The organism is Mitsuaria sp. BK037, from assembly GCF_014193045.1.
Taxonomy (GTDB): Bacteria; Pseudomonadota; Gammaproteobacteria; order Burkholderiales; family Burkholderiaceae_C; genus Roseateles.
The window spans coordinates 2,046,813-2,505,296 of the sequence record NZ_JACHYS010000001.1; the positions used below are offsets into that span (position 1 = coordinate 2,046,813).

Annotated in this window: 382 protein-coding genes, 2 tRNA genes, 1 other RNA gene, 2 pseudogenes and 1 riboswitch (2 of these 388 running past the window's edge); of the genes and pseudogenes, 210 read left to right on the forward strand and 177 right to left on the reverse strand. The window is 70.5% G+C overall.

Annotated elements, in window-relative coordinates:
* Positions 1–675 carry the 5' portion of a LysR family transcriptional regulator gene (locus FHT37_RS08415; protein ID WP_254783578.1) on the reverse strand. 243 nt of this gene lie to the left of the window's left edge, so the window shows 675 of its 918 coding nt (coding positions 1–675); its start codon is at positions 673–675; its stop codon lies off the left edge, out of view.
* A gap of 125 nt (positions 676–800) precedes the next feature.
* Between FHT37_RS08415 and FHT37_RS08420 the strand changes: the two genes are divergently transcribed.
* From FHT37_RS08420 to FHT37_RS08430, 3 genes are all read left to right on the forward strand, one after another.
* Positions 801–1,553 (forward strand): SDR family oxidoreductase, encoded by a 753-nt coding sequence (locus FHT37_RS08420; RefSeq protein ID WP_091733588.1) that lies wholly within the window; start codon positions 801–803, stop codon positions 1,551–1,553.
* Positions 1,554–1,632: 79 nt separating this feature from the next.
* Positions 1,633–2,310 (forward strand): glutathione S-transferase family protein, encoded by a 678-nt coding sequence (locus FHT37_RS08425; protein WP_091733586.1) that lies wholly within the window; start codon positions 1,633–1,635, stop codon positions 2,308–2,310.
* 44 nt (positions 2,311–2,354) lie between these two features.
* A complete protein-coding gene (locus FHT37_RS08430) occupies positions 2,355–2,954 on the forward strand; it encodes an isochorismatase family cysteine hydrolase (RefSeq protein WP_091733584.1) in 600 nt (199 codons plus the stop codon).
* A gap of 426 nt (positions 2,955–3,380) precedes the next feature.
* Here the strand turns inward: FHT37_RS08430 and FHT37_RS08435 are convergent, their stop codons facing one another.
* Positions 3,381–3,902, reverse strand: coding sequence for a GNAT family N-acetyltransferase (locus FHT37_RS08435; protein WP_183480129.1), 522 nt, complete (start codon positions 3,900–3,902; stop codon positions 3,381–3,383).
* 116 nt (positions 3,903–4,018) lie between these two features.
* Between FHT37_RS08435 and FHT37_RS08440 the strand changes: the two genes are divergently transcribed.
* The 4 genes from FHT37_RS08440 (at position 4,019) to FHT37_RS08455 (ending at position 7,332) form a co-directional block, all read left to right on the forward strand.
* On the forward strand, positions 4,019–4,696 hold the full coding sequence (locus tag FHT37_RS08440; protein WP_183480131.1) for a hypothetical protein: 678 nt from the start codon (positions 4,019–4,021) through the stop codon (positions 4,694–4,696).
* A gap of 166 nt (positions 4,697–4,862) precedes the next feature.
* The gene (locus FHT37_RS08445; protein WP_183480133.1) at positions 4,863–5,432 is read left to right on the forward strand and encodes a class I SAM-dependent methyltransferase; all 570 of its coding nucleotides are present in this window, start codon (positions 4,863–4,865) and stop codon (positions 5,430–5,432) included.
* A gap of 139 nt (positions 5,433–5,571) precedes the next feature.
* Complete coding sequence (locus tag FHT37_RS08450; protein WP_183480135.1) at positions 5,572–5,835, forward strand: hypothetical protein; 264 nt, start codon at positions 5,572–5,574, stop codon at positions 5,833–5,835.
* Positions 5,836–6,030: 195 nt separating this feature from the next.
* Positions 6,031–7,332, forward strand: a complete 1,302-nt coding sequence (locus tag FHT37_RS08455; protein ID WP_183480137.1) for a right-handed parallel beta-helix repeat-containing protein — start codon at positions 6,031–6,033, stop codon at positions 7,330–7,332.
* Between the two features lie 68 nt (positions 7,333–7,400).
* Here the strand turns inward: FHT37_RS08455 and FHT37_RS08460 are convergent, their stop codons facing one another.
* Positions 7,401–8,015, reverse strand: a complete 615-nt coding sequence (locus FHT37_RS08460) for a TetR/AcrR family transcriptional regulator (protein WP_183480139.1) — start codon at positions 8,013–8,015, stop codon at positions 7,401–7,403.
* Positions 8,016–8,275: 260 nt separating this feature from the next.
* Between FHT37_RS08460 and FHT37_RS08465 the strand changes: the two genes are divergently transcribed.
* Positions 8,276–9,121 (forward strand): alpha/beta fold hydrolase, encoded by an 846-nt coding sequence (locus FHT37_RS08465; RefSeq protein ID WP_147240537.1) that lies wholly within the window; start codon positions 8,276–8,278, stop codon positions 9,119–9,121.
* A gap of 38 nt (positions 9,122–9,159) precedes the next feature.
* Positions 9,160–10,170, forward strand: a complete 1,011-nt coding sequence (locus FHT37_RS08470; RefSeq protein WP_183480143.1) for an NADP-dependent oxidoreductase — start codon at positions 9,160–9,162, stop codon at positions 10,168–10,170.
* 125 nt (positions 10,171–10,295) lie between these two features.
* On the opposite strand, the gene FHT37_RS08475 is transcribed toward FHT37_RS08470, so the two are convergent.
* From FHT37_RS08475 to FHT37_RS08485, 3 genes are all read right to left on the reverse strand, one after another.
* On the reverse strand, positions 10,296–11,651 hold the full coding sequence (locus FHT37_RS08475) for a glycoside hydrolase family 27 protein (RefSeq protein WP_183480145.1): 1,356 nt from the start codon (positions 11,649–11,651) through the stop codon (positions 10,296–10,298).
* A gap of 287 nt (positions 11,652–11,938) precedes the next feature.
* Positions 11,939–13,741, reverse strand: a complete 1,803-nt coding sequence (locus FHT37_RS08480; RefSeq protein ID WP_221210982.1) for a type III effector protein — start codon at positions 13,739–13,741, stop codon at positions 11,939–11,941.
* 1 nt (position 13,742) lies between these two features.
* Entirely contained in the window at positions 13,743–14,228 is a 486-nt protein-coding gene (locus FHT37_RS08485) for a hypothetical protein (protein ID WP_091733566.1), read from the reverse strand.
* Positions 14,229–14,554: 326 nt separating this feature from the next.
* Between FHT37_RS08485 and FHT37_RS08490 the strand changes: the two genes are divergently transcribed.
* Entirely contained in the window at positions 14,555–15,781 is a 1,227-nt protein-coding gene (locus tag FHT37_RS08490) for a hypothetical protein (RefSeq protein WP_183480147.1), read from the forward strand.
* A 123-nt stretch (positions 15,782–15,904) separates the two neighbouring features.
* Here the strand turns inward: FHT37_RS08490 and FHT37_RS08495 are convergent, their stop codons facing one another.
* Complete coding sequence (locus tag FHT37_RS08495) at positions 15,905–17,605, reverse strand: HrpF/NolX family T3SS translocon protein (protein WP_183480149.1); 1,701 nt, start codon at positions 17,603–17,605, stop codon at positions 15,905–15,907.
* A gap of 238 nt (positions 17,606–17,843) precedes the next feature.
* On the opposite strand from FHT37_RS08495, the gene FHT37_RS08500 reads away from it, so the two are divergent.
* The 9 genes from FHT37_RS08500 to FHT37_RS08540 all read left to right on the forward strand — a co-directional run bounded on the left by FHT37_RS08500 (position 17,844) and on the right by FHT37_RS08540 (position 29,380).
* Positions 17,844–21,680: a hypothetical protein gene (locus tag FHT37_RS08500; protein WP_183480151.1), complete on the forward strand. Its 3,837-nt coding sequence runs from the start codon at positions 17,844–17,846 to the stop codon at positions 21,678–21,680.
* Positions 21,681–21,866: 186 nt separating this feature from the next.
* Positions 21,867–23,006, forward strand: a complete 1,140-nt coding sequence (gene sctU / locus FHT37_RS08505) for a type III secretion system export apparatus subunit SctU (RefSeq protein ID WP_183480153.1) — start codon at positions 21,867–21,869, stop codon at positions 23,004–23,006.
* Between the two features lie 24 nt (positions 23,007–23,030).
* Positions 23,031–25,085: a type III secretion system export apparatus subunit SctV gene (sctV, locus tag FHT37_RS08510; protein WP_183480155.1), complete on the forward strand. Its 2,055-nt coding sequence runs from the start codon at positions 23,031–23,033 to the stop codon at positions 25,083–25,085.
* 21 nt (positions 25,086–25,106) lie between these two features.
* Positions 25,107–25,781, forward strand: coding sequence for a type III secretion HpaP family protein (locus FHT37_RS08515; protein WP_183480157.1), 675 nt, complete (start codon positions 25,107–25,109; stop codon positions 25,779–25,781).
* A complete protein-coding gene (locus FHT37_RS08520; RefSeq protein ID WP_183480164.1) occupies positions 25,778–26,893 on the forward strand; it encodes a FliM/FliN family flagellar motor switch protein in 1,116 nt (371 codons plus the stop codon). The genes FHT37_RS08515 and FHT37_RS08520 overlap by 4 nt, the downstream gene beginning before the upstream one ends.
* A gap of 50 nt (positions 26,894–26,943) precedes the next feature.
* On the forward strand, positions 26,944–27,552 hold the full coding sequence (gene sctR, locus FHT37_RS08525) for a type III secretion system export apparatus subunit SctR (RefSeq protein ID WP_404932682.1): 609 nt from the start codon (positions 26,944–26,946) through the stop codon (positions 27,550–27,552).
* Between the two features lie 101 nt (positions 27,553–27,653).
* On the forward strand, positions 27,654–27,914 hold the full coding sequence (sctS, locus tag FHT37_RS08530) for a type III secretion system export apparatus subunit SctS (protein ID WP_091733548.1): 261 nt from the start codon (positions 27,654–27,656) through the stop codon (positions 27,912–27,914).
* Positions 27,911–28,921, forward strand: coding sequence for a hypothetical protein (locus tag FHT37_RS08535; RefSeq protein ID WP_183480166.1), 1,011 nt, complete (start codon positions 27,911–27,913; stop codon positions 28,919–28,921). The genes sctS and FHT37_RS08535 overlap by 4 nt, the downstream gene beginning before the upstream one ends.
* 3 nt (positions 28,922–28,924) lie before the next feature.
* Positions 28,925–29,380: a CesT family type III secretion system chaperone gene (locus tag FHT37_RS08540; protein ID WP_091733544.1), complete on the forward strand. Its 456-nt coding sequence runs from the start codon at positions 28,925–28,927 to the stop codon at positions 29,378–29,380.
* 7 nt (positions 29,381–29,387) lie between these two features.
* On the opposite strand, the gene FHT37_RS25650 is transcribed toward FHT37_RS08540, so the two are convergent.
* Positions 29,388–30,191, reverse strand: coding sequence for a response regulator transcription factor (locus FHT37_RS25650; protein ID WP_183480168.1), 804 nt, complete (start codon positions 30,189–30,191; stop codon positions 29,388–29,390).
* A gap of 474 nt (positions 30,192–30,665) precedes the next feature.
* Here FHT37_RS25650 and FHT37_RS08550 point away from each other — a divergent pair, with 474 nt between their 5' ends.
* The 5 genes from FHT37_RS08550 (at position 30,666) to FHT37_RS08570 (ending at position 35,226) form a co-directional block, all read left to right on the forward strand.
* Complete coding sequence (locus tag FHT37_RS08550) at positions 30,666–31,178, forward strand: hypothetical protein (protein WP_183480170.1); 513 nt, start codon at positions 30,666–30,668, stop codon at positions 31,176–31,178.
* Between the two features lies 1 nt (position 31,179).
* A complete protein-coding gene (sctT, locus tag FHT37_RS08555) occupies positions 31,180–32,007 on the forward strand; it encodes a type III secretion system export apparatus subunit SctT (RefSeq protein ID WP_217648510.1) in 828 nt (275 codons plus the stop codon).
* Positions 32,008–32,129: 122 nt separating this feature from the next.
* On the forward strand, positions 32,130–32,939 hold the full coding sequence (locus FHT37_RS08560; RefSeq protein WP_183480173.1) for a hypothetical protein: 810 nt from the start codon (positions 32,130–32,132) through the stop codon (positions 32,937–32,939).
* A 76-nt stretch (positions 32,940–33,015) separates the two neighbouring features.
* Complete coding sequence (locus FHT37_RS08565) at positions 33,016–33,474, forward strand: hypothetical protein (RefSeq protein WP_183480176.1); 459 nt, start codon at positions 33,016–33,018, stop codon at positions 33,472–33,474.
* Positions 33,475–33,738: 264 nt separating this feature from the next.
* A complete protein-coding gene (locus FHT37_RS08570; protein ID WP_183480178.1) occupies positions 33,739–35,226 on the forward strand; it encodes a helix-turn-helix transcriptional regulator in 1,488 nt (495 codons plus the stop codon).
* A 120-nt stretch (positions 35,227–35,346) separates the two neighbouring features.
* Here the strand turns inward: FHT37_RS08570 and FHT37_RS08575 are convergent, their stop codons facing one another.
* A complete protein-coding gene (locus FHT37_RS08575) occupies positions 35,347–36,072 on the reverse strand; it encodes a lytic transglycosylase domain-containing protein (RefSeq protein WP_183480180.1) in 726 nt (241 codons plus the stop codon).
* Positions 36,073–36,085: 13 nt separating this feature from the next.
* Positions 36,086–36,499, reverse strand: coding sequence for a hypothetical protein (locus tag FHT37_RS08580; RefSeq protein ID WP_183480182.1), 414 nt, complete (start codon positions 36,497–36,499; stop codon positions 36,086–36,088).
* A 263-nt stretch (positions 36,500–36,762) separates the two neighbouring features.
* Here FHT37_RS08580 and FHT37_RS08585 point away from each other — a divergent pair, with 263 nt between their 5' ends.
* The 16 genes from FHT37_RS08585 to FHT37_RS08660 all read left to right on the forward strand — a co-directional run bounded on the left by FHT37_RS08585 (position 36,763) and on the right by FHT37_RS08660 (position 50,242).
* The gene (locus tag FHT37_RS08585; RefSeq protein WP_091733528.1) at positions 36,763–36,993 is read left to right on the forward strand and encodes a hypothetical protein; all 231 of its coding nucleotides are present in this window, start codon (positions 36,763–36,765) and stop codon (positions 36,991–36,993) included.
* Positions 36,993–38,888, forward strand: a complete 1,896-nt coding sequence (gene sctC / locus FHT37_RS08590) for a type III secretion system outer membrane ring subunit SctC (protein WP_183480184.1) — start codon at positions 36,993–36,995, stop codon at positions 38,886–38,888. Before FHT37_RS08585 ends, sctC begins: the two co-directional genes overlap by 1 nt.
* A gap of 40 nt (positions 38,889–38,928) precedes the next feature.
* The gene (gene hrpD5 / locus FHT37_RS08595) at positions 38,929–39,990 is read left to right on the forward strand and encodes an HrpD5 family protein (protein WP_141225465.1); all 1,062 of its coding nucleotides are present in this window, start codon (positions 38,929–38,931) and stop codon (positions 39,988–39,990) included.
* Positions 39,991–40,043: 53 nt separating this feature from the next.
* The gene (locus FHT37_RS08600) at positions 40,044–40,304 is read left to right on the forward strand and encodes a hypothetical protein (RefSeq protein WP_091733522.1); all 261 of its coding nucleotides are present in this window, start codon (positions 40,044–40,046) and stop codon (positions 40,302–40,304) included.
* A gap of 16 nt (positions 40,305–40,320) precedes the next feature.
* Positions 40,321–40,743, forward strand: coding sequence for a hypothetical protein (locus tag FHT37_RS08605; protein ID WP_091733520.1), 423 nt, complete (start codon positions 40,321–40,323; stop codon positions 40,741–40,743).
* A 96-nt stretch (positions 40,744–40,839) separates the two neighbouring features.
* A complete protein-coding gene (locus tag FHT37_RS08610) occupies positions 40,840–41,109 on the forward strand; it encodes a hypothetical protein (protein WP_091733518.1) in 270 nt (89 codons plus the stop codon).
* Between the two features lie 78 nt (positions 41,110–41,187).
* A complete protein-coding gene (locus FHT37_RS08615) occupies positions 41,188–42,639 on the forward strand; it encodes an HrpF/NolX family T3SS translocon protein (RefSeq protein ID WP_183480186.1) in 1,452 nt (483 codons plus the stop codon).
* 39 nt (positions 42,640–42,678) lie between these two features.
* On the forward strand, positions 42,679–43,479 hold the full coding sequence (locus FHT37_RS08620) for a hypothetical protein (protein ID WP_141225464.1): 801 nt from the start codon (positions 42,679–42,681) through the stop codon (positions 43,477–43,479).
* A 120-nt stretch (positions 43,480–43,599) separates the two neighbouring features.
* Positions 43,600–44,070: an HrpB1 family type III secretion system apparatus protein gene (locus FHT37_RS08625; RefSeq protein WP_183480190.1), complete on the forward strand. Its 471-nt coding sequence runs from the start codon at positions 43,600–43,602 to the stop codon at positions 44,068–44,070.
* 38 nt (positions 44,071–44,108) lie between these two features.
* The gene (locus tag FHT37_RS08630; protein WP_183480192.1) at positions 44,109–44,504 is read left to right on the forward strand and encodes a hypothetical protein; all 396 of its coding nucleotides are present in this window, start codon (positions 44,109–44,111) and stop codon (positions 44,502–44,504) included.
* A gap of 57 nt (positions 44,505–44,561) precedes the next feature.
* A complete protein-coding gene (gene sctJ / locus FHT37_RS08635; protein ID WP_183480194.1) occupies positions 44,562–45,443 on the forward strand; it encodes a type III secretion system inner membrane ring lipoprotein SctJ in 882 nt (293 codons plus the stop codon).
* Positions 45,444–45,451: 8 nt separating this feature from the next.
* A complete protein-coding gene (locus FHT37_RS08640; protein ID WP_183480195.1) occupies positions 45,452–46,177 on the forward strand; it encodes a type III secretion protein HrpB4 in 726 nt (241 codons plus the stop codon).
* Positions 46,174–47,094 (forward strand): type III secretion system stator protein SctL, encoded by a 921-nt coding sequence (gene sctL, locus FHT37_RS08645; RefSeq protein WP_183480196.1) that lies wholly within the window; start codon positions 46,174–46,176, stop codon positions 47,092–47,094. Before FHT37_RS08640 ends, sctL begins: the two co-directional genes overlap by 4 nt.
* A 12-nt stretch (positions 47,095–47,106) precedes the next feature.
* Positions 47,107–48,429, forward strand: a complete 1,323-nt coding sequence (gene sctN, locus FHT37_RS08650; RefSeq protein WP_091733502.1) for a type III secretion system ATPase SctN — start codon at positions 47,107–47,109, stop codon at positions 48,427–48,429.
* 90 nt (positions 48,430–48,519) lie between these two features.
* Positions 48,520–49,188 carry a hypothetical protein gene (locus tag FHT37_RS08655; RefSeq protein WP_091733500.1) on the forward strand — a complete coding sequence of 223 codons (669 nt, stop codon included), beginning with the start codon at positions 48,520–48,522 and terminating at the stop codon, positions 49,186–49,188.
* A gap of 55 nt (positions 49,189–49,243) precedes the next feature.
* Positions 49,244–50,242 (forward strand): tripartite tricarboxylate transporter substrate binding protein, encoded by a 999-nt coding sequence (locus FHT37_RS08660; RefSeq protein WP_183480198.1) that lies wholly within the window; start codon positions 49,244–49,246, stop codon positions 50,240–50,242.
* A 61-nt stretch (positions 50,243–50,303) separates the two neighbouring features.
* Here FHT37_RS08660 and FHT37_RS08665 read toward each other — a convergent pair whose 3' ends face one another.
* The 6 genes from FHT37_RS08665 to FHT37_RS08690 all read right to left on the reverse strand — a co-directional run bounded on the left by FHT37_RS08665 (position 50,304) and on the right by FHT37_RS08690 (position 59,963).
* Positions 50,304–52,769, reverse strand: a complete 2,466-nt coding sequence (locus FHT37_RS08665) for a hypothetical protein (protein ID WP_183480200.1) — start codon at positions 52,767–52,769, stop codon at positions 50,304–50,306.
* Between the two features lie 7 nt (positions 52,770–52,776).
* Positions 52,777–54,192, reverse strand: a complete 1,416-nt coding sequence (locus FHT37_RS08670; protein ID WP_183480202.1) for a hypothetical protein — start codon at positions 54,190–54,192, stop codon at positions 52,777–52,779.
* A 392-nt stretch (positions 54,193–54,584) separates the two neighbouring features.
* Complete coding sequence (locus tag FHT37_RS08675; protein ID WP_183480204.1) at positions 54,585–55,655, reverse strand: hypothetical protein; 1,071 nt, start codon at positions 55,653–55,655, stop codon at positions 54,585–54,587.
* A gap of 161 nt (positions 55,656–55,816) precedes the next feature.
* Positions 55,817–56,404 carry an RNA polymerase sigma factor gene (locus FHT37_RS08680; RefSeq protein WP_147242589.1) on the reverse strand — a complete coding sequence of 196 codons (588 nt, stop codon included), beginning with the start codon at positions 56,402–56,404 and terminating at the stop codon, positions 55,817–55,819.
* Complete coding sequence (locus FHT37_RS08685) at positions 56,401–57,660, reverse strand: esterase-like activity of phytase family protein (protein WP_183480206.1); 1,260 nt, start codon at positions 57,658–57,660, stop codon at positions 56,401–56,403. Before FHT37_RS08685 ends, FHT37_RS08680 begins: the two co-directional genes overlap by 4 nt.
* A complete protein-coding gene (locus FHT37_RS08690) occupies positions 57,657–59,963 on the reverse strand; it encodes a TonB-dependent receptor (protein WP_183480208.1) in 2,307 nt (768 codons plus the stop codon). The genes FHT37_RS08685 and FHT37_RS08690 overlap by 4 nt, the downstream gene beginning before the upstream one ends.
* Positions 59,964–60,201: 238 nt before the next feature.
* Here FHT37_RS08690 and FHT37_RS08695 point away from each other — a divergent pair, with 238 nt between their 5' ends.
* The 9 genes from FHT37_RS08695 (at position 60,202) to FHT37_RS08735 (ending at position 73,764) form a co-directional block, all read left to right on the forward strand.
* Positions 60,202–60,954, forward strand: a complete 753-nt coding sequence (locus FHT37_RS08695; protein ID WP_091733484.1) for a GntR family transcriptional regulator — start codon at positions 60,202–60,204, stop codon at positions 60,952–60,954.
* 34 nt (positions 60,955–60,988) lie between these two features.
* Complete coding sequence (locus tag FHT37_RS08700) at positions 60,989–62,089, forward strand: BMP family protein (RefSeq protein WP_183480216.1); 1,101 nt, start codon at positions 60,989–60,991, stop codon at positions 62,087–62,089.
* Positions 62,086–63,894, forward strand: a complete 1,809-nt coding sequence (locus tag FHT37_RS08705; protein WP_221210983.1) for an ABC transporter ATP-binding protein — start codon at positions 62,086–62,088, stop codon at positions 63,892–63,894. The genes FHT37_RS08700 and FHT37_RS08705 overlap by 4 nt, the downstream gene beginning before the upstream one ends.
* A complete protein-coding gene (locus tag FHT37_RS08710) occupies positions 63,891–65,078 on the forward strand; it encodes an ABC transporter permease (protein WP_183480218.1) in 1,188 nt (395 codons plus the stop codon). Before FHT37_RS08705 ends, FHT37_RS08710 begins: the two co-directional genes overlap by 4 nt.
* Complete coding sequence (locus FHT37_RS08715; RefSeq protein ID WP_183480220.1) at positions 65,075–66,058, forward strand: ABC transporter permease; 984 nt, start codon at positions 65,075–65,077, stop codon at positions 66,056–66,058. The genes FHT37_RS08710 and FHT37_RS08715 overlap by 4 nt, the downstream gene beginning before the upstream one ends.
* A 14-nt stretch (positions 66,059–66,072) precedes the next feature.
* A complete protein-coding gene (locus FHT37_RS08720; protein ID WP_183480222.1) occupies positions 66,073–67,158 on the forward strand; it encodes an ADP-ribosylglycohydrolase family protein in 1,086 nt (361 codons plus the stop codon).
* Positions 67,151–68,110 (forward strand): carbohydrate kinase family protein, encoded by a 960-nt coding sequence (locus tag FHT37_RS08725; RefSeq protein ID WP_183480224.1) that lies wholly within the window; start codon positions 67,151–67,153, stop codon positions 68,108–68,110. Before FHT37_RS08720 ends, FHT37_RS08725 begins: the two co-directional genes overlap by 8 nt.
* A 285-nt stretch (positions 68,111–68,395) precedes the next feature.
* Complete coding sequence (locus FHT37_RS08730; protein ID WP_183480226.1) at positions 68,396–73,198, forward strand: hypothetical protein; 4,803 nt, start codon at positions 68,396–68,398, stop codon at positions 73,196–73,198.
* Between the two features lie 89 nt (positions 73,199–73,287).
* A complete protein-coding gene (locus tag FHT37_RS08735) occupies positions 73,288–73,764 on the forward strand; it encodes a YhbY family RNA-binding protein (protein ID WP_183480228.1) in 477 nt (158 codons plus the stop codon).
* Positions 73,765–73,850: 86 nt separating this feature from the next.
* Here FHT37_RS08735 and FHT37_RS08740 read toward each other — a convergent pair whose 3' ends face one another.
* The 5 genes from FHT37_RS08740 to FHT37_RS08760 form a co-directional block, all read right to left on the reverse strand.
* Positions 73,851–74,288 (reverse strand): DUF4149 domain-containing protein, encoded by a 438-nt coding sequence (locus FHT37_RS08740; protein WP_091733468.1) that lies wholly within the window; start codon positions 74,286–74,288, stop codon positions 73,851–73,853.
* Between the two features lie 11 nt (positions 74,289–74,299).
* Positions 74,300–74,779, reverse strand: coding sequence for a transcription elongation factor GreA (gene greA / locus FHT37_RS08745; RefSeq protein WP_091733466.1), 480 nt, complete (start codon positions 74,777–74,779; stop codon positions 74,300–74,302).
* An 83-nt stretch (positions 74,780–74,862) separates the two neighbouring features.
* A complete protein-coding gene (gene carB / locus FHT37_RS08750; RefSeq protein ID WP_183480236.1) occupies positions 74,863–78,129 on the reverse strand; it encodes a carbamoyl-phosphate synthase large subunit in 3,267 nt (1,088 codons plus the stop codon).
* 18 nt (positions 78,130–78,147) lie between these two features.
* Complete coding sequence (carA, locus tag FHT37_RS08755; RefSeq protein WP_091733463.1) at positions 78,148–79,308, reverse strand: glutamine-hydrolyzing carbamoyl-phosphate synthase small subunit; 1,161 nt, start codon at positions 79,306–79,308, stop codon at positions 78,148–78,150.
* A 435-nt stretch (positions 79,309–79,743) separates the two neighbouring features.
* Positions 79,744–80,145, reverse strand: a complete 402-nt coding sequence (locus tag FHT37_RS08760; RefSeq protein ID WP_091733461.1) for a heme-binding protein — start codon at positions 80,143–80,145, stop codon at positions 79,744–79,746.
* 105 nt (positions 80,146–80,250) lie between these two features.
* On the opposite strand from FHT37_RS08760, the gene FHT37_RS08765 reads away from it, so the two are divergent.
* Entirely contained in the window at positions 80,251–80,946 is a 696-nt protein-coding gene (locus FHT37_RS08765; RefSeq protein ID WP_183480238.1) for a Bax inhibitor-1/YccA family protein, read from the forward strand.
* Positions 80,947–81,012: 66 nt separating this feature from the next.
* Here the strand turns inward: FHT37_RS08765 and FHT37_RS08770 are convergent, their stop codons facing one another.
* Complete coding sequence (locus tag FHT37_RS08770) at positions 81,013–81,432, reverse strand: hypothetical protein (protein WP_183480241.1); 420 nt, start codon at positions 81,430–81,432, stop codon at positions 81,013–81,015.
* Positions 81,429–81,551, reverse strand: a complete 123-nt coding sequence (locus FHT37_RS25350; RefSeq protein ID WP_255488672.1) for a hypothetical protein — start codon at positions 81,549–81,551, stop codon at positions 81,429–81,431. Before FHT37_RS25350 ends, FHT37_RS08770 begins: the two co-directional genes overlap by 4 nt.
* Positions 81,552–81,879: 328 nt before the next feature.
* On the opposite strand from FHT37_RS25350, the gene FHT37_RS08775 reads away from it, so the two are divergent.
* Together FHT37_RS08775 and FHT37_RS08780 are read left to right on the forward strand one after the other, a co-directional pair.
* The gene (locus FHT37_RS08775) at positions 81,880–82,152 is read left to right on the forward strand and encodes a hypothetical protein (RefSeq protein ID WP_310737373.1); all 273 of its coding nucleotides are present in this window, start codon (positions 81,880–81,882) and stop codon (positions 82,150–82,152) included.
* Between the two features lie 90 nt (positions 82,153–82,242).
* Positions 82,243–82,458 (forward strand): CsbD family protein, encoded by a 216-nt coding sequence (locus FHT37_RS08780; RefSeq protein WP_091733455.1) that lies wholly within the window; start codon positions 82,243–82,245, stop codon positions 82,456–82,458.
* Between the two features lie 168 nt (positions 82,459–82,626).
* Here FHT37_RS08780 and FHT37_RS08785 read toward each other — a convergent pair whose 3' ends face one another.
* Complete coding sequence (locus FHT37_RS08785) at positions 82,627–83,925, reverse strand: MFS transporter (protein WP_183480244.1); 1,299 nt, start codon at positions 83,923–83,925, stop codon at positions 82,627–82,629.
* 145 nt (positions 83,926–84,070) lie between these two features.
* Between FHT37_RS08785 and FHT37_RS08790 the strand changes: the two genes are divergently transcribed.
* Positions 84,071–84,550: a carboxymuconolactone decarboxylase family protein gene (locus FHT37_RS08790; protein ID WP_183480246.1), complete on the forward strand. Its 480-nt coding sequence runs from the start codon at positions 84,071–84,073 to the stop codon at positions 84,548–84,550.
* Between the two features lie 207 nt (positions 84,551–84,757).
* On the opposite strand, the gene FHT37_RS08795 is transcribed toward FHT37_RS08790, so the two are convergent.
* The 11 genes from FHT37_RS08795 to mltG all read right to left on the reverse strand — a co-directional run bounded on the left by FHT37_RS08795 (position 84,758) and on the right by mltG (position 92,704).
* Positions 84,758–85,306 (reverse strand): hypothetical protein, encoded by a 549-nt coding sequence (locus FHT37_RS08795; RefSeq protein ID WP_147239700.1) that lies wholly within the window; start codon positions 85,304–85,306, stop codon positions 84,758–84,760.
* 64 nt (positions 85,307–85,370) lie between these two features.
* On the reverse strand, positions 85,371–85,532 hold the full coding sequence (locus FHT37_RS08800) for a DUF1328 domain-containing protein (RefSeq protein WP_091733447.1): 162 nt from the start codon (positions 85,530–85,532) through the stop codon (positions 85,371–85,373).
* 249 nt (positions 85,533–85,781) lie between these two features.
* Complete coding sequence (locus tag FHT37_RS08805) at positions 85,782–86,486, reverse strand: hypothetical protein (protein WP_183480248.1); 705 nt, start codon at positions 86,484–86,486, stop codon at positions 85,782–85,784.
* A 27-nt stretch (positions 86,487–86,513) separates the two neighbouring features.
* Positions 86,514–87,179, reverse strand: a complete 666-nt coding sequence (locus FHT37_RS08810; RefSeq protein ID WP_183480250.1) for an OmpA family protein — start codon at positions 87,177–87,179, stop codon at positions 86,514–86,516.
* Between the two features lie 173 nt (positions 87,180–87,352).
* Entirely contained in the window at positions 87,353–87,619 is a 267-nt protein-coding gene (locus FHT37_RS08815) for a hypothetical protein (RefSeq protein ID WP_091733441.1), read from the reverse strand.
* A gap of 198 nt (positions 87,620–87,817) precedes the next feature.
* On the reverse strand, positions 87,818–88,624 hold the full coding sequence (locus FHT37_RS08820; RefSeq protein WP_183480252.1) for an ankyrin repeat domain-containing protein: 807 nt from the start codon (positions 88,622–88,624) through the stop codon (positions 87,818–87,820).
* A gap of 1 nt (position 88,625) precedes the next feature.
* Complete coding sequence (locus FHT37_RS08825; protein ID WP_183480254.1) at positions 88,626–89,411, reverse strand: TatD family hydrolase; 786 nt, start codon at positions 89,409–89,411, stop codon at positions 88,626–88,628.
* 133 nt (positions 89,412–89,544) lie between these two features.
* The gene (locus tag FHT37_RS08830; RefSeq protein WP_091733888.1) at positions 89,545–89,934 is read right to left on the reverse strand and encodes a PilZ domain-containing protein; all 390 of its coding nucleotides are present in this window, start codon (positions 89,932–89,934) and stop codon (positions 89,545–89,547) included.
* Between the two features lie 65 nt (positions 89,935–89,999).
* Entirely contained in the window at positions 90,000–91,061 is a 1,062-nt protein-coding gene (locus FHT37_RS08835) for a DNA polymerase III subunit delta' (RefSeq protein WP_310739728.1), read from the reverse strand.
* Positions 91,058–91,669 (reverse strand): dTMP kinase, encoded by a 612-nt coding sequence (gene tmk, locus FHT37_RS08840; RefSeq protein WP_091733433.1) that lies wholly within the window; start codon positions 91,667–91,669, stop codon positions 91,058–91,060. Before tmk ends, FHT37_RS08835 begins: the two co-directional genes overlap by 4 nt.
* 39 nt (positions 91,670–91,708) lie before the next feature.
* Positions 91,709–92,704 carry an endolytic transglycosylase MltG gene (mltG, locus tag FHT37_RS08845; protein WP_183481424.1) on the reverse strand — a complete coding sequence of 332 codons (996 nt, stop codon included), beginning with the start codon at positions 92,702–92,704 and terminating at the stop codon, positions 91,709–91,711.
* A gap of 110 nt (positions 92,705–92,814) precedes the next feature.
* Between mltG and FHT37_RS08850 the strand changes: the two genes are divergently transcribed.
* The 11 genes from FHT37_RS08850 (at position 92,815) to FHT37_RS08900 (ending at position 102,846) form a co-directional block, all read left to right on the forward strand.
* Positions 92,815–93,792 (forward strand): folate-binding protein YgfZ, encoded by a 978-nt coding sequence (locus tag FHT37_RS08850; protein ID WP_091733431.1) that lies wholly within the window; start codon positions 92,815–92,817, stop codon positions 93,790–93,792.
* Positions 93,789–94,133 carry a DUF4936 family protein gene (locus FHT37_RS08855; RefSeq protein ID WP_183480258.1) on the forward strand — a complete coding sequence of 115 codons (345 nt, stop codon included), beginning with the start codon at positions 93,789–93,791 and terminating at the stop codon, positions 94,131–94,133. The genes FHT37_RS08850 and FHT37_RS08855 overlap by 4 nt, the downstream gene beginning before the upstream one ends.
* Positions 94,133–95,866 carry a YbaL family putative K(+) efflux transporter gene (gene ybaL / locus FHT37_RS08860; RefSeq protein ID WP_091733427.1) on the forward strand — a complete coding sequence of 578 codons (1,734 nt, stop codon included), beginning with the start codon at positions 94,133–94,135 and terminating at the stop codon, positions 95,864–95,866. Before FHT37_RS08855 ends, ybaL begins: the two co-directional genes overlap by 1 nt.
* Positions 95,867–95,994: 128 nt before the next feature.
* Positions 95,995–97,254 (forward strand): hypothetical protein, encoded by a 1,260-nt coding sequence (locus FHT37_RS08865; RefSeq protein ID WP_183480259.1) that lies wholly within the window; start codon positions 95,995–95,997, stop codon positions 97,252–97,254.
* A 43-nt stretch (positions 97,255–97,297) separates the two neighbouring features.
* Positions 97,298–97,828, forward strand: coding sequence for a GbsR/MarR family transcriptional regulator (locus tag FHT37_RS08870; RefSeq protein WP_091733423.1), 531 nt, complete (start codon positions 97,298–97,300; stop codon positions 97,826–97,828).
* Positions 97,829–97,894: 66 nt separating this feature from the next.
* Positions 97,895–98,497, forward strand: a complete 603-nt coding sequence (locus tag FHT37_RS08875) for a thiol-disulfide oxidoreductase DCC family protein (RefSeq protein WP_183480261.1) — start codon at positions 97,895–97,897, stop codon at positions 98,495–98,497.
* The gene (locus tag FHT37_RS08880; RefSeq protein ID WP_183480263.1) at positions 98,494–99,375 is read left to right on the forward strand and encodes an NAD-dependent epimerase/dehydratase family protein; all 882 of its coding nucleotides are present in this window, start codon (positions 98,494–98,496) and stop codon (positions 99,373–99,375) included. The genes FHT37_RS08875 and FHT37_RS08880 overlap by 4 nt, the downstream gene beginning before the upstream one ends.
* On the forward strand, positions 99,357–99,746 hold the full coding sequence (locus tag FHT37_RS08885) for a DoxX-like family protein (RefSeq protein WP_091733417.1): 390 nt from the start codon (positions 99,357–99,359) through the stop codon (positions 99,744–99,746). Before FHT37_RS08880 ends, FHT37_RS08885 begins: the two co-directional genes overlap by 19 nt.
* 63 nt (positions 99,747–99,809) lie before the next feature.
* Entirely contained in the window at positions 99,810–100,286 is a 477-nt protein-coding gene (locus FHT37_RS08890; RefSeq protein WP_091733415.1) for a DUF2269 domain-containing protein, read from the forward strand.
* 80 nt (positions 100,287–100,366) lie between these two features.
* The gene (locus FHT37_RS08895; RefSeq protein ID WP_404935707.1) at positions 100,367–100,882 is read left to right on the forward strand and encodes a GAF domain-containing protein; all 516 of its coding nucleotides are present in this window, start codon (positions 100,367–100,369) and stop codon (positions 100,880–100,882) included.
* Between the two features lie 5 nt (positions 100,883–100,887).
* Positions 100,888–102,846, forward strand: a complete 1,959-nt coding sequence (locus tag FHT37_RS08900) for a bifunctional 2',3'-cyclic-nucleotide 2'-phosphodiesterase/3'-nucleotidase (RefSeq protein WP_221210984.1) — start codon at positions 100,888–100,890, stop codon at positions 102,844–102,846.
* 40 nt (positions 102,847–102,886) lie between these two features.
* Here FHT37_RS08900 and FHT37_RS08905 read toward each other — a convergent pair whose 3' ends face one another.
* The 3 genes from FHT37_RS08905 to sbcB form a co-directional block, all read right to left on the reverse strand.
* A complete protein-coding gene (locus tag FHT37_RS08905) occupies positions 102,887–103,192 on the reverse strand; it encodes a flagellar basal body protein (protein WP_183480265.1) in 306 nt (101 codons plus the stop codon).
* Between the two features lie 213 nt (positions 103,193–103,405).
* Positions 103,406–104,335: a sensor domain-containing diguanylate cyclase gene (locus tag FHT37_RS08910; RefSeq protein ID WP_091733409.1), complete on the reverse strand. Its 930-nt coding sequence runs from the start codon at positions 104,333–104,335 to the stop codon at positions 103,406–103,408.
* Between the two features lie 116 nt (positions 104,336–104,451).
* A complete protein-coding gene (gene sbcB, locus FHT37_RS08915; RefSeq protein ID WP_183480267.1) occupies positions 104,452–105,909 on the reverse strand; it encodes an exodeoxyribonuclease I in 1,458 nt (485 codons plus the stop codon).
* A gap of 122 nt (positions 105,910–106,031) precedes the next feature.
* Between sbcB and FHT37_RS08920 the strand changes: the two genes are divergently transcribed.
* The 4 genes from FHT37_RS08920 to FHT37_RS08935 all read left to right on the forward strand — a co-directional run bounded on the left by FHT37_RS08920 (position 106,032) and on the right by FHT37_RS08935 (position 111,518).
* The gene (locus FHT37_RS08920) at positions 106,032–106,904 is read left to right on the forward strand and encodes a CPBP family intramembrane glutamic endopeptidase (RefSeq protein WP_183480270.1); all 873 of its coding nucleotides are present in this window, start codon (positions 106,032–106,034) and stop codon (positions 106,902–106,904) included.
* Positions 106,905–107,104: 200 nt separating this feature from the next.
* Positions 107,105–109,570 carry a penicillin-binding protein 1A gene (locus FHT37_RS08925; protein WP_255489524.1) on the forward strand — a complete coding sequence of 822 codons (2,466 nt, stop codon included), beginning with the start codon at positions 107,105–107,107 and terminating at the stop codon, positions 109,568–109,570.
* Between the two features lie 25 nt (positions 109,571–109,595).
* The gene (locus FHT37_RS08930) at positions 109,596–110,402 is read left to right on the forward strand and encodes a transporter (RefSeq protein WP_183480272.1); all 807 of its coding nucleotides are present in this window, start codon (positions 109,596–109,598) and stop codon (positions 110,400–110,402) included.
* Positions 110,403–110,495: 93 nt separating this feature from the next.
* Positions 110,496–111,518: a ribonuclease T2 family protein gene (locus tag FHT37_RS08935; RefSeq protein WP_183480274.1), complete on the forward strand. Its 1,023-nt coding sequence runs from the start codon at positions 110,496–110,498 to the stop codon at positions 111,516–111,518.
* Between the two features lie 17 nt (positions 111,519–111,535).
* On the opposite strand, the gene FHT37_RS08940 is transcribed toward FHT37_RS08935, so the two are convergent.
* From FHT37_RS08940 to FHT37_RS08950, 3 genes are all read right to left on the reverse strand, one after another.
* Positions 111,536–114,715 (reverse strand): response regulator, encoded by a 3,180-nt coding sequence (locus FHT37_RS08940; RefSeq protein WP_183480275.1) that lies wholly within the window; start codon positions 114,713–114,715, stop codon positions 111,536–111,538.
* 14 nt (positions 114,716–114,729) lie between these two features.
* Positions 114,730–115,761, reverse strand: a complete 1,032-nt coding sequence (locus FHT37_RS08945; protein WP_183480277.1) for a substrate-binding domain-containing protein — start codon at positions 115,759–115,761, stop codon at positions 114,730–114,732.
* Between the two features lie 113 nt (positions 115,762–115,874).
* On the reverse strand, positions 115,875–116,996 hold the full coding sequence (locus FHT37_RS08950) for a beta-ketoacyl-ACP synthase III (protein WP_183480279.1): 1,122 nt from the start codon (positions 116,994–116,996) through the stop codon (positions 115,875–115,877).
* Between the two features lie 246 nt (positions 116,997–117,242).
* Between FHT37_RS08950 and FHT37_RS08955 the strand changes: the two genes are divergently transcribed.
* Entirely contained in the window at positions 117,243–118,220 is a 978-nt protein-coding gene (locus tag FHT37_RS08955; protein ID WP_091733379.1) for a GMP reductase, read from the forward strand.
* A 267-nt stretch (positions 118,221–118,487) separates the two neighbouring features.
* Here FHT37_RS08955 and metE read toward each other — a convergent pair whose 3' ends face one another.
* Positions 118,488–120,824, reverse strand: a complete 2,337-nt coding sequence (metE, locus tag FHT37_RS08960; protein WP_183480281.1) for a 5-methyltetrahydropteroyltriglutamate--homocysteine S-methyltransferase — start codon at positions 120,822–120,824, stop codon at positions 118,488–118,490.
* Between the two features lie 96 nt (positions 120,825–120,920).
* On the opposite strand from metE, the gene FHT37_RS08965 reads away from it, so the two are divergent.
* Together FHT37_RS08965 and FHT37_RS08970 are read left to right on the forward strand one after the other, a co-directional pair.
* Positions 120,921–121,844, forward strand: a complete 924-nt coding sequence (locus FHT37_RS08965) for a LysR family transcriptional regulator (protein WP_183480283.1) — start codon at positions 120,921–120,923, stop codon at positions 121,842–121,844.
* A 98-nt stretch (positions 121,845–121,942) separates the two neighbouring features.
* A riboswitch (cobalamin riboswitch) is annotated at positions 121,943–122,219 on the forward strand.
* 69 nt (positions 122,220–122,288) lie between these two features.
* Positions 122,289–124,181 carry a TonB-dependent receptor domain-containing protein gene (locus FHT37_RS08970; RefSeq protein WP_183480285.1) on the forward strand — a complete coding sequence of 631 codons (1,893 nt, stop codon included), beginning with the start codon at positions 122,289–122,291 and terminating at the stop codon, positions 124,179–124,181.
* A 188-nt stretch (positions 124,182–124,369) separates the two neighbouring features.
* Here FHT37_RS08970 and FHT37_RS08975 read toward each other — a convergent pair whose 3' ends face one another.
* The 5 genes from FHT37_RS08975 to prpC all read right to left on the reverse strand — a co-directional run bounded on the left by FHT37_RS08975 (position 124,370) and on the right by prpC (position 131,008).
* A complete protein-coding gene (locus FHT37_RS08975; protein WP_183480287.1) occupies positions 124,370–124,804 on the reverse strand; it encodes a hypothetical protein in 435 nt (144 codons plus the stop codon).
* 160 nt (positions 124,805–124,964) lie between these two features.
* Positions 124,965–125,828: an oxaloacetate decarboxylase gene (locus FHT37_RS08980; protein WP_183480289.1), complete on the reverse strand. Its 864-nt coding sequence runs from the start codon at positions 125,826–125,828 to the stop codon at positions 124,965–124,967.
* Between the two features lie 82 nt (positions 125,829–125,910).
* On the reverse strand, positions 125,911–127,158 hold the full coding sequence (gene prpF / locus FHT37_RS08985) for a 2-methylaconitate cis-trans isomerase PrpF (RefSeq protein ID WP_183480291.1): 1,248 nt from the start codon (positions 127,156–127,158) through the stop codon (positions 125,911–125,913).
* Positions 127,155–129,857 (reverse strand): Fe/S-dependent 2-methylisocitrate dehydratase AcnD, encoded by a 2,703-nt coding sequence (gene acnD / locus FHT37_RS08990; RefSeq protein ID WP_183480292.1) that lies wholly within the window; start codon positions 129,855–129,857, stop codon positions 127,155–127,157. Before acnD ends, prpF begins: the two co-directional genes overlap by 4 nt.
* Positions 129,854–131,008, reverse strand: a complete 1,155-nt coding sequence (gene prpC / locus FHT37_RS08995) for a 2-methylcitrate synthase (RefSeq protein WP_091733360.1) — start codon at positions 131,006–131,008, stop codon at positions 129,854–129,856. Before prpC ends, acnD begins: the two co-directional genes overlap by 4 nt.
* Before the next feature lie 284 nt (positions 131,009–131,292).
* Between prpC and FHT37_RS09000 the strand changes: the two genes are divergently transcribed.
* Positions 131,293–132,711, forward strand: a complete 1,419-nt coding sequence (locus FHT37_RS09000; RefSeq protein ID WP_183480294.1) for a short-chain fatty acyl-CoA regulator family protein — start codon at positions 131,293–131,295, stop codon at positions 132,709–132,711.
* Between the two features lie 12 nt (positions 132,712–132,723).
* Here the strand turns inward: FHT37_RS09000 and mmsB are convergent, their stop codons facing one another.
* From mmsB to FHT37_RS09035, 7 genes are all read right to left on the reverse strand, one after another.
* Positions 132,724–133,629 (reverse strand): 3-hydroxyisobutyrate dehydrogenase, encoded by a 906-nt coding sequence (gene mmsB / locus FHT37_RS09005; protein WP_221211058.1) that lies wholly within the window; start codon positions 133,627–133,629, stop codon positions 132,724–132,726.
* Between the two features lie 130 nt (positions 133,630–133,759).
* Complete coding sequence (locus FHT37_RS09010; protein ID WP_409072694.1) at positions 133,760–134,902, reverse strand: enoyl-CoA hydratase/isomerase family protein; 1,143 nt, start codon at positions 134,900–134,902, stop codon at positions 133,760–133,762.
* Positions 134,903–134,914: 12 nt separating this feature from the next.
* The gene (locus tag FHT37_RS09015; RefSeq protein WP_183480296.1) at positions 134,915–135,718 is read right to left on the reverse strand and encodes an enoyl-CoA hydratase; all 804 of its coding nucleotides are present in this window, start codon (positions 135,716–135,718) and stop codon (positions 134,915–134,917) included.
* A gap of 89 nt (positions 135,719–135,807) precedes the next feature.
* Positions 135,808–136,968 (reverse strand): acyl-CoA dehydrogenase family protein, encoded by a 1,161-nt coding sequence (locus FHT37_RS09020; RefSeq protein WP_091733350.1) that lies wholly within the window; start codon positions 136,966–136,968, stop codon positions 135,808–135,810.
* 13 nt (positions 136,969–136,981) lie between these two features.
* Positions 136,982–138,490 carry a CoA-acylating methylmalonate-semialdehyde dehydrogenase gene (locus FHT37_RS09025; protein WP_183480298.1) on the reverse strand — a complete coding sequence of 503 codons (1,509 nt, stop codon included), beginning with the start codon at positions 138,488–138,490 and terminating at the stop codon, positions 136,982–136,984.
* 183 nt (positions 138,491–138,673) lie between these two features.
* Complete coding sequence (locus FHT37_RS09030; RefSeq protein WP_183480300.1) at positions 138,674–139,297, reverse strand: phosphohydrolase; 624 nt, start codon at positions 139,295–139,297, stop codon at positions 138,674–138,676.
* Positions 139,298–139,418: 121 nt separating this feature from the next.
* Entirely contained in the window at positions 139,419–139,886 is a 468-nt protein-coding gene (locus FHT37_RS09035; RefSeq protein ID WP_183480302.1) for a hypothetical protein, read from the reverse strand.
* Positions 139,887–140,083: 197 nt separating this feature from the next.
* Between FHT37_RS09035 and FHT37_RS09040 the strand changes: the two genes are divergently transcribed.
* On the forward strand, positions 140,084–141,085 hold the full coding sequence (locus FHT37_RS09040) for a family 43 glycosylhydrolase (protein ID WP_183480304.1): 1,002 nt from the start codon (positions 140,084–140,086) through the stop codon (positions 141,083–141,085).
* Positions 141,082–142,041: a hypothetical protein gene (locus FHT37_RS09045; RefSeq protein ID WP_183480306.1), complete on the forward strand. Its 960-nt coding sequence runs from the start codon at positions 141,082–141,084 to the stop codon at positions 142,039–142,041. Before FHT37_RS09040 ends, FHT37_RS09045 begins: the two co-directional genes overlap by 4 nt.
* Positions 142,042–142,071: 30 nt before the next feature.
* Here FHT37_RS09045 and FHT37_RS09050 read toward each other — a convergent pair whose 3' ends face one another.
* Positions 142,072–143,085 (reverse strand): threo-3-hydroxy-L-aspartate ammonia-lyase, encoded by a 1,014-nt coding sequence (locus tag FHT37_RS09050; protein ID WP_310739729.1) that lies wholly within the window; start codon positions 143,083–143,085, stop codon positions 142,072–142,074.
* A 103-nt stretch (positions 143,086–143,188) separates the two neighbouring features.
* Complete coding sequence (locus FHT37_RS09055; RefSeq protein WP_183481442.1) at positions 143,189–143,545, reverse strand: hypothetical protein; 357 nt, start codon at positions 143,543–143,545, stop codon at positions 143,189–143,191.
* Positions 143,546–143,624: 79 nt separating this feature from the next.
* Here FHT37_RS09055 and FHT37_RS09060 point away from each other — a divergent pair, with 79 nt between their 5' ends.
* The 3 genes from FHT37_RS09060 (at position 143,625) to FHT37_RS09070 (ending at position 146,488) form a co-directional block, all read left to right on the forward strand.
* Positions 143,625–144,155, forward strand: a complete 531-nt coding sequence (locus FHT37_RS09060; protein ID WP_183480310.1) for a gamma carbonic anhydrase family protein — start codon at positions 143,625–143,627, stop codon at positions 144,153–144,155.
* Positions 144,156–144,275: 120 nt separating this feature from the next.
* Positions 144,276–144,701, forward strand: a complete 426-nt coding sequence (locus FHT37_RS09065; protein WP_183480312.1) for a MarR family winged helix-turn-helix transcriptional regulator — start codon at positions 144,276–144,278, stop codon at positions 144,699–144,701.
* Positions 144,698–146,488, forward strand: coding sequence for a chloride channel protein (locus tag FHT37_RS09070; protein WP_183480314.1), 1,791 nt, complete (start codon positions 144,698–144,700; stop codon positions 146,486–146,488). The genes FHT37_RS09065 and FHT37_RS09070 overlap by 4 nt, the downstream gene beginning before the upstream one ends.
* Positions 146,489–146,567: 79 nt before the next feature.
* Here FHT37_RS09070 and FHT37_RS09075 read toward each other — a convergent pair whose 3' ends face one another.
* Positions 146,568–147,893, reverse strand: coding sequence for a hypothetical protein (locus FHT37_RS09075; RefSeq protein ID WP_183480316.1), 1,326 nt, complete (start codon positions 147,891–147,893; stop codon positions 146,568–146,570).
* A gap of 11 nt (positions 147,894–147,904) precedes the next feature.
* Between FHT37_RS09075 and FHT37_RS09080 the strand changes: the two genes are divergently transcribed.
* Entirely contained in the window at positions 147,905–148,507 is a 603-nt protein-coding gene (locus FHT37_RS09080) for an alpha-ketoglutarate-dependent dioxygenase AlkB (RefSeq protein ID WP_183480318.1), read from the forward strand.
* A 216-nt stretch (positions 148,508–148,723) separates the two neighbouring features.
* Positions 148,724–149,143 (forward strand): VOC family protein, encoded by a 420-nt coding sequence (locus FHT37_RS09085; protein ID WP_183480320.1) that lies wholly within the window; start codon positions 148,724–148,726, stop codon positions 149,141–149,143.
* 176 nt (positions 149,144–149,319) lie between these two features.
* Here the strand turns inward: FHT37_RS09085 and FHT37_RS09090 are convergent, their stop codons facing one another.
* Positions 149,320–149,865 carry a hypothetical protein gene (locus FHT37_RS09090; protein ID WP_183480322.1) on the reverse strand — a complete coding sequence of 182 codons (546 nt, stop codon included), beginning with the start codon at positions 149,863–149,865 and terminating at the stop codon, positions 149,320–149,322.
* 96 nt (positions 149,866–149,961) lie between these two features.
* Between FHT37_RS09090 and FHT37_RS09095 the strand changes: the two genes are divergently transcribed.
* Positions 149,962–150,711 (forward strand): hypothetical protein, encoded by a 750-nt coding sequence (locus FHT37_RS09095; RefSeq protein ID WP_183480324.1) that lies wholly within the window; start codon positions 149,962–149,964, stop codon positions 150,709–150,711.
* A gap of 519 nt (positions 150,712–151,230) precedes the next feature.
* Here FHT37_RS09095 and FHT37_RS09100 read toward each other — a convergent pair.
* The 13 genes from FHT37_RS09100 to FHT37_RS09160 form a co-directional block, all read right to left on the reverse strand.
* On the reverse strand, positions 151,231–154,584 hold the full coding sequence (locus FHT37_RS09100) for a hypothetical protein (RefSeq protein ID WP_183480326.1): 3,354 nt from the start codon (positions 154,582–154,584) through the stop codon (positions 151,231–151,233).
* Positions 154,585–154,988: 404 nt separating this feature from the next.
* Positions 154,989–155,882 carry a hypothetical protein gene (locus FHT37_RS09105; RefSeq protein ID WP_183480328.1) on the reverse strand — a complete coding sequence of 298 codons (894 nt, stop codon included), beginning with the start codon at positions 155,880–155,882 and terminating at the stop codon, positions 154,989–154,991.
* Positions 155,883–156,397: 515 nt separating this feature from the next.
* Positions 156,398–158,695 carry a diguanylate cyclase domain-containing protein gene (locus FHT37_RS09110; RefSeq protein WP_183480336.1) on the reverse strand — a complete coding sequence of 766 codons (2,298 nt, stop codon included), beginning with the start codon at positions 158,693–158,695 and terminating at the stop codon, positions 156,398–156,400.
* Positions 158,696–158,811: 116 nt separating this feature from the next.
* Positions 158,812–159,249, reverse strand: a complete 438-nt coding sequence (locus FHT37_RS09115) for a DUF1801 domain-containing protein (RefSeq protein WP_183480338.1) — start codon at positions 159,247–159,249, stop codon at positions 158,812–158,814.
* A 12-nt stretch (positions 159,250–159,261) separates the two neighbouring features.
* Complete coding sequence (locus FHT37_RS09120) at positions 159,262–159,675, reverse strand: VOC family protein (RefSeq protein ID WP_183480340.1); 414 nt, start codon at positions 159,673–159,675, stop codon at positions 159,262–159,264.
* A gap of 76 nt (positions 159,676–159,751) precedes the next feature.
* Positions 159,752–160,201, reverse strand: coding sequence for a helix-turn-helix transcriptional regulator (locus FHT37_RS09125; protein ID WP_091733320.1), 450 nt, complete (start codon positions 160,199–160,201; stop codon positions 159,752–159,754).
* Between the two features lie 91 nt (positions 160,202–160,292).
* On the reverse strand, positions 160,293–161,810 hold the full coding sequence (locus FHT37_RS09130) for an ATP-binding protein (RefSeq protein WP_221210985.1): 1,518 nt from the start codon (positions 161,808–161,810) through the stop codon (positions 160,293–160,295).
* Positions 161,776–162,459 (reverse strand): response regulator transcription factor, encoded by a 684-nt coding sequence (locus tag FHT37_RS09135; RefSeq protein WP_183480343.1) that lies wholly within the window; start codon positions 162,457–162,459, stop codon positions 161,776–161,778. The genes FHT37_RS09130 and FHT37_RS09135 overlap by 35 nt, the downstream gene beginning before the upstream one ends.
* A gap of 131 nt (positions 162,460–162,590) precedes the next feature.
* Entirely contained in the window at positions 162,591–163,235 is a 645-nt protein-coding gene (locus FHT37_RS09140) for a hypothetical protein (RefSeq protein ID WP_183480345.1), read from the reverse strand.
* A 235-nt stretch (positions 163,236–163,470) separates the two neighbouring features.
* On the reverse strand, positions 163,471–164,829 hold the full coding sequence (locus FHT37_RS09145; RefSeq protein WP_255489525.1) for a HAMP domain-containing sensor histidine kinase: 1,359 nt from the start codon (positions 164,827–164,829) through the stop codon (positions 163,471–163,473).
* Positions 164,826–165,557, reverse strand: a complete 732-nt coding sequence (locus tag FHT37_RS09150; RefSeq protein WP_183480347.1) for a response regulator transcription factor — start codon at positions 165,555–165,557, stop codon at positions 164,826–164,828. The genes FHT37_RS09145 and FHT37_RS09150 overlap by 4 nt, the downstream gene beginning before the upstream one ends.
* Positions 165,535–165,900, reverse strand: a complete 366-nt coding sequence (locus FHT37_RS09155) for a 4Fe-4S binding protein (protein ID WP_183480349.1) — start codon at positions 165,898–165,900, stop codon at positions 165,535–165,537. Before FHT37_RS09155 ends, FHT37_RS09150 begins: the two co-directional genes overlap by 23 nt.
* A complete protein-coding gene (locus FHT37_RS09160) occupies positions 165,900–166,601 on the reverse strand; it encodes a hypothetical protein (protein ID WP_183480352.1) in 702 nt (233 codons plus the stop codon). The genes FHT37_RS09155 and FHT37_RS09160 overlap by 1 nt, the downstream gene beginning before the upstream one ends.
* A 346-nt stretch (positions 166,602–166,947) precedes the next feature.
* Here FHT37_RS09160 and FHT37_RS09165 point away from each other — a divergent pair, with 346 nt between their 5' ends.
* Positions 166,948–169,806: a valine--tRNA ligase gene (locus tag FHT37_RS09165; protein ID WP_183480361.1), complete on the forward strand. Its 2,859-nt coding sequence runs from the start codon at positions 166,948–166,950 to the stop codon at positions 169,804–169,806.
* Here the strand turns inward: FHT37_RS09165 and FHT37_RS09170 are convergent.
* The gene (locus tag FHT37_RS09170) at positions 169,748–170,722 is read right to left on the reverse strand and encodes a D-isomer specific 2-hydroxyacid dehydrogenase family protein (protein WP_091733303.1); all 975 of its coding nucleotides are present in this window, start codon (positions 170,720–170,722) and stop codon (positions 169,748–169,750) included. The genes FHT37_RS09165 and FHT37_RS09170 overlap by 59 nt on opposite strands.
* Positions 170,723–170,806: 84 nt before the next feature.
* Between FHT37_RS09170 and galU the strand changes: the two genes are divergently transcribed.
* Positions 170,807–171,676, forward strand: a complete 870-nt coding sequence (gene galU / locus FHT37_RS09175) for a UTP--glucose-1-phosphate uridylyltransferase GalU (protein ID WP_183480364.1) — start codon at positions 170,807–170,809, stop codon at positions 171,674–171,676.
* A gap of 98 nt (positions 171,677–171,774) precedes the next feature.
* Here the strand turns inward: galU and FHT37_RS09180 are convergent, their stop codons facing one another.
* From FHT37_RS09180 to cysM, 3 genes are all read right to left on the reverse strand, one after another.
* Positions 171,775–172,002: a sulfurtransferase TusA family protein gene (locus FHT37_RS09180; RefSeq protein ID WP_091733295.1), complete on the reverse strand. Its 228-nt coding sequence runs from the start codon at positions 172,000–172,002 to the stop codon at positions 171,775–171,777.
* 57 nt (positions 172,003–172,059) lie between these two features.
* Positions 172,060–172,587 carry an NUDIX domain-containing protein gene (locus FHT37_RS09185; protein ID WP_091733292.1) on the reverse strand — a complete coding sequence of 176 codons (528 nt, stop codon included), beginning with the start codon at positions 172,585–172,587 and terminating at the stop codon, positions 172,060–172,062.
* A 96-nt stretch (positions 172,588–172,683) separates the two neighbouring features.
* Complete coding sequence (gene cysM, locus FHT37_RS09190; protein ID WP_183480366.1) at positions 172,684–173,613, reverse strand: cysteine synthase CysM; 930 nt, start codon at positions 173,611–173,613, stop codon at positions 172,684–172,686.
* Positions 173,614–173,763: 150 nt separating this feature from the next.
* Between cysM and FHT37_RS09195 the strand changes: the two genes are divergently transcribed.
* Both FHT37_RS09195 and FHT37_RS09200 read left to right on the forward strand, forming a co-directional pair.
* Positions 173,764–173,848, forward strand: a tRNA-Leu gene (locus FHT37_RS09195).
* A gap of 281 nt (positions 173,849–174,129) precedes the next feature.
* Positions 174,130–174,717 (forward strand): rhomboid family intramembrane serine protease, encoded by a 588-nt coding sequence (locus FHT37_RS09200; protein WP_183480368.1) that lies wholly within the window; start codon positions 174,130–174,132, stop codon positions 174,715–174,717.
* Positions 174,718–174,773: 56 nt separating this feature from the next.
* Here the strand turns inward: FHT37_RS09200 and FHT37_RS09205 are convergent, their stop codons facing one another.
* Positions 174,774–175,697 carry an NAD-dependent epimerase/dehydratase family protein gene (locus FHT37_RS09205; protein WP_183480370.1) on the reverse strand — a complete coding sequence of 308 codons (924 nt, stop codon included), beginning with the start codon at positions 175,695–175,697 and terminating at the stop codon, positions 174,774–174,776.
* A 154-nt stretch (positions 175,698–175,851) separates the two neighbouring features.
* Between FHT37_RS09205 and FHT37_RS09210 the strand changes: the two genes are divergently transcribed.
* The 8 genes from FHT37_RS09210 to FHT37_RS09245 all read left to right on the forward strand — a co-directional run bounded on the left by FHT37_RS09210 (position 175,852) and on the right by FHT37_RS09245 (position 193,465).
* On the forward strand, positions 175,852–176,889 hold the full coding sequence (locus FHT37_RS09210; protein ID WP_183480372.1) for a CDP-6-deoxy-delta-3,4-glucoseen reductase: 1,038 nt from the start codon (positions 175,852–175,854) through the stop codon (positions 176,887–176,889).
* 87 nt (positions 176,890–176,976) lie between these two features.
* Entirely contained in the window at positions 176,977–177,723 is a 747-nt protein-coding gene (locus FHT37_RS09215) for a 2OG-Fe dioxygenase family protein (protein ID WP_091733280.1), read from the forward strand.
* A gap of 442 nt (positions 177,724–178,165) precedes the next feature.
* Positions 178,166–179,548, forward strand: a complete 1,383-nt coding sequence (locus tag FHT37_RS09220; RefSeq protein WP_183480374.1) for a TolC family protein — start codon at positions 178,166–178,168, stop codon at positions 179,546–179,548.
* 116 nt (positions 179,549–179,664) lie between these two features.
* Positions 179,665–186,609: a C2 family cysteine protease gene (locus tag FHT37_RS09225; RefSeq protein ID WP_183480376.1), complete on the forward strand. Its 6,945-nt coding sequence runs from the start codon at positions 179,665–179,667 to the stop codon at positions 186,607–186,609.
* 88 nt (positions 186,610–186,697) lie between these two features.
* Positions 186,698–188,983, forward strand: a complete 2,286-nt coding sequence (locus FHT37_RS09230; RefSeq protein WP_255489526.1) for a type I secretion system permease/ATPase — start codon at positions 186,698–186,700, stop codon at positions 188,981–188,983.
* Positions 188,980–190,323 carry an HlyD family type I secretion periplasmic adaptor subunit gene (locus FHT37_RS09235; protein WP_183480378.1) on the forward strand — a complete coding sequence of 448 codons (1,344 nt, stop codon included), beginning with the start codon at positions 188,980–188,982 and terminating at the stop codon, positions 190,321–190,323. Before FHT37_RS09230 ends, FHT37_RS09235 begins: the two co-directional genes overlap by 4 nt.
* Before the next feature lie 87 nt (positions 190,324–190,410).
* Complete coding sequence (locus tag FHT37_RS09240; RefSeq protein WP_183480380.1) at positions 190,411–192,483, forward strand: AAA family ATPase; 2,073 nt, start codon at positions 190,411–190,413, stop codon at positions 192,481–192,483.
* Positions 192,476–193,465 (forward strand): hypothetical protein, encoded by a 990-nt coding sequence (locus FHT37_RS09245; protein WP_183480382.1) that lies wholly within the window; start codon positions 192,476–192,478, stop codon positions 193,463–193,465. The genes FHT37_RS09240 and FHT37_RS09245 overlap by 8 nt, the downstream gene beginning before the upstream one ends.
* 12 nt (positions 193,466–193,477) lie before the next feature.
* Here FHT37_RS09245 and FHT37_RS09250 read toward each other — a convergent pair whose 3' ends face one another.
* Genes FHT37_RS09250 through FHT37_RS09260 form a run of 3 tightly spaced genes read right to left on the reverse strand, consistent with a single transcriptional unit; the run spans position 193,478 to position 196,586 of the window.
* Positions 193,478–194,710 (reverse strand): hybrid sensor histidine kinase/response regulator, encoded by a 1,233-nt coding sequence (locus FHT37_RS09250; protein WP_183480384.1) that lies wholly within the window; start codon positions 194,708–194,710, stop codon positions 193,478–193,480.
* Complete coding sequence (locus tag FHT37_RS09255) at positions 194,707–195,132, reverse strand: response regulator (protein WP_183480386.1); 426 nt, start codon at positions 195,130–195,132, stop codon at positions 194,707–194,709. Before FHT37_RS09255 ends, FHT37_RS09250 begins: the two co-directional genes overlap by 4 nt.
* Before the next feature lie 5 nt (positions 195,133–195,137).
* Positions 195,138–196,586, reverse strand: a complete 1,449-nt coding sequence (locus tag FHT37_RS09260; RefSeq protein ID WP_310739730.1) for a PAS domain S-box protein — start codon at positions 196,584–196,586, stop codon at positions 195,138–195,140.
* A 236-nt stretch (positions 196,587–196,822) separates the two neighbouring features.
* Here FHT37_RS09260 and FHT37_RS09265 point away from each other — a divergent pair, with 236 nt between their 5' ends.
* The gene (locus FHT37_RS09265; RefSeq protein ID WP_183480388.1) at positions 196,823–197,929 is read left to right on the forward strand and encodes a Glu/Leu/Phe/Val dehydrogenase; all 1,107 of its coding nucleotides are present in this window, start codon (positions 196,823–196,825) and stop codon (positions 197,927–197,929) included.
* 46 nt (positions 197,930–197,975) lie between these two features.
* Here FHT37_RS09265 and FHT37_RS09270 read toward each other — a convergent pair whose 3' ends face one another.
* The gene (locus tag FHT37_RS09270; RefSeq protein WP_147240262.1) at positions 197,976–198,455 is read right to left on the reverse strand and encodes a GNAT family N-acetyltransferase; all 480 of its coding nucleotides are present in this window, start codon (positions 198,453–198,455) and stop codon (positions 197,976–197,978) included.
* 192 nt (positions 198,456–198,647) lie between these two features.
* On the opposite strand from FHT37_RS09270, the gene FHT37_RS09275 reads away from it, so the two are divergent.
* The gene (locus tag FHT37_RS09275) at positions 198,648–199,484 is read left to right on the forward strand and encodes a hypothetical protein (RefSeq protein ID WP_183480390.1); all 837 of its coding nucleotides are present in this window, start codon (positions 198,648–198,650) and stop codon (positions 199,482–199,484) included.
* Between the two features lie 39 nt (positions 199,485–199,523).
* Here FHT37_RS09275 and FHT37_RS09280 read toward each other — a convergent pair whose 3' ends face one another.
* Together FHT37_RS09280 and FHT37_RS09285 are read right to left on the reverse strand one after the other, a co-directional pair.
* Positions 199,524–200,156: an MliC family protein gene (locus tag FHT37_RS09280; RefSeq protein ID WP_183480392.1), complete on the reverse strand. Its 633-nt coding sequence runs from the start codon at positions 200,154–200,156 to the stop codon at positions 199,524–199,526.
* A gap of 53 nt (positions 200,157–200,209) precedes the next feature.
* Positions 200,210–203,140, reverse strand: coding sequence for a di-heme oxidoredictase family protein (locus FHT37_RS09285; protein WP_310739731.1), 2,931 nt, complete (start codon positions 203,138–203,140; stop codon positions 200,210–200,212).
* 547 nt (positions 203,141–203,687) lie between these two features.
* Here FHT37_RS09285 and FHT37_RS09290 point away from each other — a divergent pair.
* Positions 203,688–205,913 (forward strand): ATP-binding protein, encoded by a 2,226-nt coding sequence (locus FHT37_RS09290; protein WP_183480396.1) that lies wholly within the window; start codon positions 203,688–203,690, stop codon positions 205,911–205,913.
* A gap of 25 nt (positions 205,914–205,938) precedes the next feature.
* On the opposite strand, the gene FHT37_RS09295 is transcribed toward FHT37_RS09290, so the two are convergent.
* A complete protein-coding gene (locus tag FHT37_RS09295; protein ID WP_183480398.1) occupies positions 205,939–206,877 on the reverse strand; it encodes an AraC family transcriptional regulator in 939 nt (312 codons plus the stop codon).
* A gap of 151 nt (positions 206,878–207,028) precedes the next feature.
* On the opposite strand from FHT37_RS09295, the gene FHT37_RS09300 reads away from it, so the two are divergent.
* Positions 207,029–207,601, forward strand: coding sequence for a carboxymuconolactone decarboxylase family protein (locus tag FHT37_RS09300; protein ID WP_183480400.1), 573 nt, complete (start codon positions 207,029–207,031; stop codon positions 207,599–207,601).
* An 88-nt stretch (positions 207,602–207,689) separates the two neighbouring features.
* Here the strand turns inward: FHT37_RS09300 and FHT37_RS09305 are convergent, their stop codons facing one another.
* The 4 genes from FHT37_RS09305 to FHT37_RS25655 form a co-directional block, all read right to left on the reverse strand.
* Positions 207,690–209,129 carry a catalase gene (locus FHT37_RS09305; protein WP_183480402.1) on the reverse strand — a complete coding sequence of 480 codons (1,440 nt, stop codon included), beginning with the start codon at positions 209,127–209,129 and terminating at the stop codon, positions 207,690–207,692.
* A gap of 131 nt (positions 209,130–209,260) precedes the next feature.
* Positions 209,261–209,494 (reverse strand): response regulator, encoded by a 234-nt coding sequence (locus FHT37_RS09310; protein ID WP_183480404.1) that lies wholly within the window; start codon positions 209,492–209,494, stop codon positions 209,261–209,263.
* 285 nt (positions 209,495–209,779) lie between these two features.
* Positions 209,780–210,778, reverse strand: a complete 999-nt coding sequence (locus tag FHT37_RS09315) for a PAS domain S-box protein (RefSeq protein ID WP_183480406.1) — start codon at positions 210,776–210,778, stop codon at positions 209,780–209,782.
* A gap of 60 nt (positions 210,779–210,838) precedes the next feature.
* Entirely contained in the window at positions 210,839–211,726 is an 888-nt protein-coding gene (locus FHT37_RS25655) for a pyridoxamine 5'-phosphate oxidase family protein (RefSeq protein WP_310739732.1), read from the reverse strand.
* 71 nt (positions 211,727–211,797) lie between these two features.
* On the opposite strand from FHT37_RS25655, the gene FHT37_RS09325 reads away from it, so the two are divergent.
* Entirely contained in the window at positions 211,798–212,553 is a 756-nt protein-coding gene (locus FHT37_RS09325) for a DUF72 domain-containing protein (RefSeq protein WP_183480408.1), read from the forward strand.
* Positions 212,554–212,566: 13 nt separating this feature from the next.
* Here the strand turns inward: FHT37_RS09325 and FHT37_RS09330 are convergent, their stop codons facing one another.
* Positions 212,567–212,977 carry a hypothetical protein gene (locus tag FHT37_RS09330; protein WP_091733240.1) on the reverse strand — a complete coding sequence of 137 codons (411 nt, stop codon included), beginning with the start codon at positions 212,975–212,977 and terminating at the stop codon, positions 212,567–212,569.
* A gap of 202 nt (positions 212,978–213,179) precedes the next feature.
* On the opposite strand from FHT37_RS09330, the gene FHT37_RS09335 reads away from it, so the two are divergent.
* Both FHT37_RS09335 and FHT37_RS09340 read left to right on the forward strand, forming a co-directional pair.
* Positions 213,180–215,168, forward strand: a complete 1,989-nt coding sequence (locus FHT37_RS09335) for a tetratricopeptide repeat protein (RefSeq protein ID WP_183480410.1) — start codon at positions 213,180–213,182, stop codon at positions 215,166–215,168.
* 2 nt (positions 215,169–215,170) lie between these two features.
* The gene (locus tag FHT37_RS09340; protein ID WP_091733236.1) at positions 215,171–215,947 is read left to right on the forward strand and encodes a hypothetical protein; all 777 of its coding nucleotides are present in this window, start codon (positions 215,171–215,173) and stop codon (positions 215,945–215,947) included.
* A 60-nt stretch (positions 215,948–216,007) separates the two neighbouring features.
* On the opposite strand, the gene FHT37_RS25660 is transcribed toward FHT37_RS09340, so the two are convergent.
* The 5 genes from FHT37_RS25660 to ompA form a co-directional block, all read right to left on the reverse strand.
* Complete coding sequence (locus FHT37_RS25660; protein WP_183480412.1) at positions 216,008–217,942, reverse strand: sialidase family protein; 1,935 nt, start codon at positions 217,940–217,942, stop codon at positions 216,008–216,010.
* Between the two features lie 273 nt (positions 217,943–218,215).
* Positions 218,216–218,589: a transfer-messenger RNA gene (gene ssrA, locus FHT37_RS09350) on the reverse strand.
* Positions 218,590–218,699: 110 nt separating this feature from the next.
* Positions 218,700–219,407 carry a phosphoglycolate phosphatase gene (gph, locus tag FHT37_RS09355; RefSeq protein WP_255488677.1) on the reverse strand — a complete coding sequence of 236 codons (708 nt, stop codon included), beginning with the start codon at positions 219,405–219,407 and terminating at the stop codon, positions 218,700–218,702.
* On the reverse strand, positions 219,404–220,105 hold the full coding sequence (ubiG, locus tag FHT37_RS09360; RefSeq protein ID WP_183480414.1) for a bifunctional 2-polyprenyl-6-hydroxyphenol methylase/3-demethylubiquinol 3-O-methyltransferase UbiG: 702 nt from the start codon (positions 220,103–220,105) through the stop codon (positions 219,404–219,406). Before ubiG ends, gph begins: the two co-directional genes overlap by 4 nt.
* A 141-nt stretch (positions 220,106–220,246) precedes the next feature.
* A complete protein-coding gene (ompA, locus tag FHT37_RS09365; protein ID WP_091733232.1) occupies positions 220,247–220,894 on the reverse strand; it encodes an outer membrane protein OmpA in 648 nt (215 codons plus the stop codon).
* A gap of 259 nt (positions 220,895–221,153) precedes the next feature.
* Here ompA and gyrA point away from each other — a divergent pair, with 259 nt between their 5' ends.
* The 12 genes from gyrA to FHT37_RS09425 all read left to right on the forward strand — a co-directional run bounded on the left by gyrA (position 221,154) and on the right by FHT37_RS09425 (position 235,697).
* A complete protein-coding gene (gene gyrA / locus FHT37_RS09370) occupies positions 221,154–223,838 on the forward strand; it encodes a DNA gyrase subunit A (RefSeq protein WP_091733230.1) in 2,685 nt (894 codons plus the stop codon).
* A 5-nt stretch (positions 223,839–223,843) separates the two neighbouring features.
* Positions 223,844–224,452, forward strand: coding sequence for a DUF2059 domain-containing protein (locus tag FHT37_RS09375; protein ID WP_183492039.1), 609 nt, complete (start codon positions 223,844–223,846; stop codon positions 224,450–224,452).
* A gap of 125 nt (positions 224,453–224,577) precedes the next feature.
* Positions 224,578–225,714 (forward strand): 3-phosphoserine/phosphohydroxythreonine transaminase, encoded by a 1,137-nt coding sequence (serC, locus tag FHT37_RS09380; protein ID WP_183480416.1) that lies wholly within the window; start codon positions 224,578–224,580, stop codon positions 225,712–225,714.
* Between the two features lie 43 nt (positions 225,715–225,757).
* Complete coding sequence (gene pheA, locus FHT37_RS09385; RefSeq protein ID WP_147242426.1) at positions 225,758–226,858, forward strand: prephenate dehydratase; 1,101 nt, start codon at positions 225,758–225,760, stop codon at positions 226,856–226,858.
* 33 nt (positions 226,859–226,891) lie between these two features.
* Entirely contained in the window at positions 226,892–227,782 is an 891-nt protein-coding gene (locus FHT37_RS09390) for a prephenate dehydrogenase/arogenate dehydrogenase family protein (protein WP_183480418.1), read from the forward strand.
* Positions 227,783–227,825: 43 nt separating this feature from the next.
* The gene (locus tag FHT37_RS09395) at positions 227,826–229,847 is read left to right on the forward strand and encodes a bifunctional 3-phosphoshikimate 1-carboxyvinyltransferase/cytidylate kinase (protein WP_183480420.1); all 2,022 of its coding nucleotides are present in this window, start codon (positions 227,826–227,828) and stop codon (positions 229,845–229,847) included.
* A gap of 195 nt (positions 229,848–230,042) precedes the next feature.
* Positions 230,043–231,728, forward strand: coding sequence for a 30S ribosomal protein S1 (gene rpsA, locus FHT37_RS09400; RefSeq protein ID WP_067063579.1), 1,686 nt, complete (start codon positions 230,043–230,045; stop codon positions 231,726–231,728).
* Positions 231,729–231,907: 179 nt separating this feature from the next.
* Positions 231,908–232,222 carry an integration host factor subunit beta gene (locus FHT37_RS09405; protein ID WP_147242418.1) on the forward strand — a complete coding sequence of 105 codons (315 nt, stop codon included), beginning with the start codon at positions 231,908–231,910 and terminating at the stop codon, positions 232,220–232,222.
* 147 nt (positions 232,223–232,369) lie between these two features.
* Positions 232,370–232,669 (forward strand): lipopolysaccharide assembly LapA domain-containing protein, encoded by a 300-nt coding sequence (locus FHT37_RS09410; RefSeq protein WP_183480422.1) that lies wholly within the window; start codon positions 232,370–232,372, stop codon positions 232,667–232,669.
* On the forward strand, positions 232,659–233,816 hold the full coding sequence (gene lapB / locus FHT37_RS09415) for a lipopolysaccharide assembly protein LapB (protein WP_091733217.1): 1,158 nt from the start codon (positions 232,659–232,661) through the stop codon (positions 233,814–233,816). The genes FHT37_RS09410 and lapB overlap by 11 nt, the downstream gene beginning before the upstream one ends.
* Before the next feature lie 17 nt (positions 233,817–233,833).
* Positions 233,834–234,613: a glycosyltransferase gene (locus tag FHT37_RS09420; protein WP_183480424.1), complete on the forward strand. Its 780-nt coding sequence runs from the start codon at positions 233,834–233,836 to the stop codon at positions 234,611–234,613.
* Positions 234,614–234,620: 7 nt separating this feature from the next.
* On the forward strand, positions 234,621–235,697 hold the full coding sequence (locus FHT37_RS09425) for a glycosyltransferase family 2 protein (RefSeq protein WP_183480426.1): 1,077 nt from the start codon (positions 234,621–234,623) through the stop codon (positions 235,695–235,697).
* A gap of 46 nt (positions 235,698–235,743) precedes the next feature.
* On the opposite strand, the gene FHT37_RS09430 is transcribed toward FHT37_RS09425, so the two are convergent.
* Entirely contained in the window at positions 235,744–236,877 is a 1,134-nt protein-coding gene (locus FHT37_RS09430) for a glycosyltransferase (RefSeq protein ID WP_183480428.1), read from the reverse strand.
* A gap of 401 nt (positions 236,878–237,278) precedes the next feature.
* Between FHT37_RS09430 and glf the strand changes: the two genes are divergently transcribed.
* The 8 genes from glf to FHT37_RS09470 all read left to right on the forward strand — a co-directional run bounded on the left by glf (position 237,279) and on the right by FHT37_RS09470 (position 249,287).
* Positions 237,279–238,382, forward strand: a complete 1,104-nt coding sequence (gene glf / locus FHT37_RS09435) for a UDP-galactopyranose mutase (protein WP_409072695.1) — start codon at positions 237,279–237,281, stop codon at positions 238,380–238,382.
* Positions 238,383–238,388: 6 nt separating this feature from the next.
* Positions 238,389–239,273, forward strand: coding sequence for a hypothetical protein (locus FHT37_RS09440; protein WP_091733202.1), 885 nt, complete (start codon positions 238,389–238,391; stop codon positions 239,271–239,273).
* 129 nt (positions 239,274–239,402) lie between these two features.
* On the forward strand, positions 239,403–241,334 hold the full coding sequence (gene msbA, locus FHT37_RS09445; RefSeq protein WP_091733199.1) for a lipid A export permease/ATP-binding protein MsbA: 1,932 nt from the start codon (positions 239,403–239,405) through the stop codon (positions 241,332–241,334).
* Between the two features lie 110 nt (positions 241,335–241,444).
* Entirely contained in the window at positions 241,445–242,395 is a 951-nt protein-coding gene (locus FHT37_RS09450; RefSeq protein WP_254783569.1) for an intradiol ring-cleavage dioxygenase, read from the forward strand.
* 11 nt (positions 242,396–242,406) lie between these two features.
* Positions 242,407–243,198 (forward strand): response regulator, encoded by a 792-nt coding sequence (locus FHT37_RS09455; protein WP_255489527.1) that lies wholly within the window; start codon positions 242,407–242,409, stop codon positions 243,196–243,198.
* The gene (locus tag FHT37_RS09460) at positions 243,195–244,496 is read left to right on the forward strand and encodes an ATP-binding protein (protein WP_221210988.1); all 1,302 of its coding nucleotides are present in this window, start codon (positions 243,195–243,197) and stop codon (positions 244,494–244,496) included. Before FHT37_RS09455 ends, FHT37_RS09460 begins: the two co-directional genes overlap by 4 nt.
* Before the next feature lie 124 nt (positions 244,497–244,620).
* Positions 244,621–248,670, forward strand: a complete 4,050-nt coding sequence (locus tag FHT37_RS09465) for a patatin-like phospholipase family protein (protein ID WP_183480432.1) — start codon at positions 244,621–244,623, stop codon at positions 248,668–248,670.
* Positions 248,667–249,287 (forward strand): hypothetical protein, encoded by a 621-nt coding sequence (locus FHT37_RS09470; protein WP_183480434.1) that lies wholly within the window; start codon positions 248,667–248,669, stop codon positions 249,285–249,287. The genes FHT37_RS09465 and FHT37_RS09470 overlap by 4 nt, the downstream gene beginning before the upstream one ends.
* Positions 249,288–249,293: 6 nt before the next feature.
* On the opposite strand, the gene FHT37_RS09475 is transcribed toward FHT37_RS09470, so the two are convergent.
* From FHT37_RS09475 to dnaE, 3 genes are all read right to left on the reverse strand, one after another.
* Entirely contained in the window at positions 249,294–250,592 is a 1,299-nt protein-coding gene (locus FHT37_RS09475; RefSeq protein WP_183480436.1) for a patatin-like phospholipase family protein, read from the reverse strand.
* Positions 250,593–250,741: 149 nt separating this feature from the next.
* Entirely contained in the window at positions 250,742–251,062 is a 321-nt protein-coding gene (locus tag FHT37_RS09480) for a helix-turn-helix domain-containing protein (RefSeq protein ID WP_091733184.1), read from the reverse strand.
* A 78-nt stretch (positions 251,063–251,140) separates the two neighbouring features.
* Positions 251,141–254,707, reverse strand: a complete 3,567-nt coding sequence (gene dnaE / locus FHT37_RS09485; RefSeq protein WP_147240192.1) for a DNA polymerase III subunit alpha — start codon at positions 254,705–254,707, stop codon at positions 251,141–251,143.
* A 65-nt stretch (positions 254,708–254,772) separates the two neighbouring features.
* On the opposite strand from dnaE, the gene FHT37_RS09490 reads away from it, so the two are divergent.
* From FHT37_RS09490 to FHT37_RS09525, 8 genes are all read left to right on the forward strand, one after another.
* Positions 254,773–255,834: a peptidylprolyl isomerase gene (locus FHT37_RS09490; protein ID WP_255489528.1), complete on the forward strand. Its 1,062-nt coding sequence runs from the start codon at positions 254,773–254,775 to the stop codon at positions 255,832–255,834.
* Between the two features lie 89 nt (positions 255,835–255,923).
* Positions 255,924–256,715, forward strand: a complete 792-nt coding sequence (locus FHT37_RS09495; RefSeq protein WP_183480438.1) for a sulfurtransferase — start codon at positions 255,924–255,926, stop codon at positions 256,713–256,715.
* Positions 256,712–257,686 (forward strand): alpha/beta fold hydrolase, encoded by a 975-nt coding sequence (locus tag FHT37_RS09500; RefSeq protein WP_183480440.1) that lies wholly within the window; start codon positions 256,712–256,714, stop codon positions 257,684–257,686. The genes FHT37_RS09495 and FHT37_RS09500 overlap by 4 nt, the downstream gene beginning before the upstream one ends.
* Positions 257,687–257,825: 139 nt before the next feature.
* A complete protein-coding gene (locus FHT37_RS09505) occupies positions 257,826–258,632 on the forward strand; it encodes an ABC transporter substrate-binding protein (protein WP_091733175.1) in 807 nt (268 codons plus the stop codon).
* 124 nt (positions 258,633–258,756) lie between these two features.
* Entirely contained in the window at positions 258,757–259,449 is a 693-nt protein-coding gene (locus FHT37_RS09510; protein WP_091733171.1) for an ABC transporter permease, read from the forward strand.
* A gap of 58 nt (positions 259,450–259,507) precedes the next feature.
* Positions 259,508–260,194 (forward strand): ABC transporter permease, encoded by a 687-nt coding sequence (locus FHT37_RS09515; protein WP_091733164.1) that lies wholly within the window; start codon positions 259,508–259,510, stop codon positions 260,192–260,194.
* Between the two features lie 101 nt (positions 260,195–260,295).
* Positions 260,296–261,423, forward strand: coding sequence for a succinylglutamate desuccinylase/aspartoacylase family protein (locus FHT37_RS09520; RefSeq protein WP_183480442.1), 1,128 nt, complete (start codon positions 260,296–260,298; stop codon positions 261,421–261,423).
* A complete protein-coding gene (locus FHT37_RS09525; protein ID WP_091733154.1) occupies positions 261,423–262,193 on the forward strand; it encodes an ABC transporter ATP-binding protein in 771 nt (256 codons plus the stop codon). Before FHT37_RS09520 ends, FHT37_RS09525 begins: the two co-directional genes overlap by 1 nt.
* Positions 262,194–262,264: 71 nt before the next feature.
* On the opposite strand, the gene FHT37_RS09530 is transcribed toward FHT37_RS09525, so the two are convergent.
* From FHT37_RS09530 to FHT37_RS09540, 3 genes and pseudogenes are all read right to left on the reverse strand, one after another.
* On the reverse strand, positions 262,265–262,585 hold the full coding sequence (locus FHT37_RS09530) for a DNA-binding transcriptional regulator (RefSeq protein WP_141225441.1): 321 nt from the start codon (positions 262,583–262,585) through the stop codon (positions 262,265–262,267).
* Positions 262,586–262,666: 81 nt separating this feature from the next.
* Positions 262,667–262,756 (reverse strand): annotated as a pseudogene (locus tag FHT37_RS09535) (type II toxin-antitoxin system RelE/ParE family toxin); the annotation flags it as partial.
* A gap of 278 nt (positions 262,757–263,034) precedes the next feature.
* Positions 263,035–263,424, reverse strand: coding sequence for a nuclear transport factor 2 family protein (locus tag FHT37_RS09540; protein ID WP_183481463.1), 390 nt, complete (start codon positions 263,422–263,424; stop codon positions 263,035–263,037).
* Positions 263,425–263,557: 133 nt separating this feature from the next.
* On the opposite strand from FHT37_RS09540, the gene FHT37_RS09545 reads away from it, so the two are divergent.
* The gene (locus tag FHT37_RS09545) at positions 263,558–264,445 is read left to right on the forward strand and encodes a LysR substrate-binding domain-containing protein (RefSeq protein WP_183480444.1); all 888 of its coding nucleotides are present in this window, start codon (positions 263,558–263,560) and stop codon (positions 264,443–264,445) included.
* A gap of 80 nt (positions 264,446–264,525) precedes the next feature.
* On the opposite strand, the gene FHT37_RS09550 is transcribed toward FHT37_RS09545, so the two are convergent.
* From FHT37_RS09550 to orn, 10 genes are all read right to left on the reverse strand, one after another.
* Positions 264,526–264,879 (reverse strand): DUF1428 domain-containing protein, encoded by a 354-nt coding sequence (locus FHT37_RS09550; protein WP_183480446.1) that lies wholly within the window; start codon positions 264,877–264,879, stop codon positions 264,526–264,528.
* A 240-nt stretch (positions 264,880–265,119) separates the two neighbouring features.
* Entirely contained in the window at positions 265,120–267,939 is a 2,820-nt protein-coding gene (locus FHT37_RS09555) for an ATP-binding protein (RefSeq protein ID WP_183480448.1), read from the reverse strand.
* Positions 267,939–268,652, reverse strand: coding sequence for a hypothetical protein (locus FHT37_RS09560; RefSeq protein ID WP_254783565.1), 714 nt, complete (start codon positions 268,650–268,652; stop codon positions 267,939–267,941). The genes FHT37_RS09555 and FHT37_RS09560 overlap by 1 nt, the downstream gene beginning before the upstream one ends.
* A complete protein-coding gene (locus tag FHT37_RS09565) occupies positions 268,649–270,169 on the reverse strand; it encodes a hypothetical protein (protein ID WP_183480450.1) in 1,521 nt (506 codons plus the stop codon). Before FHT37_RS09565 ends, FHT37_RS09560 begins: the two co-directional genes overlap by 4 nt.
* Before the next feature lie 22 nt (positions 270,170–270,191).
* Positions 270,192–270,710, reverse strand: a complete 519-nt coding sequence (locus FHT37_RS09570) for a GNAT family N-acetyltransferase (RefSeq protein WP_183480452.1) — start codon at positions 270,708–270,710, stop codon at positions 270,192–270,194.
* Positions 270,710–271,429 carry a cold shock and DUF1294 domain-containing protein gene (locus tag FHT37_RS09575; RefSeq protein WP_183480454.1) on the reverse strand — a complete coding sequence of 240 codons (720 nt, stop codon included), beginning with the start codon at positions 271,427–271,429 and terminating at the stop codon, positions 270,710–270,712. The genes FHT37_RS09570 and FHT37_RS09575 overlap by 1 nt, the downstream gene beginning before the upstream one ends.
* A gap of 36 nt (positions 271,430–271,465) precedes the next feature.
* Positions 271,466–273,424 carry a DEAD/DEAH box helicase gene (locus FHT37_RS09580; RefSeq protein WP_255489529.1) on the reverse strand — a complete coding sequence of 653 codons (1,959 nt, stop codon included), beginning with the start codon at positions 273,422–273,424 and terminating at the stop codon, positions 271,466–271,468.
* 478 nt (positions 273,425–273,902) lie between these two features.
* Positions 273,903–276,311, reverse strand: a complete 2,409-nt coding sequence (locus tag FHT37_RS09585; RefSeq protein ID WP_183480456.1) for a hypothetical protein — start codon at positions 276,309–276,311, stop codon at positions 273,903–273,905.
* Positions 276,256–278,298, reverse strand: a complete 2,043-nt coding sequence (locus tag FHT37_RS09590; RefSeq protein ID WP_183480458.1) for a chorismate-binding protein — start codon at positions 278,296–278,298, stop codon at positions 276,256–276,258. The genes FHT37_RS09585 and FHT37_RS09590 overlap by 56 nt, the downstream gene beginning before the upstream one ends.
* 62 nt (positions 278,299–278,360) lie before the next feature.
* Positions 278,361–278,927, reverse strand: a complete 567-nt coding sequence (gene orn, locus FHT37_RS09595) for an oligoribonuclease (RefSeq protein WP_091733105.1) — start codon at positions 278,925–278,927, stop codon at positions 278,361–278,363.
* 452 nt (positions 278,928–279,379) lie between these two features.
* Between orn and FHT37_RS09600 the strand changes: the two genes are divergently transcribed.
* From FHT37_RS09600 to rsgA, 23 genes are all read left to right on the forward strand, one after another.
* Complete coding sequence (locus FHT37_RS09600; RefSeq protein WP_183480460.1) at positions 279,380–280,987, forward strand: sensor histidine kinase; 1,608 nt, start codon at positions 279,380–279,382, stop codon at positions 280,985–280,987.
* Positions 280,988–281,045: 58 nt separating this feature from the next.
* Complete coding sequence (locus tag FHT37_RS09605; protein WP_091733099.1) at positions 281,046–281,783, forward strand: response regulator transcription factor; 738 nt, start codon at positions 281,046–281,048, stop codon at positions 281,781–281,783.
* 86 nt (positions 281,784–281,869) lie between these two features.
* Complete coding sequence (locus tag FHT37_RS09610; RefSeq protein ID WP_091733096.1) at positions 281,870–282,919, forward strand: phosphatase PAP2 family protein; 1,050 nt, start codon at positions 281,870–281,872, stop codon at positions 282,917–282,919.
* Positions 282,916–283,548, forward strand: a complete 633-nt coding sequence (locus tag FHT37_RS09615; RefSeq protein WP_183480462.1) for an isoprenylcysteine carboxylmethyltransferase family protein — start codon at positions 282,916–282,918, stop codon at positions 283,546–283,548. The genes FHT37_RS09610 and FHT37_RS09615 overlap by 4 nt, the downstream gene beginning before the upstream one ends.
* Before the next feature lie 94 nt (positions 283,549–283,642).
* Positions 283,643–284,203: a response regulator transcription factor gene (locus FHT37_RS09620; protein WP_091733087.1), complete on the forward strand. Its 561-nt coding sequence runs from the start codon at positions 283,643–283,645 to the stop codon at positions 284,201–284,203.
* Between the two features lie 10 nt (positions 284,204–284,213).
* Entirely contained in the window at positions 284,214–284,414 is a 201-nt protein-coding gene (locus FHT37_RS09625) for a Flp family type IVb pilin (RefSeq protein ID WP_183480464.1), read from the forward strand.
* A 121-nt stretch (positions 284,415–284,535) separates the two neighbouring features.
* On the forward strand, positions 284,536–284,733 hold the full coding sequence (locus FHT37_RS09630; RefSeq protein ID WP_091733084.1) for a Flp family type IVb pilin: 198 nt from the start codon (positions 284,536–284,538) through the stop codon (positions 284,731–284,733).
* Between the two features lie 92 nt (positions 284,734–284,825).
* Positions 284,826–285,005, forward strand: a complete 180-nt coding sequence (locus tag FHT37_RS09635; protein WP_183480466.1) for a Flp family type IVb pilin — start codon at positions 284,826–284,828, stop codon at positions 285,003–285,005.
* Between the two features lie 13 nt (positions 285,006–285,018).
* Positions 285,019–285,576 (forward strand): prepilin peptidase, encoded by a 558-nt coding sequence (locus FHT37_RS09640; protein WP_183480468.1) that lies wholly within the window; start codon positions 285,019–285,021, stop codon positions 285,574–285,576.
* Between the two features lie 15 nt (positions 285,577–285,591).
* Positions 285,592–286,971, forward strand: a complete 1,380-nt coding sequence (locus FHT37_RS09645) for an ATP-binding protein (protein ID WP_183480470.1) — start codon at positions 285,592–285,594, stop codon at positions 286,969–286,971.
* Entirely contained in the window at positions 286,968–287,837 is an 870-nt protein-coding gene (cpaB, locus tag FHT37_RS09650; RefSeq protein ID WP_183480472.1) for a Flp pilus assembly protein CpaB, read from the forward strand. The genes FHT37_RS09645 and cpaB overlap by 4 nt, the downstream gene beginning before the upstream one ends.
* Positions 287,838–287,893: 56 nt before the next feature.
* On the forward strand, positions 287,894–289,687 hold the full coding sequence (locus FHT37_RS09655; RefSeq protein WP_255489530.1) for a type II and III secretion system protein family protein: 1,794 nt from the start codon (positions 287,894–287,896) through the stop codon (positions 289,685–289,687).
* Entirely contained in the window at positions 289,684–290,121 is a 438-nt protein-coding gene (locus FHT37_RS09660; protein ID WP_255489531.1) for a hypothetical protein, read from the forward strand. The genes FHT37_RS09655 and FHT37_RS09660 overlap by 4 nt, the downstream gene beginning before the upstream one ends.
* A 98-nt stretch (positions 290,122–290,219) precedes the next feature.
* On the forward strand, positions 290,220–291,542 hold the full coding sequence (locus FHT37_RS09665; RefSeq protein WP_183480474.1) for a pilus assembly protein TadG-related protein: 1,323 nt from the start codon (positions 290,220–290,222) through the stop codon (positions 291,540–291,542).
* Between the two features lie 7 nt (positions 291,543–291,549).
* The gene (locus FHT37_RS09670; RefSeq protein WP_183480476.1) at positions 291,550–292,062 is read left to right on the forward strand and encodes a TadE/TadG family type IV pilus assembly protein; all 513 of its coding nucleotides are present in this window, start codon (positions 291,550–291,552) and stop codon (positions 292,060–292,062) included.
* Positions 292,059–292,547 (forward strand): TadE family protein, encoded by a 489-nt coding sequence (locus FHT37_RS09675; RefSeq protein WP_254783561.1) that lies wholly within the window; start codon positions 292,059–292,061, stop codon positions 292,545–292,547. Before FHT37_RS09670 ends, FHT37_RS09675 begins: the two co-directional genes overlap by 4 nt.
* The gene (locus FHT37_RS09680; protein ID WP_091733055.1) at positions 292,544–293,722 is read left to right on the forward strand and encodes an AAA family ATPase; all 1,179 of its coding nucleotides are present in this window, start codon (positions 292,544–292,546) and stop codon (positions 293,720–293,722) included. Before FHT37_RS09675 ends, FHT37_RS09680 begins: the two co-directional genes overlap by 4 nt.
* On the forward strand, positions 293,719–295,092 hold the full coding sequence (locus FHT37_RS09685) for a CpaF family protein (RefSeq protein WP_255488683.1): 1,374 nt from the start codon (positions 293,719–293,721) through the stop codon (positions 295,090–295,092). Before FHT37_RS09680 ends, FHT37_RS09685 begins: the two co-directional genes overlap by 4 nt.
* A 19-nt stretch (positions 295,093–295,111) precedes the next feature.
* The gene (locus FHT37_RS09690; protein WP_183480478.1) at positions 295,112–296,083 is read left to right on the forward strand and encodes a type II secretion system F family protein; all 972 of its coding nucleotides are present in this window, start codon (positions 295,112–295,114) and stop codon (positions 296,081–296,083) included.
* 35 nt (positions 296,084–296,118) lie between these two features.
* Positions 296,119–297,057, forward strand: coding sequence for a type II secretion system F family protein (locus tag FHT37_RS09695; protein ID WP_091733049.1), 939 nt, complete (start codon positions 296,119–296,121; stop codon positions 297,055–297,057).
* A gap of 9 nt (positions 297,058–297,066) precedes the next feature.
* On the forward strand, positions 297,067–298,308 hold the full coding sequence (locus tag FHT37_RS09700) for a LytR C-terminal domain-containing protein (protein ID WP_183480480.1): 1,242 nt from the start codon (positions 297,067–297,069) through the stop codon (positions 298,306–298,308).
* A gap of 134 nt (positions 298,309–298,442) precedes the next feature.
* Positions 298,443–299,795: a M48 family metallopeptidase gene (locus tag FHT37_RS09705; RefSeq protein WP_183480481.1), complete on the forward strand. Its 1,353-nt coding sequence runs from the start codon at positions 298,443–298,445 to the stop codon at positions 299,793–299,795.
* Entirely contained in the window at positions 299,792–300,697 is a 906-nt protein-coding gene (gene rsgA, locus FHT37_RS09710; protein WP_183480484.1) for a ribosome small subunit-dependent GTPase A, read from the forward strand. The genes FHT37_RS09705 and rsgA overlap by 4 nt, the downstream gene beginning before the upstream one ends.
* A 15-nt stretch (positions 300,698–300,712) precedes the next feature.
* Here the strand turns inward: rsgA and FHT37_RS09715 are convergent, their stop codons facing one another.
* The 6 genes from FHT37_RS09715 to FHT37_RS09740 all read right to left on the reverse strand — a co-directional run bounded on the left by FHT37_RS09715 (position 300,713) and on the right by FHT37_RS09740 (position 305,437).
* Positions 300,713–301,045, reverse strand: coding sequence for a hypothetical protein (locus tag FHT37_RS09715; protein WP_091733033.1), 333 nt, complete (start codon positions 301,043–301,045; stop codon positions 300,713–300,715).
* A gap of 66 nt (positions 301,046–301,111) precedes the next feature.
* On the reverse strand, positions 301,112–301,942 hold the full coding sequence (locus FHT37_RS09720) for an SDR family oxidoreductase (RefSeq protein ID WP_183480486.1): 831 nt from the start codon (positions 301,940–301,942) through the stop codon (positions 301,112–301,114).
* Entirely contained in the window at positions 301,897–302,127 is a 231-nt protein-coding gene (locus FHT37_RS09725) for a hypothetical protein (protein ID WP_183480488.1), read from the reverse strand. The genes FHT37_RS09720 and FHT37_RS09725 overlap by 46 nt, the downstream gene beginning before the upstream one ends.
* Positions 302,124–302,399 (reverse strand): hypothetical protein, encoded by a 276-nt coding sequence (locus FHT37_RS09730; RefSeq protein WP_183480490.1) that lies wholly within the window; start codon positions 302,397–302,399, stop codon positions 302,124–302,126. The genes FHT37_RS09725 and FHT37_RS09730 overlap by 4 nt, the downstream gene beginning before the upstream one ends.
* A 227-nt stretch (positions 302,400–302,626) precedes the next feature.
* Complete coding sequence (locus FHT37_RS09735) at positions 302,627–304,690, reverse strand: M3 family metallopeptidase (RefSeq protein ID WP_183480492.1); 2,064 nt, start codon at positions 304,688–304,690, stop codon at positions 302,627–302,629.
* Between the two features lie 99 nt (positions 304,691–304,789).
* The gene (locus FHT37_RS09740) at positions 304,790–305,437 is read right to left on the reverse strand and encodes a hypothetical protein (protein WP_183480494.1); all 648 of its coding nucleotides are present in this window, start codon (positions 305,435–305,437) and stop codon (positions 304,790–304,792) included.
* A 230-nt stretch (positions 305,438–305,667) separates the two neighbouring features.
* Here FHT37_RS09740 and FHT37_RS09745 point away from each other — a divergent pair, with 230 nt between their 5' ends.
* The 3 genes from FHT37_RS09745 to FHT37_RS09755 are packed head-to-tail and all read left to right on the forward strand — an operon-like array spanning position 305,668 to position 309,250.
* Entirely contained in the window at positions 305,668–306,228 is a 561-nt protein-coding gene (locus FHT37_RS09745) for a YaeQ family protein (protein WP_091733012.1), read from the forward strand.
* A 50-nt stretch (positions 306,229–306,278) separates the two neighbouring features.
* The gene (locus tag FHT37_RS09750; protein ID WP_183480496.1) at positions 306,279–308,405 is read left to right on the forward strand and encodes a prolyl oligopeptidase family protein; all 2,127 of its coding nucleotides are present in this window, start codon (positions 306,279–306,281) and stop codon (positions 308,403–308,405) included.
* Positions 308,402–309,250, forward strand: a complete 849-nt coding sequence (locus FHT37_RS09755; RefSeq protein WP_183480498.1) for a DUF924 family protein — start codon at positions 308,402–308,404, stop codon at positions 309,248–309,250. The genes FHT37_RS09750 and FHT37_RS09755 overlap by 4 nt, the downstream gene beginning before the upstream one ends.
* A 194-nt stretch (positions 309,251–309,444) precedes the next feature.
* On the opposite strand, the gene FHT37_RS09760 is transcribed toward FHT37_RS09755, so the two are convergent.
* Entirely contained in the window at positions 309,445–311,157 is a 1,713-nt protein-coding gene (locus tag FHT37_RS09760) for a long-chain fatty acid--CoA ligase (protein ID WP_183480500.1), read from the reverse strand.
* Positions 311,158–311,407: 250 nt separating this feature from the next.
* Between FHT37_RS09760 and FHT37_RS09765 the strand changes: the two genes are divergently transcribed.
* From FHT37_RS09765 to FHT37_RS09785, 5 genes are all read left to right on the forward strand, one after another.
* On the forward strand, positions 311,408–311,947 hold the full coding sequence (locus FHT37_RS09765; RefSeq protein WP_254783559.1) for a hypothetical protein: 540 nt from the start codon (positions 311,408–311,410) through the stop codon (positions 311,945–311,947).
* A gap of 2 nt (positions 311,948–311,949) precedes the next feature.
* Positions 311,950–313,893 (forward strand): ATP-binding protein, encoded by a 1,944-nt coding sequence (locus FHT37_RS09770; protein WP_183480502.1) that lies wholly within the window; start codon positions 311,950–311,952, stop codon positions 313,891–313,893.
* 84 nt (positions 313,894–313,977) lie between these two features.
* The gene (locus FHT37_RS09775) at positions 313,978–315,489 is read left to right on the forward strand and encodes an AAA family ATPase (RefSeq protein ID WP_091732993.1); all 1,512 of its coding nucleotides are present in this window, start codon (positions 313,978–313,980) and stop codon (positions 315,487–315,489) included.
* Entirely contained in the window at positions 315,486–316,328 is an 843-nt protein-coding gene (locus FHT37_RS09780) for a hypothetical protein (RefSeq protein WP_183480505.1), read from the forward strand. Before FHT37_RS09775 ends, FHT37_RS09780 begins: the two co-directional genes overlap by 4 nt.
* Before the next feature lie 177 nt (positions 316,329–316,505).
* A complete protein-coding gene (locus FHT37_RS09785; protein ID WP_183481590.1) occupies positions 316,506–316,793 on the forward strand; it encodes a hypothetical protein in 288 nt (95 codons plus the stop codon).
* Between the two features lie 31 nt (positions 316,794–316,824).
* On the opposite strand, the gene murB is transcribed toward FHT37_RS09785, so the two are convergent.
* Positions 316,825–317,895, reverse strand: a complete 1,071-nt coding sequence (gene murB / locus FHT37_RS09790; RefSeq protein WP_091732981.1) for a UDP-N-acetylmuramate dehydrogenase — start codon at positions 317,893–317,895, stop codon at positions 316,825–316,827.
* 72 nt (positions 317,896–317,967) lie between these two features.
* Here murB and FHT37_RS09795 point away from each other — a divergent pair, with 72 nt between their 5' ends.
* From FHT37_RS09795 to xdp1, 3 genes are all read left to right on the forward strand, one after another.
* A complete protein-coding gene (locus FHT37_RS09795; protein ID WP_183480507.1) occupies positions 317,968–318,462 on the forward strand; it encodes a YajQ family cyclic di-GMP-binding protein in 495 nt (164 codons plus the stop codon).
* Between the two features lie 120 nt (positions 318,463–318,582).
* Complete coding sequence (prsT, locus tag FHT37_RS09800) at positions 318,583–321,414, forward strand: XrtA/PEP-CTERM system TPR-repeat protein PrsT (protein ID WP_183480509.1); 2,832 nt, start codon at positions 318,583–318,585, stop codon at positions 321,412–321,414.
* 190 nt (positions 321,415–321,604) lie between these two features.
* The gene (xdp1, locus tag FHT37_RS09805; protein ID WP_091732970.1) at positions 321,605–322,438 is read left to right on the forward strand and encodes an exosortase-dependent surface protein XDP1; all 834 of its coding nucleotides are present in this window, start codon (positions 321,605–321,607) and stop codon (positions 322,436–322,438) included.
* A 244-nt stretch (positions 322,439–322,682) separates the two neighbouring features.
* Here the strand turns inward: xdp1 and typA are convergent, their stop codons facing one another.
* The 6 genes and pseudogenes from typA to rimP form a co-directional block, all read right to left on the reverse strand.
* Complete coding sequence (gene typA, locus FHT37_RS09810; RefSeq protein WP_091732966.1) at positions 322,683–324,506, reverse strand: translational GTPase TypA; 1,824 nt, start codon at positions 324,504–324,506, stop codon at positions 322,683–322,685.
* A gap of 87 nt (positions 324,507–324,593) precedes the next feature.
* Entirely contained in the window at positions 324,594–325,553 is a 960-nt protein-coding gene (truB, locus tag FHT37_RS09815) for a tRNA pseudouridine(55) synthase TruB (protein WP_183480511.1), read from the reverse strand.
* Between the two features lie 50 nt (positions 325,554–325,603).
* Positions 325,604–325,984 (reverse strand): 30S ribosome-binding factor RbfA, encoded by a 381-nt coding sequence (gene rbfA / locus FHT37_RS09820; RefSeq protein ID WP_091732959.1) that lies wholly within the window; start codon positions 325,982–325,984, stop codon positions 325,604–325,606.
* A gap of 76 nt (positions 325,985–326,060) precedes the next feature.
* Positions 326,061–329,018: a translation initiation factor IF-2 gene (gene infB / locus FHT37_RS09825; RefSeq protein ID WP_183480513.1), complete on the reverse strand. Its 2,958-nt coding sequence runs from the start codon at positions 329,016–329,018 to the stop codon at positions 326,061–326,063.
* Between the two features lie 80 nt (positions 329,019–329,098).
* Positions 329,099–330,577, reverse strand: a complete 1,479-nt coding sequence (nusA, locus tag FHT37_RS09830) for a transcription termination factor NusA (RefSeq protein WP_091732952.1) — start codon at positions 330,575–330,577, stop codon at positions 329,099–329,101.
* Positions 330,578–330,753: 176 nt separating this feature from the next.
* Positions 330,754–331,269 (reverse strand): annotated as a pseudogene (gene rimP / locus FHT37_RS09835) (ribosome maturation factor RimP); the annotation flags it as partial.
* A 205-nt stretch (positions 331,270–331,474) separates the two neighbouring features.
* Here rimP and fabI point away from each other — a divergent pair.
* Positions 331,475–332,257, forward strand: a complete 783-nt coding sequence (fabI, locus tag FHT37_RS09840; protein ID WP_147240888.1) for an enoyl-ACP reductase FabI — start codon at positions 331,475–331,477, stop codon at positions 332,255–332,257.
* Positions 332,258–332,434: 177 nt separating this feature from the next.
* Here fabI and FHT37_RS09845 read toward each other — a convergent pair whose 3' ends face one another.
* On the reverse strand, positions 332,435–334,711 hold the full coding sequence (locus tag FHT37_RS09845; RefSeq protein ID WP_091732944.1) for an arginine/lysine/ornithine decarboxylase: 2,277 nt from the start codon (positions 334,709–334,711) through the stop codon (positions 332,435–332,437).
* Positions 334,712–334,952: 241 nt separating this feature from the next.
* On the opposite strand from FHT37_RS09845, the gene FHT37_RS09850 reads away from it, so the two are divergent.
* The 7 genes from FHT37_RS09850 (at position 334,953) to FHT37_RS09880 (ending at position 347,290) form a co-directional block, all read left to right on the forward strand.
* Positions 334,953–335,384, forward strand: a complete 432-nt coding sequence (locus FHT37_RS09850) for an NfeD family protein (protein ID WP_091733833.1) — start codon at positions 334,953–334,955, stop codon at positions 335,382–335,384.
* 57 nt (positions 335,385–335,441) lie between these two features.
* Positions 335,442–336,368 carry an SPFH domain-containing protein gene (locus tag FHT37_RS09855; protein WP_091732941.1) on the forward strand — a complete coding sequence of 309 codons (927 nt, stop codon included), beginning with the start codon at positions 335,442–335,444 and terminating at the stop codon, positions 336,366–336,368.
* Positions 336,369–336,450: 82 nt separating this feature from the next.
* Positions 336,451–336,541: transfer RNA gene (locus FHT37_RS09860), tRNA-Ser, on the forward strand.
* Positions 336,542–336,631: 90 nt separating this feature from the next.
* Positions 336,632–337,258 carry a LysE family translocator gene (locus tag FHT37_RS09865; protein ID WP_183480515.1) on the forward strand — a complete coding sequence of 209 codons (627 nt, stop codon included), beginning with the start codon at positions 336,632–336,634 and terminating at the stop codon, positions 337,256–337,258.
* 212 nt (positions 337,259–337,470) lie between these two features.
* On the forward strand, positions 337,471–337,683 hold the full coding sequence (locus FHT37_RS09870; protein WP_141225435.1) for a hypothetical protein: 213 nt from the start codon (positions 337,471–337,473) through the stop codon (positions 337,681–337,683).
* Positions 337,680–346,592, forward strand: coding sequence for a GH36-type glycosyl hydrolase domain-containing protein (locus FHT37_RS09875; protein ID WP_255489608.1), 8,913 nt, complete (start codon positions 337,680–337,682; stop codon positions 346,590–346,592). Before FHT37_RS09870 ends, FHT37_RS09875 begins: the two co-directional genes overlap by 4 nt.
* Before the next feature lie 251 nt (positions 346,593–346,843).
* Positions 346,844–347,290: a DUF1203 domain-containing protein gene (locus FHT37_RS09880; RefSeq protein WP_221210989.1), complete on the forward strand. Its 447-nt coding sequence runs from the start codon at positions 346,844–346,846 to the stop codon at positions 347,288–347,290.
* Between the two features lie 9 nt (positions 347,291–347,299).
* On the opposite strand, the gene FHT37_RS09885 is transcribed toward FHT37_RS09880, so the two are convergent.
* The 5 genes from FHT37_RS09885 to FHT37_RS09905 form a co-directional block, all read right to left on the reverse strand.
* Positions 347,300–349,087: a retroviral-like aspartic protease family protein gene (locus FHT37_RS09885; RefSeq protein WP_183480521.1), complete on the reverse strand. Its 1,788-nt coding sequence runs from the start codon at positions 349,085–349,087 to the stop codon at positions 347,300–347,302.
* 157 nt (positions 349,088–349,244) lie between these two features.
* Positions 349,245–350,135 (reverse strand): sialate O-acetylesterase, encoded by an 891-nt coding sequence (locus tag FHT37_RS09890; protein WP_183480522.1) that lies wholly within the window; start codon positions 350,133–350,135, stop codon positions 349,245–349,247.
* A 110-nt stretch (positions 350,136–350,245) separates the two neighbouring features.
* Positions 350,246–351,274 carry an acyltransferase gene (locus tag FHT37_RS09895; protein ID WP_183480524.1) on the reverse strand — a complete coding sequence of 343 codons (1,029 nt, stop codon included), beginning with the start codon at positions 351,272–351,274 and terminating at the stop codon, positions 350,246–350,248.
* Positions 351,271–352,476, reverse strand: a complete 1,206-nt coding sequence (locus FHT37_RS09900) for a pyridoxal-dependent decarboxylase, exosortase A system-associated (RefSeq protein WP_183481478.1) — start codon at positions 352,474–352,476, stop codon at positions 351,271–351,273. Before FHT37_RS09900 ends, FHT37_RS09895 begins: the two co-directional genes overlap by 4 nt.
* A 106-nt stretch (positions 352,477–352,582) precedes the next feature.
* Positions 352,583–354,190 (reverse strand): acyl-CoA ligase (AMP-forming), exosortase A system-associated, encoded by a 1,608-nt coding sequence (locus FHT37_RS09905; RefSeq protein WP_310739733.1) that lies wholly within the window; start codon positions 354,188–354,190, stop codon positions 352,583–352,585.
* Positions 354,191–354,442: 252 nt separating this feature from the next.
* Between FHT37_RS09905 and FHT37_RS09910 the strand changes: the two genes are divergently transcribed.
* The 9 genes from FHT37_RS09910 to FHT37_RS09950 are packed head-to-tail and all read left to right on the forward strand — an operon-like array spanning position 354,443 to position 364,000.
* Complete coding sequence (locus FHT37_RS09910; protein ID WP_091732902.1) at positions 354,443–354,694, forward strand: acyl carrier protein; 252 nt, start codon at positions 354,443–354,445, stop codon at positions 354,692–354,694.
* Between the two features lie 27 nt (positions 354,695–354,721).
* Positions 354,722–355,612 (forward strand): hydrolase 2, exosortase A system-associated, encoded by an 891-nt coding sequence (locus FHT37_RS09915; protein WP_183480528.1) that lies wholly within the window; start codon positions 354,722–354,724, stop codon positions 355,610–355,612.
* On the forward strand, positions 355,609–356,544 hold the full coding sequence (locus tag FHT37_RS09920) for a hydrolase 1, exosortase A system-associated (RefSeq protein ID WP_183480530.1): 936 nt from the start codon (positions 355,609–355,611) through the stop codon (positions 356,542–356,544). The genes FHT37_RS09915 and FHT37_RS09920 overlap by 4 nt, the downstream gene beginning before the upstream one ends.
* Positions 356,545–356,574: 30 nt before the next feature.
* Positions 356,575–357,411 carry a hypothetical protein gene (locus FHT37_RS09925; RefSeq protein ID WP_183480532.1) on the forward strand — a complete coding sequence of 279 codons (837 nt, stop codon included), beginning with the start codon at positions 356,575–356,577 and terminating at the stop codon, positions 357,409–357,411.
* Between the two features lie 17 nt (positions 357,412–357,428).
* On the forward strand, positions 357,429–358,631 hold the full coding sequence (locus FHT37_RS09930) for a DegT/DnrJ/EryC1/StrS family aminotransferase (RefSeq protein ID WP_183480534.1): 1,203 nt from the start codon (positions 357,429–357,431) through the stop codon (positions 358,629–358,631).
* Positions 358,632–358,641: 10 nt separating this feature from the next.
* Positions 358,642–359,940, forward strand: coding sequence for a glycosyltransferase (locus FHT37_RS09935; RefSeq protein ID WP_183480536.1), 1,299 nt, complete (start codon positions 358,642–358,644; stop codon positions 359,938–359,940).
* Positions 359,937–361,196 (forward strand): GNAT family N-acetyltransferase, encoded by a 1,260-nt coding sequence (locus FHT37_RS09940; RefSeq protein WP_183480538.1) that lies wholly within the window; start codon positions 359,937–359,939, stop codon positions 361,194–361,196. Before FHT37_RS09935 ends, FHT37_RS09940 begins: the two co-directional genes overlap by 4 nt.
* 10 nt (positions 361,197–361,206) lie before the next feature.
* Positions 361,207–362,661, forward strand: a complete 1,455-nt coding sequence (locus FHT37_RS09945; protein ID WP_183480540.1) for a lipopolysaccharide biosynthesis protein — start codon at positions 361,207–361,209, stop codon at positions 362,659–362,661.
* On the forward strand, positions 362,654–364,000 hold the full coding sequence (locus tag FHT37_RS09950) for a 3-deoxy-D-manno-octulosonic acid transferase (protein WP_183480542.1): 1,347 nt from the start codon (positions 362,654–362,656) through the stop codon (positions 363,998–364,000). Before FHT37_RS09945 ends, FHT37_RS09950 begins: the two co-directional genes overlap by 8 nt.
* Before the next feature lie 141 nt (positions 364,001–364,141).
* On the opposite strand, the gene FHT37_RS09955 is transcribed toward FHT37_RS09950, so the two are convergent.
* Positions 364,142–365,389, reverse strand: coding sequence for a glycoside hydrolase family 99-like domain-containing protein (locus tag FHT37_RS09955; RefSeq protein ID WP_221210990.1), 1,248 nt, complete (start codon positions 365,387–365,389; stop codon positions 364,142–364,144).
* Positions 365,390–365,394: 5 nt separating this feature from the next.
* Positions 365,395–366,489: a hypothetical protein gene (locus tag FHT37_RS09960; RefSeq protein ID WP_183480544.1), complete on the reverse strand. Its 1,095-nt coding sequence runs from the start codon at positions 366,487–366,489 to the stop codon at positions 365,395–365,397.
* 209 nt (positions 366,490–366,698) lie between these two features.
* On the opposite strand from FHT37_RS09960, the gene FHT37_RS09965 reads away from it, so the two are divergent.
* Complete coding sequence (locus FHT37_RS09965; protein ID WP_183480546.1) at positions 366,699–368,360, forward strand: asparagine synthetase B; 1,662 nt, start codon at positions 366,699–366,701, stop codon at positions 368,358–368,360.
* Here the strand turns inward: FHT37_RS09965 and FHT37_RS09970 are convergent.
* The 17 genes from FHT37_RS09970 to FHT37_RS10050 form a co-directional block, all read right to left on the reverse strand.
* A complete protein-coding gene (locus FHT37_RS09970; RefSeq protein ID WP_183480548.1) occupies positions 368,254–369,576 on the reverse strand; it encodes an AAA family ATPase in 1,323 nt (440 codons plus the stop codon). The genes FHT37_RS09965 and FHT37_RS09970 overlap by 107 nt on opposite strands.
* A gap of 187 nt (positions 369,577–369,763) precedes the next feature.
* Entirely contained in the window at positions 369,764–370,726 is a 963-nt protein-coding gene (locus FHT37_RS09975; protein ID WP_091732866.1) for a polysaccharide deacetylase family protein, read from the reverse strand.
* Positions 370,726–372,042: a putative O-glycosylation ligase, exosortase A system-associated gene (locus FHT37_RS09980; RefSeq protein WP_183480550.1), complete on the reverse strand. Its 1,317-nt coding sequence runs from the start codon at positions 372,040–372,042 to the stop codon at positions 370,726–370,728. Before FHT37_RS09980 ends, FHT37_RS09975 begins: the two co-directional genes overlap by 1 nt.
* The gene (locus tag FHT37_RS09985; protein WP_183481484.1) at positions 372,035–373,195 is read right to left on the reverse strand and encodes a glycosyltransferase family 4 protein; all 1,161 of its coding nucleotides are present in this window, start codon (positions 373,193–373,195) and stop codon (positions 372,035–372,037) included. The genes FHT37_RS09980 and FHT37_RS09985 overlap by 8 nt, the downstream gene beginning before the upstream one ends.
* Positions 373,196–373,242: 47 nt before the next feature.
* Positions 373,243–374,451, reverse strand: a complete 1,209-nt coding sequence (locus tag FHT37_RS09990) for a glycosyltransferase family 4 protein (RefSeq protein WP_183480552.1) — start codon at positions 374,449–374,451, stop codon at positions 373,243–373,245.
* Between the two features lie 22 nt (positions 374,452–374,473).
* The gene (locus FHT37_RS09995) at positions 374,474–376,393 is read right to left on the reverse strand and encodes an XrtA/PEP-CTERM system amidotransferase (RefSeq protein WP_091732859.1); all 1,920 of its coding nucleotides are present in this window, start codon (positions 376,391–376,393) and stop codon (positions 374,474–374,476) included.
* Positions 376,394–376,414: 21 nt separating this feature from the next.
* On the reverse strand, positions 376,415–377,611 hold the full coding sequence (locus FHT37_RS10000) for a TIGR03088 family PEP-CTERM/XrtA system glycosyltransferase (protein ID WP_255489532.1): 1,197 nt from the start codon (positions 377,609–377,611) through the stop codon (positions 376,415–376,417).
* Positions 377,608–379,218, reverse strand: a complete 1,611-nt coding sequence (gene xrtA / locus FHT37_RS10005) for an exosortase A (RefSeq protein WP_183480554.1) — start codon at positions 379,216–379,218, stop codon at positions 377,608–377,610. Before xrtA ends, FHT37_RS10000 begins: the two co-directional genes overlap by 4 nt.
* A 163-nt stretch (positions 379,219–379,381) precedes the next feature.
* Positions 379,382–380,617, reverse strand: coding sequence for a TIGR03087 family PEP-CTERM/XrtA system glycosyltransferase (locus FHT37_RS10010; RefSeq protein WP_091732851.1), 1,236 nt, complete (start codon positions 380,615–380,617; stop codon positions 379,382–379,384).
* Between the two features lie 10 nt (positions 380,618–380,627).
* Positions 380,628–381,758 carry a FemAB family XrtA/PEP-CTERM system-associated protein gene (locus tag FHT37_RS10015; protein ID WP_183480556.1) on the reverse strand — a complete coding sequence of 377 codons (1,131 nt, stop codon included), beginning with the start codon at positions 381,756–381,758 and terminating at the stop codon, positions 380,628–380,630.
* Positions 381,755–382,624 (reverse strand): XrtA system polysaccharide deacetylase, encoded by an 870-nt coding sequence (locus FHT37_RS10020; protein ID WP_183480558.1) that lies wholly within the window; start codon positions 382,622–382,624, stop codon positions 381,755–381,757. The genes FHT37_RS10015 and FHT37_RS10020 overlap by 4 nt, the downstream gene beginning before the upstream one ends.
* Positions 382,621–383,709 (reverse strand): XrtA/PEP-CTERM system-associated ATPase, encoded by a 1,089-nt coding sequence (locus FHT37_RS10025; RefSeq protein ID WP_091732840.1) that lies wholly within the window; start codon positions 383,707–383,709, stop codon positions 382,621–382,623. The genes FHT37_RS10020 and FHT37_RS10025 overlap by 4 nt, the downstream gene beginning before the upstream one ends.
* A gap of 13 nt (positions 383,710–383,722) precedes the next feature.
* The gene (locus tag FHT37_RS10030; protein ID WP_183480560.1) at positions 383,723–385,294 is read right to left on the reverse strand and encodes a TIGR03016 family PEP-CTERM system-associated outer membrane protein; all 1,572 of its coding nucleotides are present in this window, start codon (positions 385,292–385,294) and stop codon (positions 383,723–383,725) included.
* 4 nt (positions 385,295–385,298) lie between these two features.
* Positions 385,299–386,276 carry an XrtA-associated tyrosine autokinase gene (locus FHT37_RS10035; protein WP_091732832.1) on the reverse strand — a complete coding sequence of 326 codons (978 nt, stop codon included), beginning with the start codon at positions 386,274–386,276 and terminating at the stop codon, positions 385,299–385,301.
* 13 nt (positions 386,277–386,289) lie between these two features.
* Positions 386,290–387,882, reverse strand: coding sequence for an XrtA system polysaccharide chain length determinant (locus FHT37_RS10040; RefSeq protein ID WP_183480562.1), 1,593 nt, complete (start codon positions 387,880–387,882; stop codon positions 386,290–386,292).
* A gap of 139 nt (positions 387,883–388,021) precedes the next feature.
* Positions 388,022–388,660, reverse strand: coding sequence for an XrtA/PEP-CTERM system exopolysaccharide export protein (locus tag FHT37_RS10045; RefSeq protein ID WP_091732823.1), 639 nt, complete (start codon positions 388,658–388,660; stop codon positions 388,022–388,024).
* A gap of 175 nt (positions 388,661–388,835) precedes the next feature.
* A complete protein-coding gene (locus FHT37_RS10050; RefSeq protein WP_091732819.1) occupies positions 388,836–389,717 on the reverse strand; it encodes a ThiF family adenylyltransferase in 882 nt (293 codons plus the stop codon).
* A gap of 371 nt (positions 389,718–390,088) precedes the next feature.
* On the opposite strand from FHT37_RS10050, the gene FHT37_RS10055 reads away from it, so the two are divergent.
* Positions 390,089–391,045, forward strand: coding sequence for a PEP-CTERM sorting domain-containing protein (locus tag FHT37_RS10055; protein WP_091732814.1), 957 nt, complete (start codon positions 390,089–390,091; stop codon positions 391,043–391,045).
* Between the two features lie 119 nt (positions 391,046–391,164).
* Here FHT37_RS10055 and FHT37_RS10060 read toward each other — a convergent pair whose 3' ends face one another.
* From FHT37_RS10060 to FHT37_RS10075, 4 genes are all read right to left on the reverse strand, one after another.
* Positions 391,165–392,577, reverse strand: a complete 1,413-nt coding sequence (locus tag FHT37_RS10060; RefSeq protein WP_183480564.1) for a TolC family protein — start codon at positions 392,575–392,577, stop codon at positions 391,165–391,167.
* Positions 392,578–392,828: 251 nt separating this feature from the next.
* A complete protein-coding gene (locus tag FHT37_RS10065; protein ID WP_183480566.1) occupies positions 392,829–394,037 on the reverse strand; it encodes an HlyD family type I secretion periplasmic adaptor subunit in 1,209 nt (402 codons plus the stop codon).
* Positions 394,038–394,047: 10 nt separating this feature from the next.
* Positions 394,048–396,438 (reverse strand): type I secretion system permease/ATPase, encoded by a 2,391-nt coding sequence (locus FHT37_RS10070; protein ID WP_091732802.1) that lies wholly within the window; start codon positions 396,436–396,438, stop codon positions 394,048–394,050.
* A 19-nt stretch (positions 396,439–396,457) separates the two neighbouring features.
* Positions 396,458–398,341, reverse strand: coding sequence for a tetratricopeptide repeat protein (locus tag FHT37_RS10075; RefSeq protein ID WP_254783555.1), 1,884 nt, complete (start codon positions 398,339–398,341; stop codon positions 396,458–396,460).
* A gap of 404 nt (positions 398,342–398,745) precedes the next feature.
* Between FHT37_RS10075 and FHT37_RS10080 the strand changes: the two genes are divergently transcribed.
* On the forward strand, positions 398,746–399,258 hold the full coding sequence (locus FHT37_RS10080) for a hypothetical protein (RefSeq protein ID WP_183480568.1): 513 nt from the start codon (positions 398,746–398,748) through the stop codon (positions 399,256–399,258).
* Between the two features lie 3 nt (positions 399,259–399,261).
* Here the strand turns inward: FHT37_RS10080 and FHT37_RS10085 are convergent, their stop codons facing one another.
* Positions 399,262–399,774 carry a DUF1993 family protein gene (locus FHT37_RS10085; protein WP_091733819.1) on the reverse strand — a complete coding sequence of 171 codons (513 nt, stop codon included), beginning with the start codon at positions 399,772–399,774 and terminating at the stop codon, positions 399,262–399,264.
* A gap of 132 nt (positions 399,775–399,906) precedes the next feature.
* Here FHT37_RS10085 and FHT37_RS10090 point away from each other — a divergent pair, with 132 nt between their 5' ends.
* From FHT37_RS10090 to FHT37_RS10120, 7 genes are all read left to right on the forward strand, one after another.
* Positions 399,907–400,914, forward strand: coding sequence for a D-2-hydroxyacid dehydrogenase family protein (locus tag FHT37_RS10090; RefSeq protein WP_091732794.1), 1,008 nt, complete (start codon positions 399,907–399,909; stop codon positions 400,912–400,914).
* Positions 400,911–401,546 carry a chromate transporter gene (locus FHT37_RS10095; RefSeq protein ID WP_409072696.1) on the forward strand — a complete coding sequence of 212 codons (636 nt, stop codon included), beginning with the start codon at positions 400,911–400,913 and terminating at the stop codon, positions 401,544–401,546. The genes FHT37_RS10090 and FHT37_RS10095 overlap by 4 nt, the downstream gene beginning before the upstream one ends.
* Complete coding sequence (locus FHT37_RS10100; protein WP_221210992.1) at positions 401,543–402,118, forward strand: chromate transporter; 576 nt, start codon at positions 401,543–401,545, stop codon at positions 402,116–402,118. Before FHT37_RS10095 ends, FHT37_RS10100 begins: the two co-directional genes overlap by 4 nt.
* Before the next feature lie 53 nt (positions 402,119–402,171).
* Positions 402,172–402,453: a hypothetical protein gene (locus tag FHT37_RS10105; protein ID WP_183480570.1), complete on the forward strand. Its 282-nt coding sequence runs from the start codon at positions 402,172–402,174 to the stop codon at positions 402,451–402,453.
* An 89-nt stretch (positions 402,454–402,542) separates the two neighbouring features.
* Positions 402,543–404,672, forward strand: coding sequence for an acyl-CoA dehydrogenase (locus FHT37_RS10110; RefSeq protein ID WP_183480572.1), 2,130 nt, complete (start codon positions 402,543–402,545; stop codon positions 404,670–404,672).
* 233 nt (positions 404,673–404,905) lie between these two features.
* Positions 404,906–406,114 (forward strand): hypothetical protein, encoded by a 1,209-nt coding sequence (locus tag FHT37_RS10115; RefSeq protein ID WP_221210993.1) that lies wholly within the window; start codon positions 404,906–404,908, stop codon positions 406,112–406,114.
* Between the two features lie 66 nt (positions 406,115–406,180).
* Positions 406,181–406,549 (forward strand): glyoxalase superfamily protein, encoded by a 369-nt coding sequence (locus FHT37_RS10120; RefSeq protein ID WP_183480576.1) that lies wholly within the window; start codon positions 406,181–406,183, stop codon positions 406,547–406,549.
* Positions 406,550–406,566: 17 nt separating this feature from the next.
* On the opposite strand, the gene FHT37_RS10125 is transcribed toward FHT37_RS10120, so the two are convergent.
* Together FHT37_RS10125 and FHT37_RS10130 are read right to left on the reverse strand one after the other, a co-directional pair.
* Positions 406,567–406,884 carry a YciI family protein gene (locus tag FHT37_RS10125; RefSeq protein WP_183480578.1) on the reverse strand — a complete coding sequence of 106 codons (318 nt, stop codon included), beginning with the start codon at positions 406,882–406,884 and terminating at the stop codon, positions 406,567–406,569.
* A gap of 14 nt (positions 406,885–406,898) precedes the next feature.
* On the reverse strand, positions 406,899–407,546 hold the full coding sequence (locus tag FHT37_RS10130; RefSeq protein ID WP_183481496.1) for an FMN-dependent NADH-azoreductase: 648 nt from the start codon (positions 407,544–407,546) through the stop codon (positions 406,899–406,901).
* Between the two features lie 147 nt (positions 407,547–407,693).
* On the opposite strand from FHT37_RS10130, the gene FHT37_RS10135 reads away from it, so the two are divergent.
* A complete protein-coding gene (locus tag FHT37_RS10135) occupies positions 407,694–408,641 on the forward strand; it encodes a LysR family transcriptional regulator (RefSeq protein ID WP_183480580.1) in 948 nt (315 codons plus the stop codon).
* 8 nt (positions 408,642–408,649) lie between these two features.
* On the opposite strand, the gene FHT37_RS10140 is transcribed toward FHT37_RS10135, so the two are convergent.
* Positions 408,650–409,594: a LysR family transcriptional regulator gene (locus tag FHT37_RS10140; RefSeq protein ID WP_183480582.1), complete on the reverse strand. Its 945-nt coding sequence runs from the start codon at positions 409,592–409,594 to the stop codon at positions 408,650–408,652.
* 86 nt (positions 409,595–409,680) lie between these two features.
* Between FHT37_RS10140 and FHT37_RS10145 the strand changes: the two genes are divergently transcribed.
* Together FHT37_RS10145 and FHT37_RS10150 are read left to right on the forward strand one after the other, a co-directional pair.
* Positions 409,681–410,574 carry an MBL fold metallo-hydrolase gene (locus tag FHT37_RS10145; protein ID WP_183480584.1) on the forward strand — a complete coding sequence of 298 codons (894 nt, stop codon included), beginning with the start codon at positions 409,681–409,683 and terminating at the stop codon, positions 410,572–410,574.
* 356 nt (positions 410,575–410,930) lie between these two features.
* A complete protein-coding gene (locus FHT37_RS10150) occupies positions 410,931–411,701 on the forward strand; it encodes a hypothetical protein (RefSeq protein WP_183480585.1) in 771 nt (256 codons plus the stop codon).
* A 24-nt stretch (positions 411,702–411,725) separates the two neighbouring features.
* Here the strand turns inward: FHT37_RS10150 and upp are convergent, their stop codons facing one another.
* From upp to FHT37_RS10175, 5 genes are all read right to left on the reverse strand, one after another.
* Positions 411,726–412,358 (reverse strand): uracil phosphoribosyltransferase, encoded by a 633-nt coding sequence (gene upp, locus FHT37_RS10155; RefSeq protein WP_091732743.1) that lies wholly within the window; start codon positions 412,356–412,358, stop codon positions 411,726–411,728.
* A 104-nt stretch (positions 412,359–412,462) separates the two neighbouring features.
* Positions 412,463–413,218, reverse strand: a complete 756-nt coding sequence (gene rlmB, locus FHT37_RS10160; protein WP_091732739.1) for a 23S rRNA (guanosine(2251)-2'-O)-methyltransferase RlmB — start codon at positions 413,216–413,218, stop codon at positions 412,463–412,465.
* Between the two features lie 39 nt (positions 413,219–413,257).
* Complete coding sequence (locus FHT37_RS10165; protein ID WP_091732735.1) at positions 413,258–414,058, reverse strand: DUF1624 domain-containing protein; 801 nt, start codon at positions 414,056–414,058, stop codon at positions 413,258–413,260.
* A 96-nt stretch (positions 414,059–414,154) separates the two neighbouring features.
* Complete coding sequence (locus FHT37_RS10170) at positions 414,155–415,561, reverse strand: DUF6895 family protein (protein WP_183480587.1); 1,407 nt, start codon at positions 415,559–415,561, stop codon at positions 414,155–414,157.
* A gap of 4 nt (positions 415,562–415,565) precedes the next feature.
* Positions 415,566–415,796, reverse strand: a complete 231-nt coding sequence (locus FHT37_RS10175) for a hypothetical protein (protein ID WP_141225433.1) — start codon at positions 415,794–415,796, stop codon at positions 415,566–415,568.
* Between the two features lie 355 nt (positions 415,797–416,151).
* Between FHT37_RS10175 and kdgD the strand changes: the two genes are divergently transcribed.
* The 4 genes from kdgD (at position 416,152) to garD (ending at position 421,757) form a co-directional block, all read left to right on the forward strand.
* Positions 416,152–417,066: a 5-dehydro-4-deoxyglucarate dehydratase gene (kdgD, locus tag FHT37_RS10180; RefSeq protein WP_091732726.1), complete on the forward strand. Its 915-nt coding sequence runs from the start codon at positions 416,152–416,154 to the stop codon at positions 417,064–417,066.
* A gap of 128 nt (positions 417,067–417,194) precedes the next feature.
* Positions 417,195–418,634, forward strand: a complete 1,440-nt coding sequence (locus FHT37_RS10185; protein WP_183480589.1) for an aldehyde dehydrogenase family protein — start codon at positions 417,195–417,197, stop codon at positions 418,632–418,634.
* 105 nt (positions 418,635–418,739) lie between these two features.
* Positions 418,740–420,104 carry an MFS transporter gene (locus tag FHT37_RS10190; RefSeq protein ID WP_091732718.1) on the forward strand — a complete coding sequence of 455 codons (1,365 nt, stop codon included), beginning with the start codon at positions 418,740–418,742 and terminating at the stop codon, positions 420,102–420,104.
* A gap of 75 nt (positions 420,105–420,179) precedes the next feature.
* A complete protein-coding gene (garD, locus tag FHT37_RS10195) occupies positions 420,180–421,757 on the forward strand; it encodes a galactarate dehydratase (RefSeq protein ID WP_183480590.1) in 1,578 nt (525 codons plus the stop codon).
* 16 nt (positions 421,758–421,773) lie between these two features.
* On the opposite strand, the gene FHT37_RS10200 is transcribed toward garD, so the two are convergent.
* From FHT37_RS10200 to FHT37_RS10215, 4 genes are read right to left on the reverse strand one after another with little or no spacing between them, the layout of a single operon-like run.
* Complete coding sequence (locus tag FHT37_RS10200) at positions 421,774–422,655, reverse strand: ABC transporter permease (protein WP_183480592.1); 882 nt, start codon at positions 422,653–422,655, stop codon at positions 421,774–421,776.
* Between the two features lies 1 nt (position 422,656).
* Positions 422,657–423,526 carry an ABC transporter permease gene (locus FHT37_RS10205; protein ID WP_183480593.1) on the reverse strand — a complete coding sequence of 290 codons (870 nt, stop codon included), beginning with the start codon at positions 423,524–423,526 and terminating at the stop codon, positions 422,657–422,659.
* 7 nt (positions 423,527–423,533) lie between these two features.
* On the reverse strand, positions 423,534–424,787 hold the full coding sequence (locus FHT37_RS10210; RefSeq protein WP_091732708.1) for a PotD/PotF family extracellular solute-binding protein: 1,254 nt from the start codon (positions 424,785–424,787) through the stop codon (positions 423,534–423,536).
* Positions 424,788–424,839: 52 nt separating this feature from the next.
* Positions 424,840–425,859: an ABC transporter ATP-binding protein gene (locus FHT37_RS10215; RefSeq protein WP_183480595.1), complete on the reverse strand. Its 1,020-nt coding sequence runs from the start codon at positions 425,857–425,859 to the stop codon at positions 424,840–424,842.
* Positions 425,860–425,963: 104 nt separating this feature from the next.
* On the opposite strand from FHT37_RS10215, the gene FHT37_RS10220 reads away from it, so the two are divergent.
* On the forward strand, positions 425,964–426,707 hold the full coding sequence (locus FHT37_RS10220; protein WP_091732701.1) for an aspartate/glutamate racemase family protein: 744 nt from the start codon (positions 425,964–425,966) through the stop codon (positions 426,705–426,707).
* A gap of 16 nt (positions 426,708–426,723) precedes the next feature.
* Here the strand turns inward: FHT37_RS10220 and FHT37_RS10225 are convergent, their stop codons facing one another.
* The 3 genes from FHT37_RS10225 to FHT37_RS10235 form a co-directional block, all read right to left on the reverse strand.
* Positions 426,724–427,461 carry a GntR family transcriptional regulator gene (locus FHT37_RS10225; protein ID WP_147240419.1) on the reverse strand — a complete coding sequence of 246 codons (738 nt, stop codon included), beginning with the start codon at positions 427,459–427,461 and terminating at the stop codon, positions 426,724–426,726.
* Between the two features lie 71 nt (positions 427,462–427,532).
* Entirely contained in the window at positions 427,533–428,120 is a 588-nt protein-coding gene (locus FHT37_RS10230) for a PAS domain-containing protein (protein WP_091732693.1), read from the reverse strand.
* 157 nt (positions 428,121–428,277) lie between these two features.
* Positions 428,278–429,618, reverse strand: a complete 1,341-nt coding sequence (locus FHT37_RS10235) for a class I SAM-dependent methyltransferase (protein WP_091732688.1) — start codon at positions 429,616–429,618, stop codon at positions 428,278–428,280.
* A gap of 344 nt (positions 429,619–429,962) precedes the next feature.
* Between FHT37_RS10235 and acnA the strand changes: the two genes are divergently transcribed.
* Both acnA and FHT37_RS10245 read left to right on the forward strand, forming a co-directional pair.
* Entirely contained in the window at positions 429,963–432,698 is a 2,736-nt protein-coding gene (gene acnA / locus FHT37_RS10240; RefSeq protein WP_183480597.1) for an aconitate hydratase AcnA, read from the forward strand.
* A gap of 129 nt (positions 432,699–432,827) precedes the next feature.
* Positions 432,828–433,250: a YciI family protein gene (locus tag FHT37_RS10245; protein WP_091732680.1), complete on the forward strand. Its 423-nt coding sequence runs from the start codon at positions 432,828–432,830 to the stop codon at positions 433,248–433,250.
* An 87-nt stretch (positions 433,251–433,337) separates the two neighbouring features.
* On the opposite strand, the gene FHT37_RS10250 is transcribed toward FHT37_RS10245, so the two are convergent.
* From FHT37_RS10250 to FHT37_RS10265, 4 genes are all read right to left on the reverse strand, one after another.
* Entirely contained in the window at positions 433,338–434,288 is a 951-nt protein-coding gene (locus FHT37_RS10250) for a CsgG/HfaB family protein (RefSeq protein WP_221210994.1), read from the reverse strand.
* 102 nt (positions 434,289–434,390) lie between these two features.
* Positions 434,391–434,777, reverse strand: coding sequence for a hypothetical protein (locus FHT37_RS10255; RefSeq protein WP_091732677.1), 387 nt, complete (start codon positions 434,775–434,777; stop codon positions 434,391–434,393).
* A 439-nt stretch (positions 434,778–435,216) separates the two neighbouring features.
* Positions 435,217–435,906 carry a riboflavin synthase subunit alpha gene (locus tag FHT37_RS10260; RefSeq protein ID WP_183480599.1) on the reverse strand — a complete coding sequence of 230 codons (690 nt, stop codon included), beginning with the start codon at positions 435,904–435,906 and terminating at the stop codon, positions 435,217–435,219.
* 13 nt (positions 435,907–435,919) lie between these two features.
* Positions 435,920–436,273: an ArsC family reductase gene (locus FHT37_RS10265; protein WP_091732668.1), complete on the reverse strand. Its 354-nt coding sequence runs from the start codon at positions 436,271–436,273 to the stop codon at positions 435,920–435,922.
* Between the two features lie 58 nt (positions 436,274–436,331).
* Between FHT37_RS10265 and aat the strand changes: the two genes are divergently transcribed.
* The 5 genes from aat to FHT37_RS10290 all read left to right on the forward strand — a co-directional run bounded on the left by aat (position 436,332) and on the right by FHT37_RS10290 (position 443,983).
* Positions 436,332–437,144: a leucyl/phenylalanyl-tRNA--protein transferase gene (aat, locus tag FHT37_RS10270; protein WP_183481499.1), complete on the forward strand. Its 813-nt coding sequence runs from the start codon at positions 436,332–436,334 to the stop codon at positions 437,142–437,144.
* Positions 437,145–437,146: 2 nt separating this feature from the next.
* Positions 437,147–437,872, forward strand: a complete 726-nt coding sequence (locus FHT37_RS10275; RefSeq protein ID WP_183480601.1) for an arginyltransferase — start codon at positions 437,147–437,149, stop codon at positions 437,870–437,872.
* A 719-nt stretch (positions 437,873–438,591) separates the two neighbouring features.
* Positions 438,592–441,198, forward strand: a complete 2,607-nt coding sequence (locus tag FHT37_RS10280; RefSeq protein WP_183480603.1) for a chitinase C-terminal domain-containing protein — start codon at positions 438,592–438,594, stop codon at positions 441,196–441,198.
* Between the two features lie 46 nt (positions 441,199–441,244).
* The gene (locus tag FHT37_RS10285; protein WP_221210995.1) at positions 441,245–443,284 is read left to right on the forward strand and encodes a glycosyl hydrolase family 18 protein; all 2,040 of its coding nucleotides are present in this window, start codon (positions 441,245–441,247) and stop codon (positions 443,282–443,284) included.
* 183 nt (positions 443,285–443,467) lie between these two features.
* Positions 443,468–443,983, forward strand: coding sequence for a hypothetical protein (locus FHT37_RS10290; protein WP_091732658.1), 516 nt, complete (start codon positions 443,468–443,470; stop codon positions 443,981–443,983).
* Positions 443,984–444,115: 132 nt separating this feature from the next.
* Here FHT37_RS10290 and FHT37_RS10295 read toward each other — a convergent pair whose 3' ends face one another.
* The 4 genes from FHT37_RS10295 to glgX all read right to left on the reverse strand — a co-directional run bounded on the left by FHT37_RS10295 (position 444,116) and on the right by glgX (position 449,756).
* Entirely contained in the window at positions 444,116–444,511 is a 396-nt protein-coding gene (locus tag FHT37_RS10295) for a VOC family protein (protein WP_091733810.1), read from the reverse strand.
* A 48-nt stretch (positions 444,512–444,559) separates the two neighbouring features.
* A complete protein-coding gene (locus FHT37_RS10300; RefSeq protein WP_183480607.1) occupies positions 444,560–445,765 on the reverse strand; it encodes a cation:proton antiporter in 1,206 nt (401 codons plus the stop codon).
* 152 nt (positions 445,766–445,917) lie between these two features.
* Positions 445,918–447,441 carry a 4-alpha-glucanotransferase gene (gene malQ, locus FHT37_RS10305; protein WP_183480609.1) on the reverse strand — a complete coding sequence of 508 codons (1,524 nt, stop codon included), beginning with the start codon at positions 447,439–447,441 and terminating at the stop codon, positions 445,918–445,920.
* Entirely contained in the window at positions 447,438–449,756 is a 2,319-nt protein-coding gene (gene glgX, locus FHT37_RS10310) for a glycogen debranching protein GlgX (protein ID WP_183480611.1), read from the reverse strand. Before glgX ends, malQ begins: the two co-directional genes overlap by 4 nt.
* 310 nt (positions 449,757–450,066) lie before the next feature.
* Here glgX and FHT37_RS10315 point away from each other — a divergent pair, with 310 nt between their 5' ends.
* The 6 genes from FHT37_RS10315 to FHT37_RS10340 form a co-directional block, all read left to right on the forward strand.
* Positions 450,067–451,167: an ABC transporter ATP-binding protein gene (locus FHT37_RS10315; protein ID WP_183480613.1), complete on the forward strand. Its 1,101-nt coding sequence runs from the start codon at positions 450,067–450,069 to the stop codon at positions 451,165–451,167.
* Positions 451,164–452,372 (forward strand): maltose/maltodextrin ABC transporter substrate-binding protein MalE, encoded by a 1,209-nt coding sequence (malE, locus tag FHT37_RS10320; RefSeq protein WP_183480615.1) that lies wholly within the window; start codon positions 451,164–451,166, stop codon positions 452,370–452,372. Before FHT37_RS10315 ends, malE begins: the two co-directional genes overlap by 4 nt.
* Positions 452,369–454,033, forward strand: coding sequence for a maltose ABC transporter permease MalF (gene malF / locus FHT37_RS10325; protein ID WP_183480617.1), 1,665 nt, complete (start codon positions 452,369–452,371; stop codon positions 454,031–454,033). Before malE ends, malF begins: the two co-directional genes overlap by 4 nt.
* A 13-nt stretch (positions 454,034–454,046) precedes the next feature.
* Positions 454,047–454,937 carry a maltose ABC transporter permease MalG gene (malG, locus tag FHT37_RS10330; protein ID WP_183480619.1) on the forward strand — a complete coding sequence of 297 codons (891 nt, stop codon included), beginning with the start codon at positions 454,047–454,049 and terminating at the stop codon, positions 454,935–454,937.
* 411 nt (positions 454,938–455,348) lie between these two features.
* A complete protein-coding gene (locus FHT37_RS10335) occupies positions 455,349–457,646 on the forward strand; it encodes a phosphoesterase (protein ID WP_183480621.1) in 2,298 nt (765 codons plus the stop codon).
* 17 nt (positions 457,647–457,663) lie between these two features.
* Positions 457,664–458,484, forward strand: the 5' portion of a protein-coding gene (locus tag FHT37_RS10340) for a cytochrome-c peroxidase (RefSeq protein ID WP_183480624.1). The gene runs 592 nt beyond the window's last position; the window shows 821 of its 1,413 coding nt (coding positions 1–821); it begins with the start codon at positions 457,664–457,666; its stop codon lies beyond the right edge, outside the window.

Sequence of the window (458,484 nt, forward strand, 5' to 3'; positions counted from 1 at the left end):
GACCGCCGCGCTGACCGCTTCTGGCGAGTTCACCCGGAGCCTGCCGGAAACGGGGATATCGGCGTCCCGAAAGCGCCAGGTGGCCCCCGACGAGAGCAGCGTGTAGATGACGCAGTCGTGGTCCCGGAGGTCGTCGGGCGTTTGCGGCACGCCGCGCCGCGCCAGGTAGCTCTCACTCGCCACGAACACCCGCTCGTAAGACCCGATGCGTCGGGCCCGCAGGGCACTGTCCTCCAACTGGCCAATGCGAATGGCCAGTTCCGTCCCCTCGTCGACGAGGTTGACATAGCGGTCATTGATTTGCAGGTCCAGCGTCAGCTTCGGATAGCGCTCCAGAAAGGTCGGAACGTGCGGCAGCACGAAGGCATGGGCCAGCGCGGTGGGGCAGGCCACCCGCAACAGTCCTGACGGATCGACGTTGCTGCGGAATGACGATTCGGACTCGTCCACCGCATCAAGAATCCGCCGGACGTCCGCGTAGTAGCGCTCCCCCTCCGGCGTGAGGGAGAGCTTGCGCGTCGACCGGTGCAGCAGCCGGGTCTGCAGGTGGTCCTCCAGCGATGCGACGTAGCGGCTCACGTTCGGCTGCCCCAGGCCCAAGTCACGGGCTGCGGCCGTGAAGCTCCCCGTCTCCACGGCGCGCGCGAAGCAGGTCATCAGCAGAAATCGGTCCAAGCGCCCCTCCAATTCATGCTCTGAGTGCATGGACGGTATTCGATTTAGTCATCTTATCGAATTGGAGGCATGGATGCACATTCTCCCCATCGGCCACGGTGGGTGGCCGTCTACAGGAGAACCTCATGTCACGCTTGCAAGGCAAACGTACCCTCATCACCGGCGGCACCAGCGGCATCGGCCTGGAAACTGCCAAGCAGTTTCTGACCGAAGGCGCCCGCGTCATCGTCACCGGCGTCAACCCGGATTCCATCGCCAGGGCCCAGGCCGAACTCGGGCCTGAGGTGCTGGTGCTGCGCGCCGACTCGGCCAGCGTGGCTGCGCAGAAGGCCCTGGCACAGGCCGTCAAGGACCACTATGGCCAGCTGGACGTGGCCTTCCTCAATGCGGGCATCTCGGTCTGGCTGCCGATCGAGGACTGGACGGAAGAGATGTTCGACCGCTCGTTCGACGTCAACGTCAAGGGCCCGTACTTCCTGATCCAGTCGCTGCTGCCGGTGTTCGCCTCCTCGGCCTCGGTCGTCCTGAACACGTCTGTCAGCGCGCACGTCGGCTCGGACCGCTCTTCCGTTTACGCCGCCACCAAGGCAGCGGTGCTGAACATGTCGAAGACGCTGTCGACCGAGCTGCTCGGCCGCGGGGTTCGCATCAACGCGGTCAGCCCGGGGCCCATCGACACGCCGCTGTACGACAAGCTGGGCATCCCCGAGGCCTATCGCGAACAGGTGAACAAGGACATCGCGGCCACCATCCCGCTGGGCCGCTTCGGCACGGCTGAAGAAGTGGCCAAGGCCGTGCTGTACCTGGCCTCCGATGAATCCCGCTGGTCGATCGGCACGGAAATCGTGGTCGACGGCGGCCGCCTGCTCAATCGCTGAGCGCACCAGGTTCCGCGCGCCGAAGGCGCCTGGCGACTCGGGCGAGTCGAAGGCGCCTTCCTGAGCCCTGCCAACACAGATGCCCCTCATGATGCTCACCCTCATCAGCCACCCGCTCTGCCCGTTCGTGCAGCGCGCCGCAATCGTCCTTCTGGAGAAGGGCGTTGCCTTCGAACGCGTCAATGTCGACCTGTCGGCCAAGCCCGATTGGTTCCTCGCGCTGTCGCCCACCGGCAAGGTACCCGTGCTCAAGGTGCCCCAGGCCAATGCCGAAGACGCAGTGCTCTTCGAGAGCGTCGTGATCTGCGAGTACCTGGACGAGACACAGGGCGGCGCGCCGATGTACCCCCACGACGCGCTAACCCGCGCCCGGCACCGCGCCTGGATCGAGTTCGCCACACAGACCTTCGCCGAAGGCTGGCAGTTCCTCCATGCGCGTGACTCGCAGGCTGCCGACGCAAAGCGCGCCAGCTTCCGCGAGCGCCTGGCCAAGCTGGAGGCGGAACTCGCCGCAGGCCCGTACTTCGCCGGCGAGGCGTTCGGCATGGTCGATGCGGTCTACGCACCGCTCTTTCGCTACTTCGAGCTGATCGCCCCGTCGGCGGCGCAGCAAGTCTTCGATGGCCTGCCGCGCATCTCGGCCTGGCGAGAGGCGCTGGCCTCACGAGCCAGCGTGAGGCATGCCGTTGCCGAGGACTACGCCTCCCGCTTCCTGGCGCATCTCCGCCAGCAAAGCGCCCTGTTGGCGGCGGGTTGACCCCCATTTCATGCAACCCAATCGCACTCCAAGGAGTCAAAACCATGAGCAATCAATCGTCCAAGAGCGCGCTGATCCTGATCGAGTACGTCAACGATTGGTTGGCGCCGACCGGCGGCATCAACGGGCAGTTCCAAGACCGCGAGCAGTTCGACAAGGCCGTCGCCAACTCGAAGATCGCGCTCGCAGCGGCCCGCCAGAGAGGCATGGAGGTCATTCATGCGTCGCTCAAGTTCGAGCCGCACTTCAAGGTGCTGGGCGAAGGGAAATACGGTCTGCGCAAGATGATGCGCGACTACGGCTCGTTCCTCGGTGCGCAGGCCGACTTCTTTCCCGGCTTCGAGCCCCAGGACGGCGAGTACGTGATCCGCGAGCGAACGGGCGGCAGCAGCGTGTTTGCTTCGACCACACTGGACAGCTACCTTCGCAACAACCGCATCTTCGACATCTACCTCGCAGGCTTTGCGCTGAGGCAGTGCGTTGAATCTTCGATGCGAAACGCGCATGACCTGGGCTACCACACCAACGTCATCTACGACGCGTCGGCGGCATTTACTCGTGAGCAGCAGACGGCGTTCCTCTCCGAGATTGCGCCCTTCTACGCCAACGCGATCACCACTCAGGGCTTTGTCGCTCAGGCCTGAGCATGAAAGATGCTGGCTGGCGGAAGCTCTGTCCGGTATCCGGTAGTAGCGGTGAACCGGCCACGTGCCGGGAAGGCCATCGAATGACCGGTGATGGCCGATGCCGACGTTCCACGAGTTGGGCACGGCCGACTGACATCAGCCTTCTGCCGTAGCTCACGGTCGCGAGCTGAGCGGCAGCATCGGGTCGGCATGAGCCAGTCGCGTCGCACAGAAGCGGTCGTTCAAGTCGGCATGCGGCGGACGCCACAGTCGAGCGGCCGGTTCCGAGGATGAAGGCGCCCGTCGGGACAGTGGAGTCCTGTGACTGCTATGGGGAGCAGCTGCCCCTCAGGCCTTAGACCACGAACGACTCAGATCAGCCTGAAGCCGCAGTTCTCCACAGCCCAACAGACGGCCGGGCGACCTTACGTCGTGCCGCCGCCGTCAGATCTCGCGGCGGAACACTCGGTTGCCGTAACTCCGACCTTCGATCACGTGGACCGTCTCGCCGATGTCGGCGTAGCCGCGCGCGGCGTAGAAGTCGCGTGCGCGTTGATTGCCGTCCCACGCTGTCAACCACAGCGCGGGCAAACCCGTGGACCTGGCGACGTCCTCCGCCGCGGCCAGCAGACGCTGTCCCACCTTCACACGCTGGAAGGCCGGCTGCACGTACAGACGGACCAGCTCGGCGCCGGCGCTCGTGGTGCCGGGGCATGGCGTAGCGAAGGCATCGACCTCCGCGAATCCGATGAGCGCCGTATCGATCTCCGCAAGCACGAAATGACAGCCCGGGCGATTGATCCGCTCCTGAAAGGCTTCGGACGAGTATTCGCGGAAGACCTCACGGGCGAGATCGGGGCGAATGCCTTGCGTCGCGTACGTGTCGAGAAAGACCTGAATGGCCAGCGCTGCAATGGTCGTGGCGTCTTCCAGCGTCCCTGGCCGCAGGTGGGGCAGTTGGTGCATGCGCGGGAATATAAGGCCGCTCTGACCGACGTACTGCGGTCATGCAAGACGAGGGAAGTCTGCTCAAGGCTGGGGAGCGGACGTGCCAAATGTCTTGAAGCGCAGCTCGTGCTGAAATGCAAACCAGCCGACGCTTGAGAGTCAAGAATGTCGAGGTCGATCGCTTTGGCAGCGATCCGTTGCACCGTTTTTCTCCTTTGTATGTCCCGTTCCCTACAGGTCACCGACGCCACCGTCGTTATCCGCCCCGCGACGACGACGATGTGGTTGTGGTTGTGGTTGTGGTTGTTCGTGTTCGCGACCGGCTTGAGCGGGATGTTCTGGAAGTTCACGTTCTACGACACCAGTCCGAAGGCGCTCTTGCTCCTGTTGTTTCCTTCGATGATGTTGTTCGCGTGCTTGTGGACTTCGTCCAGGCGCGAGCATTCGTCACGACCATCGATCGGGCTCGCAATCTCGTATTGATCGAGCGTCTGCCACGATTCGGTCTGTCGGCGAAGCAGCAGAAATTTGTGCTGTCCGACTTCGCTGCCGTCGAGTCGCATTCGGTTGCGGTCGGTCGCTCGCTGGTGTGCCGGGTGTCCCTGGTCACGCCCGGATTGCGATCGCTGGTGCTACTGAATGGCAGCGGCGGCTACGGCGCCAAGTCGTTCTGGCACGCGCCGATGCCCGCTGAAACGGAAGAAGCAGCATCTGTGCGAGTCGCCGTGGCGAAGGTCTCGGGACTAGCGGACATGGGGTATCGAGGAACGATTGGGCTGAGCGTGGTGGCGTATGAGCCGATCGACGCGTAGGAATGCCGGGCAAAGATGCCCGCTGTCCTCTCTAGCCTGCTGCTGATCCGAAAACTGCTTCGATGCAGAACCACACACCCATTCGCTTAGAGTCCCCCCGCCCAACACTTCAACAATCACCTCACATGTCCGTCCTCGACTCCCCAGCCCCATTGACCTGAGACAGATGGCCGACGCCCGCGAGTGGGCCGATGAAGCGATGGTGAAACGCCCGTGGCGGACGGAGCTCTTCGCGGAGTTCGCCGAGCAGCTCGCCGCCGGCGCTGCGCTCCGGGTGCTGGAGCTCGGCTCCGGCCCGGGCTTCCTCGCCAAGTACCTGCTCGATGCGCTCCCGCACATCGCCTACACGGCGCTCGACTTCTCGCCGGCCATGCATGAGCTTGCAGCGGAGCGGGTCGGCGCGGCGAGCGCCCGCATCCGCTTCATCGAGAAGAGCTTCCGCGACCCCGCATGGATGGAGGGCCTCGGGCCTTTTGACCACGTGGTCACGAACCAGGCAGTCCATGAGCTGCGCCACAAGCGCCACGCTCGCCCGCTTCACGAGCAGGTTCGAGGGCTGCTGGCGCCGCAGGGGCGTTACCTCGTCTGCGATCACTTCGCCGGCCCCGGCGGGATGAAGAACGATCAGCTCTACATGACCGTCGAAGAGCAACGCGTCGCGCTTCAGGACGCCGGCTTCGCTCGAGTCGAACCCGTGCTGCTCAAGCGCGGGCTGATGCTCTACGCGGCGTCCTGAGACGGCAGACTCGCTACTCGGCCTCGCTGTCCGTTGTCGACGGACTACCCAATCCGACAAAGCCCCGCCTCATGCGCCGGCAAGGTCCGCGCGAACCGTCCTGAGGCCTCGCCCAACGGGCGTCGCGCCGGGGCGACTGATGATCGAGGACCGGCGCGGCGGGGTGCGGCTTGTCTTTCCGTCAGACCTTCGGTGCGGCGGTCGGTGCCGCCATGATCGGCAGAACGCGACGGACAACAGCCGTCCGCACACCCGCTGGGCGGTGCCGCCCGATCTACGACCGGTTCCGATCGGCGCGAAGCCGGCAAGGCGGCGCGAAGCCGGCAAGGCGGCGGCGAAGGAGGCTGGCAGCCAGTTCGCCAAGGAGGTCGGCGGACAGATCATCAAGGACAGGCTGCCGTGACAGTCATGGCGGCGAGTCTGCGCAGACTCCCCGCGAAATATCGACGTGCGTGTCTTCCTTCTCATCCACCGTGCAAATGGCGGGCGGACGGCAATTCACAGACAGATACATGGATCTTCTCCGGATCGTCACGCTGCGGTGACGACCACCGGCGTGGACTCCTGTTTAATGGGTGCTCCGCATTGATCTGTCGACATGAAACACAAAAGAATCTTCACAGTGCTTGCGCTGAGTACTGCCACGGTCGCCGCTTTTGGAGAAACCTACTATGTCGCGCCAAATGGAAGCGATACTGCGGCGGGATCTCGCGATGCGCCGTGGGCTTCGATGGCGTACGCGCAGATCAGGGCGCAACCCGGGGACACCGTGTATTTTCGTGGCGGCACCTATGCCTATCACAAGGGCACCACTTCGTGCCAGGACGCCTACGACACTGTGAGCGGGATCGATCTCAAGAAGAGTGGCGCCCCGCAGCAACCGATCCGCTACTGGGCTTATCCTGGCGAAACCCCGGTTTTCGATTTCGAAGGCATTCGGGACAACTGCCGGGTCAAGGGTTTCAACGTGACGGCCGATTGGGTTCATCTGAAAGGGATCGAAGTCACGCATGTCCGGCAGAACAACAACCTGAACCACGAGTCCTGGGGGATCTGGATCCACGGCAGCCACAACGTCTTCGAGCGGCTCGACATCCATCACAACATGGGCCCCGGCCTCTTCATCAAGGATGGCGGCGACAACCTCGTCCTGAATACCGACTCGCATCACAACTACGACCCCCTCACCTCCAATGGGGCGGGTCAGAGCGCGGACGGCTTTGGCGCCCACATTTCCGCCAATCATCCCGGGAATATCTTTCGAGGCTGCCGCGCCTGGTTGAATTCGGATGATGGTTTCGACCTCATCAACGCCTACTCCTCGGTGACGATCGAGAACTCCTGGGCGTGGCTGCAAGGCTACGTGCCAGATACCCTGAAGCCGGCCCGGTACGGCAATGGCAATGGTTTCAAGGCCGGCGGATATGGAGGCGTCTATGTACCCAACGCGGTGAAGCACACGGTCCGCTTCTCTGTCGCCTTCAACAATCGGGCTTCGGGTTTCTACGCCAACCACCATCCGGTGGCCAACGACTTCTTCAACAACACGAGTTACGGCAACTACGCCGACTTCAATATGCTGGGGATCGATGCGAGCGGCGCGGCGATCAATCTGGGGAACCTGCGCAACAACATCGCCTATACGGGGACCTTGGTGTCGAATGTGTCGGGCGCCAATGACGCCCACAACTCCTGGAATCTGCGCGAGATCATGTCGGATGCCCAGTTCGAAGATGTCTCCACCACGGGATGGGATGCGCCGCGACAAGCTGACGGCAGCCTGCCGCGGCTGAATCATCTGCATCTGACGTCGCACAGCACCTTGATCAACAAGGGCACGGACGTCGGCCTGCCCTACAAGGGGACCGCGCCCGACCTCGGCGCCTTCGAGCGCCATTGATGCCCAACAGCGACCTCCCGCAGGAGGTCCGGACTTGCGAGTCCACAGGTCACGCGCCGGCTGATCAACTACTCGCGTTCAGCCCGCTTGCGTCGAGCCGCCGGCACGCGCGATGGCGGAGCGAGCGACGCCAGTATTTCCTTCCGGCAAGCGGTCAGGATCTCATCTGCCAACGGCGATTCGTCCGGACAGGCGCGTGACATGACGATCGCGCCCACGACGTGCGCCAGCAGATCAAGCCCTTTTGCGCGGGCCTGCTTGGCATCCGCTGATTCGCGCGTGGTGCCGTCGCGGTTCAGCGCCGCCAGGATGCCTTCAATGCCGTCAGCAAACGCGGCTCGCACCGCATCGGACTGACGCGCCGCATCGCCGCCGAGTGCGGCCATGGTGCACCCCTGCGCTCGATTGCCCCGATGCTCGCGCGATACGTAGGCCTTGACGAAGTCCGCCGCCGACATCCCTTCCGACAGCTCCACGGTCTGCGCGATGCCGCAGGCGGCCGACTCCGCCATCAATTCGGCCTTGGATTGGAACTGCTTGTAGAAGCCGCCATGCGTGAAGCCCGCCGCGGCCATCAAGTCGACAACGCCGACCCCGTCGTAACCCCGCTCCCGAAACAGCGTGGAGGCGGTGCGGACCACATGCTCCCGATTGGCTTGCGCTTGCGCTTTGGTGACCTTCATGGCTCGCTCGTGCGTGGATGCGTGAATGGCCGCCACTATAAATAGATGCCGACCATAATCAAATCGTTGACTTTTTGGATGACGAACATCATCATTGAGGTCAGTCGTTTCACCGCCCCCCACACCCCTCCCCCGGAGACACCATGTTCACCCGCTCGAGAATCAGGCTAGGCCTCCTTGCGCTTTCCGCTGTGCTTCTGACGGCCTGCGCCTCGGTCGACAGACCTTCCTCAGCCGCGAGCGGCGCCTCCACCGGCGCCATGTCTCAGAAGACAACCTGGCAGAACGTGCCGACGCAGGTCGTCTCCGCGGATGGCGTGGACTTCGCCTACCGCGAGCTCGGCCAGCAGAACGGCGGCACGCCGGTCGTCTTCCTTGCCCACCTGGCCGCCGTGCTCGACAACTGGGATCCCCGCGTGGTGGACGGCATCGCCGCGAAGCATCACGTGGTCGCGTTCGACAACCGCGGGGTGGGTGCCAGCACCGGCTCGCCGGCCAACACCATCGAGCAGATGGCGGACGATGCGATCAGCTTCATCAAGGCCAAGGGCTTCAAGCAGGTCGACCTCTTCGGGTTCTCGATGGGCGGGATGATCGCCCAGGAGATCGCGCTGAAGGAGCCGCGGCTCGTTCGCAAGCTGATCCTGACGGGCACTGGTCCGGCGGGCGGTCCCGGCATCAGCGAGGTGGCCGGCGTAGCGAATTACGACCTCCTGCGGGCGACCCTCACCGGTCAGGATCCGAAGCAGTACCTCTTCTTCACCCGCACGCCGAAGGGCATCGAGGCGGGCAAGGCCTTCCTGGCGCGTTTGCAGGAGCGCACCGAGAACCGTGACAAGGGGATCGCCGCGGGTGCGTACGTCGCGCAATTGCAGGCCCTCAGCGCGTGGGGGAAGAAGCCTGCTGCGGACCTGTCGCTGGTCAGGCAACCGGCCCTTGTGGCCAACGGCGACGACGACCGGATGGTGCCGACGATCAACACGTACGACCTGGCCAAGCGTCTGCCCAACAGCGAACTGACCATCTACCCCGATGCGGGCCACGGCGGAATTTTTCAGTACCACGACGACTTCGTGGCCAAGGCCCTGGCGTTCCTCGCCAGATGAGCGCCTGATCGCTCGTTTCGCCACGCATAAGGAAAACCATGAAAGCTTTTGTCCTCGAGCGCTATGGAAAGCGCAGCGCGCTCGTACCGACCGAGATGCCGCAGCCCGCGCTGCGGGACGACGAGGTCTTGATCGAGGTCCATGCGGCCAGCGTGAACGTGCTGGACTCCAAGATCCGGGATGGCGAGTTCAAGTTGATCCTGCCCTATCGCCTGCCGCTGGTGCTCGGACATGACGTCGCGGGCGTGGTGATCAAGACGGGACCGCATGTCCGGCTCTTCAAGCCTGGCGACGAGGTCTACGCGCGCGTGGACGACTTCAGGATCGGCACCTTCGCGCAATTCGTGCCGGTGAAGGAGACGTCTCTCGCCCTCAAGCCCAGGGACCTCTCCATGGAAGAAGCAGCGTCGATTCCGCTGGTGGGATTGACGGCCTGGCAGGCGCTCGTCGAACGGGCTGGCTTGAAGCGCGGGCAGAAGGTCTTCATCCAGGCGGGATCAGGCGGCGTGGGCACCTTCGCGATCCAACTGGCCAAGCATCTCGGAGCGACGGTCGCGACCACGACCGGCACGAGCAACGTCGCCCTCGTGAAGGGACTGGGCGCCGACGTGGTCATCGACTACAAGAAGCAGGACTTCGACGGCATCCTGCGTGACTACGACGTCGTGCTCAACAGCCAGGATGGCGACACGCTCAAGAAGTCCGTTGGCGTGCTCAAGCGCGGCGGGCAAGTGATCTCGATCTCCGGTCCGCCCGATCCCGAGTTCGGCAAGACGATCGGGGCCCCCGGCTTCGTGCGGCTGATCATGCGTCTGCTGAGCTCGGGCATCCGCCGCAAGGCGGCCGGCCAAGGCAAGCGGTTCTCCTTCCTCTTCATGAAGGCAGACGGCGGCCAGTTGCAGGAGATCACGCGGCTCATCGACGCCGGCGCGATCCGGCCGGTGATCGATCGGGTCTTCCCGTTCGAGTCGACCAACGAAGCGCTCGAGTACGTCAAGTCGGGCCGAGCCAAGGGCAAGGTCGTGATCAAGGTCAAGCAGGCGCGTTGACGGTTCCAGGGGTTGTCGTGCGACACCCGTCGCACGCAACTCATTCACCCCAGACGGAAACGTCTGGGGTTCTTTTCACAACTGCGCGCCCGAATCGCCGGATGCGTTCGCCGTGTTCAGGGGCCCTACCCGATCCGATAAAGCCCCGCCCCATGCGCCGGCAAGGTCTGCGCGAACCGCCCTGAGGCCTCGCCCAGCGGGCGTCGCGCCCACAGGTCACGCACCGGCTGCGCGCCTTCCAGCGCCAGCTCCCGCAACGCGACGCCAACCTCTCGCGCCTTGTCACCGGGATTGAAAAGCGCCACGTAACGCCCCTTCCCATCCGCCGGCCGCGCCGACCAGATCCGCACGCCGTCCTCGACGAAATGCGGCCGGTTGTCCGAGCTCGCCTGGTCCACGGCCAGCACCTCCGGATTGGTGAGCAGCTGCAGCGTCGCCTCGTCCAGATGGCGCAGATCCCCGCCCATGATCAGCGGCGACCGCGTGATCGCCCACAGCGTCATCAGCGTGCGCTGCTCATCGGGGGTGAACTTCGTATCCCGCTCGCCCAGCGCCAGGCGCCCCAGCGGCAGCATGTCGGGATCCGGCCAGGCGCCCGGCCGGCGCCACGGGTTCCAGTTCTCGAGCCGTGTGAACTGGGCCTCCAGCATCTTCCAGTCGTCCCAGAAGTCGTCCGAGATGCGCCACATCTGCGCGTACTGGCGGACGTGCTCGCCGCGGATCACCGGCGTCTCGCCCGGCGACAGGCTCAGCACCATCGGCCGCTTCGCGCGCACGATCGCGCGATGCACCGCTTCGATCTCGGGCGCATGCGCGTCGTAGGGACGGCTCATGTCGTCCATCTTGATGAAGTCGACGCCCCACGAGGCATAGAGCGCGAAGACGCTGTCGTAATACGCCTGCGCGCCCGGCTTGCGCATGTCCACGCCGTACATGTCGGGATTCCACGAGCAGACGCTCGACGTGTCGGCGATGTCGGCGGCCCGGTACGACGTGCCCAGGATCGGCAGGTTGCGCTTGACCGCGAGCCGCGGAATCCCGCGCATCAGATGGATGCCGAACTTCAAGCCCATCGCGTGGACATCCGCCGCCAGCGGCCCGAAGCCGCGGCCGCCGGCGCTCGATGGAAAGCGGTTCACCGCCGGGATCAGCCGGCCGTTCCCATCCATCGCGGGCTCGGGATTGTCGCTGTACGTGTAACTCGACGCCGTCGGCTCGTACCACTGGATGTCGATGGTGAAGATCTCGTAGCCGGCGGGCCGCAGCTTGTCCGCCATGATCCGCGCGGTCTCGCGCGCCTGCGCCTCGTTGATGGTGGTGGCAAAGCTGTTCCAGCTGTTCCAGCCCATCGGCGGCGTGGGCGCCAGCACGCGCTGCGCCGACCTTTGCGCGGTGGGCGACGCCTGCGCCTGCAAGGTCGAGGCCGCGGCACCGGCCATTCCCGCCATGCCGGTACGGATCATTGCGCGACGACTGAGCATTCCTGTCTCCGTGATTCGTTCTTCTGACGCCGTCGCCGCGCCCTCACGCGTGAATCCGCGCCGGGCGGCCGCGACAGCGCGGCGGAAGGTATCACGGGCCATCGAAGCACCGACCTGCGGCTGCGATCACAAGTTGTCGCCGATCGATATCGAGATCGACATCCCGGGTCGCAACCGCCGGTGGACACCCGTTGAACCGCTGGTGGCAGGCGTTGCTGAGGTCCCCGGATCGCCGAAGTCATGGGCCAGACGTCCGTGCCTGGCCCACGATCGGTGACGCGGGTCGCTCAGCGCTGCGCCGCCGCCAGTTGCTCCTGCGCCTGCGCGTTGACCACCTCCAGACGGTCGGTCTTGACCTTCGCGTCGAACGACTGAATGTCCTTGGCCGACGAGTCGAACCACGGCTTGATGGCCGTGTGGATGCCGATGGCGCCGCCGATGGCCATCGCCACGCGCTGGTCGGCCTCCGCGAGCGGCCGCGCCACCGCGGCCGTCACTGTCGAGATCACGCCGAGCGCCGTCGTGGCCTTGACCATCTCGCCTGCGCGATTCAGCAAGCTCGCGCCGACGTTCGACAGCGTATGGCGCGCCACGCTCGACGCGCTGCGCGGTGGCGCGCCCTCGACGGTCGGTTGCGGGTCCATCAGCGGACCAGCCTTGAAGGCCGCGCCGATCGCGTTCAGCGGCGTCGTCACGACGCTCGCGACGGCCGACACGACCTGGCCGGCCTTCGCCGCGGTGGACAACGGCGGCGCCTGCGTCGTGGCCGGGCCGCCGGACTCGATGTCGCCTCCGGCCGTCGATGTCGACGGCGTGGACGTCGACGGCGCCGTCGCGTTCATGTGCTTCGCGAAGAACAGCGGCACCTCGTTACCCTTCTTCATCAGGTCCTGCAGCGCCTGCGCGCCATCGGCGCGACCCGAGGCCACCAGCTCGCTCAGTTGCGCCGCGTCCGGCACCTTGACGGTCGCCACCGACTGCCGCACGCCCATCACCGCGCCGATGACGCCACCGGCGGTGGCGGACACGCCCAGGCCGAAGCCCACCTGCCCCGCCACGCCCAGCGGCGTGGTGCCGAGCGCCGCCGCCCGCGCGGCGGTGACCGCGTCGAACGCGACCTGCCCCAGCGTGACGTTGCTGTCGCTGCTGATGTTGGTGATCTCGGCCTGCTGGGCCTTCACCGACGCCCGCAGCTGGTCCCCGGATCCGGGCAGCAGCGTGTTCATGTCCTTCACGACCTGGTCGGGCACGACGGCCTTGTCGTCGATCGGCGCGAACTGCCGCGGCATCAGGTTGATCACCGGTGCGACCACGGTCTGGCCCAGCAGGTTGCCGGTGGCGCCGGCGGCGGAGCCCATGAACAGCTGCGTGACAGTCGACACGACCATGGACTTCAGCGACGGCGGGCCCGAGGGGGCGGCGCCCGGGGCCGGCGCGCTGTTGTCGAAGACGGCGCCGGATTGCGGACGCCCCTGCTCCGCCCGCGCCACGGCATCCCCCGCGGCCAGGCCGGCGTTGCGCCCGACGCCGAAGGCCATCGACGTGCCCGCGACCCCCACCCGCATGATCGAGGTGGCGAGCGGCTGCAGGCGGTCCATCCATTGCGCCGACCCCTGGCCGTACTTGATGGCCTCCTGATGCGCCTTGATCTGGTTGTCGCCAGCCTGCCCGCGGTCCTCGGGCGCCAGCTTGGCCGGATCCAGTTCGGCCCGCAGCGCGTTCTGCAGGGGCTGGCTGGAGACGGGCTTCTGGGAGAACTGCTTCACCGCCTTGACGCCGGTCTTGATCACGGCGCCCACCGTCGACAGCGTCGGCATGACGGCGTCCTTGATCTTCGACCCGGCGGTGTGGGTCACGCTCGTGTTGGCCGCGGCCTCCACGACCTGCGGCAGGCCGACCCGGCCCGCCAGCTGGCTGGCGGCGTCGCCCGCCGATTCCAGGCCGCTCCGGACACGCCGGCGCAGGCCCTGCGGCTGCTGCAGCTCCTCCTGGCGCGGCGGCTCCAGCGGCGTAGTGGGGTTCGAGCTGGTGCTGCCGGTGATCAGTGGCGCCGGACTCTGCGACGCACTCGGGATCTTGCTCATGCTCATGTCATTGCTCCTTCGGCGTGGCGGCGTCCTGCAGCAGCAGCGCCAGCTGGCGGGCGGTGAGCATGTCCTGCACCAGGCTTTCCGAGGACGCGGTCTCCGCGTCGACGACGCGATGCAGCGCCAGCATGCCGTCGGGGTCGCTGCCGATGGTCATCCCGTGCACCGCGAGCAGCCCCGGCGCCTGCGCCAGCAGCGCGATCAACGCGGCCGGCGGCATCTCGCCCAAGCGCAGCCCCAGCGTGACGGACACCACCAGCTTGCTCTCCTGCGCCGACGCCAGTGCGACCGGCGACAGCAGCACCGCCTCGCCATCGAGCACCAGGCCGCCGTCGCGCGCCGCCTGCTCCGCCGCGTCGGCGTCCATGCCGAGCGCGCGGGCGGCGGCGCGGGTCAGTCCGTGCACGTGCGCCAGCAGCGGGCCGACATGAGCCGGCAAGGCGGCGCTGAGGTCGGAGGTCGGGGTCGAGGTGTCGAGGGGCGAGGTCATGGGTTCATCTCCTGGTGGCTGAATGGCGCATCGCTGGCGCCGCGCGGCGTCGACCGAGGCGTCGGACGGCCCCGGGAACCCGCAGGTCGCGGGAAGCCTGGACCGTGCGCCGGGCGGCTGGAATGCTCATCGACGAGGCTAGTGCCGGGATGGGACGCGATGCGGTCCAGGCACGAAGCGGCATGCCGATGCGCGAAGCGCCGCGGACCGCGATGGCACCGGGTCGTCACCCCTTCGGTCCGAAGGGGCCGGCTTCGCATCACCTGCGCGGGCGCGCGGGCGCCTCGCGATGCTTCGGTCACCACGCATAGATGGAGACAACGGCCATGCCGAACCGCCCGCTCACGTCACTGGTCTCGACGCTCGCGCGCGCCGGCACCTCCCTGCTGAATCCGGCCGGCGCGGCCGCGACGGCCGTCGCAAACGCGACGACCACGACCGCGCCGGTCGCGACGCCCGGCAGCCAGTCGTTCTCCGCGCTCGCCACCCGGCCGTCCACCGCGTCGGCGCAGCTCGCACCGCGGCGTGAACTGTCCACCTTGCCACCGGGCGCCGACGTCGCCGGCAGCACGGCGGCGCTGGACGCGCTCGCGCTCAAGGGCGTGATGCGCGATGGCGACGCGTGGCGCACCGCCTGGCGCGAGCTGCAGCAGCTCCCCGCGGGTGAATGGGCGCCGGCGCTGCAGCAGCTGGAGCGGCTCGAGCAGAAGACCGCCCTCGCCTTGCGCGGTTGGGAGGCGCAGGACCAGAAGTCGCCGCTGTCGCCCGAACAGCGCGACCACATCGTGGCCTTGCAGGACCTGCTCTGGGGCGTCCGCGATGGGCAGGCGCTGCTCGCCGCCGCGAGCGCCGGGGGACCGGTGACGCCGATGCAGCTGGCGCGGCAATTCGGCCTGAGCCCGGATGCGGCCTCGTACAGCCCCGTGGCGGCAGGCGCCGCGCCGCTGGAACTGCCCGAGCGGATGGCGCTCAGCCTCTACAGCGTCAACAGCCAGGTGCAGATGCTGCGCGAGCCGGTGTTGAGCCGCGCCTTCCACGCGATCAACGCCGCGCTGCGTCATGACCAGCCCGAGATGCAATGGGCGCTGCAAGGCCTGACGCAGCCGCTGCTCAGCGGCCTGGCGCGTCTGCCCGCGGTGCAGGAACCGGTGATGCGCGGCCTGTGGCTGCCCGGGCCGGATGCGCTGGCCGCCGTGGCGGACCGCATGCAGCCGGGCGCCACGATCGACACGAAGGAGATCCTCACCGGCAGCCGTGAGGCGCCTTATCCGGGGCAGGTCGTCTTCACGATGACGCCGCTGGCGCAAGGCACGAAGGCGCGCGACACGTCGGCCTTCAGCTATGCCGAGGAACAGCGGGAGGCGGCGTTCGCGCCCGGCGCACGCTTCGCGGTCGCGTCCGCGGAGGTGTTCGAGCCGGGGCGCAAGGGCGAGGCGAAGCTGGACTTGTCCGATGCGCTGACCGCGTCCTCCGGCCGGTCCTGGCAGGCGCTGCGCGACCAGCCGCTGCTGAAGGTGGCACTGCAGGAGCTGCCGCCGGCCGATCGGTCGTGAGGGGGTGGCGGCGCCGTTCACGCCAGCGCGCGAGCGTCCGCCAGTGGCTGACTGAGCGAGAGCAGCCCTCACCCCTGCCCTCTCCCGCAAGCGGGAGAGGGAGTCTCGTGGTCGCGGCCCGAGTTACTCCCTCTCCCGCGGTGCGGGAGAGGGTTGGGGTGAGGGTCGTCGCAGCATCAGCTCCTCGGCCTTGGGCTTCACCACCTCGTTGAACACCTGCTTGCCGGTTTCCTTGACCGCCGCCTTCGCGGCCGTCTTCCCGACCACGCTGGCACTCGCGGTGACTGCCTTACCCGCCCCGGGCGCGGTCAGCACGCTCAGCGCATTGCTGCCGAAGCTCTTGCCCGCATTGGCCGCGGCCTTCTTCACATCGCCCCCGTCGATCGCCGTGCGACCGACATCCAAGCCACCAGCGATCGCGTTCGACACCATCGAGCCGACCGCCGCCACCTGGCTCACGAGCGGGATCTTCAGCGCCGCGATCGCCCCCAAGGTCGTCGAGCCGATCTTCTCGAAGATCGAAAAACCCTTCATCACCCCCGTCACGACGCGCCGCAACTTGCCGCCCTTCTCCGTGCGCGGATCGGGCTGGTTCCAGCGGCCATCCACCATCTCGCGCACCGCCGCGGGATCGCGCCAGGGAAAGGGCCGAACGGGGGGCTCGATGTCGACCTCGCCATCGGCCGGCCGCTCCGCGCGCCGCTCGACGGCGGGCGGCGCCACCGGCGGCGGCCCCTCGGTCCGATCGACGCGCTCCAGAAACCGGCGCAGGTCGTTGCGCCCGACCCGGCCATCGTCCGAGGAGCGCCAGGCGTTGCTCTTGTGCCCCCGCTCGGCGTTGTCGAGCAGCCCGAACAGCACCGGATCGCCCAGCAGCACCAGCGCCGCCTCGGTGTGCGCGCGCGGCCGCTGGGGGTCCTCGGCGATGCGGCGCAGCTTGTCGCGGTCGAACAGCCGGCCGTCGAAGAAGTCGTCCGCATGGCGCTCGATCGTGCGCACCGCGCGGCGCTCCTCGGGCCGCAGCCGGATGTGGCCGGCCAGCGCGTCGGCGAGCGCGGCGCGCGGGATCGCCTCGTCCTGCGGCCGCCCGGTGATGCACTCCCATTCCTCGGGATGGCTCGCCAGGTAACGCGCCGCGGCGATCACCTGCGGCGGCCGCCGGTCCATCGGCAGCGTGCCGTCGACCAGCTCCCGCAGCGTCTCCAGCGAGGTGGTCTTCGGCAGGTAATCGGAATACTTGTAGAGCTCACGCGCCGCGTCGTGACGGGTCATCTCCCGCACCGTCCCGCCGCCATCGGACGGCAGGTAGTTGTGGCGGAAGCTCTCCGCGCGGCGGCGGTTGTAGCGGATCAGCTCGGTGGACTCCGCAACCGTGTGCAGGTCGGTCCGGCCGATGCGGCCATCGGTGCGCCCATTGCTCGCGCTGTCCAGGCCATCCTTCAGTTCCTCGTCCGACAGCACCGTGCGCAGCGCGCGACCGAGCTCCGGCGCGGTGCGCGGATCGTCGGCGATGCGCTGCAGGTCCGGGACGGACTTGGGCTTCTCGAACAGGCGTTCGTTGCGTTGCAGCGTGGACACCGCCTGCAGGCGATTCATCGGCACCGGCACCGGCACCGGATCGGAGAACTCCGGCACCGGCGCCGGGCTCGCGCTGTCCGGCTCATCGCCGGACCGTCGCAGCGAGAGGGTCACCGCGGCATCCAGCCGCTGCCGCCACTCCGGCGACAACCCCGGCCCATGCTCCGACACCGGCTCCGGCACCGCGCCGAAGTTCGGCGGCAAGGGCATGGCGGGCAGTCCCTGGTTCGCGATCGACGGGGGCATGAAGGTCTCCAGAAGCTGACGTCATTGGGGCGGGCGGCCGGGCGCCCGATCGATGCATGGTCCCGGGCCGCGTCATCGCGCTTTCGGGGCGGGCCGAAGCGCCGGGCGGGCAGACGAAGCGGCCCGCGCGGCGACCGGGCGTGTTTCGCATCGACGGCCGCGGCTTCGCGTGCTCCCCGCGCCGGTGCCCGTTCGCACCGAACCTGGGCGTTTCAACAACAACACCAGGAAGGCCCCCATGTCCTCGGACACCTCGATCACCCGCAGCCCCGCGACCCTGTTGCCGCCCGGCACCTCCACCAGCTCGCAGCCGGCGACGCCGCAGCCCACCGCCCTCTCCCAGCCCGCGGCGGAGTCCTCGACCTTCACCGGCCTGCGCCGTCGCCGGCAGCCCCAGGGGGACATCGAGACCGGCGACCTGCGCGGCGGCGACGGGTCCATCGGCGTGTCCACCGCCGTGGCGCCGCAGCTGCGGTGGCGTCAGGTGCCCTATGGCTCGGAGAAGCACCACCCCCTCACGACCACGGTCACGGTGCCCGGCTATCAGGTGAAGAACCACCTGTCGGCGGGCGGCCCGCCCGGCGAGATGCCGCTGGCGCCGAAGTTCCCATCGCTGGAGGCGGACCGGTTCGATTTCTCCGTGCCCGCCGGACGCGACGCGCAGCTGAAGACCGCGGCGAGCCTGCTGGAGACGCCGGCGCTCGACCGGTGGCTGGGCGCGGAAGCCGCTGCGGCGCCGCTCGCCGACGCTCCCTCCGGGTCGGCCGGGGCCGCGCTGCTGAAGGTGGCGGGAGACGCGACCCGGACCGCGGCCGGCGCGGCCGTCGCGGCGGCGCAGTCGGTGGGCCTCTGGGCTCGCGCCACGCCCACGCTGTCCGACATGGCGCCCGCCGAGGCCCGCGCCGCGGCCGCTTCGGGGGCACCGCGGCTCGACACCCGCGTGAATGAGCAGAAGGCGCTGATCGCCTTGGCTGGTGCCCAGTACGCGGCACGCGGCATCGAGGTCGAGGTCGACAAGTCCGTGCTCTGCCTGCAGGCCGCCGCCGAGGACAAGGGCCCCGCCTTGCGCGACTTCGTCGCCGGCTTCAAGCCGCTGCTCCATGCACTGCACGGGTTGCCCGGGGAGGCGTCCGGCCCGCAACGCGATGCCGCCCGGCAGGCGGTGGACGCCCACAAGGCGACGCTGTCCGCCCTGGATCTGCCGGGGGACGTCGCGCCCTTGCTGGGCCGTGTGCTCGACAAGCTCGACCGCGCCTGGGCGGGAGAGGCCCAGGCGCGGCATCGCCACGCGACGGCCCTGAGCGAGCTCCATGCGCTGCAGGACCGGCAGACCGGCGTGGTGCTCGGGCGGGCCGCCGCCATCGATTCGTCGCTGGGCGAAACGCTGGGATCGGTGGCCGATCGGCTCCGCACACGGCCAACCAAGGAGGACCAGCTGCCGCGCGACACGGCGCTCGAGAACATCTTCAGCGCCAGCGTCGTCGCCTTCGGCCAGCGGGGCGAGACGGGCCAGCTCGCCCTGGACGGCCCGCAGGGACAACAGGCGGCGCAGGCGCTGCAGACGCTCGGAACGCTGGACGTCCGGCGGCTCGCCGACGCGGCGGCATCGCCCGAATCGCGCTCGCCCGCGGAGTCCGCCGCCGTCGCGCTGGCACGGGAGGTCGCCGTGCTGCCGCGCGGCATCGAGATGCTGTCCGCGCTGATGGCGCCACCGGCGCCCGGCGCGCCCAAGCTGGACAAGGAAGCGGTCGCCCGTCGCGACGCCGCCTTGCGCGTGCTGTTCTCGGCCGACGCCACGCTCGATTCGTCCGGCGCGCCGGCTGCCGCCACCGGCATTCCCGCGCAGGCGCGCACCGCCGCCGCGGCCGTGCTGCAGACCTCGGACTTCAAGCTGGACGGACTGGATGCCGACCTCCGGCGCGCGTTCAACGCGGTGCGCAACGCCTTCTTCGACGAGGGCCCGGGCAGCTCGCTGCAGAAGGCCGACGACTACCTGAAGGGGCTGACGACCGACATGCTGTCCAGCGTCTCGCGCGAGAACGGCGTGATGGGCGCGCTCGCGCGGGCCCTGCCGATCGGCGGCGCCACGGCGCTGAACCCGTCGGCCGTCGGTTCGGCGACCCGCACGCTGGCGCAGGCCGGCCTGATCACCGGCACCCAGGAGGCGGTCGACGCCATGAGGACCGCCATCGACACGCTGCGCGGCAACGACACGGCGCTGCCGGCGGAACGCGCGCTCAAGACGCTGGCACGGGCGCTGGACGCCGCCGTGCCGGACGGGGCGCCGGAGCGGATCGTCAACGCGGCGATCGCCGAGGTCCGGGTCCCGGAGCGCTTCGGTCTGGATGAACGCACGCTGGCGCAGCAGCCGGCGCTGTCCAGGATGTGGGAGAGCTATGCCGCTGGCCAGGTAACGCCCGCGGAAGCGACCCACCAGCTGGCGCGCATCGCCGCCGCCGACCTGACCGAGGCCAAGGAGCCCGTTGCGGCCAAAGCGGTGGGCGCGTTCCGCAAGACGCTGGACCGCGCCGTCGGCTCCGCGATCTGGAACCGCGGCCAGATCGACGACAAGCAGCAGCTGCTGGACGGCCTGATCTCGATCGGCCGGCTGATGTCGCTGCGCGACAAGTTCAAGTTCAGCGGCGGCAACAGCTACGGCTTCGACACCTCCAAGGTCCAGCTGGGCTTGAGCCAGGCCGGCATGCCCGATCCGATGTCCCTGACCCTGCGGCTGGCCGCGGCAGGCAAGTACCAGCACGACCTGGTGATGGAGATCGGCATGACGACGCAGGCCTACTACCTCACCGTCGGCACGCAGAGCACGGTCGGCGCCAAGCTCGGCGGCGGGGTCGGCATGTCGCTGAAGCAGGACTTCGACCTGGTGTCGGCCGGCATGCGCATGGCGGACCTGACCGCCACCGGCAGCTACGAGAACCAGTGGCAGAACGGCCTGCTGGCCCGCGTGCCGCGCGACAAGACGACCGAGGCGACGAACCAGCGCGAGTTCGAGGACATGCTGCGCAGCGCGGTGCTGTGGCAGGAGAAGGGCCATGCCGGCCCCGTCGACGCGATCCTGTCGACCGTCGACGCGGCCTCGCTCAACCTGCTGGGCCAGTACAACCGCGAATCCAAGCGGGGCGAGCTCGCGGGCAACGTCCTCAGTCCGCAACTGGCCATTTCCCGGCCCGTGCCGGGGCAGCCGCAGGAGGCGGCGCCGCCTGTCGCTGGCACGGCGGCCGCGCCCGGGCCCGCCGCGGTGCCGGACGACACGGCGCAGGTCGCGCAGGCGCGCGGGGCCTGGCTGCAGGGCCGCAGCCAGGGCGAAGTGCGCCAGACCGTGGCCGAGGAGGCCTCGGGCCATTACCGCTACCAGGAGGTGAAGGCCGGCGTGCGGACCCTGCGGCAGACCGGCGCGGCGGCCAGCCTCAGCGTGCGGCTGAAGGACCTGGGCGACGGCAGGACCGTCAATGCGGGCGACGTGGCCGGCGCCAGCCGGAGCGCGGACAGGGTCGGTGGCGTCGAGGTGACCAAGCGGCTCGTCACGATGGACGGCGTGACGGCACCGATGCGCAGCCGTCGCGTGAGCGAGTTCCTCGACCTGCCACGCTTCGAGCAGGCCGCGGAGGGCGACCGGGCGCGCTGGATCAACCACGGCAACACGTACACGAAGTTCCCCAGCGACTTCAAGCCGGCGCCGGAGGACTTCCGCCTCCGGCAGCAGGCGTCGGAGGCCGACTTCAAGCAGTTCTTCCAGGATGCGGCGGTGCTGGACAACCAGTTCAAGCAGTACCTGGTGGTGGACTGCCTACAGGTGCCGGCCGCGGCGGCCGTCGACGGCTACGACGCGAGCATCCAGCTGGCCCGCAAGCTCGGCCAGCACGAGGAAGCGGCGGCGATGCACGCCGAGCGCGAGGCCTTCCTGGCGGACGAGTCGACCTGGCAGCCGCGGCGGCTGGTGATCAACAACGTGTTCAACACCGCCAACCAGCCGGGCGTGTCGCTGCTCGGCCTGGAGATGCGCGTGTCCGACAACTCGGAAGGCGCGCACAACGACGTGCTGTTCCCGCGCGGTTGAGGGAGGCGGCCTGCGCAGGCCGCTCGCCCTCACCCCAGCCCTCTCCCGCAAGCGGGAGAGGGAGCAATACCGGCTTCGCGCCCGATCGCATCGCTTCGCCTCGCCCTGCGGCCGCGATGGCTCCGGCCTCTAGATTGACCCCTGTCGCAGCGGCCGCGCTGCTCCTGCCTGCGAGGCCCGCCCACCATGTCCGGCGAAAAGACCGAAGAGCCGACAAAGAAGAAGCTCGACGACGCCCGCAAGAAGGGCCAGAGCCCCAAGAGCCAGGACGTCAACGCGGCGCTTGGCCTGGTGGGCCTGCTCATCGTGCTGATCGTGATGGCCGAGTCCACGCTCGACCAGCTCTCCGGCCTCATCATCCGCGCGCTGCGCGAAGGCGTCGTCGCCAAGAGCAACGAGGAACTGCTCGCGCTCACCGTCGACATCGCCCGCTCCGGCTTCCTCGCCACCCTGCCCTTCGTCGCCGTGTCGGTGGCGCTGGGCGTCATCGCGTCCTTCGCGCAGGTCGGCTTCAACCTGTCGTTCGAGCCGCTCAACCTGCAGTTCGACAAGCTCAACCCCGCCGAGGGCGTCAAGAAGCTCTTCTCCGTCCGCTCGATCATCGACTTCCTGAAGATGGTGGCCAAGGCCATCGCGCTCGGCGCGGTGCTCTGGGTCATGATCCGCGGCCTGGTGCCGCTGCTGGTCGGCGCGGCCTACTTCGACGCGGTCGGCGTCGGCGTGCTCGGCTGGAAGGCCCTGATCAAGCTGATCTCCGCCGGCTGCCTCGTCTTCATCATCGTCGGACCGGTCGACTTCGGCCTGCAGCTGTGGCTGTTCAAGCGCGACCAGAAGATGTCCAAGGACGAGATCAAGCGCGAGCACAAGGAGAGCGAAGGCGATCCGCAGCTCAAGGGCCAGCGCAAGCAACTCGCGCACGAGATGGCCACCTCGCCGCCCGAGCAGCGCGTGCCCGGCTCCACCGTCGTCGTCACCAACCCGACCCACTACGCGGTGGCGTTGCGCTACGAGCCGGGCGAGACGCCGCTGCCGGTCATCGTCGCCAAGGGCATGGACGCCGAGGCGCTGCGCATCCGCGCCATCGCCGAGAAGTCCGGCGTGCCCATCGTCGGCAACCCGCCGCTGGCGCGCGCGCTGCACAAGCTGCCCGTCGACGACGCCATCCCCGAGGAACTCTTCGAGGCCGTCGCCGCCGTGCTGCGCTGGGTCGCCTACCTGCACACGCTGACCTCGCCGGCGCCGCTGCCCGCAACCGCCGCATCCACCGCGCCCGCCGCCTCCTCCACCGAGTCGCCGCGGCCCGCCGCGCCACCGCCCACTCCCTGATCCCACCCGGAAGGACCCGCCGCCATGGCCGCCCTGCGCCTCAGCCCCACCATGGGCAACGACCTCACGATGGCTTCGCTCATCGTCGCCATCGTGGCGCTGATGATCCTGCCGCTGCCCACGATGCTGATCGACACGCTGCTGGCGATCAACATCGCCGTCAGCGTGCTGCTGCTGATGACGACGCTGTTCATCCCCAACGCGGTGTCGCTGTCCTCGTTCCCGTCGCTGCTGCTGTTCACGACGCTGTTCCGGCTGTCGCTCAACATCGCCTCGACCAAGGCCATCCTGCTGCACGCCGACGCCGGCCACGTGATCGAGAGCTTCGGCAACCTGGTCGTGGGCGGCAACCTGGTGGTGGGCATCGTCGTGTTCATCATCATCACGGTGGTGCAGTTCATCGTGATCTCCAAGGGCTCGGAGCGCGTGGCCGAGGTCGGTGCGCGCTTCACCCTCGACGCGATGCCCGGCAAGCAGATGAGCATCGACGCCGACCTGCGCGCCGGCATCCTCACCGCCGAGGAAGCCAAGCGCAAACGCGCCATGCTGGCGATGGAAAGCCAGATGCACGGCGGCATGGACGGCGCGATGAAGTTCGTCAAGGGCGACGCCATCGCCGGCCTGATCATCACGATGGTCAACATCCTGGCCGGCATCGTGGTCGGCGTGCTGTACCACGGCATGACCGCGGGCGAGGCCTCGACCCGCTTCGCCGTGCTGTCCATCGGCGACGCGATGGTGTCGCAGGTGCCCTCGCTGTTCATCTGCGTGGCCGCCGGCGTGCTGATCACCCGCGTCGCCGACGAGCAGGAGAAGAAGCCGCGTTCGCTGGGCCAGGAGATCGGCGCGCAGCTCTCGCGCAATCCGCGCGCCATCTACCTCGCCGGCGGCCTGACCATGGCCTTCGCGCTGGTGCCGGGTTTCCCGGCGCTGCAGTTCCTCGGCCTGGCGATGGGCCTGGTGGCCATCGCCCACTGGCTGGGCAAGCGCCAGCGCAAGGAGGAAGCCACCGTCCTGTCCAAGCCGATCAGCGCCCTGCAGCGCGAGGGCGGCAAGGGCGACGCGCCCGCGATCCTGCAGCAGCCGCCCCACTTCGCCAAACCGCTGGCAATCCGGATGTCGCGCCCGCTGGGCGAGCTGCTCGAGGCCGACCGCCTCGACGAGGCGCTCGAGTCCGAACGCCACAAGCTGCAGGCCCACCTGGGCCTGCCCTTCCCCGGCGCGGCAATGTGGGTGTCGGCCGACCTGCCGGAGCACCGCTTCGACGTGCTGCTCAACGACGTGCCCGCCAGCCAGCACACGGTGCCCGGCCGGCTGCTGCTGCTGAACGACCCGAGCAGCGCGCTCGCCGGCGCGGCCCAGCGCCATGGGCCGATCCTGCATCACGCCGAGTCGCTGTGGCTGCCGCCCGCCGCGGTGCCCGAAGCGCAGCGCGGCGCGTGCATGGACCTGGAGTCGGTGATCGCGGCGCAGGTCTTCGGCGTGCTGCGCCGCCACGCCCATCTGTTCATGGGCGTGCAGGAGGTGCAGTGGGTCATCGACCGCGTCTCGCCCGAGTACCCCGGCCTCGTCGCCGAGGTGCAGAAGGTGCTGCCGCTGCAGCGCATTGCGGAGGTGCTGCGCCGGCTGCTCGAGGAGCAGGTGCCGATCCGCAACGTGCGCTCGATCTTCGAGAGCCTCATCGCCTGGGGCCCGAAGGAGAAGGACATGCTGCTGCTCACCGAGTACGTGCGCGGCGACCTGGGCCGCTACCTGGCCTTCGAGGCGACGGCGGGCCAGGGTCATCTGTCGGCGGTGCTGCTGGATCCCGCCATCGAGCAGGCGATCCGCCAGTGCATCAAGCCCACGCCGGCCGGCAACTACCTGGCGATGCCGCCGGAGAACGCGATGGCCTTGACCGACCGCATCGCGGAACTGGCCGGCGCGCCGTCGCAGGGCGTGGCGCTGGTCACCTCGATGGACATCCGCCGCTACGTGCGCAAGATGATCGAGGGCCGGCTCGAGTGGCTGCGCGTCTACTCCTTCCAGGAACTGGGCAGCCTCGTCGAGCTGCGGCCGATCGGCCGCGTGAGCGGCTGAGCGCGCGGACCACCGGGCCCCATGTCGCGCACCGAGCCCCGCCGTCCCTTGCGGCTGCTGCAACCCGCCGAGGTCGCGGGACGCCCCGCCGCGGCCGCGCAGGCGGCGGCGCAGCAGTCGGCGGACCGGTTCAGACGCACGCTCGGCGCGCCGCGCAGGCAGGAGACGGCCGAAGCCGCCACGCCGGCGTCGTCGAGCGCCTCGACCGCGCCGGACACAAGCGCCGCCTCCACGCCAGGGGCCGGCTCCAAAGCCTCCGCGGACCGTCACGGCGCGCTCGCCCAGCCGGCGGCACCAAGGGCCACGTCGCGTACCGCGGCGGTCCTGCATGTGCTGCCGCCGCAGGACGAAGGACAGGTGCCGGAGGCGCTCGATGTCCCCGCCGATGACGACGGACCGGACGTGCCGGCCGCCGCCGCGGACGACTGGCCCGAGCGCATGGCCGCGTCCATCGCCACCCTGTGCGCCCGCGCCGATCCGGCCATCGTGAACTGGACCGTCACGATCCCGATGGATCCGGCCGTGCTGCCCGACACGACGCTGCAGCTGAGCCTTTCGCAGCACTGGCTCGCGCTTCGCTTCTCGACGCAGTCGCCACAGTCGCACCACCTAGTCTGCCGATACCGGCCCCGGCTGCTCGAGCAGCTCGAGCGCCTGCCCCAACTGCCCCATGGCATCGACATCGAAGTCCTATGACGCCTGAGCTGACCGCCACGACGCCGACCAACGCCCCGCCCCCGCGTGGCGCCGTGGCCCGCGCGGAGAGCCTGGCCGGCCGCCTGCCGGCGCTGCGGCCGGCGGCGGCGCGCGCGGCGCGCCTCGGCTTCGACGGCCGCTTCCCACGCTGGCTCACCGAGCGGCTGGGCCTGGCCACGCAGGTGCATGCGGCGCGGCCGCCGACGGAGCTGCTGTCGCTGGACCTGCGCAGCGCGGCCGGCCGCGCCGACGTGGCGCTGGATCCGTCGCAATGGCCCGCGCTGGCGATGGCGGCGGAACTGCCCGATGCCGAGCTGGCCCGCGAGGTCGCCGACGCGCTGCTCGCGCCGCTGGCCGCGCGACTGGCGCCGCTGCTCCCCGGCCTGCGGGTCGGCGCGGTGCGCCGTTATCCGTCGGAGGTGCTCGGCGATGGCGGCCTGCCGGCGCTGAACGTCGGTGCCGGGCAGCTGTCGCTGGCGCGGCTGGATCGCGCGCTGGCGGATCACCTCGATGCGCTGATGCGCGACGGCACGGCCTCGCCGCTGGGACGGCTGGCCGCGCTGCGGGTGCCGATGCGCCTCGCGCTCTTCGAGCGACCGCTGGGCCAGCGCGCGCTGCACGGCCTGACCCCCGGCGACGTGGTGCTGGCCGGCGCCGCGCGTCGCGCCGGATCGCGCTGGCGCGTCACCTTGAAATTCGGACTGGGAATCACGATGCAAGCCACTGCCGACCTCGACCTCGATGCCTCCCGCGCCCACCTCGCGGCCCCGCCCCGCCTCGTCGACGAGGCGGCCGCCGCGCCGCTGGCCATGCCGCCGGCCGAAGGCCTGGAGCATCTGCAGGTGCCGGTGTCCTTCGAGATCGACAGCGCCCGCATCGCGCTGGGCGAGCTGGCCAGCCTCGGCGAAGGCGCCGTCATCGAGCTCGACGTACCGCTGCCCGAGGCGACGGTGCGCCTGGTCTGCCATGGGCAGACGCTCGGCCTGGGCCAGTTGGTGGCGATCGGCGACCAGCTCGGCGTGCGCATCGTGCGGATGGGCCTGGGCGTGGCGTCCGGCAGCGCCGGCGTTGTCGCCGCCTCCACGGGCCTGACCCCGGGGCTGTCGTCATGATGCCGTTGCCGAGCACCGATCCGGTCTCGCTGTTCCTGGTGCTGGCGGCGATGGCGGTGCTGCCGTTCGCCGCCATGGTGGTGACCTCGTACACCAAGATCGCCGTCGTGCTGGGTCTGCTGCGCAACGCCATCGGCGTGCAGCAGGTGCCGCCCAACATGGTCCTGAACGGCGTGGCGATGATCGTGTCCTGCTACATCATGGCGCCGGTGCTGATGGAGGCCTCGGAGCAGATGCGCGGCGCCTCGACCTCGGCGACGCAGTCCAACGCGCAGCAGCTGCTGGGGGCCGCCGACGCCGCGCGCGAGCCCTTCCGCCGCTTCCTCGACAAACACGCCGATCCGGCCGAGAAGGCCTTCTTCCTGAAGTCCGCCGCCGCCATCTGGCCCGCCGAGCGCGCCGCCCAGCTCAAGAAGGACGACCTGCTGGTGCTGGCGCCCGCCTTCCTGCTGACCGAGCTCTCGGCGGCCTTCCGCATCGGCTTCCTGCTCTACCTGGCCTTCGTCGTCATCGACCTGGTGATCGCCAACGTGCTGCTGGCGATGGGCCTGTCGCAGGTCACGCCGACCAACGTCGCGATCCCGTTCAAGCTGCTGCTGTTCATCGTGCTGGACGGCTGGCCCAAGCTCATCCACGGGCTGGTGCTGACCTACCGCTGATCTGCCACTGCCCCGCGCCGATGGCCGCCCCCACGGGCGTCCCTCGCGTGCCTCGCGCCTCCTGGCGTCCCCGCTCCGGGACGCTCCGACCGGAACCCGCCATGCATTACGAGAACATCATCCGCCTCACCTCCGAAGCCCTCATGATGTGCCTGATGCTGTCGCTGCCCGCGGTGGCGGTGTCGGCCATCGTCGGCCTGCTGATCTCCTTCGTGCAGGCGATCACCTCACTGCAGGACTCCAGCATCTCGCAGGGCATCAAGCTGCTGGCGGTGACGGTGGTGGTGGCGATCTGCGCGCCCTGGGCCGGCTCGACGCTGCTGCGCTTCTCCGAGAACCTGCTCGCGGCGATGTTCCTATGAGCGCCGGATCGATCCGCCGCCAGTTGGCCGCAGACGCCGCCGCCGCGGCGGCGCGCGTGTCCGAGGCCAAAAGCGCCGCCGTGGCGCACCGCCACAACCTGGATCCGCACGATGCGCTGGCGCAGGCCGGTCATGGGCACCGAGGGCAGTTCCGCGGTTATGTGTTCCGCACGGTCCGCGCGCCCGCGCCGCCGCCGCCCCGACGCCCGACGCCCCTGCGCCGCCGCCCGCCGTCGCCGCCCGGTGCCGGCGCGGCGGGGCCGGACCATGAGGAGCACGCCAACGCGCCGCCGTTGCCGTCGATGCCGGGCTTCGCCGCGGCCGAGCAGGCGGAGCGCGCGCCCGGCCTGGACCTGGGACCGCTGACGCGCCACGACGATCCCGGCGAGCGCGAGCAGGATGACCGCCGCGAGGAGGCGCGCCACGACCGTCGCTGGCGCATCGGCGCGCGTTCCGCGCCGCCATCCGGTGCCGCCAGCGCCAGCGCCAGCGCCGGCGCGTGGCAATCAGCGTTCGAGGCCCTGGCCGGCGCGAACGCCCGGGCGCTGGCGCCAGCCTCGCCGGACGCGATCGCCGCCGCGTCGCCCGAGTACCGGGCGATGGCGCTCGTCGGCGCCTTGCTCGAACTCGAGGCGGCGGCGGCCGGACGCGGTGCCCCGACGGCTCCCGGCGGGCCGGTGGGTCTGGTCACGCAGTTGGCCGCGCTGCGCCTGGTGGCGGTGCGCGCCTACCTGCAGTCGCGCCTGGAACCGGGGCCGCTGGCGACGCTCGCGCGGGTCAAGCAGGCGCTGCTCGACCAGCGTTCCGAACCGGGCCCTCGGGTCGCGGCGCCGACCGATCCCGCCGCTTCCGCCGATCCTGCCGAGGAAGCGCGCCAGAACCGCCACGCCCTGCTGCCCCTGCTGCTGCTGAACGCGGACCGGCCTCGGACGCCGCAGCAGACCCGCCTGAGCTGCGACCGCATCGAGATGGTCTGCGCGACCTCGATGGTCGCGCCGGCCGCGTGACCCATGAGCCAGGAACGCTTCCAGTCGCTGGTCCGCGACCTCTGTCAGCTCATCGAGCTGCCGGACGCCGACGCCGTGCTGCGCCGCGGCACCATCGAGGTCGAGGGCTTCGAGGTCAACCTCGCCAACTTCTCGAACGACCCCGGCGCGATGTACCTCAATTTCCATTACGGCATCGTCACCGCCGGCCGCACGCTGCGCGTGTTCCGGCTGCTGCTGGAAGCCAACCTCAGCGTCTACGCCCAGGACCAGGCGCAGCTGGGCCTGCATGCGGACACCGGCGGCATCGTGCTGATCGTGCGCGTGCCGCTGGGCGACAGCATCGACGCGCCCTGGCTGGCCGAGACCCTGACCCACTACGCCGAGCACGGCCGCTACTGGCGCGACAACATCGCCAATGCGACCGAGGAGATGTTCGCCGGCATCTGCGCCGGCGACTACTTCTGGATCCGCGCCTGAAGCCCGCTCAGAACTCGCCGGGCCAGAGATGGCGCAGGTAGCCCGGCGGCTGCTCCTGCGGCAGGCCGCGCGCATGCAACGGCAGCTGGGCGGTGGCGGCGCCGCCGTAGTCCGGCATGGCCCAGGCCAGCGGCTGCTCATGCAGCAGGTCGAGCCGGTAGCCGATGCTGTAGATCGCCTGGATCCGCACCACCGCCCCGGTCGCGCCGCCGCTCAGCTTGCGCCGCAGCCGGTAGACATGCTGCTCCAGCGTGCGCTTGCAGATGTCGGTGCCGCCGCCCCAGACCCGCGCGGTCAGGCTGGACGCGCTGACCACCCGCCCGGCATTGGAGAACAGCACCCAGGCCAGCGCGAACTCGCGCGCGGTCAGGCTGATCTCCTGGTCGTCGCGCCGCACCGCCGACGCGGCCGCATCGAGCGAGTACGGGCCGACCTCCAGCCCCATGCGCCGCAGCTGCTGCGGCCGGCCGACGCGGGCCCGCAGCCGGGTCAGCAGCGGCTCGACCGAGTCCACGTAGTCGGCGTAGTCGGTCGCGCCATGCGCCATCGCGTCGACCATGCCGACAGCGTTGTCCCCACCGACGACCAGGATCGGCACGACACCCCCCAGGCGCAGCTGCAGCATGGCGAGCCAGTCGATCAGACTGGTGTCGGCATCCTCCAGCAGCACCGCCTGCGCCTCCCCGCGCTTGATCGCCTGCAGCAGCGCCGCCGACGACGGCATCGGCCGGAGCTCGACGCCATGCGCCGACAGGTCGCGCACCAAGGCCGCCTGCCGGGCCTTGTTGATGAACAGTCCAACGAGCTTCACTGAATTTCTCCTGTGCCACGACGGTGGAATGTGTCTTCCATTGCAGGCCGGCGTGACGGCTGGGAACGGCTCCCCGTTCCGAAATGACGGCCCATCCCGAAGCCGTCGCCTTGAGCGAAATAGTTCATTTCCTGATCTATCAGGGTTCCAGTTTGGCTCACGTTCAGTTGCGTCTCGATGGCCCTTGTTGTGACAAGAAGCACATCCTGAGGCGGTTCATACAGGGTTCAGGTCAACGCTCTGTAACGTTCACGTCCGGTTCATCTCCTGTTCATTTCCGCCTCATCACCAACTTATCTCCATGAATTCCGCCACCCGCCCCGAACGCCTCCAACGGTGATGCGAATCGGCGCTTCGCGGTCGCGCGGACGGCTTCGCGCCGCGCGCCGGATGATGCCCTCGCGCGGCGCAAGCTCGCCAGCGGCTGTCCCGACGCGGCATGGCCACCCCTTCCCATTCACGGAGGCCCGACCCATGAGCAGCACGCGCGGATGGCGCACCCTCGTCCGGCTGAAGGAGCGCCGGCTGGAACAGCTGGACGCGGCCCTCGATGCCGCCCGGGCCCAGGCGCGCCAGCGGCAACAGCAGCTGGAGGCGCTGACGGCCGAGGCCGACGGCTGTCGCGCGCGCGAGGACGCGCAGCGCGCCAAGCTCGAGGCCCTGGCCGGCACCGCGGCGGGGTTCCGCCCCAGCGACCTGGTGACGCTGCAGCACCTGCTCGAGGAAGCCACGCGCACCACGCTGGCCGCGGCCAAGCGGGTGCGGGACGGCGAGCGGCAGGTCGAGGCGGCGCAGCAGGCCGTCGTGTCCGCCCAGCATGCGCGCCGGCGCGGCGAGCAGCAGCTCGACGGCTGCCGGCAGCGGCTGGAGACCACGCTCCGCACGCAGCAGGCCGAGCAGGACGACCAGCAGGACGAGGAGGCCGAGGAGGCCTCGGTCGCGCGCCTGCTGGCCGCGCGACCCGACCGTCAGCCGGAGGCGGCCTGAGATGGCGGCCCCGGATCCGCTGGGCGGCACCGAGGCGCTCATCCACCTCGGCGAATCGGTCAAGAGCCTGCTGACGCTGCTGGCGCTGTGCAGCCTGCGCGGCTACGTCGCGATGCTGGTGCTGCCGGTCACCAACGACCAGGTGCTGCAGGGCGTGGTGCGCAACGGCCTGGCGCTGACCATCGGCATCTTCATCGCCTGCGGCCAGCCGCTGCAGGTGGTGGACAACCTGTCGACCTTCGCCCTGTGCGTGCTGATCGCCAAGGAGGGCCTGATCGGGCTGCTGCTGGGCTACGCGGTCTCCACCGTGTTCTGGGTGGCCGAGGGCATCGGCGTGCTGATCGACAACCAGGCCGGCTACAACAACGTCCAGCAGACCAATCCGCTCAGCGGCGAGCAGAGCACCCCGGTGGGCAACCTGCTGTCGCAGCTGGCGATCTGCGGCTTCTACCTGCTGGGCGGGCTGCTGGCGCTGGTGGGCCTGCTGTTCGAATCCTTCCAGTGGTGGCCGCTGGACCGCGCGATGCCCGAGTGGTCCAACCTGCTCGAGCGCTTCCTGCAGGCGCAGATCACCGGCTACCTGCAGGCCATGATCAAGATCTGCAGCGCCGTCGTGATGGTGCTGCTGCTGATCGACCTGGGCATCGGCCTGATCTCCAAGACGGCCGACAAGCTCGAGCCCAACAACCTGAGCCAGCCGATCAAGGGCGCGGTGGCGCTGCTGATGCTGGTGCTGCTGGTGGCGGTGTTCTTCGACCAGGTCAAGCCGCAGCTGGCGCTGCACACGATGGCACGCGACCTGGGGGCCTGGTTCCAGTCGGCCCATTGAGGCGCCGCGCGCGGCTGTTGCGTTTCGTATCCCTCCATGCCGCTTCGCCTGCCCGGCGCGCGCCGCCGCCGCGAGGCGGATGCTGTCCCCACCCAAGCTGTCCCTTGGAAGGAGGATCCGTCATGACCTTGGCTTCACCATCGACCGCCCTGCGCGGCGCCGCGGCAACGGCCGCGCACGCGACGCTGACCCCGCACCTGATGCTCGACCCGCCGCTGCCGCGGCGCGGCCGCGACGACGCGGCCCAGGGCGGCCTGTTCGACGTCGACGTCGGCACGGTCTGGAAGACCGCCCGCGCGGCCGAAGGCGGCGACACGCTGCTGACCGTGCGCTGCTTCAGCGTCGAAGGCCTGCAGCTGCGACTGGCTCAACTCGTGAACGGCCACGCCGGCGTGCTGTCGCCGTCGCTGGCGATGTTCCTGCGCGGCGGGCTCGACCAGGCCTATGTGGACGCCCTCGCCTATCGCCGGCTGGTCGATGCCGCGCCGCGCGTGCTCGGCGATCTGGGGGCCCATCCGCTGCACGTGGACACGCTGTCGCGGCGGCTGGTGGTCGACACCTCGCGCTGCTTCGTCGCGAAGACCGCGCGCCTGACGGCCGAAGCGATCGCCGGCCTGGCCGCGCTCTCCGAGTCCCCGCAGTGCCTGACCGTGGTGAAGCGCCTGCGCTGCGCGCTCGGCGCGACGGCCTCGGAGGCCGAGGTGGCGCTGGCCACGCGGGCGCTGCTCGAGGCCGCGCGGCGCGTTGCCCGCCACGTGCTCAACGAGCCCGGGCTGGAGCTCGGCGAGACCGCGGAGCCGCTGGCCCGCGAGGTCGGCCCGCGCCTGGTGGCGCGTGCCTTGTTCACCGGCGCCGAGGGCGACACCGGCGCGGTCGCCGCTGCCTTCGCGGCCCGGTGGAAGACCGGCGCGCGGCCCTTGCCCAAGGATTGATTTCCCCGTCCGCGCGCCCGGCCAGGACGCGCACCTCCCCACCCGGCTGCCACGCAGCCATCCCCAGGAGCTCACCATGCCCGAAATTTCCGGCATCAATACCCCGCTGGTCCGGCCGTCGGACTTCCAGCCGACACCGCTGAAGCCGTCGGACCTCCAGGCACCGCCCCAGGCCCAGAACGCGCCGATCGGCCTGCAGACGCGCGCCTCCGCGGACACCGGCATGGCGCCGCGCGCGAGCATCGGCGAAAAATTCGGGCTGGTGCCACAGAGCCCCGGCGGCCCCGACGGTCCGAACAAGCCGGGCCCGCACAACGAGAGCTCCAACAGCATCCTGGCCAACGGCGGCAAGGAGTCCACGACGCAGGCCAAGGAGGACGCCAAGACCTCGATGGACAACCTCCGGGAGATCAACGAGATCAACATGAAGTTCCAGATGGACATGGCGCAGCTGCAGATGGTCAAGGGTTTCGTCGAGGCGCAGGCCAAGGCGATCAAGGACATCGGCACGAAGATCGCGCAGGCGGCCGGCTGACGCCGGCGCCTCTTGTCCTGCGCGGCATCCGCCGCTCCCCCGGGCCCGCCCGTCGACAGACGCGCGGGCCTCGTCGCTTTTGCACGCGTGCCGCGCACCGGCAAGCGCTGTTGCGTCCGTTCACGAATGACACGGCAACACCGTGAAACTGTCGGGAAACGAAAAGAGGATTCGTGAGGATTTCGCCGAGGCCTTGTGATCCATCGTCGAGGGGCTCCCTCCTAGCATGAGCGTCATTCCGTTCACGACCCCGATGGAGATTCCATGCTTCTGCTTGCAATGACCTCGCTGCGCGCCGCGCCCCTGCATGGCGAACTGGCCCGCCTGGCGCTGGAGGGCCAGTTGCCCGCCGCGCTGCGGATGGGCGGCGACCACTTCGAGCGCCTGCAGCGCACGCCCGACGCCGCGCCGCAGCGTGCGGCCCTGGGCCAGTTGCTGGGCCGCGCGATGCTGGCCTGCGGCCGCGAGGAGGACGCCGAGGAGCTGTTCCAGCGCCAGCTGCGACATTACGAAGCGATGTCGCGCCACATGGTGCGCTGGTACGGCGCGATGGACCAGGGCGCGATGCTGCTGCACCTGAACAAGCCCGGCCGCGCGATCGACTGCCTGGGCCCCGTCGGCGACGACGCCCGCGCGCCAGTGGCGGCCCGCGTCGAGGCGATGGCCGGCGTCGCGCAGGCGATGCTGCGCGCCGGCGACTGCGGCAGCGCGATGCGCTCGCTGGACGCGGCGCGCAACCTGGCCGCCTCGCTCGGCGACCCGCGCTTCGCGCAGCTCGTGGACTGCATGGCGCTGGAACTGGCGACCCTGCACCGCGAGCGCGGCGGCGACGCGCTCAACGACCACGCACTGGGCTCGGTCTACCGCGAAGGCGCGTCCGAGGCGCCCGACAACACGCTGATGCATCAGCAGCTCGGCGCGGCCGCGGACGCGGTCCGCAGCTGGTCGCCGCTGGTGGCAGCGCGCATGGATCACCTGCGGCGCATGCTCGCCGCGGACTGCACCGGCCCGGCCGCCGCGGCCCAGGTCGCCCACCAGCTGGCCTGGCTGCGCGACCGCCGCCTGAGCGAGTTCGAGACCCAGGCCCGCATCGAGGGCGCGCTGATGCTGATGGGCCGCGGCGCGTCGCACGCCGCCTCGGAGCTGCTGGCGCCGCTGACCTTCAACGAGCAGCAGATGCACCGCAGCCGTCACGCGCTGGAGCTGCAGTACTGCCAGGCCAAGCTGCACCAGCAGCAGGGCCGCCACCTCGACGCACTGCGGCTGTACCGCCTGCACACGCAGCACGCGGTGCAGTCGCTGCGCACCTACGCGGCCGCCGGTCGCGCGCCGGGTTTCCTGCAACAGGCCAAGGCCGGCGGCGATGCCGGCGATCCGGCCAAGCTGCGGCTGCCGCTGCGTTATCGCCGCGCCTACCAGTTCATGATGGATCACCTGACCGATGAGCATCTGTCGGTGCGCCAGGTCGCCGCGCATGTCGGCGTCACCGAGCGCGCGCTGCAACTGGCCTTCCGCACCCACCTGGGCGTCACGCCGGCGGAGATGATCCGCACCCGCCGCGTCGAGCGCATCCACGGCGACCTGCAGGCCGGCGGCGGCGAGGCCGGCGTGCTCGAGGTGGCCTCCCGCTGGGGCGTGAAGAACCGCTCGACGCTGGTCCACAACTACCGCAGCCGCTTCGACGAGACGCCGACGCAGACGCTGCGCGGCGGCGCGGAAGGCGACATCCTGCAGGCGCGCTCCGACGCCTGATCGCCCAGGGGCACATCGAACCCGCAAGGGGCGCGCATCGAGCGCGCCTTTCCTTCATCGGCCCGGGTCCGGGCCACATCAGACGGGCGCCTCTCCGGATTTCCGGCGAGGCGCCCGATGTCATTCGCCGTCGTAAAGCTTGAGGATCTTGCGCACGTAGTCCTGCGTTTCGCGATACGGCGGGATGCGGTTGCCATAACGCTTCACCGCGCCCTCGCCCGCGTTGTAGGCAGCCAGCACCAGGTCGACGCGTCCGTCGAACATCTCGTTGAGGTCACGCAGGTAACGCGCGCCGACGTCGATGTTGGTGGCCGGGTCGAGCAGGTCCTGCCTGGACGCGACGCCGTAGCGCGCGCCCGTCGCCGGCATGATCTGCATCAGGCCGAGCGCGCCCTTGGGCGAGCGCGCCTGCGTCTGGTAGGCCGACTCCACATGCACCAGCGCGCCCACCAGGCGCGGATCCAGCCCATGCTTGCGACTGGCCTGCTGCACCATGCGCTGCAGGTGCGGCGCGCCGAGCGCCAGGGGCTGCGGGTTGGTCCGCCAGGTCAGCGGCGCGGGCGACGGCCTCGGTCGCGTGAAGGCGAGCGTCGTGAACTCGGTCTCGATGCGTGGCCCCGGCAGGTCGGCGACCTCGAAGGCCGTGCATCGACGCACCGCCGCGCTGAACCGCGCCGACAGGTCCTCCAGCGCGACCCGCTCACTGCCGTCCAGCAATTCGCAGCGATAACGCACGCCGGCGTCCGCGGGGCCGGCGACCATCGCCGCGGCGCACACGGCCGGCCAGAAGGCGGGGCGGAAGGCGGGCCGGAGGGCGGGTCGGAAAGCGCGAGGTCCGGCTGTCATCGCCGGGACTCCATCAGGCCTCGCCGCGCAGCGCGGCCAGTTCCTCGCTCGCCTGCGCCAGCAGCAGCTCGGCCTCGGTCGAGGCCAGCCGGGTGCGGCTCAGCAGCGAGGAGAACTCCGCCATCGCGCCGTCCAGGTCGATCGCGTCGCCGTCGGCGGCAGCGGTGGCGGCACCGGTCGTCGCGTCCTGCGGCTGCGCCATCAGCGCACCACCGAACAGCAGCGTGTGCACGCGATGCAGCTTCAGCGCGATCTCGCCGGCGCGGCGCAGGCTCTCGTCGTCCTGGCGCGCGGCGCTGACGCGCTTGATCTCCAGCATCAGCGCCTGGAAGCGCTCGACCTGCGTCTGCACGGTCATCTGCACCGTTTGCAGCGAGGCGAAGAAGTCGTTGTATCCGGCGGCGGCCAGCGAGGGGGCAGTCAGCATGGGGGCTCCTGTTGAGGCTTGAAGGAAGGCGCGGGACGCCAGCGCCATGCGCGCGGCCCGGTCCCGTCGCAGTGTCCGCATCGACCGCAGGCCCGGCCGGCGCCGGGCGAAGGCCCGTCCGCGCATGCGAACGCGGGCTGCACCGATCGCAACCGCCCCCCGCCCGCCACCGGTTCGCGGTCACGGACGCCGCTTCGTGTCACCGACCTCTCACCGCCGACCCGCGCCCTAGCCTCCTCATCGTCAACAAGAAGGAGCTGACCATGTCGGTGAATGGTGTCAACGGAGTGGGCGGCCCCAGCCCCTCGACGCCCGGCAGCACGCCGGTGCCGCCCAGCGATGACGGCGGCGGCGACATCACCCAGTCCAAGGCCTTCCAGCAGGTGGTGAGCGGCATCTTCCAGGGCGGCCAAGGCATGATGAAAGACGCGCTGGGCAAGTTCTTCGAGGAAGAAGAGCCCGACGAGGACGACCCCGACGCGGAGCCGCTGTGATGCGGGCGCCCGACTTCCAGCGCCGCGCGCTCGCGGCCTGCGTGGCGATGGCCGTCGCGGGCTCGGGCAGCGCGCCCGCGACGCTGCTGGCGCAGGACGCGCGCGGCGCGGCACCGGCCGCGTCCAACGCATCCGCCACGTCCGCCGCCTCCGCCGCATCCCTGATGGCGCCCGCTCCGGCGGGCACCTCCGCGGCCCCGTCCACGGCGACAGTCGCCGCCAAGCCTCGCACCCGCGCGGCCACCAGCGACCGCCGCCTGGAGCGCCGCTTCGTCTACCGCGCCGAGAGCCGCCGCCTGTCCGACGTGCTGCAGGACTTCGCCGCGAGCCAGGGCGTGCCGGCAGTGGTCGGCGATGGCGTCGACGGGGTGGTCAACGCCAGCTTCGACAGCTCGCCGCAGGTCTTCCTCAGCGCCATCGCCAAGGCCTACGGCCTGATCTGGTACGACGACGGCACCGCGCTGTACTTCTATCCGGCGCGCGCGGTGCAGAGCCGCATGTTCCGGCTCAAGGGCTACAGCCGGCGCGAGGTCACCGAGCTGCTGAACTCGCTGAACCTGGGCGACAAGCGCTACCCGCTGCGTTTCAACGACGCGCAGCGCACGCTGCTGGCCTACGGTCCGCCGCGCCACATCGACCTCATCGCGCAGGCGCTGGACTCGCTGGACCTGGGCGCCGCCGAGGGCAACGAACGCGTCGTGCGTGTCTTCCCCCTGCGCTTCGCGTCCGCCAACGACCGCCTGCTCGGCGAGAGCAACGTGCCCGGCGTCGCCTCCATCCTGCGCAACCTCTATGCCGCCCAGAGCCTGCAGCCCGACACCGTGAGCGGCCAGCCGGCCAATCCGGTCGACCAGAAGATCAAGGCGATGCAGTCGATGTACGGCGCCGGCAAGCTGGTGCCGGAACTGCCCTCCGCCGGGCAAGGCCACGGGCCGGGCGGCGGCGCCGACAAGCCGGGGCAGAGCGCGCGCACGCTCAAGAGCCCCGTCAACTTCGAGGAGGACCAGCCCCGCTTCGAAGCCGACGAGGGCACCAACGCCGTCATCGTGCAGGGCCGCGCGTACCGCATGCGCGAGTACGAGGCGCTGATCCAGCGCCTGGACCAGCGCCCGGTGCTGGTCGAGCTGCAGGCCATGATCATCGACGTCAGCGAGGACAACGCGCGCTCGCTGGGCATCGACTGGTCGGTGCAGGGCAACCGCGGCCAGTTGTCGGTGACCTCGCCCGGTGGCGGTCCGCCGCAGACCGGCGGCGGGCAAGGGATGCTGGGCAACGGCACCTACACCATCGGCACGCTGGTCGCGGATGCCGGCCGGCAGCTGATGCTGCGCATCAACGCGATGCAGGGCGAAGGCAAGGCCCGCGTGGTCTCCAAGCCCTCGGTGCTGGGCGTCGCCAACCGGCCCGCGGTGATGAAGGAGAAGCGCGTGGCCACGGTGCGCGTGGCCGGCAACCTCGATGCGAAGCTCTACCAGATCGAGGCCGGCACCCTGCTCCAGGTCACGCCGCAGGTGGTGTCCAGCGGCGGCGTCAACCAGATCAAGCTCTCGCTCTACATCGAGGACGGCAACTTCGAGGCCACCTCGGTCGACGCGGTGCCGGTGCTCAAGAAGACGGAGATCCGCACCGAGGCCCATGTGCGCGAAGGCGAGAGCCTGCTCATCGGCGGCCTGATGGTCGAGGCCAGCACCGACCAGCAGTCCGGCGTGCCGCTGCTCAAGGACGTGCCGCTGGTCGGCGGCCTGTTCCGATGGAGCGGCAGCCGCGCCACGCGCACCGAGCGCCTGTTCCTGATCACGCCCAAGCTGGTCGGCGGCAACGCCGCGCCCGCCCTGTCGCAGCCCCCGGCCAGCGACATGGATCCGGGCGCGCCGACCGCGCCGCTGGCGCGTTGAAGCGCCCCGTCCGCACCCCTCGCGCAGGCATTCGCAATCCATGAAACAGCTTCGTGTCCTGACCGGCGTGCATGCGGGGGTCCACCTACCGTTGAGCGCATCGACATACCGCATCGCCGCGGACGAGCAGGCCGACATCCAGCTCGTCGACTGGCACGCGGAACCCCTGGTCCTCGAACTCACGGAGAACGGTCAAGTGCTCGCCCTCGCCTCCCCGCTGAATGGCTCGCTGAACGCCACGCCCGGCGCCGCGCTGAACGCAGCGTCCGGCGCCGCCGTGGACGATGCCACCGGCGCGGGCGCACCGATGGCCGACTTCGAGCCGCGCCGCTTCGGCGACGTGGTGCTCTGCGTCGGTCCCGCGGATGACGCCGCCTGGCCTTCCGACATCGAGCTGATGGAACGGCTGATGCGTCCGGTGCAGGCGGTGGTCGAAGCCGCCGCGCCGGTGGTCGAGGCCGCGGTCACCAGCGGCCGCCGGGTGCTGGCCTGGGGCCTGGTGGCCGCGCTCACGCTGGGCGGCCTGCTGGCCACGGTGATCTCGCGGCATGCGCAGGCCGCGCGCGCCGCGGTCAAGCCCGAGCCGCTGGTGGGCCAGGTGTACCGCGCCATCGCCAGCGCCGCGATCCCGGAGATCACCGTGCGCGCCGCCGGCGAGCGCGTGATCGTCGAGGGCCTGCTGCCCGACGCCGCCGCCGCGCAGACGCTGCGCCAGTTGCTGGACCGTTTCCCGGTCGAGCGCATCGAGCATCGCTACGCCTCGGCCGCCGACATCGCGCAGAGCATCTCCGACGCGCTGGACACGCCCGGCCTGGTGGTGCGCTACCGCGACCGCGGCGTGTTCATCGTGGGCGGCCGCGCCGCGCATCCCGACCGGGTGCGCGACGCCTCCACGCGCGTGGCCGCCGACCTGGCGCCGCTGGTGCGCGGCATCGAAGTGGCCGTCGCCCCCGCGCCGGTCCCCGAGAGCGTGCCGGTGGGGGCGATGCTCGCCACCGACGGCCTGCAGTACGTGCAGACGCGCGATGGCGCCAAGCACCTCTCCCTGATCCCGGAGTCCATCGGCGAGCTGAGCGATCCGCCGACGCCGCCGGCCCGTTGATCCCTTCCGGACTTCCACCCGACCCTCCCCCTTTTCACGGAGCAACTTCGACCATGAACGAGCAACTCGAGCAAACCGTCTTCGGCGACCTGGCCAACCTGGAGAAGTCGCTGGCCGAGGACGCCACCGGCGACCGCGCGCGCGCCATGCTGTCCTACTTCGCCGACGTGGCCAAGAGCAGCGAAGGCCTGCTGCAGACCGCCGCCGCCGCCGAGCGCCAGCTGATCTCCCAGCTGATCGAGGCCTTCAACGCCGCGCAGCGCATCGTGCGCCACATCTGGGAGACGCTGCACAACGCGTCGCTCGCCGTCTGACCCGCGGAGGCCCTCCATGCAACACACCCAAGCCAGCAGCGGCGGCGCGCCGGGCGCGCAGTACCCCGAGGTCTACCGCAACCTGATGGCCATCGGCCTGCTGGGCGCGATCTATCGCGCCAGCGAGGACGCGGCCATCGTGCACGAGGCCGTCGAGATGACCCTCGAGGACCCCACCATGTACGTGATGCACCGCGCCATCGCGGTCGCGATGGGCGGTGACGCGGCCTATGCCAAGGCCTCGCTGGGCCGCCGCATCGAGCAGCAGCCCGACGACGACAACTCCAAGGTGGCGCTGGGCGTCTCGATGATGCTCAGCGGCGACCCCGAGTGGAAGCACTGGCTCAACAACGTGCTGGCCACCAGCACCGACCAGCAGGCCCGCGAAGCCGCCAACGGCGTCCTCGCCTACCTGGCCAGCCTCCGGACCTCCCACTGATTCCCCCGGGAGCGCTGTCCCGGCTCCCTTCTCGAGCAGGCCGCACCTCGCGGCGCACCCCAACGCGGACCTTCCGCATTTCCTCAGGAGCAGACGATGTCAATTCCCAGCACCAGCAGCAGCACCGGCGCGAGCATGGGCAACTCCATGAACATGTTCCAGTCCGGCGCCGCCGGGCTGAGCGCGCAGGGCACCCAGGCCGCCGGCCAGGACGGCTCGGCCATGATGGACCAGATCCAGCAGACGGCTGCGATGCAGATGCAGTTCCAGACGCAGATGGGGATCATCCAGATGATCGTGAAGATGAATGAAGCGCTGGCCAAGCTCTTCAAGGCCATCGGCGAAGCGATCAAGGGTCTCGCGTAAGCACCACCACGCCCCTCGCCCCCTCTCATCCCTCCGAATCCGTTCTCGATTCATTCCTCATTCCCACGGGAGATCTTCATGAGCGTCAATTCCACGCAGCAAACCCAGGTCAACAGCTACAACATGCGCCTCGGCCTGGGCAGCACCGCTTCCTCCGCTGTGTCCAGCCCGCTGGGCAACGTGCCCCTGTCGCTGGACCCGACCCGGCTGGGCAACGTCCTGAGCTCGATCGGCGACGTGCTGGCCGCCGTCTCGCCGCTGCTGATGGCGGGCATGCAGCGCATGCCGATGCTGCCGACCCTGCCGGCCAACGCCTTCGGCGCCTACCCCTTCGCCCAACTGCCGATGCCCGGCCTGCAGCGCTTGCCGCAGTCCTACGTGCCGGCCATGGGCAACCCCATGATCGGCAATCCCATGATGGGCAACCCGATGATGGGCAACCCGCTCATGGGCAATCCGCTGATGGGCAACCCGGCCCTGGGCCTGCCCATGGCCACGCCCTTCGCACCGGCGATGAACCCGACGCAGGCCAACGCGTTCAGCGCGCTGCAGCAGGTGCTGCAGATGTTCAGCGGCAGCGGTGCCGTGCCCCAGGGTGGCCTGCCCCCGGGCGGTGTCTACAACGGCGCGGGCCTGCCCAACGCCAACCTGCCGAACGCGCCGCAGACCAACGCCTACGGCAGCGCGCCCAACGTGCCGACCACGGCCGCGCCGACCGGTGAGGTCAAGTTCGACGCCGCCGGCAACGTGCAGATGGACAAGGACCGCGCGACCCGCGAGATCGCGCGCAACTTCGACCAGCTGACCGCCGGCAAGGACAACTTCATCACCAAGGATGACCTGAAGGCGATCGCCAACGGCGAGATGCAGCGCTTCCAGGTCTCGGCGAACTACACGCCGGAGCTGCGCGCCGCCGCCAAGTACCTGCTCGACCATCCGGACGACTTCAAGTCGCTGGAGACGGCCGACTCCAAGGCCCAAGGCTTCAAGGGCCACGCCGACGGCAAGATCGGCAAGGGCGACACCACCGCCGCGATGCAGCAGGTCAGCTTCAGCGTGGGCGAGAAGGAAGCGCTGCAGACGCTGGCCAAGTACGGCAACAGCTTCTTCACCTCGGGCGACAAGATGGTCAGCAAGTCCGACCTGGACGCCATCGTGAAGACCGGCAAGATGCCCGACGGCACCGCCGCGCCGCAGGACATGAAGGACGCCGCCAAGCTGATCCTCAGCCAGCCGGAACTCTTCGACAAGATGGACAACGCCTTCAAGGTGCGCGTCAAGCATCGCGGCGACCAGCGCGGCGACGGCCTGGTCAGCGCCGACGACCTGCGTGAAGTGCTCAAGGGCGCCGACACCCAGCCCGGCCCGAGCGGCCTGAAGGGCGAGATCTTCGGCAACGTGCGCGCCGATTCGCTCGCCGGCCTGCTGCTGCGCGGCCTGAATGACAACGTGCCGCAACCGTCGCAAGCCTTCAAGGACAACGTCGCGACGACCTTCCAGAACGTGCCGACCTCGGTCCGCCTGTACTGATCGGAACGCTCGCACCAACCGCTTGAAAGGACTCACACCATGAGCTTCTCGATCCCCCCGACCTCCTCGGTCCCGTCGTACGCGGCGCCCCAGTCGCCGCTGGGCTCGGCTCTGTCCAGCACGATGGACATCGCCTCCACGCTGATGCAGTTCAGCACCGGCCTGCTGCAGAACCTGCTGCAGGCGCAGCAGAGCCAGTTCGGCGGCGGCCTGCCCGGCTCGGGCATCCCCGGACTCGGCACGCCGGGTCTTGGCACACCGGGTCTGGGCACGCCCGGACTGGGCGGCCCGCAAGGCGCCGGCCAGGGCCTGCAGGGCATCCTGCAGAGCGTGGTCCAGCTGCTGCAGGCGCTGACCCCGCTGCTGCAGGCGCTGGGCGGCGGCGGCCTCGGCGGCCTGGGCAACGCCAATCCGCTCGCCAGCTCGGTGGCCAACCAGCTGGGCGGCGGTCTCGGCGGCGGCCTGGGCGGTGGCCTCGGTGGCGGCTTGGGCGGCCTCGGCGGCGGCCTGGGTGGCCTCGGCGGTGGCATCCCCGCCTACCAGCAGCCCTTCGGGCAGCAGCCGTTCGCGGCCTCGCCGTACGCCTCGCCCTACACGCAGTCGTACGCGCAGCAGCCGTTCACCGCTTTCCAGCAGCCCTACGCCGGTGGCGTGGCCTCGCCGTACAACGCGTCCTTCGCGCAGCAGCCGTTCACCAGCCTGAACCAGCCGTTCACCCAGGTGGATGCGCTGAACTGGGCCCAGACCTACGGCGGTCCCAACCTGTCGCAGAGCGAGCTGACCCAGGGCGTGAACCTGTTCAACATCTTCAACGGCCGCACCACCGGCATGTTGTTCTGATGTCCATGCGCGGGGGCCGTTCGCGGCCCCCGCCAGGCACGCCGCGTCCTCGCACGCGACGTGCCTGTCCCGAGCGGACACGCGTCCGTTCAGGACAGGCACTTCCCCAGGAGCACACAGATGGATCCGACCTTTCATCGCAAACCCTTCGTCCGCGCCCTCATCGAGATCGTCAGCCTCGGCATCACGCACAAGCGCACCGAGGACGCCGAGACGGTGCTGGTGGCGGTGCGCCAGCTGCGCCCCCACCTGACCGAGCTCGACACCTTCGAGGCCTGGATCGCGATCAGCCGCGGCCACTGGCACGACGCGATCCGCACGCTCAACAACCTCGATGCCAACACGCGCAACTGGAGCCTGGGCCGCGCGCTGATGGCCTTCTGCCAGTTCGCCGTCGGCGATCCGGCCTGGAGCGTCAGCGCCAACGAGGTCATCGAGGGCGACTCCACGCAGGAAGCGCGCAGCCTGGTGCGGCTGCTGCTGGGCAAGGACGTCAATGTCGGCGAGCCCGAGCCCGACGCCCCGGTCGCCACCAGCTTCGCCGACTACGACCCGCGCTCGCTGCCGCACGCGCCGCTGCTGCGCGCCTGAAGCGGCGCGCGCCCGAAGCCACCCCGCAGGAGAACCGCATGACTGTTCCCGCCATCGGCGCCGTGTCCGGCGCCGCCCCGACGCAGGTCCTGGATCGCGCCGCCGCCGCGCCCGATGCGCTCGGCGGCCTGTCCGACCGCTTCCAGCGGCTGATGATGGAGCATCCCACCGCGCCGGCGCCGCACGGCACCGAGGTCGGCGAGCGCTCGCCGGTCTCGCATTTCATCGAGGCGCAGGAAGGCGTGCTGCGCCAGACCTTCGACAGCGTGCGCGCGTTCTCGCAGGAGGCGCCAGCGATGAATCCCGGCGAACTGGCCTCGCGCCACATCGCGCTGAGTTATCAGCTGTCGATGGTGCAGGTGCAGTTCAACGCCGGCGTCTATGTCGCGCAGAGCAGCAAGAGCGGCCTGCAGACCTTGATGAAGAACCAGTGACGTGTCCCGGCGGCCGGCGCAGTCCGGCCGCGATGAACGGACCCAGGGAGTTCCGACATGCCTTCCACGATCAACGACCACGCCCCGCGGCCCTGGCGACTGCTGCTCGGCGCCGTGCTGGCGCTGTGCCTGGCGGCCTGCGACACCGACCTCTACACCAAGCAGACCGAGGCCGACGCCAACCACATGGTGTCGGCGTTGCTGGAAAGCGGCATCACCGCCAGCAAGCAGACGCCCGACAGCGGCAAGACCTGGAGCGTCAAGGTCGACGAGGCCGACGTGGTGCGCGCGCTGGCGGTGCTGCGCGCGCAGGGCCTGCCGCAGGACAAGCACGTCAGCCTGGGCGACATGTTCAAGAAGGAAGGCCTGATCTCCTCGCCGACCGAGGAGCGCGTGCGCTTCATCCACGGCGTGTCGCAGGAGCTCTCCGAGACGCTGAGCCAGATCGACGGCGTGGTCACCGCGCGGGTGCACATCGTGCTGCCCAACAACGACCCGATGGCCCAGGAGGCCAAGCCCTCCAGCGCGTCGGTGTTCGTGAAGTACCGGCCGCAGGCCAACCTCACCGCGCTCACGCCGGCGATCAAGAACATGGTCGCGCGCAGCGTCGAGGGGCTGTCCTACGACAACGTCTCGGTGACGCTGGTGGCCGGCGCGATGATCGCGCCACCGCCGCCGCCCGCGCCCGGCGGGATGGGCCTCTGGATCGCGGCGGCGCTGGCACTGCTCGGCCTGGGCGGCGCCGCCGGGGTCGCATGGAAGAAGCCGGAGTGGCTGCCCGAGCCGCTGGCGCGCCGGCTGCGGCCGGGCACCGTGGCCTCGGTCACCACCGCAGGCGCCGCCGACGGGCAAGCGAACGCCGCACAGGGCGGCGGTCCCGGCGCCAGCGCGGGCTTGAACGGCGGCAGCCCCACCGCGGCGCAGGCTTCCGCGACCTGAGGTCGGCCATGGACGCCGCCCTGACGACACCGGGCCCCATCGTGCCGGCCCCGCACACGACGGTCGATCGGCCGGCCAGGGCCGCCCCGCCCGTCTTGCCCGTATCGCCCGTGGACCCCGGCGAACTGGCCCGGCTCGCGCTCGTGTTCCAGCGCCGCCTGGATCGGCTGCCCGACGACATCGACGACGGCTGGGCGGCGCTGAATGCGCTGCGGCCGGCGCTCGACCAGATGCCGGACGGCCCCTCGCGCCGCCGCCTGATGCTCACGCTGTACCGCCGCTGGTGCGGACCGCTGCCCGACCCGCGCCTGCTCGCGACGCCGGGCGGTCGCCTGGCGCTGCACGGGCGGCTGGGCCTGCTGTCGCGCCTGTGCGCGGTGGCGCTGGCGGGCCGGCCCGGCGTGCTGCGCTGCTGCGTCGAGATCCGCGCGCGGCGGGCGCTCGAAGGCGCGCTCGGCCCGGCGATGGCGGCCCTGCGCGAATCCGCGCGCCAGGGCGCGGTGGTGCCGGCGCAGGTCGCGGCCTGGTCGCCGATCCAGTGGGCCTGCGTCGGCTACGCGGACCTGGCGCTCGCGGGCGCGTGGCCGCATCGCGGCCTGCGGCGCCTGGTGCGGCTCGCGCTGCCGGCGCGATGGCCGGTGCCTGACGGCCGCCATCAAGTGCCGGTGCGTCACGCCTGCGCGCTCGAGGGCCTGGCCCGCCTGGACGCGCTCTTCGCGAAGGAACCGACATGATGATCTGGCTGCAGGGCGGCGGCGCGGACCGCCTGGGCGGACTGGGGGCCGAGGACGGCATCCTGCGCGCCGCCGAAGTCGACGGCGCCGCGGAGCTCGACGCGCTGCGCCGCGCGATGGACGAGCAGCGCGACGCGGTGCTGGCGCAGGCGCGCGAAGAGGCCTCGAAGCTGATGACCGATGCGCGCGAGCAGGCGGACCGTCTGCTGGCCGAGGCCCGCACCGAAGCCGAGCGGTTGCGGGTCGAGGCCTGCGAGGCCGGCCGGCGCCAGGCGGCGCTCGAATGGCATGAGCGCCAGACGGTGCAGGTGATCGACAACGCGCAGGTGCTGCGCGGCATGCACGAGAAGCTGGCGACCATCGTCACCGGCGCCGTCGAACGCATCGTCCACACCGAGGAGCGGGCGGCGCTGTACCAGCGCGCGCTGCGCAGCGTGCGCAGCTTCGCGCGCGGCGCCAGCACGCTGGCCCTGCGCGTCAGCGCCGATGACCACGCCCACGCGCGCGCCGCGCTGGACTCGCTGAAGGCGCTGCAGACGCAAGGGGTTCACATCGAGGTCAGCGTCGACCCGGCGCTGCGGGCCGGTAGCTGCGTGTTCGAGTCGGAGGTCGGCATCCTCGACGCCAGCCTGCAGACGCAGCTCGACGGCCTGCGCGCGGCGATGGACCGTGCGGTGCGCAAGGCGCTGGCGAGCAGCCTGCCGCTGGCCGATGCCGGCGACCACGAAGCCACCGAACACGGCTTCGATGACGGCCCGGACGACAGCGCCAGCGATCGCGGCGTCAGCGACCGCGGCGTCGACGCTCAGGCCCAGGCTCACGCGTCCTTCGGATTCCCGCACACGGATGCGGGCGCGCGGGCCGATGCCGATGACGCCGAGGACATCCTTCACGCGCACGACCTCGCCGAACACTGACCAGGAGCGCCGATGAAGGCATTGCAGGGATTCACCGACCTGATGGAGGCCGAGCTGGCCTCGGCCACGATGGTGGGCCGCACCGGCAAGGTCACCGAGGTGATCGGCACGCTGATGCGCGTGAGCGGCCTGGACGCCCGCCTGGGTGAACTCTGCGAGGTGCTCGACGACGACGGCGCGGTGCTGCAGACGGCCGAGGTGGTGGGCTTCGCCGGTGGGCGCAGCATCCTGTCGCCGTTCGGCTCGATCCTGGGCGTGCGCGGCGGCACCCGCGTGGTCGGACTGGGCCAGGTCTTGTCGGTGCCGGTCGGCCAGGCGCTGCTGGGCCGCGTGATCGACAGCCTGGGCCGGCCGATCGACGGCAAGGGCCCGGTGCGCACGACCGAATCGCGCCCGGTGTTCGCGCTGCCGCCCACGCCGATGGAGCGCGAAATGATCGAGCGCCCGCTGCCCACCGGGGTCAAGGTGATCGACGGACTGATCACGCTGGGCGAGGGGCAGCGCATGGGCATCTTCGCGCCGGCCGGCGTCGGCAAGTCCACGCTGATGGGCATGCTGGCGCGCGGCACGCAGTGCGACATCAGCGTCATCGCGCTGATCGGCGAGCGCGGCCGCGAGGTGCGCGAGTTCATCGAGCTCATCATGGGCGAGGCCGGCATGGCGCGCTCGGTGGTGGTGTGCGCGACCTCGGACCGCTCGTCGAGCGAGCGCGCGAAGGCGGCGCACGTGGCCACCGCGGTGGCCGAGTACTACCGCGACCAGGGCCTGAAGGTGCTGCTGATGATGGACTCGCTGACCCGCTTCGCGCGGGCGCAGCGCGAGATCGGCCTGGCGGCGGGCGAGCCACCGGCGCGGCGCGGTTTTCCGCCGTCGGTGTTCGCCGAGATCCCGCGGCTGCTCGAACGCGCCGGCATGGGCGCGCGCGGCTCGATCACCGCGCTCTACACCGTGCTGTACGAGGACGAGAGCGGCAACGACCCGATCTCGGAGGAAGTGCGAGGCATCCTGGACGGCCACATGATCCTGTCGCGCAAGATCGCCGCGCGGAACCAGTACCCGGCGATCGACGTGCTGGGCAGCCTGTCGCGGGTGATGTCGCAGATCGTGCCCAAGCCGCACCAGGCGGCCGCCGGCCACCTGCGGGCGCTGATGGCCAAGTACGACGAGATCGAGCCGCTGGTGCAGATGGGCGAGTACAAGCCCGGCAACGACGCGCTCGCCGACGAGGCCATGCGCAAGCTGCAGCCGGTGCGCGAGTTCCTGTGCCAGGCCACCGACGACCTCTGGGCCTTCGACCGCACGCTGGGGTCGCTGGGCCAGGTCGTGGCGGGATGAGGACGCCACGCGCGCGCGACGCGCATGGCGCTCCGCGCCCTGCCCCGCCGGCCCTGCGGCCGGGCTGTTTCAACGATCCGGAGTGACCCGATGAATGCCTCCCTTCACCGTCATCACCGCCCTCGCCACCTTCGCGCGTCCCGCCTCGGCTCGCGTTGCGCGCTCGCGATCGCGCTGCTCGCGCTGGGCGTCGGCCTGACCGGCTGCGCCTCGCGCCGCCCGCCGGAGCCGCTGGCCGTCGTCGCGCCGGCGCCGGTCCCCTTGCCGCCGCCGGGCCCGGCGCTCGACGTCAAGGACGGCCACGTCTGGTCGCCGGACATCGCGGCCGTGGCGCGGGAGCTGCAGCAGCTGGCGCTGGACAACGGCCAGGTGGAGGTGATGCGCACGGCCGGCAACCAGGTGCGCGTGCGCATCGACGCGGCCGATGCGGTCGATCGCCGCGATGCGCTGCAGCCGCGCTTCCGGCACTTCGTGGAGCGCGCCGCCGAGGTGCTCGCGCGCTCGCCGGCGGTGCGGGTGCGCGTCGAGGCAGGCGTCCGCGTCAACTCGCCCGCCAATTCCCCGGCGGCCGCGAAGGGTCGCAACCAGGCGCTGGGCTGGGCCCGCGGCACCGAGGCGATACTCGCCAGCCGCGGCATTTCCGCCGACCGGTTGACGTCCGAGGCTCGCGCCGGCGGCGACGCCGAAGCGGCGGGAAGCTTCGACGCCGGCCCGCGGCGCTACATCGAGCTGCTGGCCGCCGACCCGATCGCGCAGTAGCGCAGGTGGGGCCGGCCCGCCGCGCTTGCACCGACCCTTCATCCAGCCTTCATTCATGACCGTCCCCCTGGCCTCCCGCCGCGCCTTCATCCAGGCGTCGATCGCCGCGGCGTCGGCGCCCATGGCGCTGCTCGCTCCCACCGCTCAAGCGCAAACCGGCGCCTGGCCCAGCAAGCCGGTGCGTATCGTCGTGCCTTATGCGCCGGGCGGACTGAGCGACGCCGTCGGGCGCCTGCTGGCCGAGCGGCTGGCGCTGGGCCAGCCGGTGATCGTCGACAACAAGCCGGGCGGCGGCGGCGTCATCGGCATGGGCGTGGTGGCCAAGGCCGCCGCGGATGGCCACACGCTGGCCTTCTCGGCGATCAGCCCGCTGACGCTCAGCCCGCACACGCACCAGGTGCCCTACGACGCGCTGACCGACTTCGCGCCGGTGGCGCGGGTGATGGTGTCGCCGGTGTACCTGCTGGCCACGCCGGCCTTCACCGGCAAGACCTTCGCCGACGCGATCGCCCAGGCGCGCGCGCAGCCGGACCAGGTCACCTTCGCCACCAGCGGCGTCGGCAGCCTGGGCCACCTGATGCTCGAGCAGATCTCGCGCAAGGCGCAGGTCCGCTTCACCCACGTGCCCTACAAGGGCGGCGGACAGATCGCCACCGATGCCGCCGGCGGCCAGTTCCAGCTGTTCACCGCCAATCCCGGCGCGGCGCTGAACGCGCTGGTGGAGCGCGGCAAGCTGCGCGTGCTGGCCGTGGCCGCGCCGGGCCGCATGCCGGGCCTGCCCGACGTGCCGACCGTCGATGAACTGGGCCATCCGGAGGCCAACATGAATTCGGTGTTCGGCGTCTTCGCGCCGGCCCGCACGCCGCCCGAGGTGATCCAGCGCCTGCACGAGGCCATCAACCGCGTGCTGGCCGAGCGCGACGTGCAGGAGCGGCTTCGCCAGCTCGACTACCTCGTGAGTCCGGCGACGATCGTGGCGTTCACCGACCAGTTGCGGCGCGAGCACGCCGCCAACGGTCGGCTGCTGAAGGAGAGCGGCATCCGGCTGGAGTGACCGGCGCGTGCAGGCCGGCGCGTGCATGCCGGCGCGCGGAGGGCCCCTCGGGGCCCTCGCTTCATTTCAGCTCCGCCACCTGCAGCGTGCGACGCGGCACATGCGGATGCAGGTGCGACACCACCACCCTGCCCTGCACGAAATCCAGCGAGTAGCTGCTGTGCTGCAGCGGCGTTGCCCGCTCGGTGCGGTCCAGCGCGTTGCTGAAGCCGCGCCCCACCTGGCGGCCGTGGTCGAACACCAGGTCGGTCACGCCGCCCGGCACGCGGGCCACGGCGCTGTCGAACTCGCGGCGGTTGCGTGCCGCGAGCACGGGCCGCAGGTCGGCATGGCCGGACACATGGGCGTGCAGGTCGGCGACCACCTGGGACAGCGTCGACAGCGAGTCGTAGCTGCCCACATGGCCGGTCTCCGGCGCGCGCTCCCGCATGGCCTCGTCGCTGATGCCGACGTGCCGCTCGACGGTGCGTTCCCAGGCCAGGTCGCTGATCGCGGCGCGGCGCGCCGGCGCTTGATGCAAGGTCTCGCGCAGCTCGCCGATCCGCGCCTCGGTCACCGCCAGCCGCTCGCGCAGCCCGGCCTGGGCGGCACGGACTTCGTCGTGCTCGCGGCTGGCATTCGCCGCCTCCCGCGCAAGCGCCGCGGCGGCCGCCTCGTGCGCTTGCGCGGAGCGGCGCAGCTCGGCCTGCGCCTCGCCGATGTCGCGGGCGGTCTGATCGACGCGGCTGCGCGCCTCGTCCGCCTGGGCGCTGTGGCGGTCCACGTCGCCGCGCAGCCGCATCCGGCGAGCGTCGACATCCGGCGACGAGGACCCGGCCGCCGCCGGGAGCTGCGGAATGGCCGCATCCGGCGCGGCATCGCGCGAGGCAGGCTGCGCTGATTGCGCTGAGGGCGACGACTGCGCGGCGTCCCGCTGCCGGCGCTCGTCGCGAAGGCCGCTGAGCGCCGCGTGTGCGGCGCCGAGCTCGCGCGTCAGCTGCTCACCGCGCTCGACGAGCGCGCTCCGGTCCTTCAATGCGCCGTCCAGCGCGGACCGGGACCGCTGCACGTCGACAGACGCCTCGCGGTACTCCTCGGCGATGGTCGTCATCATCGAGGTCGCCTGCTGGATCGCGCCCACGACGATGCGGCCGCGATGCGCCGGCAGTTCCTGCAGCGGCATCAGGTCGCGGGCCCGCGCGCGGCCTTCGGCCAGCGCCGTCTGCGTCACGCGGCTGCCGCCGCTCAACCTCACGCGGCGCGCCGTCGTGCCATCGGGCAGGCCCGTGCTGGCCGCCGCCATGGCGCAGTACCTCATCTCCTCCGTGAACTGCGCCAGCACATGCCGACCCACCGCATTCCCCAGGCCCTCGCCCCCTGCGCGCACGGCCGCCATCACGGCGCTCGTGTCGCCGCCGAGCAGGTTTCTCAGCAGGCTCCCGTTGACGCGATCGGGCCACAAGGTGCTGAACAGGGCCGAGAACGCCGAGAAGCTGTGCGCCGGGTTCTCCAGCAGCGGCTCGTCCAGGCGCCGCGCGCCCGCGTCGACGTTGGTGAACATGGCCAGGTAGCGGGCATGCCTCGTGTCCTCGCCTGGGGGCACCTGATCGATGGCGGGAAGCTCGTAGTGCGCCAGGAACGGGTTGAGGTGGGCGGCGGCGGCCTTGTCGATCCGCTGCTCAATGAAGCGCGGATCCAGCAGGGTCTCCGCGAAGTCGGTGTCGCTCTTCAAGGTCGCGCGGGCCTCCGCGACGCGGCGACTGGCCGCCTCCATCTGCGTCTTGAGGCTGTCGCGTTCCCCCTCCAGCCGCTGGATGCGCGCCTGGGCCTCGACCTCCGCGGGGCTGCGGGGATCCGGTTTCGCGGCCGCCGGCGTCGCTTTCGTCGCGCTCGCCGCCTTGGCGCCGCCGCGCCGGCCCGTTCGCGCGCGTGCAGGACGAGCCGGTTGAGCCGGCCGCGGCTCGGCCGCCAGCGTCAGGCCCTCGAGCTGCCGCCGCGCGGACGCCAGCTTGCGCTCGACATCCGCCAGCTCGCCGGTCTCCTTGTCATGCCGGGCCTGCAGCGAGGCCAGCTGGCCTCGCGCGTGCTCGGCGCGCGACTGAAGGCGGCCGACTTCGTCGCTGCGCTCGCTGGCGGTGGGAGCACGCGCGTCGTGACGCCGCTGCTGCAGCTCGGCCAGGCTCGCCTGCAGGGCCGCCCGCTCCGTCTCCAACTCGGAAAGCTCCCCCGCGAGCAACCTCAGCTGGACCGACGGCGACGACGGTGCCAACGGCACCAATGGCGCACCCGAAAAGGGGCCTGTCGTGGCCGCGGCCTCGGTCGGCATCGACACCGGCAAGGCGGCGCGCCGCTGCACGGCCGAGGGCGCGCTGTCGGCCTCGCCAGCGCCGGACGCGCTGGCCGGCCGTGCCGGTGCCCGATCGAGCCCGGGAAAGTCCCCCGCGGGACGGACCTCGTCGGCGAAGGCCTGCGCGAGCGGCCGGCCAGCGGGCGGTACGGCGGCGCGCGATGGCGCGCCTCCCGAGGGGAAACGGATCGAACCGGTCATGGCTCCTTCAATCGAGTTCGTCGACGTTGACGCGGGGCCTGCGCTGCCGCGGCACCGGAATGTCGGCCACCGACGAGGCCGAGCTCGACGGCAGACGCGGCGAGTCCGGACGCAGCGCCAGCTCCAGGTCGACGGGCGGGTCCGGCACCGGCATGGCCCGCACCGCCTCCTGTGCCTGCCACAGGCCCGTGATCGGTGAATCGAGCATCGCGCCCAGCGCCGCGGCCCCGACGTTGCCGATGAACTGCTGCACGGCGGGCGGCAGCTGGCTGTGCGCCATGCCCTGCCCCGCCGCGGTCAGCGCCGAGAAGAGCGTGTTGGTGAGCGAGGCCCGCGCCTGCGTCTGGTCCAGCACGCGGCTGCGGTCCGTGCCAGTGAGCACCGGCGCCCACTCCTGCGTCGCGCCGGGCGTCTGGTTGGCGAAGAGCTGCAGGCGCTGGAACCAGTCCGTCGTCTCGCCCAGCGTGTTGATCAGCGCGCTGATGGCGGCGGTTCCGGCCGCCACACGCCAGGCGTCGCCCATGTTCATGGCGTTGGATTGATCCAGCAGCACCGCGGCCGCCGCGCTTCGATCCGGCACCCACGCGCCCTTCAGCGCGTCGCCGAGGAAGTTGTTCACCACGTTCACGCCCGCGTAGGTGGCCACGGCGGCCGCCTGTGCGGCACCGGACATGCCGGCGGCCAGTTCCGGTTGCGGGCCGCCGCCCTCAGGCGCCGGCGGCTTGTTCACCTTGACCATGCTGAAGCTCGCTTGCAGGCCGTCCCGCATCGCGGCGTAGACGCCGACTTTCAGCTCGTTGGCCAGCGGCTGCAGCGCGGCCGCCCGGTCGCCCTGCTGGAACCCGTGATGCATCAGCATCAGGTTGGTGACGGACGAGGACACCTGCATCACCGTGAACAGCCGCGAGACCTTGAGCGTGTGCTCCCGCATCGCCTCCTGCTCGCGGGGCGTCTTCGCCTGCCACTGCTCGGGGGTGAGCGAGTGGTAGGCGCGCGCCGCCTCGTCGGGGTTGCGCCGCTCGCGCAGCTCCCGCACCACCTGCAGCACCACGTTGGTCATGCCGACCGTGGCCTGCAGGCCCATCACGGCCGGGGCCGGCGTGTGCCTCAGCGCGTGGCTCACCGCGCTGGCGAGCATCTCCCGCGCGAAGGTGGGCAGGCCCACCGCAACCGTCTGATGGATGGCGTGCCCGGCCACCACGCCGGCCAGCCGCGCCTCGGGCATCGGCGGGACGACGGACCCCAGCGTGCGCACCGCCTCGCGGCCCGCCACGCCGGCCAGCCGGGTGACTTCGCCGGCGATCGCATTCGCGACGGAACGCCAGTTGCGTTCCGGTGCGGCGGGACGGGACAGGTTGAAGGTCGGTTCGGCCCGCAGTTGCCGTCCGATGTCGGAAGGGGTGGCCGAGAGCGGGCCGCTCAAGCCGCGCGCTTCCGCCAGGACTTGGAGGCGTCGCGACGACCACTCGCGCGAGTCCGACCGGCTGTGCGAGTCGTCCAGCAACGAGCGACCCGGGCTCGTGCCGACGAGCTCCGGCAGAGGCCGGCGCTCGCGCAGTTCGTCGCCGCCGGAGGACGCCAGCGGCGCGGACGTTCGCGACGACGGCGCGTTGTGCGGCCGCTCAAGCGTCGGGGCAACGACGCCGGCCGCCGAGCCCGTCGAGCCAGCGGTACCTGCTGCACCTGCTGTACCTGAAGGACCCGCGGTCGCTGTGGCGCCCGGCACGGACGTGCCGGCCTCGGCGGGCAGACGGAACGATTCGATGCGATTGGATGTCGAAGGGGTGATGGATGCGGGCATGTCGGCTCCCTCCTTCAATGCGCGGCCGCGGTGTCGCGGGACGTCGATGTGGCACGGGCCAGGCGCGCGAAGTCGCGCAACCAGGCGGCGAAGCCGTCGGCGAAATCGGCGGCGCTGCGACCGTCGACCGGGCAGCGCGACATCAGGCGGGCGCGGCCGCGCTCGCGGGCCACGGCGACGCCGGCGAAGACCATCAGCGTCGTGTTGGCCTGCAGCGCGAGCCGTCGTCGCTCGAGCGTGTCGAGCGCTTCGGCGCCGAGGTCGGACACCAGCACCAGCGTGTCGGTCCCGTCCTCGCAGGCCAGGCCGATCGGCACGCCGTCCAGCGTGAACGATCCGCTGCGCGCGCCGGCCAGCGCGTCCGCGGCGGGCAGGCCCGCTTGCAGCAAGGCGCCATGCACGCGCACGAGCACGCGCTCGGGGGCTTCCAGGCATGGCGCGTCGACATCGGCCGCAGCAGCCGCATCGACACCGCCGCGCTGTGCCGCATCGGCAGCCCCCGCGGCAGCTTCAGCCGTTCCGGACATGCCGGCCGTTGCCGCCGTCCCGGCCGTTGCTACGGTTGCTGCGGTTGCGGCTGTCGCTTCTGCTTCAGCCGCTCCGGCCTGCGCCGTCACGCCCTCGAGCAGCGCCTGCCGCAGTTGCAGCAGCCCGGCCAGTTCAACGGCGAGCAGATCGGGATGCGCGTGCCCGGCGGCGGTGCGCAGGATCAGCACCGCCTCGCCGTCGTCGTTCAACCCGAAGGCCGCGTGGGTGGCGACCAGCGCCTGCCCGGTGGCGAGCAGCAGCGCATCGCACCAGGCGGCCTCGTCGACCGCCGCCGGACGCGCGGCGCGCGTGACGGCCAGCCAGGGCCCCGTCGGTTCGTCATGCAACGGATGCAGCGACAGCGGCTGCCCGGCGAGCTCGATCAGGCCGGTGGCGCCGAAATGCCGCGCGACCTCGGGGCTGGCGCCCAGCCGCAGCGCGGCCTCGCGGCGCCAGTCGGCGGTGACGTCGGCGGGCGTGCCGGCTGAAACGGTGTCGGCATGAGCGGGGATCGTCCCGTTCGCCGGAGGTGTCGTTGACGTAAGGATGGTCGTCATGGAAGCTCCCTGGCCGAGTTGTTGGGTGATGGGTTCGGCCGGCGATGACGATAGGCACACCGCGATGACGACAGCGAGACGGACGCGAAGCGGGTCGCGTCGAAGCGAACGCGCCGACGCGGTCGACCGCGGGCCCCGACCGGTCCTCGGGCGCAGTCGGCTCAGTAGCCGCGCGTCCCGACCGCCGCTTCCGCCAGCGCCGGCAGCACGTCCTTGAGCTTCTCCCGCGCGCGCACCAGGCGCGCCTTCACCGTGCCCGAGGGGCAGGCCATGATCCGCGCGATCTCCTCGCAGGATTCGCCCTGGCAGTAGGCCAGCTCCACCGTCGTGCGCTGCTCCAGCGACAAGGCGGCGAGCCCGTGACGCACCCAGTCGCGCAATTCGCGGTCGGGGCCGTCGTCGAAGAACGGCTCCGCCTCGGCGAGTTCCGCCTCCGGCACCGCCGAGGCATTGATCTCCTGACCGACCTCGCGGTCCCGCAGCGCCTTGAGCATGCAGCGATACGCGATGCCATGGGCCCAGGTCGTCACCCGCGAGTCGCCGCGGAAGTTGGCGGCGCTTTTCCAGACCACCCACAGCGCGTCGTTGACCGCCTCTTCCACCACATGCGGGCGCGAGCAGCAGCGCTGGATGAAGCGCGTCAGGCGCGGCTGGAAGTGGCGGTACAGCTGCTCGAACGCCGCGCGGTCCCCCGCGCCGGCCGCCTGCAGCCAGGCTCCCAGCAGGCCTTCCATGTCCTCGTCCCTCATGGCGCCACCTCGAAGGCCAGGACCTGCGTCACCTGCTGCGGCGAGAAGTTGTCGTCGGCCACCATCACCAGCGTGCGCCGGCCATCGGGCCGCACCGGTCCCCAGGCCATGCCTTCGAGGTTGTCGATCGGTCCGCGCGCGCCGGCGGCCTGCAGGTCGAGGATCAGCCGCTTGCGCATCGGCACGAGCGCCGCGTCGCGCAGCGAGGCCACGGCCGAGACGTCGGTGGCGCCATCGACGCTGGCCTCGTACAGCCGCACGCGGAACTTGAAGACCCGCTCGGCGACTTCCCGGCCCGAGCGCTCCAGCACCAGCAGCGTGCCGGCCGGCGTGACCAGCACATCGCTGACGCCGTTGTCGGACCGGCGCTGGCCGCCGGTCGGCGCCTCCGGGACCGGCTCGACCGGATAGGCGTACTGCCCCAGCACCCGGCCCTGCCGGTCCAGGTGGGTGAAGCGGGCCAACGCGCCCGCCTCGCGCGTCGGCGGCTCGCCGTCCTCGATCAACGGCGCCTCCATGCTGGCCCACACGGAGCCATCCGCGGCCAGCGCCAGGCCTTCCAGGCTGAGGTTGTCCCGGGCCCCGCGCGGCTCGTCGGGATGCACGCGCAGGCGCTCGGGCAGCGGCAGCTCGCCGGCGAAGCGGCCGTCCCGCTCCGACCAGCGGATGAAGGGCTGCAGGCCGCGCGGGCGGTCGCCCTCGCTGGACCAGAGCAGACGCCCGGTCCGCGGGTCCAGGCGCAGGGCCTCGGGATCGGGGCTCTCGGGCGGCGGCTCGCCGGGCCGCGTCGGTGCGCGGACATTCGGATAGGGCTGGCCGTCGCGCTGCAACAGCGGGGTGAGGCCGGTCACGCGCAGCTCCTCCAGGCCCTGCGCGTTCCAGCGGATCCTGGCGGTGTAGAAGCGCGCGGGGGCGTGCTCCGACCGGTCGTCGCTGAGCAGGTACCAGGTGTCCTCGACGGGGTCGTAGTCGAGGCCGGAGATGCCGCCGAGATGGCGCAGCAGCGGATCGGTCGCCACGCGCGGAATGACGGTCTCGCCGATGAGCCGCAGGCGCATCGGCGGCTGCGCCCAGGCTGTCGTCCCCGGCGCACCTGCCGCGCCAACCGCCGCGCCGTCCGCCGCAACGCGTGCCGGCGCGCGCGCGTCGACCGTCGAGGTCACCGGCGCGCAGCCGCCCAGCAGGAGCGCGACCGCGGCCACGGCCCCGGCGAGGAACGCCGTGCCGCCAGGGCGGGCCACCGGGGGGCGCTTCACAGTTCCATCCTCACCCACAGCACCACCGTGCGCGGCGCGCCGATGAAGTAGCGCCCGATGCTGGAGGGGCTCGTCATCAGCTCGGGCGCGACGCCGGAGAGGTAGTGCTTGTTGGTGATGTTCTCCAGGTTCAGGCCGAGGGTCAGGTGATCCCACTGGTACGACCCACTCGCGCCGAGCAGTGTGTAGGCCGGCATGCGCTCGTCGACGCCGCTGTTGGCCACCCGCGGATTCGCGTAGTAGCCGGCCTGGCTGGACACGTGACGGAGATTGGCCCCGAGCCGCCAGGCATCGCCCGGCCGCCAGGTCGCTTCCAGGAAGAGGTTGCGCGGCGCGATGCCGACCAGGTCCGCGCCGTCGCGGATGAAGCCCTTGGCCGGATAACCCTGCGCATCGACGTCGCCCAGCGCGTAGCGCGCCTTCTGGTAGGTGAAGGCGCCATACAGGCGCCAGGCCGCCCCCACGCGCGCGTTGCCGCTCAGCTCGATGCCATCGATGCGGCGGCCCTGGTCCACGTTCTCCGACTGCAGCGTGCCGGCGATGTCCGCGGCCACCGTCTCCTTCGAGCGGATCGAGAAACCCTGCACGCTCAGCGCGTAGCCGTCGCCCTTGTGGCGCAGGCCCAGGTCGAAGGCCTTGGCGGTGTCCATGTCCTGCGGCCGCAGCGCCGCCGCCATCGTGGTGGCCGCGCCGCCCTCGAGCGTCGCGTCGGTCATCGTGGCCGCGTTCTTGGCGTAGCCCGCGAACAGCTCGGTGTTCGCGCCCAGCGGCACCAGCGCGCCCAGCTTGGGCAGCACGCCGGAGTTCACCCGCGCCTGGTTGACGAAGTCCAGCTTGCCGGTGCGCGAGTCCTGGATCGGCGCGCGGTAGTCGACCCGGTTATCGAGGTAGGTGACGCCGTAGTCCAGCTTGAGCCGGCCATCCAGCAGGCTGCTGCGATTGGCCAGGTAGACCATGGTGGAGCGGTTCTTCCAGTGCTTGTCCTCGCTGATCGCGACCGGCGTGTCGGCAAGGGCCGGCCCCACGGCCTCGTCGAGGACCGGATACCAGCGCCGCACCTGGCCGCGCTCGTAGCTCTCGTACCAGGCGCCGGCGCGCCAGTCGAGCAGGTCGCCATGCCGCGCGCCCACTTCCACCAAGGCGCCGTTGCGCGAGAGGTCGTAGTCATTGCCGCGGAAGTACAGGCTGCGGGCCGAGCCATCGAGCCCCGGATAACCGCCGTTGCCCAGGCCCGTTTCCTTGCCGGTCCCGTCCTGCCCGTGGTGATAGGCCTTGGCCGAGACCTTCAGGCCGCCCAGCGTGGTGTTCAGGCTGAGGTAGCTCAGCCGGTCCTCGCGCGGGTTGCCCTTGAGGCCGCGGTAGTTGCGGTCGACGCCGGGCACGCCGGTCCAGTGGTCGGTGTAGCCGTCCTGCTTGGGATCGGTCTGGAACTGCCTGAGCGTGACGATGTTGCTGGCGCTCGTCTCCTTGCGCTCGTTGAAGCTGGAGTAGAGCTTCAGCGTGGTGTCCTGGCCCAGGCGCCAGGCCAGCTTCAGGTCGGCATGGTCGCGGGTGTCGTGGCCGGAGGGATCGTCGACGTAGGAGACCTGCCACTGCTGCCGGGACACGCTCAGGTAGGCGGTGAGCCCGGGCGCCAGTTCGCCGCTGTCCACGCGGGCATAGAGCCGGCCGAGCTCGGCGCTGCCCGCGGCGGCTTCCACGCGCAGGCCGAAGGCACGGCCGGGATCCTGGGTCAGGTAATCGATGTGGCCGGCCAGCGCCTGGTGGGACGGCGCGCCAACGATGCCCGCCGACTGCGACACATCGATCGCCGCCAGGTTGCTGCTGTCGAAGAAGCGCGTGGGCACCGAGCCGCCGCCCAGCGTCGTGCGGCCGTTGGGGATGCCGTCGATCGAGAAGCCGATGCTGTCCTTGCCGAAGCCGCGCATGCTGATCGTGCTCTCGAAGCCGTCGCCGCCGAAGGCGTTGGACGAGCCGACCTGGATGCCGGACACGCGCTCCAGCAGCTTGTCGGCCGAGACGCCGGTCGGGTAGTGCTCCAGGTCGGCCGCGGTGATCTTCACGTTGGCGCGCGACTGGCGCAGGCCGATGGACTCGCCGGTCACCGTCACCTGGCCCAGCGACTGCGAGCGGGCGGGCACCGGCGCGGCCGAAGGCGCGATCGAAGGCGCGGTATCGCCGGCGGCTTCGCTGGCGGGCCGGGCCGGCGCGGGGGCCTCCTGGGCCAGGACCGGGGCGTGGACGGCGACGAGCAGGGCCGCCAGGGGCAGCGGCGCGAAGGGAAGGCGGGCGAGAGAGCGCATGGTGGAGGAGCTTTCAGCGGAAGGACCGGGAACGGGGTGGAGGGGTACTGCGCGGATCGGGCCGGATGATCATCCACTGGTACGTACCACGTCAATCTGGTCACAGCATGTTTTCCGCAGAACCTCGGGTTTTCCTTCGGAAGCAACAGCTGTCACAGCCTCGTAAAACGGCCATGCGATGCGGACTGGGAGCAACCCTGTTGACCATCTGGTACGTACCATGAGAGCATTGCCGGACATGAGCAAACGACCCGCCGAGGCCTCCGCGCCCCCTCCCCGCTACCGCCAGGTCGCCGACGCGCTGCGCGCCGCCATCGACGACGGCCGCCTCGCCGACAACGAGGCCCTGCCCTCCGAGCGCGAGCTCACCGAGCAGCACCAGGTCAGCCGCGACACCATCCGCAAGGCGGTGCGGCTGCTGGAGGACCATGGGCTGGTCTACAGCGACCACGGCCGCGGCACCTTCGTCGCGCCGGCGCTGGTGCGCCGCATGTCGCGCTACATCGACGGCTTCTCCGAGGACACGCGCCAGCGCGGCGGCCTGCCCAGCCAGCGCATCCTCAACCTCGAGTTCAGCCCGGCCACCATGGCCATCGCCCAGCTGCTGCAGCTCGAATCCGGCCACCCGCTCACCCGCGTGCGGCGCGTGCGCCTGACCAACGGCGTGCCCGTCGGCCTGCACGACGCCTACTTCCCGCTGCCGCCAGGCGTGAAGCTCGAGCTGCAGGAGGTGGAACGCGCCCGCTCGCTGTACCAGCTGCTGATGGAACGCGCCGGCTTCGCGCCGGTGGAAGCAGTGGAGAACCTGTTCGCCGCCAGCGCCGACGCGGAGGAAGCGCGGCTGCTCGGCGTGCCGGAAGGCGCGCCGCTGCTGGTCTGCGAGCGCATCACGCTGTCCGAGCGGCGCGAGCCGATCGAGTACTGCCTCATGAAGTACGTGTCCAGCTACCGGTACAGCGCGCGGATCACGCAGTCCAGCCGGCTCGCCTGAGCGCGCCGGCCGCCCCCTCCCGGCACCGCCGTCGATGCGCCCCGCCCTCCGCTTCCTCCTGCGTCAGCTCCTGTGGCTGCTGGCGGCCGTGGCCGTGCTCTACGCGCTGAAGGCCGCGGGCGAGCGGCTGCTGCCGCGCGCCCAGGCCGGCCATGCGGTGCGCGCCGTGCTCTTCATCAACGGCACGCTGGGCGACAAGTCCTTCTTCGACGGCGCGGCCAAGGGCATGCGTGAAGCGGCGCGGCAGTTGCCGGTCACCATCAAGATCGTGGAGGGCGGCACCGATCCGACGCGCTGGCTGCCGGCCCTGACCGCGCTGGCCGACAGCGGCGACTACGACCTGATCGTCACCGGCACCTACACGATGGCGCCCTATGTCGAGCAGCTGGCGCGGGCCTATCCGGAACGTCGCTTCGTGCTCTACGACGCCGCCGTGGACGCCGGCCGCTGCGCCTGCCGCAACGTGCGCTCGCTGCTGTTCCGCCAGAACGAGGGCGCCTACCTGGCCGGCTGGCTGGCGGCGCGGCTCGACCGGGCCGGCCTGCCAGGCGTCGCGCCCGGTGGCGGCCTGGGGGTGATGGGCGGCATGCAGTTCCCGGTCGTCGACGACTTCATCGTCGGCTTTCGCGCTGGCGCCAAGGCCGCGGATCCGGACCTGCCGGTGGCGACCCAGTACGCCAACTCCTTCTCCGATCCGGCGCTGGGCAAGGAGATCGCCAAGACGCTGTTCGGCCGCGGCGCCGGCATCGTGTTCCATGTCGCGGGCGCCAGCGGCCAGGGCGTCAACGAGGCCGCGCTGGAGACCGGCCGCTACGCCATCGGCGTGGACGTGGACCAGTACGCGCTCTACCGTCCGCGCCAGCCGGCGCTGGCGGCGCGCATCCTCACCTCGGTGGTCAAGAACGTCGACGTCGCGGTGCTGGAGGCGCTGCGCGCGTCCTTGCGGCAGCCCGCGGCGCCGGGCGGTGTCGTGTCGCTGGGCCTGGCGGAGCGCGGCGTGAGCCTCGCGCCCCGCGCCGGCCTGCTAGCGCAATGGCCGCCCGCGCTCTGGCAGGAGCTCGAGCAGGTGCGCGCGGAGATCGTCGCCGGCCAGCGCCGCGTGCCGAGCGCCTTCTCGGCGAGGACGCCCGGATGAGCGCCGCGATGAACACGCCGTGGGACACCGCCACGAGCGCCGCAACGAGCGCCGCGATGGACATCGCGATGAGCGCCTCATCGGCCCCCCCGCCCGGCAGCGCGCCGATCGGCGCCGCCCCGCCCGGACGGCTGTCGCTGCACGGCGTCTCCAAGCGCTACCCGACCGGCACGCTGGCGGTGGACCAGGTCAGCCTGTCCATCGCGCCGGGCGAGGTGCATGCCATCGTCGGCGAGAACGGCGCCGGCAAGTCCACCGTCATGAAGATGCTCTACGGGCTGGAGCAGCCCAGCGCCGGGGAGATCCGCCTGGACGGCGAGCCGGTGCGCTGGCGCACGCCGCGCGAGGCGATCGCCGCCGGCATGGGCCTGGTGCCGCAGCATGTGACGCTGGTGCCCTCCTTCACCGTCGCCGAGAACGTCGTGCTCGGCCAGGAGCCGCGCCGCGGTCCGCTGCTCGACACCCGCGTCGCGATCGAGCAGGTCGCCGAGACGGCGCGCCGCTTCGGCCTGCCGCTGGATCCGCGCACGCCGGTGTCGCGGCTCTCGCTGGGCGAGCAGCAGGCGGTGGGGCTGCTCAAGGCGCTGCACCAGGGCGCCCGCATCCTGATGCTGGACGAGCCGACGGCGGTGCTGGCGCCGCAGCAGGCCGCGGCCTTGATGGCCGCGCTGCGGCGCTACGCCGACCATGGCCTGGCGGTGATCCTGATCACGCACCGGATCGCGGAGATCCGCGAGGTCTCGGACCGCTTCACCGTGCTGCGCGGCGGCCGCGTGGCCGGCAGCGCCGCGACGCGGGACGTCGGCGAGGCGGAGATCGCCGCGATGGTGGTGGGACGCGCCGTCGCGCCGCGGCGGTCGCGGCCGTCGCCGGCGCCGGAGCGCCGCACGCCGGTGCTCAGCATGCGTGCGGTCGCGGCCACGGACGCCGGCGGCCGCCAGACCTTGGAAGACCTGACGCTGGAGATCGCCGGCGGCGAGATCCTCGGCATCGCCGGCGTGGAAGGCAATGGGCAGGGACTGCTCGCCGACGTGCTGGCCGGCCTGGTGCGCGCGGAGCGCGGGCAGGTCTCGGTCGACGGCATTCCGCTGCGCGGCCAGGGCGACGCCGGCATCCGCGCGGCGCGGGCGGCGGGCGTCGCGGCGCTGCCGGAAGACCGGCTGCACGACGGCGTCGCGCCGGACATGAGCATCACCGAGAACGCGATCGCCAACCGGCATGCCGGGCCACCCGTGGTCCGGCGCGGCGTGCCCGGCTGGTTCGGCGCGATGGATCTGGGAGGGGCGGCGCGCGAGACCGCCCGCCTGCTGCGCGACTTCGGCGTCGTGGCCGCATCGCCCGAGGTGCCGATCCGCTCGCTGTCGGGCGGCAACATGCAGAAGGTCGTGCTGGCCCGCGAGATCGCCCTGGCCCCGCGTCTGCTCGTCGCGAGCCAGCCGACGCGCGGCGTCGACATCGGCGCCTGCGAGTCGCTGCACGAGCGCCTGGGCGCGCTGCGAGACAGCGGCGCGGCCGTGCTGCTGATCTCGGCCGACCTGGACGAGCTGCTGGCGCTGTCCGATCGCATCGCGGTGATGTCGCACGGCCGACTGGTCGGGCATTTCGCGGCCGCCGAGGTCGACGCGCGGCGGCTCGGCCTCTACATGACCGGCGTGTGCCACGACCCGGCCGCCCGCGCCGACCTGGACGCGCCCTTCACGCCCGCCGAGCCCTCTGCCCCCGTCGCGCCCTCCGCACGCTCGGCGCTCTCAGCGCCCTCCGCTCCCTCCACGCCCTTCGCCCCCGACGAGGAACGCCTGCCGTGACGTCCGCCGCCCCTCCCGCGCCCCGGGCCTCGCGCCGCGCCGGCCTCACCGTCCTGCTCCGGCGCGCCGGTGCCGGCATCGGCACGCTGCCGCTGTCGCTGGCCGCGGCGCTGCTGGTCGGCTTCGCCCTGACCGCGCTGGTCAGCGATGAGCCGCTGCGCGCCTGGCTGGCGCTGCTCACCGGCCCGCTGCCGGAGTTCCACCTCGGCACGCAGGGCTGGGAGCTGCGGCGCGTGGTGCTCTTCGGCGCCGCGATCGAGGACGCCATCACGCTGGCGCTGCTGGGCCTGGCGATCGCGCTGCCCTTCCGCGCCCGGCAGTTCACGCTCGGCGCGGACGGGCAGATGTTCCTCGGCGCGCTGGCCGCCGTGGCCACCAGCCTGGCGCTGGCCGCCTGGCCCGCGGTGGTCGTGCTGCCGGCCTCGCTGCTGGCCGCGATGCTCGTGGGCGGTGCCTGGGGGCTGCTGCCCGGCTGGATGCGGGTGCGCCATGGCGCCAGCGAGATCGTCACCTCCCTGATGCTCAACCTGGTCGCGGTGCAGTTGTTCCGGCTGATCCTCAGCGAGTGGATGAGCGATCCCGGCGCGGGTTTCATCGCCACGCCGCTGCTGCCGCCGGCCGCGTCGCTGGGTGCGCTGATCCCCGGCACGCATGTGAGCGCGATGCTGATCGCGGTGCCGCTGCTGGCCTGGGCCGCCCAGGCGATGCTGGACCGGACCAGTGCCGGTTATGCGCTGCGCGCCGTCGGCCAGGCGCCGGACTTCGCGCGGCGCATGGGGCTGCCGGTGGCGCGCACGGTGATGCTGTCGACCGCGCTGGGCGGGGTGTTCGCGGGACTGGCGGGGTTGCATGTCAGCCATGCGCTGCTCGGGCGGCTGCCGGTGGACCTGCCCGCCGGCCTCGGTTACGAGGGCCTGGTGGTGGCGCTGCTGGCGCGCAACCAGCCGCGCGCGATCCCGATGGCGGCGCTGCTCTACGCCTACCTGCGGGCCGGCGGGCAGGCGATGGAGCGCGGCACCGACGTCCCGCGCGAGATGGTGCTGGTGATCCAGGCGCTGATCATCCTGTTCGTCGTCTCCGAGCGCCTGTGGCCGCGGCTGGCCGAGGGCCTCGCGCGCTGGCGGAGCCGGCGCGGCGCGCCCGCCGTCGAGACCGTCGAGCCCTCCCCCGGAGTCGCCACATGACCGACACCTGGACCCTCGTCGTCGTCGGGCTGGTCGTCGCGCTGCTGCGCGCCACCACGCCCATCCTCTTCGCGGCGCTCGGCGCGCTGGTGTCGGACCTGGCCGGCTGCGTCAACGTGGCGCTGGAGGGCCTGATGCTGGTCGCCGCGTTCTTCGGCGTCGTGGGCGCGGTGCAGGCCACCGAGCTCTGGCCGGCGCTGCCGGTCTGGGCCCACGCGCTGATCGGCGGCGGCGCGGCGCTGCTGGCGGCGCTCGCGCTCGCGCTGCTGCTGGCGGTCTTCCATCTCGAGTTCGGCGCCGACCTGATCGTCGCCGGCATCGCCATGAACCTGCTGGCCGCCGGGCTGACCGTGTTCCTGATGGCCAGCTGGGTCGGCGACAAGGGCTCCACCGCCACGCTCGTCAGCCCCGCGCTGCCCGCGCTGCGGGTGCCCGGCCTGGCCGGCTGGCCGGCGCTGGACCTGCTGGTCAACGGCGAAGGCGGCCGCGGCCATCCCCTGCCGCTGCTGCTGGCGCCGCTGGCGGTGGCGGCGGTGTGGCTGCTGCTGCAGCGCACCCCCTGGGGCCGCTGGCTGCGCGCCACCGGCGAGAACCCGGCCGCCGCGCTCGCCGCCGGCATTCCGGTCAAGCGCATGCAGTACCTGGCGCTGCTGGCCAGCGGCGCACTGGCCGGGCTGGGCGGCGTCTACCTCAGCATGGGCTACGTGACCCTGTTCCAGGCGGACATGAGCGCCGGTCGCGGCTTCCTGGCACTGGCGGCCGTCTTCCTCGGCGCCCGCGCGCTGGCGGGGACCACCGCGGCGGCGCTGCTGTTCGGCGCCAGCGCGGTGCTGGCCACCCAGCTCGGCGCGCTGGCCTGGCGGCCCCAGCTGCCGCAGATGCTGCCGCCCATCGTCACCCTGCTCGCCATGGCCGTGGCCGGCGCGCGCCGCGCGCGGCGGCCCAGGCCCGCCACGCCCGAGATTTCCCAGAGACCTTGAAGGACCTTCCCAGGATGAACCAAGAGCAACTGCGCGAGCGCATCCAGGCGTCGCTGACGCTGGCCGGCATGGGCGACGCGCTCGGCGCGCCGACCGAGCAATGGAGCATCGACGAGATCGCGGCCCACTTCGGCGGACTGGTCACGCGTTTCGAGACCCCCACGCCGGACACCTTCGCCGGCGTGAATGGCGGCCTGCGGGCCGAGGTCACCGACGACGCGAGCCAGATGTACTACCTGGCCCGCGCGCTGGTGGCCGCCGAGGGCCGGCTGGACCAGGCGGGCTGGGTCGAGTGCCTGCTGGACTGGGTGCGCACCAGCCCGAAGGCCGGCTTCATGGGCCCCAGCACCGCGGGCATCGTCAAGGCGCTGCAGGAGGGCACGGACCTGGCGAGCGTCGGCGTGATCGGGCAGTCGCGCCGCAAGCTCACCGGCATGGGCACGACCAACGGCGCGGCGATGCGCGTCGCGCCGGCCGGCCTGATCCACCCCGGCGACCTGGCCGCCGCCTGCGAGCAGGCCTTCGTCACCTGCATGCCCTCGCACGACACCGGTGTCGCGATCTCGGCGGCCTGCTCGATCGCCGCCGCCGTCTCTCGCGCGCTGGTCACGCCGCCGTCGCCCGACGCGCTGGGCGAGGTGCTGGCCGCCGCGGTGGAAGGCGCGACCCGCGGCGAGGCGATCGCGCGCGAACGCGCCCGCGACGTCGCCGGCCCCCGCTACCTGGCGCGGCTGGAAGCGGCGCTGGCGATCGCCGCCCAGGCGCCGGACGACCGCAGCTTCATGTCGCGGATGGAGGGGCTGGTGGGCAACTCGGTGCTGGCGGCGGAGTCCGTGCCCGCGGCCGTGGGCATCGTGGCCTACACCGGCGGCGATCCGATGCGGACCATCGCCATCGGCGCCTCGATCGGCAACGACACCGATTCCATCGCGACCATGGCCGGCGCGATCGCCGGCGCCTGGCGCGGACTGGCCGGCGTGCCGGCGGCGATGCGCGCCGAGTTCGAGACCGCCAACCGCGCCGACTTCGACCTGGACGCGATCGCGGCGGGCCTGGGCGGCCTGGCCTGGCGCCACTGGCAGGAGCGCGGCCATGGCTGAGCGCCGTCGCTGGGACCTGCTGGCCTTTGGCGATCCCTGCATGGACCTGAGCCTGGACGTCGACCAATGGCCCGAGGCGGGCGGCAAGGTGATGGCGCGCGCGGCGGGCCATTCGGCGGGCGGCACCACGGCCAACGCGGCCTGCGCGCTGTCGCGGCTGGGCGGCCGCGCGGCCGTGTTCGGCCGCATCGGCGCCGACCTGTTCGGCGAGCAGCTGCGGCGCTCGCTGCGCGACGACGGCGTCGATGTGGAACACCTGCAGGTCGTGGCCGGCGTGGCGTCGGGCCTGGCGCTCTCGCTGCTGCCGCCGGGCGGCGACCGCGGCCTGGTGGTCGCGCCGATGGCCGCCGCGCCGCCGCCCTTCCCCGTGCAGCGCCTGCACGACGCGCTGCTGCAGTCGCGCGTGCTCTACGCCATGCCGCGCGACCTGGCGGAGCTGACGCGCATCAGCCAATTGGCGCGGCGCACCGGCACGCGGGTGGCGCTCGACCTCGAACCCTCGGTGGTCGGCGACGCGCGGGCGCTGGCGCAGCAGTTGCCGCTGGCCGACCTGGTGTTCTTCAACGAGGCCGGCTTCCGGGCCGGCACCGGCGAGGCGCCCTCGGCCGACGGGCTTCGCCGCCTGCTCGACCAGGGGCCGTCCTGCGTCGTCGTCACGCTGGGCGCTCAGGGCGCGATGGCGGCCGACCGCGACGGCGTGGTGCGGCAGGCCGCGTTCGACGTGCCGGTGCGCGATACCACCGGGGCGGGTGACGCCTTCAATGCCGCCTTCGTGCTCGCCCGGCTCGAGGGCCAGTCGCTGGCGGCCAGCCTGCGCTTCGCCTGCGCGGTCAGCAGCTTCGTGATCGCGGAGGTCGGCGCCCGCGCCGGCCTGCCCTCGCGGGCGGCGGTCGACGCGCGGCTCGGTCAGGCGGGGACTCTGCGCCTGGAGGGGCCAGACAACGTCTGGTGACTCACAAGACCCTCACCCCGACCCTCTCCCGCAAGCGGGAGAGGGAGTTCTCCGCCCCCCACCAGCGTGAGAGGTCGCCCCCTCGCCCCTTCCGGGGGAGAGGGACGGGTGAGGGGGCTCGCGCCACCGCGCCGCTCTCCCGCAACCGCGCCGACGCTGCCCATCCGGGCGCCACTTCGCCTCCCCGCTCCGCGCTGCGCATCCGGCGCCGACCCGACGCGGCCTTGACCTAGCCTGCGTTCCAGCGCGCGAGTCCTCGCGCATCGCATCCTGGAGCGCCCCGCCATGGTCACGCTGACGCCCGTCGGTCCGACAACCTCTTCGTCCTCCGCCGTCGAACTCACGCCCCCGCCGGGCGCCACCACGGGCGCCCCGCCCCGCCCCGACACCGCCGGCTCGATGCCCACCGGCTCGGGCGGCCAGGCGCTGGAACCGAACCCGCGGGCGTCGTCGCAGTCCATGCAACCGCCGCCCCGCGCCGACGTGACCACGCTGGCGCAGCTGCGGACGCAAAACCCGCCCCCCACGACGCCAGCGCCCTCAACGTCATCCACCGCCGCCGTGGCCCAGGCCCGGCCCGTCCAGCGCACCGACCCCGTCACCGCGCTCGAGGGCGTGCTCGCCGCGCCCCCGGCCGATCCGGCGCGGCTGGCCCAGCTCAAGACCGACTACGGCGCCACCCGCGAGGACATGACGCGCTTCCTTGGCCGCTTCGAGGCGGCGCTGGTGCCCTCCGCGTCGGCGGGCGCGCAGCTGGCGGACCTCAACGACCACAGCCACGTGCTGAAGCTCACCGCCCACGGCCCCCACGGCATGACCGTGGCCGAGCGCCTGCCAGTCATCAGCCAGACGCTGCCCGGCGAGGCCGAGCCGCGCTTCTTCGTCAAGGGCTATGGCGACCGGCTGATCAAGCTGGCCGACCTGGAGGCGCTCGAAGGAACGGGCATGCTCGCCCACCGGCCACCGCGCGGCGGCGCCGAGCCCGATCTGGAGGCCGGCCCGCCCCGCGCGGACCGCCCCTCGCTGCCCCGCGGCGACATGGAGACCTCGCTGCGCTCCTCGATCAAGCAGCTGTCGATGGATTCGGCGCTGCACGCGCGGCGCTCCCTGGCCGAGTCCGACGACCCGATCATGCAGATGCCGCCCAACCCGAGCGCGATGCCCAAGGAAGCGCAGTGGTGGTCCAGTCCCGAGACCGCGACGCTGCCCGGCTTCGGCCCGACGCTGGCCAATGGCCTGACCGCGCTCACCCCGCATTTCTACAAGTCGGAGCGCCTGTTCCTCATCACCGCGATGGAAGGCTACGAGGAGTTCCAGGGCCGCCCCACCCCGCCGTCCGACCGGCCGCCCGCCCTGCGCGCGCAGACCGCCGGGGACCTGGAGCATCCGCCCTCCGCGGTGAACGTGGGCGGGCCGGTGCTGGCCAAGATCCGGGGCGTCAAGCAATGGGAGGTCGTCGGCCCGGCCGAGTTGACCGGCGTGAAGTCCGCCAAGGGCGCGCGCGCCTTCGAGGCGCTGATGGACACGCTGCGCGAGCAGCTCGGCCAGGCCCGCGCGGAAGGGGCGAGCGCCAAGCCCGTCGTCATCCGCTTCACCACCGACGACCAGGCGGTGCACGAGCTGACGGCCAGCACCCAGGGCGCCCGGCTGCGGCTGGTCAACCCGACACCGAGCTTCGGACACAGCGACAGCGCCGGGATGATGCAGGCCGGCCATGGCGCCGCGGCCGACATCGACCTGTACTCCTACGAGGGCCAGTACAACGGCCTGCGCGCCAGCAAGTCCGGCACGCCCGAGCCGGCGCTGGTGCTCTCCACCGGCGAGGCGCTGCCCGCCGGGCCGCTGATCAAGGGCGCCGGGCCCCTGGTCCCCACGGTCCTCAAGCGCACCTTGGTCGCCGCGAGTCGGCTGGCGACCTCGCAGCCGGCGTTCGGCCTCGGCAACCAGCGCCCGCTGGACTACACGATCAACACCGCCGTCAAGGTGGCCGCCAAGACCGGCGTGGTCTACGGATTCAACATGCTGGGCCGCATGGCGTCCGCCGGCATCGGCGTCGCCGGGCTGAGCAGCCAGGGCGGCGGCAACATCGGCTTCGACGGCCTGGCCAAGGCGGTGGGCTGCATGGTGGCGGCGCAGGAGGCCACCACCTTCGCGATGGCGCAGTTCGGCAAGATGATGCCGGCCCACTTCCAGTGGCCCGAGGGCCGGATGGGCCGGTTCGCGATCCGCGCCATGCTGCCCAGCGCCGAGGAGATGCTGCGCCTGTCCCTCAACATGAAGCTGCAGCAGGCCTTCGGGCTGCACCGCGGCAACGCGGTGGACGTGATGGCGCTGGCCTCCGCCTCGGTCGCCAAGGGCGGCGTCGAATGGATGAAGTCGCGCGCCGGCGATCCCGCGAACCACGCCGCCGCCCACCTCTCGCTGACCCTGCTCTACAACACGATCTACAACGTCGCGCGCGGGGTCTCCAACGCGTTCACGCTGCCGGGCGGCGACGGCCATCCGTCCGCGCGCACCGTCGGCGCCACCCTGGCCGCGCGCGCCATCGGCCGGCTCGACACGATGTACGAGCCCATGCTGACCACGATGCTCAACAGCGCCGGCTTCGTGGGCGACAACGCCAGCGCCTACGACCACCAGATGAGTCGCGAGACCCGCGGGATGGGCGACCCGATCTCCATCATCGACCGCGCCATCACCGACGTCTCCAACGCCGCCGCCGGGCTGGCGGGGCGCAAGCTCGAGGAGAACCGGACCGCGATGATGATGCTGCTGAACGTGCGTGAAGGCATGGAGGGAGTGCGGCAGTACCTGAGCCGCTTCCCGCTCGAGCACGAGGCCGGCCGCTTCAGCGAGATCGGCGCCGAGCTGGCGGCGGTCCACGATTCGATCCAGCATGCCTCGCAGCCGCTGCATCCCGAGCGCGAGAAGGAGATGGACCTTCGCCTGCAGGAGAAGCTGGATGCGCTCATCGAGGCGGCGGATGGCGGGCCGGCGGCCGACGAGGCGCAGGACCGCCCCGAGGCGCTGCGCTACGACGTCGCGCTGCTGGATGCCAAGGACCGCGAGACCTTCGAGCGGCAGAGCCGCGCCGCGCGCGAGCAGTGGTCCTCGCGCGGCAGCCTGCCGCAGACCAGCCAGTTCCACGAGATCGTCAACGACTACAGCAACCGCGGCCGGCCGGTCGACGCGCGCCCAGGGCTGCTGCTCGATTCGGCGGAGGTGCCGCGCAACGTGACCACCTGGACGCGGCGCGGCCAGGCGGCGGCGTGGCCCACCACCCAGCTGATGGCCGGCGCGCCGGGCATCCACACGCCGCGCACCGACACCGGCCTGCCGCCGGTGTCCGAGCTGCTGCAGAAGCGGGCCACGAACTCGGCCTTCCTCTACACCGTCGAGTCCGGCATGTTCCACCTGCCGCTGCGCTTCGACTACGTCGGCCAGCTGCAGTACCAGCCGATCCGCCCCAAGAGCGCGATCAGCGTGCCGCACATGGTGCTCACCGCCTCGGCCCACAAGCCGGACGGCGGCGAGGGCCTGGTCGATCCCAGCGCCATCCTGGACGTCAACCTGGCGGCGCGCTACGCGCCGAAGTTCCCCGCCAACCTCGACCGCGCCGCGGTCACCGAGGCGTCCTACATCGCGCCCGGCGGCCAGACCCGCTTCGGGCAGCCGGTGGAAGCCGGACAGTCGCCCAACAAGACCGTCACCGAGGGCGAGGTGGTGGCGCTCACCGAGATGTATTCGGCCACCACCTCCAGCCGCATGGCGGCCTACTTCGGCGCCGGCATCAATGCCGGGGCGACGCGCGACCGCAGCCTGCGCATCCACGCCAAGCTGCTCAGCGGCGTGAATTTCGCCAAGGTGAGCGACCTGGCCCAGGGCGAGGTGGTGGCCGTGCCCGGCGTGCTGATGCGGGTCCGCAAGATCGACGCCAACGCCGGCAAGGGCCCCGCCGTCAACGCGCCAGGCAAGGACGTGCAGGACCTGGGCCAGGTGGTCTATTTCGAGCAGGTCAACACCTACGAGCTGGAGCAGCGCTTCCAGGCGAAGAAGGCGCAGCCGTCGGTGGACCTGCGCGAAGGCGAGGAGGCGATGGAGCCGCGCTCGGGCCATCTGCTCAAGGCCACCCGCCAGCCGGCGCCCGACGCCTGGGTCTTCGACCTCGGCGAGGACCGCTTCCGGCGCCTGGACGCCGTGAAGGACGCGGGCCGGCAGGTGCTCGAATGGTCCAACAACAAGAGCTACTTCCTCGGCCGCGGCCTGGAGGACATGGACCGCGCCGGCGAGCAGGGTCCGCCCGAGCGCGCGCGCTGGCTGCATCCCTACAGCGGCGACCAGTCGATGCGCGCCATCAAGGAGGCGACGCATGCGCTGATCCTGGGCAAGGACCCGCTGGTGTCGGAGGGACTGCTGGACCTGGCGACGGAGAACGTCCATCACGCCCACTTCCGCGAGGCCGGCGGTTATGCCGCCACCGACGCGGCCCGCGAGGCCGCCGCGCAGCGCCAGGCCATCCGGGAGCAGGCGGGCGCCGTGGCCGACGCCATCGGCGAGAAGTCGCTGTCCAGCCCGCTGTCGACGCAGGACGCCGCGTCCTTCAGCTGGCTCATGACCAGCCTGCTGCGCAAGCGGATCGAGCTGGTGGTGCTCGACGCGGCCGGCCAGGCCGAGCACACCCCCTTCGACATGACCTACGACAAGATCGACCTGAAGCGGGAAGCCGCGCTCAGCGACCTGTCGGACAAGCGCCACGAGCCGGCGCATGTGATCGTGGTGTCGCCCGATGGCGTCTTCACGCCGCAGGTGCGCGGCGGGCGCCGGGAGATGGTCCGCATGGACGAGGCCGGCGACGGCCCGACGCTGGGCGGCCTGGTGCACGCGCTGGTCCGGCAGGCCTATCCGGAGGCCGGCCACTACGCCGAGGACGCCGCCGGCGGACTGCGGCCCGACAAGTCGGCGCAGCGCAGCGCCCAGGACATCCTCGACACCATGAAGGACGCCGCGCGCGCCGACTACCGACCCCTGCAGGAAGCCCTGGTGAAGCAGTTCGGCGTGCCGCAGGCGGCGGCCGAGGCGCCGCGCTGAGCCACGCGGAGGCGTGTCGCAAGCCCGCCTTTTCGCGGGAAACCCGATGCGCAATGCCATGGAGCGGTCCGCTCACGGATAATGCGCGGATGCCTGCTATTCAACTGACCCCCGCCCAGCGCAAGGAAAAGCGCGCCGACGCCCACCATCTCGACCCGGTCGTGATGATTGGCGCCGATGGCCTGACGGCCGCCGTCACCAAGGAGGTCGACGCCGCGCTCAGGGCCCATGGCCTGATCAAGGTCCGCGTGATGTCCGACGACCGCCAGGGTCGCGAGGAGATCCTGGCCACGCTGGCCGAGCAGCTCGACGCCGCCCCGATCCAGCACATCGGCAAGCTGCTGGTGCTGTGGCGCCCGGTGCCGGAGAAGGAAAAGGCCGTCAAGGAGGACGCCCGCTCCGCGCCCAAGGTCGTGAAGATCGTGAAGTTCTCGAAGAGCGGCAACAACCGTCCGCAGATCAAGAAGGTCACCGTGCTGGGCAACCAGCGCGTCACCCAGGGCGGTGAAGTCAAGCGCGCGAAGAAGCCGCGTCAGACCAGCCTCAAGAAGTCCAGCCGGGGCTGACGCCGACGCCGCCACGCGCGGGCGGCCAGGTCCGGCACCAACGAAAAGACGGCCCGCGGGCCGTCTTTCCTTTTTGTCGCTTCCGATCAGCGGGGCCGCGGTCCGCTCACGCGCCACGCCAGCGCAAGCACGGCGATCGTTCGCAGCCCGAAGAACACCAGCGACACCGCATGCAGCTGCAGGAAGGTCCAACTGCCCTGCCCCTGGCGCGCGGCGTCCATCATCGGCTGCAGCGCGTAATAACCGGCGGCGGTGAAACCGATCGCCAGCAAGGGCAGCCAGAAGCCGGGATTCATCGCCGATCCGCCGACCACGCCATCCCGGTGCAGGCGCCGCTCCATCAGGATCAGCAGCACGCCCGCGGCGAGCGCGAAGCGGGCATCCATCTCGAACAGCCGCGCGACGTACTTGCCGGCCATCGCGCGGTCCAGCGTCGCGAACGCGTTCGGCGCGGCCAGCAGCGCCACCGCCAGCAGCTCGCCGGCCCACAGGGCCGCCAGCAGCGCACGGATCCGGAGCAGCATCGGCGAAGGCCTCAGATGTAGCGGACCTCGACGATCTCGTAGCGCTTGATGCCGCCCGGGGCCACCACCTCGGCCACGTCGCCGGCTTCCTTGCCGATCAGCGCGCGGGCGATCGGGGAGCTGATCGAGATCAGGCCCTGCTTCAGGTCGGCCTCGTCGTCGCCGACGATCTGGTAGGTCACCTCGTTGCCGGACTCTTCTTCCTCGAGGTCCACGGTGGTCCCGAACACGACCTTGCCGCCCGCGTCGACCGACGCCGGGTCGATCACCTGGGCCGACGACAGCTTGCCCTCGATCTCCAGGATGCGGCCCTCGATGAAGCCCTGCTTGTCCTTGGCGGCCTCGTACTCGGCGTTCTCCGACAGGTCGCCCTGCGCGCGCGCCTCGGCGATGGCGTTGATCACGGCATGCCGCTCGACCGTCTTGAGCCGATGCAGTTCTTCCTTGAGCTTCTCAGCGCCGCGCTTGGTCAATGGAATCGTCGTGGCCATGTCTCTAGAACCTTGAAAAACAAAACAAACCGCCGCTGCCGCTCAGGGTCGCTGAGCAGCGGCGGCGGAATGGATGGCGCAGTTTAATGCAGTTCGGCGTGCAGTTCCTGCAGCGATTGCACCAGCAGGCCATCCTTGTGCTTCATGCCTTCGACCGCGGCTTCGCAGCCCGCCATCGTCGTGTAGTAGGTCACCCGGTTGGCCAGCGCCGCCTGACGGATGTGACGGCTGTCGGCAATCGCCGTGCGCGTCTCGTCGACGGTGGTGAACACGAGCTGGATGTCCCCGCCCTTGATCATGTCGACGATGTGCGGGCGGCCGTCCTTGACCTTGTTGACGACGCGCACCGGCACGCCGGCGGCCTCGATCGCCGCGGCCGTACCCTTGGTCGCCACCACGCCGAAGCCCAGCGCCGCCAGGTCACGCGCCAGCGCGACGGCACGGTCCTTGTCGTTGTTCTTCACGGTGATCAGCACGTTGCCCTGGCGCGGCAGGCGCGAGCCCGCGCCCAGCTGGCTCTTGAGCATGGCCTCGCCGAAGGTCCGGCCGGCGCCCATGACTTCGCCGGTCGAACGCATTTCCGGGCTCAGGATCGGGTCCACGCCAGGGAACTTGTTGAACGGGAAGACGGCTTCCTTGACGCTGAAGTAAGGCGGCTGGATCTCGACCGGCGGCTTGCCGCCGGCGGCCTTCTGGTCCTTGAGCTTGACGCCGGCCATGCAGCGGGCGGCGATCTTGGCCAGCGGCTGGCTGGTCGCCTTCGAGACGAAGGGGACCGTGCGCGAGGCGCGCGGGTTCACTTCGAGCACGTACACCGTATTCTCGGCCAGGCCCTTGGTCACATCGCCCTGGATCGCGAACTGCACGTTCATCAGGCCCACGACCTTCAGCGCCTTGGCCATCGCCGCGGTCTGGCGGCGCAGTTCGTCCTGCAGCTCCTTGGACAGCGTGTACGGGGGCAGCGAGCAGGCCGAGTCGCCGGAGTGGATACCGGCCGCCTCGATGTGCTCCATGATGCCGCCCATCATCGTGTCCTCGCCGTCGCAGATGCAGTCGACGTCGACCTCGACCGCGTCCTCCAGGAAGCGGTCCAGCAGCACGGGGGACTTCTCGCTGACGCGCACGGCCTCGCGCATGTAGCGCTCGAGGTCCTTGTCGCCGTGCACGATCTCCATCGCGCGGCCGCCCAGCACGTAGCTCGGACGCACGACCAGCGGGTAGCCGATCTCGTTGGCCAGCGCGACGGCCTGGTCTTCATTGCGCGCCGTGCGGTTGGGCGGCTGCTTCAGGCCCAGCTCATGCAGCAGCTTCTGGAAGCGCTCGCGGTCCTCGGCGATGTCGATGGAATCGGGCGTCGTGCCGATGATGGGCACGCCGTTGGCCTCGAGGTCCAGCGCCAGCTTCAGCGGCGTCTGGCCACCGTACTGCACGATCACGCCGACCGGCTTCTCCTTGGCAACGATCTCCAGCACGTCCTCGAGTGTCACCGGCTCGAAGTACAGGCGGTCCGAGGTGTCGTAGTCGGTGGAGACGGTCTCCGGATTGCAGTTGACCATGATGGTCTCGTAGCCGTCCTCGCGCATCGCGAGCGCCGCGTGGACGCAGCAGTAGTCGAACTCGATGCCCTGGCCGATGCGGTTCGGACCGCCGCCCAGCACCATGATCTTCTTCTTGTCGGTGGGGTTGGCCTCGCACTCCTCGTCGTAGGTCGAGTACATGTAGGCGGTCTGCGTCGCGAATTCGGCGGCGCAGGTGTCGACGCGCTTGTAGACCGGACGCACGTTCAGCGCGTGACGGGTCTTGCGGACCTCGTGCTGGTTGGTGCCCAGCAGCTTGGCCAGACGCTTGTCCGAGAAGCCCTTCTTCTTCAGCAGGCGCAGCTCGTCGGCCGACAGGCCGGCCAGCTCGCGGCCCTTGAGGCTCTGCTCGATCTTGATCAGCTGCTCGATCTGGGCCAGGAACCACGGGTCGATCTTCGTTTCCTCGAAGACTTCGTCCAGCGTCATGCCGATGCGGAAGGCGTCGCCCAGGAACAGGATGCGCGACGGGCCGGGCTCGCCGATCTCCTGCACGATCTCCTCGCGATCGGTGCTGATCTCGCTGAGGCCGTCGATGCCGGTCTCCAGGCCGCGCAGCGCCTTCTGGAACGATTCCTGGAAGTTGCGGCCCATGGCCATCACCTCGCCGACCGACTTCATCTGCGTCGTCAGGCGCGAGTCGGCCATCGGGAACTTCTCGAAGGCGAAGCGCGGGATCTTCGTCACGACGTAGTCGATGCTGGGCTCGAACGAGGCCGGCGTGATGCCGCCGGTGATGTCGTTCTTGAGCTCGTCCAGCGTGTAGCCCACGGCCAGCTTCGCGGCGATCTTGGCGATCGGGAAGCCGGTGGCCTTGGAGGCCAGCGCCGACGAGCGCGACACGCGCGGATTCATTTCGATGACGATCATCCGGCCGTTGTCCGGGTTGATCGAGAACTGCACGTTGGAGCCGCCGGTGTCGACGCCGATCTCGCGCAGGATCGCGATCGAGGCGTTGCGCAGCAGCTGGTATTCCTTGTCGGTCAGCGTCTGGGCCGGGGCCACGGTGATGGAGTCGCCGGTGTGGATGCCCATCGGGTCCAGGTTCTCGATCGAGCACACGATGATGCAGTTGTCCGCCTTGTCGCGGACCACTTCCATCTCGTATTCCTTCCAGCCGATCAGCGATTCCTCGATCAGCAGCTCATTGGTCGGAGACAGGTCGAGGCCGCGCTTGCAGATCTCCTCGAACTCCTCCGGGTTGTAGGCGATGCCGCCTCCGGTGCCGCCGAGCGTGAAGCTGGGGCGAATGACCATCGGGAAGCCGCTGCCGCCGATCTCGGCGTGGATGCGCTTCTGCACCGACCAGGCCTCTTCCAGCGAGTGCGCGATGCCCGACTTCGCGGAATCGAGACCGATCTTGGTCATCGCGTCCTTGAACTTCAGCCGGTCCTCGGCCTTCTCGATCGCCTTCTCGTTGGCGCCGATCATCTCGACCTGGTACTTCTCCAGCACGCCGTGCTTGTGCAGGTCGAGCGCGCAGTTCAGCGCGGTCTGGCCGCCCATGGTCGGCAGGATCGCGTCGGGGCGCTCCTTGGCGATGATCTTCTCGACCACCTGCCAGGTGATGGGCTCGATGTAGGTGACGTCCGCCGTATCGGGGTCCGTCATGATGGTCGCCGGGTTGCTGTTCACCAGGATGACCTTGTAGCCCTCCTCGCGCAGCGCCTTGCAGGCCTGGGCGCCCGAGTAGTCGAACTCGCAGGCCTGGCCGATGATGATCGGGCCGGCGCCGATGATGAGGATGCTCTTGATATCAGTACGCTTGGACATGTGTCGGCTCCCCCTTCATCAGGCCTTGGACATCAGACCGATGAAGCGGTCGAACAGATACGAAATGTCGTGCGGGCCGGGGCTCGCTTCCGGGTGCCCCTGGAAGCAGAAGGCCGGCTTGTCGGTGCGGGCCAGGCCCTGCAGCGTGCCGTCGAACAGGCTGACGTGCGTCGCGCGCAGGTTGGCGGGCAGCGTGTCGGGATCGACCGCGAAGCCGTGGTTCTGGCTGGTGATGCTGACGCGGCCGTTGTCCAGGTCCTTCACCGGGTGATTCGCGCCGTGGTGGCCGAACTTCATCTTGAAGGTCTTGGCGCCCGAGGCCAGCGCCATGATCTGGTGGCCCAGGCAGATGCCGAAGGTCGGGATGCCGGCCTCGATCAGTTGCGCGGTGGCCTTGATCGCGTAGTCGCAAGGTTCCGGATCGCCGGGGCCGTTGGACAGGAACACGCCATCGGGCTCGAGGTCGAAGACCTCCGAGGCCGGCGTCTGCGCCGGCACGACGGTGATGCGGCAGCCGCGCGAGGCCAGCATGCGCAGGATGTTGCTCTTGACGCCGAAGTCGTAGGCGACGACGTGGAACTTGGGGGCGGTCTGCTCGCCGTAGCCCTTGCCGAGCGTCCACTCGGTTTCGGTCCAGGTCTCGCGTTCGGTGCGGCTGACGACCTTGGCCAGGTCCAGGCCCGCCATGCTGGGCGCGCCCTTGGCGGCGGCGATGGCCTCGTCGATGTGGGCCTGGGTGATCTGCTCGCCGGCGTTCAGCGCCAGAATGCAACCGTTCTGGGCGCCCTTCTCGCGCAGCACGCGCGTCAGGCGACGCGTGTCCAGGTCGGCGATGGCGACGGTACCCTCATCCTTCAGATACTGTCGCAGCGTGCGGCCCTTGCGGAAGTTCGAATCGAGGACCGGCGCCTCCTTGATGATCAGGCCAGCGGCAAAGATCTTCGACGCCTCGACGTCCTCATCGTTCACGCCATAGTTGCCAATGTGCGGATACGTCAGGGTGACGATCTGCCGGCAATAGCTGGGGTCGGTGAGAATTTCTTGGTAGCCGGTGAGCGAGGTGTTGAACACCACTTCACCAATGGTCCGGCCGGCGGCGCCGAGCGCGGAACCCTTGAAGACCGTGCCGTCTGCCAGGGCAAGAATCGCGGGGGGAGCGGAAAGCAGATCGGGCAGCACGGGAAACTCCGTTGTTGTGCGCGCGCCCGGCTCTGCTTCAGGGCCCTGGACCGCCGCCGGCACGCGCCGTGGACGGCTGGCGCGCGGGTGCGACCGGGTCTCCTGTGAGGGAGTCGATCCGTGTGGGATCCGATGCGATCGGGGGTGAAGTGTGCGGGACGCGGTAGGTTGCGGGTAAACCTGCTGAGTATAACCCGTCGGGGTATCTACGGAGAAGATTTGCGCAAACCAGTGGTGGTGGGGGAACCTGGACTGCCACCTTCAGAGCGCTTGGCCGCCAAGGCATGAGGCCCCTGCGTCAAGCGCAGAAACCTCACGCCTTGCCGTCCCCGATCCACCGAGGACCGCGCCACGCAGGACTGCGGGGACAGAGAGGACTGGGATCGGTGGGAGGTGCGGCCGGAGGTACGAATTCCGGTTCGTGCCGGGGCGGCTTCAGCCGAGGGCGGCGATGCCTGCCTTCGCGACTTGCGCATCCTCGTTGGACTTCACGCCGCTGACGCCGACGGCGCCCACGCAGAAGCCCTCGACCATCACCGGCACGCCGCCCTCGAGCAGGCCTTCCAGCGGCACGCTGAGGAAGGCGTTGCGGCCGTTGTTGACGATGTCCTCGTAGACCTTCGATTCACGACGGCCCAGCGCCGCCGTCTTGGCCTTGGCCGGCGCGATCACCGCCGAGGTCGCTGCGGCATTGTCCAGGCGCTGCAGCCACAGCAGGTGACCGCCGTCATCGACGATCGCGATCGTCACCGGCCAGTTGTTCTTGAGGGCTTCGGCCTCGGCCGCGGCGGCAATGCGCTTGACATCGTCCAGGGTCAGGAAGGGCTTCTGTTTCATCTGCGGCCTCGTGGCGGTGATTGAAGGAAAGACGATCACTTTAACGAAGGCTTAAGGGCCGTGCCTACAATCGACGCCAACTCTCACTTCATGGGGCGCACGCACATGAACGACCGCATCATCGACCTGAACCCGGGCGGCTACGGCTCCTCGCTGTCCGCCGACCGCCAGCGCGTCCTGCGCAACACTTACGCGCTGCTCGCGCTCTCCCTGATCCCTACCGTCCTGGGCGCCTGGATCGGCGTGGCCACCGGCTTCCTGGCCGCGATGGGCACCGGCGCCAGCATGATCCTGTTCTTCGTCGGCGCCTTCGGCCTGATGTTCCTGGTGGAGAAGACCAAGCATTCCGCCGTCGGCGTCGCCGCGCTGCTGGGCTTCACCTTCTTCATGGGCCTGATGCTGTCGCGCCTGCTCGCGGCCATCCTCGGCTTCAAGAACGGCGGCACGCTGATCATGACCGCCTTCGGCGGCACCGCCGCGATCTTCTTCGCGATGGCGTCGCTGGCCACCGTGGTCAAGCGCGACCTGTCCGGCCTGCAGAAGTTCCTGTTCGTCGGCGCCGTGATCGCCATGATCGCCGGCATCGCCAACGTGTTCCTGCAATCGACGGGCGTGCACCTGGCGCTGCTGGTGGCGGTGCTGGGCATCTTCTCGGCCTTCATGCTGGTGGACGTCAAGCGCGTCATCGACGGCGGCGAGACCAACTACATCAGCGCCACGCTGAACATCTACCTGGACCTGTACAACGTGTTCACCGCGTTGCTGCAGCTGCTGGGCATCTTCGGCGGCGACCGCGACTGACCGGTCACCCTCCCAACGAAAAACGCCTCGGAGTTCCGAGGCGTTTTTTCTTGCGTGGGCGCAGCGTCAGTGCGGCGTCCGGCCCTGGGCCTTGTCCAGCTCCGGATGGGCGCTGGGGGCGGCGCCACCGCCGTCGCCAGCGCTTTCGCCAGCGCCCTCCCCGGACGCCTCGGAACGATGCACGACCACCGGCTTGATGGCGCCGCTGCCGATGAAGCGCGCGTATTCGCTGCGCGGCACGACGGCGCTCAGCCGGGCATCACCGTCGTCCCAGCCGATGGTCACGTCGATCTCGTTGATCTCCACGGCCACCGGTCCCGGACGGATCGTCACGAGCGGACCGTCGCCAGTGCGGTAGGTGACCTCCCCACAGACGAAGGCCTGCTGGCTCAGCGGATGCTCGTTGAGCGATTGGCGCTCGGAGGACGCGTCGCCCATGGAGGCGTCGGCGGGATGTTCGGGGGGCAGCGGGGGTCGGGCGCTCATGGCAGGTCCTCCTGGGAATCGTCCCGCCCCAGTTCATCGAGCCACTGCCACATGCGCAGCGCCAACGCGGTGGCGGTGCAGGTGGACAGCGTCATCAGCATCAGCATGTTGTCGTCCATGATGGGCCTCGAACCGGAGCGGAATCAGGTTGCGATGGACGCATCCTCGCCGCGGTGGCGACCGGGACGAAGCAGCGGGCACCGCGAGGCGCTGTAGGTGCTGTCCCACAGCGGGCGCGACGCGCCGGGGCGCGTCCCCAACCACCAGGGAGCAAGGCGCTCGCCAGCCCCTTTTGCAAAGCTGGGTGAAGTCCGGGGCGGCCACCGCGCGCGCCGTCAACGTCGCGGAAACGCCTTCCGTTGAGCCCACACGCTGTAGGACGACACCCGACATGGCCCACCGTCCGGCACCGACATCGCGCACCGAGTTGCGCTTATGGGAAGGGCCATGGCCAACGCCGATAGTGAAAGCAAAGGAACTCACCAGGAGAACGACATGAGCCTCCTCCAGATTGCCGCCGACGCCGCCGCCCCGCAATTCGAAGTGCGCTTCGAATCGATCTTCGACGCCGGCCGCGCGATGTCCTTCCCATGCGATCCCCAAGGGCATGTCGACCTCGACAGCCTCCCGGCTCGCGCGCGCAACAACTACTTGTTCGCCCGCGCCATGGTCGGCAAGGATTACCTTCCGCCCGCGGTGCGCGGTCGCACCAACCACTGATCCGTTCCTGCGGACCCGACGCCGCTGCGGCCCCGGGTCCGGCAATTGCCAAGTCCCATCGTCACTTACTCGCTTCTGAAAGGAGTTCGTATGAATTGGGATCGCATCGAAGGCAACTGGACTCAGCTCAAGGGCAAGGTCCGGGAGCAATGGGGCAAGCTGACCGACGACGACATCGACGTGATCGCCGGCAAGCGCGATCAGCTGTCCGGCAAGATCCAGGAGCGCTACGGCATCGCCAAGGACGAGGCCGACAAGCAGCTCGACGACTGGCAGACCCGCGCCGATGACCGCTGGCTGAGCTGATTCCGCTCCGGGTCCTTGACTGCGCCGGCACGGTCCGGCGGAACGCCCGGGGCACCCACCCCGGGCGTTTGATGATTGACTGCTTCCTCCCTGTTGCCGCGCTGCACCTCCAGGTCGGCGCGGCTTTTTTGCGCCAGCGCGCTCTGCAGCGAGCGCGGCGGAGCGCGCTCAGCGTGTGACGGCCGGGGTGGCTTCCTCGAACCGGTCGACGGTGCGCAGCGGCTTGAACAGGGCCGCCCAGCCAGCGACAACCCCCAGCGTGCAGACCGCGCCCGTCACCGCCGCGGGTACCGCGCCCAGCGCCGCGGCGGCGCTGCCGGCGCGGAACTCTCCCAGCTCGTTCGACGAGCCAATGAACAGCATGTTCACCGCGTTCACGCGGCCGCGCATCTCGTCGGGCGTCGAGAACTGCACCAGCGCGCCGCGGATGTAGACGCTGACCATGTCCGCCGCGCCAGCGATCGCCAGCGCGCCGAAGGACAGCCAGAAGGTCGTCGACAGCGAGAACACCAGGTTCGCCAGCCCGAACACGGCCACCGCCGCGAACATCGCCTTGCCGACATGGCGGTTGAAGGGACGCGAGCTCAGGTAGAAGCCCGCCGTCACCTCGCCGACAGCCATCGCGCTGCGCAGCGCGCCCAGGCCTTCCGGCCCGGCGTGGAGCACCTCGTGCGCATAGATCGGCAGCAAGGCCACCACGCCGCCCAGCAACACCGCGAACAGGTCCAGCGAGATCGTTCCGAGGATGATCGGTCGCGACCGGATGAAGTGGATGCCGGCGCCGAAACGCTGCCAGATCGTGCCGCCGGCCGGCGACGGCGGCGCGGCGAAGCGCACCGGCACCGCGCCGACCAGCAGCGCGGTGCCCAGGGCGAAGCAGACCAGGCAGACCAGGTAGGTCAGCCCTGCCCCGCCGAAGCCGTACAGCAGGCCGCCGAGGAACGGGCCGCCGATGCTCGCGACGCGCAACAGCATGCTGTTGGCGGCGATGGCCTGGGCCAGCTGCTCACGCGGCACGATCTGCGGCAACAGGCTCTGCAAGGCCGGGCCGGAGAAGGCCCGCGCGCAGCCGAACACCACCAGGACGGCGTAGATGCCGGTCACGCCGGCATGGCCGTGCCCGGCCAGCCACCACAGCGCCAGGCTGCAGGACGCGCTGACGCCCCAGCTGAGGGCCAGGATCGGCTTGCGGCTGAAGCGGTCGATCAGGTCGCCGGCCGGCAGCAGCAAGAGCAGCATCGGGATGAACTGCGCCAGGCCGACATAGGCCAGCGCCAGCGGCTGGCGCGTGAGGTCGTACACCTGCCAGGCCACGACCACCGCCTGGATCTGGCCGGCGAACACGGCGGCCAGGCGGCACACCAGGAAGGCGGTGAATCCCGGATGCCGGAACACGCTGACGCGCGGGGCTGGCGAAGCGTCGGACGGGGAGGCGGGATCGGGGGTGGAAGCAGGTGGAGCAGTCACGGCGGCGGTGTGTTGGGGGCCTTCTTGGTCGGGCGCCGGCCAGTTTAGCCAGCCGGTCCACCCGCCTGGGCGCAGGGCGATGTCACACGTGCGCGGACTGTTTCGTCTTGTCGTTACCAACCCTCTTTTCACCCCGGAGCCCACGATGAGCCAACGCTTTAACTACATGCAACAGTCCGCCCCCGCCTTCAAGAAACTGGTGGAGCTGTCCATGGGCCTCAAGGAAAGCGGCCTGGAAACCGGCCTGCAATACCTGGTCGAGATCCGCGCCTCGCAGCTCAACGGCTGCGCCTTCTGCCTCGACATGCATGTCAAGCAGGCGGTGATGGGCGGCGAACGCGCCCTGCGCCTGCACCACGTCGCCATCTGGCACGAGTCGCCGCTGTTCTCCGCCCGCGAACGCGCCGCGCTGCGCTGGACCGAGGTTCTCACCCGCATGCCCGAGGGCGGCATCGCCGATGCGGTCTACGCCGAAGTGCGCGAGCAGTTCAGCGAGAAGGAACTGTCGGACTTGACCTGGCTCGTGGCGTCGATCAATGCCTGGAACCGCTTGAATGTCGCGGTCGGCAGCGTGCCCGGCACGCAGGACAAGGCCTTCGGACTGGACAAGGCCGGCCTGGCCTGATCCGCGCCAGCAAAGATCCACGTCGGCAAAAGAAAACGGCGCCCTTCGGGGCGCCGTTGCAACAGGTGTCGACAGGGGGATCCGGGCGATGTTCGAGTTGTTGGCCCGGATCCGCCGGTTCAACGACAGCGCGGTCCGGACCTGGCCGGCTCGCGCCCCCACCGGGGTTGTCGGGTTGAGCGGGATCAGCGCTGGATCAACGCTGGATCAACGCTGGCTGTAGCGGGCCTTGGCCGAGTTCACGCACACGTCCTTGGCGTCGCCGGACAGGGTGTTGCACTTCTCGGAAGCCAGCTTGTAGTCGGCCTTGACGCGGGTTTGCTCGGCGTCGTCGACGGCCTCCGCCACCTTCTTGTTCATCTTGAGTTCGGCCTTCGCCTTCTCGTAGGCGGTCTTGGCCTCGCGCTGGCAGACATCCTTGGCCTCGCCCGAGCGATCGTCGCAGCGCTCCTTGGCCACCTCGTACCGGGCCTCGTAGCGGGTCTCGATCAGCTTGGCCTCGTCCTTGGCGTTGCCGCTGTAGTTGTATTCCAGCTGGGCCAGCGCCACGTCCTCGCGACCCTTGGCCTCCTTGACGCAGATGTCCTTGGCATTGCCGGACAGCTTGTCGCAGGCATCCTTGTCGACCTTGTAGGTCTTCTTGATGTCGTCCTTCGCGCCGTCGTAGACCGACTTGGAGAAGTTGGCGGCTTGCGCCATGCCGGCGCACAGGCTCAGGGCGGCGGCGATCAGGGCGGCGGTAGCGGGCTTGTTCATGGCGATCCTTTCTTTGTTGTGGAGGGCAGCGTTCAGTCAGCAGTTCGAGCGATGACGGGGATCGTCACTTTCGCAACAGGCTCATCACGAAGGTCGCGACGGCCATGATCACGAACACGAAGAACAGGATCTTCGCGATGCCGGCGGCACCGGCGGCGATGCCGCCAAAACCGAACAACGCGGCGATCAGGGCAATGACGAAGAAGACAACGGCGTAGTGCAGCATCTTGGTTCTCCTGCGCGGCACCGTGCCGCGATGGAATGACTGTAGGGACTGGCCCGGCCGCCGCGGGCAGTCCCGCACCGCAACCCCGCGTCGGAGCGTCAACCGCCGCGCTGTAGGAGAGGACCTACCGCGCCGGACTGCGCGGAATCGCGTCCCCGGCGCCCGCTCGAAAACGGCAGCGCCAATGCAAAAAAAGCCGGCTGACGCCGGCTTGCAAAGAGAAGGAAATGCGGTGGTGCGATGGGGCCGTTACCAGACCTTCTGGAAGGTCACGCCCACGCGGCCGCCACGCGGCCGGAAGGTCAACGAGGACTGCCCGCTGAGCTCCATGCGGAAGCCCTTGCGCAGGTCCGCATAGGGCTTGCGGGTGTTGAAGACCATGCCCACCCGCAGCTGGCGCTGATCCCGGTTGTTGATGCCGGGGACGGTGAACTCATCGATCTGCGCGCGTTGCGCGTCGACGAGCGGCGTCTGCACGTAGGCATGCGAGCGCGGCCCGGTCGGCAGCGCCAGGCCGACCAGCACGCCGGCGTCGCCGGCCGCGCCCGGCCTGGCGTTCTGGTACGGCGTCGAATACAGGCCGCCGCCGATCGCGGCGCCGCGCTGCTCGACACCCACGCCCAGCCGCAGCCCGCTGCCGGACCAGGGGCGCGCCCACAGCATCGTCTGCGTGGCCTGCGGCGCGCGGCCGTACCAGGCGGCGGCGCCGGCGGGCTGGTTGGCGGTTGCCAGCGGCTCGGCGGCGTGCTGCGTCACGGTATAGCGGCTGCTCGCCGCGGCACTCCGGCTGGTCGCCGCCTGTCGCGACCGCTCGGACAGGCTTCGGCCGGTCAGCTCGACATGGTCATCCAGCGAGGTCGGCGACAGCTCGCTGGCGGGGCCGGCCTGGGCGAAGCTCAGGGCGGCCGGGGCCAGCACGGCCATCAGCAGCAGGCGGGGGCAGCAGGCATTCATGACTCAACTCCCGTACTTGATGACAACTTAGGACGCGGGTTGCGACAGGAAAATCTCGATCCGACGATTGGCGGCCCTTCCGGCCTCGGTGGCATTGCTGGCCACGGGCTGGCGTCCGCCGCGGCCCTCCACCAGCAAGCGGCCGCGCCGCACGCCGTGGTGCACCAGGTATTCGCGCACGGTCTCGGCCCGATCCAGCGACAGCGGCCCGTTCACCGCATCGCCGGCCGAGCTGTCGGTGTGCCCGACGATGGTGATGCGGACCTGCTCGTCCAGGTCGCGGCTGGCTTCATCCAGCGCGGGGCGCATAGTCGGCTTGAGCTCGGAACGACCCAGGTCGAAGGCCGCGTCAGTGGGCAGGGTCAGCTTGAGCTGGTTGTCCGCGGTGCGCACCACGCCGATGCCGGTGCCTCCGCTGGCTTGCACGATGGCCAGGCGGCGCTCCTCCATGCGGGGGGACCACAGATTCCCGCCGATGACGGAGCCGGCGGGAAGCGCCGGCGTGACGGTGGTCGACGGTGAGGTGGAGGGGGCACCCGAGTGGTCGCCCATCGAGGCACAGCCGCCCAGCAGCATCAGGGCCAGCGCCAGGACCGGCAGGCTGGTCGCCGCGAGCCACCGCCAGCGCGGTTCGGCGAGGACGCCTGGCGCGGCTTCGACGACGTGACGGGAGCGGACTCGGGGGCGGCGCATGACAGTCTCCAGGCGGGCTGTGGGCTCGGTCACACGATAGAGGGACCTCGATTGAGCGTCATGCTAGGGAGATCGCGGGGGGCCGGGTGTAGTCGGCTGGCGGAAGCGCGGGTCAGACAGCACCGACAAGCGCCGCGCCAAGGCGTCCGGGACCCTTGCCCCGGCAGCGAATCTCAGGCGCTCAGTTCGGTGCCGATGGACGGCTGGTCGTCCAGCGGGAGCAGATCGGCTTCGGACAACTCGGCCGCATCGACTTCCTCGTCGTAGGCGGCCTGGTCGCCGGCGTCGCGGTGCGCGATCAGCGGCTTGTCCAGCGGGCGGTAGATGCGGCTGCGCAGGCGCGCCAGGCGTTCGGAACCGGCCACTTCCAGGGCGACGCGCTCGGGATCCAGCAGCATCGCGAACGGGTTGGCGGCGAAGTCTTGGGTCGTGGTCAGCATCTCGGTCTCCGGCGCCGACACCGTGTCGGCATGGGATGAACTGTAGAGACCGACCCGGGCCGCCAACAGTGGGCGCGCCGCCAAACCGCGTGTCAGACGGATTCCTAGGGGAATGCCAGCAGCTGCCTCACCGCGCCGTGCGGCGTGTGACCGATGCCTCGGAAAGGCGCGGGAAAGCGTCGCGCCGGGGGGCGCCGCCTACGGCGCCGACGTGACGGCGGCCTTCGGACGCGCCCGGGCGAGCTTGTCCAGCTTGTCGGCCATCTCGTCCTGCCCGGCGCGGCGGGCGAAGTCGGCCGCGCTCAGCTGATGGTCGTTGCGCAGCGTGACGTCGGCGCCGGCGGCGATCAGGATCTCGGCGCCGGTCAGCCCGCCGTAACCGGCCGCCATCATCAGCGGCGTCGTCCCGTTGGGCGACCGCGCGTCGATGTCCGCGCCTTGCCCGACCAGCCAGCGCACCAGGTGCTCGTTCGGGCCGGCGGCCGCGTAATGCAGCGCGGACCACCCCGGCTCGTTGACCAGCGCGCCGCGCTTGACCAGCTCGCGCGCGATGTCCAGGTTGCCCTTGATCGCGGCCAGCATCAGCGGCGTCTCGCCGGCCTGGTTGATGGCGTTGACGTCGGTGCCGGGGCTCTTGAGCAGCGCCTCCACCGCCTTGACGGACTCCTCCCGGATCGCCACGTGCAGCGCCGTGTTGCGCTGCGCGTCGCGGACGTTGGGATCAGTGCCCGCCAGCAGCAGCTTCATGACGGTGGCGGCGTGGTCGTTCCGCGCGGCGACATGGAGTTCGGGCGGCGCGACGGCCTCCGACGCCGCCACCACGGGCGCCCGGGCGTCGAAGCGCCCCTGCGCCCACGCCGGCGCGGCAAGCCCCGCGGCCAGCGTCAAGCCGCCCACCGCCGCGAATGCCTTGAATGCCTTGAATGCCTTGAATGCCTTGAACGCTGCCAGCGTCGCCCGCACCGACCACCGGCCGCCACGCGGCCCGCTCGATCGCCCCGCCATCTCAGGCCGCCTCCGGCAGCCGGAACAGCCGCCGCGTGTTGGCCGTGCATTGCGCCGCCAGGTCCTCGACCGGCACGCCCCGGACCTCCGCCACCAGCTTGGCCACATGCGGCACGTAGGCCGGCTGGTTGAGCTTGCCGCGGAACGGCACCGGGGCCAGGTAGGGGCTGTCGGTTTCGATCAGCAGGCGGTCGGCGGGCACGATCTTCGCGACCTCGCGCAGATCGGCCGCGTTCTTGAAGGTCACGATCCCCGAGAACGAAATGTGGAAACCCAGGTCCAGCGCCGCCTTGGCGACGTCCATGGTCTCGGTGAAGCAGTGCACGACGCCGCCGGGCTGGCCGGCGTCCTCCTCGCGCATCAGCCGCAGCGTGTCCTCGGCGGCCGAGCGGGTGTGGATCACCAGCGGCTTGCCGGTCCGCTTGGCGGCGCGGATGTGGTTGCGGAAGCGCTCGCGCTGCCATTCCATCTGCTCGACGGTGCGGCCGTTGAGGCGGTAGTAGTCCAGGCCCGTCTCACCGATGGCGACGACCTTGGGCTGCGCCGCACCGTCGACGAGCTCGTCGACGCTGGGCTCATGGACCTCGTCGCTGTCCGGATGGACGCCGACCGTCGCGAACAGCGGCGCGTGCGCCGTGGCCAAAGCGTGCACCTCGGGGAACTCCTCCATCGTCGTGCAGATGCAGATGGCCTGGGTCACCCGGGCCGCGTCCATCGCGGCCAGCAGGTCGGGGAGCTGGGACTGGAGCTCGGGGAAGCTCAGGTGGCAGTGGGAATCGATGTACATCGCGGGAACTCTGGGCCGGATCGCGACGCGGCGCAGCGCCCGGCGGAAATGCCCTTGGCAGGCAGGGGCGCGGAGCGCGCCGCGCGGGGTCAGCCGGACGCCGTCCGCTGGGCGCGGCCGGCGATCGCGGCGTTCAGATGGTCTGCGTCGGCTTGGCCGAGGAGATCGCCGTGCCCAGCAGTTCCTCGATCTTCAGCTTGATCAGCCGGGTCTTCTCGTCGCCGGGGAAACGCACGCCGACGCCCTGGGTGCGGCCGCCCGACGCGTTGGCCGGCGTCAGCCAGGCGACCTTGCCGGCGACCGGATAACGGTTGGGATCCTCGGGCAGGGTCATCAGGAGGTAGATGTCCTCGCCCAGCTTGTATTCGCGCGTGGTCGGCACGAACACGCCGCCTTCCGAAAAGATCGGGATGTAGGCGGCGTAGAGGGCGCCCTTCTCCTTGAACACCAGCTGGATCACGCTGGGTCGGGCACCGCCGGCGGGGGCCGGCACGGGAGCGGACGCGGGCGGAGTGGTGCTCATCGGTTTCGGGCTGAGTTCGCTCATGGGCGCCGAGTCTACTCGCCGCGCCCGCGGGTCAGATTCGGTTACCGCGCCGGCCGCATCGCCTGTTGCCCCTGGGCCACCAGCGATTCCATCAGCAGCCCGGCATTGAGCGGATGGTCCGCATGCCGCGCCGCCTGCTGCAGCGTCCGGGCCCACTGGTCGAGCGCCGCGCGCACCGCCGGCAGCTTGGGCAGCGCGTCGCGCGGGAAGTAGGCCGGCCCGGCGCCGTGGGCGATGCGCATCAGGTCATGCACCAGGCGCTGCATCGCGGCGATCGCGCGCGGCACCGGCCAGTCGGTCAGCGCGCTGGCCTCGCCCCGCGCGATCCGGCGCGGCAGCTCCAGCCAGGTCTTGGCGCCGACGCCCTCCTCGCTCCACAGCAGCGCCTCCTGCGGGCGGCCGCCGGTGGCGTCCAGCAGCACGCCGGGCTGGTCGACGCCCTGGGCCGTCAGCCAGGCCAGCGCCGCCTCGCGCGCGGGCAGCGCCATCTGCAGCGGCTGGCAGCGGCTGCGGATGGTCGGCAGCAGCTGCTGGGGCGCCGCGCTCGCGAGCACGAAGCGCAGCAGCCCGGCCGGCTCCTCCAGCGTCTTGAGCAGCGCATTGGCCGCGATGGTGTTCAGCGCCTCCGCCGGGTAGACGACGACCACCTTGGCCCGCCCCCGCGCCGCGCTGACCTGCGCGAACGCGAGCATCTGGCGGACCGCCTCGATCTTGATCTCCTTGCTGGGCTTGGTCCTGGCGGCCTTGGCCGAGCCGCCGCCCTCGCCTTCCGCGTCCATCGCGCCGAAACCCAGCGGCTCGCGCAGCGCGTCGGGCAGCAGCACCTGGAAGTCCGGATGCGAGCGCGAACGCAGCAGGTGGCAGCTCGCGCAGCGGCCGCAGCCGGGCTGGTCCGGCGCCGGGCGCGCCTCGCAGAGCCAGGCCTGGGCCAGCAGCAGCGCCAGGTCGAACTGGCCGACCCCGGCGGGCCCCTGCAGCAGCAGCGCGTGGCTGCGTCCCTGCGTCAGCGCCTGATGCAGCGGCGCGGCGAGCCAGGGCAGCGGCAGCTGGCCGCCATCGGCCAGCGCGGCGGCGCCGTCGGCGGTCACGGAGGATTCGCTCACCATCCGCGGCGCTCCAGCTCGGCGCGGATCTGGGCCGCGACGCCCTCGATCGTGTCGCCGGCATCGATGCGGACGATGCGGCCCGGCGCCGCTTCGGCGCGGCGCTGGTAGCCCTCGCGCACGCGGGTGAAGAAGTCGAGGTCCAGCTGCTCGAGCCGGTCGGCATCACGCGCCTGGGCGCGGCGCCCGGCCGCGATGGCGGGGTCGACGTCGAACCAGAAGGTCAGGTCCGGCTCCCGGCCCTGCTGCACCCACTGCGCCAGCGTGCCCAGCACCTGCAGGTCCATGCCGCGGCCGCCGCCCTGGTAGGCGAAGCTGGCGTCGGTGAAGCGGTCGCAGAGCACCGTACGGCCCGCGGCCAGCGCCGGCGCGATGACGCGCTGCACGTGGTCGCGGCGCGCGGCGAACACCAGCAGCGCCTCGGTCAGCCCATCCATGTCCTGGTGCAGGAACAGGTCGCGCAGCGACTCCGCCAGCGGCGTGCCGCCCGGCTCGCGGGTCTGGACCAGGTCCGCGCCGCGCTCGCGCAGGCGCTGGGCCACGGACTCGACATGGGTGGACTTGCCCGCCCCGTCGATGCCCTCGAAGGTGATGAATCGGCCGCTCACGCGTGGATGCTCTCTCGGAAAAAAGCGCAGCGCGGACGCTCAGCGGCCGCGCTGGTACTTGTTGACCGCGCGATTATGCGCGGCCAGATCCTCGCTGAACTGGCTGGTGCCGTCGCCGCGCGACACGAAGTACAGCGCCTTGGACGGGGTCGGGTGCAGCGTCGCCTGCAGTGCCGCCAGGCCCGGCATCGCGATCGGCGTCGGCGGCAGCCCGCCGCGGGTGTAGGTGTTGAACGGGGTGTCCGTCTGCAGGTGGATGCGGCGCAGGTTGCCGTCGAAGTCGGTGCCCAGTCCGTAGATGACCGTCGGATCGGTCTGCAGCGGCATGCCGGCCTTGAGCCGGTTGATGAACACCGCCGCCACCAGCCCGCGGTCCGCCGCGGCGCCGGTTTCCTTCTCGACGATGGAGGCCAGGATCAGCGCCTCGTCCGCGCTCTTGAGCGGCAGGCCGTCGGAGCGGCCGGACCAGGCGCTCTCCAGACGCTTCTGCATCAGCGCATGGGCGCGCTTGAGCACCGTCAGGTCGCTCACGCCGCGGCTGTACGCGTACGTGTCGGGGAAGAAGCGGCCCTCCGGGGCCTGGCCGGGCGCGCCCAGCGCCGCCATGATCTGGGCGTCGGTCATGCCGGCGGTCGTCTGCTTGAGCGCCGGCGCGGCCGCGATCGCGGCGCGCAGCTGGCGGAAGTTCCAGCCCTCGATCAGGCGGAGCTGCTCCAGCACCTGGTCGCCGCGGACCATCTTGTCCAGCAGCTCGCGCGGCGTGATGCCGGCATGGACCTCGTAGCTGCCGGCGCGGATCTTGCGCGCCTGCCCCGAGTAGCGGAACCACGCGTAGAGGAACCGCGGATCGGTCTGCACGCCGGCCCCGACCCAGGCCTGCGCGACCTGCTGCGGCGGCGTGCCGGGTTCGATCGAGAGCTCCAGGCTGTCCTTCTCCAGTGCCAGCGGCGCCTGCAGCCACCACCAGACGGCGGCGCCGGCGCCCGCGGCCAGCATCGCCAGCGCGACCAGCACGGACAGCAGCCAGCGTCCGATCCGGCCCGATTGCTTCTTCGATTTCCTCGCGGCGCGGCGAGGGTTGTGCTTCGCGCGTGACAAGACCCGGGGCCCTTCGTGAAATGCGGGGGCTGATGATAATCGGCCCCATGATCGAAGACCTCCACCACGCCCCGCCGCCCGTGCCGTCCTCGGCCCTGGGTGCCGTCCGTCTCGCCGACTGGGGCGTCATCCGCGCCCAGGGCGAGGAAGCCGCCAAGTTCCTGCACACGCAGCTGACGCAAGACCTGGCCCTGCAGACGCCGGTCCAGGCCCGCCTGGCGGGTTACTGCTCGGCCAAGGGCCGGCTGCTGGCCACGATGCTGGCGGTCAAGCCGGACGAGCAATCGGTGCTCCTGGCGCTGCCGGCCGAGGTGCTGCCGGCGACGGTCAAGCGGCTGTCCATGTTCGTGCTGCGGGCCAAGTGCAAGCTCAGCGACGACAGCGCCGCCTGGTCGGTCTGGGGGCTGTCCGGCGCCCAGGCGCGCGACTGGCTGGGCGCCGCCGCGCCGGCCGGGGTCTGGACGGTGGGCCGCCTGGCGCTGGCCGACGGCCGCGAGGCGCTCGCCACCCGGCTGCCCGACGACGGCCTCACGCCGCGCTTCCTGCTGCTACAGCCCGCCGATGCCGCCGCGCCGGCGCTGCCGTCGATCGATCCGGAGGAATGGCAGGGGCTGGACGTCACCGCCGGCCTGGCCTGGATCCGCCAGGCGACGGTGGAACAGTTCGTGCCCCAGATGCTCAACCTCGAGCTGCTGGGCGGCGTGAACTTCCAGAAGGGCTGCTACCCCGGCCAGGAGGTCGTCGCGCGCAGCCAGTACCGCGGCACGATCAAGCGCCGCACCCACCTGTTCGCGATGGACGGCAGCGATGCCGATGCCACGCCGGGCCAGGAGATCTTCCACAGCGCCGATCCGGAGCAGCCCGCCGGCATGGTCGCCGGCTTCGGCCGCCTGGAAGGCCGTCCGCTGCTGCTGGCCGAGGTGAAGCTGGCCGCGCTCGAGTCCGGCACGCTGCACCTGGGCAGCGCGCAAGGCGCCGTGCTCACGCCCCGTCCCCTGCCCTACGCCATCGGAGAACCGGAATGACCTCGTCGCCGCCAACGCGGGCCTCGGCCCCTGGGACCGCTTCGCCCGATCGCCCGGCCGGCGCGCCGGTCGAGCTCTACGTCTACTACCGCGTCCACACGGACGACCTGGCGGCCGCCCTGGCCGCCTTCGAGCAGGCGCGCGCCGGCCAGCCGGTGCGGCTGCTCCAGCGCCATGACAACGATCCGGTCTTCCAGACCTGGATGGAGATCTACGGCCCCGCCCTGCCCGACGCGGCGGACGCGGAGCGCCGCATCGCCGCCGCCCTGGGCGCCTTCGCGCAGGGTCCCCGCCACCGCGAGGCCTTCGCCGCCGTCGCCGGTCCGGGAGCGGCGCGCTGATGGAACACAACGTCTCCCTCATCTCCACGCTGGCGGCGGGCTTCGGCCTGGCGCTGATCCTCGGATTCATCGCCGAGCGGCTGCGGCTGCCGGCGCTGGTGGGCTACCTGCTCGCCGGCATCGCGATCGGGCCGGCCACGCCGGGCTTCGTCGCCGACGTGGGCATCGCCGCGCAGCTGTCGGAGATCGGCGTGATGCTGCTGATGTTCGGCGTCGGGCTGCACTTCTCGCTCAAGGACCTGATGGCGGTCAAGCGCATCGCGCTGCCGGGCGCGGTCGTGCAGATGGGCGCGGCCACGTTGCTGGGCCTGGGCCTGGCGATGTGGTGGGGCTGGAGCACCGGCGCGGCGCTGGTGTTCGGGCTGTCGCTGTCCTGCGCCAGCACGGTGGTGCTGCTCAAGGCGCTGGAGGCGCGCGGCACGCTGGAGTCGGTCAACGGCCGCATCGCGGTGGGCTGGCTGGTGGTGGAGGACCTGGCGACGGTGCTGATCCTGGTGCTGCTGCCGCCGCTGGCGCCGGTGCTGGGCGGCGCGACGCAGCCCGGCAGCGCCGACGTGCCGCTGTGGCGCACGATCGCCGAGACGCTGGCGCAGATGGCGGCCTTCGTCGTGCTGATGCTGGTGGTGGGCCGGCGCGTGCTGCCCTGGCTGCTGTGGCAGGTGGCGCGCACCGGCTCGCGGGAGCTGTTCACGCTGATGGTCATCGCGGTGGCGATCGGCATCGCCTACGGCGCCGGCGTGCTCTTCCACGTGTCCTTCGCGCTGGGCGCGTTCTTCGCCGGCATGGTGATGCGCGAGTCCGAGTACAGCCACCGCGCCGCGCAGGAGTCGCTGCCGCTGCGGGATTCGTTCTCGGTGCTGTTCTTCGTCTCGGTGGGCATGCTGTTCGACCCGATGACGCTGGTGGACCAGCCGCTGCACCTGCTGGGCGTGGTGGCGATCGTGATGCTGGGCAAGGCGATCGCGGCGACGGCCATCGTGCTGCTGTTCCGCTACCCGCTGAACACGGCGATGACGGTGTCGGCGAGCCTGGCGCAGATCGGCGAGTTCAGCTTCATCCTCGCGGGCCTGGGCCTGCAGCTGGGCCTGCTGCCCAAGGCCGGCATGAACCTGGTGCTGGCGGCGGCGCTGGTGTCGATCGCGCTGAACCCGGTGATGTTCGCGATGATCCAGCCGCTGCAGCGCTGGGTGCTGAGCCGCTCGGCCTTCGCGCGCAAGCTCGAGGCCCGGGACGATCCCTATGCCGAGCTGCCCCAGACCACCGAACGCCAGTACCTGGAAGGCCAGGTCGTGCTGGTGGGCTTCGGACGCGTGGGCCGGCGCATCGCCGACGCGCTGGCCGAGCGCGACATCCCCTTCGTCGTCGCCGACCAGAGCCGCGAGACCGTGGAAGCGCTGCGCAAGCGCGGCCTGGCGGCAGTCAGCGGCGATGCCAGCGACCCGATGGTGCTGGTCCAGGCCCACATCGCCAATGCGGCGATGCTGGTGGTGGCGATCCCCGACTCGATGCGAGCCCGGCAGATGGCCGACACGGCCCGGCAGCTGAACCCGGGCATCGAGATCGTGCTGCGCACCCATGGCGAGGAGGAGTCCGCGCTGCTGCGCAAGGAGCAGCTGGGCACCGTGTTCTACGGCGAGGAGGAACTGGCCAAAGGCATGAGCCGGCATGTGCTGCGGCGCTTCAATGCCGAGCTGCCCGAGAACCTCGCGCCGCTGGCCACGCCCGCGCATTGAGCGCCCGGGCCGGGCGTGGCAAGCGGCCCATCGGGGCCGCTTGCCGCAACACAACGCACCACGGCGCCCAGCGCGCCCTTCCCGGCCAGCAATCCCGGCTTTACATCGCCCGCTTAGCGTCGCCGCCCATGATCGACCCGACCCTCGACTGTCCCGTCCCGTCGCCCGCACCTGGCCTGCGCCCGCGCCTGCGCGCTGGCGCCTTCGCCCGGACCGCTGGCGCCCTGCTCGCCGCTGCGCTGCTGCTCAGCGGCTGCGGCGGCGGACCGCCGAAGGCGCGACTCGAGGAGCAGCAGCAACAGCGCGAGTTCGCCGCGCGCGGCTACGCGCCGTCCGGGGATGCGGTCACGGTGCAGTCGCTCGCCTGGCGGCTGCGGGGCGACGACGTGCGCCTGAGCCTGGCGCTGCCGGCCGGTGCCGCCGACGGCGCTTCACCGCGCCCGGTCGTGCTGTACCTGCCGGGACTGGGCGAGTCCGAAAACGCCGGCCTGGTCTGGCGCCGCGCCTGGGCCGCCGCCGGCTACGCGGTGCTGTCGCTGCAGCCGCTGGACGACGACGCGATGGCGTGGTCGTCCGACCTGGCCCGCTCGGCCGAGTTCACCGAGCTGGGCCGCCGGCATTACGCCGACGCACAGATGCGTCGGCGCCTGGCGCGGCTCGACGAGCTGCTCGCCGAGGCCCAGCGGCTCGGCCGCCAGGGCGAGGCGCCGTGGCGCGCGCTGGATTGGTCCCGCACTGCGGTTGCGGGCTACGAACTCGGCGCCCAGTTGGCGCTGGCGCTGGCCGGCGAGCGCCAGACGGATGGCGCGATGCTCGCGCTCAAGACCGTCCGCCCGGTCGCCGCGATCGTGATCAGCCCGCAGCTGTTCGCGACGCCGGATCCGGCGCGCTACCGGGACGTCGCCGTACCGGTGCTCGGCCTGACCGGCCCGGACGACAGCGACGTGCTGCAGCTGGTGCGCGACCTGGCCTGGCGCCAAGCCCCCTTCGCCGCGATGCCGCCGGGCCGCGGCTGGCTGCTGAGCGCCAACGAGGTCCGCCATGCCGCCTTCGGCGGTAACGAGCCGCGGCCGGAAGACGCCGAGCGCGAGCGCAAGCGGATCCAGGCAGCGGAGGACCAGGCGCAATCGCAACCGCAGCCCCAGGGCCGCCGGGGCGCGGGTCGCGGACAGCGCGGACAGGACGCGCCGGTGCGGATGGCGCCGGTGCCGCCGATCCCGGACTACCGCCAACGCCACGCGCAGCAACTGGGCCTGATCGCCGCGCAGCAGGTGAGCGTCGCCTTCCTCGACCACGAGGTGAAGCGCTCCGAAACCGCCCGCGTCTGGCTGGCCGGCCCGGCGCAGGCATGGATAGGACGGGTCGGCAGCCTGAGCTCGTCGCGTTGATTTCTGTATTGACAGAAATTTCTGTCCAGCTACAGTCGCGACCATGGAACTCAGCAACACCGCCCGCCGCTTCGTCCTGCACTGGGGCGAGATGGGCAGCGCCTGGGGCGTGAACCGCACCGTCGCCCAGATCCACGCCCTGCTCTACTTCCACGGCCGCCCGCTCAATGCGGAGGAACTGGCCGAGACGCTGTCGGTGGCGCGCTCCAACGTCAGCACCAGCCTCAAGGAACTGCAGAGCTGGAACCTGATCCGCGTCACCCATGTGCTGGGCGACCGGCGCGACTACTTCGAGACGACCGCCGACGTGTGGGAACTGCTGCGCACCATCGTGCGGGAGCGCAAGCATCGGGAGTTCGATCCGACCGTGCGGATGCTGTCGGAGCTGGTCGCCGAGGACGGCTTCCAGGACGAGTCGCCCGACGCCCAGGACCGCGTGCGCGAGTGCCTGCGGCTGATGCAGACGCTGGGCGCCTGGTCGGAGGAAATGATGCGGCTGTCGCCGTCGACGCTGGAGAAGGTGCTCAAGCTCGGCGCCAGCGTGCAGCGCTTCGTGCGCGGGGACGGATCCTGATCTGCCCCTTTTTTTGGCAATGAATTTCTGTCTTTACTGAAATATCGAGCAACGAAGGAGGATGCGATGCGCTTCACCCCCGAATCCGGCCGGCATGCCACCCAGCGCGACCCCGGCGCCTATCCGCTGACGCTCTACTTCGACGGCGCCTGCCCGATCTGCAACGGCGAGATGCGCAACCTGATGCTGCGCAACACGGCCGGGCTGCTCCGCTTCGTGGACATCTCCGCGCCGGGTTTCGCGGCCTTCCCGGCCGGCACCGACATGCCGGCGCTGATGGGCACCCTCCACGGCGTGCGGGCCGACGGGCGCCTGTCGACGGGCTCGGAGGTGCTGCGCCTGGCCTATCGCGGCGTCCAGCTCGACGGGCTGGTCCGCTTCACCGAACTGCCGGGCCTGCGCTGGCTGTTCGACCACGCCTACCCGCTGGTCGCACGCCATCGCTACCTGGTGCCGAAGCCGCTCGCGCGGCTGGTGCTTGAGACCGCGCTGCGCCGTGCCGCTGAACGCCGCGCCGGCGCCTCGGCCTGTCATGCCGGTGCGTGCTCGATCGCGTCCGAACAGGCGGCTTCGACGCGGCCGGACGGCCCGGCGCACGGGGCCTCGGCCGCGTCGGCAATGTCGGCCGCGCCGGCCTCGGCGGACCGCCCCGCCGGAGTCGCGTCATGAGCGCCGCTCCGATCCGCTCCGTCCTGGTCTGCGGCGCCAGCGGCTTCGTCGGCCGGCGCGTCGTGCGCGCGCTGCGCGAGGCCGGCCTGTCGGTCACCGCCGGCGACTCCCGCACGCAGGACTTCCAGCGCGACCTCAGCCCCGAGGTCTGGCTGCCTCGCGTCACCGGCTTCGATGCCGTCGTGAATGCGGTCGGCCTGCTGCGCGACACGCCGCGCCGCCGGCTCGAGACGGTCCACCACGAGGCGCCCGCCGCGCTCTTCGAGGCCTGCGCCCGGGCCGGCGTCGCGCGCGTCATCCAGGTTTCGGCCAATGGCGTGGCGCACAGCCCGACCCGCTACGCCACCACCAAGCGCGCCGCCGACGAGGCCCTGCTGCGCCTGCGCGCGCAGGGCCGCCTCGACGCCACCGTGCTGCGCCCGAGCATCGTCTTCGGTCGCGGCGGCGCCAGCGCGGCGCTGTTCATGAACCTGGCCCGGCTGCCGCTGCTGGTGCTGCCCCGGGCGGCGGTCCAGGCGCGCGTCCAGCCGGTCGCGGTGCAGGACGTCGCGCAGGCGGTGCTGCGGCTGGTGCGGGACGGCGGGCCCGAGCTGGTCACCGCCGTCGGTCCGCGCGCGCTCAGCCTGTCGGCCTTCATCGGCGAGCTGCGCCGCCAGCACGGCCATGCGCCCGCGCGGGTGCTGCCCTTGCCGGACGCACCCAGCCGCTGGAGCGCCCGGCTGGGCGACCTGGTCAGCGCCCAGCCCTGGAGCAGCGAAGCCCTGGCGCTGCTGGAGCAGGACAACATCGGCGACGCCGCCGCCTTCGAGCGCGTGCTCGGACGCCCGGCCGTTCCGGTCGAACGATTCGTGGAGGCCGCATGGGCATCGGGCGAGTGAACTTCCGCCACCGCCGCACCCGGGTCGTGGCGCGCGCGGGACTGATAGCGCTGTGGCTCGCCACCGGCGTGGTCAGCCTGATCGGGCTCGACGGCCAGAGCCGCGCGCTGATGGTGTCCGCCGGCACGCCCGAGGCCTGGATCGCGCCGGTGATCGTGGCGGGCGCGCTGGCCGACCTGCTGATCGGCCTGGCGATGTGGCGCTGGCACCGCCGCTGGGTCTACCGGCTGGCCGGCGCGGTGATGCTGCTGATGACCGCCGTGGCGACGATCATCCTGCCCACGCTGTGGCTGGATCCGCTGGGCAGCCTGACCAAGAACCTGCCGATCGCGATCCTGCTGCTGATCCTGGACGAGGACGCGCCGGCCTGAGGCCTGTCCCAGTCCGGCGGCAGGCTTCGACAGCCAACAACAAGACCTCAGGGGGAAAACACCATGAACACCTATCTCGTCATCAAGTGGCTGCACATCGTCTCGAGCGTGCTGCTGGCCGGCACCGGCTTCGGCTCGGCCTTCTACCTGTTCTTTGCCAACCGCAGCGGCTCCATCGCCGCGCAGGCGGTGGTGGCGCGGCTGGTCAAGCGCGCGGACTACTGGTTCACCACGCCGGCGGTGATCGTGCAGCCGCTCACCGGCGTGTGGCTGGCGATGCAGGCCGGCTGGACGCTGGACACGCCCTGGCTGGCGCTGTCGATCGGGCTGTACCTGCTGGCGGGCGCCTGCTGGCTGCCGGTGGTGTGGCTGCAGATCCAGCTCTCGAAGATGGCGGACGCCGCGCTGGCCAGCGGCCAGCCGCTGCCGGCGCTCTACTGGCGCTACGCCCGCTGGTGGGAGGGCCTGGGCTACCCGGCCTTCCTCGCGGTGCTGGTGGTCTTCTACCTGATGGTGAACAAGCCCGCCCTCTGGGGGTGAGCGCGGGGCGACCCCGGGTGAAGCCGGGGATCGCCCCGACGCGGGAGCGGGATCGGCGACTCCCGCCACAATCCCGCCCCATGAGCTTCGAACCCACCCCGCTGCTGGACATGGCCAGCCCCGAGGCCAAGCGGGCCTCCTACGACACCCTGGTCGCGCAGACGCAGGCGCTGCTGCATGGCGAGCGCGACGCGATCGCCAACCTCGCCCAGTTCGCCGCGCTGGTGTTCAACGCCGTGCCCACGCTGAACTGGGCCGGCTTCTACCTCGTGAACCCGAAGAACGACCAGGAGCTGGTGCTCGGCCCGTTCCAGGGCAAGGTCGCCTGCGTGCGCATCCCGTTCAGCCGCGGCGTGTGCGGCGCCTGCGCCCGCACGCGCGAGACCCAGCTGGTCGAGGACGTCCACGCCTTCCCCGGCCACATCGCCTGCGACGCGGCCTCGCGTTCGGAGCTGGTGCTGCCGGTGGTCGCGGGCGGCGCGCTGCGCGCGGTCTTCGACCTCGACAGCCCCGAGCCCGCGCGCTTCGACGCGATCGACGCCGAGGGCTTCCGGCGCGCGCTGGACCTGCTGGTCGCCGGCACCGACTGGGCCTGAGCCGCATGCGCACGCGCACGATGCGCGCCCTCGCGGCGCTGGGCCTGATCGCCGCCTCGGCCCTGTCGGTCGTGTCGATGCCGCTGTCGGCGGCGGAGCTCAAGCTCCGCGTGCTGGAGACCAGCGACATCCACATGAACCTGCTGAGCTACGACTACTACCAGGACCGACCGGTCCAGGAGTTCGGCCTGGCTCGCACCATCACGCTGATCCATCGCGCCCGCGCCGAGGCGCCCAACAGCCTGCTGTTCGACAACGGCGACCTGCTGCAGGGCAATCCGCTGGGCGATGTCGTGGCCCGGGTCCGGCCGCTCGCGGCGGACCAGGTCCACCCGGCCTACAAGATCCTGAACCTGCTGGACGTGGACGCCGCCAACCTCGGCAACCACGAGTTCAACTACGGCCTGCCCTTCCTGCGCCAGGCCATCGCCGGCGCGGCCTTCCCCTACCTGAACGCCAACGTGATGGAGGCCGACGGCCGCCGCCACGCCTTCACGCCCAGCGTCATGCTCGAGCGCGAGATGCGCGACGAGGCGGGCCAGGCCCATGCGCTCAAGATCGGCGTGGTCGGCGTCACGCCGCCGCAGATCCTGGAATGGGACCGCCAGCACCTGGCCGGCAAGGTGCGGGTGCGCGACATGGTGGAAGCCGCCACCGAGCAGGTCACGGCCCTGCGACGGCGCGGCGCCGACCTGGTCGTGGTCATCGCCCACACCGGCATCGACCGCACCGAGCTGCCGCGGCTGTCCGAGAACATGGCCGCCCAGCTCGCGCGCGTGAAGGATGTGGACGTGCTGCTGCTGGGCCATGCGCACACCGAGTTCCCCGGCCCGGGCTTCGCCGGCTACCCCGGCGTGGACCTGGCCAAGGGCCGGCTGTACGGCACGCCGGCGGTGATGCCGGGGCGCTGGGGTGATCACCTGGGCGTCGTCGACCTGACGCTGCGGTCCACCGGCCAGGCTGCCCCCGGCGCGCGCTGGCGGGTCGCGGAGAGCCAGTCCAGCCTGCGGCCGATCTACGACCGCGCCGCGCGCCGGCCCCTGGCGGACGCCGACCCGATGCCGGCCGTTGTCATCGCCGAGGAACACCAGGCGACCCTGGATTACGTCCGCAGCCAGGTCGCGGTCGCCGACCAGCCGATCCACAGCTACTTCTCGCAGGTGCTGGACGGCAACGCGGTGCGGCTGGTCGCGCAGGCGCAGCTGGCCTATGCGCGCAAGGCCGTCCAGGGCACGGCGCTGGAGCAACTGCCGATGCTCAGCGCGGCGGCGCCGTTCAAGTCGGGCGGCCGCCAGGGCTGGACGCAGTACACCGACATTCCCGCCGGCCCGGTCGCCATCAAGCATGTGGCCGACCTGTATGTCTACCCCAACACCATCAAGGTGGTGAAGCTCACCGGCGCCCAGGTGCGCGACTGGCTGGAGATGTCCGCCGGCCAGTTCCGCCGCATCGATCCGCAGGGGCCGGCGCGGCAGGACCTCGTCGACGCCGCTTATCCCAGCTTCAACTTCGACATGATGCTCGGCCAGGACGGCGCGCTGCGCTACGAGCTGGACCTGACCCAGCCGGCGCGTTTCGACAAGGACGGCCAGCGCCAGGGCGACGGCCACCGCGTCGTGAACCTGAGCTGGCGCGGCCAGCCGCTGGACGAGCGTGCCGACTTCCTGGTCGTGACCAACAACTACCGCGCCTACGGCGGCGGCCACTTCCCGGCGCTGGCGGCGGACAAGGTGGTCGTGGACGCGCCGGACGAGACCCGCGAGGCGGTGGCCCATTTCCTGGCCGCCCAGCCCTCGCTGAGCGCGGCGGTGGCGACGCCGTCCTGGCGCATCCGGCCGGTGCCGGGCGTGGCGATGCAGTTCGTCTCGGGCAACGGGGCGCTCGCCCACCTGAAGGAGACGCCGCAGGTGCGGCAGGTGAAGGACAACGGCGACGGTTCGTCGCTGTTCGAGCTCGCGCCCTGACTGGACGCCCTCACTGGGCTCTCAGGCGCCCGGGCGGGGCTCAGACGTGGATGTCGAGCAGCGCGCCTTCCGCGCGGAGCTGCGTCTGCAGCACGCGCAGGTTGGCGACGTAGGCGTAGGTGGCGGACTTCTGCTCGACCAGGTCGGTCGCCAGGTCCTCGCCCGGGGTGGGCAGCTTCTCCACCCGGGTCGTCACGCCGTTGCCGTCGGCGGCGGTCTCGGCCTCGATGCGCTCGCGGCGATAGCCCGGCGTGGCGACATTGGCGATGTTGTTCGCCGACGCCCGCAGCCGTTCATTGGCGGCGGACATCCCGGACAAGGCGGTCGACAGGCTGACGGTGGACATGGGTTTCTTTCCAGTAACCCGGCCTCAAGCGCGCGGGCATGCCGCCGTCATCGGCAGATTCCGGACGATCTTTAGAAAAGAAATGGCTTTCCCCGCCATTTCTTTTGATTGCCGATCCGCTATTCGCCCAAACCCTGCGACTCACCGCCCGCCGGCCGGCGTCGTCAGGCCACGCAAGTGGCTTGCCCCAGCCGGTTGACGCGCCCGGCGCGCTCAGGCGCCCGCCAGTTCCTCGAAGCTCCCGCTCGAGATGAACACGCGGACCGAGTCGCCGCCCGAGGCTTTGGCCTCGGTGCAGGCCAGCTGACCGGCGCCGAGCACCGCATCAACCGTGTCCAGCGACGGCTGCAGCTGCACGACGCCCAGGCTGGCCTTGACCCGCGCCCGGTGCAAACCCCAGCGCAGCCGGAAGCTGGCGATCGACGAGCGGATCTTCTCGGCCACGATCTGCGCGTAGTGCTGGTCGCAATCGGGCAGCAGCACGACGAAGTGATCGTTCTCCATCCGGGCGACGGTGTCCGACGCCCGCACCTTGGTGATCAGCATCTGGCCCAGACCGTACAGGAAGTGGTCGGCGACCTCGGCGCCCATGCCCTGGATGACCTCGGTGAAGCGGTCGATGTCGACGAACAGCACCGACACCGGCTCATGGCGGCGGCTGCCGACATGCTCAGCCAGGCGGCGCTCCATCTCGCGGCGATTGGCGAGTTCGGTGACCTCGTCGTGCTTGGCGGACCAGGTCGGCTGCAGGCGCTGCTGGCGGGCGGCGGTGACGTCCTCGACGATCCACATCGCCTCGCCGGCCGGCTGTTCCCAGTGCACCGGCGTGGCCTGCAGCCGGCCCCAGAAGCGCGACCCGTCGCGGCGCACGAACTCGACCTCCTCGTCCAGCGGCCGCCCGGCGCCGAAGGCGGTCCCCATGCGGGTCTGCAGCGCCTGGTGGGCGGCGTCGGACACGACCGAGCCGCGCTGGTCGGTGCCGCTCAGGTCGGTGTCGTCCCCGTGTCCGAACAGGTGGTTGAAATGCTCGCTGACCACCTCGAAACGGCCGGCGGCCACGAAGGCCACGGCCAGCGGCGCCCGCACCAGCAAGGCCCGCATGCGGGCGGCGATCGGGTCGGCGGCATCGTGTTGGGATTGCATGTCGTCTCCTGGCGTATGGCGCAGGTGTACCTGTTTTGATCAGGCCTGGGAACCCCGGACAGGCCCCCGTTCCGGCGCCGGACGGCCGCTTCGGGGCGGCGGCGCCCAAGGCGGCATCAGGGTGGCGGCGGTGCGATCTGCTCCGCCCAGTCGTACAGGGCCGACAGGATCTCCCCGGCGCGTTCGTCCTCCGACTCCTCCGCCGCCTGGGCCAGCGTGTCGATGCGCTCGAAGAAGGCCTCCAGCGTCTGGGCCCCGCCCTCGCCCGCGTGCAGCCGCGCCGCGCGGTGGTGCTCCCAGCGCGCCGCCTCGTCGCCGCTCAGGCTGTCCGGGAAATTGCGGGCGCGGTAGCGGAACAGGATCTCCTCCAGCCGCCCGTCCTCGAACGCGACCTTGCCCTGCGCGACACGATCGGCCAGCGCCTCGGGCGACAGCCCGCGCAGCCGCTCGAGCGCGCGCCGGTCGTCGTTGGAGACAAAGCCGCCGTACAGGTCTTCGTCCACATCGACACCGCCCTCGCCGGCCGGGCGCTGGAACACCTCGGGCCAGCGCTCGGCCAGTTCGCGGCCGCGGGAGGCCAGCAGCTCCGCATGCGCCAGGCCGCGGGCGATGTCCAGGCCCCAGCGGGCGGCCATCTCCGGCGACAGGATCTTCAGCGACGAGATCACGATCGGCGACTTGTTGACATGGATGGTCTTGATCGGCAGCCGCGTCACGCCCTCGGGCAGGGCCTCCTGCTTGGTGTAGAGACGCAGCCGGATCGCCTCGGCGTCGAGGCCGAGCAGCTCCGCGGGATCGCTGCCCAGGTCCCAGACGATCAGCTCGTTCTTGTTGGTCGGATGCGGCGCCAGCGGCCACACCAGCGCGATGCAGCCGCGCTCCGGGCCGTACATGCCCGACACGTGCAGGAAGGGCCGGTTGGTGCCGATCTCGGCCCAGACGGCGTCCTTGCGGCGCAGCTTCAGGCAGAAGTCCCACAGCCGCGGCTGCGCCTGCCGGATCAGCCGCGCCAGCGCGATGGTGGCACGCACGTCGGACAGCGCGTCGTGCGCGGCCTCGTGGGCCAGGCCGTTGGCGGCGGTCAGGTGCTCCAGCTTGAAGGACGGCCGGCCGTCCTCGTGCCGCGGCCACTGGAGGCCCTCGGGCCGCAGCGCGTAGGCGCAGCGCACGACGTCCAGCAGGTCCCAGCGGCCGCAGTCGTTCTGCCACTCGCGGCCGTAGGGATCGATCAGGTTGCGCCAGAACAGGAAGCGGGTGACCTCGTCGTCGAAGCGGATGGTGTTGTAGCCCAGGCCCACCGTGCCGGGGCGCGACAGCTCGGCATGGATGTCGGCGGCGAAGCGGTGCTCGGGCAGACCGTGCTCGGCGCAGGTCTGCGGCAGGATGCCGGTCAGCAGGCAGGACTCGGGATCGGGCAGCGTGTCGGTGGGCGGCTGGCAATAGACCATCAGCGGCTCGCCGATCTCGTTCAGCTCGGCATCGGTGCGGATGCCGGCGAACTGCGCCGGGCGATCGCGGCGCGGCACGCGCCCGAAGGTCTCGTAGTCGTGCCAGTAGAAAGTCATCTCATGCATGGGGCGGCACGATACCTCAGACCTCATGGATACTTCGGCGCCCTGGCGTGGGCCTTCCGAGGGGGGAACTTCGGGGGGAACCGCCCCCGCGCCCTCCCCCCAAGATCGGACGAAGACCCGAGATGCCGCTCAGCCACCTGCTCCTGTGCCTGTCGATCCTCGCCACCCTGCTGCCGGTGAGGGCCCCGTGGCCCTGGCTGTCGCTGCTGATCATGGCGGTCACCGCCGGACAGATCCACGGCCAGCTGACGATCGCCGCGCTCGTGCCGGTGGCCGCGATGGCGGCGCTGGCCTGGATGGCGATCGCCGCGCGCCACCGGCCCCGGCGCGAGGCGGTGCTGATGGCGCTGATGCTGGTCATCGGCCTGGCGCTGGCGCTGCATCTGCTGCCGGGCTTCCTGAACCCGACCTACCTGGTGGCGGCCTCGGACACGCGCCCGCCGACGCTGCGCTACCTCAACTTCGACAAGGGCGTGGCCGGGATGCTGATGCTGGCGGTGCTGGCCGCGCAGCAGCGGCGGCGCGCCGAGGGCGTCGGGCTCGCGCCCGCCGTCGCGCCTGGTCTGCCGGCCGTCGCGCTCTGGGCGACGGTCGCGGCGACGCTGGCGCTGCCCTGGCTGCTGGCGGTGGCCGGAGGCCTCGGCCGGCCGACGCTGCGCTGGCCGGACAACGCCGGGCTGTTCCTGGCGTCCAACCTGTTCCTGACCTGCGTCGCCGAGGAAGCCGCCTTCCGCGGCGTCATCCAGGGACTGCTGGCGCGGCGCCTGGGCACCGACCTGCGGACCGTCAACGGCTGGTTGCCGGTGCTCCTGGCGGCGGTGCTCTTCGGCCTGGCGCACGCGGCCGGCGGGCCGCTCTACGTCGGGCTGGCGATGCTGGCCGGACTCGGCTACGGCCTGGCCTATGCGCTGAGCGCCCGCATCGAGCTCGCCATCGCGCTGCATTTCGCGCTCAACGCGCTGGTGTTCCTGACGCTGGACCTGCGCATCGGCTGACGCCGCCAGAGCCGCCAGCACCGCGACGGCCCTATGCCGCGCGGGCACGGCGCCTGCCCTGGGCCGGTCCACCGTCGCCGTCCGCCGGGCGCGTACGCGGTTCGTGTGTCTCCCGTGTACGGATTGTTGCCGTCCGCACGCGGCCCCGGACAGGCCAGCATGTCTGACGATAATCCGCCGACCTGAACTCGGCGCCCCGCATGCAGCAGCTCGCTCAATTCGCTCGCACCGTCGCCACGGCCGTGGCCGGCTTCTTCCAGGCGCTGTGGCGCCGCACCGCGCCGATGCGGGCCTCGCTGCGCACGCTCCCGGCGTGGAAGCGCATCGCGGTCTGGTCGGGCGCGGGCGTGCTGGCCGTGGTGCTGCTGCTGGCGGGCGCGGCGGCGGTGGTCTGGCCGGGCCTGCCCGACCTGGACCGGCTGACCGACTACAACCCCAAGCAGCCGCTGCGCGTCTACACCGAGGACGGCCAGCTGCTGGCCGAGTTCGGCGCCGAGCGCCGCAGCTACCTGCCGCTGGACCGCATCCCCAAGACCATGCAGCAGGCGCTGCTGGCGGTCGAGGACGCCAGCTTCTACGAGCACCAGGGCGTCTCGTTCACCGGCATCTTCCGGGCGGCGCTGGCCAACCTGTTCTCGTCGCGCAGCCAGGGTGCCTCGACCATCACCCAGCAGCTGGCGCGCGACCTCTACCTGACCAAGAAGAAGCTCTACACCCGCAAGTTCGTCGAGATCCTGCTGGCCTTCAAGATCGAAAGCCAGCTGTCCAAGGACAAGATCCTGGAGGTCTACATGAACCAGATCTACCTGGGTCAGCGGGCCTACGGCTTCGAGGCGGCGGCGCATGCGTACTACGGCAAGCCGCTGAAGGAGCTGTCGATCGGCGAGACCGCGATGCTGGCGGGCCTGCCGCAGAACCCCTATTACGCGAACCCGATCATGAACCTGCCGCGCGCGCAGCGCCGCCAGGCGGTGGTGCTGCAGCGGATGGTGGACGTGGGGATGATCACGCCGGCGCAGGCGCAGCAGGCGCGCGACGAGCCGGTCCGGCTGCGCAGCGCGCAGGAGCAGCGGCTGCCCTATGGCCAGTACGCCGCGGAGATGGTGCGACAGGTGGTCCACGCCCAGTACGGCGACGAAGCCTACAGCCGCGGCCTGCGGGTGACCACGACGCTGCGCATGGACGACCAGGTCGCCGCGTACAAGGCGCTGCGCCGCACGCTGATGGACTATGAGCGCCGCAAGGCCTGGCGCGGCCCGGAGGGCGAGGTCGACCTGCCCGAGGGCATGGACGCGCAGGACCAGGACACCGCGATCGCGCAGGCGCTCAACGAGCATCCCGACAACGACGACCTGCGCGCCGCCGTGGTGACGCAGGTCGCGGCCAACCGGCTCCAGGCGACGCTGGCCGATGGCGAGGACATCGAGATCAAGGGCGACGGCCTGCGCTCGGTGCAGTCGGCGCTGTCGGCCAAGGCCAAGCCGGAGCTGCGCATCCATCGCGGCGCCATCGTCCGGGTGCTGCGCGGCAACCCCACCAAGGAGTTCCCCAAGGGCGCCTGGGCGGTGACGCAGTCGCCGGAGGCCGAGGGCGCGCTGGTCTCGGTCGAGCCCGACAGCGGCAAGATCCTGGCGCTGGTGGGCGGCTTCGACTTCAACCGCAACCAGTTCAACCACGCGACGCAGGCCTGGCGCCAGCCGGGCTCCAGCTTCAAGCCCTTCATCTACTCGGCGGCGATGGAGAACGGCGCCAGCCCGGCGACGCTGGTGGACGACGCGCCGATCTCGGTGGGCGACTGGAGCCCGCGCAACTCGGACGGCAACTTCGACGGTCCGATGACGCTGCGCCAGGCCCTGGCCAAGTCCAAGAACATGGTCACGATCCGGGTGCTGGAGCAGCTGACGCCGGCGCGCGGCCGCGCCTGGGCCGGCAAGTTCGGCCTGGATGTCGACAAGCAGCCGGAGAACCTGACGCTGGCGCTGGGCTCGGGCTCGGTGACGCCGCTGCAGATGGCCAGTGCGTACTCGGTCTTCGCCAACGGCGGCTACCTGCTCAAGCCGCTGCTGGTGACGAAGATCGTCGACGCGCAGAACCAGGTGCTGTTCGAGGCCGAGCCGGAGAAGCTCACCGACGAGCGCCGCGCGATCAGCGAGCGCAATGCGTTCATCACCGGCTCGCTGCTGCGCGAGGTGGCGATCCGCGGCACGGCCTACCGGGCGAGCCAGTCGCTCAAGCGCTACGACCTGTACGGCAAGACCGGCACGACCAACGACGCGGTGGACGCCTGGTTCGCCGGCTTCCAGCGCCGCGTGGCCACGGTGGTGTGGATCGGCTACGACCAGCCGCGCAGCCTGGGCGCCAGCGAGACCGGCGGCGGCATCGCGCTGCCGGCGTGGATCGACTACATGGCCGTGGCGCTGCGGGACATCAAGCCTTCTGAGATCGAGCCGCCCAAGGACGGCGGGCTGGTGCAGGAGGAAGGGCCGTATGGACCGGACTGGGTGTACAGCGAGTTCGCCGGCGACGCCGGGCTCAAGACCATCGGACCGATGCCGCCGCCGCTGCCGGCGTCCGACGCGGCGTCCGGCGCCGTCCCGGGAGCGCCCGGCGCCTCCGGCGTGCCCCCTTCCTGGTGGATGGGCGGCGAGCGCAGCGGCGGTCAGTGATTCGAACCGACAGGGAGCTTCCGACATGACCTCCAGCCTGCTGCGCGGCGGCACCGCCGCCCTGCTGATCGCCGCCGCATCGATGTCCGCCTGGGCGGCCGACGAGGCCGACGCCATCGAGCCCGACCAGCCCGGCATCGTCGAATCGAGCAGCACCGTCGGCAAGGGCCGCGCGCTGCTGGAGACGGGGCTCGGCTACCAACGCGACAAGAGCGACGGTGTGCGCAGCCGGCTGTGGTCGACGCCGACGCTGCTGCGTTTCGGCTTCGCCGAGGACTGGGAGCTCCGCGTCGAGACCGACGGCTACCAGCGCCTGCGCGCGACCGACGCCGACGGCACGACGCGCGCGAGCGGCTGGGCCGACACGGCGCTCGGCGTGAAGTGGCACCTGCAGGACAGCGACGGAGAACGCGGCAGGCCGGGCCTGGCCTGGCTGCTGCACGTGGACATGGACAGCGGCTCGGCGGCGTTCCGGGGCCAGGGCTTGCGGCCGTCGCTGCGGCTGACGGCGGAATGGGACCTGCCGCGCGACTGGTCGGCCGGTGTGATCGGCGGCCTGTACCGCGACCGGCGCGAGGACGGCGGGCATTTCGTCGGCGGCATCCTGGGCGCCTCGCTGGGCTGGCCGATCGCCGAGCGCTGGAAGGGCTACGTCGAGATCGCCGGCGACCAGCTCGCGTCGACGCGCAACGGCGGCCGCAGCGTCTCGGCCGGCACCGGCGTCACCTGGCTGGTCGACCGCCGCGTGCAGCTCGATGCCTCGCTCAACCGCGGGTTGACGAAGCAGACGCCCGACTGGGTGCTGGGGCTGGGGGTGTCGGTCGGGTTCTGAACCACGCGACGCCGCCCTCCCCTCGCTGGATGATTCCCGGCGCCCTCGGGATGACGTACAAAGCCGGCTGTCGTTTCAGCCCGCTGGATGCCCATGCGCCTCGCTCTCCGCACCGTTCTTCGCTCGACGCTCCTCTCGCTCGTCTGCTGCGCCCTGCCCGCTTGGGCGGCGCCCGCCAGCGGCACCTTCACCGCCTCGCGCGCCTGCGAGGCCTTCCAGTCCTTCCGCAAGAGCACCAATCCCGACGGCGCGAAGCTGTCGCCGGGCACCGGCTACACGATCCTGGAGACGCATGACGCGGGCTGGACCCGCGTGCAGGTGCCGGGCGCGCGGCCGTCCGAACGCTGGGTGCAGAACGACTGCGGCAGCGCGGGCGGCGGGTCGGACGTCTCCGCCGCGGCGAAGTCCGGCCGCGCGCCGGCCGAAGGCAATGGGCTGTCGATGTCGGGCCGCGGCGGCATGTGCTCCACGGCCAACGAGTACGACAGCTTCGTGCTGGCGATGTCGTGGCAGCCCGGCTTCTGCGAATGGACGGCGGGCGGCAAGCGCGGCAAGCCGGAATGCGAGGCGATGGAGAGCGGCAAGCTCAAGGTCAGCAACCTGACGCTGCACGGGCTGTGGCCCAACCGCCAGCAATGCGGCATCAGCTACGGCAACTGCAGCACGGCGCCGATGACCTTGTCGAAGGAGACGATCGCCTACATCGGGCCGTGGATGCCGAACTTCCTGTACGAGAAGGACTTCGGCGAGCACGAGTGGCGCAAGCACGGCACCTGCCAGGCGATGAATCCGGACGCGTATTTCCGCCGCGCAGTGGACCTGGTGAAGCAGTTCAACGATTCGGGCGTCGGGCAATACATCCGGCAGAACATCGGCGGGTCGATCTCGCGCCGCGCGTTCTACGACAAGCTGAAGGCCGAGACCGGCAGCGACGCGTACCGGGACAGCGTGAAGCTGATGTGCTCGGGGCAGTACCTGACGGAGATCCAGGTGAAGCTGCCGCGCGATTACCAGGCCGGCGGGTCGCTGAAGCAATTGCTCGGCGACCAGCCCGGCGGCAGCGGCGGCGGCACCTGCCGCGGGGATGACATTCGGATCGAGGCGAGCGGGCGCTGAGAGCTTCGGATTCAGGTTCATCCATTCGGCGGGTCCCGTTTCGACGAGACCTCGTCCCCCAGCACCTGCAGCCCGGCCAGCACCGGCGCCAGCACGCGATCGACTTCCTCGGCCAGCAGCCCGAGCGCGGCCTCGTCCGCATCGCGCAGACACGCCTGCTCGAGCGCCTGCGCCGCGGCGTGGACCTCCTTCATGCCCAGCGCCGCCGCGGCGCTCTTGAGGTCATGCGCCATCCGCATCGCCGCCGCGTCGTGCGCGGCGCGCAGGGCCAGGAAGCGCGGCAGGAAATCGGTCTCGCGGTCCCGGAACAGCCGTAGCAGGCGCCGATACAGCGCGCGGTCGCCCATCATGCCGGCGAGCCCCACCTTCAGGTCGACGCCCGGCAGCTCCGGAAGCTCCGGCAGGTCCGGCGGACCGCTCCCCGCGGCAGCGTCCTTCCCACCGGCACGCACCGCCCCGGCATCCCGACGGATCCAGCGAGCCAGCGTCGCGAACAGCTCCTCCATGTCGATCGGCTTGGCGACGTGGTCGTTCATGCCGGCCGCCAGGGCCTTCTCCCGGTCACCCACCATCGCATTGGCGGTCATCGCGATCACCGGCAGGTCGCGCCATTGCGGCTGGCGCCGCAGCGCCTGCGTCGCGGCATAGCCGTCCATCACCGGCATCTGGCAGTCCATCAGCACGCCGTCGAAGGGATGGCTGGCCAGCATCGCCAGCGCCTCCTGGCCATTGGCCGCCACCCGCGTCTCGATGCCGGCGCGCCCGAGCACGTCCAGCGCGAGCTCCTGGTTGAAGGCGTTGTCCTCGACCAGCAGGAGGCGCGCGCCCCGGAGCGCCGCCCGGTCCCCCTGCAGCGACTCCTCGCGCCGGGCGCGACGCGTCGTCGGCGCCACCGCCAATCCGAGCGCGGTGGCGCAGGCGTCGAACAAGGTCGACGGTGTCACCGGCTTGGTCAGCAGCGCCCCCACCGTCACGCCTTGATCGTCCAGCTGCTGCTGCACCTCGTGCCGGCTGAAGGCCGTCAGCATCAGCACCGGCGGCGTCGGATGGCGTGGACGCTCGCGCTCGGCCAGCAACCGCGCGCACATGACGCCATCCATGCCGGGCATCCGCCAGTCCAGCAGCAGCAGGTCGTAGGGCTCGTCGCGCGCGTCCGCGAGCGCCACCTGGCGCAGCGCCTCCATCCCGTCCGCGGCGGTGTCGACCTTCAGCCCGAGCGCGCGCGTCATCGCCGCCACCACCTCGCGCGCGCAGGCGTTGTCGTCGACGATCAGCGCGCGCGTGCCCTTCAGCCCGGTCCGGTCGGGCGCGGCACGGCCCGCCGCCGCGGCGCTCCGATCGGCGGCCGCGTCGAGTTCCAGCCGCACGCTGAAACGGAACCGGCTGCCCTGCCCCGGCTGGCTCTCGACCTCGAGCTCACCGCCCATCAGCCGCACCAGGTGGCGGCTGATCGCCAGGCCCAGGCCAGTGCCGCCATAACGCCGGCTGGTCGACGCGTCCGCCTGGGTGAAGGGCTCGAAGAGACGGCCCTGCTGCTCCGCGCTCATGCCGATGCCGGTGTCGCTCACCTCGAAGCGCAAGCGCACCGACGCGTCGTCGCGCGCCAGCACCGCCACGCCGATGACGACCTCGCCGCGCTCGGTGAACTTGACGGCGTTGTTGCCCAGGTTCAGCAGCACCTGCCCCAGCCGCGACGGGTCACCGACCAGCGCCTCGGGCAACTCCGGCGGCTCGACGAACAGCAGCTCCAGCCCCTTCTCCTCCGCCTTCAGCCCGATCAGGTTGGCCAGGTTGTCCATCACGTCCGACAGGTTGAACGGGATCGCCTCCATGTCCAGCTTGCCGGCCTCGATCTTCGAGAAGTCCAGGATGTCGTTGATGATCCCCAGCAGCGATTCGGCCGAGGCATGCACCTTCTGGATGTAGTTGTGCTGCTGCGGATTGAGCCCGCTCTGCAGCGCGAGGTAGGACATGCCCAGGATCGCGTTCATCGGCGTGCGGATCTCGTGGCTCATGTTGGCCAGGAACTCGCTCTTGGCGCTGCTCGCCGCCTCGGCCACGCGACGCGCGTGGCGGTCGGCCTCGGCCTGGCGGCGCTCGCTGAGGTCGACGATGAAGGCCACGCCCTGCCGGGTCGAGTCGCTCAGCAGCGCGCCGCCGATCAGCACCGGCACCCGGTGCCCGTCCCGGTGGAGGTAGTGCTTCTCGTAGGACGCGCAGCGACCGGTGGCGCGCAGCTGCTCGATCGCCCGCCGGTCGGCCTCGGCCTCCTCCGGCGGCGTGAGCGCCGTCCAGTCGATGCGCCCCGCCTCCAGGTCCTCGCGGGTGTAGCCGATGATCTCCAGGAAGGCGTCGTTGGTCTCGGTCACCGCGCCCGACACCTCCCAGAAGAAGATGCCGATCATGCTGGACTCGATCACGCGGCGCAGGCGCGCCTCGCTCGCGCTCAGGGCCTGTTGCGCCTCGTGCTGCGAGACGGTGCGTTCCTCGATGCGCCCGGCCATCGCGTTGATGCCGCGCTGCAGCTCGCCGATCTCGTCGTCGACGCCCGCCTGCGCCACCCGCGCCGTCAGGTCGCCGTGCTCGATGCGCTCGACGCAGTCCAGCGCCACGCGCACGCGCCGCATCAGCCAGCGGCCGAACAGGTGGACCACCACCCCGCCCAGGCACAAGGCGCCGAAGGTGATACCGCCGATCGCCTGCATGAACCGGACCATCGGCGCGTACATCTCCTGCTGCGACACCGCCACGCCGATCACCCATCCGACGGGCTCCAGCCCATGGAACACCGCCATGCGGCGGTCGCCCAGGTAGTCGTACTCCAGCGAGCCGGTCCCCTGCCGCACCATCTCCGCGACGAAGGCGTGCCGGGCGCGTTGTCCGATCGGCCCCTGCGGGTGATAGACGACGCGCAGGTCGTTGCGCTCGACGATGAAGAGCGTGGCCGAGGCGAAGCCCTCCTTCTGGCGCAGCTGACGCAGTTGCTCCTCGGCCTCCCGGGCGGCCGCGCGCACGCCGGAGCGGTACAGCTGCTGCCGGATCGCCTGGGTCGCGCCCTGCAGTTCCAGCTGCATCAGGCGCTCGCGTGACTGCCGCAGGTCGGACTGCAGGAACACCACCGCCGCGCCCAGCACCAGGGCCGTCATCGCCAGCACGATGAGCAGCGACAGCAGGTTGAGTCGCGTCGAGACCTTCACGGCCGGTCCTCGCCTCAGAACCTGAACTGGTCCACGTTGTCTTTCGTGAACACCATGACGGGCAACGCCACCTGCAGGCTGATCGCGTCCTTGCGCGGCGTGAAGCGGCCGAGCCGGCCGGCGTCGAAGGCCTGCCCCGCCTTCAGGCCGCCGGTGAGCAGTTGGCGCGCGCAGTAGACGGTGAGGTAGCCGTGGTCCGGCGCGTTCCAGAGCAGCACCGTCCGGACCGTGCCGTCCTTGAGGAAGCTGCGCATCAGGTTGGGCGTCGAGTTGCCGATGACGGCCACCTGGCCGACGCGCCCCGCATCCCGGACCGCGCGCGCGACGCCGGGCAGGTTGGGCGCGCCCAGCGCCACGATGGCCTTCAGGCCGGGCATCGACTTCAGGTAGTCCTGCGCGATCCGGTAGGCCTCCTCGGTGCTCTCGCCCGCGGGGCGGATGTCGACGATGCGCAGCTCCGGATGCTTGCGGTAGATCGTCCGCTTCATCGCGTCGATCCAGCTGGTCTGGTTCGGCGCGGTGAAGCTGGTGGTGACGAGGGCGATGTCCCCCTTGGGGCCGATCTCGCGCACCACGGACTCGACCAGCCGCGCGCCGAATTCCTCGAAGTCCACCAGGTTGACGAAGAACTCGCGCTGCTGGCTGTCGCCGTCCCAGCTCATCACGCGGATGCCGGCGCGCTGCGCCTTGGCCAGCACCGGCGCGATCGCGACCGGGTCGTTCGACGCGACGGCGATCAGGTCCGGTTTCGTGGGGATGAGCCGCTCGATCATCTCGATCTGCTTCTCGACCTGGTCCTGCGTCGGCCCGGTCCAGGTCACCGACACATCGGGCAGTTCGCGGGCGGCGGCGTCGATGCCGGTCTTCACCGCGTCGTAGTACGCGATGCCCACCAGCTTGGGCATGATCACGATCCGGTGACGGGGCGGCGGCTCAGGCTGCGCGGACGCCGGCGCCGGGACCGACAGCAGCGCGGCACCACAGGCCAATCCACACAGCACACGCAACGCACGCAGAGCACGCGGCACGCGGAGCAACGGGACCATGGTTCGCTCCTTGGTGAACGGCGCGACCGCCCGACAGGGGCGGCGCTCCCGCCGCAATGCTGCGCCGTTCCGCCGGGGGAGCGGGCCACCTGTTCAGGGGGCCCGGTGGGGTCTCAGCGCTTCCTGACGATCACGCTGCCCACCGAATACCCCGCGCCGAACGAGCAGATCACGCCTAGGTCGCCCTGCTTCAGGTTGGCGCGGTGCTCGTGGAAGGCGATCACCGAGCCGGCCGAGGCGGTGTTGGCATAGGTGTCCAGGATCAGCGGCGCGATCTCCGCGCCGGCCTCGCCGCCGACCAGCTTCTTGATCACCAGCTGGTTCATGCCCAGGTTGGCCTGGTGCAGCCAGTAGCGGCTGACGTCGGTGGGCTGGATGTGCAGCGCGGCCAGGTGCTGCTCGATGTGCGCGGCGGCGATGGGCACCACTTCCTTGAACACCTTGCGGCCTTCCTGGCGGAAGGTCTTGTCGCGCGCGTCGGGATCGCTGTCCTCGGCCTTGTTCATGAAGCCGAAGTTGTTGCGGATGTTGTTGGAGAACTGCGTCGCCAGCTTGGTGCCCAGGATCTCCCACTGCTCCGGGGCGACCGCCAGGTCGGCGCGCTCGACAAGGATGGCCGTGCAGACGTCGCCGAAGATGAAGTGGCAGTCGCGGTCCTTCCACTCCAGGTGGGCCGAGGTGATCTCCGGATTCACTATCAGCACGCACTTGGATGCGCCCGAGCGCACCGCGTTGTAGGCCTGCTCCAGCGCGAAGGTGGCCGACGAGCAGGCCACGTTCATGTCGAAGCCGTAGCCGCCCGCGCCCAGCGCCTGCTGGATCTCCACCGCCATCGCCGGATAGGCGCGCTGCATGTTGGCGGCCGAGCAGAACACCGCGTCGACGTCTTCCGGCTGGCGCCCCGCCGCGGCCAGCGCCTTGCGGGCGGCGTCGACGGCGATCTCGGCCATCAGCGACAGCTGGTCGTCGGCGCGTTCCTGGAAGCGCGGGTACATGCGCGTCGGGTCCAGCACGCCTTCCTTCTCGATCACATAGCGCTGCTTGATGCCGGAGGCCTTCTCGATGAACTCGACGCTCGAATGCACCAGCGGCTCGCGCGTGCCGGCAGCGATGGCCTGGGCGTGCTCGGCGTTCTGCAGGTCGACGTAGCGGTTGAAGGCCTCCACCAGCTCGGTGTTGGTGATGACGTGCGGCGGTTGGTACAGGCCGGTGCCGCTGATGACGACGGAATGCATGGGGCTGGTCTTTTGAGGTCGCCCGGTGAGGGGCCAAGGGGGCGAAGTTTAGCGAACTGCGCTCAAAAGCCCCCGATCCGTGCATGCTGCACCGCAAGGTGGCGAGGCCGTCGCCGGGGCATGCGTAGAATGAGCCACCGGGCCCAAATTTTGGGACCCGGTTTTTTTTGGCCGGGTCCCAAGTCAAGCGCTCGCAGCCCAGGGCATGCACTGCATCAACGCAGCCCGACTTTGCGACTTTGGACCATGGAAATCTTTGACTACGACAACATCCTGCTGCTGCCGCGCAAGTGCCGCGTGACCAGCCGCAGCGAGTGCGACACCTCGATCGACTTCGGCCCCCGCCGCTTCAAGCTGCCGGTGGTGCCGGCCAACATGAAGACGGTCGTCGACGAGTCCATCACCGAATGGCTGGCCGCCAACGGCTACTTCTACGTGATGCACCGCTTCGACCTGGACGCGGTCGCCTTCGCCCGCACGATGCGGGACAAGGGCCTGCTGGTCTCCCTCAGCGCCGGCGTCAAGGAAGCCGACTACGCGCTCATCGACCGCCTCGCGGCCGAGGGCCTGGGCGCCGACTACATCACCATCGACATCGCCCACGGCCACGCCGACGCGGTGCAGCGGATGATCGCCCACATCAAGCAGAAGCTGCCGCAGACCTTCGTGATCGCGGGGAACGTCGGCACGCCGGAGGGCGTCATCGACCTGGAGAACTGGGGCGCGGACGCGACCAAGGTCGGCATCGGCCCGGGCAAGGTCTGCATCACGCGGCTCAAGACCGGCTTCGGCACGGGGGGCTGGCAGTTGTCGGCGCTCAAGTGGTGCGCGCGCGTGGCGACCAAACCGATCATTGCCGACGGCGGCATCCGCCATCACGGCGACATCGCCAAGAGCGTGCGCTTCGGCGCGGCGATGGTGATGATCGGCTCGCTGTTCGCGGGCCACGAGGAGTCGCCGGGCAACACCGTCGAGGTCGACGGCAAGCGCTACAAGGAGTACTACGGCTCCGCGTCCGACTTCAACAAGGGCGAATACAAGCACGTGGAAGGCAAGCGCATCCTCGAGCCGGTGAAGGGCAAGCTGGCCGACACCTTCCGGGAAATGGAAGAAGACCTGCAGAGCTCGATTTCCTACGCTGGCGGTCGCAGCCTGGCGGATCTGCGCAAGGTGAATTACGTGGTGCTAGGCGGTGAGAACGCCGGAGAACATTTGTTCATGTAACACATCGCTGCCCGCTGGTTGACGAGGAACCTTAACGAGAAACCCGGCTCAGGCCGGGTTTTTCTTCAGCCGAAATCAATGACGACAGTGGAAATATTGGTGATGCCATCGTCCGGACGCGCCCCCGTGTCGAACTTCAAGGAAAGCCTCCGGAGCGCAGTTCTTCAACACGTCCGGCGTGCCCTGAAATGAGCGCCCGTCGCCCTTCCAGCCCCTCATCGAGGTGGGCCACCCCCACTGCGAAGTGGTCGTCCCCCGCGTCGTCGCTCAGCGGACGAGCCCCTCGCCACGCAACGCCTTCGCCGCCTCCACCATGTGCCGCAGCGCCGCCTCGGTTTCCGGCCATCCCCGCGTCTTCAGGCCGCAGTCCGGATTGACCCACAGCTGATCCGCGGGAATCACCTCCGCCGCCTTGCGCAGCAGCCGCAGCATCTCGTCGCTGCCGGGCACCCGGGGCGAATGGATGTCGTAGACGCCGGGGCCGATTTCGTTGGGATAGCGGAAGCCGCCCCCTTCCCCGCCGAAACCGCGCAGCAGCTCCATGTCGGAGCGGCTGGTCTCGATGGTGATGACGTCGGCATCCATCGCGGCGATGTCCGGGAGGATGTCGTTGAACTCCGAGTAGCACATGTGCGTGTGGATCTGCGTCGCGTCGCCGACCGGTGACGCGGCGACACGGAAGGCACGCGTCGCCCACGCGAGGTAGCCGGCCCGCTCCGCCTGGCGCAGCGGCAGTCCCTCGCGGATCGCCGGCTCGTCAATCTGGATGACAGCGATGCCGGCCGCCTCCAGGTCGGCGACCTCGTCCCGGATGGCCAGCGCGATCTGCAGCGCCGTGTCGGCGCGCGGCTGGTCGTCGCGCACGAAGGACCATTGCAGGATCGTGATCGGCCCGGTGAGCATGCCCTTCATCGGCCGCTCGGTGAGGCCCTGCGCGAAGCGCGTCCACTCGACCGTCATCGGCGCCGGCCGCGCGACGTCGCCGAACAGCACCGGCGGCTTCACGCAGCGCGAGCCGTAGGACTGCACCCAGCCGTTGGCGGTGAACGCGAAACCGTCCAGTTGCTCGCCGAAGTACTCGACCATGTCGTTGCGCTCGGCTTCTCCGTGCACCAGCACGTCCAGCCCGAGCGCCTCCTGGCGCCGCACCGCGTCCTCGATCTCGCCGCGCATCGCGGCGCGATAGGCCTCGGCATCGAGCTCACCGCGCTTGAAGGCCGCGCGCGCCGCGCGGATCGCCGGCGTCTGCGGGAACGAGCCGATCGTGGTCGTCGGGAAGGCGGGCAGGCGCAGCCGCTCACGCTGCGCGGCCTGGCGCCGCGGGAACGGGGACGCGCGCCGGTCCGCATCCGCCGGCAGCGCCGCGACGCGCCGGGCGATGTCGAGCCGGCGCACGCGCGGACTCGCCAAGCGCGAGGCGCGCGCCTGACGCGCCTCGATCAGCGCATCGGCCACCGCCGCCTCGTCGCCCCACAGCGCGCGCTTGAGCACGCGCAGCTCCTCCAGTTTCTCGACCGCGCCGGCCAGCCACGGCCGCACGTCGGCATCGACCACCGGGTCGTCGCGCAGGCTCATCGGCACATGCAGCAGCGAGCACGACGCCGCCAGCCACAGCCGCCCGCCGCGCAGCTCGCGCACCTCGTGCACGGTCTCGAGCGCCGCGTCCAGATCGGCGCGCCAGACGTTTCGGCCATCGACGATGCCGACCGACAACTCCCGGTCCAGCGGCAGCGTCCGCGCGACGTCCAGCAGCTCACCGGCGGCGCGCACCGCGTCCACATGCAGCCCGGCCACCGGCAGCCCGCAGGCGAGCGCCAGGTTGCCCGCCAGCGGCGAGAAGTAGCTCGCCAGCAGCACCTGCTGGTCGACCTGGCCGAGCCGCTCGTAGGCTCGGCGCAGCGCGTCCTGCCAGGCCGGCGCCAGGTCCAGGCCGAGGATGGGCTCGTCGAGCTGCACCCAGGTCACGCCGCGCGCCGCGAGCTTCACCAGCAGCTGCTCGTACACCGGCAGCAGGCGGTCCAGCAGCGCGAGGCGGTCGAAGCCCGCCTCCTTGCTCTTGCCCAGGAACAGGAAGCTCACCGGCCCGAGCAGTGCGGCCTTGGGACTCGCCGGGAGCGCGATCGCCTCGTCGACCTCGGCCAGCAGTCGGTCGGCATGGAGCGTGAAGGCGGTAGCGGCGTCGAACTCGGGGACGAGGTAGTGGTAGTTCGTGTCGAACCACTTGGTCATCTCCAGCGCCGCAGCGCCCTCGCCCGCCGAAGCGCCGCAACCGCAGGCCTCGCCGTGCTCATGCGCCGCCACGCCCCGCGCCATGGCGAAGTAGCGCCGCAGCGGCGACTCCTCGCCGGTGAAGCCGAAGCGTGCCGGCTCGCAGCCGAACAGCTGGATCAAGTCGGCGACCTGGTCGTAGAGCGCGAAGTCGCCCACGGTGACGTGGTCCAGCCCGGCGCCGGCTTGCAGGCGCCAGTGCCGGGCCCGCAACTCGGCGGCGACGCCCTGGAGCGCCGCCTCGTCGATCTCGCCGCGCCAATGGCGCTCCAGGGCGAACTTCAGCTCGCGGTTGGCGCCAATGCGGGGAAAGCCCAGCACATGAGTCCGAATCATGTTGTTCTCGTCGAAATTGAATGGGATTCGGAATGTTCGCCGCGAGCGCACTATGATTCAAACGAAAGTTTTTCGTCTTCGTCATTAGGTTCGCTCATGCAAACACCTCTGGAGCTGCGCCACCTACGCACGCTGCTGGCCCTGCGCGAGGCGGGCAACCTCTCGCGCGCGGCCCAGCTGCTGAACCTCACGCAGTCGGCGCTGTCGCACCAGCTCAAGGGGCTGGAGGACCATTACGGCACCGAGCTCTTCGAGCGCAAGTCCTCGCCGCTGAGCTTCGGCGTGGCGGGGCAGCGGCTGCTCAAGCTCGCCGAGCTGGTGCTGCCGCAGATCGACGAGGCCGACCGCGACGTGCGCAAGCTGGTCGAGGGATCGGCCGGACAGCTGCGGATCGCGGTCGAGTGCCACACCTGCTTCGACTGGCTGATGCCGGCGATGGATGCCTTCCGTGAGCGCTGGCCGGAGGTCGAGCTCGACATCGTGTCGGGCTTCCAGGCCGATCCGGTGGGGCTGCTGCACCAGGACCGCGCCGAGTTGGCGATCGTCTCGGACGTGGACGCGGAGGAAGCGGGCGTCGCGGTGCATCCGCTGTTCAGCTTCGAGATCGTGGCGCTGCTGCCCAAGGGGCACCCGCTGCTGGCCAAGCCCTGGCTGGAGGCCGAGGACTTCGCCGCGCAGGCCTACATCCATTACCCGGTGCCCGACGAGATGCTGGACCTGGTGCGCAGCGTGCTCAAGCCCGCCGGCGTGACGCCGCCACGCCGCACCAGCGAGCTGACGGTGGCGATGCTGCAGCTGGTCGCGAGCGGGCGCGGCTTCGCGGCACTGCCGCTGTGGGCGGTCGAGGGCTACCTGGCGCGGGGCTACGTGGCGCGCCAGCGCATCGGGCCATCGGGCCTGACCGGCCGGCTCTACGCGGTGAGCACCGGGCGGCTGGCGGCCAAGCCCTTCCTGGCCGATTTCGTGCGGATCATGCGCGAGACCTCGCTGGTGAACCTGGGCGGCGTGAGCCTGTTGTGAGCGCGCGCCGAACCGGTGAGGCCGGTGAGGCCGGCGGCGTGCCGAGCGCCCCGCCCCGTGGTCAGGCCCGGATGCGGCATCGGCGCCACGGGGCCGCCGCTATGATGCCGCCCGTTGGTGCTCGCGCCCGGCCCTCCGCCGGCGCAGTTCAACGGGAATCAGGAAGGGTCGCCCGCCCGCGGCCACGGCCCCAACCTGAGCTGCCCCCGCAACGGTAAGCGGAAGGCGCGCCCCGGCCGACGCCGTCGCCCCCCGATGGCATCGGCCCCAGCGGCGCGCGACTCGTGGCTGGATCCACTGGACGGTCGTCCGGGAAGGCACCACGGGTTCGTTCTTCCGACAGCCCGGATACCGGCCAACAGGCGGACCCATCGCCCCGTGATGGGTCCATTCCGCATGCGGCCGCGGGGAAGCGGCCGTCTGCCGCCGCTTTGTGATTCCGACATGCAAGCCTCCCGTCCCCGCGCCGCGCTGCGCGCCGTTGCCCGTGCCGCGCTGATCGCCGCACCGGTCCTGTCCACCGTCCCCTCCGTCGCCGTCGCGCAGTCCTCGCTCGACCCGGTCATCGTCATCGGCACCCGTGAGGCGCAGCCGCTGAGCCGCAGCGTCGCGGACGTCGTGCTCATCGACGCCGACACCCTGCGCGACAGCGGCGCCGGCAGCGTCGCCGACGTGCTGCGCCGCTACGCCGGCCTGCAGCTGGCGGCCAACGGCGGTCCCGGCCAGACGGCGGGCTACTTTCTGCGCGGCGCCAACACCAGCGCCACGGTCGTGATGATCGACGGCGTGCGGGTCGGCTCGGCGACGCTGGGCCAGGTGTCCTTCGAGGCCATGAGCCTGGCCAACATCGAGCGCATCGAGGTCCTGCGCGGTCCGGCCTCCGGCCTGTACGGCGCCGATGCGGTCGGCGGCGTGATCCAGATCGTCACCCGGCAGGGCCAGGGCCCGCTGGACCTGCGTGCCGGTGCGGCCGTGGGCGAATACGGCTCGCGCCAGGGCGACGTCTCGGTCAGCGGCGCGCGGGCCGGTTTCGACTACGCAGCCAGCCTCAGCCGCGACACCAGTGACGGCACGACCGCGATCCGCGGCGACCGCGGCAACAGCTCCTACAACCCGGACAAGGACGGCTTCACCCGCACGGTGGCGTCGGCCCGGCTGGGCTTCACGCCGGCCGAGGGCCACCACATCGGCGTCAGCGCGACGCAGAGCCGCCTGAACGCGCAATACGACAGCGCGACTTTCGACGACCAGTTCGTCGCGCATCCGGAAGGCGACTTCCGCAACCGGCTCAAGACGCGCCAGGCGGCGCTCGACTACCGCGGCACGCTCTCGCCGATCTGGACGACGACGCTGCAGTTCGCGCGCGGCACCGACGACTCGGTCAGCGGCCTGACCGACGCGACGCGCTTCAAAACCACCCGCGACCAGGCGACCTGGCAGAACGCGCTGCGCCTGGCGCCGGACCAGCAACTGGTGCTGGCCTACGAGCGCCTCGAGGAAAAGGCGGACGGCGTCACCAGCGACACGCTCAAGCGCACCAACAACGCCTACATCGCGGGCTACAGCGGCCTGTTCGGCCCGGCCGCCCTGGAGGCCAACCTGCGCCGCGACGAGAACTCGGTCTACGGCGACAACACCACCGGCAGCCTGGGCGGCAGCATCGCGCTGAGTCCGACGCTGAAGCTGCGGGCGCTGGCTGGCAAGACCTTCCGCGCGCCGACCTTCAACGACACCGACTTCCCCTTCTACGGCCACCGCGACATCCGTCCCGAGCAGGGCCGCAGCGCGGAGATCGGCCTGAACTGGCGCTCCGGCGCGAGCAGCGCGTCGGCGACGGTCTATCGCAACAAGGTCAAGGACCTGATCATCTACAACCCCGATCCGGCCCTGTGCCCGCCGGCACCGGACTTCGCCTTCGGCTGCGCGGCCAACGTCGGCCGGGCCAAGCTCACCGGCGCGACGCTGACCGGCGCGCACCGCATCGGCAACTGGAACCTGGCCGCGAACGTGGACTTCCTCGATGCGAAGGACACCGACACAGGCGCGCGGCTGATCCGTCGCGCGGCGCACCAGGAAAGTGTCTCCGTCGATTACGACACCGGCGCCTGGAGCGCGGGGGCGACGCTGACCGACATCGGCAAGCGACCGGACATCGGCGCCACGCTGGGCGGCTACGCACTGCTCGACCTGCGCGCCAGCTGGCGCTTCCTGCCGCAATGGCGCCTGGAGGCCAAGGTCCTCAACGCGGCGGACCGCGATGTCGAGCCGGTCTACGCCTACCAGGGCCTCGGCCGCCAGGCCTGGGTCGGCGTGCGCTATGACATAAAGGGCTTCTGAGCCGGGCCCTCCATGCGGCATGGGCGCCAGCGGTGAGCTGGCTGTCCATGCGCGCTTCGGAGGCCCGACTGGCGGCGACACGTCGCCAAGTCTCACCGTCCTTGTTCATCAAGGCGCGGGACACGTACAGGAAGTCTTCGGCGCTCACGCTCATGGCAACTCTCCGGGACTGGATGCGGCCTGGTCGTTCAGGCCGCCGAGCGGCCGCAGAAGCTGACCATGAAGAAGCCCTTCAGCAGGTCCTGGTCGGCGAGGCGGGAGAGAAATCGCTCGTCCCAGGCCAGCGACCGCTTGGGACTCATGTCGAGGGGCACGACATACATCGCCCCGGCGGCGACATCCTCCACGCAGGTGATGTCCAACCAGGGGGGCCCGGCCAGGCGCAGCGAATGGCGCCGGACGAAGCGCGCGGCGCGCTTCAGGATCAGCCGCACGTAATCCACCGAAGCGCCGTGATGCGCCAGCACGCGCCTGAGTTCATTCGGCATCTCGTGCCAGTCCGCATCCTCGCATCGCGCTTCGAGGCCGTCGTCGGCCATCGCCCCGAAGATCGTGCTGGGGAACCGCAGCGCCCTCGACAGGTCCTCGATGCCCGTCCCCTCGTCGCTTGTCGTCCTCGTCATGAAACTGCTCCTTCTTGCCCAAGTCCTGATGGATGGCCTGCAGTCTCCACGTGGAGCCGGCGAACGTCATTCCTCCGAAATGTGGTCTTGAGGGGGGAAGTGATCGACGGTGGTCATTCCCCCCATCGATACTGACCAGAGCCATTGGCGACCAGCGCCCTCAGCTGTACCTCTTCTCCAATTCATCCCAGCCGGGCTTGCCCACCAGCCGCTGGCGCTCCGCGAAGGGGGCGACCAGCGCCGGGTCTTCGTCGATCCGGCGCTGCGCCTTCAGCACGCCGAGCGCCTTCTGCATGCCCGCCACCGCGCCCTGCAGCGCCGCGTTGGCGTAGAGCACGACGCCGTAGCCGAGCGACTCCAACTCCTGCGCATCGGTGATCGGCGTCCTGCCGCCGATCACCATGTTCATCAGCTGCGGCACCGGCAGGCGCCCCGGCAGCGCGCGGATCTGATCCGGCGTCGTCACCGCCTCGACGAACAGCAGGTCCGCGCCGGCCTCGGCGAAGCGCAGCGCGCGTTCCACCGCGGCCTCGAAACCCAAGGTCGCGCAGGCGTCGGTGCGGGCCATGATCATCAGGTCCGGGTCGCGTCGCGCGTCGACCGCCGCCTTGATCTTGCCCACCGCCTCCTCGGTCGGGATCACCTCCTTGCCGCTGAAGTGACCGCAGCGCTTGGGCGCGACCTGGTCCTCGAGCTGGATGCAGTCGGCACCGGCCCGCTCCAGCGTGCGCACGGCATGCCGCACGTTGAGCGCGTTGCCGAAGCCGGTGTCGGCATCGACGATCAGCGGCAGCGCCACCGCGTCGCGGATGCGGGCCGTGTGGTCGGCGATCTCGGCCAGGCCCATGAAGCCCTGGTCCGGCAGCCCGAACCACATGTTGGTCACGCCGGCGCCGGTGATGTAGAGGGCCTCGAAGCCGAGGTCCTCGATCACCCGGGCGGACAGCGCGTTGAACGCGCCGGGCACGAGCACGCCGCGGCGGGCTTGCACCAGCGTGCGCAAGGTCTGGCGGGGAGAGGTCATGGGTCTGCTCTTGTCGATCTGAAAGCTGGAAAGGGGAATGGGGAAGGAAGGTGGTCTCGATCCGGCCTGCGGGACGCCGGCATCAGGCGCCGGCGAGCACGTCGCCAGGCACCCGCACGACGCCTTCCATCAGCACGCGCGCGCTGCGGCTCATCACGGCGCGCGTCACGCGCCATTGGCCATCGACGAGCGCGGCCTCCGCGCCCACGCGCAAAGTGCCTGAGGGATGACCGAAGCGCACCAACGCGCGCGGCGCGCCGCCGGCCGCTTCGCACACGACGGTGCCGGGGATCGCCGCGGCGGCGCCGATGGCCACGGCGGCCGTGCCCATCATCGCGTGGTGCAGCCGGCCCATCGACAGCGCCCGCACCAGCAGGTCGATGTCGCCGGCCTCGACGAGCCGGCCGCTCGACGCGCGATAGGACTGCGGCGGCGCCACGAAGGCCAACTTGGGCGTGTGCTGACGGGAGGCGGCCTCATCGAGCGCGCCGATCAGCCCCATACGCAGCGCCGCGTGCGCGCGGATCGCCTCGAGCCGCCGCAGCGCCGCCGCGTCGCCGTTGACCGCGTCCTGTGCCTCGATGCCGGTGTAGCCGAGGGCCGCCGCGTCGACGAAGACGGTGGGGATGCCAGCGTTGATCAGGGTCGCGCGCAGACGGCCGCCGGCGACCAAGCTCTCGGGCAACGCCAGTTCGTCGACGACGCGGCCGGTGGGAAACAGCGCGCTCGCGCCCCGCCCACCGGCACCGGCACCGGCAGCAGCACTGGCACCGTCGCCCTCCTCGCCCGGATCCAGGAACGCCAGCTCGATCTCCGCGCCCGGAAAAGCCACGCCGTCGAGTTCGAAGTCGCCGCGCTCCAGCACCTGCCCGTCCTGCATCGGCACCTGCGCCACGATGGTCTTGCCGATGTTGGCCTGCCAGATGCGGACCGTCGCCCGCCCGTCGCGCGGCAGCGCCGCCGCGTCGATCAGCCCGGCCTCGATGGCGAACGGCCCGACGGCCGCCGACAGGTTGCCGCAGTTGCCGGACCAGTCCACCAGCGCCCGGTCGATCGCCACCTGGCCGAAGAGGTAGTCCACGTCATGACCGGGCCGCGCGCTGCGCGACACGATCACCACCTTGCTGGTGCTGGAGCTCGCGCCGCCCAGGCCGTCGATCTGCTTGCCGTAGGGATCGGGGCTGCCGATCACCCGCAGCAGCAGCCGGTCGCGCGCGGCGCCCGGGCGCCGGCAATTGGCGGGCAGGTCTTCCAGCCGGAAGAACACGCCCTTGGAAGTGCCGCCCCGCAGGTAGACGGCGGGGATCTTCAAGGCAGGTGGAAAGCTCATGTCGTTGCGTGGCGCATCGGCGGCGTCGCGGCCGCGAGGAAGTCCTGGGCGAAGCGCTGCAGCACCCCGCCCGCCTGGTGGATCGACAACTCCTCGGCGGTGTCGATCCGGCAGCGTACCGGCACTTCGGTGCGGACGCCGTCACGGCGATGCAGCACCAGCGTCATCATCGTGCGCGGCGCCGGCACGCCCAGCACGTCGAAACGCTCCGAGCCGTCGATGCCCAGCGTGCGCCGCGTCGTCCCGGGCAGGAACTCCAGCGGCAGCACGCCCATGCCGATGAGGTTGGTGCGGTGGATGCGTTCGAAGCCCTCCGCCACGATCGCCTCCACGCCGGCCAGCCGCACGCCCTTCGCGGCCCAGTCCCGCGACGAGCCCTGGCCGTAGTCCGCGCCGGCGATCACGATCAGCGGCTGGCGGCGCGCCAGGTAGGTCTCGATCGCCTCCCACATCCGCATCACGGTGCCGTCAGGCTCCAGCCGCGCCAGCGAGCCCGGGATGACCTCGCCCGACGCGTCGCGGACCATCTCGTTGCACAGCGTCGGGTTGGCGAAGGTGGCCCGCTGCGCGGTCAGGTGATCGCCGCGGTGGGTCGCGTAGGCATTGAAGTCCTCCACTGGCACGCCCATGCGCGCGAGGTATTCGCCAGCCGCCGAGTCGACCTCGATCGCATTGGACGGCGACAGGTGGTCGGTGGTGATGTTGTCGGGCAGCACCGCCAGCGCGCGCAGGCCGCGCAGCGTGCGCGCGCCCGCCAGCGCGCCCTCCCAGTACGGCGGCCGCCGGATGTAGGTCGAGCGCGGGCGCCAGTCGTAGAGCGGCGCTGTCGCCCCGGCCGCCCCGGCCACCTTGTTGGCTTCGGTCGCGACCGGCGCGATCGGGAACATCGGGTCGTAGACGCGCCGGAACTGCGCCGGCTTCACGCAGCGGCGCACCAGCGCGTCGATCTCCTCGTCGTCCGGCCACAGGTCCTGCAGGCGGATCTCGCGCCCGTCGACGACGCCGAGCACGTCGCGCTCGATGTCGAAGCGGATCGTGCCCGCCAGCGCGTAGGCCACCACCAGCGGCGGCGAGGCCAGGAAGGCCTGCCGCGCGCGCGGATGGATGCGGCCGTCGAAGTTGCGATTGCCGGACAGCACCGCGGTCGCATAGAGGTCGCGCTCGACGATCTCGCGCTCGATCGCCGGGTCCAGCGCGCCCGACATGCCGTTGCACGAGGTGCAGGCATAGGCGACGACGCCGAAGCCCAGCGCTTCGAGGTCCGCCAGCAGGCCGGCATCCTCCAGGTAGAGCGTCACCGCGCGCGAGCCGGGCGCCAGCGAGGTCTTGACCCAGGGCTTGCGGACCAGCCCCTGCCGCCGCGCGTTGCGCGCGAGCAGGCCCGCGGCGATGACGTTGCGCGGATTGCTGGTGTTGGTGCAGCTGGTGATGGCCGCGATGATCACCGCCCCGTCGGGCAGTCGACCGGGCTCGTCCACCCAGGGCGCCGCGATGCCGCGCTCGCGCAGCATCGCGGTCGGCAGGCGGCGATGCGGGTTCGACGGGCCGGCCAGCGCGCGCTCGACCGCGCCGATGTCGAAGCGCAGCACGCGCCGGTAGGCCACGTCGTCCAGCGTGCCGCCCACGCCGGACCACAGGCCCGCCGCCTTGGCATAGGTCTCGACCAGGCGCACCTGGTCCTCGGCGCGGCCGGTCAGGCGCAGGTAGGCCAGCGTCTGCTCGTCGATCGCGAACAGCGCGGCGGTCGCGCCGTACTCGGGCGCCATGTTGGCGATCGTCGCGCGGTCGCCCAGCGTCAGCCCGGCGACGCCGTCGCCGAAGCATTCGAGGTAGGCGCTGACGACCTTCTCGCGACGCAGGAACTCGGTCAGCGCCAGCACCAGGTCGGTGGCGGTGATGCCGGGCCGGCGCCGCCCGGTGAGCTCGACGCCAACGATCTCCGGCAGGCGCATCCACGAGGCGCGGCCCAGCATCACGTTCTCCGCCTCCAGTCCGCCGACGCCGACGGCGATCACGCCCAGCGCGTCGACATGCGGCGTGTGGCTGTCGGTGCCGACGCAGGTGTCGGGATAGGCGATGCCGCCGCGCGCGTCGCGCTCCACCTGCACGACCGGCGACATCCGCTCCAGGTTGATCTGATGCATGATCCCGTTCCCCGGCGGGATCACCTCGACATTGCGGAACGCGCGCCGGCACCAGTCGATGAAGTGGAAGCGGTCCTCGTTGCGGCGGTCCTCGATGGCGCGGTTCTTGTGGAAGGCGCCGGGATCGTCGCCCCCGCACTCGACGGCCAGCGAGTGGTCGACGACCAGTTGCACCGGCACCACCGGATTGACCCGCGACGGATCGCCGCCGCGCGCCGCGATCGCGTCGCGCAGGCCGGCCAGGTCCACCAGCGCGGTCTGCCCCAGGATGTCATGGCAGACGACGCGCGCGGGATACCAGGGGAAGTCGCGCTCGCCCAGGCCGTCGGCCAGCTGCAGCAGGCAGGCGTCGAGCAGCGCCGGATCGCAGCGGCGCACCAGGTTCTCGGCATGCACGCGCGCCGTGTAGGGCATGCGGGTCCAGGCGCCGGGGCGCAGCGCCTCGATGGCCGCGCGGGCATCGAACCAGTCCAGGTCGGTGCCGGGCAGCGGTCGACGCCAGGCGGCATTGACGGGCGCGGCGGCGGTGATCGTGGCAGCGGGTGCGAGGCTCATTGACGCGCCGCCAGCGGCACGAAGGCCTGGTCCTCGGGGCCGGTGTAGACGGCGCTGGGACGGATGATCTTGTTGTCCTGCCGCTGCTCGATCACATGGGCGGCCCAACCGCTGGTGCGCGCGATCACGAACAGCGGTGTGAACATCGCCGTCGGCACGCCCATCAGGTGATAGCTCACCGCGCTGAACCAGTCGAGGTTGGGGAACATGCGCTTGACCTCCCACATCACGCGCTCGAGGCGCTCGGCGATGTCGAACATCTTGGTCGTGCCGGCCTCGACCGAGAGTCGCCGCGCCACCTGCTTGATGATCTCGTTGCGCGGATCGCTGATCGTGTAGACCGGATGGCCGAAGCCGATGACGACCTCGCGCGCCTGGACACGGCGACGGATGTCGGCCTCGGCCTCATCCGGCGAGTCGTAGCGCTTCTGCACCTCGAAGGCCACCTCGTTGGCGCCGCCATGCTTGGGTCCGCGCAGCGCGCCGATCGCGCCGGCCACGGCCGAGTACAGGTCGCTGCCCGTGCCGGCGATGACGCGCGCGGCGAAGGTCGAGGCGTTGAACTCATGCTCCGCGTACAGGATCAGCGAGGTGTGCATCGCGCGCTCCCAGCCGGCATCGGGCCGGCGACCGTGCAGCAGGTGCAGGAAATGCGCGCCGATGGACTCGTCGTCGGTCTCGACCTCGATGCGGCGCCCCTGCGTCGCCCAGTGGAACCAGTACAGCAGCATCGAGCCCAGCGAGGCCATCAGCCGGTCGGCGATGTCGCGCGCGCCGGGCAGCGGGTGGTCGTCCTTCTCCGGCAGCACGCAGCCCAGCGCGGACACGCCGGTGCGCATCACATCCATCGGATGGGCGCCGGCGGGCAGGCGCTCCAGCGCCTCCTTGACGCTGGCCGGCAGGCCGCGCAGCGCCTTGAGCTTGGCCTTGTAGGCGCGCAGCTCGGCGGCGTTGGGCAGCTTGCCGTGCACCAGCAGGTGAGCGACTTCCTCGAACTCGCAGGCCTGGGCCAGGTCGACGATGTCGTAGCCGCGGTAGTGCAGGTCGTTGCCGCTGCGGCCGACGGTGCACAGCGCGGTGGTGCCGGCCGCGACGCCGGACAGCGCGACGGATTTCTTGGGCTTGAAGGCGGGGGCGAGGGTCTCGCTCATGGGGTCTCCTCCTGGGGATCGGGGAACTGCGGGCGGGCGTGGCGGCGAGCCATCGACCGGCGCGACGGTCCAGGCCTTGATCCCGTCGACGGGTGCATGGGATAGTCGCGTCATTCGCAATCTTTGCAGCCACTTCGCTGGGCCTCAATGGCTGAATTGGCAATGAAATGCGAAGGTGATTCGCGCATTCTGCAAACTTTGCGAATCACAGGATCAGCAGTCGCCCTCGCCGGCCGCGCTCACCAGCCGCCGTCTTCGTCCTTCCATCTCCCGACGCGAAACCGATGCGCAAAACCTTCCTCGGCGTGAAGCTCAAGACCCTGCGCGAGCAGCGCGGCCTGACCCAGGCGGCGCTGGCGCAGGCGCTCAAGCTGTCGCCCAGCTACGTGAACCAGCTCGAGAACAACGAGCGCCCGTTGAGTGTCGCGGTGCTGCTGCGGCTGCAATCGGCGCTGGGCATCGACCTGCAGTTCTTCTCCGAGGACGACGAGGCGCGGCTCTTCGCGCAGCTGCACGAGATCGTCGCCGAGACACCGGTGCCGGGCGGCGTGCCCGAGTCGGAGCTGCGCACGCTGGTGCAGCAGATGCCGGCGATGGCGCAGCTGATGCTGCGCCTGCACGGCCGCGCGCGCGGCGCGGAGCAGCGCGTCAGCAACCTCGATGGCGGCGAGCGCGGCACGCCGCTCGCGGCGGGACCGGGGCCGCACGAGGAGGTGCGCGACTTCTTCTACGCGCATCACAACCACATGGACGCGCTGGACCGCGCGGCGGAGGCGCTGGCGATCGGCCTTGGCGGCGAGGAAGCCGGCATCACGCCGCTCTCGCAGCAAGACCTGGCGCAGCGGCTGGAGGCGCACCTGATCACCGCCCATCGCATCCAGGTGCAGCTCGTCGCGGACGAGCGCCTGCGCCGCTACGAGCCGGCGCAGCGCCTGCTGCTGCTGTCGGCGTCGCTGTCGCCGGGCCAGCGCGCGTTCCAGCTCGCCACGCAGCTGGCGTATCTGGAATGCGGCGCGGAGATGGACCGCCTGATCGCTTCGGCGAGCTTCAGCAAGGAGGCTGCGGCGTTGGCGCGCATCGGGCTGGCGAGCTACTTCGCTGGCGCGGTGGTGCTGCCGTACCGCGCGTTCCTGTCGGCGGCGCAGGCGCTGCGGCACGACATCGCGCTGCTGGCCAAGCGCTTCGGCGTCAGCTTCGAGACCGTGTGCCATCGCCTGTCGACGCTGCAGCGCCGGGAAGCGCGCGGCGTGCCCTTCTTCTTCGTGCGGGTGGACCGGGCGGGGAACATCTCGAAGCGGCAGTCGGCGACGGACTTCCACTTCTCACGCAGCGGCGGCACCTGCCCGTTGTGGAACGTCTACGAGGCCTTCGGCCAGCCGGGCCGCGTGCTCACGCAGGTGGCGCGGATGCCCGATGGGCGCAGCTATCTCTGGATCGCCCACTGCGAGCGACGCGCCACCGGCGGCTACGGCTCACCGGCGCGCGAGTTCGCGATCGGCCTGGGCTGCGACCTGCGGCACGCGGAGCAACTGGTCTATGCGAAGGGGCTGGACCTGGGCGATCCGGACAGCGCCACACCGATCGGACCCGGCTGCAAGCTGTGCGAGCGCGAGGGCTGCGCGCAGCGGGCGTTCCCGGCGCTCGGGAAGCACCTGCGCATCGATGAGAACGAGCGCACGGCGGAGCCGTATGGGACCCGGTGAGCGCGCGCGATCTCACCCCAGCGGCCCGCCATCCCCCGCCACGAGCTGCTGCACGCTCGAGAAATCCAGCCTGCCCCGCCCTGCCCGGCTGTTGAGCGCATAGAGGTTGCGCGCCAGCTCGCCGAGCGGCACTGCGGCGCCGACCTGCAGCGCCGCCTCCACCGCCAGGCCGAGGTCCTTGAGCATCAAGTCATTCCCGAAACCGCCCGCGTAGCCGCGTGAGGCGGGCGCTTCCGGCTTCACGCCCGGCCACGGATTGCAGACCTCCGTCGCCCAACTGCGACCGGTGCTGACAGCCATCATCGCGGACAGCGCCTGCGGATCGAGTCCATGCGACACGCCCAGCGCCAGCGCCTCGCCGGTGACCGCCATGATCACGCCCAGCGCCATGTTGTTGCACAGCTTGGCCACCTGCCCGGCGCCCGCGCCGCCCATGTGGAAGACGTTCTTCCCCATCGCGCCCAGCACCGGCCGTGCGCGCTCAAGCGCCTGCGCCTCGCCGCCGACGATGAAGGTCAGCGTGCCGGCCGCCGCGCCCGCCGTGCCGCCCGACACCGGCGCATCGAGCATCGCGATGCCGCGCGTCTCCGCAGCCAGCGACACGCGCTGCGCGCTCGCTGGCGCGATGGTGCTGCAGTCGATGACCAGCGTGCCGGCGGCCAGATGCGACAGCAGGCCGCCCTCGCCGAGGTAGAGCGCCTCGACATGCCGGCTCGCCGGCAGCATCGAGATCACCACTGTCGCGCCCTCCACCGCCGCCGCGGCCGATGGCGCCGCCATCACGCCCGCCTGGCCGGCGCGCTCCAGCGCGGCCGGGCTCACGTCGAATGCGGTGACGGCGTATCCCGCGTTCGCGAGATTCACCGCCATCGGCCCGCCCATGTGGCCCAGGCCGATGAAGGCGATGCGTTCCTCCATCGCGTTCGTGCCGCTCGTCGTGCTGGTCATAGCGTTGCTCGTCGCACCGTTCGTGGCGCTGTTCGTCGGGTTGCCTGTTGTGCTGTTCGTCGTGTTGCTCATCGCGTGGCTCCTCGAAATCGGTGAAGGATCAGCGCAGATCGGCGAGCGGATGCGGCCCGTCGAAGCGCGGCGCGAGCAGCGCTTCGACGCGCGCCTCGCCGGTCTCGTCGATCGCCGCCGGCTGCCAGCGCGGCGACTTGTCCTTGTCGATCAGCAGCGCGCGCACGCCCTCGGCGAAGTCCGGATGCACGCAGCAGCCCACCGAGGCCTGGTACTCGAGGCGCAGCACGTCCGCCAGCGACGCGTGCCGCAAGCGCCGCTGCAGCGACAGCGCCAGCGCGGCCGAGGTCGGCGATCCCTTGAGGAAGGCCGCGCCGGCCGCGGCCAGCCACGGATCGGCGTCGCCCGCGAGCGAGCGCAGGCGGGGCGCGATCGTCGCCAGCCCGTCGTGAGGACCGATCAACGCGTCGATGCGAGCGCGATGCGCGGCCAGCGCCGAGGGCGCCAGTTCGGCAGCGGGCAAGGCGCGCAGCAGGTCGTCGAGCGTTTCGGCGTCGCTGGCGCGCTCGCCGGTCCAGCGTGTGCGGGCAATGGCCTCCAGCAGCGCGCCGCAATCCTCCGCGCGGGCCGCCCGATCCGCGAGTCCGGCCCACAGCGCATCGGCCGCGTTCAGCGGCGCGCCGGTCAGCGCGAGGAACAGACCCACGCGGCCTGGAAGGCGCGACAGGAACCAGCTCCCGCCCACGTCGGGATAGAGCCCTAACGTGATCTCCGGCATCGCGAGCCGGCTGCGCGGCGTCACCACGCGGTGCGACGCGCCCGCCATCAGACCGATGCCGCCGCCCATCACGATGCCGTGGCCCCACACGAGCAGCGGCTTCGGATAGCGATGGATCGCGTGATCGAGGCGGTACTCGCGCTCGAAGAAGTCCGCCGCGTCCTTCGGCACGCGGCCGGCGCCGGCTTCGCGCATCGCGCGGTACAGGCCGACGACGTCGCCGCCCGCGCAGAACGCCTTCTCGCCGCTGCCATCGATCAGCACGCCGGCGATGGCGGGATCCTCCGCCCATTGGTCCAGCTGCGACTGCAGCGCGTCGACCATCGTCAGCGTCAGCGCATGGAGGCTGTCCGGCGCGTTCAGCGTCGCGTGGCCGAAGCGGTGTCCGGACACCGTCACCAGCGTGCCGAAGCGCACCGGCGTGTCGTCCACCCTTTTCATCGAAGAAGTCATCGTGCCCCCTCCTCACGCGTTGCGCCATTGCGGCTTGCGCTTGTCGAGGAAGGCCTGCACGCCTTCGCGCTGGTCTTCCGAATCGAACAACGCGACGAAGGCTTCCCGCTCCGCCGCCAACTGCGATCGCGGCGGCGCCGTGCGTGCGCCCTGGATCAGCCGCTTGCACGCGGCGACGCTGGTCGGGCTCTGACCCTGCGTGCGCTCGGCCCACTGCAGCGCGAGCGCCAGAGCCCCGCCCTTGGGCGCCAGCTCATCCACCAGCCCAATGCGCAGCGCCGTCTCGGCGTCGACACGCTCGCCCAGCAACACCAGGCGCTTGGCCCAGGCCTCGCCGACCGTCCAGCTCAGCCACTGCGTGCCGCCCGCGCAGGGCAACAGGCCGACGGTCGCCTCGGGCAGCGCCATCACGGCATGCGGTTCGGCGATGCGAAGGTCGCAGGCCAGCGCGCATTCGAGGCCACCGCCCATCGCGTAGCCATTGAGGGCCGCGATGCTCACGCCGCGGAAACCCGCCAGCGCCTCGAAGGCTTCGCCGAAGCGGCGCGCCATCGTTGCGGCGACGCCCTTGTCGCCATCGGCGAAGAGCTTCAGGTCGGCGCCGGCGCTGAAGAACTTTTCGCCCTCGCCGGTGATGACGAGCGCGTAGATGTCGCGATCGGCGTTGAGGTCGGCCACCAGGCGCGTCAAGGCGGCGAGGCTGTCGGCGGTCCAGGTGTGGGCGGGCGGGTTCGTCAAGGTGACGACGGCGGTGTGGCCGCGTCGCTCCAGGCGCAGCCCGGCGTAATGGATGTCGCTTTCGGTTGAGAGGGGCATGGTGACGAATGGAAGAAGAAGTGTGGTTGGCGACGGCCGCTCTCTCGCAAGCGGGAGAGCAAGAGGCGCAGGGAGCGAGAGCGCCGTGATCACCGGATCGCTTCAGGCGCGTGGTCTTGCAGCATCCGGCGCGCAACGATGACCCGCATGATTTCGTTCGTGCCTTCGAGGATCTGGTGCACGCGCGCGTCGCGCAGGTAGCGCTCCAGCGGGTACTCGCGGATGTAGCCGTAGCCGCCGTGGATCTGCAGCGCCTCGTTGCACACGCCGAAGCCGATGTCCGTTGCCAGCCGCTTGGCCATCGCGCAGTACACCTGCGCGTCGGGCGACTTCGCATCCAGCTTGGATGCGGCGAGCCGCACCATCTGCCGCGCGGCGACCAGCTCGGTGGCCATGTCGGCGAGCTTGAACTGCAGCGCCTGCATGTCCGCCAACGCCCGCCCGAACTGGCGCCTCTCATGCATGTAGCGCTGCGCCGCGGTCAACGCGCCCTGCGCAGCGCCCACCGAGCAGGTCGCGATATTGATGCGGCCGCCGTCCAGCCCCTGCATCGCGATGCGAAAGCCCTGCCCTTCCTCGCCGAGCAACTGCGCCGCCGGCACGCGCACCCCATCGAAGGCGATCGCGCGCGTGGGCTGGCTGTTCCAGCCCATCTTGTCCTCCTTGCGGCCGTACTCGATGCCCGGCGCCCGCGCGTCGACCAGGAAGGCGGAGATGCCCTCCGCACCCGGTCCGCCGGTGCGCGCCATCACGACCAGCACGTCGGTCGCGCCCGCGCCGGAGATGAAGGCCTTGCCGCCATCGAGCACGTACGCATCGCCGTCGCGCCGCGCCGCCGTGCGCAGCGACGCCGCATCCGACCCCGCGCCCGGCTCGGTGAGGCAGTAGGACGCGAGCTTGCTCCCCGCGCACAGCGCCGGCCCCCATTGCGCGGCGACCTCGGGACGCGCGAACGCCGTCACCATCCACGTCGCCATGTTGTGGATGCTCAGGAACGCCGTCGTCGACGGGCAAGCCGCAGCCAGCTCCTCAAACACCAGCGTCGCGTCCAGCCGCGGCAGTCCAAGCCCGCCCGCCGCCTCGTCCGCATAGAGCCCGCAAAAGCCCAGCTCGCCCGCATGCCGCAGCGTGTCGCGCGGGAAGATCCCGCCCGCGTCCCACGCCGCCGCATGCGGCGCCATCTCGTCGCGCGCGAAGTCCCGCGCCGCCTGCTGGAAGGCGCGCTGCTGCTCGTTCAGCTCGAAGTCCATGGGCGGCTCCGCCTCACTTCAGGCTGATCGTCGTGTTGACGCCGCCGGTGGACGCATCGTCGAACCAGCGCGCCGTCACCGTCTTCGTCTGCGTGTAGAAGAGCACCACCTGCTTGCCGTAGGGCCCCAGGTCGCCCAGCTTGGAGGCGCGCGATCCCGTGAACGAGAACAGCGGCACCGGCACCGGAATCGGCACGTTGATGCCGACCTGGCCGACGTCGATCTCGTCCTCGAAGCGCCGCGCCGCCGCGCCGGACTGCGTGAACAGCGCCGTGCCGTTGCCGTTCGGGTTGGCGTTGATCATCGCGATCGCCTCGTCGAGCGTGGCGGCCTCCGCGACGCACAGCACCGGGCCGAAGACCTCCTGCTCATAGATGCTCATGCCGGGCTTCACGCCGCTGAACACCGTCGGGCCGACGAAGTTGCCTTCCTTCAATTGACCGCTCAGCGGCGGCAGCCGGGCATCGAGCGCCAGCGTCGCGCCATCCTCGATGCCGCGCGCGATGAGCCGCTCGACCCGGTCGCGCGCCGCGCACGAGATCAACGGCCCCACGTCCGTCGTGGCCGAATCGCCGGCGCCGACGCTCAGGCCCTTGGCCTTCTCGATCAGTTCGGGCAGCCAGTCGCGCGCCGCGCCGACCAGCACCGCCACCGACACCGCCATGCAGCGCTGCCCCGCCGCGCCGAAGGCGGCGCCCACCAGCGCGTTGAGCGTCTGTTCCTTGTGCGCGTCGGGCAGCACGACGGCGTGGTTCTTCGCGCCCATCATGCATTGCACGCGCTTGCCGGCCTTCGTGGCGCGGTCGTGCACCAGCGTGCCCACGCGCGTCGAGCCGACGAAGGACACCGCGCGGATGTTGGTGTGATCGCACAGCGCGTTGACCACGTCCTCGCCACCATGCACGACGTTGAGCACGCCCTTGGGGATGCCGGCTTCCAGCGCCAGCTCGACCAGCCGCATCGTCACCATCGGATCCTGCTCCGAGGGCTTGAGCACGAAGGTGTTGCCGCAGGCGATCGCCATCGGGAACATCCACAGCGGGATCATCGCGGGGAAGTTGAACGGCGTGATGCCGGCGCACACGCCCAGCGGCTGCAGCAGCGTGTAGGTGTCGACGCCGCTGGCGACGTTGTGCGCGCGCTCGCCCATTTGCAGCAAGCCGATGTTGGCCGCGTGCTCCACCACCTCCAGGCCGCGGAACACGTCGCCCTCGGCATCGGCCAGCGTCTTGCCCTGCTCCGCCGTCAGCGTCGCGGCCAGCGACTTGAGGTGGTCGCGGATCAGTTGCTGGTACTTGAGGAAGATGCGGGCCCGCGCGCCGATCGGCGTCTTGCGCCAGGTCTTGAAGGCCTCGCGCGCGGCGGCGACGGCGGCCTGCACTTCGTCGGGCGTGGCCATCGGCACGCGCGCCAGGCGCTGCTGCGTCGCGGGGTTGATCACATCGCGCCATTCGGCGCTGCGGGATTGAACGAACTCGCCGTTGATCAACAGCGGAATGCGCGGCACATCGTCGCGGGTCATCGTGTCTCCTGGTGCTCCCCTCGGTCAGGGGCTCCAGAAGAATCTATCGGCGAACGGCCCGCGCGGCGCGTCCGCGCCCTGCTGTGAAAAGGAAAAGTGGCGAAGCGCTTCGCAGGCCGGCGACCTGTCCCGCGAAGTTTGCGAATCAGCGGACCGCGCAGCGGGTCGCGCCGCGCATGACGCTCAATCGGCCAGGCGCCTCAGCTCATCGAGGAATCGCGCCGCCGCCACGTCCGACGGCCACGGCTCCCACGGCGTGCCGCCATACAGCGCCTGCAAGGGATCGGTGTACAGCACGGGATGCGTGATCCCGAGCACCTCGCGCACCTCGCGCTCGGACCAGCCGGTGCAGTGCACGGCCTCGGTCGCGGCGGCGATGCTGTCGGCGCGTTTGTGCAGCGCATGGGTGTCCGGCGTCCAGTCCGGCATCCGGTAGCGCGTGGCGATGGCCTGCATCAGCCGGTCGCCGACGATGCGGAAGGGCTCGCCCAACACGCGCTTGAGCGGCGAGATGCAATCGAAGCCGAGGAAGCCTTCCTCGGCGTCGTGCAGCAGCTCAGCGCGTTGCAGCGCGAGGGAAAGCGAGGTGCCGGCCTCCCGCGCCCATTGGCGCCGCAGCGCCAGCACCAGCAGCGAGTGCTGCGCCACGGACAGCGGCCAGGGCCAGATGGATTCGCCGCCCCAGCGGTAGGTGCGCGCCAGGCGCAGCGCGAGGTCCTGGTCGGTCCAGGCCTGCGGCGACGGATTGATCAGGTCGAGCGCCGCCCCGGAGGGCAGGCGGATCCAGGCGCGGGGATGGTCGGTCATGCGGCCGACTGTAGCGAGCCGCCCCGGCCAGGATTGGCAGCAGCGGCGGCTGGGGTTCAGTCCGTCCGGCGTTCAGTCAGTGCAGCGCCGTTCAGTGCAGCCCGTTCAGTCCAGCCGGCGTTCAGTCCATCTGCTCGCGCAGGGCCTTGGCCTTGGCGCGATAGAACTTCGCGGAGCCGGCGTTGCCGGCCTTCTCGAAGCGGTCCGCCGCGGCGGTGGCCGCCTTGGCCGCCTCGTCGAAGGCCTGGATGATCAGTTGGCGGTCATCGCTCGGCTGCAGCTTGCCCGCCGCGAAGCGGCCAGCCATGTAGCCCTCGTCCGGGATATCGACGACGCCCAGCGCCAGTTCGCCCTTGGCCGCGCGGCCCAGGAACATGCGCTTCACCGCGGCGCCCTGCTGCTCCTTGAGCACGCCCAGGCCATCGGCCTGGCCGCCGGCGCAGGCGCCGTCCCAGCGGGCCGAGCCGGCGGCCCAGCCTTCGGGCGGGGTGGTCACGTTGCAGGCCGCCAGCGTCGGCTGGCAGGCGACGGTGAGGGTCAGGCCGGCCAGCGCCAGCACGCGGAGAGGAGCGAAGGAACTGAGCTTCATGACGGCGGAGTATCCATGTCCGCCGGCGCGACCGCGCGTTTCCCCTCGATGCCGGAACCGGCATCAACGGCCCTGCCGATTTCATTGGTGCGGCCAGCGCCCGCTTCCTAGCATCCTCCGCGGGTTCCAAGACCGCCGCGGCACGACCCGCGGCGGCGCGAACCCGGTCACGACAACCACAAGACCGGAGACAAGACATGACCCTCACCCCTTCGCGCCGCGCGAGCGTGTCGCGCTGGCTGCGCCACGCGCGCGCCGTCCTCGCCCTGGGTGCCGCCGTCGTCGGCGGCAGCGTCGCCGCCGCGCCCTGGACGCTCACCGGCTCCCTGGGCACGCACGATCCCAACATCTACAAGACCAGCACGACCTGGTGGATCTTCGAGACCACCGACAACAACGGCATCGGCGTGAAGTACTCCAGCGACGGCCACGCGTGGACGCAAGGCGTGCCGATCTTCGGCAGTGGGCTGTCCTGGTGGCAGCAGTACGTGGCCGCCGGCAAGCCGGCCCAGGTCTGGGCGCCGGGCTGCGGCGAATGGGGATCGATGGGCTACTGCTACTACGCGGTGTCGAGCTTCGGCTCGCAGAAGTCGGCGATCGGGCTGACCACCTCGGCAGGCGGCATCGCCGCCGGCAAATGGGTCGACCAGGGCGCCGTCGTGACCTCGGCACCCGGGGACACCTTCAACGCGATCGACCCGGCGCTGGCCAAGACGACGAGCGGCAGTCCCTATCTGGTCTACGGCTCGTTCTGGAACGGCATCTTCATCCGCCCGGTCAGCAGCACCACGCTGAAACCCTCGGGCACGCCGGTCAACATCGCGCGCGACAACGTCAACGGCATCGAGAACGGCTTCGTCATCTCGCATGCGACGAACGGGACGACCTGGTACTACCTCTTCGCGTCCAAGAACGCCTGCTGCAAGGGCGCGGACAGCACCTACCGCATCGTCGTCGGGCGCTCGAGCTCGATCACCGGGCCCTACGTCGACAAGGCCGGCGTGGCGCTGATGTCGGGCGGCGGCACGGTGCTGGCGTCCAGCGGCTCGCGCTTCAAGGGACCGGGCGGGCAGTCGCTGCTGGCCGACGGATCGGTCATCGCCTGGCATGCCTACGACGCGCAGAACAACGGCGCGCCGGTGCTGTTCATCAACAACGTGACCTGGGGCTCGGACGGGTGGCCGCAGCCCGTGTGGTGAGCGTCCGCCGCGTCGCGGCCCTCGCGGCGGTGCTGGGGGCGCTGGCCGGGCTCGTGGCCGGCTCGCTCGTCGGCCCTGGCCGCGAGCCCGTCACGCTGGCCGAGCAGGTCATCCCACCGACGACGGCACGGCCGGCGCGCCCGGATCCTGCCTTCGCGGCGGGCGCCGCCTCGGCGCCCCGGCTCGCGCCGCTCCTGGCCGGCACCGACGGCCGCGTCGACCTCGGCGCGCTGCTGCGCGCCCCGCTTTCGGAACTCCGCACCAGCGTGTTGACCGCGCTGCGGCACCGGTCGGAAGGCGGCTGGCTGTACGCGCGCGCGCTGGCGCGCCAGTGCTCGGCGCTGGAGATGGTCGAGATGCGCGAGCACCTGGCGCCCGCCGCCTTCCAGCCGGCGATCGACCTGAACCAGCCGGGCGCGCAGCGCGCGCTCACGCTGCGCGACCAGCTCATGGCCGGTTGCTCGCAGTTGCAGCCGGACGAACTGCTCGAGGCGATGAACGTGCCACCGGGCGCGGCCGATCCGCTGATCGCGGTGATGGACCAGCCCGCCCGCCCCGGCAGCGCCGAGGCGCGCGAGCGCCTGGCAGCCATCCTGGCGCGACCGGACCCGCTGATGCTCGCCGAGCTCGGCCCCAACCTGCTGGCGCGCGACGGCGAGGCCCTTGTCTTCGACGGCCGGCGCATCGACGGCGAGGAACGCCAGTTGCTGGAGGGCGCAGCGTTGTTGCTGCCCTGTTCGCTGGGGCTGGCCTGCGACGGGCAGGACGAGGCGGTCTGGGGTCCGTGCCTCGTCGACGGCCTGTGCGGGACGACGACGCGCGAGGACGCCGTGATGGCCACCGTGAATGCGGGAGAGCATCCGGAGCGCCGCGCGGCGGTGCTCGCCTGGGTGGAGCGGCTGCGCACGGCGGTCGTCGCGCGCGACGTGGATCGCTTCCTCAAGCCGCCGGCTTGAGCGCGGGCCCGGGCGGCGATATCCGCGTGCTCAGGCGGCGGCGGTCCCGGCCGCCGAGGCACCGGCCAGCTCGCAGAAGCGCGCCAGGTCGACATTGCCGCCGCTGATGACGATGCCGATGCGCTGGCCCTGGAGCTGATCCTTCATCGCCTGCACCGCGGCGAAGCCCAGGCAGCCGGTCGGTTCGACCATCATCTTCATGCGCGTCGCGAAGAAGCCCATCGCCTCGACCAGCGCGGCATCCGGGACGGTGACGACGTCATCGACCAGGCGCCGGATCAGCGCGAAGGTCAGGTCGCCGAGCTGCTGCGTCTGGACGCCGTCGGCGATGGTGTGCGGCGTGTCGATGTGGACCAGCTTGCCGCTGCGGAAGGACTGCTGGCCGTCGTTGCCCGCATCGGGCTCGACGCCATAGAGCTTCGCGGCCGGCGACAGCGCCCGCACCGCCAGCGCGGTGCCCGACAGCAGCCCGCCGCCGCCCAGCGGCGTGAACACGGCGTCCAGCGGGCCGACCTCCTCGATCAGCTCCTTCGCCGCGGTGCCCTGGCCGCTGATCACGTCGGCATGGTCGTAGGGCGGAATCAGCGTCAGGCCATGCTTCTCCGCCAGGTCGCGGCCGATCTGCTGGCGGTCCTCGGTGTAGCGGTCGTAGAGGACGACTTCGCCGCCGTAGCCGCGTGTCGCGGCGATCTTCGCGGCGGGCGCGTCCTTGGGCATCACGATGGTGGACGGCATGCCGAGCAGCCGCGCCGACAACGCCACCGCCTGCGCGTGGTTGCCCGACGAGAACGCCACCACGCCGCGCCGGCGCTGCTCGGGCGTGAAGCGCGACAGCGCGTTGAACGCGCCGCGGAACTTGAAGGCGCCCATGCGCTGGAAGTTCTCGCACTTGAAGAAGACGCGGGCGCCCAGCCGCTCATCGACGGTGCGGGACGTGAGCACCGGCGTGCGGTGCGCCTGGCCCTCGATGCGGCGGGCGGCGGCCTCGACGTCGTGGAAGCTGGGGAGATCCAGCGACGCGTCGGTGGATGCGGGGGCGGACACGGGGGCGGACACGGAGGCTGCGGGCATGGCGGGTGTGGCGGTCAATCTCGGCTCCTGGTCGATGGGACGCGCCATCATGCCTGCGCGCTGTACCGCAACAGGCTCAGGCCTGCCATACACCGTAGCCGGCCTCGCGCAGGCCGATGGCCAGTTCCACCTCCATCTCGCGCGCGGCCTCGTAGGGCATCGGGTTGTAAACCTCGTAGAGCCGCGGCAGCAGGCGCAGGCCGTAATCGAAGACGAAGCGGTTGGCCTGGATGCCGGCCTTGTGCTTGTCGAAGCGCAGGTCGGGATCGAGGCCCGTCATGCCGACGTAGACGAAGGGCATGCCCAGCCGGTAGTCCGGGTTGGCCTTGCGAAAGCGCGGCTCGTTCCAGACCTGGTCCGCGAGCTCGACGACGTAGACGTGGTGGTGATGGCGCTTCTCGCGCCGCGCCTTGGGTGCAGCGGCCGTCTTCACCTTCCTGGCGGGCGCGGGCGCAGCTTCGCCGCCTGCCGCCACAATCGCCTTCTTCTTCAGTTTCCCGACGCCATCCGCCATGCCCTTGTCCTCTTACCTCTCCACCTCGCCGGCCGTTGCCGAGCGCGTGTTCATCCACGACTCCGCGCAGGTGATCGGCGACGTGACGATCGGCCCCGACAGCTCCGTCTGGTGCAACACCGTGCTGCGCGGCGACGTGAACCGGATTGTCATCGGCACCGGCAGCAACATCCAGGACTTCACGATGGGGCATGTCTCGCACAAGTCGGCGAAGAAGCCGGAGGGCTCGCCGCTGATCATCGGCGACCACGTGACGGTGGGGCATTCGGTGATCCTGCATGGCTGCCGCATCAGCAACGAGTGTCTGATCGGCATGGGCTCGATCGTGATGGACGACGTGGTCGTCGAGGACCGCGTGATGATCGGCGCCGGCAGCCTGGTGTCGCCAGGCAAGGTGCTCAAGAGCGGCCACCTCTACATCGGCCGGCCGGCGGTCGCGGTGCGCGAGCTGACGGCCGAGGAGATCGCCTACCTGAAGTACTCCGCCGAGCATTACATCCGGGTCAAGGACAACTACCTGGGCGGCTGAATACGGCGCCTGCACTCGCGCGCGCGGCGGTGCAGCGGCGCCGGCATGGATATATCGCGACGCGATGCATATATGTCGTGACGCGACATATACTCGCGGCTTTTTCGCGCCGTCGACGACATGCCGCCCTCCTCCCGGACGCCTTCCAAGAAGGACTTCGAGTCCCTGTCGGACTTCCGCTACCAGATGCGCCGTTTCGAGCGCTTCTCCGAACGCGCCGCGCAGGCGGAAGGCCTGACGCCGCAGCAGTACCTGGTGCTGCTGCACATCAAGGGCCAGCCCGGTCGCGAATGGGCGACCGTGGGCGACATCGCCGAGCGGCTGCAGGTGCAGCCCCATGCGGCGGTGACGCTGGTCACGCGCTGTGAAGCGCTGTCGCTGGTCGAGCGCCGTCCGAGCGAGGCCGATCGGCGCCAGGTCGAGGTGCATCTGCTGCCCGAGGGCCAGCGGCTGCTGGAGCGCCTGGCGGCGCTGCACCGCGCTGAACTGCGCTCGCTCAAGGGCGTGTTCAAGGTGCCGCAGATCGACCTTCCGGAGCAGCCATGAACGCACACGCCAAGTCCGGAGCCCCGGCCGCGCGCCACGCGCGCACGCCGCATCGCGGCGACTTCTCGCTCGACGCGCGGCTGCTGCGCATCACCGCGATGGCCATCGGCATCGGCGCGCTGAGCACCGTGGCGGCGCGCGTGCTGCTCGACCTGATCCGCTTCTTCACCAACCTGTTCTTCTTCCAGAGCTTCTCGCTGGCGGAGCGCTCGCCGGCCACGCACACGCTGGGCGCGTGGGTGATCGTGGTGCCGGTGATCGGCGGCCTGATCGTCGGGCTGGTGGCGCGCTACGGCTCGGAGAAGATCCGCGGCCACGGCATCCCGGAGGCGATCGAGGCGATCCTGTTCGGCAAGAGCCGCATGTCGCCGAAGGTCGCGGTGCTCAAGCCGCTGTCCTCGGGCATCGTGATCGGCAGCGGCGGGCCTTTCGGCGCCGAGGGGCCGATCATCATGACCGGCGGCGCCATCGGCTCGCTGATCGCGCAGCACTTCCACCTGACGGCGGCCGAGCGCAAGGCGCTGCTGGTGGCGGGCGCGACCGCGGGGATGACGGCGGTGTTCGGGACGCCGGTGGCGGCGGTGCTGCTGGCGGTCGAGCTGCTGCTCTTCGAGCTGCGCCCGCGCAGCCTGCTGCCGGTGGCCGTGGCCTGCGCGGCGGCGGGCTTCCTGCGTCCGCTGCTGATGGAGCCCGGGCCGCTGTTCCCGCTCCAGACGCTGGTGCCGGGCCCGATGACGCTGGTGTGGTGCGTGGTCGCGGGCGTGCTGTGCGGGGCACTGGCGGCCTCGCTGTCGCTGTCGCTCTACAAGGTCGAAGACGCGTTCGGGCGGCTCCCCATCCACTGGATGTGGTGGCCGGCGATCGGCGGCCTGGCCGTCGGCATCGGCGGCTGGCTGCAGCCGCGCGCGCTCGGCGTAGGCTACGACGTGATCGGCGACCTGCTCAACAACCGGCTCGCGCTGGGCGTGGCGGTCGCGCTGCTGGCGGTCAAGGCGGTGATCTGGGTGATCTCGCTGGCGTCCGGCACCTCGGGCGGCGTGCTCGCGCCGCTGCTGATGATGGGCGCCGGACTGGGCGTGGTGCTGTCGCATGTGTTCCCGGGCAACGATCCGATGCTGTGGCCGATGGTCTGCATGGCCGCGACGCTCGGCGGCACGATGCGCGCGCCGCTCACGGCGACGCTGTTCGCGTTCGGACTCACGCACGACAGCAATGCGCTGCTGCCGCTGCTGACGACCTCGGCGGTGGCTTACGGCTTCACGGTGCTGACGATGCGCCGGTCCATCCTCACGGAGAAGATCGCCCGGCGCGGGTATCACATCTATCGCGAGTACGGCGTCGATCCGCTCGAGCGGCACAGCGTCGATGAAGTGATGACGCGCGAGGTGCAGACCCTCGATGCGCGCTCGACGATCCAGGAGGCGCTGGCCGAGCGCTTCGGGCCGGGGCAGGCGCATCGCGGGTTCCCGGTGCTGCGCGACGGCGCGGTGGTGGGCGTTGCGGATCGCGCGCTGCTGGCCGCGGGCGAGTCCAGGCCGGCGCTCACGGTCGGCGAGGCCTGTGCCGGTGCGCCGGTCCAGTTCGCGCTGCCCACTGACAACTGCCGCGCGGTGGCGACGCGGATGGCGAGGCACCGGCTCGAGCGGCTGCCGGTGGTGCGGGATGCCGAGTCGATGGCGCTAGTGGGCGTGGTGACGCGCAGCGACCTGATCAAGCCCTCGCTGGCCCATTTCGACGAGGAAGAAAAGCGCGAGCGGCTGCGCGGGCTGCCGTGGAGGTCGGGCTGAGGCGTCAAGGCGCCTTCGCTTCGCGGCCGCTGGGCGGCAGTTCGCGGCCATGACGCTCGAAGCCTGAGCCGATCGACCATCAGTGCGCGTAGAACCGGGCGAGCTCGCTCATGAGTCCGTCGGGATCGCGGAGCGCGAACCGGCCGTCGCGGACCACGAGTCCGGCGTCGCGGGCCAGCGACTGGTCGAGGCGCAGCTCGAGCACCACGACCAGGTCGGAGCCGGCGCTGCGAGGCGCGATCTTCTTCTTGTCGTCGACCATGACCGGATTGCCGGTGGCGATCACGGCGCCGTTCCAGATCGCGTCCTTCACCGCCTTCGTCTCTTGGGTGCACGCGTCGGCGACCGACGGCGCGCCGGGGTCGGCCGGATCGACGAGGTCCTCGGTGATGCGCTCGCGACGGGTCACCGCGTCGCGGCAGACGTCGACGAGGTTGCCGAGCTGCGTGACCGCGGCCTCCGCGACGCTGGGCGGCAGCGCGGCGAGCACCGCGCCGAGGATCGACTTGGGATACGCGTCGTACGCGTTCTTGCGATCACCGACGCCGCCGTGCTGGTGCCGGCGCAGATAGGCGCGGGCCGCGACCACCTGGGCGAGGAGACCGGTGGCGCCCTTCAAGGTCGGCGCCGCCGTCGCGAGCCGCTGCGCGACCACCGGGTACGTGCGCCGCCCGATGGCGGTGCTGAAGAGCTGCTCGTTCCTGGCCGGGTCCGCGAGCTGGGCGAGGGTGACGTCGAGGTTGGCCTGCGCGTTGCCGTAGAAGTCGCCGATGGCGGGCACCCCGGCGTCGCGGGCGATGAAGATGCCGACCTCGCCCTCCGGCGGTACCGCCCAGGCCTGGCCGAGGTCGCTGCCGATGTCGGTCAGCTTGACGAAGCAAGGCACCGCCTTGCAGCGCTTGGTCACGCTGGTGAAGAGCGCCTGCGTGATTTCGAGCAGGCGGGCCCAGGTCTTCGCGTCGTCGTGCCGCACGGGCGCGGTCTGGATCTCCAGCTCCTGCATCTTCAGGCTCTCGGTCGACATGAAGACGTCGGGCGTGAGGCAGTAGAGCTTGCCGTCGACGCAGAACCTGGTGTCGCTGCGGACCCCGTAGGGGACGTAGGCGCCGTCGCGCAAGACCCGGAGGCCGAGGGCGCCATGCGCGACCTCCATGCCCCACTCGATGCCGACGCCGGAGTCGGCGCGAGCGGAGGGTGCAGTAGCGAACGATGCGATGAGCACAAGAGCGGCGAACAGCGATTGCGCCACGCGGGTGCGCGCGGCCGTGGTGTGGTCGTGATGACGGATCATGATCTTCCTCGTGAGGATGGTGTGGCGGGCGGGCTCACTATGCGCATCCATTCCCCATCCGAAGATCGGTCGGCTACCGTCCATGGACGGTGCGGATTGCTGAGGGGCCTGCAATACTCTCCCGCATGTCTCCCAGCGCAGACCAGCCCTCCCTCTTCGACGACCTCGATCCGCCGGCCGATGCCCTCCCCGGCGGCATGCGTTATCAGTCCGCTTTCCTGTCGCCCGACGAGGAGCACGCGCTGATCGCGCTCATCGGCGCGCTGCCGCTTGAAGCGGCGCAGTACAAGCAATACACCGCGCGCCGCCGTGTCGTCAGCTATGGCGGCAGCTTCGACTACGACGCCAACCGCCTGCGCCCCGCGCAGCCGCTGATCGAAGCGCTGCATCCCCTGCGCGAGCGCGTCGCGCAATGGGCGGGGATCGCGCCGGATGCCCTCGTTCACACGCTGGTGGCCGAGTACGCGCCCGGTACGCCGCTCGGCTGGCACCGCGACGTGCCGGACTTCGAGGACGTGTTCGGCGTGTCGCTCGGCGCCCCGGCGACGCTGCGATTCCGCCCCTACCCGCCCGATGCGCCCAAGCGCGCCGACGTCCTCAAGCTCGCCGTCGAGCCGCGATCGATCTACGCGCTGCGCGGTCCTTCGCGCTGGGCGTGGCAGCACAGCGTCGCGCCGGTCGAGCGGCTGCAGTGGTCGATCACGTTCCGGACCGCGCGAGCGAAGTGATCGATGAACACGCGGCCAGCGTCGATGGCCCCACGCCACGCCGGTCCTTTGCATCAGGCCGCTTGACCGTCCTCGCGCCTCGCCCCTACGATCGCGCCCGCTTCGCAGTCATCGCCATGACCTGCACCGAGCCGTAAGCGTTTACGTCAGCCAACGCGCAACCCCGCCGGTTCCCCGACGCAGCAGCGTCGCGCCGGCTTGCGCATAGGCATTGCAATGACCACGCACTCCACCACGGTTCGGTCCACTTTCAACCACCTCAGCTTCCCCTCCCCCGACGCTCCCGCGACGGCCGCGTTCTTCGAGCATTTCCTCGGCTTCTCCGTGGCCGCCTTCGGCCACAGTCGCATCGTCAAGAAGGACCAGCTCGACATCGTCATCGAGGACGGCCGCGACCGCGATTGCACCTGGCCGCGCAACTTCCATGTCGGCGTCGAAGTGGCGACGCGCGCGGACCTCGAGCGCATCCATGCCGACATGCTGGCGGCTGACATCCGCATGGAGACCGAGCTGATCACGCATGTGCGCGGCTCGCGTTTCTTCTGCTGGATGCCGGGGGGAGTGATGCTGGAGGTCAATACACGAGAGGATGCGGCTGTGGAGTTCCGTGGGACGTTCGCGAGTCAGCGGGGTTGACGGGCGGTTGCTGATCGGGCGGATCAGGATTTCGTACGGTTGAGACACCATGATCGATCCGTCAATGTCGACCTCGCGAAGCACCGCCTCGAAGTTCTGATCCGGAGATCGAATCGTCAGGAGGTCCCCTCGGCCCTGAGCCCACCCAGCGGCATTCAACGCTGCGTCACGAAGAGTCAGTTGCGCCAATCGCCTGTCCATTGCTTGAGGACTTTGAAATCTTGCGGTGAGCCTAGCCAAAGGGCGATCTTGTAAGAGTCCTTACCTGCCAGGCCGTGCTCTCCTATTCGCTTGAGATCACTGAACAGCACAACGACTTGGTAGTCTCCGGCGGATACCGAAAGGAAAAGCCGCTCTGGGCCGGTGCATTCGTAGAGTTGCAGATGCCCTGTCTCAAGGCGCAGTGAGCATGAGAAGGCGTGATCGAACGACCCAAGGTCAATGGTCTGCTCCTCTGTGAAAACTTCAACTTCGACGGGGACGTCCATGTTGCTGGCCGGCGCTATAGCCACGACCGACTCTGTCACCTTGCCACCATTGCGTAGGTCGTCGTCCGACCAGTCCTCAGGAGCCGACCAGTTCGCTCCACCGTTGGCAATGTAGAACTGAAAGTAGTCGGCAAAGACGACAAGGGAGGCACGATGAAGGAGCGGCATACGTTCTTGCGGCCCGCGATCTGCAACTCGCTGACTATGCCAGCCCGCGACTCCGAAAGCTGCCATACATTGACTTCAGTGTCTGGCTGGGCATCGTCCTTCGCGATGGTCGCGATCAGATGTCCGATTCCGCTGCGAAGCCCAGTCTTCACTCCGAGAGCTATGCACAACGACGTACCCATTTCAAGACCGCTCACTGGGCTTTCGAATGACGGCCGTGGCCTTTCCCATCTCTGCGGTGGATGGCACGACAAAGCACGCGACTACCTTCTGGCGGCGCTGCTGAGCATTGCGGCCGGCACGTCAGCTTGCGCTTCCGGGGCGGTGAAGGCTCCGAGGACTTCCGGCGGCGCGTCTGGAGGCACATCCGGCTCGACCGCTTCAGCCGCAGGGAGCGCCCAGTCCAGCGGCACGCTGTGCCAGGCCGACGAGGTGGTCGCCTTCTCCTGCCCGACAGCGACCAAGATCGTCTCGCTGTGTGCCAAGCCCGAAGCCGGCCCGGCCTCGAAGCAACTGGCCTACCGCTACGGCACGGCGAAGAAGGTGGAACTGGAATACGTCGCCACGGCCGACAACGGCAAGCGTTTTGGCGCCACCGTCTCGCCAGCGGCACCGGGCGCGTCGGTGCATCAACTCTGGTTCAACCGCGGCGACATTCGCTACCTGCTCACCGAGTGCGTCGGTGGCAGTTGTCCCCACGGCGCCGGCGTGGCAGTGCTCAATCCGGAGAAAGTGCTGATGAGCGCGCGCTGCGTGGCCGGCGATACGCCGAGCCAAGCCTTCTTCTCCCGCTCACTGATCGAGTTCGGCAACGGCGCGGACGACACGCGCTCGCGCACCGAGCTTATCAAGACCGAGGACTCGGACAACAGCCTGGACCAGATCTACAAGACGGAGCGCCAAACTCGGTGAGCGTTAGACGCGGATGGAGGCATTCAGGACGACGAACGGCCCCGTCGTCTGCGATCCCCCGCGCCGCGAGCTCGATCCGAGTTACTGGTTAATCGACGATGGACTTGTCGGGCCAACAGAGGTGGAGGCGTTCTCTCGCGTGTTGCTTGATGACTTGAAGGGGCTCACTTCTGGCATGTGACCCAAGTGGCGCGACTGTGCGTCGCTAATGTCCACTTCCGCTGCGGAGCTGCCACTCGGCGGCTGACTGCTGCTTTAGGCTGAACTCAGTCGTTCACGGTCCAAGACCCGATCGTCAGGTGCCCTCAACAGCGGTCACTGGACGTCACTGACCTGGCGGGCGGCTGCGCCGCAGAACCGGCCGCTCGACTGTGGCATCTGCCGCGTTTTGGGTTGAACGACCGCTTCTCTGCGACGCGACTGCCTCGTGCCGACCCTCAAGAGACATCCGCTGTCGTGATCTGGTTGCCGCGAAGCTGCCTGTCGCAAGCGACGCAGCAATGATGTTTTCCAACGGCGTCAGGAAGATGAGTTGTTGGCGCTGGGGCCCATGCGCCCGCTCTTTCGGGCACGCCGTGCGGCAATTGCCTTGATCACCGGAGCGTTCACCACACCATCAGGAATGAACGGATCCTCTTCGTCGTCCAGCGCGACGATGTCATGATCATTTTCGCCGATCTGCCAGGCCGGGCGAATGCGCAAGTGGCGCTTGAGGAGCGCAAGCTTGAACTCGATATCCGGCACGCTTTGGCTGCTGGGGGGCAGTTGCGCGGGCATCAGAAAGAAGGCGCCGAACTTGTTGAATGCCTTCAGAAAGTTCGTCAGATTCTCCGACGTTGCCGGCGTCATCCGATTGATCCGCGAGATCATGCTGAGTGTGGCGCCGGATCTAAAGTCTGCCGTGACGTGGTCGATGTTGGGCCCAACGATCACGCCATAGTGGTGGGGGTTGCTGTTGTAGATGCCGGTAACGATCGTGACGCGAAGAGCGTCCTCGGCGTCCTCTCGGCCCCATCGGTTGTGCCAGCCGCTGAAGATCCTCTTGCCCGCTTCCAAGTCTCTGAACATCAGCCCCATGAACGGCGGCTGGCGATCGTCCCACCCGTAGCATGTACCACCCCAGCGGGCCTTGTCCCAGTTCGGGATGTCGATGGGCGAGATCACCTTGCGCTGCGTATGCTTGCGCTGGGAGGTGTCCATCAGCGCCTCTGGGGGAGGGCCATCACCGAGCTTGATCGGCTCCATGGGGATGTCGCGTTTGGTGGCAGGTCGGTCGGGCCGCCAGTGCCGGTCACGCAGGCAGTCGTAGTGCTTGTCGTTGACGCCCACCAAGTCGGACAGGCGGACCTTGGCATCGCTGCCGAACAGGCTTTGTCCGATGACGACCAGGTTGCCCAGCAACGCGGCTCTCGCCAGCCCTCGCTCCTCTCCGGCGACCCTATTCATCCACGCTTCGACGTCACGGATGATGAACTGACGCGCTGCAATGGCCAGCGTGGCTTCGCACAGGAAGTCGGTGAACTGCGTCAGCGCTTCCTTGTCTTGGAAGTCGATGCTCTCGCCGGTGACTATCTCGGCATGAACACCTGCGACGTTGTCCAACCAGGAAAACGACGGCCCCGTACCCTGCTCCTTCGCTCTGCGCACACAGATCACCGTCCTCTCGGCGTGAGGGAAGATGTCCTCTTCATCGCTGGTCGCCATGAAAGCTTCCATGGCACCAAGCAAGGACTCGGCGACGCCGATCGACGCGACATCGTTAGGGCAGTCGACCACGAACTCAGCCCCCAGGATGATCGATCGAACCAGCGCGCGCGGCCCCTCGTTTAGCGACGGTTCACTCGGAAGATCTTCGCGGGCGGGCTGATCTTGCCAGCGCTCAAAGAATTCGAGCATGTCCGCCGGGCTCTTGGGCGACTCGGCGAAGCTCTCTTCATTGACACGCTTTTCATGACCCAGCGCATACAGGACGGCCAGGCGCGGCATTCCGAGATCGAGCCGCGCGAGCGCGTCCGGCAACTGCTCGATCGCCGAAATCCTATAGAAGGGGACGTTCAAGAAATGGATGCTTAGCACGGCCTGCAACAGCATCGCTTCTTGCTCTGACTGGGCCTCTCCGCGCCCGGTCGACGTGAGCAGCCCCTCGCAGAACCGGGTCCAAACGATCGCCTGAAGAATCTGGGGAACTCGTCCCAGCTGCATTTCGATCCAAGTAAGACGCCTCAAGCAATGATGCGCGATGCTGGGCATTTCCCCTTCCGTCAAGAACATGCGAAAGGCTCGCTCGATCGCTACAACGAGCTTATTGCGAGCGGCCCATAGCAGTCCCGCGCTCTCGTAGGCGTAGCTGCTCTCCAGCAGCGTGAGGATCAGCTGGCGTTGATACTCTTCCTTGACAAACAACTCTTCGGCCCGCCCCAGCCACCGGATGGCTTCGTAGGGCTTTTCATTTCGCAACTTCTGCCGCCCTCGCGACCTGAACGACTCTCCAGCCTCGCCATCGCTCACACGCTGTCGTTGCACATCCACGACCAGCTCATAGAGGCTGTCGAACTCGGGGGTATCGAACAGATCGCTTATCTCGTGGACCATCCCGGACAGCGATTCGAAAGGAAACTGACCCAGGGGCTTTGAGGCCTCAGCGATCTCCTTCAGATCTGCCCACGCTGCCGAGAGCCCCTGCGGGCGCCCTTCGTGCATCGCGTCGGTCAAGCTCACGAACGTCCTCAGCATTCTCGCGAACAAGGCGTTGTTGGGCCGGGCCTCATCGGCCTCCAGCGTCTTCAGACGAGCGACGAGCGCTTGGCGTCGGTCGCCGGCGCGGCTTCGATCAGCCGCTACGAGGTTTCGACGCTCAAGGGTTATCAGCAGCTGGTTCAGGTTGAGTAGCCGCTCTTGATCTTCCGCCTCGGCGGAATTTGTCGCATGCCGCTCGACTTCGTCGTAGTGGGTCAGGAACTCGCCGAAATCCTCAAACCACCAATGGGCGGTCCAAGCGCGCTGATAGGCGACGCGCAGCAGTTGGCTAGGAATGGCCAACTCTCGCGCAATGCGGTCGGCCATGGCGAAGCGACCCTCGATCTCGACACGCGGCTTGTCCAGACCGCGCGCGAGTTTGGCTGCACGAACACAGTCTTCGACCAGTTGGTACCGTGCGCCTACGTAGCGACCCGGGTCTGCAATCTGCGCATCAAGCTCCTCCAGGTCCGCTTTGCGCCGGGTGTCTTCGGGCCCGAGCTGCACGCTGTTTCGACGGGATGCATCCTCGATTTGGAGCGCCGATATGGCGAGGTCGAGATGGCCATTTCTGTATACGCGGTCAGTGAGCCAGTTCCTGTCCATGATGTGGACCGGGATACCCGCTGTCTTGGTCAGCGCGTCCTCTGTGCTGGCTCGCAGCTTGTCGCTGACCAGCTGGTTCGTGAAAAAGTAGATTCGCTTGTAGTCGCGCTTCGTTGAGAGAACGCTTTCCACGTCGGCCTCTAGCTTGGGCTTCCACTTCTTCTTGGCACTGAATGCGAACGCCCAGCGCTCCGACCCGCCCGCCGGTTCGCCGAACCACCAGCGCTCGGAGATCTCTTTCGCGACAGGATAGTTTTCCGAGTCGACCTTGCTGTCGCCGCCGCCAGTGGGGCCGGTCTGAATCCGTAGGTTCGGGCAAATCTCTTTCTCGGCGATCAGCCGGCAGAAGTGCTCGAACTGATACTCCTCCTTACGCGCGGTCAGCGTGTCAAGGTGGTGATCGAATACCGGCCGCGCCAATACAGGCTCCGATTGGACAACTGAGTCGGAGAACAGATCAGGGTGCCGGGCCCTCATCAATTCGCGAGGGCTGGGCGCTTGCTGCGCGGTTTCCGATGCGGCTTTGTTCACACTGTCGTCCTAAGGCTTCATGTCCATCCGGCGAAGCGGTGGGGTGTCCATTGCAGCATTGTCCATGCCGCGTTGGCAGCGCGGGTGTCGATGCTATCGAACCTCGGCGAAGCAGACGTTCATCACGGACCGCTTCTGGCCGGGACTGGCAGTTCGCCGACTCGATCCATACCGATCCGTCACCATGGATCCGGCGGCGTGCCGGCTGTGTCTGATGTGCTCATCCTCAATATTGATGACGGCTGGAAGGATCGACTCCCCGCATCTGCGTTCGGCCAGGAGCGGGCAGCTGAAAGCGGCTGCTTCCCGGTCATCCAGCAGGCCCCTTGGCGAGGGCCACCATTCATATTTGAGGCGCTCGCCTGCTGCGCTCAGGGTCGAATTCTGGGCCGGACGCGCGTTCGCTAACCTTGGCTGAACGGCACTGTCTCCCGAACCTTCGCTTTGCGTACCGCCGTTTCTCGGTTCACTTGAAAGTCGAGTTTGTCGATGTGCTTGCCTTGCGCGGCGACCACTCGCTCAAGAGCTAGCAGTCGCTGCTTCAACTCCGCACAACACTTCGATTCCGGGCGAGGAATCGGGACGGCCGAGATGCGGCCCGACAGCTCCCAGTCTCCTTCTTTCTTCCAGCGACGGCTGAACGGAATCGGAGCCGCTCCGGAGTTTTGGAGTTGCAAATGTGAGAACCGGAAAACTGCGCTGCCGATCTGATCATCCATATTTCCGAACCCAACGATCCAATCGAGAACGGACACGCCACGCCCAATGGCGCTTTCGACCGCATCACCGATCTGCGAGGTCATTGCGTCGATGTCCTCCTGCGACGGTTCCGTCTTGCTGATGCTCAACGTACCAAGGACTTCGGCCAGCCTATCTCGAACGTTTCGATCGAGCGCCTCATGGCCCAGCGCGATCGCTGAGTTGGGCGTCTCATCCGCCTCCATCAACACAACAATGCAGCCGATCATTCCGCCCACCTCGGTCATGCCCAGCAACGGGCTAGTCAGAGGGATCGGCTTCAGGATTGTTCTGTATTCGCCAATGATTGCGGGAACAGGGACGCTGTCGCCCTCGTCGACATCCGTCGTTCCGAGATTGCCGTGGTTTCCAGGCGTCCCAACGACAGTCGGTGCTCCTTGCAAAAACGGAGGTGAAGGGCCATCGGTGTTCACCACAAGGGTGTCGCCATCCGCTTTGAAGAAGACCGTCCAGAGGTACGGTTCCGCATTTCCAGGTCCGTCGCCCTCATCACGGCAAAGAACGCGGTCGATCTTGAGCACAACATTCAGATCATTCACGATAGTTCTCCCTTGTCGTTCGCTGAGTGTGTTGGGAGGATAGGTTCGCAAACTGGCATCTTGCATCCACAGCCAAGAGGATGCCTGGGTACCAGGACGTCTTTTGATATGCGTACCCCCGAACCGAGGCAGGCGCCAACGTAGCGAGCGACCGCCTTGCGGCTTCGAATCCCCTCCAAGCTACTTCCGCAACGGGTCGTGAGCACCTGTTCATGACCGGGAAGAGCGGTCATTGGATCGGCTTGGCGGTCCCAACCGGCACGCGGCACGAACGACCGCTGCACCTCGCGTAGCTGACCTCCGTGGGCACGGCCGCCGTCCAGACCGAACGACTGCTTGATGACGGTCAGCGTGTAGCCGATCCCTGGTGGTGAGCGGCAGCACCCGCTGCACAGCCGACATCGCCCTCAAGGTGGAGGGCAGCCATTTCCATCCAAGGCATTCAACTGACCTAGAAGCACGCTGCGGTTTGATCACCCGCTCGTTCCACGGCGTCATTCCGTCTTGCGAGGTCCCTACACCCCCGCCAACACAAACCTCGACTTCCCCGACTGCTTCGCCTGGTACATCGCCGCGTCGGCCTGTTCCAGCAGTGCGTCGCAATCGGCGGGCTCCTCCGCCGGCGACGACGGCGCCGACGCGCCGCCGATGCTTGCCGACACCGACACCCGCAGCCCGCCGAGCTCAAAGGGCTCCGAGAGCGCCTGCACGAGCTTGGCCGCGACCTTGGCCGCCCCCCGCTGTCCGGGATGCACCAGCGCGACCGCGAATTCATCGCCCCCCAGCCGCGCCACCAGGTCCCCTGCCCTCACCGCCGCGCGCAAGCGCTGCGCGGCCTCCTTCAACAGCAGGTCGCCGACGCCATGTCCGTGCGTGTCGTTGACCTCCTTGAAGCCGTCCAGATCGACATAGAGCACCGCCACGCTGGTCCCGTTGCGGCGCGCGAGCGCCAACTGCTGCTGCACCATCTGCCGGAACAGCGAGCGATTCGCCAGCCCCGTCAGCGCGTCGTGATTCGCCTCGTGCTGCGCCGCGTCCAGCAGCTGCGCCGCGTGCGTCAACGCGCGCCCTACCCGATCGACTTCCACCACGCCCAGTGGCGGCACCTCCACCGCCACGCCCGTGCCCAAGGCCAGCGCCGGCTGCGTCAAGGCCTGGACCGCGCCGGCGATCCGGCCGCCGATCCGCCACGCGAGCAGCAGGCTGCCCGCGATCGTCAGCATGAAGCCGCCCACCAGCCACGCCAACGCCCGCGTCAATGGCAGCCGCAGGCTCGCGCTCGGCACGCTGATGCCCACCGCCCACCCCGACGATTCCGTCCGCACGAACGCCGTCTGCACCGCGACCCCATCGAGGCTGGTCGTGTCCATCAGCCCCTCCCACTGCCCACGTAGCTTGAGCAGCAGGTCCCGCGGCGCCTCGACGCCGAAGTAGCGCTCCGCCCCCCGCGTGCGCGCCACGACGCGCCCCTCGCGGTCATACACCGTCGCGAGCCAGTCCGGGTCCATCTGCTGCAACGCCAGCAGGTCTCTCAAGCGGTCCGGCGCGAGCCGCGCGCGCAGCGCCGTCGCGCCTTGAAGCTGCGCCGCCTTGTCCGCCGGCAAGGGCACCGAGACCTCGATCAACTGCTCTGGCGAAGGCTCTCCGGAAAGCGACGCCATCGCCTCGGTGGGCGCCGACACCGGCCTCGGCGCCACCGCGGGCGACGACGCGCCGGACGCGCCCGCGACCACCGTCGAGCCATGCCGGGGCTGGCGGATGTCCATCACCAGGTTGCCGGCGGAATCCTCCAGCCGCAGCCCGGAGGCGTGCAGCAGCGGCATCGCCTCCCGCGCCTCGAGCGAGAACGCCGCGAGCCCGTCGCCCGGCGGCAGCTGCGAGGCCGCCAGGACGCGCAGGCCCGATTCGACCCCGCTCAGGTCCCGGTCCACAGCGGCCGCGATGGCGCGCGCGGTGTTCAGGCGGTCGCCGGCCTTCGCGTCCCGCACGCGCTGGAAGTCCAACAGCACCAGTGCCAGCGTCATCACGGCCACCGGCATGACGGCGGCGATGACCAGGAACACCAACCGCGACCGGATGGTCGGCGGCGTCGCCTCATAAACGGAGCTGAGCAGCGTGGTCAGCAGGAACAGCGTCGCCAGGCCCGCGATCACGAAACCCAGCCAGGCGCCGCCCATGCCGTCGGCCAGCGCGCCGCAGATGCCGCCCTCCGGAAAATTAGCCGCCGCCATGCCGGTGTAATGCATGCCCACGATCGCCGCGCCCATGACGACGGCGCTCGCCGACTTCTTCCAGGGCCCGGTGACGATGGTCTCGTGCCGCAGCCGGAAGCAGATCAGCAGCGCCGCCGTCGAGGCGGCCACCGCCAGCACCACGGACAGCGCGAACAGCGCCGGGTCGTAGCGGATGCCGGGCTGCATCCGCATCGCCTCCATGCCGAGGTAATGCATGCAGGCGATGCCCAGCCCCATCAGCGTGCCGGCGATCAGCAGCCGACGCCGTCCCAGGCTCGGCCGCGCGATCGTGTGCAGCGCCAGCGCCGAGGACAGCGCCGCCACCGCGAGGGACGCCAGCGTGACTGGCACGTCATAGGCCAGCGCGATGGGCAGCGAGAACGCCAGCATGCCCACGAAGTGCATGGCCCAGATACCGGTGCCCATCGCCAGCGCGCCGCAGGCGAGCCACAGCGCCGTGCGCACCGGCGACCCGGCGGCCGCGACCACCCGCGTCGCCATGTCCAGCGCGACGAACGAGGCGATCACCGCCGTCACGATGGACAGCGCCACCAGCAGCGGGTCGTAGACGCCCGTCACGGTGTCAGGGCGCCGGAAGTCCGGGACGCCCGTGGAAACGATGCATGACTGGTTCCTCCCCCTGGCATGCCGCCCGTCGCCGGGCCCTCGAAGGTTGATCGGGGCCCAGGCCGGCGTCACGCCGCGCGCGTCGCCTTTTTCGGCTTCGCCGCCGCGTCGTTCAGCGCGGCGGCGGCCTTGAACAGCGCCTTGAGCGCCTGCTCGTCCACCGGGTCGCCCTGGCGGATGTCGATGGCGCGGCGCACGTTGCCATCGAGGCTGGAATTGAAGAGCCGGGCCGGATCGGCCAGCTTCGCGCCCTTCGCGAAGGTCATCTTCACGACCTCCTTGTAGGTCTCGCCGGTGCAGATCTGGCCGTTGCGTTCCCAGACCGGCGTGCCCCGCCACTTCCAGGTCTCCTCGACGCCGGGCACCGCCTCCTTCATCAGCCGACGCAGCCGCGCCAGCATCTCGCCGCGCCAGTCGCCGAGCTCGGCGATGCGGGCATCGATCATCGCGGCGGCATCGACGGCGCCGGCCGCCTCGGTCGTCGGGCTCGTGGTCGTGGTGGGCATGTCGTCCTCCGCTCAGTTCTTCAGCTGCTGGATACGGATCATGTTGCCAGCCGGGTCGCGCACGCCGAAGTCGCGCACGCCGTAGGGCTGCTCGGTGGGCTCCTGCACGATCTCCGCGTCCTGCGACTGCAGGCGCTGGAAGGTCGCGTCCAGGTCCTTCGCGCCGAGCAGCAGCATCGCGAAGGTGCCCTTGGCCATCATCTCGGCGATGGTGCGCTTCTCGTCGTCGGTGACGCCGGGGGTCGCGTTCGGCGGGAACAGCACGATGGAGGTGTCGGGTTTGCCCTTGGGGCCGATGGTGATCCAGCGATTGCCGCCGAAGGCGACGTCCTTGCGGATCTCGAAGTCCAGGCCGTCGCGGTAGAAGGCCAGCGAGGCCTCGGCGTCGGTGTGCGGCAGGAAGGTCGAGTGGATGGTGATGTCCATGTGAATCTCCAGATCGGTTGCGGTCAGCGTGGTCGGCGGCCGTCGCCGCCGGGGTTCCGGACCCATGCGACGCAGTCTAGGTGGGCTGTTTCTCGGGCGCTTCTCGATTCCTGATCGGACGCGTCACCTGCTTGGCCACGCAGGACGGCAGGCCCTCGCCCTCGCGCGCGGCGTCGCGGCGGTAGGCGCTCGGCGGGACGCCGACGAGCTCGGTGAAGCGCGTGCTGAAGGTGCCCAGCGAGGCGCACCCGACCTCGAAGCAGACCTCGGTGACGCTGAGGTCGCCGCGGCGCAGCAGCGCCATGGCGCGCTCGATGCGGCGCGTCATCAGGTAGGCGTAGACGGACTCGCCGTAAGCCAGGCGGAACTGCCGGCTCAGGTGACCGGAGGACATGTGCACGCCCGCGGCCAGCGCCTCGACGTCCAGCGGCTGGGCGTACTCGCGATCGATCCGGTCACGCACGCGGCGCAGGCGGGCGAGGTCGCGCAGGCGGGTGTCGGGCGAAGGGTCGGCGGCGGCAGGCATCCGGGCATCCTACCCAGCGCCACGCGAGGAACTCAAGCCGCGAACTCGGGACCATCCCGGAGGCGCCCGTGCCGGAAGTCAGACGGTCCCGTCAGAAGAGCGCCCGCCGCATCGACTGCGCATAGTCCGCCTGGAATCTGCGCGCAGCGGCACGCCCGGGCGGCGCGAGGTCCAGCGCCGGCGTTCGCGGCGGCGCGTCCGCCGGCGCCTCGGCCGACGGTGCGGCGGGCTCGGCGGGCGCGGTCGCGGCCATGTCGCAGCGCAGCTCCAGCCCCGGCGAGCGGCGGTGCGCGCTCAGCCGCCAGCCGTGGGCCGCGGCGATCTCGGTGCAGATCGCCAGGCCCAGGCCCGCGCCCTGCTCGCGCCGGTCGACGCCGCGCCAGAAGCGCTCGAACAGCCGCGGCAGATCTTCCTCGGCCACGCCCTTGCCGCAGTCCAGCACCGAGAACCCGTCGGGGCTCACAGCCAGGGTCACAACGCCGCCCGGCGGGCTGTGCTGGATTGCGTTCTCGAGCAGGTTCTTCAGCAGCGTGAACAGCGCGCCCCGATCGGCGCGCCAGAAGCGCAGCGCGGGACTGAGCTGCAAGCCCAGCGTGACGCCGTGCCGCGAGGCCACCCGCTCCATGAAGTCGAAGACCTCGCGCACCGCCGGCTGGGGATCGAGCGCCTCGATCCGGTAGTTCTGCGGCTCGCTGGCCTCGGCCAGCAGCAGCAGTTGCTGCACCTGGCGGGCCACGCGGTCGACGTCGTCCAGGATCTGGTCGCGCCAGGCGCCCTCCTCCGCCAGCTCGACCTGCGCGCGGATCAGCGCCAGCGGCGTCTTCAACTCATGCGCCGCGTTGGAGAGGAACTCCTGCTGCGTCTTGAAGCCCCCCTGCAGCCGGTCCAGCGCCGCGTTGAAAGCCTCGACCAGCGGACGCAGCTCGCGGGGCTGCTCGGCCGCAGGCAGACGCTTGGAGAGCGTGCGCGGCGAGATGCGCCGCGCCGCACTAGACGCCGCGCGCACCGGCAACAGCGCCCGGCGCAGCGAGAGGTGGATGGTCACCAGGAACACCAGCACGAAGGTCGCGCCCAGCGCCAGCAGCCCCTGCCTCAGCACGTCCAGGCCGATCGACTCCCGCATGCGCAGCACGATGCGGTCGCTGACCGCGAACTGCACGTACCAGCGCCGGCCGCCATGATCGAAGGTGACGGTCGCGCCATGCATCGCGACGCCATTGCGCTTGAACACGAAGGACTGGCGCACCGCCTCATAGGGCTGACCGTCGCGCGTGATGACCGCGTCCTGTCCATCCGTCGCGAACGCCACGCGGCCGCTGCCATCGGCGACCCGCAGCACCAGCTCGGCGCGCAGGCTGTCGAACAGCCAGGGCCCGATCTTCGGATCGAGGCGCACGGGCATGCCGCGCTCGTCGAACTGCAGATGGCGCGCCAGTTCCTCGCTGTTGTCCTCGATCTGGTCCCGCAGCACCCAGCGGGTGAAGGGTTCCCAGAACACCATCGAGGCCAGGCTCACCAGGAGCGTGCTCGACACCATGCTGGCCGCCAGCACCGCCAGCACCCGGTTGCGCAGGCTATTCGGCCACCGCATCTTGAAGCGCATATCCATGGTTCCGGAGATTGACGATGCGCAGGCTCGATCCGAGCGACGCCAGCTTCTTGCGCAGACGATGCAGCGCGACGTCGAGCGCATTCGGCGTCACCGCGTCGGACAGCCCCCAGGCCGCCGCCTCCAGCGCCGCGCGCCGGACCGTGCGCCCCTGCTGCTGCACCAGCGTGATCGCGATCTGCAGCTCCGCCGGCGCCAGCGCCACCGAGGCGCCCCCGCGCAGCAGCAGCGCCTCGCCGACGTCGACCTCGATGTCGCCGAACAGGGCGCGCGGCGGGCGCACCGCCGCCGGGCGGCGCATCAGCGCCCGCACCCGCGCCACCAGTTCCTCCATCGGAAAGGGCTTGGCGAGGTAATCGTCGGCGCCGGACTCCAGGCCCTCGACCCGGTCGTGGAGTGCGTCCCGCGCGGTCAGCATCAGGCAGGGCGTGCCCTGCCGCTCGGCCCGCAGGCGCTTGACCAGCGCCAGGCCGTCGCCGTCGGGCAGGCCCCGATCGATGACCAGCGCCGCATAGCCGACCTCGCGATGCGCGACCCAGGCCGCCTCCATCGCATGGAAGACGTCCGTCGGGATGCCGGCGGCCTGCAGGGCCTGACGGATCAGTCCGGCAAGCCGGACGTGATCCTCCACCAGGGCGATTCGATTCATGGGGAGAGGGGGCCGAAGCGGCACATGGTAAGGGAGGCAGGGAGGCAAGGGATGGCCATCGTCCGCTCCAGCGCCTTACCCGTTTCTTACCGGAGCGACACGGCGGCCGCTCCCCTCTCCCCGGTCGTCGCTCAAGCGACCTCGGCCGGCACCCGCTGGTGGTACTGGACGACGGCCACCCCGTCGCGGATGGCCTGCTCGTAGACGCCGAGCATGCCCAGCGCCTCGCGCAGGTCGTCGCGGATCGCGGCGGAGGCGATGACGGCCTCGTCGTCGTTGCACAGCGCGCCGTCCTCGTCATCGTCGCGCTTGAGGCGGTAGACGAGTTCGGCCACGACCGCCGCATGCTCGATGCGCTCGCGCAGCGTCTTCATCGCCAGGCCGACAGTGATGTCGCTGCGCGGGACGAAATACTCGACGCAGGCGGGCTCGAAGCGGCTCAGCGAGGGATACATCCGCGAGCTGTAGAGGAAGGCCTCGAACTCCTCGCGCGTCATGCCCTCCAGGGGGCGGATCTGCTCGAGGACCTCCTGCATGAACAGCAGCTTCGGGGGACGCGGGGGCGGCGGCGGTGCCGGCGGAGGCGCGCTGGCGCCGCGGGCCGCCTTGGGCAGGTCGCGCTCGTCGAGCCCGTCGGACTCGTTGCGCTCGCCAGGCTCGTCAGGCTCGTCGGCCTCGTCGAGCAGTGCCGCGGCGGCGGTGACGGGACAGCCGGACGGCGTCATCGGGACGGCGGGAATGGCCGGGGCGGAGGGAGAGAGGGACATCGTGGACATGGACAGCTCCAGTTCGGATCGGATCAATGCATAGGCATCACCTTCGTGGGGATGACAGGGACCGCATCAGCGACGCGGGGGATGCATCTTCAGCGTGGCCGGCGCAAGACCTGGCACGAAAAGATCAATGAAATCGATTCGATGAAACCGTCGGCATGAGCGCCACACCAGTCCTCGTGGGGCGACCGACTTGTCTCGGTGGGACCTGCGACGAGAGCCACTCGCTTGAGGCGGCTCAGCGGAATCGCACGACCGCCTCGAACCCCGGTTCGGCATTGCGCAACTCGAGCCGGCTGCCGTGCGCCTCCGCCACGAGCCGGCACAGCGACAGCCCCAGGCCCACGCCGCCTTCGCTGCGCGCGCGCGCCTCGTCGGGGCGGAAGAAGGGCTGGCCGAGCTGCGCGAGCGCCTCGGGCGGCACGCCGGGACCGTGGTCGCGCACGGTGAGCCGCGCGCCGTCGCCATCGCGCTCGACGCTGACCCGCACCGGTCCGATCGCCGCGTCGTTGTGCCGCAGCGCGTTGTGCACCAGGTTGCGCAGCAGCAGTTGCACCCGCATCCGGTCCAGCTGCAGCACGGGCAGGTCGGGATCGATGCTGAGCGTGACGCCCGGCTGGTCCTGCTCGCGCGCCAGCGCGCCGAGGTCGCAATCGCCGACCTGCAGCGCGCGATGCCCGCTGCCCAGCCGCTCGCTCTCCAGCAGGGCCGAGATCAGCTCCCGCATCTGCGCCAGTTCGTCCAGCAGCGCCGCCTTCGATGCCCCCTCGTCGACGAGCTCCGCGTGCAGCCGCGCGCGCGTCAGCGGGCTGCGCAGCTCATGGCTGATCGCCAGCAGCAGCGCGCGCTTGCCGTCGAGCATGGCCTGGATGTCCTGGGCCATCTGGTTGAAGCGGTGCGCCAGGTCGCCGATCTCGTCGCGGTGGCGGATGGGCACGCGATGCGCGAGGTCGCCGCGCCCGAACGCCTCCGCGCCCGCCGCCAGCTCGCGCAGCGGCGCCACCAGGCGGCGGATGCCGCCGTAGGCCAGGCCGGTCACCAGCAACAGCAGCGGCACGGCCCAGAGCCATCCGTACTCGACCTTCATCGAGCCCCACAGGATCGCGCTACCCGCGCAGGCCAGCACGACGAAGATCGCGATCAGCCGCGCGCCCAGCGAATGCTTGAAGTGCGCATGGTGGCGATGCCACCGCTGGTGCCAGCGGTTGCGCGCCCGCATATGCCAGCGCCAGCCGCGGCCCCGCGAGAACGGGCCGCCCATGGCCTCCATCTCCGCCCAGCGCCGCATCTTGTCCAGGCGCTTGCGGTGGTGCCTGAGCCGTTCCTCGTGCAGGCGCAACCACCAGGCGTCGCGCGGCGCATGCCAGCGCGGATCGCCGCAGCGGGGGTCGCTCCACTCGCCGGGACCGCCGGGACCGTCCGGGCCGGCCGATCCGGCCGCGCCGCGCGCGCGCCGTTCCCACGGCGCATGGCGGTCGTTGCCGTCATTACCGTCATTGCCGTCATTGCGGTCGCCGCCGTCGCCGCGGTCGCCGCGCCGGTCCCGCCGGTCGAGCCGGTCGCGCCAATGGTCGTAGGGGTGACGCGGTCCCTTCATGACCCGCCCTCCCCGCCGCCGGGCGCCGCACCGCCCGCTACCGGCAACGCGAAGCAGTAGCCCGCGTTGCGCAGCGTCTTGAGCGCCTCCAGCGGCTCGAGCTTGCGACGCATGCGGCTCACCAGGATGTCCACCGCCCGGGTGAACAGGTCGGCCTCCTGACCGCGCAGCCGGTTCAGGATCTCGTCGCGGGAGAACACCCGCCCGGGCTCGCGGGCGAGCATCACCAGCAGCTCGTATTCGGTACTGGTCAGCTCGACGGGGCCGGTGCCGGCCGTGACCAGGCGGCGCGCGGTGTCGATCTCCAGCCCCTCGAAGCGCAGCAGCGTCGCCGGCGCGACCGCCGCCGGCGCTAGGCGCGTGCGGCGCAGGATGGTCTGCAGGCGCGCGGCCAGCTCGCGGGGCTCGAAGGGTTTGGCCAGGTAGTCGTCCGCGCCCAGCTCCAGGCCCACCACCCGATCGGTCAGGTCGCCCCGCGCGGTCAGCATCAGGATCGGGATCTCGCGCCACGGCTCGCTGCCGCCGCGCACGCGCTTGCAGAAGGCGAAGCCGTCCATCTCCGGCAGCATGCCGTCCAGGATCAGCGCGTCGAAGCGCTCCTCGGCCAGCCGCGCCAGCGCGGCGCTCGGCCGCGTCACGGCGCTCAGCGCGAAGTCGAAACGCGCCAGGTAGCTCGCCAGCGGCGCGGCCAGCGCCTCGTCGTCGTCAATCAGCAGCAGTCGGTGCATCGTGCCGTCCATTGTGCCCAGCCGCCTGGCCCGGGGAGCCGTCGGCGCCCGCGGCGCGCGTGTGCCGGACCAGCGTGACGGCGCGCTCCGGGCAGGCTTTCACGCAGTGGCCGCACGCCCGGCAGGCGTCGGCATTCGGCGTGAAGGCCTGCTGCCAGCCGTGCGCATAACCGCGCAGCTTGCCGAAGAGGCTCAGGTCCTTGCGGCGCTCCGCCGGCAAGGTGCCGACCGAGAACACGCCATAGGGGCAGACCTCGACGCAATCGCCCTTGCCTTCGCAGCGGTTGCGGTCGATGACCGGCCGCAGCAGCCCCGGAGGCTGCCGGCAGTCGCGGCCGTCCATCAAAGGCCCCGGTCGTTGGCAGCGCCGTGACCGTCGCGACGGTCGCGGCCACCCCGGCCGCCGTCGCGTCCGTCGCGTCCGGCGCGGCGACGCAGCCGGCGCAACAGGAAACGCAGCATCTGCTGCTGGTCGAAGTCGAGCGCGTCGAAGAAGTCGCCGACGGCCGCCAACAGCGCGGGACCGGTCGCCCGCAGCGCCTCGACCTGGCCGTCGAAGAGTTCCTGCGCCTCCTCGCGGCGGAAGTTGTCGCTCTCGATCAGCCGGGCGACCTCCGGACCACGGGCCAGCGCCTTGACCGCGCGCCGCGCCGTGCCGAGCTGGTCGACCAGGCGCTCCAGCAGCTCGGCCTGGCTGTCGCTCAGGTCCAGAAAGGCGCGGGCCCGGGCTTGCAGCCGCCCGCCGCGGCGACCGTGGGCATCGGGTCCCAGGCCCCCGCCGAAGCCGCCCCACCCATCACCGCCGTGGTGACCAGGGCCACCGTGGTGGCGGTGGCGGCCGTGTCGGAATTGCTCGCGTCCGAGCCCGCCCCAGCCCCACGGGAAACCGCCGAAACCGGCGAACCGGTGCCAGGGGCCGTGGACGGGCAGCGGGCCGTAGAAGCCATCGTCACACACAGGGCCGAAAGGACCGAAGCGACCATCGTGGCCGAAGTGAGCGTGCTGACGTTCATGGTGGTGGCTCCAGCGTCGAAACAGGTGCATGGTGCAGTTCCTCGGTAAAGCCCGGTTGTCCGGGCGGTGAATCCATGTCGCCATGATTCCCATGCCGCCTCGTCGGGGCATCTCACCGCGGTATCGCTGCTTTTCGTTTTGTATCGCCCCCTGCCCACCCGACGGAATGCCTCCAAGGGGGGAGGCAGCGCCTCTGCTGACACGACGCGTCAGGGGTCTGGTTTTCGACATCCCCCGTCCGGGCGACTGTTCTCCCCCTCTCGGCTGTCCCCCGTTCCGCGCGCCCGGAACGGGGCTCGCCGGAGCCATGGCCCTCTACAATCGCCGGCTCCGTGTCCCTCGCCTAGATGACACCGCCTCGCGGCGGAGCGCCCCCATGACCGAACTCGCCAAGTCCTTCGAACCCGCCTCTCTCGAAGCCCATTGGGGCCCGCTGTGGGAGTCCAAGGGCCTCTACGAGCCGACGCTCGATCCGGCCAGGCCGTCGTTCAGCATCCAGCTGCCGCCGCCCAACGTCACCGGCACGCTGCACATGGGCCACGCGTTCAACCAGACCATCATGGACTCGCTGACGCGCTACCACCGGATGCGCGGCCACAACACGCTGTGGGTCCCGGGCACCGACCACGCCGGCATCGCCACGCAGATCGTCGTCGAGCGCCAGCTGCAGGGCCAGGGCCAGAGCCGCCACGACCTGGGCCGCAAGAACTTCGTCGCCCGCGTCTGGGAATGGAAGCAGCAGTCCGGCTCCACCATCACGCAGCAGATGCGCCGCATGGGCGACTCGGTGTCCTGGGGACACGAGTACTTCACGATGGACGACAAGCTGTCGACCGTGGTCGTCGACACCTTCGTCAAGCTCTTCGACGAAGGCCTGATCTACCGCGGCAAGCGCCTGGTCAGCTGGGACCCGATCCTGAAGTCCGCCGTCTCCGACCTCGAGGTCGAGAGCGAGGAGGAGGAAGGTTCGCTGTGGCACATCCGCTATCCGCTGGCCCAGGGCGGCGAGTCGCTGGTCGTGGCGACCACGCGGCCCGAGACCATGCTGGGCGACACCGCGGTGATGGTCCATCCCGAGGACGAGCGCTACAAGCACCTGATCGGCCAGCAGGTGAAGCTGCCCATCACCGGCCGCCTGGTGCCGGTGATCGCCGACGAGTACGTCGACAAGGCATTCGGCACCGGCGTCGTCAAGGTCACGCCGGCCCACGACACCAACGACTACCAGGTCGGCCAGCGCCACCAGCTGCCGATGCTGACCATCTTCACGCTGGACGCGACCGTCGTCGACACGATGGACGAGATCCCGGCCGAGTACCGCGGCCTGGACCGCTTCGCGGCGCGCAAGGCGATCGTCAAGGCGCTGGAGGAGCAAGGCCTGCTGGTCGAGGTCAAGAAGCACAAGCTGATGGTCCCGCGCTGCACGCGCACCGGGCAGATCGTCGAGCCGATGCTGACCGACCAGTGGTTCGTCGCCACCAGCAAGCCGGGCAAGGACGGCAAGTCCATCGCGCAGAAGGCCATCGACGTGGTCGCCAGCGGCGAGGTCCGGTTCGTGCCCGAGAACTGGGTCAACACCTACAACCAGTGGATGGGCAACATCCAGGACTGGTGCATCTCGCGCCAGCTCTGGTGGGGCCACCAGATCCCGGCCTGGTTCGGCACCGGCGGCGAGATCTTCGTCGCCCATGACGAGGCCGAGGCGCAGGCCAAGGCCGCCGCCACCGGCTACACCGGCCCGCTCAAGCGCGACGAGGACGTGCTGGACACCTGGTATTCGTCGGCGCTGGTGCCGTTCTCGACGCTGGGCTGGCCCGCCAAGACGCTCGAGCAGGACCTGTTCCTGCCGTCGTCGGTGCTGGTCACCGGCTACGACATCATCTTCTTCTGGGTCGCCCGGATGATCATGATGACGACGCACTTCACCGGCAAGGTGCCCTTCAAGCATGTGTACATCCACGGCCTGGTGCTGGACGCGCAGGGCAAGAAGATGAGCAAGTCCGAGGGCAACGTGCTGGACCCGGTCGACCTGATCGACGGCATCGAGCTGGCCCCGCTGCTGGACAAGCGCACCCAGGGCCTGCGCAAGCCCGAGACCGCGCCCAAGGTCCGCAAGGCCACCGAGAAGGAATTCCCCGAAGGCATCCCCGGCTACGGCGCCGACGCGCTGCGTTTCACCTTCGCGGCGATGGCGACGCTGGGCCGCAGCGTCAACTTCGACAGCAAGCGCTGCGAGGGCTACCGGAACTTCTGCAACAAGCTGTGGAACGCCACCCGCTTCGTGCTGATGAACACGCAAGGCCAGGACTGCGGCCTGGTCGAGCACTCGAAGGAGCAATGCGCGCCAGGCGGCAGCGCGCACGGTTACCTGCAGTTCTCGCAGGCCGACCGCTGGATCGTCAGCGAGCTGCAGCAGGTCGAGCAGGCCGTCGCGCAGGGCTTCGCCGACTACCGCCTGGACCAGGTCGCCAACGCGATCTATTCCTTCGTGTGGGACGAGTACTGCGACTGGTATCTGGAGCTGGCCAAGGTGCAGCTGCAGACCGCGCAGGCCGAGGGCAACGAGGCCGCGCAGCGCGGCACGCGCCGCACGCTGATCCGCGTGCTCGAGACCATCCTGCGTCTGCTGCACCCGATCGCGCCCTTCATCACCGAGGAACTCTGGCAGACCGTCGCGCCGATCGCCGGCCGCAAGTCCACCGACTACCTGGTGACCGCGCCCTACCCGGTCGCGCAGCCCGAGCGCATCGACCCGCAGGCCATCGCCTGGGTCGAGCAGCTCAAGGCCGTGGTCGGCACCTGCCGCAGCCTGCGCGGCGAGATGGGCCTGAGCCCGTCCGACCGCGTGCCGCTGCTGGCCGGCGGCGACCTGTCCTTCCTGCGCGAGGCCGCGCCGGCGCTGAAGGTGCTGGCCAAGCTGCAGAGCGTCGAGCTGATCGAGGACGAGGCCGCCTTCAACCAGCAGAGCGCGATGTCGCCGGTGCTGGTGCACGGCGCGGCGCGCCTGGCGCTGAAAGTGGAGATCGACGTCGAGGCCGAGCGCGCCCGCATCGCCAAGGAGATTGCCCGCCTGGAAGGCGAGGTCGCCAAGGCCAATGCCAAGCTGGGTAATGAGAGCTTCGTGGCGCGCGCCCCGGCGGCCGTCGTGGAGCAGGAACGTCAGCGCATCGCCGACTTCAGCGCCACCGTGGTTCGGCTAAAAGATCAGGCAGCGCGCCTGGGTGGGTCGGCCTGAATTCGGCCTGCGTCGCGGGCGTGGACAGGATCTCCGAGATCCGCCGCGCCACGCTCCACGCGGCGCGCATCCGTGACTCCCGGGTCGTCGCCGCCACGCGCGGCGTGACCTGCAGACCGGGCGCCCCATGCAAGGGGCGCCCGGCTTCCATCAGGCCGGGCTCCATCAGGTCCAGCCACGCGGCCAGCAATCGGCCGCCATGCAGCGCGTCCGCCAGCGCCTGTTCGTCGAACAGGGCCGAGTGCGAGGTCGACACCAGCACCTGAGACGGCTTGCAGAAGTTCAGCACCCGCTCGCCGATCAGGCCGCGGTAGCGCGGGAAATACGCGAGCTGCACGCTGACGCCGTCGGCGGCCTGCATCAGTTCGCGCAGTCCATAGGGTTCGATGCCCCACTGCGCCCAGAGCGGATCGGCATGGTGCAGGCTGGGGTCATAACCGATCACGCGCGCACCAAACACCGGCAGCAGCGTGGCGAGCTGGCGCGCCGAGGGCGTCAGGCCCACCAGGCCGATGGTGGCGCAACCGAGCTCGCGCCCCACCCACTGGCCGTCCGCGCCCTGCACCGGCACGCGGCGCAGCAGCGCGAGCAAGGCGCCGATGACGAACTCCGCTTCGGCCGAGGCCGCCGCCGTCGGCGCGCGCACCACTTCGATGTTGGCGGCGCGGCAGGCTTCCAGATCGATGTTCTCCGCGCCGGCGCCGATGCGCCCGACGGCACGCAGTCGCGGCGCGCGGCGGACGGTGTCCGCGTCCAGCGCGACGGAGGCGGGCAGGAAAATTGCCTGGGCCTGCGCAACATGCTCTCTCAGCGTCAGCGGCGCGTCCGCCGGCTCGGGGGCGACCTGCACGGCATGGCGCTCCGCCAGCCATTCCAGGACGTCTGCCTCCAGCGGTTCCAGGACTAGCACTGACATGAGGGGTTTGGAGAGGATTGTTTGATTTTCTTTCAGTAGCGCCATGCAAGAATGCCGGCGCAATTACCGTTGGAGTGTACGTAAATGGCCCTCATCAACAAGGCAATCTTCCCGGTTGCTGGACTTGGCACTCGCTTCCTGCCCGCCACCAAGGCGCAGCCCAAGGAGATGCTGCCGGTGGTCGACAAGCCGCTGATCCAGTACGCAGTGGAGGAGGCCTACGCGGCCGGCATCCGCCAGATGATCTTCGTGAATGGACGTAACAAGCGCGCCATTCCCGATCACTTCGACACCGCATTCGAACTCGAGACCGAACTCGAGACCGCCGGCAAGAAGGAACTGCTCGCGCTGGTCCATTCGATCAAGCCCGACGACATGGAGTGCATCTACATCCGCCAGCCCAAGGCCCTGGGCCTGGGCCACGCGGTGCTGTGCGCGCAATGCGTGGTCGTCAACGAGCCCTTCGCGGTGCTGCTGGCCGACGACCTGATGGTGGGCAAGCCACCGGTGCTCAAGCAGATGGTGGACCAGTTCTCCGAATGGCAGGCCTCCATCCTGGCCGTCCAGGAAGTGCCCGCCGAGCACACCAAGCGCTACGGCATCGTGGCAGGCTCTGCCATCAGCGACCGCCTGATGGACCTGACCCACATGGTCGAGAAGCCCAATCCCGAGGACGCGCCGTCGCGCCTGGGCGTGGCCGGCCGCTACATCCTGACGCCGGGCGTGTTCCGCGAGATCGCCACGCAGCCGCGCGGCGTCGGCGGCGAGATCCAGCTGACGGACGGCATCGCCGCGCTGATGCGCCGCGAGAAGGTCTTCGCCTTCCGCTATGACGGCAAGCGCTACGACTGCGGCAGCAAGGAAGGTTTCCTGCAGGCCAACGTCGAGCTCGCGCTGGACCATCCGCAACTGGGCGCCAGCTTCCGCGAGTACCTGAAGTCGCTGGAAATCTGACCGCCCTGAACTTCTGACGGCAGGACTTCCCGTCACTGTCGCGTCATGAAGCACGAAGGCCACGCAACGCGTGGCCTTCTTCGTTTCCGGATCCGCGCTCAGCGGCGCTTGAGCACGTGGATGAACTCGTCGCCGGCGCTGGTCTGCTCGACCAGCTCATTGCCGGTCTGGCGCGAGAAGGCCTGGAAGTCGCGCATCGATCCCGGGTCGGTCGCGACCACCTTGAGCAGCTGGCCGCTTTCCATTTCCGCCAGCGCCTTCTTGGCCTTGAGGATGGGCAGCGGGCAGTTCAGTCCGCGGGTGTCGAGTTCCTTGTGGATGTCCATGTTTGTGTCCTGACCGGCGCGCGCACCGGCGATGTGGCGGATTCTAGTCAGCCTGGCTCAGCTGCGCGGCGCCATCCACTTCGGCTCGAGGCCGCGGCCGCGCAGCCAGTCCGCCAGCGCCTGGCCGGTCCCGGCGGGCCAGCATTCGAGCTGCTCCGGCGGCGTCAGCGAGTACTCGACCAGCTCCGGCGACAGCGTGACCTCGCCGCGCGCCGGCACGTGGTACGCGATGATGACCTGGTTCTTCTTCTGGAAGTCGTAGACGCCGATCAGCGTCGCGCCCAGCGCCTCGAGCGAGGTCTCCTCCAGCACCTCGCGCCGGATGCCCTCCTCCGGCGACTCGCCGGCCTCCATGAAGCCGGTGATCAATCCGAAGAAGCGCCCCGGCCAGGCGGCATTGCGGGCGAGCAAGACCTGGCCCTCGCGGTCGACGCACTCGACCACCGCCGCCAGCACCGGCGTCGGATTGTTCCAGTGGGTGAAGTCGCAGCGGGGGCAGCGCAGCCGGGTCTTGGGGCCGCCGTCCTCCGGCAGTTCGATCCACGCCAGTTCGCTGGCGCATTGCGGGCAGAAGCGGAAGGTCATGGGCAAAGGCGCGCGGCGCCGTCGGGTCACGATCCGGCGATCATCCCCGATCGCCGGCCACCCGTCAGGTCATCAGGCCATGAGGCCGGCAGACCATCAAGCCGGGAACACGCCGGTCGACAGGTAGCGGTCGCCGCGGTCGCAGACGACGAACACGATCGTCGCGTTGCTCACCTGGCGGGCGATCTGCATCGCGACCCAGCAGGCGCCCGCGGCCGAGATGCCGCCGAACAGGCCTTCCTCGCGGGCCAGCCGGCGGGCCATGTCCTCGGCATCGGACTGGCCGACCAGCACCAGCTCGTCCACCGTTTCCGGGCGGTAGATCTTGGGCAGATAGGCCGGCGGCCACTTGCGGATGCCGGGGATGCGCGAGCCCTCCGCCGGCTGCGCGCCGACGATGCGCACTTCCGGGTTCTGCTCCTTCAGGAAGCGCGACACGCCGGTGATGGTGCCGGTCGTGCCCATCGCGCTGACGAAGTGGGTGACGCGGCCGCCGGTGTCGCGCCAGATCTCGGGACCGGTGGTCTCGTAATGGATGCGGGGGTTGTCGCCGTTGGCGAATTGGTCGAGCACGCGGCCCTTGCCGTCGCGCTGCATCTGCTCGGCCAGGTCGCGGGCGTATTCCATGCCGCCGGAGCGCGGCGTCAGGATCAGTTCCGCGCCGAAGGCCTTCATCGTCTGGGCGCGCTCGACGGAGAGGTCCTCCGGCATGATCAGCACCATCCGGTAGCCGCGGATCGCCGCGGCCATCGCCAGCGCGATGCCGGTGTTGCCGGAGGTCGCCTCGATCAGCGTGTCGCCGGGCTTGATCTCGCCGCGTTCCTCGGCGCGCCGGATCATGCTGATGGCCGGACGATCCTTGACCGAGCCGGCCGGGTTGTTGCCCTCCAGCTTGGCCAGCAGCACATTGCCGCGCGCGGCCAGCGCCGGGCCCAGCACGCGTTGCAGCCGCACCAGCGGCGTGTGGCCGATGACGTCTTCCAGGGTCGGATAGCTCGTGGGATCGAAGGCGCTTGCATCACTCATAGCCGCGCATTCTCTCAGTCGGCGTATGGCTGTGGTGGCATAATGCCTTTTCTTTCGCGGCCTCTCTGGCTCTGTCCACGACGAAGCTTCAGTTGACGGCCCGCACAGCGGCCCCAGCGTCGATCCGACCGGGGCCGCGTTGCTGATGACGCCCGGATGGCGAAATCGGTAGACGCAGGGGACTCAAAATCCCCCGCCGCAAGGCGTGTCGGTTCGAGTCCGACTCCGGGCACCACTGTGGAAAGTGGTCAGCTCTCGTCTCAGCAACACCCCATCGTTCCGCATTCGTTCCGCATTCGCGGCTCGGCGTCGCCGCGCCCGCGCGATCCGCCGCGCCCCCCGCGACATCGGCGCGGCCGTCGCTCGCACTGCGGTCGCGCCGATGGGGGCCAGTGCTTGCCCTCATCAAGCTTGGATACACTCGCCCGATCGTCCTGCCCCCAACGACGGGGGTCAGGATTCGCCGGTGGCGCCGCAGGGCGCCCTTCCTCTGTCTCCCCCCGAAGACGCGCCGCGATGCCATTCATTCCACCGGTCACCAAGGCCTTCATGCTGATCTGCGTGGGCCTGTTCTGCCTGCCCATCGTCGTTCCCTCGCTGGCGATGCTGAACTTCCAGATGGCGCTGTGGCCGCTGAACACCGGCCGCTTCGAGCCCTGGCAGCCGCTGACCTACGCCTTCCTGCACGGCGACGCCTGGCACCTGTTCTTCAACATGCTGGGCCTGTGGATGTTCGGCTCGGAGCTGGAAGCGCTGTGGGGCGGCAAGCGCTACGCGCAGTTGCTGGTGGCCAGCGCGCTGACGGCCGCCGCCGCCCAGCTCGTGTTCACGCTGCTGATCGGCTCGGGCGCGCCGACGGTGGGCGCCTCGGGCGCGCTCTTCGGCCTGCTGCTGTCCTACGGCTTGATGTTCCCGGACCGGATCATCATGCCGCTCTTCCCCCCGATCCCGATGAAGGCCAAGGTCTTCGTCGCCATCTTCGGCGCGATCGAACTGGTGGCCGGACTGATGGGCTCCAGCGGCATCGCCCACTTCGCCCACCTGGGCGGCATGCTGGGCGCCTGGCTGATGGTGAACTACTGGCGCGGCGGCCGGCGGCGCTGAAGCCGGCCCGGACGCTCAACCCTCGACGGTTCTCCTCGGCGACTCCCCCGCGGCGGTCAGCGCTCGACCGCCAGCAGCCCCTCGCGCGGCGTCGGATAACGCAGCAGCAGGCGCAGTTCGCGCTTGAGCCGGCGGTTGTCCATCCGGCGCGATTCATTCATGAAGCTCATCTGCATCGGCGAGAACACCGCCGACGCCTGCGCGCGCGCGACCCGCGCCGGCGGCGCCAGGCCGCACAGCGCGGCGGCCAGGTCGAAGTAGTCGCCCATCAGCAGCTCGCTGTCGTCGCTCGCGTGGATCACCCGCAGCGCCGGCCCGCGCATCAGCGCCAGCAGGCAGGCGCGTGCCAGGTCATCGGCCTGGATGTGGTTGGTGTAGACGTCGTCCTCGCGCGCCAGCACCGGCAGACCCTTGCCCAGCCGCTCGCGCGGATGGCCGCCGGCGCGGTCGAACGCATAGATGCCGGGCACCCGCAGGATCGTCACCGGGCAGCCGGTCACCCGCCCCCACTGGCGCAGCTGCGACTCGGCATCGACGCGGCGCCAGGCGCGCTCGTTGGACGGATTCGGACGGCGCGTCTCGTCGATGCGCGCGCCGCCGCAGTCGCCGTAGACGCCGCTGGTGCTGGCATAGACCAGGTGCCGCGGCGCCCCCGAGCGCGACAGCGCCTGCAGCAGGCGCCGCGTGCGTTCGTCGGTGCGCCCCTGCGCGGCCGGCGGCGCCAGGTGCAGCACCCGGTCCGCCAGGCCGGCGAGCCGGCCGAGCGTCGCCGCGTCGTCCAGGTCGCCGATCAGCGGGATCGCGCCCGCGGCGCGCAGCGCGTCGACGCGCGCGGCGCTGCTGGTCAGCGCGAAGACCGTCCAGCGCCCGGCCAGCAGCCGCAGCACGCGCAGGCCGACGTCGCCACAACCGACGATCAACAGGCGGCCGCGGCGGGCGCGACGGGGAGCGGCGGACGAAGCGGACGGGGAACCAGGCATGACGAGGGGCGCTGCGAGGCTGGGGCAAAATGGCGGGCCAGTTTACGGCTGGCACGGCTCGCGCCCCGGTTTCCGGACCGCGCGGGCCGTGTCGCTTCCGCCGCCTTCCTTTCCCTCTCGACATGACGCGGGTCCGCCCGCGCCGCCCCGCACCATGAGCTTCCAGGTCACCGTCCTGCCCGCCGGCCGCAACTTCACCGTCGACGACGACGAAACCGTGCTGGCCGCCGCCATCCGCCAGGGCATCGGCCTGCCCTACGGCTGCAAGGACGGCGCCTGCGGTTCCTGCAAGAGCAAGCTGGTCGAGGGCCAGGTCGTGCATGGCGAGCACCAGTCCAAGGCGCTGCCGCCGGCCGAGGAGGCCGCCGGCATGATCCTCACCTGCTGCGCCAGGCCGCAGACCGATTGCGTCGTCGAGGCCCGCACGGTGCCCGGCGCCGGCGAGTTCCCGGTGCTCAAGCTGCCCAGCCGCGTGATCACTATCGAGAAGCCGGCCGGCGACGTCGCCGTCGTCCGGCTGCAGCTGCCGGCCAACCAGAACCTGCAATACCGCGCCGGCCAGTACGTCGAGTTCATCCTGCGCGACGGCGCCCGCCGCAGCTACTCGATGGCCAATGCACCGAGCCGCCTGGGCACCCCGCCGGCCATCGAGCTGCACATCCGCCACATGCCCGGCGGCAAGTTCACCGACCACGTCTTCGGCGCGCTCAAGGAAAAGGACATCCTGCGCATGGAAGGCCCGTTCGGCAGCTTCTTCCTGCGCGAGGACAGCGACAAGCCGATCGTGCTGCTGGCCTCGGGCACCGGCTTCGCGCCGATCAAGGCGATCCTGGAGCGCATCCAGGACCAGGGCATCACCCGCCCGGTAACGCTGTACTGGGGCGCTCGCAGCCAGGCCGACCTCTACCTGCACGACTGGGCGGTCCAGGCCGCCGCGGCGATGCCCACGCTGAGCTACGTGCCGGTGCTGTCCGAGCCCAAGGCCGAGGACGGCTGGACCGGTCGCACCGGATTCGTCCACCAGGCCGTGATGGCTGACCTGCCGGACCTGTCGCGCCACCAGGTCTACGCCTGCGGCGCGCCCGTCATGGTGGAGTCGGCACAGCGCGACTTCGTCGCCCGCTGCGGCCTGCCGGCGGAAGAGTTCTACGCCGACGCGTTCACCTCCGAGGCTGACAAGCACGCCGGCTGAGCCGGCGGTAGCGCTTTGCGCACCGCGAATCCCGTGTTGCCGGCGTGACATGCGCCAGGGCGGGTGAGGCGTCCGATACTCGCGGGCATGAAGCATTTCCCGCCGCCCTACTCCAGCGCCGCACAGTTCGAGCAGCAACTGCAGGACCTCGGTCACACCGTCATCGCGCCGGAGAGCCTGACGCATTGGTTGCACTGCCAGGCGAGTGACCTGCGCGGGCTGCAACCCTTCTGGAACGACCTGCCGCCCGACGCCTACCTGCGCGACGGCGGTCGCTACCGCTTCCGGCGGCACGCGAGCTTCGTCGTCGACGCGCAGGCCGACCCGTCGGTGCGCCTGGCGCCGCACCGCGCGCACTGGCAGCCGGTGGACTACAACGCGCTGCACGGCGGCATCGAGCGCTGGTTCGAGCCCATGGAGCCCGCCGCCGTGGAGCTGCCCATCTGGCCGCGCCTGCTGCTGGGCCTGGCGGGGGTGGCCGACCGGCTCAAGGGCGCGCGCCCGTGGTTCGTCGAGGCGCACCAGTTCCGCATCGACACCGCCGGCGGCATCGGCCGCCCGACGCCCGAAGGCGCGCATCGCGACGGCGTGGACCTGGTGGCCGTCTTCATGCTGGCCCGCCATGGCATCAAGGGGGGCGAGTCGCGCGTCTTCGAGGCCGACGGTCCGCGCGGCCAGCGCTTCACGATGATGGAGCCCTGGACGCTGCTGCTGCTCGACGACGAGCGCGTGATCCACGAGACCACCCCCATCCAGCCGATGGAGCCCACCCATCCGGGCCACCGCGACACCCTGGTGGTGACCCTGCGCGCCGACGCCTTCATGGGCCGCTGAGCCACCCACTCCCTTCTTTTTGCTAGCCCGCCGGCGCCCGGTGCCCTGCATCGCGCGCCGGCTTTCGTTCGTCCGCGAAAAGTCGCGCATCGCCGATGGCACCTGGCTTCGCGGAGAGCGGGCGCGCCCGACGCCAAACCAATCGACGCCGCGATTTTCTGGAATACCTACTCAAATTAACTAGCAAACATTAGTAGTTTCTCGACGCGTCAATAACATATTCAGGCACCCCACCCATTCGGGTGATTGACCTCAACAAAATCAGCAGAATCAAGCCCCCCGAATCCCTTGAATTGATCAATCGATGATCGGTTCAGCCGCCGCCGAAAGACATTGACGGAATCGACATCCGGAGCCTTCTTTCGCTTCCTAAACTGACCTGGCGAATTGAGATTTTCGCCGTGACCCAGCAGTCCGCCGGGCCAGTTTCCAGGGAGTTTCCATGCGGTCGATCAATCACCACTGGCTGCGGCCAATACTGGCCTTCGGTATCGGCGGCGCCATTCAAATGAGCGCCCTGGCGGAAACCCCGCCGGATTGCACGACCACCATCGACGTCCAAACCCTGATTACACTGAGCGCCGCCGTCGACAGCGCCTTGTGCCGGGATACCCGCACCGCCACGGCCTGGGTTTCCATCAAGGCGCAGAAAATCCAGCTGGCCGCAGCCAAGGCGGCTCATCTCCCGACGGTCAATGCCTCGCTGACGGCGCAAAGCAATACCAGCCAGAACGCCCAGTCGCCGGGCGGCAACCAGCGCGTCACCGGCTACAGCAGTTATCTCGGCCTGAGCTGGCGGCTCTTCGACTTCGGCGAGCGCGCCGCCCGCGAGGAAATGGCCGAACGCCTGCTGACCGCGGCCACGAGCACCTACGACGACGCCGTGCGCCGGACCGTCTCCGACACCATCCAGGCCTATTTCTCCGCCCTGCAGGCGAGCGCCACGCTGGGCGCGCGCCAGCAGTCGGTGGCGCTGGCGCAGCGCACCCGTGACGCCGCCCGCGACCGGGAGCAGAAGGGCGCCGCCAGTCGCGCCGACACCCTGCAGGCCGAGGCCTCGCTGGCCCGCGCACGCTTGAACCTGCAGCGCGCCAAGGCGGAGCTGGACAAGGCCACCGCGGTGCTGGTCCAGACCATGGGCGTGCCGGCCGGCACGGCGCTGCGCCTCCCGGACAAGAGCCCGACCCCGTCGCGCGCCGATTTGCCCGACCTGGGCCAGCTGCTGGATGAGGCCAGGGCCCACCACCCGGCCATCCTCGCCGCCCGCTATCAGCGCGACGCGAGCCAGGCCGGCGTCGCCGCCGCCCGGGCGGCCGGGCGCCCCACCATCGACTTCACCGCGGCCAACTACCGCAATGGTTATCCGAACCAGAGCGTCCAGGCCTCGCGCTCGAGCACCTTCACCGTCGGCGCCACGATCACGATTCCGCTGTTCGATGGTGATTCCCGTCGCAACAAGATCCAGGAAGCCCAGGCGCAGGCGGAGAAATCCGAACTGCAGGTGACGGACACCGAAAACCGCGTCCTGCTGGAGCTGGTCAAGACCCACGCGGAATTGGCGGCCTCGCTGGACAACATCGACGCCGCGAATCAATTGCTCCAGGCCGCGCAATCGGCCATGGATTCCGCGACGAATCGATATGAACGCGGCGTCTCGGACATCCTGGAACTGATTTCCGCCCAAGGCACCCTGGTCGACGCGCTCGATGCACGAGCCCAGTGCGAATACCAGTGGAACGCGGCCCGGCTGAAATTGATGTCGGACCTCGGCGAAATGAATAGAGACGGCATCGCCGCGCTCGACGGCCCGCGGCCCACCCCCTGATTCCCCCCAAGCCCGCGCGACTCCCGGAAGGACCGAGGAGAAGCGCCCGCTGTTGTCCCGCGGCCGACCTTTTCCGGCCATTCCCACCCTCGAAAGAGCCACCAGCTCACCACACCATGACCACCCTGAATACCCTGACCAAAGCCCAGTTCACCGCCCTGACGGCCGCCCAGATCGCGGCGCTGGCGCCCGCCGACCTCGCCGGCCTGGACATCCCCCACTGCCAATGGCTGACCGGCACCCAGGTCGCCGCCTTCACCGGCGCCATGGTGTCCGCGATGAGCGCGGCCCAGTTGAGCGCCATCGCGCCCCTGAACTATCTGAAGGGCGCGGCGGTCCAGGGCATGACAGCCGATCAGGTGCGAGCGCTGAGCCCCGCCCAGGTCGGCAAGCTGATCAACATCCACTGGCTGGGCGACAGGGCCGCCGCGGCGCTGTCGCCGGAGCAGGTCGCCGCGATCGGCATCGACGGCAAGTACCTGTCGGCGCGCTGGCTCAACGCGCTGTCGCCGCAGGCCTTCGCCGCCATCACGCCGGCCAAGGTCGCGCAATTCACCAGCGCCGCGCTGGCCGGGCTGAGCGCCTTCCGCGTCTCGGAGCTGAGCGCCGACGCGGTGGCCGCCCTGAGCGTCGAGCAACTCCTCTCGATCACGTCGCTGGGCAGCCTGGACGCCGGCGTCGCCGGCTTGTCCGCCAGCGCCGTCCGGGCGATGAGCCCGGAACTCATCAGCGGCATGGGCCTGGATGCCCTGCGTCCGGACGCGGTTGCCGCGCTGTCCGTCGCGCAGGTGGCGGCCATCGACGAGGGCCGCTGGAGCGACTTCTCCGCCGACTGGATCAACGCGCTGTCGACGGACGCCTTCGCCGCCGTGCCGGCCGGCGGCCTCGCGCAGCTGGACACCTCGGCCCTGAGCGGCCTGAGCGCCACCCGCGTCGCGCAGCTGAGCGCCGACGCCATCGCCGCGATGAGCGTCCAGCAGATCGTCGCCATCACCGCCCTGGGCGCGCTGGATGCGGGCGCGGCCGGGCTGTCCGCCGACGCCATCCGCGCGCTGAGTCCGGAGGTGATCGGCGGCTTGACCGGCATCGCCGCGCTGCAGCCGGCGGCGATCGGCGCGCTGTCGGCCGCGCAGGTCGCTGCGCTGGACAACGAGCGATGGAGCGAGCTCCCCGCTGAATGGATCAACGCCTTGTCGCGCGAGGTCGTGGGCGGCCTGACGACGGCGCAGATCGCGTCGATCCCGACCGACGTCGTGCCGGGCCTGAGCACCGCGGTCGTGTCCGCGATGAGCGCGGCCCAGCTGGCCGCGATTCCGTCGCCGTCGCTGCTGTCGCCCGAGGCGGCGGCCATCCGCACTGCGGCGCTGGCGCCCACGGACTGGAGCAAGGTGAACTCGGACTGGCTCAACGCCCTGGCGCCCTCCGATCTCGCGCGCATCGCGCCGGTCGACTTCGGCAAGCTGAGCTCGACGGCCGTCCTGGGACTCCAGCCGGCCTCGATCGCGGCCCTGACCGCCGACCAGATCCGCACCATCAACTTCAGTTGGGGGGCGATGTCCGTCGCCTGGATGCAGGCGCTGTCGCCCAGCGCCCTGGCGGTGCTCCCGCCGGACAACATCAGGCAGTTCAACAAGGCGGTGGCGCCGGCGCTGTCGCTGGAGGCCCTGCGGGCGCTCTCGCCCCAGCAGCTTGCCGTGCTGCCGGGCCTCTACACGCTGCCCGCCGCGTCCGTCGCCGTCCTGAGCGCGACCCAGGTCGCCGGCATCACGACCCTGAGCGGCGTCACCAAGGCCTGGCTGGACGCGCTGTCGCCCGGCGTGATCGGCGCCCTGCAACCCGGCGCGCTGGCCACGCTGCCCACCGCCGTCGTTCCGACGCTGACCGCCGCGACGCTGTCCGGCTTCTCCAGCGATCAACTGGCGGCGATCAACCGTCCCGATCTGCTGAACGCGGCGGCCGCCGAGGTGCGCAACACCGCCCTGGGCAACTTCGCTTCGACCAACTGGGCCCAGGCCACCGCCGCCTGGCTCAATGGCCTGTCGCCCGCCGAGCTCGCGCAGCTCCCCGCCGGCGGCCTGGCGCTGATGCCGAGCGCCCAGATGGCCGCGCTGCTGCCCGAGACGATCGCCGCCATGTCGCCCGCCCAGGTCGCGGCGCTCACCCGTCCGGACCTGCTGTCCGCCGAAGCCGCCGCCGCGCTGGCACCGGCGCAGGTCGCCGCCCTGCGCAACGGCTGGGCCACCGCGAGCGCCGCCTGGATCAACGCCCTGTCACCGGCCGCCATCGCGGCAATCACGCCGGGCGCGGTCACCCAATGGTCCAACTCGGCCCAGCTCGGCCTGAGCGCGACCACCGTGGGTGCGATGACGCCGGCGCAACTGGCCGCGATCTCCAACTACGGCGCGCTCTCGGCCAGTGCCATCGCCGCCATCACGCCCGAGGCGCTGAAAGCCCTCAGTCCGATGGCCATCTCCCGCCTGACCCGCGCCGACTGCCTGAGCATCGAGGCGGTCCGGGAGCTGTCCGCCGAGCAGGCTCGCAACCTGTCCGGCGGGCTGTCCACCGTGAGCGCCGACTGGGTGAACGCGCTGCGTCCTGACGCCCTCGCGGCGATGCCGGCGCCGTTGCTGGCCTCGATCTCGCGCCGGGCCGTCGCCGGTCTGAGCCCAGCCACCATCGCCTGCCTGAGGCCGGACCAGATCGTCGGCATTCCCTCACTGGCGCTGCTGAGCGCCGACGCCGTCGCCGCCCTGAGCGCCGCCCAGGTCGCCGCGCTGTGCCCGCGCCTGGGCGAGGTCTACGCCGACTGGCTGGACAACCTGTCCCATGACGCGCTGCCGGGTCTGGATGCGGCCGCCATCTCGCGCCTGTCGGCCCGGGTGCTGAACGGGCTGGACGCCGACACGCTGCAGTCGCTGTCGACGCGCCAGCTCGCCGCGATCAGCCAGCCCTCCGCCCTCGCGCCGAGCGCGCTTGCCAACCTGTCGAGCGCGCAGATCGCCGCCCTGCCGCTGGACGCCGCCCGCATCGATGCCGCCTGGCTGAACGCCTGCCCGGCTTCGGTCGTCGCGCTGCTGCCGGCGACGCTGGTGAGCCAGTTGCCCGACGCCACGCTGCGCGGCCTGAGCGCCACCACGCTGGCGTCGATGACGCCCGCCCAGTTGTCCGCGCTGCCGCATCCGGAGCTCCTGGCCTCGGCCGTCGTCGCCAGCCTGACATCGACCCAGCTGAGCAGCCTGCGCATCGACTGGACCCGTGTCGACGCGGCCTGGATCAACGCGCTGTCCGGCGAGGCGAAATCCGCGCTGCCCGCCGCGGCAATCGGCGCGCTGAACGCGACCACGGTGGCCGGCCTGTCGGTCGCCACCATCCTCGCGATGAGCCCGCAGCAGTTGGCATCGCTCGCGACGCCCGACGCGCTGAGCGCCGACGCCGCCTCGGTGCGCGGCCTGCTGCTGGCGACGCCGGACTGGTCGACGGTCAGCGCCGCGACCTTCAACGCGCTGGGCCAGGCGGCGATCGCGATCCTGCCGGCCTCGGCCATCGCGCAACTGCCGAGCGCCACGGTCCAGGGACTGAACGCCGCGACCCTCGCCGCGATGAGCGCCACGCAGCTCTCCGTGCTGCCCACGCCCGAGCAACTGGCGCCGAGCGCGCTCGCCGGCCTGAGCGCCGCGCAAGTCGCCGCGCTGCCCATCGCCTGGAACAACGTGACGGCCGACTGGATCAACGCGCTGCCCGCGAGCGCGATCGCGGCGATTCCGACGGCCTCGATCGGGAAGCTGTCCACCGCCATCGCGCCCGCCCTGGGCGCCGACGCGGTCCGCGCGATGACGCCGGCACAGGTCGCGGTCCTGCCCGCGCTCAACAGCCTGTCGCTCGCCGCCGTCGCCGCGCTCACCCCGGCGCAGACGGCCGGGCTGACGGTCCGGATGAACGCCTACAGCGCCGACTGGATCAACGCGCTGTCGCCGGCCGCGATCTCGGCACTGCCGCCATCCATCATCGAGCCGCTGTCGCCCACTGAGGTCGCCCGGCTGTCGCCGGCGTCGGCCGCCGCGCTGACGCCCGGCCAGATCAAGGTGATGGACAACGTGTCGCGGTTGTCGCAGGACGCGGTGGCCGCGCTGACGCCGAACCAGACGCCATGGTTCATGCCCTCGGAATGGAGCACGCTGAGGTTCGACGCGCTGTCGCCGGCCGCGCTGACCGCGATTCCGCCGAGCGTCATCGCGTCCCTGTCCACGTCGATGGCGCCCAAGCTCACCCCGGCGGTGGTGGGCCGCATGACGCTGGCCCAGATCGCGTCCCTGCCGGCCATCGGCACGCTGCCCGCCGCCACCACCGCGACGCTGACGCCGGCTCAGGCGGGCGCGCTGCTCAACCTGGCCAGCGTCACGCCGGCCTGGCTGGCGGCCCTGTCGCCCGCGGCCTTCACGGCGCTGGCCCCGGTGGCCCTCGCCACCCTGCCCGCGACGACCGTCGCCGCGCTGACCCCGGCGCAGGTCGCGTCGATGAACGCTGACCAACTGATCGGCCTGCCTTTCACCGAGCGGCTGTCAGCCGACGCCTCGGCCGCGCGCACCGCGCTGCTGGGTCAGGCGGCCACGATCAACGGCGCCGCGTTCACCGCGGACCAGCTCAACGCGATGTCGGCCGAGTCGCTGGCCGCGTTGCCGGCCGGCGCCTTCGCGCTCGTGCCGCCGACGGTGATCCAGGCCTTGCTGCCGGCCACGGTCGCCGCGATGACGCCCGCGCAGGTCGCGGCGCTGCGCAACCCCGAGATGCTCTCGACCGCCGCCGTCGCCGTGCTGAGCGCCGATCAGGTCAGCGGCATCCGCGCCGGCTGGAACGCCGTCGGCGCGGCCTGGCTGAACGCCTTGTCGCCAGCCGCCGCGGCTGCGCTGCCCGCGATGGGTCTGGCCCGGCTGTCGACCGGCGCCGTGGCGGGCCTGAGCGCCGCCACCGTCAGCGCGCTGAACGCCGACCAGATCGCCGCCATCGCGAACCTGCCGTCGCTGGCGGCCGGCACGACCGGCCTGACCGCGGACACCATCCGCGGCCTGGCGCCCGCGCAGATCGCACGCATCGCCAACCTGCAGGTCCTGACCGACGCGGCGGTCCACGCCCTCTCGCCCGACCAGGTGCGCGCGATCAGCTCCAGCTTCTCCTACATGTGGGGCGCCTGGTTCAACGCGCTGACGCCGGAAGCCCTGGCGGCGGTGCCGGCGGCCGGCATCAAGGCGATGTACACCGGCTCCGTTCCGCAGCTGTCGGCCGCCTGCATCGGCGCGCTGACGCTGGAGCAGTTCGCCGCGCTCGACACCACCCGCCTGTCCGCCGCCGGCGCCAGCGGCCTGCGTCCGGACATGATCCGCACGCTGTCGCCGGCCCGCATCGCGACACTGCCGGGGCTGGAGGCGCTGTCGCCGGCCGCGGTGGCGGCCCTGTCGGCCGACCAGGTCGGCGCCATCCAGGCCGGCGCGTGGAACAAGCTCAACCCGACCTGGCTCGGCGCCTTGTCCACCGAGGCCTGGTGCTCGGTGCCCACCACCGCCTTCGGTCGGTTCACCGCGGCGACGATGCGCGGCCTGACCGCCGCGTCGGTCTCGGGCTGGACCGCCGAGCAGTTCGCCGCCGTGGCCAACGTCGGCTGGATTCCCGAAGCCGCCGCCAGCGCCATCCGGCCCGAGCAGCTGAGCCGCGTCACCGACTTCGACACGGTCAGCGCCCGCTGGCTCAACGCGCTGTCGGTGGAGGCCTTCGCCGCCATCCCGGCCGACGGCGTCAACCAGATGTCGCTGGCCGCGCTGCAAGGCCTGGACGCGACCCGTCGCGGGATCGCGATGGGCAAGGCCGACAAGATTCACGCCGGCTACCTCGCCGCCGCCTCGCGCGACGCGGGCATCAGCTACGACTCGGTGCTGGCGATGCTCACCGGCATGCAGTCGGGCATCGGCGCGGACGGCCTCTCGGTCGACCAGTTCGCCGCCATCAACGGCATGCTGTCCGGCGCCAAGGCGGTCAACGGCGGCCAGACCTACGTCTCGTCGCTGCTGACCAGCATGATCGGCAAGGACGGCCTGGCGGCCGGCATGAGCGCGGACGCGTTCACCGCCTCGGTCAACAAGTGGTTCCTGGGCACCAACAACCCGAAGGCGGCTTCCTACGTGGATCTGTCGGATTCGGTGTTGTTCAAGGGCGCCACCGGCCAGGCGGCGCTCAGCGTGGCCCAGGGGGGATACGGCAACTGCTGGCTGATCTCCTCCGTCGAAGAGCTGGCCGCGGTGGCTCCTGACCGCCTGTCCGGCCTGATCAGCGCGAACGGCAACGGCACCTTCGCCGTCAAGTTCTACAGCGGCGGCGCCGACAACCCCTTCTTCATCACGGTGGATGGCGTCGCCTCGTCCCAGGGCGCCAGCGTCGCCGGGGGAAGCTGGGTGCGCTTGCTGGAGGACGCGTATGTGGAGGCCATGGCCAGCGGCTACTTCGTCGCCAACGGCCACGCCCAGATCGAGAACGACTACAGCATCGGCATGGGTGGGAACTACGGCCGGATCGCCCAGCGCTCGCTCACCGGCGGCGTGAACAAGATCTACGGCTCCGGCATCGATGCCCGTGAGGCGGTCGTTGCGGCCCTGGAGGACGGCTCCGGCCTGGTCACCCACGGCTCATGGCGCAGCGCCACGGACGAGAACGGCAAGACGACGCTGGTCGGCGGGCACGCCTTCTCGATCATTGGCGTGAACGAGACCAACGGGAAATACATCTTCCGCAATCCGTGGAGCTCCAGCATGGTGTTCGAGATGTCGGCCCAGGAGCTGGACGCCCTGCCGGGCAGCTGCAACTTCTCGGTCACCGAGATGGGCGACGAGTACGGCAGCCAGGCGCTGCGCGACATGACCGCCGCCGGCGCGACGGCGATGGCACAGGCGCTCACCGACACGGCCGCGCTGGTGCAGGCGATGGCCGGGTTCGCGCAGGCCTCGGGGGCGATGACGACCGCCTCGCCGGAAGACCGACCCCAGACCGCCGCGCCGCTGCTGGCGACGTCTCGATGACCGGTTGCCGCTGATGCCTCGCTGAGGTCATCGCACGACCACCGGGCGGCTCCGGCCGCCCGGCCCCCCTTTCACCAGGACTCTCATCATGGACACCCTCCTCGACGCTGCCGTCGTCGCCCCGCCATCGACCCGGCGCATGCCCGGGTCCCCCCAGGCGTCCGACACCGTATCCAGCACCCCCTGCGCGGCGCCATCCGCCGCCGCGTCGGTCGCCGGCCCCACGTCCGGCGCCGCACCGGACCCCGCCCTCGCCTGCCTGCTCTCCATCGCCGCCCTGCACGGCCTGCCCGCCGACGAGGCGCAACTGCGCCACCAGTTCGGCGGCGAGGCCTTCGATGACCAGACGCTGCAGCTGGCCGCCGGCCACCTCGGCCTCAAGGCCAAGCTGCTGCGCCAGCCCGCGGAGCGCCTGGACAAGGCGCCGCTGCCGGCCATCGGCCGCGACCGCGAGGGCCGCTGCTTCCTCCTGGCCCAATGCCGCCAGTCCCCCGACGGCGGCCGCCAGGTGCTGATCCAGTACCCCGGCCAGGCGCCGCGCGTGCTGGGCACCGACGAGTTCGTCGCGCTGTGGACCGGCACCCTGATGCTGTTCACCAGCAAGGCCAGCTTCGCCGGCGAGATGGCCAAGTTCGACTTCACCTGGTTCATCCCCGCCATCGTCCGCTACCGCCGCATCCTGGGCGAGGTGCTGCTCATCTCGCTCTTCATCCAGCTGATCGGCCTGGTGACGCCGATGTTCTTCCAGGTCGTGATGGACAAGGTGCTCGTCAACCATGCGATGAGCACCCTCAACGTCGTGGCCGTCGGCCTGATCTGCGCCACCGTCTTCGAAGTGGTGCTCACCGGCATCCGCTCCTGGGTCTTCTCGCACACCAGCAACAAGCTGGACGTCGAGCTCGGAGCGCGCCTGTTCCGCCACCTCGTGGCGCTGCCGCTGTCCTACTTCCACGCGCGCCGCGTCGGCGACTCGGTCGCCCGCATCCGTGAGCTGGAGAACATCCGCTCCTTCCTCACCGGCAATGCGCTGACGCTGGTGCTGGACCTGCTGTTCTCGGTCGTCTTCTTCGGCGTGATGCTCTGGTACAGCCCGGCGCTGACGCTGATCGTGGCGCTCTCCATCCCGCTCTACCTGATCGTGTCGGTGGTCCTGACACCGGTGCTGCGCGCCCGGCTGGACACCAAGTTCAACAAGGGCGCGGAGAACCAGTCCTTCCTGGTCGAGACCATCAGCGGCATCGACACGGTCAAGGCCATGGCCGTGGAGCCGCGCTGGATCCAGAAGTGGGAGAAGCAGTTGGCCGGCTACGTCACCGCCGGCCAGTCGGTCACCAACATCGCCACCGTCGCCAACGCCGGCATCACGCTGATCAGCAAGCTGGTCACCGCCGCCATCATGTGGCTGGGCGCGCTGCTGGTGATCGACCAGAAGCTGAGCGTGGGCGAGCTGGTCGCCTTCAACATGCTGGCCGGCCAGGTCTCCAGTCCCATCCTGCGCCTGGCGCAGCTGTGGAACGACTTCCAGCAGGTCGGCATCTCGGTGGCGCGGCTGGGCGACGTGCTCAACGCCCGCCCCGAGGTCGCCGGCCAGAAGACCCGCCTGCCGCGCCTGTCCGGCGCGATCGAGTTCGACAACGTCGCCTTCCGCTACCGCCCCGACGCGTCCGACGTGCTGCGCGGCGTGAAGCTGCGCATCGAGCCGGGCCAGGTCATCGGCATCGTGGGCCGCTCCGGGTCCGGCAAGAGCACGCTGACGCGGCTGGTCCAGCGCCTGTACGTGCCCAACCGCGGCCGCGTGCTGATCGACGGCCAGGACATCGCCGTCATCGACACCGCCTCGCTGCGCCAGCAGGTCGGCGTGGTGCTGCAGGACAACGTGCTGTTCAACCGTTCCATCCGCGACAACATCGCGCTGGCCGATCCCACCCTGTCCATCGAGGCCGTCATCCAGGCGGCGAAGCTGGCCGGCGCGCACGACTTCATCTGCGAACTGGCCGACGGCTACGACACCATCGTCGGCGAGAGCGGCACGGGCCTCTCCGGCGGACAGCGCCAGCGCATCGCGATCGCGCGCGCGCTGGTCGGCGATCCGCGCATCCTGATCTTCGACGAGGCCACCAGCGCGCTGGACTACGAGTCCGAGAAGGTCATCCAGGACAACATGCGCTCGATCTGCCAGGGGCGGACGGTGCTGATCATCGCCCACCGCCTCTCGGCGGTCCGCGACGCGCATCGCATCGTCGTCATGGAGCGCGGCGAGGTCGCCGAGTCCGGCACCCACGACGAGCTGCTCGCCAACCCCGACGGCATCTACACCCACCTGAACTCGCTGCAGCAGACGCTGCGGGACACCTCCCGGGAGACGCAATCATGAGCCTGCGACACCGATTCCAAGCCGCGGCCGAGCTGCTCGGCCGCTACGCCCAGGTCACCGGGCACGCCTGGCGGCTGCAGTCCGCCCAGGGCACGCCCGACCTGAAGGCCCACGAGGCCGAATTCCTGCCCGCCGCGCTCGCGCTGCAGGCCAGCCCGGTCTCGCCGGCCGGCCGCTGGGTCGCACGCGGCCTGGTGCTGATGATCCTGGTCGCGCTGGCCTGGGCCACCTTCAGCCATGTCGACGTGGTCTCGGTCGGCCAGGGCAAGATCGCCGTCACCGGCGAGACCAAGACCATCTCCTCCACCCAGGTCGCCTCGGTGCGCGCCATCCACGTGGTCGAGAACCAGCGGGTGCGCGCCGGCCAGTTGCTCATCGAGCTCGACGGACGCGAGGCCGGCAGCGAGTTCGACAAGGCCGACGGCGAGCGCCAGACCGCCACCGTGCAGGTGGCCGTCCAGCGCGCGCTGATCGATGCGCTGGGCACCGGCCGCGCGCCGCGGCTCCCGCCGCTGGAGGACATCACGCCCGAGCGACGCCGCGACGGCGAGCTCTTCCTGGCCGACGCCTGGAGCGAGTACACCGCCCGGAGCGACCGCCTGGCCCGCGAGATCGCGCGCTACGCCGCCTCGCTGCCGCTGGCCCAGGACCGCGAGCGGGACTACGAGGCGCTGGCCGCCACGCGCGACGTCTCGCGCGACGCGTGGATGCAGCGCAAGACCGCGCGGCTGGAGCTCGAAGGCCAGATCGCCCTGGCCCGCGCCCAGCAGGCCGAGCTGCGCGCCAGCCTGCGCAAGACGGCCCAGGACCGCCTGGCCGAATCGCAGCGCATCGCGCAGGGGGCCGCGCAGGACGTGGCCCGTGCCAGTGCCCATCGCGCGCTGCTGCAGCTGCGCTCGCCGGTGGACGGCACGGTGCACCAGTTGACGGTGCACACCGAGGGCGCGGCGGTGCCAGCCGCGCAGGCGCTGATGCAGATCGTGCCCGCCAGCGACCGCATGCAGTTCGAGGCCTTCATCGAGAACCGCGACGCCGGCTTCGTCCATGCGGGCGACACGGTCGCGGTGAAGATCGACGCCTTCGACTACACCCGCTACGGCACCGTGCCGGGCCGCGTGCTGCATGTCTCGCGCGACGCCGTCCATGACGACAAGCGCGGGCTGCTCTTCGCGGTCACCGTGGAGCTGGCCCGCAACCAGGTCATGGTGGAAGGCAAGCCGGTCCCGATCAGCGCCGGCATGTCGGGCTCGGTGGACATCCGCACCGGCCGCCGCCGCGTCATCGAGTACGTGCTCTCGCCGCTGGTCCAGCACCGAGAGGAAAGCCTGCGAGAGCGGTGACGCCTGGCGCCCTGCCATGGCCCCGCGGGAATGGGCCCGATTCAACGGCTATCCTGCGGGCCATTACCGTTCATTCAATGAAACGCCATGATCTTTGTCGATCGCAGTCGAGTCGAGCCGCCTCGCGAGTTGCTGGTCTATCAGCGCGAGGAACTCGCTCGAGTGCAGGCCCTCATGGCCATGCCGGAGCTCGATCGCGCGCAGATCAAGCTTTTTTCGCCGATGCCGCGAGGCCTGAATCAGTTGATCGTCGACCAGCTGAGCATCCTGTTCAACGGGAGATGCGCCTTCTGCGAGCGCGCGGGCAGTCATGCCGAGCAATTCCGCCCGCGCTGGCGGGCGACTCGCCTGCATGGCGAGGTTGATGGCGAACACTACTGGTGGCTGGCGAACGAGTGGGACAACCTGCATCTGTGCTGCGGCACATGCGACATGAACAAGCGCAACCTGTTCCCGATCGAGGGGCCGGCCGCTCCCCCGCTCACCACGGGTCCGGCGCTTCGCGAGGAACGCCCGCTGCTGATCGATCCGTGCGTCGACGATCCGCGGGATCACCTGACCTTCCAGGAGGATGGGCTGGTCGTCGCCAAGTCCGACCATGGCGACGCCACGATCAAGATCCTCAGGCTGAACAGCCGCGAGTTGGTGGCCACGCGTCGGAACCAGGCCGAGAACGTCATCCGCATCTGCGAGTCCTTCAGCGATGAAGTCGAACGGGCGGAAGCCCTTGACCAGCGGTTCGGTCGCCATGGTTTTCATCAGGCGGTCATCCAGGCGGTGATCGAGCGATTCCAGCGCGCCGACCCGGCAATGAGGGATCCGTCACCGGTGATTCCGCCGTTCGTCCCGCCGGTGCCGGGCGTCGAGGCGCTGTCGGACGGCGCCTGGCTGGAGTCGATCGAGATCCGGAACTTCAAGGCGATCGGCGCGCTGGACCTGACGTTCCCCGCGCCGCAAAGCGTGGACGGCATCGTCACGCAGCCGTGGCTGATGGTGCTGGCAGAGAACGGCGTCGGCAAGAGCTCGCTGCTGCAGGCCGTGGCCCTGGCCCTCATGCCGGAGCACGCGCGGGACGACGGGACGCTGCGGCCGGCGCATACCTGGCTGCGCCGGGCGCCGCGCGTCTCCAAGGGTTCCGTCAGGCTGACCTTCTCCGACGGCCGCCAACGCACCCTGTCCTTCCAGAAGGGCTGGACCGACTTCCAGTGGAGCGGGGACGCGCCGCCCTTGCCCGTCCTCGCCTATGGCGCGACGCGTTTGCTGCCCGACTTCGACGACGAGGAGCCGACCGCGCCGATCCGGGAAGCGGTCAGCGTGCGCAACCTGTTCGACCCCCGCTACCCGCTCAAGAACGCGGAACGGGCGCTCGTCAACAAGGAGCGCGTGTCGGAGGAGCAGTTCGACCGGCTGGCCGTCGACCTCAAGGCGCTCCTGCCGCTCAAGGGCAGTGCCTGGCTCCTGCGTGGGGAGCGGCGCATAGCCACCGAGTTGCATGGCACCACCATGGCGCTGGACGAGCTCAGCGGCGGCTACCAGTCCGTGCTGGCACTGGCGATGGACATCATGTTCCACCTCACCGGGAGCAGCCGCTTCGACATGGAATCGGCCCAGGGCGTGGTCATGATCGACGAGATCGAACTGCACCTTCACCCGATGTGGAAGATCCAGATCGTCGAGAAGCTGCGACGCACCTTCCCGCGGGTGCGCTTCATCGTCAGCACCCATGACGCGCTGTGCGTGCAGGGCCTGCGCAAGGGCGAGCTCCGCGTCATGCACAGGCATCCCGAGGACCAGCAGCTGCGGATCGAGTCGATCGATGTGCCGGCCGGCGCCCGCGCCGACGAGATCCTGACCGGCCCCTGGTTCGGGCTGCAATCGACCATGGACGCGGACACGCTCGCGCTCATGGCGGAGCACAGCGCCCTGCTGCAGTGCCGGACGCTGAATGCCCGGCAAAAGCGCGATCTCCAGCAGATGGAGAACGAGTTGCGCCACCGCATGGGCACCTTCGGCAACACGCGATCGCATCGCGCCGCGCTGGCCGCCGCCGCGGCGCTGGAGCAGGAGCGCCCGATGCCTTCGGCCGACACGAGGATCCAGGCTCGTCTGCAACAGATCCTGCGGGACGACCCCACAGGCGCGGAGGGCGAAGGTGCATAAGTTCGAACGTCCCGCCGAACCGCCGGCCTTCGCCGGCCAGACCCAAGCGGCCCGCGCCAAGGTCCGCGCCCATTTCGTGCCGCCCGCCGGCTCGGCGACGGCCCCGGCCGTGCCGACGCCCGCGGCCAGGACGAGCAGGAAGCAGAAGACGGCGCCGCAGGGGCCGGCAGCGCAGGGGGGTGCGGCAGGGGGAAGGCAGAAGAAGGAGAAGGACGAACTCTTCCCCGGACTCTGGTCCAAGCACAAGCACCAGTTCAGCAAGGCGCAACTGGGCAAATGCGGATATTGCGAGGGAACCGTGCTCGGCCTGCAGCACGGCGACGTGGAGCACATCCGTCCCAAGGCGGAGATCCGCCAACTGGACGACGACCCCGCCAAGTGGGGACGTGAAGCGCTCTGGTCGTCGTCGGTCAGTGGTCGGAGCTCCGTGGGGACGACGATCAAGCCCGGCTACTGGTGGCTGGCCTACGACTGGACCAACTATCTGCTGAGTTGCCAGATCTGCAATCAGCAATGGAAGGCCAACTTCTTTCCGGTGGACGGGACCCATCCGTCCGGACCGCCTGAGCCGGGCGCGCCGGCGTCCGCCAAGCCGCTGCTGCTTTCTCCCTTCGACATCGGCTTCAATCCCGCCGATCACTTCGATTACGGCCGGATCGGAGAGATCCGGTACAGGACGGAGCGCGGCCGGGCCACGATCGCCACCTGCGGCCTGGATCGGCCCAGCCTGCGCCTGGCCCGCTACAAGCTCGCCCGCGCCACCCACGAGCACCTGGACGAGATCGCGCGCGACGTCACGGAGCGCGACGTGCTGCGCGTGCTGACCTACATCGCAGCCGACGGCGAGGACGCGCAGCCCTTCTGCGGCATGGTGCGGACGATCTTCGTGCGACGTACCGGGCTGGCGTGGGACCAGCTGGGGGAGCTGATCGACCGGTTGCGACGCAATCGCATGCCCGATCGCCCGCTGTGCGACTGCTGACAGCGCGCACGCTCAGGTCGCCCCGAACGCCCCTTCCATCGGTTCATGCCGGGGCGGATCCGGCAGTTCCGCGAAGAACAGCGAGCCGTGGCCCGGCAAGCTGTTCACACCCACCGTGCCGCCCTGCGCCTCGACGATGCGCTTGGTCAGCGCCAGTCCCAGCCCCGTACCGCGGTACTGCCGCTGCGCCTCGGAGGGCAGCTGCGTGAACTCGGTGAACAGCCGCGGCAGGTCGTCGGCGGCGATGCCGGGACCGCTGTCCTCGACCTCCAGCCGCAGCCGGTCCAGGCCCAGTCGCCGCGCGCGCACCGTCAGCCGGCCACCGGCCGGCGTGAACTTCCAGGCGTTGGACAGATAGTTGTAGAGCACCTGCCGCAGACGCAGCGCGTCGGTGAAGAACAGCGGCGGCTCGACGTCGATCTCCAGCGCCACCGTCATCGGCTTGGCGGCGAAGCTGCCCGCCACCACGTCGACCACTTCCCGCACCACGTCGGGCACCGAGGTCGCGGACGGATGCAGGTCCAGGCCCACGGCTTCCAGCCGCGCCAGGTCCAGGATGTCGTTGATCAGGTCCAGCAGATGACGCCCGCTGGACAGGATGTTGCCGGCATAGCCGCGCACATGATCCGGCGTCAGCGCGGCCCCGCCGTCCACCAGCAGCTGCGAGAACCCGATCACCGCGTTCAGCGGCGTGCGCAGCTCGTGGGACATGTTGGCTAGGTAGCGGCCCTTGCGCTGGCTGGCCTCGAGGATGCGCTTGTTCTCGAGCTCCAGCTCCTCGCTGCGCAGCCGCAGCGCCTGCGCCCGCAGGCGCGAGCGCGCCTCCCGCGTGCGCGCCAGCGCGTAGTCAATGGCCCGCGCCAGCGCGCGCGGCCGCACGTCCTGCTTGGACAGGTAGTCCTGCGCACCCGCCGTCATGCAGGACAGTGCCAGCTCGTCGTCGTCCATGCCGGTGAGGACCAGGATGGGCGTGTCACGCGCCTGCGAGCGCACGGCGCTCACGCATTCCAGGCCGGCCGCGTCGGGCAGGTGCAGGTCCAGCAGCACCGCGGCGACGCGGTGCCGCTCCAGCAGGCTCACGGCCTCGGACAGGCGCGTGGCGCGCACCACCGGGCGCTGCGGCGCGGGCGCCTCGGCCAGCAGGTCGGTGATCAGGTCGGCGTCGCCGTCGTTGTCCTCCACCAGCAGGATGGGTAGCGGCGCGCGGCGCGGCTCCCGGCCCAGGTCGTCGGGCAGCGCGCTCATGGCAGCTTCACCACCGTGAACCAGAAGCCCTCGATCGCCTGCACGATGGACTGGAAGGCCACCAGCCCCACCGGCTTGGTGACGTAGCAGTTGGCGCCCAGCTGGTAGCTCTTGACGATGTCGTGCTCGGCATCGGAGGAGGTCAGCACCACCACGGGAATCTCCTTGAGCTCGGACTCGGCCTTGATCCGCGCCAGCACCTCGCGCCCGCTCAGCTTGGGCAGGTTGAGGTCCAGCAGGATGAGGTCGGGCCGCTCGGCCGCCTCATACGGCGGCTCGCGCAGCAGCCGCGACAGCGCCTGCGCGCCGTCCACCGCGACCGCGATGTCCAGGCGCAGCCGGCTGTGCTCCAGCGTCTCGGCCACCAGGTCGGCGTCGCCGGGGTTGTCCTCGATGAGCAGGATGTTCAGCGGTTGGCTCATGGGGCTCAGGCTCCTTCGGCGCGCGCCGCCAGCAGGGTGAAGGACACGGTACTGCCCTGGCCCGGCGCGGAGTCGATCCAGATCGTGCCGCCGTGGCGCTCGACGATGCGCTTGGCGATGGCCAGGCCGATGCCGCTGCCCTCGTAGCGCCCCAGCTCGTGCAGCCGCTGGAACATCTGGAACACGCGCTGCGCGTACTGCATGTCGATGCCGATGCCGTTGTCGCTGACCTGGAACAGCCAGCGCTGCCCCTGCGGCCGCGCCGTGATCCGCACCCGCGGCGGCGCCTCCGACCGGAACTTGATCGCGTTGCTGATGAGGTTCTGCAGCAGCTGGTGCAGTTGGCCCTCGTCGGCCGACACGCGCGGCAGCGGGTCGCTCTCGACGAGGCCGCCCGACTCGCGCAGCAGGCGCTGCAGCGCATGGGTCACCGCCTGCAGCACCTGCTCCGCCTCCACCGGCACCAGCGGCTTGCCCTGCGAGCCCACCCGCGAGTACGCCAGCAGGTCCGCCACCAGGCGCTGCATGCGGCGCGCGCCGTCGGAGGCATAACGGATGTACTTGTCGGCGCGGTCGTCGATCTGCCCGGCGTAGCGCTGCGCCAGCAGCTCGGTGTAGTTGGCCACCATGCGCAGCGGCTCCTGCAGGTCGTGCGAGGCCACGTAGGCGAACTGCTCCAGCTCGGCATTGCTGCGGCGCAGCTCGTCCTCGCTGCGACGGCGCTCGGTGATGTCGATGATGGAGGCGACGACGTAATGCCCATCGGGCGCGTCGATCGGCGTCAGGCCGATCTCCACCGGCATCTCCGACCCGTCCTTGCGCAGCCCGAAGAGCTCACGGCCCGCGCCCATGGGCCGCGCCTCGGGCCGGCTGGAGAAGGACGCCACGTGGCCCGGATGCCCGGCCCGGTAGCGCTCGGGGACCAGCATCTCGATCGGCTGCCCGAGGAATTCCGCCCGCGCGTAGCCGAACATCTCCTCGGCCCGCCGGTTGACCAGCCGGATGCGGCGCGCCGCGTCGATCATGATCATCGCGCTGGGCGAGGCCTCCACCACCAGCTCGAAGCGCTCCTGGGCGCGCTTGCGCTCGGTGATGTCGATGATGGCTGCCAGCGTGCACAGGCCCTCGGCGGTGTCGATGGGGCTCAGGCCGATCTCGATCGGCACTTCCTCGCCGTTCTTGCGCCGGCCGAAGAGGTCGCGGCCCGCGCCCATGGCGCGCGTCTCGGGCCGCGTGAAGAAATCGTCCACCTGGCGGGGATGGCCCTCACGGAAACGCGTCGGTATCAGCGTCTCGACCGTCGCGCCCAGCAGGTCCTCGCGCGCGTAGCCGAAGAGTTCCTCGGCCTTGCGGTTGACCAGCCGGATCCGGCGCTCCCGGTCCACCAGGACGATGGCGTTCGGGATCGCCTCGACGATCGACCGGAACCGGTCGTCGGCGGGGTTGTCTGACACGGTGCCCTCCCTGGGCGTGCGTCTTGCGCACAAGTTGTGCGCGCAGGTGTATCACGGGCCCGGGGGACCCGCCAAGGGGGTGCCCGTCCCCAGGAGGGGGCGATGGGGCGCGACGTCGGTCCCGGCGGGGGCACCGCTTACACTGGCGACCCCCCATGCGCCACAAGCGCCTGCGGGCCGCACGGCGCCCTCCGCGGCGCCGGTTTCCTTCAAGCATCACAAGTGCAGGTTCACCCATGAACGCCCTGACCGACATCGCCCGCGCGCTGGCCGCCGGCTCGTCCGATTCCCTCCCCTCCTCGCTCTTCGGCCTGCCCGACCAGGCCCCGCACGAACGCGTGCTGCTGGCCGCCGACCCGGTGACCGGCCTGAAGGCGATCCTGGCGGTGCACAGCACCGCGCGCGGCCCGGCCTTCGGCGGCTGCCGCTTCTGGAGCTACGACAACGAGCTGGCCGCGCTGAACGACGCGCTGCGTCTGTCGCAGGGCATGAGCCTGAAGAACGCGCTGGCCAACCTGCCCTTCGGCGGCGGCAAGGCGGTGATCCTGAAGCCGCAGGGCGACTTCGACCGCGCCGCGCTGTTCGCGGCCTTCGGCCGTGCGGTGCAGTCGCTGCAAGGCGCCTACATCACGGCCGAGGACGTCGGCACGACGACGGCCGACATGAAGGGCATGATGGCCCACACCTCGTATGTGTCGGGCATCCCGCGTGACGGCGCCTTCGGTGGCGACCCGAGCCCCAAGACCGCCTACGGCGTGTTCGTGTCGATCGACGAAGGCGTCAAGCGCGTGCTGGGCCGCGACTCGCTCGAGGGCGTGCGCGTGGCGCTGCAGGGCCTGGGCGCGGTGGGCTGGCATCTGGCCGAGTACCTGCACCGGGCTGGCGCGAAGCTGGTCGTCGCCGACGTCAATGCCGAGAAGGTCTCGCGCGCGCAGGCCGAGCTGGGCGCCACGGCCGTCAGCGTGACCGAGATCCTGGCGGCGGACGTCGACGTGGTCGCGCCCTGCGCGCTGGGTGCGACGCTGAACGCGCAGTCGATCCCGGCGCTGAAGGCCCAGCTGATCGCCGGCGCCGCCAACAACCAGCTGGCCACCGCCGCCGACGGCGATGCGCTGCAGGCCCGCGGCATCACCTACCTGCCGGACTACCTGGTGAATGCCGGCGGCATCATCAGCGTCGCGCGCGAGTTCCGCAACGAAGGCGAGGAATCGGCGGTGATGGCCGAGGTCGGCCAGATCCGCGGTCGCGTCGCCGAGCTGCTGGACCGCGTCAAGACGAGCGGTCAGACGCCGGCCCGCGAGGCGGACGCCTGGGCGCGCTCGCTGCTGGTCAAGCCGGCTTGAGCGGACGGCTCATTCGACGCAGCGGCGCCCCGAGGGGCGCCGTTTTTCATGGTGCGGCCGTCACTCGCCGCCGCATTTCGGCCGGGTACTCGACGAAACCCAGCGATCGATAAAGGCCCTTGCCCTCCGGCGTCGAGCCGAGGTTGAACTCACGCACGCCGAGCGCCTCGCAGGCGGCCATCGCGCGCGCGACGAGGTCGGTCGCGATGCCGCGGCCGCGGAGCGCTGCGTCGGTGAAGACGTTGGCGACTCGCCCCATCTGTCCAGCGGGATTCGCCCGCGTCGGGCCCCAGTCCAGCAGCACGACGCCCGCGCCGCCGATCACCCGGCCCTCATGCATGGCCAAAAAGCCGATGTAGCGGCGGCTGCCAATGCGAGGCCGCACCCATTCCGCATAGCCAGCGCGCCGCGCGGCGTCCTCTTCCCGATAACACGCATGCGCGGCGATCTGCTCGGCATCCGAGGGCAGCGCGCGGCGCACCGCCCAAACCTGCTGCTCCACGGCGGAGTCCATCTGAACCGTCATCTCACTCCTTCGGATGCCACCAGTCGAAAAGGCGACGCAGTCTACGCGATTCGGCGCATCGATATTTAACCCATCAATCACCGGCGCAGGCAGCAATCACGACATGCACTTGACGCCGGATATCCCCTTTCCGATTAGCATCCATTCCCAGCGCTGAGCCAGCGATTCAGCAAAGCGATTTCCGAGAAGAATATGAAAGCGCTTCAACCATTCCTTTTCCTGACCGCCCTCTCGATGCTTTCCCCAGGCGTTTCCGCGACGACGGATGAAACAGCGAGGATTCATGTCGGGCTCTGTGGTCAGTCTCCACCGACGGATTTCGAAATCGCCAAGAGGATTCACTCCTTCCAGCAATCGGCGGGCGGCACATCGGCGACACGCGAGTATTTCCAGGCCATTCGTCCGGTCGCCCGCCTGAGCAGCTTCAAGTCCTCAGGAGACGACATCATCCGTCTCGAAGGCCGAATCGACGCAAACACTCCGGAGGCGTTGACCAATAGAATCCGGGAAACTCCTGGAGTCAAGGTTCTGGAAATCAACAGCTTCGGTGGCGATGCAATTGCCGCCATGCGCATCGCCCAGATCCTGGAAACTTCTCGGCTCTCGCTGCGGATCGCTGGATTCTGCATGTCCGCCTGCGCCAATTACCTGCTGCCGGCGGCCAGGTCGGTTATCCTCGCCAATGCAACCATTGGATTCCACGGCAGCCCATGGGCTTGTTTCCAGCAGTCGTCAGCCATTGACGGCGTCATACGATGGGGCCTTTCAAATTATTTGACCCTTTGGCGGGTGGCGCGTCAGGACGAGGAATACATGTCCAAGTATCCGCGCCTCAAGGAAATCATCGTCCGCTCGCAGCGGCCCGACCGCGGCGCCAACGATGGAAAACCCCGGGATTGGTTGCTCGTGAGGCCTGAGGATCTGTCGAGATACGGTATCCGGCTTCAGGCGTCGACAAACTCAGCGACTTTCGACCGGCTCGCCGCCGACCCCTCGGACGGCCTGCTCGGACCGGTCTTCGTCCCGTAAGGATCGCTTCAGCGCCTGAACCCCGCCGCCAGCGCGCGCTCAGCGCGCCGCGGCGTCGGTGCAGTCCGCGGCGGGCCGGCCGGGCCGTTCCAGGCGGAACTCCCGGCCCTTGTTCCACAAGAGGTAGTCGCCGTCCGCGAGCCCGCCGCCGTAGCGCGCGCCCGAGGCGCTGACCTCGTGGTCGAGCACCGCGCGGCCCTGCGCGGTCTTGAGCACCGCGGCGCCCGGATCGCTGTTGACGAAAGTGACAGTGACCTCACCGTCGACAGTGGGGCAGCGCAGCGGCACGGGCCCGACCGCGATGCCGCGCCGGTCCTCGCGCCGCGCGTCCGGCAGCGCGCGCAGCTCGGCGATGCGCAGCGCGTATTCATCGCGGACGCAGCGCCGCGGGTCGTCGCGCTTCCAGCAGTCATCGCGGCCCTTGAGCCAGCCGCGCTGCATCGCCTTCAACTCCGGATGCCGCAGGGCCTGGGGGCCGGTGCTCGCCAGGCCGTACAGCCGCGCGACCTCCCGGTCGAGCTGGGCGAGCTCGGCGTCCTCACACACCAGGCGCTCGGCCTGGCCGGCCGGCTTGGCGCACGAGAAGCTCGGGCCGGCGGCCCTGGCCGCCGGCGCCGCGGCCAGCGCCAGCGCCAGCGCCAGCGCCATCAGCGTCAATCGGAAAGGCGTCATCAGGGTCTCCTGTTCCACGGAACTTGGTCCGGAGGCCCATTCTCCGCCCCGCCTCAGAGCGAATTGAGGAAGGCCAGCAGGGCTTCCCGGTCCGCGGTGCTGAGCTTGACGAAACGCTGGCGGCTGGCCGCGGCCTCGCCGCCGTGCCAGACGATGGCCTCGGTCAGCGTGCGGGCGCGGCCGTCGTGCAGGTAACCCACCTTCACGGCGGGACCGGCCACCGCCTCGGTATAGCCGATGCCCCACAGCGGCGAGGTGCGCCACTGGCTGCCGCTGGCCTGGTCTTCCGACAGGTTGTCGGCCAGATCGCTGCCCATGTCGTGCAGCAGCAGGTCGGTATAGGGCTTGATCGTCTGGTTGCGCATCTCCGCGAGCTCGCTGGCCAGGCCGGTCTTCATCTCGGCGACGTGGCAGGCGGTGCAGCGGATGCTCGCGAACACCTGCGCGCCCGCCGCGACCTTGACCGGATCCACCGCCAGGTAGGACAGCGGCGTCACGCCCTTCGGGAAGCCGCTGACCAGGCTGCGCTGCGCCGGCACGCCGAGCTGGGCGACGTAGCGCGAGATCAGCTGCAGCTCGTCCTCGCTCAGGCCCTTCTCCACCTTCTTCTTGTCGCACTGCGCCGGGCCGGCCAGGCAGTCGCGGTTCGGATAGATCGGCGAGGTCACCGACATGTCCAGCAGCGCCGCATTGGCCGTCTGGTGGCGCAGGCTGACCTTGGTCGCCTTCCAGCCGTAGCGGCCCACCCGCACCTGGCCGGTCTCCGGGTCGTAGACCAGGTTGGCCTGGCCCTTCACGCCGTCCTCGTCCGGCGTGCTGCGCACGCGCGCCAGGATGTCGGCGTCGGGGACCGCCTCCAGCAAGCCCAGGCCGATCACCGGCTGCGCGCTGCGCAGCGAATAGGCCGCCGGCGTCGGGCCGTCGAAGCGGATCCGCGGCTTGCTCAGCGTCACCACCGTGCCGTCGGCCAGCGTGACGGTCCGGGTGTCGAAGCCGGCCACGCGCACCGCGTTGCCCCAATCCTGCGCCGCGCCCGTGGTGAGGGAGCGCGCATTCATCTGGACCGCCAGCCCGTAGACCGGATGCGCCTGCTGCCTGCCGTCCGCGCCGATCGCGGCGGTACGCACCGCCATCGTGTCCAGGCGCTGGTTGATCACCTGCGGCGCCAGGCTGCGGCCGTTGTTGATGTGGCAGCCGAAGCAGTTGGTCTGGTTGAAGCGCGGCCCCTGCAGCTTCACCGCGGCGGTGTTGCGGTCGTTGCCCGCCTCGTTGTGGTCGCCGGTCCACATGTTGGTGTGGAACCAGCGCCGGCCCTCGACGAAGCGCTGCATGTTCTGCATCCCGATCTGCGTGTTGGGCTGCTGGAACATGAAGGTCGCGTTGTCGGCGTAGTCGTAGGAGATCGAGCCGGTGCCGCCGAGCAGTGTCTCGGCCGGCAGCGGCGCGTTCAGCAGCCGCGGCTGCACGCCGTACCAGGGGCGCAGGCCGGTGCCCACGACATAGGTCACCTCGTTGGTGTAGTAGCGGAAGTTGCCGTTGTCCCCGATCGCGTCCATCGACGCGCGGCTCGCGAAGAAGGAGCCGGTGAACTCGATCGCGTCGCCGATCTTCAGGTCGCGCGAGGGCACGTTGACGCCGTTGGGTACCAGCACGCCGTTGGCGTTGGCGGCCACGTCCTGGTGACCCGGCACGTTGTCCAGCACCACCGAGCAGCCGTCATTCGCGCCGATGACGCCGGCGAAGCCGGAGGTGGGCTTGAGCAGCGCGCCCTCGGGCGGCTTGGGCACCACCGGGCAGGAGGTCAGGTCCTTGAAGCCGTCGGTGTAGGTGGTGTTGTCCAGCAGCCGGCCCGGCGACATCCAGCCGTAGCCGGTGACGCCGGCGTCGTCGAAGCGGCGGAAGAAGGAATGGCCGCCGCCGCGCTGCGCCTGCTGGTAGTACTGGTTGACGATGATGCGGGGCTTGGTGACGCCGGCCACGCGGCTGTTGTCGATGAACTCGACGCCCCAGGTGCGGTTCTTGAAGTAGTTGGAGATGAAGTTCAGGTAGGCGCCCGGCCCCTTGTCCTGCGGCTTGCCGTTGGCGTCCACGGTGTCGTTGGGACCGAAGCCGACCTCGTTCCAGTCCTCGCCGCGCTCGCGCGCATGGCGCGAGCGGCCGACGAAGCCGAAGCGGGTCACCAGCGTGCCGTCCGGCAGCGTGAACTGCACCTGCTCCAGCAGCGCCGGCGCGGCGGGCGTCACCGGCGTCGCGCCCGCGGGCGGCACCGGGAAGGCCGAGGTGCTCAGCGTCGGCAGCGTGTTGTCGCTGCCGGGCGCGGCGAAGCTGACCTCGAACAGCGAGTAGCCGTACTGCGTGGCCCGCGCGACGCCCTGCAGCCGCAGGTAGCGCGCGTTGGCGTTCAGGTTGAAGAACTCCTCGGTGCCGCCCTTGCCGCCGGCCACGTAGCGCAGCTGGTACCAGGTTTCGCCGTCGTCGGACACCTGCAGCGCGTACTCCTTGCCATAGGCGTTCTCCCACACCAGCTTCAGGTAGCCGAGCGGCTTCTTGGCGCCGAAGTCGAACTGGATCCAGGCCTTGTCGTCGGGCTTGCTGGACCAGCGGCTGGCGAGGTTGCCGTCGATCGCCTTGTCCGGGCCGTTGGCGTCGTTCTCGGTCGCGCTGGAGCTCGCCTTGACGACCGCGACCGCGGCGCCGGGCTGGCTCAGGTCCAGGCCGGCGGGCAGCTGCAGCGCCGGCGGCAGCGCGGGCGCGGCGTTGTCGGTGCCGGTCGGCAGCGTCGGCGGGGCGGGCGCGGCGGGCGGCAGCTCCGGTTCATCGCTGCCGACGGGCGCGGAAGCCGGCGGCGCGGGCGCAGCCGGTGGCGGTGCTGCGGGAGTGCCCGACACGGGCGGCGTGCCGGTCGAATCCCCGGAGGAGCCGCCTCCGCCGCCGCAGCCCGCCAGCGTGCCGGCGGCGCTGAGCGCGACCACGGCGGTGAACACGAAGCCCCACGGGCGCGGGGGGGACGGGCAAGCCAACTTCGGGTCAGCCTCTGAAACGGGGTGGCGCATGACGCTCCTGCAGATCCGGAAAACGAAACACCGGAGCGCGGAACTCCGGTGGACTTTCGCCTCGTTCATGCAGAGAACGTGCCGGTTGCAGACGGTCACAACCGACGTCGAAAAACACATTCATCACCATCCGACAACGAAAACGTTAATTCGAAAGAGGTAGCCGCCGGTGTTTGCCGCCGAAATGAGGGTCAGGTTTTGTCAGGCGGAGGGGACAAATAATGTCACCCCGTGCGAGGCCCGCCCCACCGCACCTTCCTCCGCACAGCGCCCGGGAGGCCGCCGCGAGCGCGCGCGGCGTCGGTCCAGCCTCTCCCCCTTTCGCGACTGCGACGGTACGGCGCCCCACCCGCCCGCTGATGTACGGGGCACGGAAGTTGCCCCGGCGACCGTTATGCTGCGGACCGTGTCGCCGCCCGAGGCGGGAGGCCTCGCCCGTGCCGGCCGTCGCCGGAGGTTCCAGCCCGGAGTCGGTTCCATGGTCATCGAGAGGCACTGGTTGCGCTGGCCCGCCGCCGCGCTCGTCTTCGTCGCGGCGACGTGGCTCAACCTGCAGTTGCAGCCCTACCTCAACGGCCGCGGACCGCTGCTGCCCTATTTCCCTTCCCTGGTCCTGGTGGGCCTGGCCTGCGGCCTCGGGCCGGCCCTGGCCTTCCTCGCCGCCTCGGCGCTGGCCGTCCTCTATTTCTGGATCGATCCGGTCGGCCAGATCTTCCCGGTCAACTCGCTGCCCGACGCCACGCTGGTCGTGCTCTACCTGGCCGCCGGCGCGCTGATCGCCTCGGTCTCCGCCTGGGCCGGGCGGCTCATGCAGAAGGAGCGCAACAGCCGGCGCCGCCTCAACCTCGCGCTGGCCGCCGGCCGCATGGTCACCTGGGACTGGGACGTGGTCACCGGCTTCGCCAACACCGCGGGCGGCGCGAAGCAGCTCTTCGGCCGGCATTGGTCGACGATGGAGGACATGCTGGCCGACATGTCGGCCGAGGACGCCGGGCGTTTCCGCGAGCGTTACCGCTACGCGACCGAAAGCGGCGGCCGCTTCAGCCTGGCCTGCCCGATCACGCGGCCGGACAACGCCGAGGTCGTCTGGACGCAGTTCGACGGTTACGTCAGCCTCGACGCCAAAGGCCGCGCGGCGCATGCCTACGGCGTCGCGGTCGACGTGACGGCCCAGCAGGAAGCGCTGCGCGCCAGCCAGGCGGCCGAGGAGCGTTTCCACCTGGCGCTGCACAGCGGCAAGGTGATGGCCTGGGAATGCGACCTGCAGGGCCGTTACACCTGGGCCTTCAACACGCCGATGGGCTTCTCGCGCGAGGCGCTGATCGGGGCCGAGGTCGGCAGCCTGGTGGGCGAGCCGCAGTTCGCCGAGATCGTCCGCGAGGCGGTGGCGACGGCCCGGCCGATGAACCTGGCGCAGCAGGTGTCGCATGGCGGCCGGACCTACCAGCTGCTGACCTCGCTGCGCCCCGTCCAGGCCCACGACGGCCAGGTGCAGCGCGTGATCGGCGCGACGGTCGATGTCTCCGAGCTGTCCGCCGCGCAGGAGGAACTGCGCCGCGAAAGCCAGCGCAAGGACGCCTTCCTGGCCACGCTCGCGCACGAGCTGCGCAACCCGATGGCGCCGATCCGCTACGCGGTGGCGATGCTGCGGCAGTCCGGCACCGAGGCCACCCGCGCCCACGCCACCGACATCATCGCCCGCCAGTCCGCCCACATGGCCCGGCTGCTGGACGACCTGCTCGACATGAGCCGCATCACCCGCAACGTGGTCGAGCTCAAGCGCCAGCTCATCGACCTGCGCACCGTGGTGCGGCAGGCGCTGGAAGCGGTGGAGCCGCTGTACAGCGAGATGAAGCACCGGGTCTCGCTCTCGCTGCCGCCGCGGCCGGTGCTGGTGGACGGCGATCCGACGCGGCTGCAGCAGGTGCTGGGCAACCTGCTGGACAACGCCGCCAAGTACAGCCCCGAGCCCGGCGAGGTGACGGTGCACGTGTCCGCCGAGGCCGACCGGGCCCGCATCACCGTCACCGACCGCGGCATCGGCATCGCGATGGAGATGCAGCCGCGCGTCTTCGAGCTGTTCACGCGGATCGATGCGCGCGGCGCCGCGCCCTCGGGACTGGGCATCGGCCTGGCCGTGTCGAAGCAGCTGGTGCAACTGCACGACGGCAGCATCGCCGTGGAGAGTGAAGGCGTCGGCCACGGCAGCCGCTTCATCGTCGAGCTGCCCCTCGCGCCGGGCGGGACGGTGCGCGCCGAGGACCCGGCGGCGCCCACGGCGGTCGCGGAGACGGCGGTGGGCGCGGAGACCGCGGCCGCCGAGGCGCCCTGCGTGATGGTGGTCGATGACAACGTGGACGGCGCCAACACGCTGGCCGAGGTGCTGCGCGGCGCGCACTACCGCGCCTCGGTGGCCTACAGCGGCGAGGACGCGCTGCGGCACTTCGAGCGCCTGCGCCCGCGGGTGATGCTGCTGGACATCGGCCTGCCGGGCATCTCCGGCACCGAGGTCGCGCGGCGCCTGCGCGCGATGGCGCCCAGGGACGAACTGGCGCTGATCGCCATCACCGGCTGGGGCCAGCGCTCCGACCGCGAGGCGACGGCGGCCGCGGGCTTCGACGCCCACCTGGTCAAGCCGGTGGAGTTCAACGAACTCGAGCGGGTGATGCAGCAGTTGCTGGGCGCGCCACGCGCGGTCTCCTGAGGCGCGAGGCCTTCGCGCGCCGGCCTCAGGTCGACGCCGGCTCGCCGGCGCCCAGGGCCTGCTTCCATTCACGCGGCGAGCGCCCGACGCGCTGCGTGAACACGCGCGACAGCGCCGACGCATTGGCGTAGCCCAGCTGGTCGGCGATCTGCTTGATCGGCCGTCCCAGCCGCAGCTGCTCCTGCGCCAGGCTCAAGCGCCAGTCGGCGAGGTAAGCCGCCGGCGCCTGCCCCACCAGGTCGCGGAAGCGCGCCGCGAAGGCGCTGCGCGACATGCCCGCCCGTTCGGCCATGCGCGCCAGCGACCAGGCCTGCCCCGGCGCCTCGTGCACCGCGGCCAGCGCCAGCGCGATGCGGGGGTCCGACAGTCCCGACACCAGCCCGGGCTGCACGCCCGCCTCGGCGGGATGGTCGATGAGCCAGCGCAGCAGCTGGATCAGCACCACCTCGAAGAGCCGGTCCGCCAGCAGGCGCTGACCGCAGCGCGCGCGCTCGGTCTCCGAGAACAGCAGCTGCAGCGACAGCTCCAGGCCCCGCACCTTCGCCAGCGGCAGCAGCACCAGCGGCGGCAAGGCGCGCACCAGCGGATTGAGCGCGCCGCCGTCGAACTCGAGCTCGGCGCAGGTGAAGTCCGAGCCGTCGCGCGGCGGATTGCGGAACTCATGCGCGACCGGCCGCGGATAGAAGAGCAGCGAGGGCTCGTCCACCCGCAGCTTGCGCGGCAGGCCCGCGCCGGCCGGGTGGCGCAGTTCCATCTCGCCGCGCTGCATCACATGCAGGAAGCCTCGCCCCGGCAAGGGATCGAAGGGGCTGATGCCGCACAGCGGTCCGACATGGAACAGCCGCGCGCGCACCCGGAAGTGCTCCAGCAGCGACGACAGCCGGTCGACCGGCGCGGCAGCGGGACTGGCGACGACGGCGGCGGTCGCAGGGGCCGGGCTCGGGGTTCGGATCGGGGCGCTCATGGACGTTTGGGTATGTTTATCGGATGAAACGCGGCCAATGCTACGACAACCTCACCCACACTGACGTCCAGCGGCACACGCTGCGAGATCCCCGGAAGGGCCGGACCGGTCTCGCCAACGACCTCTTCTCCTACCTCTGAAAGGACTTTCCATGACTGCCACCTCCACCGCCACCTCCACCGTTTCCCGCGTCGCGCTCGTCGATCCGAAGCAGGCCCAGGGCGATGTCAAGGTCGTGCTCGACCAGATCCAGGGTGCCTTCGGCGCGACGCCGGCGATGTTCCGCGCGGTCGCCAATTCCTCGGCCGCCCTCAAGAGCCTGTGGGGCAGCTTCGGCGCGCTGGGCGGCGGCGTGATCCCGGCCCGGCTCGGCGAGCAGATCGCGGTGGCCGTGGCCGACCGCAACGCCTGCGAGTACTGCCTGGCCGCGCACACGATGCTGGGCCGCAAGGCCGGCGCCAGCGCCGAGGAGATGGCCGCGGCTCAGGCCGGCGAGTCCGCCGATCCCAAGACCGCCGCGGCGCTTCGGTTCGCGCTGAAGGTCGTCAACGACCGCGCGCAGGTCACCGACGCCGACGTCCAGTCGCTGCGCGAGGCGGGCTTCGATGACGGCGCCATCGTGGAGATCCTCGCCCACGTCGCGCTCAACCTGTTCACGAACTACGTGAACGTGGCCTTCGCCGTGCCGGTCGACTTCCCGTCGGTGAAGCTGCGCCGCGGCTGATCGACCGGCGCCGCGCGCGCGGCGCGAGCGCCGGGCCCCGGCCGGGCGCTCCGTGCGCCGGCGCGCCCGGGGCTCGGGGGCCAGGGACTCAGCCGCGCAGCGCCAGCAAGGCGTTGCGCACGCCCTCGCCATAGGCCGGGTCGGCCAGGGTGCAGTGGTCGATGTGGCGCTGCTGCACGTCCGGGTTGGCGCCGTTGATGGCGCGGGCGGTGTTGTCGAACAGCGCCTGCCGCTGCGCCGGGTCCATCAGGCGGAACAGCAGGCCCGGCTGGGTGAAGTAGTCGTCGTCCAGCCGGTGGTCCCAGTGCGCGGCGGCGCCGTCGATGGCCAGCGGCGGCTCCTGCAGCTGCGGATGGTCGGCCCAGTCGCCGCGGCTGTTGGGCACGATGGCCGGCGCCGCGCCGGCGTTGCCGTCCACCCGCATCGCGCCGTCGCGGTGGTACAGATGGTAGGGGCACTTCGGCGCGTTGACCGGGATCTGATGGTGATTCACCCCCAGCCGGTAGCGATGCGCGTCGCCATAGCTGAACAGCCGCGCCTGCAGCATCTTGTCCGGCGAGAAGCCGATGCCCGGCACCACGTTGGCCGGCGAGAAGGCCGCCTGCTCCACCTCGGCGAAGTAGTTCTCGGGATTGCGGTTGAGCTCGAGCTCGCCCACCTCGATCAGCGGCGCGTCCGCATGCAGCCAGACCTTGGTCAGGTCGAACGGGTTGTAGGGCAGCGCGCGCGCGGCGGCCTCGCTCAGCACCTGCACGTAGAGCGTCCAGCGCGGGAACTCGCCGCGCTCGATGGCCTCGAAGAGATCGCGCTGCGCGCTCTCGCGGTCGCCCGCGATGACTTGGCCGGCCGCCTCGTCGGTCAGGTTGCGGATGCCCTGCCGCGACTTGAAGGTGAACTTGACCCAGTGGCGCTCGTTGTCGGCGTTGATGAAGCTGAAGGTGTGGCTGCCGAAGCCGTGCATGTGGCGATAGCCGTCGGGCAGGCCGCGGTCGCTCATCACGATGGTGACCTGGTGCAGCGCCTCGGGCAGCAGCGTCCAGAAGTCCCAGTTGTTCTGCGCGCTGCGCAGGTTGCTGCGGGGGTCGCGCTTGACGGCGTGGTTGAGGTCGGGGAAGCGCAGCGGGTCGCGCATGAAGAACACCGGCGTGTTGTTGCCCACCAGGTCCCAGTTGCCTTCCTCGGTATAGAACTTGACGGCGAAGCCACGGATGTCGCGCTCGGCGTCAGCGGCGCCGCGCTCGCCGGCGACGGTGGAGAAGCGCAGGAAGACGTCGGTCGTCTTGCCGATGCGCGAGAACAGCTTGGCGCGCGTGTAGCGGCTGATGTCGTGGGTGACGGTGAAGCGGCCATAGGCGCCGGAGCCCTTGGCGTGCATGCGGCGCTCGGGGATGACCTCGCGGTCGAAGTGGGCGAGCTTCTCCAGCAGCCAGACGTCCTGCAGCAGCGCGGGGCCGCGCGGGCCGGCGGTCTGGATGTTGAGGTTGTCGACCACGGGCGCGCCGTGGGCATGGCTGATCGGTCGGTTCATGAGCGGGGACTCCCTGGCGTGACGGTCCGCGGGCGCGGACGAAGTCGCCACGATGCGGGTGCCGCCTCCCCCTGTCATCCCCCAGGTGGCCGAGTCCGGATCCCTCCGCTGGGCCTACCCGCGCGCCGCGCTCACTCGGCCATCCAGGCGCTGTTGGCCAGCGTGCCGAGCTCGTCGACGAGGCGGTCGAAGTCGCTGGCCTTGTCGTAGAAGCCGTCGGCGCCGCAGGACAGCACCCGCGGCTCGTAGGCGGCGCGATCCTGCGCGCTCAGCACCAGGATACGGCCACGGAAGCGCGCCGCGCGCAGGCGCTCGATCACGCCCAGGCCCGAGCCGCCGTCGATGCCCAGGTCCACCAGCACCACATCGGGGGGCGCACAGCGCGATGGTGCTGAGCGCGGCGTTCTCGCTGCAGGCCTGGCCCACCACGGTGATGGACGCCTCCGCCTGCAGGCGGGTCACCATCAGCCGGCGCAGCAGCGCGTTGTCTTCGATCAGTGCGACTTTCATGGTGATCTCCCTGTTTGAACGAATCATGGGAGATCGATCACGGCCTGGCGAGGCCGGCGCGACGCCAGTGCGGGTGAGCCCGCGCGCCGACCGGCCGTCGGGCGAAGGACTACAGGCGTGGGCGGCCCGCCGCGGGGGCCTCAGGGATCGCCGGTCGCGGCGTCCTCAAGATGAATGAGGAAGCCGTCCGGCGTGCCGTGCTCGTCGCGGCGCGGCGTGACGCGGACCGTCATGGCGCGGTGCCGGCCGCCCAGGCGCAGGTCCACCTCGAAGCTCACCGGCTCACCGCCGATCGCGCGCTCGATCGAGGCCTCGGCCGCGCGCCGGACGCTGACATCGCGCACGAAGGCCGTCGCGCCGGTGCCGCCGGCCATGCGCAGCGGCGCGACGAACAGCTCGATCGGCACCCGGTGGCCGCGCTTGTGGATCGCATCGACCTCGAATCGCCGCCCCAGCACCGGACCGTCGCCGGTGCGCTGCAGCCGCGACATGCCACGCAGGTGCGCGCTGCGCATCTCCGGCGGAATGATCAGCTCGTGCAGCGGTCGGCGGATGGCCTCGGCATAGCTCCATCCCAGCGTCGCCGTCGCCTGCGGATTCCATTCGGTGATGAGGCCGTCGGGATCGATGCTGATGAAGGCGTCCGGACTGCTGGCCAGCGCGCTCTGGAAGGCCGCGTCGGATTCGGCCCGCGAGCGCCCGGTCGGTGCGTCGCCGGGCGCCGGTTCAGCCGTCGGCGAGGGAGCGTCGGCCTCGTGCTGCGCCAGCGTATGCCGCGCATCCCACAGCGGCCGCTCGTTCACGAAGGCGCTGTGGGTGCTCTTGACCAGCTTCTGGTCGTCCAGCGTGCCGGCGGCGACCTTGATCTCCGGCGGCGCATCGTCCTCGAGACAGAACAGCTGCGTCGCGCAATGCGGGCAGAACTGGCGCAAGGCATGGTCCGAGGACCGCCAGGTCTGCAGCGCGCCATTGACCCGCAAGGTGGCGCGGTCGGCGGTCAGCCAGGCCATCCCGGCGCCCCCCGAGGATCGTCGGCAGGTGGCGCAGTAGCAGACCGCGGCGTCGAGCTGGGCGGCATGCACGGCGTACTCGGCTCGCCCGCAGGCGCAACGACCGCGAAGGACCAGGGGGCTCATCATCGGGCCATCCTATCGGAGGCAAATCCGGCGCGTCGAGCCCTGCGACCCCGGGGGAAGCCCTCACCGCATCCGGACCTGCCCCGTCTCGCCCAGGTCCTTCGGCGGCTGGCCGGTCACCGCCGACTTCGCCATCGCATACAGCTGCATCAGCTTCGAGGCCTTCACGTCCCAGTAGCTGGCGTGGTTGATGCGCACCCGCAGCAGCGCGAGGTCGGGGTCGTCCACGCCCTTGGGGAACCAGGCCTCGGCGGCCGGATTCCAGAGGGCCTGCTTGCGCGCCCTGTCCTCGTCGAGTTCGGCGGTGCCGGACACCGAGACATAGGTGTCGTCATCGGCGTCGGCGAAGGCCACGTTCACCTGCGCGGCGCCGACGATGTCCTCGTAAGCTTCGCCGCCCCGGGACATGAAGAACCACAGCGAATCGCCCTCGTCGACGCCGCGGTTCTGCAGCGTCATCGGACGCGCGTGCAGGTGACCGTTGGGATGCTGCGTCGTCAGCATGCCGAAGCGCATGTCCTTGATGAGGTGCCAGAGTTTTTCGCGTCGTTCGGTGTCGCTCAGCGCTTGATCGCTCATGTCGTGCTCCTTGGCCATGTGCCTCCTCACAGCAAGCCTCGCTCCCGGGCCTGCGCGGGCGGTCCGCGCGTCCGTCACGTCGCCGGCGACGCGGGTGGCGGAGCGATTGCCGCCATCGTCGCCCTGGGCGCCATCGTCGGCCTGCCGGTTCTTCCGCACGCCGCGCAGGTTGAGCAGGAACAGCCCGACCTGCAGCACGATGAGCGCGTAGGCCTGGGTGTGCAGGCCCCAGGCGCTCCACAGCAGGTTGCTGGCGACGAAGACGCCGAAGCCCCAGCGGCGGCGCGCGGCGCTTCGCGCGGCCACCAGCCAGGCGGCCAGCAGGGTCACGGCCATCGCGGGCCATTGCAGGGCATCGAGGAAGGCGTCCATCGGTCGGGAGCGTTGTCGGCGACGCGGGCGTCGATCCCCGACCAGGGCAAGCCGCTTGCCGGCAGACGCCCATGTCGCGATCAACGCCCTTGCACATCGGCACCGCGGGCTGGAGCGTGCCCCGCGCCGTCGCCGCCGCCTTCCCGCCAGAGGGCAGCCAGCTCAGCCGCTACGCCGCCGTGCTGAATGCGACCGAGATCAACACCACCTTCAGCCGCACGCACCGGGCGGACACCTTCGCGCGCTGGGCCGCGCAGACGCCGGCGCGCTTCCGCTTCTCGGTCAAGCTGCCGCGGGCGATGACGCACGACGCGCGACTGAAGGTGCCGCGGGCCGAGGTGCGCGCCTTCGTCGACTCGCTGGCCGGGCTGGGCGAACGGCTGGCCGTGCTGCTGGTGCAGTTGCCGCCGTCCCTGCCGCTGGAGGCACGCACCGCGCGCGCCTTCTTCCGCTCGCTGCACGCGAGCTTCGACGGCGCGATCGTCTGCGAGCCGCGGCACGCCTCGTGGTTCAGCGCGGCGGCGGATCGCCTGCTGGTGGACGAACGCATCGGCCGCGTGGCCGCCGATCCGGCCCGCCCCGCCGGCGCGGACGAACCGGGCGGCTGGCTCGGCGAGCACGGCGACGGCCGCGGCGCCGTCGTCTACTACCGCTGGCATGGCTCGCCGCGCATGTACTGGTCGCGCTACGAGGACGCCTTCCTCCAGGCGCGGGCCCGGGCGCTCGCGCGCTGGCCGGCCGGCACCTCGATCTGGTGCGTCTTCGACAACACCGCGTCGGGCGCGGCGGCCGACGATGCGCTGCGGTTCAGCGCGCTGCTGCGATGACGCTCGCGTCCGGTCAGGCGTCGGTGTCGAAGCCCTCGGGGTCCAGCGCGAAGCGCCAGGCCGTCGACCGCTGCAGCGCGTCCTTGAGCGCGCGCGAGCGCGGCGGCAACAAGGCCGCCAGTTCGGCGCTGAAGAACTCGCAGCCGAGCGCATGGGCCACGTCGCAGACGACGTCGATGAAGTGGTCGGTCTCGGTGGCGCAGGCGTCGAGCCGCGCATGCAGCTCGTAGTGGCCGTCGGGGTCGGACACCATGTCGATGCAGTTGTGTGCCTCGTCGCCGAAGTAGCGCCAGCCCTCCAGCATCGGCGTGCTCGGGCCGACGCGCGACGCGAGGTAATGCATGACGTCGCTGCGCGAGGAGGGATGCCAGGAGGCCTTGGCGCTGCCATGCGCGAAGGCCAGATCGAACTGCCAGACGGCCATGACGGGGACCTGGAGCCGGGGTGAAGCGATGCTACGCCCGCGACTCCCGGCGCGCCACGCGGTGTGGCTATCGATGGGATAGCGCCCGTCCACTGGAAACGCGAGCCGCCACGCATGCTGCGGTGCACCAGCGAAGGCTCGCCTGCGCTCGCGCCAACGTCGGCTCGTATGATCCGCCGCGTTGAGCCGCGGGAGGTGGTGATTGAGCGCTTCGAAGGAACAGCCGGCACGGCCGCGCACGCCCGCCACGCTGGCACGCGCCCATGCCCTCGCCGACCGCGGCGACTGGATCGCCGCCGAGGCCGAGTACCGCGCGCTGGCGCAGGCGGCTGGCGCTGGCGCCGCGCTGCTCTACAACTGGGGCATCGCGCTGCGCGAGACCGGCCGGATCGAGGACGCGATCGCGGCGTTCGAGCAGGCCGCCTCGCGGGACCCCACCTACGCTCGCGCCTTCCACGGCCTGAGCCTGAGCTACCGGGACCTGGGCGCCCGCGACGCGGCGCTGATGGCAATCGAGCTGGCCATCGACGCCGATCCCGCCTGCGACGACTTCCGCTTCGAGCGCGCGGAGCAGCTGATCGATGCGGGCCGCTGGCGCGACGCGCTGCCGGCGCTGGCGGCCATCGGTCCCGAGGCGCCGGGCCATGCGATCGCGCGCAACCTGATGGGCATGGCGCTGCGCCAGGGCGGCCGGGAGGCCGAGGCGCTCGACGCCTTCAGCACCGCGATCCGTCACGACCCGGCCTTCGCCGCGCCGCTGCAGAACCGGGCCAATCTCCATCTGCGCGCGCGCCGGTTCACGCTGGCGGTGGACGATTTCGACGCAGCATTGGGGCTCACGCCGCACGCCCCTTGGCTCGCCGGACTGAGGCTCTACGCGGCGATGCATGTCTACGACTGGCGCGACTTCGACGCGCGTCGCGATGCGCTGCTCACCCAGGTGGCTCGTGGCGAGGCGGTCGCGCAGCCGCTGGTCGTCCAGAACCTGACGGACGACCCGGCGCTGCAGCAGGCGGCGGCAAGGACCTGGGCCCGGCACGCGTCGCCCCGTGCCGCGACGCCGCCGATGCGGCCGGGCTTCCCGGCCGGACGCAAGATCCGCATCGCCTACATCTCCCGCGACTTCCATGCCCATCCGGTGGCCTTCCTGCTGGCGGAAACGCTGGAGCTGCACGACCGCGAGGTCTTCGACGTCGCGCTGATCAACCATGGCGAGGCGAAGGACGACCCGATGCAGCAGCGGCTGCGCGCGGCCGCCGATGCTTTCCTCGACGTCGGCGGCTGGAGCGATGAACGGGTGGCGGCGCTGTGCCGCGAGCTGTCCATCGACATCGCGGTCGACCTCACCGGCCACACCGAGGGTGGCCGCGTCGCGCTGTTCGCCGGCCGCGTCGCACCGGTGCAGATGCTCTACCTGGGCTATCTCGGCACTTCGGGCTCAGGCGCCTACGACTACCTCGTCGCGGACCCGCGCCTCATCGACGCCGACACCCGCGCCTGCTTCGACGAACGCCTGCTGGTGCTGCCGTCCTACCAGACCAACGATCGCCAGCGACCGCGGCCCGCCGCGGCCGACCGGCGCGCGCTCGGCCTGCCGCCGGACGCGGTCGTGCTGTGCTGCTTCAACAACCCGGCCAAGCTGACCCCGGCCATGTTCCGCACCTGGGGCCGGATCCTGTCGCGCGTGCCGCACGCCGTGCTGTGGCTGCTGGCCGAGGAAGACGAGGCCACCGACCGCCTGCGCCGCGAAGCGGCGGCGATCGGCCTCGCACCGGAGCGGCTGGTCTTCGCGCGGCGCTGCGCGCGCGAGGACTACCTCGCCCGGCTCGCCGCGGCCGACCTGTTCCTGGACACCCTGCCCTACAACGCCGGCACGACGGCCAGCGATGCGCTCTGGATGGGACTGCCGGTGCTCACGCAGCGGGGGCGCGCCTTCGCCGGCCGCATGGCGGCCAGCCTGCTGCACGCGGTCGGCCTGCCGGAGCTGATCGTCGAGACCACCGAGGACTACGTCGAGCGGGCGGTCGCGCTCGCGGCGGCGCCGGAGCCACTCGCGGCGCTGCGCGACCGGCTGCGCGCCCAACGCGACACCGCGCCGCTGTTCGACACGCCGGCCTTCACGCGCAGCCTGGAGCTGGGCTACCTCGCCGCGCTGTCGGGCACGGTCGACGGCGACATCGTGATCGACTAGCGATGGATACGCAGGTGCGCTCATGGTGCCGGGCGCTGCGCGCGCTGGCCGTGCTGAACCTGGGCCTGTGGCTCGCCGTCGCGCTCGCTGGACCGGTCGCCGGCGTTCATGGGCGAGTGCAGCTGGGGCTGTCCGGCGTCTACGTGCTGGTGTGTGCCTATCGCTCCTTGCTGCCGCGGGTGGATCTGGAGCGGCTCGTGGTGGTGGACAGCCACCTGTCCAGCATCTTCCTGGGCCGCACCGCGGCCACGGTGGCCGAGATCTGCTTCGCGTTGCAGTTGGGCCTGTTCGTCCATCAACTGGCCGCCCATGCCGGCCTGCCGGCCGTGCAGGCGGCCGCCTGGGCCGTTCCGATGTTCATGGTGGTGGCGCAGGCCTTCTGCTGGCACAGCGTGCTCACGCTCAACCACATCACGCAGGCCGTGGAATCGGCGCTGTGGGCCGGCGGTTTCACCTGGATGGCCGTGCTGCTGGGCGTGATCGCCCTCGGCAGCGGAGGCTGGGTGCAGGCGCTGTCGGTCGCCGGCATCGTGGGCGCGATGTCCTTCGTCGCTTATGTCGTGACCGTCGACATGCCGATGTACTGGCGCCGCTACCGGCACGGGCGCGCCAGCGGGCAGGTCTACCTGCGCCTGGACGCGGGCGCCCGCGATGCCTGGCATCGGCGCGTGCCCAGCGGCTCCTGGGAGGCCTGGAAGGCCGATGCGCTGTGGTTGACGCCGTATTTCAGCGTGGGCGTGTGGGTCAGCATCGCGATGGCGTGCGTGCCGGCGGCCTGACAGGCGTCCCGAGGACCCGAAGCCCCCTGCTGGGGGATTCGGCCGCTCATCCGAGCGAGGTCACTGCGGCGTGAACGTCAGGTTCGCCAGGACATAGCTGATCGGCATGAACACGCCGCCGCCGACGTACTGCAGTTGCAGCGTGTCGCCCTGCCCCCCGGACAGCGAGCCGCTCACCCCCGAGGTGGTGGATGTCCGCCGCGTGCCGGCGTACAGCGCCGCGCCGGACTTGCCGCCCAGCAGGGTCAGGCCGTTCGCGCTGCTGGCCACCGTCGTCCAGGCGCCCGCATCGGCCGTGGACCGCCAGGTCTGGCCACCGTCCGACGACTCGTAGAGCGCGCCGCCATTCGTGGCGGCCACCACATGACGCCCATCCGCCGAAGTGGCGATGTCGCGCCAGTCCCGGCTCATCGTCACGGCTTCCCACGAGGTGCCGAAATCATCGGAGCGCCAGATCGCGCCCGTGTCGACCGTGGCGTACAGGCGCCGTCCATCGGCCGATGCCGCCGACCCCCACCAGAACTGGGCGGACGCCCGCGCGGTCCAGCTGACGCCGTAGTCCGTCGACACATACAGCTGCGAGCCGTTGGTGCCCGCGACCTGCACGCGGCCGTCCGCCGATGAGCTCACGGTGCGCCAGGCGCGATTGCTGTCGCGCGCCGTCCAGCTGCCGCCGCTGTCGGCCGAGGTCCAGATCTGTCCGAGGTAGGCCGTGGCCACCAGGCGCGTGCCGTCGGCCGAACTGGCGACGGCGGTCCACGCCCTGCTGCTGCCGTCGTTGGACCAGTTGTTCCCTCCGTCCGTCGACAGGTAGAGCGCTCCGCCATTGACCGCCGCCAGGATCGTCTGTCCGTCGGAGGACATCGCCACGCTGGACCACGTCTGGCCGGTGAGACGCACGGTCCAGTGCGCGCCGGCGTCCTCGGACGTGTAGAGCTCTCCGGATGCCGACGCGGCGACCTGGCGTACGCCGTCAGCCGACATCGCCACGGCGACCCAGGTGCCGGTCGGTGCCTGGGCCGTCCAGGTCACGGTGTTGCCGCCGGGTAATCCGGTCGTCGTGATCCGCTGGCCGGCGTTCTGCGCGATCGTCCAACCGCCGGCGCCCACTCCGGTGACCTTGATCCAGTCGCCCACGGCCGGTGAAGCGGGCAGTGTGAGGACCACGGGCCCGCTCGAATTGGCGAGATAGCCGGTGTTCGAGTCGGCCTGCGCGGTCGCGGACGTCACATTCACCCAGCGCGTGTCCGCCGGCGCGGCACTGCAGGCATAGGCCGTGGACGTCACCTCGCCGGCATCCAGCACGCCGTTGCGGTTGGCGTCCTGGCCGGATTGCACGCGCTGGCCGCCGTAGGCGCAATTCACGCCGGCCGACTCCGCGGTGACCGCGACGAGGGCGTCGAGGCCCGAGGCGCCTGTGGGTCCTGTGGGTCCCGTGGGTCCGGTGGGTCCTGTGGGTCCTGTGGGGCCGGCGGAGCCTGGCGTGCCGTTTGAGCCGTTGGAGCCGTTCGCGCCATTGCAGACATAGGCCACGCTACTGACCTCACCCGAATCCAGCGCGCCGTTGCCGTCGGCATCCAGTCCCGCCGTCACCGCCGAGCCGCCTTGCGCGCAATTGGCGCCGACGGCTTCGGCTCGGACTCGAACCAGCATCGACCGGCCCTCGGCACCCGCGCCGCCGTTCAGACCGTTGCAGACGTACTGCGTGCTGGACACCTCGCCGTCGGCGAGCTGGCCGTTGCCGTCGGCATCCGCGCCGGACTCCACGCGCGTGCCGCCCGCGGCGCAGTGGCTTCCTGCCGCCTCCGAAGCGACGCGCACCAGGGTCACCGCGGCCCGGGGCGTGACCTCGGGCGCGGGGTCGTCGTCCGACGAGCCGCCGCCGCAGGCCGTCAGCGCCGCGGCGGCGACGGCGATGGCCACGAGGTGCCAGGGCCCGGAGGAACGCAGCGGCGAAGCGCCACGGCGGCGATGGTCAATGACGGATGCAAGCATGGTGGACGCACTGTGGCCTCGCTCCGCCGCACCGTGCGGCAGCTCCCTCGAGGCGCGACGCGCGGAAGTATCGTCAACCGCCGCGCGGTCCGGTACACCCCTGCGCGAGCAGGTCGCGAAAAATCCAGGAACTGTCCGTCGGCCGCGACGGATGGGGCCAGGGTGCGCGACGCCATGCAGGAATTCGGGCACCGAGCCCAAAAACAAAAAGCGCCTAAGTGCTTGGTTCACTTAGGCGCTTGGGAGGTCATGAGCGGTCATGACACTCGAATATGGTGGAGCCGGCGGGAATTGAACCCGCGTCCGCAAGCCTTCATCGGGCAGTTCTACATGCTTAGCTCTCTGATTTGGTTCTCGCCAACCCCGTCGCGCAGGAGCACGCTGCGGGATCAGCCAGCACCCTAAATCTCGCCGTCATCCAAGGTGCACGAATGACAGCCAGCCAATGTGAATAACCTCTCTGTGTCAGGACTTGCGTCCCTTCACCCGGCCCATCGGCCAACCGGTGAGAGGTCCGCGGGGTTTAAGCCGCGAGAGCGTACGTGTTATCGTTCGCAGTTGGTTTTTTCCAGATGGATTTACGAGGTGCCTGGCCCTCGGCATGCCCTACTCCGAATCCGTACCCACGTCGAAACCAGGTCGGCCCCAGAGAGAGAGAAGTCGCAGATTATGCCAGTCGCGCGGACTTCAAGCCCCGGGCGGCGGTAATCTTTCTGAAGTTCGATTCGCAGCGGCCCTGAACGCTTGAGCCACAGGCTCAGCGCGCGGCTCTCAGCCACTCGACGAGCTGCGATGGGGTGTCGAGAACCACGTCCGCACCCCAGGCCTCGATCGGCTCACCATCCCCCAGATAGCCCCAGCGCACGGCGATCGTCGGCATGCCAGCCGCTCGTCCCGCCAGCACGTCGCGCGCGTCATCGCCGACATACACGCACTCACCCGGCGCGACGCCGGCCCGACGGGCCGCCTCCAGGAGCGGCTCCGGGTGCGGCTTGCTGTGCGGCGTCGTGTCGCCTCCAACCACCGCCGCCGCGCGTTCGGACCAACCGAGCCCCCGCGCCAACGGCAGCGCGAAGCGCTCCGACTTGTTGGTCACGATGCCCCAGCTCAAGCCGTCGTCGGACAGCGCCTGCAGCATCGCAGCGACACCGTCGAACGGGCGTGTCGCGCGAAGCAGGCGACGCTCGTAGCGGTCGAAGAACTCGTCGCGGAGCGCTGGGAACGTCATCTCCTTCGGCGACACGCCAAAGGCCACGCCCATCATTCCGCGCGCGCCCGCGCCCACCATCGGACGCAGGCGCTCGAACGGCACTTCGGGCAGGCCGCGCGCGATGAGCATTTCGTTGGTCGCGCCGGCCAGATCGGGGGCGCTGTCCACCAGCGTGCCATCCAGATCGAACAGCACGGTTCTGATCGCAGCGCGCGTGGCCACGCCGGGAGGCGAATTCAGCATCGCCGCGATCATGCGGGACGGCGGCAAGCCAGCAGGTAGTTGACGTCGGTATCCGCGTTCAAGGCATAGCGCTGGGTGAGCGGGTTGAAGGTCAGGCCCTTCGCGCCTTGCACTTCCAAGCCGGCGTCTCGACACATCTGCGCCAGCTCCGACGGGCGGATGAAGCGCGCGTATTCGTGGGTTCCGGCGGGCAGCATGCGCAGGACGTACTCCGCGCCGACGATCGCGAAGAGAAAGGACTTGGCGTTGCGATTCAGCGTCGACAGGAACACCCACCCGCCGGGCCTCACGAGTTGACCCAGCGCGGTGACCACCGACGCAGGGTCCGGCACATGCTCAAGCATCTCCATGCAGGTCACCACATCGAAGGAGGCGGGGCGCTCCCGCGCCAGATTCTCAACCGCGATCTCTTGGTAGGCGACGTTCTCGGTACCTGCCTCCATCGCATGCAATTCGGCCACACGCAGCGATTTCGTCGCCAGGTCGATGCCCAGCACGTTCGCTCCCTTGCGCGCCATCGCATCGGCCAGGATGCCGCCGCCGCAACCGACGTCCAGCGTCGTCTTGCCTTGCAAGCCGCAGAGGCCGTCGATCCAGTTCAATCGCAAGGGATTGATCTGGTGAAGCGGCTTGAATTCACTTTCGGTATCCCACCAGCGGTGGGCCAGCTCGCTGAACTTCTCGAGCTCTTTTGCATCGACATTCGCCATGGGGCGCAATGGTAGCCGAGCCCACCGGCGGGAGGCTCGACTCCGCGCGCGCCGCGCCAATGACGCATCAATGAAAAAACCCCGCGAGCCTGATGGCTGGCGGGGTTTGCGGGATGGCGACCGAAGTCGCCACCGTACCGTTTACTTGACGGCGCGGGTACCGACCACTTCGATTTCGACGCGGCGGTTCTTGGCGCGGCCTTCCGCGGTCTTGTTGTCGGCGATGGGCTGCTTCTTGCCCTTGCCTTCGGTGTAGACGCGGTTCTTTTCCAGACCCTTCGACACCAGATAAGCCTTCACGGCTTCAGCGCGGCGAACCGACAGCTTCTGGTTGTAGGCGTCCGTGCCGACGCTGTCGGTATGGCCGACGGCGATGATCACTTCCAGGTTGATGCCGCCGGTCTTCGAGACCAGGTCATCCAGCTTGGCCTTGGCTTCCGGCTTCAGGACCGACTTGTCGAAGTCGAAGAAGGCGTCAGCGGCGTAGGTGACCTTTTCGCTGGTCGGAGCCACCACCGGCTTGGGCGCCGGGGCCGGGGTCACCGCCGGGGCGGGAGCCGGAGCGGCCGGAGCGGCCACAGGAGCAGCCACCGGCTTCAGGGCGCCGTCGCAGTCCTTGGCGGCCGTGGCCGGGGTCCAGAATGCATCGCGCCAGCACAGCTCGTTGGTGCCGTTCTTCCAAACGGTGCCATCCGTTGCGCGCCAGTTGTCCACGGTTTGGGCCATGACGCCCGAGGTGGCCACAGCGGCGACAGCAAAGAGCGCTGCCACGCGGTTCAGTTTCTTCATGATTCTCCTCTCAAGGAAAGCCGCAGTTGCCCTGCGAAACGTCCAATGTCGGAACTAAAACCTCAGGAGTTCCCTGACCAAGGGTTTCTCCTAGGGACGAACCGATTGTGCCATAGGGCAACAGGACGCCTCCATTCTCGCGGCACGCGCTGCAACTGTTCATGAACGTGTTGCGCAAGCACGACAAGCGCGCGCAATTAGAATCACCGACTTCCGATCTCTCCAGAGGCTGCGCACGCGTGCGCGCGGCCCCCAGCGCATGACCCAGTTCGCCAAGGAAACCCTGCCGATCAGCCTCGAAGAGGAGATGCGCCGCTCCTACTTGGATTACGCGATGAGCGTGATCGTCGGCCGTGCGCTGCCCGACGCCCGCGACGGCCTCAAGCCGGTGCATCGGCGCGTGCTCTTCGCGATGCACGAACTGAACAATGACTGGAACCGGCCCTACAAGAAGTCGGCCCGTATCGTCGGCGACGTCATCGGTAAATACCACCCGCACGGCGACAGCGCCGTGTACGACACCATCGTCCGGATGGCGCAGGACTTCTCGCTGCGCCACATGCTGGTGGACGGCCAGGGGAATTTCGGCTCGGTCGACGGCGACAACGCCGCGGCCATGCGATACACCGAAATCCGCTTGTCGAAAATCGCCCACGAAATGCTGGCCGATATCGACAAGGAAACCGTCGACTATGGCCCGAACTACGACGGCAGCGAAAAGGAACCGCTGGTTTTGCCGGCGCGCCTTCCGAATCTGCTGATCAACGGCGCGGCCGGTATCGCGGTCGGCATGGCCACGAATATCCCGCCGCACAACCTCAACGAGGTCGTCGACGCCTGCCTGCACGCGCTGAAGAATCCTGACTGCTCGATCGACGAGCTGATGGAGATCATCCCCGCGCCGGACTTCCCCACCTCCGGGATCATCTACGGCCTGTCGGGCGTGCGCGAGGGCTACCGCACCGGCCGCGGCAAGGTCGTGATGCGCGCCAAGGTCCATTTCGAGGACATCGATCGCGGCCAGCGCCAGGCGATCATCGTCGACGAGATCCCCTATCAGGTGAACAAGAAGACCCTGCTCGAGCGCATCGCCGAGCTGGTCCAGGAAAAGAAGATCGAGGGCATCAGCCACATCCAGGACGAATCCGACAAGTCCGGGATGCGCGTGGTGATCGAGCTCAAGCGCGGCGAGGTCCCGGAAGTCGTCCTGAACAACCTGTACAAGCAGACCCAGCTGCAGGACAGCTTCGGCATGAACATGGTGGCGCTGGTCGACGGCCAGCCCAAGCTGTGCAACCTGAAGGACCTGATCACGGTCTTCCTGGAGCACCGCCGCGAGGTCGTCACCCGCCGCACCGTGTTCGAACTGCGCAAGGCGCGCGAGCGCGGCCATGTGCTGGAAGGCCTGGCGGTGGCGCTGGCCAACATCGACGACTTCATCGAGATCATCAAGCGCAGCCCGACCCCGCCGGTGGCCAAGGCCGAGCTGATGGCGCGCGCCTGGGATTCCTCGCTGGTGCGGGAGATGCTGTCGCGCGCCGAGGGCGAGACCGCCGGCGGCCGCAACGCCTACCGCCCCGAAGGCCTGCCGGCGCAATACGGCATGCAGGAGGACGGGCTCTACAAGCTGTCCGACGACCAGGCCGGCGAGATCCTGCAGATGCGCCTGCAGCGCCTGACCGGACTGGAGCAGGACAAGATCGTCGGCGAATACCGCGACGTGATGGCGCAGATCGCCGACCTGCTGGACATCCTCGCCACGCCCGCGCGCGTGACGACGATCATCGGCGACGAACTGGCGTCGGTGCGCCAGGAGTTCGGCCAGACCAAGCTGGGCGCTCGCCGCAGCGTGATCGAGCACAACGCCCAGGAACTCGGCACCGAGGACCTGATCACGCCGACCGACATGGTCGTGACGCTGTCCCACACCGGCTACATCAAGAGCCAGGCGCTGAGCGAGTACCGCGCCCAGCGCCGCGGCGGCCGCGGCAAGCAGGCCACGGCCACCAAGGACGACGACTGGATCGACCAGCTTTTCATCGCCAATACGCATGACTGGATGCTGTGCTTCAGCAACCGCGGTCGCGTGTACTGGCTGAAGGTCTGGGAAGTGCCGCAGGGCTCGCGCAACGCGCGCGGCAAGCCGATCGTCAACATGTTCCCGCTGCAGCCCGAAGAGAAGATCAACGTCGTGCTGCCGCTGACAGGCGAATTCCGCTCGTTCCCGGAAGACCACTTCATCTTCTTCGCCACCGCGCTGGGCACCGTCAAGAAGACCTCGCTGAAGGACTTCAGCAACCCGCGCAAGGCCGGCATCATCGCCGTCGACCTGGACGAGGGCGACTACCTGATCGGCGCCGCGCTGACCGACGGCCAGCATGACGTCATGCTGTTCTCCGACGGCGGCAAGGCGGTGCGCTTCGACGAGGACGACGTCCGCCCGATGGGCCGCCAGGCCCGCGGCGTGCGCGGCATGATGCTCGAACCCGACCAGCGCCTGATCGCGATGCTGGTGGCCGAGGACGAGACGCAGAGCGTGCTGACCGCCACCGAGAACGGCTACGGCAAGCGCACCAGCATCGTGGAATACACGCGCCACGGCCGCGGCACGAAGGGCATGATCGCGATCCAGCAGAGCGAGCGCAACGGCAAGGTCGTCGCGGCGACGCTGGTCCGCCCCGAGGATGAGATCATGCTGATCACCGACACCGGCGTGCTGGTACGCACGCGGGTGGCCGAGATCCGCGAACTGGGTCGCGCCACGCAGGGCGTGACGCTGATTTCGCTGGACGAGGGCGCCAAGCTCTCGGGCCTGCAGCGCATCGTCGAGAACGATGCGAACGAGACGACAGAATCGACCGACGACGCCGCGGGCGGCGCCGGTTCCGATGCCGGCGACGCCACGAGCGCCGCGGGCGACTCCACCCCCGACGTGAAGGAATGACCTTGTTGCTGAAGTCCATCCAAGCCGGCGCCATCGCCGCCTCGCTGCTGGCGAGCCCCGTCGTCTTCGCGCAGAAGGCTGACAGCCCGCAGTCCAAGAAGGACGTCATCGCGAAGATCCTGAAGATCCAGCAGCCCGCGATCGAGGCCCTGACCATGGGCGTGCTGAGCCGTCCGGTCAATGAACTGGCCGCCAAGGCCGCGCCGGCCCTGCGCAACGTGCCCGAAGCCAAGCGCGAAGCCACCGCCAAGCAGATCGATGCCGACCTGCGCAAGTTCCTGGAAGACAACGCCAAGCCGCTGGTCGACAAGGGCATGAAGCTGGCCCCGTCGACCATGGGCGTGGCGCTGGACGAGAAGTTCACCGAGGACGAGCTCAAGCAGCTGCTGGCCTGGCTGGAATCGCCGGTGAGCAAGAAGTTCGCCGAGTCCTCGCAGGAGCTGCAGAGCCTCTACACGAAGAAGCTGATCGACGACAACGGCAAGCAGTTGGACGAGAAGTTCACCGCGCTGCAGCAGAACGTCGCCAAGCAGCTCGGCCTGGAAGCGGGTCCGGCGCCGGCCGCCTCGGCCCCGAAGCCGGCCGCCAAGCCCGCGCCGACGCCGAAGAAGTAAGTCCGCCACCGCGGCCCGGTGCCGGCCCAGGCCGGCATCGCTCCGCCCGGGGCGCCCCGCCGCATCGATCCGGTCGACCGGCGTCGGCGCCCCGGCTGTCGTCCCGTTCTCACCGCGCCCTCCCCATGCCAGCCGTCCGCCCCTTCAACTTCTCCGCCGGTCCCGCCGCCCTCCCCCCCGAGGTCCTGAGCCAGGTGGCCGAGGAGATGCTGGACTGGCACAGCTCCGGCATGAGCGTGATGGAGATGAGCCATCGCGGCCGCGAGTTCATCTCGATCTACGAAGCCGCCGAGGCCGACCTGCGCGAGCTGCTGCAGGTGCCCGAGCATTTCCGCATCCTGTTCATGCAGGGGGGCGGGCTCGGCGAGAACGCGATCCTGCCGCTGAACCTGTCGCGCGGCGGCGCGGTCGACGTCGTCGTCACCGGCTCCTGGTCGAAGAAGAGCGCCGCCGAAGCCAGGCGCTATGCCGACGTCCGCATCGCCGCCAATGCCGCCAATGCCGCCGAGCTTCCCGGCGCCGACGGCCGCTACCTCGACATTCCCGCGCCCTCGACCTGGCAGCTGCGCCGGGACGCCTCGTACGTGCACGTCTGCACCAACGAGACCATCGACGGCATCGAATTCCAGGCCCTGCCCGACCTCCAGGCACTGGGCCATGACGCGCCGCTGGCGATCGACTTCTCCTCCCATGTGGCGTCGCGCCCGGTGGACTGGTCCAAGGTCGGCCTCGCCTTCGCCGGCGCGCAGAAGAACATCGGTCCGGCCGGCCTGACGCTGGTGATCGTCCGCGACGACCTGCTGGGCCACGCGCTGCCGATCTGCCCCTCCGCCTTCGACTACAAGATCGTGGCCGAGGCGCAGTCGATGTACAACACGCCGCCGACCTTCGGCATCTACGTCGCCGGCCTGGTGTTCCAGTGGCTCAAGCGCTTCGCGTACGGCGGCAAGACCGGCCTGGCCGCGATCGAGCAGCGCAACATCGACAAGGCCGCCCTGCTCTACGCGGCGCTGGACGGCTCCTCCCTGTATGAAAACCGCGTGGCGGCGTCGTGCCGCTCGCGGATGAACGTCCCGTTCTTCCTCCGCGACGAGCGTCTGAACGACGCCTTCCTGGCTGGCGCCAAGGAGCGGGGGCTGCTGCAACTCAAAGGCCACAAGTCGGTGGGCGGCATGCGGGCATCGATCTACAACGCGATGCCGCTGGAGGGCGTCCAGGCCCTGGTGAGCTACCTGAAAGACTTCGAAACCCGACATGGCTGACACGCCGAACACCCCCCTGCCCGAGGCGCCCGGCGACGCCCCGATGCCGCCGGCCCCGGTGGCCGACCCCGAGCTGCTCGCGCTGCGCGACCAGATCGACGCGCTCGACTCGCAACTGCTGACGCTGCTGAACCAGCGCGCCCATGTCGCCGAGCAGGTCGGCGAGATCAAGCGGCGCGACGGCACGCCCTTCTTCCGCCCCGACCGCGTCGCCCAGGTCATCGCCAAGATCAAGGCGGCCAACCAGGGCCCGCTCAAGGGCGAACACGTCGCCGCCATCTGGCGCGAGATCATGTCCGCCTGCCTCGCGCTCGAGTCGCCGCAGCGGGTGGCCGTGCTGGGCCCCTTCGGCACCTTCTGCGAGCAGGCCGCGATCGAATACTTCGGTGGCGCCGCCGACCTGATCTACTGCAACAGCTTCGACGAGGTCTTCCACGCGACCGCCTCCGGCAGCGCGCAGTACGGCGTGGTCGGCGTCGAAAACATGACCGAGGGCGTGGTGACGCGCTCGCTCGACCTGTTCCTGCACACGCCCACGCATGTGGTCGGCGAGGTCAGCCTGCTGATCCGCCACAACCTGCTGCGCAAGGAGAACTCGCTGGAAGGCGTCGAGGCGGTGCTGGCGCACCCCCAGGCGCTCGCGCAGTGCCAGAACTGGCTGTCCAAGCACCTGCCGAACGCCGAGCGCCGCGCCGTGTCCAGCAACGCCGAAGGCGCGCGGCTGGCGGCCGAGAACCCGGCCTACGCCGCGATCGCCAGCGAGCGCGCGGCGACGCTGTTCGGCCTGCACATCACCGCGCACGCGGTGCAGGACGAGGCCTACAACCGCACCCGTTTCGCCGTGATCTGCCTGCCGCAGACCATGGCCACCCCCCCGGCCACGGGGCGCGACTGCACCAGCCTCATCGTCTCCGTGGCGAACCGCCCGGGCGCGATGCATGATCTGCTGGTGCCGTTGAAGAAGCACGGCGTGTCCATGACCCGCCTGGAGTCGCGCCCGGCCCGCACCGGTCAGTGGGAGTACTACTTCTACATCGACCTGGATGGCCACCCGTCGCAGCCGCACGTCGCCTCGGCGCTGGCGGAGCTGCGGGAGCTGTGCGCGTTCTACAAGGTCATCGGCGCCTACCCGCTGAAGTCCTGACGCTGAAGTCTTGAGCGAAAGAGGTTCCTTGCGATGTACAACCAACTCGGCGTGATCGGTTGCGGCCTGATGGGCGGCTCGTTCGCGCTGGCCATGAAGAAAGCCGGCCTGGTGCGCCGGGTGGTGGGCTACAGCAAGAGCCCGTCGACGACCGACACCGCCCGTCGCATGGGCGTGATCGACATCGCCGCCGAATCGGCGCTGCTGGCCGTGTCCGGTTCGGACATCGTGCTGGTGGCGGTGCCGGTCGCCGCGACCGAATCCACGCTCAAGGCCATCCGCCACCTGGTGCGGGCCGACGTGCTGCTGATGGACGTGGGCTCGACCAAGAGCGATGTCGTCGACGCGGCCAAGCGCGCGCTCGGCAAGCAGTTCCCGAGCTTCGTGCCCGCGCATCCGATCGCCGGCAAGGAAACCGCCGGCGTGCAGCATGCCGATGCCGCGCTCTACCAGGGCCGCCAGGTCATCCTGACGCCGCTGGAGCAGACCCGGCCGGAGATGGTGCAGAAGGCGACCGACGTCTGGTCGGCGCTGGGGTCGCAGGTGCTCAAGATGGCGCCGCACCACCATGACGAAGCCTTCGCCGCGGTCAGTCACCTGCCGCACCTGCTGGCCTACGCCTACTTCAGCTCGGTCGCCAGACAGCCCTCGGGCCGCGACTTCCTGAGCTTGGCCGGTTCCGGCTTCCGCGACTTCACCCGGATCGCCGCCAGCGATCCGACGGTCTGGCGCGACATCCTGATGGCCAACCGGCAGGACCTGCTGACGCAGTCGCAGCGCTTCCGCGAGGTGCTGGACCAGATGGAGCAGGCGATCCGCCAGGGTGACGCGCACGCGCTCGAGACGATGATCCGGCAGGCCTCCGAAGGCCGCGCGCAATGGCAGCTCGGTGCCCCGGCCGCGCCGCCGTCGAAGTCCAAGTAACCCTCCCTTCCGTGTGCGCGGCGCGCCGCGCGCCCACCGCGCCATGTACAAGATTCCCTTCCTGGACCTGCCCCCGCTGCGCGGCGCCGCGGGCACCGTGTCCCTGCCCGGCTCCAAGAGCATCTCCAACCGGGTGCTGCTGCTGGCCGGCCTGTCCGAGGGCGTGACCCGGGTGCACGACCTGCTGGCCTCGGACGACACCAAGGTCATGCTGGCCGCGCTGCGCGAGTTGGGCTGCCAGCTCGAGACCGGCGCGGACGGCGTGCTGTCGGTGACCGGCATCGGCGGCCGGTTGACTACCCGGCAGGCCAAGCTCTTCCTGGGCAACGCCGGCACGGCGATGCGCCCCCTGACCGCCGCGCTCGCGCTGCTGGCGGCCACGCAGGGCGGCCAGTTCGAACTCTCCGGCGTGCCCCGCATGCATGAGCGCCCGATCGGCGACCTGGTCGACGCGCTGCGCGCGCTGGGCTGCCCGATTGACTGCCTCGGCCAGGAGGGTTATCCGCCGCTGCGGCTCAACGGGCCGGCGGCGCTGACGCTGGACGCGCCGGTGCGCGTGCGCGGCGACGTCTCCAGCCAGTTCCTCACCGCCCTGCTGCTCGCCCTGCCCCTGGTCGCGCAGCGGGACCTCGTCATCGAGGTCACCGGCGAGCTGATCTCCAAGCCCTACGTCCACATCACGCTGGAGTTGCTGGCGCGCTTCGGCGTCCAGGTCCAGCGCGACGACGACTGGCAGCGTTTCGTGATTCCCGCCGGCAGCCGCTACCGCTCGCCCGGCGAGGTGCACGTCGAGGGCGATGCGTCGTCGGCGTCCTACTTCGTCGCGCTCGGCGCGATCGCCGCCACCGACGCGCCGGTGCGCATCGAGGGCGTGGGCTCGAGCTCGGTGCAGGGCGACGTCCGTTTCGTCGAGGCCGCGCAGGCGATGGGCGCCCAGGTCGACATCGGCCCCAACTGGCTGGAGGTGCGCCGCGGCGCCTGGCCGCTCAAGGCGCTGGACCTGGACTGCAACCACATCCCGGACGCCGCGATGACGCTGGCCGTGATGGCGCTGTACGCCGACGGCCCGACGACGCTGCGCAACATCGCCTCCTGGCGCGTGAAGGAGACCGACCGCATCGCCGCGATGGCGACCGAGCTGCGCAAGCTCGGCGCGCGGGTCGAAGAAGGCCCGGACTGGCTGCGCGTGCATCCGCTCAAGGCCTGGAAGCCGGCGGCCATCCACACCTACGACGACCATCGAGTCGCGATGTGCTTCTCGCTGGCGGCCTTCAACGGCCTGCAGGACGACCGCCAGGGGCCCGCCGTGCCGGTGCGCATCCTGGATCCGCAATGCGTCGCCAAGACCTTCCCCGACTACTTCGAGACGCTGTTCGGCGTCGTCCGCGCCAACGTGGAGGACATTCCCGTCATCACGATCGACGGCCCCACCGCCTCGGGCAAGGGCACCTTGACCGACGAGGTCGCGCAGGCGCTGGGCTACGACGTGCTGGATTCCGGCGCGCTGTACCGGGTGACCGGGCTGGCCGCCTCGCGCCACCATGTCGACCTGGCCGATGGCGAGGCGGTCGCGGCGCTGGTGCCGACGCTGGACTTGAAGTTCGAATCGGGCCGGGTGCTGCTGGACGAAGAAGACGTCTCGGCCGAGCTGCGCCAGGAAGCGACCGGGCTGATGGCCTCGCAGGTCGGCGCCCATCCGGCGGTGCGTCGCGCGCTGCATCAGCTGCAGCTGAATTTCCGCCGCCTGCCCGGTCTGGTGGCCGACGGGCGCGACATGGGCACGGCGATCTTCCCCGATGCGGCGCTCAAGGTCTTCCTGACCGCCAGTGCCGCGACGCGAGCCGAGCGGCGTCACAAGCAATTGATTTCCAAGGGAATTCCGGCTAATATCGACAGCTTGCGCGCTGATCTGGAAGCGCGGGACGCTCGCGACAAGGGTCGCAGCGCGTCTCCGCTGCAGGCCGCCGCGGACGCGATCGAGCTGGACAACTCGCAGCAGACCATCGGGGAATCCCGTGATCTGGTGTTGAGCTGGTGGCAGGAACGCGGTCCGTTCAAGGCCTGAGGCGTTTTCAGGTCGACACGCAAACAGGAGCGTCACCCCTCCCTCCGGACGCCAGTCCACTGGGGGTGACGTATTCGACAACCTAACCCGCAAGTCCGCTTGCAACACAAGCCTTCGCACCTCTCGGATCAGGCCGCTTGACGCATCAAGCCGCCGGACGCTCTGTGCCTGGCAAGGAAATCTCACATGTCCCAAATGGAATCTTTCGCCGCCCTCTTCGAGGAATCGCTGCAGAAGTCGAACATGCGCGCCGGCGAGGTCATCTCGGCTGAAGTCGTCCGCATCGAGCACAACTTCGTGGTCGTCAACGCCGGCCTGAAGTCCGAAGCCTACGTGCCCGTCGACGAATTCAAGAACGACCAGGGCGAAGTCGAAGTCCAAGTCGGTGATTTCATCTCGGTCGCCATCGACGCGATCGAAAACGGCTACGGCGACACCATCCTGTCGCGCGACAAGGCCAAGCGCCTGGCCTCGTGGCTGTCGCTGGAAACCGCCCTGGAATCGGGCGATTTCGTGACCGGCACCGTCTCCGGCAAGGTCAAGGGCGGCCTGACCGTCCTGGTCAACGGCATCCGCGCCTTCCTGCCCGGTTCGCTGCTGGACACCCGCCCGGTGAAGGACATGAGCCCGTTCGAGGGCAAGACCATGGAATTCAAGGTCATCAAGCTGGACCGCAAGCGCAACAACGTTGTGCTGTCGCGTCGCGCGGTGGTCGAGGCTTCGATGGGTGAAGAGCGCGCCAAGCTGCTGGAGACGCTGACCGAAGGCGCCATCGTCAACGGCGTGGTCAAGAACATCACCGAATACGGTGCGTTCGTCGACCTGGGCGGCATCGACGGCCTGCTGCACATCACCGACATGGCCTGGCGCCGTGTCCGTCACCCGAGCGAAGTGGTGACGGTCGGCCAGGAACTGACGGCCAAGGTCCTGAAGTTCGACGCCGAGAAGAACCGCGTCTCGCTGGGCCTGAAGCAGCTGGGCGACGACCCGTGGTTCGGCGTGTCGCGCCGCTACCCGGCCAACACCCGCCTGTTCGGCAAGGTCACCAACATCGCCGACTACGGCGCGTTCGTCGAGATCGAGCCGGGCATCGAAGGCTTGGTGCACGTCTCCGAAATGGACTGGACCAACAAGAACGTGGCTCCTTCCAAGGTCGTCTCGCTGGGCGACGAAGTGGAAGTCATGGTCCTGGAGATCGACGAAGACAAGCGTCGCATCTCGCTGGGCATGAAGCAGTGCCGCGCCAACCCGTGGGAAGAGTTCGCCGAGAACGTCAAGCGTGGCGACCGCGTCAAGGGCCCGATCAAGTCGATCACCGACTTCGGCGTGTTCGTGGGCCTGGCCCAGGGCATCGACGGCCTGGTGCACCTGTCCGACCTGTCGTGGAACGAGCCGGGTGAAACCGCCGTCCGCAACTACAAGAAGGGCCAGGAAGTCGAAGCCATCGTGCTGGCCGTGGACGTCGAGCGCGAGCGCATCTCGCTGGGCATCAAGCAGCTGGACGGCGACCCGTTCTCGACCTTCGTGTCGGTGAACGACCGCGGCATGACCGTGACCGGCAAGGTCAAGACCGTCGACGCGCGTGGCGCCGAGATCGATCTGGGCGAGGACGTCACCGGCTACCTGCGCGCTTCGGAAATCGCCCGCGACCGCGTGGAAGATGCCCGCAACGTGCTGAAGGAAGGCGACGAAGTCTCGGCCGTGATCATCAACGTCGACCGCAAGTCGCGCAGCATCCAGCTGTCGATCAAGGCCAAGGACAACGCCGACGAACAGCAAGCCATGCAGCGCCTGTCGCAGTCGAACGAGCGTGAGAACGCCGGCACGACGAGCCTGGGCGCCCTGCTGCGCGCCAAGCTGGACAACCAGAACAACGGCTGATCCCTCGCGGGACCTGGGCGCCACGCGCAGCGTGGTGTCCGGGGCTCAAGAGAATCCCTTGTTCTGGTCGGCGGCGGGCTGAGTTAGCCTGACCGCCGCAGACACGCCCAACCGACGCTCAAGCGCTTCGACAGGCTCGCTCCGCAGCGAGCCTGTTTTTTCTTCAGATGCTGACGACCATGACCCGATCCGACCTGGTGGCCCACTTGTCCGAGCGCTTCGGCCAGCTCACGCAGCGAGACACCGAGTTCGCGGTCAAGACCATCCTGGACGCGATGTCCGACGCGCTGGCCCGCGGCCACCGCATTGAGATCCGCGGTTTCGGCAGCTTCTCGATCAACCGCCGCCCGCCGCGCATGGGCCGCAACCCGCGCAGCGGCGAGCAGGTGCTGATCCCCGAGAAGCTGGTGCCGCACTTCAAGCCGGGCAAGGCCCTGCGCGAAGCCGTCGACGCGCAGCTGCCCGTCGCCGACGAGGACCAGCAGGCCGCCTGAGCCCCTCGCCCCAAGGCAGGAGCGCCGCGCATCGCGGCGCTTTTTTTTCGCCCGTTGGAGGGTGTCCCGCCCCTGACGGGGGACTCGCCCTGCCGAACGTCATGCACTGGGCTTGGCGGTGCTCGCACGCGCCTAGAATCGCCCCCCATGCGAATCCTGGTCTGGCTCTTCCGCGCCTTCCTGTTCTTCTGCCTGTTCGCCTTCGCGCTGAACAACAGCCAGGAGATCGTCGTGCACTGGTTCTTCGGCCAGGCATGGCGTGCTCCGCTGGTGATCGTGGTGCTGCTGACCTTCGGGCTGGGCTGCACCTTCGGTGTGCTGGCGATGATCCCGGCCTGGTGGCGCCACAAGCGCGCCGCCGCGCGCTCGCTCCCTCCGGCGGACGACCTGCCGCCTTCGGCGGCGACCGCCTCCGCCAACGACCCCAAGATCCCCGATGGAATTTGATCTGAGCTGGCTGCTGATCGGCGTCCCCCTGGTCTTCGGCCTGGGCTGGCTCGCCTCCAAGCTGGACTCGCGCCAGTGGAAGCGTGAACAGCGCGACGCCCCGCGCGCCTACTTCAAGGGACTGAACCTCCTGCTCAACGAGCAGCAGGACAAGGCCATCGACGCCTTCATCGAGGCGGTGCAGGCCGATCCCGACACCTCCGAGCTGCACTTCGCGCTGGGCAACCTGTTCCGGCGCCGCGGCGAATACGAACGCGCCGTGCGGGTGCACCAGCACCTGCTCTCGCGCGGCGACCTGCCCAAGTCCGAACGTGACCGCGCGCAGTACGCGCTGGCCCAGGACTTCTTCAAGGCCGGCCTGTTCGACCGCGCCGAGACCGCCTACGAGGCGCTCAAGGGCACCGCCTTCGACCACGAGGCGGCGCTGGCGCTGCTGTCGCTGTACGAGCGCTCGCGCGAATGGGCCAAGGCGGCGGAGGTCTCCGAGCAGCTCGAGGCCGCGGGCACCGGCAGCTTCGCCAGCCGCATCGCCAACTACTGGTGCGAGCTGGCCCTGGAGGCGCAGGCCCGCCAGGACGTGACGGAGGCCCGCCGCTGGCTGGACCAGGCCCGCGCCCGCGCGCCGCAGTCGGCCCGCGCCTACGTGCTGCTGGGCCAGATGCTCGCGCGCCAGGGCGACCAGACCGGCGCGATGGCCCTGTACGCCGAGCTGCTGAGAGCCAATCCCGACGCCTTCAACCTGGTCGCGCGCGACTACGCCCAGGCGGCGCAATCCACCGGCACCGCCGCGCAGGCGCTGGCGCTGATCGAGGCCCAGTACCGCCGCCATCCGAGCATGGCGCTGCTGCAGGCGATCGCGCTGCTCGAACCGGCGCCCGAGGCGCAGCGCCGTCGCCTGGCCGAGCACCTGCGGGTTGAGCCGGCGCTGTCCGCCGCGACGCAATTGCTGCAGCAGAGCCAAGCGCGCCAGCAGCCGCTGGACGACGACGAGGCCCAGCTCGTCGGCACCGCGCTGCAGCGCGCGGTGCGGCCGCTGCAGCGCTACCGCTGCGCCGCGTGCGGCTTCGAGTCGCAGCACTATTTCTGGCAATGCCCCGGCTGCCTCAGCTGGGACAGCTACCCGCCCCGTCACGTCGAAGAGCTCTGAGCCCGATGACCACACCGATGAGCTCCCCCGCGACCACCCCGCCGCCTGCCGCGGCCCCGGGCGGCGACCGCGTCATCCTCTGCATGAAGTGGGGCACCAAGTACGGTCCCGAGTACGTCAACCGCCTGTACGCGATGGTGCGCCGGCACCTGCGCGGCGACTTCCGCTTCGTCTGCCTGACCGATCGCACCGACGGCATCCGGCCGGAGGTCGAGTGCCGGCCCATCCCGCCGCTGGACCTGCCGCCCGGCAGTCCGGAACGCGGGTGGACCAAGCTGACCACCTTCAGCGACGACCTGGTCGCCCAGTACGGCCTGAGCGGCACCGCCCTCTTCCTCGACCTGGACGTGGTGATCGTCGACGACATCACGCCCTTCTTCGAGGTGCCCGGCGAGTTCCTGATCATTCACGACTGGAAGCGCCCCTGGCGCATCACCGGCAACTCGTCGGTCTACCGCTTCACCCTGGGCGCCCATCCGGATGTGCTGGCGACCTTCCGTCGCGACTTCGAAGCGATCCGCGCGAAGTTCCGCAACGAACAGGCCTACCTCTCGGACGAGATGCACAAGAAGGGCCTGCTGAGCTACTGGGACGCGCGATGGTGCGCGAGCTTCAAGTACCACAGCATCCCGCGCTGGCCGATGAACTACTTCCGGGCGCCGTTCATCCCGGACGGCGCGCGGATCCTGATCTTCCACGGCGTCATGAATCCGCCCGACGCGCTGGCCGGCCGCAGCAACGGCAACTGGCGTCGCCCGAAACCCGCGGCGTGGATCGCCGATCACTGGCATGAGTGAGGCGCCGATGAGCAGCCCATCGGACCTGTCGTCCCCGGGTGTCAACGAGGACGCCGGCACCAACGCGCCGTGGCTGTCGGTGCTGATTCCCGTCCACAACGTCAAGGACTACCTGCGCGAGTGCCTGGACTCGGTGCTGGCCCAGGCCGACGACGGCGTCGAGGTGCTGATGGTGGACGACTGCTCCACCGACGGCTCTGACGCCCTGGTGCGCGAACTGGTGGCGACGCACGCGTCCGGACCGGTGCGCGTGCGGGGGCTGTTCCACGCGCAGAACCAGGGGCTCTCCGGCGCGCGCAACACGACGCTGCAGGCGGCGCGCGGGGACTACGTCTGGTTCCTGGACTCCGACGACTACCTGATGCCCGGCGCCATCCCGCGCCTGCGCGCGGTGGTCCGGGAGCACGCGCCGGCGCTGGTGCTGTGCGACTTCTTCATGCTGCGCGAGCGCGTCAAGCTCAAGCACAAGCTGCGGGGCGAGATGCACCGGCGCACCTTCTTCGGCCCGGAGCGCCAGCTGCTGCGCGACCCGTCGCGGCTGCTGCGGGGGCTCTTCGAGGCCGGCCAGATGCACAGCTGGTCCAAGATCGCGCGGCGCAGCCTCTGGGGCGAGCAGCTGCGATTCCCGGTCGGCCGCTACTTCGAGGACATGGCCACCACGCCCTTCCTGGCGCTGCTGGCCGACACCGCGTGGTACGAGCCCGCGGTCTGGGTGGCCTACCGCCAGCGCCAGGGCTCGATCCTGGCCACCCCCAACCTCACCAAGGCCGAGCACCTGGCCCACGCGCTCGCCAACCTGCGCGACGCGGCGGTCGGCAAGGGGCTCGACGACGACGCCCTGTTCGCGTGGGCCCACTTTGCCGCGCGCAACTTCATTGGCGCCTCGCGCATGGCGGACAAGGCGCTGCCCGAGGGCTGCACCAGCGCGGTCGCCATGTTCCGGCAGGCCTTCGAGGAAGCGTCGCCGATCGCGCTGCGCGAACTCGACCGGGCCTACAAGCGGCGCGGCTGGTTCGTCCGCGCGCTGCGCCTGCGCTACTGGCTGCGCCGCGCCGAAGGCCCGCGCACCGCTGCGGCGACCTGAACCGCCGCACCGGGCGCCGCGTCGCCGGCAGGCCTCGCGGCACGCCTCACAGCGACAGCAGCAGCGCCTCGTAGCGACGCATCATCAGGTCGACCCCGTGCTCCTCGATGGCGCGCGCCCGCACGGCAGCGCCCAGGCGGCCGGCCAGTTCCGGGTCCCGCAGCAGGCGTTCCAGCGCGTCGGCAAGCGCGACCGGGTCCGCCTCGGGCACCAGCAGCCCGGTGCGTCCGTCCTCCAGCACGCCTTCCACGCCGGGCACCAGGGAGGCCACGCAGGCGCACCCCGCCGCCATCGCTTCCAGCAGCGCCAGCGGCATGCCCTCCCAGTGGGTCGACAGCACGAAGATCCGCTGGCTCATCAGCAGGCCCGGGACATCGCCGTGATGGCCAAGGAAGCGCACCTGTCCGTCCAGGCCCAGTCGGCGGGTCAGCCGCTCGGTGGCGCGTCGATAGGAGGCCTTGCCGCCGCCGGCGAGCTGCAGCACCGGCTGCAGGCCGCGCTCGCGCAGCACGGCGAGCGCGCGGATCAGCGTCTGCGGATCCTTCTGACGGGCGAAGCGGGCCGACATCACGATGCCGGGTTCGCGACCGCTGGCCGGATGGGCGTCCGCGGCGGCGAAGCGCTCGAGGCGGATGCCGTTCGGGATGGCGACGGTCTTCTCTTCCGGCATGCCCAGTTCAACCAGGCGTCGACGCACGCCTTCCGACACCCCGACCAGGCGCGCGCTCACGGCGCTGAGACGGCGCGCCTGCGCGCGTCGGCAGGGGGTGTAGCGCTCGCGCGAGTTGTGCTCGACCTGCACCAGGGCTGGCACGCCGGCCAGACGCCCGGCACGGCGGCCGAGCAGGTGTTCGGGGAAACCGTGCGCCACCACGACGTCGGGCCGCAGGCGTTCGCACAGGCGACGCAGGGCCCAGACGGTGACCAGATGGGCCCAGCCCGGCACGAGGTAGACGGGCAGCCCCTGGTCGCGCAGGGCCTGGATGCGGTCGAGCTTGGTGGGGTTCTCGGTGCGCTGCTTGCGACGCAGCACGAGGATGGGTTCGATGCGCTCGCTGTGCAGCTGCGCCAGGCACAGGTCGACGGCCACCTGCGTGGCGCCCGAGAAGCCGCCGGTGACGAAGTGCAGCACGCGGCGGCGTGAGGGCGTTGCCGTCGTGCTCGGGGAGGAAGGGAGCATCGCGGCAGTGTATCGGCGCACGTTCGGTTACCGACCCGCCGATCCCGCCCACGCTCCAAGGCGGCGATGTGAAGAGGCCGTGGCAGACGGCTGCATGGCGGGAACGGCTTGTGCTGTAGCCCGGCGGCGGAGCCGGTGCCCCTTGGAGCGAATTCCGAGCGTGCGGAGGAGATTGAGCGGAAAGGGGCACCGGCTCCGCCGCCGGGCGGGGCAGTCCTCGGTCCAGCGTTGCCCCGCCACGCCGCCGGGCGGGGCAGTCCTCGGTCCAGAGTGAATTCCGAGCGCTGCGGAGGAGAGCGAGAATCCCGCCCCAAAACTGGGTTGTTCCGAGTTCCCGCACCGTCCGACGCGGCCACAATCCGCGCATATCCAGAAGCAGGAGACGGCCGCGAGGCCGAACCATGAAGACTGATTACCTCATCGTCGGCGCCGGCTTCGCCGGTTCGGTTTGCGCGCGCGTACTGGCCGATGCTGGCAAGACCGTCCACCTGATCGACAAGCGGCCGCACATTGGCGGCAATGCCTACGACGAACGCGATGCCCACGGCGTGCTGATCCACCCGTACGGTCCGCACATTTTTCACACGAACGCGAAGAAGGTCTTCGAGTTCCTGTCCCGTTTCACCACCTGGCGCTTCTACGAGCACCGGGTGCTGGCGAAGGTCGGCGAGCAGCTGCTGCCGATCCCGATCAACCGCACGACGATCAACCAGCTCTACGGCCTGTCGCTGACCGAGGACGAGGTGCAGGGCTACCTGGAGACGGTGCGCGAGCCGCGCGACCCGATCCAGACCAGCGAGGACGTGGTGCTGAACAGTGTCGGCCGCGACCTGTGCGACAAGTTCTTCCGGGGCTACACGAAGAAGCAGTGGGGGCTGGACCTCTCGCAGCTCTCGGCCGGCGTGGCGGCGCGCATCCCGACGCGCAGCAACGACGACGACCGCTACTTCGGCGACACCTTCCAGTTCATGCCGGCGGATGGTTACACCGCGATGTTCGAGCGCCTGCTGGATCATCCGGCCATCACGGTCCGCACCGGCGTGGACTTCCAGGATGTTCGCGGCGACTTCCCCGGCGCGCACATCGTCTACACCGGCCCGATCGATGCATTTTTCGATCACTGCCACGGCCCGCTGCCCTACCGCAGCCTGCGCTTCGACCATGAGCACCTGCCCACCACCGCGCAGGTGCAGCCGGTGGGCACGGTCAACTATCCCAACGACCACGATTACACCCGGATCACGGAGTTCAAGCATCTGACCGGCGAGACGCATGCCGGCACGTCGATCGTGCGCGAGTACCCGCAGGCCGAAGGCGACCCGTACTACCCGGTGCCGCGGCCCGAGAACGAGGCGCTCTACAAGCGCTACGCCGAGATGGCGGACAAGGCCGAGGGCGTCACCTTCGTCGGCCGCCTGGCGCAGTATCGCTACTACAACATGGACCAGATCGTCGCCGCCGCGCTGAAGACGGCGCAGGACCTGCTGGAACCGCCGCAGGCCTGAAGACGGATGAGCTTGTATTCCGAAGACCGGCCGCGCGACGCGGTCCGGCGTCCCCTCGTGCTGGTGTCCTGGGATGGCGTCAGCCTGCCGCTGGGCCTGATGCACCTGGACGCCACACCCGAGTTCGACTGGGTCCTGTTCGACTACACCGGCCGCCAGGCGCCGGGCCCGCGTGAGTTGCGCGGGCAGGCGGTCACCGTGCTCGCCGCGGCGACCGAGTGCAAGGGGGAGATCTTCAAGCACCTCGCCGACCATCTGGCCGCCACCATCGCCGACGTCGAACCCAATGTCGGGAATGGCCCCTGGCCCGAGTACGTGGGCATCATCGACGATGACATCCTGCTCTCGGTCGCGCAGATCAACACCGCGCTGCACCTGGGCCGGTGCGAGCGGCTGGACGTGTTCTCGCCCTCGCTGAGCCACGACAGCCCCTACTCCCATCACTGGATGCGGCATCAGCCGCACCGCATCTACCGCGAGGTGGATTGGGTCGAGGTGATGATGCCGTTCTACCGCGGCGATCTGTTCATGGCCGCGCGCGCGCATTACCAGGACAACATCTCGTCCTGGGGGCTGGACCGCTTCATGATCCCGACGCTCCAGCAGCTGCGCGGCCAGACGCGCACCGCGTTGCTGGACGCGGTGATGGCCAGCCATCGCCGCCCGGTGACCAGCGGGGGGAAGGTGTACCGCAACGGCCGCACCGCCTGGGAGGAGCGGCAGATCCTGCGCCAGGCCAGCCTGGACCTGATCGCCCGCGAAGCCCCCCAGTTGGTGGACACCGCCTGGTACCACCGCAGCTTCGTGCGCCGGGAGACCCCCAACAGGTGGGTGCGGTGGAAACGCCGCATCGCCCGGGTGGTGGCGGACTGGCTCGACGACTGCCGCTGAGCCCCCTCGCGGGCGCGCCGGCCCCATCGGGGCGGCCCGGGACGACCCGGGACTCCGGCACAATCGCCGCTTCCTCCTTCGATCCCCTTGGCCTGAGCCGGTGCCTCGCACCCGGCGCCGGCCTGCGCCATGACCGATCAAGCCTCCGCCAAAGACACCGAACCGCTCGGCCCCACCGCGAGCCGCCTCTGGCGCTTCATGAAGCCGCACCGCTGGGGCCTGCTGCTGTCGGTCATCGCCTTCGTCCTGGTGGCGTCGACCGAGCCGCTGATCCCCAAGCTGCTGGGTTATGCGCTCGGCGAGGGCTTCAACGCCAAGTCCACGAACGTCGCCGGTTTCTCGATCCCGGGCGGCGCGCCGGCCGCGTCCGCGCCGGCGGTGGCGCCTGCCGCTTCAACCACCGCCGCCGCATCGATCGCATCGTCGGCCGGCGTGGTCGCGCCGTCCGCGTCCGCGGCGTCGTCGCCGTCGCGGCCCTCGCTGGCCGAGGTCAACCGGAACTACAGCTTCCCGATCTGGATGGTGCCCATCGTGCTGATCGGCCTGTTCGCCGTCCGCGGGCTGTTCACCTTCTGCGGCCAGTACATGCTGAACTGGACGATCTCGCGCACGGTGATGGACATCCGCACCGCGCTGCTGCAGGTGCTGCTGCGCGCGGATGCGCGCGTCTACACCAGCCTTCAACCCGCCACCGCGGTCACCAAGGTCGTCAACGATCCGCAGCATGTCGTCACCCTGATCGCCGGCGCGCTGATCACCATCCTGCGCGACGGCCTGCCGGCGCTGGCGCTGATGGGATTCCTGTTCTTCATCAACTGGAAGCTGACCCTGCTCTCGCTTATCACCGTGCCAGGTCTGGCCTTCGTGGTGCGCAAGGTCAACCGGCGCGTGCGGCGCATGGGCAGCTGGGCCTATGACGCGCAGCTGCGGCTGGTCTCGGTGATCGAGGACGTCACCCGCGCCTGGCGCGTGGTGCGCAGCTTCGACGCGGCCGACTACGAGCGCCGCCGCTTCGCCGAGCGCGCCCGCGAGGTGCAGCGCAGCACGCTGAAGACGGCGGCCTCCAACGCCATGGCGCAGCCGCTGTCGCAGCTGATGGCCAGCGTGGGCATCTCGATCATCGTCAGCCTGGCGCTGTACCAGTCGCGGGTGAACGGCACCGGCGTGGGCGAGTTTGCGTCCTTCGTCGCCGCGCTGCTCTTCATGAGCTCGCGGCTGCGCCACCTCAGCGACGTGATGCAGCCCATCACCAACGCGCTGGTCGTGGCACGCGGCTGCATGGGCCTGCTGGACACGCCGCCCGAGCCCGACACCGGCACCCGCGAGCTGCGCGACGTGCGCGGCGACATCGCGCTGCAGCAGGTCACGCTGCGTTATCCCGGCGCCAACCGCGACGCGCTCGCGGCCATGGACCTGCACATCCCGGCCGGCCGCACGACGGCGCTGGTCGGCAGCTCGGGCGCGGGCAAGAGCTCGGTGGTGAACCTGCTGCTGGGCTTCGAGCGTCCGGACAGCGGCCGCATCCTGCTGGACGACGTGCCGATCGACGAGCTGACCAAAGCCAACCTGCGGCGCCAGTTCGCGGTGGTGTCGCAGGACATCGTGCTGTTCGACCTCTCCATCGCGGACAACATCGCCTACGCGCAGGAGCGCGACGACGCCAAGCTCGAGCAGGTGCTGCGCGCGGCGGCGCTGTGGGACTTCGTGCAGTCGCTGCCCGAGGGACTGGACACGACGGTAGGCGCCAACGGCAGCAAGCTGTCGGGCGGCCAGAGACAGCGCCTGGCGATCGCGCGGGCGCTCTACAAGGACGCGCCGGTGTGGATCTTCGACGAGGCGACCTCCGCGCTCGACACCGAGAGCGAGCGCGCCGTGCAGCAGGCGCTGGAGCAGTGGCAGGGTCGCAAGACGCTGATCGTGATCGCGCATCGGCTGTCGACGATCCGCCGCGCCGATTGCATCCAGGTGCTGGCCGACGGCCAGGTGGTCGAGTCCGGCGACCACGACGCGCTGATGGCCCGGGACGGCGTCTACGCCGGCATGGTGAAGGTGCAGCACTGAAGGCTGCGGGGCCCTGCCTGTTTCACTGCTTGTCGGCCTTGACACAAAGACGATAAGCGCCGGACAAGACGCCTCGATCCAATGCGGGTCATCCACTTCCGGAGCCCCGCATGCAGCCTCATCGCCACACTCCCGCCCACGACCACTCGCACTCGCACTCGCACGAATACGAGGGCGGCCACGACCATGACCAGGGCCTGGCGCACGACCTCGCCGTGCTGCAGCAGCGCCGCCGCGCCCTGGGCCTGCTCGCCGGCCTCGCCGGGATCGGCGGCCTGTCGCTGATCGGATGCGGCGGGGGCGGCTCCGACGCCGGCACCAGCACCGTGAGCACCGGCAGCACCGGCAGCACCGGATCCACGGGATCGACGGGTTCCACCGGATCCACGGGCAGCACCGGCACCACCGGCAGCTGCTCGGTCATCCCGGAGGAGACCGCCGGCCCCTACCCCGGCGACGGCTCCAACAGCAACGGCAGCGGCGTGACCAACGCGCTGGCGCTCAGCGGCATCGTGCGCAGCGACATCCGCAGCAGCATCGGCACCGCCAGCGGCACGGCCGGCGGCGTGCCGCTGACGCTGACGATCGACCTGGTCAACACCAACAGCAGCTGCGCCGACCTCTCGGGCTACGCGATCTACCTGTGGCACTGCGACCGCGAGGGCCGCTACTCGCTGTACAGCGCGAGCATCGTCAACGAGAACTACCTGCGCGGCGTGCAAAGCACCGGCAGCGACGGCACGGTCACCTTCACGACCATCTTCCCTGGCTGCTACGACGGCCGCATGCCCCACATGCATTTCGAGGTCTATCCGAGCGCCAGCGCGGCCACCTCCTACGCCAACAAGATCAAGACCTCGCAGATCGCGTTCCCCACCGACGTCTGCACGACGGTCTACAGCACCGCGTCCGGCTACAGCAGCAGCCTGACCAACTTCAACCGGATCAGCTTCTCGACGGACAACGTCTTCAGCGACGGCTACACCACGCAGCTGGCCACGCTGAGCGGCGACGTCACCAACGGCTACACCGCGACGCTGACGGTGGGCATCTCGGTCTGAGGGCGCGGCCCATGCAGCTCCCCGCAGACGACGGGACGCGCGGTGTATCGTCCATGGCTCAGGCCGGCATGCCGCCGGCCGCGGTCGTGGAGGCGCGCATGACGCGGTGTCTGGTGGTCGACGACGACGCGGAGATCCGCCGCTCGCTCGACGCGTACTTGCAGAAGTTCAGCGTGACGGTGAGCGCCGCGGCCGACGGCCGCGAGATGCGCCGGCTGATGGCCATGCAGGTCTTCGACGTCGTCGTGCTGGACCTGATGCTGCCGGACGAGAACGGCCTGACGCTGTGCCAGTGGATCCAGCAGCACCACCCGTCGGTGCCGGTGATCATGCTGACGGCGCATGGCGACCCCATCAGCCGCGTGCTCGGGCTGGAGATGGGCGCGGACGACTATCTCGCCAAGCCTTTCGAGCCCCGCGAGCTGGTGGCCCGCATTCATGCGATCCGGCGTCGCGCGCGCCGCGGCGACCACGAGGCGCAGACGCGCCGCGAGTTCCGCTTCGAGGGCTGGGCCTTCGACCGGCTGCTGCGCCAGCTGGTGTCGCCGCAGCAGGTCGTGGTGCCGCTGTCCAGCGCGGAGTTCCGCATGCTGAGCGCGCTGGTCGAGCGTCCCGGCCGGGTGCTCAGCCGCGAGCAGTTGATCGAGCTGACGCGCGCGCCTGGCGTGGAGGTCAATGACCGCAGCGTGGACCTGACGATCTCCCGGCTGCGCCAGAAGCTGGGCGACTCGCCCAAGGAGCCGCGCCTGATCCGCACGATGCGCGGCGAGGGTTATCTCTTCGACGCCCAGGTGCAGGCTTGAGCGGCGCCCAGGCTCCAGGCGGGCCCAGCGGGCCCAGCGGGCCTGGCGGGCCTGGCGGCTTCGGCGGTCTGGGCCGCGCGATGCGGGAGCGGATCGGGCGCGCGCTCGGTGACACGCTGGCGCGGCGGATCTTCATCCTGCTGTGGGTGACGCTGGTGGCGGCGCAGGCGCTGGCGATCGGCGTGGTGACCTGGGTACGCGGCGACTTCAACGTGGCACGCATGCCGGGCGCGCCCACCCTACCCCCGATGCCGGGCCTGATGCATGACCCGAAGGGGCAGCCGCAGCAGCCTGGGCCTTCCGACCTCCATGAGCCGCCGTTGCCGGGCGACCTGCCGCCGCCGGCTGGCGAGCCGCGCGAGGTCGAGCACGAGCCGCCGCCGATGCCCAAGGGCCCGTGGCGAGGCCCGTTCAGAACACTCTCGGCATGGGAACTGACGCTGGATTACGGCATCCGCCTGCTGGTCACGGGCCTGGCGGCCTGGATCGCGTCGCGCTGGCTGGCGCGGCCGATGCGGGACCTGGTCCAAGCCTCGCAGGCGCTGGGCCAGTCACTGCACAAGCAGGAACCGCTGCCGCTGCTCGATGAGCGACGCGGCACGCTCGAGGTCCGCGAAAGCGCCCAGGTTTTCAACGCGATGGCGCGGCAGCTGCGGCGCCAGTTCAACGAGCGCGGCCTGATGGTGGCGGCGATCTCGCACGACCTGCGCACGCCGCTGACGCGGCTGCGGATGCGGCTGGAGACGCTGGACATCGAGGAGCTGCAGCGTCAGCGCTCGGTCGAGGACATCCGCGAGATGAATGCGCTGGTGGACGCGGTGATGGAGCTGTTCCGCGGCGATGGGCCGGGCGCGGCCGAGCCGCTGCAAGACGTGGACCTGGGCGCACTGGCGCAGGCGCTGACGGACGACCTGGTCGAACAGGCGATGCCGGTGAGTTTCGAGGGCGGTGACGCGCAGGTGCTGGCCAAGGGCCAGCCGATGGCGCTGCGGCGGGTGCTGGGCAACCTGATCGGCAACGCGGTGCGCTACGGCGGCCGCGCCGAGGTTCAGGTGGGTCGCGACGCGCAAGGGCCGTGGCTGCGCGTGACGGATGCGGGGCCGGGCATCCCGCCCGACCAGCTGGAAGCGGTGTTCGAGCCCTTCTACCGGCTGGAGGAGTCTCGCAACCGCCACACGGGCGGCGCGGGGCTGGGGCTCTACATCGCGCGTGAATTGACGCTGCGGCAGCGCGGCTCGCTGGTGCTGAGCAACCGGCCCGAGGGTGGGTTGACAGCGGAATTGCGGTTGACCGCCTGACGCGAACGAGGGACAGCCGCAGTCCCTGGCTCATCCCCAAGGTTGCGGACGGCTCGGAATCAACCCGGATGCCGGCGGGCAAGCGGCGCGGGACATTGGCGGTACGAGCCAATGGGAGGCCGCCATGACCGCAGCAGCACCGCCCCCGCCCGAAGCACCGCCCCCGGTGCCAGACGGGTCCGAACGCCAGACGCTGGCACAGCCATGGCCGCGGCGCGACGACGAGGTCCTGATCGCCGAGGCCATGGCGCTGCTGCCCCCGCTGCGACCGCGTCTGCAGGCCCTGATCCGCCGGATCGAGGTCCCGCCCCCCTGGGACGACGAAGCGCAGCGGCAACGATGGAAGCAGGACCATCCCCGAGTCCCTGTCAGCTCGGACTGGGCGACTTACGAGCGGTGGCGCAAGGCGCTGATCGATGCCCGCCTGAAGTGGCTCCGCGCCTGGATCCATCGCCTGGGCGAGGATGAGGCTCCGGCGGCGCTCTGCCTGTCGGGCGGCGGCATCCGCAGCGCGACCTTCAGCCTGGGCGTGATCCAGGGGCTCGCCGCCAAAGGCGTCATGCGGGACTTCCACTACCTGTCCTCCGTTTCCGGCGGCGGGTACATCACCAGCCTGCTGTCGGCCTGGATCCGCAACGAGGCCCTGCTGCGCCAGGCCGACGCCGCCGGCATGAGCCTGGCCGACTACATGAATGCCGGCATGGGCTCCCGGGCGCCGATCCAGACCGAGGGGCCGGCGCTCAGCGATGCGCGGGCGGCGGTGCTCGACACCCTGGGCCGGGTCGGCGACGCCCAGTCGGAAGAGCCCCAACCGGTGCGGCGCCTGCGCGCCTTCAGCAGCTACCTGAGTCCGATGCGGGGCGTGTCCGCCGACTTCCTCACGCTGCTGGCGATCTACGCGCGCAACCTGACGCTCAACTGGATGGTGTGGATCCCCGCGCTGTTGGGCGTGCTGCTGTTGCCGCGCCTCTACCTCGCCTGGCTTCAGGCGGGGCTGCCGGGCGACGGCTGGCGTCAGGCCATGATGTGGGCCGCCTGGCTGCTGATCGTCTGGACCATCGCCTACATGGCGTCGGACCTGCCGGCGCCACCGCCCAAGCGCAAGCCGCGATCGCCGGTCCAGCACCTGCAGGCCGGCGCGCCGCCGGCCTCCTCCGGCGCAGCGGCCGCGCGCACGGAGGAGCGGCTCAAGGGGCCGCCCCCGGACAGGCCGGACGACACCTGGCAGATGGTGCTGCCGCCGTTCGCCGCCGCGTTGCTGCTGACCTGCCTGATCGGCTGGGAGGTCCGCGACCCCGCGGGCAGGCCCGTCTGGTCGATCTGGCTGCCGGGGTGGGCGCGCCAGGCGCTCGCCGCCGTCACGCCCGACCCCGAATGGCAGGTCACGCTGCTCGGCTTCGTGCTGGGCGCCTTCACTCAAGGCGCCGCGTCACTGCTGGGCGGACTCGTGCTGCGCAAGGCGCGGGCGCGGGAGCCGGGGACGCGTCCGGCGGATGGCTGGGCCTTCATCGCCGTCACCGTCGCGGGCGGCGGCACCGGCGCGGCGCTGTATTGGGTCATCCGCTGGCTGATCACCTTCTCCCCGCCGCCCGAGGCGCTGCCGTGGCAACCCGTCGAGATCGGCCTGGCCCCGCACGACCTGCGTCTGCTGGCGCTCTGGGGCGTGCCGCTGTTGATGACCCTGTTCTGGGTGGGCGTCACCGTCTATGCCGGATGGCGGCGCCCCGTCGGCCTGGAGGATGAACGCGAGTGGTGGGCGCGTGCCGCGGCGCGCTGGATGTTGCCGTCCGCCTGCTGGATCCTCGGCGTCGGACTCGTGTTCTACCTGCCCAGCCAGATGCTCGCGCTGTTCAAGCTGCAGGGCGGACAGGCGGCGGCCTTCGGCGCCGGGACGGGGGTGCTCGGGCTGTTGCTCGCGACCATCGGGTTCATCAGCAAACAAGGGCCCGCCTGGCGCCAGAAGGCCGAGTCGTTCGCCGACAAGACCGGCATGCGCATCGCCGACCTGCTCTCCATCGTCTTCATCGTGCTGTTCCTGACCGGCCTGTCGTACGCGATCACGGCCATGATGCGACTGCATGAGCCCTACCTGAAGGCGCAAGAGGCGCGGCTCGGCGTCGATGTGCAGGCGCCCGCCTTCTCGCGCATGGTCTGCGCGAAGCTCAAGGCGCAGGATCCCGAGACACGTTTCAGCCTGGGCTCAAGCTGCCGGCCGCTCGACTGCGGCCACGCCGGCAAGCGCTGCGCCCCCTGGACGGACGAAGCCGCCCACTTCTACACCGCCTCCCTCCTGACGACGATCGACCCGCTGCCGCTCGTCGGGGCGCTGCTCGTGGCCGCCCTCCTGGCGCTCGGCACGTCCTACCGCATCGGCGTCAACGCGTTCTCGCTTCACAGCCTCTACGGCAACCGGCTCGTGCGGGCCTACCTGGCGGCCAGCCGTCGCGACGAGGATCGCCGGCCTCACTGGTTCACCGGTTTCGATCCGCAGGACAACCTGCCCATCCACGAAACCTGGCCCGAGAAGCATGCCGAGCGGGACGCCCGCCCGCGGCTGATGCACATCGTCAACGTGGCCCTGAACCTCGTGAAGCCGACGGGCAGTCGCCTGGAGTGGCAGGACCGCAAAGCCGTCGCCTTCACCATCTCCCCGCTCTACTCGGGCAGCAGGACCACCGGCTACATCCCGTCCAAGCACTACCTCCAGACGCCTCACATCGACGGCATCAGCCTGGGATGCGCGATGACCGTCTCGGGCGCGGCGGCGTCGCCGAACATGGGCTATCACAGCTCGGTGCCGCTCGCGCTCGTGATGACGCTGTTCAATGTCCGGCTGGGCATCTGGTCCCCCAACCCGATGCGCGCGAGTTCCCCGAAGTGGCCCCAGGAACGTTCGGAACCGGCGCTGGGCCTGTCGACGATGATCGATGAGGCCTGGGGCAACACTTCCGCCGAGACGGCCTTCGTCAACCTGTCGGACGGCGGGCATTTCGACAACACCGGCCTGTACGAGATGGTGCGGCGCCGGGTCCGTCACATCGTCGTCGTGGATGCCGGCGCGGACCCCGACTACCAATACGACGACCTGCTCTCGACGGTCCGCCGCATCCGCATCGACCTGGGCATCGGCATCGAGTTCACCACCAACATGCCGGGGCCGCTGGAGCGGCAACGGTCCGGCGCGGCGGTGGCGCGGGCGCGGATCCGATATGGCCAGGCCGATGCGGCCGCGCCGGACGGCACGCTGCTGCTGATCAAGCCCGCGCTGGTGCACGACGATCCGCGCGGTCCATGGTTGCCGCTCGATGTCCGTCGCTATGCCGAGGAGAGCCGGCGCGGCAACCAGCGCTTTCCGCAGCAACCGACCTCGGACCAGTTCTTCGACGAGTCCCAGTTCGAGAGCTATCGCATGCTGGGCTTGCACACCGTGCTGGCGGCGTACGGTCCGCCCCCCGGATCGGCCGCACCCGCCACCGCTGGATCGCCGCTTCCAGGCTTCGGGGGACTGTCGCGGGCCATCGAATCGGTCGCCGTGGCGCCGCCCGCGCCACCGCGCCCGGAAGGAGAAGGCGGAAAACCGGCCCAGGCGGCGGAATCGGCGCTGAGCAAGTTGCTCGGCAGTCTCAGCGACAACGCGCAGATGGTGGCCGCCGGCACGCTGGTGAGCGTCGTCACGGTCACTGGCGTCTCGTCGGTCGGGTCGTCCGCGCCGCCCGCCGCCCCGCCTCCGGCGCCGCCGCCGGCAACAACGGTCGCGCCTCCGACGCCGCCGGTGGGGAACGGCGACGTCAACCTCTCCCTGGCGGAATTCGTCTCGCAGATCAGGAACGCCTCCAGTTCGGCCCAGACCTTCACGCTCGAGGTGGTCGCTGCCGCTTCCGCGGCCAGCGGCGTCGGTCGACGAGACGGCACGCTGACCGTCAAGCTCGACACCGCCGACGTCGAGCGGCTGAAGCAGGCCGCCAACGCCAGCGCCGCCGCCGCGACCAGCGCGAACTCGGCCGCCGGTCGCGCCGACAGCGCCGCGACGCAAGCCGCTTCGGCGGCGGACAGCGCGGCCACGGCCAGCAAGACGATGAGCGGCATGGCCGCTGACATCGCCGCCATCAGGCGCAGCGTCACCCAGGTACCACCGCGATCCAACGTGCGCGGCGGCGAAGGAGCCCGGCCATGACGCGGCCGTCCGCGGCGAGGAGAGCGCTCGGAGTCTGGATGACGGCGTGCCTGGTCGGCTGCGCGCCGATGCCCAAGCTCAGCGCCAACTGGTACACGGTCGTCGACCCCGAAACGGATCCGGCACGCCAGGCGGAAACCCGGCAGGACGGCTCGACCGAGATGCCGACGCGGGAGGTGACACGCCTCCTCCTGGCGATCCTGAACCAGGAGCGCACCATCGTGACCTTGAAGGACATCGTGATCAATCCGATCGTCGACGACCAGGGGAACACCGTGGACGGCCTGGGCCTGACGGGCCCGGATCCCATTGCCATCGAACCCGGGCAGATGCTGCTGCTGGAGATTCATCGGAACCCGCCCCGCGAGACCTCGACAGCCCTCAAGCCGGTGGCGCCGCCCTCGTCCGATCTCCGCACCTGGAAATGCGCCATTCCGACCCGCGTGCAGATGACCGCCGCGTTCGTGAAACGTTGGGACTGGGCGCATTACCGGGTGGATGAGCACCGCTCGACCCTGGAGCTGTCCAATCCGATGCCGTCGGCGTTGCCCTACGACTGGCAGCATTGCTGGAATCCGGAGCGCGCGATGCGGAGCTCTCCGCCCGCGAGGCCCTGATCCCGTTCACGCCACCAGGCGCGGCGGCCCCGGCGGATTCGGCGGCATCTGCAGCGCGAAGCCGCCGGCGCGCTTGCGCATCGTCGCCGGATCGACCTGCGGCGCCTGCGCCGGCCAGTCGAAGAACTTCTGGATCTCGCTGCGCCGCGCCAGCGTGTCGGCCATGCCCAGCGTGATCAGCTCGCTGGTGTATTCCGGCTCGAAGAGCAGGTAGCTGGCCAGCGCCGAGCCGCTCGCCGAAGCGCCCTCCCCGGACACGCCGATGCCTCTCAGCAACCCGCGGATCGGCGGCGGCAGCGCGCCCTGGTGCTCGGCCGCCAGGCTGTCCAGCGGCCGGCTCGGCGCGATGACCAGGGCCTCGATCGGCTTGAGCGGCGTGTTGCGCAGCGCTTCCTCCGGCAGCAGCGCCAGCGTGCTGTTGATGCGCTTGAGCCGTTCGATGTCCACGGCCAGCGCGTCCAGGAAGATGTTGGACAGCGCATGCCCGGCGATCTGCGCCAGGCTCGGATGCCCGGTCGGCGTCGGGCCGTGCTGGCCCTCGCCACCGGCCTCGTGCATGCGGCCTGCCCCGATCACCAGCACCTTCTCCGCGCCCAGGTGCACGGCCGGCGAGATCGGCGCCGTCTGCCGCATCGAGCCGTCGCCGAACCATTCGACCGCGCCGGCCAGGTCCAGCGGCTCCGCCGGGAAGATGAACGGGATCGCCGACGACGCGACCAGGTGCTCGATCGACAGCCGCGGGATGCGCGTGGCGATGCGCTGCGTGCGCACCCAGGGCTCGCGCTGCTGGTGGGTCTGGTAGAAGGTGACGTGGTGGCCCGAGGTGTAGCTGGACCCGGTCACGGCCAGCGCGTCGATGTAGCCCTTGGCCAGCATGTCGTCCAGCCGGTCCATCTTGATCCACTGGCCGAGCAGGCCGCGCAGCGGCGTGTTGTCGAGCAGGCTGCGCGGGCGCGTGCGGCGCCAGCGGTTCAGCGCCCAGCCCAGCGACACCATCGTCAGCCACTTCGCGCCGGAGCGGATGACGCCCAGCGAGTCCGCGGCATAGACCTGGTCGACGTGGATGTTCTGCCAGATGTACATCAGGCCGTCGACGGCGGAGCAGAAGTCGTCCGCCTGGCAGGCGAGCGTGGCGGCGTTGATCGCGCCGGCGGAGGTGCCGGCGATCACCTGGAAGGGGTTGTCGCCGGTGGTGCAGGCGTCGCGCCGGAGCTGCGCGATGGCCGCGAGCACGCCGACCTGATAGGCCGCGCGAGCCCCCCCTCCCGTAAGGATGAGGCCGGTCTTGGGCTTGGCATCCTGCATGAGGCGCAGCTTACGCCGGGCAGGACGGTGGGGTGTCGCCGGTTTACCCGGCAAATGGGGGATGGCCAACAGCCGGGATCGCGAGCGATCCCGGGATCAACGACGCCGGCCGACGCGGCGCGGCTTCAGATCCGGCTTGGACGCAGCGCTCATCGAGGTTTCCTCTTTGCGTGCACCGTCCGCGGAACGGTGTCCGCCATCAGCTCGGCCAATTCCTTGTCGGAGCCCAGGTTGGACAGCGTGTCGAAGGTGCCCTCCAGGCCCAGGGCCCACAGGACCATCAGCACGGAGCCGATCTGCACCGTGGGCGCGCCCCGTTCCACCGCCGACAGGGTGCTGAGGCCGATGCCTGCCTTCGCGGCCAGATCGGGTTGCGTGATCCGACGCGCCCGCCGGGCCAGTGAAATCCGCTCACCGAGATCGACCAGCGAGTCCTCGACGATGAACGGCAGGGTCTTGATACTCTTCATAAAGCAAGATTTTTAGCCAAAAAACCTTGCCATAGCAACTTTTTAACTTTCTACGGCCTTGACGACGGTCAGCGGCGATCAACCGCCTTCCGAGTAAACGATCTCCGCCGGCTTGAGCTGCTCCAGCGCCTCGTCGCTGGGCCAGAACTTGCCCGCGCCGCCCAGGCCCAGTTCCGCCGTCGCGCCCGCGCGCTTGATCGGGATGCGCAGCTCCAGGCCCTGGCTCAGCACACCCTGCTCCGTCTCCACCCGCTTGGCGGGCCAGCTCTTGACCAGCTCCAGCACCGTCGCCGCCGGCAGGTTGGGCGCCGTGCGCAGGTAGCGCCCGAAGCGCGCCCGCGCCGCCGCCAGGCTGAACACCTGCTGCACGTTCATCCGCAGCCCGCCCGAGAAGCGGTCGTTCTGCACCTTGCCCACCGCGATGATCAGTTCATCCTCGGCCAGCAGCTCCTTGTTGGCGTTGAGCAGCTCCTCGTTGGCCACCGCCTCGATCGCATCGGTCTTGTCGTCGATCTTGAAGATCGCCACCCGGCCGCGCGAGCCGTTGATCACCCGCATGTCGGACACGATGCCCGCCACCGTCGTCGGCTCGCGGCTGTCCTGCAGGTCGACGATCCGGCGCTTGACCATCTTTCGCAGCTCGGTCTCCGCCTGGTCGAACAGGTGGCCCGACAGGTAGAAGCCGATCGCCGTCTTCTCCAGGCTCAGCCGCTCCTTGATGCCCCACGGCGGCACGTCGACGAACTCGGGCTCCGCCGTCGAGGAACCATGCGTGCCGTCGAAGTCGAACAGCCCCCCCTGGTTGGCGTTCTGCGCCAGGTTGTCCGCGTAGGTGTAGCCCAGCGCCACGCTGGCCAGCAGCCGCGCGCGGTCGGGATGCAGCGCATCGAAGGCGCCGGCCTTGATCAGCGCCTCCACCACCCGCTTGTTGACCGCCTTGCGGTCGACCCGCGCGCAGAAGTCGAAGAAGCTGGTGAAGGGCCCGCCCTCGGTGCGGGCGCGAACGATCGCCTCGATCGCGCCGGCGCCGGTGCCCTTGATCGCCCCCAGGCTGTAGTTGATCTTGCGCGCACGCGGCGTGACGCCCGGCTTGGCGCCCTCCTTCGGCGGCGTGCGCACCGTGCCCTCGTCCGCGCCCATCGGCTCGAAACGCCCCACGCCCAGGTTGATGTTGGGCGGCTCGAACTCGATGCCGAACAGCTTGGCGTCGTTCATGAGCACCTTGAGCTTGTCCGTGTCGTCCGATTCGATCGTCATGTTCGCGGCGAAGAACTCCGCCGTGAAATGGACCTTCAGCCAGCCGGTGTGATACGCCAGCAGCGAGTACGCAGCCGCGTGCGACTTGTTGAAGCCGTAACCCGCGAACTTCTCCATCAGGTCGAAGACCTCGTCGGCCTTGTCCTGATCGATGCCCTTCTCGGCCGCGCCCTTGCGGAACAGCTCGCGGTGCATGGCCATCTCTTCGGCCTTCTTCTTGCCCATCGCGCGGCGCAGCATGTCCGCGCCGCCGAGCGAGTAGCCGCCCAGCACCTGGGCGGTCTGCATCACCTGCTCCTGGTAGACCATGATCCCGTAGGTCTCGGACAGCACCGGCTCCACCAGCGGATGCGGGTACTCGACCACCTCCTTGCCGTGCTTGCGCGCGACGAAGCTGGGGATCAGGTCCATCGGGCCCGGGCGGTACAGCGCGTTCAGCGCGATCAGGTCCTCCAGGCGCGAGGGCTTGGCGTCCTTCAGCATGCGCTGCATGCCGCTCGATTCAAACTGGAACACCGACTCGGTCAGGCCGTCGGAGAACAGCTTGTAGGTCCGCTTGTCGTCCAGCGGGATGGTCTCGAAGGCGAAGTCCTTGTGCTCGGGATAGCGCGCGACGATGAAGTCCTTGGCCAGCTCGAGGATGGTCAGCGTCGCCAAGCCCAGGAAGTCGAACTTGACCAGGCCGATGGCCTCGACGTCGTCCTTGTCGTACTGGCTCACCGCCGAGGTCGAGCCCGGCTGCTGGTACTGCGGGCAGAAGTCGGTGATCTTGCCCGGCGCGATCAGCACGCCGCCGGCGTGCATGCCGATCGAGCGCACCGTGCCCTCCACGCGCGCCGCCATCTCCAGCAGGCCGGCCACTTCCTCGTCCTGCGCCTCGCGCTCCTCGATCTCGGGCGACTCGTGGCGCGCGTAGACCATCTTGGCCTTGTCCGGGTCGAAGTCCGGCGGAAGCTTGGCCAGCGTCACCGTCTTGCCCGGGGGCGCCGGCACCAGCTTGGCGATCGAGTCCACATGGCCGAAGCCCATGCCCAGCACCCGCCCGATGTCGCGCAGCGCGCCCTTGGCCGCCATCGTGCCGAAGGTCGCGATCTGGCTCACCGCCGGCCGGCCGTACTTGTCCTTGACGTACTCGATGACGCGGTCGCGGTTGCCCTGGCAGAAGTCGATGTCGAAGTCGGGCATCGAGACCCGCTCCGGGTTCAGGAAGCGCTCGAACAGCAGGTTGTACTGCAGCGGGTCCAGGTCGGTGATCAGCAGCACGTAGGCCACCAGCGAGCCGGCGCCGGAACCCCGGCCCGGCCCCACCGGGCAGCCGTTGTTCTTCGCCCAGCGGATGAAGTCGCCCACGATGAGGAAGTAGCCGGGGAAGCCCATCTTGATGATGGTCTCGAGCTCGAACTCCAGTCGGTCGACGTAGCGCTGGCGCACCGCCTCGCGCTTGGCGGGGTCGGGGTAGAGCAGGTTCAGCCGGTCCTCCAGGCCCTCGTAGGAGAGCATGCGGAAGTACTGCTCCATCGGCATCGGCGTGCCGTCGGCCTGGATCGGCGTCGGGAAGTTGGGCAGTTGCGGCTTGCCCAGCACCAGCGTCAGGCTGCAGCGCCGGGCGATCTCCACCGTGTTGGCGATCGCGCTGGGCAGGTCGGCGAAGAGCTTCTCCATCTCCGCCTGCGACTTGAAGTGCTGGCTCGGCAGGAAGCGCTTGACCCGCTTGGGATTGGCCAGCGTCTCGCCGTCGGCGATGCAGATGCGGGCCTCGTGCGCCTCGAAGTCGTCCTCGTTCAGGAACTGGATGGGATGCGTCGCCACCACCGGCAGCTTCGCCTTGGCGGCCAGCGGCACCAGTTGGCGCAGCAGCGCCTCCTGGCCGGGCAGCCCGGCGCGCTGCAGCTCGATGTAGAAGCGGCCCGGATAGATCGCAGCCAGGCGCCGGGCCCAGTCCAGGGCCTTGGCCTCGTCGCCGGCGATGAGCGCCTGGCCGACCGGTCCGAACTGCATGCCGCCCAGGCAGATCAGGCCCTCGTGGAGTTCCTGCATCCATTCCAGCTTCAACAGCGCCTGGTTGCGCTGCACGTTCTGGATCCAGGCGCGCGACAGCAGCTCGCTCAGGTTGAGGTAGCCCTGGAAGTTCTGCACCAGCAGCAGCACGCGGCTGGGCGGCTTGTCGGTGGCGTCCGGCTCCAGCCAGACCTCGGCCCCCAGCACCGGCTTGACGCCCTTCTTGCGGCAGGCGTTGTAGAACTTCACCCCACCGAACATGTTCGCGAGGTCGGTCAGTCCCAGGGCGACCTGGCCATCCTTGGCCGCCGCGCTGGCGGCGTCGTCGATGCGCAGGGTGCCGTCGACGACGGAGTACTCGGTATGGGTGCGGAGGTGAACGAAAGCCATCGGCGGATTGTAAGAAGGCTATGCTCGCCCCCCATCGAACACACGCGCGGAGCGCCCGCGGGACCATGAGCATGACGACCAGCATGACGATGCGCCTCTCGACCCCGCCCCGTCCCCGTTCACCTTTCCGATCCTGCGCGACCGCGCTGGCGGCGCTGGCGCTGTGCGCGCCGCTGATGGGGCTGGCCGCCACGGCCCCGGCCCAGCCGCCCAAGCCGGCGAAGCCGTCCCGCAGCAGCGCGGACATCCTCGCCACCGCGCCGGCGTCCGTCTGGCGCGACGTTGACCCGGACAACCTGCTGGTGATGACCCTGCCGCAGGGCCAGGTGTTCATCGAACTGGCGCCGCGCTTCGCCCCCGCGCATGTGGACAACATCCGGGCGCTGGCCCGCGGCGGCTACTACGACGGGCTGGCGATCGTGCGGGTCCAGGACAACTTCGTCACCCAATGGGGCGACCCCAACGCCGATGACGAGGACACCGGCATGAAGGGCAAGGGCAAGCCCTTCCCCGCGGGGGCGAAGGCCCACCTGCCGGCCGAGTTCTCGATCCCGCTCAAGGGGGTGCCGATGACGGTGCTGCCGGACGTCGACGGCTGGGCGCCGCGGGTCGGCCAGGTGGACGGCTTCGCCGCGGCGGCGGATCCCAAGGCCGGCAAGGCCTGGCTGGCGCACTGCTACGGCAGCGTCGGCGCCGGCCGCGGCAACGCGGCCGACTCCAGCACCGGCGCGGAGCTCTATGCCGTCATCGGCCAGGCGCCGCGCGGGCTGGATCTGAACATCACGGTCGTGGGCCGCGTGCTCAAGGGCATGGAGTTCCTGTCCTCGCTGCCGCGCGGCGGCGCGGCGATGGGCTTCTACGACAAGCCCGAGCAGCGGCTGGGCATCGAGCGCGTGGCGCTGGCCGCGGCGCTGCCGGCCGAGCAGCGGCCCGCGCTGCAGGTGCTGCGCACCGACACGCCGACCTGGCAGGAGCTGCTCGACGCCCGCCGCCATCGGGGCGGCTGGTTCGTGCACAGCCCGGGCTACACCGACCTGTGCAGCGCCGCCGTCCCGGTGCGCGTCAAGCCGGCCGCCGGACCGGAGGTCAAGCTCAACGAGCCGAAGTCGCCCGAGAGTCGTCGCTGAGCGCATCCGCGCCCCCTGGGCGCGGTCGCCGGCCGCCCTACAATCGCGCGTTTTGCTGATCCTGCGCGGCCCCGCGCCGCCGCACCGGCATGAACGCTGCTGTCCCGCCTGAACCCCTGCCCGTCCTGAACATCTCCTGCTACCTGTTCGTCGCCATCGAGGCGCCGGATGCGTTGCGGGACACGCTGCACGAGCGCGCACGCACGCTCGACCTGAAGGGCACGGTGCTGATCGCCGAGGAAGGCATCAATCTGTTCCTGGCCGGGCCCGCCGAGGCGGTGCGGACCTGGGTCGGCGCGCTGCGTGCGGACCCGCGCTTCGCCGCGCTGGCGCCCAAGGAAAGCTGGAGCGACACGGTGCCGTTCCGCAAGCTGCTGGTGAAGGTCAAGCCGGAGATCATCCGGATGAACCATCCGACGATCCGTCCCGATCAGGCGCCGCGCGCGCCCGCGCTGCCGGCCGCCACGCTGCGCCGCTGGCTGGACCAGGGCCATGACGACGAAGGCCGCCCGGTGGTGACGCTGGACACGCGCAATGCCTTCGAGGTCGACGTCGGCGCCTTCGACGGCGCGATCGACTGGCGCATCGCCAAATTCAGCGAGTTCCCCGAGGCGGTCCAGGCCCACCGCGCCGAACTGGCCGGCAAGACCGTCGTCAGCTACTGCACCGGCGGCATCCGCTGCGAGAAAGCGGCGCTCTACCTCGAGCAGGACGCGCGCGCGCATGGCGTCGACGCGCGGATCTACCAGCTCGAGGGCGGCATCCTGAAGTACTTCGAGGAAGTGGGCGGCGCGCATTACCACGGCGACTGCTTCGTCTTCGACGAGCGCCGCGCCGTCGATCCCGAGCTGGCGGCCTCGCCCAAATCCGTCATCGAATGAGCGATCGCCCGACCTTCGGCGCCCGGCTAATGAAGCTGCTGGGGTTGGCCGTGCTGGCGACGGCGCTGCTCGCGATGGCCTTCCGCGCGCCGGACCGGCCGTTGGAAAGCCTGATCGCGCGCTGGGCGCCGCCGCCGTCGGACTTCCTCGAGCTGAAGCTGCCGGGCGGCCAACTCCAGCTGGTCCATTTCCGCGACGAGGGTCCCCGCTCCGACACCACCCCCATCGTGCTGCTGCACGGCACCGCCGCGAGCCTGCACACCTGGGAGGGATGGGTGAAGTCGCTGAGCGCGACGCGCCGCGTCATCACGCTCGACCTGCCGGGCTTCGGCCTGACCGGTCCCTCTCCTCTAGGCGACTACAGCGACGACGCCTATGGCTCGTTCCTGTGGTCCTTCTTCCAGCAGTTGCAGATCAGCCGCATGGTGCTCGGCGGCAACTCGATGGGCGGCGGCCTCGCCTGGCAGTACGCGGCCCGGCATCCGGAACAGGTCGCGGCCCTGGTGCTGGTCGACGCCGGCGGGCTCGACCTGCCCAGTGCCTCGGTGCCGGCCGGCTTCCGGCTGCCGGACTCGCGGCTGCTGCACTGGCTGGCCGGCGTGTTCCTGCCCCGGCCGCTGGTGGACCGCAGCGTGCGCGAGGTCTATGGCGATCCCTCCAAGGTCGATGCGGCGCTGGTGGACCGCTACTTCGAGCTGACGCTGCGCGAAGGCAACCGCGAGGCGCTGACGCAACGCCTGGCACAGCGCACGCCCGGCCGCCACGTCGAGCTGCTGGCGCGCATCCAAGCGCCGACGCTGATCCTGTGGGGCGGCCGGGACCGCCTGATCCCGCCGGTGGCGGCCACTCGCCTGCATGAGGCCATCGCGCACAGCACCGTGCAGGTCTTCCCCGGACTGGGGCATGTCCCCCAGGAGGAGGACCCCGCGTCCACCGTCCAGGCCGTTCACACGTTTTTGCACTCTCCTTAACCCTGATGGCCGCCACGCCTGCGGCATTGCAACAATCCCCCCCATTCCGGACCCGCCTCCCCCGAAGCGGGAGCGAGCCGCCCAAGAGGCGGAACCGGAAGTCCATTCCACGATTCCTGCTCAATCACAAGGAGCCTTCATGCAACGACGACAACTGATCGCCCGCGCCGCCCTGACCGCCTGCGCCCTGCTGGCCACCGCCGGTGCCGTGCACGCCCAGGCCCCTGACTGGAAGAAGATCCGCATCGGCGTCGAGGGCGCCTACCCCCCGTTCTCCGAAGTCGGCGCCGACGGCAAGCTCAAGGGCTTCGAGATCGACCTGGCCTACGCGCTGTGCGCCGAGATGAAGGCCGAGTGCACGCTGGTGCAGCAGGACTTCGACGGCCTGATCCCGGCGCTGCAGGCCCGCAAGGTCGACGCGATCATCGCCTCGGTGTCCATCACCGACGAACGCAAGAAGGTCATCGCCTTCTCCAACCCCTACTACAACACCCCGGCCCGCTTCACCGCCAAGGCCGACGCCAAGTTCGACTTCTCGCCCGCCGGCCTGAAGGGCAAGAAGATCGGCGTGCAGCGCGCGACCATCCATGAGAAGTTCGCGACCGACACCTTCAAGCAGAGCGAGATCGTCCGCTACGCCACGCAGGACCAGGCCTTCCTGGACCTGAAGTCGGGCCGCGTGGACCTGACGCTGGCCGACCTGGTCGCCGCCGACGTCGGCTTCCTGAAGACGCCCGCCGGCAAGGGCTACGCCTTCGTGGGCCCGAGCTACGACGACGTGAAGTACTTCGGCGTCGGCTCCGGCGTGGGCCTGCGCAAGGCGGACGAGAAGGTGCTGGGCAAGAAGTTCAACGACGCCATCGCCGCGGTGAAGGCCAACGGCACCTTCAAGAAGCTCAACGACAAGTACTTCGAGTACGACATCTCCGGCAAGACGGCCAAGTAAGCGGCCGGTCCGCCCCGGGAGGGTCCGCCCGCGCGGCCCCTCCCCCGGGCGCCGGGACCCGGCCGCGCCGGGTCCCCGCCCCACGCCTGCCCCCACTCCCCGCGAACGATAGCGATCCCCACCGATGAACCTGCACGGTTACCTGCCCAGCCTGCTCGAGGGCGCCTTGCTGACCCTGGGCGTGGCCCTGAGCTCGATGGCGCTGGCCATGGTGCTGGGGCTGCTCGGCGCGATGGCCAAGCTGTCGAAGTACCGCGTCGCCAAGGGCGTCGCGACCGTCTACACGACGCTGATCCGCGGCGTGCCCGACCTGGTGCTGATGCTGCTGATCTTCTTCGGAGGCCAGGTCGCGGTGAACGCGATCGCGCTGCAGCTCGGCCACGAGGAGTACATCGACATCAACCCGTTCGTGGCCGGCGTGGCGACGATCGCGTTCATCTTCGGCGCCTACCTGACCGAGGCCTTCCGCGGCGCCTTCCTGGCCGTGCCGCCGGGACAGCGCGAGGCCGGCCTGGCCTTCGGCATGAGCCCGGCCCAGGTCGCCTGGCGCATCACCTTCCCGCAGATGTTCCGGCACGCGTTGCCGGGCCTGTCCAACAACTGGCTGGTGCTGATCAAGAGCACCGCCATCGTGTCGGTCATCGGGCTGCACGACCTCATGATGCGGGGCTCGCAGGCCGCCGCCGGCACGCGCGAGCCCTTCGTGTTCTACCTCGCGGTGGCGCTGATCTACCTGCTCTTCACCTCGGTGTCCGAACTGGTCTTCGACCAGCTGCAGAAGCGCCTGTCCACCGGCGTGCGCCGCCACTCGCTGTGAGCGCGACCCGCCGCCCGCGCCGTCACGCCCCCGCCCGACCCGACCGAACGATTTCCCCATGAACCTGGACGCCATCGTCGAGAACCTCCCGCGCTACCTCGAGGGCGCGGTCGTCACCTTCGAGCTGCTCATCGTCTCGCTGCTGATCGGCCTGGCCCTGGCCATCCCGCTGGCGGTGCTGCGCACCCTGCCGATCAAGTGGCTGTCGCGCACGGTCTGGGCCTACACCTACGTGTTCCGCGGCACGCCGATGCTGGTGCAGCTGTTCCTGATCTATTACGGCCTGGGCCAGTTCGAGTGGATGCAGCGCAGCGCGCTGTGGCCGCTGTTCAGCTCGGCCTGGTTCTGCGCCTGCCTGACCTTCGTGCTGAACACCGGCGCGTACACGACGGAGATCATCGCCGGCTCGATCCGCTCGCTGCCGCACGGCGAGATCGAGGCCGCCAAGTCGCTGGGCATGAGCCGCTGGGTGATGCTGCGCCGCATCGTGCTGCCGCACGCGCTGCGCCGCGCGCTGCCGGCCTACAGCAACGAGGTGATCTTCATGCTGCACGGCACCGCGCTCGCGAGCGTGGTGACCATCATGGACGTCACGGGCATCGCCCGCGACATCAATGCCACCTACTACATTCCGTTCGAGGCCTTCATCACCGCCGCGCTCTTCTACTTCACGATGACGCTGGTGCTGGTGGGGCTGTTCCACCAGGCGGAGAAGCGCTGGCTCAAGCCCCTCATGCCGCGCTGACCCGCGCTGACCCCGCGCTGACGCTTCTCGCCCCGCCCCCGCCCCGCTTCCCCATTTCCAGCGCGCCGCCTCCCCGCGGCCCGCGCCGCCACCCCACTCCGATGCAACTCCGACAACATCCGCTTCCGAGCCCCACCCCGGGCACGCAGCGCGAGCTGGTCTCGCTGCACTACGGCCGCCCCGGCGAGGGCCAGAAGGTCTACATCCAGGCCTCGCTGCACGCCGACGAACTGCCCGGCATGCTGACCGCCTGGCACCTGCGCCGCCACTTCGACGCGCTCGAGGCGGCCGGGCGGCTGCGCGGCGAGATCGTGCTGGTGCCCATGGCCAACCCGATCGGGATGTCCCAGTGGTGGCTGCAATCGCATCTGGGCCGCTTCGAGGGCCTGTCCGGCGAGAACTTCAACCGCCACTACCCCGAGCACATCGAGGCCGCCGCGCGCCATGCCGAGCCTCGTCTGGGGGCCGACGCGGCGCACAACGTGGCGGTGCTGCGCGCCGCGCTGCGGACCGAGATCCAGGCCGGGAGCGCCGACACCGAGCTCAAGGCGCTGCGCAAGACGCTGATGCTGCTGGCCTGCGACGCCGACGTGGTGCTGGACCTGCACTGCGACGCGCAGGCGATGATGCACCTCTACACCGAGACGCCGTGCTGGCCGCAGTGCGAGCCGCTGGCGGCCTACCTGGGCGCGGCGGTGACGCTGCTGGCGACGGACTCCGGCGACAACCCCTTCGACGAAGCCTGCTCGCAGGTCTGGTGGAAGTGGGCCCGGCATTTCGGGGATCGCTTCCCGATTCCGCAGGCGACGCTGTCGGTGACGGTGGAGCTGCGCGGCCAGCAGGACGTCAGCCATGAACTGGCCGCCAAGGACGCGCAGGCGATCGTCGACTTCCTGATCCACCGCGGCGTGATCGCCGCGGACGGCGCGGTGCCGCCGGTGCCGGTGCCGGTCGGCGACGCACGGCCGCTGGCCGGCTCGATGCCGATCCCCTCGCCGGTGGGTGGGGTGCTGACCTTCCTGCGGGAGGTCGGCGAGGAGGTCAAGGCCGGCGACGTGATCGCGCAGGTCATCGACCCGATCACCGCTCAGGTCACCGACCTGAAGAGCCCGGTGGACGGGCTGCTGTTTGCACGCGACACGCTGCGCCTGGTCACTGCCGGGGCGCGTGTGGCGAAAGTCGCGGGCCGCGAGGCGACCCGCACCGGAAAACTGTTGGGAGCCCGTTGATGTCCGCGGCCAGTCTTGTTGTCGACAACCTCCATAAGCGCTACGGCGATCGCGAAGTCCTCAAGGGCGTGAGCCTCGCCGCGAAACCGGGCGACGTGATCACGCTGATCGGGTCCAGCGGCTCGGGCAAGAGCACCTTCCTGCGCTGCCTCAACCTGCTGGAGCAGCCCTACGAGGGCACGCTCCGCCTGGGCGACGAGCAATTGAAGCTGGTGCGCGACCGCGACGGCAGCTTCAAGGCCGGCGACGCCGCGCAGCTGCAGCGCTGGCGCGCGCGGCTGGCGATGGTGTTCCAGAACTTCAACCTGTGGGGTCACCGCACGGTGCTGGAGAACGTCATCGAGGCGCCAGTGCATGTGCTGAAGCAGTCCCGGGCCGAAGCGATCGAGAAGGCGGAAGCGCTGCTGGCGCGGGTGGGCGTGTCGCACCGCAAGGACGTCTACCCGGCGCAGCTCTCCGGTGGCGAGCAGCAGCGCGTGGCGATCGCGCGCGCGCTGGCGGTGGAGCCGGAGGTGATGCTCTTCGACGAGCCGACCTCGGCCCTGGACCCGGAGCTGGTGGGCGAGGTGCTGAAGGTGATGCGCGACCTCGCCGCGGAAGGCCGCACGATGATCGTCGTCACGCACGAGATGGGCTTCGCGCGCGAGGTGTCCTCGCACACGATGTTCCTGCACCAGGGCCGCGTGGAGGAGCAAGGCGACCCGCGTGAGGTCCTGATCAAGCCGCAGAGCGAGCGCCTGAAGGCGTTCCTGAGCGGTGGATTGAAATAGGTCCGCCTGCCGGCGCCCGGCTGCGCCGAGCGAAAAACAAGCGAACGGCCCGGGCTTGCCCGGGCCGTCGTTCATGGAAACACGGCGGCGAGCCCGCGATCACGCACCATGCGCAGCAGCCGGAGTTCCGCTCCTTGCGGTCCCTTGCCAAGCCCCTGTTCCCACCGCCGGAACTGACGCGCCGTCGTATTGAGGATGCGGGCCAGCGTGTACACGCTGTAGGTCGACTGCTCGCGGATGGCGCGGAAGTCCTCGGCGCGCAGCGGTTGCGGCGCTGACATGCCGACGCGCTCGATCGTGCGCAGATCCTCGTCGTTGAAGGTCCCGCAATCGTGGAGGTCGCGGCTCAACCGAAGCAGGCGTTCCATCGTTTCAGACTTGCGTTTGCGCATCACAGTTCACTTCCTTCAGCTTGTTGCTCTCGATCGAATCGGACAGCTCGCGGATCGATTTGGACGTCAGCGGCTGTCCGATCGTGCGATCCGCTTCTTGAAGAGTCCACTACCGAGATCTGCATCGATCAGCCCGCGTTCCATTTCAGCGACGGCGCGGCACAGGTCCTCTTCTGCGCAGCGCCTGCTTCCTCATCCAGCGCTGAAATCCATCGACCAAGAACACGGCACTCCTCATTCGACCTCCGGGCAAGATTGCGACACGCGCGCTCAGTGACAGGCCGCGCCAGCCAAGGTCTCACGCTGAAGACGGCCTTCCGATGGGGGACACCTTCGGGCGCGCCGTCCGCTCCAGCGCGGTGCAGGTGCCGATCATGCCGGCGCCCAGGACCAGGATCTCCCGTGTCATCGCCCGTGCCCCTTCCTTCTTGCTTTTGCCTCGATGCGCCTCAGGCGTACTTGTCACCGACCAGCGCGCGCACCGGGTGGGTGTCGTACACGATGGTCATGCGCTGGATCCGGCCCTGCTCGTTGAAGTCGAAGACATCCACGCAATCGAAGCGGACCTCGGTGCCGTCCCGCAGCTGCCAGTGATACACGAAGTAGGCCATCGCGCGCGATGCGCCCTGGGCGCTGAGCAGGATGTCCAGCACCTCGATTCGGCTCTGCCCCGAGGCGTCACGTACCTTGTCGAAGAAGGGCCGCGGGCTCATGCAGCCGAGGAACGGCGACACCACCTGCGCGTCCTCGGTGAACAAGGCCACGATGCCCTCGACGTCCGAGGCCTCGAGGCGATCGAGGTAGCGCTTGACGACGGCGACGTGCCCGGCGTCCGGCATCGTCGATTCGGAGATGTGCTGATTCATGAGTGGTACGCATGCCTGCAGTAGGAAGTTGGCTGGATCCTACGAAGCAATCCTCTCGTTAACCAGCGAAAGCTTCTCATGCGAGCCATGCACTAGGATCATGGCGATGACGCCGCGATCCACCCTCCCGCCGCTGCAGAACCTGCAGGCTTTCGTCGCTGCCGCGGAAGCAGGGAGCTTCACCCAGGCCGCAAGCGCGATGCACCTCACCCAAGGCGCGGTGAGCCGGCAGGTGTTGGCGCTGGAGGCGCATTTCGGCTGCGCGCTCTTCACGCGGCAGGCCCGGGGCCTCGCACTGACCTCCGAAGGCGCCGTGCTGCTGGCAGCGGTGCGCGAGGCCCTTGCCGGCATCGGTGCGGCGAGCGCGGCGATCCGCCGTCAGGCGGCGGTGATCAATCTCCAGGTGCCACCCACGCTCGCGGCCCGCTGGCTGCTGCCGCGCCTGCCTCGCCTGCGCCAGGCCCTGCCCGACCTCGAACTGCGCATCTCCACCAACTGGACCGATGCGCCGGACTTCGCGCGCTCCAGCGTCGACGCGATCATTGCCCACGGGCACGGTCGCTGGCCCGACGTCGACCAAGTGCTACTGATGCGCGAACGGCTCACGCCGATGTGCTCGCGGGCCATGGCGACGCGATTGAAGACGCCCGCCGACCTGGCCAAGGTCGAGCTGCTGCATCCCGGCCCCGAGCGACGCGAGTGGCGACGCTGGTTGGACGGTGCCGGTGTCGAGGGCGTCGACGGCGCCAGCGGCCATGTCTTCGACACCCTGGACCTGGCCCTGTCGGCGGCCATGCGCGGACAGGGGGTGGCCATCGCCGACCCGCGGATGCTGCAGGAGCTCGTGGCGGACGGCATGCTCGTGACGCCGTTCGGCGCCCAGGTCGGCTCGGGGAACGGCTACTTCCTCACCTGGCCGCCGGCCCACGGATCGAAGCGCGGCCTGAACGAGCTCCGCGCCTGGCTGTCGAAGGAGTTCTCGAGCCGGCGCTGATCCGGCCCCGTCGCGGAAAGGGCGCGAGCCCGCGCCAGCGGCGCCCGGCAGGCGGCGCGGCGGCGCGCGGACGCCCTTGCTCAAGCCTCGACGATGACCTCGAAGCCGCCGAAGATCATGCGCTGGCCGTCGAACGGCATGCTCGCCGGATCGTGGTTCATGCGCGGGTCCTCCATCGACTTCTTCATGCCCTCGTCGCGCACCTGGCGCGACGGCCAGACGATCCATGAGAAGACCACCGTCTCGTCGGGCTTGCGCTGCACCGCCATCGGGAACGAGGTCACCTTGCCCTCGGGCACGTCGTCGCCCCAGCACTCCACGACCTGCAGCGCGCCGTGGTCCTTGAACACCGCCGAGGCCTCCTGCGCCAGCTGGCGATAGGCCTCGCGCTGGGCGGTGGGCACGGCGATCACATAACCATCCACGTAGTTCATTGCGGTCACTCCGGTTGATCACGCGGCTCACGGCCACGTCCTGCACGACGAACGGCGGCGCGCGAGATCGACATCCTCGTCGCGCATGGCCGGATCGGGTGCCTCCGCCCCTCCACGGAAGGGGAAATGCCGCCATGCGCCGCGCGGGCGCGCGTCGACACGCCGCAGCGCGGGCAATCGGGACGCCCGGCCCCGTCGTGGTCGACAGGCCGGTCCGCGTCGCCCGACGCGCCCGCGCGCTCAGCCGTAGACCGACTTCTCCGGCCGCCGCGCCAGCACCGCGATCGGCGGCGCCCAGCGCTCGCCGCGCGGCTTCTTGCTGGTCACCAGCGTGATCTCCGAGGGCTCGAAGACCTCGACGTTGTGCGTGATCGGCGTCGTCAGCAGGTACTGCGCGCGCGTGCTCTTCAGGAAGTGGCCCACCAGCTGGATGTTGCGCACGTCCAGGTGGGCGAAGGGCTCGTCGATGAAGACGAAGCCGCCCGGCGCGTCGTCGTCCTTCATCAGCCCCACCAGCAGGATCAGGCTCTTGAGCACCTGCTGCCCGCCCGAGGCCTCGCCGTCGTTGAGGCCCACCTCGCCCTTGCCGTCGAAGTTGAACTTCACGTGCAGCCCGGCCTGCGCCAGCACCGTGTCGTCGTTGTCCAGGTGAGGCAGCTCGGCCTGCGCATGCACGCCGGCGAGCTCGCCCAGCTCCTGCACATTCTTCTTGTAGCGCCGCACCGTCGCGCGCAGCACGTCGATGTAGCGCTCGCGCGCGTTGAACGCGGCGATGCGCGCCATCTCGTTGCTCGCGCGGCGGTCGTCGAGCTGCGTGGTCTGCTCCAGCACCGCCACCTGCATCCGCGCATGGCGCTCCTGCACGCCGGCATCGGTCTCCCACACGCCGGTGTCCAGTTCCTGCTGCACGTGGCGCGAGGCGATCTCCGCCTGCTTGGCGTTCTCGAACTCGTCGCGCAGCGCCTGCAGCCGCATCGGATGCACCCAGGCGGCGGGGAACTTCGTCCGCGCCTCGCGCGAGGCACGGGCGGTGGCGATCAGGTCGTCGCGCTTGCTGGCCCAGTCGCGCTCGGCGCGCAGCACGTTGTCCTCGCTGGCCTTGAGGCTGGCCTGGGCGGACTCGTAGTCGCGCTCGGTGCGGGTGGCCGCGGCCACGGTCCGGTCGTGCTCCTGGTCCAGCGCGGCCATGCGGGTCGCCGCCTCGATGCGCGACTGGCGCAGGCCCGGCAGCCGCGCCCGCGCCTCGGCAAATTCCTCGGCCCGCTCCACCAGCTCCTGCGCCGCCTTGTGGCCCTGCGCCGCGCGCTGCGCGTCCTTGAGCTGGCGCTCGATCTCTAGTTGCTCCTTGGCGAGCTTGGACAGCTCCAGGTCGTAGCGCGTCAGCTCCTTGTCCAGCGAGGCGCGGCGCGCATCGAGCGCGGAGTCGCCGAACTGGTACTCGCGCGGCTCGACCCACAGGCTGCGACCGCCGCGGCCATCGCGGTAGTAGGCCTCGGTGGTGATCCACTCGCCGCCGGCCTGGGCGCCCTTCTCGGTGTCCGCGACGCAGCGGATCGAGGCCAGTTGCCGCAGCAGCCAGCCCGGCGCCTTGGCGTTGAACTTCAGCACGGACAGCAGGCTGTCCTTCGGGCTCACCGCCGGCGCATGCTCGCCATCGGCGACGACGTAATGCCGGTAGCGCTCGCGCGAGGCGATGCGGTAGGCCTGGCTCTCGTCGCTGGCGCGGGCCAGCACCACCACCCAGCGGGACGGCCGCAGGAAGCCCTCGGCCGCGGCGCGCCACTGGTCGTCGGCGATGTCGATCGCGTCGGCCAGCACGTGGTGCGCGATGCCGGCTTCGTCCAGCGCCTTGCGAAAACGCGTGACCTCCGACGGCGGCGGCGGCACGCGGTGCCCGGTCAGCTCGTCCATCGCCTGCTGCGCCTTGCGCTGCTGGTCGTTCTGGCGCGTGAAGCTCTCGCGCAGCTGATGCTGGCGCGTGCCCAGTTCCTCGAGCTTGGCCGTCAACGCCGCGCCATCGGTCTCGACCGCGGCCAACGCCTTCAGGTCGTCCTCGCGCTTGGCGAGCTGCTCCATCGGGCGCTCGCCGTCGCGCGCCGCCTCGAAGGCCTGGCGCGCTTCCTTGCGCTGCTGCTCCAGGTCGGCCAGCTTGTCCTTGGCCGCCTCCTGCGCCTTGAACAGCGCCAGCAGCTGCGCGCGCTTGTCGCTGATGCCGCGCTCGTCGGAGCGCGCGAACAGCCGCTGCCGGTGCAGCTCGCGCAGCTGCTGCGCGGTGCGCTGGCGCTGCTCGCTCCACTGCAGCACCGGCACGACCTCGGTGGCCAGGCGCTCGCGCTCCTTGAGTCGCAGCTGGTACTGCTGGTAGCTGTTGACGCGGTTGGACAGGTCGGACAGCTGCGCCTGCGCGTGCGACAGCTCGTGCTGCGCCTGCTCGACTTCCTTGACCAGCTGCTGCTGGTGGTTGCGCGCCAGCTCGTAGCGGTCCAGCACTTCCTGGTCGCCGAAGACCTCGAACACCAGGCGCAGCAGCTCCTTGGGGGAGAGCTCGCACAGGCGGTCCGTCTGGCCCTGCTCCAGCGCCAGCACGCGGCCGATCGCGCGCGTCAGGCCGGCGGCCTCCAGGCGCTTCTTCCAGGCTTCGATGCCCAGCCAGTCCTTGTCGGCCTTGGTGTCGAGCTCCTCGATCTCATGCACGCCGTCGACCAGGATGTAGCGGCGCACCCAGTCGCCGCCCTGGCGCGAGATGCGGCAGGCCAGCGTCACCTGGTCCGCGTACAGCAGCGAGCTCGCGAACGGCCGGCTGCTGTTCTGGCGGCCGCGCGGGCGGTTGTCCACCAGCGCGCGCAGCCAGGCGTGCTCGGCGTTGGCATGGCGGGCGTAGGTCTTGTAGGTGCGGCCGCCAGAGCACTCCAGCCCCAGCAGCGTCCGCATCGCATCCAGCAGCGTGGTCTTGCCCGAGCCGTTGGGCCCGGCGATGGTGATGATGTTGCCGTCCAGCGGCATCGAGACGCGGCGGCAGTAGTCCCAGTGCAGCAGTTCCAGGGATTGCAGGTGAAACATCAGGCGTCGCTCAGGTCGGATTCTTCGTTGTGGCGGGCGGCCAGGATGGCATTCAGCATCGGGCCGGATTCCGCATCGGTGCTGCGCGCCAGCACGTCGGCCAGCGCGCCGTCCAGGATGCGCGGCGCCAGCGTGTCGTAGTCCAGCAGCAGGTCCAGCAGCGGGCCCTCGCAGATGTCCTCGCCCTTGCGGGTGATGAAGCCCTGGCGCTCCAGCAGCTTGAGGTTGGCGTCCAGCCGCATCTTCTTGCCCAGCTGGTTGCCGAAGTCGGCCAGCAGGCTGCGGTAGGACAGCGTCGGCGCGCTGCTCGCGGCGCTGGGCAGCGGCTTGTCCTTGGCGAACATCTCGCCCTGCCCCTCGGCGGCCTCCTCGGCGCGCGCGAGCTGGCGCTGGCGCTTGGGCAGCACGATCAGCGCCCACACCACCACCAGCAGCGCGACGCCGTCGCGCGGCAGGTCCAGGTTGTTGTTGGAGGCCAGGCCGGTCTCGCCGAACACGGCGACCTCGGCCGGGCGCAGCATCGCCAGCGTGATGTGGTCGGCGTAGACGTTGTCCACCACGCGCAGGCCCACGGCGGCCACGCGCTCGTTGACCGCGCGCCAGAGCTCCTGGTCGATCAGCGCGCGGCGCACCAGCGGCTGGTTGCGCGGCAGCCAGCGGCGCGCCAGCAGTTGAGCCGCCAGTTGGGCGGCGTCGTCGAGTTGATTGCTCATGACTGGGAAGGCGGTTCAGCCGCGACGCTGACGTCGGCGGCAGGTTCGGGAGAGGCGGCGATCGCGTCGCCCGCGGCCGCTTCGACAGGAGCAGCGGCAGCCGCATCAGGCGCGGCAGCAGCGGCGGCCTTGCGGCGGCCGCGCCGGGGCGCTTCCTCGGGCGGGCGCCACTTGGGTTCGGGTTCGGGCTCGGCGGGCGGCTCCACGTCCGTCGAGTGCAGCACGCCCTGGCTCATCCAGCGCACGTGCTCGTCATCGATCTCGCCCTGTTCGGCGGACCAGCGCACGCGCCACGGCTGGCGCGCCATGTCGCCGGTCGCGCCGGCCAGATGCTGCGCCTGCGGATCGCCCAGCAGCGGCAGCAGCTGCGCCCGGTAGGCCGCGCGCGCGTAGCTGCCGCCCAGCACCGCGGGACGCAGGTCGTTCATCGGCACGCCGTCGCCGCTCCAGCGGCCCAGCAGCGCCTGCAACTGGGCCATCTCCGGCGGCAGGCTCATCACGGCCAGTTCGCCCGGGGGCGCGGCGAGGCCGCTGGGCAGCGGCTCGGGCGTCGGCGGCACCGGACGGTCGCGCTCGAACTCGGCCTCGCAGCCGTCCAGCAGTTCATGCTGCGCGACGAAGACCGGATGCACCGGCCGCGACAGCGCGCCCAGCGCCAGGTTTTCCAGGAACGGGACCTCCTGCAGCCAGCGCCGCACGTCGGTCGTCGTGATGCCGGTGGAGCCCAGCGTCACCCGCTGGCGGTCGGCCTGCTGCAGCGCGCGGTTGAACTGGCTGGCCATCGCCAGCAGCCGCGCCTGCGCCAGGCCGAGCTCGCGCGCCAGGCGCTCCAGGCGTGCGTTCCCGTCGTTCTCGGCCTGCCGGATGATCGCGGACAGCGCCTCGCTGGCGCGCTCGACCAGCTTGAGCGCGCGCTCGAAGCGCATGCGCGCGCGGCGCAGATGGAACTCGGAGCCCGAGGCGATCGCGTCGGCGAACTCGTTGTAGAGCCGCGAGAGCTGGGCCAGCAGATGCTGCAGCTGCGCCGGCTCCAGCGTGCCGAGCTGCTGCGCGCCCGCCACGTTGGCGAGCAGGCCGGCCAGGTCGCCGTCCTCGTCGGCGGCCTGGCCCTGCGTCAGCGGCGAGACCATCGCCATCAGCTGCTGCGCCAGCGGCGTCACGCCGTACTGCTGGTTGGACGCGTCCCAGGCCAGCAGCTGCGCGTCGCGCAGGCGCTTGAGCACCAGCTCCAGCGCCTCGTCGCGCAGCAGGTGGAAATGGCGGTTCAGGTCGTCGCGAGAGAGCCGCGAGTGCGGCAGGCTCATCAGCTCGATGAACACCCAGACGCGCAGCCGCACCAGCGTGGACGGGCCGTGGAACAGCGCGCGCTGCGCGGCCAGCAGGGCCTCGTTGCGTTCCAGCTGCCACCACAGGAGGGAGTCCTGCGGGAGCTGGCCTTCGCGGAAATGGTCTTCGAAAGAGGGTTCGGGGAGATCGTCGCGCAGAGCGTCGTCCGCGCCTCCCGGGGTCAGGGTCATGGGGCGGGATTATCGCGCCCCCTCAGACGGGTCCGAGCGCCCTTCGCATCAGGGTCGCCCCGGGGCCGAAGCTGGCCAGTTTCCGCGCCAGCGCGGAGCCCGAAGGCGCATCCGCGGCGGCGAAGCCCTGGCGCTGCCAGTACTCGCGCGAGCCCTGCACCGCCACCAGCGCGATCTGCGCCAGGCCCATGTCCTGCGCGCGGTTCACCACCTGCCGCAGCAGCTTGCGGCCCAATTGCCGCGAGCGCCCCGCCGGCGACACCGCCAGGTCGTGCAGGTACAGCGTGCGCGGCGCGCGCGCCGGCGCGACCTCCTGCGCATCCAGGGCCGGCAGTTGCCCGTCGTCCACCGGCAGGCTGACGACATAGGCCAGCGGCTCACCGGCCTCCACGGCCAGGTAGGAGCAATGCAGATGGCGCGCCGCGTTCAGCTTGGCCTCGAAGGCCTCGGCGCTTTCCAGGAACTCGGGCCCATAACACTGGGCCTGCAAGGCGAGCACGGCGGGAAGGTCCGCTGTGCCGATCACTTTCAACTGCAGCATCAAACGAAGTCGCCGGCCGATCGCGTGTTCCAGTGGTCGGAGATCCCCGAGAAGAAAGGCGACAGCAGCGGCGTGAAGAGACAAACGAAGGCCAGGATGTTGAGCGCGACGCTCAACCAGAACACCCGCCGGAAGCCCGGCTTGGCGCTCTTGTGGCGTAGCAAGTGCTGGGCCAGCAGCGCACCGGGCCAGCCGCACAACAGCGCGAGCCCATGCAGCGTGGACTCCTTGACGCGCCACTGGCCCAGCCGGGCGGCGCGCTTGTCCAGCGCGTAGACGATGAAGGTCGCGAAGCTCATCGCGACATAGGTGCCCCACAGCCCGCGCGGCAGCGGCCAGGCCAGGTGCGTGAGCAGCACCAGCGTGGCGAATCCCGGCACCAGCCAGAGCGAGGCACCGGTGTCGGCGGAAGGCTTGGAGGATGGGGCCGAGCCGCGCAGCGGCTGCGCCCGGTCGCGCGGCCGGGCCGCGCCGCCCGGGCGTGGCGCCGGGCCGGCGGGGGCCGGCTTGGGCTCGAGGCTCCTGACCTCGAGCGCACGGGGCTTGCCCTGCGCGTCGGCGCCGGGCTGGTAGCTCACGCGCTCGCCGACGAAGGGCCGGCGGGCGCGCAGGCCGAAGGCGCTGATGTGCACGAAGCGCTTCGGGCCGCCATCGGACGGCGCGATGAAGCCGTAGCCCTTCGCGTCATCCCACTGGACGATCCGACCCTCGACGCGCATCCCTCAGCGTTCCCCTTCAGTCCGAGCCGCGAGGGCTCAGTAGCCCTTGCGCGGGCCCTTCTTGACGAAGCCGCCGCGGTCGTCGCCGCCTTGGCGCGGGCCCTTGAAGGCCGGCTTGGCCGGACGGCCTTCGAAGCCGTCGTTGCCCTTGAAGGCCGGGCGCTCGGCGCGCGGGCCGTAGCGGTCGTTGTTCTCGGCCGAACGATCGAAGCGCGGATCGAAGCCGCCACGGCGCTGCTCGAAGCCACCGCCGTTGCCGCCCTGGCCGCCACGCGGGCCGCCGAAGTCACGCTGCGGACGGTCCTGGACCTGGCCGTCGCGACGCTCGAAGCGGTTGCCGCCGCCGAAGCCCTGGCCGTCACGCTGCGGACGATCGCCGAAACGCGGGCGGTCGCCGAAGGGACGGTCGCCCTGCGGGCGGTCACCGAAACGCGGACGGTCGCCGCCTTGCGGACGCTCGAAACGGTTGCCGCCGCCGAAGCCGCCCTGGCCGCCCTCGCGACGCTCGCCAAAGGCCGGACGGCCTTCCGGACGCTCGAAGCGGGCGCTGTTGTCGAAGCGGTTGTCGCCGCCGCCGAAACCACCGCGGTCGTTGCCACGGAAGCCGCCGCCTTGCGGACGGCCATAGCCACCGCGACCGCCGCCGAAGCCGCCACGGTCGTTACCGCGGAAGCCGCCACGGTCACCGCGGTCGAAACCGGGGCGCGACGGGAAGATGCGCGGCTCTTCGTTGCGCGGCTCCAGGCCTTCGATGCGCGAGACCGGGATCTGCTGTGTCGTGAACTGCTGGATGCGCTTGATCATCGAGATGTCGCCGCGCTCGGCCAGCGTCACCGCGATGCCGGAGCGGCCGGCGCGGCCGGTGCGGCCGATGCGGTGGACGTAGTCCTCGGCCTTCATCGGCAGGCCGAAGTTGATGACGTGCGAGATGGTCGGGACGTCGATGCCGCGGGCGGCCACGTCGGTGGCGACCAGCACGCGCAGGTCGCGGCGGCGCAGCGCCATCAGCGTGCGGTTGCGCTTGCCCTGCGGCATGCCGCCGTGCAGCGCGGCGACGCGGTGACCGATGGCCTCCAGCTGCTCGGCCAGCCACTCGGTGTCCTGCTGGGTGCTGGTGAAGACCACGGCCTGGTCGACGTCGCGCTCGCCCAGGATGTGCTCCAGCAGCTTGCGCTTGTGCTGGCCGTTGTCGGCCCAGTGCAGGCGCTGCTCGATGTTCTCGTGGGTCTCGGTGTGGCCCGACACGTCGATGCGCTGCGGGTCCTTCATCAGCTGGGCGGCCAGGCGGCCGGTGTTGCCGGCGAAGGTCGCGCTGTACATCAGCGTCTGGCGCGTGGCCGGGATCTGCTCGGCGACGAAGTTGATGTCGTCGATGAAGCCCATGTCCAGCATGCGGTCGGCCTCGTCGAGCACGAACATCGTCACGTTCTCGAGCTTGCAGCGGCCGCTGTTGATGTGGTCGAGCAGGCGGCCCGGGGTGGCGATCAGGATGTCCAGGTGGCCGCTGAGCGCGCGCAGCTGGTGGGCGTAGGGCATGCCGCCCAGCACGGTGGCCACGCGCAGGCCCTGGATGTGGCGGCCGTAGGTCATCGCGGACTTGGCGACCTGCATCGCCAGTTCGCGCGTCGGGGCCAGCACCAGCACGCGCGGGCCGATGGTCTTGGTCTTGCTGCCGGCGGCGCGCTCGGCGCGGGCGGTCAGCACCTGCTGCAGCGCGGGCAGGATGAACGAGGCGGTCTTGCCCGAGCCGGTGCGCGAGGACACCATCAGGTCCGCGCCGGTCAGCGCGGGGGGAATCGCCTGGGCCTGCACCTCGGTGGCGTTTTCGTAGCCGGAGTCCTTGACGGCGCGCAGCAGCGCGTCGTGCAGGCCCAGGGCGGAGAACGGCGTGCCGCTCGTTTCCGCGTCGTTGCCGAGTTCGCCGGCTTCGATCTGGGAGTCGAGCTCGTCGTTCTGGTTCTGGGCGTCGGCGTTCATGTCGTGGTCGAAACTCATCTGTCTTGCAATCCAAAGGCACGCGCCGCCACCGACGCCGAAGGACGGCGTCCGCGCTGGCGCGCTGTGGCCTGTCATGCGATCTCGATCGGATCGCGGCAGGACCGTGATGTCGCTGGGAGAAAGCTCGCGTCGATCACCAGGCAAGAGAGACACGCGCAGCGCGGCCGCCGAAGCAGCCCACGAGCGGGTGGAAGGGCCTGGTGAGGCGCCGGGGAACAGTCAAAGCGACGGCATCGCCGCCGACCGAACCCGAGGGCATGCAGGGCGCGCTTCCCGTGGCGGGAAACCGCTCCGGAGGAGATCCGGAGCCTGCGTGGGCATCCGTCGGGATGGCCGGCGCAGCGGTCTGCAAGAGGTCAGAGGAGACGTACGAAGCACCGTCTGAAACGGTGAAGCCCGAGAGTATAGCGACTTTTCGGGTTTTCACCTAGCACCATTTGATCAGCGCCCCACGGCGCTGGTTGATGCCGCTGTTTCAGAGGCCTTCGAGCAGTGTCGGCAGCACGGCCATCAGCGCGTCGAGCTGGTCGCCCTCCAGCCAGGCCGGCGCGGCGTCCAGCCAGTCGGGGAAGCTCACGCCGTCGCGCTGCGCGCGCAGCACGGCGGCGTCGAGCGAGTCCTCGATCAGCAGCAGCGCCGCCGGCACACCGCAGGCCTCGTCGCCGCAGACGGCCTCCACCCGATGCGCCAGCACGGCCGGCTGCCACGGCAGGTCGGCATGCACGAGGGCGACCCGATCCTCAGCCAGCGCCCCGCCCGGCAGGCTGCCGAGCGCGTCGTCGCTGGCCAGCAGCACGCCGGCCTCGGCGGAGCGCCAGGCCGACAGCGCGGCCGCGCGCGCCGCCGGTGCGTCGCCGGCACGCAGGCGCTGCGGCGGCAGGCGCCGCAACTGGGGCGACATCGACAGGCTATCCAGCAGCGTCTCCGAGCGCGCGCAGACCACCAGCCGCGCGGCCGCCGGCACGGCGCCCTGGATCCATTCGCGACGCAGCGCGAGCACCGCCTCGGCCTTGGCCGCCAGCGCCTGGCGGGACGCCGGCGGCAGCAGCGACAGGGCCTCCAGCAACTGCTGCTGCTCGGCACTGGACAGGAAACGCAGCGCGGTCCAGCGCTCGATCAGCTGGCGCAGCTGCTTCAGCGGCGCGGCCGGCAGGCTGGCGCCGTTCGCGCCGGCGCCGTCGAGCCACACCGGCGACAGCAGCGCGGCAGGCAACTGGTCCGCCAGTTCGCGCTTGCGGCGCGAGAGCAGCACCGATTCGAGCGCCTCGCGCTTGAGCTTCTTGCCGGCGTCGTCGGGCAGCGCGCGCAGGCGCGCCAGCGGGCCGCGGCGCATGTCGTCGAGCCAGTCGATCCACTCGACCAGCCGCGCGTCGGCCAGCGGCTCCTGGTGCGCGATCAGCAGCAGCTGCGGGGCCGGCACGGCGCGCAGCGCCGTCAGGCGCTCCGGCTCGACCGATTCAATGCCGTCGACGACCAGCAGCGCCGCCTGCGGCTTCGCGGGTGGCGTCGCGGCGACGGTCACCGACTTCGCCTCCTCGCCCAGCCAGCGCGTCAGGTCGCGCCGCCAGGCGGCGTGGGCCGCCTCCGGGGCGATGACGACGGCGGGCTTCACGCCGAAGCACTCGCCCCACAGCCGGATCGCGGCGATGGCCGCGCCGCGCTGCCCCAGTCCGAGGTCGTCGGCCACGAGCGCACGGCCGGCGCAGACGGCGAACAGCGCCGCCTCCCAGGCATGGACCGGCAATTCGTCGCGCAGCAGCGCGCGCATCGCCGCGCCGTCGGCCATCGCGGCCTCGATCCGCTGCACCCGCGCCTGGGCGTCGCGACCGCAGGCCAGCTGCGACCACACCGGCGCGTCCACGCGCAGCACGACGCCCAGCGACCGGGCTTCGCTCAGCAGTTCCTGCAGCCAGGCATGACCGCCCTCGGCGGAGCGGCGCAGTTGCTCGTCCAGGCCGTCCTGCTCGCGCAGGCGGTCGGGGACCTCGCGACCGCAGACCCACTGCAGCCGCCGCTGCGGCCCGGGCACCAGCCAGACCTCGGCCTCGCGCGCGGGCCAGCCGGCGTCGAGCGCCTCCTGCTGGGCGGCATCGAACAGCGCCAGCAGATGCTCGCCGTGCTCGCAGGTGCCCTGGTCGCGATAGCCGGCGCAATCGCAGCGCCAGGTCTGGCGGCCCAGCAGGCGCAGCCGGCAGGTCGCGCCGGTCAGGCCGTCGCGCAGCTCATAGTCGCCGAACACGCCGTCGTCCTCGCGCGCGCCGAGCGTGAAGCGCGGCGGCTCGGCCGGGACCGCGGGGGCCGCCTCGACCGCAGGCTCGACCTTCGGCTTGCGACGGCCCTTGCGGGGAGCGGCGCTCTCGTCGCTCTCCGTGGCCACGACTTCGGCTTCAGTCGAAGCTTCGACTTCAGTCGAGGCGTCGGCCTCGGCGGAGGCTGCGGCCTCGGTAGGGGCTGCGGCCTCGGTCGGGGCCGCAGGCTCGGTCGAAGCTTCGGTGTCGGTATGGACCTCGGCGGCGGTCGCGCGTTTGCGGGCCGGTCGCTTCTTCGGCGCGGGCGCAGGCGCGGCCGGCTCCGCCGCCGCTTCAGGCGCTGCCTCGGCAGCTGCCGCCAGCTCAGGCGCGGCCTCGGTCGTCACCGGCTCGGCGGGCACCGCCTTCGCGCGGGAGGCGCGCTTGCGCGCCGGCTTCGGCGTCGCCGGCTCGGCGGACGCCGCGGGCGTCACGGGCTCGGCGGCCTCGGTCCGCGGGACCGTTTCGGTCGCCGCTTCGTTGCCCGCATCGGTCACTGCATCGGTCACCGCTTCGGCCACCGGCAGGCTCGCTGCCTCGTCACCCACCCGGGTCTTGCGCGCCGCCGGGCGGCGGCGTTGGGTTGTCGTCGTCATGAAGGTCCTCGTGCCGCAGCCGCGCCTCGCGCCAGCCACGGACACCGTTGAAGATGGCGAGCGCATGCGCCCGCCGCAGATCCTGCAAGGTCAGCCGCGCCTCGCGCAGCCGGCCTTGCTCCAGCAGTTCCTCGCGCAGCGTGCCGGGCAGCAGGCCGGCCTCGGCGCGCGGCGTCAGCCACGGCCCGTCCGGCGCCCGTTGCAGCGCGAGGTTGGTCAGGCAGCCCTCGGTGAGCTCGCCCTCCCGGTTGAACAGCAGCACGTCGAAGCAGTCCGCCGGCTTGGCGTCAAGGAAGCCCCGGTACACCTCGCGGCGCGTCGTCTTGTGCTGGATGAATTCGGCGTCGGGCCCGCGCGTGTCGATCGGGCCCCGCGCGAGCGCCACCACGAGCGGCTCCCTCGACGTCGACCCGTCGTCCCCCTCGCCGGGCCCGTCCGGCCCATCCGGCCCATCCGGCCCATCCGGCCCGCGGGCCACGCGCGCCTCCGGCAAGGCCTGGACCGTCTCGGTGAACACGCCATCGCGCGCCAGCGTGAGCCGCACGCGCCAGGACCCATGCGGATGCCGCCGCGCGATCTCGACCAGCCGCGCCTTCGCGGCGTCCGCCGACCAGGCCAGTCCGAAGTGACGCGCTGTGCGCTGCATGCGCGCCAGATGCCGCGGCGCGCGCGCGAATTCGCCGGCCTCGAGCCGCATCGTCTCCAGCGCCTCGATGGGCGCGCGGGCGCGGGCCAGGAAGCGCGCCTTGGCACGCCACTCGTCGATCTCGTCACGCGGCCGCGAATCGAGCGTGATGCCGCTGCCCACGCCGCAGCGCAGCGCGCGGCCCGCCTGCTCGACGGTGCGGATCGGCACGTTGAAGGTCACCGCCCCACCCGGCTGCAGCAGCCCGAGCGCGCCGCAGTACCAGCCGCGCGGGCCGGGCTCGAGCTCGTCGATGACCTCCATCGCTCGCTTCTTGGGTGCGCCGGTGATCGAGCCGCAGGGGAACAGCGCCGTCATCACCTCGTCCAGCGCGAGGCCGGCGCGGGTGACCGCGCTGATCGTCGAGGTCATCTGCCAGACCGTGGGCAGCGCGTGCAGCTCGAACAGCCGCGGCACCCGCACCGAGCCCGGCACCGCCACGCGCGACAGGTCGTTGCGCAGCAGGTCCACGATCATGAGGTTCTCGGCGCGCTCCTTGGCGCTGGTGCGCAGGTAGGCCTGCGCGGCCTCGTCGCCGGCGCGGTCGCGGCCGCGCGGCGCCGTGCCCTTCATCGGCTGGGCCGACAGCAGCCAGGTGTGGCTGGCCTGCGGCGCCTCGGGCAGGGGACGCCAGTCGAAGAACAACTCGGGCGAGACGCTGGCGACGCTGTGATGGTCGTCGCCCTCGCCGGTGCGCAGGAACAGCGCGAAGCCGCCCGGCTGCGCCGCGTGCAACGCGAAGAAATGCAGGACCGGATCGAAGTCGCTTTCGTCGCCTTCGTCGCCTTCGCCGGCTTTGTCAGCCTCGTCGGCGCCGACCGTCTCCGCCGCCAGCCGCGTCGTCAGGTTGACCTGATAGCAGTCGCCGGCGCGGATGTACGCGCGGATGCGCTCGACCTGCGCCTGCTCGTCGACATCCGCCTGCGCGTCGCGCCACGCCGTCATCGGATGCGCGCGTCTGGCGCCCGCCGCGGCGAGCGCCTCCGGCCACGGCGCGGGCGGCTCCTGCCAGACATGGAATTCCGCGAGCGGCGCGCCCCCGGCCGGCCGCGTGCGCAGCACCGGATCGAGCGCCCCCGCCGCCTCGTAGCGCAGCCCGCCCAGCACCCACGCGCCGGTCCGCGCCGCGGCATGCGCCAGGCGCAGCACGGCGCGCAGCCGCTCGGCGTCGTGCGCGATCAGCCGCTGCGCCGGCGGCACGAGGAAGGCGCCGCGCAGGCGCTCGCCGTCCTCGCGTGCCAGCGGATGGCGCGGAAAGTCGAAAGCCGCCCACAGGTCCTGGGGGCGGAGCGGGATGTCCATCGGAGCCTCAGCCGCGCGCGGGCGCGTTCCTCATCGGGGCGTCGAAGTGCCGGTCGCGGCGCTCAGTCCAGCTTCAGGAACTGCTCGCGGTAATGGATCAGTTCGTCGATGGATTCGTGGATGTCGGCCAGCGCGGTGTGCTTCTGGGCCTTCTTGAAACCTTCCATCGCGGACGGCTTCCAGCGGCGCGCCAGCTCCTTGAGCGTGGACACGTCCAGGTTGCGGTAGTGGAAGAAGTCTTCCAGCTTGGGCATGTAGTTGGCCAGGAAGCGGCGGTCCTGGCAGATCGAGTTGCCGCACATCGGCGACTTGCCGGCCGGCACGTAGGCCTTCAGGAAATCGATGACCTGCTGCTCGGCATCGGCCTCGGCGATCGTCGACGCCTTGACGCGGTCGATCAGGCCGCTCTTGCCGTGCGTGCCCTTGTTCCAGGCGTCCATGCCGTCCAGCGTGGCGTCGGACTGGTGGATGGCGAAGACCGGGCCCTCGACGCGCACCGTCAGCTGCGCGTCGGTGACCACCACGGCGATCTCGATGATGCGGTCCTTGTCGGGGAACAGGCCGGTCATCTCCAGGTCGATCCAGATGAGGTTCTGGTCGTTCAGCGGCAGCACGGGGTTCTCGCTCATGGCGACGTCCTTGTCTTGTCGGGTCGGGTCTTGCGGCGACGGGGGCCGGCGCCAGGCGCCGGCCGTCGGCCATCGGGAATGGCGCGGATTGTCGCAGCCTTGGCGGCCGGTGCGGCGACTCGCTCGCACCGGCATCGCGATCGGCCGCAACGCCCGTCGCCATGCGGAAAAACGTCGCATCCTTGACGGATCGCGCCCGCCGGGCCCCTGTTCCCGGGGGGTACGGCGTACGCGAGCGATGTCAGACTTGCCTCCAGGCACGCCGCCCACCACGGCAGTGCCCGAGGATCACAACAATGATGCGCGAGTCGTTGGACCCGGCCGGAACGGCCGGGATCGCCGGGCCCTCCGGCGCCCGCGGCATGGGAGGCACCGACACGCCGCCTCCCGCCGCCGGGGCGCCGGCCATTGCCCCGGGTGCGTCCCGGCCGGTCGCCGGACCGTCGGCGGAAATGCGCCGCTTCTCCGCCGGCCTGCGGGTGGTCACGGCGCTGATGTGCAGCATGCTGCTGATCTCCAGCAAGCCGGCGATCGACCTGGACGCGGGCTTCACGATGCTGGTCTACATCGCCTGGGCCGGCGTGCTGATGTGGTCGGACGCCCGCGAGCGTCCACTCGTGCCGGGCCTGGCCGCCTACTGGCTGGACGTGGCCTGGGCCTGCGCCATGATGTGGCACTTCAGCGTGGGCAACATGATGCTGATGCTGGCGCTGGTCCATCCGGTGGTGCTGGCCAGCATCGGCTACGGCGTCGGCCACGGCCTGCTGCTGGCCGCGGTGGCCACGCTGGCGATCGCGGTCGATCCCGACGTCGGACGCGCGCCGCTGCCGACCGCCGAGCGCCTGGGCGGCGCCGCGCAATACCTGCTGCTGGTGCTGATCCCGGCCGCCGCGCTGCTGGCCCGCCCGATGCGCGCGCTGCACCGCCGCATCGCGCTGATCGACGAGATCGAAGCGGGCCTCGATCCCCGACGCGGCCTGGAGCCGCTGTGCGCCGAGCTGGTCGAGCGCCTGCGCCACGGCACGCAGGCGGACGTGCTCGCGCTGGTGCTGCCCAGCCGCATCGGCGCGCCGGCGGCGATCGCCAGCCGCGAGGACGGCGGCTTCCGCGCCCGGCCCGAGGTCCACCAGGCGCTGGAGCGCCTGCTCGCGCAGACCGGCACGCAGGCGCTGAGCTTCACCTCCCGGCGCTGGTGGGATCCGCGCGCCCGCATCCGCGTCCACGCCGGCGCGCGCGCGCCGCGCACCCTGGTCGCACCGCTGGAGGAACTGGCCCGCCTGCTGGACGTCGCCGGCCTGCACATCGCGCCGCTGACGCGCTACGACCGCCAGCATGGCCACATCGTGATCGGCTACCAGGGCCTGCGCGCCCACCGCCAGGACCTGCGCGCGCTGATCGACGCGATGCCCGAGCTGCTGCGCGTCATCGAGCAGGCCGCGCTGGTGGACCAGCTGCAGGACGAGAGCGCCTCGCACGAGCGCGTGCGCATCGGGCGCGACCTGCACGACAGCGCCATCCAGCCCTACCTGGGCCTCAAGTACGCGGTCGAGTGCGTCGCGATGCGCATCCCGGCCGAGAACCCGGCGCGGGCCGAGGTCGACGCGCTGGCCGAGCTGGTCAATGCCGAAGTGGCCTCGCTGCGCGAGCTGATCTCGGGCCTGCGCACCGGCGCGCGCGGCGGCGACAACGCGCTGGTGCCGGCCGTGCGGCGCCAGGCGCGACGCTTCGCGCTGCTGTTCGGCATCGAGGTCGAGGTCGAGTGCCCCGAGTCGCTGCCCAGCTCGCGCGCCCTGGCCGGCGCGCTGTTCCACCTGCTCAACGAGACCCTGAACAACGTGCGCAAGCACACGCAGGCCCGGCATGTGCGCATCGCGCTGCACGGCGAGGACGGTGCGGTGACGCTGCGCGTCGTCGACGACAGCGGCTCGGTCACCGGCCGCGCCGCGCCGGCCTTCCATCCGCATTCGCTGCATGAGCGCGTCGCCGAACTCGGCGGCTCGCTGACGATCTCGCGCCGGGACGGGCTCGACACCGAGCTGCTGTTCCGGATCCCGACCTGACCCCGCTTTCCGGACGCCGGGGAGGACGGCGTCCGACAGCCTCACAAGGAGAACGCCGATGACCGTGACCGTCCCACTCCCCGGCCTGGCGACCCGCCCCATCCGGGTCTTCGTCGCCGAGGACCACCAGATCACCCTCTGGGGGCTGAACCAGCTCATCGAGGCCTCGCGGCCCCGCATGGAGATGGTCGGCTGCGCCTCGACGCTGGACGAGCTGCTGTGCCACGACGGCCTGCCTGGCGCCGACCTGCTGCTGCTCGACCTGGACCTGGGCGGGCAGGACGCGGCCGCGGCCATGGACGCGCTGCGCCAGCGCGGCAACGCGCAGGTGCTGGTGCTGACCGGCGCCGACGACGCGGCCCTGCACCGCGGCGCGGTGATGCGCGGCGCGCGCGGCGTGGTGCACAAGTCCGCGCCGGCGGCGACCATCCTGCGCGCGATCGAGTGCGTCAGCGAGGGTCAGGTCTGGCTGCATCGCGCGCTGATGGGCGAGGTGCTGGGACTGCTCACCGACGGCGCGCCGCGGGCGGCGGCGCCGCGCGACCCCGAGGCCGAGCGCATCGCCAGCCTGACGCCGCGCGAGCGCGACATCATCGGCGTGCTGCTGCGCCAGGCCGGCGCGAAGCTGCTGTCGGTGGCCGACACGCTGCGCATGAGCGAGCACACCCTGCGCAACCACCTCACCACGATCTACGCCAAGCTGGGCGTGCGCGGGCGGCTGGAGCTGCACGTCTACGGGACCGCGCACGGCCTGGACCGCGAACCCGCCCGGGCGGCGGGGGGAGCATTGTCCTAGGCGGCCGGCTCGGCGCCTCCCTGGCGCGCGCGGGCACGGGAACGGACCATGGTCTCCCCACTCCCGCGCAGCGTCCCGAGGCCGCCATGCCGCACCTTCCCCGCCCGTCTCCGGGCCCCCTCGCCCGCGGCCCGTCCGGCCGGGTCGTGCCCCGCGCCACGCTGCGCCGCCAGGCGGCCAACGATCCGTTCGCCGCCGCGCCCCTGGCCGAGCCGCTGCGCCTGGCCGCGCTGCTCACGGCGCTGACCCTCGCCGCCGACGCGATCGGCATCGTCCTCGGCGACTGGCACCTGGCCGGCCGCGACCTCGCGGTGCTGGCCCTGGCCTTGGCCTCGCTGGGCACGCCGCTGCTGCTGCCGCGCTACCGGCATGACGCGCGCATTGCCGTCACGCTGCGCTGCGCGCTGCTGCTGCTCGTGTTCCAGGCCGCCGCGGCCTGCCTCAGCTACCTGCTGATCGCCCTGGCACCACCGCTCACCGATGCCCGGCTGGTGGCCTGGGACGCGGCGATCGGGCTGGACTGGCGCGTGCTGCGCGCGCGCCAGGCCGCGTTGCCCGCCTGGATGGGCGGCGCGCTGCAGGCGGCCTACGACAGCGGGCTGCCGCAGATCCTGGCGGTCGTGCTGATCCTCGGCCTGGGCGGTCACGGCGACCGGCTGCGCGGCTTCATGGGCCGCTACGTCGCGGTGACGCTGGCGGTGATCCTGCTGTCGGCACCGATCCCGGCGGCGGGCGCGTTCAAGCATTTCGGGCCCGAGCTCGGCCTGGCCGCGTCGGCCGACCAATGGCACTTCGAGGCGCTGCGCGACGGCCGCCTGCGCACGCTGGCGCTGGCGTCGATGCAGGGCCTGATCTCGATGCCCTCGCTGCACGCGGCCATGGCGGTGCTGCTGGCGCATGCGCTGTGGCGCACGCGCTGGGCCGCGCCGGCGATCGCGCTGAACGCGCTGATGCTGGCCGCGACGCCGGTGCTGGGCGGCCATTACCTCGTCGACGTCCTGGCCGGCGTGGCCATCGCGCTGCTGGCCATCGCCGCGATGCCGCATCCGGCCCCGCCGCCGCACCGGGCCCTGCCTCCTCGCCCCGGCCGTCGCGGGGACACGCCGATCCATGACCAGACAGGGAGTCCGCCATGACCCAGCCGTTGAACATCGAGGGCCGCCTCACCGAATGGCTGCTGCGCAGCTTCGCGCTGCTGGCGCTGGCCTTCGTGCTGGCCCGCTGGGGCTACGCCTGGTGGCAGGACCCGTCGCGCGGCACGCTGCTGCTGCTCATCGTCTCCGAGAGCTACACGCTGGCGCTGGTGCTGCTGGCGCGACGCGCCGAGCGCCGCGACCTGTCGCTGCCCGCGATCGTCGCCACGCTCTACGCGACCGGCTTCGTCGCGCTGCTCACGCCCAGCGGCACGCAGGCCCACGCGCCCGAATGGGTGGGCGCCTCGCTCCAGCTCGCCGGCCTGCTGTGGCAGTTCTCGGCCAAGGTCGCGCTGGGGCGCTCCTTCGGCCTGCTGCCGGCGCAGCGCGGCCTGGTCGTGCGCGGCCCCTACCGGGTGGTGCGTCATCCCATCTACCTGGGTTACCTGATCGGCCACGCCGGCTTCCTGCTCGTCAATGCCTCGCCCCGCAACGCCGCGGTGCTGGCCCTGCTGTACGTGGCGCAGGTCGTGCGCATGCGGCGCGAGGAAGCGGTGCTCGACGACGCGCAAACCGGCTACCGCGCCTACCGCCGCCGCGTGCCGTGGCGCCTGATCCCCTTCGTCTACTGAGCCGCGCCGCGCCGCGCGCCAAGGAGGAATCTCCCCCCTCGCCCGCCCGCAAGCTCCCGCGCGCCCGACGCGCCCGCTGCCTAGCATTCTTCCCATGAGCCCCCTGCCCACCGTCCCCGTCGTCCCGGCCCCGCCCAGCCCGTTCGGCGTCCTGCTGGTCGACGACCAGCAGGCGGTGCGCGACGGCCTCTCGCGGCTCATCGCCTGCTCGCCGCGCACGCTGCGCTGCCTGGGCGCGGTGGCCACCGGGGAGCAGGCGCTGCTCGCCGCGCGGCAGCTGCATCCCGACGTCGTCGTCGTCGATGTCGACCTCAATGGCGAGGACGGCCTGGCGCTGCTACCGCAGCTGCTGACGCGGTCCCGCGTGCTGGTGCTGACCTGTCACGACGACAACGCCACGCGCGACCGCGCACTGCGCCTGGGCGCGCAGGCCTTCCTCGCCAAGCACCTGCCGGCCGCCGAGCTGCTCGGCACGCTGGTGCGGCTGGGCGGGCTCGGCCGCCCCGGCGCGGCACCGCTCAGCGCCTTCGGCTCGCCCGCCGACGGTGCGTCCGCCGGTGCCGCGGACCAGGACAAAACTCCCCCCCGCCAAGGGTCAAGCTCCCCCCGCGCGATGGCGCCTTCCTCCGCTGCGCGCCGCGACCGCGATGCCTAGAGTGAACGCCATGGACACGCACCGCCACCCGATCCCCGCCGCCGCGATCGCCACCGCGCTGATGCGCGACCAGCGCGCCGCCACGGCGATCGAGTACGGCCTGATCGCCGCGCTGATCGCGGTGGCGATCCTGGGCGCGCTGACGCTGACCGGCTCGTCGCTGGCGGCGCTGTACCAGTACTGGTCGTCGGCCGTGGTGGCCGCGCTCTGACATGAACACGCACAGGAACGAAGACGCGCCTCGCCGGCCGGCGTCCTCCCCCAACAGGCCGGCAGGGTATGGATCCGACCCCGATGGATCTCCTTTCCTCCCCACTTGAAGGAACTTCATCATGCAACTCCTCCCCATCGCCAAGGCCACCCGGGCCCTGAAGCAGTTCGGCCAGGACGACGAGGCCGTCACCGCGATCGAGTACGGCCTGATCGCGGCCTTGATCGCGGTCTTCATCATCGCGTCGGTCACGATCGTCGGCTCCAAGCTCGCGGCCGTGTTCACCGCCATCTCGACCGCGCTGACCACCGCGCTGTGACCGCGACGGCGCGGCCGCGCCGGCCCATGCCGGCCGCGCCCCTCGCGATCGACCACCACCGCCCCTGACCTCCCCCCCCGAGGAGAACCACCATGAACCTGCTGCACCGCCTGGATGCCCTGGCCCGCGACGACAAGGCCGTCACCGCGATCGAGTACGGCCTGATCGCCGCGCTGATCGCCGTCTTCATCATCGCGTCCGTGACCATCGTCGGGTCCAAGCTCGAGGCCGTCTTCACGGCCATCTCCGCGGCCATCACCGCCGCGCTCTGACCGGACCGCCGCCATGTCGTCCCCGGTGCCCACCCCGCTGCTGTTTGCATCGCTGGCCGCGCTCGCCCTCGTGCTGAGCGGGGCGGCGCGCAGCGACCTGCGCACGCGCCGGGTGGGCAACCGCTGGCTGGCCATGGGCGCCGCGCTGGCGCTGGGCCTGCATGCCGCGGCCACGGCGGCCGGTCTCCCTGCATTGGCCGGCGCGCGCTGGTGGTCGCCGCTGGCCGGCGCCCTCACCGGCCTGGCGCTGATGCTGCCGATGTACCTGCTGCGCGCCACCGGCGGCGCGGACGTCAAGCTGGTCGCCGTCGTCGGCGCCTTCCTCGGCGCGAGCGCGGTGACCACCGCGTTCGTCTACACGCTGCTGGCCGGCGGCCTGCTCTCGCTCTTCATGCTGCGCGACGCGAGCGTGCTCACCCGGGTGATGGCCAACCTGCGCGCCCACCTCGCTGAACACCCGCGCGGCATGCCGAACCCCACCCCGCTGGCGCGCACCGCCGCGCGACTGCCCTACGCCGTCGCGATCGCGATGGGCACCGCCGCCGCGCTGGTCGCGCCACCGCTGATCTAGGACGGGACGGTCCCCATGCACCTCCTCCAGTTCCCCCACGCGCCGGCGCCCCGTAGCGCGGCCAGCGCCGGCAGCCTGCCCGCCGCGCCGCAGACCCTCGAGGACACCGGCCTGTCCACCGGCTTCCTCACGGACCTGCTGGCCAAGACGCTGCTGCAGGGCGGCACCGGGCGCCTGGTCGAGCTCGGCACGCGCCTATGCCTGGGCGGCGCGCTCGTGGACACGCTCTGCCAGGCGATGCGCCGCGACGGCCTGCTCGAGGTCACGCGCCGCGGCCAGAACGAAGCGGACGTCGAGTTCGAGCTGACGCTCGCCGGGCGGGCGCGCGCGCTGGATGCGTTCTCGCGCAGCGCCTACCTCGGCCCGGCGCCGGTGCCGGCCGAAGCCTACGCGGCACGCGTGCGGGCCCAGGCCGCCGACCGGCATCCGGTGACGCTGCGCGGCGCGCGCGCGGCCTTCGCCGGCGTGGTGCTCGCCGACGAGCTCGTCGACCGGCTGGGCACCGCGATGAACGCGGCCCGGCCGATGCTGCTGCACGGCCCGGCCGGCTCGGGCAAGACCTACATCGCGCGCGGCCTGGCGCGGCTGCTGCCCGGTCCGGTCGCGGTGCCGCACGCGATCAGCGTGCAGGACGAGGTGATCCGCGTCTTCGACCCGCTGTGCCACCGGCCGGTGAGCGACCCCGGCCTGAGCGCGACGCGCGGCGGCCTGGACAGCCGCCAGCGCGCCGACGCCCGCTGGATGCTGTGCGAGCGCCCCGTGGTCGCCTGCGGCGGCGAACTGACGCTGGAGATGCTGGACCTGGGCTTCGACCCGCGCGCCGGCTACTACGAGGCGCCGCCGCACCTGAAGGCCAACAACGGCCTGTTCATCGTCGACGACCTCGGCCGCCAGCGCGTCACGCCGCGCGAGCTGATGAACCGCTGGATCGTGCCGATGGAGCGCCGCCACGACCACCTCACGCTGCGCCAGGGCGCCCGCTTCACCGTGCCCTTCGAGCTGATGCTGGTGTTCTCCTCCAACCTGTCGCCGCGCGACCTGGACGACGCCTTCCTGCGTCGCATCGGCCACAAGATCGAGGTCGGTCCCGTCGACGCCCCGGCCTACGCCCGCATCTTCGAGGACGCCTGCGCCGACGAGGGCGTGCCCTTCGACGCCGCCGGCCTCGCGCACCTGCTCGAGCGGCTGCATCCGCGCCACGGCCGGTCGCTGCTGGCCTGCCATCCGCGCGACCTGCTGCGGCTCGTCGCCAGCCGCGCGCGTTATCTCGAGGTCGAGCCCTCGCTCGACGCCGGCCTGCTCGACTGGGCCTGGCACACCCACTTCGGCGACGCCGCCCCGGCGGCCGGCGCCGCCGCTTCCGCCACCGCCGATCCGTCCAGGAGGCAGCCATGAGATCCCGAGGCCTGTTGATGCTCTTCATCGCCGCGATCGCCGGTCTGGCCGCGGTCGTCATGGCCGCGCGCTGGATGCAGGGCCAGAACGGCAACCAGGGGCGCATCGCGATCGCCAACGCCGACATCGAGCTGGGCGGCCGCATCTCCCGCGAGATGGTGCGCATGGCCGACTGGCCGCAGGGCAGCGTGCCGGCCGGCGCCTTCGAGGATCCGGCCGCGCTCGAGGGCCGGGTCGTGCTGGTGGCGATGCAGCGCGGCGAACCGCTGACCGAGGCGCGGCTGGCGCCGGTCGGCACCAAGGGCGGCCTGTCCGCGGTCGTGCCCACCGGCAAGCGCGCGATGACGGTGCGGGTCAACGACGTCGTCGGCGTCGCCGGCTTCGCGCTGCCGGGCACCTACGTGGACGTGATGGTGAACACGCAGGACGAGGGCGGCGCGCGCAACGACCGCGACCACTCGATCTCCAAGATCGTGCTGGAGCGCATCCTGGTGCTGGCCGTCGCGCAGGAGGCCGACCGCGACACCACCCGGCCCAAGGTCGTCAACGCGGTCACGCTGGAGGTCTCGCCCGACGAGGCCGAGCTGCTGGACCTGGCGCGCAGCGTCGGCAACCTGTCGCTGGTGCTGCGCAACCAGACCGATCCGAAGTCCGCCGGCAACGGCAACGGCGCCACCAAGGCGGCGCTGCTGGGCCTGCAGGCGCGGCTGGAAGCGCCGCCGCCGGCGCCCGTCCCCGCCCCGGCGAAGCCCGCGCCGCGCCGCGTGGCGCCGGCCACGCCGGCCGCGGCCCCGGTGCTCGCCTCGCACCGCGCCGGCTGCGTCGAGCTGATCCGCGGCCTGGACAAGGTCACCGAGTGCTTCTGACCGGCCCGAGCGCACCCCGAGATCTCACAGAGACCGCCCCGAGGAGGAGACCGAACATGCCCACGCACCCGCACCCCCTCGCCACGATGGCGCCACGCGCCGCCGGCGCGTTGACCCTGGCGGCGCTGGCCGCGCTGCTGCCGGCGGCCCCGGTCCGTGGCGCGCCCGCGCCCGCCGCGGCGCCGGCCACTTCCACGGGCGCCACGCCGGCCCGGGCCGCGGCCGCCGGCGGTGCCGCGCCATCCGGCGCCCCGATGTGCACCCGCGTGGAGACCGCGCCGATGGTGACGGTGCCGGTGGGCAAGTCCACGGTGCTGCGCCCCGCGCAGCCGGTCGCGCGCATCCTGCTCGGCAACCCGGAGAACGCCCGCGCCGCCCGGCCCGTCGAGACCAATGCGAAGAAGGACGAGGCCAGCGCCAAGGCCGGCGCGGCCGCACAGGACACGCGCCCCGGCGTCGGCGAGGTCGACGTGCTGCTGCTCGCCCCCACCGAGATCTACCTGCTGGGCAAGGCGATCGGCTCGACCAACGTGGTCATGCTGGACCGCGCCGGCACCTGCACCGCCTTCGACGTCGTCGTGGGCATGGACACCGCCGCGCTGCAGGGCGTGCTGCAGCAGCTGCTGCCGGCGGAGCGCAACCTGCGCGTCAGCGCCGCCTTCGACTCGATCGTCCTCTCCGGCGAGGTGTCGGACAGCGAGGCGGTGACCCGCGCGGTGGACCTGGCCACCGCCTTCGTGCGCGGCGACGGCAAGGGCGGTGGCGCGCGCGTGGTCAACATGCTGCAGGTCGGCGCGCCGCAACAGGTGATGCTGGAGGTCAAGGTCGCGGAGATCTCCAAGTCGCTGCTGGACGCCTTCGGCATCGACTTCGCGCGCGCCTACGCGCCGGGCGACGGCTCGATGGTGCGCTTCCTGGGCGGCATCTTCGGCGGCTCGGCCGGCCTGCTGGGGCAGATCACCGGCACCGGCCCGAGCGGCGTGCCCTACAGCTCGGTGGACGCGGTGGTCGGCGGACGGGTGCCGCTGCCCTCGATCAGCGGCGGTAACGTCACCGTCACCTACGACGCCTTCGGCCGCCCGACCTACACCACCACCTACGGCACCGTGCCCGGCCGCAGCGCCACCAGCGCGACGCTGAACATGCAGAAGACCGACGGCCTGGTGAAGGTGCTGGCCGAGCCGACGGTGATGGCCATCAGCGGCCAGACCGGCAGCTTCCTGGCCGGCGGCAAGATCCTGATCCCGGTGGTGCAGAACAACGGCGTGGGCGGCAGCACCGTCACGCTGGAGGAAAAGGAATTCGGCGTCTCGGTGAAGTTCACGCCGACGGTGCTGGGCGGCGGCCGCATCCACCTGCGCGTGCGGCCGGAGGTGTCCGAGCTCAACGCCTCCGGCGTGCAGATCAGCGCCGGCGCGCTGAACTCGGTGCTGCCCTCCTTCACCTCGCGCAAGGCCGAGACCACGGTCCAGTTGCTCGACGGCCAGAGCTTCGCCATCGGCGGCCTGATCAAGAACAACACGACGACCAACATCAAGGCCTTCCCCTTCCTGGGCGAGCTGCCGGTGGTGGGCGCGCTGTTCCGCAGCACGCAGTTCCAGACCGACCGCTCGGAGCTGGTCTTCGTCATCACGCCGCGGCTGGTGCAGCCGCTGCCGCCGGACTACAGGCTGCCCACCGACGGCTACACGCCGCCCACGCGCGGCGAGCTGATCCTGCAGGGGCGCCTGGAAGGACAGGCCCCGGCCGACGGCCGGGCCGACCCTGCCGCCACCCCGGCGATGACCCCGCCCTCCCCCGCCAGGCCCGCGCCGGCGCGCGGCGGCTTCGACAAGGAGCAACAGCCATGACCCGCCCCGTCCTCCCCCGTCCGCATCGCGTCATCGCCGCCACCGCCGCGGCCTCGACCGCCGCCGCCCGCCGGCGGGTCCGGCGCGCCCGCGCGCTGGACCGCGCCGCCACCGGCGCCGGGCCTCTCGCGGCGCTGACGCTGTCGGTCGCCTCCGTCGCCTCACTGGTCTTCCTGGTCGCGGCCGCGCTGCTGAGCGGCTGCGCCGCGACGACGACGCCGAGCTACGACCGGCAGTTCGGCGACGCCACCCGCGCACTGATGGCGCAGCAGGTCCTCGATCCCGGCGCGCCGTCGCGGCACGCCGCCAAGGGCACCCGGGTCGACGGCCGGCTCACCCGCGAAGCGGGCGTGCGCCTGGTCGACAGCTACAAGGCGCCGCCGCCGAGCAACGTCATCAACATCGGCGTCGGCGCGGGCGCGACGGATCGCTGAGGGCTGCCGTCAGCGCCCATCACCGAGCCGCACCGAGCCTCATCGACACCCATCGAGCACCGCAGAGCCACGCGATCCACCGCCCCCGGAGCATCACCATGACCGCGCCCGCCTCCTTCGCCCCACGCCTCCCGCCGGCTCCGGCGGCGCGCCGTGCCGGCGCCGCCGCGCGGCATCGCGGACAGCGCCAGCACGGCCGTCGCGCCCAGCGCGGCGCGGTGGCCATCGTGGTGGCGCTGCTGCTGGCGGTGATGGTGGGTTTCCTGGGCCTGGCGATCGACGGCGGGCGCCTGTACCTGGCCAAGACGGAGCTGCAGAACACCGCCGACGCCTGCGCGCTCGCGGCGAGCTACGAGCTGATCGGCGCGCCCGCGATCCCGGCCGACGCCTTCCCGCGCGCCGAGGCGGCGGGCCGCACGATCGCGCGGCAGAACCGCGTCGGCTTCCAGGGCTCGGGCGTGGTCGACGGCGACGTGGTCGTGGCCTTCGGCAGCTCGCTGGCCGCCGGCAGCCTGTGGAGCGCCGCCGGCGCGGCGGCGCCCGCGTCCAAGTACGTGCGCTGCACGCTCAACCGCGGCGGCTTCGCGCCCTACTTCATGCAGGTGATGGGCTTCGGCGCGCAGTCGGTCGCCGCGATCGCGACCGCGACGCTGACGCCGGCGCAGAGCAACTGCGCCGTGCCGCTGGGCGTGTGCCGCGCGGGCTCGGCCGGCGCCGGCGCGTCGCCCCCCTTCGGCCTGGTGCCCGGCACCTGGGTCAGCGGCCGCTTCAAGGACGGCGGCGGCAACTGGAACTGGATCGACTTCAGCCCGCCCAGCGGCGGCGAGAGCGAACTGGCGGCGCTGCTGACCGGCAACGGCATGTGCTCGCTCAACGTCACCGCGCCGGTGGGCGCGCCGGGCAACATGGGCAACGCCGCGGCCAAGGCCTGGAACACCCGCTTCGGGCTGTACCAGGGGTCCAGCAACGTCACCAACGCGCCGCCGGACTTCACCGGCTACGCCTACACGACGATCAACTGGCCCGCCGGCGCCAACGCGCGCCTGGACTTCCTGAGCCGGCGCGGCGCGCACGCGCCCTACGGCAGCAGCGTCGCCGCGGGCAACGCGGAGACCGGGCTGGCGATCAGCAACGCCTACAACCCGACCACCACCGTGGCGCAGCACACGCAGTACGGCGCCGACCGCCGGCTGGTGGTGGCGCCCATCATCGACTGCGCCTCGCTGACCGGCGGCACGCACACGACCACCGTGCTGGGCTGGGGCTGCATGCTGATGCTGCAGCCGATCGACAACCCGAACGACACGCTGAAGATGGAGTACGTCGGCCTGTCGAGCGCCACCGGCAGCCCCTGCGCCTCCTCCGGCGTGGCCGGCGATTCCGCCAGCATCGGACCGATGGTCCCGGCGCTGGTGCAGTGAGGCCGCCATGTCCGCCGCCCGCCCTGCCCGCCTGCTTCCCTCGACGGCCGTGCCGGCGCGGCGCACCGTACGCGACGTGCGCGGTTTGCGCGGTGTCGCCGCGGTCGAGCTCGCGCTGCTGATGTCGCCCCTGCTGCTGCTGGTCTTCGGCGCCAGCGAGCTGGGCCGCGCGGTGTTCAGCTACAACATGCTGGACAAGTCGGTGCGCGACGCCGCGCGCCACCTGTCGCAGCACGGCCCCGGCGACGCGACCATCGCCACCGAGGCACGCTGCCTGGCCGTCTACGGCACCACCGACTGCAGCGGCAGCGCGCTCGCGCCCGGCCTGACGACCGGCATGGTGACGATCTGCGACGCCACGCTGTGCCCGTCCACGCACGCCAACCAGCTGACCGGCAGCGGCACCGTCAACCTGGTCACGGCCAGCATCCAGAACTATCCCTACCGGTCGGTGGTGCGCTTCGTCGTCCCCGACATGAACTTCAACACCATCGCGGTGACGATGAGGGCCCAGCTATGAACCCCGCTTCCCGCACCCCGTCGACCGCCATGCCGCGCGCCATGGCGGTGGCCTTCGCGCGCCGGCGCCAGCGCGGCGCGGCGGCGGTCGAGTTCGCGCTGGTCTGCGGCCTGCTGAGCACGCTGGTGCTGGGCGTGATCGAGATGGGCCGGCTGCTGTGGACCTGGAACGCGGCCGTCGAGGCCACGCGCTACGGCGCGCGCCTGGCCGTGGTCTGCGACATGAACGACAGCCACATCAAGACCCGCATGATCTCGCGGCTGCCGACGCTGACCACCGCCAACATCCGCGTGACCTACCTGAACCCGCCGGCCGCGGCCAACACCTGCACGCCGGCGGACTGCAAGGCGGTGCAGGTCGCGCTGACCGGCTATTCGCACCGCGCCATGATCCCCTTCGTGCCGATGACCCTGACCTTGCCGGCGTTCGCGACCACGCTGCGCAAGGAGTACATGAACAGCGCCGCCAACGAGGTGTGCCAGTGAAAGTCAAGATCGTCACGCCCGACACGGCCCACGCCTTCGCCTGGACCGAGGCGCTGCGCGCGGAGCCGGCCTTCGCGGTGGCCGCGCTGGAGCGGCCGCTGCGCGAGGTCAACGCCATCGTCAACGGCAGCCGGCCCGACCTGCTGCTGGCCGAGAGCGGCAGCGCCGAGGACTTCCTCGCGCTGGAGCGGCTGGCCATGGCGCATCCGGAAGTGGACGTGGTGCTGGTGGCGCCCGAGCTCTCGCCCGACTTCCTGATGCGCGCGATGCGCGCCGGCGTGCGCGAGGTGCTGCCCGCCCCGGCCTCCGGCGACGCGGTGCTGGCCGCGCTGCGGCGGCTGCAGCGCAAGCGTGGCGCCGGCGCCGCCGCGGCCGCCGCGCCGCCCCGCCATGGCGAGCTGCTCGCGCTGGTGTCGTGCAAGGGCGGCAGCGGCGCGACCTTCGTCGCGGCCAACCTGGCGCACCTGCTGGCCGCCGGCGGCCGGCGGCGCGTGGCGCTGATCGACATGAACCTGCAGTTCGGCGACGCCGCGCTGTTCCTGGGCAACCAGACCCCGCCCAGCCACGTCGCCGACGTGGCGCGCAACATCGGCCGCCTGGACGCGGACCTGCTGCAGTCCGCGATGACCGAGGCCGGCCCCGGCCTGTGGGTGCTGGCGGCGCCGGAGGATCCGGCGCACGCCGCCGACGTCACGCCCGCGCAGGTGCAGGCCATCCTGCGCCAGGCGCGTGAAGGCTTCGATTTCGTCGTCGTGGACGTGGGCCGCTCGCTGAGCGCGGCGACGCTGGCGGTGCTGGACGAGGCCGACCGGCTCTTCGCGGTGCTGCAGCTGACGCTGCCCTTCATCCGCGACGGCAAGCGGCTGCGCGAGGTGTTCCGCTCGCTGGACTATCCGGCCGACAAGGTCCGCTGGATCGTCAACCGCTACCAGAAGGACAGCCAGTTCAGCCTCGACGACCTGTGCCGCACGCTGGCGGTCGACGCGCCGATCACGCTGCCCAACCATTACGAGGCCGTCGCCGCGGCGGTCAACCAGGGCGTGCCGGTCGACACCATCGCGCCGGCCAGCAGCATCGCGCGGGCCCTGCGCGAGCTGGCCGCCGGCGTCGCGCCCGAGGCGCCGGTGCCGCAGCGGCGCTGGCTGTCGGGCCTGTTCCGGGGAGCATCCGCATGAAGGACATGACCATGACGCTGCGCGAGCGGCTGGGGGCCGCGGTGCCGGGTTTCGTGCCCGCCGACGGCGCGCCCGAGGACATCGCCGGCGCGCCCACGCAGGCCTACCAGGCGACCAAGTTCCGCATCCACCAGCTGCTGCTGGGCCGCCTGGACCTGGAGGCGATGGACGGCCTGGGCGCGGACGCGCTGCGCGACGAACTGCGGCAGATGGTGGAGCGGCTGCTGTTCGAGGAGAACCTGGTCCTCAACGCCGCCGAGCGCCGCGCGCTGGTGCGCGACATCCAGTACGAGATGCTGGGCTTCGGCCCGATCGAGCCGCTGCTGGCCGATCCGACGGTGTCGGACATCCTCGTCAACACGCATGCGCAGGTCTACGTCGAGCGACGCGGCCGGCTGGAGCTCACCGACGTGCGCTTCGCCGACGACGACCACCTGCTCAAGATCATCGACAAGATCGTGTCGCGCATCGGCCGGCGCGTGGACGAAGCCAGCCCGATGGTGGACGCTCGGCTGCCCGACGGCTCGCGCGTCAACGCGATCATTCCGCCGCTGGCCATCGACGGGCCCATCCTCTCGATCCGGCGCTTCGCCGCGGTGCCGCTGAAGGCGGAGAACCTGATCGAGTTCAAGTCCATGTCGGCCGAGATGGCGCGTTTCCTGGCGGCGCTGTCGCAGGCGCGGGCCAACATCCTGATCTCGGGCGGCACGGGCTCGGGCAAGACGACGCTGCTCAACATCCTCAGCGGCGCGATCCCGCACAGCGAGCGCATCGTGACCATCGAGGACGCCGCCGAGCTGCAGCTGCAGCAACCGCACGTGGTGCGGCTGGAGACGCGCCCGCCCAACATCGAGGGCCGCGGCGAGGTGGCGCAGCGCGCGCTGGTGCGCAACGCGCTGCGCATGCGCCCGGACCGGATCATCCTGGGCGAGACGCGCGGCGCCGAGGCGCTGGACATGCTGCAGGCGATGAACACCGGCCACGAGGGCTCGATGACGACGGTGCATGCCAACACGCCGCGCGACGCGCTGGCGCGGCTCGAAAGCATGATCGCGATGGCCGGCGTGGACCTGCCGGCCAAGGCGGCGCGGGCGCAGATCGCCTCGGCCATCGGCGTGATCGTGCAGGCCAACCGCCTGTCCGACGGCACCCGCAAGCTGACCAGCATCCAGGAGGTCACCGGCATGGAGGGCGACACCGTCACCCTGCAGGAGATCTTCTCGTTCAAGCAGACCGGCGTGGCATCCAACGGCGCGGTGCAGGGCTACTTCAGCGCCACCGGCGTGCGCCCGCGCTGCTGGGACCGGCTCTGCGCGCGCGGGGTCGACCTGCCGCAGACGCTGTTCACGCCGATGCGGGTCGAGGTCTGAGGACCGAGGGAGCGCCACCATGGACGTCAGCCTGATCCTGTTCGCCGGTGTCGCCTTCCTGGCGGTGCTGCTCGCCCTGGAGGGGATCTACATCCTCTGGGCCTCGCGCCACAGCGCCGAGGCACGGCGCATCGCCGCGCGGCTGGCGGCGCTCGGCGGCGAGGCTGCAGCGGGCACGACCAGCATCGAGCGCGCGCAGGCGCCGGAGCGGCTGCCGCGGCTCAACGCGCTGATCGCCCGCACGCAGCCGGGTCGCCGGCTGCGCCGCCTGGCCGGCGCGGCGGCGGTGACGGCCTCGGTGGCGGAGTTGATGCTGCTGTCCGCGGCGCTGGCGGCCTGCGGGCTGATGGTGCCGCCGCTGCTGGGCAAGCCGATGGCGCTGGGCCTGGGGCTGGCGATCGCGCTGGGCGCCCTGCCCTGGTGGCGCGTGGCCTCGCGCGCGTCCGACCGCGTCGCGCGCATCGAGCGCCAATTCCCCGAGGCCCTGGACCTGATGGGCCGCGCGATGCGCGCCGGTCATGCGTTCCCGTCGGCGATCCGCATGGTGGCCGACGAAATGCCCGCGCCGCTGGGCCGCGACTTCCGGCTGCTGTTCGACGAGATCAACTACGGCGTGCCGGTCAACGACGCGCTCGCGCGCCTGGCCGAGCGCGTACCCATCGCCGACGTCAGCTACTTCGTCGTGGCGGTGATGATCCAGCGCGAGTCGGGCGGCAACCTGGCCGAGCTGCTCGACAAGATCGCCGCGCTGGTGCGCGACCGGCTGCGGCTGCTCGGCGAGATCCGCACGCTGTCGGCCGAGGGGCGGCTGTCGGCGCTGATCCTGACGGCGCTGCCCTTCGGCGTCGGGCTGGTCGTCAACCTGGTGAATCCGGAGTTCATGGCCGTGCTGTGGAACGACCCGCTGGGGCTGCGCATGGTGGCGGTGGCGCTGGCGATGATGGCGCTGGGCATCTTCTGGATGCGCCGGATCATCAGGATCCGCGTCTGACGCGGCCACGCACGAACGAAGCAGGGAGACCGACGATGTCCGCGATGCAATGGATGATGCTGGGGCTGGTCTTCATCGTCGTCGTCACGGCGGTGCTGGGCGTGGGCGCGCTGCTCAGGCCCGATCCGGCGCGGCAGCGGCTGCGCGCGCTGGAGGGCGGGCCGGCCGCGAAAGGGCCCTCGGGCGAGCGCTTCCTGCAGGTGGTCGCCGACCTGACCCGGCCGATCGGCAAGCTGTCGATGCCCGAGGAAGGCTTCGAGAAATCCAGCATCCGGCTGCGCTTCGTGCACGCAGGCATCCGCAGCCCGATCGCCGCCTCGGCCTTCTTCGGCCTGAAGACGCTGCTGACGCTGGGGCTGCCGCTGGCGGGCTTCGCGGCCTTGTCCACCGGCGGCGACATGCCGCGCGGCGCGGCGCTGATGCTGGTGCTGCTGGTGCTGGCCTGCGTCGGCTACTACGGCCCGAACCTGGTGCTGGGGCACCTGGTGACGGCCCGCCAGCGCGAGATCTTCGAGGCCTTCCCCGACGCGCTGGACCTGATGACCGTCTGCATGGAGGCGGGCCTGGGCACCGAGGCCGCGATGATGCGCGTGGCCGATGACCTGCAGCTCAAGAGCCCGGCGCTGGCGGACGAGCTGCGGCTGGTCAACCTCGAGCTGCGCGCGGGCGCGGACCGCGAACGGGCGCTGCGCAACCTGGCCATCCGCACCGGCGTCGAGGAGGTGGACGGCTTCGTCACGATGATCAGCCAGGCCGAGCGCTTCGGCACCAGCATCGCCGCCTCGCTGCGCATCCACGCCGAGATGCTGCGCACGCGCCGGCGCCAGCGCGCCGAGGAGGCGGCCGCCAAGATCGCGCTGAAGCTGCTGTTCCCGCTGATCTTCTGCATCTTCCCGTCGCTGATGGTCGTGCTGATGGGGCCGGCCATGATCCAGATCTACCGTGTGCTGCTGCCGACGATGGCCGGCGGCTGAGGAGGAGTCATGCGTGTGCAAAGCCGATTTCCGTCGCCCGCGTCCGCCCTGCCCGCCCCGGCGTCCGAGCGCCCTCGCGCCGCGCCCTCCCGCAGCGGCGCCCCAGTCGTCGATGTCGAACTCGACCTGGATCCCGCAATTTGCCTTGGCGCGGCGCCGGCGGCGCTGCCGCCTCGCACGCGGCCAGGGCGCGGGCGCGCTGCCGGCCTGCGCCGGGCGGTCGCGCTCGGCCAGGCGGCGTCGGCACTGACGCTGGCGGGCTGCGCGCTGTGGCCGCCCGCGGCGCCGCCGCGCGCCTACCAGGTCGCGCCGGTCTACCGCGTCGACGACACGCCGCAGGCGGTCCAGGCCTACCTCGCCGCCGGCCGCTACTTCGAAGGCTCGCGCGACTGGCCGCGCGCGGCGCAGTCCTATCGCAAGGCGACGGAACGCGACGCGTCGTCGGAGGCGGCGTGGGACGGGCTGGGCCGCACGCTGGCGTCGGCGGGCCGGCTCGACGAGGCCGAGGCCGCGTTGCGCCAGGCGGTCGCGCTCGCGCCGAAGCGGGCCCGGGCGCACAACAACCTCGCCTACGTGCTGCTCCTGAAGGACCAGCCGGCGCCGGCGCTCGCGGCGCTCGACGAGGCCCTCGCCCTCGATCCCACGCACGCGATGGCGCGCGCGAACCGCGACGAGGCGATGACGCGGCTCGCCGCCACGCGGCCGGAGACGGCAACGACGGCATCGGCATCGGCATCAGCGACGACGGCAACGGCGCCGACGACGACGACGACGACGACGGCGATCGTCATGCCGCCGCCCGCGCTCGATACCGCGCCGATTCCCGCGCTCGACACGGCGCCGATACCCGCGACCCGCCTTCCGACGACCGAGCTCGCCACGATCGCGGCGGCGGCTTCGCTCGGCCAGGCGCTGTCACCGCCCGACGGGTGCGCGCCCCCGAAGCGGCTGGAAGTCAGCAATGGCATGGGCGCGACCGGCATGGCGGCGCGGGTGGAAGGCTGGCTCTCGCAGCGCGGACTGCCGCGCGCGCGCCTGACCAACCAGCCCGCCTACGACGTGGTCCGCACCCGCGTGGATTACGCCGCCGGCCAGGCCGCGGCCGCGCGCTGCGTGGCGCTGGCCCTGCCGGCGGGTGTGACGACGGCGTTGAGCGAACGCGCCGGCCTGCGCGGCGATGTCCGCCTCGTGCTCGGCCGGGACTGGCCGGCGAGGCTGGCGGAAGGCACGGAGACCCACGCCGGCCTCTGACCTCGGCGGCCACGCCGGCGGCGGAGGCCCACTGCCGCAAGCCGGATGCGCTCAGGGACGCGCTCCGAATGCGTGCCGGATGTGCGGCGGATGCGCACCGGATGTGTCGCCGCAGGGACCTACACTTCGAGCCCATGCAGATCCCTCCCGCGGCCATCGCCGCCGCGCCGGCGCCCTCCGCGCTGGCCACCTCCCCGCTCGCGCTGACCGCGGCCTTCGTCGCCGCGGTGATCGTCTCCTTCCTGGTCAAGCTCTGGCTGTCCTCGCGCCAGATGCGCCACGTCGCGCGCCACCGCGGCGCGGTACCGGCCGCCTTCGTCGGCACCGTGCCGCTGTCCGCGCACCAGAAGGCCGCCGACTACACCGTCGCGCGCGGCCGCTTCGGCACGCTGCACCTGGCCTGGGACACCGCGCTGCTGATCGGCTGGACGCTGCTGGGCGGCCTGGACCTGCTCAACCAGTGGGCCCTGTCCTGGCGCGAGGAACTCGGCCCGATGGGCTACCAGCTCGCGCTGCTGGCGGTGTTCGGGCTGTTGTCCGGGCTGCTCGACCTGCCCTGGTCGCTCTACAACACCTTCCGGCTGGAGGAACGCTTCGGCTTCAACCGCACGACGCTGCGGCTGTTCATCGTCGACGGGCTCAAGGGCCTGGCGGTGGGCGCGCTGCTCGGGCTGCCGATCGCGGCGCTGATCCTGTGGCTGATGGCGCAGGCCGGCAGCCTGTGGTGGCTGTGGGCCTGGGGCGCCTGGATGGGCTTCAACCTGCTGATGCTGGTGATCTATCCCACCGTCATCGCGCCGCTGTTCAACAAGTTCCAGCCGCTGGAGGACGCCGCGCTGCGCGAGCGCGTCCAGACGCTGATGCAGCGCTGCGGCTTCGCGGCCAAGGGACTGTTCGTGATGGACGGCAGCCGGCGCTCGGCGCACGGCAACGCCTACTTCACCGGCCTGGGCGCCGCCAAGCGGGTGGTGTTCTTCGACACCCTGCTCGAGCGGCTCGATCCGCCCGAGGTCGAGGCGGTGCTCGCGCACGAGCTGGGCCACTTCAAGCGCCGCCACGTGCCGCAGCGCATGGCGCTGATGTTCGCGCTCAGCCTGGCCGGCTTCGCGCTGCTGGGCTGGCTCAGCACGCAGGCGGGCTTCTACCTCGGCCTGGGCGTGCGTCCCAGCCTGGACGCGCCCAACGACGCGCTCGCGCTGCTCCTGATCATGCTGGCGCTGCCGCAGTTCACCTTCTTCCTGACGCCGCTGATGTCGCTGTGGTCGCGGCGGCACGAGTTCGAGGCCGACGCCTATGCCTGCGCCCAGGCCAGCGGCGCCGACCTGTCGCAGGCGCTGCTCAAGCTGCACGAGGACAACGCCGGCACGCTGACGCCGGACCCGCTGTTCGCGCGCTTCTACTACTCGCATCCGCCGGCCAGCGAGCGGCTGGCGGCGATCGCGTCGCTGTCGGGCGCACCGGCCGCGCCGGCGGGACAGGTCGCATGAGCAAGGCGCCGCAGACCGGGCTGGTGGTGCGCGGGCACGGCCGCCATTACGTCGTCGAGGACCAGGACGGGCAGCGCATCCACTGCCTGACCCGCGGCAAGAAGAGCGATTGCGTCGTTGGCGACCGCGTGCGCTGGATGCGCAGCAGCGAGCACGAGGGCGTGATCGAGAAGGTCGAGCCACGGCGCAACCTGCTGTTCCGCCAGGACGAGTGGAAGACCAAGAGCTTCGCCGCCAACCTGGACCGGCTGCTGATCCTGGTGGCGGTCGAGCCACAGTTCTCCGAATCGCAGCTCACCCGCGCGCTGATCGCGGCGCAGAGCGCCGGCATCGCCGCCGACATCGTGCTCAACAAGACCGACCTGCCCGGCGCCCAGGCCGCGCGCGCGCGGCTCGCGCCGTACAAGGCCATGGGCCAGCGGGTGCTGGAGCTCAGCCTGAAGGGCCGCCCGGACGAGTCGCGCGAGGGGCTGCTGCCGCTGCTGCACGGCCAGGCGACGCTGGTGCTGGGGCCCAGCGGCACCGGCAAGAGCACGCTGATCAACCTGCTGGTGCCCGATGCGCAGGCGCAGGTGGGCGAGATCTCGCAGGCGCTGAATTCGGGGCGCCACACGACGACCACGACGCAGTGGTACTGGATGGACGCGGGGCGCGAGGACGCGCTGATCGATTCACCGGGCTTCCAGGAATTCGGCCTGCGCCAGATCGCCGCGCCGGACCTGGCGAGCTACATGCCCGATTTCAAGCCCTATCTGGGCGAGTGCCGCTTCCACAACTGCAGCCATCGGCATGAGCCCGGCTGCGCGGTGCTGACGGCGGTCGAGGCGGGAGCGATCAGCCCCTCGCGTTACCGCATCTACGACGAGCTCTGGGACGAGCTCAGCGCGCCGCCCAAGTATTGAGCGCTGCGGCGATGGTCAGCGCTCCAGGCGCGGATCGCTGTGGGGCACTTCGCGGACCTCGGCGTCGATGACCTCGCCCTGCGGCGCGCGGCCGGTGCCCGCCATGCCCCCGGGCATCCCGCCGGGGAACGGTCCGCGTCCACCGCGGAACGCCTGCGCACGGAACTGCGCCGCGCGCTGGAACGCCGCCGTGCGCAGCGTCGGCCGGCGGCCGCGGATCAGGCTCCACAGCAGCACCCCGCCGAAAATCACCAGCCCGGCAGCCAGCACCACCAGGAAGAGCACCAGGGAGGCCACCGCCAGCACGAGGCGGGCGGCGATCGAGAAGAGCGTGGAGAGAGCGTTCATCGGTCGTTCAGTTCGGGGCGGTCGGGCCCGGATTCAAGCCCGGATTCAAGGCCCGGACGCGGGCGGTCAGCCGCGGCCAATGTAGGGCATCTTGGTGGCCATCACCGTCAGGAAAGGCACGTTGGCCGACAGCGGCAATCCCGCCATGTACAGCACGGCGCTGGCGGCATGGCCGACATCCATCACCGGCTCCACCATCGTGCCGCCATGCGCCTGCGGCACGCCCTGCTTGAAGCGCTCGGTCAGATCGGTCTCGGCATTGCCGATGTCGATCTGGCCGGCCGCGATGTCATGCCGGCGGCCGTCCAGCGCCAGCGTCTTGGTCAGGCCGGTGATCGCATGCTTGGTCGAGGTATAGGCGATCGAGCCCGGCCGCGGCGCATGCGCCGAGATCGACCCGTTGTTGACGATGCGCCCACCGCGGGGCGACTGCCGCTTCATCAGGCCGAAGGCCGCGCGGGCGCAGAGGAAGCTGCCGGTCAGGTTGACGTCGACCACGGCCCGCCAGGTCTCGAGGCTCAGTTCGTCGATGTCCGACGCCGGCGCGCCGCGCCCGGCGTTGTTGAACAGGAAGTCGAGCCGGCCCCAGCGGCGTTCGATCGCGTCGAAGGCGGCGTTCACCTGGGTCTCGTCGGCGACATCGGCGGGCAGCACCAGCGCGCGTTCCGGCGCGAGCGCCGCGGTCTCGCGCAGCATCGCCTCGCGACGCCCGAGCAGCGCGACCTGCCAGCCGGCCTGCATCAAGGCCTGCGCCGCGGCGCGGCCGATGCCGGAGCCGGCGCCGGTCACCGCAGCGAAGCGGGTCTGGAGGGGCGAGGCCGCCGCGAGCGGGACGACCTCGGGCGAGGGCGTCACGTGGGCAGCGACGGGATCGAGGGCGGCGTGGGCAGAGTCCATCCCCGCATCATAGGGAGCGAGGGGGACACCGGCAGCCGCGCGGGGGATATGCCCGCGCGATCCACGCCCGACGCGTTCATCGGCGCCGGCCAGGACAGGCGGATGCCGGAGGCCGGATCCAGCTCGACGGCCGCGTCGGCCGCGTCGGCGACACGCCGCGCCAGGAAGCTCGCCAGCCCGCTCATCGCGACGCCACCTGTTCGCCGTCCAGGCCGGTGTCGGCGCGGCGGCCGGTCACCACCACCGTGGGCAGCGTCTGGACTTCGCCGGCGGCGCGCAGCGCGGCCAGCGTCGGCGCGGACTTGCCGTTGATGACCACCGTCGGCAGGCGCTCCGGCTGGCCGGCGCGGCTTGGCAGCGCCATCAGCAGGCCAGCGGCGATGCCGGCCCCGATCCCGATCAGCGCGGCAAGGCGCTTGAGCGTCGCGAAACGGTCGTGGCAGCGAATGGTGTTCATCTCTTCCTCCAGGGGCCGCGGGGTTGTTCTTGCGGCATGGGGCGAACTGTCGCAGGGGTTTACCCCTAGCAAAAGTCTGCTGCGACCAACACGTTGGTGCTAGCGACGAACTGCGGCGGAGCGCGATGAACGGCGCCCGCGATCCGGGTTTACCCGAAACGGTGAGGGCCCCTTCCGGGGCCCTCGACAGGGGGAGTCCCGGCCCGCCTTCAGACGGGTCCGGCAGGTCAGGCGGGCACCAGTCCCCGCCCCTTGAGCATCGGCTCGACCCGCGCGTCGCGGCCGCGGAAGGCCCGGTAGGTCGCGCCCGGCTCGCGGCTGTTGCCCACCGACAGGATGTTGTCCAGCAGCGACCGGGCGACCGACCGGTCGAACGGATCGCCGGCCTCGACGAAGGCCTCGAAGGCATCGCAGTCCAGCACTTCCGCCCACAGGTAGACGTAATAGCCGGAGGCGTAATAGCTGCCCGAGAACAGGTGCTGGAAATGCGTCAGCCGGTGATTCATCCCGACCGCCGGCGGCAGGCCCAGGCGCTCCAGCGTCTCGCGCTCGAAGGCGACCGGGTCCGGCGCCTCGGCCTCTTCCCGCGCGTGGATGGCCAGGTCCACCAGCGCCGACGCGCAATAACGCACCGTCTCGTAGCCCTGGTTGAAGGTCGCGGCGGCCTTGAGCCGCGCCAGCAGCGCATCGGGCAGCGGCTCGCCGGTGCGGTGATGGCGCGCATGCTGCTTCAGCACCGCCGGCTCGGCCATCCAGTGCTCCATCAGCTGCGAGGGCAGCTCGACGAAGTCGCGCAGCACCTGCGTCCCCGACAGGCGCTCGAACTCGACGTCCGACAGCAGCCCGTGCAGCCCATGGCCGAACTCGTGGAACAGCGTGCGCACGTCGTCGAAGGACAGCAGCGTCGGCTCGCCCGGCGCGCCCTTGGCGAAGTTGTTGTTGTTCAGGATGATCGGCAGCGCGTCGATGCCGTTGCGCGCCTGCCAGCGCAGCGCGTTCATCCAGGCGCCGCTGCGCTTGGTCGGACGCGCGAAGTTGTCCTGGATGAAGACGCCGCGCAGGCAGCCATCCTCGCCCCGGACCTCGTGGACCTTCACGTCCGGGTGATAACCGGCGACCTGCGGCTGCTCGACGAAACGCAGGCCGTAAAGGCGCTCGGCGCAGTCGAACATCGCGCGCACCATCGCGTCCAGCGGGAAGTAGGGCTTGACCTCCGCCTCGTCGAGCTGGAAGCGCTGCTGCCGCACCTTCTCGGCGTACCAGCGCCAGTCCCAGGCCTCGATGCTCAGGTCGTGGCCGAGCTGCTCGCGCACCTCGTCGAGCATCGCCCGCTCGCGCGCGGCGGCCGCCTTGGCCGGCTCCCAGACCTGGTCCAGCAGCGCCTGCACCGCCGACTGGCGGCCGGCCATGGTGTCGGCCAGCGCGTAGTCGGCGAAGCTGCGATGGCCGTGCAGCGTGGCCTGCTCGTGCCGCAGCGCGAGCAGCTCCCGCACCAGCGCGCGGTTGTCGGTCTCGCCGGTCGCATCGCCGCGGCCGACCCAGGCGCGCCAGGCCTGCTCGCGCAGGTCGCGCCGCTCGCTGAAGGTCAGGAAGGGCACGATCAGCGAGCGCGACAGCGTCACCACGTGCACGCCCTCCTCCACCTGCCCGCGGTCCAGCGCCGCCTGGCGCGCGGCGGCGCGGACGAAGTCCGGCAGGCCGGCCAGGTCGCGTTCGCCGCGCAGCACCAGCTGGTAGCCGCTCTCGTCGGCCAGCACGTTCTGCGCGAAGCGGGTGTTGAGTTCCGCCTGCCGCTCCATGTTGGCGGCGTAGCGCTCGCGGTCCGCGCCCTGCAGCCGGGCGCCGGCGCGGACGAAGTCCAGGTGCACGCGCTCCAGCAGCCGCCGCTGCTCCGGCGTGAGCCCGAGCGCGGCGCGCTGTTCATGCAGCGCCTCGACGCGGGCGAACAGCGCGGCGTTCAGGTAGATCGCGTTGGTGTGCGCGGCCAGCGGCGCGGCCATGCGCCGCTGCACCGCCTGCAGCTCCGGCGAACTCGCCGACGCGCTCAGCGTCGAGAACAGGTGCTCCAGCGCGGTCAACGCGCGCCCGGCACGATCGAGCGCGGCGAGCGTGTTCTCGAAGGTCGGGGCCGCCGGCTGCGACGCGATCGCGTCGAGCTCGGCGCGGTGCGCGGCGAGCGCCGCGTCGAAGGCCGGTTCGAAATGCCCGGCCTCGATCGCCTCGAACGGCGGCAGCCCGTAGGGGCCGGTCCAGGCGGACAGCAGCGGATTGGCAGCAGGGGCGGCGCTCATCGTGTCTCCAGGGGCCATCAACAGGGCGCCGATTGTAGGAACGGCGCCGGACCGCGATCGGTGCCGGCGCCGTTCCCGAGGCGTCGAAAGGGGAACGCCTTACTTCTTGTTCATTTCCTTCTTGATGGCGATCTCGTCGGCCTCGTCGTAGGAGCGGTTGCCGCACTTGAGCTTCCACTCGTTGCGCTTGTCGTTCAGGTCCTCGACCGCCTCGTTGAAGTCGTCGGCGATCTTCTGGTGGGCATCGACGCGGGTGTTGAAGGCCTTGTTGACCTCGACGCGGTCATTGCGCGCCTTGTTGAAGGCATCGATCTTGGGCTGCAGGGCGTTGGCGCGGGCCTGGTACTCCTCCTGCTTGGCCTTGAGCTGGTCCTTCTCCATCTTGGAGGCACCGGCCTCGATCTCGGCGCCGAAGGCCTTGACCGACTCGATCTCGGCCTTCAGCGCGGTGCCCTGGGCCTGCATGTCCGACTCGAACTTGTCGGACTCGGCCTTGGCCGCCTTGAGCTCGTCGCGCTCCTTCAGGACGACGGCCTTCTTCTTGTCCAGCTCGGCCGCGGCGGCCTCGTTCTGCTGGTTGCTGGCCATGCAGGCGCGCAGCTCGTCGCGGGTCATCAGCTTGCCCTTGCCGCCCTTGGCGGCGGCCGGCGCGGCCGGCGTGGCGGGCTTGGTGCCGCTGGTCTGGGCGACGGCCAGACCGCAGGCCAGCAGCGCGGCGACGGCGAGGGAGGTGCGAAGAGTGTTCATGTCGTCTCTCAGGTCATTGCGCCGGGTGGGCGCTGTCTCGTCGGCACGGGCTCGCCGGTGGCACCGGCCGGCCCGCAGTCTCATGGGGCGGCCGGAGCAGGCCGCCATGCGGGTCGGCATGATGCCACGACCGGGATAATGCGCCGCTTCAGATCGTTTCCGCCCCGCGTGCAGCCCGCACGCCGGGGCATCCACCCCGCACCCCGGCCGCTTCGGGCGGCCCTTCGACCATGGCGCTCAAGGCCACCATCCACAAAGCCCAGCTGCAGCTCTCCGACATGGACCGCCATGTCTACGGCGAGCACTCCCTGACCGTCGCCCGCCACCCCTCGGAGACCGACGAGCGCATGATGCTGCGCATCCTGGCCTACGCGCTGCACGTGCCCGCCGACGACCTGCGCGGCCGGCTCGAATTCAGCAAGGGCCTCTCCGATGTCGACGAGCCGCCGCTGTGGCAGCTGGACCTGACCGGCGAGGTGGTCCACTGGATCGAGCTGGGCCAGCCCGACGAGCGCCGGTTGCGCCAGGCCCACGGCCGCGCCGAGCGCGTCACCGTCATCAGCTACGCATCCAGCACGCCGGTATGGTGGAGCGGCATCCAGAACAAGCTGCAGCGCACTCCCCGGCTGGCCGTGTGGCAGATCCCGGCGGACCAGGCGCAGGCGCTGGCCGCCCTGGCCGAACGCGGCATGCAGTGGCAGGTCAGCATCCAGGACGGAACGGCGTACGTCAGCACCGAGAAGGGCGCTGTGGAGATCACGCCGCAATTGCTGAAGGAAGCCGAGCAGTGACTTGTGGGGTAAGGTGACGAGCCGCCCGCGCCCTTGACCAGGAGACCGTTGTGCCGCATTCCGAGCCGTCCGCATCCGTCGACCCCACCACCGCCGCGGACGATCCGTTCCTGTGGCTCGAGGCGCTGGAAGGCGCCGAGGGCGAGCGTGCGCTGGCCTGGGTGCGCGAGCGCAACGACGCGACGCTGGCCGCGCTGAAGGCCGAGCCCGAGTTCGAGCCGGTCCGGGACGAGCTGCTGCAGATCCTGAACGCGCGCGACCGCATCCCGCATGTGGCCCGGCGCGGCGACTGGTTCTACAACCTCTGGCAGGACGAGGCCCATCCGCGCGGCCTGTGGCGGCGCTGCACGCTGGAGGACTACCAGCTTGCCGAGCCGCCGTGGCGGCTGGTGCTGGACCTGGACGCGCTGGGCCGCGACGAAGGCCGCAGCTGGGTCTTCCACGGCGCGACGGCGCTCGCACCCGATTACCGGCGCTGCCTGGTGTCGCTGTCCGACGGCGGCGCCGACGCCCACGAGCTGCGCGAGTTCGACCTCGAAGCGCTGCGCTTCATCCCGCCGACCGAGGGCGGTTTCTTCGTGCCCGAGGCCAAGAGCGACGTCGAATGGCTGGACGCCGACACCTTGCTGGTCGGCAGCGACTTCGGACCGGACTCTCTGACCGAGTCGGGGTATCCGCGCCAGATCCGGCGCTGGGAGCGCGGCACGCCGCTGGACGCCGCGCCGGTGATCTTCGAGGGCGAGAAGGACGACGTCTCGGTGTCGGTGTCGGTCGACCGCACGCCGGGCTTCGAGCGGGTCGTGTTCAGCCGCGCGCTGGATTTCTACAACGAGTCGCGCTTCCTCTGGAAGCAAGGCGAGTTCGTGCCCATCGACCTGCCCAGCGACATGAGCGTGCACCTGGAAGGCCCGTGGATGCTGCTGCGTCCGCGCACTGACTGGGCCATCCCGCACGGCCCGACCTATCCGGCCGGCTCGCTGCTGCTGATGGAGGAAGCCGCGTTCTGGAAGAACGAGCGCCACGACAGGCACCTGCGCGTGATGTTTTCGCCGACGGCGGGCCGCTCGCTGGAGGACTACACGCTGACGCGCCACCACCTGCTGCTCAACGTCAGCGAGCATGTGGCCAGCCGGCTCGAGGAATGGGACCTGTCGCACCGGCCGCCGGTCCTGCGCCAGGTCAAGGCGCCCTTCCCCGGCACGCTCAGCGTGCAGAGCCTGCACGACCCGGAGCTGGCCGAGGACCGGCTCGGCGACCGCTACCTGCTGCACTACTGCGACTTCCTGACGCCCGACATCGTCTGCCTGGCGCAGGCCGGCACCGACGCGCGCGAGACGCTCAAGCAGCGCGGCGCGCAGTTCGACGCGCACGGCATGACGGTGGAGCAGCGCTTCGCCACCAGCGCCGACGGCGAGAGCGTGCCCTACTTCGTCATCGGCAAGGCCGGACGCGGCGCCGACACGCCGACGCTGCTCTACGGCTACGGCGGCTTCGAGGTCTCGCTGCAGCCGTGGTACTCCGGCGGCAATGGCCGGGCGTGGCTCGCGCGCGGCGGGCGGCTGGTGGTGGCCAACATCCGCGGCGGCGGCGAGTACGGCCCGCGCTGGCACCAGGCCGCGACGCTCGCCCACAAGCAGCGCAGCTTCGACGACTTCATCGCCGTGGCCGAGGACCTGGTCGCGCACGGGCTGACGCGGCCGGCGCGGCTCGGGATCATGGGCGGCAGCAATGGCGGACTGCTGGTGGGCGCCTGCATGGTGCAGCGGCCGGAGCTCTTCGGCGCGGTGGTGTGCCAGGTGCCGCTGCTGGACATGAAGCGCTATCACCTGCTGCTGGCCGGCGCGTCGTGGATGGCCGAGTACGGCGATCCCGACGAGCCCGCGGAGTGGGCGCACATCGCCGCCTACAGCCCGTACCAGCAGCTCAAGGCGGGCGTGCGGTATCCGCGGGCGCTCTTCGCCACCTCGACGCGCGACGACCGCGTGCATCCGGGCCATGCGAGGAAAATGGCGGCCCGCATGCTTGCGTTGGGGCAAGCCTGCTTCTATTACGAAAACATCGAGGGCGGCCATGGCGGCGCGGCGGACAACCAGCAGCGCGCGCTGTTGCAAGCCCTCGAGTTCGCCTACTTGTGGCGGCAACTCGGCAGGGAGGCCAGTAGTGGAGACGCAGCGTGAATTTCGTCATCCAGCATCATCCCGACGCGAGATGCTTTCTTGCCCAGCCGCAACCCGGACTGCAATGCCGGCTCGACTATGAGCGCCACGGCGAACAGCTGATCATCACCCACACCGGCGTGCCGGCGCAGTTGCGCGGGCAAGGCCTGGCCTCGCAGCTGGTGGAGACCGCGGCGCGCTGGCTGGCGGAGTTCCCGTTGCAGCTGGTCCCCGGCTGCAGCTATGTGCGCCACTGGCTGCTGCGCCATCCGCGCTGGCAGCGGCTGCTGACGCCGGCATCGGCCCAGCGGGTGCTCAACGAATGGTTCGGCCCGCCCGGCTCGGCGCAGGACGGGCAGATCCAGATGAAGTGGTTCAAGAAGGACCCCGCCTTCGACGACGCGCTGCGCGAGCGCTTCGGCGCGGTCGTCGCGCAGGCCCTCGATGGCGGCCTGCGCGAGTGGGACTCCACCGCCTGGGGGGCGCTCGCGCGCATCGTCGTGCTGGACCAGTTCACCCGCAACATCCATCGCGACACCGCGGCCGCATTCGCCGGCGACGCCCTCGCATTGGAGGCCGCGATCGCGCTGCGGGCCCGGGCGCAGGAACTCGGCACGCTCGAACGCTGGTTCGCCACCATGCCGATGGAACACGCCGAAGACCTCGCGATGCAGGAACTCAGCGTCGCCACCTTCGAAGCCCTCACCCTCGAGGACCCGCGCCTCGCCGACGCGCTCGACTACGCGCGCAAACACCGCGATGTCATCGCGCGTTTCGGGCGCTTCCCGCATCGCAATGACATCCTCGGGCGGGACAGCACGCCGGAGGAACTGGACTTCCTGAAGCAGCCAGGGTCACGGTTCTGACCTGCGCTCGGGCAGGACCGGGGCAGGCGACTCCCGTCGTGCCTCAGGCGCTCAACTCCCGCCGCTCGCCTGCGGCTCGCTTTGGTCAGACAGAACGCGCCCAGTCAGTCCTGGACGGCACGACTTCGTCGCCTGCCCCGGCCCTGCCCTCGAAGAGAAGCACTGCAGCGCGTGCACCGCGAGGCGCCAGCAGCTCAACTCGATTCCTGCTCCTGCAGGAGACGCCACATGACCTTGCCGGAACCCGACTTCGGCAAGACGTCCACGAACTGCACAATGCGCGGCGCCTTGTAGGCCGCCATGTGCTCGTGCGCCCAGTCGATGATGTCCCTGTCCGTGGTCTTGCCCTTGGCCTCCGCGCGCAGCACCACCACCGCCTTGACCGTCTCGCCACGGTACGCATCCTTGGCCGCGATGATGCAGGCCTCCTGCACCGCCGGGTGCCGGTACAGCAACATCTCGACCTCCGAAGGCCACACCTTGTAGCCGCTCGCGTTGATCATCCGCTTGAGCCGGTCCGTGATGAAGAAGTAGCCCTCCTCGTCCATGCGACCAAGATCCCCCGTGCGGAAGAAACGCTTGCCGTCGAGCTCGACAAAGGCCGCCTCCGTCGCCTCCGGTTGGCGCCAGTAGCCCTGGAACACCATCGGGCCATGCGTGATGATCTCGCCCACCTCGCCGACCGGCAGTTCCTCCAGCGTGGTCGGATCGACGATGCGCGCGTCCACACCGAAGATCGGGATGCCCAGGCACTGCAGCTTGGCGCGCTCGGGCGGGTTGCCGTGACTGGGCGCCGCGGTCTCCGTCAGGCCGTAGCCCTCGGCGAAGGTCAGGCCGAACTCCTCCTGCAATCGCTCGGCCACCGCCTTGGGCATCGCCGCGCCGCCGCCGCTGAGATAACGCAGGCTGCGCAGGTCGAAGGACTTGTAGTTCGGGCTCGCGAAGAGGTCGATGATCATCGTCGGGATGCAGGTCCAGTGCGTGACCTGGTGGCGCGAGATCAGGCGCCCGCAGAGCTCGCGGTCCCAGCGCGGCATGATGACCAGCGTCATCCCGGTGAAGACCGGACCGAGCACGCCATACAAGGTGCCGGTGATGTGGAACATCGGCACCACCGCCAGGCCGACCGATTCGGCACTCGCGTAACCCCATTGGCAGCCACCGCAGCTGTTGGCCATCAAGGTCGCGTTGGTGTGCATGCAGCCCTTGGGCAGGCCGGTGGTGCCCGAGGTGTAGGGCAGCATCGCCAGGTCGTCGGGTCCGGCGGTATGCGGCCCCGGCACCAGGCCGGCGGCCAGCGCGTCGCGCCAGTCGGTCGCGCCGGGCGGCAGCTCGTGGACGGCGGTGAGCCAGGTCCGCATCGTCTCGGGCGCGTCGCAGGCCGGATCGGGCCCGGCGGGCGGGAGCATCTGCCAGTACTGGGTCACCAGCACGGCGCGCGGGCGCTGCGCCGGCGGCAGCTTGTCGGCGGCCTTGGCGACGATGCCCGACAACTCGCCGCTGCAGATGACGACGCGTGTCTCCGGATCGGTCAGGTAATGGCCGAACTCGTCCTCGCGGTTCATCGGGTTGACCGGCACCACCACCGCATCGGCGCGGTTGATCGCGTAGAAGGCGACCAGGTACTGCGGGCAGTTCTGCATGAAGAGCGCGACGCGGTCGCCCTTGCCCACGCCCTGCGCCCGCAGCCAGCCGGCGAGCGCCTCGGCCTGCCGTCGCAGCTCGCGGTAGCTCAGCGTCGCGCCGAGGAACTGCGTGGCCGCCTTGTCCGGATACCGCGTCGCGGCGACCTCCAGGTTGAACCACAGCGAGGTCCGTGGAATCGCCAGCCGCCGGGGCAGTCGCGCCGGCCAGTGGCTGTGCTGCACGCCGGCGTTCTCGGGACGGGGGGTGACCACGCGCGTCATCGGGGCTGTCTCCTGTCTGTGTTGTGGCGTCGATCTTCAATCCACCGCCTCGCCGACCTTGTCTCGACAGCGACATCGGGCCCAGCGGTCCACTGTGGCGGAAACCCGACTGGCCCCTGTTATCGGGGTGGTCCCGGACATGCTCCTCCCCGTGCCCCCGCGTAGCATGCGGGCTTTCACCAATGCCCGCGCGGCATCCGCCCTCCCCTCGGGGCGTCGATGCGCGGCCGGGTCGTGCCTGCTCCCGTTCATGCTGATCGCGCGACGTACCGCCCTTCAGGGCCTGCTGACCTGTGCCCTGGCCGTGGGCGCCGCGGCCGCGCCGTCCGTGCGGGCGGCACCGGCCGAGCCGCCGCTGGCCGCGCCCACCGGACCGGTGGTGCTCACCGTGGGCGGGGCGCTGCGCAACGCCAATCGCGACGGCCGCGCCGCCTTCGACATGGCGATGCTCGAGAAGCTGCCCCAGGTCAGCTTCAGCACGCAGACGCCCTGGTACCCGCAGCCGCGCCGGTTCACCGGGCCGCTGCTGCGCGACGTGCTCGCCGCCGCCGGCGCGCAGGGCCGCACGATCGAGGCCCGCGCGCTCAATGACTACCGCGTCCAGATCCCGCTGACCGACAGCCATCGCTACGACGTGATCGTCGCCCGGCTGCTCGACGACCGCCCGATGGCGGTGCGCGACAAGGGCCCGCTGTTCCTGATCTATCCCTTCGACCAGGCGCCGGAGCTGCGCAACAGCGTCTTCTACGGGCGCTCGGCCTGGCAGCTGACCCACCTGGAGCTGCGCTGACCATGCCGCGCGACGCCTCCCGCACCGTCGCGGCCCGGCAGCGCCGCTGGCGCATCGGCATCGCCGCGATGGGCCTGCTGCTGGTGCTGACGCTCGCCGGCGTGGGCTGGCTGCAGGCGCGGCAGTACGAGGCGCTCAACGGCACCCGGCGCTACCAGGACGATTACCTCGTCTGGAGCCTGTTCCAGTTCGAGACCGAATACCTGAAGCTGCGCCTGGCCCTGGAGCAGGCGGCGGGACCGAGCGTGGGCGTCGACCCCGACCAGGTGGCGCAGCGCTACGAGATCTTCGTCAGCCGGCTCAATCTCGTGGAGAGCGAGCATGCCGCGCTGGTGCTGGCGCACCACCCCGACTACCAGCGCACGGTGGCGCGCGCGCAGGACTTCGTGCGCTGGGCCGATGCGCTGCCGCTCAACGGCGCCCTGATCCGCGAGCATCCGCAGCGCATTGCCGAGATCGTCGCCCGCCTGGAACCGCTGGCCGACCCGATCCGGGACCTGTCGCTGACCTCGACCCACCACGTCGCCCAGGACGTGACGCGTCGCAACGAGATCATCCGCAACCAGAGTCGCGTCAGCCTGGGGCTGACGGCGGCGCTGTCGGCGATGACGCTGCTGTTCGCGGCCGTGATCTACCGGCAGTTCCGCGGCCTGGAGCGTTATGGCGACAAGCAGAAGGCGCTGGCCGCGCGGCTCAACGAGGCGCAGCGCGAGGCCGACGCCGCCAACCGCGCCAAGACGGTCTTCCTCGCCAACATGAGCCACGAGCTGCGCACGCCGCTGCAGGGGCTGCTAGGCATGCTGGGCCTGATCAAGGAGGCGCCGCTGACGCCCGCGCAGCAGGACCAGCTCAAGGCCGCCAACGACTGCGCGCGCCATCTGCTGGCGGTGCTGGGCGACATCCTGGACGTGACGCGCATGGAGGCCGGCGGGCTGTCGATCGCGCCGGAACCGCTGCAGCTCGGTGCGCTGGTCAGGGAACTGGAGGCGCTGAGCCGGCCGCAGGCGGCGGCCAAGCGGCTCGCGCTGCACTTCGGCATCGACGACGACGTCCCCGGCTGGGTGTTGGCCGATCCGACGCGGCTGCGCCAGATCCTGCTGAACCTGCTGAGCAACGCGCTCAAGTTCTGCGACCGCGGCCAGGTGGGCTGCCAGCTGAGACGCGGCGTCGGGCCGCTGGGCGAGGACCTGCTGATGTTCGAGGTCAGCGACACCGGCCCGGGCATCGACGCTCAGACGCAGGCCAGACTCTTCCAGCGCTTCAGCCAGGGCGACGCGAGCACCTCGCGGCGCCACGGCGGCGCGGGCCTGGGCCTGGAGATCTCGCGCCGGCTGGCCCGCGCGATGGGCGGCGACATCCATGTGCAGAGCGCGCCCGGCCAGGGCGCGCGCTTCACGCTGGCGCTGCCGCTGCGCGCCGGCGCCGACCTGCCGCCCGGCCGCATGGTGCCGGCGGAGGCGGCGGCGACCGCCCCCTCGACGCCGCTCAAGGGGCCTTCGGCGACCTCGGCGGCCTTGACGACTTCGGCGGCCTCGGCGGAGGATGCGCCGGTCACCGGCCTGCGCGTCCTGGTCAGCGAGGACAACCCGACCAACCGCATCGTCATCGAGGCGATGCTCGAACGGCTGGGCCATCGGCCGACGCTGTGCGAGAACGGCCTGCAGGCGCTGCACGCGCTGCGGCAGCAGGCCTTCGACGTCGTGCTGATGGACCTGCACACGCCGCAGATGGACGGCTTCGAGGCCACGCGGCGGATGCGGGAGCTGCCGCCGCCGCGCGGGCGGCTGCCGATCATCGCGTTCTCGGCCGACGCGTTCGAGGAGTCTCGCCAGAAGGCCGATGACGCCGGCATCAGCGCCTTCCTGGCCAAGCCGGTGGAGCTCGAGACGCTGCGCGCCTGCCTGCAGTCGCTGGCGCCCTCGCCCGCCCGGCCGGAAGCGGCTTGAACCGGGCGGGCCGGCTGAGCCGGTTCGATCCCGCTCACCTCAAAGGCCATTAAAGTCCCTCTCCGCAACGGAGAGCCCCGTCCCATGTACCTGTCCCGCATCGCGCTGACCAATGTGCGCTCGATGGAGTCGCTGGCGATCGACTTCGGCATCAGCCCGGAGGCAGCCCCCGGCACGAACCGGCGCTGGACGCTGTTGCTCGGCGAGAACGGCTGCGGCAAGAGCACGGTGCTGCGCGCGATCGGCCTGCTGCTGGCGGGCAGCGACGCCCTGCCGGAGCTGCTCGGCGACGCCGATGCCTGGATCCGCAACGGCACGCGGCAATGCCGCATCGCCGGCACGCTGGTGACCGCCAAGGGCGAGCCGCGCGAGATCGCGCTGGAACTGCACCGCGGCGACGGCCTGCGCGACATCTTCGAGCGCAACGCGCGGACGCTGGATGCGCTGGATGCGGCGATCCGGCATGCCGACCGCAACTATTTCGTGCTGGGTTATGGCGTGTCGCGCCGGCCGCCCGAAGGCGGCAAGCGCCTGAGCGCGCCGCTGGACGACAGCGCACGCTCGCCGCGCGCGCGGGCGCTGGCCTCGATGTTCTCGCCCGACGCCTCGCTGGTCTCGCTGCAGCGCTGGGCGATGGACCTCGACTACCGGCGCGGCGCCGGCGCGCTGGCGCCGATCCGCGCGGCGCTCAACCAGCTGATGCGGGGCATGAACTTCTCGCGCATCGACAAGGCCTCCGGCCAGCTGATGTTCCACACCGTCGACGGCGAGGTGCCCCTGAGCCAGCTGTCCGACGGCTACCAGAACATGGCCGCCTGGTGCGGCGACCTGCTCTACCGCATCACCGAGGCCTTCCCCGATCGCAAGGACCCGCTCGCCACGCGCGGCGTGCTGCTGATCGACGAACTCGACCTGCATCTGCACCCGGTCTGGCGCCGGCAGCTGGTCGACTTCCTGTCGGCGCTGCTGCCGCATTTCCAGTTCATCGCGACGACGCATTCGGCGCTGACCGCGCAGCAGAGTGGCGAGGGCGAGCTCTTCGTCATCCGCCGCGAAGGGACCAAGCAGCGGCCGACGCTGGTGCCCTTCGTCGGCGAGCCGCGCCTGATGGGCGTGCACCAGCTGCTGATGAGCCCGATGTTCGGCCTGGCGTCGATGGATTCGGTGGTGGTCGAGCAGGCGCGCGACACGGCCCGCAAGCTGCAGGCGAAGTCGACGGCCAAGGGCAAGGCCCTGACCGCGCGCGAACGCACGCAATTGCAGCGCAGCACGGAGGTCCTGCGGGCCGCGCCGGAGTGGGACGCGGTGCCCGGTTACGCGCGCCAGCAGGCGGCGTTGCTGAAGGAACTCAAGGCAACCATCGCGAAGCAGGCGGCCCAGTCCGCGAAGCCCGCGGCGCCGGAGCCGGCCGCGAAGTCGCGGCCATCGACGGCGAAGGCGACAAAGGTCGCCAGGGCGACGCAGACGGCGAAAGCCTCGAAGGCCGCGGCGCCGGCGTCGAAGCCGTCGACCGCAGCGGCAAAGCCCGCGTCCACGCCGACGCTGTCGCCGGGCAAGCTCAAGGCCGCGGTGAAGCGCGTGGAGCGGTCCAAGTGATCCGCCTGCGGCGGCGACGCGATGCCGCGAGCCTGGGCGCCTTCACCGGCGCGAAGCTGCAGCAGCGGCTGCTCCGGCTCGAGGGCTATTTCTACGACGACGGCCGCAGGGTCGACTTCAAGCCCAAGTCACGCCAGATCTGGTCGGCCGCGAAGGCGACGCTGCGGCGCGAGACCGCTGGCAAATGCGCCTACTGCGAGGCCGACACGGCGGTAGTCGCGCATGGCGACGTCGAGCACTTCCGTCCCAAGGACCCGTACTGGTGGCTGGCGTATTGCGTCGACAACTACACCTTCAGCTGCCAGGTCTGCAACCAGGTCCACAAGGGCAACCGCTTCCCGGTCACCGGCGCGCGGCTGAAGCCGCCACGCATGCCGGCCACGCGCCCGGCCGATGCGGCGAAGGCAGCGGCGCTTGCCGAGCGCTTCTGCCCCGATCCCGCGTCCACGACAGACGCCGCGCTGAAGCGCTTCTTCGCCGGCGAGCATGCGCATCTCCCCGACCCTTACCTCGACGATCCGGAGCGGCTGTTTTCCTGGAACGCGATCGAGGCGACGCAAGAGGTATGGCTCATCGCCCGTGGCCGCTCCGCGAGGGCGAAGGCCGCGGTGAAGGCGGCCGAGGAAGTGCTGGGCCTCAATCGCAGCGAGCTGCTGCGCCTGCGCTACCAGCGCTACGAGTTCCTCTACACCGCAGCGCTGGCGTTCCAGGAAATGGATCACGACTCGCCAAGCGCGCCGAAGGTGCTCGCGCAGCTGCGCCGCCAGGCCGACGATAACCAGCCGTTCGCTGCGATGTCGCGGCACTTCCTGCGCACCTGGGGGCTGCTGGAGACTTGACCGGCGCCCCCTGAAAGGGCGTTGCGCCGTCCCCCTTCGGAAGGCCGGCTTCCGACTCGCGGCTGCTGATCTTGCGGCGCAAACTTTGCAGGTCCCAGCAGATCCGTCGCGAGCCCTCTCATGCGCAGTTCATCATCGAGCAGGAAGAAGGGGCCAGGCCTTGCCCAGCTGCCGCCCATGCCCACCCCGCACAAGCACGCCCCTCATGTCGAGGTCATTGACCGCCATGGCGCCTCGGCCCAGCATTCGAACCTTCCAATCAAGGTGGCTGTACTGGAGACCAACGTGGACCGACTGCAGATCGAGATGAATGAACTCAAGACCGAGTTCAGGGAATTCCGGAAGGAGATGCGCGCCGAGATCATGGCCATCCGCACGCACGACTTCCGCCTTCTGTTCGGCGCCATCATCACGGTGGCCATCGGCGTGGCGGCGTTGATGGCGAAAGGATTCCACTGGATCTGACCAAGCCCGCGAGACCCTGGGGCGGGCCGGCTCAGACCACCACCGGCTCCGGCTCCAGCCGGATGCCGAAGCGGCCGTAGACACTCTCCTGGATCGCCCGCGCCAGCGTGACGACCTCGGCGCCCCGGGCTTCGCCGCGATTCACCAGCACCAGCGCCTGCTTCTCGTAGACCGCCGCGCCGCCGACGCTCTTGCCCTTCCACCCACAGGCGTCGATCAGCCAGCCGGCGGCCAGCTTGAAGCTGCCGTCGGGCATCGGGTAATGCACGATGTGCGGGTCGCGCGTGATGATGTCGCGGCACTGCTCCGCGCTCACCACCGGGTTCTTGAAAAAACTGCCCGCATTGCCGATGCGCGCCGGATCCGGCAGCTTGGCGCGGCGGATCTCGCAGATCCAGTCGAACACCTGCCGGGCATCGGGCGCGGCGATGCCGGTCTCGGCCATCTTGCGTTCGATGTCCAGGTAGCCCAGCTGCGGCTGCCACGGCTTGGGACAGCGCAGCCGCACCTTGGTGATCACGCTCTTGCCGGCCAGGCCGCCGTAACCGGTCTGCTTGAACACGCTGTCCCGGTAGCCGAAGCGGCACACCTCGGCCGGCAGCGTGACCCGCCGGCCGGTGGTCAGGTCCACGACGTCCACGTTCTCGAGCCTGTCCTTCAGCTCGACGCCATAGGCGCCGATGTTCTGGACCGGCGCTGCGCCGACGGTGCCGGGGATCAGCGCGAGGTTTTCCAGGCCCGGCACGCCCAGCGCCAGCGAGCCCGCGACCGCCTCATGCCAGGCCACGCCGGCGCCGGCCTCGACGATCCAGCAGTCGTCGCGTTCCTCGACGCGCAGGCCCGGGATCTCCATCTTCAACACGACCGCGTCGACATCCCGCGTCAGCACCAGGTTCGAGCCACCGCCAAGCACGAACTTCGGCGCGCGGCCCAGTTCGGGATGGTCGACGACGCGGCGCACATCCAGTTCCTCGCGGATGCGCACCAGCCGGCGCGCCGTCGCGGGCAGGCCGAAGGTGTTGTAGGGCTTGAGGTTGACGTCGGTCTCGATGACGACGCCCTCGCGTCGCTCGGTCGAGGGGGGGATGGCGGGAGACTGCATGGCTAGAATTCTCGCCCATATCCCCCGAAGGCCCGATCCGGGCCTTCGCTCCTTTGAAAGAGATGTACGCACATGCCCAGCTTTGACACCGTCCTCGAACCCGACATGGTGAAGGTCCGCAACAGCGTGGACGCCAGCGCCAAGGAGATCGCCACCCGCTTCGACTTCAAGGGCACCAGCGCCGCCATCGAGTGGAAGGACAAGGAGAAGGAAGTCCACGCCACCGGCGACGCCGAGTTCCAGCTCGAGCAGATCGAGGCGGTGCTGTATTCGAAGCTGACCAAGCAGGGCGTGGTGCTCGGTTTCGTCGACAAGCAGGAGAAGATCGAGAAGCTCGGCGGCGACCGCGTCAAGCAGGTCTACAAGATCAAGAACGGCCTGGAAGCCGCCGAGGCCAAGAAGGTCGTGGCCGCGATCAAGGAGAGCAAGCTCAAGGTGCAGGCGCAGATCGAAGGCGACATCGTGCGCATCACCGGCAAGTCGCTCGACGACCTGCAGGCCGCGCAGGGCGCGCTGCGCAAGGCGCTGCCCGACCTGCCGCTGAGCTTCGACAACTACCGCAAATGAGCCGGGCCGGGTTCGACCCGGCCTGAGCCTCGCGCCGGAGCGCGACAAGGCACCCTGCCCGCTCCCGCGCACCGACGGCCCCAGGCCGCGGCCGCATGACCACACATCGGGGGGGACGAGATGAGCACTGTTGGCAGGTCTGGCAGGTCCGGCGGGCCGCGCTGGCGCGGCCCCGCGGCGGCGGCCTTGCTGGCGCTGTGCGCGGCATCGGCGCAGGCGGACAGCGTCAAGGCCGCGCGCTTCTACGAGGACGCGCTCAAGCGCTTCGAACGCCAGGACATCGACGGCGCCGTCATCCAGCTGAAGAACGCGCTGCAGCAGGACGCGCGCATGCTCAGCGTCCACGTGCTGCTGGGCAAGGCGCTGCTGATGCGCAGCGAGGCCGCGGCCGCCGAGGTCGAGTTCAACGAGGCCCTCTCGCTGGGCATCAACCGCGCCGAGGTCGCCGTGCCGCTGGCCCAGGCGCTGGTCGCCCAGGGCAAGCAGCCCGAGGTCTTCAAGCTCCCGGCGCTGGTGCCCGAGGGCCTGCCCGACGCCATCCGCAAGGCGCTGCTGCTGGTGCGCGCCGCGGCGGCCTCGGACCTCGGCGAGCCCTCGCGCGCGCAGGCGCAGATCGACCTGGCCCGCGCCATCCCGCCCGACAACGCCGACACCTGGCTGGCCGAGGTGCCCCTGCGCCTGCGCGCGCGGCAGTTCGACCTGGCCAACGCCGCGGCGGAGCAGGCGCTGCGCCTGGCGCCGGGCAACGGCGAGGCGCTGTACCAGAAGGCCACCGTGCCGCATGTGCAGGGCCGGCTGGACGAGGCGCTCAAGGGATACGAGCGCGCGATCGCCGCCGCCCCCCGCCACCTGGAGGCGCAACTGGCCCGCGCCGGCCTGCTGATCGACCTGGGCCGCGACGCGGACGCGCTGGCGCAGGCGCAGTCCGCGCTGAAGCTGGCGCCGAGCGAGCCGCGCGCGCTCTACCTGACCGCCGTGCTCGCGGAGCGCCGCGGCGACGCCGCCGGCGCCCGCGGCGCGCTCAAGGCCGTCACCGCGGAACTGGACCCGGTGCCCATCGAATTCATCCGCTACCGCCCGCAGGCGCTGATGCTCAACGGGCTCGCGCACTTCGGCCTGGGCGAGATGGAGAAGGCCAAGCCCTACCTGGAATACGCCCAGCGCCAGACGCCCAACAGCCCGCTGTCCAAGCTGCTGGCGCAGGTCTACGTGGCGGAGCCCAACCTGGACCGCGCCGCGGAGGTGCTGGACGCCTACCTGCGCGCCTATCCCGGCGACGGCCAGGCGCTGGTGATGATGGCCACGTTGCAGATGGCGCAGGGACGGCATGCCCGCGCCACCGCGCTGATGCAGGAGGCGCTCAAGGCCAAGGACGCGCCGGAGTTCCGCACCGCGCTGGGCCTGTCGCTGCTGCGCGGCGGCCAGTCCGGCGACGCGATCGGGGAGCTCGAGAAAGCCTTCCAGCGCGATCCGCGCCAGACCTACGCCGGCATGGCGCTGGTGTCGCTGTACCTGCGCGCCGGGCAGACGGCCAAGGCCGTCGCGATCGCGGACCGGCTGGTCAAGCAGGAGGCCGCCAACCCGACCACCTGGGTGCAGCTCGGCGTGGCGCGCCGCTCGGCCGGCAACCTGCCGGGCGCGCGCGAGGCCTACCAGAAGGCCCTCCAGCTCGATCCGCAGCTGGCCGAGGCGCAACTGGGCCTGACGCGCATCGACATCGCCGAGCGCAAGTTCGACGCGGCCCAGGTGCGCCTGGCCGCGATGCTGAAGGCCGACGAGAAGAACGCCGACGCGCTCTACGAGATGGCGCTGCTCAGCGAGGCCCGGGGCCAGGCCGCCGAGGTGCAGCGCTGGCTGACCAAGGCGACCGACGTCAGCAGCTCGCGCAACACGCGGGCTGACCAGGCGCTGATCGCCTGGCTGCTCAAGCAGGACCAGGCCGGCGCCGCGCTCGAGGCCGCCAAGCGCCTGCTCGGCAAGGCGCCGGACGATCCGCAGACGCTGATCGCCTACGCGCAGGCGCAGCTCGCCAACCGCGACGCCAACGGCGCCCGCGCGACGCTGACCAGCGCGGCGCGGCGTTCCGGCTTCGGTGCCGATCCGCTGGCGCAGATCGCCGCGCTGCAACTGGATGCGCGCGATCCGGCGGGCGCCGCCTACAGCCTGGACAAGGCGCTGCAGACCGCGCCCCAGCATGTGGGCGCGCTGGCGCTGTCCTCGACGGTGGCCCTGCAGCAGGGCAACCCGACCCTGGCGGAGAAGCAGGCCCGGCAGGTGATCCAGCTGCGTCCGCAACTGGCGCTGGGCTACACGCTGCTGGCCGACGTCGCGCTGGCGCGGCGCCAGCCGGCCCAGGCGCTGGACGCGCTGCGCAAGGCCCACGAGCTGCAGCCCACCAGCGGCAGCCTGCTCGCCCTGATGCGGGCGCTGGGACGGCAGGACGGCAGCGGCAAGGCGGCGCAGGACCTGGCCGAGCGCTGGCTGAAGACCCACCCGTCCGACCTGGCGGCCTGGAAGGCGCTCGGCGACGCGCAGGCGCGCGCCGGCAGCTTCCCCGCCGCGCGGCGCAGCTACGAGACGGCGCTGAAGCTCCGGCCGAACGAGGTCGAGACGCTCAACAACCTGGCCAACGTCATGATCCGCCAGGGCGAGGCGGCCGCGGCCGCGGCGACGGCCGAGAAGGCGCTGGGGCTCGATCCCCGCAACGTGGCGGTCATCGACACCGCCGGCTGGGCCTACCACCTGGCCGGCAACGGCGACCGCGCGCTGCAACTGCTGCGCGACGCGCGCCTGCGCGAACCCGACAGTCCGGAGATCCGCTACCACCTGGCCGCCGCCCTGGCCAAGGCCGGCCGGAAGGCGGAGGCGAAGGAGGAACTCGATGTCGCGCTGCGCAGCACCGCGTTCGAAAGTCACAAGGAAGCGCTGGCCTTGAGCCAGACGCTGCGCTGAGCCGCCGGAGCCCCGCTGGTGAGGGGTGCCGGCGCTTGTCAGAAAAACTTACAGTCCCGCTTCAAGGACCGACATCTTCACGCTCAAGTGCTTGTGTCGTAAGGAAAACATCACCTTGGCCCGGAGCTTGCTCATAGCAACTCGAACGAATCAGACGCTCCGACCGGGTCGGGGAGACCGAGGGGAAACCATGCGAAAAGTTCAACAACGCCTGATGGGGCTGGCCGCGGCGGCGCTGGCGTCACTGCTGCCGCTCAGCGCGCATGCGCTCTCCACCTGGACGGCCGGCAACTGCACGACCAACTGCAGCGAGACCGGCGATGCGGCGCCCAACGTCAGCTATTCGGCCTACTCGGCGTCGATCAACACCTCCGGCGGTGCGTACTCCAGCACCAACGGCTTCGCGCAGAGCACGCTGGCCTACTACAGCGGTAGCGGCTTTGGCGTCGTGGCCCCGAGCGGCGACAGCCAGTCGCCCAATCACTCGCTGGACAACTACGGCTACCAGGACCTGATCCTGCTGAAGTTCGATGCCGCGGTGAACCTGACCCAGGTGAAGCTGGGCTGGTGGCAGTACGACAGCGACATCACCGTGCTGGCCTACACCGGCCTGACGTCGGGCGTGAACGTCGGCAACACGATTACGGGCAAGACGGCGGCGACGCTGAAGTCGGCCAACGGCTGGTCGCTGGTCAACAGCTACGCGGACGTCGGCAAGGCCGCCAACACGACGGTCAACCTCAACACCAACGTCAGCTCGAGCTGGTGGATCATCACCGCCTACAACTCGCAGTTGGGCGGTGCCCCCACGGGCGCCGACGGCTCCACCAGCGGCCTGACGCGCGGCACCGGCACGAGCTACACCGGCTATGACTTCGTCAAGCTGTTCTCGGTCTCCGGCAACAAGTCCGGCGGCGGTGGCGGCACCGGCGGCAACGTGCCGGAGCCGGCCTCGCTGGCACTGGCCTCGGTCGCCCTGCTCGGCCTGGTCGGCCTGCGCCGCCGCAAGCAATCCCAACGCTGAGCCTCCCTGCTCCGCGAAAGGCGACCCGATGGGTCGCCTTTCTTTTTCCCGCAGAGAAACGAAAAACGCCCGATGCAAGCATCAGGCGTTTCATCTCCCCAGCACACCTCGGTCGCAAAACCGTGGCAGTACGACGGTGGTTGGGGACGGTGATGCGTGGGGTTCCGGCGCTTGCCGCCGGGGCCCCATGCATCGGCGGCCAACGCCCGGACCTCCGCAGCCCAGGCGCCTGCGCCCCGCGCAATCAGCCGCGCGACGCCCGCTTGCGATCGTTCTCCGACAGATGGCGCTTGCGCAGCCGCACCGACTTCGGCGTGATCTCGACCAGCTCGTCGTCCTCGATGAACTCAACGCCGTACTCGAGCGTCAGCTCGATCGGCGGCGTGATCTTGATCGCGTCTTCCTTGCCGCTGACGCGGAAGTTGGTCAGCTGCTTGGTGCGGGTCGCATTGACGACCAGGTCGTTGTCGCGGCTGTGGATGCCGACGATCATGCCTTCGTAGACCGGGTCGTTCGGCTTGACGAACATGCGGCCGCGATCGTCCAGCTTGCCCAGGGCGTAGGTGAAGATCTCGCCCGCGTCCATCGAGATCAGCACGCCGTTCTTGCGGCCGGCGATCTCGCCCTTGTGCGGCTCGTAGCCGTCGAAGATGTTGGAGATCAGGCCCGAACCGCGGGTCAGGTTCAGGAACTCGTTCGAGAAACCGATCAGGCCGCGGGCCGGGATGCGGTACTCGAGGCGGACGCGGCCGCGGCCGTCCGGCTCCATGTTGACCAGCTCGCCCTTGCGCTCGCCCAGGGCCTGCATCACGCCGCCCTGGTGGGTTTCCTCGACGTCGGCGGTGACCAGCTCGATCGGCTCGCACTTCTCGCCGTTGATCTCCTGGAAGACCACGCGCGGCTTGGACACGGCCAGCTCGTAGCCTTCGCGACGCATGTTCTCCAGCAGGATGGTCAGGTGCAGTTCACCGCGGCCCGACACCTCGAAGATGCCGTCCTCGTCGGTTTCCTTCACGCGCAGCGCGACGTTGTGCTGCAGTTCCTTCTGCAGGCGGTCCCAGATCTGGCGGCTGGTGACGAACTTGCCTTCACGGCCGGCCAGCGGCGAGGTGTTGACGCAGAAGTTCATCGTCAGCGTCGGCTCGTCGACCTTGAGCATCGGCAGCGGCGCCGGATTGGTCGGGCTGGTGACGGTCACGCCGATGCCGATTTCCTCGATGCCGTTGATCAGCACGATGTCGCCGGGGCCGGCTTCGGTGGCCTGCACGCGGTCCAGGCCCTGGAAGGTCAGCACCTGGTTGATGCGGCCCTTGGTGACCTTGCCGTCCGGGCCTTCCATCACGACCACGTCCATCGCCGGCCGGATCGTGCCCTGGCTGATGCGGCCCACGCCGATGCGGCCGACGAAGGTCGAGAAGTCCAGCGCCGAGATCTGCAGCTGCAGCGGCGCGGCCGGGTCGCCGCTCTGCGGCGGCACATGCTTGAGGATGGTGTCGAACAGGGCGGACATGTCCTCGCCCCACTTGCCGCCGGGCTCACCCTCTTCCAGCGAGGACCAGCCGTTGATGCCCGAGGCGTACACGACCGGGAAGTCCAGTTGCTCGTCGGTGGCGCCGAGCTTGTCGAACAGGTCGAAGGCGGCGTTGATGACGGCGTCCGGCTTGGCGCCCGGCTTGTCGACCTTGTTGACGACGACGATGGGCTTGAGGCCCAGCGCCAGCGCCTTCTTGGTCACGAAGCGGGTCTGCGGCATCGGGCCTTCCTGGGCGTCGATCAGCAGCACCACGCCGTCGACCATCGACAGCGCGCGTTCCACTTCACCGCCGAAGTCCGCGTGCCCCGGGGTGTCCACGATGTTGATGTGGGTGCCCTTCCAGCTCACCGCGCAGTTCTTGGCCAGGATGGTGATGCCGCGCTCGCGTTCGATGGCGTTGTTGTCCATCACCGTGTCGACGACCTTCTCGTGCTCGGCGAAGGTGCCGCTCTGGCGAAGGAGCTGGTCCACCATGGTGGTCTTGCCATGGTCGACGTGGGCGATGATGGCGATGTTGCGGATTTGCTTGCTCATGGGGCGGCTTTCGCTTGGAGGGCTTTCTCGGATTTGGAGGAAGTCGGGAACTCGGGGATGTCTCGGGTCTTGTCGGGCGATGCCGGCTCAGGCGGCCTGCATCAGCATGGAAGCGATCTCGGTGGGGCTCAGCAGCCGGTCGGCGATCAGTTCGCCGCCAGCCACGTGGGCGCTGCCCAGGAAGGCGCGCGGCATCTGGCCGTACACCCGCACCTGCGGCAGGTCGCCGAGCGCCACCCGCCGGCGCATGCCGGACAGGAAGCGGCCGGCTTCGTCGTTGCTGAGCTCGACCTCGGGCCATTCGCCGAGCAGGCTGTCCGGGGCTGTCAACTGCGCGAGACGGCCGGCGTCGTCCATCGCCTCGAGCTGCTCCAGCGTCACCGCCTGGCTGATCGACACCGGACCGCTGGCGGTGCGGCGCAGGCCTGCCAGGTGGGCGCCACAGCCCAGCTTCGCGCCGATGTCCTCGCCCAGCGTGCGGATGTAGGTGCCCTTGGTGCAGCGCACGTCGATCACGAGCAGCAGCTCCTCAGGCTGCCAGTCGACGATGTCCAGCGCGTGAATCGTCACGTTGCGCGGCTGGCGCTCGACGGTCACGCCCGCGCGGGCCAGCTCGTACAGCGCGCGGCCCTGGTGCTTGAGCGCGGAATACATCGGCGGCAGCTGCGAGATCGCGCCCTTGAAGGCCTCGCAGGCGGCGCGGATCGCGTCCAGGTCCAGCGCCTTCGCGACGGCGTCGCGCTGCTCGAGGATCCCGCCCTCGCCATCGCCGGTGGTCGTGGTGATGCCCAGCCGCAGCGTCGCGCGGTAACCCTTGTCGGCCTCCAGCGAGACCTGGCTGAACTTGGTCGCCGCGCCGAAGGTCAGCGGCAGCAGCCCGGTCGCCAGCGGATCCAGCGTGCCGGTGTGGCCGGCCTTCTCGGCGCGCAGCAGGCGCTTGACCTTCTGCAATGCGTCATTGCTGGTCAGGCCGAGGGGCTTGTCCAGCATCAGCACGCCATGCACGGCGCGCTTCACGATCTTGGGGCGGGGGGCTACTGCGCTCATCACGGTGCGGCGCCCCTCGCGGGGCGTCGTCTGTCAGTCTCGGAGGACGCTCAGTCCTCGGTGGTCTCGTCGTCCTTGGCTCGGTCGGAATTCGCCTTGGCGATCAGGGCGCTCATCTCGGCGGCGCGTTCGGTCGTGCGGTCGAAGTGGAAATGCAGGCTCGGCACGGTATGGATCTGCAGGCGCTTGAACAGGCCGTTGCGGAGGAACCCCGCCGCCTCGTTCAAGGCCTCGCCGGTGGCCTTCTGATCGCCGACCAGCAGCGAATAGAACACCTTGGCATGCGCGTAGTCGGGCGTGACCTCGACCGCGCTGATCGTCACCATGCCGATGCGCGGGTCCTTCAACTCGCGGATCAGCTCGGCCAGGTCGCGCTGGATCTGGTCCGCCACGCGCAGACCGCGGTTGGGGATCGATCGCTTGTGACGCATGGCTCTTTCCTCACTCTCTCAAACAACAAAGCCCGGCGGGGGTGACCCGCCGGGCGTGGAGCGGCGGCAGGCTGGGTTACAGCGTGCGCGCCACTTCCTTGATTTCGAAGACTTCCAGCTGGTCGCCTTCCTTGATGTCGCTGTAGTTCTTCAGCTTGATACCGCACTCGAAGCCTTCGCGGACTTCCTTGACGTCGTCCTTCAGGCGCTTGAGCGACTCGATCTCGCCGGTGTAGACCACCACGTTGTCGCGCAGCAGGCGGAAGCGCGCGTTGCGAGTGACGTGACCGCTGGTGATCATCGAACCGGCAATGGTGCCGATCTTGGTCGCCACGAACACGGTGCGGATCTCGGCGGTACCGATGATCTCCTCGCGCTGCTCCGGAGCCAGCATGCCGGCCATCGCCGCCTTCACCTCATCCACCGCGTCGTAGATGATGTTGTAGTAGCGCAGGTCGACGTCGTTGTGCTCGGCCACCTTGCGCGCGCCGGCATCGGCACGCACGTTGAAGCCGATCACGACGGCCTTGGAAGCGATCGCCAGGTTGATGTCGGACTCGCTGATCGCGCCGACCGCCGCGTGGACGATCTGCACCTTGACCTCATCGGTCGACAGCTTGAGCAGCGAGGAGGCCAGCGCTTCCTGCGAGCCCTGCACGTCGGCCTTGATGATCAGCGGCAGCGTCTGCACGTCGCCGGCGGTCATGTCGGCGAACATGTTCTCCAGCTTCGCGGCCTGCTGGCGAGCCAGCTTGACGTCGCGGTACTTGCCAGCGCGGAAGGTGGCGATTTCACGGGCGCGGCGTTCGTCGGCCAGCACCATGAACTCGTCGCCCGCCTGCGGGACTTCCGTCAGGCCCTGGATCTCGACCGGGATCGACGGACCGGCTTCGGTCGCCGGCTTGCCGTCCTCGTCCAGCATGGCGCGCACGCGTCCGTAGGTCGAGCCGGCCAGCACCACGTCGCCACGCTTGAGCGTGCCGGACTGCACCAGCACCGTCGCGACCGGGCCGCGGCCCTTGTCCAGCTTGGCTTCGATGACCAGGCCCTTGGCCAGCGAGTCCTTCGCGGCCTTGAGTTCCAGCACTTCGGCCTGCAGCAGCACCTGCTCCAGCAGGTCGTCGATGCCCTGGCCGGTCTTGGCCGACACCGGGACGAACGGCGACTCGCCGCCGAATTCTTCGGGCACGACCTCTTCCGCCACCAGCTCGCTCTTGACGCGTTCCGGGTTGGCATCGGGCTTGTCGATCTTGTTCATCGCGACCACGATCGGCACGCCAGCGGCCTTCGCGTGGTGGATGGCTTCCTTGGTCTGGGGCATCACGCCGTCATCGGCGGCCACCACCAGGATGACGATGTCCGTCGCCTTGGCGCCGCGGGCACGCATGGCCGTGAAGGCCTCGTGACCCGGGGTGTCCAGGAAGGTGACCATGCCGCGCGGCGTGTCGACGTGATAGGCGCCGATGTGCTGCGTGATTCCGCCGGCTTCGCCAGCCGCCACGCGGGCGCGGCGGATGCTGTCCAGCAGCGAGGTCTTGCCGTGGTCGACGTGACCCATGACGGTGACCACCGGCGCGCGGGGCAGCAGCTCGTGCTGGCCCTCGGCGGCGGCGCCCTCTTCCTCGAGGAAGGCATCCGGATCGTCCAGCTTGGCGGCGAACGCCTTGTGGCCCATTTCCTCGACCACGATCATGGCCGTTTCCTGGTCCAGCTGCTGGTTGATGGTGACCATCTGGCCCAGCTTCATCAGCTGCTTGATGACCTCGGACGCCTTCACCGACATCTTGTGCGCCAGGTCGGCGACCGAGATGGTCTCGGGGATGTGGACTTCCTGGATGACCGGCTCGTTCGGCGCCTGGAAGTTGGACATCGACGCGCCGCGATCGTCGCGGCCGCCACGGCGACCCGCCGGACCGCGGCCCGGCGCGCGCCAACCGGCGCCGCCCGGACGCGCACCGGCGCCCGCATCGCGGCCGCCCGGCTTGCCCGGAGTGCCGCGCTTCTTGTCGTCGGCCCAGCTGGAGGACAGCTTCTCGGACTTGACGGACTTCTTGTCGCCCGGCTTCGCACCGGCGCCCGCGGCAGCGGTCGTGCCGGTGGCGCCCGGGGCACCGCCCGGCTTCTTGTGGATCGTGCCCTTGATGCCGGCCGGCGCGGCCTCGGGCTTGGGCTCTTCCTTCTTCGCGACCAGCACCTTCTTGGGCGCGTTCATCATCGCGCGGATGGCGGCGGCCTCGGCCTCGGCGGCCTTGCGGCGGCGCTCGAGTTCGGCCTGGCGGGCCTTCTCGTCGGCGGCGACATCGGCGGCCTTCACCACGCGCAGCACGGGCTTGGCGGGTTCGACCGGGGCGGGCGCGGCGGCGGCCACCGGGGCCGGCGCGGGGGCGACGGGCGCCGGAGCCGGCGCGGCGGTCTTCGCCGCGGCCTTGTCGGCGGCCTTCTCGGCCTTGGACTTGGCGGCCTCGGCGGCCTTGCGCGCTTCTTCCTCGGCGGCGGCCTTGGCGGCGGCTTCCGCGGCAGCGGCCTCGGCGGCTTCGCGGGCGGCGCGCTCTTCATCGCGGCGCTTTTCCTCGGCTTCACGCGCGGCGCGTTCGGCTTCCTCGCGCTCGCGCATCTTGCGCGCCAGCTCTTCTTCCTGCTGGCGCAGCGCCTCGGCCTGCGCCTGCGCTTCTTCCTCGCGGCGCTTCAGTTCGGCTTCCTCGGCGGCAGCGGCGGCGGCGTCATCAACGCCGTCCTCGCGCTTGACGAAGACGCGCTTCTTGCGCACCTCGACCTGGATGGTGCGCGCCTTGCCCGAGGCATCGGCCTGCTTGATCTCGCTGGTCGACTTGCGGGTCAGGGTGATCTTCTTGCGCTCGGCGCCGCCGGTGCCATGCGCGGTGCGCAGATGGTCCAGCAGGCGTTCCTTGTCGCTTTCGTTCAGGGTGTCCTCGGCGGACGCCTTCTTGACGCCCGCAGCTTGGAGCTGCTCCAGCAGGGTGCTCGCAGGCCTGTTCAGCTCTGCGGCCAGCTGGGCGACGGTGGTCACGGCCATTGTTGAAATCCTTAAATCTTGTGTGGTGCGGAGCGGTCTGGTTTCGCTTGAAGTCGCTTCAGAGCGTGGCTGCTCGGGCGTTATGCGTTGAACCAGTGCTCGCGCGCCTTCATGATCAAAGCGCGTGCCGCTGCCTCGTCCAGGGACGAAATCTCGACCAACTCGTCGACGGCCAGGTCGGCCAGGTCGTCACGGGTGTGGATGTCGCCGGCCGCCAGCTTGGCGATCAGCTCCGGGGTCATGCCTTCCAGGTCGCGCAGGTCCTGGGAGACCTCCTCGACCTTCTCCTCGCGGGCGATTTCCATCGTCAGCAGGGCATCCTTGGCACGGGTGCGCAGCTCGTTGACGGTTTCCTCGTCGAAGGCCTCGATCTCGAGCATTTCCTGCATCGGGACGTAGGCGACTTCTTCCAGCGAGGCGAAGCCTTCGGCGATCAGGATGTCGGCGACTTCCTCGTCCACGTCCAGCTTCTCGACGAACAGCTTGCGCACCACGTCGGATTCCTCGGCCTGCTTGGCGGCGGATTCCTCGGCGGTCATGATGTTGATCTTCCAGCCGGTCAGCTCCGAGGCCAGGCGCACGTTCTGGCCACCACGGCCGATCGCGATCGCCAGGTTCTCCTCGTCGACGACCACGTCCATCGCGTGGCGCTCTTCATCGACGACGATGGACTGCACGTTGGCCGGCGCCAGCGCGCCGATCACGAACTGCGCCGGATCTTCGGACCAGAGCACGATGTCCACGCGCTCGCCGGCCAGTTCGTTGGTCACGCCGTTGACGCGCGAGCCGCGCACGCCGACGCAGGTGCCGATCGGGTCGACGCGCTTGTCGTGCGAGACCACGGCGATCTTGGCGCGGCTGCCGGCGTCGCGGGCGCAGCTCTTGATCTCCAGCAGGCCCTGCTCGATCTCGGGCACTTCCTGCGCGAAGAGTTCCTTCATGAACTCGCCGGAGGAGCGCGACAGCATGATCTGCGGACCACGCTGCGTCGGATCGACGCCCAGGATCACCGCGCGGACGCGGTCGCCGGTGCGCAGGTTCTCCTTGGGGATCATTTCATTGCGCTTGAGGCGGCCTTCGACGCGGCCCGACTCGGCGATGATGTCGCCCTTGTCCAGGCGCTTGACGGTGCCGACGAAGATGCGCTCGCCACGCGACATGAAGTCGTTGAGCAGCTGCTCGCGCTCGGCATCGCGGATCTTCTGCAGGATGACCTGCTTGGCGGCCTGTGCGCCGATGCGACCGATGGGCACCGACTCCACGCCTTCCTCGATGTGGTCGTCGACCTCGATGTCGGCGATCTGCTCCTGCGCCTCGAACAGCAGGATCTCGGAATCCGGGTTCTGCAGGCCGGCCTCGTTGGGCACCACGTGCCAGCGGCGGAAGGTCTCGTATTCGCCGGTGTCGCGGTCGATGGCCACACGGATGTCGACCTCGCCGCCATACAACTTCTTGGTGGCCGAAGCCAGCGCCGCCTCAACGGCGCCGAACACCACATCGCGCTCCACGCTCTTCTCGCGCGAGATGGCGTCCACCAGCATCAACAGTTCGCGGTTCATTGATCGAGACCTCCGTCAACCTTGTCATCCGTCTGCCGGGACTTGGCATTGCTCTTCTTCTTCGACGCCTTGGGCTTCGCAGCCACGCCGTCAGCAGATTCGGATCCCTGGGGCGCCAAGCCCGTGTTTTTCTTCGCCGCGGACTTGCCCGCGGCCGCGCCGCCCGCCTTGCCCGGCGTGCGACCCTTGAAATTGATCTCCGGCACCAGCTTGGCCGAGCGCACTTCATCCAGCGCGAAGTCCAGCGCCTGCTCGGTCTTGCCGTCGGAGAAGATCACCCGCCAGTCGGTGCGCTGCGCCAGCGTGGCCGGGTCTTCCTCCGCGGCGACGCCTTCTGCCGCGACCAGCACGCCGCGGTACTTCTTGCGGCCCTGGAAAGCCTCGCGCAGGGTGATTTCCACTTCGTGACCGAGGAACCGGGCGTAGTCGCCGGCATTGTTCAGCGGTCGATCGAGGCCGGGGGTCGACACTTCCAGGCGCGTGTAGTCGATTTCCTCGACTTCCATCACGTAGCGCAACTGGCGCGTGACGCGCTCGCAGTCCTCGACGTTCACCGGCTGTTCCGGCTCCTGGCCGCCGACGAGCGGCTTGTCGATGAACACGCGTAGCAAGCCCCCGGCGCTGCGTTCGCAGCCCACCACCTCGTAACCCAGACCGGTCACGGTTTTTTCAACAACGGCTTGCCAGCTCAAATTCATCGACGACGGTATCTATCCTGTAGGGACACGTAGGGACAGCCAAAAAAAATGGGCTGGATGAATCCGCCCACCGTTCACTTTTTCAGCGAAGCTCGAAGTGTACTATGCAAACAGCATGCCGACAAGGCGGTGACTTCGTTCACGGCATGGCGTGCGAGAATCCCGGCCTCCCTCGAATCTATGAATACCAGGAGCAGACATGGGATTTCTCGCCGGCAAGCGACTGCTGATCACGGGCGTGCTGTCCAACCGTTCGATTGCCTACGGCATCGCCAAGGCCTGCCACCGCGAAGGGGCTGAACTGGCCTTCAGCTATGTGGGCGAGCGCTTCAAGGACCGCATCACCGAGTTCGCTGCCGAATTCGGCTCCAGCCTGGTGTTCGACTGCGACGTGGGCGATGACGCCCAGATCGAGCGCCTCTTCGAGGACCTGGGCCAGCACTGGCCGGAATTCGACGGGTTTGTCCACTCGATCGGTTTCGCCCCGCGCGAGGCGATCGCCGGCGAATTCCTGGATGGCATGACCCGCGAGAACTTCCGTATCGCGCACGATATTTCCGCCTACAGCTTCCCGGCCATGGCCAAGGCGGCGCAAAGCCGGCTGCGTCCTGGCGCGGCACTGCTGACGCTGTCCTACCTGGGCGCCGAGCGTTTCGTGCCGAACTACAACACGATGGGCTTGGCGAAGGCCTCGCTGGAAGCCAGCGTGCGTTACCTGGCGTACGGCCTGGGCGCCAAGGGCATCCGGGTGAACGGCATCTCGGCGGGCCCGATCAAGACGCTCGCCGCTTCCGGCATCAAGGACTTCGGCAAGTTGCTGAAGCAGTTTGCCGACAGCGCCGCCATCAAGCGCAACGTCACGATCGAGGACGTCGGCAACACGGCGGCCTTCCTACTGTCGGACCTGGCCGCCGGCGTCAGTTCCGAGATCATCTACGTCGATGGCGGCTTCAGCCACGGCGCGATGGCCGGCACGGAGTGACGCCTCTCACGCACCCTCACGCGCCCTCACGCACACCCCGGTCCCCGCCCGCCGATCACCTCGGTGGATCAGGGACGGTGGTGCTTGGGGTTCTGGCGCTTGCCGCCAGGGCCCCATGCTCCAGCGGCCAAGCGCGCCAAACGTGAAAGTAGAAACGGGACCCGAGGGTCCCGTTCTTCATTTCTCGTCAACCACGCAATCCACGTAATACCGAGTCACGCCGTCGTTGCCCTTCTCCGCGACCAGCCCGTGGACATCGGTCGCGAAGCCCGGGAACTTCGCGTTGAAGTCTCTCGTGAACTTCAAATAGTCCACGATCCGCTTGTTGAAGCGCTCACCCGGGATCAGCAGCGGGATGCCGGGGGGATACGGCGTCAGCAGCGCGGTGGTGACGCGGCCTTCCAGCTTGTCGATCTCGACGCGTTCCGTCTTGCGATGCGCGATGTGCGCATACGCATCGGACGGCTTCATCGCGGGCTCCAGGTCGGACAGGTAGACCTCGGTCGTCAGGCGCGCGATGTCGCCGGACGCGTAGGCCTCGTGCACGCTCTGGCACAGGTCGCGCAGTCCCATGCGTTCATAGCGCGGGAAGGCGGCCACGAAGTCCGGCAGGATGCGCCAGATCGGCGCGTTCCGGTCGTAGTCGTCCTTGAACTGCTGCAGCGCGGTCAGCAGCGTGTTCCAGCGGCCCTTGGTGATGCCGATGGTGAACATGATGAAGAACGAGTACAGGCCCGTCTTCTCCACCACCACGCCATGCTCGGCCAGGAACTTGGTGACAATGCTGGCCGGGATGCCGGTCTTGGCGAACTTGCCGCTCATGTCCAGTCCCGGCGTGATCACCGTGGACTTGATCGGATCCAGCATGTTGAAGCCGGCCTCGATCGGACCGAAGCCATGCCACTTCTCGTTGGCCTTGAGCATCCAGTCCGCGGCCTTGCCGATGCCGTCGGCGGCGAGCTTGTCCGGCCCCCAGACCTTGAACCACCAGTCCTTGCCGTAGTCCTTCTCGACCTTGCGCATCGCGCGGCGGAAGTCCAGCGCCTCGAGGATGGATTCTTCCACCAGCGCCGTGCCGCCCGGGGGCTCCATCATCGCGGCCGCGACGTCGCAGCTGGCGATGATCGAGTACTGCGGGCTGGTCGAGGTGTGCATCAGATACGCCTCGTTGAACAGATGCTTGTCCAGCTTCACGTTCTGCGAATCTTGCACCAGCACCTGCGACGCCTGCGAGATGCCGGCCAGCAGCTTGTGGGTCGACTGCGTGGCGTAGACCATCGCGGTCTTCGGGCGCGGGCGATGCTTGCCCATCGCGTGATACGAGCCGTAGAAGTTGTGGAAGGCCGCGTGCGGCAGCCAAGCTTCGTCGAAGTGCAGCGTGTCGATCCAGCCGTCCAGTTTGGACTTGATGGTCTCGGTGTTGTAAAGCACACCGTCATAGGTGCTCTGCGTCAGCGTCATGATCCGCGGCTTGACCTTCTTCGGATCCACGCCCTTGAGCAGCGGATTCTTCGCGATCTTCTTGCGGATGGTCTCGGGCGAGAACTCGCTCTCCGGGATGGGGCCGATGATGCCGTAGTGGTTGCGCGTGGGCGTCATGAAGACCGGCACCGCGCCGGTCATGATGATGCTGTGCAGGATGGACTTGTGGCAGTTGCGGTCCACCACGACCACGTCGCCCGGCGCCACGGTGTGGTGCCACACCATCTTGTTGGAGGTCGAGGTGCCGTTGGTGACGAAGAAGCAGTGGTCCGCATTGAAGATGCGGGCGGCGTTCTTCTCGCTCTCGGCGACCGGGCCGGTGTGGTCCAGCAGTTGGCCGAGTTCCTCGACCGCGTTGCAGACGTCAGCACGCAGCATGTTCTCGCCGAAGAACTGGTGGAACATCTGGCCGACCGGGCTCTTCAGGAAAGCCACGCCGCCGGAGTGCCCCGGGCAGTGCCACGAGTAGGAGCCGTCCTGCGCGTAGTCCATCAGCGCCTTGAAGAACGGCGGCGCCAGGCCGTCGAGGTAGCTCTTGGCCTCGCGGATGATGTGACGCGCCACGAACTCGGGCGTGTCCTCGAACATGTGGATGAAGCCGTGCAGCTCGCGCAGCACGTCGTTGGGCAGGTGCTGCGAAGTGCGCGTCTCGCCATACACGTAGATGGGGATGTCCGCATTCTTGAAGCGGATCTCCTGGATGAACTTGCGCAGGTTCAGGACCGCCGGATCGAGCTCGCCGCCGTCGCCGTTGCCGGAGAACTCCTCGTCGTCGATCGACAGGATGAAGGCGCTGGCGCGGCTCTGCTGCTGCGCGAACTGGCTGAGGTCACCGTAGCTGGTGGCGCCCAGCACCTCGAAGCCTTCCTTCTGAATGGCTTCCGCCAGGGCGCGGATGCCCAAACCCGAGGTGTTCTCGGAGCGATAGTCCTCGTCGATGATGACGATGGGAAAGCGGAAACGCGGCGTCATGAGGCCTCCGGATCGGGGCAGGTCAAACAAGAAAGGCGCGAAGTGTAGGGCGTCAGCCGTGTCACGCAAGTGTTGATCCCGGGTTGTCGCAGAAACAGAACGGCCAGGTTGTCAATGGCCGCCAACTGCCGGCTTCAGGCCCCCGAAAGGACGTGAAGCGCCAGGAGGACCGAGGCGTACACTGCCCCGGCACACAAGGACCGGGCGAACCATGGATCGCCCGGACAACGAGGAGGATGGGATGGATTGGAGTGTCGCCACCTGGTGGTGGGTGATCTGTGGCGGACTGGTGGCGGCGGAGCTCGCCAGCGGAACGACCTTCTACTTATTGATGCTGGCCTTGGGCGCGGCGGCCGCGGCGCTGATGGCCCACGTCGGCGGACCGTTCTGGCTGCAGCTGGTGGTGGCCGCCGGTGTCGGCGGCGGCGCGGTGACCTGGTGGCACCTGCGCCTGAGACGTCATCCGCGCGCGCCTGCCGGCGAGAACCCCAATGTGAACCTCGACATCGGCCAGAGCCTGGACGTCGCGCTCTGGCGCGCGGACGGCACGGCCGAGGTCCGTTACCGCGGCGCGGCCTGGCAGGCGCGCTTCGTCGGCGCCGGCGCGCCGCACAGCGGGCGCCACGTGATCCGCGCGGTCGAGGGCAGTTGCCTGCTCGTCGACGCCGCCTGATCGCCCCTTTTCTCTTTCTGTTTCCCGTTCCACATCTCCGGAGGAGGAGTCCCGCTCATGGAAATCGTCGCATTGGTCGTGCTGGTCGTCGCCATCGTCTTCGTCGTGCAGTCGGTGAAGGTCGTCCCGCAACAGAACGCCTGGGTGGTCGAGCGCCTGGGCAAGTACCACGGCACACTGACGCCCGGCCTGAACATCCTGGTGCCCTTCATCGACCGCCTGGCCTACAAGCATTCGCTCAAGGAGATCCCGCTGGACGTCCCCAGCCAGGTCTGCATCACCAAGGACAACACCCAGCTGACGGTGGACGGCATCCTGTACTTCCAGGTCACCGACCCGATGCGCGCGAGCTACGGCTCCAGCAACTACATCATCGCGATCACGCAGCTGGCGCAGACGACGCTGCGCTCGGTGATCGGCCGCATGGAGCTGGACCGGACCTTCGAGGAGCGCGACGCGATCAACGCCGCCGTCGTGCAGGCGCTGGACGAGGCGGCGCTGAACTGGGGCGTGAAGGTGCTGCGCTACGAGATCAAGGACCTGACGCCGCCGGCGGAGATCCTGCGCTCGATGCAGGCCCAGATCACCGCGGAGCGCGAGAAGCGCGCGCTGATCGCCGCGTCGGAAGGTCGCCGCCAGGAGCAGATCAACATCGCCACCGGCGAGCGTGAGGCGGCGATCGCGCGGTCCGAAGGCGAGAAGCAGGCCGAGATCAACAAGGCGCAGGGCGAGGCGGCGGCCATCACGGCGGTGGCGGAAGCCAGCGCCGACGCGATCCGCAAGATCGCGGCGGCGATCCAGCAGCCGGGCGGCGGCGACGCGGTGCAACTGAAGGTGGCCGAGAAGGCGGTCGAGGCCTTCTCGCAGCTCGCGCAGAAGAACAACACGATGATCGTGCCGGCCAACATGAGCGAGGTCTCCGGCCTGATCGGCACCGCGATGGCGCTGATCAAGAGCGACAAGGTGATCCAACCGGGCCGCTGAGCGCCCTGCCCGCCTCGCTGTCATCGCGGGGACCGACAACTTTGCTGCGCCCCCCAAAATCTGCGCTATGATCGCGGGCTTCGGAGAGATGGATGAGTGGTTTAAGTCGCACGCCTGGAAAGCGTGTGTAGGTTAATCGCCTACCGAGGGTTCGAATCCCTCTCTCTCCGCCAGACACGGACACGGGCCCTGAGCAATCAGGGCCCGTTTTCATTGGGCCGTCGAAGTTGGGGAGTCGAAGGCTGCGCCTATCATCCGCCCCCATGCTGACCTTCGAACAACTCTTCGGTTTCCTGCTGGCCGCGATGCTGATCACGGCGTCCCCTGGCCCGGACAACCTGATGGTGCTGGGCATGGGCATCTCGAAGGGACGCCGGCACGGCATGGCCTTCGGCCTGGGCTGCGCGCTGGGCTGTCTGAGTCACACCGTGCTCGCGGCGATCGGCGTCAGCGCGCTGATCGCCGCCTCCCCGATGGCGTTCACCGCGCTGAAGGTCTGCGGCGGCCTCTACCTGATCTGGCTGGGCATCAAGGCGCTGCGCAGCCGCGGCGGCGCCAGCGTCGGCGACGCCTCCCAGGTCGAGGACTCGCTCACCCGCCTGTTCTTCAAGGGCGTCTTCGCCAACGCGATCAACCCCAAGGTCGTGCTCTTCTTCCTCTCCTTCCTGCCGCAGTTCGTCGTGCCGTCGCAGGGCCATGTGGCCGCCCAGACGGCCTTGCTCGGCGTCACCTTCACCCTGCAGGCCGCCCTCCTGTTCGGGCTGCTGGGCTACTTCGCCGGCGCGATCGGCCAATGGCTGCAGCGCAAGCCGCGCGCGGGGCTGTGGCTGGACCGCATCGCCGGCGCGGTCTTCGTCGCGCTGGGCCTGCGCCTGATCGTGTCGCGCTGAGGGTCGTACCTCCCGCCGCCGGCACGTCGCTTGCCCGCGCGCCGGCCGGCTGCGTCGAACGCCGCTGTTGCCGCCCTGGCCGGCCGCGCGGCCGGCCTCATTGAGGCGCCCGCGTCTTCCTGCTCATTGCTTGCCTGCGCAGGCATGGGGCTTGCCAAGCGTGGAAACGTCCGGTTGCAGTCCGGATCAACTACTTGCAGGGAGACCCCGTCATGAACAGCCCCGCTGGCCCGCTCAGCCCGATCGCCCCGCTTCTCCAGGACCCGGCGCTCCAGCGCCACCTCGTCCAGTGCGCGAAGGCGCGCGGCCGATGGTTCGGGCTGGCGCTGCTGGCCGAGCGCGTCCAGGGCGTGGTCCTGCCCCGCTTGGCCACCACCGCGGCCCTGAGCGCCGTCACCCTGGGTCTGTTCGCCCATTGGCTATGAACGCCGGCCGCAGCGCGGACGCCGCCGCCCGATCGACGGACGCCGCGCCGGAGCCCTCCCCCGATGACGACCGGCGCACCTCCCCCGATCCCACGCCGGATCCCCCGGAAATTGCGGAAGAACTTGCGCTGCTGAATCCGGCGCTGGGCCCCATCGAGCCCCCGGTGCGGGCGGTGCTGTTCGGGCAGGCGCGCTTCGAGCAGCACGGCCGCAGCCTCGCGCAGGCGCAGGCGATCCAGGGCACCGCGGGCGCCGGGCAGTTCTTTCCGCGGCTCGACGACAACGTCGCGATGCTGCAGCAGACACGGCGGCTGCTCGAGAAGCGCCATCGCGACTTCCGCCATCTCGGCGCCGCCGGGAAGTGGCTGCTGGACAACGCCGCGCTGATCGACGAGCAGACGCACCAGGTCCGCCGCGGCCTGCCGCGCAACTTCTTCCGCCTGCTGCCGCGGCTGCGCGACGAACCGCTCGCCGGCCTGCCCCGCATCTACGGCGTGGCCTGGGCCTGGGTCGCGCACACCGACGGCGGCTTCGACACCGGGCTGCTGGCCGCCTACCTGCGCGCCTACCAGGAGGAAAGCCCGCTGTCCCTCGCCGAGCTGTGGGCGCTGCCGACGACGCTGCGGGTGGTGCTGGTCGAGAACCTGCGCCGGCTGGCCGAGCGCTTCGCGACGCTGCAGGCGGCCCGCGACGTGGTGCACCACTGGTACGACGGCCATCCGGCGGCGTCCGGCATCGAGGCGATCACAGCCCTGGAGCCGCGCATGGCAGAGCGCGGCGTTGCGGAGGCCTTCTGGCTGCAGCTCGACCACCGCCTGGAGGAACTGCCCCAGCCGCTGATGGGCGAGCTGGCCGCCTGGCTGAGCACCCGGCTGCCCGCGCCGGCGCAGGCGCTGGCGCGGCAGCAGGACGAGTCGATCAAGGACCTGCAGAGCATCCGCAACGCGATCACCGCGCTGCGGCGCATCGACCAGACCCACTGGCGCCAGCTGATCCAGTCGGTCAGCCCGGTGATGCGGACGCTGGGCGAGTCGCCGGTTTTCGCCGCCGAGGCGCCGGACACCCAGGACCTGACCCTGCACGAGATCGAGCGCCTGGCCCGCAAGTCCGGTCGCCCGGAACTCGAGGTCGCGCGCCAGCTGCTGGCGCTGACGCAGAACGCCGGTCCGCCGCAGGACGGCGACCCCGACCGGCGCAGCGCGCCGATCTACTGGTGGCGCGGGGCCGGACGTCCGACGCTGCTCGCGGCGCTGGGCCTGCACGAGCACGCCTGGCCGCCCCACGACACCGCCCCGGGCCAGCGCTGGGCGGCGGTGGCCTACCTGGCCGGCCTGGCGCTGCTGGGCCTGCTGGGGCTCTCCTGGCTGATGAACCAGGCGCGGCCCGATGCCCCGCCCTGGCTGCTGGTGCTGACCGCGCTGCTGGCCGCCGGGCCGATCGGCGAGGCCGTGGTCGCGCTCACCAATCGCTGGATCAGCGAGCTGGCCCGGCCGGCGCGCTTGCCCCGCCTGGATTTCTCCCAGGGTCTGCCCGACGCCGAACGCACGCTGGTCGTCATGCCGGTGCTGTTGACGCGCGAGGAGGCCGTCGCCCCGCTGGTCGCCCAGCTGGAGCAGCACCACCTGGCCAACCCCGAACGGCTGGTGCAGTTCGCGCTGCTCAGCGACCTCGCCGATGCCTACGAGGAACACCATCCCGGCGACACGATGATCGTGGTCACCGCGGCCGACGCCATCGCCGCCCTCAACGAGCGCCACGGCCCGCTGGCCGACGGCCGTCCGCGCTTCCTGCTGCTGCACCGGGCGCGCGAATGGTCCTCGACCGAGCGCCGCTGGATCGGCTGGGAGCGCAAGCGCGGCAAGCTCGAACGCCTGCTGCGGCTGCTGGCCGCGCCGGCGGGCGCGTCGCCGTTCGCCGACTTCGGCGCGATGTCGCAGCCCGCGCCCGGCGTGCGCCACCTGATCACCCTGGACGCCGACACCGACATGCCGCCGGGCCGGCTGCGCGCGCTGGTGGGCACCGCCGCGCATCCGATGAACCGGCCGCGGGTGGACGCGGTCACCCGCCGCGTCGTCGAGGGCTACGCGATCCTCCAGCCGCGGGTGCTCGCGCCCATGCCCGACGACGCCGCCAGCACGCCCTATCACCGGCTCTTCGTCGGCCAGTTCGGCATCGATCCCTACAGCGCGGTCAGCTCGGAGATCTTCCAGGACCTGTTCGGCGAAGGCAGCTTCACCGGCAAGGGCCTGCTGGACGTGCGCGCCTGCCATGCGGTGCTGGACGCGCGCCTGCCCGAGGGTCAGGTGCTGAGCCACGACCTGCTGGAGGGCAGCATCGCGCGCTGCGCCGGCGTGTCCGACATCACGCTGGTCGAGGACTCGCCGATGCATGCCGACGTGGCCCACGCCCGGCTGCATCGCTGGACGCGCGGCGACTGGCAGCTGCTGCCCTTCATCGCTGGGGCGCGGCGCTACGGCATCGCGCCCATCAACCGCTGGAAGCTGATCGACAACCTGCGGCGCTCGCTGGTCGCGCCGATGGCGCTGGGCCTGATGCTGCTGGTGCTGGGCACCGCGGTCCTGCCGCTGGGGCTGACGCTGGTCGTCGTGGCGGGCGCCTTCGCCATCGGGCCGCTGGTGGGCGCGCTGGCCGGACTGGTGCCCAGCCGGGACGGCCTGGCGCGCCGCCACTTCTACCGCGAGACCGGCCACGACCTGCGGCGCGCCCTGGGCCTGGCCGCTTGGCAGGTCGCGCTGCTGCTGCACCTGTCGCTGCTCTACCTGGACGCGATCGGGCGGGCGCTGTGGCGGCAGACGGTGTCGCGACGCCGACTGCTCGAATGGACCACGGCCGCCGCCGCCCAGGCCGCCGCGCGGCGGGAACTGCCGGCGCTGGTCGCGCAGCATCTGCGCGTGCCGGTCGCGGCGGCGGTGCTGGGCGGGCTGCTGGCGGTCGCGGCCTTGTCCGGCGCGCCTGTGAACGGCGCGGCGGCCGTCGTGCTGCTGGCGCTCTGGGCGCTGTCGCCGCTGTGGATCTGGTGGGCGAGCGCACCGCGCGCGCCGCTGCTGCGCCGCGAGGCCGCGCTCGATCCGCAGGGGCGCGATTACCTCTGGGGCCTGGCGCGCGACACCTGGCGCTTCTACGACACCCATGTCGGCGCCGACGACAACCACCTGCCGCCCGACAACGTGCAGCTGACGCCGCACCTGCTGGTGGCGCATCGCACCTCGCCGACCAACATCGGCCTGTACCTGCTGGCCGTGGCCTGCGCGCGCGAGCTGGGCTTCATCGGGCTGGTCACGATGACCCAGCGCCTGTCCGCGACGCTGGACACGCTCGAGCGCCTGCCGCGCTGGCAGGGCCATTTCTACAACTGGTACGACACCCAATCGCTGGTCGTGCTGGCGCCGGGCTATGTGTCGGCGGTGGACAGCGGCAACTGCTCGGCCCACCTGCTGACCGTGGCCCGCGCCTGCGAGCTGGCCGCGGAGATGACGCCGCACCAACTGGCCGCCGCACCGCGGCAGGCGCTGGACCGGACGCTGCATCGCCTGCGGGTCCTGCAGCCGCCGCTGGCCAGCGACCCGGCGCTGCCGGCCGGCGCCGCGCTGGTCGCGGCGCTGCTGGCGGCGGAGAACCTCGCCGCCTCGGCCGAGGAGCAGCAAGCCGTGCTGCAGGGCCAGGTGGCCGCGGCGCAGGCGGAGCTCGAGGCCCTGGCCGCCCTGGCCCCGGCCGACGCGTCCGTCGACGACACGCCGCCGGCCCAGCAGCTGCTGCGCGACCTGATCGCCCAGTTGAGGTCCTGGTGGCAGGACCAGGGCGCGCCGCTGGCCGAAGCCCGCCTGGCGCTGCGCGCGCTCGCGGGCCGGGCGCGCCGCCTCGGGCTGGAAGCGGACTACCGCCCGCTCTTCGATCCCGAGCGTCGCCTGCTGCGCATCGGCTGGCGCGGCGACGCGCAGCAGCTCGACGACAACCATTACGACCTGCTCGCCAGCGAGGCCCGCCTCACCAGTCTGGTCGCGATCGCCAAGGGCGACCTGCCGCCGGAACACTGGCAGGCGCTCGGGCGGCCCTTCTTCGCGCGCGATGGCGCCGGCGACTCGCTCGGGCTGAAGTCGTGGTCGGGCTCGATGTTCGAGTACCTGATGCCGTCGCTGGTGCTGCGCGAGCCCGCGGCCAGCGCGCTGGGCCGGGCCGTGCGCACGGCGGTGAAGGAGCAGCGCCTGGAGGCCCGCGGCAAGGGCACGCCGTGGGGCATCTCGGAATCGGCGATCGCCGGCCAGGACCACACGCTGGCCTACCAGTACGGCCCGCAGGGCGTGCAGACCCTGGCGCTGGCGCGGCTGGCCGTCGACGAACGGGTGCTCGCGCCCTATGCGGCGGTGATGGCGGCGGTGGTGGCGCCGGTGCGCGTGGTGTCCAACCTGCAGGCCTTCGAGCGCCTGGGCGCGCGCGGCGCCTTCGGCTTCATCGAGGCGGTGGACTACACACCGCAGCGCCAGACCGCCGGTGCCGGCTTCACGCTGGTGCGGACCTACATGGCGCATCACCAGGCGATGGGCTTCGTCGCGCTGACCGCCCTGCTGGCCGACGACGCGCCGCGGCGCTGGCTGATGAGCGACCCGCACGTCAAGGCGGTGGCGACGCTGCTGCATGAGCGCGCGCCGCGCGAGGTCGCGCCGCTGCAGGCGCCGCCGGCCGACCTGCTGCCGCGCAAGCGCGCGGTCCGCAAGGCGCGCATGGTGCGCGAGAGCGAGCCGCTGGCCGAGACCCTGCCGCTGACCCACATGCTGACCAACGGCCGCTACTCGGTGGTGCTGCGCAGCCACGGCGGCGGCTACAGCAACTGGGACGGCGTGGCGATCACGCGCTGGCGCGACGACCTGCTGCGCGACCAGCACGGCAGCTTCACCATGCTGCGCCGCGCCGGCGAGGCCGACTGGTTCAGCAACACCGCCCGCCCCGCGCCCGATCCCCGCGCGCGCTACGCGGCGCGCATGCAGGCCGAGCGTGCGCTGTTCGAGGCGACCTGGCCGGACCTGCACAGCTGCACCACGGTGTGGGTCAGCCCGGAGGACGATTGCGAATTGCGTCAGGTCGAGCTGACCAACCGCGGCGATCAGCCGCTGGCGCTGGACCTGGTGTCCTGCTTCGAGGCCACGCTGGCGCCGCAGCGCGGCGACGAGGCGCACCCGGCCTTCTCCAACCTCTTCATCCAGGCCCGCTGGGACGAGGCGCAGCATGCGCTGCATTTGCGGCGGCGTCCGCGGCTCTTCGACGAGGCCGCAATGCGCGCGGTCTTCTTCCTGGCCGGCGTGGATGCCGGCGCCGGCTGCGCCAAGCCCAACCGCGCCGCCGGCGGGGACGCGCGCAGCGAGGAGTGCCGGCCAGAAGGCCACGTGGTCCGCGAGGTCCTGCCCATCGCCGATCGCGCGCGCTGGCTGGGCCGCTACGGCAGTTCGACGCGGCCGGTCGGCGACGCGCGCCCGCGCTTCGTCGACGACGAGGCCGACATGAGCGCCGACATGAGCGCCGACGGCGAGCCCGGGCGGCTGCTGGACACCGGCCTGGATCCGGTCGCCGGGCTGCGGGTCGGCCTGGACCTGGCCCCCGGCGCGACGGTGCGGCTGACCTTCTGCACCGCGGCCGCGCGCGACGCCGACCTGCTGGCGGCGCTGGTCGACAAGTACCGGCAGCCGGCGCACGTCGAGCGCTCCGCGTCGATGTCGCACACGATGGGCGGCATCCGCCTGCGCGAACTCCAGTTCGACACCACCACCTGGGGCGCCCTGCTGCAGCTCAACACGCTGGTCACCGGCCAGGCGGTGCGCGAGCCCGCCCATGTCCGCGAGCCGCGCGGCCGCTGCGACCGCCGCGCGCTGTGGCGCTTCGGCATCTCGGGCGACCGGCCCATCCTGATGGTGACGGTCAGCGGCGAGGAAGGCATCGACCTGATCCGCGCGCTGAAGAAGGCGCTGCGGATGTGGACCACCCACGCGATCGGCGTGGACCTGGTGGTGCTCAACGAGGAGCCGCCGTCCTACCTCGCCCCGGTGCAGCAGGCGCTGCAGGCGCTGCAATCGCGGCTGCAGGGCCAGGCGCAGGGACGGCCGGCGCACCTGTGCTCGGCGCTGCATGTGCTGCGCGACAGCGACCTGCAACCCGACGAGCGCTTCACGCTGCAGACGCTGACCCGCATCCGGCTGCAGGCCGACGGCCGCGGCCTGGCGCAGCAGGTCGAGCGCTGGATCGAGGACACCGCGCCCAGCAACGAGGCCGCGCGGCTGCCGGTGGCCCATGCGCTGGTCGAGCGCCCGCTGCCGGAAGCCGTGCCGCGGCCACCCGAAGGCCGCTTCGATCCGGACCATGGCGGCTTCGCCTTCGAGGTCTCGCCGGACCGGCATCCGTCGCGACCCTGGGTCAATGTGCTGGCGAACCGCGACTTCGGCTGCCAAGTCACCGAACTGGGCGCCGGCTACACCTGGGCCGGCAACAGCCGCATGCACCAGGTCACGCCCTGGTCCAACGACCCGCTGCTGGATCCGCCCGGCGAGTGGCTGCTGCTGCACGACCTGGACAACGACCGCGTCTGGCCGCTGGGCCGCCAGCTGCGCCACGACGCGCCGCTGGCGATCGAGCATGGCATCGGCTATTCACGCAGCCGCCAGCAGTTGGGCGACCTGAGCGTCGAGCTGTGCTGGTGCGTCGATCCCGAGGCGGCGGTGAAGCAGGTGCAGGTGCGCCTGGGTGTCGTGGGGCGCAGCGGGGGCGGACCGCGGCGACTGCGGCTGGTGGCCCTGGCCGAATGGCAACTGGGCAGCGCGCGCGGCGAACGCCTGTCCGTGGCGACGCGCAGCGACTGGCTGACCGTGGGCGAGCTCGGCGCCGGGCTGCCGCAACCCGAGCGCGCGTTGACGCTGCAGGCGACGCAGCTGGACCACCTGGGCGGCTTCGGCGACGCGACGGCCGCGCTGTGCATCCGGCCCCGCCAGCGGGGCGACGGACGAGGTGAGGATCCACGTGGCGACGAGCTCGACGCGGCGCGCAGGACCGGCGCCTCCGCCGGACCGGCGCGCGCGCGTCTGGACGCGCAGGACTGGACCTGCGACCGACGCGAGTTCTTCGACAGCGCGGGCCGCATGGTCCTGCCCAAGGCGCTGTCCCGGCGCTGCGGCGGCGGGCTCGACGCCTGCGCGGCATTGGCGGCGCGGATCGAGCTCGAGGCCTCGCAGCCGGCCGAGCTCACCGTGCTGCTGGGCCACGGCCCCTCCCCCGAGGCGACGCAGGCGCTGATGGCGGCCGCGTGGGCGCTCGATCCGGCGGAGCGGCTGGCGCGGCAGCGGCGGCAGTGGCCGGCGCTGCTGGGCGGCCTGCAGGTATCGACGCCGGACCCGCGCTTCGACGCGCTGACGAACCACTGGCTCCCGTACCAGACGCTGGTGTGCCGGATGTGGGCCCGCGCCGGCTTCTACCAGGCCGGTGGCGCCTTCGGTTACCGCGACCAGCTGCAGGACGCGATGGCGCTGACCGACGTCGCGCCGCAGCTGCTGGCCGACCAGATCCGGCGCAGCGCCGCGCGACAGTTCCCGGAGGGCGACGTGCAGCACTGGTGGCATGAGCCCGGCGGCGCCGGCGTGCGCACGCATTTCTCCGACGACCGGCTCTGGCTGCCCTATGCGCTGGCGCATTACCTGGCGCGCACCGGCGACCTGACGCTGCTCGACGACACGGTGCCCTTCCTCGTCGGCCAGCCGGTGCCCGAGGGCGCCGAGGACATCTACGAGAGCCCACGCACCGACGGGCCGATGGCCTCGGTCTATGAGCATGCGGCGCGTGCGATCGACCGCAGCCTGGACAGCGGGCCGCACGGGCTGCCGCTGTTCGGCACCGGCGACTGGAACGACGGGATGAACCGCGTCGGCCATGAGGGCCGCGGCGAATCGGTCTGGATGGCCTGGTTCCTGGCGCAGGTGATCGAGGACTTCGCACCGATCGCGACCGCGCGCGGCGAGCAGGAGCGCGCCGCGCGCTGGAAGGCGGCGCGCGACGGCTGGGTGGCGGCGCTCGACGGGCCCGGTTGGGACGGCCGCTGGTACCGGCGCGGCTTCTTCGACGATGGCTCGCCGCTGGGCTCGGCCGAGAACGCCGAGTGCAGGATCGACCTGATCGCGCAGAGCTGGGCGGTGCTGACCGCGGCGGCCGATCCGGCGCATGCACGGCAGGCGATGGCCAGCGCCTGCGCGCAGCTGCTCGACCCGGTGGCGAAGCTGGCGCGGCTGCTGCACCCGCCGCTGGCGCGGGCGCAGCCGAGCGCCGGCTACATCCAGTCCTACGCGCCGGGCGTGCGCGAGAACGGCGGCCAGTACAACCACGCGGCGGTCTGGGCGCTGATGGCGCTGGCGCGGCTGGGACAGCGCGACACGATGTGGCAGGTCTACACCGGGCTGAGCCCCGCGCACCGCTGGGCCGATCCGCGGCTGGGACCGATCTACGCGATCGAGCCCTACGTGATGGCCGGCGACATCTACTCGCAGCCGCCCTGGGTCGGGCGCGGCGGGTGGAGCTGGTACAGCGGCTCGGCGGGCTGGCTGCTGCGGGCCTCGCTGGAGTCGATCTGCGGCGTCGTCATCGAGCAGGGCCGACTGCGGGTGCGAGCCTGCCTGCCGGTGCACTGGGACCAGGTCGAGGTGCGCATCCGTCACCAGGACCGCTGGCTGCGGGTGATCGTCTGCGCCAACGAGACCGCCTGCCGCGCCGCGCTCACCCGCGAGGCCGGCGCGCGCCGGGAACACGCGGGCGAGTCGATCGACCTGGCGACCCTGTCGCCGGAGCAGGCGCTGGTGGTGGTCAGCGTGCCGGAGACGGTCCCGCTGCCCGAGTCGGCCGGGCAGGATGCGACCGCGCGATGAGGGCGCGATGTGGGCGCGATGTGGGCGCCATGAGGGCTCGATGAGCGCCCGATAAGCGCTCGATAAGCGCTCGATGAGCACTCGGCCGCAGTCGATGCCGGCTGGCATCGGCGGCAATTCCATGTCCGGAAACGGCGCGACCGCCGGGGCGCCCGTGCCTATCGTGGGCGCCTCAACCACTCCGACGGCCTACGCGCCGCGCTCACATGGACTTCCGCATCCTGGGTCTCGACCCTGCCCCATTCCGCCCGATGTTCACGATGACCGACGAGCACCTGCGTGAGCTCGGCGCGCTGCGCGTGCGCATCGACAGCCCGCGCTCCGCGCCGGACCGCATCACGCTCGACGACGCCGCACCGGGCGAGACGGTGCTGCTGCTCAACCACGTCTACCTGGAGGTCGACTCGCCGTACCGCGGCACGCATGCGATCTACGTGCGCGAGAACGGCGGCGAGCGCTTCGACCGCGTCAACGAGGTGCCGAGCGCCTTGCGCGGCCGCATGCTCTCGGTCCGCGCCTTCGACGCCGCCGGGATGATGGTCGACGCCGACCTCGTCGAGGGCGACCAGATCGAGGCGCTCATCGAACGGCTCTTCGCGCCTCCGTCGGTGACCTACCTGCAGGTGCACTTCGCCAGGCGCGGCTGCTATGCGGCGCGCGTGGAGCGCGCCGCCGGGTCGTCGACGACGAGGTCCTGAGCCGGCGCGTCACTCCGGGCGCTTGAGCGCGACGACCAGCGCCTCGAATCCAGCCTTGCGCACGCGCTCGTCGATCGCCGGCGCGATCCGGCGCGCGGCCTCGAAGTCCTGGCGGGCTTTGTCCGGCTCGTTGAGCCGGGTCAGCGCCACGCCGCGCCCGTAGTGCGCCCAGGCCAGCGGCTTGAGCGCGATCGCACGATCGAAGGCCTTGCGCGCGGCCGCGGCCTCGCCCTGGCGCAGCCGCGCCCAGCCGAGGAAGGAGTGATAGGTCGCCTCCTGGTCATCCAGGTCCACCGCCTCCTTGCAGTCGTCGACCGCCTGCTCGATCTCCAGGTTCATCCGCGTGCGCATCCAGCAGCGCTCGCCATGCATCGAGGCCAGCTGCAGGTCGCGCGGGTGGGTCCGGATCCACAGATCGAACTGCTTGAGCGCCTGCGGCGCCTCGTCGCGCCGGGCATGCATCTGCGCCATCGCCGCCCGCAGGTTCGCGCCCGGCGGCAGCGCCGCGTCCAGCGTCGCCAGGTCCTCGGCGGCGCCAGCGCGGTCGCCAGCGGCCGCGCGCAACTGGGCGCGGTGCAGTCGCGCCTCCGTCATCGCCGGGTCCAGCCGCAGCGCCTCGTCCAGGTCGGCCAGCGCCTCCTTGGGCTGCCGGAGCGCCTGTCTCACCCGCGAGCGCGACTCGTGATGCAGGGCCACCGTCGGCGCCAGGGCGATCGCGCGGTCCAGGTCCTCCAGCGCCCGCGCGGGATCGCCGGCCACCAGCGCGGCGTTGCCGCGGCGCGCGAAGCCGTCCGCATCGTCCGCCGCGATCGCCTCCGCCTTGGCGGCGTAGCGCTGGTCGTAGTCGCCGGCCTTCGCCGCGTCCTTGGCGAAGACCGGCCCGCCGTTCCAGGTCGCGTAGACCTTGCCCTGCAGCCGCGACACGTAGACGCGGTGGGACAGGAAATAGTCGAGTCCGAGCAGCATGCCGTACTCGTTGTCGCTGACGTCGGTCACCCGCATCAGGTTGTTGCTCACCTTCTCGCCGCCGAGCTCGAAGCGGTCGACGCGCGCCGTCCATTCGCGCGCGAACTCGGCGCCCGCGCCGCCGGTGCGTCCCGCAGGTTTCAAGTCGGCCTCGGCGATGCCGGCCTTGCGCGCCGCGCCGATCATCAGCGTGGTCGTCGGCGCGCCGGTGTCCATCACCGCCCGCACCTTCTCGCCGTTGATCAGCACCGGCACGCGCACCGCGCGGTCGTTGCGCGCATACGAGATCAAGGGCGCCTCGATCACCGGCGCGTCGCCGGCCCAGTAGGCCAGCGAGGTCTTCTCGCAGTCGCCCTTGGGGAACACCAGCCGCACCACGCCATGGGCCAGGTCGTACTCGGTGTCCGCCACCGACAGGAAGTTGCGGCCCAGCACGCCCATGATCCCGGCGTTGATCTCGTTGCCGCCGACCAGGAACTCCACGCCCTTGAGCTCCGCCTGCTCCAGCACGACGCTCTGGACCGTCGTGATCTTCAGCGCCTGCACCGCGCCGGTGATGCCGTAGACGCGCAGGCCGTCGGGCGCCGGCTTCAGCCTCAGGTTGAGCTGCCGGGCGCTGGCTTCGCTGAGGAAACTGAAGAACGCGCCGCTGTCCACCAGCAACGGCACCGGCACCCCATTGAGCTTGACCGTGGCCACCGGTCGCGATTCAACCAGCCGCACCGGGATGGTCATCATCTCGATCTGGCATTTTTCCGGCGCGGCGGCGGCGGTGCCCAGGACCAGCGCCAGCAACGGCGCCAGCAGCGGCGCGACATGACGAGCGTTCAATCGTTCCTCCCCAGGGAAGTTCCCGCGGGCGGTCGGCCGCCCGTCGAAGGCGCGACGATACGCGCAATCCGGGCACCGCCACGCCCCTCCGAGGGGGGATCGTCGTCGAGGAGAACCGCCGTCGTGAAGCGGGCTTCAGGCCGCCGTCATCGACCCGTCAAGGCGCGGCCCGGGCGGCCGGCGCCAGCACCTCGGCCCACATCGCCGCCGCGCGCGCCGCGCCGTCGGTCGTGAAGTGACAGCCGTTGCGCAGCGACGGGCCCAGCGTGTCGGTGTCCGGGCCTGCGCGGAAACCGCTGCCGGGGATCGCGAGCAGTTCCCGCACCGCCTCGCGCACCTGGCCGCCGTCCTGCGGCGGGCAGTAGGTCGAGCGCGCGATCCACCACGGCGCGTCCACGCCGCGCGCGGCCACGCCGGCGCGCAGCGCCGCGAGCGCGTCGCGGTAGTCGGCCATCGCCGTGCGCGCGCGCACGTCAGCCTCGCCCTGCTGCCACAGCACCGCCGCCACCGGCCAGCGCGTGCCCTTGATCCGGTCCATCTGCGTCTGCCAGTAGGCGCGCAGCGCGCTGTCCGGGGCGGTCCACTCGGCGATCGAGCTGCCCTCCACCGCCACCACCGCCCACACGATGGGCCGACCCTGCCAGCGCCCGCCCAGCGCCTGGTGCACCGCCGGCCAAAGGCTGCCGCCGGTGCCGGTGCCGCCGGGAACCGGCGCGGTGGACATGCCACAGCCGCCCAGGTGCAGCACCGGCATCGGCGGCACCGGGGCGGCCGCGGGCGGGATCGGGTCGGCGTGGTTGGCCGCGTTCGACTGGCCCATCACCACGATCACCACCGGCTGCTCGCCCTTGAACACCGCGCCGCAGTCGGGCGCCGTCACCGGCATGTCGTGGATCGCGGCCAGCCGCCGCGCCAGGTCGTCGGCGGGCGTCGCGCCCTTGGACTGTCGCAGCATCGCCACCCCCGCGGCGATCATGCCGGCGCAGGACAGCAGCGCCACCGCGCCGATCGCCAGCGGGATCAGGGAGTTCTTCCGTTCTTCGGTCATCGGGGATCCGGCGCGCGCCGCGCTTCGAGTCGTGAGGAAACATCGGCGCGCCCACGCGCCGGCGAGCGCGCATTGTCTTCGTACCGGCGCGGACCCGGCACGCGCGCCGCTCAGCCCTGGGCGGGGGCCGCGCCCGGCCGTGGCGAGCGGGCGCGGTAGCGGTCGCGGATCCAGCGCATCGCGGGCAGCTCGACCAGCCGCGTCAAGCCATGCGCCAGGCCGGCCGAGACCGCCATCGCCAGCGCGATGGCCAGGGGCGTCGGTACGCCCCAGCCCTCCAGCCGGTGCAGCAGCGCCCAGCCGATGTTCTCGTGCAGCAGGTAGAGCGTGTAGGAGATCGTCCCCAGCCACAGCAGCAGCGGATGCTCCAGCCAGGTCCAGCGCCCGCGCGCGGCGCCCTGCAGCACGACCAGGAACACCGCGGCCAGCGCCGCCAGCGCCCAGCCGTCGGCCAGGCCGATCGCCAGCAGCGCCGCCGCCACGAGCGCGCGATCGGCGGACCCGCCGGTGCGGCTCAGCCGGTAGACCGCCACGCCCAGCGCGAACCAGGCGATGTAGGGCAGCAGCAGCCAGCGCTGCCCGATCCACGGCAGGTCCACGCCCCACGCGAGCAGCGCCACGGCGTAGACCAGCCGCAGGGCCAGGCAGGCGAAGAGGAAGTTCCGCAGCCCGACGCCGCCGCCAAGCCGGAAGCTGGCCAGCGCCCAACAGTAGAAGAGCAGCTCCACCTCCAGCGTCCAGTACACGTTGTCCACGTGCGGGACGCCGAAGAAGCCCTGCACCATCGTCAGGTTGGCCAGCAGCACCTCCCAGCCCACGGTCATGCCGGGCAGGCCCAGCAGGTGCGTCAGCGCGAAGCTCAGCAGCAGCGCGCCCCAGTAGGCGGGATAGAGCCGGCTGAAGCGCGACACGACGAAGTCCATCGGCCGCGCGGTGCGCTCCAGCGTCATGAAGATGACGAAGCCGCTGATCATGAAGAACAGGTTCACGCCCAGGTGCCCGAAGGGGACGGCCACCCGCAGCGGCTGCGTGTGGCCGAAGAGCTGCTCGTAGCGGGTCGTGTAGTGGAACAGCACCACCGCCAGCGCCGCGATGCCGCGCAGGGCGTCGACTTGCGCCAGGCGGGGCGCGGTGTTCACACCAGGACCTCCGCCGCGCCCGGGTGGCTCAAGAAGCCTTGCGGGCTGGCGGTGATGCCGTAGGCGCCGGACTGGAACACGACCACCAGGTCGCCGGGCTCCGCCCGCGCCAGGCTCATGCGCTCGCCCAGCAGGTCCAGCGGCGTGCACAGCGGGCCGACCACGGACACGCCGGCCTCGGGCTCGGCGCCGATCCGGTTGCCGATCGCCACCGGATAGTTCTTGCGGATGACCTGGCCGAAGTTGCCCGAGGCCGCCAGGTGGTGGTGCAGGCCGCCGTCGGTGACCAGGAAGACCTGGCCGCGCGACACCTTGCGGTCCACGACGCGGCACACATAGACGCCGGCCTCGCCGACCAGGTAGCGGCCGAGTTCGACCACCAGCTTCGCCTGCGGCAGCTCGACGGCGGCGCGCTCGATCAGGGCCGCGAGGTTGGCGGCGATCGGGCCCAGGTCCAGCCGCTGCTCGCCGGGGAAGTAGGGGATGCCGAAGCCGCCGCCCAGGTTCAGCACCTTCACCGGCGCGGGCGCATGCCGCGCCAGTCGCAGCGCGAGCTCGAAGCTCTTGAGCTGGGCCTCGACGATGGCCTCGGGCTTCAGGTTCTGGGAGCCGGCGAACAGGTGGAAGCCCTCGAAGCCCAGGCCCGCCTCGCCGATGCGGGCCAGCAGCTCCGGCACCTGCTCGGCGTCGACGCCGAACTGCTTGGGGCCGCCGCCCATCTTCATGCCGGAAGACTTGAGCTCGAAGTCCGGATTGACGCGCACCGCCACCCGCGCGGCGTAGCCGGTCTCGGCGCAGAGCGCGCGCAGCAGCTCGACCTCGCGGAAGGATTCGAGGTTGATCAGGATGCCGGCGGCCAGTGCCTGGCGCAGCTCCAGCGCGCTCTTGCCGGGGCCGGCGAAGCTGATCTCGCGCGGATCGGCGCCGGCGTCCAGCGCGACCTGCAGCTCGCCGGCGGAGGCGACGTCGATGCCGTCGACCAGGCCCGCCAGATGCGCCACCAGCGCCGGCATCGGGTTGGCCTTCATCGCGAAGTGCAGCTCCAGCTTCGGCGGCATCGCGGCGCGCAGAGTCTCGACCCGGCGCGTCAGCAACGCGCGGTCATAGGCATAGAACGGCGTGCGGCCGATGCGGTCCGCGAGCCGCGTCAGCGGCTGGCCGCCGACCAGCAGCACGCCGTCGCGGGACTCGAACTGGTCCATAGCCGCGTGCCGCGGCGCGGCCTTGGCGGACGCCGCGGGGGCGAGGGATTGGGGCTGGTCGTCGATGCTCACGGTGCGGGGGGCCGGCGCGGGTCGCTCGGCGCTGTCATTGGGCTTCCTGCCGGGCCACCCAGTCGGTGCTCAGCAGCTTGCGGTCGATCTTCCCGTTCGGGTTGCGGGGCAGCGGCCCGGCCTGCGACTCGATGCCGGACGGGATCATGTAGGCCGGCATGCGCGCCTTGCAGGCCGCCAGCAGCGCGGCCGCGTCGAGCGCCTCGCCGCCGGCCGGCGGCGTCGCGATCACCTGGATCGCCTGCCCCAGCGTCGGATGGTCGACGCCGAAGGCGACGCACTCCCCCACCAGCTGGGTCGCGTACAGGATCTCCTCGACCTCGGTCGGGCTGACCCGGTAGCCGGAGGTCTTGATCATCTCGTCGCGCCGGCCGATGAAGTACAGGAAACCCTCGGCGTCCTGGCGCACGTTGTCGCCGGAGAAGACCGCGAACTCGGGCAGCTGCAGGCCGGACTCGCGGCCGCCGACGCCCGGCGGCAGCAGCTTGTAGCGCTCGGCCGTCTTCTCGGCATCGTTCCAGTAGCCCAGGCCGACCAGCGCGCCGCGATGCACCAGCTCGCCGGGCTCATCGGGCGCGCAGGGCGTGCCGTCCTCGCGCAGCACCAGGATCTCGGCATTGGGGATGGCCTTGCCGATCGAATCGGGCCGGCGGTCCACCTCCTCCGGCGGCAGGTAGGTCGAGCGGAAGGCCTCGGTCAGGCCGTACATCAGGAAGGGGCGCGCCGACGGCACCCGCTGGCGCAGCAGGCCCAGCGTCTCGCGCGGCATGCGGCCGCCGGTGTTGGCGAAGTAGCGCAGCTGCTGGTCGATCGCCGCCGGCCATTCGAGCTGCGCCAGCTGGATGTACAGCGGCGGCACGGCCGTCAGACCGGTGATCCGGTCGCGTTCGAGCGCCTTGAGCACGTCGCGCGGCATCAGGTAGTTCAGCAGCGACACCGACGCGCCGGCGTGGAAGGCCGTCGTCAGCTGGCTGAAGCCGGCGTCGAAGGACAGCGGCAGCGCGGCCAGCAGGCGGTCCGACGGGCGGTTCTCCAGGTAGCTGGCGACGCTCTTCGCGCCGGCGACCATGTTGCGATGCGACAGCACCACGCCCTTGGGCCGGCCGGTGGAGCCGGAGGTGTAGAGGATGGCCACCATGTCGGTGTCGATGACGCGGTGTGCGGCGCGGGCCGGGGCGTCCAGCAGCTCGCTGTAGCGGACCCAGCCCTGCGGCTCGGTGCCGGGCGCCGGGTCGACCAGCACGACATGGCGCACCGAGGGGCATTGCGCCAGCACTGGCTGCAGCGCCGCGTAACGGTCGCGCGAAGTGATCAGCACGCGGACCTCGCAGTCGCGCACGATGAAGCCGACCTGCTCGGGCTTGAGGATGGGATTGACCGGGACGAACACGCCGCCGGCCGCCGGCGCCGCGAAGCTGGCGACCACGGTCTCCAGCCGCTTGTCCAGGTAGATGCCGACGCGCTCGGCCCGTTCCAGGCCCAGCGACAGCAGGCCGCTGGCCAGCGCCCGGACCTGCGCCGCGAGCTCGCCGTAGTTCAGCGCGCGGCCGCCGTCGCGCAGCGCCGGCGCCGCCGGATCGCGCTCGGCGCTGTGCCAGATCAGGTGCGGGAGCAGGTGGCTGTCGTTGGCGGAAGCGGTCACGGCGAGGTCACGTGGCGGTGAATGGGCGGTGAATGGGCGGTGGACGGAGCGGTCACCGGACGGAGGGCGCAATGGGGATTCCGGGGCCGATCCTCGCCGATCGAGGCCAAACAAGGGACCCATGATCGCGGCGAAAAAAAGTATCTCACGCGGTCCCGCGGCAGGACCTCACGAACGGGGGGAGATCCCCTTGGGATGGGGGGGCGCCCCGGGGGTTCCCAGAGGGGGCCACAGTTAAGATCCGCCCCGATCATGAACACCCAACACCACCTGCTCGCCATCCTCGACGACGTCCTGAGCCTGGAAGGCCGCGCCAAGGACTTCACCGTCGACACCGCGCTGCTGGGCGCGATCCCGGAGCTGGACTCCATGGCGGTCGTCAGCCTGATCACCGCGCTCGAGGAACAGTTCGGCATCGTCGTCGACGACGACGAGATCGACGGCGCCACCTTCGCCACGGTGGGCGCGCTGCTGGACTTCGTGAACGGCAAGCTCGCCGCCTGAGCGGCCGTCCGCCGCCGCCCGGATCCCATGGCCGCCGCCGACACGCCGTTCTTCCTGGATGCCGGCGCGCGCGGCCAGCGGCTGTGCGTGCACCATGCCGCCGCCGCGCCCTTCGCCGCCGCGCCGCGTGGCCAGATCCTGCTCCTGCCGCCGTTCGCGGAGGAGATGAACAAGTCCCGCCGCATGACCGCTCTGGCGGCGCGCGCCTTCGCCGCCGCCGGCTTCGAGGTCCTGACGCTGGACCTGCTGGGCTGCGGCGACAGCAGCGGCGACTTCGGCGACGCGAGCTGGGCGCACTGGCAGGACGATGTCCGTCTGGCCGCCGCCTGGCTCGACGCCCGCGCCCTGCCCCGTCCCGATGGCCAACGGCCGCCGTTGTGGCTGTGGGGCCTGCGCGCCGGCGCGCTGCTGGCGCCGGCCGTGTTCGACGCGGTGGCCGACCGGCCGCTGCACCTGCTGCTGTGGCAACCGGTGACCGCGGGCAAGCTCCAGCTCCAGCAGTTCATGCGGCTGCGCGTGGCGGCCGACCTGATCGGCGGCCAGGCCAAGGGCGCCGTGCAGGCGATGCGCGACCAGCTCGCGCGCGGCGAGCCGGTGGAGATCGCCGGCTACCTGCTGGCCCCGGCGCTGGCCGAGGGGCTGGACGCCGCGCAGCTCAAGCCCTCGCCGCGCGTGGCGCGGGTCGCGTGGCTGGAGCTCTCGCCGCGCGAGGACGCCACGCTCACCCCGGCCGCGTCGATGGCCCTGCAGGCCTGGCAGGCCCAGGGCGCCGAAGTGCGCGCGGCGGTCTGTCAGGGACCGTCCTTCTGGGCCGCGACCGAGATCGAGGAAGCCCCTCGCCTGATCGAGGCCAGCCTCGCCGCGCTGCGGGCCGAGGCCGACTTCGCCGCGGCGCCCGCCGAGGCCATCGCCGCATGAGCGCGCTCGCCGCCACCACGCACCGCGACAGCGTGCTGCGCATCGACTGCGAGGGCGCGTCGCTGGTCGGCCTGCTGAGCGAGCCGGCCGAGGCCACCGCGGCGACCGCGCCCTCGGACACCGGCGTGCTGCTGATCGTCGGCGGGCCGCAATACCGCGTCGGCAGTCACCGCCAGTTCACCCTGCTGGGTCGCGCGCTGGCCGCCGCCGGCGTGCCCTGCCTGCGCCTGGACCACCGCGGCATGGGCGATGCCCAGGGCGACCAGCGCGGCTTCGACCAGCTCGACGCCGACATCGCCGCCGCCCTCGACGCCTGGCAGCGCGAGCGCCCGGCGCTGCGGCGCGTGGTGCTCTGGGGCCTGTGCGACGCCGCCTCGGCCGCGCTGCTCTACGTGCACCGCCGCCGCGACGCGCGCATCGCCGGCCTGTGCCTGGCCAACCCCTGGGTCCGCACCGAGGCCAGCCTGGCCCGCACGCAGGTCAGGCACTACTACCTGGACCGGCTGCGCCAGCCGTCGTTCTGGCGCAAGCTGCTGAGCGGCCGGGTCGGCCTGGGCGCCGTCCGCGAGTTGCTGGGCAAGCTGGCGCAGGGCCGAGCCGCGCCGGCCAAAACGTCGGCGGGAACGTCGACCGGAAGGTCGGCCGGACCGGCGGCCGCGGACCCGCGCCACTACACCGAGCAGATGGCCGACGGCCTGCGCGCCTTCGGCGGTCCGGTGCTGCTGATCCTGTCCGGCGACGACTACGTCGCCAAGGAATTCCTGGACCGCTGCCGCGACGGCGGCCCCGCCTGGCGCGGCCTGCTCGGCCGCCCCGGGCTGCGCCGCGAGGACCTGCCCGACGCGGACCACACCTTCTCCACCGCCGCCTGGCGCGCGCAGGTCGAGCGGCTCACCGCCGCCTTCGTCCGCGACGTGCCGGCCGCCTCCTGACCGGAACCCCGGCCCACCCGGAGCACCGCCATGTCCGCCCTTCCGTTCCCCCGCGCCGGCTGGCGCACCCTCGCGCTGGCGCTGGCCGGCGCCGTCGTCACCCAGGCCGCCGTCGCGCAGGGCGTGGGCTGCGGCGGGCTGGCCAACAACTACGGGCCCTACGACTACCGCCAGTACAAGGACGCGCCGGAGATCGACCCGGTGACCAAGCAGATGTCGCCGCTGCTGATGGTCGAAGGCGCCCACTTCATCGACACCTGCGAGGCGCTGGTCAAGTGCAAGCGCGGCACGATCGGCAGCGACATCGACTACACGCTGCGCGCCTTCCCCAACCACCACCGCGCGCTGGTGGCGATGATGCTCTACGGCGAGCGCACCAAGCGCGACCAGCCGCCCGACGCGCTGTTCACCGTCGACTGCTACTTCAAGCGCGCGCTGGCCTGGAAGGCGGACGACGTCATCGTGCGCCTGATCTACGCCGGCTACCTGAACGGCAAGGGCAAGCCGGGGCCGGCCAAGGAGCAGCTGGAGGCCGCGTCCAAGCTGACCGGCGACAACGCGTTCTCGGTCTACAACGTGGGCATGGTCGCGCTGGACCTCAACCAGGTCGACATGGCGGTGGACGCGGCCCGCCGCGCCTACGGCGCCGGCATGACGCACCCGGTGCTGCGTCAGCGCCTGATCGCGATCAACCGCTGGCCGTCGGACATCCAGCTGCCGGGCGAGGCCGCCTCGGCGCCCGCGCCCTCGGCCTCCGAGCCCGCGCCGGCCGCTTCCGCGCCGGCGTCATCGCCGGCATCGCCATCGGCGCCGGCATCAGGCCAGGCCCCGGCGTCCGGCGCCGCCACGCCGCCCGCCTCCCGCTGACCGGCAGGCCCTCCGACTTGAGCCCGCCGCCTCCCATGCTCGCGCCCCGGCTGCCCGTCATCGGCTGGCGCACCTTCGCCGGTGCCGCCCGGGTCGACCAGCACAGCCTGCTCGACCATCCGCGCCACCTGCTCACCACCAGCGGGCGCGCGGCCATCCTGCTCGCGCTCGAGTGCTTGGACGTCGGTCCGGGCGACCTGGTGCTGCTGCCGTCCTACCACTGCCCGACCATGGTCTCGCCGGTGAAGACGCTGGGCGCCGACGCGGCCTTCTATCCCATCGACGAGCACGGCGTGCCGCGCCTGGACTGGCTCTCGGCCCACGGCCCGGCGCATCCGAAGGCGCTGCTGGTGCCGCACTACTTCGGCCTGCCGCAGCCGATGGACGCGGTGCGCGCCTGGTGCGACGCGCGCGGCATCGCGCTGATCGAGGACTGCGCGCATGCGATGTTCGGCCGCGCCGGCGCGCGGCCGATCGGCTCCTGGGGCGACGTCGCGATCGCCAGCCTGACCAAGTTCTTCCCGACGCCCGAGGGCGGCATCCTGGCGCTCAACCGTGCCGACCTGGCCCTGCCGCCGCTGACGCCAGCCGGTCGCATCGAGCAGGTCAAGGCGGCGTCCGACATCCTGCACATGGGCGCCACGCACGACCGCCTGACGGGGCTGAACCGGCTGATCCGCGGCGCCTTCGCGCTCAAGAGCGCGCTGCGCCGCGTGGTGAGCGGCGGCGGCGCGCCGGCCGCGCCCAGCCATTACGGCGAGCTCGACGAGAGCGGCGAGATCGACGCCAACATGGCGCTGATCGACCTGCCGCTGTCGCACCGCGCGCTCACGCGGGCCAGCGGCTGGATCTCGCGGCGCGTGCCGCGCCATCGCATCGTCGAGGCCCGCCGCCGCAACTACGCGCTGTTCACCGAGGCCTTCAGCGACCGCGACGGCGTGCACCCGCTGCTGCCGGCCCTGCCGCCGGACTGCGCGCCCTACGTCTTCCCGCTGTGGGTGCGCACGCCCGACCCGGGCTACCTGGAGATGCGCCGCCTGGGCGTGCCCGTGTCGCGCTGGGACCGGCTCTGGCCCGGCGTGCCGGCGCTGCCGGGCGATGCCGGCAAGGCCTGGTCGCACCACGTGCTGCAGCTGGCCTGCCACCAGGACCTCACCGACGCCGACCTGCGCCGCATCGTCGAGCAGGTCGAGCGCCTCTTCATCGCGCCCGCGCGCTGAGGCCCCGGTCATGCGGCGCGTGCTCATGGTGTCCTTCCAGTTCCCGCCGATGGCGGGCAGCAGCGGCGTGCAGCGCGCCTTGCGCTTCGCGCAGCAGCTGCCGGCGCTGGGCTGGTCGCCGAGCGTGCTGACCGCGCATCCGCGCGCGCATGCGCACACCGGCGACGACCTGCTCGAAGAGATCCCGCCGGAGCTGCCGGTGCGCCGGGCTTTCGCGCTGGACGCCGCGCGGCACCTGTCGATCGGCGGCCGCTACCCGGGCTTCCTGGCGCGGCCGGACCGCTGGCACAGCTGGCTGCTGGGCGCCGTGCCGGCCGGCCTGCGGCTGATCCGCCAGACGCGGCCCGACGCGATCTGGAGCACCTATCCGATCCCGACGGCGCACCTGGTCGGCTACTGGCTGTCGCGCCTGAGCGGCCTGCCCTGGGTCGCCGACTTCCGCGACCCGATGGCCCACGACGGCTACCCGGCCGATCCGGTGCTGTGGCGCAGCTTCGCCGCGGTCGAGCGCAAGGTCTTCGCGCGCGCGGCGCGCTGCACCTTCACCACGCCCGGCGCGGCGCGGCTGTATGCGAAGCGCTTCCCGGCCGCCGCCGACCGCCTGCGCGTGATCGAGAACGGCTACAGCGAGGCCGCCTTCCAGCAGGCCGAGCGCGCCGTGCGGATGGAAGGCGCGAACGCCCCGCCCTCGACGGCTGCAGCGCCCGCCGCCGGCCCGCGCGTGTTGCTGCACAGCGGCGTCGTCTATCCCGACTGGCGCAGCCCGGCGCGCCTGTTCGAGGCGCTGGCCGCCGCCAAGGTCGCGGGCCGGGTCGACGCGGCGCGACTGCGGCTGCGGCTGCGCGCGACCGCGCATGACGACTTCGTGCTGGCGCTGGCGCGCCGGCTGGACGTGGCCGACCTGGTCGAGGTCGCGCCGCCGCTGCCCTATGCCGACGCGCTGGCCGAGATGCTGCGCGCCGACGCGCTGCTGCTGCTGCAGTCGAACGACTGCAATGACCAGATTCCCGCCAAGGCCTACGAGTACCTGCGCGCGCGCCGCCCGGTGCTGACGCTGGCCGACCCGGTCGGCGACACCGCGCAACTGATGCGCCGCGCCGGCCTGCCGCGGATCGCGGCGCTGGAGGACGGCCCCGGCGTCGCGGCGGTGCTCGATCGCTTCCTCGATGACCTGTTCCATGGCCGTGCCGCGCTGCCCGCGGCTTCGGCCATCGCCGCCGCCTCGCGCGAGTCGCGCACCGGCGAGCTCGCCCGCGTGCTCGACGAAGCCTGCGCCCCCCAGATGCCCACCGCCGAGGCCCGCCCATGACCCCGACGACACCCCACACGCCGACCACGTCGCCCCTATCCACCAACGCCCGCTGGACGCTCATCCCATTGCCGGACGCGGCCGCCTTCGCGCCGCACGCCGCCGCCTGGGATGCGCTGCAGGCGCGCGTGGCCGGCCTGCCCTTCCTGGAGAGCGCCTTCCTCACGCCGCTGCTGCGCTCCTTCGGCACCGGCCGCGAGCGGCTCGCGCTCTTCGGTGACCCGAAGGCGCCGCGCGCCGCGGCCATCGTGGCGCCAGCAGGCGCCGGGCAGTGGTCGACCTTCCAGCCCTCGCAGCTGCCGCTGGGCGCCTGGCTGAGCGACGCCGGCGCGCCGCTGGAGGCCCTGGCCGACGGGCTGCTGCGCGCGCTGCCGCTGTCGGCGCTGGCGCTGGGCCTGACGCAGCTGGACAGCCTCTTCCATCCGCGCGCCGACGATGGCGCGCGCTGGCGCGGCCAGGACTACATCGACACCGCCTGGGTGGACCTCGCCGGCGACTTCGAGACCTACTGGGAAGCCCGCGGCAAGAACCTGCGCCAGAACCTGCGCAAGCAGCAGAAGAAGCTGGACACGGCCGGCACGGTCACGCGGCTCGAATGCCTGACGCGGCCCGAGGACGTCGCGCCGGCGCTGGTGCGCTATGGCCAGCTCGAGGCCAGCGGCTGGAAGGGCTCCGAGGGCACGGCGATCGCGCCGGGCCATCCGCAGTACGAGTTCTACCGCGCGATGCTGGAGGCCTTCGCGCGGGACGGCCGCGCGCGCCTGTACCAATACTGGTTCGACGACGCCGTCGTCGCGATGGACCTGTGCATCGAATCGGGCTCGAAGATCGTGATCCTCAAGACCGCCTACGACGAGGCGCACAAGGCGGTGTCGCCGTCGACGCTGATGCGGCAGCTGCAGTTCCAGCAGCTCTTCGAGGCCGCCGCCGCGGGCGGGCCGATCCGCCGCATCGAGTTCTACGGCAAGGTCATGGAGTGGCACACGCGCTGGACCGCCGACGCGCGTCCCATCCACCACGCCACGCTGTACCGCTGGGGCTGGGTGCCGCGGCTCAAGCAGTGGCTGCGCCGCGGCGCGGCCACGGCGCCCGCGCAGCCGGCCGAAGCCGGCCCGGCCGCCGCCGAAGCGCTGGCACCGACGGCCTCAGCCACGACGGCGCCCGCCCCGACCGGTGCGCCGGTCAACACGCCCCACGCGGGCGCCGCGACGGGCGCGCCGGGCGCTTCGTCCGCACGGGCGGAGTCCGCGCCATGAAGGGCGACGCATGAGCAAGTCGCCGACCGTGCGCGGCGCGCTGGCCTGGTCCTTCGCCGAGCGCTACCTGAGCCTGCTGATCACCGTCCCGACGACGATGATCCTGGCGCGGCTGCTGACGCCGACCCAGGTCGGCGTCTATTCGCTGTGCGCGGTGGTCACCAACCTGGCGTCCATCCTGCGCGACTTCGGCGTCAGCGAATACCTGATCCAGGAACGCGAGCTGGACCGCGAGAAGCTGCGCAGCGCCTTCACCATCACGCTGCTGATGGCCTGGGGCATCGCGCTGGCGATCCTGGGCGGCCGCTTCCTGCTGGCCGACTGGTACCACGAGCCGCTGCTGGCCGACCTGCTGCTGGTGCTGAGCCTGAATTTCGTGATGCTGCCGCTGGCCTCGCCGACCTTCGCGCTGCTCAACCGCGAGATGGCCTTCCACCAGGTCTTCATCGTCCAGGTCAGCGCCAATGCCGCCAACGCCGTCACCAGCATCGCGCTGGCCTGGCACGGCCATGGCGCGATGAGCCTGGCCTGGGGACCGGTGGCCGGGATCGCGGTCCAGGTGGCCGTCCTCGTCTGGCTGCGGCCGCGCGACGCGCTGCTGCTGCCGCGGTTGCGCGGCGTCGGCCGCCAGTTGCGCTTCGGCGCGATGTTCACCGGCTCGCGGCTGGTCGAGTCGGGCTCGCGCAACGGCCATGAACTGATCATCGGCAAGGTCTTCGGCTTCACCGCGCTGGGCCTGTTCAGCCGCGCCACCGGGCTGATCGACCTGCTGGCGCAGACCGTCAGTTCCGCGATCCTGCGCGTGGCCACGCCCGCGCTGGCCGCGGACCACCGCGCCGGCCACAGCCTGGTGGCGCCCTACGCCAAGGGCACCGCCATCTTCACCGGCATCGCCTGGCCCTTCATGGGCGGCGTGGCGCTGCTCTCGGGCGACATCATCGCGCTGCTCTTCGGCCCGCAGTGGCACGAGGCCGCGCCGCTGGCGACGCTGCTCGCGCTGGCCGGCCTGCCCTATGCGCTGACCATGCTGGCGCCCAACGCGCTCGCGGCCACCGGCCAGATCCGCCGCCGGCTCTCGGTGGCGCTCTGGTACGGGCCGACGCACCTGGCCTGCGTAGGCCTGGCCGCGCTGTGGAACCTGCATGCGGTGGCCGCCGTCTTCGTGATCGGCAACCTGGTGCAGGTCGCGATGTACACCCGCCACCTGACCGAGGTGCTGCAGGCGCGCCCGCGCGAGCTCTTCGGCCCGAGCACCGTCAGCGCGCAGCTGGCGCTGGGCTGCTGCGCCGGCCTGGGCCTGGCGCAACTGGCCAGCCACGAGCTCGGCCTGCCGCTGGTGCCGCGCCTGGCCCTGTGCGTCGTGGCGGGCGCGCTGGCCTGGCTGGGCTGCGCCACGCTGCTGCGGCATCCGGCGATGACCGAGGTGCGACGCGCCCTGACCCATTTGCGGAGCCGCCATGCCTGAGCTGACCCCGTCCCTGCCCGCGCCGGTGGCGCCGGCCCCGAGCCGGCGCGGCGAAGCGCTGCGCTGGGCGCTGTTCCGCGCGCTGGAGCGCCTGAGCGACCTGCGCGGCAACAACACGCTGGGCGCGTTCGCGCTGACGCCGACCGACGCGCGCGGCCCGGCGTTGTGGTTCTACGTCACCACCATCGGCGAGCTCAACGCGGTGGCGCCGATGATCGAATGGCTGACCGCGCAGCGCCCCGACCTGCGCCCGGTGCTGATCACCGAGCACGCGCATTACCGCGAGGCCTACCTGGCGCGCCTGCCGCAGGCGGCGGTCTGCATCAGCCGCGGCCACAGCAGCGACGCGCGCCGGCTCGCGCGCGTGCTGCCGCCGGCGATGCTGGCGCTGGCCGAGATCCCCTGCCTGCCCTCGGAGGCGCCCTGCCGCTTCTCCTACGCCTTCCTGCGCGAGGCGCGCCGCCGCGGCGCCGCCACGCTGATGCTCAACGGCTGGCTCTATCACTACGACCCGCCGGCGCGGCTGGACCAGCTCGAGCGCCGCCTGCTGGAGCGCGACTTCCTCGGCGCCTTCGACCTGCTGTGCGTGCAGGACGCCGAGACCGCGCGCGCGCTCGAGGCCCGCGGCGCGCCGCGCGAGCGGCTGCAGGTCACCGGCAACATGAAGTTCGATGCGATGCGGCGGGCCGACTGGCGCGTCGAGCAGGCCACGCGCAGTCCGCGCCTGCTGGGCGAGCTGCTGGCCACCGACCGTCCGGTGATCGTGGGCGGCTGCGTCACCGAGCTGGCGGAGCAGCGCCAGGTGCTGGGCGCCTTCGAGCGGCTGCGCCGCACGCATCCGCGGGCGCTGCTGATCCTCGCGCCCCGCCATCCGGAGAACCTGGAGCGCATGAGCGCGCTGCTGGCGCAGCTCGGCGAGGCCGGCCTGGTGGTGGCGCGGCGCTCGCAGCTGGAGGACGGGCCGCTGGCGCCGCAGGTGCAGTGCCTGGTGCTGGACACCGTCGGCGAGCTGCGGGACTTCTATGCCGCGGCGAGCGTCGCGCATGTCGGCGTCGACCACAACGTGCTGGAGCCGCTGGGGCTCAACAAGCCGCTGACGATCCGCGGCGGCTGGGACACGACCTATCCGTCCTACCCCGTCTACCGGCTGCTGCGCGACCGCGGCGTGCTGCACGAGTGCGATGACGAGGCCAGCATGTGCGACTACTGGCTGGCCGCCATCGACCGCGCCCCGCGCATCGCCGAGGACCTGCGGCGCACCGAGGAGGCGCTCGCGTCGATGCGGGGTTCGGTGGCGCGGCATCAGGCCGCCTGCGCGGCCTGGATCGGGCGGCGCTGAGCCGGCAGCGCCAGAACCCGGGCCGCTCGACGAATCGACGAATCGACGAATCGACGATTCGGTGACTCGGTGACTCGTGACTCGATGGCCCGGTGCCCCGACCTCAGGGGCGCCGTCGACGACTCCAGCCCGTGATGCCGCTCAGCGGCCCGGGCGCAGCGCGTCCCGGGTCGCTTCCAGGTAGGCGTGGCCGTTCATCGTGTCGGGCTCGAGGTGGTTGCCCTCGGCCCATTCGTTCCAGGCATTGATGAACACCACCTGGCGCTTGGGCGGCTGGTGCTGGCGGGTCCAGGCGAGCGCCGCCTCGAGCCAGCGCCGGTAACGCGCCGGCGTGTTGTTCATCAGGATGGTCGCGCCGGCCGAGCGCCGCGCGCTGTTGTCGAAGCCGGGGCTGACGCAGCGCAGGAAGGGATAACGCGGCGCGGGCTTGGCCAGCACGCCGTCGACCATGCGCTGGTAGTCGAAGAAGTTGTGCTCGCCGTAGGCCTTGGGCAGCAGGCCCAGCGCCATCAGCAGCCGCGATTTCCAGCCGGTGAAGTGCCGTCCGCCCAGGCGCCGCCAGTCGGGCGCGAACTCGATCGACAGGTCCAGCCCGACCTCGCGCGGATCGGCGCCGGAGCCGCTGCCGCTCCATTCGAACTGGGCCAGCGTCAGCTCGCCGACGCCCTCCTCGCGCGCGATGCGGCGCCAGGTCTCGAGCGTGCGCCGCGGATCGGGCAGGTGGTCGACCTTGTAGACGATGAACAGCGGCTTGCCGTCGATGCGGATGTAGCGCGGATCGCGGAAGTGCGGCAGCAGCGTGCGGATGTGGGCCTCGTCGTCCTCGTCGGAGTAGCGCTGTTGCATCAGCATCTCGCGCTCGCTGCCGTTCCAGGCGCGGCTCCAGTTCTCGTTGGCCCAGGCCAGGCAGTAGGGGAAGTCCGGCTCGCCGCTGGCGCGGATCTCCTCGACCGGGCGCTCCAGCAGGCGGTGGCCGTTGAACCAGTAGTGGTAGTAGCAGAAGCCGCCGATGCCGTACTGCCGCGCCAGCGCCGCCTGCGCGGCGCGCGCCTCCGGCAGGCGCAGGTCGTAGAAGCCGAGCTCGCCCGGCAGGTGCGGCTGGTGATGGCCCTTGTAGAGCGGCCGCGCCTTGGCGACGTTGCGCCACTCGGTGAAGCCCTTGCCCCACCAGGCGTCGTTCTCCGGGATCGGGTGGAACTGCGGCAGCACGATGGCGATCGCCAGCGGCTCGTCGGGCGAGGACGCGGGCATCGATCCGGCGTCCACCGGGGAACTGGAACCAGCGGTGTCAGCGGCGCCAGCGGTGTCAGCGGCGCCAGCGGCATCAGCGGCTGCTGGCACGGCAGCGGCGACGGGCGGCTGCGGCGTGGCGAGGGCATCAGGAGTCATGCGGCTCATCGGACAGCGGGAGCTTGCAGCGCCTCGCGCCATTGGGCGGCGATGGCGCGCGTGGAGTAGTCGCGCTCGATGGCGGGCATCGCGGCGCGGGCTCGGGCGGCCAGCGGGGCCGGGTCGACGAGGTGCTCGGCGAGGCGGTCCCACTCGTCCAGCGCGCAGAACGCGCGCCAGGGCTGGTAGTCGGGCAAGGGATCGGCCATCACCGGCACGCCCTGGGCCAGCGCCAGCAGCATGCGGTTGTTGCTCTTGGCCATCGTGAAGGCGGTCATGCGGGCCGGCAGCAGCACCAGGTCCTGCTCGCCCAGCAGCGACAGGAAGTGCAGCCGGTCCCAGGGCCGGTAGCGGTGCGGGAAGGCGGCGCGGCCCAGCAGCTCGCGGTAGCGCTGCTCGGAGTTGCTGACCACCGTCAGCCGCAGCGGCTGCCGCCGCGACGCGGCTTCCAGCAGCGGCAGCAGGCGCTCGAGCTCAGCCATGCCGCCGGTCGCGTAGGCGCTGCCGTGATTGCCGAACCACATCAGTTGCCGGGCCTGGCGGCGCTGCGCGCGGTGCTCGCGCAGTTCGCGCCAGGCGCGCCAGTGGCCGCCCCAGCGGCCCGGATGCAGGCGATGCGGCAGCGATTCGAAGTCGCGCGCCGCCGCCGGCGTCTCGACCGGATCGCCGACGACCCGCACCAGCGCGGCGGTCCGCAGGTCCGGCGGCAGCTCGGCCTCCAGCAACGGCTTCAGGCCCGGCGAGGAGACGGTGAACAGCGCGAACAGCGGTAGCGCCTCGCGATAGGCGGCCAGCAGCTCGCCGCGGGCCGGGTCGCCGGATTCGTTCAGGAAATAGTTGTCGAAGCTGTCCAGCACCAGCCGGGCGCCGCGCTCGCGGGCCTGGGCCAGTTGCGCGGTCCGCGCGCGCAGCGCGCCGGGCGAGCCCGCATCCAGCAGCCACTTCGCCTGCACCACCAGCACGCCGCCTGACGGCAGCGCCGGCGATGGCGCCGCCGGATCCAGCACGCGCGATGCCAGGCCCGAGCGCCGCAATTCGCGGCTCGGCATCAGGCAGCGCAAGCGCACGCCGGCGTAGGCCGGGTTCAGCGCGTGAGGCATCCAGTGAATCTGCAAACCGGCTCCAGCACCCGCCACCGGCGGCGGGCAGGCCGCGATTGTGCGGCATGGCCGGGACGCGCACCGGGCCCGCGCTCCCCGCGAACCCAGGGGTCCGCGCGGGTGGAAGCGCCACGTTTCCACGACAGAATCCCCCAGCCCGCGCGCGCACCCTTTCCGCACCGCGGTCGGACCCCGGACCGCCCAGAACGATGACGAGCACCGCCCTTTTCCTCTCCACCGGACAACCGGCCCTGCCGGGCCTTCCCGCCGACGCCCCGGCCGCGCAACGCGACACCGCCTGGCAGACGCTGCTGTCGGCGACCGATCCGGCACCGGCGCTGGCGCAGGTCGGCGGCCGCTTCTCGGTGGCCTGGCGCCAGCCCGGCGGCCGCACCGTGCTGGCGACCGACCGCTTCGGCATCGAGCCGCTGTGCTACCGCATCGTCGGCCACGAGCTGCAGGTCGCCACCCGCGCGGACGACCTGGCCGGCGACGAGGTCGACCTCGATCCGCAGGCGCTGTTCGACTACCTCTATTTCCATGTCATCCCGTCGCCGCGGACGGTGTTCCGCAACATCTTCCGCCTGCCGCCGGGGCATGTGGGCATCTTCGAGCGCGGCGAGCTGCGCGTGCTGCCCTACTGGACGCCGACCTTCCGCGCCGAGCCGGCACCGCGGCTCGAGGACCTGAAGGACGAGTTCCGCCAGATCCTGGAGCGCTCGGTGCAACGGGCGATGCAGGCGCCGGACGCGGCCTGCTTCCTGAGCGGCGGCACCGACAGCTCGACGGTCGCCGGCATGCTGAGCCGCGTCGCAGGCCGGCCGGCGGACACCTACTCGATCGGCTTCGAGGCCGAGGGCTACGACGAGATGGCCTTCGCGCGCATCGCGGCCAAGCACTTCGGCTGCCGGCATCACGAGTACTACGTGACGCCCCGGGACCTGGTCGACGGGATCGCGAAGGTCGCGACCCACTACGACCAGCCCTTCGGCAACAGCTCGGCGCTGCCGGCCTACTACTGCGCCCGGCGCGCGCACGACAACGGCGTGCGGCACCTGCTGGCCGGCGACGGTGGCGACGAGCTCTTCGGCGGCAACACCCGCTACGCCAAGCAGACGGTGTTCTCGTGGTACGGGCGCGTGCCGGGACCGCTGCGGGACTTCGTGCTGCAGCCGGTGTTCGGCTCGCCGGTGGGCAAGCTGCCGCTGCTGAAGAAGGGCGCGAGCTACATCGACCAGGCCCGCGTGCCGATGCCCGACCGCCTGCAGAGCTACAACCTGCTGACGCGGCTGGGCCTGGGCGAGGTGCTGGAAACCGACTTCCTGCGACGCGTCGACCCGCTCGGGCCGCAGAAGCAGCAGCGCCAGGTGTGGAACGCGATCAAGACCGGACGGCTGGTCGACCGCATGCTGGCCTTCGACTGGCGCTACACGCTGGCGGACACCGACCTGCCCAAGGTGGTGGGCACGACCTCGCTGGCGGGCACCTCGGTCGGTTTCCCGATGCTGGACGACGAACTGCTGGCCTTCTCGGAGCGCCTGCCGGCGGACTACAAGCTCAAGGGGCTGAAGCTGCGCTGGTTCTTCAAGGAAGCGCTGCGCGGCTTCCTGCCCGACGAGATCATCGTCAAGAAGAAGCAGGGCTTCGGCCTGCCCTTCGGCGTCTGGGCGACGCGCGACGCGCAGCTGCGCGCGCTGGCGGAGGATTCGCTGGGCAGCCTGGCCACGCGCGGCATCGTCCGGCCGGCCTTCATCGAGAGCCTGCTCAAGCAGCGACTGCCGGAGCACCCCGGGTACTACGGCGAGATGGTGTGGATCCTGATGATGCTGGAGCAGTGGCTGCGAGGGCGGCGGCCGAACTATCGGTTGTGAGTCTCGACAGCTCCAGCTCCCTCAGCCACACCGCGGCTTGTGCGTCCTCCAACACGTAGGGGCCGTCGCCGCTCCACACCAGGTTGGCCTCGCAGAGCCGGGTGAGCGCAACGCGGATGTCGCCCGGCGAGGTGGGCCGCGCCGGCGTGCCCGGCATCGCTGCCAGCAGCGCCGAGATCCGCTCCCCCGCCGCCGGAAAGAACGGCGCGAAGGACGGCCCTGCCTCCGCCATCGATCGCAGCACCGCCTGGTCCAGCGGATCCAGCTTCATCAGCCGATGCAGGAACTCCTGCCGCTCGGCATCGATGTGCCGGCGTGCCATCCGCAACAGCAACTGCTCCTGGCTCTCCGCGGTGGTCGCCACCCGGGCGCTGGCAGCCTGGCAGGCGATGTGGAACACCTCCGGCCGGCGCAGGCAGATCTCGAAGGCCTGGCCCATGGCGTCGAGCGCGGGGAGAAAGGCCGGCGCGTGGGCGGCCCGCTCCCATTCGAAGTAGTCCTCGCCCCCCAAGGTCGGCATCGCCTTCAATGGGGCGCAGTAGAACGCCTCATGCTTGTAGCGGACCAGCCGCTCGATCTTCGCGTGGTGCGAGCCGGTCATCAGCAGCCGGAACATCAGCAGCTCCCGATTGCTCAACTGGTCGCGTGCCGACTTGAGCATGAACATCACTTCGCGCCCGTAGGCGGTGGTCTGCGTGTGCTGGGCTTCGTCGACGATCAGCACGACGGTGCGCCGCGTCAGGTTCGAAAGGCGCTCCAGCGATTGGCGCAGGGAGGGTTGCAGCGCCGGCGCCGGGGCGGCCTTGTCCATGTCGAGTTCGAGGCCCGGCACCTTCAGTCGGGACAGGCGGAACCGCTCCAGCACCGCTTGCGCCGCGGATTTGCGCGCCTTCAGCGCGCGGGCCACCAGTCCGACGATCACGGCGCCCGGGTCCTCGGCGCGGTGCTCCCAGAGGTCGGCGTAGAGGACGAGCGCGCGATGCTGACGCTCGAGTGCGGGAATCAGGTCATGGCGGATGAAGGTGCTTTTCCCCGTGCGGCGGGGCGCCGTGAGGAACATCCCGGAGGCGTAGGAGCGCGACAACAGGCTCGCGGCCAGATCCTCGGCCAGCGCCGGACGGTGGAAGACCCGCTCATCGATCGCGGGGCCAGCTCGGTGCTCCGGCTCGCGCGCCGCGCGGATGCGATCAAGGATGCGATGAAGGACTTGCAGCATGGATTCACCTCCAGGCCGTCCATTCTTGGGCCGCCAGCGCGCGGTGGATTTCACCCAGGCCGTGTCGGCCGGTCGCTCGTTGCGCGGCGCCGACGATCGCGTGATCCACTACTTTGCGTGATTGCGCCCATCCGCTGGCGCGTCATCGGTCACGCGCCATCGGTCACGCCCCCTCGATGGCGTGCGCTCAGACGACCGCCGCCGGCCCGCCCATCCGCGCGTTGCGCATCATGCGGGCCGCGAACATCGCGGTCGAGCGCCCCCAGGGCGTGTAGCGCGGCAGCTGGAAGCAGTCCGCGCCCGGCAGCGCCACGCCGGCCGCGGTGCTCACCGCGGCCTCGAAACCCAGCTCGCGCAGCATGGCCGCATGGCCGGCGTCGTAGTCGCGCACCGGCCGCCCGTTCGGATACGCGAAGCTGCGCACCGGCCGGCCCAGCAGCGCGGCCAGGTGGTCGCGCCCGGCACGCACCTGCTCGCGCGCGCCGTCCGGCGTCAGCGTCGTCAGCACCGTGTGGTCCACCGTGTGGCCGCCGATCTCATGGCCCGCGTCGGCCAGTTGCCGCAGCTGCGCGTCGGTGAGCATCAGGTCGTCCGGCATCGGGCCCACCGGCAGCGCCGCCAGCATCCGCCGCAGCTGCGCCTCGCGCTCGTCCGGCGCCAGGTACTTCAGCTGCACCTGCAGCGCCGACACCGCCTTCAGCCGCTCCTCCACCGTCGCCACCGGATGCACGCCCATGCCCACCGCCGACAGGTCCAGCACCGGCCCCGGCACGCGCCGCACGAATTCGATCACCGTGTCGCTGAACATGCGGCCGCCGTTGAGGTAGCCGGTGGCGACGAACACGGTCGCGCGCGCGCCATGGCGCGCCAGGATCGGATGGGCCACGGTCCAGTTGTCGGCGTAGCCGTCGTCGAAGGTGATGCAGGCCGCGCGCCGCGGCAGGCGACGCTCGCGCAGCGCGGCCGCGGCGTCGCTGACCGTCATCAGCGTGAAATGCCGCGCCAGGAAGGCCACCTGCGCCTCGAAGCGCGCCGCGTCGATCTCGCCCGGGCGCAGCGCGTCGGGCGACGGCAGCACGCGGTGGTAGATCAGGATGCTCAGCGCGGACTCGCCGCGCGGCCAGCCCAGCAGGCTCAGCCCCGCCAGCATCAGACGCTCCCCCAGTACGGCGAATGGACGTCGCGCGGCAGCTGGCCCGCGGCGATCGCGGCCTGCTTGCGCTGCGCCATCTCGGCCGCGACGATCCGGTTCACCACCACGACGATCAGCACGAGGTAATACGGCAGGTCGAAATAGACCAGGCTCAGGAAAGCCCCGCCGGTGGCGTAGCCGATCAAGCCCACCTGGCACATCGCCGCCAGGTCGCGCGCCCACTGCAGGTCCGGCTCGGCCTTGCTGGCGCGGATCGTCGCGCCGGCCAGTCGCCAGGTCATCGCGAAGATGCCCACGAACAGCGCCAGCCCCATGAAGCCGTGCTCGCCCATCGCCTGGAAGTAGATGCTGTGGGCCGTCAGCGGGATCGAGGGATCGGGCGCGTACTTCGCGAACACTGCCGCCCCCGCCACAGTGAAGCCGCCGCCGAACGGGAACAGGTCGGTCGCCAGCCGCCAGGCCATCTGCCAGGCGTTGATGCGGCCCATGGCCGACGCGTCCTGGTCGTAGGTCCGGATGGTCTCCATCCGGTCGGTCCAGCTGTCCGGCATGAAGACGAAGATCAGCGGCAGCGCCACCAGCACCACCAGTGCCAGCGGCAGCTTGTTGCGGCTCTTGAGCCACATGAAGAAGGACATCATCACGATCGCCAGGAAGGCGCCGCGCGACTGCGAGCCCACCGCCGAGGCCATGCACAGCAGCATCGCCACCGTCGCCAGGTGGCGCTGCCAGCGCTGGGTCGATTGCAGCTGCAGGTAGCGGATCAGCGGCACCGTCATGATGGTCGCCAGCGCCAGCGAGTTGTTGTCCTCGATGAAGGAGCCCTCCGGCCCCCACACCCGCGCCGAGCCGCCCGACAGCACGGTGAACACGCCGCCCTTGATGCCGTAATAGCCGATCGAAACCACCAGCACCAGCACCAGCCAGTCCAGGTCGCGCCGCCGCTGCACCACCAGCAGCGACACCAGCACCATCAGCAGCACCTTGAAGGCGCGCGACCAGAAGTGCATCTCCTTGTCGGGATAGAACGAGAACAGCAGGGGCGACACGCCGATCCACACGATCCAGATCCCCAGCAGGATCGTGACCGCGTTGACCGGGAACTTCACCAGCTTGTCGCGGTGGATCAGCAGGCTCAGGAACAGCGTCAGCGCGATCAGCATCGACCACGGCGCGTCGTGCGCGAAGCCGTAGGCCAGCCGGTGCGGGTTCATCACGCCCATCCACACCCAGCCCAGCACGCCCCAGAGCGGGTCCTTCAAGGTCTTGTAGATCAGGGCCGTGAACAGGCCCAGCATCAGCAGGTCACGCATGGCGCAGCTCCGGCGACCGCCGCGCGGCCAGGATGCGGTGGAAGAGATCAAGCTGGCCCTGCGTCGTCGCCTCCCAGCTGAAGCGCTCGGCATAACGGCGGGTCGTGGACCGGTCGCGCGGCGCGGCGCGCAGCCGGCGCACCGCCTCGGCCACGCCGGCGGCGCTGCGCTCGGGCATCAGTTCGCCGGCCTCGGGCGCGGCCACGACCTCGGGCGTGCCCCAGACCTTCGACGCCGCCACCGGCGTGCCGCAGGCCATCGCCTCCAGCAGCACGTTGGCCCAGCCTTCACGGCTGGAGGCCAGCACCAGCGCGTCCACGCCGGCATAGACCTCGCGCAGGCGCGCTTGCGGCAGCGCGCCCAGGAAGCGCACGCGAGAGTTCACGCCCAGTTGCACCGCGAGGCGGCGCAGCGCGCCCTCCTCGGGGCCGGCGCCGGCGATCAGCAGGTCGACGTCGGGCAGCTCGGCCAGCGCGCCGATCACCAGCTCATGGCCCTTGCGCTCGATGAGGTGGCCCACCGAGGCCAGCGTGAAGCGGCCCGGCGCGAGTTGCAAGGCGGCGCGCGCGTCCTCGCGTCCACCGGGATGGAAGAGCGCCAGATCCACGCCGTTGCGCAGCGCGGTCACCTTCGCCGCATCGGCGCCCAGCGCGACCAGCTCGTCCTTGAGCGCCTCGCAGACGGTGATCATCGCGTCGGCCTGCTCCGCGGCGCGCAGGATCAGCTTGCGCGGGAACGGGTACTCGGGGATGAGGTTGATGTCGGTGCCGCGGGCGGTGATCACCAGCGGCTTGTTCAGCGCCTTGGCGACGAAGGCCGCGGCCACGCCGTCGGGATAGAAGTAGTGCGCGTCGATCAGGTCGAAGTCGTCGCCTTGCGCCTGCAGCCGCCTGGCCGCGCGCAGGAAGGTCCAGGCCAGCGTGTAGGGCGCGCTGCTCATGCCGACCTTGGGCAGGCGGATGAAACGCGGATGCTCGACCTCCAGGCCGTGGCGCGACTCGCGCGCCGGCGTGGCGGCGAACTTGCCGTACTCGCCGAAGCGCTCGCCCTTGAGCGGGAACCAGGGCACCGGCGCGATCACGCGCGACTCGGCCTGGCCCGAGGCCACCAGGTGGCGCAGGCGCGTCTCCACGAAGATGCCGTGGCTGGGCATCACCGCGCTCGGGTACAGCGTCGAGAAGGTCAGCAGCTTGAGCACGCTCAGACCCTCGCATCCGTGGGCCGGGCCGCGCCGGCCACGCCGCGCCCGGCCCGCAGCGACTGGCCCAGCGCGACCACGCGCTCGGCGTTGCCGTGCCAGGTCAGGTGCAGGCGGCCGATGGTGGCGCGGGCGCCCTGCCCCAACTGCTCGCGCAGCGCGGCATCCGACGCCAGACGCGCCAGGCGCGCTTCCAGCGCACCGGCCTCGGCGGGATCGAAGAGCAGCGCGTTCACGCCGTCGTCCAGCACTTCCTCGATGTTGGGCGTGCTCGGCGCGACGATGGCCTTGCCCAGCGCCAGGTACTCGAAGAGCTTGAGCGGCGAGGCATAGGCCACCACCGCCGGCTGCAGCGCGATGTCGAAGGCGGCCACGTGCGCCGGCACCTCGTCGCGCGAGACCACGCCGGTGAAACGCACGCGCTCGCCCAGCGCGAGCTCGGCGGCCAGCCGCTCCAGGTTGGCGCGCTCCGGGCCGTCGCCGACGATCAGCAGCCGCGCGTTGGCGGGCGCCGCGCCGGTGGCCATCCAGCGGATCACCTTGTCCATGCCGTGCCAGTCCCGCACGAAGCCGGTGAAGCCCAGCACCAGCGCGTCGTCCCAGCCCAGCGCGCGCTTGGCCTCGGCGGGCGAAGGCGCGGCGTCGAAGTGGGCCTCGTTGATGCCGTTGGGGATCACGACCATGCGTTCGACCGGCACGCCGCGCGCGGCGATCATCGATCCCAGCACCCGCGTCACCGGCAGCACCGCGTCGGCACCGCGCCAGACCGTGTCCTCGGCCCAGCGCGCGACGCGCGGCAGCGCCAGCCCGCCGAACTTGGCGCGCTCGTCCACCAGCGGCGCGTTCACCTCCAGCAGCAGCGGCAGGCCGAGCCGCTTCTTCAGCATCAGCCCGCTGAGCAGGTAGAGGTTGTAGCGTTCGTAGATCAGGTCGGGCTGGAACTCGCGCGCCGCGGCGGCCAGACGGCGATAAGCCACCAGCGAGTAGGCCAGCTCCAGCAGCTCGTAGACGAACTTGGGCAGCTTGGCGCGCAGGCGATGCACCCAGCCGGCGTCGTCGCCCATCTTCGATTTCTCTTCCGGCGCGGACTCGCCGCCCGGCGCGACGACGCGCACCTCGTGGCCGAGCGCGCGCAGCGAGCCGATCATTTCCTCGATGTGGACCGCCTGGCCATCCTTGGACGCGGTGCGATGGTGATACAGGATCTTCATGCCGTCTGCTTCGCCGGGCCGATCAAGCGGCCTCGCGCATCGAGGACGCGCCCATGACGTTGCGCAGGAACGCGTCGTACATCAGCAGCGTCCACAGCGGCGTGCTGTGATCGCGCGAGCCGTTTTCATGCTGCTCGACCATCGCGCCCACGGCCTTGAGGTCGAACATGCCGGAGTCCGCCAGCGGCCCGCCCAGCAGCGCGCCACGCACGCGCTGGCGCAGCGGCCCGCGGAACCAGCGCGCCAGCGGCACGGCGAAGCCCATCTTGGGCCGGTAGAGCACGTCGTTCGGGAGATGCGGCTCGAGCGTCTTCTTGAACAGGTACTTGCCCTCGCCGCCGCGCAGCTTCAGGTGGGACGGCAGCGTGGCCAGCCACTCGACCAGCGGGTGGTCCATCAGCGGCTCGCGCACCTCCAGCGAGTGCGCCATCGACGCGCGGTCCACCTTGGTGTTGATGTCGCCGACCAGGTAGGTCTGCAGGTCGATGTACTGGATCAGCGCCAGCGGGTCGTCGGTACCGGCGCGCTCGGCATGCTGCAGGAACAGCTCGCGCGCGTTGTAGCCGCCCAGCTCCGACTTGAAGCGCGCGCTGTACAGCGGCATGCGCTCGTTGTCGCGGATCACGGACATCGTGTGGAAGTAAGCCTCCACCGAGTTGCGCGCCAGCGCCTGGAAGGTGGTCTTCGCGCGGAACACGCGCGGCGCCCAGTCCGCCTTCGGATAGAGCCGGCCCAGCGTGCCGAACAGCGGCTTGCGCAGCCCCAGCGGCAGGCTGGCGCGCATGCGCTCCTCCATCATGTGCAGCTTGTAGCGGCGGTAGCCGCCGAAGCTCTCGTCGCCGCCATCGCCCGACAGCGCCACCGTCACATGCTTGCGCGCGAGCTGGCAGACGCGGTAGGTCGGGATCGCGGAGCTGTCGGCATAGGGCTCGTCGTAGAGCCGCGCCAGCGTGTCGATCAGGTCGAAGTCGTCGCTCTGGACCATCTCCACGTGGTGGTCGGTCTGGTAGCGGTCCGCGACCATCTGCGCGAACTCGGACTCGTTGTACTGCGGATCGTCGAAGGACATCGAGCAGGTCTTGACCGGGCCGTTGGTCTCGCCGGCCATCATCGCGACCACCGCGCTGGAGTCCACGCCGCCCGACAGGAAGGCGCCCAGCGGCACCTCCGAGATCAACCGCAGCTTGACCGCCTCGCGCAGGCGGCGCGTCAGTTCCTCCTGCGCCTGGACCTCGTCGATCTTGTTGTCCGTGGTGAAGCTGACGTCCCAGTAGCGGCGCGGCTGGCCCAGGCGCTGGTCGCCGCGCTTGATGACCAGCGTGTGCGCGGGCGGCAGCTTCAGCGCCTGGCGGAAGATGGTGCGCGGTTCGGCGACGTAGCCCAGGGCGAAGTACTCCTCGACCGCCTGCGGCACGATGTCGCGCTTCATCGCCGGGTGCGCCAGCAGCGCCTTGAGCTCGGAACCGAAGACCAGCGTGCCGTCGTCCAGCAGCGCGTAGAACATCGGCTTCACGCCGAGCCGGTCACGCGCCATGAAGAGCTGGTCGCGCGCCTGGTCCCACAGCACGAAGGCGAACATGCCACGCAGCTTGTGCACGCAGTCCTCGCCCCAGGCCGACCAGGCGTGGACGATGGCCTCGGTGTCGCTCTTGGTCTGGAAGACGTAGCCCAGCGCGGTCAGCTCCTCGGTGAGCTGCTGGTAGTTGTAGATCTCGCCGTTGAAGACGATGCCCACCGAATGGTCCGCGTTGAACAGCGGCTGCTGGCCGGTGGCGATGTCGATGATCGACAGCCGGCGGTGGCCGAAGGCCAGGCCCGGCTGCAGGTGGATGGAGCCCTCGTCCGGGCCGCGGTGGTGCAGCGAGTCGTTGATGCGATGCATCAGCGCGCCATCGAAGTCGCGCCGCCCCCGGGTGTCGAAGAGTCCGCTGATTCCGCACATGCTCGTTCCCCTGCCTATCCCTCAGTTGTTCTTGTCGTCGCCGGCACGGTGGCCGCGCAGCCTGTCATACAGCCCCTGGTAGCGGGCGACCATGGCGCGCATGCTGAAGTCGCGCTCGACGCGCGCGCGGCCGGCCTCGCCCATGGCGGCGGCCCGCGCCGGATCGCGCGCCAGCGCCAGCAGCGCCGCGGCCATCGCCTCGGGCGCGGCGGCGGGCACCAGCAGGCCGCTCTCGTCGCGCGTGACCAGGTCCGCATTGCCACCGACCTCGGTCGCCACCACCGGCAGCCCGCTGGCCATCGCCTCCAGGATGGTGTTGGAGATGCCCTCGGCCAGCGACGGCAGCGCGAACACATGCAGGCCGCGCATCACGGCCGGCACGTCGGTGCGCTCGCCCGGCAGCCAGGCCAGCGCGCTCAGGCCCGCCTCGTCGAGCAGGGCCTGGCACTGCGCCCGCAGCGGACCGTCGCCGACCAGCACCAGACGCGCGCGCTCGCGCAGCTCCGGGGCCGCGCCGATCATCGCGATGAAGGCGCGCGTCAGCATCAGCTGGTCCTTCACCGGCGCCATGCGGCCCACGGTGCCGATCAGCCAGTGCGCGGCCGGATCGAAGGGGCAGCCGGGGATGGGCTCGGCGTACTGGCGCTGGAAGCGCTGCGTGTCGACGCCGTTGACGAACTGGCTCACGCGCGCTGGCGGCACGCCGACCGGGCCGGTGAGGTAATCGCCCAGGTCGCGCGACAGCGCGATGTAGTGCGAGACGAAGGGCTTGTAGAAGCGGCGCACGCGCTGGTAGGCGCGGTTGCGGCCGTCCAGGTCGCCGACGTCGCGGCCATGCTCGCCGTGGATGCGCACCGGCACGCGCGCGGCCCACGCGGGCAGCTGCACCTCCAGCGCGGCCAGGTTGCGGCTGTGCACGATCGCGGGCTTGAGCGTGCGAAACAGCCGGTACAGCTTCGGATAAAGCCAGAAGCCCTGCCCCGGCGGCTTGTTCAGCGCGAAGCACTCGACGTCGTCGCGCTGCAGGCGCTTGCGGAAATCGGTGACCTCGGTCAGCGCGACGATCGCGTGCCGGTAGTCCTTCGCCGGCATGTGGTTGATCAGGTTCACCACGCCGTTCTCGAGACCGCCGGTGTCGAAGCGGTACATCACGTGCAGCACCAGCGGCCGCTCGTCGGCCACGGCCATCGCGCGCTCGACGCTCATGCCGGCGCTCATCGCGCGGCTCCCGTTGCCGCACCGCGCTGGCCGGCATCGCGCACCTGGCGCAGTTCGGCGTCGATCGCGGCCCAGTGCTGGCGCAGGAAGGCGTCGAGCCGGCGCGGGGCCTGCTCGTCGGCATCGGTGTAGACCAACACCAGCGCGGCGTCGTCGCCCTGCCCGCGCAGCCGCTCCAGTGCGCCCCAGACCCGCGCGCGCCAGGCGCTGGTCATCGGCCGGCCATTGATCCAGTAGACATGCCACATCAGCATCCGCGGCGCGGTCACCGCGTCCAGCGAGGACGCGCGCACCTGCGTGCTCAGCAGCGGGACCGCGGCGGCGGCGCGGCCGTCCGCGCCGGCCGGAACGACGTCCACCGTGCCGCGGCCGGTCACGGCCCACTGCTTGTTCTCCGGCGACACGACCGCGTTGCTGGAGCTCACCAGCTTGCGTTCGTAGTCCTGGTCGCGGAAATACTGCAGGTGCAGGCCCACGCGCGGCGGGTTCGCCGGTCCGGTGAACTGCTGGTGGCGCGCGGCGTTGGCGCCTTCGAAGTCGGGCGTCCACGCGTCCGAGGGCACGACCTGGGCCTGCCAGCCCGGCGCCGCGGCCACCGCGGGCAACGTGTCGACCGGGGCCGAGTGGCCCTGGCGCAGCCAGGCGCCGGCGGCCACGGGCAGCGCGACGGCCAGCAGCACGGCGACGCTCGCGCCCCAGCCCATGGCCAGGGTCGCGGGCGCGGCGGCCTCGCGGGCCGGCGGGGCCAGCGGCAACTCCGGCTGCGACCAGCGCGCGCCGATCAGGAACATCGCCAGCATCACGACGCCGAAGAACAGCCAGCCGTAGATCAGGTGGTCCACGCCCACCGCCAGGGTGTTGCCCGACAGGTGGCCGATCATGACGATCAGGTAGGCGCGGGCCCAGTTCGCCACCAGCGGCAGCGCCAGCGCGAAGGCGATGAAGCCCAGGCGACGCCGCGTCGAGTGGTAGCTGAGGTAGGCGTAGAGCGTGCCCACCATCGCCGAGGCGATCAGGTAGCGCACGCCGGAGCAGGCCTCGACGACGGACCACTGGCCGCTCGGGATGATGAACTGCAGGCCTTCCTGGTAGACCGGCAGGCCGCTGAGCCGCAGCGCGAGGACGGTGAACTTCGCCGTCCAGTCCATCAGCTGCGGCAGCAGGAACTCGCCCACCGGGACGCAGAAGAAGAGGAAGCCCAGCGGGAAGGCCATCTCGCGCGCGACGCGCCAGCCCAGCACCGCCGGCACCAGCAGCACCAGCATGGCCACCAGCGCGAACTGGGTGGCGGCGTTGATCGCGGCGAAGTCGGCGAACAGCCAGATCGCGCCCAGCAGCGCGATCGGCAGCGCCAGCCAGGGCACCGGCCGAGGCGTCAGCGGCGCGACCATTTCGCGCCGGCGCCAGGCCAACCACAGCGCGATCGGCGGCACCAGGAAGGCATGGGTGAAGGTGCCGGAGCGCCACCAGATGGTGACCATGCCCAGCGCCGTCTGGCGGTACAGCAGCAGCAGCGCGATGGTCAGCAGGACCAGCACCGCAAGTGGGCGACGCCAGGTGGTAGGAATGCCTCGCTCGCGCAGCGCCGACGGGGTAGTAGCGCTCATGCCGGCCCCTCGCCCGCGGCCAGCCGCGGTCGGTCCCCCGAGGGGACGCGAGCTTGCTTGGGGCGGCCCTGCGCTGCGTTCGATGTCAGCCCCTCGCCCGCGGCCAGCCGCGGTCGGTCCCCCGAGGGGACGCGAGCTTGCTTGGGGCGGCCCTGCGCTGCGCTCATGCCGCCTGTCCCTGCGCCGTCTCGCGCGGCAGGTAGCCGTCGAGCTTGGCCAGATGGGCCTGCCAGCTGAACTGGCGCAGCACCCGCTCGCGGGCCTGCTGGCCGATGGCCTGGGCGCGCGCGGGTGCGCTCAGCAGCGCGTGGACCAGCTCGAGGTAATCGGCGGCGCTGTCGGCCGAGAGCAGGTCCTGGCCGGCCAGCACGCCATCGGCGCCCAGCGCCTCGACGCAGCTGCGCGCCGCCACCACCGGCCGACCCACCGCCATCGCCTCCAGGATCTTGTTCTGCACGCCCCGCGCCAGCCGCAGCGGCGCCACCACCGCAGCCGCGTGCTGCAGGTAGGGCCGCACGTCCGGCACCGTGCCGGTGACGCGCACCGCGTCGCCGGCCAGCGCCAGCACCGCCGGCGTCGGCGCGCGGCCGACGATGGTGAAGCGCAGCGTCGGCCAGCGCTGGCGCAGCTGCGGCAGCACCTCGGCGGTGAACCACTGCACCGCGTCGACGTTGGGCCAGTAGTCCATCGCGCCGGTGAAGACCAGCGGCAGTTCGTCCGCCTCGAAGGGGTTGGCCTGCTGCGGCAGCGGCGCGAAGTAGCCGCTGTCGACGCCGTTGCTCAGCGCCTCGATCGGTGCGCCGGTGGCCGACAGGCGCTGGAACAGCGCCTTCTCGCCCTCGGTGACGAAGAAGGAGCAGCGCGCCTGCTCGGCGACGCGGCGCTCGTAGGCGAGCAGCTCGCGGCCCTCGCGGCGATACAGCCACGACATCGGCCAGCGGTGCGCCTTGGCGTAGTCGGTCCACTTGGCCGAGTCCACGTCGACGAAGTCGATCAGCATCGGCACCGGGCCCGCGATCTCGCGCAGCTGCTCGGCGTACTGCGCCATCGTCGACGAGAACACCACGACCGCGTCGAAGCGCTGGCGCCGCGCGAGCTGCGCGATCCAGTCGCGCATCGCGCGATGGCGGTAGTAGGGCAGGCTCAGCGCCTCGCCGGTGGCCAGGCCGCGCAGGCTGGCCACGCGCGCCAGCAGCGGGTTCAGGTCGGCGGCGAAGACCTCCTCGCACTGCGCCTGCAGCGCCGGCACATGGGCCCAGTCCTCGGCATCGTCGACGAAGGTGCCCAGCCACACCCTGTGCTGCGCGGTCAGGTGCTTGAGCAGGTGGTACGAGCGCAGCTTGTCGCCCTTGTTGGGCGGATACGGCAGGCGGTGGACCAGGTAGAGGATGTCGGCCACGGCACCCTCCTCAGCCGAGGCTGCGCACGATGTGCGGCCCGAGCCAGTTGGCCACGCCGATCGGCAGCCGGCGCCAGGCCTTGATCATCAGCTGGTACTTGGCATTGCTGGGGTTGTTCTGCGGCACCGCGTCGCGCTTGTAGAGGCGGTACTCGTAGTTCAGCGGCGTCGGCTCGAAGCCCCAGTTCTTCTTGAAGGCGTAGCTGCCGGTGCCCTGCTTGCTGCGCCCGTAGTCGAAGACCTTGAGCCCGCGCGCGCAGGCGCGGCGCATCAGCTCCCAGTACTTGAAGTCGTTGGCGGCCAGGTCGCGCGCCGCGACCGCGTCGCCGGCGTAGTACGGCAGCACCTCGTCACGGAAGTAGAAGCTCAGCACGCCGGACAGCGGCTCGCCCTGCGGGCTCGTGACGATCAGCACCTCGGCCGCGTCGCCGAACTCGTCCAGCAGCGCCTGGAAGTAGCGCCGCGGCATCGCCGGCGTGCCGTGGCGATGGACGTTGTCCGCGTACAGCGCGAAGAAACGCTTCACGTCGCGGTCGATCTCCGCCTTCAGCGCGTTCTTGATGCCCTTGCGCACCATCGCGCGCTGCTTGCGCGGGATGGCCAGCATGTTGGCCTCCTCGTCCTCGAGGATCTCCTTGCGGAAGGTGACGTACAGGTCCTGGTGCGGCCAGTCCTGGTGACGGCGCTGGATGTTGCGCAGCTCCAGGTGATCGGGCGAGAGCGTCTGGCACAGGCGCTGCGCCATCTGCTCCAGGTGGTCGGCCGCCTCGGGCGTCTCGGCGGCCACGCCGCCATAGACGGCGAAGGGCAGGCTCACCAGCGCATGGCCGAACAGCCGGCTCTTGACCTCGGCCAGCGGCAGCACGCCTTCGATGCGGCCGTCGCGCTCGACGTAGAAGAAGAAGCAGCGGTGCTTGAACTGGCGCTGGATGACGCGCTGCCAGCCCGAGAGATGGAAGAAGGTCGCGGACGGACAGCCGCGCACGAAGTCGTCCCAGCGCCGCGCCGTAGCGGCGTCGTCGACCTGCAGCTGCTTGACCTCCAGTTGGGCTGCCGCGCTCGCTCCAGAGGATGCGTGGGCGAGTGCCGGGGCGCCGCGCTGCGTGTCGACGTCCGGGAGGGCCGGTGCTGCCGCGCTCATGCCGCCTGCCGCTCGGCGCCGGCCGGCGCCAGGAAGAGCTCGTCCATCCGCGCCCAGGCGAAGTCGCCGAGCAACTGCTCGATGCGCGACTCGGTGCGGTCGATGTTGACGTAATGGCGGAAGCGCGTCTTCGCGTCGATGCCGGGGATGCGCGGCTGCGCCGGATCGATCTCCCACGGATGGAAATAGAAGACCGCGCTGCGGCCCTCGATGCGGTTGAAGCGCTCGATCATCCAGCGGGTGACGCCGTAGGGCAGCAGCCGGAACCAGCCGCCGCCGCTGCTCGGATAGTTCTTGCCCCGGAAGCGCAGCGTGGTCACCGGCACCTCGATCAGGCCGGGGCGCACCTCGTGGGCGAAGCGCGGCGCATCGGGCATGCCGTAGTGGTCGTGCTGGATCGGATAGACGCTGGAGCTGTAGCGGTAGCCGCAGTCGCGCAGCACGTCGAAGGCCCAGAGGTTGTCCTTGCCGATCGAGAAGCTCGGCGCGCGGTAGCCCTTGACCTCGACACCGCCCAGGTCCTCGAGCAGCGCCTTCGCGTCGCCGACGTCCTTCTGGAAGGAGGCGCGATCCAGGTCGCTGGCGCGCTCATGGCCGAAGCCGTGGCTGGCGAGTTCATGGCCGCGCGCGACGATCTCGCGCACCAGCTGCGGATAACGCTGCGCGATCCAGCCCAGCGTGAAGAAGGTCGCTTTCACGCCCTTCGCGTCGAGCAGGTCCAGGATGCGATGGACGTTGCGCTCGACGCGGCATTCGCGCGCGTCCCAGTCGCCGCGCGCGATGTAGGGCGCGAAGGCGGAGACCTGGAAGTAGTCCTCGACGTCGATGCTCATCGCATTGCGGATCACCGTGCGGTTCGGGCTCATCGCATCGCTCCCACCAGTTTCTGCAGCAGCGCCAGCGTCTGCTGGTTGATCCGTTCCAGGCGCATCAGGCTGTCCTCGATGCGCTGCAGCCGCGCGTCCTGGCCGTCCAGGCCCAGGCCGGCGAGTTCGTCGGCCAGCGCGCCGAGCTCGCCGTTCATGCCGCCCTGCCCCACCCGCGCGCGCAGCCGCGACAGGTCCAGGTCGACCGCCAGCTCCGCGCCGGACGCATGGCCGTTGAGCTCGGAGGCATGCAGCGCCGGCGCGGGCGCCGAGGCCGATTCCTTGGACAGGTCCTCGACCACCTCGTCGACGTCGGCCGCGGTGAGGTGCGGGTTCTCGTGCATGAATCCCAGCAGCAGCAGGCGGTCGCACAGCGTGTTGATGCGGCGCGGGATGCCATGGCTGGCGCGGTGCAGCGCGGTGAAGGCGTCGGCGTCGAAGCTGGGCTTGCCAGCGGCACCGGCGCACTTGAGGCGGTGCTCGATGTAGCGCTGGGTGTCCTCCTCGTCCAGCGGGCCGATGTGGCAGCTGGCCGCGATGCGCTGGCGGAACTGCTCCATCTCGGGCCGCTGCAGGATGGCGCGGAACTCCGGCTGCCCGACCAGGAAGGTCTGCACCAGCGACTGGTTGCCGAACTGGAAGTTGGACAGCATGCGCAATTCCTCGACCGCGCGCGCGGTGAGGTTCTGCGCCTCGTCGACGATCAGCAGGCAGCGCTTGCCGCGGCTGGCCTCGCTGACGAAGAAGGCCTCCAGCGCCATCAGCAGCTCGCTCTTGGGCAGGTCCTTGACCCGCACGCCGAAGGCCGCGCCAACCAGGCGCAGCGTGTCCTCGGCGTCCAGCTGCGTGGTGACCACGTTGCCGATGACGACGTTGCTGCGGTTCAGGCTGTCGAGCAGCCCGCGCACCAGCGTCGTCTTGCCGGCGCCGATCTCGCCGGTGATGACGATGAAGCCGTCGCTGCGCAGCACGCCGTAGTCCAGGTAGGCCTTGGCGCGGCGATGCTGCTTGCTGCCGAAGTAGAAGCTGGGGTCGGGACTGAGCTGGAACGGCTTGCTGGCCAGCCCGTAGAAGGCCTCGTACATGACGGTGACTGCTTTAGAAGCGCTGGGTCAGCGATGCGTAGATCGCGTGTTCCTGATAGCTGTTGGCGAACAGGCTGGTGTCGTCGAACTTCGTCTGGCGCAGGCCGAAGGCGGCATCGCTGCGCGGCCCCAGCCGGAGCGTGACGTTGGCGGTCAGCGACCGCATGTCGTTGCCGCCGACGCCGTCGCCGCGGGAGTTCTGCCGCGAGTAGCTCAGGTTGGCATTGGCCAGCGGGGTGAGGCGGTAGCCGACCGAGACCGTCGCGCCGCGCTGGCGCACCCGGTCGGTCAGGGCCAGGTCGCCGCTGCCCGTCGGGGCGGTGTTGATGCGCCGGCTGTTGTTGTCGTTGGCGCTGAAGGTCGTGGTGAGCCGCGGGCCGCTCCAGATCAGCGACACGTCGGTGCGGCGCTGCAGCGTCGCGGTGTTGCTCAGGAAACCGGCGCCGCTGAACGAGTTCGGGCTCAGGCCCAGCGCCGCCAGCAGCGCGCGCACCAGCGCGTCGCGCTTGACCGGGTCCGGCTCGGTGCCGCTGAACTGCAGGTCCAGCAGCTGGTAGTTGGTGGCCTGCGTCGGCGTCTCGCCGGTGTTGACGCTCTGGCTGCTGTTGACCCGCAGCGCGAGCTGCGACATGCGGTGCTCGAAGCTCAGGTTGTGGCTGTTGCCGTAGCTGTGGTGCTGCCAGTCGGCGGCCAGCTTGGTCCGCGCCCCCGGCGACCAGCGCAGGTTGGCGCCGTAGACCGAGGTGGTCTCCGGGCCGAAGTAGTCGCTGCGCTCGCGCCCGCCGGTCACGCCCAGCATCCAGTCGATGTCCGGCACCCAGTTCAGCGAGCCCACCACGCTGGTGGTGCGGTAGTCGATGCCGGTCTGCTCGAAATGCATGCGGCTGGTGGAGGCGTTGAGCCCCCAGTTGAGCTGGCGCCCGGCCGGGCCGGCCAGGTTCAGCATCAGCGAGCCTTCCTTGCTGTTGCCGCTGCCGCTGGCCGCGCCGGCGCCGCCCTCGCTGGAGTCGCGCATCTGGCCGGTGGCCCGCAGCTCGAAGGTCGCGGCGCTGCCCAGCCGCCCGCGCCAGTACGGCGAGACCTGCAGCATGCGGGTCTCGGTGCGGTTGGGGCTGTCCAGCGTGCCGTCGGGCGACTGCTGGCCGAAGGCCGAGATCGCCTGCTGGCTGATGTTGCCGGTGACGTCGACGTACAGCGCCGTCTGCACCAGCTCCGCGGTGAAGCGGGTGCTGAGCTGGTTCTGGAGCCGGCTGTCGCGCTCGCTCTTGGCGTAGACGATGCCGTCGAGCGTGTAGTCGAAGCTGCCGCGGATCGCGCCGCTGCTGCTGGCGATGGTCACCCCCGGCGAGACGGTGGTGATGAAGGCGCGGTCGCGCGAGTTGTCGGGCGACAGCGCGAGGTTGTCGGTCCAGGTCTCCGAGACGCTGATCCGCGGGATCACCGCGATGCCCTTGCGCGATCCGCCGGCGGACGCGGCCTCCTCCTGCGCGACGGCGGGTGCCTGCGCCACGGCGGCGACCAGGCCCAGCGCGGCCAGGGCGACCCGGGACAGCGGCCGGCGGCGAAGGTCGAAGGCCCGCGTCATCGTGTCAGGCCCGGTCCGCGCCGGGTTGCGCGTCGCCCTGGCCGTCGGCCTGGCCATAACCGTAACCGTAGCCATACCCGTAGCCGTAGCCATAGCCGTAGCCGCTGCTGCGCTTGTTGCTGGCCTGGTTGAGCAGCAGCATCTTGAGCGGGCAGTGCTCGATGGCCGCGACGGCCTGCTGCACCGCGCTCTGCGGCGTGCGCTCGGCCTGCACGACGATGACGACCTGGCCCATGTGCGTGGCCAGCACCCGCGACTCGGTGGTCAGCAGCAGCGGCGGGCTGTCGAAGATGATGATCCGGTCCGGATAACGCTTGGCCATGTCGTCCAGCAACGCGCTCATCGCGTCGCTGGCCAGCAGCTCGGTGGCGCGCGAGTGCGGGCGGCCGCTGGGCAGCAGCGTCAGCTTGTCGACGTTGGTCTTGAGCAGGACGCTGGCCATGTCGGCCTCCTTCTCCAGCACGTCCAGCAGGCCGGGGCCGGGCGGCAGGCCCAGCATGCGCAGCATCGACGGGCGGGCGACGTCGGCGTCGACCAGCATCACGGTGTTGTCGAACTCGGCCGCGATCGACATGGCCAGGTTCAGGGAGGTGAAGCTCTTGCCCTCGCCGGGCAGCGCGCTGGTCACCATGATCAGGTTGGCGTGATTGAGGGTCGAGGCACCCTTGTTCATCGCGTTGCGGATCAGCGGGCGCTTGATGTTGCGGTACTGGTCCGCCATCACCGTGCGCGGCGCGTTCGGCGTCAGGAAGCCCTGCGCCGCGAGCGCGTCCAGGTCGAGCTCGACCCGCTTGGAACTCACGTCGCCGGGCGATCGGATCACCGCCGGGGCCGGGATCGGCACCACAGTCGCGGGCGCGGCCGATGTCGAGGTTGGTGTCGGTGTCACCGCCGGCGCGGCCGCGGTGGCCAGGCCGACGTCGACGCCGGCCTGCTTGAGTTGCTCGAGCCGCTGCGCGGCTTGTTCGATCAGGCTCGTCATGCGAAAACTCCCCTCACCCGGCCTGGCGGCTGATCCAGATGGCCATGCCGATCAGGCCCATGGCGTACAGGCTGACCAGGCTGCCCGACGCGACGCCGAAGCGCAGCAGGTCCACCTTGACCCGGCGCCGGTCCTCCGGCGTCTCCTGGCGCGAGACGGCGCCCAGGATCGGCAGCTCCAGGCGGTGGCGCAGTTCGTTGAGGTCGTGGAACACCGGGCGGATCTGGCTGGCCGCGAAGGCGGTGACCAGGCCGGCGCCGAGCGCCACCACCATGCCGGCGGCCAGCAGCATCAGCCGGTTCGGCGCCACCGGCTTGGGCGAGGCGCGCGGCGGGTCGATGATGCGGAAGTCGGCCACGCCCGAGGTGTTGTCCAGGTCGGTCGACAGCGAGGCCGATTCGCGGCGCTCCACCATCTCCTGGTAGTTCTTCTTGATGATGTCGTAGTCGCGGTTGAGCTGGGCGAACTCGGCCTCGAGCTGCGGCGCCAGCTTGATCGCGCCCTGCGCGGAGGCGTAGCGCGCGCCGAATTCGTCGACGCGGGCGCGGATCTGCGCCACCTCGACCTCCTTGGCGGCCAGGATGCGGGCCAGCTCCTGGTTGGCCAGGCTGTCATTGGGGCCGCCGGTGGGCACCGGGTTGGCCAGCGCGGCCTTCTGCAGGTCGGCCACTTCCCGCTTGCGCTGCTCTTCCAGGTCGCGGATCTGGCGCTTGATGTTGACGATGTCCGGATGCTGGTCGGTGTAGCGCTGCTGCAGCTGGTCCAGGCTGCGCTTGAGCTCGGCGATGCGGTTGTCCAGCTCGGGCGTCGCGAACTTCTGCGAGCTCTCCTGCATCAGGCTCTGCAGGCTGGTGCCGGGCTGGCTGCGCTTGCGCTCCATCTCGATCTGCAGCCGGGCGGCGTCGCGGGCGTTCATCGCCTCGCGCAGCTGCAGCCGGGCGGCCTCGAGCTGGTTGCTGGCCTCGGCCAGGCGCGACGCGGCGTCCTTGCCGTCGGCCTGCGTCAGCTGCAGGTTGCGCAGCCGGAATTCCTTGCGCCGCGCTTCGGCCTCCTCGAGCTTGGTCTCGTAGGTCTTGATCTGCTCGTTCAGGAAGGCCGCGGCGGTGGTGCTGTCCTTGCGGCTGGCGCCCAGGCTGGACTCCATGAAGATCGACAGCAGCGAGGCGACGACCTTCTTGGAGATCTCCGGCGACGAGTCGCGGTAGGACAGCAGGTACAGGTTGTTGGCCGAGTTGCCGGCGGTCTGGATCGAGAGGTTGCGCGTGACCCGGTCGATCAGCGCCTCCTGGTCGGACTTGCTGGTGGCCTTGAGGTCCAGGTCGGCCATGCGGACCAGCTTCTCGACGTTGGGACGGCTGATCAGCGTGCGGCTGAGCATGTTGACCTGCTGCTCGGTGTTGGACAGCACGGCCATGCCGGACATCAGCGGCTTGAGGATGGACTGGGTGTCCACGTAGACGCGGGCGCTGGCCTCGTAGCGGTCGGGCACGACGAACACCACGATGGCGGCGGCGATGCCCACCAGCCAGGCGGCGATCAGCCCCGGCCAGCGGTAGCGCCACATCCGCTTGAAGACGGCCATCAATTGCGCGATGAGGGAATCCATGCGGCGATCTCGGTTGCGCCGGCGTCGGCGCCGGTCGAGGCCCGGTCGGGAGCGGGCCGGTACTTCGGGAAACGGGCGGGACTGGCCGGGACCGGACCGGGCCGTCGCGCCGCGGGCGCGCGGACCGGCCGGGCGGCGGTCAGAAGAAGCTCTGCGGAATGATCAGGATGTCGCCCGGGCGCATCTCGACGTTGGCGGAGACGTCGCCGCGACGGATCAGGTCCTTCAGACGCACCGAGTACTGCTTGTTGCCCTCGGCGGTGCGCAGGATGGTGGCGGAGTTGCCGGCCGCGAAATCGGTCAGGCCGCCGACGGCGATCATCACGTCCAGCAGGGTCATCTTCTGCTTGTAGGGCAGGAACTGCGGCTTGGCGGCCTCGCCCACGACGCGGATCTGCTCGCTGTACGGGCCGATGAAGCTGGTGACGATCACGGTGACGACCGGATCGCGCACGTACTTGCCGAGCTGCTTCTCGATGTCGCGGGCGATCTCGACCGAGTTCTTGCCCTGCACCGGCAACTCGTCGATCAGCGGGGCGGCGATCTTGCCGTCGGGACGCACGGGCACGGTCAGCGACAGCTCCGGATTGCGCCACACGATGATGTTGAGGTTGTCGCCGGCGCCGACCACGTAGCTGTAGTCGGCCTGCGAGGCGGACACCGGCGCGGGCGGCAGGCTGCCGGTGGTCGAGCAGCCGGCCAGCACCGTGGCGACGGCCAGCAGCGCGGTCTGTGCCGCCTTGATGGAAGCGATCTTCAGTCCAGTGTTCTTCAACATGTCCACCCCTGCAGGAAGCTGCCCGGATTGCACCTCAGCGCGCCCGGGTGTGGAACCCCCTGGACTGAGGGCGATCCCTTCCTGACGTGATGGAATTCCGTGCTAGCGGAGCCCCCCGAATCCCCCTGCGGGGGGCCCTCGAATTCCTCCTGGATCGGCCGGGAAAACCCCCGGTTCAGCGCCCGCGGAGCACCGGCTTGATCAGCGCGATCAGCAGGCGCTGCAGCGGATGGGAATTTCCGCCGGGCCGCCAGGTGTGCTTGAGCGTGCCGCGATAGGCATCGAAATGCATGCCCCAGGGCGCCGCGCGCAAGGGACCGCGATTCAGCAGCAGCTTCAGCACATTCGTGCCCATGACGCCGGCGCACAACTCGCAGGCCATGCCGGTGGACGGGCCGCGCCGTTCCTTGAAATTCACCGCCTCGGGGTCCACCAGATACTGCCGGCTGAGCATGGCAGGCGATACCCCGGCGATGAAGCGCGCATATTGCTCCTCGTGCGCCGCGCCCTCGACCTGGAAATAGTCCTCGAAACTCATCCCGGTGGGGCTGAAGTAGAGGAAGGCGGTGCCCATGCCCAGAGGAGCGGCGGTCATCGCGGGAATGCCCAGTTCGCGGCAGCGGCGAAACACCTTGCGGCGCACCTCCAGCACGAAGAAGTCGAGGCTGTCGACATACACGTCGACATCCTTCAGGAATTCATCGAGGTTGGCGTCGGTGACGCCGTCGCGGAACAGGCGGATATCGCTTTCCGGATTGATGTCGCGGGCCATTTCGGCGACGACCTCGATCTTGGGCCGCCCCATCGACGACATGAAGGCCGCGGCCTGCCGATTCATGTTGTGGACATCGAATTCATCGAAGTCGGCGATATTGAAATTGGCGATCCCCAGACGCGACAAGGTCAGTACATGGGCGCCGCCGACGCCACCCAATCCGGCCACCGCGACGCGGGCGCGCCGCAGCCGCTGCTGTTCATCCCGGGTGACCCAGCCGATATTGCGCGAGAAGGCGCGGTCGTAATCGAAAGTAAAACCGGAGGGGGTGTCGCGGCTCATGGGGTCTCCCTGTATTCGAATCGCGTCCGCCGGCTCGCGGGACCGGTCTGCGGGACGCAGCCGCCGAGTATGCGCCTGCCGCCATGACGGCCATCGGCCGAAAAACGGGACGAGGGCGCGCGCCGATCGCCCTCGACCCACCCTGCCCCGCGCATCGCGACACCCCCTCGACACCCCCCCGAAATGTGGGCCAGGCCGCTGTCGAAAAACTTGACAGCAAGCGCCGAGGATTCCCGCATCCGATTGCCAAGTCCTTGATTCACAAGGATGAAAGATGGCTGGCACGGTCCTCGCTTTGATCCCGGGCAAGAAGCCGGCACGTGCCGCTTCCTAACGTGCATCTGGCAAGACGCATCCTCAAGGAGAGACACATGTTCAAGCAAGCAAAGCTCGCACTGGCCGCCACCGCGCTGGCCGCTGCGACGTTGCCGGCGATGGCGGCCCCGCTGTACATCAACACCGGCCAGGACTTCCGTCCGGAGCCGAACGGCTCGACGAACACCACCGTGTTCGACCAACTGGGTTACAGCGGCACGCTGGCGACCTCGATCTACCTGGGTTCGCCGGCCACGCCTGGCACCACGGTGATCGACACCAACATCCCGTCCGTGATGAACGGCTACGGCTTCAGCGCCGGCACCAAGCCCACGCTGAGCGGCGGCACCGCCTCGTTCAACTATCCGAACGCGCCGGCGCAGACCAACATCGACTCGCTGAACAACCCGCAGAACCCGACCGACCTGAACGGCTTCGTCGGTGGCGTGGGCTTCCCGGCCTACGGTTTCGGCAACGTCGGCGGCCTGGGCGGCGCCTGGGGCCTGACCTACCAGTACGAGATCCAGGGCGTGACCGTGGACGGCAACGGCGACGGCGTCTCCGACTTCGTCCGCTACAACACCGGCGTGTTCAAGGTGTTCTACCAGAGCGCGGCGACCGACCCGAACAACGGCAAGGAAGTCCTGCGTCTGATCGTCACCGGTTCGGACATCCAGCTGACCAACCTGAATGTCAGCGGCTACGTTGACTACAGCTACGCGGGCGGCGACACCTTCATCCAGAACTTCTTCAACTCTGGTGACGGTCTGGGCACGCTGTACAGCAACTGGCTGAACAACAACATCTCGGTGAGCTGGGTGCTGGACACCAACGTCGATCCCCCGATCCCGACCCCGGACCAGCTGTGGAACGCTGGCGGCGGCCTGATCCGTCAGTCGACGCTGGACGGCTCCCTGGTGATCAACGTGCCGGAACCGGGCTCCCTCGCCCTGGTCGGCCTGGCCCTGGCGGGCCTGGGCTTCGCCCAGCGCCGCCGCGCCCTGCGCAAGTAATCGGCTTCGGCTGAATGCGAAAACCGCCCTTCGGGGCGGTTTTTTCTTTGGGGCGACGCGAGGGGCCGGACGGGCATGCGCTCCACATCGCGGCGAGCCCGCGCTTGGCCGCCTCGAGATCAACGCAACGGCGTCACGACCCCCCGGCCCTGGGACCAGATGATCGCCACCACCTGCTGGGCGTCGTACAGCGCGTTCACGTGGGCGACCCGCATCGAGTAGTAATCGCCTTCCGCGGCCATCACGTCGAACAGGGAGCGCTTGCCGAGCTGCTGCCACTGCTGCAGCGTGAAGCCACGCACGCGTTCGCTGTTGCGCAGGATGTCGACCAGCCGCCGCGAGCGGTCCAGCGACGAGGACGCCGCCTCGTACATCTCCTGCACGCGATAGCGCTTGGCCTCGATGGTCTCGTCGCGCTGCAGCGAAGCCGCCTGGGCGCGCCGGCGCGCCGAGGTCAGCGCCGAGTCGGCGCCCGGCTGCACGATCGGGATGTTGACCGTCACGCCGCCGATCCAGTCGGTCTGGCGGGCCTGGCCCACCGTCGAGTTGCCCGACACCAGCAGGCTCACGCTGGGCTGCTGCCCGGCGCGCACCGATTCCGCATAGCTGCGCTGCGCCTGGGCCTGGGCCGAGGCGGCCGCCACGTCGGGCGACACCATCACGTCGGCCAGCATCTCGTTGAGGTCGGGCAGGCGCGCCAGCACCGCGCTCATCGCCGCGCCGCGCGGCAGCTCGTCGCCGACGAAGCGCTTCAGGCGCACCTCGGTCTGGCGCAGCGCGGACGTGGTCTGTTCATAGGACAGGTCGGCCTGCTGCAGGCTCTTCTGCGCCTGCACCAGCTCGCTGGCGCGGCCGCGGTCGGCCTTGGTGATGATGTCCAGCGCCTCGACCAGGCAGGCCATCTTGCGCACGTACTGGCTGTAGACCTGCGCCTGCAGCTGATAGCGGCCACGGTCCAGCGCCAGCGACACCGTCTGCAGCGCGACCTGTTCCTCCGCGCTCGACTGCCCGAAGCGCGCGGCCTCGAGGAGCTGCGACTTCCATTCGGTCAGCTTGGTGATGCGGCCCGAGTCGTAGATCGGCGCGGTCACGCTCAGCGAGCCCCGTCCCTGCAGGCCGCTCGAGTGGTTGCCCGGGCCATCGCCCGGCAGCACGGTGCCGGTGTGGGCGGCCGACAAGCCCAGCGTCACCGTGGGCAGGCGCTGCGCCTTGGCTTCCTGGTAGTCGGCTTCCGCGGCCAGGGTCAACAGCCGGGTCGCGCCCAGCGCCTTGCTGCGATTGAGCGCGCGGTTGACGAGTTCCTGCAGCTGCGAGCGCGGGTCGGCATCGCCGACGTCCAGCAGCGCGGTGTCCTTGGCCGAGAGCTGCGCGGGCGGCAGCGTCCGCTCGTCCGAGCAGCGGCTCGGCGGCGGATCCTGCGCCCAGACGGGTGCGCTGAAGCTGGCGAGCGCCGTCAGCACGACGGCTGCGCCGGCGTTCAGGCGAAAGATGGAGGTACGCCGCGGGCTCCGGCGTGGAGTCGAGATGGTCATGGTCACGCGTACTGCAAGCAATTTCCCATGCCTCTACTGGACCATCCCGGCGCGGATTCGAAGCGGAGATAAGCGGCGCGCAATCGGCCTAATCGGCCTGCTTGCCTCGATCCGATGCCCGGTGTCTCGGGGCGTAGCGAGCGGGTGCTGGGCTAGGCGCGGGTGCCGACCCACCGGAGCGTAGCGGCGCTACGTGAGGATGGGGAGGCGGGCCCCGCAACGACGCCCAGCGCCCGCGCAGTAGCCCTTGCTCAGCGCTCTCGCAGCGCTTCCTTCGACTTCAGCATGGGTCTCAGGAGGTAGCTCAGCACCGAGCGCTCGCCGGTGCGGATATCCACCATCGCCGTCATGCCGGGGATGACCGGCAGCGGCTCGCCCTTGGCGCGCAGCGTGTTGTGCTCGGCGGTGATCAGCACCCGGTAGTAGGTGCCTTCGTTGTTCTTCTCGGTCTCGCCCAGGGCGTCAGGGCTGACGTACTCGATCTTGCCGTGCAGGCCGCCGTTGACGTTGAAGTCGTAGCCGTTGAGCTTGACGATCGCCGTCTGCCCGACCTGCACGTAACCGATGTCCTTGGGCTTGATGCGCGCCTCGACCAGGATGCGGGGGCCGATCGGCACGATCTCCATGATCGGCGAGCCGGACGTGATCACCCCGCCGACCGTGTTCATCTTGATGTTCTTGACCAGGCCCTTGACCGGCGACTTCAGCACCGAGCGCGTGACCGCGTCGCGGCGCACGACCAGTTGCTCGTCGAGCTGCGCCAGGTCGGTCTGCGCCTTGGACAGCTCCGTGCTGGCGTCCTGGCGGAAACGGCTGATGCGCTCGTTGCGCTGCTGCTGGAGCTCGTTGACCTGGCGCGTGACGCGCATCACCTCGACGTTGGACATCAGGCCCTTGGACGCCATGTCCTGCGCCATCCTCTGCTCGGTGGCGAGCAGGCCGATGCTGCGGTTGATGCTGGACGTCGCTTCGTCGAGCACGCGGCGGCGGGTGTCGAAGACCTCGCTCTCGCTGTCGACCAGACGCTGCACGCCCTTGACCTCGTCGGGGAACTTCAGCGGCACGCCCAGCGCCTCGGCGCGCAGCCGCGCCACCTGCGCCATCAGGCCCAGGCGCTTGGCCTGGCTCTCGTTCTCGGCGGCCTCGGCGCGGGTGGGATCGAGCTCGGCCAGCGCCTGGCCGGCCTCGACTTCCTCGCCTTCATGCACCAGCAGCTTGCCCAGCGTGCCGGACTCCAGGCTGGCGATGACCTGCTCCTTGCCGTCGGGCACGATGCGCGCGTCGCTGCGGGTGACCTCGTCGACGGTGGCGATCGAGGACCAGACCAGCCCCACCAGCAGCACGGCCGCCATCAGGTACAGGGCCCAGACGGCGCGCGGCAGCGGCTCATCGATCAGCGCCGACTGGACGCTGCTGACGAACAAACCTTCTTCGCGGCTGAGGGTGGTGGACTTGGACATGGCGCGAAGCTCAGACGGACGCGGCGCGGTTCATGGCCTGCGCGGCCGGATGCACGTGGACGGGAGCGCCCTGCGGCGCCTGGCCCGGCTGCGGTTGCGGCTGGGCGGGCTGCTGGCCCGGCGGGCGGGCGCCGGACAGCGCGGCCAGGACCTGGTCGCGCGGCCCGTCCATGACCAGCCGGCCGCTGTCGACGACGACGATGCGCGAGACCAGCTCCAGCACCGCCGGGCGGTGCGTGACCATGATCAGCGTGCAGCTGCCGGCGGCGTCGCGCAGCTGGCGCAGGAAGGCGATCTCGGACTGCGCGTCCATCGAGCTGGTGGGCTCGTCCATCAGCAGGATCTGCGGCTTGGTGACCAGGCTGCGCGCGAGCGCGACCAGCTGGCGCTGGCCGCCGGAGAGCAGCGAGCCCATCTCGCCGACCGGCAGGTCCCAGCCCATCGGATGGCCGGCGACGACGCGGTCCAGGCCCGTCAGCTTGGCGACCTCGACCAGGCGCTGCGCATCGACGTGGCGGCCCATCAGCACGTTGTCGCGCAGCGTGCCGTGGAAGAGCCGGGGCTCCTGCGACACGAAACCGACCTTGCCGCGGAACTCCGCCGGATCGACCTGGCGCAGGTCGATGCCGTCGATCTCGACGTTGCCCTCGGTCGGCTGGTACAGGCCCGCCAGCATGCGCAGCACGGTGGACTTGCCGCTGCCGATGCGGCCCAGGATCGCGATGCGCTCGCCCGGCTGCACCCGCATCGTCACGTTGCGCAGCACCTTGGGCGACTGGGCATCGCCCTGCGCCGGATAGGAGAAGCCGATGTCGTTCAGGCCGATGCGGCCGGTGATCTGGTTCAGCGGGACGTAGTTGCGGGTGGAGTCGCGCTCCACCGGCGCGCTCATCACCGAGTTCAGCGACAGCATCGCCGCGCGCGCGCCCTGGTAGCGGGTGGCCAGGCTCACCAGGCTGTTCAGCGGCACCGTGGCGCGGCCGGCGAACATGACGGCGCCGATCAGCGCGCCGGCGCTGATGACGCTCTCGTTGATCAGGTAGACGCCCCAGACCAGCATCACCAGGTTGATCGCCTGCTGCATGGTCATCGAGATGTTCATGCTCCAACTGGCCATGGTGCGGGCGCGCAGCGCGGACTCGGCGACGATGGCGGTGCTGTGCTCGTAACGGCGCAGGAAGCGGCCCTCGGCGCCGGTGGTCTTGAGGTCCTCCAGGCCTTCGAGCGCCTCGACCAGCGTGCCATGCAGGTCGGCCGACTCGGTCATGTTGGTGCGCATCGCGCGGCGCAGGTAGCCCTGGATGCCGAAGCTCATCAGCAGCATCAGCGGGATCGCGATCATCAGCACCCAGCCCAGCGGGCCGCCGATGATGAAGGTCATCGCGACGAACAGGATCACGAACGGCAGGTCGGTCAGGACCGACATCGTGGCCGAGGTGAAGAAGTCGCGCACCACCTCGACCTGGGCCAGGTAATGCGCATAGGAGCCGGCCGACGCGGGGCGATGCTCCATCCGCACGCCCAGCGTCTGGCGGAACAGCTTGGCGCCGACGATCAGGTCGGTCTTGCGCCCGGCCAGGTCGATCAGGTGGGCGCGCAGCTGGCGGGCGAACAGGTCGAAGACCAGCGCCAGCCCGGCGCCGACGGCCAGCGTCCACAGCGTGACGAAGGCCTGGTGCGGGATGACCTTGTCGTAGATGACCGAGGTCACCAGGCCCGACACCATCATGAGCACGTTGCTCAGCAGCGCGGCCAGCATGGCCGAGCGGTAGTAGGGAATGAAGCGCTTGAGGGTGCCGAACAGCCAGTGCGAATCGGCCTGCAGCAGCGGGGTCTCGTCCTGGGCGCCGGCGATCGGCTTGGCCTGCGACACCTCCTGCGGCGTCACCGCCAGGATGAAGCCGCTGTATTCCTGGTCCAGTTCCGCGGCCGGGGCCACGCAGCTGGCGGCCTCCGGGCCGGGGAAGACGACCTCGTAACGCACGCCGCCGGCGGCATCGTCGTCCAGGCGGCGCACCAGCACGCAGGCATCGCCGCCGTTGAGCAGCAGCACCGCGGGCAGCAGCAGCTGGTGGATCTCCTCGATGCCCTTGCGCAGCAGCCCGGCGTTGTAGCCGGCCTCGCGCATCAGGCGGATGGCCTGGTCGGGGCTGATCGCGCCCTCGACCGGCGCGCCGGCGCGCAGCGAATCGGCCGAGCGCGCGCGCCCGTGATGCTGCGTCAGCCAGGCCAGGCACTGCAGCAGCGGATCGATCGCCGGCTGCTGCGCCAGGTCCGCGAGCGGGTCCTGCGGCTCGTCCGGCATGCCGGGCGCGCGCTGGCCGTCCTCGGCCGCCAGGCGCAGGCCGGGGCGGCGGGCGCGCTGGTCACCGTCGAAGAAGGGGTCGTGCGGCCGGTTCATTTATCGAATCTTCGTCACTTCAAGCGCGATGGGCGAGGGCCAATTGCTCGAATTCGCGCTCGATGTCACGCACGATCGCCGGCATGTCGAAAAGTGCGCTCTGGCGGCCTTCCTCGCGCAGGTAGCGCTTGTAGGAGCGGGCGCGGCCGGGGTTGAGGCCGATCTGGATGGCGCGCTCGACGTAGTCGTCGAGCGAGAAGGTGATCAGGTCCGGCAGGCCGACGGCCGTCAGCAGGCTGCCGCACATGCGCGAGATGTAGCTGCGGCCCGAGCGCGTCAGGATGGGCGTGCCCATCCAGAGGCAGTCGCTGGCGGTGGTGCCGGCGTTGTACGGGAAGGTGTCCAGCACCAGGTCCGGGAGCTGGAAGCGCGCCAGGTAATCCGGCGGCGCGACGCGCGGCGCGAAGATCAGCCGCGACGCGTCGATGCCGGCGGCCTCGGCCTCGCGGCGCAGGTTGGCCTTGGCCCATTCGTTGTCCGCCAGCAGCCACAGCACCGAGTTCGGCACCCCGTGCAGGATGCGCATCCAGGCGCCGAACATCTCGGCGTTCATCTTGTGGTTGTTGTTGAACGAGCAGAAGACGAAGGCGTCCTCGGGCAGCTCGTACTGGGCCCGGGTCGGATCGGCGCCGACCTCGCGCTGGCGGTCGCTGACCTGGTAGCAGTGCGGCAGGTAGATGGGCTTTTCGGAGCAGTACGGCAGGTATTCGGGCGGCATCACGAAGCGATCCGCGATGATCCAGTCCACACCGGGCAGCAGCGAGGTCGCCGGCAGGCCCAGGTAGCTGACCTGCACCGGCGCCGGCCGGTGGGCCAGGATGTTGGGCCGGGCGCCGCTGGTCAGGCCCTGCAGGTCGACCAGCACGTCGATGCCGGCCTGGGCGATCAGCTTGGCGGCGGTGGCATCGTCCATCGCGTTCAGGCGCCAGACCTTGTCCATCGACATCAGCAGCCGCTTGCGCAGTGCGGTGCCGTCCTCGCGGCTCCAGTCGAAGGCGTGGATCTCGAATTTCTCGCGGTCGTGCAGCGCGTAGAGCTCGGCGGTGAGCAGGCCCACCGCGTGCATGCACAGGTCGCCGGAGAGGTAGCCGATCTTGATCTTCCCCTGCTGGCGGGCGGCGACCGAGACCGGATGCTTCCAGAGCGCTTCCTTCTGCTTCGTCACCTTCTCGTGCACGAAGCGCTGGGCGGCGCCCATCTGCAGCGCGGGATCGTCGGTGGCGCTCAGCGTGGCCAGCAGCGAGGTCGCGATCAGCAGCCTGTTGTGGGTCACCTCGCCGAAGGGCTGGTAGACCGGCCACTTGCACTGCTTCTGGCGGATGTGGACGTAATGCTGCATCACGTCCGTTTGTTCGGGATTGAGGGTGAGGCTGCGGACCATCAGCGCCTCGGACTCCTCGTAGCGCCGCTGCAGCTCGAGCAGCCGGGCGGCGTTGTTGAAGGCGTGGGTGCGCAGACCATCGGTGTCGGCGCCCAGGGCCTCCATCGGGCCGGTGGCGTCGTAGACCGCCTGCCAGGCGGCCAGCGCCTCGTCGACGCGGCCCAGGTGCTCCAGCTGATGGCCCAGATTCAGGCGCGCCTGGGCGAAGCCCGGGCTGATCGCCAGCGCCTGGCGGTAGACCTGCTCGGCGCGCTCATGCTGCTGGATGTTGCCCAGCACGGTGCCCCAGTTGTAGAGCGCCACCAGGCGCGCCGCCGGCGGCTGGCCCTCGTGCGCCAGCCAGGTCTCGTACAGGTGGGCGGCGGCGTCGCCGAGCTGCTGGGTCTGGAGGAAGTTGCCGCGATCCATCAGCTCCGGCAGCGGGAGCGAGCCCTCGCGGGCGCGGATCAGCAGCTGCTCCCATTCCTGGGCCAGGTGGGCGGGAACGCTCAAGTTCGGCATGCTGGGGCGGGCGATGTCCATGGGATCGGGCTTTCGGGGCACGGTGGGACGGCCTGGCGGACACGGCCGGACGAGCCGGCGCGGGCCCTGAGGCCGCCTGTACGGATTGTGTCCGCGCGTTCCCGGGGGAATCCCGGCAAATGGACGGTGCCGACCGTCCATTTCCCTGCCTGGAAGCTCCCGCCCTGGGCGCGCCGCGGACACCGGCGACCCGCCCATCTGGCCCGTTATCGGCCGCCGGAGCGAGAACTTGAGCACGATCTGCAGGCCCCGTCACCGCCTTATCCAGGCTTCGAGGGACAAGGCGGACTTCCACAATCGCCCCGCGATCCTGGCCTCGAAGCCGGGACGCCGCGCGATGAGCAGGCCCGGAAAGGGACGTCGAGGGACGCGCGTTCGATCCACCACGCCAAGAAGAACTCACCATGAAGGCGATACGGAGCCAGTCGGGTTGGGATGAGATCGTCGAGGAGGCGCAAGCCGTCGAGCTCGACGACCTGGAGACACGGGCGGCCGACGACCCGAGCGGGCTGGCACCGGCCAGCCGCCTGGGCGGCACCGGCGGCGCGGCGATGAACGACGCGCCGGTCCGGCGGCGCCATGGGGATTCGATCTTCCAGAGCCTGATGCGGCTGTGGCCCGGCGAAGGTCGCCGGCCCCAGGCGAGCGCCCGGGCGATGGCCAAGCTGCGGACGGCGTTCCGGGCCAGCGTCGCGGACCTGGCCGACGAGGCCGATGCCCCGGCGCTGGAGCGGGTGAACGCCCTGCGCCGCCACATCGTCCATGCGCGGCATCCGCAGGACCTGTGGCACCTGCGGACGGCGATCTATACGGAAGTGGCGCGGGCCTTCGACCAGGCGGAAGCCGAGGCCCGGCTGCTGATGCTCAACCGGCAGCTCGAGCAGGGAAAGAGCCTGCTGCGGAGACTGCTCGGCTGACCCTTACTTCGGCTGTCCCAGGAAATCCATCTTCCCCAGCGGCACGCCGGCATGACGCAGCAGCGCGTACAGCGTCGTCGCGTGGAAGTAGAAGTTGGGCAGGTTGAAGAAGCGCGCGAAGTCCTGGCCCTGGAACTGCAGCGGCTCCTTGTCGCGGCGCGGCACGCTGACCGAGCGCGTCTCCGAGCCGTTGATCTGCTCGGCGCTGACGGTCTTGAGGAAGTCGCGCGTCTTCTGGATGCGCTGCAGCAGTTCCTCCAGCGAGGCCTCGGTGTCGGGCCAGCTCGGCACCTCGATGCCGGCCAGGCGGGCGGCGCCGCTCTTGGCCGCGTCACTGGCGATCTGGACCTGGCGCGGCAGCGGCAGCATGTCCGGCGCCAGCCGCAGGGTCAGGTAGACGGACTCGTCGAAGCCCTTGGCGATGGCGTGATCACGCGCGGTGCGGATCCAGGTCTGCATGTTGGCCAGCATGCGATCGAACACCGGCACGGTCGCGGCGTACATGTCCATGGAGATCTCCTCGTCTTGGAAGCGGTTGGGATGCGAAGCGGGCGCGATGCTAGTGCCTGTTCCGATCTGTTGCACGACGCTCGCCCAATGGCCTTGGGCCGGCCGTTTCAGGCGAGTAGGATCGGTGCCCGCACGCCTATGAACATCATCATCCTCGACGACTACCAGGACGCCGTGCGCAAGCTGCCTTGCGCCGCCAAGCTGGACGCGCTGAACGCCAAGGTCTTCACCAACACCGTCAAGGGGATCGGCCAGCTGTCGATCCGGCTGCGGGATGCGGAAGTCCTGGTAACGATCCGCGAACGCACCCACTTCTCGCGCCAACTGCTGGAAAAGCTGCCCAAGCTGAAGCTGATCTCGCAGACCGGCCGCGTCGGCAAGCACATCGACCTGGACGCCTGCACGCGGCTGGGCATCGCGGTGGCCGAGGGCGGCGGCTCGCCGATCGCCCCCGCGGAACTGACCTGGGCGCTGATCATGGCCGCCATGCGCCGCCTGCCGCAGTACATCGCCACGCTCAAGCACGGCGTGTGGCAGCAGTCGGGGCTGAAATCGGGCTCGATGCCGCCCAACTTCGGCCTGGGCATGGTGCTGCGCGGCAAGACGCTGGGCATCTGGGGCTACGGCAAGATCGGCCAGCTGGTCGCCGGCTACGGCAAAGCCTTCGGCATGCAGGTGCTGGTCTGGGGCAGCGAGGCCTCCCGGCTGCGCGCCCAGGCCGACGGCCACCAGGCGGCCGACAGCCGCGAGGCCTTCTTCGAGCAGGCCGACGTGCTGTCGATGCACCTGCGGCTGTCGGACGAGACCCACGGCATCGTCACCGGCGAGGACCTGGCGCGGATGAAGCCGACCGCGCTGTTCGTCAACACCTCGCGCGCGGAACTGGTCGCCGATGGCGCGCTGGTGTCCGGCCTGAACCGCGGCCGCCCCGGCATGGCCGCCGTCGACGTGTTCGAGTCCGAACCCATCCTGCAGGGCCACCCGCTGCTGCGGCTGGAGAACGCGGTATGCACGCCGCACATCGGCTACGTCGAGCAGGACAGCTACCAGATGTACTTCGACGCCGCTTTCGACAACGTCCTGAATTACATGGCGGGCAAGCCGACCAACATCGTCAATCCGGATGCGCTGAAGGTGCACCGGTGAGCGGGCCCGAAGGCCGCGCCGCCGTGGACCGCGATGGCGGCGACGCGGCACCGGTCGCGCTGGCGCGGCCCCGCTCCCTCTCCCACCTGTTCTGGGCCTTCAGCTGGCTGGCGCTGCAGGGCTTCGGCGGCGTGCTGGCGGTGGCGCAGCGGGAACTGGTAGAGCGGCTGAACTGGATGTCGCGCGAGGAATTCGTCGAGACGCTGGCGGTGGCGCAGGTGCTGCCTGGGCCGAACGTCGTGAACATCTCGCTGATGATCGGCGACCGCTTCTTCGGCCTGCGCGGCGCGCTGGTGGCGCTGGCCGGGATGATGACCTTCCCCGCGGTGATCGTGCTGGCGCTGGCGGCGCTGTCGACGACCTGGCTGGCATCGCCGCGGATGACCGGCGCGCTGCGCGGCATGGGCGCGGTGTCGGCCGGGCTGATCCTGGCCACCGGCTTCAAGCTGCTGCCGTCGCTGAAGAAGAATCCGGTCGGCCTGATGCCGGGACTGGCCCTGGCGGCGCTGGTGTTCGGCGCGACGGTCTGGCTCAAGCTGCCGCTGTTCTGGATCGTGCTGAGCGTCGGTGGCCTGGGCATGACGCTGGCGCTGATCGCGCTCAAGCGCAGCCGCGCCGGAGCCCGCCCATGAGTCCGGCGCTCAGCCAGATGCTGATGGGGACGCTGAGCTGGCCCGAGCTCGGCGCGCTGATGCTGCATTTCCTGATGCTGTCGCTGCTGTCGATCGGCGGCGCGATCACGACGGCGCCCGACATGCACCGCTACCTGGTGGACGAGCGCCACTGGCTGACGGACCAGAGCTTCACCAGCTCCATCGCGCTGGCGCAGGCCGCGCCGGGGCCGAACATCCTGTTCGTCGCGGTGCTGGGCTTCAACGTGTCGGGGCTGCTCGGCGCGACGGCGGCGATGGCCGGCATCCTGCTGCCGTCGACGACCCTGGTCGTCGCGGCCACCCGCTGGGCGCGCAACAACCGCGAGCACCTGGGCGTGCGCGCCTTCACCGTCGGCATGGCGCCGCTGACGCTGGGCCTGATGATCGCGACCGGCTGGCTGCTCGCGGCGCCGTACCTGGTCGAGCCCGGCCATCGCTGGGCGACGCTGGCGATGATCGTCGCCACCGTGGTCCTGACGATGCGGACGAAGATCGGCATCGTGTGGCTGGTGCTCGGCGGCGGGGTGCTGGGCGCGCTGGGCGTCGTCTAGGCCGCGGCCATCGATCGCGCGCTCGCGCCCCTCCTCTTCCCCAATTGCTCCTCATGCGCCTCTCTCCCGTTCAAGTCGTCGCCGGCGTCGCCGCCGTGGTCCTCGCCGTCGCCGGGCTGGTCCTCGCGACCCGCTTGCGCGAAGCCGCCGTGGACATGCTGTCGGCCCCGCGCCACCGTGCGCCCGCGATGAGCGTCCAGGCGCCGCCGCAGCCCGATGCCAAGGCCTCGCCCGCCGGCGTGCGGGTGATCCCCATCGGCGTCGCCCCGGCGAATCCGACGAATGCGGCGAATCCGGCCAGTTCGCCGCAGGCGGCCCGACCGGGCGGTCGCTGAGGCAGCCGCCCCGGCACCGCCTCGCGTCCTACGCGCACACGCGCCCCAGGCCGACCTCGTCGCCCCACCCGCGGGCCTAGGCTCGCCGCATGGGATTGCACCGACTCCTCGGCCGCCTGGCGATGGCGCCCTTCGCCAAGGCCCTGCCCGCGATGGGCGACACCGAACGCGCCGCGCTCGAGGCCGGCACCGTCGGCTTCGAGGGCCAGCTCTTCGCCGGACAGCCTGATTTCGACGCGCTGATCGCGCGCGGTCCCAATCGCCTCACCGAGGAGGAACGCCGCTTCCTGGACGAGGAGGTCGGCACGCTGGTCGGCATGCTCGACGACCACGCCATCGACGAGGCCGGCGACCTGCCACCGCAGGTGTGGCAGTACCTGCGCGAGCACCGCTTCTTCGGAATGATCATTCCGAAGGCATTCGGCGGGCTGGGCTTCGGCCACTACGCCCACGCGGAAGTCGTGACCCGCATCGCGACCGTCAACACCGCCTGCGCGGTGACGGTGATGGTGCCGAACTCGCTGGGACCGGCCGAGCTGCTGCTGCGCTACGGCACGCCGGCCCAGCAGCAGCACTACCTGCCGCGCCTGGCCGACGGGCGCGAGCTGCCCTGCTTCGGGCTGACCTCGCCGTATGCCGGCTCGGACGCCGCGTCCATCCCCGACCGCGGCGTGCTCACCGAGCGCCTGGTCGACGGCCGGCCGGTGCGCGGCTTCAGCGTGCGATTCGACAAGCGCTACATCACTCTGGCGCCTGTGGCCAGCGTCGTGGGGCTGGCCTTCCAGGCGGTGGATCCGTCGCGTCCCGAGGGGCAGCAGGAACTGGGCATCACCTGCGCGCTGCTGCCGGTGCCCACGCCGGGCATGGAGATCGGCCGCCGCCACCGGCCGATGGATTCGGCCTTCATGAACGGTCCGATCCGCGGCGAGGACGTGTTCGTGCCGATGGACTGGGTGATCGGCGGCGAAGCGCGGGTCGGCCAGGGCTGGCGCATGTTGATGGAATGCCTGGCCGCCGGTCGGGCCATCTCGCTGCCGGCGTTGGGCGCGGCGATGCAGCAGACGGCGCTGTTCGTGGTCAACGGCTACGGCCAGGTGCGCGAGCAGTTCGGCCTGCCCATCGGACGATTCCACGCGATCGCCGGCATCACCGCGCAGATGGCCGCGCGGCTCTACGCCACCGATGCCGCGCGCCGCTACACCGCGGCGGCGCTGGATGACGGCGAGCGGCCCAGCGTCGCCAGCGCCATCCTCAAGGTGCAGCTCACCGAGGCGGGCCGCCGCGCGGTCAACGACGGGATGGACGTGCTCGGCGGCAAGGGCATCATCGCCGGGCCGCGCAACCTGCTGGGCGTGGCCTATCGGCATGCGCCGATCGCCATCACGGTGGAAGGCGCCAACCTGCTGTCGCGGGCGCTGATCATCTTCGGCCAGGGTGCGACGCGCTGCCACCCGTTCGTGCTGGAGGAGATGGCGGCCGTGCAGGCGCAGGAGCCGGAGCGGCTGGGCCGAGCGCTGGTCGGTCATGTCGGCCATGTGATGCGCAATCTCTGGCGCAGCCTGGCACATGCGCCGCTGCGCGGCGAGCCGCCCGCCGACCTGCGCGCCGAGGCGCGCCTCATCACCTCGCTGTCCGCCCGCTACGCGCTCACGGCCGATCTGGCCATGGGGCTGCTGGGCGGCAAGCTCAAGCGCATGGAGCTGCTGTCGGCCCGGCTGGGGGACGTGCTCGCCGGCCTCTACCTCGCGGCCGCCTGCGTGTGGCGCTACGAAGTCGAGAACGACCCGGCGATGCTGCCGGTCGCGCGGGCGGCGATCCGCCTGCAGCTGCACGAGACCGCGACGCTGCTGCGCGAGCTTTACGCCAACCTGCCCTCCGCGGCGCTGCGTGCGGTGGCGCCGCTGATCCTGCACGGCACCGGCCACCTGGCGCCGCTGCGCGACCGCGAGGCCATCGCGCTGGCCGATGCGCTACGCACGCAACCCGCGCTGATGCGCCGCCTGTGCCCCGACGTCTCGCGCCCGATGCGCGGCGGCCTGCTCGACCTGATGCGGGCGCTCGAGGCGGCGGGCCAGCTCGGCGACGAAGTGCCCGAACTCAACAAGGCGCTGCGCCGCGCGGGATCGCTGGAAGCGGTGGCGAAGGGGGCGCGCAACCCGGAGGCGGCGCTGGCTTACCTCCAGGCGGCCGAGCAGGTGATTCGCGTTGACGAGGACTAGACGACCCTCCGCCCTCCTGCGCCATTCGACGAACGGTCATCCTTGCGCCCCACAGTCTTCGATGACGCATGACGGCACGCGCCCCGCTGACCTGCGACAGATTCCGCATCCTGCCTGCTCGCGCACCCGCGACCTCCGCGGCGTCCTCGGACAATCGCCAACAGGATGTCGGGGAGTGGCTCATGAGGGAATGGATTCGATGGCAGTTCGGACGGCCCACGGCGGCCGATGTCTTGAAGCGCCTCGTCAGGCGTCTCGAGGAGATCGGGGCAACCGGGACCACGGTCAACGAAGACCCGCCGGAGATCCACTTCACGCTCAACGGCGTGCAGATGCACTCGCATCTCACCCACCTCGTGAGGGACCTGCGCCGCGCCAAGGGCGGACGCGCGCGTGACATCGAATTCGATCGCTATCTGGAAGGCACCATGCTGCGCCCGGTCGGCGCCGACGTGCCCGAACTCTCCGAGGACTACGCCAGCGTGAGGGCGCGCCTGGTTCCCTTGCTGCGCACGCGCGCCGACATGGCCAAGAGCACCCTGGACCTGGCCAACGCGCTGACCCAGGACGAGGCGGCCCTGACTCGCGCATCGAACCAGACGCCCTTCCGTCCCCTCGTGGGCGACTACGTGGCGATCCTCGGGCTGGATACGCCGGAGAGCACCGCCCGCGTCGCCCAGGGGATGCTGGACAAGTGGGGCGTGAGTTTCGACGCCGCCTTTGACGATGCCCTCGACAACCTGCGCGGCCTGCCCGAAGACCTGGGCTGGCAGCAGATCGCGCCGGGACTGTGGCAAGGGGCCTGGAACGATTCATACGAGCCGTCGCGGCTGCTCCTGCCGGATGTGATCTACCGCTCCGGCGTCGCCCATCCGGTGGCGATGGTGCCGCTGCGTCACGTGCTGCTGGTCGCGGACGCGAACGACATCGCCGGACTCGCGCTGATGGCCGCGATGTGCAAGCAGTTGCGCCAGGAGCATTCGCGCTGGCTGTCCTGCCGCCCGCTGCAGCTCGTCGAGCGCGCGTGGCAGCCCTTCGAGGCGCCCGAGTCGCTGCGGCCGATGTTCCAGGAGCTGATCTCGGTCGAGGACTCCGAGGACTACAGCGCGCAGAAGCGGCTGCTGGAGCAGCGGCGTCCGCAGGAGGCTTCGGGGCCGTTCGTGGGCTCGGTGAAGCTGGTGCAGTTCAAGGACAGCGAGCGGGTGATGAGCTATTCGGTGTGGCCGGATGGCGTGGACACGCTGCTGCCGCTCACGGACCTCGTGGCCTTCGCCTCCCACGACAAGCCGGACCAAGCGGTGATCGTGGCCTGGGCGGATGCGGTGCGCATCGCCGGGCATTACATGCAGCCCGTCGACGGGCTGCACCCGCCGCGCATGCGCGTCAACGTCTTCCCGAACGGGGACGAGCAGGCTCAGTTGAGAGCCGTGAAGGCCGTCTGAACGACTTCGTCGCTCCCCCTTTTTCGCGATAGGCAAAGGGTCACGTCGCCGAAGAACATCGCCCGTATGAAATTCGCTCACACCACCCCGATCCTGCGCATCTTCGACGAGGCCAAGGCGCTGGAGTTCTACGTGCAGTTCCTCGGCTTCCAGGTCGATTGGGACCACCGCTTCGAGCCGGGGCTGCCGCTCTACCTGCAGGTGTCCCGGGACGGCTGCGTGCTGCACCTCTCCGAACATCACGGCGATGCCTGCCCCGGCGCGGCGCTGCGCATCGAGACGGACGACATCGAGGGCTTCCACGCGGAACTGATCGGCCGGCGTTATGGGTACGCCCGTCCCGGGCTGGAAGAGACGCCCTGGGGATCCAAGGACGTCTCGGTGACCGATCCCTTCGGGAATCGGCTGACCTTCACCAATGCCATCAGCACCTAGGGCGCCCTGCGATCAGATCAGGCGGCTGCCACCGCCTGGGCCGAGGCCGCCCATCGCGCCGGGAAGTCCGCATGCCGCAGCGCTGGCGAGACCGCCAGCACCGTGACATCGACCAGCCCGTGCACGACGAACGGATCGCTGGCCATCAGCGCGTCCAGCGCGGCGCGATCCTCGCCGTGGGCGAGGATCAGGCCACCCGTCGGGGGATCGAGCGGCCCGGCGAAAAGCACATGACCGGCGCGGGTCTGGTCCGCCAGCCACGCGCGATGCGGTCCCAGGTGCTCGTCGATCTGGGCGGGGGGCATCCGATAGATCAAGGTGACGGCAAACAGCATGGCGATGGTTCCTCTCAGGCGGAGATAGGGGTGGTCAAGGGGGTGGCCAGGGTGTCCGCCACGGCGCGCGGCACCTGCGCGAGGGCGTCCGCCATCGAGGCGTCCCGCGCCCCGGCGCCCTGGGTCAGCCGCTCGGCGCGGACAACCTGCACCTCCGCGATGCCGAGGAAACCGAAGAACGCGCGCAGGTAGGACTCCTGGAAGTCCATGCCCGCCCCGGCGCCGACCGAGTACAGGCCGCCGCGGGTCGAGGCCACGATGACCCGCCGGCCACCCGCCAGGCCGACCGGCCCGCCGGCGGTGTAGCGGAAGGTGCGGCCGGGCTGCGCGATGCGGTCGATCCAGGCCTTGAGCGGGCTCGCCACCGAAAAGTTGTACATCGGCGCCCCGACCACGATGACCTCGCTGGCGAGGAACTCGGCGACCAGTTGCTCGGAGCGCGCGCGCTCCGCCGCGACGCCCGTCGGCGCGGGACCGGCGGCACCGCGGAAGCCCGCGGCGATGTCGCCCGTGAGGTGGGGCACCGCGTCGGCGGCCAAGTCGCGGTGGCAAACCTGGGCGGCGGGCGACGCCCGGAGAAGCGCGTCGACGATCGCGCGGCTGAGCTGGCGCGAAGCCGAAGCCTCGCCCTGGAGGCTGGAATCAAGGTGAAGGATCTGCATGGAAGTCAAAAGCGCAGTGGGAATGGCCGTCACGATAGGGAGCCCGGCGTTGTTGCACTAGCCGCTGCCGACAGGACAGATCGTTCTGGAATCAGGACAATCGCCCGTCCCCCTCCTCTCCTTCGACACCCGTGATCGGAAGCGCCCGTGGATGACCTGAATGACCTTGTCCTGTTCGCCGCGGTCGTCTCGCATGGCGGCTTCTCCGGCGCGGCGCGGGCGCTGGGCATCTCCAAATCGCGCGTGAGCCGGCGCGTGGCGGAACTGGAAGAGCGGCTCGCCGTGCGGCTGCTGCATCGCTCGACCCGGTCGGTCAGCGTGACCGAGGTCGGCGCCGCCTTCTTCGCCCATTGCGAGTCGATGTCGGCCTCGGCAAAGGCGGCCTACGAGGTGGCCGCCCGGGCCAACGCGAAACCCTCGGGCCGGCTCAGGGTCAGTTGCCCGATCGGCGTCGCCCACCTGTTCCTCGCGCCGATCCTGCCCCGCTTCCTGAAGGCCAATCCCGAGGTGCGGCTGGACCTGGACCTGACCAATCGCCGGGTGGACGTGATCGGGGAAGGTTATGACGTGGCGATCCGCATCCGGTCGGCGCTCGAGGACTCGGACCTGGTGGTGCGCCACTTCGGCACCAGCGACCAGGTGCTCGTGGCGAGCCCGTCCTTCATCGCGGCGCAGGCTGCCGTCGATTCGGCCCAGGCGCTGCAGGGCGTCCTCGGCGTGGGACCGGCCGGCGTGCGGGGCGAAAAGCCCCGCTGGCGGATGACGGATCCGCATGGCGCGGCGGTGGAGATCGACTACCAGCCGACCTTCGCGACCGACGACGTGTACCTGATGTCACGCATGGCGGTCGCCGGCATCGGCGCCGCGCAACTGCCCTTCCACCTCTGCGCCGACGACCTACGCGCGGGCCGCCTGGCGCCACTGCTGCCCGACCACGGGATGCCGGCGCATCAGCTGCACGCGGTCTATCCCACCCGGCGCGGCATGGTGCCCGCGGTCAAGGCGTTCATCGAGACGCTGGTGACGGCGCTGCCCGATTCACTGGAGCGCGCGAACGACGAGTTCCGGCAGGCGATGCAGGGCGCGGGCGGATAGCGGGCTCCTCAGGGCCGGTCCGGCGCCTTCTGGAATCGCTCGCCCAGGACCTCGACGAACTGCCGCACCTTGGCGGGACGGAAACGCGCCGTCGGATAGACCACATGGATGCCGCCGCTGGGCAAGGTCCAATGCGGCAGCAGGTGGACCAGCGTGCCCTGCTCCAGTTCCGCGGCCACCGCATAGTCCGGCAGCACCGACAAACCGGCGCCCAGGCACACCGCCGCGCGGACCGCCAGCGTCGCGTCGAGGCGGATCGCGGACGCCACCGTCACCGCCTGGCGCTCGCCCTGGCGGTTCGTGAACTCCCAGTGCTCCGGCGCCTTCAAGGCCGTGTTGGCGACGAAAGGCAAGGCGGCCAGTTGCTCCGGCCCCTGCTTGCGGTTCAGCCGCCGCGCCCACGTCGGCGTCCCCACCAGCAGTTGCCGGAAGCTGCCGATCTGTCGCGCCTGCAGCTGCAGGTCGGTCAGCCAGCCGACGCGGATCGCCAGTTCGGCTTCCCCCGCCAGCAGGTCCAGCGGCAGGTCACTCAGCGTCACGTCGACCTTGCATTTCGGATGGCGCCGCGAGAACTCGACGATGGCGGGCACCACCGCCGTGAGGCCGTAGTCGAACGGCGCGGTGAGGCGCAGCGTGCCGGTCGGCTCGGTGGACACATCGAGCAGCTCGTCGAAGGCATCGCCCGCCTCGCGCAGGATCACGGCGCAGCGCTGATAGAAGGCGAGCCCGGCATCGGTGGCGATCACCCGCCGCGTACTGCGGGTCAGCAGCTGCGTCCGGTACTCCCGTTCCAGCCGCGCGACCTGCTGGCTCACCACCGCCTTCGTGACGCCCAGCCGCTCCGCCGCGGCGGTGAAGGTGCCAGCCTCCACCACCGCGGCGAAGTAGGCCAGGCGCTTCAGGTTGTCGAACGCGACCGGGCCGGCCTCGGGCTGATTGTTTGCTTTTGACATACGGAAAGTCTACTGAAGAGCAGTTTTTCTTTACTCCGGGGATTCCTACGATGCGCTCATCCGATTCGAGCCTTGAAAGGACTCCCATGATGACCCGTCGCGATTTCGTCCAGACCGCCGCCGCCGCAGGTGCGGCCTTCTCCCTGGGCGGTGCCCATGCCCAGGGCGCCGCCCCGCTGCAGTGGCAGGCCCTGCCGGCCGGCGAGCGCGGCTTCTTCCGCGCGCCGGTGCTGCTGTCCGGCGCCAAGGAGGCGATCCTGATCGACGGCGGCTTCTCGCTGCCGGACGGCCGCGCGGTCGTGGAGGCGATCAAGGCCTCGGGCAAGACGCTGACCACCATCTACGTGAGCCAGAGCGATCCCGACTACTACTTCAGCCTCGGCCCGGTCAAAGCGGCCTTCCCGTCGGCCAAGGTCATCGCCGCCTCGGCCACGATCGCCGCGATCAAGGGGAACGTCGAGAAGAAACTGGCGGTCTGGGGCCCGCAGCTGAAGGAGAACGGCCCGCAGACCCTGGCCGACGTCGTCATGCCCGAAGCCTTCGACGGCCCCGCGCTGCAGCTGGAAGGCCACGCGATCGAGATCGTGGCGGCCAGCGAGCTCGAGAACCGCCGCTACCTGTGGGTGCCGTCGCTGAAGGCGGTCTTCGGCGGCGTGCTGGTCTTCTCCGGGCTGCACGTCTGGACGGCCGACACGCCGACGCCGCAGGCACGCGCCGCGTGGATCCGCAACCTCGAGGCCATCGCCGCCCGCAAGCCCGCCATCGTGGTGCCGGGCCACCTGGCGGCCGGCGCCGCGCTGGACGTCTCGGCCGTGACCTACACCCGCGACTACCTGCTGGCCTTCGAGGAAGAAGCGGCGAAGGCGGCGGACAGCGCCGCCCTGATCGCCGCGATGAAGCGGCGCTACCCGTCCGCCGGCCTGGCTCCCGCGCTGGAGATCGGCGCGAAGGTGGTCAAGGGCGAGATGAAGTGGGGCTGAGCGGCGCCCGGAAAAGAAAAGACCCGGTCGCTTGCGCGGCCGGGTCCCAAAGTCGACCCCAGGTGGTCTGCCTGCGGTCTCCCTGCTCGTGAGAGGAGAACAAGGGCCAGCGCGAGCTAGGACTCGGCGCTGACAGTCGTCATTCTGCGGATCGGCGACGGCGCAGGGAAGCGGCGGATGCCGCAAGTTCGCGTACTTCTTCGCCGGACCCCGTTGCCGGTTACCCGACAAGGGCGGTGCGATTCCCTGACAGACGGGGCCGATGCGACACTACCGCCGCCCCGGCCTCCGGCGCGTCGCGAGCGGCGCCGGAGAGCCGCCTGAGGGCCGTCCACCTGTCCGTCCGCCTTCCATTCATGCGCGCCCGCCGCTTCAACGCCATCCGCCGTGTCGACGAGGTTTACGAGCCCATCGATGCCGCCCTGCTGCCGCTGGGCTTCACCCGGACCGGCAATGTCTACCACCGCCAGTCCGAGCACGATGTGTTTCCCGGCATCGAAGCGGTGACCTTCGGGTTCGACTACGGCTTTCGCACCTGCTGGATGCACACCACCGTCAAGATCCCGGCGCTCATCGAGCTGCTGGCGGAGGTCCGGCCGTTTGCCTATGCCAAGGCGCTCGCCTGGCGGGTGCCCGATCACGCCAGCCATGTGGCCTGCATGCTCAGGCTGTCGGAGATGGCGGGGACGGCGGACGCGCCGTTGCCGCAGGGGCTTCGCTGGCGAGACGACGGCCGCCTGCAACGGGTGCGTCGCCTGCCCGCGGCGACGCTCGGCGACACCCTGGCCGCGCTGGTCCGGCAGTTCGCGTTGCCCGCCTTGCGGGAACGCCTGACGCTGCGCCGCCTGGCCGCCGCGGCCGACGCGCCCGGGTACGGGCAAAGCGGCATCGCGGGCGCCTGGCCGCTCGCGGCGAGGCTGGCGCTCGGCGACCTGGACGGCGCGGCCCGGGCGTTTCGCGCGCATCCGTATGCCCTGGGATCGGACCGCCTGCGCTTCTCGGCAGCCAAGGCCTGGCTGCGGGGCTGCGGCCTGGTCCTGGACGATGTCGAGTGGGACGCCGCCGCGGCCGAGGCTGCGGACCCTTGGGACGCCCGCCCGTGGCTGACCGGCGAGTTGGTGAGCTGACCCGCCGCCTTCAGAAAGGCAGGCTCAAACGTCCTTCGTGCCGAAGATCTTGTCGCCGGCGTCGCCCAGGCCCGGGATGATGTAGCCGTTCTCGTTGAGGTGGGAATCGATCGCCGCCGTCCAGCAGCGCACGTCCGGATGCGCCTTCGTCAGCGCGGCCACGCCCTCCGGCGCCGCCACCAGCACCAGCGCGCGGATGTCCTTGCAGCCGCGCTTCTTCAGCAGGTCGATCGTCGCGATCATCGAGCCCGCCGTCGCCAGCATCGGATCCACGATCAGCGCGGTGCGCTGGTCCAGCTGGCCGACGAACTTCTCGAAGTAGTTCACCGGCTGCAGCGTCTCGTGGTCGCGGGCCAGGCCCACCACGCTCACCTTGGCGTTGGGCATCATGTCCAGCACGCCGTCCAGCATGCCCAGCCCCGCGCGCAGGATCGGCACCACCGTCACCTTGCGGCCGGCGATCTGGTCGATCTCCACCTCGCCGCACCAGCCCGCGATCGTCGTCTTCTCCAGCGGGAAATCGGCCGTCGCCTCGTAGGCCAGCAGCCGCGCGACCTCGCCGGTCAGCTCGCGGAACTTCTTGGTGGACATGTCGCCCTCCCGCATCAGGCCGATCTTGTGCTTGACGAGGGGGTGCTTGACTTCGATGACGGCCATGGCGGTAGGAGGTCCGGTAAAGGTGTCGGGCCCCGGTCAGGACCCCTGGAATGTCGGCGCGGCCCCGTGGGGCCGCAGGGGCGCGATTATCTCGCGCCGCGGGTTCAGTCCCGCTTCTGGCGCTGGCGCAGCGCCTCGTACAGGCACACGCCGGCCGCGACGGAGACGTTCAGGCTCTCCACCGCCCCCTGCATCGGGATGCGCACCAGCTCGTCGCAGGTCTTGCCGGTCAACTGCCGCATGCCGGCGCCCTCGGCGCCCAGCACCAGCGCCACCGGGCCGCTCAGGTCCAGGTCGTACAGGGTCTTCTCCGCCTGGTCCGAGGTGCCGATCACCCAGATGTCGCGCTCCTTGAGCTCACCCAGCGTGCGCGCCAGGTTGGTGACCATCAGGTAGGGCACCGTCTCGGCCGCGCCGCTGGCCACCTTGGCCACCGTGGCATTGAGGCCGACCGCATGGTCCTTGGGCGCGACCACCGCATGCGCGCCCGCGCCATCGGCCACCCGCAGGCAGGCGCCCAGGTTGTGGGGATCGGTCACGCCGTCGAGCACCAGCACCAGCGGCGGGCCCTCGACCTCGTCCAGCAGATCGTCCAGCGAGTGCTGCTGCGCCACCGCCTTCACCCGCGCCACCACGCCCTGGTGACGGGTCGTGCCGCAGAGCTTCTGCAGCCGGTCGTCGTCGCTCTCGACCAGCCGCGCGCCGGCGGCCTCGGCCTTCTCGAGGAAGCCGCGCATGCGCTGGTCCTTGCGGGTGGCGTCGAACAGGATCTCCTGCACCGACGCGGGCGCCGTCTTCAGGCGCACGGTCACGGCGTGGAAGCCGAACAGGATCTGGGTCTTGGTGGGAGAGGAGCTCATGGGGCGCGATTGTCGCAGGCCGCGTTCCCCGCCCCGGCCTCAGAGCCAGCCGAAGTGCCGCGCCGCCATCAGCGCGCCGATCATCACCGGCTGGTGGACCATGTAGTACGACAGCGACCACTGCCCCATCACCGACAGCGGCCGCCACGCGGGCCGCAGCGGGCGCTGCATCCAGCGGCGCACCGACGCGGTCCGCATCAGCGCGCAGCCCCAGAGCATCGGGCCGAGCCAGGGCAGCAGCGGCACGTAGTCCTCGGTCAGCGGCTTGCGCGTGACCAGGCCGACCCAGTTGGTGGTGCGCGCGTCGAAGAACGGATGCGCCACCAGGAAGGGCAGCGCGATCGCCAGCGCGCCCAGCCCCCACAGCGCCAGCGTGGGCAGCCGCGCGAAGCCGAAGCGCACCAGGATCAGCATCAGCGCCATGCCGTGCAGCACGCCGAAGCTGATGTACGAGCGCGGGAACATCCACCACGAGCCGATCGACACCAGCAGCGCGCAGGCCATCACCTGGCCCCAGCGGCGCCAGAAGCGGTAGGCGGTCTGCCCCTGCGACAGCGCCACCGCCTGGCCCATGCCGGCGCACAGCAGGAAGAGGCTGACGATGCCGCTGCGCTGCCAGGTCCAGAACGGATCGCGGTAGAAGTCCTCGACGATGACCTTGAAGTAGCTCAGGTCGAAGCAGAAATGGAAGACCGTCATCCACACCATCGCCAGGCCGCGCAGCGCGTCGAGGCGGTCGAAACGGGGCGTGGGGGTCTCGGGGCCCGGGGGCGGGAAGTCGGCGGAGGCGCCGTGTCCGGGGTCAGGCGTTGCGGTCGGGAGGCGGGCCGGCGGATTCATCGAGGAACGAGTCTACATAAGCCGATCCGCCCCACGATGACGCTGAACCGGCAATCGGTCACGGGCAAGCGGCATACCCCGCGCCGCGCGGCGCCGCTACGCCGGTGGGCCCGACCGCGCCACCGCGGTCGTGCGCCGCAGGCGCATCAAGGCCTGGCGCGCCGACGGCCCGTCGCCGCTGCCGTGCTCGAGCGTGCCCGCCAGCGCCTCGCGCAGCTGCGCGAGGTCTCCCGCGGCCGCGCGACGGAACCAGACGTTGAAGCACAGCGAGGTCAAGGCCGCCTGGCGGCTCGCGTCGAGTTGCTCGAAGGCCTGTTGCCAGCGCGGCGTCGGCGCACGTGGCGGCAAGCGCGCGAGCCAGCCGGTGTCTCCAACCGGCGCCGCGTCGCGCCGCGGTGGCGAGGCCAGCGAGGCGGATGACATGAACGGTGCCGGCATCCCCCGCGACGAGGGCGGCACGAGCGAAGCGCGCGACGCGATCGCTGCGGGCGGCGCCGCGCCCGGCCGCAGCGCCGCCGCGCACAGCATGCCCATCACGAGCGTCGCGTGGTACGAGGTGCGCAGCACCACCTCGTCGCGCGCAAGGCCCGGCACCGGCTCGGCGGCCCACCGCGCATGCTCCGGGCCCGGGAGGAAGCCGAATTCATCCTGCACCGTCGACAGCAGGTCGAAGGCGAACGCGGCGGCCGCGCTCCACGGCCGGTCCAGCATCGGCCAGGTCCACAGCAATTCCGCCGCGAGGTCGAAGTTGTCCGCATCGAGCGCCGCGGCCAGGCCCGCCTCGGCCTCGGCCAGCACCTCGTCCACCGGGCGCGGCAGGCGCACCGGCCGGCGCCCCATGTCGGACGCATACAGGACGACGTGGGTGAACATGTAGAGGTCGAGCGTCGAGCACGCCAGCACGTCCAGCGGCCAACCGATGCAGGTGGCAGCCAGCAGTTCCGCGTCGATGGGCTCGACGCCGACCCGGCCGCGCCGCAGCTGGTCCAGCCACTCGCATTCCAGCTGGTGATTCGGCAGCCGCTCGGCGCCGCCGGCGACCTCGCCCTCGAGCAGTTCGTCGAGCAGGCGGTCGAAGGCCTCGTCCGGATACCCGGCGTCGCCGAGGAACAGGTGCGCCGACGCATGCTCCAGCGCGCGGCCGGTGTCATGGCACAGCCGCGCCTTCACCCGCGCACCGCGTGCCGGCGCGACCAGTTGCACCGCGAGCAGCCGCGACTCCACGTCCAGCGTCTCGTCCTCGCCGCGCAGGCTCGCCGCCATGCGCAGCAGCATCGCCGCCTCGCCGACGACCTTCGCCAGCACCAGCGGCGCCGGGGCACCGCCTCCTCCCGGCGCGCCAGTCGCTGCGCCCTCCTCCTCGGCCAGCGCGCGCTTCAGGCTCCGCCGGGCCATGCGCACCGCCAGGTGCACGCGGCCCAGCAGGTCTTCCCGGCGCCGGGCGGCGGCCGACCGCCTGCCCACCATCGGCCGAACCACCGGCATCGGGACGACCGCGCTCATCGCATCACTCGCGCAGCTGGCGGACGTCGCGCACGATGTCCAGCTCCGGCCCCGGCCAGCCGCAGTTCCAGATCGCGTTGCGGTTGATGATGGTGACCAGCACCTCGCCTTGCAGCAGGGCCCGTTCGCCGAACTTGGCGAAGGTCGCGCCGACCGCGTCGGCGTTGATGGCCTTGCTCTCCACGAGCGCCTCGATGACTTGCTGCTGGAACGCCGTTCTCGCTTCAGATCTCATGACAGCCTCCTTGAAGGGTTTCGCGTCGGAGCTGAAGCGGACTGCCTCCCCCTCGATCGCCTACCGGTTGTAGGTGGCCCTCTCGGCCCCCACTACCCCTAGCTCGCCCCCCTCCGAAGAGGCCCCTCCAAAGAGGCAACCGCAAACAGGCTCCCCGAAGGGGGGAGCCCCCGCCGGGGCGACCGGCGCGCTGCGCGATTCCAGATTAGGGGATTACCCGCAGTTGTCAGACATCCTCTTGATGACCGTCGATGGCATCGCTACCATCTGCCCATGCTGGTACCGGTACCAAGTCATTCAGGACGGGGTGCGACGACGGATCCAGCGCTGTTGTAGCCACGGAGACAAGCCGCTCATGACCTCGCCCCAAGACCTCAAGGCCACCATTTCCCACGGCCTGCTGTCCTTCCCGCTGACCGATTTCGACGCCCAGCTGAACTTCGCGCCCAAGCCTTATGCCGAGCGCCTGGAGTGGCTGATGCCCTACGGCGCGACCGCCCTGTTCGCGGCCGGCGGCACTGGCGAGTTCTTCTCGCTCGAGCCCAAGGAGTACAGCGACGTCATCCGCGTCGCGGTCGAGACCTGCAAGGGGAAGATGCCCATCATCGCGGGCGCCGGCGGCCCGACCCGGGTCGCGATCCAGTACGCGCAGGAAGCCGAGCGCCTGGGCGCGCAGGGCATCCTGCTGCTGCCGCACTACCTGACCGAGGCCTCGCAGGAAGGCCTGGTGGCGCATGTGCAGGCCGTCTGCCGCAGCGTCAGGTTCGGCGTGATCGTCTACAACCGCGGTGCCTGCCGCCTGACGCCCGAGTCGCTGCTCAAGCTCGCCGACACCTGCCCCAACCTGATCGGCTTCAAGGACGGCATCGGCGACATCGAGTCCTTCGTCTCGATCCGCCAGCAGCTCGGCGACCGCTTCAGCTACCTGGGCGGCCTGCCCACCGCGGAAGTCTTCGCCGGCGCCTACCGCGCCATGGGCTGCCCGGTGTATTCGTCGGCCGTCTTCAACTTCATCCCGAAGACCGCGATCGACTTCTACAACGCCCATGCGTCGGGCGACACCGCCACCACCGACCGCCTGATCCGCGAGTTCTTCCTGCCCTACATCGCGCTGCGCAACAAGGGCCACGGCTACGCGGTGTCCATCGTGAAGGCCGGCGCCACGCTGGCCGGCCACACGGCCGGCCCGGTGCGTCCGCCGCTGTCGGACCTCAAGCCCGCCGAGGTCGACGAACTGGGCGCGCTGATCTCCAGGCTCGGCCCGCAGTAAGCGCGCCGCGGGACGCGTCGTCCGGCTTCGGCCGGCGCGCGTCCCTCGTCCCTTCTTCCCCTTCCGCCCCTGCGGCCTTCCCGTCCATCCGCCACGCGCCCTTCGCGACCGGCAACGAGCAGTCCCTCATGTTCAAGAACCTCATCAACGGCGAGTGGGTCGACGGTCCCCGCGCCTCCCGCAACATCAACCCGAGCGACACCCGCGACCTGATCGGCGAGTACGCGCAGGCCGACGTCGCCCAGACGCGCGCCGCCATCGCCGCCGCGCGCGCGGCCTTCGGCCGATGGAGCCTGTCCACGCCGCAGCAGCGCTTCGACGTGCTGGACGCCGCCGGCACCGAGATCCTGGCGCGCCGTGCCGAGCTCGGCGACCTGCTGGCCCGCGAGGAAGGCAAGACGCTGCCCGAGGCGATCGGCGAGGTCGTGCGCGCCGGCAACATCTTCAAGTTCTTCGCCGGCGAGGCGCTGCGCGTCGGCGGCGAGGTGATCCCCTCGGTGCGCCCGGGGGTCGGCGTCGAGGTCACGCGCGAGCCGATCGGCGTGGTGGGCCTGATCACGCCGTGGAACTTCCCGATCGCGATCCCCGCCTGGAAGATCGCGCCCGCGCTGGCCTTCGGCAACAGCGTCGTGCTCAAGCCGGCGGACCTGGTGCCGGGCTCGGCCTGGCAGCTCGCGGACATCCTGAAGCGCGCCGGCCTGCCCGACGGCGTCTTCAACCTCGTGATGGGCCGTGGCGCCGAGGTCGGCGCCGAGCTGCTCGAGAACCGCCAGGTCGACGCGATCAGCTTCACCGGCAGCGTCGCCACCGGCCAGCGGGTCGCCGCCGCCTGCGTCGCGCGCGGCGCCAAGTTCCAGCTGGAGATGGGCGGCAAGAACCCGTTCGTCGTGCTGGACGACGCCGACCTCGACGTGGCCGTCGCCGCCGCGGTCAACAGCGGCTTCTTCTCGACCGGCCAGCGCTGCACCGCGTCCTCGCGGCTGATCGTCACCGCGGGCATCCATGACCGCTTCGTCGCGGCCGTGGTCGAGCGCATGAAGACGCTCAAGGTCGACGACGCGCGCACGGCCGGCACCGACATCGGTCCGGTCGTCGACGAACGCCAGCTCGCGCAGGACCTCGAGTACATCGCCATCGCCAAGGCCGAGGGCGCGACGCTGGCCGCGGGCGGCGAGGCACTGCCCACCAGCAGCGCGGGCGCGCCCGGTTTCTACCTGACGCCCGCGCTCTTCACCGGCACCGCGCCCGCGATGCGCATCAACCAGGAAGAAGTCTTCGGCCCGGTGGTGAGCGTCATCCAGGCCAAGGACTACGACGAGGCACTGGCCCTGGCCAACGACACGCCCTTCGGCCTGGCCACCGGCATCGCCACCACCTCGCTCAAGCACGCCACCCACTTCAAGCGCCACGCGCAGGCCGGCATGGTGATGGTCAACCTGCCCACGGCGGGCGTCGATTACCACGTGCCTTTCGGCGGCCGCAAGGCCTCCAGCCACGGCCCGCGCGAGCAGGGCAAGTACGCCGCCGAGTTCTACACGACGGTGAAGACCGCGTACACGCAAGCGTGATCCACGTGTGATGCAGGCATGACGGCGGCGCGGGTCCAGGCCCGCGCGCCCGATGGCATGACGCAAGCCGGCGCAGACCGGCCCTCGATACGATCCGGAGACAACATGCAGTTATCCCTCTCCTCCGCCGCCGCGAGCGGCATCGGCCGCGCGCGCTTCGGCGTGCTGGCGATGATCTTCGTCGTGACGGTCCTGAACTACGCGGACCGCGCCACCGTGGGCGTCGCCGGCCCGGTCCTGTCCAAGGAGCTCGGCATCGACGCGGTGCAGATGGGCTTCATCTTCTCGGCCTTCAGCTGGTCCTACGTGCTGGGCCAACTGCCCGGCGGCTGGCTGCTGGACAAGTTCGGCGCCAAGCAGGTCTACGCCTGGAGCATCCTGCTCTGGTCGCTGTTCACGATGCTGCAGGGCAGCGTGCACCACATGGGCATGGACCAGATGCTGTTCGGGCTGCCGCTGGCGGTCTCGGCGCTGTTCCTGATGCGGCTCATGGTCGGCCTGTCGGAGTCGCCGTCCTTCCCGGCCAACGGCCGCATGGTCGCGGCCTGGTTCCCGGTGAAGGAACGCGGCACGGCGTCGGCGATCTTCAACTCCGCGCAGTACTTCGCCACCGTGCTGTTCGCGCCGATCATGGCGTGGATCGTGCATGCGATCGGCTGGTCCGAGGTCTTCTACTTCATGGGCGGCCTGGGCATCCTGATGAGCGTCCTGTGGATGCGCACGATGCACAACAGCCCGGCCGAGCATCCGTCCATCAGCGCCGCGGAGCGCGAGTACATCGAGGCCGGCGGCGCCTTGCTGTCGGGTTCGGACAAGACCTCGCGGGCCGCGCGGGTCGCGGGTCCCCGGCTCGGCTACCTGAAGCAGCTGCTGGCCAACCGCATGCTGATGGGCGTCTACCTCGCGCAGTACTGCGTCAACGTGCTGACCTACTTCTTCCTCACCTGGTTCCCGATCTACCTGGTCAAGGAGCGGGGCATGTCGCTGCTCAATGCCGGTTTCGTCGCGGCACTGCCGGCGATCTGCGGCTTCGCGGGCGGCGTGCTGGGCGGCGTGATCTCGGACTGGCTGCTGCGCCGCGGCCACTCGCTGACCTTCGCCCGCAAGCTGCCGATCGTGGTGGGCATGCTGCTGTCGACCTCGATGATCGCGTGCAACTACGTGGGCATCGAGGCGGTCGTCGTCGGCATCATGGCGCTGGCGTTCTTCGGCAAGGGGCTGGGGGCGCTCGGCTGGGCCGTGGTGTCGGACACTTCGCCCAAGGAGATCGCCGGCCTGTCGGGCGCGCTGTTCAACACCTTCGGCAACGTCGCCGGCATCGTCACGCCGATCGTGATCGGCTACATCGTGCAGACGACGCATTCGTTCAACGGCGCGCTGGTCTTCGTCGGCGCGCATGCGCTGGTCGCGGTGCTGAGCTACCTGCTCATCGTCGGCGAGATCAAGCGTGTCGAGCTCAAGCCCGTCTGACCTTCCGACCCACCGGGCGCGCGGCCGCGTGGCCGCCGCGCCCTCGCCCCAGGTTGACCTGACCCAGGAACTTCCATGATCACCTCCCCGCTGACCCTGCAGATGCACGAGGCCGACAACGTCGCCATCGTCGCCAACGACGGCGGACTACCCGAGGGCACGGTGCTGCCCTCCGGCTTGGTGCTGCGCCACCACGTGCCGCAGGGCCACAAGGTCGCGCTGGTGGACCTGCCGGCCGACACCGCCGTGCTGCGCTACAACGTGCCGATCGGCTACGCGCTGCAGGACATCCCGGCCGGCAGCTGGGTGCACGAGCGGGTGCTGCGCATGCCGCCGGCGCGCGAGCTCGAGGGCCTGCCGATGGCCACGGTGCGGGCGCCGGCGCTGGAGCCGCTGACGGGCTACACCTTCCAGGGCTACCGCAATGCCGACGGCTCGGTGGGCACGCGCAACATCCTGGCGATCACGCAGACGGTGCAATGCGTCGCCGGCGTCGTCGAATTCGCGGTCGAGCGCATCAAGCGCGAGCTGCTGCCCAGGTACCCCCATGTCGACGACGTCGTGGGCCTGGCGCACACCTACGGCTGCGGCGTCGCGATCGACGCGCCCGACGCGGTCATCCCGATCCGCACCGTGCGCAACATCAGCCTCAATCCCAACTTCGGCGGCGAGGTGATGGTCGTGAGCCTGGGCTGCGAGAAGCTGCAGCCCGAGCGGCTGATGCCGCCCGGCGTGATCCCGATCGCCGACCAGCGCGGCGCCGGCGCGGCCGATGCCCAGGGCGATGCGCTCGACGTGGTCTGCCTGCAGGATGCGAAGCATGTGGGCTTCATGTCGATGATCGACTCGGTCATGGCGCAGGCGAAGGTGCATCTGGAGCGCCTGAACGCGCGCCGCCGCGAGACGGTGCCCGCGTCGGAGCTGGTGGTCGGCGTCCAGTGCGGCGGCAGCGACGCGTTCTCCGGCGTGACGGCCAATCCGGCGGTGGGCTTCTGCGCCGACCTGCTGGTGCGCGCCGGCGCGACGGTGATGTTCAGCGAGAACACCGAGGTGCGTGACGGCATCGCGCAGCTGACCTCGCGCGCGAGCACGCCGGAAGTGGCCGAGGCGATGGTGCGCGAGATGGCGTGGTACGACGCCTACCTGCGGCGCGGCAGCGTGGACCGCAGCGCCAACACGACGCCGGGCAACAAGAAGGGCGGGCTGTCCAACATCGTCGAGAAGGCGATGGGATCGATCGTGAAGAGCGGCAGCTCGGCGATCTCGGGCGTGCTGTCGCCGGGCGACAAGTTGGCGCGCGACCAGCGCGGGCTGATCTACGCGGCGACGCCGGCCAGCGACTTCATCTGCGGCACGCTGCAACTGGCCGCGGGCATGAACCTGCATGTGTTCACCACCGGCCGCGGCACGCCCTACGGCCTGGCGGAGTGCCCGGTGATCAAGGTCGCCACGCGCAGCGACCTGGCGCGGCGCTGGCATGACCTGATGGACCTCAATGCCGGGCAGATCGCCGATGGCGAGAAGTCCATCGAGGAGATGGGCTGGGAGATGTTCCGGATGATGCTGGACGTCGCCTCGGGCAGGAAGACGTGGGCGGAACAGCACCGGCTGGCCAATGCGCTGGTGCTGTTCAATCCGGCGCCGGTGACTTGAGGTCGACGCGAGCGGCTCACCGACGTCGGACACTCCGCCGCCGCATCCCCCACGCCACCGCGAGCGCCAGCCCGATCACCACGAAGGAAACCACGGTCGTCACCGTGCCGAGCGCATAGATGACCGGCGTGGTCACCGTCGTCGTCAGGCCTTGCAGCTCCATCGGCAGCGTGTTCAGGTCGCCCATCGTCTGCGAGGAGCGCGCGATCTCGTCCCAGCTCAGCGTGAAGCCGAACATGCCGACCCCCACCAGGCTCGGGCCGATCAGCGGCAGCACGACATGGCGAAAGGCCTGCCACCGCGTCGCGCCGAGGTCGCGCGCCGCTTCCTCGTAGGCCCGGTCGAAGCGGTTGAACACCGCGAACATGATCAGCAGCCCGAACGGCAGCGTCCAGGTCAGCTGCGCCCCCAGGCCCGAGGTGAACAGGCCCAGCGCCGTCCCGTAGTCGTCGGCCCAGCTCGAGCCCAGTCCCTCCAGTACGGTCCTGATGCCACCATCCAGCAGCCGGAAGGCCAGCCCGATGCCCAGCGACACGATGATCGACGGCATGATCAGGCTGGCCACCACCGCATAGAACAGCAGCGTCCCGCCCGGCAACCGCTTGCGGTAGGCGAGCCCGGCCAGCAGCGACAGCAGCACCGTCAGCGCCATCACGACGCCGCCCAGCGCCAGCGACCGGCGGAACGCGCCGCCGATGTCGACCACGCCGATCCCTTCCCAGAGCTTCGCGAACCAATGCAGCGACCAGCCGCGCAGCGGGAAAGTCAGGCCGCCCTCCGGACCCTGGAAGCTGAGCGCGACGATCGCGATCATCGGCCCGTAGAGGAACAGCACGAAGAGCCCGAAGAAGGCGGCGAGCGCGAAGAAGGCGCCGGGGCGCCGCGTGGCATCGCTCATCTCAGAGCTCCCGTCTCAGGTCGACCAGCCGCATCAGCGCGGCGATCATCAGCAGGACCACGGCCAGCAGCACCACGGCATTGGCCGCGGCGGCCGGGAACTGCAGGTAGCCCGCCTGCACCTGGATGGTCTTGCCGACCGAGGCGATCTGCTGGCCACCCATCACGCCCACCGTCACGAAGTCGCCCATGACCAGCGCCAGGATGAAGATCGAGCCGATCAGGACGCCGGTCCTGGACAGCGGCATCACGACATGCCGGATCGTCTGCCAGGCGCTCGCGCCCGAGTCGCGCGCGGCCTCGATCAGCGCGCGGTCGATGCGCATCATCGAGTTGAAGATCGGCACGATCATGAACATCGTGTAGAGGTGCACGAACGCCAGCACGACGGAGAAGTCCGAGAACAGCAGCCACTCCACGGGCCGGTCCACCGCACCGGTGGCGAGCAGCGTCTGGTTGACCAGGCCGTTGCGCCCCAGCAGCGGAATCCACGAGATCATCCGGATCACGTTGCTGGTCCAGAACGGCACGGTGCAGACGAGGAACAGCACCGTCTGCATCAGCGTCGTGCGGACATGGAAAGCCAGGAAGTAGGCGATCGTGAAGCCGATCGCCAGCGTCAGGGCCCAGGTCAGGACCGCGAACTTCAGCGTCGAGCCATAGGTCTTCAGCGTCACGCACAGTTCCGAGGTGTCCGCGCAGCCGCGGAACACGTCGGCATAGGCCTGCGTCGTGAAGGCCGGGATCAGTTCGTAGTCGGTCGCCTGCCAGAAGCTCACGACCACCACCAGCACCAGCGGCACGACGAAGAACAGCGCGAACACGGCCGCCAGCGGGCCGGCCTGCAGCCACGCGGAGATCTGCGGTTTCATCGCGCCGTCACGCCGCAACGAACTCGTTCCACTTCTGCACCATGTACGCGTTCTCGTCCATGATCGCGTTCCAGCAGGCGATGCCGCCCATGCGCTGCTCGTAGCTGCCGCCGTCCCGCTTCTCGCCGGCCTTGGCCAGCAGCTCGCCACCGGGGCTCTTGATGTCCTTCTCCGCCGCCTTGCCTTCCATCCAGTACGCCCATTCGTAGGGCGCCATCTGGGCCTTGGCGGTGTCCAGCACCGCGCTGTAGTAACCCTGGCGATTCAGGTAGGCCCCGGCCCAACCGTCGAGGAACCAGTTGATGAACTCGTAGGCGGCGTCCAGTTGCCGGCCCTTGAGCGTCCTGGGCACGCCGAAGCCGGCGGCCCAGGCGCGATAACCTTCCTTCAGCGGCTGGAAGTTGCAGGCGATGCCCTTGGTGCGCACCGCGGTGACCGCCGGGCTCCACATCGACTGGATCACCACCTCGCCGGAGGCCATCAGGTTGACGCTCTCGTTGAAGTCCTTCCACAGCGCGCGGAACTGGCCGGCGCGCTTGGCCTCGATCAGCGTCCTGATCGTGAGGTCGATCTCCTTGCGGGTCATGTTGCCCTTGTCCGGATACTTGTAGAGGCCCGCCGCCTCGACCACCATCGCCGCGTCCATGATGCCGATCGACGGGATGTTCAGGATCGCCGCCTTGCCCTTGAACTCGGGGTTCAGCAGCTCCTTCCAGCTCTCGATCGGACGCTTGATCAGGTCGGGCCGGATGCCCAGCGTGTCGGCGTTGTAGACGGTGGGGATCAGCGTCATGTACTGCGTCGGCGCGGCGGCGAAGGTCTTCGCGTCGGGCTTCTCCAGGTACATGACCTTCTTCGGCGCCGTGCCCTGGTCGCCGACCTTCCTGCCGCCGACCTCGCCGCGCGTGAACAGCGGCGTGATCCGGTCGGCGTTCCTGATCCGCCGGGCATCGATGCCCTGCAGGTTGCCGGTCGGCAGGATCTTCTTGAGGCTGAAGTACTCGGTGTCGATCAGGTCGAAGCTGTTGGGCGCGGTCACCGCGCGCTTGGACACGTCATCGGTCGTCACGGCGATGTACTGGATCTTGATGCCGGTGTCGGCCTCGAACTTCTCGGCGATCGCCTTGTCCTGGTTCACCGCCGTGCCGAGGTAGCGCAGGACGGGCTTGGCCTGGGCATGCACGAACGGGAAGCCCATCGTGCCGGCACCAGCGACGGTGGCGGCACCGGCGGTCTTCAGCAATTGGCGGCGGGTGGTCATCAGGCGGCTCCTCAAGAAGGTTGCTGGGATCGGTGATCGGGACTCGGGCGGCTCAGGCCTCGAGCACATGGACGTCGGCCTCGAGCCAACGCATCGTGGCGCGGTCGCCGGGGTTCAGCGGACTCGCATGGAACTGGCTGTCGCTCATCGCGGCGGTCCAGTCGGGGCCCGCCGCCGCATCGAGCTCGCGACGGTTGTCGGCGCCCAGGTGGACCAGCACCTGGCTGCCCTGGTATTCGACGTCGAGCACGGTGGCCGGCATGGCCGCTTCTCCGGTCGCGCCGCCGCGGCCGACGAGCACCCGGTCGCAGCGCACCGCGACCTTGCCCGCCGGGGTCTCCATCACGTTGTGGGCGCCGATGAAGCGCGCGACGAATTCGGTGCGGGGCCGCTCGAACACCGCTCGCGGCGGGCCGGCCTGCTCGATGCGACCCTGGTTCATGACGACGACGAGGTCCGCCAGCGCCAGGGCTTCCTCCTGCGAGTGGGTGACGTGCACGAAGCTCATGCCGAGCTCGCGATGCCAGCGCTTGAGCTCGGCGCGCATGCGCACACGCAGGAAGGGATCGAGCGCCGACAGCGGCTCGTCCAGCAGCAGCACGCGCGGCTGCATCATCAGCGCGCGGGCCAGCGCGACGCGCTGCTGCTGACCACCCGAGAGCGCGGCAGGCAGGCGCGCCGCATAGGGCGTCATGTGGACCAGCTCGAGCAACTCGCGCGCACGCGCCTCGCGCTCAGCCTTCGGCTGGCCCTTCATGCGCGCGCTGAAGGCGACGTTGTCCAGCACGCTCAGGTGGGGGAACAGCGCGTAGCTCTGGAACATCATCGCGGTGCCGCGCTCCGCCGGCGACAGCGGGGTGATCTCGCGACCCGACAGCAGGACGTGGCCCTCGGTCGGCACCTCATGGCCCGCGATCATGCGCAAGGTGCTGGTCTTGCCGCAGCCCGACGGCCCGAGCAGGCAGCAGTAGCTGCCCCCTGCAATGCGCAGATCGATGCCGGCCACCGCGGTGGCATCGCCATATCGCTTGGTCAGCGCAATCAGTTCCAGATCGTTGCGTGCAGTCGTCATGGGATTTTTGTATGCATAAACTGTGCCATATCATCGACTCTGTTGTCGACTTGAAGCCGCACCAAGTGCATGCACAAAGCACCTTGCCGGTGCGGGGAGCCCCAATGAAGCTACTGCTGATCAACCCCAACACCTCGCTGCCGATGACCCGCGGCATCGAGGAAGCGGCCCGGGCGGTGGCCGCAGCGGGCACCGAGATCGTGGCCCGTTGCCCCAGCTTCGGGCCGGTGTCGATCGAGGGGCATCTCGACGACGCCTTCGGCGCGGCGGGCGTGGCGGAGCAGGCGCTGCTGGCGGCGCGGGAGGGCTTCGACGCCACCGTGATCGCCTGCTTCGGCGACCCCGGACTGGACGCGGCGCGCGAGGCGCTGCCCGGGCCGGTGCTGGGCATCGCGGAGGCGGCCTTCCAGGCCGCGTCCATCGTGGCGACGGGGTTCTCGGTCGTGACGACGATGACGCGCACCTGCGTGATCGCCGAGCGGCTGGTGCGCCGTTATGGCTGCGAGTCGACCTGCCGCGGCATCCACGGCACCGACATCGAGGTGCTGTCGCTGGAATCGTGCGACGAGGCCACGCTGGCGCGGATCGAGGCGGCCTCGCGCGTGGCCCTGGCGCGCGATCGCAGCGAGGCCATCGTGCTGGGCTGCGCCGGGATGGCCTTGCTGTGCGAGGAACTGCAGAGGCGTCTGGAGGTGCCGGTGATCGACGGACTCGCGGTGGCGGTGAAGCTGGCCGAGGCCCTGTCGGCCTTGCGGCTGCGAACCGCCAAGGGCGGCGACTACGCGCCGCCGCTCGCCAAGCGCTGGACCGGATGGGCGGCCGGTTTCGGCCAGGACCGCACGGCCTAGGCCCGGAGGGCGGCGATCACGCCTTGGCCGCGGACTTGCGGCGGGGCTTGGCGCCGCGGGCCGGCGCCTCGGGCTCGAGCTGGAAGATCTGGCGGAAGTCCATCTCGCCCGCCGTTTCCGCCGGGGGACGGATGCCTTGCTCGACGTGCGCCAGGTGTTCCAGCATCAGGCGCTCGGCACGGCGCGCGTCGCCGCTCTCGATGGCGGCCACGATGTCGTCGTGTTCGTGATCGGGGCAGGCGCTGGACGCCAGCGCGTCGTACTGCGCGATCGCCAGGCCGGTCAGCGCCACCAGGCGGCGCACGGTGTCGATGAACAACCGGTTCTCGGTGCATTCCGCCAAGCGGAGGTGGAAGGCGCCGGTCAGTTGCGCCAGCGCCGCGCGATCGCCGGCGGCGCGGGCATCGGCCTCGTGCGCGAGGTGCTGGCGCATCGCCGCCAGCTGCGACTGGCCGGCGGTCCCCGCCAGTTCGGCGCTCAGCTGCGCGGCCACGGCGCGCTCCACGGCGCGGCGCATGGCGAAGACATCGCTCAGGTCGCGCGGCGTCGGGCTGGCGACGAACGCGCCCCGGTTCAGGTGCAGGTCGATCACCAGTTCCTGGCTGAGCCGGTTCAGGACTTCGCGGATGCGCGTGCGGCTGGCCTGGAAGGCGCTGGCCAGGCGTTCCTCATTCAGCTTGGTCCCGGGCAGCAGCCGCCGTTCGCTGATGGCGGTGTAGATGCGCTCGTAGATTTCCTGATTGGTCAGCGGCATGGCGGCGGCAAGGGCGGGAAGACAAGGCTGCGATTATGTGCGCGCGATTGTCGACAAAACGCAGATGCCGCTCATGCGCCGCAGGTCGCCTGCCTGAACGATGCCGCGAGGATCTCCGCCACCTGGTCCAGCAACTGGGCCGCGTCATCGTCGCGCCGCGGGTCATACGGGGCCGCGTCGGTCGCGGGCACGCCCAGCAGCGCGTGGAACGGCGTGCAGCCCAGCGCCGCGGGCGACAGGTGCTCGCCCAGGAAGCGGTCGTCGTAGGGCGTCACCGGACGCTCGGTCAGGTCGACCATCGTGCCCAGCATCCGGAGCACGTTGCCCCGGTGATCCCGCTGGACCACCCTCCCCCGCGACAGCACCGCCCGGTAGCCCGAGCCATTGCTGCGCAGCCGGAAGCGTTGCTCGTAGGTGTCGGTGAAGCCGTCGAAATGCGCGCGCAGCGCCAGCATCATCGGCTCGAGGTCCTCGGGATGGACGCGGCAGCGCCAGAACGCGGTGCTGTCCGGCTGCTCCGGATGCGGAAAGCCCAGGTGTTCCTTCCAGCGCGGCGAGTAATGCACCAGCTCCAGCGGCGGATTCAAGTCCCAGACGCCGAAGGCGCCTCGCTCGATCGCCGTCCGCCAGCGCCTGACTTCATCATGACGGATCCCCATGGCGGGGCATCTTGCGCGCCATGCCGGGCGGGGTCAACGCCGGCTCTCCCTCGGAACGGGGAGCCGTGCCGTCGCGCCACAGCTGCGTCGCCGGCGAGCCGCCTGGGGCTTGACAGCCGGGTCGGCCGTCGGTCGCCGATCGCCGATCGGCGATCCCCTACCGCGGCTCGTACATGTAGCGCCGGGTCAGCGGGACCGGCGCGGGCCCGCCGTCGCGCTTGCTGGCCAGGATCTGATACAGGCCCAGCTCGCCAGTCTCGAATTCGAGCGCCGACGCGGCCATGTACAGCCGCCAGATCCGGTAGTGCGCCTCGTCGACGTACTGCAGCGCCTGCTCATGCCCCTCCTCGAGCTTGGCCACCCAGGCGCGCAGCGTGCGCGCGTAATGCATCCGCAATCCCTCGACGTCATGGAGCTCGAACTGCTGCTGTTCCATCACCCGCATCACATTGCTGGCCCGGTCCAGCTCGCCATCCGGGAAGACATAGCGGTTGATGAACTTGGACGACAGCGCCTGCCCCCATCCGTCCTCCTCATGGGTGATGCCATGGTTCAGGAACAGCCCGCCGGGTTTGAGAAGCCGATGCACGCTGCCGAAGTAGGTCGGCAGGTTCTTGAGCCCCACGTGTTCGAACATGCCAACGCTGGACACCTTGTCGAACTGCCCGCTCATGTCCCGGTAGTCGCACAGACGCACCTCCACCTGCCCCTGCAGGCCGGCGGCTTCGATGCGCTGGCGGGCCAGCGCGAGTTGCCGCTCGGACAAGGTGATGCCGGTGGCCTTCACGCCGTAATGACGCGCCGCATGCATCACCAGCGCACCCCAGCCGCAGCCGATGTCCAGCAGCTCCTCGCCGGGCTGCAGCCGCAGCTTGCGGCAGATGTGGTCCAGCTTGGCCCACTGGGCCTGGGCCAGGCTGGTGTCCTCGGTTTCGTAATAGGCGCAGGAATAGACCATCGCCGGGTCCAGCCAGAGCGCGTAGAAGTCGTTGGACAGGTCGTAATGGAAGGCGATGGCGGCCTTGTTCTCGGCCCGGGTGTGGCGACGCACGCCATCGGCGCGCAGCGCCTCGTCGGCCGCGCCGGGCGGCGGCGCCAGCAGGCGGACCGCCAGGCGCAGGCGGTCGCTCCAGGACAGGGTCAGCTCCGGCAGGTGGTCCTTGAGCTGCAGCGCGGCGAAGAAGTCGCCCTCCACGTCGATCTGCTGGGTGAAGTAGGCCTCGGCGAAGCGCAGCGGATCGCGGCCCAGCAGCAGCCGGCGCAGCGCCGTCGGCTCGTTCAGGACCAGGGTGAACTCGGGCGGCTGATGGGCCTGCCGGCCCAGCCGCGTGGTCCAGTGACCCTGCCGCAGCCCCATGCTGCCCGGGTAGGCGCAGAACAGGCGCTGCAGCAGCGTCAGTCCGGCGGGCGGCAGCGGCGGCGTGCCCGACACGCCGGCGATGACCTCGGCCGCGCGGGCGGCGGCGGCCGACGTGGGGGACAACAGTTCCTGATCCATGCGAGTCCTCGTCCGAAACCACGAAAGCATGCTGGTCGGAAGCGCCGCGGGGTCAGTTCTTGCGCGCCCTCGCGAGCTGGCGGCCTGGAGTCGTCGGGGGATATTAGCCAAACCGGCACCCCCCGCCCGGATTGGGGGCATTGCTGCAATCGGCATGCCCGGCACCCTCCGGCGGGGGGCTCTCGCACGCTCGTTGCGCCCTCGCACACCCTCGCCCAAAGGAGTCATCACAAGCCCGCCGGCCAGGGCCACAATCAGCCCCCATCGCCCGAGAGAACCCCGTCTGGCCCCGGGTCCCGGGACCGCGCCAGGACCACCAGCCAAGAAACGCCAAGGAGTGAGCCATGCCCCATGCATTCGCCAACACCGTCGCCAGCTTCAAGACCGCGTCAGGCAAGAGCGGCAAGTACTACTCGCTGCCCCGGTTGGCCGAGCGCTTTCCCAACGTGAACCAGCTGCCGGTGTCGATCCGGCTGGTGCTCGAGTCGGTGCTGCGCAACTGCGACGGCAAGCGCGTCACCGCCGAGCATGTCGAGCAGCTCGCCAACTGGCAGCCCAATGCGCCGCGCAACGAGGAGATCCCTTTCGTCGTGGCCCGCGTGGTGCTGCAGGACTTCACCGGCGTGCCGCTGCTGGCCGACCTGGCCGCGATGCGCAACGTCGCCCAGGCGCAGGGCAAGAACCCCAAGACGATCGAGCCGCTGGTGCCGGTCGACCTGGTGGTGGACCACTCCGTCATGATCGACCACTTCGGCGACAAGCAGGCGCTGGACCTGAACATGAAGCTGGAGTTCGAGCGCAACCGCGAGCGCTATGAATTCATGAAGTGGGGCATGCAGGCCTTCGACACCTTCGGCGTCGTGCCTCCGGGCTTCGGCATCGTCCACCAGGTCAACCTGGAATACCTCGCCCGCGGCGTCCACAAGACCGACAACAAGACCGGCGGCGGCGCCGGCACCGTCTACTACCCCGACACGCTGGTCGGCACCGACAGCCACACGACGATGATCAACGGCATCGGCGTCGTCGGCTGGGGCGTCGGCGGCATCGAGGCCGAGGCCGGCATGCTCGGACAGCCGGTCTACTTCCTGACGCCGGACGTGGTCGGCTTCGAGCTGACCGGCCGCCTGCGCGAGGGCGTCACCGCCACCGACCTGGTGCTGACCGTCACCGAGATCCTGCGCAAGGCCAAGGTGGTGGGCAAGTTCGTCGAGTTCTTCGGCGAGGGAACCGCCTCGCTGTCCGTGCCCGACCGCGCCACCATCGGCAACATGGCGCCGGAGTACGGCGCGACGATGGGCTTCTTCCCGGTCGACGAACGCACCATCGACTACTTCAAGGGCACCGGCCGCACGACCGAGGAGATCGAGGCCTTCGAGAGCTACTTCCGCGCGCAGGGCCTGTTCGGCATCCCCAAGGCGGGCGACATCCGCTTCAGCCAGGTCGTCTCGCTGGACCTGGGCAGCGTCGTGCCCTCGCTGGCCGGCCCCAAGCGCCCGCAGGACCGCATCGTCATCACCGACCTGGCCAAGACCTTCACCTCGCTGTACAGCAAGCCGGTGGCCGACAACGGCTTCAACCAGCCGGCCGCCAAGCTGCACCAGCGCTTCCCGCTGGGCGGCGCCCAGAAGGGCCTGTCGATCGCCAACGGCGACGTGCTGATCGCGGCGATCACCTCCTGCACCAACACCTCCAACCCGAGCGTGCTGCTGGCCGCCGGTCTGCTGGCCAAGAAGGCGGTCGAGGCTGGCCTGAAGGTGCAGCCGCACATCAAGACCTCGCTGGCGCCGGGCTCGCGCATCGTCACCGAATACCTGGAGAAGGCCGGCCTGCTGCCCTACCTGGAGCAGTTGGGCTTCACCGTCGCCGCCTACGGCTGCACGACCTGCATCGGCAACGCCGGCGACCTGACGCCGGAGATCAACGAGGCCATCACCGGCAACGACCTGGTCTGCGCCGCGGTGCTGTCGGGCAACCGCAACTTCGAGGCGCGCATCCATCCCAACATCAAGGCCAACTTCCTGGCCAGCCCGCCGCTGGTGGTGGCCTACGCGATCGCCGGCAACGTGACCCGCGACCTGATGACCGAGCCGGTCGGCCATGGCACCGACGGCCGGGCGGTCTACCTGGGCGACATCTGGCCCACCAGCGACGAGATCTACGCGCTGCTCAAGCTCGCGCTCAATCCCGACGCGTACCGGGCCAACTACGGCAAGGTCAAGGCCGAGCCGGGCGAGCTCTGGAAAAAGATCACCGGCGGCACCGGCCAGGTCTACGGCTGGCCGCGCAGCACCTACATCGCGCAGCCGCCCTTCTTCAGCGGCTTCACGCAGATCCCGCAGGCGCAGGAGATCGGCGTGCGGGACGCGCGCATCATGGCGCTGTTCGGCGACTCGATCACCACCGACCACATCTCGCCCGCCGGCTCGATCAAGGAAGCGTCGCCCGCGGGCAGCTACCTGAAGGAGCAAGGCGTGCTCAAGGCCGACTTCAACAGCTACGGCTCGCGCCGCGGCAACCATGAGGTCATGATGCGCGGCACCTTCGCCAACGTCCGGATCAAGAACCTGATGATCCCGGCCAAGCCGGACGGTGCGCGCGAGGAAGGCGGGCTGACGCTGTTCCAGCCCGGCGGCGAGAAGCTGTTCATCTACGACGCCGCGATGCGCTACATCGCCGCCGGCACCCCGACGGTGATCTTCGCCGGCGAGGAATACGGCACCGGCTCCAGCCGGGACTGGGCGGCCAAGGGCACGCAGCTGCTGGGCATCAAGGCGGTGGTGGCCAAGAGTTTCGAGCGCATCCACCGCTCCAACCTGGTCGGCATGGGCGTGCTGCCGCTGCAGTTCCGTCCGGGCGATTCCTGGGAATCGCTGGGGCTGAAGGGCGACGAGCTCATCGACATCGAACTGGGCAACGAGATCCGGCCGCAATCGGAAGCGACGCTGATCATCCGTGCCGCCGGCGCCGCCGAGCGCCGCGTGCCGCTGATCCTGCGCATCGACACGCCGATCGAGGTCGAGTACTACCGCCACGGCGGCATCCTGCCCTACGTGCTGCGGCAGCTGCTGGCGGCCTGAAGGGCACGGGGAAATTTCGCGGCGCCTGTCGAAATCCGGCGGCGCCAGACGTCATGAGGGTGAGACGGCCATGGTCGTCCACCCTCATCCACTTTCAGCGTCCCACCGGGGCGCATTCAGGAGCACGTCATGCGATTCATGGTCATCGTCAAGGCCGACAGCCACAGCGAAGCGGGCGAGATGCCCAGCACCGAACTGCTCGCCGCGATGGGCGCGTACAACGAGCAACTCGTGAAGGCCGGCATCATGAAGTCGGGCGAAGGGCTGCATCCGAGCCGCAAGGGCGTGCGGGTGCGCTTCTCCGGGGAGTCCCGCACCGTCACCGACGGTCCGTTCGCCGAGACCAAGGAGCTGATCGCCGGCTTCTGGATCTGGGAATGCGCCTCGCTGCAGGAGGCGATCGAGTGGGTCAAGAAGTGCCCGAATCCGCAGACGGGCGACTCGGACATCGAGATCCGCCAGATCTTCGAGGCCGAGGACTTCGGCGAAGCCTTCACCCCGGAGTTGCGCGAGCAGGAAGAGCGCCTGCGCGCCGAAATCGAGCAGCGCTGAGGCAGGCCGCGTCTCCCGCGGGGTGGCGGGAGTCCCCGGTATTGCCCCCTCTCCCGCGAAGTGGGAGAGGGTTGGGGTGAGGGCGAGTTACTTCCCGTTCGTCCCGGTCGTGCCCGAGGTCGCCGGCTTCTTCGCCGTGGGCTTGGCCGCCGGCTTCGGCGCGGCCTTCGGTGCGGCGGGCTGATCCAGTTCCTTGGAGGCCGCGGTCGAGCCGCCCTGCACGCCGAGTCGGCCGCCGGTGCCCAGGCCGCCCTTGACCTGCTGCGCCTTGTAGTTGCGCAGCGCCTTGACCATCTGGTTGTACGAGTCCGCGAAGGCGGTCACGATGACCTTGCCCGCCGGCGTCTTGCCGTAGGCGCCGCCAGCGATGGCGGTGTTGCTGAAGAAGCTGGCGCCGCCGAAACCGAAGTCGAAGTTCTTGGCCGTGCCCTCCGCCGCCGAGATCTGCACGCCGGAGCGGTTGTCCACCAGCAGCAGCGTCGTGCTGGCCTCGTTCTGGCTGACGTTGGCCGCGACCGCGGTCAGCAGCCCGATCGCACCGGTGCCGATGCCACCGCCACCACCGCCGGTCTTGCCGGCGAACTGGATCTCGGGGCTCATCGTGTAGTCGGCGGCGACCATCTGGCCCTGGCCGAAGTTGCTGCCGGCACGGACCTCGCCCGACTGCATCAGCGCCCGCTCGCGCTCCATGTTGGCGAAGGCCTTGCCGCGCTCCACGATCACGAAGCAGTTGGACTGCTGGACCATCAGGCGCAGCACCGGCACCGTGGAGCCCAGCTGGCGGTCACGCAACTGCGACCACCAGGGGGCGTTGGTGTCCTCGAAGATCGCCAGCGTGCCCAGCGTCTCGTCGCAATGCTCGAGCTTGCTGTTCTGGTTCTCGGCGGTCGCGCCGCCAGCGGCGCCGGAGACGGTGCCCTTGTTCTCGCCCATCGTCGGCGCGGTGGCCAGGCAACCCGCGAGCAGCAGCGGGGACAGCAGCAGGGCCGACTTCAGCGCGAAGCCGGACACGGAAGTGGAGCGGGGAGTGGCGAGCATGGGATCCTCCAGTTTTTCTAAGGACGTCTCAGGACGAGCGGAAACAACAACGACGGACACGACCCGGTCGGCCCGACCGGCCGGGTCTGGGGAACGGGGTGATCAGTCGAGCGGGGTGGCGGGCGCGACGCCGTAATGGCCGCCGACCGGCTGGCCATGCGGGTTGCCGATCCAGATGCTGGTGCCGAAGACATCGCTGCAGCCGCCCCAGGCGATCTCGAAGGCGCGCGGCTCCTCGTTGCGGGTCTGCGCGTAGACGGACACGGTGCTGTCGGACGGACCGATCGTGTAGCAGACCCGCGCCCACACCGGACGCGGCGACGACGCCACCACCGAGGCCGAGCCCTCGGCATTGCCATCGGAGGCCTTGGCCATCCATTTCGTACCGCGGGTGGGTCCCGGGTTGTAGCTGAACACGTAAGGCACCTGCGCCACCGCCGCGATCGACGCGGCGAGCAGCCCGGCTGCCATCAGCCCTTTGGCCATCATTCGTCATCCCCTTGCCTGTGGTCCGCATCGCAACGGATGCGATGGAATGTGGCGGATTGTTGAGCCTCGTTTTTGAAAAAGCGAGGCCCCCATCGTGGTGGGGACCACCCGATCCGCAGGGGCGAAGCGGCGACGACACGGATCAGGGACAGCCTCGCTCCACAGGGCGCACGAAAGCGGCGCGGCGGACGGTGCACGGCAAGGCCTGGCCCCGCGATCGCCAGCATCGGCGCGGGTTGGCGAGGATCGGCGCGAAGGCCGATGGCATCGGGGAATGGCTCGCCGGCGCGTCGGCCGGAGCGGTGCGCGGCGCCCGCGTCACGCGAGGCGGCGCGCCGCGGGACGCGTCCACGTCGCGCGGCGGCGATGACTTAGGTCATCTGGTGTTGTAGGGATGGCGAAACAGCGGCGATGGACTATGCGGGGGAACCCGCACGCCTCATTCCGCGCCGAGGTCCAGGCCCCGTTCCCTGGCGAATGCCTGGAGCGCCGGCATCAGCGCGCCGATCTTTTCCGCCACCGCATCGCGGATCGTGTCCACCATCACCTGGGTCTGGCGCTCGATCTCGATGTGGACCGGCGCGCCCTCGCCCTTGTCGGCGAAGGTCGTCATGCGCAGCGTCTCGGGAATGAGCCAGACCTCGAACCAGCCCGAGCCGTCGGCATTGCGGCCGGCCTCGGCCACGGTCAGGCTGGCGCCGTTCACCGCGATGTAGCCCTTCGGGAAGATGTAGCGCATCCATGGCGCGGGCACCGCGATGCGGATGACGTGGTTGTTGGCCGGGCGGCGGATCGACGCGACGGTGGCCATGAAGTCGACATGGCCCGACAGCGGATGGCCGCCGATCTCGGCGCCTTCCTTGGCGGCCCGCTCGACGTTGAGCCGGCCGCCGACGCCCAGTTGCCCCAGCGTCGTGAGGTTCAGGCTCTGCAGCATCACGTCGAAGTCGGCGCGGTGGTCGCCGTCCAGCGCGGTGACGGTCAGGCAGACGCCGTCGCAGGCGACGGACGCGCCGATCTCCAGGTCGCGGCAGAAGCCGTCGGGGAAGTCCAGGGTGAAGCTGCGCAGCCCCTCCTTGTCGGTGATGCGGGCGACCTGCGCGATGCCTTGAACGATGCCGGTGAACATGGCGGACCTCCGATCAGCGCGGGGCGTGCGACGCGAACAGCTCGGGCGAGAAACCCAGGCTCAGGCGGCCGTCGTCCCATTCGACGACCGGGCGCTTGATCACGCTCGGCTGCTCGCTCATCAGCGCGGCCGCCGAGGCCGCGTCGGTGACGCCGGCCTTGGTCGCGTCGTCCAGCTTGCGCCAGGTGGTGCCGGCGCGGTTCAGCACCTTGTCCCAGCCCAGTTCCGCCATCCAGCGCGGCAACCGCTGCGCGGGCACGCCCTGCTTCTTGTAGTCGTGGAACTGGTAGGCCAGGCCCTGCTCGTCGAGCCAGGCACGGGCGCGCTTCACGGTGTCGCAGTTGGGGATGCCGTAGAGGGTGATCATGGGAACGAGGGGGATGCGGGACGTGGTCGAAAGAAGCCGGCACGCTACCATGAAGCGGATGATCCCCTGGCTCGACGATGACTCCCTGGACTTCCCGCCGACCCGCCGCGCGCTGGGTCCGCGCAGCGACGCGCCGGGGCTGCTCGCGGCCGGCGGCGACCTGCGGCCCGCCCGCCTGAGGGCGGCCTACGCCCGGGGGATCTTCCCCTGGTATGGGGAGGGTCAGCCCATCCTCTGGTGGACCACCGATCCGCGCATGGTGCTCAAGACGGCGGACTTCAAGCTGTCGCGCTCGCTGCGCAAGACGCTGGCCCGCTTCATCCGCACGCCCGGCTGCGAGATCCGCGTCGACAGCGCCGCCGCCACCGTGCTCAAGGCCTGCGCCAGCACGCCGCGCGACGGGCAGGACGGCACCTGGATCGTTCCCGAGATGCAGCAGGCCTACCTGCAGCTCGCCCGCGACGGCACGGTGCACACGGTCGAGACCTGGATGGACGGCGAGCTCGCCGGCGGGCTGTATGGCGTCAACCTCGGCCGCATGTTCTACGGCGAGTCGATGTTCATGCGCAGGACCGACGCCTCGAAGATCGCGCTGGCCGCGCTGGTCTGCCTGTGCCGGGAATTCGGCATCCTCTGGATCGACTGCCAGCAGCAGACGGCGCACCTGGCGTCGCTGGGCGCGGCACCCGTCACGCGCGAGGCCTTCGAGGCCCACCTGGACGCCCATGCCCACCTGCCGGCGCCGGGGGATTGGACCTATCATCCGCGCCTGTGGGCCCACCTGGGCCTCGGCGACGCCGACCGCGCGGCCGCCGGCTCCCCGCCGATCCCCTCCTCGACCGACTCGCGCGCAACGTCCGACAGGCCCTGACCGTGACGCATCCCAAGGAACTCCCGCTGGCCGAGCTGCAGTTCTATGCGACCGCGCCCTACCCCTGCAGCTACCTGAGCGACCGCCAGGCCCGCTCGCAGGTCGCCACGCCCAGCCACCTGATCCATGCCGACGCCTACTCCAGCCTGGTGGCGGCCGGTTTCCGGCGCAGCGGCATGTTCACTTACCGGCCCTACTGCGATGGCTGCAAGGCCTGCGTGCCGATGCGCATCCCGGTGGCGGATTTCCATCCCAACCGCAGCCAGCGCCGTGCCTGGGCGCAGCACCAGCACCTGCAGGCGCGGGTGATGCGGCTGGGCTACAGCGACGAGCATTACCAGCTCTACCTGCGCTACCAAGCCGGCCGTCACAGCGGCGGCGGCATGGATCACGACAGCGTCGACCAGTACACCCAGTTCCTGCTGCAGAGCCGCGTCAACTCGCGGCTGGTGGAATTCCGCGAGCCCGGCGGCGCGCTGAAGATGGTGTCCATCCTGGACATCCTGGGCGACGGGCTGTCGGCGGTCTACACCTTCTACGAGCCCGAGGCCGGCGTCAGCTACGGCACCTACAACGTGCTGTGGCAGCTGCGCCAGACCCGCGACCTGAGCCTGCCCCACCTCTACCTGGGCTACTGGATCGCGCAGAGCGACAAGATGGCCTACAAGGCCCGCTTCCTCCCGCACGAGCTGCTGCGCGAGGGGCACTGGCAGCGCGTCGACCGCTGACGCAGGGCCTCCCCGGCGCCTCGCCGGCACCTCCCCGACGCCTTCCCGGCGCCCCCCCCCCCGGCCGCCCCCCTCCTTCGACCCAAGGGACGCCTCCCGGCGCCTCTCAACAGACACTCCCTCTCCCCGCTTGCGGGGAGAGGGTGGGGTGAGGGGTCCGCGCACGGCACCAATCTTCTCGCGGGCAAAAATTGGTCCCACACTGGTTTTCCCTCCAATGGCGCCGGTGGCTTCTTGTTTTCCCTTATCGCCATCACAAATGACGCCTGCACGCGACTTTGACGACATCATTACGACAAGTTACCCCACCTCCAAGGGTTAACCTGAATGATGCAGACGCGAGTGGTATCTACATTGCATACCACTATGAGATCAGCAGCGGTATCGATCTCCTGGACGCCGCGGACGCCAGTCGCCCGCGGACTGCACGTCAAACGCGAGGAGTGACTTCCATGCCTGCACGCGCCCTCCCAAGTCCCGCTGACCGCGTCGCCCCTGCGGCGGCGCCGATCCCACGCCCCTCTGCCCCCGAGTGGCCGGCTTGAAGTCGGCCGCCGGCGGTCGCGCCCGAGCGACCGCCGCCTTCGCCGGTTGAACGACCGGCGCTTTTTCTCCGAGTCCGACCGATTCCGCCGCGCTGCATCCGCAGTCGCCCGGCGCGGCGGCGCTCATCCCTGCAGTTTCCGAAGACAACGACAACACCCTTCAGGAGCCCCCCGATGAGACTTCATCCCTGTGCCCGCCCCCACCCGCTGCTGCCCTGGCTGATGCCGGTGGCGCTGGCCTTCGCCGGCAGTTCCGCGATGGCCTACGACTGCACCGGCGTCGCCGACTGGAACGCGACCACCGCCTACGGCGGCAACGCGATCGTCAAGCAGAACAACACCGCCTACCAGGCCAAGTGGTGGACGCAGAACAACCCGCCGGCCAGCAACTCCGGCCAGTGGGACGTGTGGAAGGTGCTCGGCGCCTGCGACGGCGGCGGCAATGGCACCAACAAGCCGCCAACGGTGGCACTGACCGCGCCGACCGCCGGCACGTCGCCGACCGCGGGCGACACGGTGACCCTCGCCGCGACCGCCGCCGACAGCGACGGCACCGTGGCCAAGGTCGGCTTCTACGTCAACGGCGCGCTGGTCGCCGAGGACAGCACCGCGCCCTTCAGCATCGGCTGGACCGCGCGCGCCGGCGTGGCCGACATCACCGCCCGCGCCACCGACGACAAGGGCGCCAGCACCGACAGCGCCGCCGTGCGCATCAGCGTGCAGGGCCAGGTCACCGGCGACGAGCGCTGCCGGCCCGAGGGCCTGGTCACCACCGCCGGCACCGCGCCCGCCTACTGCAAGGTCTATGACGACCAGGGCCGCGAGAAGATGGGCGCCGACAAGCCGCGCCGCATCATCGGCTACTTCACCAGCTGGCGCACCGGCAAGACCGGCCAGCCCGCCTTCCTCGCGCACCAGATCCCGTGGGCGCAGGTCACGCACATCAACTACGCGTTCGCGCATGTGGACGCGGCCAACAAGCTGTCCATCGGCAACACCGCCGACGCCGCCAATCCCGCCACCGGCCTGACCTGGCCGGGCATCGCCGGCGCGGAGATGGACCCGGCCTATCCCTACCAGGGCCACTTCAACCTGCTGAACAAATTCAAGAAGCAGTACCCGAACGTCAAGACGCTGATCTCGGTCGGCGGCTGGGCGGAGACGACCGGCTTCTACACGATGACGACCAACGCGGACGGCTCGGCCAACACGGCCGGCATCAACGCGTTCGCGGACTCGGCGGTGGCCTTCCTGCGCCAGTACGGCTTCGACGGCGTCGACATCGACTACGAGTACCCGACCAGCATGAACAACGCCGGCAACCCGGTGGACTTCGCCATCAGCAACGCCCGCCGCGGCGCGCTGATGAAGAACTACGTGGTGCTGATGCGCACGCTGCGCGCGAAGCTGGACGCCGCCAGCCAGGCCGACGCGCGGCACTACCTGCTCACGATCGCGGCGCCCTCCTCCGGCTACCTGCTGCGCGGGATGGAGGCCTTCCAGGTCACCCAGTACCTGGACTACGTGAACATCATGAGCTACGACCTGCACGGCGCCTGGAACCAGTTCGTCGGCCCCAACGCGGCGCTGTACGACGACGGCAAGGACGCCGAGCTCACCGCCTGGAACTACTACTCGAGCGCCCAGTACGCCCGCATCGGCTACCTCAACACCGACTGGGCCTACCACTACTTCCGCGGCGCGATGCCGGCGGGCCGCATCAACATCGGCGTGCCCTACTACACCCGCGGCTGGCAGGGCGTGACCGGCGGCACCAACGGGCTGTGGGGCCAGGCGGCGCTGCCCGACCAGAGCAAGTGCCCGGCCGGCACCGGCGGCGGCACGGTGCAGAAGTGCGGCAACGGCGCCATCGGCATCGACAACCTCTGGCACGACCTCGACGTCTCCAGCAAGGAAGTGCCGGCGGGCTCCAACCCGATGTGGCATGCGATGAACCTCGCCTCCGGCCGCCCGGGCAGCTACCTCGCCGCCTACGGCCTGAACCCGGCGACCAATCCGGCCGACCGGCTCACCGGGAGCTATGTCCGGCACTACGACGCGACGCTGGTGGCGCCCTGGCTGTGGAACGCGCAGAAGCAGGTCTTCATCAGCACCGAGGACGAGCAGTCGCTCGGCACCAAGGCGCAGTACATCGCTGATCGCGGCATCGGCGGCGTGATGTTCTGGGAGTTCGCCGGCGACTACGCCTTCGACACCGCGCGAAGCGAGTACTTCATCGGCAACACGCTGACCAGCACGCTCTACAACAAGCTCAAGACCGCCGGCGCCTACGGCAACCGGATGAGCGCGGCCAGCCTGCCCACCGACACGCTGGACATCGGCTTCGCGCTGGGCGGCTTCGCGCTGGGCGACAGCAACTACCCCATCACGCCCAAGCTGACCCTGACCAACCACAGCGGCACCACGCTGCCCGGCGGCACGGAGTTCCAGTTCGACGTCCCGACCGCGATCCCGTCGACGGTGACCGACCAGAGCGGCTTCGGCCTGACGGTGATCGTCAATGGCTCGAACGCGGCCGGCCACAACGTCGGCGGGCTGAAGAACGACTTCCACCGCGCCAGCTTCAAGCTGCCCGCCTGGCAGAGCCTGGCGCCCGGCGCCAGCGTCACGCTGACCATCAACTACTACCTGCCCATGCCCATGCCCAGCAACTGGACGGTCACGTTCGGCGGCCGCAGCTACGCGCTGGCGCAGGAAGCGCGGCGCGGCGCGGTGCCCGCCGCCACCGCGGCCAGGGCCTCCACCGCCGCCCGCAAGTGATTCAAGAACCTCCCCACCCACCCAACCTCGACATCAGGAGCTCGACATGAAGAACCGCATGGTCCGCCTCGGCGGCATCGCGCTGGCCGCGGCGATGGCCGCCGGCACCGCCCAGGCCTATGACTGCACCAACGTGCCCGAATGGTCCGCCTCGGCGATCTACACCGGCACGTCCAACAGCTATGCCAAGCAGAACAACATCGCCTACCAGGCCAAGTGGTGGACGCAGAACAACCCGCCGGCCAGCAACTCGGGCCAGTGGGACGTGTGGAAATCGCTGGGCACCTGCGACACCGGCGGCGCCGACACCACGCCCCCGAGCGTGCCGGGCGGGCTGAGCTCCAGCAACATCACCACCGGCAGCATCACGCTGAGCTGGGCCGCGTCGACCGACGCCGGCAGCGGCGTCAACAACTACGAGCTGCTGCGCGGCGGCTCGCTGGTCGCCTCGCCCACCGGCACCAGCCACACCGACACCGGCCTGAGCGCCGGCACCGCCTACAGCTACCAGGTGCGCGCCAAGGACAAGGCCGGCAATGTCTCGGCGCTGAGCGCGGCGCTGCTCACCAGCACCGCCAGCGGCAACTGCGCCGCGGCGCCGGCCACGCCGGGCGGGCTGAGCTCGCCGTCCAAGAGCGCCACCAGCGTGAACCTGGCCTGGAACGCCGTCGCCGCCGGCCCGAACTGCACGGTGCAGTACCGCGTCAACCAGGGCGCGACCCAGGTCGCGCAGGGCGCGGCCACCAGCGCCAGCGTCGCCAACCTGACACCCGACACCAGCTACACCTTCACCGTCAGCGCCTTCAACCAGGCCGGCAGCTCGCAGCCGTCGGCGCCGATCACGGTCAAGACCGACACCCAGACCGCCGGCGGCAAGGTGCTGCTGGGCTACTTCGCGCAGTGGGGCATCTACGGCCGCAACTACCACGTGAAGAACATCGACACCAGCGGCTCGGCGGCCAACCTCACGCACATCAACTACGCCTTCGGCAATGTGCGCAACAACCGCTGCGAGGTCGGCAAGGTCATCCCGAGCAACGAGAGCACCGGGGAAGGCGGCGACGCCTTCGCCGACTACAGCAAGGCCTACGGCGCCGACCTGAGCGTGGACGGCAAGGCCGACACCTGGGACCAGCCGCTGCGCGGCAGCTGGAACCAGCTCAAGAAGCTCAAGGCCAAGTACCCCAAGCTGAAGGTGCTGATCTCGCTGGGCGGCTGGACCTGGTCGCGCGGCTTCTCGAGCGCGGCGCGTCCGGAGAACCGGGTGGCCTTCGTGCAGAGCTGCGTGGACGCCTACATCAAGGGCAACCTGCCGGTGAGCGACGGCGCGGGCGGCCCGGGCGCGGCGCTGGGCGTGTTCGACGGCATCGACCTCGACTGGGAGTACCCCAACGCCTGCGGCCTGGCCTGCGGCGCGGCCGAGGACCGGGAGAACTTCACCGCGCTGCTGGCGGAGTTCCGCAAGCAGCTCGACGCGGTCAAGCCGGGCCTGCTGCTGACGATCGCCTCCGGCGCCGGCGTGGACAAGGTGCGGGCCTACGACCCGGACAAGGTGCACCCCTACCTGGACTTCATCAACGTGATGACCTACGACTTCCACGGCGGCTGGGACACCATCACCGGCTTCCATTCGCCGCTGTACGCGCCGGCGAACGATCCGTCCACCGGTGACGTGCGCAAGTACAACACCAACGACGCGATGCAGGCCTTCCTGGACAAGGGCGTGCCGGCGAAGAAGCTCAACGTGGGCATCGGCTTCTATGGCCGCGGCTGGACCAACGTCCCGAACGTCAACAACGGCCTGTTCCAGAGCGGCACGCCGGCGCCGGGCACCTACGAGGCCGGCAACGAGGACTACAAGGTCCTGAAGAACCTGCAGGGCTACACCAGCCGGATCGACGAGGTCAGCAAGGCGCAGTGGATCTACAACGGCACGACCTTCTGGAGCTTCGACACCCCGGCGACCATCGCCACCAAGATGGCCTACGTGAAGTCCAAGGGCTTCGGCGGCGCCTTCTTCTGGGAGTTCTCCGGCGACGATCCGACCGCCTCGCTGTCCAAGGCGATGGGCGCCGGCCTGAAGTGATCCGCGGCGGCTGAGGCCGCTCCGCCCCCCCATGACGCCCCCGCGCGGTCCGCCGCCCGGGGGCGTTCTTCATCCTGCCAACGGGTGGCAGCACCCCCCAAGACCCTGCCTTGAACACTGTATGCACATCCAGTATTCTCCTTCCTCCCCAATGCACCAGCGCCCGAGTGGAAGGAACCCGTCATGCGACGCTACGAAGTCATCCTGGAGAGAGTCATGGTCCCGTACCACGAGCGTGAGCTCGCGCGGGTGATCGCGTCGCAGGTGCTGGACGCCCGGCTCGGCGGGCCGGCGGGCGTCGTGGACGCCTTCCAGGCCGCGCAGGCAGTGACCGGCGGCGATCCACGCTGGCCGGTGCCGGAGAGCGCGAGCCGGTCCGACGTGGCCGCCGTCAAGCGCTGGCGCCGCGCGACCGAGGCGGCGCTGGACGCGGTCGAGCGCGGCTTCGCCCACGTGTTCCTGGGCATGTCGGAGGAGGAGATCGAGCTGGCCCGCGCCGACGAGTTCCTGAGCATCGTCCCCACGAGCAACGACCTGCCGCTGCCGGCGCGGCTGCTGTCGGAGGCGCGCGTCGGACTGCCCTGGTCGGCCACCGCGGCGGTCGTCGTCAGCGCTGCGGCGCAGGCCGCGCTCGTGGCGCCGGTGGCCCTGGTCGCGCAGGCGCCGGTGATGGCGCATGCGGCCGCCTTCGCGCGCTGAATATGCGGGATCCGTCGGATCTGCGGAATGCCTCGAGACGGGACGACTCGTCGCCTGTTCTCCCCCCGGCTCTGGATCGCCGGGCGTCCACCTGAGCCCGCCGGGCCCGGTGGATGACGATGAGCGCCAGGTTCAGCCCGCGAGCTCCGAAATCTCGATCAAGTTGAGGTCAGGGTCGCGCACGTAGACCGAGCGGATCCGGCCGGTTGCGCCAGTGCGTATCACCGGCCCCTCGACGATCGACACCTGCAGCGCCGCCAGGCGCTCGATGACGCGGTCCAGCGGCACCGCGGCGATGAAGCAGAGATCGAGCGCGCCCGGCACCGGCGTGTGCGCCTTGGGCTCGAACTCGCGCCCCTTCACATGCAGGTTGATCTTCTGCTGGCCGAAAAGGAAGGCCTGCCGAGACACCGGCGGCGTGCCGCCGACGAAGGTCTCCAGCCGCATGCCCAGCACCTCGGTGTAGAACCGGATGCACGCGGCTTCGTCGGCGGTCGTCAGGACCAGGTGGTCGAGGTGATCGATCAAGGCGGCCTCCATCGCGGTCAGTGCGGACCGCGCATTCTGCGCCGACGCTCAGCTGGCGCGGAACACCAGTTCCTTGATCCGTGCGAGCCGCGGCGCCACGATCGGCACCGTCAGCATCGTCGAGCTCACCGCCATCAGCAGCAGCGCGGTGAAGGTGGACGGCGTGATCAGCTGCTTGTCCAGCAGCACGTTGGAAAACACGATCATGATCAGCGCCTTGGTCTGCAGCAGCCAGCCGATGATGCCGGCCTCGCCCGGCTGCCAGCGCAGGATGCGGCCGGCCGCATGCACGCCGATCAGCTTGCCGCTGATCGATGCCGCCAGCAGGATCGCCGCCGCCAGCACGATGACCGCGCCGCCGTCGGTGCCCCACTGGGTGCGCAGCCCGGTGCTGAGGAAGTAGACCGGCATCATGACCAGCAGCACGTTGTGCCGGAGCTGGTCCATCTGCGCCTGGTCGAACCAGTCCGCGTCCATCACGACGCCGGCCAGGAAGGCGCCCACCATGTAATGCAGCCCGCACCAGTCCGCGCCCAGCGCGCACAGCGCCAGCCAGACGATGCCGACGTACCAGCGGTCGTTGCGGGGAATGCGGACCATCAGCCGGCGGAACAGCACCGTCAGCAGCGCGAACGCGCCCAGGAAGACGGCCTGCTTCCCGATCCGGGACCAGTCCATCAGGATGATGGCCAGCACCGACCAGATGGCGATGTCGTCCAGGCTGGCGTAGCGCAGGATGCGCTGCCCGATGGGCTGGCGCAGCACCTCGAGCTTCTCCATCAGCAGGATCAGGATGGGCAGCGCGGTCACCGCGCACGACATGCCCACGCCGACGATGAACTGCCAGGTCTGGGCGCGCTCGCCGATCCACTGCGGCCCCAGCTGCATCAGCGCCACCGCCGCCACCGCGCCGAACGCCATCGGCACGCCCAGGGCCAGGCCGGCGGTGATGCCGCTCTCGACGCGATGGGCCCAGGCCTTCTTGAGGTCGAGCTCGATGCCCGCGATCCACACGAACAGCATGACCGCCCACCAGGCGATGCCGTTCAGCGAGCCCACCACCTGCGGGTTGAACACGAACTGGTAGTACTCGGGAAAGGCCCGGCCCAGGATGCCCGGCCCCAGCACGATGCCCGACAGGATCTGCACGATCACCAGCGGCGCGAAGTAGTCGGTGCCGCCCAGTCGCCACACCAGGTAAGGCAGGGCGAAGGTGATCGCCATCGCGATCAGGAAGATCTCGGTCGTGCTCATGGGCGGCTCCTGGCGTCCTCGCGCGCTGTCCGCCGTCCGGTGCGCTTGCCCGGCCGGTCGATGACAACGTTGTCTCACGCGAATCCGATCCTAGGGCGCGAGCCCCGGGACCGCCGCTCTCGTTTCCCCTATGAAAGCGGTTTCAGAGCATTTCACTCCGGCAGCCGGGCGCCGGCAATCGGGGATCTCCCGCTGGTGGCCGAGATCTGCGCCAGCAGCCGGCCCGGCTCGGCGCCGACCATGTCCCAGGTGAAGCGCCACTCCCAGTTGCCGCCGAGGGTGCCGGGAATGTTCATGCGGTGTTCGCTGCCCAGGCCCAGCACGTCCTGCAGCGGATAGACCGCCACGCTCGCCACCGAGTTCGCGCAGGCGCGGATCATGGCCCAGTGGATGTCCTGGTCGCCGGCCGGCAGGTAGGCGGCGGCGAAGGCGCGCTCATGGGCGCTGGCCTGGTTCCACCAGCCGCGCACCGTGTCGTTGTCGTGGGTCCCGGTGTAGCAGACGGCCGCGCGCGGCCAGTTGTGCGGCAGGAACTCGTGACCGCCGTCGCCGCCGAAGCCGAACTGCAGGATCTTCATGCCCGGGTAGTTCAGCGCGTCGCGCAGCTCGTGCACGTCGGGCGTGATGAAGCCCAGGTCCTCCGCGACGATGGGCAGCTCGCCCAGCGACTTGGCGATCGCATCGAACAGCGCCTTGCCGGGACCGGTCTTCCAGACGCCGCGGGTGGCGTCGGGGCTGTCGCCGGGGATCTCGTAATAGGCGGCGAAGCCGCGGAAGTGGTCGATGCGGAAGACGTCGGCCGAGCTGAGCATGCGCTTGACCCGCGCGGTCCACCAGGCGAACTGCTCATGGGCCATCTTGTCCCAGCGGTACATCGGATTGCCCCAGCGCTGCCCGGTGACCGACATCGCATCCGGCGGCACGCCGGCCACGACGGTGGTCTGGAACTGCTCGTCCAGCTCGTACAGGTCGGGGCGCGCCCAGCAGTCGGCGCTGTCGTGGGCGACGAAGATCGGCAGGTCGCCCATGATGTGGACGCCGCGTTCATTGGCATAGGCCTTGAGCGCGCCGACCTGGGTGTCGAAGCACCATTGCACGAACTGCCAGAAGCCGACCTCGTCCGCGTACTGCTCCCGCGCCGCGGCCAGCGCGCGCGGCTCGCGGGCCGCCAGGTCGCGCGGCCACGCCCACCAGGGCTGGCCGCCGCGCGAGGAGCGGGTCGCCATGAACAGCGCGTAGTCGTCCAGCCAGTCGCGCTGGGAGGCGCACCACAACTCGTAGGAGGCGCGGTCGTCGGCCGACGCCCGCGCGAAGAATCCCGCCGCCGCCGCGCGCAGCTGCTGCTCGCGCCAGGGCAGCACGCGGCCGTAGTCGACACGTCGGTCGTCGAAGCCGCCCTCGGGCGCCGCTGGCTGCGCCAGCCAGCCGCGCGCGACCAGCGGCTCCAGCGCCACCATCCACGGGCTGCCGGCGAAGGCCGAGACGCCCTGGTACGGGCTCTCGCCGGGGCCGATCGGCGTGCTCGGCAGCCACTGCCAGATCGACTGCCCCGCCGACTGCAGCCAGTCGACGAAGCGATAGGCCTCGGGGCCGAAGTCGCCGATGCCGTTGGGGCCGGGCAGCGAGGTGATGTGCAGCAGGACGCCGGACTGGCGCTGGTGAAGGTCGATCGTCATGGTGTCGTGTCGCTCGAGAGGGTGTTCGTGGAATTGGATCGGGTGTCGGTGTCGATGTGCGCCTGGGAGGTCGATGCGGCATTCGTGCGCGGCCGTCCCCACAGCATCAACGCGCGAGCCGGGACCGTCACGGCATCTTCGCCGCGATGGCCCGTCGGCGTCTCGCCGCTGCTGTCCAGCAGCAGGGTCCAGCCGCCAGCGCCGTCACTGTCTCCATCACTGGGGCAGTCGATGTCGCCCGCCGTCGGCAGCGTGAACGGCGTCGGGTTGGCGTTCGGGTTGGCCATCAGCAGCAGGCGATCCTCGCCATCGCCCAGCACCGCCGCCAGCGCCGTGCGGCCGTCGACTCGCCAATCCTGCTCGCGCATCTCATGGCCCGTGGCGTCGAACCAGCGCAGCGTCGGCTGCCCCGGCGCTTCGACCTCGCCATCATCGCCGCCGCCGCGCGCCTCGCCCTGCGGCGACGGGAACCACCGCGCGTGGCGCAGCAGCGCGTGATCGCGGCGCAGCCGCGTCAGCGCGGCGGTGTAGGCGATCAGCGACTCGTCGGCCGCGGGCCAGTCCAGCCAGCCGATCGGGTTGTCCTGGCAGTAGGCGTTGTTGTTGCCGCCCTGCCCGTTGCCGAACTCGTCGCCCGAATACAGCATCGGCGTCCCCTGCGACAGCAGCAGCGTCGCGAGCATCGCGCGGCGCACGCGCTCGCGGGTGTCGCGGATCGCGGGATCGTCAGTCGGGCCTTCGACGCCGAAGTTGCCGCACAGCTCGCCGTCGCGGCCGTCGCGGTTGTCCTCGCCATTGGCCTCGTTGTGCTTGCGCGAGTGGCTGACCAGGTCGGCCAGCGTGTAGCCGTCGTGTACCGCCAGGAAGTTGATCGATGCCAGCGGCGAGCGCGCGCCGCCGCCATTCGTTGGCGGCGTCGGGTCGAAGACATCACGCGAAGCGCTGAAGCGGCGCGCGAATTCGGCGCGGTCGATGCGCCGGCCCTCCGGCCCGTGGCCGAGCCAGAAGCCGCGGGCCGCGTCGCGGAACTTGTCATTCCACTCCATGAAGCGGCCCGGGAAGCGCCCGAGCTGGTAGCCCTGCGGTCCCGCGTCCCAGGGCTCGGCGATCAGGTGCACCTGCGCCAGCAGCGGGTCCTGGCGCAGCGCGGCGTAGAAGGCCGACCGCGGATCGTGGCCCTCGGCGGTGCGGCCCAGCACCGGCGCGAGGTCGAAACGGAAGCCGTCGACGCCCATCTCGCCAACCCAGTGGCGCAGCGAGTCCAGCACCAGCTGCGTCACGCGCGGATGCTCGACCTGAACGGTGTTGCCGCAGGCGGTCAGGTTCTCCATCCGCGACGGATCGTCGGGCTGCAGCCGGTAATAGCTCTTCTGGTCCAGCCCGCGCAGCGACAGCGTCGGCCCCCACTCGTTGCCCTCGGGCGTGTGGTTGTAGACCACGTCGAGCACCACCTCGAGCCCGGCCTCGTGCAGCGCGTGGACCATGGCGCGGAACTCGGCCACGACGGCGCTCGGGTCGTGGCGCACCGCGGCGCTGGCCAGTCGCGGATCGGGCGCGAAGAAGCCCAGCGTGTTGTAGCCCCAGTAGTTGCGCAGGCCAGTACCGGACAGATGCGGTTCGTCGACGGCGAACTGCACCGGCAGCAGCGACAGCGTGGTCACGCCCAGGCGTTTGAAGTGCGCGATGGCCACCGGATGCGCGAGCGCCGCGTAGCTGCCGCGCAGCGCCTCGGGGATGCCGGGGTGGCGCATCGAGAAGCCCTTGACATGCACCTCGTAGAGCACGACGTCGCGCGGCGCGTGGCGCGGCGCATTGGCGCGCGGACCAGGCCCCGGCAGCGGCGCGGCCACGCGGGCCTTCAGCGCGGTCGCGCCGTTGTCACGCTCATCCAGCGCGAAGGGGCCGTCCGGGTGACCGAAGGGATACCCGTGATCCTCGGGCAGGTTGCGGAACTCGCCGACGATCTCGCGCGCATAGGGATCGAGCAGCAGCTTGGCGGCGTTGAAGCGGTGGCCCTCGCGCGGCGCATGCGGGCCGTGCGCGCGCAAGCCATAGAGGCGGCCCGGCGCGACGCCGGCCAGGAAGCCGGTCCACAGCCCGTCCACCGGGCCCTGCAGCGCATGGCGCGACAGCTCCCGCGTGCCGGTGTCGTCGAACAGGCAGAACTCGACGCGCGTCGCATGGGCCGAGAACACGGCGATGTTGACGCCGCCGTCGCGGACGGTGACGCCCAGGGGTTCGTGGCGGCCGGCCTCGACCGCGGCGGGGATCGCGGGCAGGCCGGTACCCGCGGAGAGGGCGGAAGCAGCGCTCATTCGATTCATCGGAAAGCAGTGGCGCCGACGGCGGCGCTCGTCATGAAGCGAAGTATCCATCAGACGCTTGGAGTTTCTGTAGTTTCACTACATCGGGTTATCCCGATATTCGACGTAAGCCATTGATTTCACGCGATTCGACGACGATTGAACGGGTGTAGCCGCGTTGTGAATCATCAATCCGCCATGTATATTCTCTACAAACATCGTTCGCTCCTTCGCCGCTGCGCGGTCGCGGCGACGGACGATCGATCGACACCAACGAACGAGACAGGCGGCGCCCTCCCCGGGCGCGCGCGGAGGTATCCAAGTGGCGGACGTGAAGCTGCACAGCGTGGTCAAGGCCTATGGCGAGACCAAGATCCTGCATGGCATCGACCTGGAGATCCGGGACGGCGAGTTCATGGTCTTCGTCGGCCCGTCGGGCTGCGGCAAGTCGACGCTGCTGCGCACGATCGCGGGGCTGGAAGACATCACCGGCGGCGAGATGCGCATCGGCGGGCGCCTGGTCAACGACGTGCCGCCGGCCGAGCGCGGCATCGCGATGGTGTTCCAGAGCTACGCGCTCTACCCCCACATGAACCTGTACGACAACATGGCGTTCGGGTTGAAGCTGGCCAAGGTCCCGAAGGACGAGATCGACCGCGCGGTGCGCTACGCCGCGCGCATCCTGCACATCGAGCACCTGCTCGAGCGCAAGCCCAAGGACCTGTCGGGCGGGCAGCGCCAGCGCGTGGCCATCGGCCGGGCGATCGTGCGCAAGCCCGAGGTCTTCCTCTTCGACGAGCCGCTGTCCAATCTCGATGCCGCGCTGCGCGTGCGCATGCGCTATGAATTCGCCAAGCTGCACGAGGACCTGAAGACGACGATGGTCTACGTCACCCACGACCAGGTCGAGGCGATGACGCTGGCCGACCGCATCGTGGTGCTGAGCGCCGGGAAGATCGAGCAGGTCGGCACGCCGCTGGAGCTGTACGAGCATCCGGACAACCTCTTCGTCGCCGGCTTCATCGGCAGCCCGAGGATGAACTTCATCGAGGCCGAGCTCGTTAGCGCCGCGGCCGATCACGCGGTGCTGCGGCTGAGCGACGGCGCGGTAATCCGCGCCCATGTCGACGCCTCGCGCGCCAAGGCCGGCGACAAGGTGACGCTGGGCCTGCGGCCCGAGCACTTCGAGGTCGGCGGCGATGCCAACCTGATCTCGAGCACCGTGACCTTCGTCGAGTCGCTGGGCGGCGTCACGCATGCGTACTGCGCCTATCCCGGCGTCGAGGAGGCGCTGACCTGCGAATTCGACGGCCGCAAGCGCGTGCGCTCCGGCGACACGCTGCAGCTGCATCTGCCGCCCGACCTCTGCTACCTCTTCGACGCGCAGGGCCTGGCGTTCAAGCGCCTCGGGGCTGCGGCATGACCGCGCCGGCATCGCGCATGACGCTGGCCGCGGCCGCGCTCGCCGCGCTCGCGCTGCTCGGCGCAAGCGAGCAGGCCGCCGCACAGACGCAGCCCAAGCTGCTGATCTGGATCAACGGCGACAAGGCCTACAACGGGCTGCAGAAGGTCGGCGACGCCTTCGAGCGCGAATCGGGCGTGAAGGTCGTGGTCGAGCATCCGGTCGACGCGCCCGAGAAGTACACCCAGGCGGCCGGCGCCGGCAAGGGACCGGACGTCTTCTGCTGGCCCCATGACCGCGTCGGCGAGTGGGCCAAGGCGGGGCTGCTGACGCCGGTGCAGCCGCGCAAGGCGCTGTTCGACGAGGTCGAGGGCACGGCCTGGCAGGCCTTCCGCTACCAGGGCCGCTACTGGGGCTACCCGATCGCGATCGAGACCACCGGCCTGATCTACAACAAGGCGCTGGTCGCGCAGGCGCCGGCGACCTGGGACGCGCTGATCGCGCTGGACAAGACGCTGCGCCAGCGCGGCAAGCACGCGATCCTGTGGGACTACAACAAGAGCTTCTTCACCTGGCCGATGTTCGCCGGCGCCGGCGGCGTGATCTTCGGCCGTGACGCGCAGGGCGATTTCGACGCCGGCCAGGTGGCGGTGAACAACGAGGGCGCGCTGGCTGCCGGCCGCATGCTGGAGCGCCTCATCCAGGAGGGCGTGATGCCGCGCGGCGCGCGCTATTCCGAGATGGAATCGAGCTTCGCGCGCGGCGAGATCGCGATGATGATCTCCGGTCCCTGGGCCTGGGAGAACGCGCGCAAGGCCGGCATCGACATCGGCGTCGCGCCGATCCCCGCGGTGATCCCGGGCAAGCCGTCCAAGCCCTTCGTCGGAGTGCTGGGCTGCATGATCTCGGCGCCGTCGAAGAACAAGGACCTCGCGCGCGAGTTCATCGAGCGCCACCTGATGCGGCCCGAGTCGCTGAAGGTGCTCGACGCCGACGTGCCCATCGGCGTGCCGGCCAACAAGGCCTTCTACCAGGCGCTGTCGGTGAATCCGCTGATCCGCGCCAGCATGGAGAACGCCCGCGCCGGCGAGGCCATTCCCAACATCCCCGAGGTGGGCCGCTTCTGGACCGCGATGGACGCGGCGCTGGAAGCCATCACCAACGGCCTGCAAAGCCCCAAGGACGCGCTGGACGGCGCCTCGGGCCGGATGCTGCTCAAGCAATGAACGCCACGACCGCCTCCTCCGCGGCCCTGTCCGCCGCCCTGCCCGGCTCGCCGCTGGCCGAGGCCTACACCCGCCAGCCGCCCGGCGCACTGGAGCGACTGGGCCGCGCGCTCTACTGGCCGACGATCGCCGTCATCGCGCTGTCCGCGCTCTACCTCGTGTTCATGCTGTACGCCGCGGGGCTGACCAGCTGGGCGCTCGGCGTGCTGCTGCTGTCCGGCGCGGGCTTCGCCGTCTACCTGTCGAAGGCGGGCTTCGCGTATCGCTACCTGTTTCCCGGTGTCGCCGGGATGCTGCTGTTCATCGCCTTCCCGCTCGCATTCACGACGCAGATCGGTTTCACCAACTACTCGTCGGCCCACCTGCTCAGCCAGGAGCGCGTGCGCGAGTTCCTGCTGGACCAGCACGACACGGTGCTGGACGACGTGCGCGACTACAGCGTGCATGGCGCGGGCGGCGACTTCCGGATCGTGCTGCGCGACCCGGCCAGCGGTGCCGCGCAATTCGTCTCGCCGCCGCTGGCGCTGCGGCAGGCGGGCAAGCCGGTGGACGTCGCGATGCAGGCCGTCGGACCAGCCGACGCGACGCTGGGCACCGCGCTCACGCTGAAGGAACTCGTCGCGCACCGGCTGGCGCTCGCGCAGTTGCGGCTGCGCCTGCCGGGCCGGGCCGGCGGCACCGCGGCCACCGGCGGCGTGGGCGAGGCGTCGACGCTGCGCTACCTCGGCCTGCGCGAGTTCGGGCCGATCCGCCCCCACTTCGTGGAGCAGCCCGACGGCGCGATCAAGCGCGTGGCCGACGGCGCGCTCTTCCGCCCCGACGCGACCACCGGCTACTACGAAGGTCAGGGCGCGGCCGCGGGCACGCACCTGGCGCCCGGCTACAAGGTGATGGTCGGCGCGCAGAACTACCGGCGCATGCTGTTCGATGCCGAGTTCCGCGGCCCCTTCCTGTCGATCTTCGGCTGGACGGTGGTGTTCTCGCTGCTGACGGTGGTCTTCGCCACCGCGATCGGGATGATGCTGGCGGTGCTGCTGAACTGGGAGGACCTGCGCTACCGCACGACCTACCGCACGCTGCTGTTCCTGCCCTACGCGGTGCCGGGCTTCATCTCGATCCTCGTGTTCAAGGGCCTGTTCAACCAGAACTTCGGCGAGATCAACGCGATCCTGGACGCGCTCTTCGGCGTGCGTCCGGCCTGGTTCGCGGACCCCGCGCTGGCGCGGACGATGCTGCTGATCGTCAACGTGTGGCTGGGCTACCCGTACATCATGATCCTGTGCACCGGGCTGCTGAAGGCGATCCCCTCGGACCTGTACGAGGCCTCGGCGCTGGCGGGCGCGGGACCGCTGACCAACTTCTTCAAGATCACCGCGCCGCTGATCATCAAGCCGCTGTCGCCGCTGCTGGTGTCGGCCTTCGCGTTCAACTTCAACAACTTCGTGTTGATCGCACTGCTGACCGATGGCCGGCCCGACTACCTGTCGACCAAGATCCCGGCGGGCCAGACCGACATCCTGGTCAGCTACACCTACCGCATCGCGTTCCGCGACTCGGGCACGGACTTCGGCCTGGCGGCGGCGATCTCGACGCTGATCTTCATCCTCGTCGCGGGGATGTCGCTGCTGAACCTGCGCCTCATGCGCAAAGCCAACTCATAAGGACGCCCGGACCATGGCCATCGTTCGAGGCAAGCAGGCGCGCTGGCGCGTCGCCGCGGCGCATGCGCTGCTGTGGGCATTCCTGGCGGTGACGCTGTTCCCGCTGCTGGCGGTGGTGTCGATCTCGCTGCGGCCGGGCAACTTCGCCACCGGCAGCCTGATCCCCACGACGATCAGCCTGGAGCACTGGCAGCTGGCGCTGGGCATTCCGTACCAGGCGGCGGATGGCTCGCTGGTGCAGCCCCCGTTCCCGGTACTGACCTGGCTGTGGAACTCGATCAAGGTGGCGACGATCTCGGCGCTGCTGATCGTGGGTATCTCGACGACGGCGGCCTATGGCTTCGCGCGGCTGCGTTTCCCGTTCAAGGGCGGGATCCTGAACAGCATGCTGCTGCTGCAGATGTTCCCGCCGGTGCTGGCGCTGGTAGCGATCTACGCGATCTTCGAGACCATCGGCAGCTTCGTGCCCTGGCTGGGCATCGAGACGCACGCCGGCGTGATCGTGGCCTACCTGGGCGGCGTGGCGACGCACATCTGGACCATCAAGGGCTACTTCGAGACGATCCCGGTGGAGATCGAGGAGAACGCGAAGGTCGATGGCGCGTCGCACTGGCAGGCCTTCCGGCTGGTGCTGCTGCCGATGGCGGTGCCGATCCTGATGGTGGTGTTCGTGCTGGCCTTCATCGGCTGCATCATCGAATACCCGGTGGCGTCGGTGCTGCTGCGCGAGGAGTCCAACCTGACCCTGGCGGTGGGCTCGAAGTACTACCTGCACGACCAGCGCTTCCTGTGGGGCGACTTCGCCGCCGCGGCGGTGCTGTCGGGCTTGCCGATCACGGCGGTGTTCCTGCTGGCCCAGCGCTGGATCGTGTCGGGCCTGACGGCGGGTGGGGTGAAGGGCTGACGGGCGCGACGCGCGGTCAGCGCGTCTGCCGGCATCGTGTTCACCGTTCTGGACATGCGCCGCGCATTTTGTCCAGAACGGTGAACATCGCGCTCCCGACGGGGCTGCAAGAGACGCCTTGAGCGGTCGGCCCGGGTGTGATGCGCGGACCCGCGACACGAGGCCTCCACTCGCCGCCAAGGCGTTGCGCTCGCGCCAAGCCGCGTGCGAGCCACGAGCCATTCCGCCCCTTCGCGCCGCTTCACCAAACTTTGCGAAACGCGCCAGGCCCGATGCCGCCTGGGTTCTCACGCGTCCTTGACGCCGGGTGACACGGATCCGTCATGCGTGATTCCTAGAGTGCGCCGCGTTTCGGGCCGGCCCCTGCCCGGGCCGCTCGAACCCGCCATCGCCAACACTCCAGGACGCCCCATGCGACCCAGCAAATCCACCGCGCTGAACGCCTCGCTCACCCTGATCGCCGCCGCCATCCTGGCCGCCTGCGGTTCCGACAACGACGGCCCCTCGACGCCCAGCGTCACGATCAGCGGCGTCGTCACCGCCGCCAGCTTCACGCCCGGCAGCGCCACCGACCCCAGCCTGGCGCCCGCCTACTACGTCGGCGCCAAGGTCTGCGTCGACGCCGACGGCAACGGCGTCTGCGATGCCGCCGAGCACCCGGTCGTCACCGATGCCCAGGGCCGTTTCTCGCTGACCGTGCCGGCCAATGCCGCGCTGATCGCCGACATCGGCACCGACGCCACCGTCTCCGCCACCGGTGCCAAGGTCGCCAGCCGCGACGTGCTGCGCGCCTCGCTGGACCAGGTCCTCGACCAGGCCGGCCAGGTCGTCATCAGCCCGCTGTCCTCGGAAGTGCAGCGGCTCGTCGAGGCCAACGGCAGCAGCTACGCCGTCGAGAAGCAGACCGTGGCGACGCGCATCGGCGTGTCGCTCGACAAGGTGCTGGCCGACGTCAACACCGTCAGCGGCGCCGACCAGGCCGCCATGCTGGCCGAGTCCAAGGCCCTGGACAACCGCTTCACCTACGCCATCACCAAGCTCGACCGCGGCGACCTCTATCCCGACGCGCTGGCCGTGCCCGGCGGCGATCCGCGCCTGGCCGGGGCCGCCAACGTCAGCGCCTCCACCGCGCCCAGCGGGACCGACACCCGCGCGAAGATCACCTTCGCGCAGGCGCAGCAGGCGGCCTTCAACCTCGAAGGCATCCCGCGCTACGACCATCTCTTCATCGTGATGCTGGAGAACAAGGCGACGCTGTCGATCAAGGGCTCGCCGTGGGCGCCCAAGATCAACGCGCTGCTGGCCAGCGGCAACCAGCTGACCAGCTACTACGCCACCGGCAATCCGTCCGAGCCCAACTACACCGCGCTGGGCGGCGCCGACGACTTCGGCATCACCGACGACAGCCAGTGGAATTGCGACGCCACCGGTCCGAACGCGGTCCAGGATCTGCCGCTGCCCGACAAGACCCAGCCGGGCCTGGCCAGCTCGCCCTTCAACGCCAGCTGCACACAGACCGCCGCGGTCAACCACAACATCGTCGGCAAGCCCAACCTCTTCAACGCGATCGCGGCCGCCGGCATGACCTGGCGCACCTACAGCGAGTCGATGAACCCCGGCCAGGACTTCCGCACCGACAGCGTCGCCGATGCCGCCGTCACCGCCGCGGACAACGTCTACGCGCCCGGCACCCTCAACGGCAACACCGCCGCTGTCGGCAACGCCGCGCTGACGCTGCCGATGCCCGCCGGCCTCTACAAGACCAAGCACCACCCGGGCATGGCCTACCAGAACGTGCGCAGCGCGCCGGAGTTCAAGTACAGCAACCGCACCATGGGCGGCGGCCAGTGGGACGCCAACCTGAAGAACAGCAGCGCGTATGCGATGCCCGCCAACTACGACGTCGACCAGCTCGGCACCGACCTGGCCAGCGGCAAGGTCGGCACGCTGAACTTCCTGGTGCCCGACCAGTGCGACGACATGCACGGCATCAGCGTCGTGGGCAAGCTGGCGGGCGGCGGCACCGCCACCGCCAGCGACTGCGGCAGCGTCGCCAACAACGTGGCGCCGACCGCGGCGGCCAACATCATCACGCGCGGCGACAACTACGTCGACGCGCTGGTGAAGAAGATCCAGGCCTCGCCGCTGTGGAAGAACCCGGCCAAGCGCGTCGCGATCGTGCTGATGTTCGACGAAGGCAACGCCACCTCGGGCTTCAATTCCTGCTGTGGCTGGAACGTCTCCAACAGCGCGGTGTCCAAGCCGCTGGTCGTCGATCCCAAGACCGGCGCGGTCACGGTGGACGCCAGCATCAACAACTACACCAAGGGCAACCGCGGCCACGGCCAGAGCATCTTCGGCATCCTGACCAACCAGGCGGGCGCGCCCAAGGGGGTCTCCGACGGCGATGCCTACAGCCACTTCTCGTTCGTGCGCACGCTGCAGGACATGTTCCAGCTGGCGGACCCGGCGGTGGATGCGTCCTACATGAACCGCTCGAAGTACACCGAGAAGTTCATCGCCGCCAACATCCTCAACCTGCCCGAGTACGCCGGCAGCGCCGACACCCACTTCGACGCGGTGCGCGCCATCAACCACGCCTGGCAGGCACCGGCGAGCTATACGCAGAAGCAGTCGGCCGACGTGAACACGCCGGCGCAGATCGGCGCCGACGCGGTCCAGACCAATGTCTGGGCGCTGACGAAGTAAGCCCGTCGACGCGCGCGATGTCACGGCGAGCTCTCCTCTCCTCCGCCCGCGCGTCGCTGGCGGCCCTCGTGGGCACCGGCGCGTGCGTCGGCCTCGGCGCGTTGCTCGCCGCCTGCGGCCCGTCCGGCGAGCCGACGCCGGCGGGCCCGTCCGCCAGCGCCACCGCGGCCGCTTCCGACAGCGTCGGCACGGCGCTTAACCCGGCGACCCCGCTGAGCCTGGCGGCGCAGGTCGGCCAGAAGATGTTCTTCGACGCTTCGCTGTCGGCCTCGGGTCGCATGGCCTGCGCCACCTGCCACGACCCGAAGCACGCCTATGCGCCGTCCAACAACCTGTCCGCCCAGCTGGGCGGTCCGGCGATGAACCAGACCGGCACGCGGGCCGTGCCGTCGCTGCGCTACAAGGACGCGACGCCGCCCTACGCGGACCTGCTCGACAACCCCGATGGCGTCAGCGTGCCGGGCCCCGGCGGCGGCTTCGCCTGGGACGGCCGCGCGGCCACGCTCGCCGAGCAGGCCGGCCTGCCGCTGCTCGATCCGCGCGAGATGGCCAACGCCAGCCGTGCTGACGTCGTGAAGCAGTTGCAGGCGGGTCCCTATGCGGCGCTGTTCCGCCAGGCCTTCGGCGCGCAGGTCTTCGACGAGGTGGACCGCGCCTTCGCCGCCGCGGGCCAGGCGCTGCAGGCCTTCCAGCTCGAGGACGTCAGCTTCCATCCCTACTCCAGCAAGTTCGACCTCTACATCGGCAACAAGATCGGCGGCGTGCTCACGCCGGCCGAGGCCCGCGGGCTGAAGGTCTTCGCCGATCCCAACGGCGGCAACTGCGCGTCGTGCCATTA

Excerpts from the sequence above, each read along its gene's own strand:
- malG (WP_183480619.1), top strand. The coding sequence starts at position 454,047 with ATGGCCATCGTTCGAGGCAAGCAGGCGCGCTGGCGCGTCGCCGCGGCG.
- FHT37_RS08935 (WP_183480274.1), top strand. The coding sequence starts at position 110,496 with ATGCGCCTCGCTCTCCGCACCGTTCTTCGCTCGACGCTCCTCTCGCTC.
- FHT37_RS10110 (WP_183480572.1), top strand. The coding sequence starts at position 402,543 with ATGGGATTGCACCGACTCCTCGGCCGCCTGGCGATGGCGCCCTTCGCC.
- FHT37_RS09185 (WP_091733292.1), bottom strand. The coding sequence starts at position 172,587 with ATGACCTTCCGCTTCTGCCCGCAATGCGCCAGCGAACTGGCGTGGATC.
- FHT37_RS10000 (WP_255489532.1), bottom strand. The coding sequence starts at position 377,611 with ATGAGCGCCGGCATGAGCGTCGAGCGCGCGATGGCCGTGGCCGACGAG.
- sctU (WP_183480153.1), top strand. The coding sequence starts at position 21,867 with ATGTCCGGCGAAAAGACCGAAGAGCCGACAAAGAAGAAGCTCGACGAC.
- FHT37_RS09745 (WP_091733012.1), top strand. The coding sequence starts at position 305,668 with ATGGCGCTCAAGGCCACCATCCACAAAGCCCAGCTGCAGCTCTCCGAC.
- rlmB (WP_091732739.1), bottom strand. The coding sequence starts at position 413,218 with ATGAGCTCCTCTCCCACCAAGACCCAGATCCTGTTCGGCTTCCACGCC.
- nusA (WP_091732952.1), bottom strand. The coding sequence starts at position 330,577 with ATGAACCGCGAACTGTTGATGCTGGTGGACGCCATCTCGCGCGAGAAG.
- FHT37_RS09085 (WP_183480320.1), top strand. The coding sequence starts at position 148,724 with ATGACCACGCACTCCACCACGGTTCGGTCCACTTTCAACCACCTCAGC.
- sctC (WP_183480184.1), top strand. The coding sequence starts at position 36,993 with ATGCGGGCGCCCGACTTCCAGCGCCGCGCGCTCGCGGCCTGCGTGGCG.
- FHT37_RS09135 (WP_183480343.1), bottom strand. The coding sequence starts at position 162,459 with ATGAATCGAATCGCCCTGGTGGAGGATCACGTCCGGCTTGCCGGACTG.
- FHT37_RS10100 (WP_221210992.1), top strand. The coding sequence starts at position 401,543 with ATGAGTCCGGCGCTCAGCCAGATGCTGATGGGGACGCTGAGCTGGCCC.
- FHT37_RS08640 (WP_183480195.1), top strand. The coding sequence starts at position 45,452 with ATGGACGCCGCCCTGACGACACCGGGCCCCATCGTGCCGGCCCCGCAC.
- FHT37_RS09865 (WP_183480515.1), top strand. The coding sequence starts at position 336,632 with ATGCTGACCTTCGAACAACTCTTCGGTTTCCTGCTGGCCGCGATGCTG.
- FHT37_RS10335 (WP_183480621.1), top strand. The coding sequence starts at position 455,349 with ATGCGACCCAGCAAATCCACCGCGCTGAACGCCTCGCTCACCCTGATC.
- FHT37_RS09675 (WP_254783561.1), top strand. The coding sequence starts at position 292,059 with ATGAACCCCGCTTCCCGCACCCCGTCGACCGCCATGCCGCGCGCCATG.
- FHT37_RS08620 (WP_141225464.1), top strand. The coding sequence starts at position 42,679 with ATGAGCTTCTCGATCCCCCCGACCTCCTCGGTCCCGTCGTACGCGGCG.
- murB (WP_091732981.1), bottom strand. The coding sequence starts at position 317,895 with ATGCAGTCTCCCGCCATCCCCCCCTCGACCGAGCGACGCGAGGGCGTC.
- FHT37_RS10260 (WP_183480599.1), bottom strand. The coding sequence starts at position 435,906 with ATGTTCACCGGCATCGTTCAAGGCATCGCGCAGGTCGCCCGCATCACC.
- FHT37_RS09670 (WP_183480476.1), top strand. The coding sequence starts at position 291,550 with ATGTCCGCCGCCCGCCCTGCCCGCCTGCTTCCCTCGACGGCCGTGCCG.
- FHT37_RS09980 (WP_183480550.1), bottom strand. The coding sequence starts at position 372,042 with ATGCGTGACCTGCTGATGCTGGGCCTGTTCACGGCCCTGATCTACAAG.
- FHT37_RS09590 (WP_183480458.1), bottom strand. The coding sequence starts at position 278,298 with ATGGACATCCCGCTCCGCCCCCAGGACCTGTGGGCGGCTTTCGACTTT.
- FHT37_RS08735 (WP_183480228.1), top strand. The coding sequence starts at position 73,288 with ATGCCTGCTATTCAACTGACCCCCGCCCAGCGCAAGGAAAAGCGCGCC.
- FHT37_RS08615 (WP_183480186.1), top strand. The coding sequence starts at position 41,188 with ATGAGCGTCAATTCCACGCAGCAAACCCAGGTCAACAGCTACAACATG.
- FHT37_RS09180 (WP_091733295.1), bottom strand. The coding sequence starts at position 172,002 with ATGGACATCCACAAGGAACTCGACACCCGCGGACTGAACTGCCCGCTG.
- FHT37_RS08690 (WP_183480208.1), bottom strand. The coding sequence starts at position 59,963 with ATGCGCTCTCTCGCCCGCCTTCCCTTCGCGCCGCTGCCCCTGGCGGCC.
- FHT37_RS09615 (WP_183480462.1), top strand. The coding sequence starts at position 282,916 with ATGACCCAGCCGTTGAACATCGAGGGCCGCCTCACCGAATGGCTGCTG.
- FHT37_RS09425 (WP_183480426.1), top strand. The coding sequence starts at position 234,621 with ATGAGCAGCCCATCGGACCTGTCGTCCCCGGGTGTCAACGAGGACGCC.
- prpF (WP_183480291.1), bottom strand. The coding sequence starts at position 127,158 with ATGAGCTTTCCACCTGCCTTGAAGATCCCCGCCGTCTACCTGCGGGGC.
- sctT (WP_217648510.1), top strand. The coding sequence starts at position 31,180 with ATGGCGGCCCCGGATCCGCTGGGCGGCACCGAGGCGCTCATCCACCTC.
- FHT37_RS09715 (WP_091733033.1), bottom strand. The coding sequence starts at position 301,045 with ATGAACGCTCTCTCCACGCTCTTCTCGATCGCCGCCCGCCTCGTGCTG.
- FHT37_RS08500 (WP_183480151.1), top strand. The coding sequence starts at position 17,844 with ATGTCCTCGGACACCTCGATCACCCGCAGCCCCGCGACCCTGTTGCCG.
- FHT37_RS08715 (WP_183480220.1), top strand. The coding sequence starts at position 65,075 with ATGACCGACACCTGGACCCTCGTCGTCGTCGGGCTGGTCGTCGCGCTG.
- FHT37_RS08765 (WP_183480238.1), top strand. The coding sequence starts at position 80,251 with ATGAACGACCGCATCATCGACCTGAACCCGGGCGGCTACGGCTCCTCG.
- FHT37_RS09170 (WP_091733303.1), bottom strand. The coding sequence starts at position 170,722 with ATGTCAGTGCTAGTCCTGGAACCGCTGGAGGCAGACGTCCTGGAATGG.
- FHT37_RS08485 (WP_091733566.1), bottom strand. The coding sequence starts at position 14,228 with ATGACCTCGCCCCTCGACACCTCGACCCCGACCTCCGACCTCAGCGCC.
- FHT37_RS08810 (WP_183480250.1), bottom strand. The coding sequence starts at position 87,179 with ATGCGCCGCCCCCGAGTCCGCTCCCGTCACGTCGTCGAAGCCGCGCCA.
- FHT37_RS10175 (WP_141225433.1), bottom strand. The coding sequence starts at position 415,796 with ATGAGATCTGAAGCGAGAACGGCGTTCCAGCAGCAAGTCATCGAGGCG.
- FHT37_RS09500 (WP_183480440.1), top strand. The coding sequence starts at position 256,712 with ATGAGCGATCGCCCGACCTTCGGCGCCCGGCTAATGAAGCTGCTGGGG.
- FHT37_RS08885 (WP_091733417.1), top strand. The coding sequence starts at position 99,357 with ATGGGCATCGGGCGAGTGAACTTCCGCCACCGCCGCACCCGGGTCGTG.
- FHT37_RS10225 (WP_147240419.1), bottom strand. The coding sequence starts at position 427,461 with ATGCCGCTGACCAATCAGGAAATCTACGAGCGCATCTACACCGCCATC.
- FHT37_RS08465 (WP_147240537.1), top strand. The coding sequence starts at position 8,276 with ATGTCTCAGAAGACAACCTGGCAGAACGTGCCGACGCAGGTCGTCTCC.
- FHT37_RS09880 (WP_221210989.1), top strand. The coding sequence starts at position 346,844 with ATGTTCACGATGACCGACGAGCACCTGCGTGAGCTCGGCGCGCTGCGC.
- FHT37_RS09940 (WP_183480538.1), top strand. The coding sequence starts at position 359,937 with ATGACCCCGACGACACCCCACACGCCGACCACGTCGCCCCTATCCACC.
- FHT37_RS09785 (WP_183481590.1), top strand. The coding sequence starts at position 316,506 with ATGCCCACCCCGCACAAGCACGCCCCTCATGTCGAGGTCATTGACCGC.
- hrpD5 (WP_141225465.1), top strand. The coding sequence starts at position 38,929 with ATGAAACAGCTTCGTGTCCTGACCGGCGTGCATGCGGGGGTCCACCTA.
- FHT37_RS09480 (WP_091733184.1), bottom strand. The coding sequence starts at position 251,062 with ATGAAGAGTATCAAGACCCTGCCGTTCATCGTCGAGGACTCGCTGGTC.
- FHT37_RS08705 (WP_221210983.1), top strand. The coding sequence starts at position 62,086 with ATGAGCGCCGCGATGAACACGCCGTGGGACACCGCCACGAGCGCCGCA.
- FHT37_RS10060 (WP_183480564.1), bottom strand. The coding sequence starts at position 392,577 with ATGACCATCTCGACTCCACGCCGGAGCCCGCGGCGTACCTCCATCTTT.
- FHT37_RS10130 (WP_183481496.1), bottom strand. The coding sequence starts at position 407,546 with ATGCAGATCCTTCACCTTGATTCCAGCCTCCAGGGCGAGGCTTCGGCT.
- FHT37_RS09620 (WP_091733087.1), top strand. The coding sequence starts at position 283,643 with ATGAGCCCCCTGCCCACCGTCCCCGTCGTCCCGGCCCCGCCCAGCCCG.
- glgX (WP_183480611.1), bottom strand. The coding sequence starts at position 449,756 with ATGAGCGCTGCTTCCGCCCTCTCCGCGGGTACCGGCCTGCCCGCGATC.
- FHT37_RS09250 (WP_183480384.1), bottom strand. The coding sequence starts at position 194,710 with ATGAGCGCGCTGCCCGACGACCTGGGCCGGGAGCCGCGCCGCGCGCCG.
- FHT37_RS08805 (WP_183480248.1), bottom strand. The coding sequence starts at position 86,486 with ATGAATGCCTGCTGCCCCCGCCTGCTGCTGATGGCCGTGCTGGCCCCG.
- FHT37_RS09120 (WP_183480340.1), bottom strand. The coding sequence starts at position 159,675 with ATGGACATCACCATCCACTCGACCTTCCTGCCGCACACCGACGCCGAG.
- FHT37_RS09955 (WP_221210990.1), bottom strand. The coding sequence starts at position 365,389 with ATGACTCCTGATGCCCTCGCCACGCCGCAGCCGCCCGTCGCCGCTGCC.
- FHT37_RS08565 (WP_183480176.1), top strand. The coding sequence starts at position 33,016 with ATGCCCGAAATTTCCGGCATCAATACCCCGCTGGTCCGGCCGTCGGAC.
- FHT37_RS09625 (WP_183480464.1), top strand. The coding sequence starts at position 284,214 with ATGGACACGCACCGCCACCCGATCCCCGCCGCCGCGATCGCCACCGCG.
- dnaE (WP_147240192.1), bottom strand. The coding sequence starts at position 254,707 with ATGGCTTTCGTTCACCTCCGCACCCATACCGAGTACTCCGTCGTCGAC.
- FHT37_RS09315 (WP_183480406.1), bottom strand. The coding sequence starts at position 210,778 with ATGATGAGCCCCCTGGTCCTTCGCGGTCGTTGCGCCTGCGGGCGAGCC.
- FHT37_RS08425 (WP_091733586.1), top strand. The coding sequence starts at position 1,633 with ATGCCCCTCATGATGCTCACCCTCATCAGCCACCCGCTCTGCCCGTTC.
- FHT37_RS09240 (WP_183480380.1), top strand. The coding sequence starts at position 190,411 with ATGATCTTTGTCGATCGCAGTCGAGTCGAGCCGCCTCGCGAGTTGCTG.
- FHT37_RS09215 (WP_091733280.1), top strand. The coding sequence starts at position 176,977 with ATGAAGCATTTCCCGCCGCCCTACTCCAGCGCCGCACAGTTCGAGCAG.
- FHT37_RS10045 (WP_091732823.1), bottom strand. The coding sequence starts at position 388,660 with ATGTTGAAGAACACTGGACTGAAGATCGCTTCCATCAAGGCGGCACAG.
- lapB (WP_091733217.1), top strand. The coding sequence starts at position 232,659 with ATGGAATTTGATCTGAGCTGGCTGCTGATCGGCGTCCCCCTGGTCTTC.
- FHT37_RS08570 (WP_183480178.1), top strand. The coding sequence starts at position 33,739 with ATGCTTCTGCTTGCAATGACCTCGCTGCGCGCCGCGCCCCTGCATGGC.
- FHT37_RS08775 (WP_310737373.1), top strand. The coding sequence starts at position 81,880 with ATGGCCAACGCCGATAGTGAAAGCAAAGGAACTCACCAGGAGAACGAC.
- FHT37_RS09925 (WP_183480532.1), top strand. The coding sequence starts at position 356,575 with ATGTCCGCCCTTCCGTTCCCCCGCGCCGGCTGGCGCACCCTCGCGCTG.
- FHT37_RS08630 (WP_183480192.1), top strand. The coding sequence starts at position 44,109 with ATGACTGTTCCCGCCATCGGCGCCGTGTCCGGCGCCGCCCCGACGCAG.
- xrtA (WP_183480554.1), bottom strand. The coding sequence starts at position 379,218 with ATGAGCGCTACTACCCCGTCGGCGCTGCGCGAGCGAGGCATTCCTACC.
- FHT37_RS08480 (WP_221210982.1), bottom strand. The coding sequence starts at position 13,741 with ATGAGCATGAGCAAGATCCCGAGTGCGTCGCAGAGTCCGGCGCCACTG.
- FHT37_RS08965 (WP_183480283.1), top strand. The coding sequence starts at position 120,921 with ATGCAAACACCTCTGGAGCTGCGCCACCTACGCACGCTGCTGGCCCTG.
- rpsA (WP_067063579.1), top strand. The coding sequence starts at position 230,043 with ATGGAATCTTTCGCCGCCCTCTTCGAGGAATCGCTGCAGAAGTCGAAC.
- FHT37_RS09775 (WP_091732993.1), top strand. The coding sequence starts at position 313,978 with ATGTACCTGTCCCGCATCGCGCTGACCAATGTGCGCTCGATGGAGTCG.
- FHT37_RS08930 (WP_183480272.1), top strand. The coding sequence starts at position 109,596 with ATGACCTCCAGCCTGCTGCGCGGCGGCACCGCCGCCCTGCTGATCGCC.
- FHT37_RS08460 (WP_183480139.1), bottom strand. The coding sequence starts at position 8,015 with ATGAAGGTCACCAAAGCGCAAGCGCAAGCCAATCGGGAGCATGTGGTC.
- cysM (WP_183480366.1), bottom strand. The coding sequence starts at position 173,613 with ATGAGTGATGCAAGCGCCTTCGATCCCACGAGCTATCCGACCCTGGAA.
- FHT37_RS09020 (WP_091733350.1), bottom strand. The coding sequence starts at position 136,968 with ATGGACTTCGAGCTGAACGAGCAGCAGCGCGCCTTCCAGCAGGCGGCG.
- FHT37_RS08575 (WP_183480180.1), bottom strand. The coding sequence starts at position 36,072 with ATGACAGCCGGACCTCGCGCTTTCCGACCCGCCCTCCGGCCCGCCTTC.
- sctN (WP_091733502.1), top strand. The coding sequence starts at position 47,107 with ATGAAGGCATTGCAGGGATTCACCGACCTGATGGAGGCCGAGCTGGCC.
- FHT37_RS09150 (WP_183480347.1), bottom strand. The coding sequence starts at position 165,557 with ATGCACCGACTGCTGCTGATTGACGACGACGAGGCGCTGGCCGCGCCG.
- FHT37_RS10015 (WP_183480556.1), bottom strand. The coding sequence starts at position 381,758 with ATGAGCGCGGCAGCACCGGCCCTCCCGGACGTCGACACGCAGCGCGGC.
- FHT37_RS08450 (WP_183480135.1), top strand. The coding sequence starts at position 5,572 with ATGATCGAGGACCGGCGCGGCGGGGTGCGGCTTGTCTTTCCGTCAGAC.
- FHT37_RS08430 (WP_091733584.1), top strand. The coding sequence starts at position 2,355 with ATGAGCAATCAATCGTCCAAGAGCGCGCTGATCCTGATCGAGTACGTC.
- galU (WP_183480364.1), top strand. The coding sequence starts at position 170,807 with ATGGCCCTCATCAACAAGGCAATCTTCCCGGTTGCTGGACTTGGCACT.
- FHT37_RS08470 (WP_183480143.1), top strand. The coding sequence starts at position 9,160 with ATGAAAGCTTTTGTCCTCGAGCGCTATGGAAAGCGCAGCGCGCTCGTA.
- FHT37_RS09735 (WP_183480492.1), bottom strand. The coding sequence starts at position 304,690 with ATGAGCGCCGCCCCTGCTGCCAATCCGCTGCTGTCCGCCTGGACCGGC.
- FHT37_RS09200 (WP_183480368.1), top strand. The coding sequence starts at position 174,130 with ATGCCATTCATTCCACCGGTCACCAAGGCCTTCATGCTGATCTGCGTG.
- FHT37_RS10050 (WP_091732819.1), bottom strand. The coding sequence starts at position 389,717 with ATGAGCCGCGACACCCCCTCCGGTTTTACTTTCGATTACGACCGCGCC.
- FHT37_RS09520 (WP_183480442.1), top strand. The coding sequence starts at position 260,296 with ATGCAACTCCGACAACATCCGCTTCCGAGCCCCACCCCGGGCACGCAG.
- FHT37_RS09165 (WP_183480361.1), top strand. The coding sequence starts at position 166,948 with ATGACCGAACTCGCCAAGTCCTTCGAACCCGCCTCTCTCGAAGCCCAT.
- truB (WP_183480511.1), bottom strand. The coding sequence starts at position 325,553 with ATGAGCGCAGTAGCCCCCCGCCCCAAGATCGTGAAGCGCGCCGTGCAT.
- FHT37_RS09740 (WP_183480494.1), bottom strand. The coding sequence starts at position 305,437 with ATGAACACTCTTCGCACCTCCCTCGCCGTCGCCGCGCTGCTGGCCTGC.
- FHT37_RS09985 (WP_183481484.1), bottom strand. The coding sequence starts at position 373,195 with ATGCCCAGCCACGGCATCTTCGTGGAGACGCGCCTGCGCCACCTGGTG.
- FHT37_RS10280 (WP_183480603.1), top strand. The coding sequence starts at position 438,592 with ATGAGACTTCATCCCTGTGCCCGCCCCCACCCGCTGCTGCCCTGGCTG.
- FHT37_RS08490 (WP_183480147.1), top strand. The coding sequence starts at position 14,555 with ATGCCGAACCGCCCGCTCACGTCACTGGTCTCGACGCTCGCGCGCGCC.
- FHT37_RS08895 (WP_404935707.1), top strand. The coding sequence starts at position 100,367 with ATGAGCTTCGAACCCACCCCGCTGCTGGACATGGCCAGCCCCGAGGCC.
- orn (WP_091733105.1), bottom strand. The coding sequence starts at position 278,927 with ATGAGCGAGAACCCCGTGCTGCCGCTGAACGACCAGAACCTCATCTGG.
- FHT37_RS09610 (WP_091733096.1), top strand. The coding sequence starts at position 281,870 with ATGCCGCACCTTCCCCGCCCGTCTCCGGGCCCCCTCGCCCGCGGCCCG.
- FHT37_RS09945 (WP_183480540.1), top strand. The coding sequence starts at position 361,207 with ATGAGCAAGTCGCCGACCGTGCGCGGCGCGCTGGCCTGGTCCTTCGCC.
- FHT37_RS08900 (WP_221210984.1), top strand. The coding sequence starts at position 100,888 with ATGCGCACGCGCACGATGCGCGCCCTCGCGGCGCTGGGCCTGATCGCC.
- FHT37_RS09920 (WP_183480530.1), top strand. The coding sequence starts at position 355,609 with ATGAGCGCGCTCGCCGCCACCACGCACCGCGACAGCGTGCTGCGCATC.
- FHT37_RS09720 (WP_183480486.1), bottom strand. The coding sequence starts at position 301,942 with ATGGACTCTGCCCACGCCGCCCTCGATCCCGTCGCTGCCCACGTGACG.
- FHT37_RS09730 (WP_183480490.1), bottom strand. The coding sequence starts at position 302,399 with ATGAACACCATTCGCTGCCACGACCGTTTCGCGACGCTCAAGCGCCTT.
- FHT37_RS09655 (WP_255489530.1), top strand. The coding sequence starts at position 287,894 with ATGCCCACGCACCCGCACCCCCTCGCCACGATGGCGCCACGCGCCGCC.
- FHT37_RS09995 (WP_091732859.1), bottom strand. The coding sequence starts at position 376,393 with ATGTGCGGAATCAGCGGACTCTTCGACACCCGGGGGCGGCGCGACTTC.
- FHT37_RS09275 (WP_183480390.1), top strand. The coding sequence starts at position 198,648 with ATGAAAGCGCTTCAACCATTCCTTTTCCTGACCGCCCTCTCGATGCTT.
- FHT37_RS09550 (WP_183480446.1), bottom strand. The coding sequence starts at position 264,879 with ATGAACTACGTGGATGGTTATGTGATCGCCGTGCCCACCGCCCAGCGC.
- greA (WP_091733466.1), bottom strand. The coding sequence starts at position 74,779 with ATGGCCACGACGATTCCATTGACCAAGCGCGGCGCTGAGAAGCTCAAG.
- FHT37_RS09910 (WP_091732902.1), top strand. The coding sequence starts at position 354,443 with ATGAACACCCAACACCACCTGCTCGCCATCCTCGACGACGTCCTGAGC.
- FHT37_RS09580 (WP_255489529.1), bottom strand. The coding sequence starts at position 273,424 with ATGAGTTTCGACCACGACATGAACGCCGACGCCCAGAACCAGAACGAC.
- FHT37_RS08675 (WP_183480204.1), bottom strand. The coding sequence starts at position 55,655 with ATGACGACCATCCTTACGTCAACGACACCTCCGGCGAACGGGACGATC.
- FHT37_RS09855 (WP_091732941.1), top strand. The coding sequence starts at position 335,442 with ATGGAAATCGTCGCATTGGTCGTGCTGGTCGTCGCCATCGTCTTCGTC.
- FHT37_RS09065 (WP_183480312.1), top strand. The coding sequence starts at position 144,276 with ATGCCGCCCTCCTCCCGGACGCCTTCCAAGAAGGACTTCGAGTCCCTG.
- FHT37_RS09965 (WP_183480546.1), top strand. The coding sequence starts at position 366,699 with ATGACGAGCACCGCCCTTTTCCTCTCCACCGGACAACCGGCCCTGCCG.
- FHT37_RS08475 (WP_183480145.1), bottom strand. The coding sequence starts at position 11,651 with ATGCTCAGTCGTCGCGCAATGATCCGTACCGGCATGGCGGGAATGGCC.
- FHT37_RS09845 (WP_091732944.1), bottom strand. The coding sequence starts at position 334,711 with ATGACGCCGCGTTTCCGCTTTCCCATCGTCATCATCGACGAGGACTAT.
- FHT37_RS08795 (WP_147239700.1), bottom strand. The coding sequence starts at position 85,306 with ATGAACAAGCCCGCTACCGCCGCCCTGATCGCCGCCGCCCTGAGCCTG.
- FHT37_RS10070 (WP_091732802.1), bottom strand. The coding sequence starts at position 396,438 with ATGAACCGGCCGCACGACCCCTTCTTCGACGGTGACCAGCGCGCCCGC.
- FHT37_RS10080 (WP_183480568.1), top strand. The coding sequence starts at position 398,746 with ATGAAGGCGATACGGAGCCAGTCGGGTTGGGATGAGATCGTCGAGGAG.
- malQ (WP_183480609.1), bottom strand. The coding sequence starts at position 447,441 with ATGACGATCGACCTTCACCAGCGCCAGTCCGGCGTCCTGCTGCACATC.
- FHT37_RS08495 (WP_183480149.1), bottom strand. The coding sequence starts at position 17,605 with ATGCCCCCGTCGATCGCGAACCAGGGACTGCCCGCCATGCCCTTGCCG.
- FHT37_RS08535 (WP_183480166.1), top strand. The coding sequence starts at position 27,911 with ATGAGCGCCGGATCGATCCGCCGCCAGTTGGCCGCAGACGCCGCCGCC.
- FHT37_RS08800 (WP_091733447.1), bottom strand. The coding sequence starts at position 85,532 with ATGCTGCACTACGCCGTTGTCTTCTTCGTCATTGCCCTGATCGCCGCG.
- FHT37_RS09630 (WP_091733084.1), top strand. The coding sequence starts at position 284,536 with ATGCAACTCCTCCCCATCGCCAAGGCCACCCGGGCCCTGAAGCAGTTC.
- fabI (WP_147240888.1), top strand. The coding sequence starts at position 331,475 with ATGGGATTTCTCGCCGGCAAGCGACTGCTGATCACGGGCGTGCTGTCC.
- FHT37_RS10145 (WP_183480584.1), top strand. The coding sequence starts at position 409,681 with ATGATGACCCGTCGCGATTTCGTCCAGACCGCCGCCGCCGCAGGTGCG.
- FHT37_RS09560 (WP_254783565.1), bottom strand. The coding sequence starts at position 268,652 with ATGAGCAATCAACTCGACGACGCCGCCCAACTGGCGGCTCAACTGCTG.
- FHT37_RS10090 (WP_091732794.1), top strand. The coding sequence starts at position 399,907 with ATGAACATCATCATCCTCGACGACTACCAGGACGCCGTGCGCAAGCTG.
- FHT37_RS10235 (WP_091732688.1), bottom strand. The coding sequence starts at position 429,618 with ATGGATCAGGAACTGTTGTCCCCCACGTCGGCCGCCGCCGCCCGCGCG.
- FHT37_RS10265 (WP_091732668.1), bottom strand. The coding sequence starts at position 436,273 with ATGATCACCCTCTACGGCATCCCCAACTGCGACACCGTGAAGCGCGCC.
- FHT37_RS08890 (WP_091733415.1), top strand. The coding sequence starts at position 99,810 with ATGAACACCTATCTCGTCATCAAGTGGCTGCACATCGTCTCGAGCGTG.
- infB (WP_183480513.1), bottom strand. The coding sequence starts at position 329,018 with ATGGCCGTGACCACCGTCGCCCAGCTGGCCGCAGAGCTGAACAGGCCT.
- FHT37_RS09705 (WP_183480481.1), top strand. The coding sequence starts at position 298,443 with ATGCAGATCCCTCCCGCGGCCATCGCCGCCGCGCCGGCGCCCTCCGCG.
- FHT37_RS09725 (WP_183480488.1), bottom strand. The coding sequence starts at position 302,127 with ATGAGCGGGCTGGCGAGCTTCCTGGCGCGGCGTGTCGCCGACGCGGCC.
- FHT37_RS08625 (WP_183480190.1), top strand. The coding sequence starts at position 43,600 with ATGGATCCGACCTTTCATCGCAAACCCTTCGTCCGCGCCCTCATCGAG.
- gph (WP_255488677.1), bottom strand. The coding sequence starts at position 219,407 with ATGATCGCGGCGATGCTGAATTCGCCTCCCGGCGTGGCCACGCGCGCT.
- FHT37_RS10055 (WP_091732814.1), top strand. The coding sequence starts at position 390,089 with ATGTTCAAGCAAGCAAAGCTCGCACTGGCCGCCACCGCGCTGGCCGCT.
- FHT37_RS09430 (WP_183480428.1), bottom strand. The coding sequence starts at position 236,877 with ATGCTCCCTTCCTCCCCGAGCACGACGGCAACGCCCTCACGCCGCCGC.
- FHT37_RS10075 (WP_254783555.1), bottom strand. The coding sequence starts at position 398,341 with ATGGACATCGCCCGCCCCAGCATGCCGAACTTGAGCGTTCCCGCCCAC.
- FHT37_RS09265 (WP_183480388.1), top strand. The coding sequence starts at position 196,823 with ATGAACGCCCTGACCGACATCGCCCGCGCGCTGGCCGCCGGCTCGTCC.
- FHT37_RS09420 (WP_183480424.1), top strand. The coding sequence starts at position 233,834 with ATGAGCTCCCCCGCGACCACCCCGCCGCCTGCCGCGGCCCCGGGCGGC.
- sbcB (WP_183480267.1), bottom strand. The coding sequence starts at position 105,909 with ATGCATGAGATGACTTTCTACTGGCACGACTACGAGACCTTCGGGCGC.
- glf (WP_409072695.1), top strand. The coding sequence starts at position 237,279 with ATGAAGACTGATTACCTCATCGTCGGCGCCGGCTTCGCCGGTTCGGTT.
- FHT37_RS09225 (WP_183480376.1), top strand. The coding sequence starts at position 179,665 with ATGACCACCCTGAATACCCTGACCAAAGCCCAGTTCACCGCCCTGACG.
- FHT37_RS10290 (WP_091732658.1), top strand. The coding sequence starts at position 443,468 with ATGCGACGCTACGAAGTCATCCTGGAGAGAGTCATGGTCCCGTACCAC.
- acnD (WP_183480292.1), bottom strand. The coding sequence starts at position 129,857 with ATGAGCCTCGCACCCGCTGCCACGATCACCGCCGCCGCGCCCGTCAAT.
- FHT37_RS09695 (WP_091733049.1), top strand. The coding sequence starts at position 296,119 with ATGTCCGCGATGCAATGGATGATGCTGGGGCTGGTCTTCATCGTCGTC.
- FHT37_RS08440 (WP_183480131.1), top strand. The coding sequence starts at position 4,019 with ATGCAAACCAGCCGACGCTTGAGAGTCAAGAATGTCGAGGTCGATCGC.
- FHT37_RS10020 (WP_183480558.1), bottom strand. The coding sequence starts at position 382,624 with ATGAGCCCGAACCGCACGGTGATCCGCAATGCGATGAGCATCGACGTC.
- FHT37_RS08435 (WP_183480129.1), bottom strand. The coding sequence starts at position 3,902 with ATGCACCAACTGCCCCACCTGCGGCCAGGGACGCTGGAAGACGCCACG.
- FHT37_RS08540 (WP_091733544.1), top strand. The coding sequence starts at position 28,925 with ATGAGCCAGGAACGCTTCCAGTCGCTGGTCCGCGACCTCTGTCAGCTC.
- FHT37_RS09410 (WP_183480422.1), top strand. The coding sequence starts at position 232,370 with ATGCGAATCCTGGTCTGGCTCTTCCGCGCCTTCCTGTTCTTCTGCCTG.
- FHT37_RS08830 (WP_091733888.1), bottom strand. The coding sequence starts at position 89,934 with ATGAGCACCACTCCGCCCGCGTCCGCTCCCGTGCCGGCCCCCGCCGGC.
- FHT37_RS08980 (WP_183480289.1), bottom strand. The coding sequence starts at position 125,828 with ATGACCTCTCCCCGCCAGACCTTGCGCACGCTGGTGCAAGCCCGCCGC.
- garD (WP_183480590.1), top strand. The coding sequence starts at position 420,180 with ATGATCACCTCCCCGCTGACCCTGCAGATGCACGAGGCCGACAACGTC.
- FHT37_RS09040 (WP_183480304.1), top strand. The coding sequence starts at position 140,084 with ATGACCCTCACCCCTTCGCGCCGCGCGAGCGTGTCGCGCTGGCTGCGC.
- FHT37_RS10220 (WP_091732701.1), top strand. The coding sequence starts at position 425,964 with ATGAAGCTACTGCTGATCAACCCCAACACCTCGCTGCCGATGACCCGC.
- FHT37_RS09915 (WP_183480528.1), top strand. The coding sequence starts at position 354,722 with ATGGCCGCCGCCGACACGCCGTTCTTCCTGGATGCCGGCGCGCGCGGC.
- FHT37_RS09495 (WP_183480438.1), top strand. The coding sequence starts at position 255,924 with ATGAACGCTGCTGTCCCGCCTGAACCCCTGCCCGTCCTGAACATCTCC.
- FHT37_RS25350 (WP_255488672.1), bottom strand. The coding sequence starts at position 81,551 with ATGGACGACAACATGCTGATGCTGATGACGCTGTCCACCTGCACCGCC.
- FHT37_RS08760 (WP_091733461.1), bottom strand. The coding sequence starts at position 80,145 with ATGAAACAGAAGCCCTTCCTGACCCTGGACGATGTCAAGCGCATTGCC.
- FHT37_RS08725 (WP_183480224.1), top strand. The coding sequence starts at position 67,151 with ATGGCTGAGCGCCGTCGCTGGGACCTGCTGGCCTTTGGCGATCCCTGC.
- FHT37_RS09960 (WP_183480544.1), bottom strand. The coding sequence starts at position 366,489 with ATGCCTCACGCGCTGAACCCGGCCTACGCCGGCGTGCGCTTGCGCTGC.
- rbfA (WP_091732959.1), bottom strand. The coding sequence starts at position 325,984 with ATGCGTCACAAGCGATCGATCCCCAACCGCGGTCTGCGCGTGGCGGAC.
- FHT37_RS08455 (WP_183480137.1), top strand. The coding sequence starts at position 6,031 with ATGAAACACAAAAGAATCTTCACAGTGCTTGCGCTGAGTACTGCCACG.
- FHT37_RS09390 (WP_183480418.1), top strand. The coding sequence starts at position 226,892 with ATGTACAACCAACTCGGCGTGATCGGTTGCGGCCTGATGGGCGGCTCG.
- FHT37_RS10285 (WP_221210995.1), top strand. The coding sequence starts at position 441,245 with ATGAAGAACCGCATGGTCCGCCTCGGCGGCATCGCGCTGGCCGCGGCG.
- FHT37_RS09010 (WP_409072694.1), bottom strand. The coding sequence starts at position 134,902 with ATGACTTCTTCGATGAAAAGGGTGGACGACACGCCGGTGCGCTTCGGC.
- FHT37_RS08870 (WP_091733423.1), top strand. The coding sequence starts at position 97,298 with ATGGAACTCAGCAACACCGCCCGCCGCTTCGTCCTGCACTGGGGCGAG.
- FHT37_RS08740 (WP_091733468.1), bottom strand. The coding sequence starts at position 74,288 with ATGCTGCTCCGGATCCGTGCGCTGCTGGCGGCCCTGTGGGCCGGCGAG.
- FHT37_RS08665 (WP_183480200.1), bottom strand. The coding sequence starts at position 52,769 with ATGACCGGTTCGATCCGTTTCCCCTCGGGAGGCGCGCCATCGCGCGCC.
- FHT37_RS09280 (WP_183480392.1), bottom strand. The coding sequence starts at position 200,156 with ATGACGCCTTTCCGATTGACGCTGATGGCGCTGGCGCTGGCGCTGGCG.
- FHT37_RS09145 (WP_255489525.1), bottom strand. The coding sequence starts at position 164,829 with ATGAAGGGACCGCGTCACCCCTACGACCATTGGCGCGACCGGCTCGAC.
- FHT37_RS09685 (WP_255488683.1), top strand. The coding sequence starts at position 293,719 with ATGAAGGACATGACCATGACGCTGCGCGAGCGGCTGGGGGCCGCGGTG.
- FHT37_RS08780 (WP_091733455.1), top strand. The coding sequence starts at position 82,243 with ATGAATTGGGATCGCATCGAAGGCAACTGGACTCAGCTCAAGGGCAAG.
- FHT37_RS09565 (WP_183480450.1), bottom strand. The coding sequence starts at position 270,169 with ATGACCCTGACCCCGGGAGGCGCGGACGACGCTCTGCGCGACGATCTC.
- FHT37_RS10190 (WP_091732718.1), top strand. The coding sequence starts at position 418,740 with ATGCAGTTATCCCTCTCCTCCGCCGCCGCGAGCGGCATCGGCCGCGCG.
- FHT37_RS08975 (WP_183480287.1), bottom strand. The coding sequence starts at position 124,804 with ATGACGAGGACGACAAGCGACGAGGGGACGGGCATCGAGGACCTGTCG.
- FHT37_RS08730 (WP_183480226.1), top strand. The coding sequence starts at position 68,396 with ATGGTCACGCTGACGCCCGTCGGTCCGACAACCTCTTCGTCCTCCGCC.
- FHT37_RS25655 (WP_310739732.1), bottom strand. The coding sequence starts at position 211,726 with ATGGACGCCTTCCTCGATGCCCTGCAATGGCCCGCGATGGCCGTGACC.
- FHT37_RS09090 (WP_183480322.1), bottom strand. The coding sequence starts at position 149,865 with ATGGCAGCTTTCGGAGTCGCGGGCTGGCATAGTCAGCGAGTTGCAGAT.
- mmsB (WP_221211058.1), bottom strand. The coding sequence starts at position 133,629 with ATGGAGGAACGCATCGCCTTCATCGGCCTGGGCCACATGGGCGGGCCG.
- FHT37_RS09330 (WP_091733240.1), bottom strand. The coding sequence starts at position 212,977 with ATGGCCGTCTGGCAGTTCGATCTGGCCTTCGCGCATGGCAGCGCCAAG.
- FHT37_RS09130 (WP_221210985.1), bottom strand. The coding sequence starts at position 161,810 with ATGGATATGCGCTTCAAGATGCGGTGGCCGAATAGCCTGCGCAACCGG.
- FHT37_RS09555 (WP_183480448.1), bottom strand. The coding sequence starts at position 267,939 with ATGTTTCACCTGCAATCCCTGGAACTGCTGCACTGGGACTACTGCCGC.
- FHT37_RS08875 (WP_183480261.1), top strand. The coding sequence starts at position 97,895 with ATGCGCTTCACCCCCGAATCCGGCCGGCATGCCACCCAGCGCGACCCC.
- xdp1 (WP_091732970.1), top strand. The coding sequence starts at position 321,605 with ATGCGAAAAGTTCAACAACGCCTGATGGGGCTGGCCGCGGCGGCGCTG.
- FHT37_RS09525 (WP_091733154.1), top strand. The coding sequence starts at position 261,423 with ATGTCCGCGGCCAGTCTTGTTGTCGACAACCTCCATAAGCGCTACGGC.
- sctJ (WP_183480194.1), top strand. The coding sequence starts at position 44,562 with ATGCCTTCCACGATCAACGACCACGCCCCGCGGCCCTGGCGACTGCTG.
- FHT37_RS09395 (WP_183480420.1), top strand. The coding sequence starts at position 227,826 with ATGTACAAGATTCCCTTCCTGGACCTGCCCCCGCTGCGCGGCGCCGCG.
- FHT37_RS10200 (WP_183480592.1), bottom strand. The coding sequence starts at position 422,655 with ATGAGCGATGCCACGCGGCGCCCCGGCGCCTTCTTCGCGCTCGCCGCC.
- FHT37_RS09635 (WP_183480466.1), top strand. The coding sequence starts at position 284,826 with ATGAACCTGCTGCACCGCCTGGATGCCCTGGCCCGCGACGACAAGGCC.
- malF (WP_183480617.1), top strand. The coding sequence starts at position 452,369 with ATGAACGCCACGACCGCCTCCTCCGCGGCCCTGTCCGCCGCCCTGCCC.
- FHT37_RS09305 (WP_183480402.1), bottom strand. The coding sequence starts at position 209,129 with ATGAACCGACCGATCAGCCATGCCCACGGCGCGCCCGTGGTCGACAAC.
- FHT37_RS10210 (WP_091732708.1), bottom strand. The coding sequence starts at position 424,787 with ATGACCACCCGCCGCCAATTGCTGAAGACCGCCGGTGCCGCCACCGTC.
- FHT37_RS09665 (WP_183480474.1), top strand. The coding sequence starts at position 290,220 with ATGACCGCGCCCGCCTCCTTCGCCCCACGCCTCCCGCCGGCTCCGGCG.
- FHT37_RS09035 (WP_183480302.1), bottom strand. The coding sequence starts at position 139,886 with ATGAAGCTCAGTTCCTTCGCTCCTCTCCGCGTGCTGGCGCTGGCCGGC.
- FHT37_RS09875 (WP_255489608.1), top strand. The coding sequence starts at position 337,680 with ATGAACGCCGGCCGCAGCGCGGACGCCGCCGCCCGATCGACGGACGCC.
- FHT37_RS09510 (WP_091733171.1), top strand. The coding sequence starts at position 258,757 with ATGAACCTGCACGGTTACCTGCCCAGCCTGCTCGAGGGCGCCTTGCTG.
- FHT37_RS08950 (WP_183480279.1), bottom strand. The coding sequence starts at position 116,996 with ATGCATTCCGTCGTCATCAGCGGCACCGGCCTGTACCAACCGCCGCAC.
- FHT37_RS08515 (WP_183480157.1), top strand. The coding sequence starts at position 25,107 with ATGTCGCGCACCGAGCCCCGCCGTCCCTTGCGGCTGCTGCAACCCGCC.
- FHT37_RS10030 (WP_183480560.1), bottom strand. The coding sequence starts at position 385,294 with ATGACGCGGGCCTTCGACCTTCGCCGCCGGCCGCTGTCCCGGGTCGCC.
- msbA (WP_091733199.1), top strand. The coding sequence starts at position 239,403 with ATGACCGATCAAGCCTCCGCCAAAGACACCGAACCGCTCGGCCCCACC.
- FHT37_RS08655 (WP_091733500.1), top strand. The coding sequence starts at position 48,520 with ATGAATGCCTCCCTTCACCGTCATCACCGCCCTCGCCACCTTCGCGCG.
- FHT37_RS09340 (WP_091733236.1), top strand. The coding sequence starts at position 215,171 with ATGGATACGCAGGTGCGCTCATGGTGCCGGGCGCTGCGCGCGCTGGCC.
- FHT37_RS08660 (WP_183480198.1), top strand. The coding sequence starts at position 49,244 with ATGACCGTCCCCCTGGCCTCCCGCCGCGCCTTCATCCAGGCGTCGATC.
- cpaB (WP_183480472.1), top strand. The coding sequence starts at position 286,968 with ATGAGATCCCGAGGCCTGTTGATGCTCTTCATCGCCGCGATCGCCGGT.
- FHT37_RS09160 (WP_183480352.1), bottom strand. The coding sequence starts at position 166,601 with ATGCACCTGTTTCGACGCTGGAGCCACCACCATGAACGTCAGCACGCT.
- FHT37_RS08680 (WP_147242589.1), bottom strand. The coding sequence starts at position 56,404 with ATGAGGGACGAGGACATGGAAGGCCTGCTGGGAGCCTGGCTGCAGGCG.
- FHT37_RS09640 (WP_183480468.1), top strand. The coding sequence starts at position 285,019 with ATGTCGTCCCCGGTGCCCACCCCGCTGCTGTTTGCATCGCTGGCCGCG.
- FHT37_RS08970 (WP_183480285.1), top strand. The coding sequence starts at position 122,289 with ATGCAAGCCTCCCGTCCCCGCGCCGCGCTGCGCGCCGTTGCCCGTGCC.
- FHT37_RS10250 (WP_221210994.1), bottom strand. The coding sequence starts at position 434,288 with ATGCTCGCCACTCCCCGCTCCACTTCCGTGTCCGGCTTCGCGCTGAAG.
- FHT37_RS08585 (WP_091733528.1), top strand. The coding sequence starts at position 36,763 with ATGTCGGTGAATGGTGTCAACGGAGTGGGCGGCCCCAGCCCCTCGACG.
- FHT37_RS08815 (WP_091733441.1), bottom strand. The coding sequence starts at position 87,619 with ATGCTGACCACGACCCAAGACTTCGCCGCCAACCCGTTCGCGATGCTG.
- FHT37_RS09015 (WP_183480296.1), bottom strand. The coding sequence starts at position 135,718 with ATGCCCCTCTCAACCGAAAGCGACATCCATTACGCCGGGCTGCGCCTG.
- FHT37_RS09970 (WP_183480548.1), bottom strand. The coding sequence starts at position 369,576 with ATGCTGCAAGTCCTTCATCGCATCCTTGATCGCATCCGCGCGGCGCGC.
- FHT37_RS09455 (WP_255489527.1), top strand. The coding sequence starts at position 242,407 with ATGCAGCTCCCCGCAGACGACGGGACGCGCGGTGTATCGTCCATGGCT.
- FHT37_RS09795 (WP_183480507.1), top strand. The coding sequence starts at position 317,968 with ATGCCCAGCTTTGACACCGTCCTCGAACCCGACATGGTGAAGGTCCGC.
- FHT37_RS10040 (WP_183480562.1), bottom strand. The coding sequence starts at position 387,882 with ATGGATTCCCTCATCGCGCAATTGATGGCCGTCTTCAAGCGGATGTGG.
- FHT37_RS09545 (WP_183480444.1), top strand. The coding sequence starts at position 263,558 with ATGACGCCGCGATCCACCCTCCCGCCGCTGCAGAACCTGCAGGCTTTC.
- FHT37_RS09515 (WP_091733164.1), top strand. The coding sequence starts at position 259,508 with ATGAACCTGGACGCCATCGTCGAGAACCTCCCGCGCTACCTCGAGGGC.
- FHT37_RS09140 (WP_183480345.1), bottom strand. The coding sequence starts at position 163,235 with ATGTCCACGATGTCCCTCTCTCCCTCCGCCCCGGCCATTCCCGCCGTC.
- FHT37_RS09760 (WP_183480500.1), bottom strand. The coding sequence starts at position 311,157 with ATGACGCGCGTGGTCACCCCCCGTCCCGAGAACGCCGGCGTGCAGCAC.
- FHT37_RS08610 (WP_091733518.1), top strand. The coding sequence starts at position 40,840 with ATGTCAATTCCCAGCACCAGCAGCAGCACCGGCGCGAGCATGGGCAAC.
- FHT37_RS09990 (WP_183480552.1), bottom strand. The coding sequence starts at position 374,451 with ATGAAGATCCTGTATCACCATCGCACCGCGTCCAAGGATGGCCAGGCG.
- FHT37_RS08605 (WP_091733520.1), top strand. The coding sequence starts at position 40,321 with ATGCAACACACCCAAGCCAGCAGCGGCGGCGCGCCGGGCGCGCAGTAC.
- FHT37_RS09080 (WP_183480318.1), top strand. The coding sequence starts at position 147,905 with ATGTCTCCCAGCGCAGACCAGCCCTCCCTCTTCGACGACCTCGATCCG.
- FHT37_RS09060 (WP_183480310.1), top strand. The coding sequence starts at position 143,625 with ATGCCCTTGTCCTCTTACCTCTCCACCTCGCCGGCCGTTGCCGAGCGC.
- FHT37_RS09530 (WP_141225441.1), bottom strand. The coding sequence starts at position 262,585 with ATGCGCAAACGCAAGTCTGAAACGATGGAACGCCTGCTTCGGTTGAGC.
- sctL (WP_183480196.1), top strand. The coding sequence starts at position 46,174 with ATGATGATCTGGCTGCAGGGCGGCGGCGCGGACCGCCTGGGCGGACTG.
- FHT37_RS09770 (WP_183480502.1), top strand. The coding sequence starts at position 311,950 with ATGCCGCGCGACGCCTCCCGCACCGTCGCGGCCCGGCAGCGCCGCTGG.
- FHT37_RS10140 (WP_183480582.1), bottom strand. The coding sequence starts at position 409,594 with ATGTCAAAAGCAAACAATCAGCCCGAGGCCGGCCCGGTCGCGTTCGAC.
- FHT37_RS09230 (WP_255489526.1), top strand. The coding sequence starts at position 186,698 with ATGGACACCCTCCTCGACGCTGCCGTCGTCGCCCCGCCATCGACCCGG.
- FHT37_RS09575 (WP_183480454.1), bottom strand. The coding sequence starts at position 271,429 with ATGCGCGTCGAGGGTCGGATCGTCCAGTGGGATGACGCGAAGGGCTAC.
- FHT37_RS10300 (WP_183480607.1), bottom strand. The coding sequence starts at position 445,765 with ATGAGCACGACCGAGATCTTCCTGATCGCGATGGCGATCACCTTCGCC.
- FHT37_RS08580 (WP_183480182.1), bottom strand. The coding sequence starts at position 36,499 with ATGCTGACTGCCCCCTCGCTGGCCGCCGCCGGATACAACGACTTCTTC.
- FHT37_RS08770 (WP_183480241.1), bottom strand. The coding sequence starts at position 81,432 with ATGAGCGCCCGACCCCCGCTGCCCCCCGAACATCCCGCCGACGCCTCC.
- FHT37_RS09605 (WP_091733099.1), top strand. The coding sequence starts at position 281,046 with ATGACCGTGACCGTCCCACTCCCCGGCCTGGCGACCCGCCCCATCCGG.
- FHT37_RS08865 (WP_183480259.1), top strand. The coding sequence starts at position 95,995 with ATGATCGACCCGACCCTCGACTGTCCCGTCCCGTCGCCCGCACCTGGC.
- FHT37_RS09540 (WP_183481463.1), bottom strand. The coding sequence starts at position 263,424 with ATGCCGGACGCCGGGCACGTCGCCGTCGTCAAGCGCTACCTCGATCGC.
- FHT37_RS09025 (WP_183480298.1), bottom strand. The coding sequence starts at position 138,490 with ATGACCCGCGACGATGTGCCGCGCATTCCGCTGTTGATCAACGGCGAG.
- FHT37_RS10065 (WP_183480566.1), bottom strand. The coding sequence starts at position 394,037 with ATGTCCAAGTCCACCACCCTCAGCCGCGAAGAAGGTTTGTTCGTCAGC.
- FHT37_RS09850 (WP_091733833.1), top strand. The coding sequence starts at position 334,953 with ATGGATTGGAGTGTCGCCACCTGGTGGTGGGTGATCTGTGGCGGACTG.
- prpC (WP_091733360.1), bottom strand. The coding sequence starts at position 131,008 with ATGAGCGAGACCCTCGCCCCCGCCTTCAAGCCCAAGAAATCCGTCGCG.
- FHT37_RS09660 (WP_255489531.1), top strand. The coding sequence starts at position 289,684 with ATGACCCGCCCCGTCCTCCCCCGTCCGCATCGCGTCATCGCCGCCACC.
- sctS (WP_091733548.1), top strand. The coding sequence starts at position 27,654 with ATGCATTACGAGAACATCATCCGCCTCACCTCCGAAGCCCTCATGATG.
- FHT37_RS09690 (WP_183480478.1), top strand. The coding sequence starts at position 295,112 with ATGGACGTCAGCCTGATCCTGTTCGCCGGTGTCGCCTTCCTGGCGGTG.
- FHT37_RS09570 (WP_183480452.1), bottom strand. The coding sequence starts at position 270,710 with ATGCTGCAGTTGAAAGTGATCGGCACAGCGGACCTTCCCGCCGTGCTC.
- FHT37_RS09300 (WP_183480400.1), top strand. The coding sequence starts at position 207,029 with ATGACTGCCACCTCCACCGCCACCTCCACCGTTTCCCGCGTCGCGCTC.
- FHT37_RS09585 (WP_183480456.1), bottom strand. The coding sequence starts at position 276,311 with ATGACGACGACAACCCAACGCCGCCGCCCGGCGGCGCGCAAGACCCGG.
- ybaL (WP_091733427.1), top strand. The coding sequence starts at position 94,133 with ATGGAACACAACGTCTCCCTCATCTCCACGCTGGCGGCGGGCTTCGGC.
- FHT37_RS09205 (WP_183480370.1), bottom strand. The coding sequence starts at position 175,697 with ATGCCTGGTTCCCCGTCCGCTTCGTCCGCCGCTCCCCGTCGCGCCCGC.
- prsT (WP_183480509.1), top strand. The coding sequence starts at position 318,583 with ATGAGCACTGTTGGCAGGTCTGGCAGGTCCGGCGGGCCGCGCTGGCGC.
- FHT37_RS10125 (WP_183480578.1), bottom strand. The coding sequence starts at position 406,884 with ATGCTGTTTGCCGTCACCTTGATCTATCGGATGCCCCCCGCCCAGATC.
- FHT37_RS09465 (WP_183480432.1), top strand. The coding sequence starts at position 244,621 with ATGACCGCAGCAGCACCGCCCCCGCCCGAAGCACCGCCCCCGGTGCCA.
- FHT37_RS08920 (WP_183480270.1), top strand. The coding sequence starts at position 106,032 with ATGCCGCTCAGCCACCTGCTCCTGTGCCTGTCGATCCTCGCCACCCTG.
- FHT37_RS10150 (WP_183480585.1), top strand. The coding sequence starts at position 410,931 with ATGCGCGCCCGCCGCTTCAACGCCATCCGCCGTGTCGACGAGGTTTAC.
- FHT37_RS10165 (WP_091732735.1), bottom strand. The coding sequence starts at position 414,058 with ATGAATCCGCCGGCCCGCCTCCCGACCGCAACGCCTGACCCCGGACAC.
- FHT37_RS09450 (WP_254783569.1), top strand. The coding sequence starts at position 241,445 with ATGCAGCCTCATCGCCACACTCCCGCCCACGACCACTCGCACTCGCAC.
- FHT37_RS08880 (WP_183480263.1), top strand. The coding sequence starts at position 98,494 with ATGAGCGCCGCTCCGATCCGCTCCGTCCTGGTCTGCGGCGCCAGCGGC.
- FHT37_RS09505 (WP_091733175.1), top strand. The coding sequence starts at position 257,826 with ATGCAACGACGACAACTGATCGCCCGCGCCGCCCTGACCGCCTGCGCC.
- FHT37_RS10205 (WP_183480593.1), bottom strand. The coding sequence starts at position 423,526 with ATGAAACCGCAGATCTCCGCGTGGCTGCAGGCCGGCCCGCTGGCGGCC.
- FHT37_RS09645 (WP_183480470.1), top strand. The coding sequence starts at position 285,592 with ATGCACCTCCTCCAGTTCCCCCACGCGCCGGCGCCCCGTAGCGCGGCC.
- FHT37_RS08420 (WP_091733588.1), top strand. The coding sequence starts at position 801 with ATGTCACGCTTGCAAGGCAAACGTACCCTCATCACCGGCGGCACCAGC.
- FHT37_RS09600 (WP_183480460.1), top strand. The coding sequence starts at position 279,380 with ATGCGCCGCTTCTCCGCCGGCCTGCGGGTGGTCACGGCGCTGATGTGC.
- FHT37_RS08955 (WP_091733379.1), top strand. The coding sequence starts at position 117,243 with ATGGAAATCTTTGACTACGACAACATCCTGCTGCTGCCGCGCAAGTGC.
- kdgD (WP_091732726.1), top strand. The coding sequence starts at position 416,152 with ATGACCTCGCCCCAAGACCTCAAGGCCACCATTTCCCACGGCCTGCTG.
- FHT37_RS08445 (WP_183480133.1), top strand. The coding sequence starts at position 4,863 with ATGGCCGACGCCCGCGAGTGGGCCGATGAAGCGATGGTGAAACGCCCG.
- FHT37_RS09255 (WP_183480386.1), bottom strand. The coding sequence starts at position 195,132 with ATGAGCCAACCGCTGAACATCCTGCTCATCGAGGACAACCCCGGCGAC.
- sctR (WP_404932682.1), top strand. The coding sequence starts at position 26,944 with ATGGCGGTGCTGCCGTTCGCCGCCATGGTGGTGACCTCGTACACCAAG.
- FHT37_RS09975 (WP_091732866.1), bottom strand. The coding sequence starts at position 370,726 with ATGCTGGCGGGGCTGAGCCTGCTGGGCTGGCCGCGCGGCGAGTCCGCG.
- typA (WP_091732966.1), bottom strand. The coding sequence starts at position 324,506 with ATGAGCAAGCAAATCCGCAACATCGCCATCATCGCCCACGTCGACCAT.
- FHT37_RS09000 (WP_183480294.1), top strand. The coding sequence starts at position 131,293 with ATGCGCAAAACCTTCCTCGGCGTGAAGCTCAAGACCCTGCGCGAGCAG.
- FHT37_RS08520 (WP_183480164.1), top strand. The coding sequence starts at position 25,778 with ATGACGCCTGAGCTGACCGCCACGACGCCGACCAACGCCCCGCCCCCG.
- FHT37_RS09765 (WP_254783559.1), top strand. The coding sequence starts at position 311,408 with ATGCTGATCGCGCGACGTACCGCCCTTCAGGGCCTGCTGACCTGTGCC.
- FHT37_RS09490 (WP_255489528.1), top strand. The coding sequence starts at position 254,773 with ATGAGCATGACGACCAGCATGACGATGCGCCTCTCGACCCCGCCCCGT.
- FHT37_RS09900 (WP_183481478.1), bottom strand. The coding sequence starts at position 352,476 with ATGGACCAGTTCGAGTCCCGCGACGGCGTGCTGCTGGTCGGCGGCCAG.
- FHT37_RS08905 (WP_183480265.1), bottom strand. The coding sequence starts at position 103,192 with ATGTCCACCGTCAGCCTGTCGACCGCCTTGTCCGGGATGTCCGCCGCC.
- FHT37_RS09470 (WP_183480434.1), top strand. The coding sequence starts at position 248,667 with ATGACGCGGCCGTCCGCGGCGAGGAGAGCGCTCGGAGTCTGGATGACG.
- FHT37_RS08560 (WP_183480173.1), top strand. The coding sequence starts at position 32,130 with ATGACCTTGGCTTCACCATCGACCGCCCTGCGCGGCGCCGCGGCAACG.
- FHT37_RS09235 (WP_183480378.1), top strand. The coding sequence starts at position 188,980 with ATGAGCCTGCGACACCGATTCCAAGCCGCGGCCGAGCTGCTCGGCCGC.
- FHT37_RS09290 (WP_183480396.1), top strand. The coding sequence starts at position 203,688 with ATGGTCATCGAGAGGCACTGGTTGCGCTGGCCCGCCGCCGCGCTCGTC.
- aat (WP_183481499.1), top strand. The coding sequence starts at position 436,332 with ATGATCCCCTGGCTCGACGATGACTCCCTGGACTTCCCGCCGACCCGC.
- FHT37_RS09870 (WP_141225435.1), top strand. The coding sequence starts at position 337,471 with ATGAACAGCCCCGCTGGCCCGCTCAGCCCGATCGCCCCGCTTCTCCAG.
- FHT37_RS09270 (WP_147240262.1), bottom strand. The coding sequence starts at position 198,455 with ATGACGGTTCAGATGGACTCCGCCGTGGAGCAGCAGGTTTGGGCGGTG.
- FHT37_RS09405 (WP_147242418.1), top strand. The coding sequence starts at position 231,908 with ATGACCCGATCCGACCTGGTGGCCCACTTGTCCGAGCGCTTCGGCCAG.
- rsgA (WP_183480484.1), top strand. The coding sequence starts at position 299,792 with ATGAGCAAGGCGCCGCAGACCGGGCTGGTGGTGCGCGGGCACGGCCGC.
- FHT37_RS10035 (WP_091732832.1), bottom strand. The coding sequence starts at position 386,276 with ATGACGAGCCTGATCGAACAAGCCGCGCAGCGGCTCGAGCAACTCAAG.
- FHT37_RS09475 (WP_183480436.1), bottom strand. The coding sequence starts at position 250,592 with ATGCAGGATGCCAAGCCCAAGACCGGCCTCATCCTTACGGGAGGGGGG.
- ubiG (WP_183480414.1), bottom strand. The coding sequence starts at position 220,105 with ATGGCGAATGTCGATGCAAAAGAGCTCGAGAAGTTCAGCGAGCTGGCC.
- sctV (WP_183480155.1), top strand. The coding sequence starts at position 23,031 with ATGGCCGCCCTGCGCCTCAGCCCCACCATGGGCAACGACCTCACGATG.
- FHT37_RS08695 (WP_091733484.1), top strand. The coding sequence starts at position 60,202 with ATGAGCAAACGACCCGCCGAGGCCTCCGCGCCCCCTCCCCGCTACCGC.
- FHT37_RS09325 (WP_183480408.1), top strand. The coding sequence starts at position 211,798 with ATGTCGCGATCAACGCCCTTGCACATCGGCACCGCGGGCTGGAGCGTG.
- gyrA (WP_091733230.1), top strand. The coding sequence starts at position 221,154 with ATGACCCAGTTCGCCAAGGAAACCCTGCCGATCAGCCTCGAAGAGGAG.
- FHT37_RS09125 (WP_091733320.1), bottom strand. The coding sequence starts at position 160,201 with ATGCCTGCCGCCGCCGACCCTTCGCCCGACACCCGCCTGCGCGACCTC.
- upp (WP_091732743.1), bottom strand. The coding sequence starts at position 412,358 with ATGGCCGTCATCGAAGTCAAGCACCCCCTCGTCAAGCACAAGATCGGC.
- FHT37_RS09115 (WP_183480338.1), bottom strand. The coding sequence starts at position 159,249 with ATGCCCACCACGACCACGAGCCCGACGACCGAGGCGGCCGGCGCCGTC.
- FHT37_RS09210 (WP_183480372.1), top strand. The coding sequence starts at position 175,852 with ATGAGCTTCCAGGTCACCGTCCTGCCCGCCGGCCGCAACTTCACCGTC.
- FHT37_RS25660 (WP_183480412.1), bottom strand. The coding sequence starts at position 217,942 with ATGCTTGCATCCGTCATTGACCATCGCCGCCGTGGCGCTTCGCCGCTG.
- FHT37_RS09295 (WP_183480398.1), bottom strand. The coding sequence starts at position 206,877 with ATGAGCGCCCCGATCCGAACCCCGAGCCCGGCCCCTGCGACCGCCGCC.
- FHT37_RS08550 (WP_183480170.1), top strand. The coding sequence starts at position 30,666 with ATGAGCAGCACGCGCGGATGGCGCACCCTCGTCCGGCTGAAGGAGCGC.
- FHT37_RS08820 (WP_183480252.1), bottom strand. The coding sequence starts at position 88,624 with ATGGCGGGGCGATCGAGCGGGCCGCGTGGCGGCCGGTGGTCGGTGCGG.
- FHT37_RS08790 (WP_183480246.1), top strand. The coding sequence starts at position 84,071 with ATGAGCCAACGCTTTAACTACATGCAACAGTCCGCCCCCGCCTTCAAG.
- pheA (WP_147242426.1), top strand. The coding sequence starts at position 225,758 with ATGCCGCCGGCCCCGGTGGCCGACCCCGAGCTGCTCGCGCTGCGCGAC.
- FHT37_RS10120 (WP_183480576.1), top strand. The coding sequence starts at position 406,181 with ATGAAATTCGCTCACACCACCCCGATCCTGCGCATCTTCGACGAGGCC.
- FHT37_RS08855 (WP_183480258.1), top strand. The coding sequence starts at position 93,789 with ATGACCTCGTCGCCGCCAACGCGGGCCTCGGCCCCTGGGACCGCTTCG.
- FHT37_RS10230 (WP_091732693.1), bottom strand. The coding sequence starts at position 428,120 with ATGGGGATCCGTCATGATGAAGTCAGGCGCTGGCGGACGGCGATCGAG.
- FHT37_RS09440 (WP_091733202.1), top strand. The coding sequence starts at position 238,389 with ATGAGCTTGTATTCCGAAGACCGGCCGCGCGACGCGGTCCGGCGTCCC.
- serC (WP_183480416.1), top strand. The coding sequence starts at position 224,578 with ATGCCAGCCGTCCGCCCCTTCAACTTCTCCGCCGGTCCCGCCGCCCTC.
- FHT37_RS09700 (WP_183480480.1), top strand. The coding sequence starts at position 297,067 with ATGCGTGTGCAAAGCCGATTTCCGTCGCCCGCGTCCGCCCTGCCCGCC.
- FHT37_RS09030 (WP_183480300.1), bottom strand. The coding sequence starts at position 139,297 with ATGACCGACCATCCCCGCGCCTGGATCCGCCTGCCCTCCGGGGCGGCG.
- FHT37_RS10185 (WP_183480589.1), top strand. The coding sequence starts at position 417,195 with ATGTTCAAGAACCTCATCAACGGCGAGTGGGTCGACGGTCCCCGCGCC.
- FHT37_RS09070 (WP_183480314.1), top strand. The coding sequence starts at position 144,698 with ATGAACGCACACGCCAAGTCCGGAGCCCCGGCCGCGCGCCACGCGCGC.
- FHT37_RS09095 (WP_183480324.1), top strand. The coding sequence starts at position 149,962 with ATGCACAACGACGTACCCATTTCAAGACCGCTCACTGGGCTTTCGAAT.
- FHT37_RS08720 (WP_183480222.1), top strand. The coding sequence starts at position 66,073 with ATGAACCAAGAGCAACTGCGCGAGCGCATCCAGGCGTCGCTGACGCTG.
- FHT37_RS09220 (WP_183480374.1), top strand. The coding sequence starts at position 178,166 with ATGCGGTCGATCAATCACCACTGGCTGCGGCCAATACTGGCCTTCGGT.
- FHT37_RS10215 (WP_183480595.1), bottom strand. The coding sequence starts at position 425,859 with ATGACGACTGCACGCAACGATCTGGAACTGATTGCGCTGACCAAGCGA.
- FHT37_RS09950 (WP_183480542.1), top strand. The coding sequence starts at position 362,654 with ATGCCTGAGCTGACCCCGTCCCTGCCCGCGCCGGTGGCGCCGGCCCCG.
- FHT37_RS10255 (WP_091732677.1), bottom strand. The coding sequence starts at position 434,777 with ATGATGGCCAAAGGGCTGATGGCAGCCGGGCTGCTCGCCGCGTCGATC.
- ompA (WP_091733232.1), bottom strand. The coding sequence starts at position 220,894 with ATGAAGAAACTGAACCGCGTGGCAGCGCTCTTTGCTGTCGCCGCTGTG.
- FHT37_RS09890 (WP_183480522.1), bottom strand. The coding sequence starts at position 350,135 with ATGACCGAAGAACGGAAGAACTCCCTGATCCCGCTGGCGATCGGCGCG.
- FHT37_RS08600 (WP_091733522.1), top strand. The coding sequence starts at position 40,044 with ATGAACGAGCAACTCGAGCAAACCGTCTTCGGCGACCTGGCCAACCTG.
- FHT37_RS10245 (WP_091732680.1), top strand. The coding sequence starts at position 432,828 with ATGCGATTCATGGTCATCGTCAAGGCCGACAGCCACAGCGAAGCGGGC.
- FHT37_RS08925 (WP_255489524.1), top strand. The coding sequence starts at position 107,105 with ATGCAGCAGCTCGCTCAATTCGCTCGCACCGTCGCCACGGCCGTGGCC.
- acnA (WP_183480597.1), top strand. The coding sequence starts at position 429,963 with ATGCCCCATGCATTCGCCAACACCGTCGCCAGCTTCAAGACCGCGTCA.
- FHT37_RS10170 (WP_183480587.1), bottom strand. The coding sequence starts at position 415,561 with ATGAGCGCGGTCGTCCCGATGCCGGTGGTTCGGCCGATGGTGGGCAGG.
- FHT37_RS10105 (WP_183480570.1), top strand. The coding sequence starts at position 402,172 with ATGCGCCTCTCTCCCGTTCAAGTCGTCGCCGGCGTCGCCGCCGTGGTC.
- FHT37_RS10025 (WP_091732840.1), bottom strand. The coding sequence starts at position 383,709 with ATGTACGAGGCCTTCTACGGGCTGGCCAGCAAGCCGTTCCAGCTCAGT.
- carB (WP_183480236.1), bottom strand. The coding sequence starts at position 78,129 with ATGTCCAAGCGTACTGATATCAAGAGCATCCTCATCATCGGCGCCGGC.
- FHT37_RS09935 (WP_183480536.1), top strand. The coding sequence starts at position 358,642 with ATGCGGCGCGTGCTCATGGTGTCCTTCCAGTTCCCGCCGATGGCGGGC.
- FHT37_RS08825 (WP_183480254.1), bottom strand. The coding sequence starts at position 89,411 with ATGTACATCGATTCCCACTGCCACCTGAGCTTCCCCGAGCTCCAGTCC.
- malE (WP_183480615.1), top strand. The coding sequence starts at position 451,164 with ATGACCGCGCCGGCATCGCGCATGACGCTGGCCGCGGCCGCGCTCGCC.
- metE (WP_183480281.1), bottom strand. The coding sequence starts at position 120,824 with ATGATTCGGACTCATGTGCTGGGCTTTCCCCGCATTGGCGCCAACCGC.
- FHT37_RS08910 (WP_091733409.1), bottom strand. The coding sequence starts at position 104,335 with ATGCAATCCCAACACGATGCCGCCGACCCGATCGCCGCCCGCATGCGG.
- FHT37_RS09155 (WP_183480349.1), bottom strand. The coding sequence starts at position 165,900 with ATGGACGGCCGCGACTGCCGGCAGCCTCCGGGGCTGCTGCGGCCGGTC.
- FHT37_RS08700 (WP_183480216.1), top strand. The coding sequence starts at position 60,989 with ATGCGCCCCGCCCTCCGCTTCCTCCTGCGTCAGCTCCTGTGGCTGCTG.
- FHT37_RS08945 (WP_183480277.1), bottom strand. The coding sequence starts at position 115,761 with ATGGTCCCGTTGCTCCGCGTGCCGCGTGCTCTGCGTGCGTTGCGTGTG.
- FHT37_RS08850 (WP_091733431.1), top strand. The coding sequence starts at position 92,815 with ATGATCGAAGACCTCCACCACGCCCCGCCGCCCGTGCCGTCCTCGGCC.